Below are 459,371 nucleotides of genomic sequence, written 5' to 3' on the forward strand. Positions count from 1 at the left end.
CGCTGTCCGGTGGGGCGGGGGGCGGTGCGGGTACGGGGGGTCCGACGGCTTCGGTGACGAGTGGGGGTGTGCCGTTCTCCGGGGGTGGGGCGTCGGTTTCTGCTGATACGGGTGCGGCGCCTTCGGGTTCTGCCAAGCCGTCCGCTTCTGGTTCTGCCTCGCGTTCGGCTTCGCCCTCTGCGACGAGTGCGTCGCCCTCCTCGCGTCCCAGTGCCTCGGTCTCGCACAAGTCGTCGCCGTCCGCACGGCCGCCCACGCACACGTCCAGTCCTTCGCCGACCCGCACGGCGAGTGCGCATCCGAGTCCCAGTCAGACGACCTGTACTCCCGTGCTCTGGTGGTGCGGGTAGGTCGGTGCCGCCGGGTCGGGGGTGCGAAATCGTATATTTACGGGCCTGGCGGCCCACAAATACACGTAAGCATTTCGCACCCCCAACCCACCGCCCCCTCCGCAGGGTTCCCCCAGGGCCACCACCAGCCCGAGTACGTCACCCGCGCCTGAGCCAGCGGGCGACCGCCGCCTACCGCGTCGTCGGTTCCCGTGCGTGAGTGGGTCTGAACGTGTTCCGGCCGGTGTTGGGTGCCGGTGGGTGGGGTCGGTGAGTTGTACAACCCAGGGGCGCTGGGGGTACCTCCCAGGGGAAGCTCTGGGGGAGGAACTGCGCGACCGGCCACGGCGGTGGTGCGGGTCGTCGCCGGCCGGTGGGGGCAGGCGGGAGCGGGGCGCGGTCTACGTCGGGGACGTGGCTACTGTTGCGAGGAGGCTCGCCAGAGCGGTTTGGCCCCTTTGGTTGGGGTGGAACCAGTCCCACTCGCTGAGGTCGGCCGTGGTGAAGCGGTAGGCGAAGACGGCGCCGCCGTCGTACCGGCAGCGGGCGTACGTCGCGCAGACCTGGCCCAGCACCGTGTTGTACGCCTGCACGCGGGTGCGGACGGTGGCGCGGCGGGCGGTCGCGGCGGCGTCCGTGGAGGTGGGGGCGTCGAGCATCGTGGGGCAGAGGCCGAGTTTCCAGACCTCGCGGCCGAGGGGGTTGGTGCGGCCCACGGACCAGAGGCGGCGCAGGTCGGGGATGCTCGCGACCAGGACCTCGGTGGTGGGCAGGGCGCGGTGGAGGGCGGCAAGCGCGGCCGTGAAGGAGGCCCGGAAGTCCGCCACGGGCGTCATCGCGGCCGTGGAGGCCGCGCACGCGTCGTTCGCCCCGATGAGGACCGTGACCAGCGCCGGGTGGTGGGCCGCGGCCCGCCGTACCTGCGCGGGCAGGTCCGCGACGCGGGCACCGGACTGCGCGAGGTTCCAGCTGCCCGCGGCGCCCAGGCGGCTGCTGAGGCTGTCCACCGTGGCGCGGGAACCCGTGGCCCAGGAGACGTCCGGGCAGTCCTGGAGGGGATGGCAGGCATCGAAGCCGCGGGTGATCGAATCGCCCAGGGCGGCGACGCTGCCGGGGTGAACGTTCCACGGCCGGGCAGGAGCCTCTTCGTGCCGCGGGGTGCCGCCGGGGCGGGAGGGGGAAGCGGAATGCGAACTGTGTGCGGGGGCCGTCCGGGCGCCGCCGTCCGGGTCGGTGCCGCCCGCTCCGCATCCGCCCAGCAGAACGGCGGTCACCGCAAGTGCCAGCGCGCGGCCGGAAAGTGTCCGCATGCGCCGCCTCCCTCCGACGAGTGGGTGACATCCCTTACGAGCCCGACGGTACGTCACTCCCTCGAAGACGCCGCACGGTAGCGTCTTCCCTGACAGCAGGTCGCAGATCTGCGGAACGACGAGTGGAGGCCGTTGCCTGGCGAGTGTCGCAGACGGGTTTTCCCCGTCGGTGGTGAATAGTGCAGTATGTCTGATGTTGCCCCGGGTTCAACCGGTTCGTGGGTGAGGCCGCTGGGGAAGGCGAACCTCGTCCCACACTGGAGGTACCGGTGACGACACGTGGAGTTCTGTACGTGCACGCCGCACCGCGCGCGCTGTGCCCGCATGTGGAGTGGGCGGTGGCGGGTGTCCTCGGCGTGCGCGTGAACCTGGACTGGGTCCGCCAGCCGGCCGCCCCGGGCACCTGGCGCGCCGAGTTCTCCTGGCAGGGCGAACCCGGCACCGCCTCGAAGCTCGCCTCCGCGCTGCGCGGCTGGCAGTTGCTGCGCTTCGAGGTGACCGCCGAGCCGTGCGCCACCGCCGAGGGCGAGCGCTACAGCGCCACCCCCGAACTCGGCATCTTCCACGCCGTGATCGGCATGCACGGCGACATCCTCATCCCCGAGGACCGATTGCGCGCCGCCATGGCCCGCGCCCGCGTCGGCGAGGCCGACCTCGAGCAGGAGCTCTCCCGCCTCCTCGGCAAGCCCTGGGACGACGAACTCGAGCCCTTCCGCTACGCCGGCGAGGGCGCCCCCGTCCGCTGGCTCCACCAGGTCGTCTGACGGCCCCACCGCACCCTCCGAGGGCCTGGGTTCCCGTCCCACCGGCCGGTTCACGGGTCACATGACGGATGCCTGCACAACGCTGATGTCGGCCGGGTGGGTGGGGGTGTCGAGGGCGGTTCACGAGTGTCACGGTTGAGGGCGGTTGGGGTTGAGGGGCGGGTGGCCGAGGGCCGTTCACGAGTGACACGGTTGAGGGCGGTTGGGGGAGGGTGGCTGAGGGCCGTTCACGGGTGCCACGGCTGATGTCGGTTGAGGTCGGCTGACGTCGGTTGGGGGCCCGAGTGCCAAGGGCCGTTCACGGGCGGCACCGCTGACGCCGGCTGAGGGCGATTCAGGGGCCCGGTGGCCGGACGCCGGGGGCGGGCGGGGCGAGGGCGGTCGATGGGCCGTCAGGGCGGGTGAGGGCGCGTTCGGTACGGGGTCCGCGGCGAGTCGCTGTCCGGCGCCGCTTGTGGCCGTGGTGTTGCCGGTCGGCGGGGCGGGCGCAATAGCCTGGGCGTATGTCGAATCAGCCAACGAAGAGCCTCACCGTCGCCGTCCTCGGGACCGGGATCATGGGTGCCGGGATGGCCCGCAACCTCGCCGCCGCCGGACACGAGGTGCGGGCCTGGAACCGTACGATCGCCCGGGCGCAGCCCCTCGCCGAGGCCGGGATCCGGGTGGAGGAGGACCCCGCGCAGGCCGTACGGGGCGCGGACGTGGTGATCACCATGCTGCTGGACGGGGATGCCGTCAGGGACGTGATGCGTACCGCCGGGCCCGCCGCTCAGGACGGCGCCCTGTGGGTGCAGAGCAGCACCGTGGGCCCCGACGCCCAGCGCGAGCTGGCCGGGCTCGCCGCCGGGTACGGCACCGTTTTCCTCGACGCTCCCGTCCTCGGGACGCGGCAGCCCGCCGAGAAGGGGCAGTTGACCGTTCTCGCGGCCGGGCCCGACTCCGCGCGGACGCTCGCGCAGCCCGTCTTCGACGCGATCGGGCAGAAGGTCGTGTGGGTGGGCGAGGACGCGGGAGAGGCGCCCGCGAGCGCGCTCAAGCTCGTCGTCAACAGCTGGGTGCTCGCGCTCACCGGCGCCACGGGCGAGGTCATGGCGCTGTCCAAGGCACTCGGGGTGGACCCCGAGAGGTTCTTCGAGGCGGTCGAGGGCGGCGCGATGGACGTGCCGTACATGCGGATGAAGGCCGCGGCCATCCGGGACGAGGACTACTCGCCCAACTTCACAGTGGAGGGCGCGCTCAAGGACCTGCGGCTCATCGTCGCCGCCGGCCGCAGCGGCGGTGTGCGGCTCGACCTCGCCGCCGCGGGCGCCGAACGGTTCCGCCGCGCGGTCGAACTCGGGCACGGGGACGAGGACATGGCGGCGACCTATTTCGCGAGTTTCGGCTAGCCGACGGGGCTTCGTCTCGCTGCCGGGTGCCACCCGGCGGGGGCTGAGCGCGCAGTGCCCCGCGCCCCTCGGTAGGGCACCCTTCGCACGAAGGGCGTCCCGTCAGGGCGCTGGGGGTACCTCCCAGGCGAAGCTCTGGGGGAGGAACTGCGCGACAAGCCACGGCCGTGTGGCAGCCGGCAACGGCGGCGAACTGCTACGGCGGGTTTCCGCCCTCAGTGCTGCACTGAGCGCAGGGCCAGGACGACGTTGTGGCCGCCGAAGCCGAAGGAGTCGTTGAGGGCCACGATGGTGCCCGCGGGCAGCGGGCGCGGCTCGGCCGCCACGATGTCCGCGTCGAGGTCGGGGTCGGGGTTCTCGAGGTTGATGGTGGGCGGGGCCAGGCGGTTGTGGAGGGCGAGGACGGTCGCCACCGTCTCGATGCCGCCCGCGCCGCCGAGCAGGTGCCCGGTCATCGACTTCGTCGCCGAGATCGCCATGTGGTCGACGTCGTCGCCGAACACCTTGCGCAGCGCCTTGAGTTCGGCCATGTCGCCCTGCGGCGTCGAGGTCGCGTGCGCGTTGACGTGCGCGATCTCGGCCGGCTTCAGGTCGCTGTTGTCCATCAGGTGCTGCAGCGCGGCGGCGATGCCGCGGCCGGACGGCTCCGGCTGGGTGATGTGGTGCGCGTCGGAGGAGATGCCCTGGCCGACCACCTCGCAGTAGACGCGGGCGCCGCGGGCGGCCGCGTGCTCCGCGGACTCCAGGACCACGATGCCCGCGCCCTCGCCGAGCACGAAGCCGTCGCGGGCCGCGTCGTAGGGCCGGGAGGCGCCCTGCGGGTCGTCGTTGTTCTTCGACATCGCCATCATGTTGGCGAAGGCGACGATCGGCAGCGGGTGCATCGCGGCCTCGGTGCCGCCGGCGACCACCACGTCGGCGCGGCCGGTGCGGATCATCTCCGTGGCGTAGCCGATCGCCTCGGCACCCGAGGCGCAGGCGCTGACCGGGGTGTGGACGCCCGCCCGGGCGCCCAGGTCGATGCCGACGTTCGCCGCCGGGCTGTTCGGCATGAGCATGGGGACGGTGTGCGGGGAGACCTTGCGCACACCCTGGTTCTTCAGCACGTCGTACTGATTGAGCAGGGTGGTCACGCCGCCGATACCGGAGGCGACCACGGCGCCGGTCCGGTCCGGGTCGGCCGCCGGGTCCTCGCCCGCCTTGGCGGTGTAGCCGGCGTCGGCCCACGCCTCGCGGGCGGCGATGAGCGCGAACTGCGCGCTGCGGTCCAGCTTGCGGGCCAGCGGGCGCGGCAGCACCTCGCCCGGCTCGACCGCCACCGGCGCGCCGATCCGCACCGGCAGCTCGGCCGCCCACTCGTACGGGAGCACCTGCACGCCGGACCGGCCGGCCAGCAGGGCTTCCCAGGTCGACGCGCTGTCGCCACCCAGCGGTGTGGTTGCTCCGATACCGGTGACGACCACGGTGCGATTGGTCGGGCTCACAGGAATGTCTCTCCACGTCTAGAAGGGCGGGCGACAGGCGTCGTCCGGTGAACGCGGCCCCCGGGGGCCGCTGGTGGGGCCGGTGAGGTCACCGGCCGCCGCAGGACCAGGTCAGCTCTGGGCCTTGAGGATGTAGTCGACGGCGTCGCCCACGGTCTTGAGGTTCTTCACGTCGTCGTCCGGGATCTTCACGCTGAACTGCTCCTCGGCCGCCACGACGACCTCGACCATGGACAGCGAGTCGACGTCCAGGTCGTCGGTGAAGGACTTGTCCAGCTCGACGTCCTCGGTGGGGATACCGGCGATCTCGTTCACGATGTCGGCGAGACCGGAGAGGATCTCTTCCTTGGTGGCTGCCATGTCTACGGCGCTCCTTGATGTGTCGCTGTTCGGTGCGGCGGGCGGAACTGCGGCGCCGCGGTGTCGAGGTGTGACTAGGGGAGGGTAACGACCGTGGCGGCGTAGACCAGACCCGCCCCGAACCCGATGACCAGGGCCGTGTCGCCGCTCTTGGCCGCGCCCGTGGCCAGCAGCCGCTCCATCGCCAGCGGGATGGAGGCCGCCGAGGTGTTGCCGGTGGTCTCGATGTCGCGGGCGACGGCCACGTGCTCGGGCAGCTTGAGCGCCTTGATCATCGAGTCGATGATCCGCATGTTCGCCTGGTGCGGGATGAACGCGTCCAGGTCGGCGGCGCTGACCCCGGCGGCGTCCAGCGCCTCCTGGGCGACCCGCGCCATCTCGTACACCGCCCAGCGGAAGACCGCCTGGCCCTCCTGCGTGAGCGCCGGGAAGACCACCGCGCCGTTCTCGTCCACCGGCAGCTTCGCGACGTCGTCCACGCGGAAGGCGTCCCACGGCACGGTCTGCGTGATCGTGCCGGACTTGTCGCCCTCCGAACCCCAGACCGTGGGGCCTATCGCGGGCACGTCGGACGGGCCGAGGACGACCGCGCCGGCGCCGTCGCCGAACAGGAACGCGGTGGCGCGGTCCTTCTTGTCGGTGAGGTCGCTCAGCCGCTCCACGCCGATCACCAGCACGTACTTGGCGGTGCCGTCGGTGATCATGCCCTTGCCGAGGGTCAGGCCGTAGGTGAAACCGGCGCAGCCCGCGGAGATGTCGAACGCGGCCGGCCGGCCGGTGCCCAGCCGGTGCGCGATCTCGGTCGCGACAGCCGGGGTCTGCTTGAAGTGCGAGACGGTCGCCACCACCACCGCGTCGATCTCGTCGGCGGAGATCCCGGCGTCGGCGATGGCCTTGCCGCCGGCCTCGATCGACATCTCGGCCACGGTCTCCTCGGGACCGGCCCAGTGCCGCGAGGCGATCCCGGACCGGGACCGGATCCACTCGTCGCTGGAGTCGATGTTCTCGAGGATGACCTCGTTGGGTACCACGCGGACCGGGCGGTAGCCGCCCACTCCGATGATCCGCGCGTACGTCGCGCCCTTGCTGGGGGTGATCTTCGCTGTCATCGCTGCGGTGGCTCCTCTTCGGCTTCCTGCACTCGGACGTGCGCCGGACCCGCGGCCTCGGCGGCGAGCGCGCGGGCCGCGTCGAGGTCGTCGGGCGTCTTCAGCGCGAGGGTGCGGACCCCGGACAGTGCCCGCTTGGCCAGTCCGACCAGAGTGCCGCCCGGCGCCACCTCGATGACCGCGGTGACCCCGCGCTGTTCGAAGGTCTGCATGCACAGGTCCCAGCGAACCGGGTTGGACACCTGGACGACGAGCCTGCGGACGACCTCCGTGCCCGTGTCCACCGTCTGCCCGTCGGCGTTGGAGACATACGGCAGGACCGGGTCGCTCGCGCCGAGGGTGGGCGCCAGCGCCTCCAGTGTGGCCACCGCGGGCGCCATGTGCGAGGTGTGGAACGCACCCGCGACCTTCAACGGCATCACGCGGGTCTTCTCGGGCTTGTCGGCGCTGAGCGCGGCCAGCTGCTCCACCGTGCCGGCGGCCACGATCTGGCCGGCGCCGTTGATGTTCGCCGGGGTCAGGCCGAGCCCGGCGAGGTGGGCGAGCACCGCGTCGGGGTCGCCGCCGAGGACCGCGGACATGCCGGTCTGCGTGACGGCGGCGGCCTCGGCCATCGCCCGCCCTCGGGCGGCCACGAAGGTCAGTGCGTCCTGCTCGGAGAGGACCCCGGCCAGCACGGCCGCGGTGATCTCGCCGACGCTGTGGCCGGCCACCGCGCCGGGGGCGTGGGCGCTGCCCGCACCGGTGATGCCGAGCGCGTCGGCCGACAGCAGGCCGGCGGCCACCAGCAGGGGCTGGGCGACCTTGGTGTCGCGGATCTCCTCCGCGTCCGCCTTGGTGCCGTAGTGGACGAGGTCGAGTCCGACCGTGTCGGACCACGCCGCGACGCGGTCGGCCACGCCGGGCAGTTCGAGCCAGGGGTTCAGGAAGCCGGGGGTCTGGGCACCTTGGCCAGGAGCGACGAGTACGAGCACAATCACACTCTCTCTCGCTTGGGGGCGTCACCGCCCGTGGGGACAGGGACCAAGAACTGTCAGGTGATTTGTGGGTGTCCAACAAAGGTGTCAGCGGGCGCGTTCGGACTCCGAGAGCCGGCCCAGGATGAGCGCGATGCGCAGGGTGAACGCCGAACGGACATCGGAGGGTGACCACCCGGTGACATCGGTCACACGTCGCAGCCGGTAGCGAACGGTATTGGGGTGGACGAAGAGCATCCTGGCCGCGCCTTCCAGCGAGGAGGCCTGTTCCAGGTAGACACTCAGCGTCTCCAGCAGGGCGGAGCCTGCCTCTTCCAACGGCCTGTAGATCTCCTCCACCAACTGGTCGCGGGCATAACGGTCCCCGGCCATCGCGCGCTCCGGCAGGAGATCGTCGGAGAGTACCGGGCGCGGCGCGTCCGGCCACGCGCGGCACGCCCGCAGGCCCGCCGCTGCCGCCTGGGCGGACCTGGTGGCCGACAGCAGGTCGCCGACGACCGGGCCCGCCACCACGGGTCCCGGCGCGAACGGGCCGATCAGCGCCTTGGCGACGCGGATCGGGTCGTCGTCCCCGCCCGCCACCACCACCAGCCGTTCGCCGAGCACCCCGGTGAGCACCTGGAGCTTGGCGTGCCGGGAGGCGCGGCGGATCGCCTCCACGGTCAGCTCGCTGTCGCCGTTGGGCGCGGTGCCGAGCACCACCACGATCTTGTCCGGGGAGTTCCAGCCGAGCGCGGCCGCCCGGGAGAGCACGCCCTCGTCGGCCTCGCCGGAGAGCACCGCGTTGACCACCAGCGACTCCAGGCGTGCGTCCCAGGCGCCGCGGGCCTCGGCGGCCTGGGCGTAGACCTGGGCGGTGGCGAAGGCGATCTCGCGGGCGTAGACCAGCAGGGCCTCGCGCAGCACGCTCTCGTCGCCGGGGGCGGCCACGTCGTCGATGGCCGCCTCCATCACCTCGATCGTGGTGCGCACCATCTCCACGGTCTGGCGCAGCGAGATCGCCCGGGTCAGCTCGCGCGGGGCGGTGCCGAAGACGTCGGTGCTGATCGCCTGCGGGGCCTCCGGGCGGCGGAACCACTCGGTGAAGGCGGCGATACCGGCCTGTGCGACCAGGCCGATCCAACTGCGGTTCTCCGGGGGCATCGCCCGGTACCACGGCAGCGTCTCGTCCATCCGCGCGATGGCGTGCGCGGCCAGCCGCCCCGCGGACTTCTCCAGGCGGCGCAGCGTCGCCGTACGGTCACCGCGCTCCGGCACGGCGGGATGGGGCTTCTGCGAGGGTTCGGGCACGCCCTCCACCCTAGGGCCTGCCCGGCAAACATCGTCTGGGCGGTGGGGCCTGGCACGCACTCTCGCTGCGTTGTCGGTCGTCGGCGCAGCCCGCTGCGCTCTCCTCCCTCCGCCTTGCGACAGCACGCCCCAGACCCCACCGCCCCCCGCCCTCACGGGCGGACGACGCTGTTTGCCGGGCAGGCCCCGGGGTCCCTTTTCGTGACGGGGCGCCCCCGGTGAACACGGCTTCCGGGGTCAGCCGTACGACGGTTCGGCGTGCATCTCCCAGACCGCGTACTCGGCGTCCTGGGTGGCGGGTTGGGCGTGCAGGGCGGGGGCGTGGCCGGCGCGCAGGGCGTCGCCCGGGGCGAGGGTGTCGGGGCCGACCCGGAGGGTGCCGCGGATCACGTGCAGGTAGAGGAAGGGCGCCTCGGGCAGGGCGGCGGCGCCGCGGCCGACGTGGAGGGTGGCCGCGGCCTGGCGCAGCCGCAGCGGCGCGGGGCTGTCCGGGTCGCCGGAGACGAGCGGGTGCAGGCCCGGCCCCGGCGGCAGGGCTGCGGGCGCGGCCGCGTACCGGGGCGGGCCGCCGAAGGCGTCGGGGTGCAGCCACATCTGCAGGAACCGCAAAGGCTCTCCGCCCGGGTTGCGCTCCACGTGCCGCACCCCGCCGCCCGCGCCGAGCAGTTGGGCGCCGCCCGCCCGCAGCCGCGTGGCGCGGCCGTCCTCGCCGCGGTGCTCCAACTCGCCCTCGAGCACGAGCGAGACGATCTCGGTGTCCCGGTGCGGATGCTCGGCGAAGCCCGCGCCGGGGGCCAACTGCTCCTCGTTGCAGGCCAGCAGCAGCCCGAAGCGGGTGTTGTCCGGGTCGTAGAAACCCGCGAACGAGAAGGCGTGCAGCGTCCGGACGCCGGCCGCCGGGTCGCCGCCGCGGTAGCGCTCGCCGGCCCGCCGCACCGACACGCTCATCCGGCCGCGCGCAACTCGGTGAGCACGGCGTCGGTGAGCTGTGGCCAGCGCGGCAGCGCCCACTCGCCGAAGTCCCGGTCGGTGAGGGCCACACAGGCCGCGCCCGCGGCCGGGTCCACCCACAGGAACGTGCCGGACTGGCCGAAGTGCCCGAACGTGGCGGGGGAGGACAGGGCGCCGGTCCAGTGCGGGGACTTGTGATCGCGGATCTCGTAGCCCAGGCCCCAGTCGTTCGGGTTCTGGTGGCCGTAGCCGGGCAGCACGCCCTTCAGGCCGGGGAAGGCGACGGTGGTCGCGGCCGCGAGGGTCGAGGGGTGCAGCAGCCGCGGGGCCTGCAGTTCGGCGGCGAAGCTCAGCAGGTCCTCGACGGTGGAGGTGGCGCCGGCGGCCGGCGAGCCGCCCAGCGTGGTGGCGGCCATGCCGAGCGGCTCGAACACGGCCTGCCGCAGATACTCGGCGAAGGGGATGCCGGCGGCCTTGGCCAGGGTGTCGGCCAGCACCTCGAACCCGGCGTTGGAGTACAGCCGCCGGTTGCCGGGCGCGGCCATGGGCGTGGGTGCGTCGAAGGCGAGCCCCGAGGCATGCGCGAGCAGGTGCCGTACGGTGGCCCCTTCCGGCCCCGCCGGATCGTCCAGCTCGAACACGCCCTCCTCGCAGGCGAGCAGAGCCGCGTACGCGGTGAGCGGCTTGGTCACCGAAGCGAGCGCGAACCGCCCCTTCGTATCCCCGTACGCCCCCACCACGGCCCCGTCCCGCCGCACCACCCCCACCCCGACCCGCCCCACAGGCCACTCTTCGACCAACCTCAAGCTCTCCATACGCCAAAGCGTACGGGGGCACGGGTTCCCCTCCGCCCCACGAGGCCGCCGCCCCGACGCCGGGAACGGCGGAGTGGGCGCAGGCGAGTTGCCGTCTTTTGGGGGCGCTGGGGGTCCCTCCCAGGCGAAGCTCTGGGGGAGGAACCGCGCGACAAGCCACAACGAGGCGGAAGGTCCCGCGACAAGCACAAGGCACCCCGTCCGGGGGCCCGTAAGGGCAAGCTGTTTGCCTAGAGCGCACTCCAAGGTCCTAGCGTGGAACCCATGACGATCGTGGAGGAGAAGACCGCGGCGGACCCGTGCGCCGAAGCGCAGCGCTACCTCCGCCCGGACGGACAGGACCAGTACACGATCAGCGAGGTCGCCGAGTTCACCGGCATGAGCGCGCACACGCTGCGCTGGTACGAGCGGATCGGGCTGATGCCCCACGTGGACCGCTCGCACACCGGCCAGCGCCGGTTCAGCAACAAGGACCTGGACTGGCTCGCCTTCGTGGGCAAGCTGCGGCTGACCGGGATGCCGGTGGCGGACATGGTGGCCTACGCCGAGATGCTGCGGGCCGGTGATCACACCTCGCGGCAGCGCCAGGCGCTGCTGGAGGCGACCCGGGTGGACGTGGTGCGGCGGATCGCCGAACTGCAGGACACCCTCTCGGTGCTGGACTCGAAGATCAGTGCGTACGCGGGCGCCGGACAGGCGCCGGAGAGGACGGCGTGATGGGCGACGGCGGAAAGCTCCCCACGGAGCGGCTGGGCACGGACGGGCCGCTGGTGGGCGTCCAGGGCCTGGGCTGCATGGGCATGAGCGAGTTCTACGGCGAGACCGACGAGGCCGCGGCCCGCGAGACCCTGGAGGCGGCCTTCGACTTGGGCGTCACCCTCTACGACACGTCCAACGCCTACGGCAACGGCGCCAACGAGGAGTTCCTCGCCCCCTTCGTGGCCGCGCACCGCGACGGCATCACCCTGGCCACCAAGTTCGGCATCGTCCGCAAGGTCGAGGACCCGGCCTTCCGCGGGGTGGACAACAGCCCGGAGTACATCCGGCGCTCGGCCGAGGAGAGCCTGAAGCGGCTGGGCACCGACGTGATCGACCTGTACTACATGCACCGCCGTGACCCGCGCGTGCCGCTTGCCGAGTCGGTGGGCGCGATGGCCGAGCTGGTGCAGGCCGGCAAGGTGCGCCACCTCGGTCTTTCCGAGGTCACCGGGGCCGAGTTGCGTGAGGCGCACGCCGTGCACCCGATCGCGGCCGTGCAGTCCGAATGGTCGCTCTTCAGCCGGGACGTGGAGGTCTCGCTGGTGGGCGCGGCGGCCGAACTCGGCGTCGCGGTGGTGCCGTACTCCCCGCTGGGCCGCGGCTTCCTCACCGGCTCCTTCCAGGACGCGGGCACCGACCTGCCGGCGACCGACTTCCGCCGCCGTCAGCCGCGCTTCAGCGGCGACAACGCCCGGCACAACGCGGGTCTGCTGGCGCCCGTGCGCGAGGTCGCCGCCGCGCACGGCGCCACCCTGGGGCAGATCGCGCTCGCCTGGGTGCACCAGCGGGCCGACGTCCACCGCCTGCCCGTCGTGCCGATCCCCGGCACCCGCAAGGCCGCCCGGGTCCGCGAGAACGCCGCGGCCGCCGCGATCGTGCTCACCGCCGAGGAACTGGCCGCGCTGGAGCCGATCGGCGCCCAGGTCGCCGGCGACCGCTACCCGGACATGAGCAGCACCGCGAACGCCCGCGAGCAGTGATCACGGGCGGGTCCCGGCCGCCTGGATCGCGGCCAGGACCGCCGCCGCGAACGGCAGCGACTCGTGCACGGAGCCGTAGCCGAGGCCGAAGACGACCGCGGCCGGGTCCTGGTCGGGCGGGCAGGGGCCCTCGTCGTCCGGCGCCACACCCGGCACCGGCGGCAGCCGCAGGGCGCCGGGCTGCTCGCGCGGCAGCAGCCGCAGGTGGCCGTGGACCTGGTCCGGCGAGCGCCAGCGCACCCCGGCCAGCTCATCCACCGGGAACTGCTGGTCGCCCGCCTTCCACTTGGCCGTGGAGGCCCCGGTGCGGAACCAGTGGAAGCCGACCGTGCGGCCGTCGAAGCTCGCCTTGGCGTCGTACGCCTTGAAGGAGCGGGGCACCTCGGGCGCGGCCACCAGGAAGCGGGTCGGCGGCTCGGGCGTGGCCGCCGCCTCGATCGCGGCCAGCAGCGCCGCCCGGAACTCCTCCGCGGGCTCGCGGTTCTGCTCGGGCAGCACCAAGTGGTACGGGTCGGCGCTGGCCCGCAGCTGCCCGTCGGCGACCTCGATCAGCGGGTCGGCGCCGGGCCTGGGCAGCGCCCGCAGCACCACGGTGCCGCGCCGGCCCTCGACGAACTCCGCACCCCCCAGCGCCTCGTACGGCACACGCCGCTCACCGAGCGCCTGGAGCAGTCGTGAGCCCCTTACGCCCCTGCTGTACCGGATGACCACGGCCTCGGGTTCGATGTCCCACACGGCGTTGCTTCCGGCCAGCACCTCACCCATGAGGCTCAGCTTAGGACGGGCTGTGCGCCGCGCACCCCCCTTCGCTACGCGCGTCACCGAAACCGGCGACGTCCCCGTGCGGACACGCGCGGGGACATCTGCCGGATTCCGCTGGTCCCGGGGGTGGCGGGGCGGGAAAGCCGCCACCGAGGCCCCGGCAGCGGACCGGGAGCCGGTACGAGCGCCGGGTGAGCCGGGTGGGCTAGGGGAGGCCGGCGGTGCAGGCGAGGCCGTTGCGGCAGGCCACCGCCGTGTAGGAGCCCAGGGCGATCTCGGCGAAGTTGGCGAGGCTGGTGGTGTCGGGGGCGAAGTAGTTGGGATGGCCGCTGGCGCCCGTCGAGCTGATCACCCGGGCGCCGAAGGAGCGCGAGACGGGGTCGGGGCCGTGGCCGAGGCCGGCGAACTCCAGGTGCGGCACATCGCCGATCCAGTCGCCGGAGTCCCGGACGGCCCACACGTGGGCCCTGGTGTGCAGGTCGGCGACGTTGTTCGCGCGCATGCCGGGGCTGCCCAGGACGGTGAGGTCGCTCACCCGCCCCGGCAGGCCGGGCGCGGCCACCCCGCAGAGCACCGAGCCGTAGGAGTGGCAGAAGAGCGCCACCTGGGCCCGCTGCGGGAGCGCCGAGAGCAGGCCGTTCAGCCGGACGGCGCCGCGCTGGGCGAGGGTGCCGGTGGAGGCGTCCAGGCCGAGGCCGGCGGGGGCGGTGTAGTCGGCCCACGCGATCACCGCGGTGTGCGCCCCGGGGTCGTCGTGCCGCTCGGCGGCGTACAGCTCGCGGGCCATGCCGGCGGGCGCCTGGTAGGTCTTGGTGTCCCGCTCGAAGGTCAGCAGGTCGGTGTCCACGCCCGGCACGACCACCGCGACCCGCCGGGCCGTCGACAGGTCGCCCAGCACCTCGGCGACGCGGCCGGAGCCCGTGGGGTCGAAGGCGAGGATCTGCCGGTGGCCGCTGAGCAGCGAGGTGTAGCGCTGGGCGAGGTCGGCGGCGTCCTGCTGCCCCTCGTAGCTGAGGTCGCTGCTGTGCGAGCGGCGCAGGGCGACCGTGCGCTGGTGGATCAGGGCGAACCGGTTGGCGGTGTAGCGCAGCGCGGGGGCGACGCCGTTGAGGTTGCCGACGACCAGCGGGTAGCGCTTGGCCAGGCCGAGCCGCTGGGAGGCGGTGAGGGAGGCGAAGAACCGGGCGATGGCCCCGGGGGCCGCGTTGGGGCTCGGCAGGTGCCGCACGCCCACCGTGCCGGTCATCCAGGCGGCCACCGCCGCGGCTCTGGCGTCGTCGGCGGCGTGGGGCCGCAGCCCCGTCCACCCCGTGGTCGCCAGCATCACGAACGCGACGGCCAGGGCCAGCAGCGTACGGACGGAAATGCGGCTCAGTTGCCTGCGTGCCGGAATCACTCGCTCATGCCTCGTGCTCTTCGTGCCGGGAGAGGGACCGGACTGTCCTTCCAGGGTAGAAGACACCCCGCGGGACCCGTCGGATGCGTGACCGCGGTCACGTTTGGCGCGTCGCACAGCGGATCGGAAAGGGCTGCGGGCGCCTGTGGGAGGCCGCCGGACGGCCCCCGCGCGGCCTCGGAAAGGCCGCGGCCCCGCCCGTCCCGGCTGGTGCACCGGGTGCGGGCGGGGCCGCGGTGAAGCCGCTTGCGGGGACCGGTCAGGCGTCGCCGCCGGCCGCGCCCGGGTCGGCCGCGGAGGCGTCGAGCAGCTGGTAGCGGTCGATCGCCTGCTTCAGCGCGCCGCGGTCCACCTTGCCGTCGCGGGCCAGCTCGGTGAGCACCGCGAGGACGATCGACTGGGCGTCGATGTGGAAGAACCGGCGGGCCGCCCCGCGGGTGTCGGCGAAGCCGAAGCCGTCGGCGCCGAGCGAGGTGTAGCGGCCCGGCACCCAGCGGGCGATCTGGTCCGGCACCGAGCGCATCCAGTCCGAGACGGCCACGAACGGGCCCTCGTGCCCGGAGAGCTTGCGGGTCACCCACGGCACCCGCTCCTCCTCCTCGGGGTGCAGCAGGTTGTGCTCCTCGGTGGCCACGGCCTCGCGCCGCAGCTCGTTCCAGGACGTCGCGGACCACACGTCGGCCCGTACGTTCCACTCCTCGGCGAGGATCCGCTGGGCCTCGATCGCCCACGGCACGGCCACGCCCGAGGCGAGGATCTGCGCCGGGATCTCGCCATCGGTGCCCGGCTGCAGCCGGTGCACGCCCTTGAGGATGCCCTCGACGTCCACGTCGGCCGGCTCGGCGGGGTGCCGGATCGGCTCGTTGTAGACGGTCAGGTAGTAGAAGACGTCCTCGCCCGGTTTGCCGTCGGCGGTCTCGCCGTACATCCGGCGCAGGCCGTCCTGCACGATGTAGGAGATCTCGAAGGCGTACGCCGGGTCGTAGGCGACGCAGGCGGGGTTGGTGGACGCCAGCAGCTGGGAGTGGCCGTCGGCGTGCTGCAGGCCTTCGCCGGTGAGCGTGGTGCGCCCCGCGGTGGCGCCGAGCACGAAGCCGCGGGCGAGCTGGTCGGCCATCTGCCAGAACTGGTCGCCGGTGCGCTGGAAGCCGAACATCGAGTAGAAGACGTAGACCGGGATCAGCGGCTCGCCGTGGGTGGCGTAGGCGGAGCCCGCGGCGATCAGCGAGGCGGTGCAGCCGGCCTCGGAGATGCCGTCGTGCAGCATCTGGCCGGTCGGCGACTCCTTGTACGCCAGCAGCAGCTCGCGGTCGACCGACTCGTACTGCTGGCCGAGCGGGTTGTAGATCTTCGCGCTCGGGAAGAAGGCGTCCATGCCGAAGGTGCGGTACTCGTCGGGCGCGATCAGCACGAACCGCTTGCCGATCTCCTTGTCCCGCATCAGGTCCTTCAGCACCCGCACGAAGGCCATGGTGGTGGCGATCGGCTGGGCGCCGGAGCCCTTCCGGGCGGCCGCGTAGGTCTTGTCCGGCGGCTGCGGCAGCGGCTTGGCGCGGACCACGCGGGTGGGCACGTAACCGCCGCAGGCCTTGCGGTGGTCGTGCATGTACTGGATCTCCTCGGAGTCCCGGCCCGGGTGGTAGTAGGGCGGGTAGCCCTCCTCCAGCCGCCGGTCGGTGATCGGCAGGTGCAGCCGGTCCCGGAACCGCTTGAGGTCGTCGACGGTGAGCTTCTTCATCTGGTGGGTCGCGTTGCGGCCCTCGAAGTTCGGGCCCAGCGTCCAGCCCTTGATGGTCTGGGCGAGGATCACCGTCGGCTGGCCCTTGTGCTCCAGGGCGGCGGTGTAGGCGGCGAAGATCTTGCGGTGGTCGTGGCCGCCGCGGCCCAGGTGCAGGATCTGCTCGTCGGTGAGGTTCTCCACCATCGAGCGCAGCCGCTGGTCGTCGCCGAAGAAGTGCTCGCGGATGTACGCGCCCGTCTCGGTGGCGTACGTCTGGAACTGGCCGTCCGGCGTGGTGTTCATCTTGTTCACCAGCAGGCCGTCGCGGTCCTGGGCGAGCAGCGGGTCCCAGGAGCGGTCCCAGATGAGCTTGATGACGTTCCAGCCGGCGCCGCGGAACTGCGACTCCAGCTCCTGGATGATCTTGCCGTTGCCGCGCACCGGGCCGTCGAGCCGCTGCAGGTTGCAGTTGACGACGAAAGTCAGGTTGTCCAGGCCCTCGCGGGCGGCGATGGACAGCTGGCCGAGCGACTCCGGCTCGTCCATCTCGCCGTCGCCGAGGAAGGCCCACACGTGCGAGCCGGAGGTGTCGGCGATGCCGCGGGCCTGCATGTAGCGGTTCATCCGGGCCTGGTAGATCGCGCCGAGCGGGCCCAGGCCCATCGACACGGTCGGGAACTCCCAGAAGTCCGGCATGAGCCGCGGGTGCGGGTAGCTGGACAGGCCGTCGGGCGCCTTGGACTTCTCCTGGCGGAACGCGTCCAGCTGCGCCTCGGTGAGCCGGTCCAGCAGGAAGGCGCGGGCGTAGATGCCGGGCGAGGCGTGGCCCTGGAAGAAGATCTGGTCGCCGCCCTTCCCGTCGTCCTTGCCGCGGAAGAAGTGGTTGAAGCCCACGTCGTAGAGCGAGGCGGAGGAGGCGAAGGTGGCGATGTGGCCGCCGACCCCGATGCCGGGGCGCTGCGCCCGGGAGACCATCACGGCCGCGTTCCAGCGGGTCGCGTTGAGGATCTTGCGCTCGATCTCCTCGTTGCCGGGGAAGAACGGCTCGTCCTTGGTCGCGATGGTGTTCACGTAGTCGGTGCTGCGCATCTCGGGCACGGCGACGCGCTTCTCGCGGGCCCGCTCGATGAGCCGGAGCATCAGGTAGCGGGCCCGCTCGCGGCCGCGCTCGTCGATGGCCGCGTCGAGCGAGTCGAGCCATTCCGCCGTTTCCTCGGGATCGAAGTCCGGGACCTGGCTGGGAAGGCCGCCAATGATGATCGGGTTGCGATCGGTGGAAGCCACGCTGTTCCTTCGTCTACTGGGGGCTGGCGGGTCTGGCCGGGGCCCGGCCCTGGCGCGTGGGGGGCGCCGGGTCCGTCGCGGTCGGTGCCGGGGCGTTCCGGTCCGGTGTGAGGGGCGCATCCATCGTCCACCGCGGGCGTTCGATACGTCATCTCTACGGGTCGGTAACCCCTGGCGTGCGGCCAAACCCGAACTCTACGCCCACGCGGACGTGACCCCGACGCGCGCCGCCAATCGCCCACAACACCGGCAAACCGTCGTGATCTGCATCACCATGGGAAGAGACCTCGGGCGGCGGAGCGCGGGGAACTTGCGGCGAAGACGGTCGAATCATCACCGTTTCGGCGGTCTCGTACGCCGGGTACTTGCGCGATCCGCCGCGCCCGTGTGGACTACCGCCAATAAACCCGCACCGCAGCGGGCACAGAGCCAGTCCGAGGCCGGTCACAGCAAGCCAGGGCCGGCCGCAGCACCGACGCACGAACAGTGCCCATGACAGGAGGCAAAGCGTGAGCGCGACCGCGGACCACGCGGAGGAGCGGACCAACCCGGCGAGCCGGCTTGGTTTCGAGCCCGGACAGGTGGTCCAGGAGCTCGGGTACGACGAGGATTGCGACCAGGAGCTCCGCGAGGGGATCGAGGAGCTGACCGGCGAGGAGCTCGCGGACGAGGAGTACGACGACGTGCCCGACGCCGTCCTGCTGTGGTTCCGCGAGGACGACGGCGACCTCACCGACGCGCTCGTGGACGCCACGTCGACGGTCGATCCCGGCGCCCCGATCTGGCTCATGACGCCGAAGACCGGGCGTGACGGCCATGTCGAGCCGAGCGAGATCGGCGAGGCGGCCCAGACCGCCGGGCTGGCCCAGACGAGCAGCGTGAACGCTGCGAAGGACTGGACCGGGAGCCGGCTGGTCACGCCCAAGACAGCGAAGGCCGGCAAGCGGTAGCGGGGCGGCATCCCGCCGCCGGGGTTCCCGTCTCGTCGCCGACAGCCGCCCGGCGGCCGGTTGCGCGCGCAGTTCCCCGCGCCCCTGAAAACGTTGCCCTTGGCGCGCAGGGCGAGGCCGTACAACCCAAGGGGCGCTGGGGGCACCCCCAGGCGAAGCCCTGGGGGAGGAACTGCGCGACAAGCCACCCTCGGTCTGCGGCCGGGAACGCGGAGAAGCCCCCACGGCGGGGAGCCGTGAAACCCCCTGCGGCGGGGAGCCGTGATTCGTACAACGTAAGGGGACCGTTCGGATGAGCCTCGCCGCAGGCGACACCGCCCCGGACTTCGGGCTGAAGGACCAGCACGGGCGGACGGTGGGCCTGGAGCAGTTCCGGGGCGCCAAGAACGTCGTGCTGCTGTTCTTCCCGTTCGCGTTCACGAGCGTGTGCTCGGGCGAGTTGCAGGCCGTGCAGAGCGAGCTGGCCGCGTTCCAGAACGACAGCACACAGGTGCTCGCCGTCTCGTGCGACTCCATGCACGCCCTGCGCGGCTTCGCCGAGCAGGAGAAGCTCGACTTCCCGCTGCTGAGCGATTTCTGGCCGCATGGAACGGCTGCCCGGGCCTACGGCGTCTTCGCGGAGGACAAGGGCTGCGCCCTGCGCGGCACCTTCGTCATCGACAAGCAGGGCACCGTGCGGTGGACCGTGGTCAACGGCCTTCCCGACGCCCGGGACCTCCGCGCCTACGCCGAGGCGCTCCAGGCGCTGTAGCGCGGGGGAACCGGTCACTAGGCTCTGCTCGTTGACAGCAGCACCGCCGCTTTCGGCGGTGCTGTACCAGGACGCGACGGCACACCCCGCGGCAACGAGCGGGATAGGACGGGAGGACTCGTGGGAGTCAGCCTCAGCAAGGGTGGCAACGTCTCGCTGACCAAGGAGGCGCCGAACCTCACGGCGGTCGTGGTCGGTCTGGGCTGGGACGCCCGTACCACGACGGGCGCCGACTTCGACCTCGACGCGAGCGCTCTGCTCACCGACGAACAGGGCAAGGTCCTGTCCGACCAGCACTTCGTCTTCTTCAACAACCTGCGCAGCCCCGACGGCTCGGTGGAGCACACCGGCGACAACCTCACCGGTGAGGGCGAGGGCGACGACGAGGTGATCAACGTCAACCTGGCCGGCGTCCCGGCCGACGTCGCCAAGATCGTCTTCCCGGTCTCCATCTACGACGCCGAGCCGCGCCAGCAGAGCTTCGGCCAGGTGCGCAACGCCTACATCCGCGTGGTCAACGCCGCCGACAACCGCGAGCTGGCCCGCTACGACCTCACCGAGGACGCCTCCACCGAGACCGCCATGGTCTTCGGCGAGCTCTACCGGCACGGCGGCGAGTGGAAGTTCCGGGCCATCGGCCAGGGCTACGCCTCGGGCCTGCGCGGCATCGCCCAGGACTTCGGCGTGAACGTCTGACATCGGGCACGTCCGGGCCCACCCAGCGGCCACAGGGCCGCCGCGTGGCCGCCATCCAGCCGCTGCCGAGCCGCCGCAGGGCTGCCGCAGGGCCACGGTGAGCCACCGGGCCGTGCGGCCGGCGGCACACCACCACACCGAGCGAGGGGGAAGAACCACGATGGGCGTCACGCTCGCCAAGGGAGGCAACGTCTCCCTGTCCAAGGCCGCGCCGAACCTCACCCAGGTCCAGATCGGACTGGGCTGGAGGGCCCGGTCGACCACGGGAGCCGACTTCGACCTGGACGCCAGCGCGCTGCTGTGCGCGAACGGCCGGGTCAAGGGGGACGAGTACTTCGTCTTCTACAACAACCTCAAGAGCCCCGAGGGCTCCGTCGAGCACACCGGCGACGAGCTGGTCGGCGGCAGCGGGGGTGACGACGAGACGATCCTGGTCGACCTCTCCAAGGTGCCGGCCGACGTCGACAAGATCGTCTTCCCGGTCTCCATCTACGACGCGGACGCCCGGGTGCAGACCTTCGGGCAGGTCAGCGACGCCTACATCCGGGTGATCAACCAGAGCGACGGCAGCGAGCTGGCCCGTTACGACCTGACCGAGGACGCGTCCACCGAGACGGCGATGATCTTCGGCGAGCTCTACCGGTACGGAGGCGAGTGGAAGTTCCGTGCGGTGGGTCAGGGGTACGCGTCCGGACTGCGGGGCATCGCCCTAGACTTCGGGGTCAACGTTTCGTAAAGCCGCGTCCTGCGCGGGGGCCCCGACCGTAGGGGAATCCAAGAGATTGGGTGGGTAGCACGTGCTCCTCAGAACATTCGGCTGGTCGTTCGGCATCACCGCCGCCGGCCTTGCCCTGGCCGGCGTCCTCTGGGGGGGCAAGGGCCTCGCGATCGTCGCGATCCTGTCCATCCTCGAGATCTCCCTCTCGTTCGACAACGCGGTGATCAACGCGGGGATCCTCCGCAAGCTCAACGCGTTCTGGCAGAAGATCTTCCTGACCGTCGGTGTGCTGATCGCCGTCTTCGGCATGCGGCTGGTCTTCCCGATCATCATCGTGGCGGTCACCGCCAAGCTCAGCCCGTGGGAGGCCGTGCGCATCGCGGTCGACGACCACGACCGCTACGAGAACCTGGTCACCAACGCGCATCCGGCGATCGCGGCGTTCGGCGGCATGTTCCTGCTGATGATCTTCCTCGACTTCATCTTCGAGGAGCGGGAGATCACCTGGCTCTCCTGGCTGGAGAAGCCGCTCGCCAAGCTCGGCAAGCTGGACATGCTCTCGGTGGTCGTGGCGATGGTCGCCCTGGTGATCGCCGGCACCACGGTGGCCACCGCGGTCCCGCTGCACGGCGGCCACGGCACCATCGACAAGGCCGAGACGGTGCTGCTGGCCGGCGTCGGCGGCCTGATCACGTACCTGGTGGTCGGCGGCATCTCCAGCTTCTTCGAGGAGCGGCTGGAGGACGACGAGGACGAGGACGGGGACGACGCCGAGGACGGGGCCGCCGAGGAGAAGGCGCCCGCGCCTGCCGCCAAGGGCAGCGGCAGCACCGCGCAGGTGGTCGGGCTGGCCGGCAAGGCCGCGTTCTTCATGTTCCTCTACCTGGAGGTCATCGACGCGTCCTTCTCCTTCGACGGTGTCATCGGCGCCTTCGCCATCAGCAACGACATCTTCGAGATCGCGCTCGGCCTCGGCATCGGCGCGATGTACATCAGGTCGCTGACCGTCTTCCTGGTCCGCAAGGGCACGCTGGACGACTACGTGTACCTGGAGCACGGCGCCCACTACGCCATCGGCGCCCTGGCGGTGATCCTGCTGGTCACCATCAAGTACGACGTCAGCGAGGTGATCACCGGCCTGGTCGGCGTGGTGCTGATCGCCGCGTCGTACTGGTCCTCGGTCGTGCGCAACCGGCGCCTGGCGGAGAGCGCCGAGGAGTCGGACGACGACAAGACCGAAGTGCCCTCGGGGGTCTGACCGCTCCCGTCCCCGGCTGCCCCCGCCCCCTGTCCCACCGGCGGGGGCAGTCGCATGCCCGGGGACGCGGCAGGGAAGACTGTCGGCACAGCGTGCGAACACAGGAGGACGGACAGCGATGGCCTGGTGGCGGTTCCTGCGGCCGGACGGCGCCGAGCAGTTCGACGTCACGAATGTCCACACCGTCGAACTCACCAAGCGGCATCCGGAGATCAACCTGAGCCGGCAGGGTGCCGCCGTGGGCAACATGCGGGTCAACCTGTCCTGGCAGATGCGCCCTTCGGACAGCGGCGACTGGGTCACCGACCGGGGCGGCTTCCTGCGGCGGCAGGTGGACGTCTTCAAGCCGCGGATCGTGCAGGCGGCCGGCCCGGCGATGGTCAACGTCGACCTGGACCTCGCCTGCCTGTACGAACTCGCCGACGGCACCAAGGGGGTGGTGCAGCCACTCGGCAACTTCCTCGGCGATCTGGACGCGGCCCCGTACATCCAGATGAGCGGCGACGACCGGTTCGGTGGCTCCTCCGGCGAGACGCTCTACATCAACTTCGACAAGCGCGAGGAGTTCAAGCGGCTGCTGGTGTTCGTCTACATCTACGACGGCACGCCGGCGTTCGACCGCACCCACGCGAAGGTGGAGATCTTCCCCGGCTCGGGCCCGCGGATCGAGATCCCCCTCACCGAGCGCGAGCCGCAGGCCCGCTCCTGCGCGGTGGTCCTGATCGAGAACCGCAAGGGCGAGATGTACGTCCGCCGCGAGGTCCGCTACGTCTACGGCTTCCAGGCCGAGATCGACCGCCTCTACGGCTGGGGGTTGCAGTGGGGGCGGGGCTACAAGACGAAGGTCTGATCTTCTCCGCCGTCCACCGATCTCCGACGCCGCCCCCGCACCGCTTGCGCGGCCTTCGGACGGCCCCACCGGACTCCGTCCGGTGGGGCCGCTTCGTGCCGACGTGGCGGGAACAGGTCCGGGCCCCCAGTGGCCCCGGGGGGGTCAGCGGGGGTTCTGGAACTGGGGGCCCTGGAGGGGGAGGGTGAAGGTGCCGTCCGGGGCCGGCGGGGCGCCGTTGGCCGGGGCGGCGACCGGCTGGGGGTAGCCGTAGGCGGGGTAGCCCTCCTGGGGCTGCTGGAGGACCGGGGGAGCGGTCGGCGGCGGGGGCGGCACGGGTGCCGTGGGTGCCGCGGCTCCGGCTCCGGCTCCCGCCACGGGCTGCGGGTAGCCGTAGGCGGGCTGGGCGGGGACGTGCGCGGGGTAGGGGGCCTGGAGCGGGTAGCCGTAGGCGCTGGTGGGCTGGGCCTCGGGGGAGGCCGCGGTGGCCGCGGTGGCCGGGGCGCTCGCGGCGTGCGCGGGCGCGCTCGGGGCGGACGTCGGGGCCGGGGCGGGGTCGGAGTCGGGCTCGCCGTCGTCCACCGCGATCCCGAACTCCGTCGCCAGGCCGACGAGTCCGGACACGTACCCCTGGCCGAGGGCGCGGAACTTCCAGTCGGCGCCCCTGCGGTAGAGCTCGCCGCAGATCAGCGCGGTCTCCCGGCCGGTGTCGGGCACGACGTCGAAGGTGGCCATGGGGGCGGCGTGCTGCGGCCCGGCCGTGTCGTACAGGGCCAGCACGAGGTCCTGGACGAGGTGGAAGGCCCCGCCGTCGCAGGAGGCGGCCAGCACCACCCGGTCCACGCCCGCGTCCAGCGCGGCCAGGTCCACCTCGACGGTGTCCGTCAGGCCCTCGGGCACGCGCTTCTTCGGCAGGTGGCGGGCGAGCCCGGAGGGGTGCCGGGGCGCGTTGTAGAAGACGAAGTCGGCGTCGGAGCGCACCCGCCCGTCGGCCCCGAGCAGCAGGGCGGAGGCGTCCACGTCGGGCGCGGTGGGTCCGGGGCTCCAGCGCAGCACCGCGCGGACCCCGACGGCGTCCAGCGTGATGTTCGAGCCCTTCACCATCCGTTGCGTCATGCCCGCCATCCTGCCTGCTGCGCGGGCCGCGCGACAACGCCGCCCGCCGCATCCCGCAGGCGCCGCGATGGTCATACCTCGGTCGTGCTCCGGTTACCTGTTTGTCACGCGCTGGGGGAACCTTTACGCCACCCGCACACGTACGATTATCGGCCATGCCTCGGCCGTGCATGGTTGACCGCCATTTGACGCACGTCTGCCCGGCGCGCAATCTGTAAGGGGGCTTATGCGACACTTCGGACATCTCGCCGCGGATCTCAGAGGTGAACTCTTCCACCGGGAACCTCAGGAGTTCACTGCCGACTCGCCCGCCCAGACCCTCGCCACGGCGCTGGGTGCGACGCTGTACAGCCCTGCCACCCGTACCCACCTCGCCGACGACGTCCTGAAGCAGGCGGGCCGCGGAGTGGTCTCCATGGTGCTCTGCCTGGAGGACTCCATCGACGACCGCGACGTGCCCGCCGGCGAGGCCAACCTCGTCCGGCAGTTCGCCGACCTGGCAGCCCGGCCCGGCGTGGAGCACGCCCTGCCGCTGCTCTTCATCCGTGTGCGCACCCCCGGCCAGATCACGGACCTCGTCGGGCGGCTGGGGAGCGCCGCACGGCTGCTGTCCGGATTCGTGCTGCCGAAGTTCACCGAGGAGTCGGGCGTCCCCTTCCTCGAAGCCCTCACCCGCGCCGAAGCCGCCTGCGGGCGGCGGCTGTTCGCCATGCCCGTGCTGGAGTCCCCCGAACTGCTGCACCTGGAGAGCCGGGTCGAGACGCTGTACGGGATCTCCCGCACCGTCGACAAGTACCGGGACCGGGTGCTCGCGCTGCGGCTCGGTGTCACCGACTTCTGCTCTTCCTACGCCCTGCGCCGGGCGCCCGCGATGACCGCCTACGACGTCCAGATCGTCGCCTCCGTCATCGCCGACGTCGTCAACGTGCTCGGCCGCGCCGACGGCAGCGGCTTCACCGTCACCGGCCCGGTCTGGGAGTACTTCCGGCACAGCGAGCGGATGTTCAAGCCGCAACTGCGGCAGAGCCCCTTCACCCCCGAGGCCGAGGACCTGCGCGAGTCCCTGATCGAGCACGACATGGACGGCCTGCTGCGCGAGGTCGAACTCGACCGCGCCAACGGCCTGCAGGGCAAGACCTGCATCCACCCCAGCCACGTGCCGGTCGTCAACGCGCTCAACGTCGTCACGCACGAGGAGTACAGCGACGCGGCCGACATCCTGCACGTGGACCGCAGCGGCGGCGGCGTGCTGCGCTCGGCGTACACGAACAAGATGAACGAGGTGAAGCCGCACCGCGCCTGGGCCGAGCGGACCGTCCGCCGGGCCGAGGTCTTCGGCGTGGCCCGCGCCGACATCGGCTTCGTGGACCTGCTCGCGGCGGGCCTGCCGGCGTCGTGACGGCCGCCGTGCTCCGCCCCGCAGGTGCCCCGCCCGTGCCGGGCGCTCCGGGTGCTCCGGGTACTCGCCGTGCCGTGGGCGCCCTGCGTGCTTCCGGTGCTCCGGGTACCGCGGCTGCTTCGCGCGCCCTGCCGGCCGTCCCTGTCCCGCCCTTTCCCCGTGTCCTGCGTGCCCAGCGTGTCCCGAGTGTGAGGAACCCCTCCTGATGCCCCCCACCCCGCCCTGGACCGGCCAGTGGGTCGCCGACCGGCTCGGTGTCGCCCTGCACGGGGACGGCCTGGCCGACCTGCTCGGCCTCGCCCTGCGGCGCAACCCCAAGCGCGCCCACTTGCTCGTCTCCCACGTGCTGGGCAAGCACGTGCCCGCCGACCCGCGCACCGTCCACGGCCACGCGGTCGGCCTGGGCCGCCGGGTCCGCGCACTGCTCGGCGAGCAGGAGGCCGCGCGGGCCGTCGTCCTCGGCTACGCCGAGACCGCCACCGGGCTCGGCCACGGCGTCGCCGACGGCCTCGGCCCCGTGCCCTACCTGCACTCCACCCGGCGCGCGGTCCCCGGTGTCGCCCCCCAGGGCGGCTTCGAGGAGGAGCACAGCCACGCCACCTCCCACCTGCTGCTCCCCGAGGAGCCGGACCTGCTCGCCCGGCCGGGACCGCTGGTGCTGGTCGACGACGAGTTCTCCACCGGCCGCACCATCCGCAACACCATCGCCGCCCTGCACGGCCTGCACCCGCGCGAGCGCTACGTCGTCGTCGCCCTCACCGACCTGCGCTCGGCCGCCGACCGCGCCGCCCTGGCCGCCTTCGCGGTGGGCCTGGGCACCCGCATCGACGTCCTCGCGCTGGCCACCGGCTCGGTGACGCTCCCCGACGATGTCCTCACCCGCGGCCAGGCACTGGTCGCCGCGCACGAGGAGGCACCGCCGGTCGCCGGGCCCGGCACCGGCGCCGTCCGGCGGGTCGATCTCGGGTGGCCCGCCGGGCTGCCCGACGGCGGCCGGCACGGCTTCACGCCCAAGCACGCCGCACGGCTGGCGGCCGCCCTGCCCGCCATGGGCGCCCGCCTGGCCGCCGCCCTGCCCGAGGACGCCCGCAGCGTGCTCGTCCTCGGCACCGAGGAGCTGATGTACGCGCCGCTGCGGCTCGCCGGCGCGCTCCAGGACGCCCTGGCGGCCCCGGCGCGGGACGGGCGCCCCGGCGCGGCCGCGCCCGAGGTCCGCTACTCCACCACCACCCGCTCCCCGGTGCTTGCCGTGGACGACCCGGGGTACGCCATCCGCACCAGGATCGCCTTCCCCGCCCACGACGACCCCGGCGACGGCGGCAGCCCCGAGCGGTACGCGTACAACGTGCGCGGCTTCGACGCGGTGGTCTGCGTGGCCGACTCCGCCGGCGACACCCCCGCCCTGCACGCCCCCGGCGGCCTGCTCGACCGGCTCGCCGCCGTCACCGGCACGGTGCTGCTCGCCGTGGTGCCCTCCTACCGACCGAACGGAAGCCCCTTGACCTCAGCGCCCGACCTGGCCGAGCCGCTGCGCGGACCGCACTTCTCCTCGTACCCGCCCGAGGAGGTGGGCTGGCTGCTCAAGGACCTCTCCGGCGCCGAACTCGAAGCGCCCACCGAGGAGCGCGAGGAGGCGATCCAGAGCGGCGGCGCCCACTACGCCGAGTCGCTGCCGGTGGAGTACCAGCCGAGCGCGGAGTACCAGGAGCTGTTCCGCGCCGCCCTCGACGCCTCGGCGGCGCGGATCGCGCGGGCGGTCGGCGCCGTCACCGAACTCGTCCTCGCCGAGCGCGGTCCCGACGCCGTGCTCGTCTCGCTGGCCCGCGCCGGCACCCCCGTCGGTGTGCTGATGCGCCGCTGGGCCCGGCACGCGCACGGGCTGAAGCTGCCGCACTACGCGGTCTCGATCGTGCGCGGCCGCGGCATCGACGCCAACGCGCTGCGCTGGATCGCCGCCCACCACGACCCCGCGTCCGCGGTGTTCGTGGACGGCTGGACCGGCAAGGGCGCCATCACCCGCGAGCTGGCCGACGCGGTCGCCGGCCTCGCGGCCGCCACCGGTATCGGCGGCTTCGACCCCTCCATCGCGGTGCTCGCCGACCCCGGCGGCTGCGTGTCCACCTACGGCACCCGCGAGGACTTCCTCATCCCCTCGGCCTGCCTGAACTCCACCGTCTCCGGGCTCGTCTCGCGCACCGTGCTGCGGGAGGGACTGATCGGCCCGCACGACTTCCACGGCGCCAAGTTCTACCGGGAGCTGGCCGGCGCGGACGTCTCCGGGCTCTTCCTGGACACCGTCACCGGCGCCTTCGACGCGGTGGGCGAGGGCGTGACCGAGGACGTCAAGGCGCTGCGGGCGCAGGACCGCACCCCGACCTGGGCGGGCTGGGCCGCCGTCGAGCGGATCAGCGAGGAGTACGGCATCGGCGACGTCAACCTCGTCAAGCCCGGCGTCGGCGAGACCACCCGGGTGCTGCTGCGCCGGGTGCCCTGGCGCATCCTCGCCAAGCGGGGCGCGGGCGCGGACCTGGACCACGTACGGCTGCTCGCCGGGCAGCGGGGGGTGCCGGTCGAGGAGACCGACGACCTGCCGTACTCCTGCGTCGGCCTGATCCACCCGCGCTTCACCCGGGGCGCGACCGGCACCGACGGCAAGGCGGTGGCCGCGAAGTGAGCCGCCCGCTCTCCCCCCGCCGCGCCGACGTCCTGGTCGCCAGCGACCTGGACCGCACCCTCATCTACTCCGCCGCGGCCCTGGCGCTGCCCATGCCGGACGAGCACGCGCCCCGGCTGCTGTGCGTCGAGGTGCACGAGGGCCGGCCGCTGTCCTTCATGACCGAGACCGCGGGCGCGCTGCTGGCCGGACTCGCCGACGCCGTACGGTTCGTGCCCACCACCACCCGCACCCGCAAGCAGTACCGGCGGGTCGGCCTGCCCGGCCGCACCCCGCGCTACGCGATCTGCGCCAACGGCGGTCACCTGCTGGTGGACGGCCGCACCGACCACGACTGGAACGCCGAGATGCGGCGGCGGCTGGCCGACGGCAGCGCGCCGCTCGCCGAGGTGCGCGCGCACCTGGCCGCCACGGCCGACCCGGAGTGGCTGCGCAAGGAGCGGATCGCCGAGGACCTCTTCGCGTACCTGGTGGTCGACCGGGAGCGGCTGCCGCTGGGCTGGGTCAAGGAGCTGGCGGTGTGGGCCGAGGAGCGCGGCTGGACGGTCTCCCTGCAGGGCCGCAAGATCTACGCGGTGCCGCGGCCGCTGACCAAGAGCGCGGCGCTGGCGGAGGTGGTCCGCCGCTCCGGGGTCACCCGGGTGCTGGCGGCGGGCGACTCCCTCCTCGACGCGGACCTGCTGCTGGCCGCGCACACCGGCTGGACCCCGGGCCATGGCGAACTCGCCGACACGGGCTGGACGGCCCCCCACGTCACCGCGCTGCCCGCGGTGGGCGTGGCGGCGGGGGAGGAGATCCTCCGCGAGATGCTCCGCGAGGCGGCGGGGGAGTAGGGGGCCGGGCGCCGCTCGGGGTGGCGCCGGGGTTCGGTTCGTCCGGGTTCGCCCGTGGTGGTTCCGCGAGGTGGGCGGGCCTGGGCGCGGGGTGCCCGTGACAGGTGGGGAAGAGGGAGTGTTCCGGGGGAAGCGGGGCAGACGGCCGGTGTGATCCGCGGGCGCGGTGGACCGGCCCCGCGGTGGGCGCGGCTGCAAGGGGGCTCGCGATGGGACTGTCACCGAAAGGACGACTGACCGTGCGGGCCCTGCTGGAACGCGAGTTGCGCAGCCCCCGGGTGCCCTCGCTGGAAACGGCGTGCGCCCGGCTGGCCGACCGTCCGCTCGACGACACCCTGGCCGACCTGGACGACGTCCTGTCGGGCCCGGTCACCGTCGAGGCCGGCTGGCGGCTGCAGGTCCTGGTCTCCGCCCTGTACCACCACGCCGGTGCCTCCCTCCCGCTGACGGAGGAGCTCCGGGCCCGCATCCACACCGCTCAGGCCACCACCGCCAAGGAGTAGACCCGCGATGTCCTGCTCGAACCTCGACTGCCGCAAGATGGGCTGCACCACCACTCCCCGGCCCACCCCGCCCGCGGGGCCCAGGTAGGACGCCGGGCCCGGGCAGGGCCCGGCCGTCCTCCTCGTCGGTCCAGCCGGCTCAGTCGGTCTTTCCGGTCCAGCCGGCCCGGTCAGCCCTCGCGGCTCAGCGTCGCGCTGAGCCGCCGGGCCTGCTTGATCAGCTGCGACGATCCCTTGCGCGCCGCCACCGCGTCGATCTCCGGGAGCGCGCCGCGGGCCCCGGACTGCTCCGCGCAGTCGGCCGCGAGGGCGAGCAGGGTGCCGTCGGCCGATGCCGGCCCGCTGGCCAGGAGCCCGGGAAGGGCGCCCAGGAGCACCGCCCACACCGTGCCGTACGCGCCGGTCTGCGCCGCTTCCCGCAGCGCGGCCACGACCCGTTTCGGCTTGAGCCGCCCCAGGCCGCACAGTTCGGCGATGTCCCGGCCGAGCCCTTGCGTGTCGAGCTGTCCGCGCGCGGCCAGCACGAGCATCGCGTCCACCGCGAACAGTTGCTCCTCGAAGCGCCGCGCCCCCAGGCCGTAAGCCACCAGCAGATGGGTCGCGGGCCCGGCGGGACCGCCGGACTCGGCCAGCGCGGGCAGCACGGCTGTCTCCTGGCCCACGTGGTCGCCCTCGGCCAGGTCCGCGAAGGTCGACAGCATGCGCGCCGCGACGATCTCCCGGTGCTGGGGCAGGACGGCCAGGGTCTGCGGGGAGCACTGCCCGCCGCCCCCGCACCTGCACGGCTGCTCGATCGGGTCGTGCGCGCCGAGCAGGGAGCGGAACGGCTCGGGATGGTCCTCGCGCCCGGGCAGGGCCTCGGTGCGCACGAGCACACCGGGGCGGGGGGTCCTCAGCCTCAGCCGCTCGGTCTCCCGGGACAGGACGGGGTCGGGCAGTCCGCCCGAGGCGAGCCACGCGGCCAGCCGCCGCCCCGCCGGGGACGTGAGCCGATCCGCCGCGGCCCGCACCTCGGGCGGCACCTCCCGCTCCAGCCGCAGCAGGGCCTGGAGCAGGTCGGCCGGACCGGGCTCGGTGCCCGACTCCTCGTACGCGGCCAGCCGCGCCACCAGCTCCGACGCCTCGATGGTCCCGGTCGCCCAGGTGGGCGTGGCCAGCAGGAAGGGCAGCGGGTCGCCGAGCTCCAGCCGCGCCCCGATCTCGGCCGCGCGGCTGAGGAAGACGGACCACATCGCCGTGTGCGGGCACTGGTGCTCCTGGAACCGGAACCGCAGGGCGCCCAGGCCGGACTGGACGCGCAGGGTGCGCGTCTGCTCCTGCGTGACCTCCCCCATGACGAACATGACGACGGCTTCGAGGGCCTGCGCGAAGACGTTCTGGCTCAGCCACGCGGCGGGCTGCCGGTGTGCCGCGACGACCGGTTCCAGGGCCGTGCGGAGCCCCGCCGGGTCGGCGTGGGCGTGGACCACGAGGCTGTTCAGCGCCCGCTCCTCCTGGGCCGGGGTGCCCTTGCCGCGCAGCAGCACGGCGATCTCCTCGGCGAGTTCGACCGGGGCGAGCGGTGCGGGGTCCAGGCGCTCGGGTTCCGGCACGGGCGGCAGGACGTCGCCCTCCGCGGCGGACGGGCCGGGCTCCTCGTCGGCCACGGCGCCGCCGAACGCCTCGGCCGCGCGTGCGCGCAGGTCGGTGGGGAGCAGCTCGGCGCTCTCCGCCAGCTCGGCGAGGACGGTCTCGCCCGCGTGCCTGCGGTGGCGCAGGACCAGGGCGAGGGCCCGGTCCTGGAGGCTGTGCTCGCCGCTGCCGAAGACCTCGGCGGCCAGCGGCAGCAGCTCGTCCGCCAGGCGGTGGTCGCGCTTGACCGCCTTGTCGAGCATGGCCAGTTGGGCGCGCACGATCTTCTTCTCGGGCCGGAACAGGGCGCCCCTGGACGCCTCGACCAGGTGCTCGGTCTCCAGCCCGCCCGCCGCGTCGAGCGCGGCCAGTTCCTCCTGGGCGCGGGCGGCGGCGAGCGCGTGCCCGTCACAGAGCATCCGCACCCAGGTGGGGATGTGCGCCGCCCGCTCGTCCGCGGTCAGCTCCAGGGCGGTCAGCAGGACGAGGTAGCCCTTCACGATGCCCTGCCGGCCCCCGCGCAGCAGCCGGGACAGGCAGCCGGCGACCAGCATGTCGCGGCTGAGCCGCCCTTCCCGCGCGAGGGCGGCCAGCGCGGCGGGCCATCCCGGGTCGCTGTCCCAGGCGTACTGGAAGGTCGAGCCGGCCTCGTCCACCTCGAAGAGCCGGGGGACGGCCGCCTGCAGGAACGGGTTCTCGCGCAGCTGCTCCAGGGTCGTCCGGCCCCGCCCCGGGACGTCCCGCTCCCAGGCGAGGACGAGGCCGTCCGTCATCGGCGGTTCGGCGTCGGCGATCCGCGACAGCTGCTTGACCAGGGCGTACTCCCACCAGCCGAGGGCGCGGCGCTCCGCCAGCCGGCGGACCACCTCGGCCAGCCAGGCCGGGTCGCGGTCGCCGAGCACGCCGGCGACAGCCTGGGGGTCCTCCTGATTGGCCCACCACAGGGTGCGGCTCGTGAGGAGCCACTGGGCCGCGGCCGCCGCTCCGGTGCAGCACCCCGCCCCCGCGAGCAGCAGGCTCCGGCTCACCCCCAGGTCGCCCTCGCTGCGCCAGATGTCCGGGGTGTCCTTGCGCCACTGCTTGAGGACGGGCAGGGCCTTGCGCCGCTCGGCGTCGGTGAGGGCGCCGAGCAGCTTGGGGACATCGGCGACGCGGCCCTCGCGCACCGCGTCCAGCAGGGCGCGAGGGCCTTCGGCGATCCCGTCGGGTATGCGGTGGACGTCGGTGGTGTCGGTGGTGTCGCTCATCGGGTGGCTCCGGTGCGGATGGTGTCCTGGGCGGCGGTGGTCGTGCGGGACTCGCCCGCGCGGCGGGCGATGCGGACGGCGAGGGCGTGCTTGCACGGGCCGCGGCCGCCGCGGTACTCGGCCCACCAGCGGCAGGTGCAGGTCAGCCGCCCGTCGGCGGACCTCACCCGGTGGCTGTGGTCGTCGACGGTGACGGTGGCCGTCTCGCCGTCGAGGCGCACCGCGCCCGCGTCCACCAGGGCGCGGGCGGCGCGCAGCCGGGGGTTGTCCCGCTCGGCCCGGCCGGTGTCGTACGGCAGCTCCCGGTGGAAGTAGGCGGCCTCCGCGGCGTCGTAGCCGATGCGGCCGGAGGTGGCGAGGCGGGTGAGCGCGGCCCGTACCCGCTGCGGGTCCAGACCGGACTGCGCGGCGAGGTCGGCGACGTCGACGGCGGGGTCCCAGGCGAGCAGCACGGAGACGAGGTCGGCGTCCTCGGCCGACTCGTCCGCCGCGAGGGCGTCCAGGACGCCGCCCTCGCCGGAGAAGCCGCGTGCGGTGTCCGGGGACAGGGTGAGGGTCATCCGCATCCCGGGCAGTGCGATCTCCCACGCGCTCGCCACCGGGGAGCTGCCCGCGGTGACGGCCGGGCCGTGGACGCGCAGCCCCGTCGCGTGGCGCAGCACCCGCGTCAGCGCGGACAGCCGCTCGGGCCCGGGCAGGCAGACCGCGCCGGGGACCGGCCGGGTGGTGGCGCGCAGCGAGCGGCCCGCGGGGACGATCCAGCGCGCTCCCGTGGAGGCGCCGCGGGCCGAGCTGGGGCGGGGCAGCGAGCGCAGGAAGCGGACGGCCTCGACCGCGGGGAGTTCGGCCCGCACGTCGAAGGCGGCGGCGGTCACCTGGGTCTCGGCGAAGCCGCGCAGCCAGCGCTCGGGCAGCGGCACCTTCTTCTCCACCACCGGCCCGTCGAAGGTGGTGACGACCATCTCGTCGGGCCCGACGTCCAGACGCAGCGGATCGCCCGCGCCCACCCGGCTCAGGGCGTCCCGCAGCGGGACGTTCACGTCGACGTTGGTCGTGCCGTAGCCGATGTCGCCGCCGTCGAGGGCGTCGCCCAGCACGTCGAGCCGCGCGTACACCCCGCAGCAGGCGGAGAACGACTCGAACCTCAGCCGGTCCCCGTTCCCGGTGACGACGGGGTCGCGCCACCGGTCGGGCCGCGGCTGGTAGTAGCGGGCGGCGGCCACGTCGGCCACGCACAGGAGTCCGGCGGCGGTCGCCTCAGGGTGGGTCAGGAAGCCGCTGAAGAAGCGGGGATGGGCTTCCCACCCGGCGGGGGTGGCGCCGCCGGAGGTCTCCAGCCCGATGCTCTGCCCCTCGGCGGTGCCCCGCACGGCGGAGGGGCGGAGGTAGGCGTACGTCTGTGCCGTTCGCGTCATGGCCGAGATGCTAGGGCCAGGGGCTGACAGGCCGTCCGGTCGATGTTCCCGCGGTCGCTCGACCATGCCTGTATGGGCAAGTGATCGAGCCGTGCCTGCGGACCGGACGCCCGCGGGGTGCCGCCCACCGGGGCTCGGGCCGGGCGACGGCGGGAAGCCCTTCCCGGAGAGTGGCGGGAAGGGCTTCGGGGTGCGGTGGGGGCCCGGGGGTTGTGAGGGTGGGCGTGGACGGGTTCGAACCGCCGACATCCGCCTTGTAAGGGCGGCGCTCTACCGCTGAGCTACACGCCCGGGAGGTTGCGACGACACAGGTTACCTTGCGGTGGTACCTGGTCAGCAACCACCGCGGCGCCCGGAGGGGGCCGTGTGTTCGGGGCGGACGGGTGGGAGGATGGACCGGACGGCGGCAGGCGGCGAGCACGGGGAGAGAGTGTCACTGTGACGACGGCACGTTCGTGGTGGCGGCGCGGCGACAACGGGCGTGCGGAGGCGCAGGCCGCGAAGGACGCGGCCGCCCAGGCGTTCTACGAGCTGGACACCGCCCAGCGCGAGCTGGAGATCGCCATCGAGACGATCTCCGCCGTCGACAGCACCCCCGAGGCCCGCCGCGCCCTGGAGGGCTTCCGCGCCCTCGGCGAGAAGATCGACCGGGTCAGCGCCGCCTACATCACCACCGTGGACGCCCACGACCTGGACCGCGACGGCCTGGAGCACGGCGAGGCGTCCCGCGCCCGCGGCGAGCTGACCCGCGCCAAGGACGAGCTGGTCAACACCCGTACCGAGCTGGAGCGCTTCCAGGCGGGCCTGGCCCCGCTGCTGGGCAAGGCCGAGACGCAGCTGGCCCGGCTCGCCCCGGCCCGCGAGCGCGCCAAGCAGTCGCTGCTCGCGGCGAGCCAGGCGCTGGACACCGTGCGCGCCGCCGGGCTCAAGGCCGACGACCTCGCGGCCCGTCTGGCCGCCCTCGGCCCCGAGCTCACCAAGCTCAATGAGGGCGCGAGCAAGCACGGCGTCCAGGACACCGTCCGCCGCGCCGACGAGATGCGGCGCACCGCCGACGCGGTGCGGGCCGAGGCCGAGCGGCTGCCGCACCAGGCCGAGGAGATCGACAAGCGCCTGGTGTCGCTGCGCACCCGAGTCCAAGCGCTCGGCACCCGGGCCGAGGGCGTCGCGCCCGTGCTCAGCGAGCTGCGCCGCCGCTTCTCCGCGGCCTGCTGGCAGGACCTCCAGGCCGTGCCCGACCAGGCCGCGCAGGCCGTGCGGCAGGCCGAGGACGCGCTCGCCGAGGCCCGCAAGGCCCGCGCCGAGCAGCGCTGGGCCGACGCCACCGCGCGCCTGGCGACCGTACGCGCCCTGATGGACGACGTGGACGGCGCCGTGGCCGCCGCGGGCGACCGGCTGCGGCGGCTCAACGAGGTCAGCAAGGACCCCAAGGGCGAGGTCGAGCGGACCCGGTTCGCCATCCGTGACGCCCAGCGGCTGGCCATGCAGGGCCGCAGCACGCCCGAGCCGCGCCACGCCCGCCCGCTGGACGACGCCGTGGCCCGCCTCGACCGCGCCCTGGCCGGCCTCCAGGGCCGCCACCCGGACTACTGGGCCTTCCTCACCGAGACCGCTGCGGTCCGCGAGACCGCCAACCGCGTCGTCGCCAACATCCGCGAGGACCGGGCAGCCGGCCGCTGACTACGGCTCCGGCCGGGGCCCGCACCACGAGCCGCCTGCCGGCAAGCCGTCAGCCGCAGCAGCCCCCGCCGCAGCAGCCGCCACCGCCGCCCGCGGACTCGGCGGCGCCGCTGCCGGACGCGCCGGCACCGACCGAGACCGTGGAGAGCAGCTTCACCGTGTCCGCGTGGCCGCGCGGGCAGGGGGCGGGAGCGTCGGACTGGGACATGGGGCGGCGCAGCTCGAAGGTGTAGCCGCACGCCTTGCAGCGGTATTCGTAACGAGGCATGCGCTCACTTTAGCCCGCCGCATCGCCCCTTCCGCGGTTGTCCACAGGCCACTCGGGTGGAGCGGTACGGAACCGCCCGCGGCGGCTGCGGATCGGGCCGGACCGGGGGCTGGCCAGGGGCTGGCCAGGGGCTGAACCGGGGCGGGAACAGGGCTGTGCCCGGGCTGGACCAGGGTCGGGTCCGGGCAGTTCCGGGGCCGGAACAGAGCTGTCTCCCGGCCGGGCCAGGGCCGTTCCAGGGGACGGTACCGGCCTGCGACGAGCGCTGGCGCGGAGTTGTCCACAGCCTTGGCAGGCGTCCCGGCGGACGTGCTACCGCCGGGGCTGACCTGCTGTGCAGCGCTACCTCCGCCGGGCCAGCGTCGTCCCGTCCGCCACCGTCAGCAGCACGTCGTCCACGCGGTCGTCCGCCCGCACGTGATCGTTGAACGCACGGATCGCCGCCGCGCCCCCGCCCGCGGCAGGGTCCGTGACCTCACCGTGGAAGAGCGTGTTGTCCACGACGAGGAGCCCGCCGGGGTTCATCCGCGGCACCAGCTCCTCCCAGTAGTCGATGTAGGAGCCCTTGTCGGCGTCGAGGAAGGCCAGGTCGATCCACGGCCCCTCGGGAAGGGCGCGGAGCGTCTCCAGCGCGGGGGCGATCCGCAGGTCGATCCGGTCGGCCACGCCCGCGTCCGCCCACGCGGCGCGGCCGACCGCGGTCCATTCCTCGGAGACGTCGCAGGCGATGACCCGCCCGCCCTCGGGCAGCGCCTGTGCCATCGAGAGGGTGGAGAAGCCGGTGAAGGTGCCGATCTCCACGATCTGCCGGGCGCCGGTGAGCCTGACCAGGAAGGAGAGCAGCGGTCCCTGTTCCTCGGCGGTCTGCAGGCCGGCCACGTCGGCGAGTTCACGGTGGGTGGTGTCCACCAGGGCCCGCTGGGTGGGCGTCAGCGGCGGGTTGTGCGCCAGGACGTAGGCGTAGAGCTCGGGCGTGAGCTGCGGGTTCTTCGTCTCGTACACGGTCTTCTCCCGGTGCGGTGATCCGGACCGGCGGGGCCGTACCGCATTTGGCCCTAGGCTGACCGGATGCTCGTGGATGACGTGGTCGCTCTGGTGCCCAGCATTCCAGGCCGCCGGGTGCTGCTCGGCCTGGCAGGCGCCCCGGCGGCGGGAAAGTCGACGCTCGCCCGGCACCTGGTGACGGAGGTGGACGCCCGGCTCGGCCCCGGCACGGCGGCCTGTGTGCCGATGGACGGGTTCCACCTGTCCAACGCGCAGCTGGACCGGTTGGGGCTGCGCGACCGCAAGGGCGCGCCCGAGACGTTCGACGTCGACGGGTACGTCCATCTGCTGCGCCGGCTGCGGGCGGCGCGCGAACGGCCCGTCTACGCACCGGACTTCGACCGAAGCCTGGACGAGCCCGTGGCCGCGGGCCTCGTCGTGCCGCCCGAGGCGCGGCTGGTGGTCACCGAGGGCAACTACCTCGCCGACGACGGCGAGGACTGGGCGGAGGTCCGCGACCTGCTCGACGAACTCTGGTACGTCGAGGCCCCGCGGCACCTGCGCGAGCAGCGCCTGCTGCACCGCCACGTCATCGGCGGCCGCAGCCAGGAGGAGGCGATGGCCTTCATCGCGGCGAGCGAGCGCCCCAACGCCCTGCGCGCCGAGTCCGGCCGTGCCCACTGCAGCCGCGTGGTGACCCTGGGCTGAGGCCCGCCCGGGGCCCAACCGGGGCGGGGCGGGGGTTCAGTCCCGGGGAGCCGTCTCCGTGTCGAGCCAGGCGAGGTATTCGGTGCTGGCATGGGTGATGGGCGCGGCGATGATCTCCGGGGTGTCGTAGGTGTGGGCGGCCTTGATCGCCGCCTCAAGGGCGGGGTAGCGGTCGGCGGGCGCCTTGAACAGCACGCGCCACTCCTCTTCCTCCTGCAGTTCGCCCTGCCACCAGTAGACCGAGCGGATCGGGCCGTCGATCTGCGCGCAGGCGGCGGCGCGCTGCCGTACGACCGCGCGGGCCAGGTCGGCCGCGCGGTCGGGGCTGTCGGTCGTGGTCAGGACGGTGATGTGGCCGGGCACGGGTACCTCCGCGAGGACGATGGCCGTCCGAGCGTATCCGCGACGGCACCCCCGGGCTTGGCTTCGCGCCACGGCCGGACCGCCCCGGCGGGACCGCTGCGGGAGGACAGCTGTGACAGGACAGCTGCGACAGGGCGGTGAAAGCAGGACGGCTACGGCAGGACCTGGACCGTGTTGCCGACCGGGCGCTCGCCCCTGGCGTCGGAGATGTGGTTGACCAGGTCGCCGTCCACGGCCATCGCCGTGGAGCCGCCGCCGTCGAAGTTGAGCGCCTGGGTGGCAGCCGCCGCGGGCCACGCCCGGACCCTGTGGCCATGAACGGGCTCTGAACGTCGGGCGCGGAGCGGGAGTTGCCCCCGGGGTGCCCGAGGCGCGCGGCCCGGTCGGGGTCGTGTGCGGCAGAGCGCGGCTCAACCGGGCGGAGGGGCGCACGGATTGGCGCCGGGGTGCGCTGGTGCGCCTGGCCTCTGCGGGTTTGGGCCGATCATTACCCGAATGGGTGAACGGAGGGTGTAGGCGGCGGTTCGCGGGGAAACGGTGCGAACCATGGAGGCGTGACCACAGCAAGGGGGAGGCTCGCCCGCATGGGCGCGGCGCTCGTCGTGGTGATGGCAGCGGCGTCCTGGGGGCTGGGCGGCGGGTACGCCGCTGCCGCCGCCCGGCACCACTGCCACGACGCCATACGCGTGCCACGCGCCTGCACGAGCTCCGATCCACCGTTGGGGCCCGGCAGTTCGCCTGCCGCGCGCCCCCCGCAACCCGTCCTGTCCCCGCCACCATTCGCCCGTACGCCGTCGCGCGCGCCGAACAAGCCGTCTGTGCGCGGGAGTTCGGCACCGGAGACGAGTTCGCCGCCGATGCGGCATCCGACGCCGGTTACGCAGACGGATCGGGAGCCGCGTGCGCACCCGAGCAGCGAGCCGAAGCCGCTTCCGAAGCCGCACGCGAGCAGCCGTCCCGAGGGGGACTCGTCCCGGACTCTGCCGGAAGGCGCGCGTTCCGAGCGGCACCCGGAACCGAAGCCGCACGCGAGCAGCCCGCAAAAGGCGGACCCGGCGTGGACTGCGCCGGAAGGTGCGCAATCCGAGCCGAAACCGAAGCCGCCGGCGCACGTTCATCCGAAGCCGCGCGCCACGCCGCGCCCGCACCCGCACCGGCACCCGTGGCCGCCGCTGTGCGGCTGGTGGTGGCCCTGGGCATCCGACCCGCACTGGCCGTTCGGCGGCAGCGGCGGGCACGGCCACGCTCAACCCCCGGACAAGCAGCTGCCGTTCTGGGCCCGGCCGTGCCACCCGCACAGGAAGCCGCCCCCACCGCCACCTCCGCCCCCACCTCCACCGCCCCCGCCCAGCACCCCGACACCCGAGCCGACCCACAGCCACCTGCCGCCGACCAAGCCCCCGACCACCCCGAAACCCAAGCCCGTTCGCACCCCCGCACCCCGACTCGCCCCCGTCCAGGCACCACCACCCATCGCACCGCCCACCACGCCGCCGCCCACCCGGCCGCCGCGGGCCGAGCCGGCGCCCAAGCCCCGCTCCACACCCGCGCCTTCGCCGACGGCGACCGTGTGGAAGGCCGCGGCGCCGCAACCCGTGGACAGGCCCGCGCAGCACCGGCGCAGCCCCGTCACCACGATGCTGCTCACCGCCGTGCCCGCACTGCTCGCCGTGGCGGTGCTGCGGCCCGGCTCGTCCACCTATCGCAGGAACCGCTGACATCCGAGGGGGAGTTGACGTTATGTCGCAGTGGCTGGTGCTGATCATCGCCATGGTGGCGGTGTGCGCGGTGGTGATCAGCGTGGTGGTGCTCAGGCAGCGCCGGATCGCCGCCGATGACGATCCGACCGAGACGCCCGACGTCATCGAGTACATGGTGATGATGATCGGGGTGGTGTACGCGATCGTGCTGGGTCTGGCGATCGCCGGCGTCTGGGAGGGCAGGGGCGGCGCGCAGGCCGATGTCCTCGCCGAGGCGCAGGCGCTGCACGAGGTGAAGGCCCGCGTGCAGGTCTACCCGGCGCCGGTGCGCGACCGGGTGCGGGCGGACGTGGACGCGTACGCGCGCTACGTCACCGACCGCGAGTGGCCGTACATGCGTGACCACGGCGAACTCTCGCCGCAGGGAACGAAGTTGCTCGCCCAGGTGCGCACCGACATCGAGAGCTACGACCCGAAGGACGACCTCGGCCAGCAGGCGTACCAGCCGCTGGTGGACGAGGTCGCCGCCGCCGACCAGGCCCGGGCCTCGCGCGGGCAGAGCGCCGGCGCCACGATGCCGGGCGTGGTGTGGTTCGGCCTGATCGTGGGCGCGCTGGTGACCGTCGGGCTCATCTTCACCCTGCAGATCCGGCGCTCCGCACGGGAGTTGCTGCTCGCCGGGCTCTTCAGCGCGCTGATCGCCTTCCTGCTCTTCCTGATCTGGGACCTCGACGCGCCCTTCGGGACCGGTCTGGCGGTGGGCGCGGGCGCGCTGAAGGACATCGTCCTGCGCCAGTGAGGAGAAGCGCGCACGCACAAGGGCGGCTCCCCCACCCCGGCCCGGGTGGGGGAGCCGCCCTTGGTGAGAACCCCGCGCGGCCCCGGTCAGGGGCGCGCGCGAGCGGTCAGCGCCAGTTGGCCACGTTCACGTTCTCCAGCACGCCCAGCGCGTCCGGCACCAGCACGGCCGCCGAGAAGTACGTGCTCACCAGGTAGCTGATGACGGCCTTCTCGTCGATGCCCATGAAGCGGACGTTGAGCCCGGGCTCGTACTCGTCCGGAAGGCCGGTCTGGTTGAGGCCGATCACGCCCTGGTTGTCCTCGCCGGTGCGGATGGCGATGATCGAGCTGGTGCGGGCCGGCGAGATCGGGATCTTGTTGCAGCTGAGGATCGGCACCCCGCGCCAGGCCGGCACGGTGGAGCCGAGTACCTCGACCGGGTCGGGGTAGACGCCCGCGCGCGTCCACTCGCGGCCGATCGCCGCGATCGTCTTCGGGTGGGCGAGCAGGTAGCGGGTGCCGCGGCGGCGGCTGATCAGCTCGTCCAGGTCGTCCGGCAGCGGCGGCCCCGCGTGCGGCTGGAGCCGCTGCTCGTACTCCGCGTTGTGCAGCAGCCCGAACTCCCGGTTGTTGATCAGCTCGTGCTCCTGGCGTTCGCGCAACGCCTCGACGGTGAGCTTGAGTTGCTGCTCGGTCTGGTTCATCGGCTCGTTGTAGAGGTCGGCCACCCGGCTGTGCACCCGCAGTACCGTCTGGGCGACGCTCAGTTCGTACTCGCGGGGGTTGGCGTCGTAGTCGGCGAAGGTGGCCGGCAGGGCGGGCTCGCCGCTGTGGCCCGAGGCCAGCTCGATGTCCGCCTCACCGCGCCGGTTCGCCCGCTGCCTGGGCAGGGAGCGCACCGCCTCCAGGTGCCCGCGCAGCGCGTCGGAGACACCGAGCAGGGACGACAGGGCGGTACGCGGCAGGGCGAGCACCGTGGTGGGGGTGGCCGCCTTCGCGGTGTACTCCCAGGTGCCGTCCCCGTCGAGCAGCGCCTGCTCGCCGAAGTGGTCGCCGTCGGCCAGGACGCCGAGCCGGGTCGCCTCCCCGTACGGACCCTCGCCGAGCTTTTCGACCTTGCCGTGCGCCACCAGGTAGACGGTGTCGGCGCTCTCGCCGGCGTGTGCGATGACCTCGCCCGTGTCGAACTCGCGCTGCACGAACCGGTCGGCGAGCGCGGTGAGCGCCTCGACGTTGCCGAACGAGCGCAGCGCCGCCAGCTCGCCCAGTTCCTGCGGGATGACCCGGACCTCGGAGCCGGTCTTGACGAACGTCACCCGCCCGTCGCCCACCGCGTAGCTGAGCCGCCGGTTCACCCGGTAGGTGCCCGAGTTCACCTGCACCCAGGGCAGCACCTTCAGCAGCCACCGCGAGGAGATGCCCTGCATCTGCGGGGCCGACTTGGTGGTGGTGGCCAAGGTGCGCGCGGCGGCCGTGTCCAGGCTCGTACGCGCGTCCTGCGGATCGATGTGTGCGGCTTCCTGCCCCGCATCAACCGACATGTGCCGTCCTTCCCGTCATGGGTGATACGGCCGTCATTCTTTCCGCGGCCCGCGGGGCTGGCTATTGCCGAATCGAGTGAGATTACTTTCCGAAATACGGGCAAGCAGCCGGCCCCCGCTCGGGCGCAAGACGGGCCGACGGCTCGCTGACCAGCGGGTACGCGAAAACGGCCCGGCGTGAGGGCCGGACCGCCGTGCGGAGGAGAAACGATTCGCGAGGGAGGAACCGGGGAGGAAGCAGCGCGTCGTCAGAGCGCTTCGACCACGGCGCCGCGCTCCGGCGGCGGGCCCTGCGGCGGGATCGTCAGCGGCACCGCCGCGTAGGCGGCCCCGGAGGCCAGCACCATGCGGCGCTCGCGGCGGAAGACGTACGCGGCGAACGCGCCGGCCGCCAGCAGCGCCAGGAAGGACATCAGGGTGCCGAACCAGCTCGCGCCCAGCCAGTGCCCGCCGACCCAGCCGAGGCCCACGCTGTAGGTGGCCCAGCAGACCCCGGCCAGCGCCGACCAGGGCAGGAACTCGCGCGGCTTGCGGCGGGCGGCGCCCGCGCCCAGGCTCACCACGCTGCGCCCGGCGGGCGCGAAGCGGGCGAGCACCACCAGGGCGCCGCCGCCGCGGGCGAGCACCTGGCCGAGCCGTTCGTGAGCGGCGGCCAGCTTCCGGGACCGGGACACCCGGCGGTGGTACCACGCCCCGCCGCGCCAGGCCAGCCGGTACGCCAGCAGGTCGCCGACGCAGGAGGCCGCGGCCGCACAGAGCAGCAGCACGAGGATGTCGAGCAGGCCGTCGCGGGTGCCGCGGGAGCCGGTGGTGGCCGCGCTGATCACCAGGACGCCGCTGGGCAGGATCGGCAGGAAGACGTCGAGCAGCACCGACAGGCCCACCAGGATGTAGATCCACGGCCATTCGAACAGGACGTCCAGCGTGTGCAGCAACGCCGCCTCCTGCCCTTCGCCGAGTCCTGCCCGAGTGGTGCTTTCGTGGTCCTGCAAGCCCGTGAGCGAAGGGTCCCGAGCGGATGCAGCGGTGCCTCTTCACGAGCGGCGGATCTTCATCCGCCGTCAGCCGTACAGCGTACGCCAGTACGGGCCCGCGGTTCCGCCGGGGGCACGTGACGTAAAAGACAATCACGTGCTGGTCACGGCGGGAATACCGGCCGGGAAACAGTTCGGCACAGATGTGGCGGATCATGTGTGCGCAAGGCCGCCGCGGCGCGGGTGAGCCGGGCCGTCGTGGCGGGCGCGGGATGACGTAGGGTGGTGATCAGCAGAAGGGGAGTAGCTCTTCGCCGGACCGTCGACATACTGCCCGCCCGCCCGTACCCCGCGTACGGCGCCATGGCGGGCCGGCGCCCGGGGGCGGTGCGGATGCCCGCCAGCGAGACCTTCGGCCGCAGTGTCCTGGACGCTGCCGTGCCGAAGCGACCCCTCGGAAGTCCGTGGTCGGATCGGCGCGGCCGCCCGACCGATCAAGGAACCGACTTCCGTGCTCAGCCTCAGCGTCATCGCCGTCGTCTTCGGCGTGATCTTCGTCGCCGAGCTGCCCGACAAGACCGCGCTCGCGAGCCTCATGCTCGGCACCCGCTACCGCGCGTCCTACGTCTTCGCCGGGGTGGCCGCCGCCTTCGTCGTCCACGTCGCGCTCGCCATCGCCGCGGGCAGCCTGCTCACGCTGCTCCCGCACCGCTGGGTGCAGGGGGTGGTGGGGGTGCTCTTCCTCGGCGGGGCGGCGGTGCTGCTGTTCTCCAAGGCCGACGACGAGGAGGAGATCAAGCCGCCCGCCGACCAGAGCTTCGTGAAGGTGGCGGGAGCCGGGTTCATGCTCATCCTGGTCGCCGAGTTCGGCGACCTCACGCAGATCATGACGGCGAACCTCGCCGCCCGGTACAGCGACCCCGTCTCCGTCGCGCTGGGGGCCGTGCTCGGCCTGTGGGCGGTCGCCGCGCTCGGCATCTTCGGCGGGCGGCTGCTGATGAAGCGGGTGCCGCTCTCCCTGATCACGAAGGTGGCCGCGGGCGTGATGGTGGCGCTGGCGGGCTTCAGTCTCTACGAGGCCGCCGCCGGCTGATGTGCGCGGGCGGCCGGTCCCGCCTGCCGGTCAGGGCCAGCCGCCCGCGAGCGCGACGGCACGCGCCTCGGGGACGCCCAGCATCAGCAGGCTCGTGATCGCCGCCGCCCGGGCTCCTTCGGCCCCGTTCGACAGGTCGCTGTCCGCGATGGCGAACACGGCGCCGTAGGCGACCTGGCTCAGGACGCTTGCCGGAAGGTGCCCGGCGAACACCTCGCCGTCCTGGCCGCGCGCCACGAGGCCGGCGAGGAGGGCGTCGAGCGGTCCGAGCAGGCCGTGGATCGTCTCGCCGTACTCGCCGCGGCGCAGCGCGAGCAGCACCCGGTACCGGTGCGCGACCGGCCAGAGGCGGGCGACGAACCCGGCCCACGCCGCGTCCGCCTCCGTGCCGGCGGTGTCGGCCTGGGTGAGCACGGCGGTCATCTCGCTGACGGCCCGCTGCGTGAGTGTCCGGACCAGGTCCAGGCGCGAGGGGAAGTGGCCGTAGACGGTGCGGCGGACGACACCGGCGGCCGAGGCGATGTCGCCCATGCCGGCGTCGGGGTCCTCGCCCAGCACATCGAGGGCGACGTCGAGGATGCGGTCGCGCGTCTCGTTCATGGAGCGCGCACGGGAGGACTCGGCAGGCACAGCAGCATTGTTGCACACCAGTGTGCAATGACGTAGGTTGCACACCAGTGTGCAACGAAGCGTTGTGCCGTACTCCGAAACGCAGGAGGACAAGGCAATGACCGCACCGACGAAGCAGGAGCCGGCCCTCGTCCGCCCGTTCACCGTCTCGATCCCGGACGCGCAGATCGACGACCTGAAGCGGCGCCTGGCCGGGACCCGGTGGCCGGACCCGGAAACGGTGGACGACTGGTCCCAAGGGGTCCGCCTGGAGAACGCCAGGTCCCTGGTCGACTACTGGGAGCACGGCTACGACTGGCGGCGCCTGGAGACCGAACTCAACCGCTTCCCCCAGTTCCTGACCGAAATCGACGGGCTGGACATCCACTTCATCCACGTCAGGTCCCGGAATCCCGACGCGATGCCGCTGCTGCTCACGCACGGCTGGCCGGGCTCGATCCTGGAGTTCCTGAAGCTGATCGGCCCGCTGACCGATCCGGTCGCGTTCGGAGGGGACGCCGCCGACTCCTTCGACGTGGTCATCCCGTCGCTCCCCGGGTTCGGGTTCTCCCAGAAGCCCGCGGAGACCGGATGGACGGTCGCACGCATCGCCCGCGCGTGGGTGGAGCTGATGGAGCGGCTGGGCTGCACGAGGTGGGCCGCGCAGGGCGGCGACTGGGGAGCCGTCGTCACCACCGCCCTGGGGGCGATGCGACCCGAGGGGCTGCTCGGAATCCACCTGAACACCCAGTACGCCTTTCCCGCGCAGATCCCCGACACCCTGACGTCCGGGCAGCGCCACGCCGTGGACACCCTCGCCCGCTACACCGGCGAACTCGGCGGCTCCAACCACCTCCAGGGCACGAAGCCGCAGACCGTCGGATTCGCCCTGGCGGACTCACCCGCCGGCCAGGCGGCCTGGATCTACGAGAAGTTCCAGTCCAAGACCGACAACCACGGGCTGGCCGAGGACGCCCTCAGCCAGGACGACATGCTCGACGCGATATCCCTCTACTGGTTCACCAACAGCGCGGCGTCGTCCGCCCGCATCTACTGGGAGAACCGGTCGGCGAGCATGGCCGGCCCGCAACTGACGCTCCCGGTCGCGGTGACCGTCTTCCCGAAGGACATCCCCCTCCTGCCGCGCAGCTGGATCGAGGACACCTACACCCACCTGATCCACTACGCCGAAGCACCCAACGGCGGCCACTTCGCGGCCATGGAACAGCCCGAGACCCTCGTCGGCGAAATCCGCAACGGTCTGCGCACCCTCCGCCCCTGACCCCGAAACCTCGCCGTCGGCGCAAAGGGCGGGGCTGCAAAGGGCGCTGGGGGTGTCTCCCGGGCGAGGCTCTGGGCGAGGAACCGCGCGACGAGCCCACGGCCGGGCAGCACCCGGCAGCGGTGGGAAGCCCCTACGGCGGGAAGCCGTTCAGGACCGAACCGTGAGGACGAAGCCGCCGTCCTCGGTGAAAGCCACCTCCACGTGGTCCAAAGAGGGCACGTGCACCGTCGCGGGCTGCGCCACCGCACGAGCCCCGACCCCGACCACCCGCATCCCGGCGGAGCGCGCGGCTGCGATCCCCACCTCCGCGTCCTCGAAGACGACGCACTCCTGCGGCGTGAGTCCGAGCGCGGCGGCGCCCTTGAGGAACCCCTCGGGGTCCGGCTTGCTCGCGCTCACCGACTCCGCGGTGACGCGGTGCGGCGGGAGGGGGAGCCCGGCGGCACCCATGCGGGCCGCGACGAGGTCGGTGCTCGCGGAGGTGACGAGCGCGTGCGGGCGGCCCTGGAGGGCGGCGAGGAAGGCCGGCGCGCCGTCGATCGGCACGACACCCTCGGTGTCGGCGGTCTCCTCGGCGAGCAGCAGCGCGTTCTCCGCGTAGTTCTCGGCCATCGGCCGGTGGGGGAGGAGCGCGGCCATCGTGGTGTGGCCCTGGCGCCCGTGGACGACGCTCAGCACGTGCTCCTGGTCGAGGTTGTGCTTGTCGGCCCAGCGGCGCCAGCAGCGCTCGACCACCGCGTCGGAGTTGACCAGGGTGCCGTCCATGTCCAGCAGCAGCCCTCGGGCGCGGAGCTCGGTGGACTGCTGCGGCTGCCTCGGCATGTACGGGCTCCTTCGACGGCCAAGCGGCGTACTCAGTGGCCCCGCCCGCCGGTCAGGGGAAGCGGGCGGAACCACTTTGTTCCTCCACGATACAAAAGATGTGCCGCCGGCGCCACCCCCGGTTCCGTCCCCCCTCTAGACTCGCCGGCATGCCCACCGAACGCTTCGGGCCCGACCACTTCCAACTCGTCCTGCTGCGGCGGATGGCCGACCACAACCCCGGTCTCGTCGAGGACGCGCTGCGCGAGCTGGGGGCCACCCGGACCGAGCTGCGCGAGGCGCACAAGCGGTGGCAGGCGCGGTTGCACGCCCGCACCTACCCCGGCGGCGAGGCACGCTACCGGGCCGCGCTCGGGCCGCCCGAGGCGGTGCGGGAGCGGCGGGTGGGCGACATGGCCTTGCGGGCCGCGCTCTGGCCGCTGCCGCTGTGGCCGCGGTTGCGCTTCGAGGTCGTCACCACCCCGCGCGGGTCCACCGGCGTGATCCTCAACGAGTGGCTGGTGCGCGCGCCCGGCGCCGAGCCGCCGCGGCTCGCCTCGATCGACGACCTCACGGCGTGGTCCTGCACGGTGGACGACGCCGCCCGCGCCTTCCCGCCGGCCACCCCGCTGCCGCCCGACGCCCCCAGTCGCGCCCGCCTCTCGCTCACCGACCCCGGGACGGGGCACCGCGTGCTCGCCCACTTCACCTGGGGCCTGCTGCAGTACGTCGAGCGGCTGCCGCACTGAGCGACGGCGGGCCCGCCGCCGGGTCCGTCGAAACCGGAGCCGCTAGTTCGTCGCCTTCTCCAGGGCCGCGCGCGTCTTGGGGCCGTAGACGCCGTCGTAGCTGCCGTCCGGGGCGTCGCTGACGTGGTTCTCCATCTGGAAGAAGGCGAGCGACTTCTGCACCCGGTGGCTGAACTGGCCGTCCTGCGGGCCGTAGTAGAGACCGAGCTGCTGGAGCCGGCGCTGGAGGTCGGCCACGGCCGGGCCGCTGTCGCCCTCCCGCAGGACCGGGGGCGCCGTCGGGGAGGCGGGGGCCGAGCCGGACGCGGTGCCGGTCGGGGTCGCCGTCGCGGTGGGGGAGGCGCCGTGCGTGGTGCCGGCGCTGCCGTGGGCGGTCGCGGTGGCCGAGGGCGGCGGGCCCGAGGGCGAGGTGCTGGGCGAGGCCGCGGTGGTGGGGGCCGCGCTGCGGGTGAGCGCGGGGGCGGCGCTCGCCGACGCCTTGGCCGCACTGCTCGGCAGGGTGACGTCCGGCATGGAACTGTTCTGGTCCGGCAGGGCGCGGTCGGGGGTGCTCTGCTCGTCCCCCATCACCTGGCCGGTGACCGCGACCGCGCCCGCGGCCAGCGCGGAGGCGGCTATCGCGGAGGCGGCGACCACGAGTCTGCGTCTGCGCCTGCGGTGCCGCCCGCGCGCGGCCGCCGCCGCCTCGGCCCGCCGCGCCTCGGCCCCGTCGTGGTCGGCGCCGTACTCCACGCCCGCGAAGGCGGTGGGGAACAGGCCGAGGTCCTCCTCGGCGGGCCCGTCGCCGCCCTCCGTGTCGTCGGTGACCACCGGCCGTACGGTGCTCTCGGCCGGCTCCTGCCCGGGCTCGCCCACGTACGGCCGCAGCCGCAGCGGATGGAAGCCCTCCGTGGCGGCGAGCGCGGCCGCCCGCTCCGCCGACCGCTCGGCGTCCCGCAGCGCCATGTCCGGGTCGTCGGGATCGGCGGGCCCCGGGTACGGCTCGGCCGCGGGGCCGGTCACCCGGGGCAGGGCGGCGGTGTCGCCGGCCGCCGTATGCGGTTCCGGCCGCGCGTACGGGCTCGGTGCCTGGGGCCGGTGCGGGACGGCGGCGTCCCCGTACCGGCCGGACGGCGGGTACGGGCCCGTGACCGCCGGGAGGACCGCCGTGTCGGGCTCGGCGGGGGGCGCGGGACGTGCGTAGCCGGCGGCCGCCGGGCGGAGGCGGGACGCGCTCGTCGGCTCGGCGGCCGGGCCGGGACGCTCCTGCGGGCGCTGCTGGGGGATCGCCGCGGTGGCGTCCAGGTCGCCCCGGCCGTAGGAGGTCGGGTCCGCGGGCGCGGGCTCGCCGTACCCGGGCGGTTGCGACGGTTGCGCGGGGCCGCCCCGATCGGTCCGCCGCGGCTGCTTCGGCGCCACTGTGTCCCCTCCCGCCGGCGCATGCGTGCGCCCCCGGCGGCGCCGGGCGCGATGTCAGGGCCGATTATGCCGATCGTGTGGGCCCTCGGCACAAGTCCCGCACAACCGCGGACGACTCCGGCAGGTCATACCGGGGCAAAGGGTGGGAACATGAAGTACCGATGCCGGGGGGACGAGGCGAGGACCGTGAGGAGCTGTCCATGGCCCAGTCCACGAGCACCGCCGCGGGGGCCGCGCCACCGGGCCAGGAGCTGGACCGGCGGTCGGTGCGGATCGCGATCGGCGCGCTGGCGCTCGGCCTGCTGCTGGCCGCGCTCGACCAGACGATCGTCTCCACCGCGCTGCCCACCATCGTCAGCGAGCTCGGCGGCATCGACCACCTGTCCTGGGTGGTGACCGCCTACCTGCTGGCGTCCACCGCGGCCACCCCGCTGTGGGGCAAGCTCGGCGACATGTACGGCCGCAAGCGGCTGTTCCAGACCGTCATCGTGGTCTTCCTGGTGGGCTCGGCGCTGTGCGGAGTGGCCCAGAGCATGGGCGAGTTGATCGCCTTCAGGGCCCTGCAGGGGCTGGGCGGCGGCGGGTTGATCGCGCTGTCCATGGCGATCGTCGGCGACATCGTGCCGCCCCGCGAACGCGGCCGCTACCAGGGCGTGTTCGGCGGGGTCTTCGGCGCGGCCAGCGTGCTCGGGCCGCTGCTGGGCGGGGTCTTCACCGAACAGCTCTCCTGGCGCTGGGTGTTCTACATCAACCTGCCGATCGGCATCGTCGCGCTCGCCGTCATCGCCGCGGTGCTGCACATCCCGGCCCGCCGCACCGAGCACCGGATCGACTACCCGGGCATGGCGGTGGTGGCCGCGGCCGCGACCTGCCTGGTGCTGGTCACCTCGCTCGGCGGCAGCACCTGGGCCTGGGACTCGGCCGGCATCATCGGCCTCGGGGTCGCCGGCGTCCTGCTGATCGCGCTGTTCATGGTCATCGAGCGGCGGGCGCAGGAGCCGGTGCTGCCGCCGAAGCTGTTCCGGGTGCGCACCTTCCTGATCTGCTCGGCGATCTCCTTCATCATCGGCTTCGCGATGTTCGGCGCGATGACCTACCTGCCGACCTTCCTGCAGGTCGTGCACGGCTACTCGCCCACGCTCTCGGGCGTGCACATGATCCCGATGGTGGTCGGCCTGCTGCTGTCGTCCACCGTCTCCGGGCAGATCGTCAGCCGCACCGGCCGCTACAAGGTCTTCCCGATCCTGGGCACCGCGGTCACCACCGGCGGCCTCGCGCTGCTGCACACCCTCGGCGTCGGCACCGCGACCTGGGTGATGAGCCTGTACTTCTTCGTCTTCGGCCTCGGTCTCGGCCTGGTGATGCAGGTGCTGGTGCTGGCCGTGCAGAACGCGGTGGACTACCAGGACCTGGGTTCGGCGACCTCCGGGGCCACCTTCTTCCGCTCCATCGGGGCCTCCTTCGGCGTCTCGGTCTTCGGCACCGTCTTCACCCACCAGCTCTCGGAGAAGCTGGCGGGCGCGCTGCGCGGGGTGCCGGCCGCGGGGAGCGTGGACCCGGCGCGGCTGCAGGCCGACCCCAAGGCCATCGCGGGGCTGCCCCCCGCTGTCAGGACACCTGTGCTGCACGCCTTCTCCGACTCGATCACCACCGTGTTCCTGTGGGCGGTGCCGGTGGCGGGCTTCGCGTTCCTGCTGTCCTGGCTGCTGCGCGAGCAGCCGCTGCGCGGCAGCGTCACGGCGCCGGACGCGGGCGAGACGGTGGCCACCAACCCGGTGGACCGCAGCTCGCTGGACGAGATCGCCCGAGGCCTCTCGGTGCTGGGCAGCCGCGAGGCCAAGCGCGACCTGTACGTGCGGATCGTGCGGAGATCCGGGGCCGACATCCACCCGGCCACCGGCTGGCTGCTGCTGCGCCTGGCGCACAAGGGCGGGGTGGACCCGGTGGAGCTCGCCCTGCACTCCTCGGTGCCGCGCGAGGTGATCGAGCACGCGGCGGTGGAGGCCGAGGCGCGAGGCCTCGCGGTGCGCTCGGGCAACCCGCTGGTGCTCACCGACGACGGCCGGGCGATGGCCGGGCGGCTGGAGGAGACCCGCCGTTCGGTGCTCGCCGACCTGCTCGGCGACTGGGACCCCGACCGGCACGCCGAACTCGCCGCCCTGCTGACGAAGCTGAGCGGCGAGCTGTGCGGCGGCGACCACGACCGCCCCGAGGGCGCGCTGCGGGACACCCGCCCCGCCGACCGCCCGGCCCGGCACGTGTGAGGGGCGGCGGCGCCGCCGGACACTCCCCGTCGTCCGGTGCGCCGCTCGCTCCCCGTTTGCGTGGCCGGCCCGCTGCCTACGGCCTGGCGCCGCGGGCGCGGGAGGGCGGCAGATGGGCGGGCAGGGGCGCGGACTTCAGGAAGCGCAGGAAGCGCGCCAGGTCCTTGCGGGTGGTGGTGAGGATGACGGTGGGGTCGTCGCTCTCCCGGAGCAGCACCGCTCCTCCGTGGGCCCTCAGCTCCACGCAGTCCCCGGCGTCCTGCGAGTACGACGACTTCTGCCAAGACTGGCGCACGGTCATGGGATCGGTTGCCCTTTCAGAGGTCTCGGGACATGGCGAGGACGAAGTCGCGGGACTGCTGGCGGTCCAGGGCCACCTTGGAAAGGCTCTCGAAGCGGGCGTGATAGTTGGCCAGGTGCGTTGCCGAGTGCAGCAGCAGCACCCCGTGGGCGTTGTCGATCTGCACCGTGTCCAGTTGGGGCACGGTCCCGCTCGCGTAGAGCATCGCGTAGTTCGACCCGACGTAGGCGCCGGAGGCGAAGGGGACCACCCGGACGCTTATGTGCGGCAGGTGGCTCAGCTCGACGATGTGCTCCAACTGCGCCTTGGTCACGCGGGTGCCGCCGAAGCGCATCCGCAGCGCGGTCTCGTGGAGCAGCACCTCGTAGGGTGGGGCGCCCTCGCGGTGCAGGATGCCGGCGCGCTGGCGGCGGTAGGCCGCGCGGGCCTCCAGTTCGTTGTCCGGCAGGGGCGGGATGGCGTGGCCGAAGACGGCGCGGATGTACGCCTCGGTCTGCAGCAGGCCGGGGACGTGGGTGATCTGGATGGAGCGCAGCCGGGTGGAGTGGTGCTCGAGCTCGGCGATGTCGAGCTCGCCCGCGGGCACCACCCCGCGGTACGCCTCCCACCAGCCCTTGCGGCCGTTGCCGTTCGCCATGGCGACCAGCGCGGCGACGAGGTCCTGGTCGCCGCACTCGTAGAACGTGGCCAGACGCCGTAAACGCTCCTCGCTGACGCCGAGCCGGCCCGCCTCGATGTGGCTCACCTTGGCCGGGTCGGTTCCGAGCAGCCGCGCGGTGTCGCGGGCGGTGATCCCCGCCGCCTCCCGCATCTTGCGCAGCTCCGCACCGAGGCGCTCCTGGCGCGCGGTCGCGGTGCTTCTCAGCGGCATGGTGTCCCTTCTTGATGCTCGTTCAGAGTGTGCCGTTCCGCTCTCGCGCGGTCCAGATCGTTTCCGGAGAAAACGGCGACAATGTTGCAGAGGTGCAGTATTGCCCCATAACCCCCGTCGGGTTATGTCAGGGGATAGTCAACTCCCTTGTGACCATGCCTTGTTGCGCGGGGCCGTCGGTCCCGGGCGGCGCCGCGGGGGTGGTGTGACGTATCTGCGCCAGTGCGGCGGGAGGGTCGCCGGATGCCGGGCGTTCACGCTGGGCGAACAAATCTGCCCCGGATGGAGGAACGCAAAGTGGCTTCCGTGTGTCATGGCAGAGAGCCCACGCCGCCGAAGCGGCACGGCGGTCCCGCCCTGCGGTGCCGGGCGGGGGAGGGTTCCCTGCTCAGCGCCCCGCGGGGTCCAGCAGGGTGCAGGCCGTACGGATGTCGGCGGTCACCTGCTCGACGTCGGCCCGCTGCGCGAGCCAGGCGACGAGCCCCGCGTGCCAGGTGTGCTCGATCACCCGGATGGCGCACACCTGCTCCGGTGTCGGCTCGCCGTCCGCCCGCAGCGCCCGCGCGCCCATCGCCTCCAGGACGATCGCCCTGGTCAGCCGGGACACCGCGGTCACCTCGTCCCGTACCGAGCGGTCGCCGAAGATCACCGCGCGCACCATCGCGTCGGCCAGCAGCGGTTCGCGCTGCAGCGCGCGGAACGCCCGCAGCAGGGTCTCGGCGACCCGGGCGCCGGGCGCCTCGGCGGCCGGCGGGCGGGTCCGCAGCGTGGTCTGCAACTGCACGAGCTGGTCCTCCATCACCGCGACCAGCAGGTGGATCTTGGAGGGGAAATAGCGGTAGAGGGTGCCCAGCGCGACCTGCGAGTGCTCGGCGACCTCCCGCATCTGCACCGCGTCGAAGCCGCCGCCGCAGGCCAGCCGAGTGCTCGCGGCCAGGATGCGCCGCCGCCGGGCCTCCTGCCGCGCGCTCAGCGGCGCCACCCGCGCCGCCGGCGCCGCCTGATCCGTGCTCATCGCCCGCTCACCTGTCCGACCCCGCGTTGCGCATACAGCGTGGATACACGCTTCCGGCCCTCGCGCGCGCCCCCCGCGCACCCTCTGTACCATCAAGTCTGAAACTTGTTCTAGATTAGCGCGACCGGTTACGCTCCGGCTCAATCGCAGCGAGAAGGGGGCCGGAGTGACCTCACAGGCCAGGCCGCTACGGATCGCGCTGCTCACCTACAAGGGCAATCCCTTCTGCGGTGGCCAGGGCGTCTACGTACGGCACCTGTCCCGCGAACTGGCCGTCCTCGGGCACAGCGTCGAGGTGATCGGCGCCCAGCCCTACCCCGTGCTCGACTCCCTCGGCGCCGGCGTCACCCTCACCGAACTGCCCAGCCTCGACCTCTACCGGCAGCCCGACCCCTTCCGCACCCCGCACCGCTCGGAGTACCGGGACTGGATCGACGCCCTGGAGGTCGCCACCATGTGGACCGGCGGCTTCCCCGAGCCGCTCACCTTCAGCCTGCGCGCCCGCCGCCATCTGGCCGCCCGCCGCGGCGACTTCGACGTCGTGCACGACAACCAGACGCTCGGCTACGGCCTGCTCGGCCTGCCGCTGCCGCTGGTCACCACGATCCACCACCCCATCACCGTGGACCGCCGGCTGGAGCTGGCGGCGGCCGCCACCCGCGGCCGCCGCGCCTCCATCCGCCGCTGGTACGCCTTCACCCGCATGCAGAAGCGGGTGGCCCGGCGGCTGCCGTCGGTCCTCACCGTCTCCGGCTCCTCGCGCGACGAGATCGTCGCCGACCTCGGGGTGCGCCCCGAGCGCATCCACACCGTGCCGATCGGCGCCGACGCCCGGCTGTTCGCCCCCGACCCCGCCGTCCCGGAGGTGCCCGGCCGCATCGTCACCACCTCCAGCGCCGACGTGCCGCTCAAGGGCCTGGTCTTCCTCGTCGAGGCGCTGGCGAAGGTCCGTGTCCAGCGGCCCGAGGCGCACCTGGTGGTCGTCGGCAAGCGGCCCGAGGAGGGCCCGGTCGCCCGCGCGCTCGCCGACTTCGGCCTGGCCGGCGCCGTCGACTTCGTCAAGGGCATCAGCGACCAGGAGCTGGTCGACCTGATCCGCAGCGCCCAGGTCGCCTGCGTGCCCTCGCTCTACGAGGGCTTCTCGCTGCCCGCCGCCGAGGCCATGGCCACCGGCACCCCGCTGCTGGCCACGACCGGCGGCGCCATACCCGAGGTGGCCGGGCCCGACGGCCGCACCTGCCTCGCGGTGCCGCCCGGCGACGCCGGCGCCCTGGCCGCGGGGCTCGAACGCCTGCTGGACGACGCGGAGTTGCGCGCCCGCCTGGGCGCCGCCGGACGCGAGCGGGTGCTCGCCCGCTTCACCTGGGCGCGGGCCGCCGAGGCCACCGCCGAGCAGTACCGGGCGGCGATCGCCGAGCAGGCCCGCCCCGGGCGCCTGCCCGCCGCCGGGCCGGCGCCGGCCGCGCCCGTACGCACCGCCGCCCCGGCCGTGCCGCCCGCCGCAGAACCCGGACGTCCCGTGGGGAGCAACCGCTGATGCTGACCGTCGACTTCACCCGCTTCCCGCTCGCCGCCGGCGACCGCGTGCTCGACCTCGGGTGCGGCGGCGGCCGGCACGCCTTCGAGTGCTACCGGCGCGGCGCCGACGTGGTGGCGCTGGACCGCAACGGCGAGGAGATCCGCGAGGTCGCCAAGTGGTTCGCCGCGATGCGCGAGGCGGGCGAGGCCCCGGCCGGCGCCAGCGCCGTCGCCATGGAGGGCGACGCACTCCAACTGCCCTTCCCCGACGCCAGCTTCGACGTCGTCATCATCTCCGAGGTGATGGAGCACATCCCCGACGACAAGGGCGTGCTTGCCGAGATGGTCCGGGTGCTGCGCCCCGGCGGCCGGATCGCCGTCACCGTCCCGCGCTACGGCCCGGAGAAGGTCTGCTGGGCGCTCTCCGACGCCTACCACGAGGTCGAGGGCGGCCACATCCGCATCTACAAGGGCGACGAGCTGCTGGAGCGGATGCGCGAGGCGGGCCTGAAGCCCTACGGCACCCACCACGCCCACGGCCTGCACGCCCCCTACTGGTGGATCAAGTGCGCGGTCGGCGTCGACAACGACCGGGCGCTGCCGGTGAAGCTGTACCACAAGCTGCTGGTCTGGGACATCATGAAGAAGCCGCGCGCCACCCGGCTCGCCGAGCAGGCGCTCAACCCGCTGATCGGCAAGAGCTTCGTCGCCTACGCCACCAAGCCGCACCTGCCGCGCGGGGCCGCCGTGGCGGAGCCGCAGTGACGGCACCCAGTCCGGGCCAGGGCCGCCGCACCGGACGGCTGGCGCTGCCCGGGGTGCTCACCGCCGCGCAGGCCGCGCACACCGTCGCCGCACTGGCCGCGCTCCAGCGCACCGACGGCGCCATCCCCTGGTTCCGCGGCCACCACCTCGACCCCTGGGACCACACCGAGGCCGCCATGGCGCTGGACGCGGCCGGCGAGCACGAGCGGGCCGCCGCCGCGTACGAGTGGCTGGCCCGGCACCAGAACCCGGACGGCTCCTGGTACGCCGCCTACCAGGACGGCGACGCCGCCGACCCCACCGACCTCGGCCGCGAGACCAACTTCTGCGCCTACGTGGCCGTGGGCACCTGGCACCACTTCCTCGCCACCGGCGACAGCGCGTTCCTGGACCGGATGTGGCCGATCGTGTACGCGGCCGTCGAGTTCGTCCTCGCCCTCCAGCAGCCCGGCGGGCAGATCGGCTGGAAGCGCGAGGCCGACGGCACCCCGGTCGCCGACGCCCTGCTCACCGGCAGCTCCTCCGTCCACCAGGCGCTGCGCTGCGCGCTGGCCGTCGCCGAGCATCGCGGGGAGCCGCAGCCCGACTGGGAGCTGGCCGCGGGCGCCCTCGGGCACGCGGTCCGCCGCCACCCCGAGCGGTTCCTCGACAAGTCCCGCTACTCCATGGACTGGTACTACCCCGTCCTGTCCGGCACCCTGCGCGGGCCGCGCGCGGTCGCCCGGATCGAGGGCGGCTGGAGCCGCTTCGTCGTCCCCGGCCGCGGGGTGCGCTGCGTCGTCCCCAACCCGTGGGTCACCGGCGGCGAGTCCGCCGAACTCGCCCTCGCCCTCTGGACGATCGGCCAGTCCGAACGCGCGGTGCGCATCCTTGCCGACATCCAGCACCTGCGCGCGGAGGACGGCCTGTACTGGACCGGCCACGTCTACGCCGACGACGCCTTCTGGCCGGCGGAGCGCACCAGCTGGACCGCGGCGGCGCTCCTTCTCGCCGTCGCCGCGCTGTGCGGCGACGAGCCCACGCGGGCGGTCTTCCGCGCCGACGCCCTCCCCGAGGGCCTGGACGACGGCGACTGCTGTTGACGGCTGTTGACGGTCGCTGATCGTCGCCGGCGGTCCCGCCCCGGTCCGCCCCGGTCCGCCGCGGGGCCGGCCTGGGCGCCGGTGTCGGACCCCGCGGATATGTTTCCTCCGAGACGACGCCCCCGCGGCCCGCGGGAAGCGCCGAACGCACGTATCGAGAGGGCCACTTCGTTGACCAGCCTCCCCCAGACGAGCAGCACCCTGCTGATCCGCACCGACTTCTCCGACCAGGCCGCCTGGCAGGCCCTGCGGACGGCGGTCACCGCGCCGAACGAGGACGAATTCCTCGCGGACCTCCACTTCGTGGACGACCCCGCCTACGGCGACCTGACGCCCGAGCAGATCGTCGCCCTGGCCCCCGAGCATGACCGCCTGCTGATCCTCGCCGACAAGACCGCCCTCACCGCCCCCGACATGCCGCTGCTGGCCGTCCTGCGCCACAGGGAGTACGACGACGGGGGAGAGGGCGAGGAGGAGGGCGCCGACCGTCCGGCGCACGAGGAACTGCGGGTCATAGCCGAGGAGTTGTGGTCGATCGAGAACAACATCTCGCTGGCCAACATGGACTGGGAGGAGTTCGTCGACGCCGCGGACGAGGACGGCGTCTTCCGCGGCTTCTGACCCGGGACCCGAGGAGCGCGGGGCCGCGGCGCCCGCACAGCCCGGGCTGGCCCGCCCCCTACGCTGGAGGGATGGATGGTGGGAAGGGCGTGCGGGTGCTGCTGGCCGAGGACCAGGGGATGATGCGGGGGGCGCTCGCGCTGCTGCTGGACCTGGAGGACGACATCGAGGTCGTCGCCCAAGTGGGGGCCGGGGACAGGATCGTCGCCGAGGCGCTGGCCGCGCGGCCGGACGTGGCGCTGCTGGACATCGAACTGCCCGGCCGCAGCGGGCTGGACGCAGCCGCCGAACTGTACGAGAAGCTGCCCGAGTGCCGGGTGCTGATCCTGACGACCTTCGGCCGGCCGGGATACCTGCGGCGGGCGATGGAGGCCGGGGCCGCCGGGTTCCTCGTGAAGGACGGCTCCGTGGAGGAGCTGGCGGGGGCGATCCGGCGGGTGCTGCGAGGGGAGCGGGTGATCGACCCGGCCCTGGCGGCGGCCGCCTTGAGCGCGGGGCCCAACCCGCTGACCCCGCGCGAGCAGGACGTCCTCAACGCCGCCGCGGACGGCGCCACGGTCGCCGACATCGCGGCCCGCGTCTTCCTCTCGGAGTCCACCGTCCGCAACTACCTGTCCGCGGCGATCGGCAAGACCTCCACCCGCAACCGCATGGAGGCCGTCCGCGCCGCCCGCCGCAACGGCTGGCTGTAGGGCCGGCCGCAGGTGCGGAACGGCCCCCGTAGGAACGCTTCGTTTTCGTCAGCGGGTGCGGGCGTCCGTGGCCTGCGGGGCGGCGGCGCTGTCGGCGTTCCCCGCCGTCCCCGTCGTCCCGGCCTTCGCCGCCTTGTCGGCGGGTGCCGCGTCCCGGACCGGCGGGCCCGCCGGGGCCACCGGCTTGGGCAGCAGCGAGATCAGGCAGGTGCCCACGCCGATGAAGGCGGCGCCGATGAGGAACGCCAGGCCGTAGCCCGAGGTCAGCGCGTGCGCCTGGTCCGCGCCGGCGGCCGCGCGGGAGGAGATGCGGTCGGCCGCGGCCGTCGCCAGGATCGTCAGGCCGAGCGCGCCGCCGAGCTGGCGCGAGGTGTTGAGCAGGCCGGAGACCACGCCCTGCTGGCCCATCGGCACGCCGGAGGTCGCCGCCGCCGCGATCGGCGTCATCAGCAGGCCCGCGCCGAACATCATCACCATGCCGGGCCCGAGGATGTTGCCCGCGAAGGAGCCGCCCGCGCTCAGGGTGCTCTGCCAGGCCATGCCCGCCGTCGTCAGCAGGCCGCCCGCCGCGCTCACCAGCCGCGGGTCGTAGCGGGCCATCAGCCGCGGCGCCAGCTTGGAGCCGATGACGATCATCACGGTGTGCGGCAGGAAGGACACGCCCGCCCGCACCGGGCTGTAGCCGAGCACGCCCTGCATGTAGAGCGACAGGAAGTACCAGGCGGAGAACGTGGCGGCGCCGCAGGCGAGCAGCACCGTGTTCGCCGCGGAGACCGAGCGGATGCGGAACAGCCGCAGGGAGATGAGCGGTTCGGCGATACGCGACTCCACCAGCGTGAACAGCGCGAGCAGCAGCACCCCGCCGGCCAGCGGCAGCGCGGTGTCCGCCGACGACCAGCCGTGCGTCTCGCTCTGCGCGATGCCGTACGACAGCGCGGCCACGCCGGAGGTGACGAGCACCGCCCCGGCTATGTCCAGCCGGCGGGCGTGGTCCGCGCGGCTCTCGGACAGGAACAGCGCGGAGGCGACCAGCACCAGGGCGCCGATCGGCACGTTCACCAGCAGCACCCAGCGCCAGGAGAGGTAGTCGGTGAGCAGGCCGCCGACCAGGCCGCCGGCGGCGCCGCCGCCCGCGCCGACCGCAGTCCACGTGCTGATCGCGCGGGTACGCTCGTGGCCCTCGGGGAAGGACGTGGTGAGGATCGACAAGGTGGTCGGGGCGAGCACCGCCGAGCCCAGGCCCTGCACCGCGCGGGCGGTGATCAGCATCCACCCGTCCTGCGCGAGGCCGCCGGCCAGGCTCGCCGCGGTGAACAGCGCCAGGCCCACCATGAAGGTGCGCTTGCGGCCGAACAGGTCGGCGACGCGGCCGCCCAGCAGCAGGAAGCCGGCGAAGGTGATCGCGTACGCGTTGACCACCCACTGCTGCCCGGTCTCGCCGAGGTCCAGCGCCGTGCGCACCGACGGCAGCGCCACATTGACGACGGAGACGTCGAGCACGACGAGGAACTGGCCCGCGCACACCGCGGCCAGCACGACCCATGCGGGCGGGGCGGAGAGGAGGCCGCCGCGCGGCTTCCGGGTCTGGAGGTCGGTCATGCCGACCATCCTCGTACGGACCACTGACATCGGTCATCGGGAATTCGGCGGAGCCGGGTCCTACGACCGCCGTCCCGTCCGCGCGGGAGCCACCCGTAGCCTTGGGCCCGTGACCAGGGACGTGATCGCGGCGTTCGAAGCCGCCAAGGGCTTCATGCCCACCGACGAGGGCCTCGCGCTGTACGCCGCCGCCAAGGAGGCCGCGGCGGAGACGGGGCTGCCGCTGCTGGAGGTCGGCACCTACTGCGGCCGCTCCACGATCCTGCTCGCCGACGCCGCCGCGTCGGCCGGCACCGTGGCCGTCACGGTGGACCACCACCGCGGCAGCGAGGAGCAGCAGCCCGGCTGGGAGTACCACGATCCGGACCTGGTGGACCCGGTGACCGGCCGCATGGACACCCTGCCCACCTTCCGCCGCACCCTGTTCGCGGCCGGTCTCGAAGAGCACGTGGTCGCGATCGTGGGGCGGTCCCCGCAGATCGCCCGGCTGTGGCGGCAGCCGCTCGGCCTGGTCTTCGTCGACGGCGGGCACACCGACGAGCACGCGGGCGCCGACTACACCGGATGGGCGCCGCTGGTCGCCGAGGGCGGGCTGCTCGTCATCCACGACGTCTTCCCCGACCCGGCCGACGGCGGGCAGGCCCCGTACCGCATCCACCGGCGCGCGCTGGCCTCGGGCGCGTTCACCGAGGTGTCGGCCACCGGCTCGCTGCGGGTGCTGCGCCGCGGCCCGGGCCCGTTCGCCCCCTGATCGCCTGATCGCCTGATCGCCTGATCGCCTGATCGCCTGATCGCCGTCAGCGTCGGAACCGGACCGCGGCCGTAGCAGTCCGGTGGCCTTCCCGGCACCCCGGCACGACGGCGCTCGGTGGTGATCCTGTTGCGGACCCGTAGCACGTACGCCGGGTGCGCGGCGGCAGCCGCGGCCGATAGAGTCGCGGCGTGTTCAGCAACGAGTCACACGGGGGCGGTCGTGGCGGCGGGCTCGCCGCAGCGGCCGTGGTGGCGACGGCGGTACTCCTGGGCGGCTGCGGGACAGCGGGCTCGGACTCCGGCGGAGCGGCCAGGGACGGCGGGAGCGCCGGGGGCACCAGCAGTGCGCCGGCGACCCGTACCCCGGGGGCGACATCGAGTCCCCCGGGCGGCACTCCCTCGGCGACCGCGTCCGCTGAAACGCTTCCCCTGGCCGGGAGGACGGTCGTGCTCGACCCCGGGCACAACCCGACGAACTACTTGCACACCAAGGAGATCAACCGCCTGGTCGGCATCGGCACGAACCGCAAGGCGTGCGACACCACGGGCACGGAGACCGACAGCGGCTACGCCGAGGCCTCCTACACCCTGGACGTCTCACGCCGGGTGCGGGCCCTGCTGACCGCCCGCGGCGCGAAGGTCGTGCTCACCCAGGACGGCGACCGCCCGTACGGCCCCTGTGTCGACGAGCGGGCCCGGATCGGCAACCAGGCGCACGCGGACGCGGCGCTGTCCATCCACGCCGACGGGGCGCCCGCGGCCGACCGTGGCTTCCACGTGATCGCGCCGAAGTCGCTGCACGCGGGAGCAGCCGACACCCGGGCGATCGCCGCGCCCTCGCTGCGCCTGGCAACCACCTTGCGTGCGCACTTCAAGGACGCGACCGGTGAGCCGTTCGCCGACTACCTCGGCGGCGGGAAGGGGTTGATGGTCCGGGGCGACCTGGGCGGCCTCAACCTGTCGATCGTGCCGAAGGCGTTCATCGAGTGCGGCAACATGCGCAACAGCCAGGACGCCGCGGAGTTGACGGATCCGAAGTGGCGGCAGCGCGCCGCCCTGGGGATCGCCGACGGACTCACCGCTTTTCTCGAGGGTTCCTCCCAGGGCTCTGCCGGCGGGAAGAGGTGACAGGGCTGTAGCAGTCAGGTATGGATCGTGCAGCAATGCGCATACCCGGCACCCGGCCGAAGATCACACCCGTACGATGGGGCACCGCTTTCCGCCCCACCGCACGACGGCAAACGAACCGCAAGCGAACTGCAAAGGACAGGACCCGACGTGAACATCCGCTCCCTGACCCGAGGAGACGGCGCGGTGATCGGAGCAGCGGTGCTGCTGCTGATCGCCTCGTTCCTGCCGTTCTTCAGCGTCGACATCCCGAACTTCGGCGGTGGCAGCTCGTCGCACTCCGAGAACCTCTGGCACTCCGAGCTGTTCCCGACGCTGCCCTCGGTGACGCTGGCCGCGATCGTCGCGGCCGTCGCGGTGGTCCTGGCCCGTGCCCCGCAGTTCGCCGGCAAGCACGTGATCGGCCTGACGCTGGAGCAGTGGACGGTCGCGCTGTCCGTCTTCGTCGGCTGGACCGCCCTGTGGGCGACGCTCTTCAACAACCAGGACGGCGTGTCCAAGGGTGCGGGTGCCTGGCTGACGCTGATCTTCGGCCTCGCGCTGGCCGTCGTCGCCGTGCTGTCCAACCGGCTGCCGGCGCTGAAGGCCCCGCTGCTCGGCGCCCCCGCGCAGCCGCAGCCCTACGGCATGGGCGCCCCCCAGCCCTACGGTGTGACCCCGCCGCAGGCCGGCTACGGCTACCCGGGCGGCGCGCAGTCCGTGGACCCGGCGTACGGCGGCGCCCCGGCGCCCCAGCCCCCGTACGGCGGTGCGCAGGTGGCCGCGACGCCGACACAGGCCGCGACGCCGTCGGCCGACTTCAGCGCGTTCTGGTTCGCGGTGCCGGTGCCGCGCCCGCTGTTCGCCGAGGACGGCAGCGGCGCGCAGATCGCCGAACTCACCCCTGGTACGTGGTACTTGGCGGTCGACCAGCGCGGGCAGGCGCTGGTCGCGCAGACGCAGGACGGTCGGCGCGGCGTGCTGCAGGACAGTAGCGGGATCCAGCGCGGCTGATTTTTTACGGGGTTGGTGGCGGTCGGTTGCCCTTCGGCTTGGGCAGCCGGCCGTTTGCCTTGTGCGGGCGGGGTACTTGGGCTTCGCCACCGGTCCGGAGGGGTGGTTGCCGCCCGCTCGGGACCGTCCAACGGCCTTGGCCGGTCGCGCAGTTCCTCCCCCAGAGCTTCGCCTGCATGGCGAGGTTTTGAGTTCGTAAAGGGGGCAAGGCGGTTGGCATGTCCAGACGTTACGGCGGCAACCCCGCCGCGGTGATCATCCTGGTCGCCGCAGACATCGCCTCGTTGATCCTGATTCTGTGGATCCTCTTCTTCCTGCTCGACGCGAACCGGGCGAACGACCTGGTCAACGCCGTTCATCATGCGGCGAACTGGCTGTCCGGCTGGTCGCGCGACCTGTTCACACCCGACAACGCCGACTGGCGCACCGTGCTCAACTACGGCCTGCCCGCGGCGGTGTACCTCGTGGTCGCCCACGCGGTCGCCGGCCGGGTCAACCGGGCCTGAACCAGGGGCCGTTCACGCGGCCGCCGGTCAACTCCCGTCACACGGACGCGTCCTCCTGGACGGGCAGCACCGCGGTCACCCGGAAGCCGCCGCCCTGGGCCGGACCCGACACCAGCGAGCCGCCCGCCGCGGCCAGCCGCTCGGTCAGCCCGCGCAGGCCCGTACCCGTGCGGTGCGGGCCTGCCGGCCGCTCCCGCGCCGGGGCGCCCGTGCCGTTGTCGGTGATCGTCAGGTGCGCCCGGCCGCCGTCGGTGCGCAGCTCGATCGTCGTCCGCGTGGCACCGCTGTGCCGTACGACGTTGGTGACGCCCTCGCGCACCACCCAGCCGAGCAGCGCCTCGGTCTGCGGCGGCAGCGGTGGCCCGGTCTCCTGCACCACGACCTCGATGTCGGAGGCGGCCAGCGCCGAGCGGGCCCGGTCCAGCTCCGTGGACAGGCTGCCCTCGCGGTAGCCGGTGACGGCCTCGCGGATCTCGGTGAGCGCCTGGCGGCCCACGGACTCGATGTCGCCGATCTGGGTCAGGGCCGCGTCCAGGTCCCGCGGGGCCAGCCGCCGGGCCGCCTCGGACTTCACCACGACCACCGACAGGGTGTGCCCGAGCAGGTCGTGGAGGTCGCGGGAAAAGCGCAGCCGCTCCTGCGCGACCGCCGAGCGGGCCAGCTCCTGGCGGGTCGCCCGCAGTTGGGCCACGGCCTGGAAGAGGGTGATGATCACCGAGACGACCAGGCCGGACAGGAAGGAGCCGTACGCCAGGCTCGCGGTGGACCAGAAGCCCCGGTGCTGCGCCCCCGAGACGGTGCCGGCGGCCGCGCTCACCGGGATCAGCATGAAGCCGAGCCGCCGCCGGCTGCGCGCCACGCTGCCGACGCCGAGCGAGACCAGCACGAAGAGCAGCAGGAAATTCCCGCCGTAGCCGATGGCGAGCACCAGCGCGAGGGCGCCCAGCGCGCACAGCAGCCGGAAGGGCAACGCCTCCTCGGCCCACCGCTCGCTGAAGGCCGTACGGATCGTGGTCACGTAGAGGGCGCAGAAGGCGGCGAGGGCGACCCCGGCGAGCCACGGGTCGGCCGTCTTCCCCTGCGCCACATCGGTGGCGGGTCCGGCGGCGAGCAGCACCCAGGGGACCAGCGCCTTGCCGTCCGGCATGCGCAGCTGGTCGATCTCCTCCTCGAAGCTGTTCGTCCGCCGCCACCAGGCCCTGCGGCGGCACTTCTCCCCGTCCGCGGCGTCCCTCGTCATGTCATGTCCCCGTCTCGCTGTGCTGCGTGCGGCACCGCCCGCCACGGTACCGCCGCTCCCGGCGTACGCCCCGGTCACGGAGCCGGCGATGAGTTTCGGGCCGGGCCGGAGTCCGACCTGGGTGAGCGCCCGTGCCGGCTGCGTACGGCCGCCTACGGGCGCCGCGAAAAGGGCACCGGACGCACCGGACCGCACCAGAGACCCACGGAGGACGGCGATGACCGCACCGCACGACAACACCGGGCGGCCGCCCGTTGTGGACCAGGACACCTGGCAGAAGGCCCGCGACGAGCTGCTGGTCCGCGAGAAGGCGCACACGCGGGAGGGCGACGCCATCGCCGCGGCCCGGCGCCGGCTGCCGATGGTGGAGTTCGACGGCACCGTGCGGGTGGTCGGGCCCGACGGCCCGGTCCCGTTCCTGGACCTCTTCCAGGGCCGCGACGAACTGCTGGTCTACAAGCACATGTGGCACGACGGCGCTCCCCACCAGGGCCAGTGCGAGGGCTGCACCACCGCTGCCTGGGCCCTGAAGGACGCGGCCTACCTCAACGCGCGCGGTGTCTCGTTCGCCGTCGTGACCACCGGCCGCTGGGAGGAGGTGGCGCCCTATGTGGAGTTCATGGGCTATACCCAGCCCTGGTACTCGGTGCGCGACATGCCCGAGCCGGTCGGCGGCGCGATGGGGCACCTCACCTCGTACCTGCGCGAGGGCGACCGCGCCTTCCGCACCTACAGCACGACCGGCCGAGGCATCGAGGCGGCCAACGGCATGTTCGCGCTGCTCGACATGACGCCCTACGGCCGGGGCGAGGCGTGGCAGGACACCCCCGAGGGCTGGCCCGAGGGGGACAACGCCTGCTGGTACTGGCGCTCGGACGCCGACGGGAACGCCACCTGGGGCCCCACCAGCCGTCCCGTACCGCAGTGGACCCGGCCCGGCGCGACCCCGGTGACGACCCTCGGCCGCCAGGGGCACCACCACTGAGGTGACCCGGCCCAGGAGCGCAACGCGCCCCTGGGCCGGGTCACTTGAGGGTTGCTCGGAGCGCTTCGCGGCGCTCCGGCTTCAGTCCGTCTCCTCGCGGCGGTGGCGGCCGTGCGGCGCCGGTGCTTCCTGCGTCTCCTCCGCGGATGCCTCCCCGCGGTGGCGGCCCGCGGCCTGGTCGTCCATGTGCTCGGCCGTGCGTGCGTCCGACATCTTCCGTGCTCCCCGTACCCGAAAATTCCGTGCGTTCCGGTGCTGCACCGCCGGACCCACCCGCGCCTGCCCATGGCACGCTCACGCAGGGTGGTCACCCCTGACGGCGCGGGTGAGTCTACCGAGCCGCGCCGACACCGTGATCACGGGGTCCTGCGGCCCGGACGCCCTTCACGCGACCGGACTCAACGGGGCCTGCTGCAACGGCAGGACGGACAGTGTGCGGCGGGCCGGCCGCGTCGCCGGGGCGGCCGCGGCGGCGGGCAGCGCCGGGCGTGGGGCCGCCGCCGGCAGGACCGGACGGGTGCGCCGGGCCCGGCCGCGCGGCGGGACCGGCGGAGGCGGCGGGTCGTACGGGTGCAGCGCCGGGGGCGCGGCCGGCAGCCGCAGCGGGGCCGAGGGCAGCCACACCGCGGTGGGCCCCAGCCAGCCGGGCGGCGTGGCCCGCCAGTGCAGCTCGCGGTCGCCCGGCCGCCACAGCGCGAGCCAGCGGGCGCCGCCGGGCACCTCGCAGTGCAGGGCGAGCACGGCCGACTCGGGGCTGAGGAAGTTGCCCGGCTGCACGGCCAGCGGCGTCAGCCGCGCCCCCGGCATCCGCAGCGCCTCGGGGAACCGGACGGGGTGCCGGCTGCCGAGGACGCCCCAGCCGAGCCGCGCCTCCCCGGCGGCGTCACTGCGTACGATCATCAGCCCGCTGTCCGGGTCGGCGAGCAGCAGCCGGTCCTCGCTCTCCTCGGTGAGCTGGAGCAGCGGGCTGACCGTGCCGGTGTGCAGGTCGACGGCGACCGCCTTCGTCCGCCCGCCCAGCTCCCGGTCGAGCGCCAGCAGCCGCCCGGCCCGGTCCAGCCACACCCCGCCGCCGCACCGCCCGGCCACCCGCGCGACCTGCACCGGCACGCCCGCCGGGGTACCGCACACCATCCACACGGTGGTCTCCTCGCCGTCCCAGCAGGTGGCGTACGCGCCGGCGGCCGGGGGCGGCAGCAGCCGGACCTCGCGCCCGGCGAGCGAGCCGAGGGGCTGCTGCCCGGTGCCGGCGCCGGAGGGGTAGAGCAGGGCGAGGTCGGTCCGCTTCTCGGGGCGGGCGGCCCGCGCGGCGGCGGGGCCCTCGGGTGTCTCGGCTGCTCCGGGTTCCTCCGGCTCCCGGGCGACCAGGACGCGGCCGTCGGGCAGCGGCAGCACCTGCGTGCCGGGCCGCTCGGGCTGCGGGCCGGGCAGGGCGACGGTGTACGGCTCGGGCCCGTCGAGCGACCAGCGCTCCACGAACCAGCCGCCCCCGCCCTCGCCCTCGTCGTCCCCCGCCGCCTCCGCGAGGCAGGCCGCGTACGACCCGTCCCCGGCCACACCGAAACCGACCCGGCGCCGGACGGCGACCCCGCCGCCGAGAGCCGCCGGGGGAGTGGCGAACCGTTCCTCCACAGCCTCGGTGACGAGGTCGATGCTCACGGCAACGGGCGCTATGTCGGTGGGGTGTGCGGCGGTGGAGGGTGCTGCGGTGGGTTGGGCGCCGATGGCCGGGAGGGCAGTGGGGTGTGCGGCGGCTTTCGGCTGCGGGGTCACCGCGTCTTCCACGCGGGGTGCGCTCGACGGCGGCCCGGCCACGCCCGTCTGCAGGGGTGTGCCCGCCTGCTCGGCCGCCTCCGTGGGACGTGCCTGCTCCCCCTGCCCGGGCGGGTCCGCTCGCCGGTGACCGCGTGTCCGTGCGGCTCCATCTGGCGGCTGCGGCTCGCTCGTCCGGCCACCCGTGTCCGCACGGCGTTTTCCGCTCGCCTGCCCGGGGTCGCTCACGGGCTCCGCCGGGGCATTCGGTGACGTCGTCGCGTTCATCGTCGCCGAGTTCTCGGGGGCGGGCTGCTCCTGCGGTGCCGACAGCGGACGCCGCCGGCGGCCGGGGCCGCGCTTGGGGTCCTGCTTGGGCGCGGCGGACGCGTGCCTGCCCCCGTGGCCGCTCGCGTTTCCGCCGGCGCGGTCGGAGCCGTGGTCGGTCCCGGGGCCGGTCCCGCGCGCGGCGGCGTGGCCGTTGCCCTGCCCGGTCCCGTGCTCGGCGGGCCGCCCGGTCGTCTGCTTGCTCGTGTCGACAGTCATGTCCGTCCGTCACCTCCAGTCACTGGACCGTAGTTTTCCTATGTGCGGATGATCGCCGTGAGTGAGGACACTTCACCCGTAAGGGTGTCCGTGGGCCGGAAGGGACGGCACTGCCACGGGCGTTGTGGTTCGCTCCGCGCACGCTTCCCGGTGGCGCGGCCGGGGCGGGTAACCTTCGTGTCGTGCCCGTCCCCACCGTCTCCGATGTGATCGCCGAGCTCGACGCCCTCTGGCCGCCGGAGCTGGCCGAGTCATGGGACGCGGTCGGCCTGGTGTGCGGGGACCCGGCTGCCGAGGTCCGGCGCGTGCTCTTCGCCGTCGACCCGGTGCCGGAGGTCGCCGCCGAGGCGGTGCGCCTGGGCGCGGACCTGCTTGTCACCCACCACCCGCTCTACCTGCGGGGCACCACCAGCGTCGCCCCCGTCGGCCCGGCCGGGTTCAAGGGCCGGGTGGTGCACGAGCTGATCCAGGCCGGTGCCGCCCTGCTCGTCGCGCACACCAACGCCGACCGTGCCGACCCCGGCGTGTCCGACGCGCTCGCAGCCGCCGTCGACCTGCGGGTCACCGGCCCGCTGGTGCCCGACACCACCGACCCGGCCGGCCGCCGCGGCCTGGGCCGGGTGTGCGAGCTCGACGCCCCGCTGACCCTCGCCGAGTTCGCCGCCCGCGCCGCCCACGGCCTGCCCCGTACCGCCGGCGGCCTGCGGATCGCCGGCGACCCCGAGGCGCCCGTCCGGACCGTCGCGGTGTGCGGGGGCTCCGGCGACAGCCTGTTCGCCGAGGTCCGCGCCGCCGGGGTGGACGTCTTCCTCACCGCCGACCTGCGCCACCACCCGGCCGCCGAGGCCCGTGAGGCCGGCCCGCCCTTCCTGGTCGACGCCGCGCACTGGGCCACCGAGTGGCCGTGGTGCGAGCAGGCCGCCGCCCAGCTGGACGAGATCTCCGACCGGCACGGCTGGGCGCTGCGCACCCATGTCTCGCACGCCGTCACCGACCCGTGGACGGCGCACGCGCCCTCGACCTCGCCGGCCCCCGCCGGCAGCTCTTCCCCCGGCGCCATCGGCGCCCCGCCATCTAGCAGCCCAGGAGCCCCCCGCTGAACGCCGCGCCCGCCGATCAGATCCGCCTCCTCGAAGTCCAGGCCCTCGACTCGCGCATCGCGCAGCTGGAGCACCGGCGCAGGAACCTGCCCGAGCACGCCGAGCTGGAGCAGCTGGGCGCCGACCTCGCGCAGCTGCGCGACCTGCTGGTCGCCGCCCGCACCGAGGACAGCGACACCGCCCGCGAGCAGACCAAGGCCGAGCAGGACGTCGACCAGGTCCGCCAGCGGGCCGTCCGCGACCAGCAGCGCCTGGACTCCGGGATGGTCACCTCCCCGAAGGACCTGGAGAACCTGCAGCGCGAACTCGCCTCGCTCGCCAAGCGCCAGTCCGACCTGGAGGACGTCGTCCTGGAGGTCATGGAGCGCCGGGAGGCCGCCCAGGAGCGCGCCGCCGAGCTGGCCGGGCGGGTGGAGTCGCTGGAGGCCAAGGTCGTGGAGGCCGAGCAGCGCAAGACGGCCGCACTGGAGGCGATCGACGCGGAGGGCTTCTCCGTGGCCAAGGACCGCGAGGTGCTGGCCGCCGAGGTTCCCGCCGACCTGATCAAGCTGTACGACAAGCTGCGCGCCCAGCAGGGCGGGGTCGGCGCCGCCCGGCTCTACCAGAAGCGCTGCGAGGGCTGCCGGCTGGAGCTGAACATCACCGAGCTCAACGAGCTGCGCGCGGCTCCCGCGGACGAGGTCGTGCGGTGCGAGAACTGCCGCCGCATCCTGGTGCGCACGGCGGAGTCGGGGCTGTAGGGCGGTGGCGGAGGGTTCCGCGGGCGCTGCCACAGAGGGGGATGCCAGCTCGGGTGGCGTTGCCTCGGCCGGAGGCGCGGCTGCCGGCGGGGGCGCTCCCGATCCGGCGGCGCCGACCCGGTTCGTGCTGCTGCGTCACGGTGAGACGGCGCTGACGGGGGAGAAACGCTTCTCCGGCAGCGGCGGCAGCGACCCCGACCTCTCCGCGCTCGGCCGTGAGCAGGCCGAGCGGGCCGCGCGCGAACTGGCCGGGTACGGCGGCGGCATCGACGCGGTGGTCAGCTCGCCGCTGGCCCGCTGCCGGCAGACCGCCGCCGTGGCCGCCGCCCGGCTCGGGCTGGACGTCACGGTCGAACCCGGCTTGCGCGAGACGGACTTCGGCGTCTGGGACGGGCTGACCTTCGCCGAGGTACAGGCGCAGCACGGTGAGTCGATGGCCGCCTGGCTCGGTTCCGCCACGGCGCCGCCGCCCGGCGGGGAGAGCTTCGCGGCCGTCGGCGAGCGGGTGGCCCGTACCCGGGACGCCCTGCTGGACGCCCACCGCGGCCGCACCCTGCTGCTGGTCAGCCACGTCACGCCGATCAAGTGCCTGGTCCAACTCGCCCTGGGCGCCCCCTTCGAGGCGCTCTTCCGGATGTACCTGGCGCCGGCGGCGCTGTGCGAGGTGGCCTACTACCCGGACGGCAACGCGTCCGTCCGCTACGTCAACGCGACCGCGCACCTGCGGTAGTCGCCGGGCGTGCGCGCCAACGGCCCGGCCGCTTGGGTGCTTTGCGGCTACGCGGTGAAGTACACCCGCACCCGGCCCGCGTTGCCCGGATCGGACTCGCGGCGGACATAGAGCTTCTTGATGTGCTTCTGGTCCAGGAAGCTCAGCACCCGAGCCTTGAGCCGGCCGGTCCCCTTGCCGGGGATGATCTCCGCCACCGGGACACCGGCGTTGGCGGCCCGCAGGAGGAACTGGCGCATCGCCAGGTCGATGTCGCGGTTGCTGCGGAAGATCGGGTGCAGATCGAGCGTCATGGTCGCCATCGGCTTCCTCCTGCTGCGGTCGATACCCGTACCCTACGGCGGCTGTCCTCTCAGGCGCCCAACCCTGCGGCCTTGCGGGCCAGTTCCTCGACCGTGTCCCACGCCTTCGCGCGCAGCGCGTCCTTGGGGAGCATCCAGGTGCCGCCCACGCAGGCGACGTTGGGCAGGTCGAGGTAGCGGGGCGCGCACGCGGCGTCGATCCCGCCGGTCGGGCAGAAGCGGGCCTCGGGGAGCGGGGAGGTGAGCGCCTTCAGGTAGGGAGCGCCGCCGGCGGCCTCCGCGGGAAAGAACTTCATGTCGTGGACGCCGCGTTCGAGCAGGGCGACGACCTCCGAGGCGGTGGACACACCGGGCAGGAACGGCAGCCCCGAGTCCTGCATCGCGTCCACCAGCCGCCCGGTCCACCCCGGGCTCACCAGGAACCGCGCGCCCGCCGTCTTCGCCGCCGCCACCTGCTGCGGCCCCAGGACGGTCCCGGCCCCGACGACCGCCTCCGGCACGGCCTCCGCGATCGCCTCGATCACCCCGAGCGCGGCCGGCGTCCGCAACGTCACCTCGACCACCGGCAGCCCCCCGCGCACCAGCGCCCGGGCCAACGGCACCGCGTCCGCGGCGTCCTCCAGCACGACGACGGGCACGACGGGAGGAAGGGCCTCAACCCCGAGAAACGCGTCCACGGCGCTCATCTTCCCGGCGAGGCTCGTATCGTGCAACGACCGTTGCGCATGCTGCAACGGAATGGCTCGGTCGGACCGCCCCTCGTCCCGTCCTAGTCCTTCTGGTCTTCGTCCCCGTCCTCGTCCTCGTCCTCGTCCTCGTCGGAAAGGGTCACGAAGTCGGTGACGAAGCAGGCCACCTCACCGGCGGCGGTCCGGCCGACCCACGTGGCGTAGGCGCCGTCGCCGAAACCGGTGGTGAAGAAGACGACCGCGGTGGGGTCCTCGCCCACGGCCAGCGTGATCGGGCTCGGCACCGTCACGCTGTCGCCGGGGTACATGGCGTCGAAGACGCGGTCGCCGAAGTCCTCCTCCGCCTCCAGCGCGCGGTAGGTCTCCGCGTCGAGGAAGCAGCCGGTGCCGCCGTCGACGGGGTAGCCGAAGTACTCGTCGTCGCCGAGCCGGGCCGGGTCCTGGCCCGCCGTGACGGCCAACTCCCAGCGGGCCACGGGCTCGTCGCGGACGACCAGGCGGGCGGCGGCCACTCGCCGGTCCTTGACCCGCCCGCCGGCGTCGAGGAGCACGATCTCCGACAGCACCACCTGGTACGTGCCGGGCGCCACCCGCGCGGTGAAGGCCATCGCGTCGGCGTCGTCGCCCCCGGCCATGAACGGCTCGATCGCGACGACCCGCCCGCTCGGCAGCGACAACGGCACCCCGGGCAGCACCCGTATCCGCGCCTCGAGCCCCTCGACGGGAAACGGATAAGGACCGCCTGCCGTCAGCAATCGCGCGAAGTCGGGCGGGGAAACAGCCATGTCAGCCTCCATCACCTGCGCACGACCCAACCCGGCCGCACGCCCGCAGAACCTACGCCCGAGGTCCGACAAAGGGCCGCCCCCGAGCGGCGCCCCTCGGGGGCGCGGGGAACTGCTCCCCCAGAGGGGGCACCCCCACCAGCCACCGACCGGCCTACGGCCGGGGACGGCGGGGCGGGGGGCAGATGCGTAGCCGAGGGGCGCGGGGAACTGCGCGAGCAACCAGCGACCGGCCTGCGGCCGGAGACGGTGGAGCTTCCTACGGCGAGTTGCCGTTCTCGGGGGCGCGGGGACCCCCACACAAGCCCAGAACCGGGCGGACGGTCCCGGAACCGTCGAGCGGGGGCTGCTCGGAGGGGAACCCCGTCACCAGCGGAGCTCAAAGCTCTGATACGAGCACATCCAGCTTCGGCCCCTCGCCCTCCACCGTGAACCCCAGGTCCCGCAAGGCGTCGGCAAGAGCCGCAGGCGTACGGGGCACCGCCCCCGCCGTGAAGAGCGCCCGCAGCAACCGCCCCTTCGTCGCCTTGTTGAAGTGGCTCACCACGGACCGCTTCTCGACCCCGTCCACGTGGGACACCTGCAGCACCCGCACCGTCGCCGTCCGCGCCGCGAGGCCCCCGGGCTTCCAGGCCGCCGCGTAGGCGGAGGACCGCAGGTCGAGGACGAGCCCGGAGCCCGCCACCTCCGGCAGCACCGCCTCCAGGTGCGGCCGCCAGTACGCCGCGAGCCCGCCTGCACCCGGCAGTCGCACCCCCATCGAGCAGCGGTAGGACGGCACCTTGTCGGTGAGCCGCAGCGCGCCCCACAGCCCGGAGAAGACCAGGACGGAGCGGCGGGCCCGGCGCAGCGCTGCGGGGTCGAGAGTGTCGAGGCCCAGCGCGTCGTAGAGGACCCCGGTGTACAACTCGGCGGCGGGGAGGGCGGGCGCGGTCCGCAGCGCCGCGTTCTTGGCGATCTCGCCGCGCAGCCCGGGGGTGAGCCCCAGCACCTGCGCGGCCTTGTCGGGGTCGCCCTCGCAGAGCGCCACCAGTTCGTCGAGCACCGCCGCCCGGGCCCCGGCGAGCGCCGGCAGCGACAGCCCGTCGAGTGCGAGCGGCCGGCCGCGGGTGGCGGTGGCCTTCCCCTCGGAGGGCGGCAGCAGTACGAGCACGGTCGTGGTCCTCTCGGGCGGGCGGCGTTCCGCAGCAGCGTAACCGGCCGGTGGTGGTGCGCAGGGCCGCCGGGGAGCCGATACGATGGCAGGACGGCAGACGAGCCGGGCGGACGGCCGCGTGGAGCCCCCAGGGGTTCCCCGAGGAACGTCCGGACTCCACAGGGCAGGGTGGTGGCTAACGGCCACCCGGGGCGACCCGCGGGACAGTGCCACAGAAAACAGACCGCCGGGGGCCTCGCGTCCCCGGTAAGGGTGAAACGGTGGTGTAAGAGACCACCAGTGCCCAGGGTGACCTGGGCAGCTAGGTAAACCCCACCCGGAGCAAGGTCAAGAGGGACCGTAGGGATACGGTCCCGCGCGGACGTTCGAGGGCTGCCCGCCCGAGTCCGCGGGTGGACCGCACGAGGCCGGCGGCAACGCCGGTCCTAGATGGATGGCCGTCTCCCCGGCCGCCGCGAGGCGACCGGGCGACAAAATCCGGCGTACAGCCCGACTCGTCTGCCGTACCTTTCCTTCTCCGCTCGGACCCGCGCCCCTGCCGCGGCACCCGCGGGCAGCAGTACGGACCGGGGCCGCCTGGGCCCCTCATCCGCGGTCCGGCCCGGCGGTGTGCCGCAGCGCGTCGAGCACGGCCCGCACCGCGGCGCGCGGCGGCGAGGCGCGGCGGACCACCGCGGTGATCGTGCGCGTGACCGGGGTCGCGAGGTCCTTGACGCGCACGCGGTAGCGGCGGTCCACCGCCAGTTCGGGCAGCAGCGCGATCGACAGCCCGGCCTCCACGTGCCGGAGCGTCATCGGGTAGCTGCTGAAGCGGCACACCACCCGCGGCTCGAAGCCCGACCGGCGGCACAGCCGCAGCGCCAGGTTCGCCATGTAGGAGTGCGGAGCGTCGAACGCCCACGCCTCCTCGGCCAGGCCAGCGATGTCGGCCGCGCCCCGCCGTGCCGCGGGGTGCCCGGGCGGCACCACCAGGACGATCGGGTCGGTGGCCAGCGGCACGAGGTCGAGGTCGGGGCCGAGGGGGAGTTCGTCGATGTCGGTGGTCGTGATGATGAGGTCCGCGTCGCCGGCCCGCAGTGCCGGCAGGCTCATGTGCGGTTCCAGCTCCAGCAGTTGGACCTCCAGGTGCGGGTGAGCGGCGGCCAGCCGGGTCACCGCCGGCACCGCCAAGCTGTGGATCGCGCTCTGGAACGCGCCCAGCCGCACCAGCCCGGCCGGCTCGTCGCCGAAGCCACGCAACTCCGCCTCGACGTCCGCCATCCGGTCCAGGATCTCCCGCGCCCGCCGCGCCAGGATCAGCCCGGCGGGCGTCAGCCGCACCCGCCGCCCGGTGCGCTCCAGCAGCTGGGTGCGGGCCTCGGCCTCCAGCAAGGCGAGCTGCTGGGACACGTTCGACGGACTCAGGTGGGCGGCCTGCGCCACCGCGCGCACCGTGCCCAGCGCCTCCAACTGGCTCAGCAGCCGCAGCCGCAAGGGGTTCAGCACGCGCCCATTGTTGTGCGGTTCCGCCGAACAGGACAGCCGGAATCGTGTGATGGACGTGCCGCTCCGGCCGCACCTACCGTCGCAGGCATGACCACTTCCCGCACCGGACCGGCGGCCGAAACCGCCGCGGCCGAGACCTTCTGGGCCGACGCCGAGCGTCATCTCGTGCGCTACGGCGTCGAGTTCGTCCCCGAGATCATCGAACGCGCCGCAGGCAGCTTCCTGTTCACCGCGGACGGCCGGAAGATCCTGGACTTCACCTCCGGCCAGATGAGCGCCATCCTCGGCCACGCGCACCCCGAGATCGTCGCGACCGTGCGCCGCCGGATCGCGGCGCTCGACCACCTCTACAGCGGCATGCTCAGCCGCCCCGTGGTCGACCTCGCCCGGCGGCTCGCCGGGACACTGCCCGCGCCGCTGACGAAGACGCTGCTGCTGACGACGGGCGCAGAGTCCAACGAGGCCGCGCTGCGGATGGCCAAGCTCGTCACCGGCCGGCACGAGGTCGTCTCCTTCGCCCAGTCCTGGCACGGCATGACCCAGGCCGCCGCGGCCGCCACCTACAGCGCGGGCCGCAAGGGCTACGGCCCCACCGCGCCCGGCAACTTCGCCATCCCCGCGCCCAACGCCTACCGGCCCGACTTCACCACGCCGGGCGGCGGCCACGACTGGCAGCGCCAGCTCGACTTCTCCTTCGACCTGATCGATGCCCAGTCCACCGGCAGCCTGGCCGCCTGCCTGGTCGAGCCGATCCTCAGCTCCGGCGGCATCATCGAGCCGCCGCCCGGCTACTTCGCGGCCCTGCAGCGCAAGTGCCGCGAGCGCGGCATGCTGCTGGTCCTGGACGAGGCGCAGACCGGCCTGTGCCGCACCGGCACCTGGTACGCCTTCGAGCGCGACGGGATCGTCCCCGACATCCTCACACTGTCCAAGACGCTCGGCGCCGGGCTGCCGCTGGCCGCGGTGGTCACCAGCCCCGAGATCGAGCAGGAGGCGCACGACCGCGGCTTCCTGTTCTTCACCACCCACGTCTCCGACCCGCTGGTCGCCGCGGTCGGCGGCACCGTGCTGGACGTGCTGGCCGCGCAGCGGCTGGACGAGCGGGCCCGCGTGCTGGGCGGCTTCCTCCGCGACGGGCTGACGGCGCTCGCCGAGCGTCATGAGGTCATCGGCGACATCCGCGGCCGCGGGCTGCTCGTCGGGGTCGAACTCGTCGTGGATCGCGAGACCAGGCGCAGCTCCGGCGACCTGGGCCGCCGGGTCACCCGGCGCTGCCTCGACCTCGGCCTGCACATGAACATCGTCCAGCTCCCCGGCATGGGCGGGGTGCTGCGGATCGCCCCGCCCCTGACCGCCACCGAGAGCGAGCTGTCGCTGGGCCTGTCGATCCTGGACCAGGCCCTCACCGACGCGGCAAGGACGCTCTGAGCCGCACGTCGGCCCGCCCCCGGTGCCAGGGGCACGGCTCCTACGTCCGTACCGGATTTGCCTAAATGGATTAGGCAAATGCAGAATCGTCTTCGGAAGAACCCGGAAGCGATACGGAGGACGGTCATGGTGCGGGCAGGACTGTCCACGGAGGGCCTGGTCCGGGCGGGGGCGGAGCTGGCCGACGAGATCGGCTTCGAGCAGACGACCCCCGCGGAGCTCGCCCGGCGGCTGGGCGTGCGGACCGCGAGCCTCTACTCGCACCTGAGGAACGCCCACGATCTGAAGACCCGCATCGCGCTGACGGCCCTGGAGGAACTCGCCGACCGGGTGTCCGCCGCGGTGGCCGGACGGGCCGGCAAGGACGCCCTGATCGCCTTCGCGAACGCCTACCGCGACTACGCCCTCGAGCACCCCGGCCGCTTCGCCGCCGCCCGGTTCCCGCTCGACCCCGAGACGGCGGCCGCGAGCGCGGGCGTGCGGCACGCCCGGATGACACGGGCGGTCCTGCGCGGATACGACCTGGCGGAACCGCAGCAGACCCACGCCGTGCGGCTGCTGGGCAGCGTCTTCAGCGGCTTCGTCGTCCTGGAGACGGCCGGCGGGTTCAGCCACAGCGCCCCCGACGCACAGGAGAGCTGGACCGAGATCCTCAACGGGCTCGACACCCTGCTGCGCACCTGGCCCACCACCTCCTGACCGGCCCCGGTGGCTCCGCCGCCCGCCCCCGGCCCACCGCCCCCTCCCACCGAAGAGACCACGACCATGCGCACCGAGCACGAGTGGACCACCACCCCCGTCACCGCCGGCCTCCTGCGTGGCGCCCTCGACGTGGAGCACACCGAACGCGGCCTGCTGCCGCACCGGCTGCCCGCGTCGGCCCGCCGGCAGATCCCCGACGGCCAGCTGGCGATGGCGGAGTCGCAGCCCTCCGGTGTGCGGCTGGCCTTCCGCAGCGGGGCCACCGCGATCGAGCTGGATGTCGTGGCCACCAAGCGGGTCTACGCCGGAGCGCCGACGCGCCCCGACGGGCTGTACGAACTCGTCGTGGACGGGCGGCCCGCGGGCCGGGCGAGCGTTCCGGACGGCGATGTGCTCAGCATCGACATGGCCGCGGGAACGATGGAGACGCGTCCCGGGCCGGTGCGGACCGTGCGGTTCACCGAACTGGCCGGCGAGGAGAAGGACATCGAGATCTGGCTGCCGCACGACGAGACCACCCGGCTGGTCGCCCTGCGCACCGACGCCCCCGTCCTCCCTGCGCCCACCGGCGGCCGCAGGGTCTGGCTGCACCACGGCAGCTCGATCAGCCACGGCTCCAACGCCACCGCCCCGACCGGGACCTGGCCCGCCGTGGCCGCGGCCCTGGGCGCGGTGGAAATGGTGAACCTCGGATTCGGCGGCGGCGCCCTGCTCGACCCCTTCACCGCGCGGGCGATCCGCGACACCCCCGCCGACCTGATCAGCGTCAAGATCGGCATCAACATCGTCAACGCCGACCTGATGCGGCTGCGTGCTTTCGGCCCGGCTGTCCACGGCTTCCTCGACACCATCCGCGAAGGCCACCCGACCACGCCCCTGCTGGTGGTCTCCCCTCTCTACTGCCCCATCCACGAGAACACCCCGGGGCCCTGCGCCCCGGACATCAGCGCGATGCGGGAGGGGCGGCTGCAATTCATCAGCACCGGCGACCCCGCGGAGACCGCCGCCGGGAAGCTGACCCTCACCGTGATCCGGGACGAACTCGCCCGCATCGTCCGGCAGCGCGCCGCCACCGACCCGCACCTGCACCATCTCGACGGCCTCGACCTCTACGGAGCGGCCGACCACGCGGAGCGGCCGCTGCCCGACGGACTCCACCCGGACCCCGCCACCCACCGGCACATCGGCGAGCGCTTCGCCCGGCTCGCCTTCGGCGACGGCGGCCCCTTCGCCCCGGAGCACCGCTGACCGGCCCACGGCACGGCCTGCCGTACGGCCGCGTCGCAACCGCCACCGGCAACGAGGGCACGCCCCCGCACCGCGGCGGTCCCACCCGCGGCTTCGCGCTGCGGCTACCAGCACTCGCGCAGGCCGGGCGTTCTTGTCTCCAGGACAGTTACGCGGCTTGCTCCCCGTGCGGCCGAGAGGTCCGCTCGCAGAGTCACCGGGTGGAGGCTCGCCACCCTTGTCGACGGAGGCGTATCGATGGGGTGGCGCGCCGCCGTGTCCAGGGTGAGCGTGACGGAGGTGGCCGTCTGGGAGGGGTCGGCGACGGCGATCGTGAGGCGGTGGGGCGTCGCGGAGACCACGACCGAGCAGGGGGTGTCCACCGTGAGGGGGCCGAGGCGGCCCGCGGAATGGAAATTGGCGGCCAGGACGCGGCCGGGCGCGTCCAGGACGGCCTGCACGGCGGGGGTGTTGGCGAGGACGCGGGCAGGGCGGTGGCGGGCCGCGGCTGCGGGGCCCGCGCCGGGCAGCAGCACGTAGGCGTAGGAGGCGTCCGTGGGGTCGGTGCCGTGGTCAAACCACAAAGTGAGGTAGGTGCGGGTCAACGGGGCAGTGCTGGAACCGGTGTTGATGTCGTGCCAGCTGCCCGTACGGTCCTCGCGCAGCACGTTGACCGTGCCGCCCTCGGGGAACAGGTAGGCGCCCGAGCCCTCGATCGCCAGGGAGCGCGGATTGCGGAAGCGGCGGGCCGTACCGGTGCCGGCGGGCTGCCGGTGGCCGTCCGCGTAGAGGGCGTTGCGGCCGTCTGCGCCCAGGTTGCGGTTGTCGACGACCGTCTCGACGGGCACGCCGTCGGCCGCGCTGATCCCGGCACCGAGGCAGACCACCGAATCGCCCAGGCAGAACCAGGACTTCATGCCCTGCAGTGTGCTGGACAGGCCCCGCACGTGCTGGCCGAGAGCGGCGTGGGTGCCGTCGGTGGCTCCGCCGGCCCAGGGCGCGTCGGGGCGCGGCGCGCCCCACGCGCCGCCCTCCCCGTCCGCCAGGCGCTTGGTGGACACGGTCGTGCCGGGCAGCCGGTAGGGGTCCACGGTGGGCCAGAAGGCGTCGGAATACTGGTCGTTGCCGTAAGTGCCGCCCCACCAGTACGTCATGCCGTTGCTGGTGTGCCAGCCCCGCAGGTTCTCCCCGTTGCCGTTTTCGTAGAAGGTGGTCCGGGTCGAGGACATGCTCACCGAGGCGGCCCAGCCCGGATGCCGGTGCACGGCCCGGTCCATGGCGAACACCCGGTGCCCGTCGGGCTCTTGGGCCGCAGGGACGGAGTCGTCGGCCAGCAGTGCCTGGGCGCGGGCGAGTTCGGGGACGCCGACGCCGGGGTCGGACAGGTAGGGGAGCGAACGCTCCCGCTGGATCCATCCCTTGACCAGGGACTTCCAGTGCGCGGACTGCTCGGCGGACGCCATGCCGGAGTCGGCCAGCCGCAGGATGTCGGAGATGAGGGCGTGGCCGCGTGTGTGGTCGCTCTGCGCGAGCGCGCTGGAGCCCTGCAGGCCGCGGCTGATGGCGCGGCCCGAAACGCCGTCCATCACCAGGCCGTTGAAGACGAAGGGGGCGTACGCGGCGGTGACGGAGTCCAGCACGTTGGCGGTCTGCGGGTCGGTGACGGCCCAGGGTGAGCCGGCAAGCAGCGAGAACAGCCAGCTGAGGTCGCCGAGCATCACCTCGCCGTAGGTGCCGGTGTAGGGGATGTCGGAGTGCTGGACGAACGAGCCGTCCGCGTACAGGCCGTCCCCGGTGGTGACGTAGGGGAAGACGGGCGACAGGGCGGCCGAGGCAGTGGCGATCTTGGCGGCGTCCTTGCCGATAACCCCGCGCAGTGCGATCACCTTGCACAGGTCCGCCCGGTTGGCCCCGGTGCTGTTGCCGGAATACGTGCCGACCGCCGAGTCCGGCACGAAGTGGTCGACGGCCGCGCAGTAGGCGGCGATCTGCGCCGCGTCGAGTTGCGGGTGGAGCAGCACGCAGGCGTCCAGCAGGGACTTGGGGGCGCCGATCTGCCAGTCCCACCAGTTGTCGTACGTGGCCGTGGTCGCGGTGTACACCTGCGCGCACAGCCGGTCCAGGCCGCCGGCGACGGCGGCGGCCAGGGCGGCGTCGCCGGTGACGCCCGTGCCGGGCTGGACGTACGCCAGCGCCATGGTGCGCAGCCGCACGCAACTCTGGGTGATGTTGTTGGAGACCTTGCCGAGTGGCAGGTCCGCCCACAGCGAGGCACCGGTGGTGAGGCTGTCGCGGAACTGCGCGGCCTGGCTGCCGAGCGCGGCCAGGGCGGCGGCGTACGGGGCCACGGTCGCGTCGAAGCCGGCGCCGGTGATGAGGAGTTGCCAGCGCGAGCGCAAGGTCTCGAAGTCGTCGTCCGTAGCGGCCGGGACCGCCGCGGGCGTACCGGCCGGCGGCGCGTCGGCGGCGGCCGGACCGGTGGAAAGGGCCCAACTCCCGGCGCTGCCCGCGGTGACGGCCGCCGCGGCGAGCAGCAGCCCGCGCCGTGGGACACCCGGCGCCGATCGCACGGCCCCCGCCACGCCGGCAGCCGCGGCGGCGCCTGTGCCTGCCGCGTCATCGGCGGCCGTAACCGCCGCCGTACGCGCCGTGCCTCTTCCGCCCGTGCCCGATCCCGTCGTCCTGCCCATGGAAACGCCTCCCTGGTGCGACTGCCGGCCGACGGCGGGACGTCGAGCAGAGCCGTCGGTGCCCGGGCGGGAGTGGCCCCGGCCGGGTCGGGGAGAATGTAAGCGGTTTCCATGAACAGCGTCAACGGAGGGGACGCATCGACGTGTTACGGCGCGCGTGCTGTCATTGCCCTGTGCGAACACCGGATTTCACACACGTGCGGGGCGACTCTCCGGCCGCGGCGATCCGGTAAGCGGTTCCAGGCGCTGCGGGGCCACCACTCGGGGAGGGGTCAGCCGCGCCCGCGCGGGGCCACCGACTGCCGCACCACCACGTGCGTGCCCAGCACCACGTGCTGCGCGGGTCGTTCGGGGTCGTCGCGGTGCAGGGCGAGCCGGACCGCGGTGCGGCCCAGCTCCTCGTGCGGGATGTGCACGGTGGTCAGCGCCGGGTGGACGTCCTCGGCCGGGCTCAGGTCGTCGTACCCGACCACGGAGACCTCGTCGGGCACGCCGCGCCCCGCCTCGCGCAGGGCGGCGACCGCGCCCGCGGCCACCGGGTCGTCGCAGGCCATGATCGCGGTGAACGGCAGCCCCTCGGCGAGCAACCGCCGGGTCCCCTCGTAGCCGAAGGAGCGGTTCAGCCGGCCGGGCCTGATCAGCCGCGGGTCGAGGGTGAGCCCGTAGGCGGCCATGGCCCGGCGCAGCCCGGCCGTGCGCGCGTCGGTCGCGGTGTTGCCCTCGTGGCCGCCGAGGAAGACGATCCGCTCGTGCCCGGCCGACAGCAGGTGGCTGGCCACGGCGTAGGCGCCGCCCTCGTTGTCGTACTCCACCACCGTGACCGGCAGGTCGTCGCCGGGGGAGGGGCGGCCGCACAGCACCAGGCGGGAACCGGCGCCGTCGAGCGCGTACGCCAGGCGGGCCATCCGCTCCCGGTACTCGGGGGTGTCGGCGATGCCGCCGATCAGGAACACCGCGTCGGTGCGCTGCTCACGCAGCATCGAGACGATGGCCAGCTCCCGCTCCGGGTCGCCGTCGCTGGCGCAGATCAGGCAGAGCCGGCCCTCCAGGGCGGCCTGGCGCTGCACGCCGCCGGCGATGGTGTTGAAGAAGGGCGCGGTCACATCGCTGAGGATGATCGCCACCGTCTTGGTGTGGCTGCCGGCCAGCGCGCGGGCGTGCGCGTTGACCACATAGTCCAGGTCGCGGATCGCGCGCATCACCTTCGCCCGGGTGGCGGGGGCGACCGGGTGGCTGGAGTTCAGCACCCGCGAGACGGTGGCGGCCGAGACCCCGGCGCGCCGGGCGACGTCGCTGACCGTCGCCTTGGGCGCCGTGCCGGCCGCGTTCCCGCCCTGGGACCCGTCGGCCCCGTCGCCCCCGCTGCCTGCGCCACCGCGTCTCGCCCCGCTGCGGGCCATGTGCCGTCCCATCGTGCTGGAGAAGTCGATGGGGGGACGCTAGCCGGTCCGTGCCGCCCGCGCCGAGGTGCCGGGCAGGAAGTGTGCCAGCGCGGTACGGATCTCCGGCCGCCGCTGCCCCGCGGCGAACTCCGCGAGCGCGGCCTCCACGACCAGACCGAGCCACAGGGCGGCCCCGGCCACCGGATGCGGCCAGCCGAGGACCGCGAAGTCGTCGCCGAGGACCTGCGCGGCCTGCGCGTTGCGCTCGGCGATGGCCTGGGAGATCGCGGGCTCGGCGCGGGCCTCCAGCAGCAGGGCGCGCACCCCGCGGTGGCGCAGGCAGCCGTCGAGGTAGGCGTCCGCGGCGGCGATCAGCCGGGCGCGGCCCGGGGCGAGATGGGCGACGGCCGCGGTGATCTCGGCGAACAGCCGGTCGTGGAACTCCTGGTGCAGGGCGCGCAGGAAGCCGGAGCGGTCGCCGAAGTGGTGGAAGAAGGTGCCCTTGGCGAGGCCCGCCTCCTGCACCACCAGGTTCACGCTCATCCCGGACAGGCCCACCCGCTCGCACAACCGCAGGCCGGCGTCGAGGAGTTCGCCGCGGGTGCCGGCGGCGCGTTCGGCGCGCGTGGTCACGATGTCCTGCCTCGCTCCCGTGCCGTCGGTGCCGTGCGGCCGCTGAAGTCGGCGGCGCCGGAGCCCCGCTCAGGCCGCCGCGCCGCGGGCCGCCCGGTGCGCGGCCTCAGCGAAGGGTAGTACCTCGGCGAGGAAGCCCGCCGGGTCGGAGGCGAACACGACGTGGCCGGTGTCGAAGGTGCGCAGCCGGGCGCCGGGGATCGCGGCCCGCGTCTGCCGGCCCGCCCCGCGGGTGAAGACGATGTCCCGCCGGCCGAACGCGACCAGCGTGGGCGCGGTGATGCGGGCGGCCAGCGGGCGCAGGTCGAAGGATGTGTGCCCGAAGCTGCGCCACAGCCCGGCGGCGGTCCTGGCGCCGGTACCGCTCGATCCCCGGGCCACCGTCTCGGCGGTGATCCTGCGGTCCTCCTCGGTGCGCGGGGCCATGTAGCGCGGGACGAGGAAGGGGGACACGCGGCGGTAGATCCCCGGCCGGCCCAGCAGGCGGGTGCCGAGGGCGACATGGGGGCCGCGCCGGGTGAAGCCGCCGGAGTTCACCAGTACGAGCCCGGCCACCCGCTCGGGGTGGGTGATCGCGAGCCGGGCGGCGGCGAAGCCGCCCACCGAGTTGCCGACGAGAACGGCCGGGCCGGGATCCAGCCGGTCGGTGAAGTCCACCAGCACGTCGGCCAGTTCGCCGGCGCCCACGGTCCGCCCCGGCGGGATCGGGCCGGAGGCGCCGTGCCCCGGCCAGTCCGGCGCGAGCACCCGGAAGTGCTCGGCCAGACCGTCCAGCACGCCGCCGTAGTCGCGGTGGTCGTGCAGGTTGGCGTGCAGCAGGACCACGGGCAGGCCCTGTCCCCGCTCCACGAAATGGACAGGGCCCAGACCCGTGCGCACGCTCGCCATGCCCGGCACATTACCCATTGACCGACCGGTCGGTCAATGAAATAGGGACCGAACTGCAGCCGCCCACAAGGAAGTCGGCACATCCCTGGCGACTCGTGGGGCGGTGTGTGGCGCAGGCCACGCCGGGCGGCGTCAACACCGCCTCCCGGGCCCGCGTATCCCCTCCCGTCACAGCGCGCGGGCGGAAGCGAGGGAGGATGGCCGGTGAGGAAGGCGGGCGATGGGGACGGCGGGCGGCGGTGACGGGGGCCAGGGTGTGGCGGGCGCGCCGGAAGGACACCGTCGAGGCGGCCCCGGCCATGCGCAGCGAGAAGGACGTGCGCGCCGCCTACCGCGAGTACGGCGGCGAACTCCTCGGATTCGCCCGCAACGCCCTGGGCGACGAGCAGTTGGCCGAGGAGGTCGTGCAGGAGGTGTTCCTGCGCGCCTGGCGGGCGGCCGACGGCTACGACGCGCGCCGGGCGAGCCTGCGCACCTGGCTCTACGCCATCGCGCGCAACGCGGTGGTGGACGCCCGCAGGCGCGCCGCGGCCCGGCCCGCGCCGCCCGAGCGGCACGTCGGGGAGCAGCACGACGGCCCCGCGGTCCCCGACCCCTACGACCGGCTGCTGCAGCGCATCGAACTCGACGAGGCGCTGGGCCGGTTGAGCCCCGACCAACGGCAGGTGATCGTCCAGGTGCACGTCCTGGGCCGCTCGTGCGCGGACGTCGCCGCCGAGTTGGGCATCCCGGCCTCGACTGCGCGCAGCCGCCTCCACCACGGCGTCCGCGCCCTGCGCGGCATCCTCCAGGAGAACGGATGGCTGGCCCCGTGAATCCAGTGGATCCCATGAACCCCATGAGCGCCGGGTGCGCGCGGACCGCCGAGGAACTGACCGAACTCCTCATGCTGGGCGAGGAGTTGCCCTCCGGTCTGGCCGACCACGTGGCGGCCTGTCCGCGCTGCGCGGCCGAGGCGCAGGAGGTGCGCCAGGTGCTGCGCACCTTCGAACGGGCCGGGTTCCGCGCCTCGTTGCTCCCCGAACCGGCCGCAGGCGGGGAGCCGGCGCACGCAGCCGTACCCCGGCTGCGCCGTCAGGACGGCCCCGAGCCCGCCGGGAACACCGGCACGGCACCCGCGCGGCGGCGTCCGCGCCGCCGCGCCGCCCTGGCCGCAGGCGCCCTCCTGCTCGCGGCCTGCGCCGCCGCGCTCGGCCTCGTGGCCACCGCGGGCCGGCGGGCCGCACCGGACGCCGCCGATGTCAGCGTCGCTCAGGAGGGGCGGATGGTCCCGCACTCCTGGGGAACGGAGGTGCCCGTGCTGCTGTCCGGGCTCGCCCCGGGCCGCACCTACCGGCTGGAGACCGGCGACGCCCACGGGCACCGCCAGACCGCGGGCAGTGTCCACGCAGGCGGCAGCGGCCGCCCCATGCATGTCCGGATGGTGACCGCGATGCCGAGGAGCGCCATCACCACGCTCTACGTCCAGGACACCCGCGGCCGCATGGTCGCCGAGATCCGCGTCACCCCGCGACCGGCGCCGGGCGCGACCGGAGTCTGACCCGCGGGCCGCGCACGCGGGTCCCGCTCCACCCCCCCGTACTTCCCGGGGCACGGCCCCTACCGGGCCGCGCCCGGGTCCCGCCTGCCCATCGGGCATCCCATATATGGAGGTTCATCCCGTGTTCTCCCTCAAGGGCGTCGCCGCCGCCACCGCGGTCCTCGCCGGGGTCGGCGCCACCGCCCTGTCCACGACCGGCGGCCACCACGCCGCCGCGGCGGCCGCACAAGCGGCTCCGTCCGCCTCCTCCGCACAGCCCCTCCAGGCCGCCGCCCGGTCGGCCGCCACCACCGCCGGCGACGGCACCTCCGCCCCGGTACGGATCTCCGGCCGCGACCGCGTCTACACCGCGGACCAGACGTCGAACACCGTCACCGTCATCGACCCCTCCACGGACCGGACCCTGGGCACCATCGCGCTGGGCGCCCAGCGCCTGGGCGCCACGCTCAGCCCGCAGTACACCGCCGACGTGGGCGTGCACGGCCTGGCGTTCTCCCGCGACGACACCCGCCTCGGGGTGGTGAGCGTCACCAGCGACACCGTCGACATCATCGACATCGCCACCAACAAGGTGCTCAACTCCACCGATGTCGGCCGCGCCTCGCACGAGGGCACCTTCACCGCCGACGGCAAGGAGTTCTGGGTCGCCGACCGCGGCCGCGACACCGTCACGATCGTGGACGCCGTCCACGGCGGGGTGATCGGAAACGTGCACGTGGGCCCCGGGCCGTCCAAGGTCGTCCTCAGCCCGGACGGGAACACCGCGTACATCAACCACATCAGCGCCGCCGAGATCACCGCGGTCGACGTGCACACTCGCAAGGTCCTGTACACCATCACCGGACTCGGCGACAGCTTCTCCTCCGACGAGGCCATCTCGCCCGACGGCACCGAGCTGTGGGCCGCGCACAAGCGGGTCGGCCTGACCAGCGTCGTGGACCTCGTGCACCGCAAGGTCGCCGCCGTCCTCACCACCGGCCCGGACACCAACCACCCCAACTTCGCCCGGACGGCGGCGGGTTCGCTGGCCTACCTCACCGTCGGCGGGCTGGACGAGACGCTCGTCTACCGGCGGGTGCCCGGCGGCACCCCCCAGCTCCTCACCCGCATCCACGACCACGGCCACGCCCCGCACGGCATCTGGCCGAGCGGCGACGGCAGCCGCATGTACGTCGACATGGAGAAGTCCGACGCGGTGGACGTCATCGACACCGCCACCGACCGGGTGCTCGACACGCTGCGCACCGGCCAGGAGCCGCAGGCCCTCGTCTACGTGCCGAACGCCGCGCCCGCCGGTTCGGCCGCGAACCTCGGCACGCAGGGCCTGGGCGCCGGACCCCGCAACGTGCCCACCACGCTGCCGGACGGGACCGCGGGGGAGACCATGCGCCCGGGCGGCAAGGGGCGGCAGCTGGAGGCGACCGTCCGCCCGGTCAGCGGGCTGGACATGATCCAGCTCCAGGCGCGCGACCTGAGGCCGACCACCACCTACCAGGCGTACTCCGTGCTCGCGGGCGGGCAGCGCATCCCCCTGCTGTCCTTCACCACCGACGCGAACGGCAACGCTCCCCAGGTGCTGGCCTTCGCCGACTTCACCGGACGGAGCATCGCCCTGGCCGACAAGGGCGCCGCGACCGCCCAGACGCTGGAGCAGATGAAGACCACCGCCGCGGCCATGCACCCCGGCTCCGACGACGCGGTCGAGGCGGCCGCGCTCGACGAGTGCTGCTGCTGACGGGCCGGCCGCCGATGTCCTCCCCGAAGTCCCCGCGGGCAAAGTCCGCTTCAGCCCTGCGCCGCCGCGTGCTGCGCGCCGCGCCGGTCTGCGCCGGGCTGTGCGCGACGGCCCTGCTGGCCCTGGCCGGGCCCGCCTCGGCCCACGTCAAGGTGTTCTCCGACGACGCCCGGCAGGGCCGCCCGGCCACCCTGCGGTTCCGCGTCCCCTCCGAGCGGACCGCCGCCGTCACCGTCCGGGTGGACGTCTCCTTCCCCGAGGACGTCGCCCCCGCCTCGGTCCCCCCGGTCGGCGGCTGGACCGACCAGGTCGAGCGGCCCGGCCCGGACGGGCGCACCCACGTGGTGTGGACCGCCCGGGCGGGCCACGAGATCGCCTCGGACGACGTGCGGTCCTTCACGGTCGAGGTCGCGCCGCTGCCCAAGGACGCGAGCGTCAGCTTCGACGCGGCCCAGACCTACTCCGACGGCTACGTCGTCGACTGGGACGAGGCGCAGCACGGGGCCGCGCCGCCGGCCTTCCCGGCCCCCGTCCTGGTCCTGGACGCCGCCGCGTACAACGCCGAACAGGCCCGGGCGCAGGCGACCACGGCGGCTCCCCACCCCTCGGTCTCCGCGGCTGCCGCGCAGACGGCGTCCGCCTCCGGCAGCGGCTCCGGTACGGGCTCCTGGCTGCCGTGGACGGTCGCCGGCGTCGCCCTGGCGGCGGCCGCGGGCACCGCTCTCGTACGGCGCGGAAAGCCTCCCACGGCGAGCGGTCACTGAAACTGAGCGCAGGGCGCCCGCCTGACAGCCGGCCGGGCGCCCGGCCGCCCCGGCACCCCCACAGCGCGGGGGCGGCGGCGGAGGCAACCCCTCCGCCGCCGCCCCCCGGTCACGGACGGCCCCCGGCCGGGCTTCCGGTCTCCCTCCCCGACCCGTTTGCCTCCCCGTCCGGTTGCCGCTCCCGTCCTGTCCCGGCCCGGCCCCGCAGCGGCCCCGCACCGGCCTCGGGCCCGCCTCGTGTCTTCGTCCGGGCCGCGGCCCGGCTCCCCGGCCGCGGCACCGGTTCGCATCCGCGTTCCCGTGTGGCGAAGGCAACCTTCCGCCGTGCTCGGCGCGTTGACCTCTGCGGGAGGAGTCCGGTGCGGAGTCGGGACCGTCGGGGAAGACTTCCGGCACAGGACACCATGGGACACTGGTCCGGGTGGCGGTCGCGGGTGGCGGAGAGAAACACAGGCGGCGGCCGCAACCGAACGGGCGGGGTACTGCCTCCTACAGGTAGTGCGACCTGCGAGATGGGGAGACTCGATTGATCACGTCACCGGCGGCTGACACCGCCGCTCACGACACGGCCCGGCCGGGGGGCCGCTCGGCCCGCGGCAGCCGGACGGCCAAGGGGCTGCTCGCGCTGGCGCTCGGCGCCGTCCTGCTGGGTGCTGCCGCCTGCGGCGGGAACAGCGGGTCGTCCGCCGGCAAGGACGGCCAGGACGGCAAGGGCCAGGGCAGCACGGCCACCACGCCCGCCCCGCAGGCGGCGGTGAGCATCCAGCCCGCCAACGGCGCCACCGGCGTGGACACCACCGGTGCCCTGAAGGTCGCCGCGGCCAAGGGCAAGCTGACCAAGGTCACCGTGACCGACCCGGCCGGCGACCCCGTGGACGGCGCGATATCCGCGGACGGCGCCAGTTGGACGCCGGCGGCCACGCTGCACACCGGCACCAAGTACACGGTCAACGCCACGGCGACCGACGCGTCCGGCCTGACCACCCAGCGCCAGTCGTCGTTCACCACGCTGAAGCCGAAGTCGGTGAACTACGGCAACTTCAACATCGAGCCCGGGGCGACCTACGGCGTCGGCATGGAGGTGTCGATCCGGTTCAACAAGCCGGTGGCCGACCAGGCGCTGACCCACAAGAACATCACCGTGACCGCCAGCCCCGCGGTGGACGTCCAGGGCCACTGGTTCGGCAACCAGCGGATCGACTTCCGGCCCGAGCACTACTGGGCCCCGGGCACCAAGATCACCCTCCACCTGCGGCTCAACGGCGTGCAGATGTCGCCCGGCGTGTACGGGCAGCAGTCCAAGGACGTGTCCTTCACCGTCGGCCGCTCGCAGACCTCGGTGGCCGACAACACCTCCAAGACGCTGAAGATCTACCGCAACGGCGCCCTCTACAAGACCTTCCCCGCGAGCCTGGGCGACGCCCAGCACACCACCTACAACGGCAAGATGGTGATCGAGGAGAAGGACCCGGTGGTGGACATGGACTCCCGCACCGTGGGCCTGGGCAACGCGTACCACATCAAGGACGTCCCGCACGCGATGCGGCTGTCGGACTCCGGCACCTTCGCGCACGGCAACTACTGGCGCCCGGTGTCGACGTTCGGCCACGAGAACACCAGCCACGGCTGCGTCGGCCTGCACGACGTCAAGGGCGGTGGCGACCCCAGCACCCCGGCCGCCTGGTTCTACAGCCACTCGCTGATCGGCGACGTCGTCGAGGTCGTCCACTCGCCCGACAAGGTCATCGACCCCGGCAACGGCATCAACGGCTGGAACATGTCCTGGGCCGCTTGGACCGCCTGACCGAATCGCCGGAGCGAACCGCCTGAGCACCACACCCCGTAGCACCGATCGAAGCCGGACCCGAGCCGGCCCGAAGCCCGGTCGCGGCACCCGCCCGCGCCTCCCGGAACCACCGCGCCCACCCGCGCGGCCCGGGAGGCGCGGGCGTTTTCGCGCGCCCATCTCATGAAGCCGATCCTCCGACGTATCGTGCCATGTGCAGCCGCCCAACCCGCTGCAAAACGCCGTAAAACGAGCGATCAAGGGTGCACCTCCCCATCCCTCTCACGGCACTTGACGGGATGTTTGGTTCAGCAGTTGAATCCCCTGCGTAACAGGAACCGCTTTTGCCAGAAGTGCTCAGCGGGGCGTGTGCGACAGCTGTGCACGCCTCCCCCCACCGCAAGCAGGCGCAAATGGAGCGGTACACACCGGCGAGCCGTGACGTGCACGGATGCCCTGCCGCGGGGCCTGCGTTCAACCACTGAACATCGGAGCGTCACATGGGTGTGTCACGTCGTACGTTCATCAGCACGCTTGCCGGCGGGACCGCCGCCGCGGGACTGACCGCGGCCGGCCTCGGCGCGGGGACCGCCCGCGCCGCCGGACCCGCCACCGCGGCGGCACCCGCCGCCAGCGGCGCTGGTGACGTCGTCGGGAAGATCACCGTCGGCTACCAGGGCTGGTTCGCCTGCGCGGGCGACGGCGCACCCATTGGGGGCACCTCCCCGGGCGGAGCCTCGGGGGGAGGGTGGTGGCACTGGAGCCAGGACTGGGGCCAGGCGCCCTCGCCGTCGAACAACGCGATCAAGGCATGGCCGGACATGCGGGAGTACGCCAGGACGTACCCGACCGCGTACCAGAACCTGAACGGCGGTGGCGCGGCCACCCTGTTCTCCTCCTACGACCAGCAGACGGTCGACACCCACTTCGCGTGGATGAAGACCTACGGCTGCGACACCGCGGCCCTGCAGCGCTTCAACCCCAACAGCTCCGAGGGCCCCACCCGCGACGCCATGGCGCAGAAGGTCCGGCAGTCCGCCGAGGCCAAGGGCGTGAAGTTCTACATCATGTACGACATCTCCGGATGGACGAACATGCAGTCGGAGATCAAGACCGACTGGACGAACAAGATGAAGGCGCACACCGACAGTTCGGCCTACGCCACGCAGAACGGCAAGCCGGTGGTGTGCATATGGGGCTTCGGCTTCAACGACAGCAACCACCCCTTCAGCGCCGACGCCTGTCTGGACGTCATCAACTGGTTCAAGGGCCAGGGCTGTTACGTGATCGGCGGGGTGCCGCGCGAGTGGCGCACCGGCACCGGCGGTTCGCGGGCCGGCTACGGCGACGTGTACCACGCGCTGAACATGATCTCGCCCTGGATGGTCGGCGCGATCGGCAACGCCGGCGACTCCGACAACGCGTACACCACCTACACCGTGCCCGACCAGGCCGACTGCAACGCCCACGGCATCGACTACCAGCCCTGCGTGCTGCCCGGCGACGTCTCGGCCCGCCAGCGCGCCCACGGCGACTTCATGTGGCGGCAGTTCTACAACATGTGCCGGGCCGGGGTGCAGGGCATCTACATCTCGATGTTCGACGAGTACGGCGAGGGCAACCAGATCGCCAAGACCGCCGAGAACGCCTCGATGGTGCCGGCCGGATCGGGCCTGTGGGCGCTGGACGAGGACGGCACGGCCTGCTCCAGCGACTACTACCTGCGGCTGACCGGCGACGGCGGCCGCATGCTCAAGGGCCAGATCGCCCTGACCGCCACCCGCCCCACCCAGCCGCAGGGCGGGTCCACCTCGGGCAGTGGCGGCTCGGCGGTCACCTTCAAGGCCCGGGCCAACGGCCTCTACGTCACCGCGGACGACGCCGGTGCCTCCCCGCTGATCGCCAACCGCACGGCGGCCGGCCCCTGGGAGACCTTCGACCTGGTGGACGCCGGCAACGGCAACGTGGCCCTGAAGGCCCACGCCAACGGCCTGTACGTCACGGCCGACAACGCCGGCGCCGACCCGCTCATCGCCAACCGCACCGCGGTCGGCGGCTGGGAAAGCTTCCAGCTCGTCCACAACTCCAACGGCACCGTCAGCCTGAAGGCCCAGGCCAACGGGCTCTACGTCACCGCGGAGAACGGCGGCGCGGCCGCCCTGATCGCCAACCGGACGACGATCGGCACCTGGGAGCAGTTCGACCTCACCACCGGCTGAGGCCGCCGCAAGCGTCGGGCCGGGCGGTCCCCCCACCGCCCTGACAGTGGCCGTCCGGCCCGGCTCCCCACCCCGTACCCGCACCGCCCCCCCCCGTGACCGCCCGGCCGGGCCGGCGGGTGCCCGGTGGCTTCTCGGGGGCCCGTCGGCGCGGCGTCAGTCCACGCCCGGGTAGCGCACCCCGATCCGCTCGCGCACCCGGTCCAGGGTCCGCATGACCGCCAGCGACCCCTCCAGCGGCACCAGCGGCGACTCGGTCTCCCCGGCCCGCAGCGCCCGCATCACCTCGCGCGCCTCGTGCCGCATCGTGGTGTGGTCGGGGTCGGCCGGGTGGATGTCGGCGAAGGCGACCAGTTCGGGCTCCCGGTCGCGCCGGTGCACCACCATCTCGCCGGCGTGGAAGAAGCCGTCGCGGATCTCGATCCGCCCCGCGGTGCCGGTCACCACCGCGGGCGAGCCGATGTCGGAGGTGAAGCCGCAGCTGAGCGTCGCCACGGCGCCGTTGTCCCAGCCGAGCACGATGCCGGTGGCCGCGTCGGTGCCCTCCGGCAGCAGGTGCCCCCACGCCTGCACCGCGTCCGGCTCACCCAGCAGCAGCTGCGCGAAGGACACCGGGTAGACGCCCAGGTCGAGCACCGCGCCGCCGCCCAGGGCGGGATTGCGCATGCGGTGCTCGGGCGGGAAGTCCTGGAAGAACCCGAAGTGCGCCGACACCCCGCGCACCTCGCCGATCGCGCCCTCGCCGACCAGCCGCACCAGCTCCCGTATCAGGGGGTTGCAGTACGTCCACATGGCCTCCATGAGGAACAGCCCCCGGTCGCGGGCGAGCGCCACCAGCTCGCGCGCCTCACGGCTGTTGATCGTGAGCGCCTTCTCGCACAGCACCGCCTTGCCCGCCTCCAGGCACAGCCCGGCGGCCTCGCGGTGGTGGGAGTGCGGCGTGGCCACGTACACCACGTCCACGTCCTCGTCGGCCGCCAGCTCGGCCCAACTGCCGTACGCCCGCGCGATGCCGTACCGCTCGGCGAACGCCTTGGCGCTCTGCGCGGTGCGCGAGCCGACCGCCACGACCTCCGCGTCCTCCCGAAGCGACAGCAGCGCCTCGGTGAAGGTCGCGGCGATGCCGCCGGTCGCCAGGATGCCCCAGCGGATCTTCCGTGTGCCCTCGCTCATCGCGTTGCCCGTCCTCGCTCCTCGTACCTGCGCCCTCACGCGTCCGGAACCCACCGTCTCGGTCACCGGATATCCGCTTCTGGCGGCCCGCGCCGACTGAAAGAATAGGCAACGCTTCAACTACATCGATGGAGAGTGCCCCCGTGCAGGACGCCGGGCCAGACGCCCCCGCCCAGTTCACCGCCGACCCCGCCGCACCGCCCGCCCCCACCGCGGCCGGCTCCCGCCACCCCCGTCACCCCCTATCGCGGCAGCAAGCAGGCCGCGAGCACCGCGACACCGGCCTCGTCGTCACCCTCGTCCTGGGCGGACTGACCGCGCTCCCCCCGCTGTCCATGGACATGTACCTGCCCGCACTGCCGCGGGTCTCCGACGCCCTGCACGCCTCCGCGGCCACCGTGCAGCTCACCTTGACCGCGTGCCTGGCCGGCATGGCGCTCGGCCAGCTCGTCGTCGGGCCGCTCAGCGACCGCTGGGGCCGCCGCCGTCCGCTGCTGGCCGGCATGGTGATCTACGTCCTGGCCACCGCCGTGTGCGCCTTCGCCGCCTCCGCGCCCCTGCTCATCGGCTTCCGCCTGGTCCAGGGCCTGGCCGGCGCAGCCGGCATCGTGATCTCCCGGGCCGTGGTCCGCGACCTCTACGACGGCCTGGCGATGGCCCGCTTCTTCTCCACCCTGCTGCTGATCTCCGGCGTCGCCCCCATCGTCGCGCCCGTCATCGGCGGCCAGATCCTGCGGCTGACCAGCTGGCGCGGGGTCTTCGTGGTCTGCACGGTGATCGGCACCCTGCTCACCGCCGTCGTCTGGCGCCGCCTGCACGAGACACTGCCGCCCGAGCGGCGCCACAAGGGAGAGCTGAAGTCCACCTTCGGCGCCATGAAGGTGCTGCTCGCCGACCGCGTCTTCACCGGCTACGTGCTCGCCGGCAGCTTCGCCTTCGCCGCGCTGTTCACCTATGTCTCCGCCTCCTCCTTCGTCGTCCAGGACATCTACGGCGCCTCCCCGCAGACCTTCAGCCTGCTCTTCGGCCTGAACTCCGTCGGCATCGTCGGCGTCGGCCAGCTCAACGGCAAGGTGCTCGTCGGCCGCGTCGACATGGACCGGGTGCTGGCCGTCGGGCTGGTGCTGATCGGCCTGTCCACCGCCGCCCTGGTGGTGCTCACCACCGGCGTCCTCGGCAAGGCGACGCTCCCCGAGATCGCGGCCTCGCTCTTCGTGATGATGGCCTCCATGGGCCTGGTGCTGCCCACCACCAACACCCAGGCGCTGCTGCGCACCAAGAACAACGCCGGCTCGGCCTCCGCGCTGCTGGGCACGTCCTCCTTCCTGATCGGAGCGGTGCTCTCGCCGCTGGCGGGCGTGGCCGGCGACGGCACCGCGGTGCCCATGGCGATCACCCAGCTGACCTGCGTCGTGGTCGCCGTGGCGAGTTTCGTCGGGCTCTGCCTGCGCGGTCGGCGTACGGTGGAAGCACCCTAGACCCTCGGGAGGAAGCGATGTCCGACGATCCGGACGAGCGCACCTGGGCGTTCAAGACCGCAGACAGCACACTGCACACGGGCGGCGAGCACACCGTGGACCCGGAGGACCTGGTGATGGCCTCCGGCCGGGACTGCACCCCGGAGCTGATCGAGAAGGCCCGCAAGGCACTGGAGGAACATGGCCCCGCCGCTGTCGAGAGGTACCTGCCCTGAGGCGGGTCTCGACACCGACGAGATCGCCCGGATCGTCCCCGAGCTGACCTCGTACCTCGCGCCGGACCCCGCCGCCGGCCGGCCCCGCCCCTGGTGCGCGGGCGCGGTCGTGCTGGCCGGCCGGGGCCGCGACGTGGTCCTGCACGAGGGCGTCGGATGGGCGGTCCGCTACGGCGGCTACGACGAGGCGGCCGACACCGGCATCGAACTGCCCCGCGAGCAGTGGGTGCCGGCCGCCCCGGACACCGTCTTCGACCTGGCCTCGGTCACCAAGCTCTTCACCGCCGTCGCCGCCGTACGGCAGATCGAGGCCGGCACGCTCGCCCTGGACGCCCCGGTTGCCGCCTACGAGCCGGCGCTGAAAGCCGCCGCCGCGCACGGCATCACCCTGCGCCACCTGCTCACCCACACCTCCGGGCTGCGCCCCGAACTGCCGCTCCACGACGAGCCGGACGCCGCCGCGCGCGCCGCCCGCCTCGCCGCCGAGGAGCCGCTGACCCCGCCCGGCACCGCCCGCTGCTACTCCGACCTCAACCTGCTGCTGCTCCAGACCGTGCTGGAGTCCGTCACCGGCAGCGGCGTCGACCGGCTCATCGCCGACGGCATCACCACCCCGCTCGGCATGACCGCCACTCGCTTCCGCCCGCCCGCCTCCTGGCGCCCCCGCATCGCCGCCACCGAGGACCAGCGCAGGCCCTGGGGCAAGCTCGACCGCGGCATGGTGCACGGCATCGTCCACGACGAGAACGCGTACGCGATGGGCGGTGTCGCGGGCCACGCCGGGCTGTTCTCCACTGCCTGGGACCTCGCCCTGTTCTGCCGCGCCCTGCTCGACGGCCGGCACGAGGGCATCGACGGTGTGCTCGGCCGCGACGCGGTGCGGCTGCTGCTCGGCGGGGTGCCCGGGCCCGACGGGGAGCGCCGCCCGCTGGGCTTCGAGGCCGACCAGCCCTGGTTCATGGGCGAGTTGGCCGGGCGCGGGGCGCTCGGGCACACCGGGTTCACCGGCACCGGGCTGGTGCTGGACCCGGCCACCGACACCTTCCTGGTGCTGCTCGCCAACTCCGTGCACCCCTCCCGTACCTGGCGCGAGGGCAGCGCACCCCGGGCCGCGGCCGCCACCCGGCTCGCCCGCGCCGTCCGTTCGCCCCGAGCCGCTTCCTGAGCCCGTTCCCGCCCCCGGGCCGGGCGGGAGCTGCCATCATGGGGCGATCCGGGCGGCGGCAGGGCGCGGCCCGACCGAGGGGCCGGGGGGCCGCGTGGCGCAGAGCGTGACACCGACGAGAGCGCCGGCACGGCGGCGGCCCCTGGGCTACGGGGAGGCGCTCGGCCGGCTGCGTGACGCCCAGAAGAGCGCCAAGGGCGTCTCGCTGTACTCCCGTTACGTCAACCGCCCGGTCGGCCGGCTGTTCGCCGCCACGGCCTACCGGCTCGGACTGACGCCCAATCAGGTCACGCTGCTCAGTGCCGCCTTCAGTGGCGCAGGTATCGCCGCCCTCGCGCTGGCCGCCCCGTCCTGGCCGCTGGCCGTCGCCGTCTACGCGGCCCTGGCTCTCGGTTTCGCCCTCGACTCCGCCGACGGCCAGCTCGCCCGGCTGCTCGGAGCCGGCGGCCCGGCCGGCGAGTGGCTGGACCACGTGGTCGACTGCGCCAAGATCACCGCCCTGCACGCGGCCGTGCTCATCACCTTCCACCAGCACTTCGACCTGCCCGGCGACGGCTGGCTGCTGCTGCCGCTCGGCTTCCAGCTCACCGCCGTGCTGGTCTTCTTCGGCGGGCTGCTCACCGACAAGCTCACCCCGAAGCCGCCGCCGGGGCAGCCCGCCCCCACCCCGTCACGGCTGCGCGCCGTCGCCCTGCTGCCCGCCGACTACGGCGTCCTGTGCGCGGTGTTCCTGCTGCTCGGCAGCCAAAGCGCCTTCCGCTGGGCCTACGCGGCCTTCTTCGCAGTGCACGCGCTCTTCCTGCTGGCCTTCCTCACCAAGTGGTTCCGGCAGCTCAGAGCGCTTCCGGCGAGCCGACCGCCTGCGCCGGCCGCCCCGGCGCCGGTGCGCTGAGCGCGTCGAGCGCCTTGCGCAGCAAGGTACTCGAGGTGTGCACGGTGTAGGGGAAGTAGACGACCTCCACACCGACGGCCGCGAAGTCCCGCTCCAGCTTCAGCCCCTTGTCGGTGCCGCGCCAGTCGTCGCCCTTGAAGATCACGTCGAAGCGGACCTGCCGCCACGTCTCCAGCTTCTCCGGCACCGTCTCCACGAAGGCCGCGTCCACCCAGCGCACGCTGCGCACGATCTCCAGCCGCTCCACCAGCGGCACCACCGGCCGCCGCCCCTTGGCGAGTTCGGCCATCTCGTCGGAGACCACGCCCGCCACCAGGTAGTCGCACTGGCTGCGGGCATGCCGCAGGATGTTCAAGTGCCCGACGTGGAAAAGGTCGTAGACCCCTGGCGCGTACCCCACCCGATGCTGCACGATGCGACCCCCCAGCCGTACGTCTGCGCCGGGAGCACGCTCCCCGGCACTGTCGAGTCTTTGACGATAGCCGGGTGTATGGCGGTCAACGGGGGATTTGCCGAAAGCCAACGCTCGGCAAGCGCCGGTGTGATGGACTGGTGAATGGTTAAGGTGGGCACTTGTCCGAGTCTGGGGGGAAGGAACACTCCGTGTCATCGTCGGGTGCCCGCCGTCTGCTGCTGGTCTCCACCAACTACGCGCCGGAACACGCCGGAATAGCGCCCTACGCCACGCAGATCGCCGAACACTGGGCGGCGGGCGGTGCGGAGGTGCACGTGCTCACCGGGATGCCGCACTACCCCGCCTGGCGGCTCGACCCCGCCTACGCGGGTGTGGAGCGGGTCGTCGAGGAGCGCGCGGGGGTGCGGGTGCACCGCCGCGGCCACGTGGTGCCCGCGCGTCAAACCGCCCTGAACCGCGCCCGGTTCGAGGCGTCCGTGCTGCGCGGCGGCCGCGACGAGCCGGAGGGCATGGGCCGCCCGGACGCGGTGTTCGCCCAGATGCCGAGCCTGGCCGGCGGCCTGCTCGCCGCCCGGGCCGCACAGCGGCACGGCGTCCCCTTCATCCCCGTCGTGCAGGACCTGATGGGCGCGGCCGCGGCCCAGAGCGGCATCCGCGGCGGCGGCCCAGCGGCGCTCGTCGCCGGCCGCGTCGAGCGGCACGTGCTGCGGCAGGCCGCGCTGGTCGGGGTGATCCACGAGTCCTTCACGCCGAAGGTCGAGGCGATGGGCGTGCCGGGCGAGCGGGTCCGGGTGGTGCCCAACTGGTCCCACATCAGGCGCCCTTCACGCTCCCGCGAGGAGATGCGGGCCCGGCTCGGCTGGCGCCCCGGCCAGGTGGTGCTGCTGCACTCGGGCAACATGGGCCTCAAGCAGGGGCTGGAGGTGCTGGTCGAAACGGCCCGCTCCGCACCGGAGTTGCGGGTGGTGCTCATGGGCGACGGCAACCAGCGCGAGCACTTGAGGGCACTGGCCGGCGGCCTGCCCAACCTGGACTTCATGCCGCCCGCGGCGGACGAGGAGTTCGCCGACGTGCTCGCCGCCGCCGACGTCCTCGCGGTCACCCAGCGCGCCTCCGTCCGCGACATGAGCCTGCCGTCCAAGCTCACCTCGTACTTCGCGGCGGGCCGCCCCGTCCTCGGCTCCGTCGCCCCGGACAGCGGCACCGCCCTGGAGATCACCCGCTCCGGCGCGGGCGTCAACGTGCCCCCGGAGTCCGCCCCCGCGATCCTCACCGCGCTGGCCTCCCTGACCGCGGACCCCGACCGCATGGCCGCCCTGGCCGCGGCCGGCCCCGCCTACGCGGAGGCTCACCTGACCCCGGCGGCGGGCCTCGCCCGCATCGACGCCCTCCTGACCGAAGCGCTCTCCCTGGCCCCGCCGCCCCCGCCGAGGCCCTCGGCCGCGCCGGCTGTGGGTGCCGGGAGCCCCGAAGCGGCCGCGGAACGGACGGGTGCGGAGCCGAGCGCGAGCCGCGAGCAAACAGCCGCCCCCGCGCGGACGTTGCCGCCCCCGCCGACCGCGCCTGCCGTTCCACCGAAGCCCTCCGCGGCTCCGGACATCGGGACGGCGGCGGGCCCGGACGGCGAGCAGCCGCGGGACGAGGACACGGGCGACGGAACGGACGATCCGGCCGCGGCGCCGCACACCGCGGCCGACGACGAGAAGGACACCCCGGCGGGCAGCGGCGCGGCCGTGCCGGCGGGGAGCGGGAGCCAGGGGGGCACCGGGGCGGCGGAGGCCGCCGCGGGGGAGAAGGAGGGGCTCGGTGGCTGACGGGAACACGGACGGGGAGGACGTCGACCTCGTACGGGACCAGGTCCGGCAGATCCTGCGCTACCGCGGGCTGATCGCGGCCGGGATCGCCGTCGGCCTGGCCGGGGGCGCGTACCTCGCGGTCGGCGGCGCCGACACGTACACGGCGACCAGCGAGGTGATGGTCAGGGCCGCCACCGCGGACCCCTTCGCCACGGGCGCCACCGCCGACAAGAACATCGACATCGGCACCGAGCGCCAGACGGCGATGAGCACGAAGATCACCGACGCCGCCGCCAAGGCGGTCCGGGCGCCCGCCAGGAAGCTGGCGCACTGCCTCCAGGTCACCAACCCGCCCAACACCCTGGTGCTGCGCTTCTCGTGCAGCGCGAGCACCGGCCGCGACGCCGCCGACTGGGTGAACGCCGTCACCACCGCCTACCTCGCCGACCGCCGGGCGCAGACGAACTCCACCATCGACAAGATGGTGGCCGGCTACAAGAGCCAGCTCGACCCGCTGACCAAGCAGCGCAACGACCTGCTCGACCAGATCAGGAACACCAGCAACTCCCAGAGCGTCGGCAGCCTCGTCTCGCTGCAGACCAACCTGCTGAGCAAGATCACCGAACTCCAGGGCGACATCGCCGACTTGAAGGCCCTGGACACCACTCCCGGCACCGTCATCAAGCCCGGCACCGTGCCCCGCTCGCCCTCCGGCCCCGGCCTGCCGCTCATGCTGGGCCTGGGCCTCGGTGTCGGAGTGGCGCTCGGCCTGCTGGCCGCCTGGGTACGGCTGATCTTCGACCCGCGGCCCCGCTCGGTGGGCGAGGTCACCCGGGTGATGGACGCGCCCGTGCTCGGCACCCTGCCCCGCCACCGGGCCCGCGAGCAGCGGCAGTTGCTCGCCGGCGGCCATTCCGGCGGCCGCCTCGCCGAGGAGTACCGCGCCATCGCCTTCCGGCTCGGCCACGACAAGCGGTTCGCCGAGCGCCGCCGGCTGCTCGTCGTCGCCCCGCGCGGCACCGGCGACACTCCGGCCGCCGTCGCGGTCAACCTGGCCGCGTCCTTCGCCGAGATGGGCCGCGAGGTGCTGCTCGTCGAGGCCGACCTGCGCACCCCCTCCCTCTCCGGGCGCCTGCCCTCCGCCGACCCGGCCCGCCCCGGCTGGGCCCGTGCACCCGGCGTCGGCGAAGGCGGCTGGCCCGCCGGACTCCAACTGCCCGTGGACGCAGGCGAGTCGGGCTCCTTCGACCTGGTGCCCGGCCGCCGCGTGCGCAACGTCGCCCGCGCGCTGACCTCCGCCCCGGCCAGCCGGCTGTTCGCCGAGGCCGACGAGCCCGGCACGGTGGTGGTCGTCCTCGCCCCCGCGCTGCTCGCCTACGCCGACGCGCTCGCCGTGGCCGACCGGGTGGACGGCGTGGTCGTCGTGTGCGACCCGCGCGAGGTGCACCGCGAGGACCTGGCCCGGGTGCGGGAGCTGATCGAGGGCGCCGGGGGAGCGGTCCTCGGCACGGTGCTGCACCGCTCCGACCCGCCGCCCGGATCGCGCCTGCGGCTGCCCGGCCGCAGGCGCCGCGCCACCCCGGGTGCCCGCACCGAACCGCCCACCGAACCGGCCCCTGCCTCCCCGGAACGCCACCCGGTCCCTTGACGGGCCCCGCCCCGCGGCGGCACCCCACCTCCGCGGCCCCCGGGGCCGTCCCCGCACCTTTCCCGCCGACTCCCTCGGTGCTTCCCCCGGTGTCTCCCTCGGGCCCGACGCCGGACGCGACGGCAGGGCCGGCGCACGAGCCGATGGGCGAGCCCGCCCACGAAGCGATCCACGAAGCGATCCAGGAACCGGCGCACGAGCCGACCCACGCAGCCGCGCCCGCCGGCCTGCCGGCCTGGCTCGACGCCGACCCGGCGGAAGAGCCGGAGCCCGCACAGGCCACCGAGGAGTGGCCGCGGCACGCGCTGCTCGCCGAGCCGGGCACGGGTGCCGACGCCCGCACCGGCACAGGTGTCGGCGCCGACACGGTCCTCGGCAACGGCACTGCCGCGGTCCACGCGTGGGCCGACGACGCCGACTCCCACGCCGATCCGTTCGCGAACCCGGCCGGCGAGGCACGGCACCGTCCCCACCCGCAGGACGTGGACCACTGGGCGGGCCCGGCCGTCTTCGCCGAACCCCTCACCGACGGGCTGCCCCGCGCCCGGGCGGACGCCGGCCTGTGGGCGGACCCGATCCCGGACCGGGAATCCCACGCCGGCGGGAGCACGGCGGCCGACCCCTGGGCCGGACCCGCGGTCCATCCGGAGGGCACGCAACTCCGCGGGCACAGCGTCCCGTTCGAGCAGAGCGTCCCCTTCGACGAGGCCGAGCCCTTCGACCGGGCGGACCCCTACGAGTGGAGCGCGTCCTTCGAAGGGCGCGGGCCCTCGGAGCGGCGCAAAGCCGCTGGACACGCGGAAACCGCCCCCACCGCGGACCCCGCCGGGCCCGGCGGGAAGGGCAGCGCCGCCGCCATCGCCAGCTCCGTCGCCGACCAGGGCGTCGCCGCCTTCACCAACATCATCGTGCTGGTGGTTGCCGCCCGGCTCTCCTCCGCGGCCGCCTTCTCGGTGTTCTCCATGGTGTACATGGTCTTCACCGTGCTGCTCGGCGTGAACGTCTCCTACGTCGGCCAGGCGCTCGTCCTGGAGCGCGGCTCGGAGCGGGTACGGGCCGCGTGCCGCTCGGCCGTGGCCTTCACCGCGACCGCCTCCGCCCTGCTCGGCTGGTCCATGGCCGCGGTGCTGGCCTTCACCGGCGGGACGACCGCCCACGGCCTGGCCGTCCTCGGCGCCGTCCTGCCGATCGTCCTCACCCAGGACGGCATGCGCTACTGCTTCTCCGCGCTGCGCCTGCCGCACCTCGCCCTTGTGGCCGACACCGTACGGCTGCTGGTGGCCGTCCCCGCGCTCGCCGTGCAGCCGCAGGGCACCGGCGCGGTGCGGCTGGTGGGGGTGTGGGGGCTGTCGGGCCTGCCCGCGCTGCTGGTGGCCGCGTTGCTGCTGCGGCCGCGGCTGAAGGGGGCGCCGGTCGACATCCTGCCGTACGTACGGCGCGGCCACCTCGGTCAGCGGTTCGTCGTGGAGTTCGGCGTCGGCAACGCCACGAGCCAGCTGGCGGTGGTCGGCCTCGGCCTGTTCGCCGCGCCGCTCGCCGTGGGCGCGCTCCGCGGCGCGACCACCCTCTTCGGCCCGATGAACGTCCTGTTCAACTCGGCCACCGCCTTCGGCCCGCCGCTCCTCAACCGCGTCCGCGGCACCACGGCCAAGGTGCGCGCCACGGTCGTCCTCGCCGCCGCCCTCGCGGGCACGGCGGTCGCGTGGACCGCCGTGCTGATGCTGCTCCCGGCCCACGCGGGCCGCCAGCTCCTCGGCGCCACCTGGTCCGCGTCCTCCGCCCTGCTCCCCGCCTCGGGCAGCCAGTACGCCTGCATCGCTCTGGGCACCAGCGCCCTGCTCACCCTCCGCGTCCTCCAGCCTCGCGCCACCCTCCCCATCCAGGTCGCCTTCTCCCTCACCTCGGTGGTCCTGATGCTGCTGGGCTACCACCTCGACGGCGTCCTGGGCGCGGCCTGGGGCCTGGCCCTGGGCTCCCTGCTGAAGGCGGCCGCCCTGTGGCTCCGCATCAGCAGGGAACAGAGCCGGAGCCAATAGGGTGCGCGCACGGAGGGGGGCAGAACGGCTCCCCGCCTCCTTTTTTTGGGACGCCCCTCCGCCTCCGGGCGCTGGAGTCACTGTCGACAGTCGACCGTGCTCGATCTCCTCGTTCCTCGGAGACCTCCGCGCGCTCTCCTTTTCGACAGCGACGCGCCCTTCGGCTCCAGGGCTTTTCACCTCCCGCTGGTTCCTGCTTACGGGCACCCCCGCCGGGAGCCCTTTGTGATTACTGGCGCCCCGCTCGGAGTGCGGTGACGCTCAGGGCGAAGTCGAGGGTGCCGACGCCGTTGTTGGCGAGGCCGACGGTGAGGACGCCCGCTCCTTCCAGCCAGTGGGCCATCTTCAGGCCGCCGACGTCCCAGGGGCGCAGGCCGAGGCTTTCGACGAACGTCTCCACCCGGGCTTTGGCGCGGGCGTCGTCGCCGGCGAGGAAGACGTCGGGGCGTCCCTTCTCCAGGACGTGGCGGAAGACGGTGTTGAACGCCTTCACCACGGTGGCGCTCGCCGGGGCCGCCTTGGCGGCTTCCTGGGCGATCGAGGTCTCCTCGCGGTGGGCGAGGCCGTCGAAGGTGGCGTTGAAGGGGTTGCTGATGTCGACGATCACCTTGCCGGCGAGCGCGTCCCCGTAGTGGGTGACGGCCGGCACGACACCGTCGTACAGCAGGGCCACGATGACGATGTCCCCGGCCGGGGCGGTGCCCCATGCGCCGGTCGTGGTGCCGCGGCCGAGGGCCTCGGCGAGGTCCGCGGCCTTGGCCTGGTCGCGGCCCATGATCTCGACGGTGTTGCCGCCCGCCAGGGCCCGCGCGCCGATGGTGCGGGCCATGTTGCCGGTGCCGATGATGCTGATGCTGCTCATGAGAGATGTCCCCTGGGTGCGCGGGTGCCGGGTTCAGAGTGCGGTGGTGCCGCCGTCGGCGACGAGTTCCATGCCGTTGACGTAGCTGGAGTCGTCGGAGGCGAGGAAGAGGGCCGCGGTGGCGATCTCGTCGGGGCTGCCCATCTGCCCGCGGGGGATCAGGGACTCGAACTGGCGCTTGGTGGCCTCGTCGAAGAGTTCTTCCTGCTTGGCGGTGGCGACCTGGCCGGGGGTCAGGACGTTGACGCGGATGCGGCGGTCCTTGAGTTCGTTGAGCCAGACCCGGGCCCATGCCTGCTGGACGGCCTTGCTGCCGGCGTAGACGCTCCAGCCGGGGAAGGCGCCCAGGGAGGCGTTGGAGCCGGTCATGAGGATGGATCCGCCGTCGTTGAAGAGCGGCAGGGCCTTCTGGACCGTGAACAGGGTGCCGCGGGCGTTGAGCCCGAACCAGGTGTCGAACTGGGCCTCGGTGATCTCACCGAGCGGGGCGGGCTCGCCGCCGCCGGCACTGGCCCACAGCACGTCGATGCTGCCCTTCTCGCGCTTGACGGTGTCGTACAGGCGGTCCAGGTCGTCCAGGTTCGCGGCGTCGCCCTGCACGCCGGTGACGTTGCGGCCGATCTGCCGCACGGCCTCGTCCAGGGCGTCCTGGCGGCGGCCGGTGATGAAGACGTGGGCTCCCTCCGCCACGAACAGCTTGGCGCCGGCCAGCGCCATGCCGGTGGACCCTCCGGTGATGACCGCTACCTTGCCGTCCAGCTTCCCCATGATCGCTCCCTCGGTCGGTGGTGCCATGCGCACCTGCGGGAACGGTGTTATGTACACCGCCCTGTGTGGTTACCGTACGGGGTGAGGACGCCGCGCGCAAACTAAGTACACCGACCATTACCCAATCGAGGTAGACTGACCCCATGACGGAACTGGAGAAGGGACCCACCGGCCGCCGCCGCGGCCGCGGCGCCCGCGAACGCATCCTCGGGGCATCCCAGCGCCTCTTCCGCGAACAGGGCATCAACCGCACCGGCATGGACCAGCTCTGCGCCGCCGCCGAAGTCTCCAAGCGCACCGCCTACCAGCACTTCGCCGGCAAGGACGAACTCGTCACCGAATACCTGCGCCGCTTCGACCCCGCCGTTCTGTCCGACATCTTCGACCGCACCGACCTCACACCCCGCCAGCGCCTCCTGGCCGTCTTCGACGTCCCCCCCACCACGCCGCTGTGCCCCTACATCGCCACCGCCGTCGAACTCCACGACCCCCAGCACCCCGCGTCCCAATACGCACGCGACTACAAGAAGGCCGTCGCCGCCCGCCTCACCGACGCCGCCCGCGAAGCCGGCGCCACCGACCCCGAACAACTCGGCGAACAACTCGCCCTGCTCATCGACGGCGCCGCCGCCCGCACCCGCGTCCTGAACGCCGACGCCTTCCCCACCGCCGCCGCCATCGCCACCGCCCTCATCGACAACGCCCTCCCCGCCACGGCAGACCACGACCGGCAAGCGGAGGAAGTGCCCAGCTGACGGGGGCACTTCGCGCCGGCGGCTTCCTCAGCGCAGCGCCTTGCGGCCGTCCTCGAAGGTCGTCACCAGGGCCAGGCACACCAGGCCGATGCCGATCCGCCCCGCCGCCTGCAGCAGCGGGCCCCGCAGCAGGATGAACGAGTAGCCCGCGATCAGCGGGACCACCACCGCCGCCAGGGACCCCGATCGGGCGGTCGAGGACGTACGGCGGGCGTAGCGGGTGTCCGTGCGGGCGGCGGCGTGCCCGATCAGCAGGAAGGCCGCCGTCATGCCCAAGGGGCCGAAGTCCAGCCAGAGTTCGGCCCACAGCGGGGAGGAGAGGTTCGTGTTGGTCATGCCCATCCAGCGGCCGACCACGACGCCGGAGTCCTCGGGCTTGCCGTGCCAGACCGAGCGGGGGACGAAGAAGAAGACGTCGGCGGCCAGTTGGCGGCCGTCGGAGTGGCCGGCGCCGGACTCCACATAGGTCAGGGTGTTGGCGAACATCCCGATCTGGTCGTAGTCCTTGAGCGTCAGCGGCTCCAGGACGGAGGTGGACTGCACCGGGTGGTAGCCGCCGGAGTCGTAGCGGAAGCGGTCCAGGAACGGGAAGAGCAGCAGCGCGGCCACCACGCCGGTGACCAGGGCCGTGCGGTACACCACGGGGCTGCGTGGGAAAGCGGTGAAGAGGATCGCGAAGACGACCGTCAGGAACCAGTAACGCGGGTTGGACACCGGGTTGTTGACGATCACGTTGAGGACGGCCAGGCCCGCGAGCGCGACGATCGCCGGGAGGTTGCGGCGGGCCGCGCGCGAGAGCGTCATCCAGCGGATGAGCACCAGCAGCGCGAGCAGCGCCGGCACCGTGCCGAAACCGCGGATGAAGGCGGAGCCGACATGGCTGTCGCCCCCGCTGCCCGTGAGGCCGCTGGCCTGCACGGACTCGCTGATGCCCTGCCGGCTGGAGAAGAACACCCCGACACCGCCGAGCTTGACGATGCACAGCGCGCTGCCGACGTACGCCACCGCGATCAGCAGCCACAACCGGCGGCGGGAGACCAGGGCCTGGCGGCGCGGGCGGCGCGGTTCGGCCGGCCGGTAACGGGCCACCAGCGCGCCCACATCGAAGGCGACGCAGCCGATCAGCGTCAGCGACACCGCGAGCGCGGTGTCCGAGCGCGGCCCGACCACCGGGGTCGGCACCTGCCCGATCACGTCCTGCGCGAGCGGGGCGATGCCGAGCGCCACGTAGCAGAACAGCCAGAACGCGCCCTGCACCAGCCGCCGTCTGCGGGTGAGAACCATCGCGCACAACCGCACGCCCGCGTACACCGTCAGCGCCAACTGCAGCCAGAACGCGGTGTCGTGGACCCCCGTGCCCGGCTGCGCCAGCACATAACCGGGCAGCAGGCCCACCACGCCGATCACCAGCGGCACCGCCAGCGCCCGCGACAGCGCGGCCCTGGGCACGCGCGGCACGGCGACCCGCTGCCGCAGCCCGCCGCCGGTCTCCTCCTGCACCGCCCCCAGCGCCATACGCCCCTCGCCCCCTGCCCGTTCGGCCCAGCCTAGCGATCCCGCCCCGGCCGGCAGCGGCCTTTCGCCCGGTTCGGCCCGCGGCGGCAGCCATGGCCGGGATCGGGCCGGGGGCCGGGGCGGTACGTTCCTGCGGTGGCGGGCCGTCCGGAGCGGCCGCCGGAAGGAGTGCGCATGGCCGGGTCCGTGCCGAACGAGGGTCCCGCGCAGCCGCCCGCCGGGGGCGGCAGCTCGTGGGCGCCCCTGCGGCTGCCCATCTTCCGGTCGCTGTGGATCGCGCAGCTCGGCTCCAACGTCGGCACCTGGATGCAGACCGTGGGTGCCCAGTGGATGCTCGTCCACCAGCCCAACGCCCCCACCCTGACCTCCCTGGTGCAGGCCGCCTCGCTGCTGCCCGTGCTCTTCCTGTCGCTGCCGGCCGGTGTCCTCGCCGACGTGCTCGACCGCCGCCGCCTCCTGATCGTCCTGTCGGTGGCGATGACCGCGGTCAGCACCGCGCTCGCGATCCTCACCGCGGCGGGTCTGACCACCCCCTCGGTGCTCATCGCCCTGGTCTTCCTCATGGGCTGCGGCAGCGCCCTGACCGGCCCCGGCTGGCAGGCGATCCAGCCCGAACTCGTGCCGCGCGAGCAGATCCCCGCCGCCGCCTCGCTCGGCAGCCTCAACGTCAACCTCGCCCGCGCGGTCGGCCCGGCCCTGGCCGGTGTGCTGGTCGCCGCCACCGGCCCCGAGGTCGTCTTCGGCATCAACGCCGCCTCGTTCCTCGGCGTCGCCGCCGCCCTGGTCGCCTGGCACCGCGGCTCGCCCCAGGCGCAGGGCGTGCCCGAACGGATGCGCTCGGCCCTGTCGGCCGGTACCCGCTACGTGCGCAACGCGCCCGGCGTACGGCGGGTGCTGCTGCGCGCGGCGCTGTTCGTCGTCCCCGCCTCCGCGCTGTGGGGCCTGCTGCCGGTGGTCTCCTCGCAGCGGCTCGGCCTGGGCGCGGGCGGCTACGGCCTGCTGCTCGGCGCGCTGGGCGTGGGCGCCATCATCGGCGCCGTCACGATCAAGCGGGTGCGCACCAAGGTCGGGCGCAGCCCGCTGCTCGCGCTCAGCAGCCTCGCCTTCGCCGCGGGTACCGCGGTCGCCGCCACCGTCACCCAGACCGCGGTGGTCGCCGTCCTCATGGTCGTCACCGGGACGGGCTGGCTCTACGCCCTGTCCACCCTCAACACCACCCTCCAACTCGCCCTGCCCGGCTGGGTGCGGGCCCGCGGGCTCGCCGTCTACCTGATGGTGTTCATGGGCGGCCAGGGCGTCGGGACCCTGGTGTGGGGCCTGCTCGCCGACGCCACCGGCACCCGCGGCACCCTGCTCGCCGCCGCCGCACTGCTGCTGCTCACCGCCGCCTCGCTGGCCCGCTGGCCGCTGCACGAGCGCACCGGCACCTTCGACCGGGAGATCGTCGCGCCCTGGCCCGAGCCGATGATCGGCGCCTCGGCCGAACCGGGGGACGGCCCCGTGCTGGTGGAGGTGACCTACGAGGTCGCCGACGGCCAACTGGCCGCGTTCCGGGCGGCGATGGCCGCGCTCGCCGTCTCCCGGCGCCGTACGGGGGCCGTGCACTGGTCGCTCTACGAGGACGCCGAGCAGCCCGGCAGCTGGGTCGAGGTCTTCGAGGTCCCCTCCTGGGAGGAGCACCTGCGCCAGCACGGCGGCCGGTTGACGGCGTACGACGCCGAACTCGCCGAGCGTGCCGCCGCCTTGGCGACGGGGGAACCGCGGGTACGGCACTTGGTGACGCCGCGGGGGTGAGGCGTTCGGACCGCTCGACGGGCCGGAACAGTGCGCGGTGGCTCGGCGGGCGTGCCCGCCGTTCGGCGGCGCCGAACAGCGGGCGGTGACCCCGCGGGCGTGAGGAGCGGTACGCAGTGCGGGTGGGCAATCGCCCGCGGGGGCCGCTTCGTTGCCGGTGTGCGGCTCGCCTTCGCGCGTACGCGGCCGGCAACCGCGGGCGGGGGCCCGGGACTTGTGGCGTGCGAGCCTCAAGGCGTACGGGCGCCCCGCCCTTCTGCTTCCGCTCAGCCGCCCTCGTACGCCCGGCGCAGCTCCGCGATGTCGAGCTTGTGCATCGTGAGCATCTTGGCCATCGCGCGGGCCGCCTTCTCCTGGTCCTCGCCGGCCGCCATCTCGATCAGCGCGTCCGGTACCACCTGCCAGGACACCCCGAAGCGGTCCTTCAGCCAGCCGCAGGGGCCCTCCTCGCCGCCGCCTTCGGTCAGCCGGCTCCAGTAGTAGTCGACCTCCTCCTGGTCGGCGCAGGGGATCTGGAAGGAGATCGCCTCGTCGAAGTGGAACTGCGGGCCGCCGTTGAGGCCCACGAAGCGCTGGCCGTTGAGGGTGAACTCCACGGTCAGCACCGAGCCGGGCTCACCCGGGCCGGCCTCGGTGTAGTGGCCCACCCGGCCGCGCGAGGAGTCCTTGAAGACCGACAGGTAGAAGTCGGCCGCCTCCTCCGCCTGGCCGTCGAACCACAGGCAGGTCGTCAGCTGCTTGTCCGATGCGGTCATCGGGTCCTCCGTGCTGTTGTCGGCCCTGGGGCCTTTTCCTGGCAGTTCCCGGTCGGTGCTCGGCCGGGGCCTTTTCGCTGCTTGGCCGGTGCTCGGCCGGTGCTTGGCCGGCGGGTCCGCGCGGGCCCTTTCCGGCGCCGTTTCCGTCCCTGTCGGGCCGTGTCGCGCGGTCGGGCTGTGCTCGGCTCCATCCGTCCTCGCCCGTCGGCTGCACCCGTCCTTGCTCGGCACCGTCCGGCACCGTCCGGTTCTTTCGCCGTACCCGCCGTGCCGGGCTCGTCGCCCCGGCAGGCCGGTCCGTCCCCCTTGAGACTGCCGCGGGCGGCGCGACTCATCGGTGCCGGCGGCGCCGATGTCCCGCCGATCCCCTGAATGCCCGGATGAATCCCCGGTTGCCCCACCTGGAAGGCCCGGCGCCGATAGGCTGGACGGGCGGTGCCAGGGGGGTGCCGCTGCTGCTTGCCCGTACGGCGGGCGGGCCGGCGCGCACCAGGGGGAGGCTTCGAGTGAGGGTCCTGCATGTCGTCACCCTGCACACGCCCACCAACGACTTCGGCGGCCCGACGCGGGTCGCGCTGAACCTCGCGCGGGGGCTGCGCGGCAAGGGCGTGGACGCGCGGATCGCGACCCTCGGCGACGGCTTCACCGGCCCGCTGCCCACCGAGCTGGAGGGCGTGCCGTCCTTCGTCCACCAGGCCCGGCACGTGCTGCCCGCCTTCGAGGTCAGCGGCATCACCTCGCCGGGACTGCTGGCGCGGGCGCGGCGGATGGTCAAGGGCGCCGACGTGGTCCACGTCCACCTCATGCGGGACCTGATCACGCTGCCGTTCGCGCTCATCGCCCTGGAGGCGGGGGTGCCGCTGGTGGTCCAGACGCACGGCATGATCGACCCGACGGAGAAGGTGTTCGCCAAGGCAGTGGACCTGCTCGGTATGAAGCGGGTGCTGCGCCGGGCCGACGCGATCCTGCACCTGACCGCCATGGAGCGCGACGGCGTGCAGGCCGTCGTCCCCGGCACCCCGCTGCGGACCTTCCACCGGCTGGTCAACGGCGTGGAACTGCAGGACCGCCGCCCGCCGTACACAGGGGAGCGCCCGCCGACGATCCTCTACCTGGCGCGCGTGCAGAAGCGCAAGCGGCCCGAGGACTTCGTGGCCGCGATGCCGGCGGTGCTGGCGGTCCACCCCGAGGCGCGCTTCGTCCTCGCCGGGCCCGACACGGGCGCGCTGACCGGGCCGATGCGGCAGATGGCGGCCGAACTCGGCGTGGCGCACGCGCTGGAGACGCCGGGGCCGCTCGGCCACGAGGACGTCCTGCGGCGGCTGCGCGAGGCCGATGTCTATGTGCTGCCGTCGGTGGTCGAGCCCTTCGCGGTCTCGCTGCTGGAGGCGATGTCCGTCGGCGTCCCCGTCGTGGCGGCCGCGACGGGCGGCCTGTCCCCGGACATCGAGGCCGCGGGAGCGGGCGTGATCACCGCGAGCCGCCCGGACGCCGACAACGGCCCCCTGGTCGCCTCGGCCGTCCTCGAACTCCTCGACCCCGCGACCCACGCGGCAGCCTCGACGGCGGCGTGGTCCCTCATCAGGGACCGCTTCTCGATCGACGCGGTGGTCTCCGACCTCCTCTCCCTCTACGAATCCGTCCGCACCCACCACTGAGCCGTTCCGCACCCCTCCCGGCACGGTCCGTGTGCCGGTGGCATCGGGTTGGATGAGCCCATGACCGTCCACGACGTGGCCCGGCGGCTGCCCGCCATCGCCGACCTGCGGAACCTGTGCCGTTCGCTGGCAATGCTCGAGGCGATCCTGAGCCCGGACTGGGAAGCCCGGTACCACTCCTTCGACGCCCGTCGGGCCGACGACGAGGAGATGGCCTCGATGCGCAACGGGTCGGGAGACGAGTACGCGATCGTGTTCTCCGCGGCCGGGGCCTATGTGCGCGGCTTCGACCACGAATCACCGATGAGCCCTTTCGTCAACGATGGCGAGCCCTGGCCGGGCGTGGTGGACGAAGTCCCCGAGCGCTTCAGGCCCTTCGTGGAAGAGCCGGCGTTCACCGACCACGAGGGCGTGCCGGTGGTGACGGCCTGCCTGTGGCGGGGACCGACGGATGAGCGCTGGCACCACGGGGCGATCGACTTCCCCGAGGGCAGCGCCGATCCCGATGGGGCGACGGGGCTCTTCGGCCTCCTGACCGACGGTTCCGCGGAAGCCATCCAGCGATTCGCCGAGAACTACTACGAGGTCCCCGTCGCTCTGGAAGGCGTGCGCCATGTCCGGGCATTGCGGCCGCTCCACCAGCACGTCGTATCGCTGCTGAACCCCGCGGCCGACCTGGCGGCCCTGTCCCGGGACATCGCCGAGATCGGCTATCCCCACCTGGCCGCACCCCACGACAGCACAAACCGAGGCCGTTGAGCTGCGGGTTCCGCCTCGGTCCTCGTCCAACGTCTTCCGCTCCGACCTGAACGGTGGCAGCTCCCCGGTGGACGTGGCCTCGACCTGACGGGGTACTACTACTCCTACACGTGAGCCGGTCCTCGGTCGAAGCCGTTCCCGGCAGCACCGGCTGCTGGGAACGGCCTCGGCGGGGCCCGCACACAGAAGCACGCCGCTGTGGCCCGGCCGGGCGCGCGCCCGGCCGGGGCCGCGGGCGCAACCGGCCCCAGCCGTACGGGGTGAGGCGCAACCGGCCCCAGCCGTACGGGAGTTGAGAAACACCCTCGGGCGGGTACGAAACAACAGGGCTACCCCCGCGCCCCACACGCCACCCCCGTGCGCCGGGAGTACGCGGCTCTATACACCCTCGGGCTGACGGAGTTCGACACGCAGGTTAACTCTGTCATGACATCGACTCGAATATGCGCAATCGGCAGCGAAGTGGGGCCCGGGTGCCCTAGCGTTCGCTCGTAGTCACGGTGCGCCAGCACTTGGGGAAGTGCTGGGGCACCGCCCGTTGCGAGTAGGTCGCTATGTGCCAGGGGGGTCCATGCGGCGTATCGAAGCAAATCCAGCACCGAGCGCAGCGTCCGGCATACCCGTCGAGAGCGAGGCGAGACCCGGGCGGAGCATGGCTCCGCACACGGCAGGCACAAGGGCATCGGGAACCACCGATGCCCTTGGCGTGCCCGGGGGTTACGGCGTCCGCGCGCTGACCGGACGCGGCCGCGCCCACCCGAGGCGCGAGGCCCGGCCCGGCGAGAAGCCCGACTGGTACCTGCCGCTCGCCCTGTGTGCCGACGCGCTGGCCGGTGTGCCCGTCACCGCCCTGCTCGCCGGGCACGTCCCGCACGCCGCGGCTGCCGGTCTCCTCACCGCCGCCGCCTGGATCGCCGTACGGGCCGCCCGCCGCCGCTACACCCCCGCCGTCCTCGGCGAGGCGCGGGCGGCGGGACTGCTGGCGGTCGCGGGCGACTGGATGGTGCTGCTCGGGGTCCTGGCCGTGCTGCGGACCGCCTTCGGCGACACCGTGAGCCCCGGCCGGGCGCTGGCCGGGCTGACCGCGGCGCCCGTACTGGCGCTGACCGCCGGCACCGTCACCCGCCGCCACCTGCTGGCCGTCCGGCGCACCCCGCACGCCGTACGCCGGGTGCTCGTGGTCGGCGAGCCCGCCACCGCCGATCTCGTGGTGGACCACCTCGCCCAGCGGGCCGAACACCCCTACGTGGTCGCGGCCGTGGTGCCGGTGGGCGCCGCCCGGCTGGAGTGCGGGGCGGCGGTGACCGCCCGGCTCGGGCCGGTGCCGCCGACCGGGCCCGCCGAGGACGCCGGCATCGTGCTGGGCGCCGTCCGCGAGCACAAGGCCGACCTGGTGCTGGTCGCGCCCGGGCCGCGGCTGGCCGCCGAGCGGCTGCGCCGGCTGTCGTGGGCGCTGCACGACGCGGACGTCCCGCTCGCGGTGCTGCCGGGCCTGATCGACGTCGGTGTGCGCAGGGTCCAACTGGACGCGCCCGCCGGGCTCGCCATGCTGCACATAGCCCCGCCGGTGCGTGCCGGAGCGCAGGTGGCGCTGAAGACGGCCGTGGACCGTACCGGTGCCGCGCTCGGACTCCTGCTGCTCGTCCCGCTGTTCGCGGTGCTGGCCGCCGCCGTGCGCTGCACCTCGCGCGGCCCCGTCTTCCACCGGCAGACCCGGCACGGCCGGGCCGGCGCGCCCTTCACCATGTGGAAGTTCCGCACGATGGTGGCCGACGCGGAGGCCCGCAAGGCCGAGTTGGAGCGCGCGGGCGGCAACGAGAACGACGGCCTGATGTTCAAGATGCGGCACGACCCGCGGATCACCCGGGTCGGCCGGTTGCTGCGCCGCTGGTCGCTGGACGAACTGCCGCAGCTGGTCAATGTGTTGCGCGGCGAGATGTCCCTGGTGGGCCCGCGCCCGCCGCTGCCGGAGGAGGTCGCCCGCTACGACGAGCTGGCGCTGCGCCGGCTCGCGGTCAAGCCGGGCATCACCGGGCTGTGGCAGGTCAGCGGCCGCAGCGAGCTGTCCTGGGACGAGACGCTGGCGATCGACCTGCGCTACGTGGACAACTGGTCGCTGGCGAGCGACGTGGACGTGATGGCGCGCACTCTGCGGGCCGTGGTCGACGGACGCGGGGCCTTCTAGTGGACCTGCTGCCCACCCCGCCGCACCGCGGCCCCATCCGCCCGGCCTGTGACCGCGCTCCGGCCGAAGCGGGCTGCGCGGCAGCCGCGTCGGCCGGCGCGCCCGCCGAACGGTGCCGCGCCGCAGGCGCGTTCGCCGCCGACGGACCGGGCGCCCCCGCGCTACGCCACCGGCGCGGCCTCCTGCTGGGACCGCCACTCCTCGTACACCGCGGCGATGCCCTCGCGCAGCGCGATGCGCGGACGCCAGCCCAGCGACTGCAGGCGCGAGACGTCGAGCAGCTTGCGCGGGGTGCCGTCCGGCTTGGTCGTGTCCCAGCCGATGGCGCCGCGGTAGCCGACCACCTCCCGTACGGTCTCGGCGAGTTCGCGGATCGTCAGGTCCTCGCCGCAGCCGACGTTGACCGGTTCGTCGCCGTCGTAGCGCCGCAGCAGCAGCGCGCACGCGTCGGCGAGGTCGTCCACGTGCAGGAACTCCCGGCGTGGGGTGCCGCTGCCCCACAGCACGAGTTCGGGCAGCCCGTCGCGCGCGGCCTCGTGGAAGCGGCGGATCAGCGCGGGCAGCACGTGCGAGGTGGCGAGGTCGAAGTTGTCGCCGGGTCCGTAGAGGTTGGTGGGCATCGCCGAGATGTAGCCGGCGCCGTACTGCCGCCGGTAGGACTGCACCTGGACGATGCCGGCGATCTTGGCGAGCGCGTACGCCTCGTTGGTCGGCTCCAATGGGCCGGTGAGCAGGGCGTCCTCACGGATGGGCTGCGGGGCGAGCCGCGGGTAGATGCAGCTGGAGCCCAGGAACAGCAGCCGGGGGACGCCCGCTTCGTGGGCGCCGGCCACCACGCTGAGCTGGATGCGGAGGTTGTCCTCCAGGAACTGCACGGGGTAGGTGGCGTTGGCCATGATCCCCCCGACCCGGGCCGCGGCGAGCACCACGGCGTCCGGACGGGTCTGCCGCAGGTAGCCGGCGGTGGCCGCCGCGTCCCGCAGGTCGAGTTCGGTGCGGGGCCGGGTCAGCACGGTGTGGCCGTCGGCGGTGAGCCTGCGGGCCACCGCCGAGCCGACGAGCCCGCGGTGGCCGGCGACGAATATCCGGGCCCTGGACGGCAGCAGTTCGGTCATGGGCGCGATTGTGCCATTCCGGGCCGCACCTTAGTGCGTATTCCCGCCATTTCCTGACGAACCGGGATCCGGGCTGATCGACTGCCGCCCGGAACCGGAACCGTTCCCTCCGGCGGCACTTCAGGCGTGCCGCATCCCGATTCCACGCACCACTCGACCACTTGGGGGATCCACCGTGGGCAAGACCGCCCTCATCACCGGCGTGACCGGGCAGGACGGCTCGTATCTGGCCGAGCTGCTGCTGTCCAAGGGCTACACCGTGCACGGCATCGTGCGCCGGTCCTCGTCGTTCAACACCGAGCGGATCGACCACATCTACCAGGGCCCGCAGGAGGCGTACCGCTCGCTGCTGCTGCACCACGCCGACCTGTCCGACGGCGTCGCCCTGGTGAACCTGCTGCGCGAGGTGCGCCCCGACGAGGTCTACAACCTGGGCGCCCAGTCGCATGTGCGGGTCTCCTTCGACGCGCCCCTCTACACCGGTGACGTCACGGGCCTGTCCGCGCTGCGGCTGCTGGAGGCGGTACGGGCCAGCGGCATCGGCGCGCGCGTCTACCAGGCGTCCTCCTCGGAGATGTTCGGCGCCACCCCGCCCCCGCAGTCCGAGCGCACCCCGTTCCACCCGCGCAGCCCGTACGCCTGCGCGAAGGTCTTCGGCTACTGGGCGACGGTCAACTACCGGGAGGCGTACGGGATGTACGCCGTCAACGGCATCCTCTTCAACCACGAGTCGCCGCGCCGCGGGGAGACCTTCGTCACCCGCAAGATCACCCGCGCGGTGGCCCGCATCAAGGCGGGCCTGCAGGACCGGCTCTACCTCGGCAACCTCGACGCCGTACGCGACTGGGGCTACGCCCCGGAGTACGTCGAGGCGATGTGGCGGATGCTGCAGCGCGAGGAGCCGGAGGACTACGTGGTGGCCACCGGACAGGCCGCCACCGTACGGCAGTTCCTGGAGACCGCGTTCACGCACGCCGACCTGGACTGGTCGCAGTACGTCCGGTACGACCCCAAGTACGAGCGCCCCAGCGAGGTGGACGCGCTCATCGGCGACCCGGCCAAGGCCCGCGACCTGCTCGGCTGGGAGCCGCAGGTGAAGGTGGCCGAGCTCGCCCGGATCATGGTGGACGCCGACATCCGGCAGCTCGCCGACCAACTCGCGGGCGCGGGCGTCCGCATCGACCGGTGACCCTCGACAGCCGGTGACCCTCCCTCCCGTCCACGACCGAGCCCACGGCCCCTCGTACGGCCGGAGCTGAGACCGACCGTACGACGAGCCGAACCGCCCCACCCGCAGGCCGAGCCCCGCCCGGACCTCGACGGCCCCGCACCGACTCCGCGGCGCACGCGCCCCGGAGACCGTTCCACCCAGCAGGGGGTACACAGCACATGCACAGATGGCCGGTGTTCACCGCCGCCCTGGCCCTGGCGGCCGCGGCGCTCGGAGCAGTGGGGTCGCCGCAGGCGACCGCGTTGCAGGCACCCGTCGGCATCACCGCCGACAACCTCCCCACCTACCAGACCAACGGTGTGGTCTGGGCGATGGCCCAGGCCGGCGGCAAGGTCTTCGCCGGCGGCACCTTCTCCACGATCCGCCCGCCGGGCGCCGCGGCCGGCACCAGCGAGACCCCGGCGGCGAACTTCGCCTCCTTCGACGCGGCCACCGGTGCCCCCAGCGGCTGCCAACTCAGCTTCACCGTGGGCTCGAACAACGCCACCGTGCGGGCGCTCGCCGTCTCGCCGGACGGCAAAACCCTGTACGCGGGCGGCTTCTTCGGCTCCGTCAGCGGCACCGGCGTCAGCAGCCTGGCCGCGATCGACCTGGCCACCTGCACGGTCAGCACCACCTTCCGGCCCGCGGTCAGCGGCACCGTGCGCACCATCGTCGCCACCGACGACGCGGTGTACTTCGGCGGCGACGTCACCTCCGTCGGCGGCACCACCCGGCACCGCTACGCCGCCGTCAGCGCCACCGACGGCTCCCTGCTGCCCTGGGCACCCGACGTCGACCTGCCCGGCCGCGCCCTCGCACTCACCCCGAACGGCCAGGACGCCATCCTCGGCGGGGACTTCAACACCGTGGACGGCACCGACTCGCACTCCCTCGCGGTGGTCGACACCAGCACGGGCGCGCTGGTGAAGGCGTACCCGAACGGCTTCATCGACCCGAACTCCGTCACCAAGGACATCGTCGTCGACCCGGCGAGCAACAGCTTCTACACCGCCAACGAGGGCACCGGCGGCGGGGTGTTCGACGGCCGCATCCGCTTCAGCCTCACCGACTTCAACCAGGTCTGGCGGGACAACTGCCTCGGCGCCACACAGGCGCTGGAGGTCTACAACACCGTGCTCTACAGCGGCTCGCACGCCCACGACTGCTCCAGCATGGGCGAGTTCCCCAACGGCGTGCGCAAGCACCTGCTCGCCGAGGGCGTGGACGACGCCAAGCTGCTGCCCTGGTTCCCCGACACCAACGACGGCATCGGCGAGCAGATCGGCCCGCGGGTGATGGCGCTGAGCAACACCGGCGGCACCGAATACCTGTGGACCGGCGGCGAGTTCACCACCGTCAACGGCGCCGCGCAGCAGGGCCTGACCCGCTTCGCCAGCGCCCCCGACACCGGGGCACCGAGCCTGCCGCAGACCTCGGTGACGAGCATCGCGCCCGGCGCCGTGCAGGTCCGCTGGCAGTCCAGCCTCGACCTGGACGACTCGCTGCTGACCTACCGGGTCTACCGCAATGGCTCCACCACCCCGATCTACACCACCACCGGCACCTCGCTGCCCTGGATCCGGCCGCAGATCACCTTCACCGACACCGACGTCACCCCCGGCGTGAAGTACACCTACCGGGTCTCGGCGAGCGACGGCACCAACACCAGCGCCCTGTCGCCCAACGCGTCGGCGACCGTGCCGGCATCGGCCGAGGCGTACCCCGCCCAGGTGCTCGCCGACGGCGCCACCCTGTACTGGCGCTACGACGCGGCCTCCGGCTCCTACAACGCCGACACCTCGCCCTCGGACGACAGCGGGGTCAGCGTCGGCGGCCCCACGCACGGCGTGACGGGCGTGCTCCCGGGCAGCTCCAAGGCGTACACGTACAACGGCACGTCGCAGTTCACCTACAGCGACCGCCAGCACCCGCAGCCGACCTCGTACAGCATCGAGACCTGGTTCCGGACGACGACCACCAGCGGCGGCATGATCATGGGCTTCGGCAACCTTCCGGCCCAGACCAGCACCCTCTACGACAAGCACGTCTACATGACCGACAGCGGCCAGCTGATCTTCGGCGTGTACACCGGCTCCACGCAGACCGTCACCTACCCGACCCCGCTCAACGACGGCCAGTGGCACCAGGTCGTGGCGACCCAGGGCGCCGGCGGCATCAAGCTCTACGTGGACGGCGTCCTCCGGGCGTCCAAGCCGTTCGTCACCCAGAACGAGGCCTATCCCGGCTACTGGAAGGTCGGCGGCGACAACCTCAACGGCTGGCCGTCCGTCCCCTCCAGCATGTACTTCGCCGGCACCATCGACGAGTCGGCCGTCTACCCGAGCGTGCTGACGGCCGCGCAGATCGCGAACCACTACGCCCTCGGGACCGCCGGGTGATCCGTACCCGCCGCTCCGGCACCGCCGCCGCCGTCCTCGTGACGGCGGCGGCCGTGCTGCTCGGCGGCTGCTCCAGCGGCTCGCACGGCGGCGACCCGCACAACGCCGCTGCCACCACGGCCACTCGGCCCGGCGCGGCGACCCGGGGCGGCACATCCGCGGACGCCGGCGCCGGCCCCACGCAGGGCGAGGCGCCCGGCTCGGCCGCCGACGCGCCCAAGGTGCCCGACGCCCAGCTCACCCCGCCCGGCGGCGGCAGCTTCACCAAGCCGCAGAAGAAGTACCTGTCCGGCCGCGTGCCCAAGGGCACCGACCCGGTCGCCGTCCTGGAGGGCGGCCAGGAGATCTGCGAGCGGCTGACCCGCACCTCCGCGATCGACCCCGACGACTCCGCGAGCGCCATCGTCACCGGCGACATCAGCGCCTCCGGGGCCGCAGCGGCCGTCACCGCCCTGTGCCCGGACCAGCAGCCGGTGCTGGCCGCCGCCGCCCGCGGTTTCGCCGACGGCTCCTTCACGGTGGCCGCGCACCCGGTGGCGGGCAAGTCCGTGGCCCCCGGCACCTATCACGCGCCGAACCCCTCGCCGTCGTGCACCTGGCGGGTGTCCGGCGCCAAGGGCGCGGTGCTCGCCTCCGGGAAGTCGGGCAGCGCGGCCAAGGCGCGGCTCACCGTGCCGGCCGGTGCCGTCTCGGTGACCTCCAGCGGCTGCTACGCCTGGCTGCCCCCCTCGCCCGCCGTGATCCCCTCACCCACCGACGCCCCTTCCGGAGGGACCTCGTGACCAAGCTGCCGCTCGTCGTGGCCATACCGACCAAGAACGAGGCGGAGAACATCGCCAGGACGGTGGCCTCCGTCATCGACCACGTGCAGGCCGTCGTCGTGGTCGACTCCCACAGCACCGACGACACGTGCAAGATCGCCGCCTCGCGCGGCGCCGAGGTCGTGGAGTACACCTGGGACGGGAAGTACCCGAAGAAGAAGCAGTGGTGCCTGGACCATGTGCGGCCCGAGATCCCGTGGGTGCTGTTCCTCGACGGCGACGAGACGCCCAGCGCCGAACTCCTCGGCGAGCTGCACACCGTCTTCGCCGCCGGGCCGCCCTCGGTCGCGGCGTTCGACATCCCGCTCGGCTACTGGTTCGCCGGGCGGCGGTTGCGGCACGGGCACACCATCGTCAAGCGGGCGCTGATGGACCGCACCCGGTGCCGCTTTCCCGAGGTGGGCGACCTCGACGCGCCCGGCATGGGCGAACAGGAGGGCCACTACCAGCCGTTGGCGCCCTCGGCCGCGCGGCTGCGCGCGCCCATCGAGCACGAGGACCTGGACCCGGTCCGCACCTGGTTCGAGCGGCACAACCGCTACTCGGACTGGGAGGCGTGGCTGGAGCTGAACCCGGCGGTGAAGGAGGAGATCCGGCAGGCCAAGACGCGGCAGGGGCGGATCTTCCACAAGGCGCCGTTCAAGCCGGCGCTGTCCTTCGCCTACGCCTACGTGTACCGGCGCGGCTTCCTCGACGGCCGCGCCGGGCTGGACTACGCGCTGGCGATGAGCTTCTACCGGTGGCAGATCGCCCTGAAGGCACGGGAGTTGAGGCGGGGGAGGGGGTGAGGGGCCTTGCCGAGGGCGGGGCCCTTCGGGTTTCGGGGCGGGGCCCCGCGTCGGTCCGGACCCGTCCTGGGCCGAGCGGGCCCCGCCGCCGATCCGGGGTGAACTGCGTTCAGGGGCGGGCGTGGTGGATGTCGATGTTGCCCCAGCGGGTGCGGGCACGGACCTCGACGGTGTCCTCGCTCTCCTGCGGGGGCGCCGACTCGGCGAGGGTGTTGCGCACCTGCCCGTGCTCGGCGCCGACCTCCAGCCAGGCGGCGGTGCCCTCGCGGACACCGACCTCGATGGCGCCGTAGGAGGTCTCCAACTCGACGGTGCCGCGGGCGACTTCGCCGACGCGCAGGGCGCCGTGTGCGGTGGTCGCGGTGACCGAGCGCTCGGCGCGGGCGATGCTGATGTTGCCGTGGGCGCCGCTGACCCGCAGATCGCCGAGGACGGCGTCGACGGTGGTGTTGCCGTGCGAGTTCTTCAGTACGGCCCGGCCGTCCACGGTGCCGACCTCCAGGCTGCCGAAGCTGGTGGAGATCTCGGCCGGGCCCTCGACCCGGCCGACTGTCACCGAGCCGTGCGCGGCGGTGAGGTGGAGCGGGCCGGTGGTGTCGAGACGGATGTCGTTGGACGAGGTCTTCACCTTGACCTCGCCGAGTCGCCCTTCGCCGCGCACGCGGGTCCAGGAGCCGGTCATGTCCACGCGCGAGCCCTCGGGCAGGTCCACGGTCACGTCGACGGAACCGGTGGGGCCGATGAGGAGGCGCTCCTTGGTCCGTACGGTCAGGACGCCGCCGGTGCAGGCGACCTCGGTCTGCTGCGCGGCCCGGACGTCCTTGTCCCGCTTGGGGTTGCTGGGCCGGACCTCGACGACGGTGTCGGCGCGGTCGCTCGCGGTGAAGGTGATGGAGCCGGCGCCGATGTGGGCGAGGGCGGAGATGGGGGCGTGGGTCTTGAAAGAAGGCATGGCTGTGGCGTCCTCTTGGGTCGGTGGGGTGTTACTGCAGGTGGGAGGGGTGTGGCCGGGTGTCGGCTGGCTAGCGGACCCAGCCGGTGAAGCTCTGTCCGACGGTGCGGGTCTTCTCGGAGGTACGGGGCCGGGCCTGGCCCTCGAGGGCGGCGGCGACGGCCCGTACGAGCCAGGCGTTGACCGACAGCCCTTCGCGGCCGGCGGCTTCCTCGGCGCGGGCCTTGAGGTGGGCGGGCAGCCGCAGGTTGACGCGAGCGGTACCGCCTTCTTCTTCGACGGGTGCGTACGGGGCCGGCGCCTCGGCGGGCTCGCCCTGCACGGGAGGCGGCAGGGCCACCACGAACTCGGGGTCGAGCCCGCGCAGCCGTACGTCGACCGAGCCGGGAGCGAGGTCGCGGGTGATCTCGTCCATCGCGGCGGACAGCACATTGAGCATGCTCAGCCGGGTCGCCGACTCCAGGGGCGCGGTGAGCCGCTCCGCCAGCTCCCGGGCGTCGTCGCCACCGGCTTCTGCCGCGACGGCCAGCTCGCGCCGGAGCGCATCAACATAGGGCGTGAGGTCCATGACGCCATCATGGCACCGCCATGGCGCCATCGGCAACCCTTTATGGCGCCGCGAGGGTGCCAATCGGCTTCACGGGTGCGCTGAACTGCGCAGATCCGCGGGGATCGTCCCGAGTCGGGGGCGCCGTCTCTGCTGGTGGCGGCCTGGGTGAGCCAGCGTTTGACGCCACGTGGCACCACTAGGCGCCACTGATGGCATCAAGGGTGCTGGTGGAGGGGAAGAACCATGGCCTGGTAGTGGGGGGCGTCGGGGGCGGGGTGGAGGCGGCCGACTGTGCGGTAGCCCCAGCGTTCGTAGGTGGCGCGGACTTTGGGGTGGGACTCCTCGACCAGGCGAGGCGCGCTGTTCGGGGCGGTCATGCATGAGTTCGCTGTGGAGGGTGCGGGCGATGCCCGTGCCGCGCCAGGGGGTGCGGACCATGATCTCGCAGAGCCCGAAGGTGCCGTGGGCGTACGGGCGTACGTCCTCGGTGGTGTCGGTGAGCCCCGTCCAGTCGTCAGCGCTGTCCGGCCGCCCGTACGCGTACCCGACCGTCTCACCCCCCACGGTGCCGAGCACGCAGGCCCACCCCGGGTGCCCGGAGTGCCGATCGAGCCGCTGCGCGAACCGCTCGACAGCGAAGAACGGATCGCCGGCGGCCTCGCGCGCGTACTCCTCGGCGTACACGGCCAGCAGCTCGGAGCGGATGTGGTTCGCGTGTGCCTGCGTGTACCGGCTGATGGCCAGCACATTCCCGGAGGTCATCAGGTGCCCCTCGTACCTCGCGGCTCACGCCGGCCGCTGCGGTGGTGCTTCCCAGTAGTCGGCCAGCATTTCCGTGGTCCAGGGAGCGACGTGGACAGGGCCCTGCGGACCCATCGTGGGGAAGTACGGGGCGAGGTCGAGGACGGGGGTGCCGTCGATCGCGTCGAGGTCCGTGACGTGCAGGTCGAGGCCGTCGATGCGGAGCAACCGGGGGTGCGAGACGGCGATCTGGGCGGGGCGGCGGTGGTTGCGGTGGGCGAAGGTGCCGCTCGGGGGCCACTTCGGGTCGTTGCGCGGGCTGCGCGCGTGCAGGGCCACGTCCTCCGGGCTCGCCTTGTGGAAGTGCCAGACGACCTGCAGGTGCGAGAAGGCGTCCAGGCCGAGCACGGTCTCCTCGGGGAAGTCCGACCGGAGCCGGATGATCGCCTCGACTCCGCCCTGGTAGTCGTCCCGGACGACAGCGTGCCCACCCACGACCTTGCCGATCGGCTCGATCAGTACCGGCTCAAGGCCCTCGGCCACGGGCCCTCCTCGATTCTCGAGACCTGCCATTGCTGGGCGATCATCATCCTACGTGGCCCAGCATGGCGCGGGCCCTGTCGTCCAGCCGTGCGGCAGCTGCTCCACCACGCGCGCGGAACGGACTGAGCGTGCGCCGCATCCGGACGACGGCTTCGCGGGTACGGCCGGACTGCACGCCGCCCATCGCGTCAAGTGCGCCGTTCCACGTGGCGAGCGCTGTGTCCAGGTGCCCGCGGGCGATCTGCACCGTGCCCAGGTAGCCCAGCGTGACGGCGTGTGTCCGGGCGAACGACTGGGCGGGACGGGTGCGAACGCTGCGATGGAACTCCCCTTCGGCCCCTTCGAGATCGCCGAGATCAGACAGCGTGCGTGCCGTCTCGTGGGCGAGGGACGCCCGGGAGAAGAAGAACACCCGGTCCGGTTCCGGGCGGCCGGCATCGATGGCTCGTAGGTCGTCCTCCGCCCGGATCAGAGCCGCGGCAGCCTCCCTGCGTCGTCCGGCCGCCGCCAGGGTGCGGGCATGAACCACGCCGAGCAGCGACTTCTCCCGGGCTGCGGCCTGGGTGTAGCGGCTGCCTTCGACGGAAGCCGTCGCCAGGGCCAGTGCCTGCGCCCGGTGCCCGAGATCGAGGGCCTGGTGGGCCATGGCCCGCATGATGTGCCCGGCCAGCGGGGCGTCGTCCGCCTCGGCGGCCAAATCCAGCGCGTGCGAGAAGTACCGCTGGGCGAGAGGGTGTTCCCCGGCGTCGAACGCGGTCCAGCCGGCCAGATAGGTCAACTCGCCCACCACGCTCGTCATCTGGGCCCGCAATGCGTCGGACGGGTAGGTGCCGCGCAGGTAGCCCATGACTTCGTAGCGCAGGTAGGCCACCAGAGCGGTACGGCCGGAGCGGCCGCCGCGCTGCTGGTCGCGCCTGGAGAAGAATCCCGTCATTTCCCGGACCGCGCTCACATCCGCCGGGGTCACCGAGAGGAGGCGGCCGGAGGAGCGGGCGCGGGCCCGTTCACGCTGCTCCTGCCACCAACTGCCCGACGGTACGGCCAGACCCGCCACGGAGTAGGCACCGTCCACCAGGATGTGCCGTCGGGTGATGTCCAAGTCGATACCCCCAAGGTCGGCGAGCGCATTGAGCGTATCGCCGTCAGACGGACGCACACCGAGGCCGACTGCTGCCTCCAGACCGAGCTCGGCCGGAGTGACAACGCGTCCGAGCCCTCGCGTCAGGGCCTCGCACAGGGCCTGGGACGCACGGCCGCGTGGCTGCACGCCGCGCAGCCACTGTGCCACGTGCGATCGACTCACCCGCAGCAGGTCGTCGCTTCCGCCCTCGGCCGCCACCCGGCGGATTCGGACGGCGAGTTGGTCCTGCGTCCACCCCAACTCGGCGATCACCGCTTCCAGACGGCGATTTCGCCGCGTGCTCGGCGACGGGGCCATGCTCCCCTCCTCCTGCGTGGACCTTTAACGGGGTTAACGGGACCTGCGCCGCAACCGACTATGCACGGACCGTGGCGAACGGTTTGCTGTACGTCAACGATAGAGCCTGAGGGAATCCGAAGGCGACGCAATCTCGCGAGAAGGGATCACCGGACGTGGCGGCCTTTGCGAAGGCACGGAGGGTAGGAGCCATCGGCATGATGGACAGCGGGCTGCCCGACTGTTCCTGGTTGCGGTTCTTCGGGGAGGAGTTGCGCACCGTGCGGGAGGAACGGGGGCTGACCTTGCGCGAGTTGGCCGCCGGGACGACATACAGCTTTCAGCAGTTGTCGAATGTGGAAGCCGCTCGCAGGACGCCTTCCGAAGCCCTCGCACGCGAATTGGACCGTACGTTGGGGACCGGGGACCGTTTTCAGCGGATTCTGAAACGGGTGCTGGCCGACACCTTTCCCACCTGGTTCAAGGGCGTCGCCCATGAAGAGGGCCGGGCCTGCGAGATCCGGATCTACGAACCCCGCGTCGTACCGGGGCTGCTGCAGATCGAGGAGTACACCCGAGCCCGCCTGCGCTGGGCCCACCCGCACATCTCAGCAAGGGAGTTGGACAAAGCCGTCGCCGACCGCGCCGCACGGCAGGAGGTGTTCGCCCGCGACACCCCTCCCTGCGTATGGGTGATCCTCGACGAATCCGTGCTCCATCGCCCCATCGGCGGTCCCGCCGTCATGGCCCGCCAACTCCACCACCTCGCCGAAGCGGCCGAGAGGCCGAACCTGACCCTCCAGGTCGTGCCGCTCGCCACCCCGGACCACGCCGGCCTCGCCGGCCCGCTCACCCTCTGGACCTACCCCGACCGCGCCGACGCGGCCTACACCGACCACCCCCGCCACGTGACCGACGCCCGCCCCGCCCTCGCCCAGGCCGCTCACACCTTCGCCCTCCTCACCGCCACCGCCCAGGCCCCCCACACCTCCCTGAACCTGATCCGCACCCTTGCGAAGGAGACACATGCCCAGCACGCGCATTGACCGGCGCCGCCCTCTCGGACTGGCGCTCGACGTACCGGAGCTGCGGTTACCGCTGAGCGCCGAGGGCGCCGCGGCACTTCCCGAACTGTCCGCGGGCGACGGCCCCTCGCCGTTCGCATTCCGCTTCCTCGTACCCGTCCCGGCGACCGGCGGCGTTCTGCCCGCGGATGTCGGCTACGACGAGGACACGCAGACGGGCACCTACGAGGGTCTGCCACCCGGCGTCTACATGACCAAGAACCCGCCGAAGACCTACGGCCCCACCGAGCCCACCGGCCAGATGGACGCGCCGGACGATCCCGGGCCGAGCGACGACTGATGGCCGACGCCGGACACGTCCTCGTGCTCGCCGGTCGCTTCGACCCCACCTGCGACCTAGTGGTCGAGGAGCTGAACCGGCGTGCCGTCCCCGTCTTCCGGGCGGACATGGCCGAGTTCCCGCTGACGCTCAGGCTGGCCGCGAGCCTCGGCGGGGACCGGTGGAACGGCACGCTGGCCAACGGGCGCCGCTCCCTCGACCTCGCCGCGGTCCGCTCCGTCTACTACCGCCGTCCCACCCGCCCGAGGTTTCCCGAGGGCATGTCCCCCGAGGCACGCAAGGTCGCCGAAACCGAAGCCCGTTGGGGGTTCGGCGGCCTACTGTCAGCCCTGCCGTGCCGATGGCTTCCCCCGCCGGGGAAGGCAGCCGACGCCGAGTACAAGCCGCTGCAACTGCGCGTCGCCGCCGAGGCGGGCTTGAGCGTTCCCCGGACGCTCATCACCAACGACCCCGCAGCCGCAGGTGACTTCGCCGACATGATCGGCGGTCCCGTCGTCTACAAGCCGTTCTTCCACGTGCGCGGCACGATGCGCGGGCGGACGGCCGCCGTGTACGCGAACATCGTCCGCCGCGACGACCTTGCCGCAGCGGACATCGCGACGACGGCTCACCTCTTCCAGGAGTGGGTCCCCAAGGCGTACGAGGTCCGGTTGACTGCCGTGGGCGGCAGGATGTTCGCGGCCGAGATCCACGCCGACTCCGAGGCGGGCCGCATCGACTGGCGCAGCGATTACGAGAGCCACACCTACCAGGTGTGCAGCCCGCCGTCCGACGTGGCCTGCGGGGTCCTGAAGGTGCTCGACCGTCTTGGGCTGCCTTACGGCGCTTTTGATTTTGTGGTCACCCCGGACGGGGAATGGCGGTTCCTGGAAGTGAACCCGAGCGGACAGTACGGGTTCATCGAGCAAGCGACGAGGCTGCCCATCACCGCCGCGATCTGCGACTACCTGGAAGGAGTCGGACTGTGACCGGGATCGTCGAGGACGAGCAGCGTGCGCTCGCGGCGCGGGTGGCGCTCACCCGGCGGATCGATCGGGGGAGCGTCGTGCTTTCCTCCCGTCTGGCCGGGGCCTTCCTCAACGTGCCCCGGCACCCCTTCGTGCCGGTCTTCTACCGCCGGGAAGAGGGCCGCTTCGTCCCGTGGCGTGCCACCGCCCAGGACGCGGAAGCATGGCTCGACGCCGTGTACGCGGACGACTCGCTCATCACCGAAGTGGACGGGGTCCACGCCGAGGACGCGGCCCCCGGCGGGCTCATCGGCGCGCCCACCTCGTCCTCGACCGCGCCGAGCCTCATGGCGGACATGCTCGACGCCCTCGACGTGGCGGAGGGACAGGAGGTCTGCGAGGTGGGCACCGGCACCGGTTACAACGCCGGTGCGCTGTGCTTCCTCGCCGGGGACCGGCATGTCACCACCGTCGAGCGGACCGCCTCCCTCGCGGACAGGGCCCGCCGCAGACTGGCCGCTGTGGGATTCCATCCCCTCGTCCTCCGAGGTGACGGCGCCAGGGACCTCCCGGCGGGCGCAACGTACGACCGGATCGTCGCCACGGCCTCCGTACGCCGCGTCCCGCCCGCATGGCGGGCGCGGTTGCGCCCCGGCGGCATCATGGTCGTCCCGCTCAAGGGCGAACTCGCCGGCGGGATGGTCGCCCGGCTCACGAAGCTCCCGGACGGCGCGGCCGCAGGTCACATCCTGCACACACCCGCAGCGTTCATGCCGCTCAGAAGCGGCGCGGAGCCCTCCGTACACGTACCAGACGTCCCGGACGGTCCCCGGCGGGAGTCCGGCCTGTCGGGCCGTGTCCTCGACGACTGGACGTTCTCGTTCTTCGCCCAATTGCACATGCCCGCAGGTCTTGTCCGCAGCTGTGGTACGAACGACCGAGGGCTGCACGTCACCACCCTGTACGACCCGGGCGACGGCTCGCTGACCCGCGTCGGCGATCAGACGGACGGGTCCGCGAGCGTCATCCGCCAGGGGCCGCGCGACCTGTGGGCGCCCCTTGAGGCCGCCCACCGGCAGTGGCAGGAGCTCAACCGGCCCCGCCGCGAGTGGTTCGGCATCGAGGTCACGGCACGCGAGCAGACCGTGCACTACACCGCCCCGGGCGGGGAGCCGCACCGCTGGGTCCTGTAGGACGCCGGCGGGCAGCCGGCGGGCAAAGGGCACCCCGGTGGGGACGTAGAGTAGGGGACCGTGTCGCTTGTGCCTGCTGTTCACCTGCCCGATGACCTCGTCGGCGCCCTTGGGGCGCAGCTGCGGGGGGTCGCGGCGCAGCAGACCGCGGCTCAGGTGGAGCGGCTGATCGGGCAGTACCGCGGGGGGACCTCGACGCAGGGGCCCATCGTGCGGGACGAGGCCGACGCCGCCGCCTACGCTGCGTACCGGATGCCCGCCACCTACGCGGCGGTGCGGACGGCGCTCGGGGAACTGGAGGAGCGGGCGGGGGAGTGGGCGCCCGGCTCGCAGCTGGACCTCGGGGGCGGGACGGGGGCCGCCGTGTGGGCCGCCGCCGACACCTGGCCCGACGCGAAGCACGAGGCCACCGTGCTCGACTGGTCGCAGCCCGCCCTCGCGCTCGGCCGCGCCCTGGCCGCCCGCGCGGCCTCCGACGCCGTACAGGCCGCCGCCTGGACCCGCGCGCCCCTGGGGGCGGACAGCGCCCCCGACCTGCCCGCCGCCGACCTGGTCACCGTCTCCTACGTGCTCGGCGAACTCGCCGCCGCCGACCGCGACCGGCTGGTCGAAGCCGCCGCGGGAGCCGCCCGCGCCGCCGTGGTCGTCGTGGAGCCCGGCACGCCCGAGGGGTACGCCCGCGTACTCGCCGCCCGCGAGCGGCTGATCGCACAGGGCCTGACCGTGCTCGCCCCCTGTCCCCACGACGGCGCCTGTCCGGTGACCGGCACCGACTGGTGCCACTTCGCCGCCCGCGTCACCCGCAGCACCCTGCACCGCCAGGTCAAGGGCGGCACCCTCCCCTACGAGGACGAGAAGTTCAGCTACGTGGCCGCCGCCCGCCCCGCCGCACTGCCCGGCGCCACCCCCGCGCAGCACCGCATCGTGCGCCACCCCCGCATCCGCAAGGGCCAGGTCCTGCTCGACCTGTGCGCCCCGGGCTCCGCACTCACCCACCCGACGGTCACCAAACGCACGGCCGCCCTCTACCGCGCCGCCCGCGACGCCGACTGGGGCGACGCCTGGCCCCCGAAGGACCAGGAACCCTCGTAGAGGCAGGAGCGTGAGCCGGAGCCCCGCGAGACCAGAAACTGCCGCGGGGGCTTCGTACAAACCGGAACCGCCGCGTACGGGGCTCCGTCCCCGCCCACGGATCGCCGTACGCGCGGGAGCCCCCGCGGGGCCACCATCCGCCGCGCGAGCCGGAACCCCCCCGAGCCCCGGAACCCGGTACGCCCGCGAACCGCCCGGTCAGGAGGGGAACCCGCGCAGGGGCGGAACCCCCGCACGAGCGAGCCCGCTCAGAGCCACCCGACCTTCCTGAAACCCCGGTAGCACAGACCCGACAGCACCGCCGTCACCCCCAGCATCAGCGGATAGCCGAAGGTCCACCCCAGCTCCGGCATGTGGCGGAAGTTCATCCCGTAGAACCCGGCGATCATCGTCGGCACCGCCAGGATCGCCGCGCCCGCGCTGATCCGCCGCATGTCGACGTTCTGCTGCACGGCCAGCCGGCTGAGGTTCGCCGACAGCAGCCCGTCGACCAACTCCCCGTACGCCACCAGCCGTTCGCGGACGTGCGAGAGGTGGTCGGCGACATCCCGGAAGTAGCGGCCCATCTCCGCGGTCACCAGGCCCTCGGCGCCGTCGGTCAACCGCTCCAGCGGGCGCGCCATCGGGAAGACGGCGTGCTTGAACTCGATAAGCTCGCGCTTGAGTTGGTAGATCCGCTCGGCGTCGTCCGCGTGCGCCTCGGAGAAGACGTCCGACTCCAGGGTGTCCACATCGAGTTCGACCGCGTCGGCCACGTCCAGGTAGTCGTCCACGACCCGGTCGGCTATGGCGTGCAGCACCGCCGCCGGCCCGTGCGCCAGCATCTGCGGGCGCGCCTCCAGCGCCTTGCGCACCCCGGTCAGGCCCGGCGCGCTGCCGTGCCGCACCACGACCACGAAGTCCGGGCCGAGGAAGATCATCACCTCGCCGGTGTCCACCACCTCGCTGGTCGCCGTCAGCTTCTCGTGCTCCACGAAGACGATCGTCTTCAGCACCAGGAACAGCGTGTCGCCGTAGCGCTCCAGCTTCGGCCGCTGGTGGGCCTGGACGGCGTCCTCGACGGCCAGCGGGTGCAGGCCGAAGACCTCGGCGATCTCCGCCAGGTGCTCGGCCTCCGGCTCGTGCAGGCCGATCCACGCGAAGCCGCCGCGCCGCCGGGCCTCCTCCAGCGCGGCCTGCGGCGGCAGCGAGGCCGCCCGCGAACCGTCCTCGTACACCGCGCAGTCCACCACCACGTCCGCAGTGCAGCGTCGCGGCCCGGGCAGGCCGTCCGCGCCGGACTCCAGCGTGTGCCAGTGCTCGCGCCGCCGCCACTGCCGGCCGGTGCGGCCGGGTGCCCGCTCCGGGGAGCGCACCACCGTGGGCCGGAACGACCTCTTCGACCGGGATGCCGTCATCGCGTCTTCTCCAGTACCGCCATCGCCGCGTTGTGCCCGGGGACACCGCTGACCCCGCCGCCGCGGACCGCGCCCGCGCCGCAGAGGAAGACGTTCGCATGCCCGGTGCCGACACCCCAACGGCCCGTGGCGCGCGTCACGTCACCACCGGGAGCCGAGTCCCCTTCAGCGCCCCCGCCGGAGGCGCCCTCGGGCGCGTACGGCCACGCCAGGTCCCGGTGGAAGATGTGCCCGCCGGGCAGCCCCACCTCGCGCTCCAGGTCCAGCGGCGACTTCGCCTCCAGGCACGGCCGCCCCTGCGCGTCCACCGCGAGGCAGTCAGCGATCGGCTCGGCCAGCACCGCGTCCAGCTGCGCCAGTGTCGCCGCCAGCAGCCGCTCCTTGACGCCCGTGGGGTCGGCCGCGAACAGCCGCGCGGGCGCGTGCAGGCCGAACAGCGTCAGGGTGTGCACGCCCTGCGCGGCCAGCTCCGGCGACAGGATCGAGGGGTCGGTCAGCGAGTGGCAGTAGATCTCCGAGGGCGGCGCGTCCGGCACCGCCCCCGCGGCGGCCTGCTCGTACGCGCGCTGCAACTGCCCGTACCCCTCGGCGATGTGGAAGGTGCCCGCGAACGCCTCGCGCGGGTCCACCGCGGCGTCGCGCAGCCGCGGCAGCCGGCGCAGCAGCATGTTCACCTTGAGCTGGGCGCCCTCCGGCTTCGGTCCCGACGGCTCGCCCAGCAGCGCGGCCAGCGCGTGCGGCGAGGCGTTGACCAGCACATCGCGCGCGCCGACGGTATGGCCATCGCCGTACGCCACCTCGGCGACGGCGCCGTCCGTGGCGATCCCGGTCACCTCGGCGCCCGTGACGATCTCGGCACCCGCGGCGCGGGCGGCGTCCGCAAGCGCGTCGGTGAAGGCGCCCATCCCGCCGATCGGCACGTCCCAGTCACCGGTCCCGCCGCCGATCACGTGGTAGAGGAAGCAGCGGTTCTGCCGCAGCGAGGGGTCGTGGGCGTGGGTGAAGGTGCCGATCAGGGCGTCGGTGAGGACCACCCCGCGCACGGTGTCGTCGGCGAACACCTCCTCCACCGTCTCGCCCAGCGGCCGCTCGAACAGCGCCTCCCAGGCCGCCCGGTCGTCCACCCGGCGCTCCAACTCGGCCCGCGTCGGCAGCGGTTCGGTGAGCGTCGGGAAAACCCGGCGGGCCACCTGTCCGGTCATCGCGTAGAACCGCCGCCACGCCTCGAACTCACGTTCCGAACCGGTGAGCCGGACGAACTGCTCGCGAGTGCGCGCCTCGTCGCCGGCATCGACCAGCAGCCCGCGGTCCCCTTGCGGGGTGTACGAGGAGATGCGCCGCCGCCGCACCGCGAACCGCAGCCCCAGCTCGTCCACGATCTTCCGCGGCAGCAGGCTCACCAGGTACGAGTACCGCGAGAGGCGGGCGTCCACCCCGGTGAACGCCCGCTTCGAGACGGCGGCACCGCCGGTCGCCTCCAGCCGCTCCAGCACGAGCACCCGCTTGCCGGCCCCCGCCAGGTAGGCGGCGGCCACCAGCCCGTTGTGCCCGCCGCCGACGATCACGACGTCGTATTCCTTCATACGGGGCAGCGTACGGGCCTTCCGGACGCCGCGACCGGGCACCGCGCGGCCCGCCGGCGAAGACGCCGGCCCAGGTGCTGTGTCCGCAACCTCCCCGGACAGAACAGCTAGTCCCGCAGCTCCAGCGAGCAGCACTTCACGCTGCCGCCCGCCTTGTGGAGTTCGGACATGTCGAGCGGGACGGGGGTGAAGCCGCGGGCCCGCAGGGGCGCGAGCAGGCCGGTGGCGGCCCGGGGGAGCAGGACGTTGGCGCCGTCGCTGACCGCGTTGAGGCCGAAGGCCACCGCGTCCTCCTCGGTGGCCAGCAGCGCCTGCGGGAAGAGCCGTTCCAGCACCGCGCGGCTGCCGGGCGAGAAGGCGCCGGGGTAGTACATGACCTCGTCGGCGGTGTCGTCCAGGACGGCCAGCGCGGTGTCCAGGTGGTAGAAGCGCGGGTCGGTCAGCTCCAGGCTGATCACCGGCCGGCGGAAGAACTCCTGCGCCTCGTCGTGGCCCAGCGGGCTGCTGCGGAAGCCCTGCCCGGCGAGTATCCAGGACGAGGTGACCACGAAGTCCCCCTCGCCCTCGTTCACGTGCTCCGGCTCGCGTATCTCGGCGTACCCCCGCGCGCGGAACCACGCCAGGTGCGCCGGGGCCTCCGCGGCCCGCTCGGGGTTGGCGAACCGGGCGCCCAGCACTCGGCCGTCGATGACGGTGGCTCCGTTCGCCGCGAACACCATGTCGGGCAGCCCCGGCAGCGCGTCGAGCACCTCGACGGTGTGGCCGAGGCCGCGGTAGCGCTCGCGCAGGTCCTCCCACTGGAACAGGGCCAGCGCGGGGTCCACGGGCTTGCTGGGGTCCATCCAGGGGTTGATGGAGTACGTGATCCGGTAGTGCGCCGGTGGGCACATCAGGAACCGGCGGGTTCTGGCAGTGCGCAATGAGGGCTCCTCGGGGGTGTGAGCAAGCCGTGCGGGCCCCCGGGGTGCGGGGGTGGACTCATTGTGGCGGCACCTTCCGCCCGGCGGGCCGGTTGTGCCGCAGTCGGTGGCGGCGCAGCCCCCCGGGGGCGGAAAGGCCCGGCACGCGCGTACCGTGTAGGGCGACGGGCCCGGGGCGAGGGAAGGAGCTCGATGGCAGGCATGAACAAGGTGTCCGGCTGGCTGCGACGCCGTACGGACAGCGCATCAGGTCCTGCCCGCCCCACCCGAGCCGCCCGCGGCCGCCGCGACGCCCTGCCCGACCCGCGCCGCGACGAGCTGACCCGCGCCGCCGCCAAGGCCGGCTTCCCGGTGGCGCCCGCCGCGCACCCCGACGGCTTCGGCTGTTCCTGCGAGCGGATCGGCTGTCCCATCCCGGGCCTGCACCCGATCTCGCTCGCCTGGCAGACCCAGGCCACCACCGACCCGCAGCAGGTGGACCACTGGCTGCGCACCCACCCGCTGGCCAACTTCGTCACCGCCACCGGCCGCGACCACGACGTGCTCGACGTGCCCGCCGAGGCCGGCCACGTCGCGCTCGAACGGCTCGGCGCCGACTCGGCCACCCTCGGCCCGGTCGCCGCCTCCGGCGAGGAGCGGCTGCTGTTCTTCACCGCCACCCGCGGCACCCCCGCCGACGAGGACGAGTGGTGGCCCTGCGAACTCGACTGCCACCCCGAGACGGCCGACGAGCACCCCGGCATCCGCTGGCACTGCCGCGGCAGTTACGTGCTGCTGCCCCCCGCCCGGCTGCCCTCGGGCCACGTCGTGCGGTGGCTGCCCGGACTCGGCCCCGACCTGCCGCTGCCCGACCCGCTGCCGGTGCTGGACATCCTCACCGACGCCTGCGCCCAGTTCGGCTACGAGCCGGAGGCCGAGCCGGTCGCCTGGGGCCGCTGAGCCCCGTACCGCCCGGGCCGCGCGCCCACGGCCCCAAGAACGGCCGCCGGTTCAGGCGCCCGTGGCCGAGACCAGCCCGACCAGCCGGCTGAGGAACTCCACCTGCCCGCCCGCGGACTTCGCCGGCACCCGCACCATGCTCTGCGCCACGTGCGACAGCGTGATCGACGTCTTCGGGGTGCCCGAGGTCAGCGCCTGCGTGTCCTTGTCGAGGTTGAGCCGGTAGCCCGCCCGGAAGGTGGAGCGGGACTGGTGCCGTGAGGCGAAGAAGACCATCGCGCCGCCGTCCTTGGTGCGCAGCGCCACCGGCGCGAAGTCGCCCGCCGTGTCGGCCTGGTCGGCGTACTGCGTCACCGTGTTGGCGCTCTTGGCGTTCTGCTGGTGGTCCGCCCGCACCCCGGTGGTGGCAGGGCCCGGGGCGAACGGTGTGCCGGAGGTGTCGCCGGCGTCCAGGTACCGGGCGTACTGGCTGCTCAACTGCCCCGGCTGCACAAGGAGGTCGGTGCCCGCGAGCGGCACCGCCCGGGCGTAGCCGTCCTTGTCCACCAGGAAGTCCGGCAGCGCGCCGGGCGCGGCGGTGGCGAGGAAGTCCGCCTTCCACGGGTCGGTCGGCGAACTGCGGCGGAAGGCCAGCAGCCAGCGGGCGTCGCCGTTGCGGTTGGTCTTCGTCTCGGCGAGGAAGAACTTCGGCCAGCCGCGCTGCTTCGGTATCACATACGTGGTGTCGGAGAAGACCAGCGGGGTGAAGTCCGGGTTCCCCTGGGGGCTGTTGACGTGCCGCGCGCGCACCCCGGCCTGGTCGATCGCGCCCAGCGGGCCGGCCTCGATGGAGGCGACGGCCTGCTCGTCGTACGCCTTGGTGGCCTTGTTGTTCTGCGCGGCGAAGTGCGCGAGTACTTGGGCGGCCTGGGCGCGCGTCGCGGACGGGATCAGCGCGCGCTCGCCGTGCACGGTCATGCAGCCGGCGAGCGGCACGGTCAGCGCGAGGGCGGCGGCCGCGAGGCCCAACCTGCGGCGGGACATGGCGCGTCGGCTCTCCTTGCCTACCGGCAATCCGATGGGGTCGCGGCAACCCTACCGGGCCCGCGTCAGGGGAGCGTGAGGACCTCGGCACCGTCCGCGGTGACCACCAGGGTGTGCTCGAACTGGGCGGTGCGCCTGCGGTCCTTGGTGACGACCGTCCAGCCGTCGTCCCAGATGTCGTACTCGTAGGTGCCCAGCGTCAGCATCGGCTCGATGGTGAACGTCATCCCCGGCCGCATCACGGTCGTCGCACGCGGGTCGTCGTAGTGCGGGATCACCAGGCCCGAGTGGAAGGAGGTGTTGATGCCGTGGCCGGTGAAATCCCGCACCACGCCGTAGCCGAAGCGCTTGGCGTACGACTCGATGACCCGGCCGATGACGTTGATCTGCCGCCCCGGGCGGACCGCCTTGATGGCGCGGTCCAGCGACTCGCGGGTGCGCTCCACCAGCAGCCGCGACTCCTCGGCGACGTCACCGACGAGGTAGGTGGCGTTGCAGTCGCCGTGCACGCCGTGGATGAAGGCGGTCACGTCGAGGTTCACGATGTCGCCGTCGCGCAGCACCGTGGAGTCCGGGATGCCGTGGCAGATCACCTCGTTGACCGAGGTGCAGATCGACTTGGGGAAGCCGCGGTAGCCGAGGTCGGACGGGTAGGCGCCCTGCTCGACCATGAAGTCGTGGGCGATGCGGTCGAGTTCGTCTGTGGTGACGCCCGGCGCCACGGCCGCGGCCGCGGCCTCCATCGCCTGCGCGGCGATCCGCGAGGCCACCCGCATCCGGTCGATGGTGTCCGCGTCCTGCACCTCGGGCCCGGTGTACTTCGCGGGACCCGGTTTCCCGACGTACTCCGGCCGCGGGATCGAGGCGGGGACGTGCCGGGCAGGAGAGAGGGTGCCGGGGACGAGCAGCGACTGACCAGACATGCCGACGAGTGTATCGGCGCGGCATCGGGCACGATGGAAGTGCGCCTCCGGGCGGACGACGAGGGAGGACGTCATGGGGTTCCATATGGCGAGGCGGCCGGCCGGGAAGCCGGGGGAGTGGTTCTACTGCCTCAAGCACCAGCGGGTCGAGGAAGGCCCCGACTGCCCCGCGAAGGACCGCTTCGGCCCCTACCCGACCAAGGCGGAGGCGGAGCACGCGATGGAGCGGGTGGCCGAGCGCAATGACGAGTGGGACTCGCGCGAGTGACGGCTGCCGCCGTCGGCGTTCCCGTCCCGTCGCCGGACCCAGGCCGGGAAACTGCGCGACAAGTCACCCACCGGCCGGTGCCGCGGGACGAGACGCGGACCCCCGCGGCGGGGAGCCGTACGGCAGGATGGCGGCATGAACGCTGAGGATGGGAAGAAGCCCGCCCGGAAGGACCCCTGGGACCTGCCGGACATCGGTGAGCTGGTGGTCGGGGTGCTCGGGGGGACCGGGGACCAGGGGCGCGGACTGGCGTACCGGCTGGCGCGGGCCGGGCAGAAGGTGGTCATCGGCTCCCGCAGCGCGGAGCGCGCGCAGGCCGCGGCCCAGGAGCTGGGCGCCGGCGTGGAAGGCGCGGAGAACGAGGAGTGCGCCCGCCGCAGCGACGTGGTGATCGTGGCCGTCCCGTGGGAGGGCCACGGCAAGACGCTGGAGGGCCTGCGCGAGGCGCTCGCCGGCAAGCTCGTCGTCGACTGCGTCAACCCGCTCGGTTTCGACAAGCAGGGCGCCTACGCGCTGACCCCCGAGGAGGGCAGCGCCGCCCAGCAGGCCGCCGCGCTGCTCCCCGAGTCCCGGGTCACCGCCGCCTTCCACCACCTGTCGGCCGTGCTGTTGCAGGACCCGGCTGTCGAGGAGATCGACACGGACGTGATGGTGCTCGGCGACTCCCGCGCGGACACCGACGTGGTCCAGGCGCTGGCCGCCCGTATCCCCGGCATGCGCGGGGTCTACGCGGGCCGGCTGCGCAACGCCCACCAGGTGGAGTCGCTGGTGGCGAACCTGATCTCGGTGAACCGCCGCTACAAGGCCCACGCGGGCCTGCGCGTCACCGACGTGTGACCCTGCGTGACGGGCCGCTCCGCCGTGCGCCCGGGCCGCGGGGACGGCGGGCGGCCCATGGGGGAGAATGAGCGGGCCCGCGCGTATCACCGACAGGAAGCCGCCGCCGATGTCCCGCCTGCCCGCCTACTGCCTCGTCCTGTTCGTGCTGGCCGTGGCCGCCGCCGCGGTCTCCTTCGCGAAGGGCAGCCTGCTGGGCATCGTCTGGCTGCTGCTGGCCGGCGTCACGAGCAACATGTGGTGGTACTACCGGCGCAAGGCCAAGGCGGTCAGTTCTTCCAGAACCTGAACAGCTGGTAGCCGAAGTACGCGGCGTTGTCCGGCACGTGGAACCAGCCCATGATCGTGTACATCATCCGGAAGAAGCGGTCGTTGACCGACTGGATGTAGAGGATGCCGAAGACGGCCAGCAGGCCGAAGGGCGCGAAGGGCTCCACCTGCCGCCGGAGGCCGTACGACAGCCAGGGCTCCACCACGCCGTAGCCGTCCAGGCCCGGCACCGGCAGGAAGTTCACGATCGCCGCGGTGACCTGGAGCAGCGCGAGGAACGCGAAGGCGTCGGAGAACTCCACCGGCCAGCTGTCGGCCGCGCCGAGGGTGAAGGGCAGCATCAGCGCGAGGGCGAAGACGACGTTGGTCAGCGGGCCCGCCGCCGAGATCAGGCTGTGCCGGATCCGGCCCCGGATCCGGCCGCGCTCGACGTAGACGGCGCCGCCGGGCAGGCCGATGCCGCCCATGATCACGAAGAGCACGGGGAGCAGGACCGAGAGCACCGCGTTGGTGTACTTCAGCGGGTTGAGCGTGAGGTAGCCCTTGTCCTCGATGCTCAGGTCGCCGCTGTGCAGGGCGGTGCGGGCGTGCGCGTACTCGTGCAGGCAGAGCGAGAACAGCCAGCCGGAGACGACGAACAGGAAGATCGCGAAACCGCTGTCGGAGGCGTACCGGGTCCAGACGGCCCAGCCCGAGACCAGCATCACGGCGACGATGCCGAGGAAGACGGGGCTGATCCGGCGGTTGTGGCTGCGCCGGCTCGCACGCAGCTGGGTCACGCTCATCTACGGGGCTCCTCGCGGTGCGGGGGTCGGGCAACAGCACCCGCCTGAACAGTAACGGGTGCGGTGGCTTTCTCACGGGTGCGGCGGCTTTCTCACGGCTGCAGCCGCGGACCGCGCGGCCCACTGGTGCGGTGCCGGGCTTCGCCAGCGGCCCGGAGGGGGCGCCCGGTCCGCGCCGGACCAGCCGCCGGTCCTGGGCTGCTCGTGCAGTTCCTCCCCCAGAGCTTCGCCTGGAGGTACCCCCAGCGCCCCTTCGAGTCGCCCTTCGCACTCACGGCGGGCGACTCCGACACAATGGGCCCGTGCGGTACGTGATCCTCGGTCCTACGCAGGCGGTACGCGACGACGGTGCGGTCGTCGCGCCCGCCGGCGGGCGGCTGCGCGCGCTGCTGACCGCGCTCGCGCTGCGGCCCGGCCGGGTGGTCGGCTCGGACGCGCTCATCGACGAGGTGTGGGACGGCGACCCGCCGGCCGACGCGAGCGGCGCGCTGCAGGCGCTCGTCGGGCGGCTGCGGCGCACCCTGGGGCACGCGGCCGTCGGCTCGGTGGAGGGCGGCTACCGGCTGGAGGCCGCCCGCGAGGACGTGGACCTCTTCCGGTTCGAGCGGCTCGCCGAGGAGGGCAGCCGGGCGCTGGCCGACGGCGACCCCGTCAAGGCCGCCGGGCTGCTCGGCGACGCCCTCGCGCTGTGGCGCGGCCCCGCCCTGGCCGACCTGCCCGACCGCGACACCGCGGCCGTCCGCGCCGAGGCGCTGCGGCTGGCCGCCCAGCGGCAGTGGCTCACCGCCGAACTGGAACTGGGCCGGGCCGACCGCGTCCTGCCCGAGCTGGCCGCCCTCGCCGCCGCCCACCCACTGGACGAGCCGCTGCGCGCCCTGCACATCCGCGCCCTGCGGGCCGTCGGCCGCACCGCCGACGCGCTGACGGCGTACGAGGCCGTCCGCCGGGTGCTGGCCGAGGAGCTGGGCGCCGACCCGAGCCCCGAACTGCGCGCCCTGCACGCCGAACTGCTCGGCGCCGGCCCGGTGGGCGGCGACCCGGTCCCCGCCCCGGCCGCCGCGGCGGCGCCCGGGCCGGCCCCGTCCCGCCCGCAGCGCCGCGCGCCCGGCAACGCCCGCGCCCGGCTGACCAGCTTCGTCGGCCGCGAGGCGGACCTCGCCGCCGTACGCGCCGACCTGGAGCGGGCCCGGCTGGTGACGATCACCGGCCCCGGCGGCACCGGCAAGACCCGGCTGTCGCAGGAGGCCGGCGACCTGGCCGCGGCCAAGTGGGCGGACGGCGTCTGGTACGTCGAACTCGCCCCCGTCAGCGACCCGGCGACCGTCCCCGAGGCGGTGATCAGCTCGCTCGGCCTGCGCGAGACCCTGCTCCACTCCGGCAGCGCCGCCGAAGCCGCGCTCGCCGCCGAGACCAAGCCGAAGGACGCCACCCGGCAGCTGGCCGCCTACTGCGCGAGCCGCAGCCTGCTGCTCGTCCTGGACAACTGCGAGCACGTCATCGACGCCGCCGCGGACCTGGCCGGCGAACTGCTCGCCGAGTGCCCGGACCTGGCCGTGCTCGCCACCAGCCGCGAACCGCTCGGCGTACCGGGGGAGTTGGTGCGGCCGCTGGACCCGCTGCCGCAGTCGCCCGCGCTGCGGCTGCTCGCCGACCGCGGGGCCGCCGCCCGCCCGGACTTCTCGGTCGAGGAGGACCCGGCGGCCTGCGCCGAGCTGTGCCGGCGGCTGGACGGCCTGCCGCTGGCGATCGAACTGGCCGCGGCCCGGCTGCGCAGCCTGTCCCCGCGCCAGCTCGCCGACCGGCTGGACGACCGGTTCCGGCTGCTCACCGGCGGCAGCCGCACCCTGCTGCCGCGCCAGCAGACGCTGCGCGCGGTCGTCGACTGGTCCTGGGACCTGCTCGAACCCGCCGAGCGGGTGCTGCTGCGCCGGCTCGCCGTCTTCCGCGGCGGCTGGACCCTCGAAGCGGTCGAGGCTGTCTGCGCCGACCCCGACCCGGCGGCCGGCGGCGAGGACCTGATAGACGCCCCCGACGCGGCCGCGCTGCTCGCCTCCCTCGTCGACAAGTCGCTCGTCCTGGCCGACGTCGGCCCCGACGGCGTGCGGCACCGCATGCTGGAGACGATCGCCGAGTACGCCGGCGAGCGGCTGTCGCAGTCCGGGGAGCGTGCGGCGGTCGAGGCGCGGCACATGGACTACTTCCGGGAGTTCGCCCGCACCACCGACCCGAAGCTGCGCGGCTCCGGCCAACTCCACTGGTTCGAGCGGCTGGAGCGCGAGCACGAGAACCTGCGGGCGGCGCTGCGCCGGGCGGTGGCCGCGGGCGACGAGCAGCAGGCGCTCCAACTGGTGCTGGGCTGCGCCTGGTTCTGGGAGGTGCGCAACTACGTCTCGGAGCGCCGCAACTGGCCGGCCGCCGTGGCGGCGATGGGCCCGGACCCCTTCGCGGACACCGAGGACGCACTGGAGCCCCTGGAGCGCGGCCCGTTGGAGGACCCGCCGCCGCTGACGCCCCTCCAACTGCGCGAGGCCCGCCGCTGGGTGCGGATGATCGAGGTCACCGCCCGGGAGGGCGAGGAGCAGTGGTTCGGCGACCCGTCGCTGCGCCGGCTGGGCGCGGCCGTCATCGACGCCTACCCGCCCCATCTCCCGCAGTCCGCCCGCCCGCCGGGCATCCTGCGCCCCTACGGGGCCTTCTTCACCGGCGACTTCGAGCAGCTGCGCCGCCTGGTGAACGAGACCGTGGAGGCGTGCCGCATCCACAACCGCCCCTGGGAGCTGGCCTTCTCGCTCCAGCTGCGGGCCAAGGTGAACAACGACCTGACCGAGTTCATCGGCGACTCGCTGCGCGACATCGGCGAGAGCCGCCGCCTGTTCCAGCAACTCGGCGACGAGTGGGGCACGGCCGAGACGCTCTCCGCCGAGGCCGAGGCGTCGATCAACAGCGGCCAGTGGGAGCACGCGGTGGACTGCTGCCGCCAGGGCATCGCCATGGCCCGCAAGATCGGCTCCCACCAGTACGTGCCCGTCCTCACCGTCCGGATGGGCGACGCGATGATAAACTCCGGCCGTGTCGAGGAGGGCGAGCGGCTGCTGCGCGAGGGGATCGAGGCGGCCGCCGGGATCGGCGCGGCCGCCGACGGGGCCGCGTTCTTCGGCCGGGTACTCCTCGCGGTGAACCTCGGCCGGCGCGACCGGCTGCCGGAGGCGCTCGCCCTGGTCGAGAAGGCGATGGCGGACGCCGCGTCGGTGGCGGGTGCCGCGGAGGGCGTGCCCGGCTTCGTCACCGGCATACTCAAGGGGCTCAAGGGCCACCTGGTCGGCAAGGCCGGCGAGCCCGAGCGCGGCCTGGCGATGCTCAGCGAGGGCGTGGACGAGCTGCTGTCCCACCCGCTGGCCCATGTCATCACCCCGCGGCTGCCGATCGTGATCTCGCCGGGCGCGGTGGAGCTGCTGACGCTGCTCGCCGAGACCGGGCTGAAGGAGGCGCCGGACGCGGGCGCCGTCGCGGAGGGCCCGGGCACCCTGCCCCCGGGCGACGGCATCGCCCGCCGGCGGGCCCGCCGGGCGGCCGCGCTGGCCGGGGCGCACGACCGGCTGCGCCCCGTGGCGGTGCCGCCCGCCGAGGCCGCGCAGATGGCCGACTACGCCCTGCGTCTGAAGGCGATGCTGGGCGAGGCGCAGTACGCGGCCGCGCGCGCCGAGGGCGACGGCCTCTCCGTGGAGGAGACCGTCGCCCTGATGCGCGACGTGGCCTGACCCGCTCGCCGTCAGGTCTTCTTGCGGAACCGCGCCACCGCCAGCGGCGCCGTCACCACGGTGATGCCGACCGCCCAGGCCAGCGTCATCCACACCGAGTGCGCCACCGGGCCGCCGTTGATCAGCGCGCGGGAGGCGTCGGCGAGGTTGGAGAGCGGGTTGACCTTGGTGAAGCCCTCCAGCCAGCCCGGCATCGTGGTCGGCTTGGCGAAGATCGAGCTGCCGAACTGCAGCGGCATCAGCACGAGCATGGCCACTCCCTGCACCGCCTGGGCCGTCTTCATCGTCAGGCCCAGCAGAATGAAGATCCACATCAGTGAGGCACCGAAGACGGAGGAGAGCGCGATCGCGGCGAGCAGGTGCAACGCGTCCGTCTCGATGGTCAGGCCGAGCGCGAAGCCCATGCCCAGCAGGATCGCCGTGGCGATCAGCATCCGGCCGACCTCGACCACGATCTTCGCGATGAGGACCGAGGACCGGGCGATCGGCATCGTGCGGAACCGGTCCATGACCCCCTTCTGGAAGTCGTCGTTGATGCCGGTCCCCACGGCCATGGCGATGTTCATGCCCATCATCGCCATCAGGCCGGGGATCACGTAGTTCACGTACTCGTGCTGGTGCCCCTTGCCGGAGACCGCCCCGCCGAAGACGTAGACGAAGAGCAGGGTGAAGATCACCGGCATCAGCAGGGCGTCGAACATCGACTCCGGGTCCTGCTTGATCTGCAGCACGTTGCGCCGGGCGAGGGCGCCGATGTGCCGCAGGTTGGCCCGCAGGCCGATCCGGCCCTCGCCCGCCGCGGCCGCGCCGGCCGGCAGGGCGGTGGTCGCCGTGGCCGCGCTCATACCGCCACCTCCACGTTCTTCTCGTTGTTCGGCTCGGCCCGGTCGGGTCCGGCGGGCTGCCCGCCCCGCGACGGCCGGGCCGCTTCGTCGGTGGGCTCCTCCGGCGCCGGCTGGCGGCCGGTGAGCGCCAGGAACACCTCGTCCAGGCTGGGCAGATGGGTGTCGATGTGGGCGATGCCGAAGCCGCGGCCGCCGAGCAGGCCGACCACCGCGGTCAGCTGCTCGTCGCTGAGGATCGGCACGCTGACCAGGCCCTCGGCGCTGTCCACGTGCGCACCGGCCACCCCGTCGAGCCCGGCCTGCCCGATCGCCTCGGCCATCGCGGCCGCCTCGCCGGGGTCGGCCGGCCTGATCCGCAGGGTGCGGCCGCCGACCTTCGCCTTCAGCTCGGCCACCTTGCCCTCGGCGATCACCCGGCCGCGGTCCACCACCGTCAGCTCGTGGGCGAGCTGCTCGGCCTCCTCCATGTACTGGGTGGTGAGCAGCACCGTGGCGCCCTCGGCGACCATCCGCTGGACCTCCTCCCACACCTCGTTGCGGGTGCGCGGGTCCAGGCCGGTGGTCGGCTCGTCCAGGTAGAGCACCGCCGGCCGGCCGATCATGCTCGCGGCCAGGTCGAGCCGCCGCCGCATGCCGCCGGAATACTGCATCGCGGGCCGCCGGGCGGCCTCGGTGAGCGAGAACCGCTCCAGCAGCTCGTCGGCCCGGGCGCGGGCGTCCTTGCGGGGCAGGTCGAGCAGCCGCCCGATCATGTAGAGGTTCTCCCGGCCGGAGAGCTTCTCGTCCACCGAGGCGTACTGGCCGGTCAGGCCGATCACCCGGCGCAGCTGCCGGGGTTGCTGGAGTACGTCGTAGCCGGCCACCCGGGCGGTGCCCGCGTCGGGCCGGATCAGGGTGGAGAGCACCCGCACCAGCGTGGTCTTGCCGGCGCCGTTGGGCCCCAGCACGCCGAGCACCGTGCCCTGGCGCACCTCCAGATCCACCCCGTCGAGCGCCTTGGTCGAGCCGTAGTGCTTCACCAGCCCGCGCACCTCGACGGCGGCGGTCCCACCGTTGTCTGTCAGTCGCGTCGTCATGCCCACCACGATGCACGGGCCTTCCGACACGGCGCCGACATCGCACCGACATGTGCGTACGGCGGCCAGGACGCCGGTGTCGGCGGCCCGTCGGCGCGCTCTCGCTTCCGGCCGGCGGCCGGCGGGCCCTGGTCGGGGGCCCGCGGCTTCTCATGCGGCGCGAACCGCCTCCGACCGGGGGCGCCGCGGGGCCTGCGCGGGCTCTAGCCGGGAGTGGACGTGCGCGGCCGGTCAGAGGGCACCGTGGTCGGGGAGGGCACGCTCACCAGCAGCGTGCCGTCCTGCGCGCGCACCTCGAAGCGCTTGATCGCGTCGTCGTGCATCCCCGTGCCCCCCGTCACCGTCAGCGGCCTGCTGCCCGGCACCAGCCCGTAGCCGGCCGCCGGGACCGACCAGCTGGCCACCGTCTGCCGGCGGCCATCGTTCCCCACCGCGTCCAGGTGGCAGTCGAGCGGGCCCCGCACCCCCGAGAGCCGCAGCTGGACCTCGCTGCCCCAGCCCTTGTCGGCGACCCCCACGACCGCCGACACGCCTGTTGCGGTGTTCGTCGCCGAGGCGCGCGCGTCGAACTGCGCGGCCGTCGTCCGGCCCGAGCTCCCGCCGCCGTCGGAGGCCACCACCGCGATCGCCGGACCGCCGATCACCAGCACCGCCGCTGCCGCCACCGCCACCAGCCGCCTGCGCCGCCGCGCGCGCCGCTCGGCGGCCACCCGCGCCAGCAGCCGGGCCAGCAGGGCGTCGCCCGGCGGCTCGACGTAGCCGACACCGTCGTCGCGCAGCTCGGCGAGCACCGGCACCACGCCGCTCAGCTCGTCCAGCTGCTGCCCGCACTCGTCGCAGTCGGCGAGGTGCTCCTCGAAGCGGGACATCTCCTCGTCGTCCAGCGCGCCGAGCAGATAGGCGCCCACGTCCACATGGGGTGTCATGAAGTGGTCACCCCCCTCTCCTCCAGTGCGTTCCGCAGGGCGCGCAGCGCGTAGAAAACCCGGGACCGGACGGTGCCGGGCGGCAGCCCCAGCTCCTCGGCGGCCTCGCTGACCGTCCGGCCGCGGAAGTAGGTCTCCACCAGCGCCTCGCGGTGCGCCGCCGAGAGGTCCTGCAGGGCGTCGGAGATGGTCATCAGCCGCAGCGAGCGCTCCAGCTCGTCGCCCGCGGGTAGCTGCTCCAGACCGGCCGGCGACGTCTCGGGCGGGCGGGCCTGGCGGCTGCGGTGGCCGTCGATCACGATCCGGCGCGCGACCGTGACCAGCCAGGGCCGCAGCGATCTGGCCTGCGGGTCCAGCTTGGCCGCGCTCTTCCAGGCCCGCAGCAGCGTCTCCTGGACGATGTCCTCGGCGAGGAAGCGGTCCCCGGCCACGAGCCGCAGCACGTAGGCGAACAGGGCACTCGCGTGCTCGCGGTACAGCGCCCGCATGAGCTCTTCCTCCGGCACCGGCTCGGCCGGCTCCGGGGGTTCCAGTGGTGGTCCGTCCACGGCGGCATACTGCCGTACCCGCCGCTCCCGGTCGAGTTCGCGGGTCGCAGACCGGGACATCAGCGGCCGTACCCCACGCCGGCGGGCGGCGTCTGCCGCGTGGGGCGGGAGGTGCGGGTGGTGACCATGGTGGGCTCCCCTGGGTACGGCGGGTCGCGCCGCTGGGGGCGCTCACCGCTGTATACGGACGGCGGGCCCGGTCGTCTCAGCCGTGTGGCGACCATCTCAGACGTCCGGCGGGAAAGGGAGCGTTCCGTGCCAAAAGGTGCCGGCGGGGGCAAGCGGCGGGACCCGGTGCGAACCGGGCCCCGCCGCGGGGCACTTCTCAGCGGGGCCCGCGGCGGGGGGCACGGGCCTCGCCCTCGGCGGACCTTCGGCAGCCGTCGCCCGCTGACCTCCGGGCAGACCTTCGGCGGGCCCCCGCCTGCCGGGCCCTCCGCGGCACCCTCAGTGGAAGGTGTGCTCCTCGGCCGGGAAGGCGCCGCCCACCACGTCCTCGGCGTACGCCTTCGCCGCGTCGCCCAGGGTGCGGCGCAGGTCCGCGTACTGCTTGGTGAAGCGCGGCACCTTGCCCTGCGTCATGCCGGCCATGTCGGTCCACACCAGCACCTGGGCGTCGCAGTCGGGTCCCGCGCCGATGCCGATGGTGGGGATGTGGAGCGAGCGGGTGATCTCGGCGGCCACCTCGGCCGGCACCAGCTCCAGTACCAGCGCGAAGGCGCCCGCGTCCTGGGCCGCCTTGGCGTCCCGGATCAGCCGGGCGGCCGCCTCCTCGCCGCGGCCCTGCACCCGGTAGCCCAGGGTGTGCACCGACTGCGGGGTCAGCCCCATGTGCGCCATCACCGGAATGCCGGCCTCGACCAGCGTCTCGGTCTGGGCCAGCGAGCGTTCCCCGCCCTCCAGCTTCACCGCGCCGACCCCGGCCTCCTTCACCAGCCGCGTCGCGTTGCGCAGGGCCTGGGCGGGCCCCTCCTGGTAGGAGCCGAAGACCAGGTCGGCCACGACCAGCGCCCGGCTGGTGCCGCGCACCACGGCCGCCGACAGCATGGCCATGTGGTCCATGGTGACCGGCACGGTGGAGTCGTACCCCAGGTGACAGTTGCCCATCGAGTCGCCGACCAGTAGCACGGGGATGCCGGCCTCGTCGAAGACCGAGGCGGTCATCGCGTCGTAGGCGGTGAGCATGGGCCACTTCTCGCCGCGCTCCTTGGCGGCGGCGATGTCCCGGACGGTGACCCGGCGCGTGCCGGTCCCGCCGTAGAGCGCCTTCGGGTTGTCCGCCCCCTTGGGGGCAGCCGGAAGCTGCGTCATGACGACGCCTCCTTCATGTCATCTCGAGGCGCCCTCACGGCGTCCCCGGACCACTTCCATGCTGGCACGCCGGCCCGGGACCGGAAACCCCGGCGACCGCGGTGGCCACGTGACACGGGCGACAGCCGCCGGCACGCGACATCGCGTCGAATTGACGATTATGATGGCCGCGTGGCCCAACTACGCATCGCTCTGAATCAGATCGACTCCTGTGTCGGCGACATCGAGGGGAACCGCGCCGCCGTGCTGCGGCAGGTGCGGCACGCCGCGGCGGCCGGGGCGCACCTGGTGGCCTTCCCCGAGATGATGCTCACCGGCTACCCGGTGGAGGACCTGGCGCTGCGGGCCTCCTTCGTGGCCGCGAGCCGCACCGCGCTGGCGGAGCTGGCCCGCGAGCTGGCCGACGAGGGCTTCGGCGAGCTGCCCGTCGTCGTCGGCTATCTGGGCCGCAGCGAGGACGCCCAGCCGAAGTACGGCCAGCCGGCAGGCGCCCCGCAGAACTGCGCGGCCGTGCTGTACGGCGGCAAGGTCGCGCTGCGCTTCGCCAAGCACCACCTGCCGAACTACGGCGTCTTCGACGAGTTCCGCTACTTCGTGCCCGGCGACACCATGCCGGTGGTCCGGGTGCGCGGGGTGGATGTCGCGCTGGCCATCTGCGAGGACCTCTGGCAGGACGGCGGCCGGGTGCCCGGCGCCCGCGAGGCCGGCGCCGGGCTGCTGCTGGCGATCAACGCCTCGCCGTACGAGCGGGACAAGGACGACACCCGCCTGGAGCTGGTCCGCAAGCGCGCCCAGGAGGCCGGCTGCGCGCTCGCCTACGTCGCCATGGTCGGCGGGCAGGACGAGCTGGTCTTCGACGGCGACACCATCGTCGTCGACGCGAGCGGCGAGGTGCTCTCCCGCGCCGGGCAGTTCACCGAGGAGTGCGTGCTGCTCGACCTGGAGCTGCCCGCCGCCACCGGGGTGCCCGCGGCCGGGCTCGTCGCCGACGGACTGGAAATGCGGCACGTGATCCTCTCCGAGACGCCCGTCGAGCCGTACGAGCCGGTGCACACCGGCGGGCAGGGCGAACCGCTGGGCTCCGAGGCCGAGATCTACGGCGCCCTGGTCACGGGCCTGCGCGCCTACGTGCGCAAGAACGGCTTCCGCTCGGTGCTCATCGGCCTGTCCGGCGGCATCGACTCCGCGCTGGTGGCCGCCATCGCCTGCGACGCGATCGGCGCCGAGCACGTCCACGGCGTCTCGATGCCCTCGGCGTACTCCTCGGACCACTCCAAGGACGACGCCGCCGAACTCGCCCGCCGCACCGGCCTGCACTTCCGCACCGTCCCCATCGCGCCGATGTTCGACGCGTACATGTCCTCGCTGGAGCTCACCGGCCTCGCCGAGGAGAACCTGCAGTCGCGCCTTCGCGGGGTGACCCTGATGGGCATCTCCAACCAGGAGGGCCACATCGTCCTCGCCCCCGGCAACAAGAGCGAGCTGGCAGTGGGCTACTCCACCCTCTACGGCGACTCCGTCGGCGCCTACGGGCCGATCAAGGACGTCTACAAGACGACCGTCTTCCGCCTCGCCCGCTGGCGCAACGCCGAGGCCGCGGCCCGCGGCGAGGTCCCGCCCATCCCGGAGAACTCCATCGCCAAGCCGCCCAGCGCCGAGCTGCGCCCCGGCCAGGTCGACACCGACTCGCTGCCCGACTACGACGTGCTCGATCGGGTGCTGGAGCTGTACGTCGACCAGGACCGCGGCTTCCAGGAGATCGTCGCGGCGGGCTTCGACCCGGAGCTGGTCACGCGAGTGCTCAAGCTGACCGACACCGCGGAGTACAAGCGGCGGCAGTACCCGCCGGGCACGAAGATCTCGCCGAAGGGCTTCGGCAAGGACCGGCGGCTGCCGATCACCGACCGGTGGCGCGAAGGGGCGTAAGGGCGTCGAGGAGGCGTACGGGGGCCACCGGGTGCGGCCGGGTGGCCGGTTGCCGGGTAGCCGGGTGGCCGGTTGCTGGGTGGCCGGGTGGGAGAGACGGCCGGGCCGGGCTGCCGGGTGGTGGGCGGTCGGTCGGTGAACGGGTGCCGGGTGGCCGGGGTAATGGGCGATCCGTCGGTGAACGGGTGCCGGGTGGCCGGTCGGTGGGCGGTCGGTCGGTGAACGGGTGCCGCGCGGCCGGGCCTTGGGCAGTCCTCCGGCCGACGGACCCCGTCGTTACGGCACTTGGAGGCGGGCGGCCACCGGCAGGTGGTCGCTGCCGGTGCGCGGCAGCGTCCATGACGACTTCGGCTCGATGCCCTTGACCATGATCTGGTCGATCCGGGCCATCGGGAAGCTCGCCGGCCAGCTGAAGCCCATGCCGTTGCCGGCCGCGCCCTGCGTGGAGCGCATCTGCGAGGTCACCGAGGCCAACGCCCGGTCGTTCATGGTGCCGTTGAGGTCGCCGAGCAGCACCACGTCGTGCAGCGGCTCGGCGGCGATCGCCTCGCCGAGCGCGTCGGCGGCGCTGTCGCGCTGCCCGGCGGTGAAGCCGGCGTCGAACTTCACCCGTACCGAGGGCAGATGGGCCACGTACACGGCGACCTCGCCGTGCGGGGTGCGCACCGAGGCGCGCATCGCCCGGGTCCAGCCCATCTTGATGTCCACCGGCCGCACGTCCGTCATCGGGTAGCGGCTCCACAGCCCGACCGTGCCCTGCACCGAGTGGTAGGGGTAGGCGGCCGCCAGGTCGCCGGAGTAGCGGGACACCTCGCCGGCGGCCAGCTCCTCCAGGGCGACGATGTCGGCGCCGGCCTTCACCACGTCGCGGGCGGTGCCGTCGGGGTCGGGGTTCTCGGCGTTGACGTTGTGGGTGAGGACCGTCAGGTCGCCGCCCGGCGAGGACTTCTCGGTGACCAGGCCACCGAAGAGGTTGAGCCAGACCGTGGCGGGGAGCACGAGGGCGATCAGCGCGGTGACCGAGCGCCGCAGCAGCGCGACGGCGAGCAGCACGGGGATCGCGAGGCCCAGCCAGGGCAGGAAGGTCTCCAGCAGGCTGCCGAGGTTGCCGACCCGGTTGGGCAGGTCGGCGTGGAAGACGAACAGGCCGGTGAGCACCAGGGCGGCCACCGCGGTGACGATGCCGCGCCGCCACATCCCCCGCGGGCGCCACCAGCGCAGGAACCGCGCGGTCAGGCGGGCGCGGGTGCCGCCTGCCTGCCGCGGCCCCCCGCCGTCCGTGCTCGCGTCGGTGCCGCTGTGCGCCTGCGTCATGGAAGAACCTCGCCTGCCGCTTTCGCCGCCGCCCGCCGGTGCGGCGGGGGCCTGCCGGTGCTCCGACCATAGGGGATCGTCATGTGAACCGACGGCCGACGACCCGCCCCGGGTTCCGTCCGCAGCCCTGCGACAACCCCCTTGTGACGAAACCATCACATTCCGCCCGCCCGTGCGGGACGACGTCAGGCGCGCCCGGGTAGCCTCAAGGGCGCCCCTCTTGCGCAAGAAGGGCGCCCTTGTCGCATTCGCGGACGTGCGCACTCGACTCGGCCTCGCCGCCTGCTCAAGGGAGCCGTTGTTCCGGGCAGTTGGCTCGGCTATTCGCGGGGGCGGAGGCCGTTGAGGAGGATGTCGACCATGCGGGGGGCCAGGTCCTCGGGGAGGGGGGCGTCCGGCCGCATCGTGGCGCGGGACAGGACCGGGCCCGCCACCATGTCCGCCAGCAGATCGAGATCCGTGCCGAGTTCGGGCCGGATGTCGCCCGCCGCGATGGCCTTCTCGAGCAGGTCCGTGAGCATCCGGCGGCGGGTCGCCACCACCGTGTCGTGGTAGCGCTTCCACAGCTCGGGGTTGCTCTGCACCTCCAGCAGCACCCCCCGCATCATGGCCGACTCGCGCTTGGCGAGGCTGCGCCGCCGGATGTACTCCACCGCCGTGATCAGGTCCGTCCGCAGGTCCCCGGTGTGCTCCGGCGTCGGCGGGGGCTCGATCGCGGCCAGGACGTCGAGCATCAGGGCGTCCTTGCCGGGCCAGCGGCGGTAGACCGTGGCCTTGCCGACACCCGCCTCCCGCGCGATGCCCTCCATCGTCAACTCGCCGATCGAGGCGCCGTCGCCGAGCAGCCGCAGCACCGCGTCGACCACCGCGCTGTCGACGGCCGCGTTGCGCGGCCGCCCGCGCCGCGCGGCCGCTGCCGGAACCGGGGTACCGGTCACTTTTGCGCACCCACCATCTCCCGCTCCTCGCTGCCGCCGGGGGCGGCCTCGGGGCGGGGCTTCGCCGGCAGGAAGACCAGGGCGATCACGGCGCCGATCAGTGCCACGGCGGCCGAGGCGGCGGCGGTGACGTGCATGGCGTGGATGAACGCGTTGTTGGCCGGGTCGACCAGCGCCTGGCCGCGCGGGCCGAGTCGGCTCGCGACGCCGAGCGTGGCCTCGATGGACTCGGCCGCCGAGTGCCGCGCGGGCGCGGGCAGCACCGTGAGGTGGCTCTGGACGTTGTCGCGGTAGACGGTGGACATCAGCGAGCCGAGCACGGCGACCCCGAGCGCACCGCCGACCTGCCGGAAGGTGTTGTTGACCGCCGAGCCCGAGCCGGCCTTCTCCCGCGGCAGCGAGGACATGATCATCACGGTGGCCGGCGGCATCACGTGTGCCATCGCCGTGCCCATGAGGAAGAACAGCACCTCCAGGACCCAGATCGGGGTGGTGCGGCCGAGCAGCAGGAAGCCGAGGAAGGCGATACCGGTCAGCGCCATGCCGCCGGTGCACACCGCCCGCGCGCCGAACCGGTCGACCAGCAGCCGCGCCCGCGGGGCGAAGACCATCTGGGCGGCGGCCAGCGGCAGCAGCAGCAGGCCGGACTGCAGGGCGCTGTAGCCGCGCACGGACTGGGTGTAGAAGACGACGAAGAAGGTCACGCCCATCAGCGCGAAGAAGACCAGGCCGATCGCGGTGACCGAGGCGGAGAACTGCCGCTTCTTGAAGTAGGAGACGTCGAGCGCCGGGTGGTCGCTGCGCGCCTCGAACCACACGAAGCCGATCAGGATGACGAGGCCGCCCAGCGCGGTGGCCCACACCTCGGGGCGGGTGAAGTCGCCGTACTGGCCGCCCTTGATGATGCCGTAGATCAGCAGCACCAGGCCGGCGATGGACAGCAGCACGCCGATCGGGTCGAGCCGGCCGGGCCTGGGGTCCTTGGAGTCGGGGACGATGACGAACATCGCGATCAGGCCGAGCACCACGATCGGCACGTTGACCAGGAAGACCGAGCCCCACCAGAAGTGCTGGAGCAGCAGGCCGCCGGTGATCGGGCCGATCGCGATGGCCAGGCCGACCACGCCGGCCCAGATGCCGATCGCGCGCGGCTGCTCCTCGCGTTCGAAGACGTTCATGATGATGGCGAGGGTGGCGGGCATGATCAGCGCGCCGCCCAGGCCCATCACCCCGCGCCAGGCGATGAGTTCGCCCGCCGAGCCGGCGAACGCCGACAGTGCCGAGCCGCCGCCGAAGATGAACATGCCCAGCAGCAGCACCTTCTTGCGGCCGAGCCGGTCGCCGAGCAGGCCCGCGGTGAAGAGCAGGCCGGCGAAGACGAGGGTGTAGGAGTTGATCGCCCACTCCAACTGGCTCTGGCTGGCGCCGAGTCCGGTGGGGGACGGCTGGGCGATGGTCTTCATCGCCACGTTGAGGATGGAGTTGTCCAGCACCACCACCAGCAAGCTGAACAGCAGCACGGTGAGGATCGCCCAGCGCCGGCGGTGGATCGCCTCGGGCACCTTGTGGGTCGGCAGGGCGGTCGACGCCTGCCCGCTTATCGCATCTTCGGCCATACCGCCAAGCGTACCTGATTTACGATACGGCCCTGTCTCGTATCGCAAAGGGCGGGTAAAGCCTTTCGGAACGGCAGGGACCGGAACGACAGCGACCGCCGGAGAGTGCTCTCCGGCGGTCGCCGTGTGCGGGTCGTACGTGGGGTGCCGTACGGTCAGACGTGCAGCCAGACCGCCGTGTCCTGCGGCAGCCGGCCGTCCTCGGCGAGCGGGCCCGAGGTCAGCAGGATCTCGGTGTGCGGCGGCAGTTCGGCCGGCTCGGCGCCGAGGTTCACCACGCAGGCGAAGTGCCCGCCGCGGCGGAAGGCCAGCACCTCGGGGGCGCTGCCCAGCCACTCCAGCCGCCCGTCGGAAAGCGCGCCGTGCAAGCCGTCGGCCGGTTCGCCGTCGAGCCCGCCGCCTGCCCCGTCGGAGGGCCCGCCGCCGAGTTCCGCCCCGCCGGCCGGGCTCCGCTGCAACTCCCTGCGCAGCCGCACCGCCGCCCGGTACAGCGACAGCATCGACGCCGGGTCCGCCGCCTGGAGTTCGGCGGTGCGGGCGGCCCAGTCCGCGGGCTGCGGCAGCCAGGGCTCGGCGGCGCCCGCCGGGCTGAAGCCGAAGGGCGGCACGTCGCCGGACCACGGCAGCGGCACCCGGCAGCCGTCGCGGCCGGGGTTGGTGCCGAGCGAGCGCAGGTACATCGGGTCCTGCAGCTTGTCCGTGGGGATGTCCTCCACCTCGGGCAGCCCCAGCTCCTCGCCCTGGTAGAGGTAGACCGTGCCGGGCAGCGCCAGCGTGAGCAGCGCGGCCGCCCGCGCCCTGCGGGTGCCCAGCTCCAGGTCGGTGGGCACCCCGAACGCCTTGGTGGCGAAGTCGAAGCCGGTGTCGGCGCGCCCGTATCGGGTCACCGTCCGCGTCACGTCGTGGTTGCACAGCACCCAGGTGGCCGGCGCGCTCACCGGCGCGTGCGCGGCCAGCGTGGTGTCGATCGAGGTGCGCAGCCGGGCCGGCTCCCACGGGCAGGCCAGGAAGTCGAAGTTGAAGGCGGTGTGCATCTCGTCGGGCCGCAGGTAGCGGGCGAACCGCTCGGCGTCGGGCAGCCACACCTCGCCGACGAGGATGCGCGCGCCCGGGTAGGAGTCGGCGATCCGCCGCCAGCCGCGGTAGATGTCGTGCAGCTCGTCCCGGTCGATGTACGGGTGGGGCGCGGCCGGGTCGTCGGTGAGGTCGGGCAGCAGCGGGTCCTTCCAGACCATCGCCGCCGAGTCGATCCGCACCCCGCCGGCGCCGCGGTCGAACCAGAACCGCAGGATGTCCTCGTGCTCGGCGCGGACCTCCGGGTGGTTCCAGTTCAGGTCCGGCTGCTCGGAGTCGAAGAGGTTGAGGAACCAGTCGCCGGGCGTGCCGTCCGGGTCGGTGGTGCGGGTCCAGGCCGGGCCGCCGAACTGCGAGGGCCAGTTGTTCGGCGGCAGTTCGCCGTGCTCGCCGCGGCCGGGCCGGAACCAGAACCGCTCGCGGGCCGGCGAGCCGGGGCCGGCCGCCAGCGCCTCGCGGAACCACGGGTGGGCGGCCGAGATGTGGTTCGGCACGATGTCGATGATCGTCCTGATGCCGAGCGCCAGGGCCTCGGAGATCAACTTCTCGGCCTCGGCGAGGGTGCCGAAGACCGGCTCCACGTCGCGGTAGTCGGCCACGTCGTAGCCGCCGTCGGCCATCGGCGAGGGGTACCAGGGGTTGAACCACAGGGCGTTGACGCCGAGTTCGGCGAGGTACGGCAGGCGGGCCCGCACTCCGGCGAGATCACCGGTGCCGTCGCCGTTGCTGTCGGCGAAGCTACGCGGATAGACCTGGTAGATGACCGCGCCGCGCCACCAGTTCTCGTCGGCCTCGGGCTGAGGGGTGTCTGCCACGTCAACGTCCTTTCGGGCAGGTGGGACCCCGCCGCCGGCCCCGCGTGCGGGGATGTCGGGTGTGCGGGGGCCGGCGGCGGAGTGCTGATGGGTGGTGCGTTTCGGGTCGTGCGGCTTTTTGGGGGGCTGTGCCGGGGGGCGCGGCAGGCGTCAGCCCTTGAGGCTGCCCGCGGTCAGACCGGACATGATGTTGCGCTGGAAGAGCAGGAAGATCAGCAGGGTGGGTACCGCCGAGATCGCCAGCGCGGCGATCAGCACGTTCTCCGGCACGCCCTGCGAGAGCGACTGGATGCCGATGTTGATCGGCTGCTTCTTCGGGTCGGGCTCCACCAGCATCGGCCAGAGGAAGTCCTTCCAGACGTTCACCACGGCGAAGATCGACACCACGCCGAGGATCGGCCGCGACATCGGCAGCACGACGGAGACCAGGGTGCGGATCGGCCCGGCGCCGTCGATGGCGGCGGCCGCCATCAGGTCCTGCGGGATGGAGTCGAAGAACCGCTTGAGCAGGAAGATGTTGAAGCCGTTGGCCACCGTCGGCAGCCAGATCGCCCACGGATGGTTGATCAGGTTCAGGTGCAGGATCGGCAGGTCGAGCACGGTCATGTACTGCGGGACGACCAGCACGGTGGCCGGGATCATCAGCGTGGCCAGCATCGCGCCGAGCACCACGTTGCCCAGCACCGGGCGCAGCTTGGACAGCGCGTAGGCGGCGGCCACGTCGAGGACCAGCTGGAAGAACAGCGCGCCGAAGGCGTAGTAGACGGTGTTCCACAGCAGCCGGGCCAGCTGCAACTGGGTCCAGGCCGTCTTGTAGTTGGACGCCTGCGGATGGTGCGGGTAGAGCGTGGGCGGGTTGTGCAGCACCTCGTGGACGTTCTTGAAGCCGCTGGTCGCCATCCAGTACAGCGGGCCGATGAAGACCAGCGTGAAGACCACCAGCACCACCGACAGGACCGTCCAGTAGACGACCTTGCCGCGGGGGCGGGAGAGGGCCGCGGACGAGATCAGCGTCCGGGTCTGGGGGGTGAACTCTGCCATGGTGGGGTCCCGTCCCTAGTCGCTGTTCCGGCTCAGCCGGGTGTAGAGGCCGGAGAAGCAGATCAGCACCAGCATCAGGAAGAGGCCGAGGACTGCGGCGCCGTTGAAGTTGTCGTAGTGGTAGCCGTACTGGTAGATCATGTAGACCACGGTCATGGTGGAGTTCTCCGGGCCGTTGCCGCCGGCCATCAGGAACACGTTGGTGAACTCCTGCATGGTGGCCACGATCTGCAGCAGCAGCATCAGCGAGAGCACCAGCCGGGTCTGCGGGATGGTGACGTGCCAGATCTTGCTCAGCAGGCCCGCCCCGTCCAGGTCGGCCGCCTCGTACAACTCGCCGGGGATGTTCTGCAGGGCCGCCAGGTAGATCAGGGTGGCGCTGCCCATGCTCATCCAGGTGGCCGCGATCACCACCGAGATCAGCGCGGTGTGCGAGGAGTCCAGCCACTGCGAGGTCGGCAGGTGCAGCTTTCTGAGCACCGTGTTGAACAGCCCGTACTCGGGGTTGTAGAAGTACTTGAAGAGCAGCGCCCCGGCCACCGGCGGCAGCATCACCGGCAGGTAGACCAGGATGCGCAGGTAGGCGCGCGCGTGCCGCAGCTCGTTGAGCAGGATCGCCACCAGGAAGGGCACCGCGAAGCCGATCACCAGCGCATAGAGGGTGAACAGCGCGGTGTTGCGCCAGGCGGTCCAGAAGTACGGGTCGTGGTAGACGACCTTGATGTTGTGGAAGCCGACCCAGCGGGTCACCCCGCGCCGGGTCGACTGGAAGCTCATGATGAACTCGCGCACCATCGGGTACCAGGAGAAGAACCCGAAGCACAGGAGCGCGCCGACCAGGAAGCCGTACGCCTGGACGTTCTCCCTTGCCTTGCGGCGCAGGCCCGGCCCGCCGCTCCTGGTCCGCACGCCGGACGGCGGGTCCGCGCGCTTGGTGGTGTTCTCGGGGACGGTCGTGGCCGCCATGGGTGCTCCTCGACTGGAAAGGTGCGAAGGTCCGTGCCGCGGAGCGGGGCCGGCCGAGGACCGGGCCCCGCTCCGCCGGGCGGCTACTGGCCGGCGGCCAGCAGCTGGTTGGCCTGGCCCTCGGCGGTCGAGAGCAGCTTGCCGATGTTGGCGTTCTTGTTCGACAGGACGCCGGACATCACCGTGTCGAGCACCGTGTAGAGCTTCTGCGCGTTCGGCGGCTCGGCCTTCACCGGCACCTGGGCGTCGACGTAGGACTTGAAGTTCGCCACCGGCATGGTCGCGTTCGCGGTCTTGTCCGCGGTGTCGGTGGCCTTGGCCTGGCCGGTGAAGAAGAACGGCTCGGGCAGGCCGACCGGCAGGCCGTCCGCCTTCTTGCGGGCGTAGTCGAACTGGCCCTTGCCGTTGGTGAGGAACTCGAAGTTGATCCAGGCGATGCCGGCCTTGATCTGGTCCGGGCTGTCGGAGGACTTGAAGAAGTAGTCGTTGCCGCCCATCAGCGAGGTCTTGCCGCCGGGGATCGGGGCCATGCCGAGGTCGGCGTACTTCGCGCCGTACTGCTGCACCATCAGCGTGATGTCGTCCGGGGCGGCCAGGTACATGCCGATCTGCCCGGCGCCCATGGCCTTCTGGCTCTCGCCCCACGCCTTGCCGGCGCTCTCCGGCATGCTGTGGTCCACCCAGCGCATGTCGTGGATGGTCTGCAGGATCTGCTTGGCCTCGGGGCCGTTGAAGGTGGCCTTGGTGCCGCCGGCGTCCACCACGTCGTTGCCCGCGCCGTACAGCGCCGAGGTCAGGTGCCAGCCGCCCTGGTTGCCGGCGCCGTACTCGAAGAAGCCGTGCACGCCCTTGCTGCCGAGCTTGTCCTGGATGGTCTTGGCGTCCTGGCGGATCTCGTCCCAGGTGGTCGGCGGCTGGTCGGGGTCGAGGCCCGCCTCCTGGAAGATCTTGCGGTTGTAGATCAGGCCCATCGAGTAGTTCGTGGTGGGCAGGCCGTAGAGCTTCCCGCCGTCCTTGAGGATGGCCAGGACGTTGGGGTCGATGTCCTTGAGGTTCGGCACCGACTTGTCGTTGACGTAGTCGGTGATGTCGGCGGCCTGGCCCGCGTCGAGGACCTGGTTGAGGTCGGTGACGTAGCTGTAGAAGACGTTCGCCTCGGTCTTGCCCTGCAGTTGCGCGGTGAACTTGTCGGTGTCCTCGCAGGGGAAGGTGTCGATGCTCTTGATCGTCACGTTGGGGTAGATCTTGTTGAAGGCCGCGACGTCCTTCAGCCACTCGGAGCGCTCGGCCTTCTTGGTGGTCGGCGGCTCGCAGTCGACGCTGATGGTGACCTTGGTCTTGGGGTCCAAGGGGGTGGCGGCACTCGCTTTGTCGGCCTTGCTGCTCGAGCTGTCGTTCTTGTCGTTGGAGCACGCGGCACCGGTCAACCCGATGCCTGCGACCAGCGCGACCGCAACCAGTCTGCGGTAGCCGATTCTGCTCATTGTCAACCCTTCCCCTGAACCACTGCGCGTCGTCGGACTGCGATCTGGGACCCCGCGGCACGTGGACGCAACTGCCGTCCAGCGCAGGTGCGCGCCGCCTTCCGGGTTGGCTCAACGTACTGAACGTGATAGATGTCCGCAAGATGTCGCGCGAATTTCGCAAAGACACGACTTGGTCACGACGCGAAGAAGCACCCCGCTGGTGCGAGGTGCTTCACCGGTGGCCGGACGGCGTGCCGGACCGGCTGCCGAATCGGGCGCCGGCCCGGGGTCTCTGTCCAAGTGTCGGCCCGGGGTCTCTGCCCGAGTGCCGGCCCGGGCGGCGGCCCGGGTGTCCGCTCAGGCGGTGGCTCAGGCGCCGGCTCAGGCGTTGGCGCGGGCGTCCGGGTGGGGGACGCGGGCGGCGTCACGCACCGGCCCGGTGGAGCCGCGCACCACCAACTCCGGCTCGAAGAACAGCTCGTCGTGGTCGACGGAGGCGCCGCTGATCTCGCCGGCGAGCAGGTCCACCGCGGCCCGCCCCATCGCCTCGATCGGCTGCCGCACGGTGGTCAGCGGCGGCTCGGTGCAGTTCATCAGCGAGGAGTCGTCGTAGCCGATCACCGAGACGTCCTCGGGCACCGACATCCGGCGGCGCCGGGCGGCCCGGATGGTGCCGAGCGCCAGCAGGTCCGAGGCGCAGATGAAAGCGGTGATGCCGCGGGCCAGCAAGCGGCTTGCGGCGGCCTGCCCGCCCTCCAGCGTGAACAGGGCGTGCTCGACGGTGACCGAGGGGTCCACCCGGCGCGCGGCCGACAGCTTGCGCCGGGAGGGCACGTGGTCCGGCGGGCCGAGCACCATCGCGATGCGCTGGTGGCCGAGCGAGATCAAGTGGTTCATCGCCTGTTCCACGGCCACCCCGTCGTCGCAGGAGACCCGCGGGAAGTCCAGGTGGTCGATGGCGGCGTTCATCAGCACGGTGGGCAGGTTGCGCTCGGCCAGCCGCGCGTAGTGGTCGTGCGGGGACTCGGCCTGGGCGTAGAGGCCGCCGAAGAAGACCACCCCGGAGACGTGCTGCTGCAGCAGCAACTCCACGTAGTCCGCCTCCGATACGCCGCCGGCGGTCTGTGTGCACAGCACGGGGGTGAATCCCTGCTGGGCCAGCGCGCCGCCGACCACCTCGGCGAAAGCGGGGAAGATCGGGTTCTGCAGCTCGGGCATGACCATGCCGACCAGCCGGGCGCGTTCGCCGCGCAGCTGGGTGGGCCGTTCGTATCCGAGCACGTCAAGGGCGGTGAGGACCGCGGCCCGGGTCGCATCGGAGACGCCCGGCTTCCCGTTCAGCACCCGGCTGACGGTGGCCTCGCTCACCCCGACCTTCTTTGCCACCTCGGCAAGTCGTCGTGTCATGGCGTCGATTCTAGTACAGGTATCGCAAGTTTCTTGCGGCCTATTTGCGAGATCTCTGCAAGCAATCCAAATTTTGCGAAATGCGATCGACATCTTGCTGTCCCCTGTGGGACATCCGTAGGGTGACTGGCCACAGCAAGCGACTCCCGTCAGAAGGGACACCCCCCACCCCATGGACATCAGACGTCGCTCCGCAGTGTGGCTGGCCTGCGCCACCGCCTCGGCGGTCGCCGCCGGCGGTCTGGCCGCCCTCGCCCTGACCGCCCCCACCGCCCAGGCCGCCGCCAAGGTCTCCACCGTCTCGCCCTTCGACGTCAGCGGCGGCGCGTCGGTGCCGTTCACCGAGTACGAGGCCGAGCAGGCCGCCACCAACGGCACCGTCATCGGCCCCGACTACACCCAGGGCACCGTCGCCTCCGAGGCGTCCGGCCGCCGCGCGGTCACCATCAACCAGGGCCAGTACGTCGAGTTCACCCTCACCAAGGCGGCCAACGCCGTCGATGTCGCCTACAACCTGCCGCGGGGCGCCTCAGGCACGGTCTCGGTCTACGTCAACGGCACCAAGATCGCCACCAAGCTGGCCGTCACCTCGCAGTACTCCTATGTCGACACCAGCTGGATCGCGGGCGCCAAGACGCACCACTTCTTCGACGACTCCCGTATACGACTGGGCCAGAACCTGGCCGCCGGCGCCAAGGTGAAGTTCCAGCTCGACTCCGGCGACACCGGCTCGGCCACCCTCGACGTCGCCGACTTCGAACAGGTCGCGGCGCCCGGCACGCAGCCCGCCAACTCCGTGTCGGTGGTCGCCGACGGCGCCGACGCGAGCGGCAGCGGCGACAGCACACAGGCCTTCCGACAGGCGATCAGCGACGCAAAGGCGCAGGGCAAGGAAGTGTGGATCCCACAGGGCGACTTCAAGGTCACCTCGCAGATCCCCGCCGACGGCGTCACCCTGCGCGGCGCCGGCAACTGGTACTCGGTGGTGCACAGTTCGCACTTCATCGACCAGACCTCGGCCGGCGGCAACACCAAGCTCTACGACTTCGCCGTCATCGGCGACGTCAGCGTCCGCAACGACAACTCGCCCGACAACTTCATCACCGGCAGCCTCGGCCCCAACTCCGTGGTGCAGGGCATGTGGATCCAGCGCGAGAAGTGCGGGTTGTGGCTCACCGGCAACAACACCAACCTGCTGGTGCAGAACAACCGCATCATCGGCACCACCGCCGACGGGCTCAACCTGGACGGCAGCGCCCAGGGCGTGCAGGTGAAGAACAACTTCCTGCGCAACCAGGGCGACGACTCGCTGGCCATGTGGTCGCTCGGCTCGCCCGACACCGGCAACACCTTCTCCAACAACACCATCGTGCAGCCCAACCTCGCCAACGGCATCGCGATCTACGGCGGTTCGAACAACACCGCGAGCAACAACGTGATCGCCGACACCAACGCCCTCGGCAGCGGCCTGGCCATCTCCAACCAGGCCTTCCTGCAGCCCTTCAACCCGCTGTCCGGCTCGGTGACCGCCTCGGGCAACACCCTGATCCGCACCGGGGCGCTCAACCCCAACTGGGGCCACCCGATGGGCGCGCTGCGGGTCGACTCCTACGACTACGCGATCACGAACGTCAACGTGCAGATCTCCAGCACGTCGTTCATCGACAGCCCCTACAGCGACTTCGAGTTCGTCTCCGGCGGCGGCCACGGCTACACCGTCAGCGGCGTGACGGTCAGCGGGGCCACGGCCACCGGCACCGGGACCGTCGTCGTCCAGGCGGAGACCCCCGGCTCGGCGACCTTCAGCAACGTCACCGCCACCGGCACCGGCGACACGGGCGTCTACAACTGCTCCTACCCGGCGAGCCTGCCCGCCTTCACCATCAACCGCGGCTCGGGCAACAGCGGTTGGGACGGCACCTGGGGCGACTGCAGCAGCTGGCCGCAGCCCGGCTCGGGCAGCACCACCGGCGGCGGCACCACCACGGGCGGCGGCAGCGGCGGCACCACACCGCCGGCCGGCGGCAACCTCGCGGCCGGGCGCCCCGTCTCCGACACCGGGCACACCGACGTCTACGTGGCCTCCAACGCGGTGGACGGCAACGCCAACTCCTACTGGGAGAGCACCGACAACGCCTTCCCGCAGTCGATCACCGTGGACCTCGGCGCCACCAAGGCGGTCGGGCGGCTGGTGCTCAAGCTCCCGCCGGCCACGGCATGGGCGACCCGCACCGAGACCCTGTCCGTGCTCGGCTCCACCGACAACTCCACGTGGACCACGCTGAAGGCGTCGGCCGGCTACACGTTCAACCCGTCCTCGGGCAACATCGCGACCGTCTCCCTGGGCTCGGCGAGCACCCGCTACCTGCGGCTGACCTTCACCGGGAACACCGGCTGGCCCGCGGGCCAGCTCTCGGAGCTGGAGGCGTACGCCTCGTAAGGAGCGCGACCGGCAAGGGGCGCTGACGCGTCCCGCGGGGGGCGTCCACGGCCACGGCCGGGGGCGCCCCCTCGGCCGTAGGTGAGATATGCCCCTCGCGCAGGCACTATGGGGAGAGAGCGATGCGCAACCCGGGGGAAACGGTGTGGTGCAATGCTCCTGGTCCCCCGGTCCTCCCACGGCGGGGGAAGCGGTGGCCGACCGGCGAGGATGGATGGTTATGGACAAGCAGCAGGAGTTCGTTCTGCGCACCCTGGAGGAGCGCGACATCCGCTTCGTGCGGTTGTGGTTCACCGACGTGCTGGGCTACCTGAAGTCCGTCGCCGTCGCCCCCGCCGAGCTGGAGCAGGCGTTCGACGAGGGCATGGGCTTCGACGGCTCCGCGATCGAGGGCTTCGCCCGCGTCTACGAGTCGGACATGATCGCCAAGCCCGACCCCGGCACCTTCCAGGTGCTGCCCTGGCGGGCCGAGGCCCCCGGCACCGCCCGGATGTTCTGCGACATCCTGATGCCCGACGGCTCGCCCTCCTACGCCGACCCGCGGTTCGTCCTCAAGCGCGCCCTGGCCAAGACCTCCGACCTCGGCTTCACCTTCTACACCCACCCCGAGATCGAGTTCTTCCTGCTCAAGGAACGCCCGGTGGACGGCACCCCGCCCACCCCCGCGGACAGCTCCGGCTACTTCGACCACACCCCGCAGAACGTCGGCATGGACTTCCGCCGCACAGCCATCACGATGCTGGAGTCCATGGGCATCTCGGTGGAGTTCTCGCACCACGAGGGCGCGCCCGGCCAGCAGGAGATCGACCTGCGCTACGCCGACGCGCTGTCCACCGCCGACAACATCATGACGTTCCGGCTGGTGATGAAGCAGGTCGCCCTGGAGCAGGGCGTGCACGCGACCTTCATGCCCAAGCCGTTCTCCGAGCACCCCGGCTCCGGCATGCACTCGCACCTCTCGCTCTTCGAGGGCGACCGCAACGCCTTCTACGAGTCGGGGGCGGAGTTCCAGCTCTCCAAGGTGGGCCGGTCCTTCATCGCGGGGCTGCTGCGGCACGCGGGCGAGATCTCCGCGGTCACCAACCAGTGGGTCAACTCCTACAAGCGGATCTGGGGCGGCTCGCAGCGCACCGCGGGCGCCGGCGGCGAGGCCCCCTCGTACATCTGCTGGGGCCACAACAACCGCTCGGCGCTCATCCGGGTGCCGATGTACAAGCCCGGCAAGACCGGCTCCACCCGGGTCGAGGTCCGCTCGCTGGACTCCGGCGCCAACCCCTACCTCGCCTACGCGGTCCTGCTCGCCGCGGGCATGAAGGGCATCCAGGAGGGCTACGAGCTGCCCGCGGGCGCCGACGACGACGTGTGGGCCCTCACCGACGCGGAGCGCCGCGCCCTGGGCATCGAGCCGCTCCCGCAGAACCTCGGCGAGGCGATCACGCTGATGGAGCGCTCGGAGCTGGTCGCCGAGACCCTGGGCGAGCACGTCTTCGACTTCTTCCTGCGCAACAAGAAGCAGGAGTGGGAGGAGTACCGCTCCGAGGTCACCGCCTTCGAGCTGCGCAAGAACCTGCCGAACCTGTAGGGGACCCGGCGCCGCCGCTGGCGCGGACGTGCCGGGGCGCCCTCCTCGGTGGAGGGGCGCCCCGGTCGGTCGGAGGGGTCGGTCGTGGGGGTCAGCGGACCCGGACGTTCTCGTCCTCGTCCTCGTCCGGCTCCTCACCCGGTACGTGGACGTCGCGGACGTTGATGTTGATCTCCACCACGTCCAGGCCCGTCATGCGCTCGACGGCATTGGTGACCGAGGAGCGGATGTCGTCGGCCGCGTCGGCGATCTCCGTGCCGTAGAGGACGACGATGTCGAGGTCGACGGCGGCCTCCTTCTCGCCGACCTCGACCTTCACGCCGCGGGTGTGGTCGGCGCCGCGGGCGACCCGGTCGCGGACGGCGCCCACCGCGCGGGAGGGCCCGCCGCCCATGGCGTAGACCCCCTCCACCTCGCGCGTGGCGATCCCGGCGATGGTGGCCACCACCGAGTCCGCGATCGTGGTCTTTCCCGAGGGGCGTCCGTTGCGGCCGGAGGCGGACGTCGTGGTCTTCTCCGCGGTGGCGGTGGTCATAAGGCAAGCCCCTTCCTCGCAGGATGACCTCGCAGCTGAAAATGCGGGCTCCTTCTCACCATGACCCCGTCGGACCGCACCTGCCACTCCAACGGCCCAGCACCGCCGCCCCCCGGCGGGGACAATGGGAAGCCGTGAGCAGCCCGATCTGGTACGTGGCCTACGGGTCGAACATGCACGCCGAGCGGCTGGCCCGCTACCTCGAAGGCGGCCACCCGGCCGGTGCCGCGCGGGCCTACCCCGGCTGCCGCGACCCCCGCCCGCCGGCCCGGTCCGAGCCGCTGGAGGCACCCGGCGCCGTCTACTTCGCCACCCACTCCCCGGTCTGGGGCGGCGGCCGCGCCTTTTACGACCCGGAGGCGGGCGGGCGGACCCTCGCCCGCGCGCACCTGCTCACCGCCGAGCAGTTCGCCGACATCGCCGCCCAGGAGATGTACGCGGCGCCCGGCGCGGACCTGGACCTCACCGAGGTGCTGGCCACCGGCCGCAGCACCCTGGGCCCCGGCCGCTACGAGACCCTGGTGCGGCTCGGCACCCGCGACGGCCTGCCGATGCTCACCTTCACAGCGCCCTGGGCGATGACGGACGTGCCCTGGACGGTCCCCTCGGCCGCCTACCTGGACCACCTGGCCGCAGGCCTGCGCGAGGCCGGCGCCTGGGGCGGCGCCGAGATCGCCCGCTACCTTGCCGGGCGGCCCGGCGCCGCGGGCCACTGGCGGGCGAGCGGCACCGCGCTGCTGCCGGCGCGCGCCCCCCGGAAGCGCCCGGCCCCACAAGGGGATTAGGCTCGAAGAGGGGCGCCAGGGGCCGGCCCCGCGAAGGTGTGCCAACCCCCGGGAGGGCCGGATGCAGGGCCGACGCAGCAGTACGTTCACCCGTCTGCTGCGCCACGGCTTCACCGACCCCGCGGCCGCCGAGCGGCTGCTGGACGCCGACGTGCTCACCGCCGTCCGCGCCGACCCCGTGCTGCTGGAGGCGCTGGGCGCCACCGCCGACCCCGATCTGGCGCTGCTCGGCCTGGTCCGGCTCGCCGAGGCCCTGGAGCCGGCCGAGCGCCGCACCCTGCTGGACACCGTGACCACCGCCAAGCCGCTGCGCGACCGGCTGCTCGGCGTGCTCGGCGCCTCCGAGGCGCTGGGGGACCACCTGGTGCGGCACCCCGCCGACTGGCACGCCCTGGTCACCTACGAGGCCGCCGACCTGCACCCGGGCGTCGCCGAGTTCGAGGCGGGGCTGTCCACCGCGCGCGACCCGGACGCGCTGCGGGTGGCGTACCGCAGGTGCCTGCTCGGGATAGCCGCCCGCGACGTGTGCGGCACCAGCGACCTGGTCCGTACCGCCGCCGAACTCGCCGACCTGGCCACGGCCACGCTGCGTGCTGCTCTGGCCATCGCCACGGCGGAGGCGCCCGCGGACGCCGCCGCCTGCCGGCTGTCGGTCATCGGGATGGGCAAGTGCGGCGGCCACGAGCTGAACTACGTCTCCGACGTGGACGTCGTCTTCGTCGCCGAGCCCCCGATCCAGCCGGAGCAGCCGGCCGAGGCCCCGGCGGACCCTGCCCGGCAGCAGGCCGAGACGGCCGCCGTCCAGGCCGCCACCCGCCTCGCCGCGCGCATGATGCGCATCTGCTCCGACACCACCGCCGAGGGCACCATCTGGCCGGTGGACGCCAACCTGCGGCCCGAGGGCAAGAACGGGCCCCTGGTGCGCACCCTGGCCAGCCACCTCGCCTACTACCGGCGGTGGGCCAAGACCTGGGAGTTCCAGGCACTGCTCAAGGCCCGCCCGGTCGCCGGCGACGCCGCCCTGGGCGCGGAGTACACCGCGGCGATCCAGCCCATGGTCTGGCAGGCCGCCGAGCGCGAGCACTTCGTCACCGACGTGCAGGAGATGCGCCGCCGGGTCGTGGACAACATCCCCGCCGCCCACGTCGACCGCGAACTCAAGCTCGGCCCCGGCGGCCTGCGGGACGTGGAGTTCGCCGTCCAGCTGCTGCAGCTCGTGCACGGCCGCAGCGACGCCGAGCTGCGCAGCGGCACCACGCTGACCGCGCTGGCCGAACTGGCCGCGGGCGGCTACGTGGGCCGCGCCGACGCCGCCGCCCTGGACGCCGCCTACCGCTTCCTGCGGCTGATGGAGCACCGCATCCAGCTCCACAAGCTGCGCCGCACCCACCTCGTGCCCGACGACGAGGCCGGGCTGCGCCGCCTCGGCCGCGGCCTCGGCTTCCGGTCGGAGCCGGTGGAGCGGCTGGACCGCGAGTGGCGCCGGCACGCCCGCGAGGTGCGCCGGCTGCACGAGAAGCTCTTCTACCGGCCGCTGCTGGACGCCGTCGCCCAGCTCGGCACCGAGGAGAGCCGGCTGAGCACCGCCGCCGCCCGCGAGCGCCTGCAGGCCCTCGGCTACGCCGACCCCGCCGCCGCGATGCGCCACCTGGAGGCCCTGGCCAGCGGGGTGAGCCGCAAGGCGGCGATCCAGCGCACCCTGCTGCCGGTCCTGCTCGCCTGGTTCGCCGACTCCGCCGACCCCGACGCCGGCCTGCTCGGCTTCCGCAAGGTCTCCGACGCCCTCGGCCGGACCCCCTGGTATCTGCGGCTGCTGCGCGACGAGGGCGCCGCCGCCCAGCGGCTGGCCCGCGTCCTGTCCTCGGGGCGGCTCGCCCCCGACCTGCTGATGCGCGCCCCCGAGGCCGTGGCCATGCTCGGCTCCCCGGACGGCCTCGCCCCGCGCGGGCACGCCGCCCTGGAGCAGGAGGTGCTGGCCGCCGTCGGCCGCGCGGAGACCCCCGAGCAGGCCATCGCCGCAGTCCGCGGGGTGCGCCGCCGCGAGCTGTTCCGCACCGCGGCCGGCGACCTGATCGACACCTACGGCGACGACGAGGAGTCCGGCGGCCCCGCCGACCCCTCCGTGCTGGTCGACCGGGTCGGCACCGCCGTCTTCGGCCTCACCTCGGCGACGATCGCCGGGGCGCTGCGGGCGGCCGTCCGCGCGGTCACCGACCGCGACGCCCGGCCGCTGCCGACCCGTCTCGCAGTCATCGCCATGGGCCGCTTCGGCGGCCGCGAGCTCGCCTACGGCTCGGACGCCGACGTGCTCTTCGTCCACGAGCCCGTGCCGGGCGCCGACCCCGACCGGGCCGCCCGCGCCGCGACCGCCGTCGCCGACGAGCTGCGCCGGCTGCTGCAGGTCCCCACCGCCGACCCGCCGCTGCTGGTGGACGCCGACCTGCGCCCCGAGGGCAAGAGCGGCCCCCTGGTCCGCAGTCTCGCCTCCTACGAGGCGTACTACCGGCGCTGGTCGCAGGTGTGGGAGAGCCAGGCGCTGCTGCGGGCCGCACCGGTGGCCGGGGACGCCGATCTCGGCGAGCGGTTCACCGCGCTGATCGACCCGGTGCGCTACCCGGCCGCCGGCCTGGACGAGGACGGCGTGCGCGAGATCCGCCGGCTCAAGGCCCGGATGGAGTCCGAGCGGATGCCGCGCGGCGCCGACCCCACCACCCACGCCAAGCTGGGCCGCGGCGGCCTGTCCGACGTCGAGTGGACGGTCCAGCTGATCCAGCTGCGGCACGCCGCCCGCGTGCCCGCGCTGCGCACCACCGGGACCCGGCGGGCACTGGCGGCGGCGCAGGCCGAGGGGCTGATCGAGGCGGCCGACGCGGCGGTGCTGGACGAGGCGTGGGTGCTGGCCACGCGGGTGCGCAACGCGGTGATGCTGGTCCGCGGCCGCCCCGGCGACACCTTCCCCGGCGACAGCCGCGAACTGGCCGCCGTGGCGCGCTACCTCGGCCACCCGGCCGGGCACGCGGGCGACATGCTGGACGACTACCGCCGGCGCACCCGCAGGGCCCGCGCGGTCGTGGAGCGGCTGTTCTACGAGGGGTGAGGCCCGCCAGGAGGGTTGATCACTCTCGCGACCGGGTGCACGACGGTGGGCACCCCCGCCCGTTCGGGACGTCCCGCGTGCCTCAAGCGGCGGCCTTGGCCGCGGCCTGCTCGGCGACGGCGAGCTGCGGCAGCCGGTACACCCACCGTCCGTACACGAGCGACACCACCGCGTACCCGACCGCCAGGCACACCACGCCGCCGACCGCGTCCATCCAGAAGTGGTTGCCGGTGGCGATGATCACCGTGAGGGTGAACAGCGGGTAGAGCCCGCCGAGGACGCGCACCCACAGCGGCTTGGCGAGCGAGATGACGGTGATCCCGCACCACAGCGACCAGCCGATGTGCATCGACGGCATGGCGGCGTACTGGTTCGACACCTGGGCGAGGCTGCCCTGCGAGAGCGAGCCCCAGGTGTGGTGGACGGCGACGGTGTCGATGAAGTGGCCGCCGGTCATCAGCCGCGGGGGCGCCAGCGGGTAGGCCCAGAAACCGATCAGCGCCAGCCAGGTCGTCACGAAGAGCACCAGCCGCGGCGCGGCGTAGCGGTCCGGATGCGCCACGTACAGCCACACCAGCACGCCGATGGTGATGATGAAGTGCAAGGTGGCGTAGTAGTAGTTCATCCCCACGATCAGCCAGGTCACCGAGTTCAGTGCGTGGTTGACGCTGTGCTCGACGTCCAGGCCCAGGGCGCCCTCGAAGGACCAGATGTCGTGGGCGTGCCGCAGCGCGGTGCCGCGCTCCTCCGGAACGGCGTTCCTGATCAGCGAGTACAGCCAGTAGCTGAAGCCGATGAGGATGATCTCGAACCAGAGCCGGGGCCGGTGCGGGCCGCGCAGCCGGGCCAGTTGGGCCCTCGGGCGCAGGGCGGCGGCCCAACCGGTGTCCGGGCCGGCCGTGCCGCCGGCCAGGGTCGCGCCGCCGGTGTCCGCGGGCGCGGCCTGGCGGCCCTGCATCGTTTTCGAGGTCGGTTCCCCCATAGGACACCAGTCTGCCAGAGTCCTTCGATCACACCGCCCGGATTCGGCGGGAACCGGACAGCCCGCGTGTCGCCGCCGACCCCGCGAGGGAGCCGCTACAGGAAGGTGTGCTGAGCCGGTACCCGGGCCGGGGCCGCGGCGGTGGAGCCGCGGACGACCAGTTCGGGCAGGAAGACGAACTCGCTGTGCGGCGCGGGGGTGCCGCCGATCTCCTCCAGCAGCGCGTTCACCGCGGCCTGGCTCATCGCGGCCACCGGCTGCCGGATCGTGGTCAGCGGCGGGTCGGTGAACGCGATCAGCGGCGAGTCGTCGTAGCCGACCACCGAGACGTCGTCCGGCACCGCCAGGCCCTGCTGCCGGGCCGCCCGTATCGCGCCCAGCGCCATCATGTCCGAGGCGCACACGATCGCCGTGCAGCCCGAGGCGATCAGCGCCGCCGCCGCTGCCTGCCCGCCCTCCAGCGTGTACAGCGAGTGCTGCACCAGCGTCTTCGCGTCCTTCTCCGGCATGCCCACCACCTCGCCCATCGAGGCCAGGAACCCCTCGATCTTGCGCTGCACCGGCACATAGCGCTGCTGGCCCACCGCGAGGCCGATCCTGCGGTGGCCCAGCGCCGCGAGGTGGGTGACGGCCAGGCGCACCGCGGCCCGGTCGTCAGGGGAGACGAAGGGCGCGTCGATCCGCTCCGAGAAGCCGTTGATCAGCACGAAGGGCACGCCCTGGCCGTGCAGCCGGGCGTAGCGCTCCATGTCGGCGGTGGAGTCGGCGTGCAGCCCGGAGGCGAAGATGATGCCGGCCACACCGCGCTCGACCAGCATCTCCACCAGCTCGTCCTCGGTGGAGCCGCCCGGCGTCTGGGTGGCCAGCACCGGGGTGTAGCCCTGCCGGGTCAGCGCCTGCCCGATGATCTGCGCGAACGCGGGGAAGATCGGGTTGAGCAGCTCCGGAGTGATCAGCCCGACCAGCCCGGCGCTGCGCTGCCGCAGCCGTACCGGCCGCTCGTACCCCAGCAGGTCGAGGGCGGCGAGGACGGATTCGCGGGTGCCGGCCGAGACTCCGGGCTTGCCGTTGAGCACCCGGCTGACCGTCGCCTCGCTGACCCCCGCCTGGGCTGCGATGTCAGCGAGCCGTGCGGTCACACCACCGGATGCTAGGGGACGCGGCGCCACCACGTCAGATCGCCCACCAGATTGCGGTGTCCGCGGCGATCGCGGCACGCGGGGTCCGCTCGGCCCCCGGCTCGGCCGCCGGGTCCACCGGCACCGGGGCCGCGCCGCTCGACAGCAGCGGACGGCCGGGCGCGGCCACGACGACCGGGTCGCCGGTGAGGTTCACCGTGCAGGCGAAGTCCCGCCCGCCCTCCCCCCGCCGGCGGAACGCGAGCACGCCCTCGGGCGCCCCCAGCCATTCCACCTCCGTGCCCGCGCCCAGCGCCGGGTGCTCCCGGCGCAGCCGCAGCGCGCTGCGGTACATCTCCAGCGTGGAGTCCGGGTCGCCGGTCTGCGCGGCCACGCTCAGCCCCGCCCAGCTGTCGGGCTGCGGCAGCCAGCTCGGCCCGCCCGGCACCGGCCCGAAGCCGTACGGCGCGGTGCTGCCCGACCACGGGATCGGCACCCGGCAGCCGTCGCGGAAGCCGTCCTGGCCGGCGGCGCGGAAGAAGGAGGGGTCCTGGCGCACCTCGTCGGGCAGGTCGGTGACGTCGGGCAGTCCCAGCTCCTCGCCCTGGTAGAGGTAGGCCGAGCCGGGCAGCGCGAGCATCAGCAAGGTGGCCGCCCGGGCCCGGCGCAGGCCCAGCGCCCGATCGCCCGCTTCCCGCACCTGCGTGCCGGCGCCCCGTGGGTTGCCGAACCGGGTCGCGTGCCGGGTCACGTCGTGGTTGGACAGCACCCAGGTGGCCGGGGCGCCCACCGCGCCCATGGCGTGCAGTGAGCGGTCGATGACCGTCCGCAGCTCGACGGCGTCCCACCACGTGGTCAGGTACGCGAAGTTGAACGCCTGGTGCAGCTCGTCGGGGCGCAGGTAGAGGGCCGCGCGCTCGATCGTCGGCGTCCACGCCTCGGCGACCGCGATCCGCTCCCCGTCGTACTCGTCGAGGATGCGACGCCAGCCGCGGTAGATCTCGTGCACACCGTCCTGGTCGAAGTACGGCATCGGGGACGTGCCCAGCAGCGCCAGCTGCTCGGAGTGGCCGATGTCGGGCAGCCCCTCGGCCTTGACCAGGCCGTGGGCGACGTCGATCCGGAAGCCGTCGATACCGAGGTCCAGCCAGAACCGCAGCACCGAGCGGAACTCCTCGTGCACGTCCGGGTGGTCCCAGTCGAAGTCCGGCTGCTCGGGGGCGAACAGGTGCAGATACCACTCGCCGGGGGTGCCGTCCGGCTCGGTGGTGCGGGTCCAGGCGGGGCCGCCGAAGATGGACTCCCAGTCGTTGGGCGGCAGTTCGCCGTGGGCCCCCTTGCCCGGGCGGAAGTGGAAGCGGGCGCGGGCGGGCGAGCCGGCGCCCTCGCGCAGCGCCTGCTTGAACCACTCGTGCTGGTCCGAGCAGTGGTTGGGCACGATGTCCACGATCACCCGCAGGCCGAGCGCGTGCGCGGCCCGCACCAGGTCGTCGGCGTCGGTGAGGGTCCCGAACATCGGGTCCACCGCCCGGTAGTCGGCGACGTCGTAGCCGGCGTCGGCCTGCGGGGAGGCGTAGAAGGGCGAGAGCCACACCGCGTCCACGCCCAGGTCGCGCAGGTAGGGCAGCCGGGAGGTGATGCCGGGCAGGTCGCCCATGCCGTCCCCGTTGCCGTCGGCGAAACTGCGCGGGTAGACCTGGTAGATCACCGCCTCGCGCCACCAGTCTCTGCGCCCCGCGGCGGCGTCGGTCGCGGCGGCGGTGCTGGGCGCGTCGGTGAGGTGCTGGCTCATTGATTCCCTCTTTGGTTCGCGGGGGATCGACGGATGGCATACGGGGAGCGTGCGGGCGTCAGGCGGGTCCAGGACTGTCGCGGTGCTCAGCCCTTGGTGCCGCCGGCGGTCAGGCCGGTGACCAGGTGGCGCTGGACGAGCAGGAAGACCAGCGCGGCCGGGACCGCGATGACCACCGAACCGGCCGTCATGGCGCCCCAGTTGGCCCGCTCGCTGCCGGCGAAGGTGGGCAGGCCCGCGGCGAGCGTGTAGTGCGCGCCGCTCATGAACTGGCTGGAGTAGGCGACTTCGCCCCAGGCGGTCAGGAAGGTGTAGAACGCGGTGACGGCCAGGCCCGGGCGGGCCAGCGGCAGGATCAGCCACCAGAAGGTGCCGAACGGGGTGAGGCCGTCGACCCGGCCGGCCTCGTCGATCTCCCGGGGGATCGTGTCGAAGTAGCCCTTGAGCATCCAGGCGCAGAAGGGCACGGCGATGGTGCAGTACACCAGGACCAGGCCGAGGTAGGTGTCGAGCAGGTCGAGCCGGCCCATCAGGTTGTAGAGCGGCACGATCAGCACGGCGACCGGGAACATCTGGGTGACCAGGAAGGTCCACATCAGCGGGCGGTGGCCGGGGAAGCGCATCCGGGAGATCGCGTACCCGGCGCTGGCGGCGATCAGGACGCCGATCACCATCGTGGCGCCCGCGACGATCACCGAGTTGAGCATCCAGCGCGGGAAGCTGCTGTGCAGCAGCACGAAGCGGTAGTTGGCCAGGCCCAGGTGGTGCAGCACCTGGCCCGGCTGCTGCCAGGCGTTGTCCGGCCCGAAGGAGATGAAGACGATCCACAGGACCGGGAAGACGGCAACGGCACTGGCGGCCAGCAGGGTCGCGTGCAGCGCGAGCGAGGCGGCGGGGCCGCGCTCGCCGCGGCCGCGGCTTCGCGCGCCGGCGGGGGTGGTGGCGCTCATGGGGTCGGCTCCTAGGGCGTGTCTGGGAAATAGCGGCGTCCGCCCGTGAGGGCGGGGGCGGCGGGGTCTGGTGCGTGCTGTCGCAAGGCGGAGGGAGGAGAGCGCAGCGGGCTGCGCCGACGACCGACAACGCGGCGAGCGTGCGTGCCAGGGCCCGGCGACCAGGCGGGATTTGTCAGACACGCCCTAGCTCTGCTCGGCCGCGGCGCGGCGGCGGTAGAAGGTGGAGAAGGCCACCAGGATCAGCAGGATGACGATTCCGTAGGCCGCGGCGCCGGAGTAGTCCGAGACGCCGCTGAACGCCTTCTGGTAGGCGAAGGTGACGAGGATGTCGGTGTCGCCGGTGGTGTTGTTGCCCAGCAGGAGGAAGATGATCGGGAACATGTTGAACGTCCACACGGTGCTGAGCAGGACCACCGTGGTGGTCACCGGGCGCAGGCCGGGGACGGTGACGTTGGTGAACCGCTGCAGCGGCGAGGCGCCGTCCATCTCCGCGGCCTCGTAGAGCTCGGTGGGTATCGCCTGCAGGCCGCCGAGGGTGGCCACCATCATGAACGGCACACCGCACCAGACGTTGACGATGATGACGGCGACCTTCTGGGCGAAGGGCGTGCCGAGCCAGTCCTGGGCGGGCAGGCCGACCGCGGTGACGAGGTCGTTGAAGACGCCGTACTGCGAGTTGAACATCAGCCGCCACGCGAAGACGCCGACGAACGCCGGCACCGCCCACGGCAGGATGAGCGCGAGCCGGTAGAAGAGGCGGAAGCGCATCGGGCGGTTGAGCAGCATCGCCATGCCGAGCCCGAGGGAGTAGGTGACGGCCACGCAGCACACCGTCCACACCACCGTCCACTCCAGCCGCGGGTAGAAGTCGCCGTCCCGGCCGGAGATGATCTGCCAGTAGTTGTGCAGCCCGACGAAGTGGTAGGTGGCCGGGATGTGCACCGGGCCGATGTTCTTCGCCGAGTTGAGCTCGGTGGCGTTGGTGAGCGACAGGTAGGCCCCGTAGCCCAGCGGGTAGAGCACCAGGACGCCGATGACGATCACCACCGGGGCGACCATCGCCCAGGCGTACCAGTGCTTGTTCCAGGCCCGTCGGATCGAGGGCAGCAGGCCGGAGGCGCGGCCCGGGGTACGGGCCGGGCGCGGGGCCCGCTCGGCGGTGGCGGTGGTCATCTCTCCTCGGCTCTTTCGGTTCGCTCGGGGCTGCGGCTGTGACTTCGGCTGCGGCTTCGTGGGGGCCGGACCGGCCGGCCGGGCGCGTGGGCCCTCTGGCACGCGGGGTGCCGCGGGGCCCCGGCCGGCCGGTCCGGGGCCGGGGGCGGCCGCAGGCGCGGAAGGCCCTGCGGGCCGGCGGTCTGCGGCCGGTGCGATGCTGTGCCGGCCGGCGCGGGCGGTGCGGGCTACTGCACGGTGAAGTCCGGCAGCAGCTTGCCGAAGTCCTTGGCGGCGGCGTCCAGGCCGTCCTGCACCGAGGTCTTGCCCTGGAGGATCTTGATGTACTGCTGCTGCAGCGGGGTGAAGAGGCTGCCGACCTGCGGGAGGGCGACCCGCGGCCGGGCGGTGTCCAGGATCGGCTTGAAGCCGGCGATCTGCGGGCTCTTGAGCACGGCGGCGGTGTAGGCCGAGGTGCGGGTGGGCAGCGTGCCGTTCTTCAGGGCGATCTGCTCCTGGCTCGCGGTGGAGGTCATGAACTGCGTGAACAGGTAGGCCGCGTCGAGGTTGCGCGAGCCCTGGTAGACCGCCAGATCCTGGCCGCCGGTGGGGGCGAGCGCCTTGCCGGTGGAGCCGGCCGGCACGGGCGCGTACCCGAGGTTGTCCTTGCCCTTGAACGCCGGGCCGGTCAGGTCGTCGCCGACCGACCAGGGGCCCTGGATCAGCATGGCGACCTTGCCGGTCTTGAAGGAGGTCTGCATGTTGTCGTACGCGTTGGCGAAGTCGATCTTCAGCGAGGAGGTGTCGTAGATCTTCTTCGCCTCGGTGACGGCCTTGACCGCCGCGGGGGAGTTGACGGTGACCTTCTTGGCGGCCGGGTCGGCGAGGTCGGCGCCCTCGCCGAAGAGGAAGGGCAGCAGGAAGTAGGCGTCGGGGTTCATGTAGGTGCCGGCGACGCCGGGGACCTTCGCCTTCACCTTCGCGGCGTCGGCGACCATCTCGTCCCAGGTGGTGGGGGGCGCGGTGATGCCGGCCTTCGCGAAGAGGTCCTTGTTGTAGAGCAGGCCGAGGGTGTCGGTGACCGAGGGGACGGCGTAGGACTTGCCGTCGTACTTCGTGGTGTTGAGCGGGCCGGCCACGAAGTCGCTCGTGTCCGTGAGTGCGGGGGTGCCGTCCAGCGGCGCGATGTAGTGCAGCGAGGCGTACTCCGGGATCAGGCCGACGTCGGTCCTGATCACGTCGGGCGCGCCCTTGCCGCTCTGGGCGGCCGTCTTGAACTTCTGCTCCACGGTGGTGAAGTCCACGTTCTGGTAGTTCACCTTGATCTTGGGGTACTTCGCCTCGAAGGCGGCGATCAGCGCCTTGTACGCCGGGGCCTCGACCTTGGCGTCGGAGGTGTCCCAGTAGGTCACCGTGCCGGAGACCTGGGCGGGGTCCTTCGCCTTGCCGCTGTCCTGCGTGCCACCACTGCCGCTGCCACTGCCGCCGCCACAGGCGGTGGCGCCGAGAACGATGGCCGCGGCCATCGCCACGGCGGATATGCCGCGTCGCATACCTGACTCCTTGATGAGGGAAGTGCCCTGTCGCCCCGCGCCGGACGGCGGCGCCCCGACCCGGTCAGGGACGCCGGCCCGCCGCCGTCCGCCCCGGGCTGGGAGGGACCGTAACAGCGCCGCAACCTCTTGCGAAAGAGTCTGCAAGAAACTTCCGCCGACCCCCGTCATCCGCGACCCTTCCGTCGCCCGTGTCCACGAACGTCCACCTGGTCACGGGGCGTCAACTTTGGTCCCGCTATTCACTCGTTCGGGTGCCGGTCGGATGATCTTGGGCGTGTCGCCGAAGTGATCCCATACGGTCCGATCATGGTCACATCGAGCCATGAAGCAGCACACCGGATCTTTCAGGACCGGCCAGAACTGCTCAATCCCGTCTTCCGGATCCTGGGCCTGCGGGCCCCCGACAAAGCACTCTTCGAAGTCCTCACCCCGGACGTCACCGAGATACGCCCCATGGAGCGGCGCGTCGACACCGTGATGCGGGTCGAGCCCGCCGACGGCACGGGCCCGTTCCTGCTGGCCATCGAGGCCCAGGGGCGGCGTGACGAGAACAAACCGGCCAGTTGGGGGTACTACCTCTCCTACCTGAGCTCCAAGTACCGCTGCCCGACGCTCCTCCTGGTGATCTGCCAGGACAGGGGCACTGCGGAGTGGGCGGCCGGCCCCTTCCGCAACGGCTGGGGCGGCTGGACCGCCTCCAGCGTCCACCCGCTGGCGCTCGGCCCGGACAACGTCCCGCTCATCACCGACGCCCAAGAGGCCGCGCGCGACCTGGCACTGGCGGCGTTCGCGGCAATCGTCCATGGCCCCAACCGCGAGGCCCCGGCCATACTGGAAGCACTCGCTCGCGCCATCGGGAGCACCGACCACCTGGCGCTCGCGTACTACTCGGAAATGCTGGATATCGGCCTGGGAAACACCCCGGCACGGGACATCTGGAGGAAGCTGATGAAGAACGGGAGCTTTTTCCCCGGCCGCGGCACGCTCGTCGAGGAGACGTTCCTGGAGGGCAAGGCGGAGGGCGTGGCAGAAGGCAAGGCAGAAGGCAAGGCCGAGGCCGTGCTGCGGGTGCTGGCGCACCGCGGTATTGCCGTCTCCGACGAGGCGCGGGAGCGCATTGCCGCGTGCCGCGACATGGAGACGCTGGAGTGCTGGTTCGACAAGGCGTTCAGTGTCGAGGCGGCTGAGGAGTTGCTCGCTTTCAAGTGAGTCGGGACGCCGGTCGTAGGCCGGAGGCGGGGTGATGGCGCGTCGGAGGACGCGTCATCACCCCGGCTTTGTTGCTGCCTCCGGGCCGGCTGGTGGCGGTTCGGCGGTAGGTGTGGAAAAACTTGCAGGTGGTTGCTGCAAAGCCGTCGCGGAAAGCTACCGCGGGTAAGGCGTGAGACGCGTCACCGGTGGGGGGTTCGGGGGAACTCCAGGGGTGGGGGTGTGCGTCCATGTACCCATGACCAAGCCGCACGTCACGATCCGCACGGCGACGATCGAGGACCTGGACGCGATCTGCGGAGTCCACGCCCGGGCCCGCGCCACGTACTACGCCGGGCACATCCCGGACGAGGAGTACAGCGGGCCGCAGGAGCTGGAGCGGCAGCGTACGGGGACCGCCGAGGCCATCGTCTCGGGCGAGCGGACCGTGCTGTGCGCCACCCGCCAGGACCACGTCGTCGGCTTCGCGGTGCTCGGCGCCCGCTTCGACGGCGACAAGCTCTTCCAGTTCCACATCGACCCCGAGGTGTGGCGCACCGGCACCGGCACCGCCTTGCACGAGGCGTGCGTACGCACCTGGCAGTCGGCCGAGCTCGCCACGGTGCTGCTCGACGTCTACGCCCCCAACGCCCGCGCCCGCGCCTTCTACGCCAGCCGCGGCTGGCTGGAGGAGGGCCGCGAGGAGGACCACGTCACGATGCGGCTGGCCGTACCGCCGGTGTGACGCCGCGGCGACTCCCGGGCCGGCAGCGGCTGTACGGCCGGGGCTTCCGGCGGGCGCGGGCCCGTACGGTTCCCGGCTGGGGCCGTCGGACCCACTGCTGCCGGGGTCGTGCTCGTTCAGTCCCCGTTCAGCGGTGCCATCGCCGTGCCGTCCGCCAGCCGTCCCGACAGCTTCGCCCGGGTGCCGCGGGGGGCCTGCACGGCCAGGAACCGGCCCTGCACGGTGGTGTCCACGCCGTTGGTGGCCGAGAGGGAGGCCGTGTTGCTGCTGCCGGCCGCCAGCAGGTACCAGTTCGTGGCGGGCGACTTCCACATCACCCCGGCCATCACGTGCGGCGAGAAGCGGCTGCACGCGTTGCCGTTGGCCTGCTGCCCGGCCAGCGCGCCGAGCTCGTTCGGCTTCGCGGCCGGCGGCACGAACTGCACGAAGGCCACGCCCGGTCCGCGCCAGGTGTCCGCGCGGTCGCAGGTCCACGTCGCGTCCCCGGCGCCTTCCGGCAGCGGAGTCCTGGCGAACTGCCAGGAGTTGACCGATCGGACGCCCTGACCGCGCAGTTGGCCGAGCCGGCAGGCGCTGTGCGCCCAACTCGCCAGCGCCTGCTGCCCGGTGGCCTCCAGCGGGGCGGCCGCGGGGCCCTTGCCCTTCGCCGGCGTCCAGGTCAGGTGCACCGGCGCGAGGTCGCCGAGGTCGCTGAGCAGGAAGGACTGGCCGGCGCCGATCGCGGGCGAGGAGTGCAGCTCCAGCACCGGCCAGGTCGAGCCGCACGCGGCGCTGCCGACCGCGGCCGCCTTCGCGTCGGGCATCGGCACCGGGTCGGTCACGCCGTCGGCCGCGCGGTGCAGCGCGGTGGCTGCCCGGTCCGGGGCGAGCAGGTCGCGGGTCTGCGCGGCGGTGATCCACGGGGCGGTCAGGAAGCGGGCGTTGCCGTCCACCCGGTCCACCAGGAGCGCCGCGGAAGTGGCGAGGTCGGTGTTCTGCACCTGGGCGAAGTCGAGCGCGGAGCCGCCCGAGCCGTGCCGCGGCTGGGCGTAGCGGACGATGCGCACTCCGTCGTAGAAGATCACCACGGTGGCCTCGTCCTCGTCCCCGGCGAAGAGCAACTGCGGGGGAGCGGTGGGGCCGGTGCGGGGGGTGCCGGGGGTGGCGCTGACCGTCACCGAGGAGCCGGGCGCGGCCCAGACCTCCAGGGCCCGGCGCAGCAGCGCGGTGTCCTTGACGCGGTTGCCGCGGGCGGGCCAGGCGGAGAAGTCCATCCGGGCGGTGGCCTTCCACTGCCCGGCCGGCACCCGCACCAGCGCGGCCGGGTCGAGGGTGTGCGGGTCGGCGCCGGGCGCGCCGGCGGCGGTGTACGCGTGCGACGAGCCGCCGCCCGTGGTGAGCGCGGCGATCACCGCGCCCGCGGCCACCACCGCGGTGGCGACGGCGCCGATCCTCGCCCGCTTGCGCCGCCGCAGCAGGTCGGTGGGGCGCAGGTGCACGGTGCACGGGTCGAGGTCGCCCACGGCGGGCGGGACCGCGGGCCCGGTGCCGCCCTGCGCCGGGACCCGTACGGCCGCGGCCGCCCGTACGGCCTCACGCGGGTCGGGGGCGCCGGCCGCGTCCAGCAGGGCGCGGGTCTCGGGCTCGGGGAGCTGCTCGACGGTGAGCAGCACGTAGGCCGCGCGGGCCGCGGTCGGCAGCGAACCGAGGGCCCGCAGCAGCGCGGCCTCGGCCTCGCCGCCGGCGCGCGGGTTCAGCCGCAGGCCCAGTACGCGGGGCAGCCGCAGCTCCTCCAGCGCCTCGTGGATCCGGCCGCGCCCGCCGAATGCCATGGCGGCCTTGAGGACTTCGAGCCGCAGCACCCCGTAGGGGCCGTCCTGGCGGCCGTCGAGCGGGGAGGAGGGCAGGGCGCGCTGCACCAGGCGGTGGGCGGCGATGGCCCGGTGGTGCCGGCCGAGCCCGGCGGGCAGCGTCACGTAGGCGAGCCGCACCAGCCGCGGGTAGTGCTCGACGAGTGCCGCCTCGGCCTGCTCGACCGGGACGGGGCCGGCCGGGGACGTCGGGGCTGGGGTCGCGGCGCGTGCGGCTTGCGTGTTCACGCCCTGTCGAACGAGCCGCCCGGGCGATGGTCACCGGGCCGCACGCGCGGGGGATCACCCGAAGGCGTGAACGAAGGGGTGCATGCGAAAGGGGCGCTCCCGCCACGATCGGCGGAAACGCCCCTTCGTACGCGGGGGGGGTCAGACCAGGCCGGCCTTCTCCAGCGCGGAGCCGCAGGTGTCCACGATCAGCCGGGTGACGACGTACGGGTCGACGTTGGCGTTCGGGCGGCGGTCCTCGATGTAGCCCTTCTGGTCCACCTCGACCTGCCACGGGATGCGCACGGAGGCACCGCGGTTGGAGACGCCGTAGCTGTACTCGTTCCACGGGGCGGTCTCGTGGGCGCCGGTGAGGCGGGCCTCGACGCCGACGCCGTAGTTCTTGATGTGCTCCAGCGGCTTGTCGTCGCGGCCGAGCGCCTCGGCGGCCTCGATGATCGCGTCGTAGCTCTCGCGCATCTTCTTGGTGGAGAAGTTGGTGTGCGCGCCCGCGCCGTTCCAGTCGCCCTTGGCCGGCTTGGGGTCCAGGGTGGCGGAGATCCCGAAGTCCTCGGCGGTGCGGTAGAGCAGCCAGCGCGCGACCCACAGGTGGTCGGCGACCTCCAGCGGGCTGAGCGGGCCGACCTGGAACTCCCACTGGCCGGGCATGACCTCGGCGTTGATGCCGGAGATGCCCAGGCCCGCGGCCAGGCAGTTGTCCAGGTGCTTCTCCACCACGGGGCGGCCGAAGATCTCGTCGGCGCCGACGCCGCAGTAGTAGCCGCCCTGCGGGGCCGGGAAGCCGTTCTCCGGGAAGCCGAGCGGGCGCGAGCCCTCGAAGAAGGTGTACTCCTGCTCGATGCCGAACAGCGCTTCCTGCGCGGCGTACCGCTCGGCCGTCTCGCGCAGCGCGGCGCGGGTGTTGGACTCGTGCGGGGTGCCGTCGATGTTGAAGACCTCGCACAGCACCAGGCGGTTGGCGCCCCCGCGGATCGGGTCGGCGAAGTCGGCCACCGGCTTGAGGACCCGGTCCGACGCGTGCCCCTCGGCCTGGTTGGTGCTGGAGCCGTCGAAGCCCCAGATCGGCAGTTCGGCCCCGTCCGCCAGGATCTTCGTCTTCGAGCGCAGCTTGGCGGTGGGCTCGGTGCCGTCTATCCAGATGTACTCGGCCTTGTAGGTCACGGTGACGCCATCCTTATACGTACGTGAACGCGGGTGCGGGGCCCCGAGCCGCGCTGATCGGGCCGGACGGCAGCGTCCCAAGGACCTTTTTCCCATCCGTTGCCCACGTGTTAACCCTGTGTGAATCAACCCGTCTGACGTGCGGTTTCGTCGATTCGGCGGATCGGCCCGCACCGCCCGCCCCACCCTGCCCAGGAGCCACGTCTGCCGGCACCGGCGGGCCCGGCCCGCGGCCCCGGTGGGTAGGGTCGGGGGCATGCCGCACACCAGGGTCGAGTACGACGAGGGCGTTGCCGCCGCCTTCGACCGCCGCGCGTTCGCCAAGGATCTGCACGAGACGCTCGTGGCGGTGGTCGGCGGCCGGGCCGAGGGCTGCAAGACGCGCTTCCTGCCGCTCGCCGACACCTACATCGCCGACGGCTCCGACGGGTACGCGATGGTGCACGTCGAGATCGGCATCCTCGGCGGCCGCACCCCCGAGCGCAAGCGCGAGCTGTCCGAGGCGGTGATCGCCCTGCTGCGCAAGCACATCGCGCCCGTGCCGGAGGTCGAGCTGCAGACCTCCGTGGACGTGCGCGACCTGGACCGCGAGGCGTACGTGCGCGAGGACCGCCCGCGGGGTGCGCGATGACGCTGCGGGTCGGGCTGCTCGGCACCGGGCCGTGGGCGTGGAAGGCGCACGCCCCCGCGCTCGCCGCGCACCCCGGTGCGGAGTTCGCCGGCGTGTGGGGGCGCAGGCCCGAGGCCGCGACGGCGATCGCCGAGCAGTTCGGCGCCCGCGCCTACGGCGACCAGGACGCCCTGATCGCCGACGTGGACGCGATCGCCATCGCCCTGCCGCCGCACCTCCAGGCGCAGGCCGCCGTGGCGGCCGCCCGCGCCGGCCGCCACCTGCTGCTCGACAAGCCCCTGGCCGCGACCGTGGACGACGCGCGGGCCGTCGTGGAGGCCGTCGACGCCGCGGGGGTGCGCTCGGTGGTCTTCTTCACCCTGCGCTTCGACGAGGGCGCGAGCGGGTGGATCGACACCCAGGCCGCCGCCGGCGGCTGGTTCACCGGCCGCGCCGACTGGTACGGCGCCGTCTTCAGCGGCGACGCCAGCCCGTACGCCGACTCGCCCTGGCGGCGCGAGAAGGGCGGCCTGTGGGACGTCGGCCCGCACGCGCTGTCCGTCCTGCTGCCGGTGCTCGGCGACGTCACCGAGGTGCACGCCGCCCGCGGCCGCGGCGACACCGTCCACCTGGTGCTGCGTCACGAGGGCGGCGCGTCCAGCACGGCGGTGCTCACCCTGACGGCGCCGCCCGCGGGCGCGGGGGTCGCGGTGGAGTTCCGCGGCGAGCACGGGGTCGCGACGTACCCCGAGGGCATCAACGGCCCTGCCGTGGACGCGATGGCGCGGGCGATCGACGCGCTGGCCGGGCCCGAACCGCATCCCTGCGACGTGCACTTCGGGCTGCGGGTGACCGAGATCCTGGCGGCAGCGGAGGAGTTGCTGGGCTGACGCCCCGGCGGCGGGTCGGCAGGCCCTCGGGCGTTCCCCGGCGGCGCCGGGCGCACAACGGGGCGCACCTGGGCGAAAAGGATCACGCCGGATGCGGGTGCGGCCCCTTCCGGCCGCCCAAATCGGTGTCTATCGTCGAAGGATGGACGCTGCGGACTGGTGGTCGATCGAGGTCATGGACGCCGAACACGCGGGGATCTCGGCCGCGTCGTGGCGTGCCGCGTACGAGCAGGCGCTCTCCGAGTCGTTGGTGACCAACGGCGCCGTGGGCTGGCAGTGGTTCGAGCACAGCTGGGGCGTCGTGCTCGAAGTCTCCTTCACCCGCGAGGAATCGTGGCGGCAGTGGCGCGCGCTGCCCGGCACCGGCGCCGCCCTCGACGCGGTGCCCGACCCGGTCGCCGGGCTGCTGGTGCACCGCGGCCACGGCGGCGCCTCCGGGGCGTACGTACCGCGCACCCCCCGGGTGCCTCCGGCAGCGGACCAGGTGCTGCTGCCCGAACCGACCTGAGGCGTCGCGGCGGGTGGCATCGGTCCCGTGCGTGTCTTCCGTGCGTGCCTTCCTGCCGCCGCCTGCGCGCCGTCACGGGGAAGATTCCGCGGCCGCAGTAGCTTGTACGGACCATGAAGGCGATCGTTTACACCACCAACGGCGGCCCCGACGTGCTCTCCCTCACCGAGCGGGAGGTGCCCGAGCCCGGTCCCGGCGAGGTGCGGGTCAAGGTCGAGGTCTCGGCCGTCAACCCCACGGACTGGAAGTCCCGGCAGAACACCGCGCCGCCCCGGCCCCAGGTACCCAACCAGGACGGCGCCGGTGTCATCGACGCGGTCGGCGCGGGTGTGCCCGCCGAGCGGGTCGGCGAGCGCGTGTGGCTCCTGCTGTCCGCGTACCAGCGGCCCGACGGCACCGCCCAGCAGTACACGACCGTGCCCGCCGACCGGGCCGTCCCGCTGCCCGACGGCGCCTCCTTCGACCTCGGCGCGAGCCTCGGCGTGCCCGCGCTCACCGCCCACCGCGCCCTGACCGTCGCAGACGGCGGCCCCGACCGGCTCGCCCCCGGCGCACTGGATGGCGTCACCGTGCTGGTCGCCGGCGGCGCGGGCGCGGTGGGCAACGCGGCGATCCAGCTGGCCCGTTGGGCCGGCGCCACCGTCATCACCACGGTCAGCAGTGCCGAGAAGGGCGCGCTCGCCACCGCGGCCGGTGCCCACCACGTCGTCAACTACCGCGAGCAGGACGCCGCTTCGGAGATCCGGCGGATCGCCCCCGACGGGGTGCACATCGTGGTCGAGGTCGCGCCCGGCGCCAACGCCGAACTCAACACGGCCGTTGCCGCCAACGGCGCGGTGATCGCCTTCTACGCCGACGACCTGGGCACGTTCGGCGTGCCGATCCGCCCCTCGATGACGGCGAACCTGCGCTGGCAGGGCCTGCTGCTCTACACCGTGCCGCCTGCGGCCCTGGCCGCGGGCGTGGCGGCGGTGTCGGCCGCCGTCGCCGAGGGCGCGCTGCGCGGCGGCCCGGAGGCAGGGCTGCCCTACCACCGCTACCCGCTGGAGCGCACCGGGGAGGCGCACGAGGCGGTGCGCAACGGGGTGATCGGGAAGGTGCTCATCGACATCCCGTCCTGACCCCTTGCCGCGGCCCCGTCCTGGCCCGGTCCTGGTCTCGTCCTGAGCCCGTTCCGGCCGCGTCCTCGCGCTGCCCTCGGCCCGCTTCCTGTCCTCGCCCCGTGTTCTGTCCTCGCCCCGCGTCCTGGCCGCGGACGGCTACTGTGCGACCAGCCGTTCGCGTACGGCCGGGGCCTGCAGGCCGAGGGCGGCCAGCAGGTCCGCGGCCGGGTCCGGGTGGCGGGCCGTGAGCAGGGAGAGCAGGAGGTGGCGGGGTGCCACCCGCCGCCCCTTGCGCTCGCTGTCCGCGTGGCGCTTGGCACCCGCGACGGCCGCGCGGGCCGAGGAGTTGAGCGGCAGCCGCCGGTGGCCGCGGGTCAGGGGCGATTCGAGCGGGGCGTCCAGCCGGACGCCGATCGAGGCGAGCGCTTCGCGGTCCAGCGAGTCCAGCGCGGCCCTGCCTTGGGCGAGGCTCACCCCGAGCGCGCGGGCCGGGTCGTCCGTCGGGTCGACGAGCAGCGCGAGCAGCAGGTGGTCGGTGCCGATCCTGCGGTCGCCGCGCCGCTCGGCCTCGGTGCGGGCGAACTCGATGACGGGTTTGAGCCGCAAGCTGGCGGTCTCGGGCATGACGGCCCCCTCACTTTCCGTACTTGGCGTGCACCGACTGGCGGGACACCCCGAGCGCGTCCCCGATCTGCTCCCACGACCACCCCTGCCGCCGGGCCAGCGCCACATGCGCCGCCTCGACCTGCTCGGCCAGCCGGTGCAGCGCGCCCACGGCCCGCAGGCCGACGGCGGGGTCCTCCGCGTTCATGACGGCGGTAATGTCCATGGGTGTCAGTTTGGACTGACGGGCGGGATGTGTCAACCCAGACTGACGGGTGGGTGTGCGAGTGTGGGTGCGGGCGGTGTGGTCGGGGGTGGCCCGTGCGGGCCGCTGGTCCAGGGCGGGTCCGGGCGGGCGGCCCGGAGCGGCGGAGGCCGGTGGGGTGGGTGCCGGTGTGGGCGGGAATGGCCGAGGTGGCCCGGTGCCAGGTTCAGGGCGAGGGTCCAGGCGGGCGGGCTGGTGCGGGCTGGTGCCGGTGGGGTGCTCAGCCGGTGCGGCTCCGTGCGGCTTGGTGCGGCGGCTGCCACCGCTCAGGGTGCGGCGGTCGCTTCCGTGTACGCCTTCGCTGCCGCGCGGGCGACGCCTTCGACCTGGTCGATGCCCGAATCCTCGGACTGCTGGTTCGAGGAGAGCACGGCCACCAGCAGCCGGCGCCCCTTGTAGGTGACCTCACCGATGCTGTTGATGTCCCACAGGCCGGTGGCGCTGCGCTCCAACCAGCCGTTCTTCAGGGCGGGATGACCCGATCCGCTGCCGGTGTCGGCGGCCGGGACGCCCCAGCGCTGGCCGTCGGTGACCGAGCGCATCAGCCCCGACAGGTAGGTGCGGGCGGATGTCGAGAGCGGTGAGTCGCTGCCGAACACCGATTTCAGCAGGGCGATCTGGTCGCCCGCGGTGGTTTGCGTGAGGCCCCACAGGTCGCCGTCGCCGCCGATCGTATGGTGCAGCCCCAGCGCCTTGTTCGCCGTCGCGAGCCCGGCGGCGCGGCCGATCGTCTGCCACAGCGCGAGCGCCGCGTCGTTGTCGCTGCGCTCTATCATCTCCTCGGCCAACTTCCGCTGGTAGGCGGTCATATGGGTGCCCGCCTTCTGGTCGCGCAGCAGCAGCGAGGCGAGGATGTCCACCTTGACGATGCTGGCGGTGTCGTACGCCGTGTCGTCGCTGCTGTCGTACACCGCCTTCCCGCTGCCGTCCTCCTCGGCCACGGCGACCGACAGGTGTCCATGAACGCCGAGGTTGCGTACGGCCTCGGCGACGGCGGACGTGGGGTCGACCGCGGGCGTCGTCATCGTCGGCAGGGCCGTGGTCGGCATCGCCTGCACCGTGGTGGGCGGCAGCGTCGTGGGCGTCGGGTGCGCGACCGTGGAGCCGCTGCCGGTGGCACCCTGGCCCGAACCCGCCTTCGCCGCGGGCGAATGCGCGACCGCCACCAGCGTCAGCACGGCGACAGCGGCGATCGCGGTCACCGACATGACCACGGACCGCCGCACCCACCACCGCCCGTCCGGCTCCTGCCCGTCCTTCTCCCCGAACTCCCCGAGCGCCGGCACGCGCCCGGCGAACACGCCGCTGCCGAGGGTCCGCCGCGCCTCCCGTGCGGAGGCGGTAAAAGCGGCGAGAGCCGAGGAGGTCGAACGCCCGCTGCCTTCTGGGGAGTCGGGGGTGTCCGGCGCCTTGGGCTCGCCCTGGGCGGCCGTATCGGCCGGTGGTGCGGCCGTGTCGCCCTCGTCGGCCGCGTCGGCGGGGGAGTGGATCTGTTCGGTGCGGGGCCCGACTTCTTCGGTGGGCGGCTCGCTCGGGTCGGCGGGGGAGTGGTCCCGTTCGGCGGAGGGCTCGACTTCTTCTGTGGGCGGCTCGCTCGCGTCGGCGGAGGACTCGTCCTGTTCGGTGGAGGGTCCGACCTCTTCGGCTGGTGGCTCGCCAACGTCGGCGGTGCAGTGGTCCCGTTCGGCGGAGGACTCGTCCCGTTCGGCGGTCGACTCGTCCCGTGTGGCGGAGAGCTGGGCCGCTCCGGTGGGCGGCGCGTCCGGTTCGGTGCTGGACTCGCCCTCCTCGGTGGAGGATTCGGCCCCTTCAACCGGTGGCTCGCCCTCGTCTGCCCGGCCGGGCCCGGCAGTTGGCTCCCGCGGGGCCGCGGGCTGCGGCTCGGCGGCGCCTTCCGCCCCTGGTTCGGGGGCCGTTGCAGTCGGGGCCGCGGAGGGCGTACCCGAATCGGGGGCGTCCGTGCCGCGGGGGCGCGGGAGTTCGAGCGCGCCAGTGGCGGCCGGAGCGGCGGCCGCAGCCGTCGTCGGCGCCGGGGGCGCGGGGGGTTCGCCCGCTGTGCCGCCGGAGTCCCGCATCGCCCACCCCCCGCCGTCGCCGCCGGCGGACGGCGGCCTGTGGTGTGTCATGCCGCCGACCGTAGGAACGAATTCTGGGGTTCCTCTGAGAGCCGGGTGGCAATCCGCTGAGAGCACCCCCGGTATCCGCCGCGTTGCCGCAGGTCAGGAGCTTGCGACAGGGTCCGGAGAAGGCTCGTCGGAAAATCACCTCATGTTATGGAGGCGATGTTGTGCCGACGTAACCCCGCGGTTGCGACCGTCGCACGCACGGCACTCGCGGACACCTACCCCCGGTCGCACAGCGCGTGGTCGGTGAGCGCCTCGACCGCCTCGTTCACCCTCGTCTGGTCCACGAGCGCCGTGGTCGTCGTGATCGCCACGGTCACCGCCCGCCGCCCGTCCGCGCGCACCGCGGGACGCCCGTACACGCCGATCCCGTCGCCCTCGTGCATGTCGTACGTGCCGCCGCAGGTGAGGGGGAGCACCCGCAACCCGAGCCCGTAGCCGCCCTGTCGGCCGGCGGGCGGCACCGGCAGGTCGTCGTAGGGGACCGTCTGCCGCATCTCGGCCCACTGCGCGGCGGGCAGCAGCCGGCCGCCGGCCAGGGCGCGGAAGAAGGTGTCGAGGTCGGCCGGGGTGCTCACCACCCCGGAATCGGCAGTGTGTTGGAAGCTCTGCTCGGTGAGATCGACGGGTGTGCCGTCGGGCCCGTCGACCGTCACGCGCTCGTGCGGCCCGATCAGGAAGGGGTCGGCGCCGGGGATGTACGTGTGGCGCAGGCCGAGCGGTGCGATGATCCGGTGCTCGACCAGTTGCGCCCAGTCCTGGCCGCTCGCCTTCTGCGCGATCATCGCCGCCAGCAGGTAGTTGGTGTTGGAGTAGGCCCAACGGCCCTGGCCGGGACGGAAAAGCGGCGGGTGCGTCATGGCGATGGCGACCAACTGCTCGGGGGGCGTGTCGTCGTAGCGGTTCTCCGCGAAGTGGCCGGACATCCGCTCCTGGACGGCCGGGTCGGTGACGTAGTCGAAGAGCCCACTGGTCTGCTGCAACAGGTTCCGTACGGTGATCAGGGAGCCGTCGTTGCCGTTGCCCGCCACCACGCCGGGCAGCCAGTGGTCGACCGTGTCGTCCAGCGACAGCCGCCCCTCGGCGACGAGTTGGAGCACCACCACGGCCGTGAACGTCTTCGTGGAGCTTGCCGTGCGGAACTCCGGCGCCCAGGGCACCGGTTGGCGTGAGCCGAGCCCGGCGGTGCCGAACCGGGCCCGCAGCGGCGCCTGACCGGCGCGGTCCACCCGGGCCACCACATTGACGTCGCCGCCGCCCGCGGCACGGACCGCCGCGAGGTCGCGCTGCAGATCGGCGGCCGTGTAGCCCCGCGGCCCCGCCTTGCCGTCGTGTCCCGCGTGCGCCACCGCAGGCACCGCGCCCAGGGCGGTGGCGGCGAGCGCCACCGCCCATGCCACCGTGACCGCCCGCCGTCCCGTTCCCGCCACCCGCATCGCCGTTCCCCCTGCTCGTCCCGACGGCCGTGTCCCTCACGGCCGGAGACCAGCCAACCGCGCGGAACGGCCGCGCACGATCCGGGTGCCGCCCGCCCCGGGGGTGGGGCTGTCCCCCCGTGCCCAGGTGCGGGTGGCGCCACCGCGCCCCGACTCGGCGGACGGGGGGACGGTAGATGAGGGAGCGTCACTTCCCGGGATCAGGGCCGCGCGTCAACGCGCTTTCTGCAGCCCCTCGTTCACGTACGTCACCGGGAGGAGCGCGGTGATCGCCGTGCTGCTCGTCGGGTTCGGCACGAAACCGACCTCGCCGGTGCCGCCGCAAGGGAGGTTGAGACTCGTGGGGATCGGCTCGGCGACGCCGTAGGCGGTGATCACCACGGCCTGGTTGCTGGAGGAGGCCGTGCCGAAGGAGGCCACCACGCGGCTCGCCGAGGCGCCGGTGTAGCCGACGCCGGTCTTCGAGGTGGGGTCGACGACGGGGGACACGGAGACGGTCTGCCCGGCGATCGGGTGGCCCGTGGACGAGGGCGAGACGGGGCCGGCGCAGAGGACCTTGATGGCGGCGCCGTCGGTGACGCCGTTCACCTGGGCGGTGAAGAACTGGTCCGGGCCGATCAGCGTCACCGCGGGGCTCGCCGCGGCGGCGTCCCCGGCTCCGAGAACCCCCGCGGTTCCCAGGCCCAGCGCGAGCGCGCCGAACGTCCCGAACACGCGTAACCGCCTGCTGTTGCTGCGCATGGCTACCTCCGGAAGCGGAATCCGGGACCGCCCGCGGCCCCGGGAAGCGAAGTGCGGACCGTGCAGGAGCCAGACCATGCTAGGGCGTGTCTGACAAATCCCGCCTGGTCGGCGGGGTCTGGCACGCGCCCCCTGCCTTCGGCGGGGGGACCCCCAGCTGCGTTGTCGGTCGTCGGCGCAGCCCTCCCCCTGAGCCTGCGGCCAGGGAGGTACCCCCAGCGCTCTCTCCCCCTGGGCCTTGCGGCCCGGGAGGTACCCCCACCCTCCGCCTTGCGATCTGGGGGCACCCCCACCGAAGGCAAGGGGGAGCACCAGACCCCGCAGCCCCCGCCCTGCCGGGCGGACGCCGCTATTTGTCAGACACGCCCTCGCCACGCCGTCCTCCCAACGGCCCCGGCCAGAACGGGAGTTCACCCCCGCCGCGACCGGGGCCGGGTGCTTCTCGGGCGGTCGGGTGTCTGCTGCGCGACGGTATGATCCGGGCAGATCGGCGGCGCGGCCCAGGCGACGGCGGGCGGGGCAATTGCCGGGGGGACAGGACCGGGGCGTGTTCGGGGGCAACCGGTGATCCTCGCGCACGGGACGGGGCCAGCGGGCTGAAATTCGGATTTCCGGTGCCGCCTGTGGATAACTTTGCGCGCGGGATCGGCGGAACCCCTAGCGTGGTGGACGTCGGGGCCCAAGGTGGCGTCCCGCGGAGTGCCGTAGGGGTATTACGGAGCCTGTGGATTGGGGGTTCGGCAATGGACCGGGTGGTGTTCGGGGATTTCCGCGCGGTGTTCTCGCGGGGGCGCGGTCTGCTGCTGGAGCGGTCGGCGCCCGCGGCCGTCGAAGGCGCGCCCACGGGTGGCGCGGGTGTGGCCGCGTCGGTCGGGAGAGGGGCGTGGGGCGGCAGGGGCGAGGTACCGCTGCGCCGTCCGCCGAGCCGGTCGCACGCACGCGCGGTCGGCACCCTCGTCGGGCGCGAGTCCCAATTGCAGGCGGTGCGCGGTGCGGTGCGCACCCGCGCGATGATCGAATTCACCGGGGAAAGCGGTTCCGGAAAGACCGCGCTGCTGCACGCGATCGGCCCGGATGCATATATCCGCGTCGGTGCACTCGGTGTTGTCGATTTCCTGCACGAACTCGTCGGCGAATTCCATGTCCCACCGCTCGACGGCCGGCGGCTGACGGCCGAGGAGTGCGTGGACGCCCTGCGGCGGGTCGAAGCCGTCGTCGCGCTGGACGACGTGTCGTTCGACCGCGAGGCCATCGCCCTGGTCCGCAGGGCGCTGTCCGGCTGCGCCGTTCTGGTCGCCGCCGCCCGTCCGGTGATCGGCCTGCTCGGCGCCTCCCACCCGCTGCCCGGCCTCGCCGACGCCGACGCCCTGGCCCTGCTCGCCCGCGACACCGGCCGCATGATCTCGCCGGGCGAACTGCCCGCGGTCCACCGCCTGGTGGCCGCCGTCTCCGGCAACCCGCTGGCCCTGTGCCAGGCCGCCGCCCTGGTCCGCCACCGGGGCTACGACCTGGCCACGGTCGCCGAGATCGCCGAGACGGGAACGTGGCCCGCGCCCGCGGCCGCGACCACCGGCCGCCACTCCAGGCCGGCTCCGGCCGACCGACGAAGGACCACCCCCGCCACCCGCCCCGGCGGCACCGCCGCCGGCCCCCGCCACGCCGACCGGGGCGCCCGTTCTCCCGACCACCCGCCGCATCCTCCTGAAGCTGCCGCCGAGGCATCTCCGCCGCGGGGGAGGGGCCGAGCAGTACCCGGCTACGAGACGAACAGAGCCGAGCCCACGCGCGGGCCGAAGGACGACTTCCTGTACGGGCCGAACGGGAGGGAGCCGGGGTACGGATCGCGTACGGCGGACGGCGGGTACGGGCCGGGCGGGGCCGAGACGCCGTACGGACGTGGTGCGGCCGCCGGGTACGGTCCGGGCGGGGATGTGCCTGCGTACGGGCAGACGGCCGGCCCCACGTACGGGCAGGCCGCGGCCGACGCTCCGTACGGTCCGGGCGGGGCCGACGCCTCACCACCGTTCGGCTCCTCGGCGGCCGGGCAGCCGTCACGGCTCTGGCGCGGTGCCGTCGGCGGGCCCGGGGTGCGGACAGGGCCTGCCGCTCTGGCCGACGCCGTGCTCGGGGTGCTCGCGGAGGAGGAGCTGCAGGCGCTGGCCGTGCTCGCGCTGACCGACGGGGCGGCACTGCCGCTGCGGTTGGCCAGGACGATGGCGCGGGTGCGGGGCGCGGCGCCGTTCGAGGAGCTGGTCGTCCTCGGCCTGGCCGTGCGGCACGAGGACCGGGTGGCGTTGCGCTCGGGTGCGCCGCGGCAGTACGAGGGGGTCGCCACCGAGCACATGGACACGGCCGGGGCCCTGGACGCCATGGCCGAGTGGATCAGCGCCCGCGATCCCGGCGGCCTGGACGTCCCCGGCAAGCTGCGGGCCGCGCTCGCCCTGCTCGCCCACGCGGCCAGGAAGGAGGAGTGGGCAGCGGCGCAACGGCTGGCGGCGTGCGTGGAGAAGCTGCCGTTCCTGCGCGGCCAGTGGCAGGCGTGGCAGGCGGTCCTGGACAGCGGCCGGGCCGCGGCCGAGCGCACGGCAAGCACGGCGGCGGCCGCGTACTTCACCCATCAACTCGGCACCCTGCACGCCTTGGAGGGCCGCACCGACGAGGCACGGACCTTCCTGGCCCACGCGTTCGACCTGCGCATACGCGTGGCCGACACGGCCGGCGCCGAGATCTCCCGCGCCAACCTCCGCCTGCTGGGCCCCGATCCGTCGGACACCGCCCCCGCCCGCCCCGCCCCGCCTGCCGAGCGCCCGCGCAGGCGAAGGACGGCACGGGTGATGGCGACCGCCGCGGTGCTCGCCCTCGGGGTGGGCACGGGCGCGGTCCTCAGCGCCCTGAGTGAGAGCACCGGTTCGGACACCGGCGGCGGCAACCCGCCCGCCACATCGGCCGACGACCAGCCCGACGCGCTGGACGCCCCGCCCGCCGACCCGGCCACCACTCCTTACACCCACCCGTGGCAGAGCATGGGCGGCCAGGGCATGCCGTAGGCGGAAGGCGAAGCGGCCACCGGCTGCGGGGACCCGCACCTTGAGCCCGGCTTGAGTCCGGTGTCCGTGCGAACCTGGGCACGGGCTTCGGGGTGGGTGCTCCGGCCTGTGCTCGGACGCGTAGGAGGGCCTGCGGGCTTGGACGCGGAGGAGGGCCCGCGTGCTCGGGTGTGTGTCCAAGGGCCGCCAGCGGCCCTTTTGAAAGGCGGGAGGGCCCCCGTGCGCTCGCGCGCGGACGAGGGCCCCTGTGCGCTGGGGCGCGGGTTCGAGCGCCGAGGAGGGCCACCCCGCGGCGAGCCGTGGGCGGCAGGCGATGCGAGAGCCTCTGTCGGCGAGCCATGGGTGGGGCGGTGGTCGGTGCCGGAGCCGGCGGGGGAGGATGGGAGGTGGAAGAGATCCAGCGGCTCAGGTCGTGGTGTGGGAGGCGGTGGCCCGGGCACGGGCTCGGGTGGAGGGTGCCGCCGGGTCGGTGCGGGGGGCGGGGCTTTGCGGCCGCGGCTCCCGGCAGGGGACCGTGCACCGCGGGCGGCGGGCCGTACCGCGCGTATGTCGGGAGCAAGCATGAGCACAGTCGTCGTCACCGGGGCCACCGGGATGACCGGCCGCGTCGTCGTGGCGGACCTGGTCGAGCACGGGTACACCGTGCGGGCGGTGGACCTCGCGGTCACGGCCGCGGACCGTGCGTGGGCGGAGGGGCTGGGCGCGGAGTTGCTGCGCACCGACCTCACCGACTACGGCCAGGCCGCGGACGTCCTGCACGGCGCCGACAGCGTCGTCCACCTCGCCAACATCCCCGCGCCCGGCCTCTTCCCGCCCGCGCAGACCCTGGCGGTGAACACCGCGATGAACAACAGCGTGTTCCTCGCCGCGGCGCAGGCAGGGCTCGGCCGCGTCGTGTGGGCGTCCAGCGAGACGACGTTGGGCCTGCCCTTCGACGTCCCGCCGGCGTACGCGCCCGTGGACGAGGACCACTACCCGTACCCCACCAGCACGTACGCCCTGTCGAAGGTGCTCGGCGAGACCGCGGCCGAGCAGATCTCCGCGTGGTCGGGCATCCCGTTCGTCGCGCTGCGGATGTCGAACGTGCACCTGCCCGGCGGTTACGGCAAGGTCCCCGGGTACTGGGACGACGCCGCGAAGCGCAAGTGGAACCTGTGGGGTTACGTCGACGCCCGCGATGTCGCCCAGGCCGCCCGCCTCGGCCTGACCGCCGACGTCACCGGCGCGAGCAGCTATGTCATCGCCGCCGCCGACACGATCATGAACCGCCCGTCGGCCGAACTGCTCGCCGAGGTCTTCCCCGGCGTCGAACTCCGCGGCGAACGCGGCACGTACGAGACGCTGCTCAGCATCGACAAGGCCCGCCGGGTCCTCGGCTACGACCCGCAGCACTCCTGGCGGGACGAGGTCGAGCACTGAGCGGGCCGTGGCTCAGGGCGCGGCCCACTCCTCCGCGGTGACGGTGACGGCCGCGCCCGTGCGGGCGGACTCCTCGACGGCCAGGGCGAGCAGGTGGTCCTGGCAGCCCTCGGCGAGCGGGTAGGGCTCCGGGCCCTCGTCCCGGGTCCACGCCTGCGTGCGGCACAGGAGGTCGACCACGGCGAGGTCGTCCTCGGAGAAGCCGGCGCCGACATACGAGTTGCGCCACACCACGCGCCCGTCGAACGAGATGTGGTGCACCTCGGCGCCCTCCAGGTTGAGGTCCGTGCCCGTGCGGCGCCGGGTGAGGCGGGACTCCACCGGGGTGCGCGGGTCCAGCATGCGCACGACGGTCTCGTCGGCGATCTCGCCGAGCGAGCCGCGCACCAGCGCGCGGCGGGTGCGCAGCGGGTTCCACCACTGGTTGTCGGTGAAGTCGTAGAGGGCGGAGCGGCCCCCGCCGAAGTCGAGCAGGGCCAGGGTGGTGACGGCGTCCTTGGGCGTGAGGTCGCCGGACCAGCCGCGGGGCGAGAGCGGGTCGGCCAGCGGGGCGGTGAAGGCGCGGGCGGTGACCGTGGCGGGCGCGAACCCGACACCGAGGGTGTGCCGGATCAGGGACATCGCGTGGTACATGTGCGTGGACGACAGCTGGACCGATGTCACCTCGCCGATCACGCCCTCCCGGGCCAGCGCGATCCGGGCGGCGTGGCCGGGCATCAGCGGGTACTGCTCGGCGACCTGGACGAGCGCGCCGCCGCCCGGACGCCGGGCCCCGCCGACCGCCCGCCACAACTCGCGCAGCCCGGCGGCGTCCGGCGCGGGCGGTGTCTCGGCGAGCACGGGCACGCCGTGCGCCACCAACTCCCGCACGACCTGCGGGCTGACCTCCCACGGCACCGAGGCGATCACGAACTCCGGTTCGGCGGCGAGGAGTTCGTCCACCGTCCGGTACGCAGGCACGCCCCACCCGCGTACGGCCTCGGCCCGCTCCGCCGACCGGGTCACCACACCGGCGACCTCCAGCCGGTCCGGCAGGGCGCGCGCCAGCCGCACGAAGAACTCCGCCCGCCAGCCGCTCCCGATGATCCCGAATGCCATGCCCGGCACTCTACGGTTCCCACGTCACCCTCAGCGCCGCCGCCCCGTCCCCGGGGCGGTCCGGGACGCCCTGCGCGGAGAGGCCGAGGTTTTTCGTGAGCGCGGGGGAGGTGCGGCCAGTTGGATCCGTGTCGGGCTTCGCCACCGACCCGGAGGGATTGTTGCTGTCGTCTCCGGACCACCCCCCGGTGGGTGGTTGCTCGCGCAGTTCCCGGCGCCCCTGAAAACCGTGCCCTTCGCGCGTGGGGGAAACCCGTACGACCCGAGGGCGCGGGGAACCGCGCGGCCGGCCACGTGCTTCGGGGTGCTTCACCACCGGCCCGAGGGGGCAGACGCGGTCGCTCCGTAGCCCCCGGCAGGGACCCTCACCACGTGGGAGAGGAGACGCGGTCGTGGAAGGTGCGGGCGGCGGCTGTGTCACGGAAGGGGTCGAGGCGGGTGCGGAAGTCCCGGACGTATTCGGCGGCGCGCAGGGACCGCATCTCGGAGGCCGCGCGCCACGCTTCGAGGCCCTGGGCACAGGCCGCGTCCACCTCGCCGAGGCCCAGCCGGGAGACCGCGAGGACCGTGCGGCAGAAGAGCCTGCTGCGCACGTAGCCAGGGGCTCGCAGCTGGAGCGAGCGCTCGGCGTGCTGCGCGGCGACCCGGTACTGCTGCAGGTCACGGTGGCAGTGCGCGAACTCGTCGGCGAGCTGGGCCTCGTCGAAGAAGCGCGCCCAGGGCGGTACGTCCTCGCCGCCCCGGGCGCCCGACAGGGCCCGCTCGGCCCGCGCCAAGGCGCCCGCGCAGGCCCGCGGTTCGCCGAGCAGCCCGTGCCCGCGCGCCTCGGCCGCGTGCAGCAGCGCCTGCACCACGGGCGGCGCGCTGGTCCCGACGCCCTGCTGGGCGACCCGCGCGAGCTGGACGGCCTCGCGGCCGTGCCCGAGGTACACCGCCTGGCGGCTCATCGTCACCAGCACATAGCCCCCGTAGACCCGGTCGCCCGCGGCCTGCGCGAGCCGCAGCGCCTGCACGAAGTACCGCTGCGCGAGCCCGTGCGCGCCGATGTCGTACGACGTCCAGCCGGCGAGCCGGGTGAGGTCCGCGACGGCCGCGAACAGACGGCGGCCCAGCGCCTCCCCGTACGAGCCGCGCAGCATCGGCTCGGCCTCGTGCTCCAGGTACCGGACCAGGGCCAGCCGCGCGTGGCCGCCCCCGTAGGCGTGGTCGAGCGAACGGAACAGGTCCCCGACGGCCCGTACGGCGGCCACGTCCCCTGCCCCGACCCGCCCCCCGCCGGCCGCGGAGTTCGCCCGCCCACCGCTCTGCCCCGCCGCCGCGAGGACGCCGGCACCCCCGGCGCCCCCGGCGCCCCCCTCGTACCCCCCGGGCCCGCCGCCGGGCCGCGCCGGCCGCTCGTGAGCCCCCGGCACCCCGTAGACCCCGCCCCCCGCGGCCCCGCTGCCGCTCCGCGGCACCCCGACCGTCCCCGCGGACCCCGCGGAAGCACCACCCGGCGCCGCGCCCGGCCGCGCGGGCCCCCCATATCCGCCCGCGCCCGCCGTCCCCTCGTACGCCCCCGGTGCCCCGCCCGGCCGCGCAGGGCCCGCGTACCCGTGCGGCACCGTCGGCCCCGCCGCCCCCGTGCCCGGTACGAGCCCCCCGTCGGCGCCCGCGGTGCCCCTGCGGCCCTGCACCGGCACCCGTGCCGTCCGGTCGGCCGCCGGGGTAGTGGGCTCGGGAGGTGCGGGCGGCACCCCGCGGGCCACGCGGTCGTCGGGGCGGCCGATCAGCCAGTCGCGGCTGGGGACGACCAGGCCCGCCGGGGTGAAGGCGATCTTCCGCAGCTCGGCCTGGTTGCCCGTGTCCTTGCGCCACAGGCCGCTGGCGATGTCGATCGCCTCGGCGGGCGTCGCCGCGTACTCCAGCCCGGCGTAGACGGGCGCGCACGCGTCCAGGCCGAGGTCCTGCGTGGCCAGGCGGCGGCCGAGCCGCTGGGTGAACACCTCGGCGATGAGCGCGGGGGTGGTGCCGCGCGGCTGCTGGCCGCGCAGCCAGCGGGTCACGGAGGTCTTGTCGTAGCGCAGATCCAGGCCGTGCTCGGCGCCCAGCTGGTTGACCCGGCGGGCCAGCCCCGCGTGCGAGAAGCCGGCCTCGGCGATGACCGCGGCGAGCTTGGCGTTCGGCCGGCCCGGCCGGTCGGCCCGCGCCGGAGCGGCCGCGGCCGCGGCCTCGGACACGGGCGCGGGGGCGGGCGCGGGCACGGCCCCGGGGTCCGGAGCAGCCGCGGCACCGAATGCGGCACCGGTACGGGCAGCAGCGCCGGAACCGGCACTGGTTCCCGTACCGGAACCGGCACCGGAAACCTCGGCGGGAGCGGCCGCGGGGGTCGGGGGGCGCTGCGTGGGGCGGTCCGTCATCGGCGTACGGTCCACTTCCTCTGGGCGGTTCGGAATCACGTCGGGTGATCCGGCGTGAATGTAACGGCCGGTGGGCGGACGCTCACCGAAAGGGGCGCATCTTCGCCCGAATGAACGACAACTGCCCGTATTCCGGACACCGCCGCCCCCCGGTCGGGAATCGCCCGTACCGCCGTACAGTGAGTGAGGCGGGTACGGCCGTCCCACCCCCGACGACCGCGCGCCCGCCCGTCGCGTACACGCAAGGGAGTTGACGTGAACGAGCTGCACTTCGTCCACCTGGGGTTCGGCGCCGACGCCGTCGACTACGAGGAGGCGTGGCAGGAGCAGCGCCGCGTGCACGCCGCCCGTTTCGCCGACGAGATCCCCGACACCTGCCTGCTGCTGGAGCACCCCCCGGTCTACACGGCCGGCCGCCGCACCGCCGACAACGAGCGGCCGCTGGACGGCACCCCGGTGGTGGACGTCGACCGCGGCGGGAAGATCACCTGGCACGGCCCGGGCCAGCTGGTCGGCTACCCGATCCAGAAGCTGCCCCGCCCGGTCGACGTGGTCGCCCACGTCCGCCGGCTGGAGGAGGCGCTGATCGGCGTCGCCGCCGACTTCGGCCTGGAGACCACCCGGGTGGAGGGCCGCAGCGGCGTGTGGGTGCTGGGCGACCCGGTCACCGAGCGGGCCAGCGGCGGCCTGACCCTGGACTTCGACCCGCGGCTGGCCGACGAGGAGTTCGACCCGCGGCTGAGCGGCCCGCAGTACGCGCCCTCCAACGCCGGCCAGCGCCGCGAGGACCGCAAGCTCGCCGCCATCGGCATCCGCGTGGCCAAGGGCGTGACGATGCACGGCTTCTCGCTCAACTGCAACCCCGACACCACCTGGTTCGACCGGATCGTGCCGTGCGGCATCCGCGACGCCGGCGTCACCTCGCTGTCGGAGGAGCTGGGCCGCGAGGTCACCGTCGCCGAGGTGCTGCCGGTCGTCGAGAAGCACCTGGCCGCGGTGATGACGGCCGCCGTGCCGCTGCCCCGCGCGGTCTGACGGCCCTGCCCGGACGGGGCCGCGGCGCGGCCGGACGCGGGAATGCGCGGCCGAGGCCACAGGTTGGCACGGAGCGAGGACGTGGGAATCACGGGCGTACGCTGGTGTTCGCCGAAGAATCGAAGCTGAACCATAGCTGTAGGGAGCCGGTCGTGTCCGCAGTCGCACCCGACGGACGGAAGCTGCTGCGCCTGGAGGTCCGGAACAGCCAGACCCCCATCGAGCGCAAGCCCGAGTGGATCAAGACCCGGGCGAAGATGGGCCCCGAGTACACGCAGATGCAGAAACTCGTCAAGAGCGAGGGCCTGCACACGGTGTGCCAGGAGGCCGGCTGCCCCAACATCTACGAATGCTGGGAGGACCGCGAGGCGACCTTCCTCATCGGCGGCGACCAGTGCACCCGGCGGTGCGACTTCTGCCAGATCGACACCGGCCGCCCGCAGGCCCTGGACCGCGACGAGCCGCGCCGGGTCGGCGAGTCCGTCCTCACCATGGACCTCAACTACGCCACCATCACCGGTGTCGCCCGCGACGACCTGCCCGACGGCGGCGCCTGGCTGTACGCCGAGACGGTCCGGCAGATCCACGCGATGACCGCCGACCGCGCGGCCGGCCGTACCAAGGTCGAGCTGCTCATCCCCGACTTCAACGCCGAGCCCGCGCAGCTCGCCGAGGTCTTCGGCGCCCGCCCCGAGGTGCTCGCGCACAACGTGGAGACGGTGCCGCGGATCTTCAAGCGCATCCGCCCCGCCTTCCGCTACGAGCGCTCGCTGGAGGTGATCACCCGCGCCCGCGAGGCCGGCCTGGTCACCAAGTCCAACCTGATCCTGGGCATGGGCGAGGAGCGCGAGGAGATCAGCCAGGCGCTGCACGACCTGTACGACGCCGGGTGCGAGCTGATCACCATCACCCAGTACCTGCGCCCCTCCGTGCGGCACCACCCGGTGGAGCGGTGGGTCAAGCCGCAGGAGTTCGTGGAGCTGCGCGAGGAGGCCGAGGAGATCGGCTATGCGGGTGTGATGTCCGGGCCGCTGGTCCGCTCCTCCTACCGCGCCGGGCGCCTCTTCCAGCAGGCGGTGGACCGCCGCGGACAGGCCGCGGAGCTGGGCGGAAGCCCCGTCACGCCGGTCGCGGCGATCGGCTGAACCACCGTACGGGAGGTCCGCGCGGCGGCGGCGCGGCTTTCATGCGAGATTGACCCGTTGGTCACCGCCTGGTAACACGGTGTGGCGACCCTTGTCCCAGGCCGGTCCGCGGCGGCTCCGCCCCGTGGGACCTGCCGCGGGGCCTGCCCGGGTCTCGAACCGGGCCCTGGACCGGGCTCCGCGTGGGCCCTGACCGGGCCCTGCTCCGGGTCCCGCGCCCGTCCAGCACATGATCCGCCCGTCCGAGCCCCTACGAGGGCCCTCATGAGGGGGACGCCATGTCGTCCGAGCAGGTGCGTGCTCCGTTCCGCCGTCCCGGCCGCACGCCTGTGGCCGGCGCGCTGCGGGCTGTGGAAACCTTTCTGCTGAGCGGTGGCCAGCAGACGGCCCGCAGGAACGCCTGGGCCGCCGTCGTCGCGGACCGCCAGCGCGCCCGGGACCGGCGGGAGGCCGAGTACGAGATGGCCGCCCTGACGGCCGGCGTGCCCGGGGGTGCCGCCCGGCCGCGGTGACGGCGTACCGACACGCCACGTATCCTTTGCCGCATGGCGAGGAAGGAAACATCCGAGAGCAGTTCTGGACGGCTGGCACAGATCGTCCAGACATACAAGATGACCAGGCGAGTCGATACGAAGGTCGGACTCGTCCTTGCGGCAGTGGGAATCGTCACCTTCGGTGTTTTCCTCGCCCTCGGCTTCTTGATCGGCCACCCCATCTGGGCGGGCATCCTGGGTCTGCTGCTGGCGCTGCTGGCCACGGCCGTGGTCTTCGGCCGCCGGGCCGAGCGGGCCGCCTTCGGGCAGCTGGAGGGCCAGCCGGGCGCGGCGGCCGCGGTGCTGCAGAACGTGGGGCGCGGCTGGACCGTCACCCAGGCGGTGGCGGTCAACAAGAACCAGGACATGGTGCACCGGGCGGTCGGCCGGGCCGGCGTCGTCCTGATCGGCGAGGGCAACCCCAACCGGGTGAAGTCCCTGCTGGCCGCCGAGAAGAAGAAGGTCGCCCGGGTGGTCTACGACGTGCCGGTGCGCGACTACATCGTCGGTGACGACGAGGGCCAGCTGCCGCTGAAGAAGATCCGCACCACCCTGATGCGCCTGCCGCGCGCCCTGAGCGGCCCGAAGACCACCGAGGTCAACGACCGGCTGCGTGCACTGGGCGACCTGCTGAGCAACATGCCGATCCCGAAGGGCCCGATGCCCAGGGGACTGCGGATGCCGCGCGGGCGCTGAGCCCCGTCACGCTCCGCGGTGGCCCTGCCCGGCCCCGCCCCTCTGCGGGGCCACTCGGCCCGCGGCGCCCGCCGCTCCGTACCCGGCGAAGGCGGTCCAGGTCAGATCCTGACCTGAACCGCCTTCGCCGCTTTGTCGTGCAGCCCGCGGGTGTCGCGGTCCCACACCACCGCCGGCACCACCAGGAGCAGCAGCACAGTGCGGACCAGCACCGCCAGGAGGCCGAGCCGGCGGCCGTCCACGCCGACCACCCGCAGCCGCAGGATCATCTTGCCCGGGGTGCTGCCGACCAGGCCCAGGCCGATCAGGCTGACCACGCCGAACACCAGCAGCGCCCAGTTCTGCGCGCTGTGCACGCTACGGTGAGCGATCAGGCCGTATGCGATCACCACGCAGAGGATCCAGTCCACGAAGATCGCCGCGATCCGGCGCCCGACGGGCGCGATCGAGCCGGGGCCGGACTCGGGCAGGCCCAGCCGCTCGCCGCGGTAGCCGAAGTCGACGCCCATCTGCTCGGCCGCCGCGCGCGGCCCGGAGAGCCACGAACCGACCACTTCTCTCTTGTCCACGCCACAACGGTAACCCTGGGCCCGCGGGCGGCTGCCGGGCGGGCACCGCGGCGGCCGGAAAGCGTTCCCTGCGAGCCCTGCGGGGTACGCGCAGCGGTGCGACGCGTGGGACTCGCGCGACGTGGTGGTTAACCTCTGCGAAACAAATGGGTCATGCTGGAGAAATCCCTGATCCCTAAGGTCTGGCAGTGTGTGCCACCGCACCGGCCGCACCTCGATCGCCAACCCGGCCACCGGCCGGGCCTAGGAGGAGTTGGATGTTCCAGAACGCCGACGACGTCAACAAGTTCATCAAGGACGAGGGCGTCAAGTTCGTCGACGTCCGCTTCTGCGACCTGCCCGGCGTGATGCAGCACTTCACGGTGCCGGTCTCGACGTTCGACCCGACGGAGCAGCTGGCCTTCGACGGCTCCTCCATCCGCGGCTTCCAGGCCATCCACGAGTCGGACATGGCGCTGCGCGCGGACCTGGCGACCGCCCGCCTCGACCCGTTCCGCAAGGACAAGACGCTCAACATCAACTTCTTCATCCACGACCCGATCACCGGCGAGCAGTACAGCCGCGACCCGCGGAACGTGGCGAAGAAGGCCGAGGCGTACCTCGCGTCCACCGGCATCGCCGACACCGCGTACTTCGGCCCCGAGGCGGAGTTCTACGTCTTCGACAGCGTGCGCTTCGCCACCGCGTCGAACGAGTCCTTCTACCACATCGACTCCGAGGCCGGCGCCTGGAACACCGGCGCCCTGGAGGACAACCGCGGCTACAAGGTCCGCTACAAGGGCGGCTACTTCCCGACCCCGCCGGTGGACCACTTCGCCGACCTGCGCGCGGAGATCACCCTGGAGCTGGAGAGCTCCGGCCTGCAGGTCGAGCGCCAGCACCACGAGGTGGGCACCGCCGGCCAGGCCGAGATCAACTACAAGTTCAACACGCTGCTGCACGCCGCCGACGACCTGATGCTCTTCAAGTACATCGTGAAGAACGTCGCCTGGCGCAACGGCAAGACCGCCACCTTCATGCCCAAGCCGATCTTCGGCGACAACGGCTCCGGCATGCACGTCCACCAGTCGCTGTGGCTGGGCGGCTCCCCGCTGTTCTACGACGAGGCGGGCTACGCGGGCCTGTCCGACACCGCCCGCTACTACATCGGCGGCATCCTCAAGCACGCCCCCTCGCTGCTGGCCTTCACCAACCCGACGGTGAACTCCTACCACCGCCTGGTGCCCGGCTTCGAGGCCCCGGTGAACCTCGTGTACTCCCAGCGCAACCGCTCGGCGGCCATGCGCATCCCGATCACCGGCTCCAACCCGAAGGCCAAGCGGGTCGAGTTCCGCGCCCCCGACTCCTCCGGCAACCCCTACCTCGCCTTCTCCGCCCTGCTCCTCGCGGGCCTGGACGGCATCAAGAACAAGGTCGAGCCGCCGGAGCCGATCGACAAGGACCTCTACGAGCTGGCCCCCGAGGAGCACGCGGGCGTCCCGCAGGTCCCCACCTCCCTGCCCGCGGTCCTCGACTCGCTCGAGTCCGACCACGAGTTCCTCCTCCAGGGCGGCGTCTTCACCTCCGACCTGATCGAGACGTGGATCGACTTCAAGCGCACCAACGAGATCGCCCCCCTCCAGCTCCGCCCCCACCCCCACGAGTTCGAGCTCTACTTCGACGTGTGAGCCAGCCGCGTTCCCCGCGAGGGGCGGCGGATCGTAACGAGCGTCGGCTTTTCCCGCTGAGGGAGGAGCCGACGCTCGTTTTGGTGCCCTTGCGTCAGGTGGCCGGGGGCTCGGGAATGCGCCAGGTGATCTGGAACCGCTGCTCCGGTGGGAGGCCGACCCTGCCCGCCGGACTGATCGACTTGATGAGGTAACCGAAGATCTGGTGGTGAGCCTCCTCCGAGAGATCGTCCCAGGACTGCGGCGCTGCGATCATGATCTCCCGCATCAAGGACGGGTCGGATTCGGCCTGCAGCATGCTGATGCGGTCCTCGCGGTCCATGGTCTCGTCGGCGTGCATCGCGCTGATCGACCTCTGGAGGAGGTTCGGCTCGGTGGCGAGTCGCTGCAGAATGCGGTCACAGCCGTAGCGGAAGGCCATGTACGCGTCGACTACTTCCTGATCTGGATTCTGGTAGCCGAAGGGACTGCCCTCGACGGCGCCGACGTAGTCGCCTTTCAGCGTCCGCAGGAGTGCACGCAGGGCCAGTTCGGCGCCATGCTCCTTGATGAGTTGAACACCCAATTGCACCCACTCATCCTCCGAGACCAACGGCTCGTGGGGAACCGCGAGCGACGGATCGATCTCGATGGCGTTGAAGGGATTGATCATCATGCCGAGGAGAGCCTCGGGCGTCCAGTGCCCGTCGTCCGTACCCCACCCCACCGAGAGCGCCAGTTCCCGGGCCGACTTCATGCCCCCCGGCTCCCCCTCCCGTGCTGCGTGCCAGAGGGGAAGGAACCGCGCCACTTCGTCGGCAGGATTCCGTGGCGGGTTCACGCAGGCAGTAGCCAGCGCAGCCACGATCGATTGGACGGTCTCCCAGCGTGGCAGGGTCAGTCCCTTGATGGCACTACGGACTCCTTCATGGCTGACGACTGCGGGGTGGTCGCCTTGGGCGATCATCGTGCTCACTTTGCGCATGCCGGGGCTGCCCGCAGCACGGTGCAGTTCTTCGAAGGCACGCACCAGATCCTGACGTGCTTGATCCAGTGGTGACGTGGCGTCGGCAGCCATGTGTGCGGCGGTTCCCTTCACATCGAAAGGCGGCCTTGACGGCCGTCAGATATCGCCAAGAGTGTAGAAGCCGCAGGCAGGAAGGCTTGATGCCAGATTTCGCCAACTTGGGCCGCCCTCTTGCCAGACGGCGACAACCGGGTTTGAAGGGACCGCAACATGGAATCAGGGCCGCCTGAAATGTGTGTCGTCTCCCGAGGAGTCGTTCTCCGTGCACATACCTGCATACGCTTACGCAACGATCCGCTCGGCGCTGCCGCAGTTGCCTACGTCGCGGCAGGTGGCGGCGCTGGACTGCTGCATCTGCGACAGCCCCTTTGACGATCGGTTGCCTGTGCCGCTCGGTCCAACGCCTGAGTCAGGACTGTTCGGCTGCCATCCGTGCCTGGGACGATTGGTTGCTCGAGCACGGCGGAATCGTTATGCCGCACGCACCCAGGACGCAGAGAAGGCTCGAGACGAAGCCGCGGCCTGGTTGCCGGTGCGTGAGCGGCACCTTGCCCGGCTCGGGCGGGTGACGGAGGCCGCGGAGGCCGTCACCACGCTTGTCCGGGAAGAGTCGGTCGAGCCGCTGCGCATGGCGTGGTTGCTGGTTTCCCTAGAGTCGGCGAATAGTTGGATTCCTGACGCACCGGAGCCGCCGTCGTCTGTGGAGAGCGAGGACCGCGACCTCAAGGACGCGGCGTTCCGGCTCCAGTTGGCCATGATCGGCGCTCGGGAGGTGGTTGCGGAGCGGCTGGCCTACCACGTGATCAACCAAGCGCAGCCCCCCGAGATGTGCGAGGAATTCGAGTGCCCGGATGGCTGTACGGGCAGGCACGACGTGACGGACATCGACTGCGGCCCCGACTGCATCTTCGACGACTTGGCCGAGCACGGGGTCATGGTGGAGCCGCCGGAACCGGAGACCCCGTTCTTCGTGGAGGCCGGGGCGCGACGACCCTCCGGGACCGCGGACGTGAGGGAGGGCGATTCGATCCCGGACATGGAGGCTACCGCCCCGCAGGTTCTGACACGTCTCGGGGTCGATCCGGACGATTTGGACGTCCTGCTGAATGCGGCAGCTGTCGGTCTGGTCGTTGATGCCTGGCGGGAGGGACCGCTGGAAGCAATCCACGGAACAGTGGACGGGCCGAGCGACGCGGAGGTGTTTGCTCAAGGCGTCGATCTGTACCGCAGGGCGAGGGCGGCTTTGGTGGCAGCACGGGACGATGGCCCCGAGGGACTGCTCGGGTTCGTAGCCGTCGCGTCCGATGTGGAGCTGCGGTGGGCCGGCGGCTCGCGCTTCGCGCTGCGCACCGTGCCGGAGGCCGGACCGGTGGCCGAGTTCGTTCGCCACGTCGACGACCGGGTGTGGTTCACCCGTGAAGTGATGCGTGAGCAGGGTTGGCGCGCCGCGCTCCTCCATCGCGCAGTTTCCGCCGCCACCAAAGCTCGCGGTCACTTCGGCATGCCGGGTTGGCCCGGTGCGGTGGTTTCGGCGATGGACCGACTGACAGCGCTGGACAGGTCGGGTGCCCCGGACGTGCTCACCGATCTTGAGGCGGTGAGGGCCACTTTGCTCGAAGCGCCGGACCGGCTCGGGGTCGGTGCCCTGGACTGGATGCTCAATCAACGTGTATTCGGCTAGCGCGCTGTCCGGGGCTGTGAGCCGTCCGCAATCTGCGTTCGCACATCAGGAGATCAGAGGGAGAAGGTTCGGGGGCGGGAAATGAAGTGGGACGAAGTGACGCTCGTCATCCTCGCTGTGTTCGGCTGCTTCACGTTGTTGTTGACACAGGTCAGCGAGGTGCTGTCCAAATTGCCGGAGGTCATCCGGGCATGGCGGCGGGTACGGCGCGAGCTGAGTGGGGGGATGGACGGTCCTGTCGGTCCGGAGCGTTCGACGGACATGGGCGCTCCAGGCACCCCTGCCGTCGGCCCCGTCGCCGGGTTCCGAGAAGTCGACGGGGCCGATGCCGAGGACGGACGGAGCGCGTCAGGAGTCTGACGCAGTGGCCGGAGCGTTCGGGGCCTCGGCCAACGGCAGGACGTATTCGGCGGCCAGACGTGCCAGATGCAGTGGGAGGGGACGGGCCAGCGGTGGATAGTCGTTGTGGTAGCGGAGTTGGTGGGTGAGGGTGGCCCACTCCACGGGGCGGTCAGGTGTCACACCGGCGCGATCGGACTGGGCCAGGACCTCCTCGGTGAGGCAGCCGAGGACGGTCACCTCCAGCTGCGCGGGATTCCACGCGGTTTTGCCCGGAGCGGTACGGGATTCGGCCGTCGGAACCAGCTTCCGCAAACCCTTCGGGAGCGTCGCCGTGTGGGGTGTACGGGCAGTGCTGGCGAAGACCCGGTTCGCCGGCTCTGCCGGACCCCAGACTCCCTCGGCGAAACCGATCCGGCCGTTGTCGTCATGCGCGTACCACTCGGGGACCTCTTCACGGCTGTTCGCATCGCGTACCAGGACGACGCGGAGGTCGTTTCCGTAGACAGTGAGGCGCTGGGCCGGTTCGGTCCCGAAGCCAAGCATGTCCCGCACCAAGGAGCCGTTGCTCAGCCGCGGCCAGCACTGGCGCAGGTTCGCCGAGTTCGCCAGCAACAACGTCGGCCGCTCCCTCAGCTGGAACAGCAGGGCCCTGATCTGCCGCTGTGCTTCCCTTTGCCACTGCTCTTCGACGCCCTCCCCGCCGGAGCCGTGTCGCCGCCACTGATCGCGGACGTTTCCGTCGGCCAGCGAGAGGAGAAGTTCGCGATACGGCACCCAGGCGGACCGCTCGGCGTCCCAGCCCTCGATGGCTCCCAGCTCCTCGTCGGGACGTACTCGTACTGCAACGAGTCGGCGGATGGGGCAGCGGGTCGGCCCCTGAGCGGTGTACCGCACCAGCCACAGCGCCGCGTACTGCAGGTTGGCCGGGATGCCGGTGCCGACGCGGTGGGCCGGCGGGCTGATCGCGCCGAGCTGCCGGAAGGCGTCGAGCCAGGTCCAGCGGGCGCGGTGCTCCAGGGAAGTTGTTGCAGTGGGCAGGTTCACGAACTGGCTGATCCGTCCCTGCCTCGCCCATGCCAGACGCAGCGCGTGCTTGGGGTCGGAATCGGGGTGCGCGGCGAACTGGTCCTTGTCTGCGATCTCGGCCACCACGAGGGCGGCGCTGCTTCGCGGCGGCTCGGTGTTCCGGGCCACCAGGGCGCAGCGGTCGTTGATCGCGTCGGCAAGGCGGACGGCACGTCGGCGGGCACGGTTACCGGACACCTGCAGTGGACTGAGAAGCGCTCCCGCAGGGCGCGCCCTGACGTTGATCTCGATATCGTTCACCCGCCATTGCCAGGTGTCGTCGGCGATCTCCTGCCCGCTGCCCGGGGGCAGTCCGATGAGTTTCGGAAGTTCCGCGAGCAGCGCCGTGCGGGTCTCCGCGGACTGCCAGAGAACCTCCACTTCCAGGGGGCGGCCGCTCAGTACGCGGCCCAGTGCGGCCTGGCGTCGCAGGGCCAACTGAGCTTCGCGGGCCAGGGGCTCGTCCCTCTTGACGGTGCGAGGCAACAGCGAAGGGGTGTTACTGCGGGTGACGCGGCCCAGGTCGGGGACGCGGCGCAGGACGGGCCGAAGCCCCTCCTCGATCCAGGCGTCGATCTCGGCCCGCTCGCGCGGCATCAGGCCCGGTCCGACCTCGTGGGGGCCGAGCCTCGGGTGATAGACAATGCCGGCGGCGACCTCTCCACGCCCGGTGATCCACTTGTCCGGGGAAGCGAACAACTCCGCGGGGTCCGGGTAGCGGCGCACGATGTCCAACTCCGGGACCAGCGGGGCGGGGCTGTGGCGGCGCCAGGCGACCTCCTTGCGCCGGCGATCGTAGCCGAGGGTGTTCACCACGAGCCGGGGGTGGCGCTCGGGGCCTGCGGGCCAGGGCAGCGGGGCGTCCAACAGAACGGTCGCACCGCTCATCTGGTGCGGACGCAGCGCCAGGCGGGTGGCCCAGCGGCGCACTCCGGTCGAGACGTGCAGACGGATGCGGGGGGCGAAGGGCACCGTGTGGAGGGCGATCTTCACCTGCGCCGAGTAGTACCAGGTCTCCTTGCGCCGTTCGTACCGCTGCGGTGGCCAGGAGACCAGCTCCGCTCCGCTGTCCGTGCTCACTACCCGGAAGTGCAAAGTGGTGCCGCCGGTCCGGAAGGGCCGGGCCGCCAGACGCAGCGCGACCTGCTCGGGCAGTAGTCCGTAGAGACGGCGCAGGGGTTCCGCGGTGCCGCCGGCGGACATGGCGGTCTCCGTGAGGTCGACGGGCTCCGTTTCCCACGCCGGCAGACCGAGCGAGGTGTCCGGCCCCGGAGCGAGCAGCTCGTCCTCCAGCTCCCAGTCCGCCTCGGTGTCCTCTTCGTCGTTTCGTCGGAAGACTCCTGCCGCCCAGGTGGCCACCACCGGCGCCAGCACCTCGTGCGGCACGGGCTCGTGCGCGTACAACCAGGGAAGCAGCCCATCGGTGCCGGCGTTGCGGCCGGTGGCGAGAACGCCGGGCGCCATGCCGAGCAGCAGGGAGTTGAGACGCTTCACCGGCAGCCTGAGCGGGTGGTCGGCCCCGGAGTGGGTCTGCTCCCAACGACGGGTGAGTTCGGCGTGCAACTGCTCACCGAGCCGCATCACCTGGAGCTCCTCCTGCCAGGGACCGTGCGCCGGATCTGGCTCGTAGGCCGTGACACGGATGGTCTGGTACATGCGATACCTCCATGAACGATGTGGACGTCGGCGACGGGCTACGGCTGGCGGCCGGAAGCGGGCTCGGCGAGGCAGCGGCTGAGCATGCGCCACAAGGGCTCGTAGAGAGCCCGAACGATGAACCGCTCGTCGGCGGGCATGCCGTCGTCGGAGAAGAACGGGTCGAGCACAGCGAGGACGCTGTGCAGCAGGCTCGACCTCTCGGTGTCGGGTCGCGGCGGGCTCGCGGCCCGGTTGGGGGCGAAGGCGGCGTCCACGAAGACCACCCTGGCGGGCACTCCGCCGCGTACCAGGCGGCCGATCACCTGCCACATCAGGACGAGCATGTCCCAGGTGACCTGCTCCCGGTCATCGCCCAGACTGCTCCAGGCCAGGGGGCGTCGCAGCAGTTGGTACCACCGTGAGCGGGCTTGACGGCGGAATTCCTCCGCGCCCGCCTCGATGGTGCTTCCGCTGCGGACCCAGGCGGAGAAACCGCCATCGTCGGTCTGCATGCGGACGACCCACTCGTTGATGGCATTGACTGCCAGAGAAAGGTCGTCCGGGTGCGGATTCGGGCGGGCGAGGAAGTAGACGGTCCCGATGGCCGCTTCCGCGTCGTCGTTGAGGATGTTGTGGCCGCGCTCGACGGCGAGCAGGGGCGCCACGAGGATGTCCGCTTCGAGTTCCTTCAGGTGCTCGACGTCTCCGCGCCGCAAGGTTCGTGCTCGGCCGGCCGACGGCGCATGGTCCTCCTCGTCGATCTCCTCGTCGTCCGAGACCAGGCACAGCACTTTGTCCCGCCACCGGTCGTTGAGGCCGTGCAAGGTGTCGGCCACCAGCCGGGCCTCCTGGTAACTGCCGACCAGCAGGAGGATCTGGTCGCGGCCTGCGGGCAGCGACAGCAGTTCCCGTTCCAGGGGCCCGCCGTTTTCGGCCTCGTCCACGCCGGCGCCGAGCCAGGTCGCGATTCGGCGCAGTTTCTCCGGCCGCTCGTCGATGGCGGACCCGGAGATCCGCATCATCTCGTCCCCGTCCTCGAGGAAATCGAAGCGCATACTGCTCCCGCCCGCGATGTGCTCGGTCACCTCGCGAGGCGGTTCGATGATCACGCCGACCGGTACGGCGACGTGGTAGCGGCTTGACCTGGCCGCCCAACTGCTGCCGGACATCAGCAGGACGTGGGCACCTGGCCGACCGTCGACCGATGCCAGAAGCGGTGCCTGCCTGAGCAGTTCGCGGCCGACGCCGCTGCAGCGGAAGAAGGTGAGTTCGCCGCTGCGGACGCCGCCCTGGTCCTCGCCATCCACCCGGAACTGGAAGCCGATCACATTGCCCATGGGGGCTTCGGGCACCATCGGACCGTAGTCGCGTGGCCTGCGGTACATCTCGTTGAAGCGGAGGCTGAGCGATGCCTCGACCCTTGACCACATGGCGTTGATCATCGCCAGCCGTGGCTCCAGCGCGCTGAGCAGGAGAGTGAACTCGAAACGCCTGGCGAGTTCGTCGCGCCACTCCTTCGGCGTCTGCGGTGGCCGAGGCGCCTTGCCTGTCCGGCCGCCCCTCGTCCCCTTGCGGTGGAGTTCCTCCTGTTTCTTCTCCCACGCGGCCAGTTCGTCGTCGTACTCCTTCTGCCGTCCGACCATGTACGTCTCGTCGAGATGGAAGACCTCATCCATCACGGTCATCAGGCTGCGCCGGGTGCTCTCCGGATTTCCTGTGTGCAGGAGTTCGTTGAGCAGGGCGGTGAGTTGGGTGAAATCCCTCTCCGGTCGGCGTGGGCGGTCACCGAAGGGGTTGTCGCGGAAGGCGTCGAAGAGTTTCCCCAGCGCGTCTCGGGGGATCCGGTTCGGATGCTCGGCGTCGCCGTCGTCCGGGAGCGGGTAGCGCTCGTCGAGCAGCCCGAGCTGCAGAGTCCAGGCGCTGAAATAGCCGACGCGGACCCAAGTGCGCAGCGACGGCTGCGACACGAGCATCGCGTACAGTCGGTCCGTGGCCGTGCCTGCTGTGTTGAGGGCGGCCGAGAAGTTCTCCACGTCGCGATCCGAGAGTTGTGTCCGTCCGCTGGCGGCCAGCTCCCGGATCTTGTGCCGGGTGAGTACGTCGATGAAACCTCTTTCCTCGTCACAGGCGAGCAGGACCGCGGGTGCGAAGGCCCGGTCGAGATTCATTTGCACCCGGTCCGCCTCGTCAACGATCACCAGGTCACTACGACGGCAGGCGAGTTCGAAGTAGCGCACACGCTCACCGTTCTGCGGGCGCGGCGGCGCGGAGTCGATGAGACCGGGCGCCGTGGCGACCCAGATGGACGCACCCACCAGTTCTCGCGAGCCCTGATGCCGGGGGCAGACGGTCCACAGTGGGCAGCTGACGAGCTGCTTCTGCCACTCCGGCGTATGACCTCCGCCCGTACGCCGGGTGGTCACGGACGGCGGTCGCAGACGGGTGCAGGGCGCTTCGCCGAACGTGAGCGGGCCGGAGACCGGGGCATGCAACGTTGCGTTGAGCACGCACGACGTTCCGAGATACGTGAACGCCGGGTCGTTGTGCGCGAGCAGGCGGTGCTCTCCTCGGCCCGCGAGGCGCCGGTGCAGTCGCTGCGCGTGCCGCTCCCGGCCATGCAGTCCGAGCACGGGGGCCGCGGCGCCGCCGGTGTAGAGGTTGTACTGCTCGACGAGCTTCAGCACCTCGGCCACGTCGGAGACGACGACGGTGGTCCGTTTCCCCAGGCTCGCGAGGTGGACGGCGATGATGTCGCGCAGTGTGCTCTTGCCCGCACCTACGATGCCCAGCAGGTGCTGGATGCCGTCCACGGAGAATTCGTCCGTCTCCTGGAAGGTTCCGTCCTTCCTGCCGGTCATGCGGAATGCCCGGAGCCGCTCCAGCCAGCGTGGCGGGTGGCCTGTACCCAGGCGTTCGTGGATGGCGTCCATCTCCGCGGCCGTGCGTTCCAGGTCCGCCATTCGAAACGTCAGCGGCGCACCGCCGCCGGCCGGTCCGAGATCCATGTCATGGGCCACCAGGGGCTCCAGGGGCAATGGCGGGATATCGGCCACCGCGGTGGAGCGACTGAGGGAGAAGGCGTGCGGGCCTTGTCCGGCCACTGGCAGCCGCTGTCCGGCGATCGGAGGCGCGGCGCGCAGCAGCCGGTCGTAGATCTGCCAGCGGTCGCACCCGAGGGAGACCTCCCGCCGACTGGCAGGCCTTTCCACATCCGGGACATCGAAGCCGCGCGCTCGTGTCACATAGCGTTGGTAGTTCTCAAGTGCCTCCCGCCACGCGCGGGGCCGGCCCAGCGTCCAAAGGGAGTGCCGGGCCACACGCAGGGTGCGGTCGGCGTCGGGGGGCAGCGGGACACCATATGCCTGGGCGAATCCGTAGCCGCTGAAGAGCACCCAGGCGTGTCCGGCGGGACTGCTCGGCATGAGCCTTTGCTGAAGGTGGAGCCCCAGCTCGATCTGGCAGAAGAGTTCCAGCGCCGATGAGCGCACGTCCGGCCCCAGAGCCGGCCTCAGTTCGGTGAACACCGGGGCCAGGGGCGGCAGCAGACTACGCATCGGGTTCTCCGTTCGTCTCGTGGATGGCCGGAGTGTCTTTCCGGCCGGATATGCCGGTGGTTGCTGCGGCCCGGCGCGGCGCGGCAGCGAGGTCCCGCACGAGTTCCTCCGGCGTGGTCAGCAGCACGTACGGTCTCAGGGCCTCGGGCAGGGCCGCGGTGAACGCGGCCCGGTATCCGGCGCGATCGGCGAGCCGGCGCGGTACGACGACTGCCATCCCATCGGCGAGCTCAGCCGCGCGGGTGGCGAGCCGTGCTGCCAACAGGACGGGCTGCACGCGGTCGTAGGCATGCAGGTTCCGCGCCCGCCATCCGGCGCCGGACAGGTGGTAGGCGTTGAGTTCGCCAGGCAGGGCCTGGTATCCGACGCCGACGCGGTCGAGTTCGTCCAGCGCGGCTTCCTCGACGCGAAGCGGCAGCGCGACGAATGCTCGTAGCGGCCTGCACAACATGCGGACCCGGTCCGGATCGCGGATCAGCTCCAGGCGTACGCCGTGTGTACAGTCCTCCGCCTCGCACCAGGTGTCCGTGCCGGAGACGAGAGCACCGTGCGCGGGCACCTTGCTGCCGCGGAGACGGCCGGGCAGGCGGCATTCGGCGCAGCGCAGAAGTGTGTCCTTGGCCAGCAGGGCTTCGGGCACAGGGTGGTAGAAATCGCGTACCTTGCTCCAGACCGCGTTGTTCCAGCCGCGTTTGAAGCGGTCGTCCTGGTGAACCATGACGTTGTGCGCGAGGAACTGGCGGCAACGGCGGTACCGTTCAGTCGAGCCGCACCGGGATTCCAGTTCTGTGAGGAGTTGCAGGGCCGTGGCCTCGGCTCCGCCTCCAGGGCCGTCCGAATCCAGCTCCAGGCAGGTCCGGGTGGGTGCCAGGCCGACCGGATGAACAAGCGTGGCGTCGGGACTCACCAAGGCCGGGGAAACCGAGAAGGGCCGGTCGGCAGCGGATCGCTCCCGACACCATTCGAGCAGTTCGGGCAGGCTCATCGGCGGCACCTCTCCGGTCCGCAGGCAGTGGAGCACGACCCTTTCGAGCACGGTTTGCGCCGCCGGCGGATACGGGAGGGTGAACGATCGCAGGCCGCCCAGGTCCGCCAGGGCCACGACGATGCGGGAAAGCTCGCGATAGAGCCGGGTACCGACCTCGTCCTGCTCCGCCGTTCCGCGGCTCGTGGTCTCGGCCGGACCGGTCCGGGGTCCTGTGGCCGCCGTCATCGTTCCGCCTCCCCCGCCGGAAGAGCAGAGGAGCACCAGCGGGCCACTTCGCACCGGGCGCAGGCCGCGCCGGGGGTCGCCACGAAATGGTCGTCGCGGTGCCAGTCGCCGACGAGGCCGCGCAGTATCTCCTCCGCGGCCGTGCGTGCCGCGGGTGCGAACGGATCGATGATCTCCAGGTCGGCGCCGCCGGGACGGAGTACCTCCAGTTCCACGCGGCTGCGGCCGGGCTTCCCGCCCAGGTCCCCGCGTGCGAGAAGCATTACCCCCAGGGCCAGTTGCGGATACCGTTCGAGAAGCGATCCGCTCCCGGAGCGGGCGCCCGCCGATGTCTTCGTCTCCCGCCAGACCCACGAGTCCGCGTCCCGGTAGAGCATGTCCGGGGCCGCGATCACGATGATGTCGGCTGCCGTGTCATGCCGTACGACCCGCGGCTCGTTGCGTACGTCCGTACCGTCGTGGACGCAGCGCAGCGGGCACACGGCGGCATGCCTGCGCAACAGTCGTGCGCCGAGGGCCCGTTCTCCGGAATCCAGGTCGAAGCCGTCGGGAACCCACTCGTCGGGCACGTCCGCTGTACAGGGCCGCAGCACACTGCTGCCGTGGCGTGCTGCGAGGTAGGCGTGGACGGCGCGGCCGCGCTCGGCGGACGGGGCGCGCTCGATGGTGTCCGCGGTGGGAAGGTGCAGCCGCCGAAGGTGGTCCCGTGCGGGGCAGATCCGGTAATTCCGGCCGTTGGTGACGGACCAGGTCCGCCGCGGCCGCCCCTGAGCCTCGAAGCCGAGCAGGCCAGGTGCCCGACGCAGGGCAGGGCAGACCGCTGTGTAGGGGCATTCCGCGCAGGTGGAACCCGGCCGGAACTCCTGGCTGTCCAGCAGAGCGTGCAACGCCGCGGGGCCGTGTGCACGGTAGCGGCTCACCGCCTCGGCCCGGGTGCCGTCGAAGAGCGTACGCACCTTGCCGTCGAGCAGAGCCACCTCAACGATCCGCACGTGTTCGGGCGGCGGACCCGGGACTCCTTCGGAGAGGACGAGGGCGGCCGCGGCGACAAAGCCCTCGGGCGGGGGGTCGCGGTGCAACCGGTTGACCGGCAGTCGGAGTTCACGCACCGTCCCGTCCGCCGACCGCAGGCACCGTCCCCATACGGTGAACCGGTACTCGCGGGCTCCTCGCGTATCGGTGTCGGCGAGGCGGTGCCGGTAGGTCCAGGGCTCGGGGACCTCCGTCAAAGGGTTGTCCGGGTCGGTCGGGAACGCGCGCTCGTAAGTCGTCGACGCGTGCTCCGTCCATCGCCGGAGCCCGTCGTGTACTTCCTTCCGGGGTCGTACCCAGCCGTCGCCCGGCTCCGCGGCCGGCGGCCGCGGTGCCCGCGCATCCAGGGCGGCCATGAAGGGCCCGAAGGTGAAGTGCTCCAGCGCTTCGTCGTGGCGCACGGGCCGCCGGTCCGGGCGGTAGCCACGTGCCTTGAGCGCGTCCGCGGCAGGGCAGCGGAATTCGATTCCCTTGAACATCCCAACGGACACCTTGATGACGTCGGACGTTCGCCAGACCCCGTCCGGGGGCAACCACGAATCGGTCATCCTCACTCCTTTTCCGGTGGCGGGAAGTAATTTCTGACAGGCTGAGACCGATGGCCGAACGAGAGTCGGCCACAGCGGAACGGAGAAGTGTGCATGGGTCAGGTATTGGACCTCCCCGACATCGAAGAGGTCTACGAGGTCATGGAGCAGGTGGGTGATGGCGGACAGGCAGACCTCTATGCCGGATGCGAACGGAGCAGCGGACGCAAGGTGGCCCTCAAGATCCAGAAAGAGCGAGGATTCGAACCGAGTCAGTATTTCAAGGAGGTGGCTAAAGGGTTTGAAAAGGAGGGCGGTCGCACTCAGACCCTTGCCGGGGTTCGCGGCATCCCGGAGGTCTTCGCAATCGGGTACTACCGCGAGCGGCGTTGCATCGCCCTTGAATTCATCGAAGGGAAGCTTCTCTTCGACTCCACCGCGTCAGCCAGGCCCGTGAAAGATCTGGGCACCATCGCGTCCGTGGCCGGGCAACTCTGTGAGATCCTCGACGGCGTCCATCGCCTCAACATCGTTCACCGCGACCTGAAGCCGGAGAACGTCATGGTGGAGCCGGACGGACGTATCCGGCTGCTCGACCTCGGCATGGCCATCTCGGCGAACGAAGACACCGAGGAAGGCTGCGGCACCATCGGCTACGTGCCGCCCGAGCAACTCGACAGGAACACTGCCGGAGTCACCGGAAGAGCGGACATTTTTGCCCTCGGCTGCATCCTCCTGGAAATGACCGCCATGCAACAGCCCTACGGCGGGACGAGGACGGGTCTCCTTCAAGAGGGTTTCCCGGTGCTGCCTCCGGACCGACTCGCAGATCTGCCCCCTGCGCTCGGCCCGCTCATGCTCCGCATGGTGGAGCGCTTGCCGGAGCGCCGTCCGGCCGACGTGCGAGAAGTGTTCGCCGCGCTGCGGCCGCACTTGCCGGTTCCCGGCTCCGCGCGACCGCGCAAACCGCTGCGACCCGACCCGACCGAGTACTACCGCACGAACCCGCCGCGGCTGTGACGCGGTGCGGACCGATTCGCTCACCGCAGCGCCTCCAGCCGCTCGCGCACCTCTTGGACGCCCAACCCGCCCATGCGCTCGCGCAGGAGCAGGACCCGTTCGAGGATTTCCACAGCGTCAGACGTGCGGCCGACGGCCACCAGGAGTTCGGCGTGGAACGACAACACCTTGGCCTCGTAGGCCCAGTGGTCCAGCCTGCGGTAGATACCGGCGGCCTGCCGGTAGAGCGAGTCGGCCTCGTCCCGCTCGTCACGAGCCTGGTGGATCTTGGCGAGGGTGTACAGGATGTCCGCCCGACCGTCGAGGACATCCGGCCGCTCCCTCAGGTGCACCGCCTCGGTGACAGCGAGCGCCTCGCCGCAGACACGGAGGCCCTCCTCGTACTCGGCACGGTCGAAGCGGAGCGTGCCGAGGCCGTTCAGTGCCGCTGCCTCGCCGACCGGGTCCCGCAACTCGCGGTAGAGGTCCAGAGCGAGGCCGTGGTAATGCTCGGCCTCCAGGCCCTCGCCCTGCTTGCGGAGGGTGCTGGCCAGAGCCTGGTAGGAACGGGCCAGGCTCTCCCTGCCGGCCACCGTGACGTCCTCTTCGCTCAGCCGTACTGCTCGCCGTAGGCACGCGGCCCCGGCATCGAACTTCTCGAGCCGCCAGTAGGTCCCGGACAGCATTCGGTGGAAGAGCGCGCAGTCCAGCGGGCGGGCATGCTCCTCCGCCGACGATCGGGCGCGCTGGAGATAGCGCAAGGCGTCGTCGACATACCCGCGACGCCATTGATATGTGATCAAGGTGGTCGGCAGCAGCCAGATGTATTCGTGGAGTTGGAGCTTGTCCGCCAGATCGATACAGCTCAGGACGGTGCGATACTCCTCGTCCAGCAGAGCCATGGCGCGTTCCGGCGATTCCGGGGATATGACTTCGAGATCGTCCCGGTCATCGATGGGCAGCCGGCGTTCCGCATCGAGCAGCCGATCGCAGGCACGGACCTGGTGCAGCTGGTGGTCGAGCACCCGCTGGACGGTCGCGGCCTTGAAGTCGGTCGGCGCACCGCTTGCGTCGGGTTCAAGTTCGTGGCGCGCGTAGGCCCGTACCAGGTCGTGAAGGCGGTAGCGCTCCATCTGGAGCTCCACCAGGTTCGCTGCGCACAGCTCTTCGATGGCATGGTCGGTGCCCGCGCCGCCGATCGTGCCGAGATCCATCGTGGCCTCCCAGCTGATGGTCGGCCCCGGATGCACCGCCAGCTGCCACAGCAGCCGGCGTGCCTCCTCGCTGAGCGCACGGGCCGAGTAGCTCAAAGCGGTCAGCACGGACAGCTCACCGTCCGGAAGGTGGAGTGCACGCAGCTTCTTCCGCTCCTCCTCGAGGTCCCTGACAAGGCCGCGAAGAGCGTGCACGGGGCGGTGGTCCAATCGCCGTTCGATCACGGTCAGAGCCAGCGGGAGATTGCCGCACAATCGCGCCAGCGTGGCGAAGTCAGCGGCGTACTTGTTCCGCTCGTCGACGGAGTACCGGTTCTGGAGGAGTTCCAGGGCGGCTGCATCGCTCAGGGGGCCCACGGTGTGCAGGTGGACGTCCTGGCGGGAGCGCAGATCGTCAAGAGTCTTCCGGCTGGTGACGATCACGGCACTGGTGCCGGTGCCGGGCAGCAGCGGCAATACCTGCTCGGCGCTCGCCGCGTCGTCGAGCACGATGAGCACGGACCGATGCGTGAGCGCCGAGCGCAGCGCTGCGCTCTGAGCCGCAAGTCCGGTAGCAGGCGCTTGCGGGGCGAGTTCCCGCAGGAAGCGGGTCAGCACCTGCTCGGGCTCGACAGGTCGTACATCGTCTCCCGCGAATCCCTTCAGGTTCTCGTACAGGACGCCGTCGGGGAACCGGTCGCGGAGTTGGTGTGCCAAGTGGGAGGCCAACAGGCTCTTTCCCACACCAGGCAGTCCGCTCAGCAGGACTACGGACGCAACCCCCGTTTCCTGCCGCCGCCGTACGTGCTCGGCCAGGGCACGGACCGCCTCCTCCCGGCCCAGCGGCTGCCGCGGAGGCGCGAGCAACTCGTTCGGGACTTGGAAGAGCACGCCGGGCCGCGGGCGCGGTGATGTTCCGCGAATCTCGGCCAGGACAGAGCGAATTTCGGTCCCAATATCTCCGTACCTCCTGGTCCATCTCCTGACTACCGAATTGAGTTTCGAGTCCGGCATTTCCAGGCCATGGGTGCGCAGGTAGGACGCAAAAAATTTCTCGTCCCGCGGCCAACGCCGATGCAGCTTTTCAGATTCCTCACGCAGCCACTTCTCTTCCCCTGCGTACCATGCGGCGGCAAGTCGACAGTAGACCGCCTCTCGCCACTCCTTCTGCAACTGTGCTTTGCGTTGCTCGAACACCTGCCCATCAAGCCCCAACAGGGGTACGTCGCCCTGCCACTCCTCCAGAGCGGCGGACAGCTTCTCGAACTGCTCCCGGCCGCGCAGGCGCCGCGCCTTGTCGACCCTGTCGCGGAAGCGAACGAGGTCGAGACTTCCCTCCGGCGGGCGGAGCAGGAACGCCCTGCCGGTTCTGCGCGGAAGAACGCCATCGCCCAGGACGCGGCGCAGATCGCTCACGACCCGCTCGACGGTGTTGTCGGTCGGTGGCTCATCGGGCGGCCACAGCGCTGCGACGACCTCTTCCTTGCCACAGAGATACCCAGGCGACGTTGCCAGCAAGGCGAACAGGCCTGCGGGTTTCGAACGCCCCACAATCCGTCCATGGCCCGCGACTTCAATGCTGACCGTCCCCAGTACGCGCCCGTCCACGGTCGACCCCTCCCAACTCCGCGCAATCGGACTGCCCCCGCAGCGATGCCTCAGGATCTGTGCGCACGGCAAACCCGTCTCACACGTCTTTCACTCCTTCGCGCCCCCGGCGGGGGCTTCGCGTGGTCTGAGGCGGCCTCAGGTTCTCCTCAGGTTCGGCCCGGCGCGCTGTCGCACCCTCGGAGCACGATGACATCAGTCCTCGAACGCAGAGGGCGACACCACTGTCACCGAGAGAGAGGAATCACCATGGCCAACCGCCGGCGCGGCCGCAGCGGGACCCGTAGCAAGCGAATCTCCGACCACGGCCCCCGCCCCAAGGTGATGGACGTCAAGGAGCAGCCGGCGACGACCGCGACCGAAGCGGTCGCGGCGCCGGAGGACTCGCCGACCACGGCGGGCTGAACGACCGCTCCAGTCCAGGGTGCCCGCCTTCGGGTGGGCACCCCACGGGGCGGTGACCACGCTTCTCCGGAGGGTGTTCCGCCCTTCCAGGCTCCCGAGGAAGCCGTTCGCCTCATGGCGCCCCGCTCGTCGCGCTCGGCGACGGGCGGTGGGAGCCGTCTTCATGTGTACAAATTCGTGACGCGTGGGACCGGTTCCCTTTTTGTCGCATTTGCGAATCGCTCTCACGTTCCCTGATTTCCATCTGCACCTTCGGCGCCCGGCGCGCGCCAAGAGAGGACCCACATGACGTCTTCGTTTCCCTGCGGCGTGCTTGCCGCGATTGCCCGGCACTTCGATGATCCCCGGGTTCGGGAGGCGACGCAGTTGACCGTCCTGCCCCGCGGGGATGACGCGCGGCCTGTACGGCTCTCCCCGATGGAGGCCCGTCGGGCGGTCGACGAGCCGGCGGCCGACCCGGAGTTGGCTGCCGCCGTCTGGCAGAGTGCATTGGCCGGGGCCCGTGCCGAGACGACACCCCGCGGCCCCGCTCAGTTGCTGCTGATCTGGCTGCTGTTGCCACGGCTGTCCGGGACTGCCCGTAAGATCTGCAACCGGTTGCGCGCCGACCGGGCGGATGTGGAGTCGGAGATGATGCTTGCCCTCCTCGAAGAGGTGCCGTGCATGGATCTCCCCGGAGAACTCGCAGCACAGGCACTGGTCAGGGCGGCTCGCAGCGCCGGGTGGCGTTACGCGCGGGCCGTACGGCGAGAGATGCCGGCCGACTGGCTGGACAGGGAGGCCGACAGCGCCGGGAACGTCTTCGAGGACGCCACGGCCGAAGAAGCGGAGCGGCAAGCGGAGTTCGACGTGGCCATTCCTCGTCCTGCCGGGCCGTACGGTCTGCGAGCCCAGCTACGGGTGTCCGGCCCAGTCGGGAAAGTGGAGGCGGCGGTGCTCACCGGGCTGGCCGATGACTACGGTGTGCGCGAAGTGGTGCGGCGCGCCGGGCGGAGCAAGCGGCGCCGCCGTGTCGGGACCCTGAAGTTGCGACTCGGGGGGAGGCGTCGCTGATGCAGGGTGCCGCGCACACACCGCTGGGGTTCGGTGAAGTGTTCGACCTGCCTGTCAGTGTGGACCTGCGGACCGCTGCCCGTGCGTTCGGCATCCACCCTGGGACTGCCTACCGGCTGATCCGACGGGGAACCTTCCCGTGCCCCGTGCTGCGAGTCGGCGGTCTGTACCGGATTCCGACGGCACACCTCATGCGGATACTCGGCATCCAGGAGCGCCCGGTGTACGCCGTGGATCTCGAAGACGACGATCTGAACGCGCCGCTGGACGCCGCCAGCAGGTGACGCGGGACCGGCTACGTGTCGGGTTGGCGGTCCGGGCGGACACCCGGGCCGCCAACCGGGCCTGCCGTCGCCCTGTGAAGTGGTGGTCCTGATGCCGGGGCCCGCGCCGCGTTGTTTGAGCGGGCCCCTGTCTCGCGGCCCGGCCGTGGGGCTGACCTGCGAAGAAAGGGGCCCAGGGCACCGCAGGACGGTCCGGGGCATCATGGGGGTATGCCTGAATTGCCGGAGGTTGAAGCGCTGCGGGGGTTTTTGGGGGAGCGGGTGGTGGGGCGCGAGGTGGAGCGGGTGTATCCCGTTGCCGTGAGCGCGCTCAAGACGTACGACCCTGGGGTCGCGGACCTGGAGGGGCGCACGTTCGAGGGGGTGGAGCGGTACGGGAAGTTCCTGGGGCTGCGGGCCGGGGAGCTGTACCTCGTGATGCACCTCGCGCGGGCCGGCTGGGTGCGCTGGAGCGAGAAGCTGCCGGACGGCCCGCCGCGGCCGGGCAAGGGGCCGCTCGCCCTGCGGGTGCGGTTGGCCGGGCCCGAGGGCGCCGGCTTCGACGTCACCGAGGCCGGTACGCAGAAGCGGCTCGCCGTCCACGTCGTACGCGACCCCGCCGACGTACCCGGCATCGCCCGGCTCGGGCCCGACCCCCTCGCCCCGGAGTTCACCCGCGAGGTCTTCGCCGCGCTGCTGGCCGGCGAGCGTCGCCAGATCAAGGGTGTCCTGCGCGACCAGAGCGTCATCGCCGGGATCGGCAACGCGTACTCCGACGAGATCCTGCACGCCGCCCGCATGTCCCCCTTCAAGCTCGCCGCGCGCCTGTCCGAGGAGGAAGTCGGGCTCCTCCACGATGTGCTCGGCAGCACCCTGCGCGAAGCCGTCGAGCGCTCGCGCGGGCTGCCGCTGCGCGACCTGAAGGCCGAGAAGAAGAGCGGGCTGCGCGTGCACGGGCGCAAGGGCGAGCCCTGCCCGGTGTGCGGTGACACCATCCGCGAGGTGTCCTTCAGCGACTCCTTCCTGAACTACTGCCCCACCTGCCAGACCGGCGGCAAGCCGCTCGCCGACCGCCGCTTGTCGCGCCTGCTGAAGTAGCCCGCAGGCAGGGCTCCTCGCCGTCGGGCCCTGACCACCGCCCGGTCGGGGCCTTGCCGCGCAGCGCCCCGCACCCCGGGACACCTCGCCCTTCGTGCGAAGGGCACCCGGGCGGCAAACGGCCTGGCTAAGAGGCGAGGTCGCGGAGTGCCGCTGCCGCCGCTCGGCGCGCCGAGCGGAGGGCGCCCTGGAGGGTGGACGTGTCGCGGTGGTCGCCGCAGACGTAGAGGCCCGACAGGAGGCGGACCGGGCGGCGCAGGTCGTGGGGCGCCGGCATCGCCGGGATCGCGTCGGCGGAGGTGTGCAGGGCGAGCAGGTCCCAGGCGTCGGTGGCGGCGTCGTAGAGCTCGGCCAGGTGCGCCCGTATCGCCTTGTCCCGCGTCTCGGCGGTGCCGTCCGGCAGCGCGCCCAGGATCACGGAGGTGATGAGCGTACGGCCCGCGGGCCCACGCGTGGGGTCCACCGAGGACGCGGCGTACGTGTACGCCACCGGCCCCGTACGGTCCGCGTCCAGGACCAGGACCGGCTCCCGCACGGGCGGCACCGGAGCCGCGTGGTGGACCACCGTGACCTGATGACAGTCCGGCACCCGCAGCCCCGGCAGCAGCACCCCCGCCGTACGTGCGTCGGTGGCCACCACGACCGCCCGGCACGGGAGTTGGGCCCCGTCCGCGGTGTGCACACCGTTCGCGGCCACCCGGTCTGCCCGCACCCCGAGCCGTACCGTCCCGGCCGGCAGCGCCGCGGCCAGCCGCTCCGGCACCGCGGCGGCGCCGCCTGCCGGCAGGCAGGTGCGGCCGCGGGCGTATCCGCGCAGCACCACCTCGGCCACCCGGCTGGACGTGCCGAGCCCGGGGTCGCCGAGCAGCGCGGACAGCAGCGGCCGCAGGAACACCTCGACGGTACGCGGCGCGAAGCCCCGCCCGGTCAGCGCCAGTGCCGTCGCGGTCTCCGGGCGGGCGGCCAGCCGGTCGGCGCAGGCGGCCGCGAGCCGGTCCGGGGCGGTGCCGAAGCGGGCCCGGTCGAACGGCGAACCCAGCGGCGCCCGCGCGGAGTTGAACGCCGCCCTGGCGGTCCGCGGATCGCCGACGCGGTGCCCGCGGCCCGCCGTACGCAGCAGCAGCCCTGGGGCGAGCGGGGCCAGCGGCAGGTCCCGCAGGCCCGGCAGCCGCCGCAGTTCGGGCACCGCGCTGTTGACCAGTTGCGGGCCGCGGTCGAGCCGGAAGCCGTCCACGGTGTCGGTGGCCATCCGCCCGCCGACCCGGTCCGCCGCCTCCAGCACGGTGACCCGCAGGCCCCCGTCGAGCAGATGGTGCGCGGCGGCCAGCCCGGCGAGGCCGGCGCCGACGACGATCACATCCGTGGCCGTCGCCACGCCCTTCGCGCGTGCAGGTGAGAGCACAGTGCCCCTCCCCGAAGTCGGGTTCCGTTCCCCGCTCGCGTCATGGCGCAGGACCTGGCACGGCGCTCCCGTGCGGCGGTCGCGTCCACGACGTGCCGCCCGGCAGACCCCGACGTGCGCGCCCCACCACACGCTGGTAGAGGTCATGCCCTCATCAAAGCCAAACGATGCGGGTCGCACCGTCCCCTTTCGGCCCTTTACGGCCCTGCCTCCGCCGGCTCCCCGCCAGACGGCTGCCGCCGGGGTACGGAGGTGGTCGCTGGGGCGAGTGCGGGGAGTTGGGGGTGCGGGTACGCGCTGTACGGGTGCCGCCGGGGGTACGGGGAGCGGGGCTGGAGCAAGGGGAGAGAGCCGAGCGGGTACGGGGAGCGGTGGGTACGGCCCGTACGGTTATCGCCGGGGGTACGGGGGTGGGTGCTCGGGCGAGTGGGGGAGTCGGGCGGTTACGGGGGACGGGTGCTACGGGCTGTACGGGTGCCGCCGGGCGCACAGGGAGCGGTGGGCACGGCCGATACGGTTGCCGCAGGGATGTACGGGGAGTGGGCGCTGGGGCGAGTCGAGCGGGTACGGGGAGCGGCTAATACGACCCGTACCGTTGTCGCCGGTTCGCCGGTTCGCCGGATCGCCCGGCTGCGGCGGCAGGTCGTGCGGCGGGTGTGCCGCCTTCGCCGCTTCGGCGCTCCGCGAGCCGCGCTCCCGGCCGCCCCCCACCGGCCACCGGCCCTCGTTCAGACCCTGTTGCGCGGGGGCAGGGCCGCCCGGATCGCGTCGTCGATGCCCGGGTGGGTGAACGTGAAGCCCGACTCCAGCAGGCGCTTCGGACGCACCCGCTGGCTGGCCAGCACGTCGCCCGCGAACTCGCCGAGCACGGCCCGCAGGGCGAAGCCCGGTACCGGGAACACCGCGGGACGCTTCAGCACGCGGCCCATCGCCGCCGTGATCTCGCGGTTCGTCAGCGGCTCGGGTGCGGTGATGTTCACCGGTCCGGAGAGCGCGGGGGTGTCGATGGCGTGCCGCAGCGCCGCCACTTCGTCGGCCAGCGAGACGTAGCTCCAGAACTGGCGGCCGTCGCCGATCCGCCCGCCGAGCCCGGCCCGGAAGATCGGGAAGAGGGCCCCCCAGGCGCCGCCGCCCGCGGCCACCACCAGGCCGGTACGGGCGTGGACGGTGCGGATGCCGGCCGCGCGCGCCGGGTCGGCCGCGGCCTCCCACGCCTGGACCAGCTCGGCGATGAAGCCGCGGCCGGCCGGGCTGTCCTCGTCCACCGCGTCCTCGCCGGTCTCGCCGTAGAAGCCGATGGCGCTGCCGGCGACGAAGACGCGCGGCTTTTCGTCGAGGCCGGCGATGGCGCGGGCGAGCGTCGCCGTGCCCTCCACGCGGCTGTCCCACAGCACCTTCTTGCGCGCGGCATTCCACCGCCGCGCCGCTATCGGGGCGCCCGCCAGGTTGACGACGGCCTCGCAGCCCTCCAGCGCGCCCGGCGCCACGGTGCCCTCGGCGGGGTCCCAGCGGGCCTCTCCCGGGCCGCGCGGCTCCCTGCGCACAAGGGCCACGACCTCATGCCCGTCGGCGGTGAGCGAGGCGGTGAGCGCGGAACCGATCAGCCCGGAGGCGCCGCTGACTGCGATACGCATGGCCGCCATTATCTACGGCCGGGCCCGCACCGGCGCACTGACGCGCCTTCCCCTGGGCGCGGCTGCAGGGACCGCGCCGGCGTCGGTTCGGCCGGCGGCCCCTTTTCTCCTCGCGCGCGGTGGCGGGGTCCGGGTCGGCGTCGGCCGCCGTTCCCCGCCCGCGCGGCCGCGGGCCCGGACCGGCCACCGGAAGCGCCACCCAGAGCTGCGGGCCCGGACAGACGCCGGTGCCGACCGGTAGCCGCCGGAGGTGCGGGCCGGGGCTGCCGCCCGAGCTGACCCAAAACCCCACCCGGACCCGCCGCGGACGGGTCACCGGGAGTGCCACCCGGACCCGCCACCCGAAACCCCACCCGGACCCGCCGTCGGGAAACCGCCGCCCCGGACGGACCCGCCGCCCCGGGCCGAGCGGCTAGCCGAACCGCTCCCACAGTTGCGGGAACCGTTCCGCCATCGCCTGCTCGTCGTCCAGGTCCAGCCGCTCGCCCGCCGGGGTGTCCTGCGGGTCGAGGTCGAGGTCGGGCAGCCGCAGGCCGGTGAGCTGCTCGTGGGCCTCGTCGGCGGCGTACCCGAGGTCCTCGGCGTCGCCGTCGGCCTCGGGGTCGAAGTCGGGGAGGAGGGTGGCGAGGTCGTCGGGGGAGTGCAGGGCGCCCTCGAAGACGTGCCGGCCCTGGCCGATCAGCCAGCAGCGGAAGTAGTCGAAGGCTTCCTCGTCGGCGCCGCCGAGCAGGATGTCGGCCGCGCCCCACAGGTCCCAGCGGAAGGCACGGTGGAACCGCGTCTCGAAGTGGCGGGCGAAGTCCACGACGGCCTCGGGGTCGTCGAGCTCGACCAGCCGCTCCACGACCGCGTCGGCCTGCTCCTCGGGGTCGCCGTCGGCCGCCTCGCGGGCGCTGTCGACGATCTCCCAGAACTCCGTCTCGTCCATCACCCGTACAGCTTCCCGCCCCGCCCCGCCGATCGCACCCCCCAACCCCCCGGGGGAGGTACGGCATCGGGCGCCAGGTTGCCGAAACCCGACAAACAGAAAAAAAGGGAGGCCGCCGTCCCGTCGTGGAACGGCGGCCCCTTTTTCGGCGTCACAAAGCAGCCGCGCCACCGCCCGGCAGGACCGCGGCGCCCGTACGTGCGGCGGGGAGCGCGTGCTCCCCGCCGGCCGCAGGGGCCGCCGCGGACCTCACAGGCCGTAGCGCGTGGCGGCTTCCTTGACCGTCTGCGGCTTGACCTCGCCGCGGCGGGCGAGCGCCGCCAGCGCGTGCACGACCACCGACTGCGGGTCCACGCCGAAGTGCCGGCGGGCCGCGTCACGGGTGTCGGACAGGCCGAAGCCGTCGGTGCCCAGGGAGGTCCAGTCCTGCTCCACCCAGGGCGCGATCTGGTCCGGCACGGCCCGCATCCAGTCGCTGACCGCGAGCACCGGGCCAGGCGCCCCGGCCAGCGCGCGGGTCACGTACGGGGTGCGGTCCTCGCCGTGCAGCCGGGCCGCGTCGCACTCCATGGCCTCGCGCCGCAGCTCGGTCCAGGAAGGGGCCGACCACACGTCGGCGGCCACCCCCCACTCCTCGGCCAGGATCCGCTGCGCGTCCAGCACCCAGTGGATCGCGGTGCCCGAGGCGAGCAGCTGGATCCGCGGGGCGTCGGGCGCGGCCGCCTGCGCCGCCTGGTAGCGGTACAGGCCCTTGAGGATGCCCTCCTCCACGCCCGCGGGCATGGCCGGCTGCACCTTCGGCTCGTTGTAGACCGTCAGGTAGTAGAAGACGTCCTCGGCGTCGGGACCGTACATCCGCCGCAGGCCCTCGCGGACGATCACCGCGACCTCGTAGGCGAACGCCGGGTCGTAGGAGATCGCCGCCGGGTTGGTGGAGGCGAGCAGGTGCGAGTGGCCGTCGGCGTGCTGCAGGCCCTCGCCGGTCATCGTGGTGCGGCCCGCGGTGGCGCCGATGACGAAGCCGCGGCCCAACTGGTCGGCGAGCGCCCAGAACTGGTCGGCGGTGCGCTGGAACCCGAACATCGAGTAGAAGATGTAGAACGGGATCATCGGCTCGCCGTGGGTGGCGTACGAGGTGGCGGCCGCGGTGAAGTCGGCGAGCGAACCGGCCTCGGTGATCCCCTCGTTGAGGATCTGGCCGTCCTTCGCCTCCTTGTAGTACAGCAGTTGGTCGCGGTCGACCGGGTCGTAGGTCTGGCCCTTGGGCGAGTACAGGCCCGCGGACGGGAACAGCGACTCCATGCCGAAGGTGCGGGCCTCGTCGGGCACGACCGGCACCCAGCGGCGCCCGGTCTCCTTCTCCCGCATCAGGTCCTTCACCAGGCGGACGAACGCCATGGTGGTGGCGATCTCCTGGCCGCCCGAGCCCTTCTGCAGCGCCTGGAACGGCTTGTCGCCCGGCTGCGGCAGCGGTTTGGGGACGACCGTGCGGGCCGGGGCCGGGCCGCCGAGGGCCGCGCGGCGCTCGCGCAGGTAGCGCACCTCGGGGGAGTCCGGGCCCGGGTGCCAGTACGGCACGGTGTCGCCGGCGAGCGCGCTGTCCGGGATGGGCAGCTCCAGCAGGTCGCGCATGGCGCGGAACTGCTCGCCGGTGAGCTTCTTCATCTGGTGGTTGGCGTTGCGCGACTCGAAGTGCGAGCCGAGCGTCCAGCCCTTGACGGTCTGGGCGAGGATCACCGTGGGCGCGCCCTTGTGCGCCATGGCGGCGGCGTAGGCCGCGTACACCTTGCGCGGCTCGTGCCCGGCGCGGGAGGACTGGAAGAGCTCCAGCAGCTTGGCGTCGGTCAGCCCGGTCGCCAGGGTGCGCAAGGAGGCGTCGGCGCCGAAGAAGTGGTCGCGGATGTAGGCCGCGTCGCGGGTGGCGTAGGTCTGGAACTGCGCGTCGGGGGTGAGCCGCAGCCGGCGCAGCAGCGCCCCGTCGGTGTCCTTGGCGATCACCTCGTCCCAGGCCTGTCCCCACAACGCCTTGACGACGTTCCAGCCGGCCGCGCGGAACTGGGCCTCCAGCTCCTGCACGATCTTGAAGTTGGGGCGGACCGGGCCGTCCAGGCGCTGCAGGTTGCAGTTGATGACGAAGGTGAGGTTGTCCAGCTCCTCGCGGGCGGCCAGCGCCAGGGCGGCCGTCGACTCCGGCTCGTCCATCTCGCCGTCGCCGAGGAAGGCCCACACGTGCGAGCCGGAGGTGTCCTTGATGCCGCGGTGCTCCAGGTAGCGGTTGAAGCGCGCCTGGTAGATCGCCGACAGCGGGCCGAGGCCCATGGAGACGGTGGGGAACTCCCACAGCCAGGGCAGCCGGCGCGGGTGCGGGTAGGACGGCAGGCCCTGGCCGCCGGCCTCCTGGCGGAAGTGGTCCAGGTGGGCCTCGGTGAGCCGGCCCTCCAGGAAGGCGCGGGCGTAGATGCCCGGCGACGCGTGGCCCTGCAGGTAGAGCTGGTCGCCGCTCCCGTCACCCTCCTTGCCGCGGAAGAAGTGCTGGAAGCCGGTCTCGTAGAGCCAGGCCGCCGAGGCGAAGGTGGCGATGTGGCCGCCCAGGCCGAGTTTGCTGCCGCGCGTCACCATGGCGGCCGCGTTCCAGCGGTTCCAGGCGGTGATGCGGGCCTCCATCGCCTCGTCGCCCGGGTAGGCGGGCTCGGCGGCGGTGGGGATGGTGTTGATGTAGTCGGTCTCCAGGGGAGACGGCATCGACGCCTGGCCCTCAGCGCTCTCCAGGGTGCGGCGCATCAGGTACGCGGCGCGGTGCGGTCCCGCCGCCTTGGTGACCGCGGCGAGCGATTCGCGCCACTCCGCGGTCTCCTCGGGGTCGAGGTCGGGGATCTGGTCGAGCTGGCCCGGCCGGGTCTGGCCTACGGCGTCAGGCATGGGTGTGCCGCCTTCCGGACGAAGGGAGGGGTGGGAACTTACGAGTCGGGCACGACAGGGTGAGCTCCCCACCGGTCGACGGTACGCCCCGATCGATGATCGATCAATGGTCGTCCGGACGCTTTTCCGAAGTCGGCACACCGTGCCAGCCTTCAGGGCACGCGGTGTCAGTAGGGGTGGGCCTTCGAATCAGCGGGCGCGGTCCCCTCCGCGGCTGCCGATCCCGGTCACACTTGGGGGGCGCAGCTCAGCACGTGGGCCTTGATCAGGTCGGTGATCGCCGGATCGGCCCGCACGAAGGCGTCCACGATCTCCTGGTGCTCCTCGGCGTACGCCCGCGGCGCCGGGCTCAGCCAGCGGATCGACAGCGTCGTCCACACCTCGATGCCGAGCGACTCCCAGCTGTGCAGCAGCACCGCGTTCCCGGCCGCCCGCACCAGCTCGTGGTGGAAGGCGACGGTGTGCCGGACCTGCGCCTCGCCGTCCAGCTCGGCGTCGGCCGCCCGCAGCGCGGCCACCTCGCGCTCCAGCGCCGAGGGGTCGGCGGCCAGGCGGACCGCGGCCAGCTCGGCCGCGACCTGTTCCAGGCCGGCCCGCACCGGATAGCTCTCCTTGAGGTCGGCCGGGGTCAGGCTGCGCACCCGCACGCCCTTGTTGGGCGCGGAGTCGATCAGCCGCAGCGCCTCCAGCTCCCGCAGCGCCTCGCGGACCGGGGTCTGGCTGACCTCCAGCTCCACCGCGATCCGCCGCTCCACGATCCGCTCGCCCGGCTTCCACCGTCCGCTGACGATGCCTTCGAGAATGTGCTCGCGGATCTGCTCGCGCAGGCTGTGCACGACCAGATGAGGGGCGGCGGCAGAGGCCATGGGGCGCGCTCCTTCACTGTTGCGTGCCATAGACGATACGACGCGGAGGCAACGCTGCCTCCCCCGCGGCGGCCGCGGCCCTCGAACGGGGCGGCCTGTGCGAACAACGGCGGCGCCCCCGCACCCGGCGGGCGGGGCGGGGGCGCTGCCTTGTCTCCGTGCGGCCGGGCAGCCTCGCGGCCGCCGGCCGGGTCACAGCCCGAGCTCGACCTCGAACTCGCCGGTCTCCAGGATCTCCTTGACCGCGGCCAGGTAGCGGGCGGCGTCGGCGCCGTCCACCAGCCGGTGGTCGTAGGACAGCGACAGGTACGTCATGTCCCGCACGCCGATGACCGTGCCCTCGGCGGTCTCCACGACCACCGGGCGCTTGACGGTCGCGCCGATGCCGAGGATCGCCGCCTGGTTCGGCGGCACGATGACCGTGTCGAACAGGGCGCCGCGCGAACCGGTGTTGCTGATGGTGAAGGTCGCGCCGGCCAGGTCGTCCGGGGTGATCCTGCTGGCCCGGACGTTCGCCGCCAGCTCCGCCGTCTTCTTGGCGATGCCGGCGATGTTCAGGTCGCCCGCGCCCTTGATGACCGGGGTCATCAGGCCACGCTCGGAGTCCACCGCGATACCGATGTTCTCGGTGTCGAAGTAGGTGATCGTGCCCTCGTCCTCGTTGATGCGGGCGTTGATCACCGGGTGCGCCTTGAGCGCCTGCGCCGCGGCCTTGACGAAGAACGGCATCGGCGAGAGCTTGACGCCCTCGCGGGCCGCGAAGGACTCCTTGGCCAGCCCGCGCAGCCGCATCAGCCGGGTGACGTCCACCTCGACCACGGTGGTCAGCTGCGCCTGCGAGTGCAGGGCCTTCATCATGTTCTCGCCGATGACCTTGCGCATCCGGGTCATCTTGACGGTCTGGCCGCGCAGCGGGGACACCTCGGGCGCCTTCGCCGGGGCCTTGGCCGGGGCAGCGGCCGCGGGGGCAGCTGCGGCGGCCTTGGCGGCCTCGGCGGCGGCGAGCACGTCCTGCTTGCGGATGCGGCCGCCGACGCCGGTGCCCTGCACCGAGCCGAGGTCCACACCGCTCTCGGCGGCCAGCTTGCGCACCAGCGGGGTCACGTAGGCGGCCTCGCCACCGGAGCCGTTGACCGCCGAGACGGCCGGGGCTGCCGGGGCGGCGGCCTGCGGAGCCGGAGCGGCGGGGGCCGGGGCGGCAGGTGCCGGAGCCGGAGGCGCCGGGGCCGCGGCAGGAGCCGGCGGGGCCGCGGGAGCCCCGGCCTGGGGGGCGGGCGCAGCAGGCGCGGGAGCGGCGGCGGGCGCGGCACCGGCCGCACCGACCACGGCGAGCTTCGCGCCGACCTCGGCCGTCTCGTCCTCCTGGACCAGGATCTCCAGCACCGTGCCGGAGACCGGCGACGGGATCTCGGTGTCGACCTTGTCGGTCGAGACCTCCAGCAGCGGCTCGTCGGCCTCGACGGTCTCGCCGACCGCCTTCAGCCAGCGGGTCACGGTGCCCTCGGTGACGGACTCGCCGAGCGCGGGCAGCACCACGTCGGTGCCGGCCGCGCCGGAGCTGCCCGCGGCCGCCTCGGCGGTCGGGGCCGGCGCCGGGGCGGGGGCCTCGGTGGACGGAACGGCGGCGGGCGCCTCGGGCGCGGCCGGAGCCGCGGGGGCCGGGGCGGCGGGCGCGGGAGCCGCCGGGGCGGCCTGCGCGGCCGGAGCGGCCGGGGCCGCGGGAGCGCCGGAGCCGTCGTCGATGACGGCCAGCTCGGCGCCGACCTCCACCGTCTCGTCCTCGGCGACCTTGATGGACGACAGGGTGCCGGAGGCGGGGGAGGGGATCTCGGTGTCGACCTTGTCCGTCGAGACCTCGAGCAGCGGCTCGTCGGCCTCGACGTGCTCACCCTCGGCCTTCAGCCAGCGGGTGACGGTGCCCTCGGTCACGCTCTCGCCGAGCGCCGGCAGGGTTACGGAAACCGCCATGGTTGCGGTTACTCCTCACGATCTGTGCGGATGGGTGGCGTGTTCGAGGGTCAGTCGTGCGAGTGGAGCGGCTTGCCGGCCAGGGCCAGGTGGGCCTCGCCGAGCGCTTCGCTCTGCGTCGGGTGCGCGTGGATCAGCTGGGCGACCTCGGCGGGCAGCGCCTCCCAGTTGTAGATCAGCTGGGCCTCCCCGACCTGCTCGCCCATCCGGTCGCCGACCATGTGGACGCCCACCACCGCGCCGTCGCGGACCTGGACCAGCTTGACCTCGCCGGAGGTCTTGAGGATCTTGCTCTTGCCGTTGCCCGCCAGGTTGTACTTCAGCGTGACGACCTTGTCCGCGCCGTAGATCTCCTTGGCCTTGGCCTCGGAGATGCCCACGGAGGCGACCTCGGGGTGGCAGTACGTGACCCGCGGCACCCCGTCGTAGTCGATCGGCACGGTCTTCAGGCCGGCCAGCCGCTCGGCCACCAGGATGCCCTCGGCGAAGCCGACGTGCGCCAGCTGCAGGGTCGGCACCAGGTCGCCGACGGCGGAGATGGTCGGCACGTTGGTGCGCATGAACTCGTCCACCAGGACGTAGCCGCGGTCCATCGCGACGCCCTGCTCCTCGTAGCCGAGGCCCGCCGAGACCGGGCCGCGGCCGATGGCCACCAGCAGCACCTCGGCCTCGAAGGTCTTGCCGTCCGCCAGGGTGACCCGCACCCCGTTGTCGGTGTACTCGGCGGCCTGGAAGAAGGTGCCGAGGTTGAACTTGATGCCGCGCTTGCGGAAGGCCCGCTCCAGCAGCTTGGAGCTGTTCTCGTCCTCGACCGGGACCAGGTGCGGCAGGCCCTCGACGATGGTCACGTCGGTGCCGAAGGACTTCCACACCGAGGCGAACTCCACGCCGATCACGCCGCCGCCCAGGATGATCGCGGACTGCGGGACGCGGTCCAGGACCAGGGCGTGGTCGGAGGAGATGATCCGGTTGCCGTCGATGGTCAGCCCGGGCAGCGAGCGCGGCACCGAGCCGGTGGCCAGCAGCACGTGCCGGCCGTTGACCCGCTGGCCGTTGACGTCGACGGAGGTGGGGGAGGACAGTCGGCCCTCACCCTCGATGTAGGTCACCTTGCGCGAGGCGACCAGGCCCTGCAGGCCCTTGTAGAGGCCCGAGATCACGTCGTCCTTGTACTTGTGGACGGCGGCGATGTCGATGCCCTCGAAGGTGGCCCGCACGCCGAACTGCTCGCTCTCGCGGGCCTGGTCGGCGATCTCGCCCGCGTGGAGCAGGGCCTTGGTGGGAATGCATCCCTGGTGCAGACAGGTGCCCCCGAGCTTGTTCTTCTCGATCAGGGCGACGTCCAGGCCCAGCTGCGCGGCACGCAGGGCAGCCGCGTAGCCGCCACTGCCACCGCCGAGGATCACTAGGTCGTAAACAGTGCTGGCGTCGTTCGCCACGTCACGTCCTCCATGCATGTTCGCCGGACCGGTGCGCCTTGACCGGGCGGCGGGTGTTGGTTCGGCCGCTTTGTCTCAAAGGGGGCCCTGTCGTGCCGAGACAACATCTTCGCACTTGTTCCGGCCCGGCGAGGCATCGGGCCGGGCGGTGTGACGTAACCGGCGCGCCGTGGGGCCCGCCGGTCACGTCACACCGCCCGGGAGGACATGCCCGATCTCGCTCGCTTGCTGTGCCGGGGGTCAGAACAGGGTGCCCTCGGCGGCCCGCCGGGCCAGGCCGACCAGGGTGCGCACAGCGCTGCCGGTGCCGCCCTTGGGGGTGTAGCCGTAGGGGGTGCCCTCGTAGAAGGCGGGGCCGGCGATGTCGAGGTGGGCCCAGGTGATGCCCTCGCCGACGAACTCGCGCAGGAACAGGCCGGCGATCAGGCCACCGCCCTGGCGGACCCCCATGTTCGCGATGTCCGCGACTGAGGAGTCGAAGGTCTTGCGCAGCTGCTGCGGCAGCGGCAGCGGCCAGGAGTCCTCGCCCTCGGCGAGCGCGGTCTGGTGCACCGCCGTGCGGAAGTCGTCGTCGTTGGCCATGATGCCGAACCGGCCGTCGCCGAGCGCCAGCACCATCGCACCGGTCAGTGTCGCCACGTCGACGATCGCGTCCGGGGCCTCCTCCGAGGCGCGGGCGATCGCGTCGGCGAGCACCAGGCGGCCCTCGGCGTCGGTGTTCAGCACCTCGACGGTCTTGCCGCTGTACATGCGCAGCACGTCGCCGGGACGGGTGGCGTTGCCGCCGGGCATGTTCTCGGCGAGCGCGAGCCAGCCGGTGACGTTGACCTCCAGGCCCAGCTTGGCGGCCGCGACGACGGCGGCGAACACGGCGGCGGCGCCGCTCATGTCGCACTTCATCGTCTCGTTGTGCCCCGGGGGCTTCAGGGAGATGCCGCCGGAGTCGTAGGTGATGCCCTTGCCGACGAAGGCCAGGGTGCGGGTCGCCTTGGCGTGCTTGTACGCCACCCGGACCAGCCGGGGCGGGGTCGCCGAGCCGCGGCCGACGCCGATCAGGCCGCCGTAGCCGCCCTTGGCGAGCGCCTTCTCGTCGAGCACCTCGACCTTCAGGCCGTGCTCCTTGGCCGCGTCCTGGACGGCGGCGGCGAAGGTGGTCGGGTTCAGGTCGTTGGAGGGGGTGTTGATCAGGTCGCGGGCCCGGTTGACCTCGGCGGCCACGGCGATCGCGCGCTCGGCGGCGGCCTTGTGCTGCTTGTCGCGCGGCTTGGCGCCGACGACGGCGATCTCCGCCAGCGGCCTGCGCGACTGCGTCTTCTCCTCCGCCTGGTAGGCGGTGAAGGCGTAGGCGCCCAGCAGCGCGCCGGTGGCGACGGCCTCCAGGTCCGCGGGGGTGGCCGCGGGCAGCGCGAGGGCGGCCTTCTTCGAACCGGCCAGCGTGCGGGCGGCGACGCCGGCCGCCTTGCGCAGGGCCTCCGCGTCGTACGCGGCGCCGTCGGCCGGGGCCTCGCCGAGGCCGACCGCGAGGACCACGGCGGCCTTCACGCCCTCAGGGGCGGGCAGCTTCGTGGCCTCGCCCTCGGCGCCGGTGGCGCCCAGGGTGCCGAGGACTGCGATGAGCTTGCCGCCGAAAGCGTCGTCCACGGTCTCCGCGCCCGGGGCCAGGCGCGGGCCCTTCGGACCCTTGGCCACACCGACGACGACGGCGTCCGCGCGCAGCGCTGCGGCGGATGAGGGGCTGAGTGTCAGAGCAGTCACAATCGGTGGGGTCCTATCGGTCGAGGGGTGGTGCGGGCCGCCACATCCGCGGGGCGCCTCGCACGAGAGTACGCTGCCGCCCCCGGCCGAACCCCACCTACCGGTCACCGGTGTCCGCTCAGCGCCGAGTCCACCGCGGATCAGCGGGTGGAGAGGACGAGGAGGGCGGCTGTGGCGGCGGTCTCGCACAGGGCGCCGAAGACGTCGCCGGTGACGCCGGACAGCCGCCGGCGGCAGCGCCTGAGCAGGGCTTCGGCGCAGGTCAGGGCGGTGAGGGCGGCGAGGGTGCAGCGCAGCCAGGTGAGGCCGCCGAAGCAGGTGCCCGCGGCAGCGGCCGCGGCGGTGCAGGCGGCGGCGACGGTCCAGGCCGTGGCCGGGGGGAGCACCTCGGCGACCATGGCGCCCAGGCCGCCGGGCCGCGCGGCCGGCACCCCGCGGCGGCAGGCGGCGGTGATGGCGGCGCGGCCCATCAGGCCGGCGAGGGCGGCGGCAGTCAGGCCGTAGGTCCAGCCGTGGGCGTAGCAGGCGGCGAGCGAGGCGGTCTGGGCGAGCAGGACGAGGACGAGGGTGACGACTCCGAAGGGGCCGATGTCGGACCGCTTCATCACGTCGAGGGCCTGCTCGGGGGGCTTGCCGCTGCCCAGCGCGTCGGCGGTGTCGGCGAGACCGTCCAGGTGCAGGCCGCGGGTGAGCAGGGCGCCGACGCCGACAGCGGCGATCCCGGCGAGGAGTCCGCTTCCTCCGGCTTGCTGTATCCCGGCTCCGACGGCGCCGCCGAACCCGCCCACCCCAGCCCCGACGAGTGGCGCGGCCGCCATCCCGCCCCTGGCCGCCTCGCGATCCCACCGCCCCGCCCGGACGGGCACCACACTGAGCACCCCGACCGCGAACCGCACCCCACCCCTCACTCGAGCACCCTATCGACCCCTCCGACCAACCCGGCGGCCCGGCGCCTCCGGTCCCCGAAGGGGTCGTTCCGCCGCTACCTCACCTCTGTACGTCGCCCTCCCCGAAGACCTCGTCGACGCTCTTCGCGGTGACGGTGAGTTCGAGCCAGCGGCCGAGGGTGTCGAGGTCCTGGCATTCCCGGATGCGTGCGAGGAGTTCGTCGCTGACGTCGAAGTGCCGTGCGTGCAGGACCCGCAGGAGGCTCGCGACCGCGTTCCTCACCTGGCCCTCCTTGCGGCCCTTTTCGCGGCCTTCGTCGCGGAGCTTCTCGGCGGTTTCGGAACGGAAGAAAGCCGCGGGGATGGCCATGGGTCTTCTCTAGGACGGCGCTTGCCTCGCGCCACGCCTTTCGCGACGCGAGGCAACCGGTATGGCGATCGGGAGTCAGCTCTGGGGTTCCGCTGCGGCGAAGACCTCGTCGACGCTCTTCGCGGTGACGGTGAGTTCGAGCCAGCGGCCGAGGGTGTCGAGGTCCTGGCATTCCCGGATGCGTGCGAGGAGTTCGTCGCTGACCTCGAAGCCCCGTGCGTGCAGGACCCGCAAGAGGCTCGCGACCGCGTTCCTGACCTGCCCCTCCTCACGGCCCTCCTCACGGCCCTGCTGGCGGCCCTCTTCGCGGCCCTTTTCGCGGCCTTCGTCGCGGAGCTTCTCGGCGGTTTCGGAACGGAAGAAAGCTGTGGGGATGGCCATCAGGTCCCTCCAGATGGTGGCTGCTGGGGTGTTGCCGAGTCCGAGTTCGGTGATCTCGGTGAAGATCGCGGAAGTCTCGTCATCGGTCTTCTTGAGTGCTTCGGCCAGCGCTGTGAGCATGGTACCGGCCTGCGGGTGGTGACTGTGGGTGATTGCCGAGAAGGCGGCGAGCGGGATGTCCTCCGCGGCGGTCGCGGTGGTGGTGACGGCCGGGACGTTGTCGGGGCCGAGGACGAAGGGGCGGACGGTCAGGCAGTGCCACTCGGGGATGCCGATGTGGATCGGGCCCTGGGCCCAGCGGGAGGTGGCCGCGTCCTGGCAGACCACCAACAGCACGGGCGGCAGGCGGTACTTGGCGTACAGGTAGCTCGCGTAGTAGGCCCAACTCCCGTGCTTGTCAGGGTCCTTGCGGCCCTGCGCCTCGACGGCCAGCAGGTAGCTGCCGCCCGAGGCCGTGTCTATCCGGAGCAGGGTGTCCAGTCGGCGCTCCAGCGGGCGGATCTCGGTGACGTCGGTCGTCAGCAGGGAGACGGTGGCCGGTTCGGCCAGCGGGAACCCCAACTTGGTGAAGGTGCGAGCGAAAATGCCGGGGTCTTGCTGGAAGATCCGGTGCATCGCTTCATGTGACGAAGTGACCATATCCGGAGCCTAAATTCACTCACCTATGCAGAAACGATACTCCGTTCGGGTGGTCACCCAATTGACCGTATTCAAAGGCCGCGTGAATAGCGGAATAGGCGGCCATCGGGGCGGGTCAGGGGTGGTGGGGGCGGACGAGGCCGGATTCGTAGGCGGCTACGACGAGTTGGGCGCGGTCGTGGGCGGCGAGTTTGGACATCGTGTGGTTGATGTGCGTTTTGACGGTGAGCGGGCTGACGCCGAGCCGGGCGGCGATCGCGTCGTTGGAATGGCCGCAGGCGACCTCGACCAGGACCTCGCGTTCGCGGGCCGTGAGGGTGTCGAGGCCGGGGACCGTACGCGCGGCATCGTTGTCGGCGAGCCGTTGCTGGGCCACGAAGTTGGCGATCAGCGACTTGGTCGCCGAAGGCGAGAGCAGGGCCTCGCCCCGGGCCACCGTCCGTATGGCGTCCAGGAGTTCGTCCGGCTCGGCGCCCTTGCCGAGGAACCCGGACGCCCCGGCGAGGATCGCCCGCACCACGTACTCGTCCGCCTCGAAGGTGGTCAGTACGAGGACGCCGGTGCCGGCCAGCTCCGGGTCCCCGGTGATCGCGCGGGTCGCCTCGATGCCGTCGGTGCCGGGCATGCGGATGTCCATGAGCACCACGTCCGGGTGCTCGGCCCGGGCCAGCCGTACCGCCTCGGCACCGTCCGCCGCCTCGCCGACCACCGCCATGTCCGGCTCGGACTCCACCAGCATCCGGAACGCGCCGCGCAGCAGCGCCTGGTCGTCGGCGAGCAGCACCCGTACGGTCACGAGGCCGCTCCGTCTGCCGGGCCCGGCGCGGGCTCCGTACGCGGGGGAGCCGACAGCGGCAGCCGTACCGACACGCGGAACCCGCCGCCGGGCCGCGCCCCGGTACGGCACACCCCGCCGAGCGCGGAGGCCCGCTCGTGCATCCCCAGCAGCCCGTGGCCGCCGAAGGGGTTGCGGAAGGCGCCCTCCCCGGGCGCGGGGCCGGGCCCGAAGTCCTGGTGCGCGGGCCCGAGCGGCTCGCGCGAGCCGAAGGGAAAACCCGAGTCCGAAGCACCCGAGGAGTCCGGAGCCCCCGACGTACTCGCGGCGACCGCGCCGCCAGCCGCCGAGGGACGCGGCACCCTGCCCGCACGGGACCCGGAACCGCCGGTACGGGAACCGGAACCGCCCGCGCGGGAGCCGGCACCGCCCGTACGAGAGCCCGGGCCGCCCTCCGCGGAAGCCGTTGGCCTCCCACCGGACCTCGCTCCGGACCCGGCTTCCGACCCCGACTCCGCCGATCCCGACCCCGTTCCGGACTCCGCCCCCGAGGCCCCGCCCGGCGGCGCCTCCCTGCCGCCCGCCCCGTCGTCGTCCACGACCACCCGCAGCTCCGCCGCTTCCCTGATGATCCGCACCACCGCCCCCGCCCGCGGTCCCGCGTGCTTCTGCACGTTCGTCAGCGACTCCTGGATCACCCGGTACGCCGTGAGGTCCACGCTCGCCGGCAGCGGCGCCGGCCGACCGGACTCCTCGCCGCACCCCCGGCACTCCACGGTGACGTGCAGACCCGCGCGGCGGAACCCGTCGAGCAGCTGGTCCAGCACACCGAGGCCGGGCGCGGGCTCCATCGGCGCCTCGGGCTCCCCTGACTGCCGCAGCAGGCCCACCGTCGCCCGCAACTCGTCCAGCGCGGACCGGCTCGCCTCGCGGACGTGGGCGAGCGCCTGCTTCGCCTGGTCGGGGCGGCTGTCCATCACGTGGGCTGCCACCCCTGCCTGCACGTTCACCAGCGCGATGTGGTGGGCGACCACGTCGTGCAGCTCGCGCGCGATCCGCATCCGCTCCTCGGCCACCCGCCGCCGCGCCTCCTCCTCGCGGCTGCGCTCGGCGCGCTCGGCCCGCTCCTCGACCGCGGCGATGTACGCGCGCCTGCTGCGGACGGCGTCGCCGGCGGCCGCGGCCATGCCGGTCCAGGCGAACACCGCCAGGTTCTCCTGCCGGTACCAGGGGTCGGGGCCGAAGAGCATCGCCAGCGTGGTCAGGCCGACGCACACGGCGAGGCCGGTGGTCCAGGTGGTGGAGCGGTCGGTGCGGGCGGCGACGGTGTAGAGCGCGACGGCCGCGGCCAGGACCACCGGGTTCCGCCCGTCGGCCTGGTGCAGCCCGATGTGGACGGCGGTCAGGGTGCAGGCGAAGGCGAGCACGGCCCAGGGGAAGCGACGCCGCAGGGCGAGCGAGCCGCACGCGAGGGCGGCCAGGAGAATGTCGAGGGAGCCCAGCTCGTAGGTGTCCGCGCCGAGCACGGTGCCGAGCAGGATCAGTGCGAACACCGCGCACGCCAGAGCGGCGTCCGCGGTGCCCTGGTGCGCCCGCAGCCACTGCCACGGAGCGAGGAGCCCGGAGGGATACCGCACAGTAGGCAACGGTAAGGGACGCCGCTGCCCGCTCGGCCGGGAGGGCGCCCGAGTGATGAGGGGGCGAGGGGTCAGCCCGGGATCAGACCGTCCTCGTCGAGCATCGCCCGCACCTCCTCCAGCGTCGCCTCCGCGGCCGGGAGGATCAGCTGGGACGGCTCCAGGGCGTCGTCCGGCAGCGGCGAGCCGGCCGCGCGCACCCCGTCGAGCAGCGCCCCCAGGGTGCGGTGGAAGGCCGCCTCGTCGCCGGACCGGACGGCCGCGAGCAGCTCGTCGTCCAGCGTGTTGAGCTCGGCCAGGCGCGCGTCGTCCACCGCGACCTGGCCCTCACCCATGATCCGTACGATCACGACGGCCTCCTGCTCCGTCTCGAAGCGGCTCGAAGTGTGCGGCTCACTGCTTGTCGAAGCGGGGGGTGTCCTGCGGCTGCGCCTGCTGCTGGGACTGGCCGCCCTGGCCCCCCTCGATCGCCTGCGGGGCGCTGCCGCCGGCCAGCTCGGCCTTCATCCGCTGCAGCTCCAGCTCCACGTCGCTGCCGCCGGAGAGCCGGTCCAGCTCGGCCTGGATGTCGTCCTTGGCCATACCGGTCGGGTCGTCCAGGGCGCCGGAGGCGATCAGCTCGTCCAGGGCGCCGGCCCGGGCCCGCAGCTGCTCGGTCTTGTCCTCGGCCCGCTGGATCGCCATGCCGACGTCGCCCATCTCCTCGGAGATGCCGGAGAACGCCTCGCCGATCTGGGTCTGCGCCTGGGCGGCGGTGTAGGTGGCCTTGATGGTCTCCTTCTTCGTACGGAAGGCGTCCACCTTGGCCTGCAGGCGCTGGGAGGCGAGCGTCAGCTTCTCCTCCTCGCCCTGCAGCTGGGTGTGCTGCGTCTCCAGGTCGGTGACCTGCTGCTGCAGCGCGGCCCGGCGGGACAGCGCCTCGCGGGCGAGGTCCTCGCGGCCGAGGGCGAGCGCCTTGCGGCCCTGGTCCTCGTAGGTCGCCGACTTCTTCTGCAGTTCGGTGAGCTGGAGCTCCAGGCGCTTGCGGGAGGTGGCGACGTCCGCCACGCCCCGGCGGACCTTCTGGAGCAGCTCCAGCTGCTTCTGGTACGAGTAGTCGAGGGTCTCGCGCGGGTCCTCGGCCCGGTCCAGGGCCTTGTTGGCCTTCGCGCGGAAGATCATCCCCATCCGCTTCATGACACCGCTCATGGGCCTCGCGCGCCCCCTTCTCGGCAACTGCTCCGGCACTGCTACAGACTCCAGCCTACGGGCCTTGGTTCCATTACCGCACTGTCCTGCGGCGGATGCGCTCATCCCTGGGGACGATCACGGTTCGGTGACCTCAAGCCCAGGGAGGAGGCGGGGGCTGGGGCCGGCGGCCCGGAGCACGTAACCTTGGAGGCGTGTTCCGACGTCGTTCCCCAGAAGATGAGCAGGCCCCGCGCGCGAGTACGGCACTGCTCGACGAGCAGCAGCGCGACCCGCAGGCGCCCAAGGGCCGCCCCACGCCCAAGCGCAGCGAGGCGCAGAGCGCCCGCCGCAAGTCGGCGACCACGCCGACCGACCGCAAGTCGGCCGCCAAGCAGGCCCGCGAGGCCCGCCGGGTGGACCTCGCCAAGCAGCGCGAGGCGCTGGCCGGCGGTGACGAGCGGTACCTGCCGGCCCGCGACAAGGGACCGGTGCGCCGCTTCGTCCGGGACTACGTCGACTCCCGCTACCGGGTGGCCGAGTTCTTCCTGCCGCTGGCCGTGGTGATCCTCATCCTGAGCATCGTCGGCTCGCTGCAGAACCTGTCGCTGCTGCTGTGGCTGGTCGTGATCGTCGGCATCGTGGTCGACTCGATCGTCACCGTGGTGCTGCTGCGCCGGCAGCTGCGCACCCGCTTCCCCGACAAGAACACCAAGGGCACCACGGCGTACGCGCTGATGCGGTCCCTCCAGATGCGCCGGTTGCGCCTGCCCAAGCCGCAGGTGGGCCGGGGCAGCAACCGCTGACCACCGGGTACGGGGGCCCGGGGGCCGGCGGGTTCGCCGGTGGCGCGGACACCTGGCTCGCCGGCCTCGGCGGGCTGCGGAACACGGTCCGCCAGGAGCTCGTGGCGCGCCAGCTCGACGAGCAGCTCGCGGAGTGCTTCGCGCGGCCTGCGGGCGGCCACGCCCACGGCCGGCTGCGCGTGCTCGACATCGGCCCCGGCCAGGGCACCCAGGCGCTGCGGCTGGCCCGGCTCGGCCATGTGGTGACGGGGCTGGAGTCCGATCCGGCGATGCTGAACGCGCTGCGGCAGGCGGTGGCGGCCGAGCCGGCCGACGTGCGCCAGCGCTTCGTCGTGCTGCGCGGCGACGGCCGCGAGACCGGCCGGCACTTCGGGCCGGCCTGCTTCGACGTCGTGCTCTGCCACGGCGTGCTCATGTACGTGGCCGATCCCGAGCCGCTGCTCGCCGCGCTCGCCCGGGTGCTCGCGCCTGGCGGCATGCTGTCGCTGCTGGTGCGCAACGGGGACGCGCTCGCGATGCGCCCCGGGCTCCAGGGGGACTGGACCGCGGCGCTGGGCGCCTTCGGCTCCGACGCCTACACCAACCGGCTCGGCCTGGCCACGCGCGCCGACCGGCTCGAACCGCTGACGGCCACCTTGCGCGGCATCGGCGTGCCGCTGCGGGCCTGGTACGGGGTGCGGGTCTTCACCGACGCGGCGCCCGACCACGCGGTGGCCCCGCACGACCCGCACGAGCTGGAGCTGCTGCTGGCCGCCGAGGAGCGGGCCGGGCGGACGGACCCGTACCGGGCGGTGGCGGCGCTGCTGCACCTGTGCGGGGTGCGGGGCTGAGCCTGCACCTGCGCGGGGGACGGGGCTGACGGTTCCGCCGGCCGGGCGGGACCCGCCGGACCTTGCCGGACCGCGCCGGACCGCGCCGGACGTCGGGGGACACCGCCCGAGGGCCTGCCTCCGTACCGGCCCAGTCGGAAGAGCCGCCGGGGACGGCGTAGCGCCCGGTGAGCGGGACCCGATTGGCGGTGCGGGCCGGGCCACGGGGTGCCGCGAAAGGGACAATTCAGACATGAGTCGATCGCGCGCCCCTCGTTCCCGCCCGCTGCTGTCCGGCGCCGCCGCCCTGGTGTGCGTCACCGCCGTGCTCGCCTCCGGGTGCAGTTCCTCCTCCGGCGCCAAGAGCCACGCCCAGTCCACCCCGTCCGGCGGTGTGCAGCCCGCCGCCGACACGCAGGGCGGCTCCGCCGCGGGCCTGCAGGAGGCCTACCAGAGCGCGGTCCGGGCCGTCCTGCCGTCGGTGGTCCAGATCACCACCACCGAGGACCTCGGCTCGGGCGTCGTCTACGACACCAAGGGCGACATCGTCACCAACGCGCACGTGGTCGGCAACGCGAAGACCTTCCAGGTCCAACTCGCCACTGGCGGGCGGCCGTTGGCCGCGCGGCTGGTGTCGTCCTTCGCGGCGAACGACCTGGCGGTCGTCCGGCTGGACTCGCCGCCCAGCGGCCTGAGGCCGGCCACCTTCGCCGACTCGGGGAAGGTCGAGGTCGGGCAGCTGGTGCTCGCGATGGGCAACCCGCTGGGGCTGTCCAGCAGCGTGACGCAGGGCATCGTCTCGGCGACGGACCGCACGGTCAGCGAGGGGGAGTCCGGCGGCGGCACCGGGGCCACCATCCCCGACATGGTGCAGACGTCCGCGGCGATCAACCCGGGCAACAGCGGCGGCGCGCTGGTGAACCTGGACAACCAGGTCATCGGCATCCCCACGCTCGCCGCCACCGACCCCCAGCTCGGCAGCGGCGCCGCGCCCGGCATCGGCTTCGCGATCCCGTCCTCGGCGGTCAAGCGGATCGCCGGCCAGATCATCGAGAACGGGCACGTCACCGACTCCGGGCGGGCGGCACTCGACGTCACGGTGCGCGGGGTCCTCGGCCCGAACGACCAGCCGGCCGGCGCGGCGATCGTCAGCGCACCGCAGAACGGCGCGGCGGCCAAGGCGGGGCTGCGGGCCGGGGACGTGATCACCAAGCTGGGCGGGACCACGATCACGACCGTGCAGTCGCTGACCGAGTCGCTGGCGAACCGCAAGCCGGGGGACAAGGTGCAGGTGACGTACGTGCGCGGCAATGACACGCGGACCGCGCAGGTGACGTTGGGGTCGCTCGGGTAGCGGCCGGCCCTACGACTCCTCGGGGGCCGGGTCCGCGGCGGGTTCCCCGACGGGGTCCGCGGCAGGGTCCGTGGCGGGTTCGGCCGTGGACTCCTCGTGGAGGCTCATCGGGCCGTACACCTTGGCGTCGCCGTCGAAGAGGGTCACCTGGTCGGCGCCGCCGGCGGCGAGCTCCTTCCAGAACTCGCCGACCCAGGACTCGGCGTCGCCCTGCGTCGGGAACTCCTCGGGCAGCACCGCGGGCTGCACTTCGGTGCCGTCGGCCTTCTCGAACCGCCACGTCCACGCCATGTTCTCTCCTCACTCGGGGTACCAGGGGTACGGTATCGCTGCGCTGGCTTGCGGGGGGCTACTCGCCGTCCGGGTTCCCCTACGGTGCCGGGTGCGGCCTCGCCGTGGCCGGTCGCGCAGTTCCTCGCGCCCCTTTCGGGGTCTCGTGTGCCCCACGGGGTGTGATGCCGTCGCGGGGCGGGTGGCCTCTTCTCGCGCAGTTCCTCGCGCCCCTGCGGCTCTGCGTCTGCCTTGCGTGGTTCGTCTCCGGCCGCCGGGCCGGTGGGTGGTTGCTCGCGCAGTTCCTCGCGCCCCCAAGAAGCGGCAGCCCGTCTGCCCTGCTCGCGTCGTTTCCGGCTGCAGGCCGGTCGGTGGCCGGTCGCGCAGTTCCTCGCGCCCCTGCCGTTTCGCGTCTGCCGCGTGCGGTTCGTCTCCGGCCGCTGGGCCGGTTGTGGGCTGGTCGCGCAGTTCCTCGCGCACCTTTCGGGGCCCGTGTGCCCCACGGGGTGTGATGCCGTCGCGGGGCCGGTGGCCTCTTCTCGCGCAGTTCCTCGCGCCCCTGCGGCTTTGCGTCTGCCGCGTGCGGTTCGTCTCCGGCCGCCGGGCCGGTTGTGGGCTGGTCGCGCAGTTCCTCGCGCCCCCAAGAAGCGGCAGCCCGTCTGCCCTGCTCGCGCCGGTTCCGGCCGCAGGCCGGTCGGTGGCTGGTCGCGCCGTTCCTCGTGCCCCTGCGGCTTTGCGTCTGCCCCATGGGGTTCGTCTCCGGCCGGCAGGTCGGTCGTGGGCTGGTCGCGCCGTTCCCTGCGCCCCCGAGCAGTGGCAACGCGTCTGTCCCGCTCGCGTCGGTTCCGGCTGCGGGCCGGTGGGCGGGGGGATGGGGGGCGGGGGAAGATCGGGGGGTGGAGATCACTGTGCTGGGGGGTGGGGCGGTCGAGGGGCTGCCTGTCGGGGGGTGCCCCTGTGCGGGGTGCGCCGCTGCGGTGGGCGCGGGTGCGCGGGGGGCCACCGCGGTGCTCGTGGACGGGGTGGTGCTGCTGGACCTGACGCCGGGCGCCGCGCTGGCGGCCGCGCGGGCCGGACGGAGCCTCGCCGGCCTGCGCCTCGTCCTGCTCTCGCACCCGCACGACGGTCCCCCCGTGGAGATCCCCCCCGGCCTGCCCGCGCCCGCGCGGGTGCCCGACGGGCAGCGGCTGCCGCTCACCACCGGCCACCGCGTCCGCGCGGTCGCCGTGGACGGGCCCGGCACGGGGTACGCCGTCGACTCCCCCGACGGCCTGCGCATGCTGTACTTGCCGCCCGGTTGCGCCCCCGCGGGCCTTTCCGCGGGGGGCGACGGCGAGCCCGCGCCGTACGACCTTGTGCTGCTCGACGTCGTCGGGCGCCCCGACGCCCTGGCCCGGCTGCGCGCGGCCGGCGCGGTCACCGGCACCACGGACGTCGTCGCCGTCCACATCGGCCACGACGCCCCGCCCGAGCCCGAACTGTCGCGGCGGCTGGCCGCGTTGGGCGCCCGCGCCGTGCCGGACGGCACCACGCTGGTGGCCGGCGACTACCAGGACGTGCCCGACGTTCCGCGCCGCACCCTCGTCCTCGGCGGCGCCCGCTCCGGCAAGTCCGCCGAGGCCGAGCGGCGGCTGGCCGCCTTCCCCGACGTCCTCTACGTCGCCACCGGCGGCACCCGCGAGGGGGACGGCGAGTGGGCCGCCCGGGTGGCCGCGCACCGCGAGCGGCGCCCCGCGTCCTGGCGCACCGCCGAGACATGCGACCTGCTGCCGCTGCTCGCTGACCCCGACGGCCCGCCGCTGCTCGTGGACTGCCTCTCTCTGTGGCTCACCCACACCATGGACGCGGCCGGCGCCTGGGACGACGCCGCATGGAAGGACGGCGCCGCCACTGCCGTCCGCGCCCAGGTGGACGCGCTGTGCAAGGCGTGGCGGGCCACCCGCCGTACCGCCGTCGTGGTCTCCAACGAGGTGGGCTCCGGCGTCGTCCCCGCCACCGCCTCCGGCCGCCGTTTCCGCGACGAGCTGGGCCGCCTCAACGCGGCCGTCGCCGAACGCTCCGACCACGTCCTGCTGATGGTCGCGGGGCTCCCGGTGACGCTGCGGTAGCCCTCACCCGCAGGCCCGGCGGCGTACGGTCCCGGCGGCCACGGCCCTTTGGGCCGGGGTGGCCCTTCCGGCCGGGGCGCAGGTGGCGGGCGCGTCCAACGGGCGGGCGACCGGCATCGGTGCGGTGGCGGTCCGGCGGAAGGGGACGGTGAGGCGCGTCCAACGGGCGGGCGACCGGTATCGGAACGGTGGCGGTCCGGCGGAACGGGACGGTGGGGACCATCCCCCGCACGGGCCGCCCGAGTCGCCCGAGCCGGTCGCGCCCGGCGTCGCCCTGCCGGTCTTCGGGGCGATCCGCCCCTGTGGCTCCCGGAGCAGGTGCCTGCGGGCTTCGCCGCGCGAGCGCACGCGTGAGCGTGCGGCCCCGGCCCCGGCGAGCGGCGGCTGACCGGTTCGGCGGGTCGGCCCGCCCCGTCGGCGCGTCTTTGCGGCGCCTGCACTGCGAGTGCACGCGTCGCCGTACGGCCGCGGCCCCAGCGAGTGGCGGCGGATCGGCTCGCCCGGGCGGGGTGTTGGCGTGTTCTCCGGAGCATGCACCGCGAGTGCACGCGTCGCCGCATGGACCCGGTCCCGGCGAGTGGCGGCGGACTCGGCTCGGCCCGGCGGCCCGCCCTGTCGGGGTGTCGGCGCGTCTGTCCAGGGCCCGCGGCTCGGTGGTGGCCCGCTTGCTTTGTTTCGCGGGCCCGCGCGGTCGGGTTCGGGGTGAGGCCGGGCGGGCGGGGGAGCGGGGGCGGGCGGTAACGTTCGGCGGGTGAGTGGGATCGAGATGGATGAGTTCGCGGCACTGGTGGAGCGGCCGGACGCAGGGGTGCGGCGGGACTCGCAGGAGCGCTGGGCCGGGCTGGTGCGGCCGGCCGGCGGCCTCGGCAAGGTGGCCGAACTGGCGGACTGGCTCGCCGCCGTGCAGGGCCAGGCCGTGGCCCGGCCGATCACCCGGCCCCGGCTGCTGGTCTTCGCCGGCGACCACGGCGTGGCCGCGCTGGACGTGTCGGCGAACCCCGCGGGCGGTACGGCCGCGCTGGTGCGGGCGGCGCTGGAGGGCGGCACGCCCGCGGCCGTTCTCGCCCGGGAGTACGGTGCCCAGTTGCGCGTGGTGGACATGGGCGTGGACTGCGATCCCGGGGAGCTGCCCGCCGACGTCACCGCGCACCGGGTCCGCCGCGGCTCCGGCCGGCTCGACGTCGAGGACGCGCTGACGCCCGAGGAGGCGGAGAAGGCGTTCCGTACGGGGATGGCGCTCGCCGACGAGGAGGCCGACTCGGGGACGGACCTGGTCCTGCTCGGTGACCTCAGCGTGGGCGGCACCACCGTGGCCGGTGTGCTGATCGCCGCGCTGTGCGGCACGGACGCCTCCGTCGTGACCGGCCGGGGCTCGGGGATCGACGACCTCGCCTGGATGCGGAAGTGCGCGGCGATCCGGGACGGGTTGCGGCGGGCGCGGCCCGTGCTCGGGGACCAGCTGGCGCTGCTCGCGGCGGTCGGCGGGGCGGACTTCGCGGCCACGACGGGGTTCCTGCTGCAGGCGGCGGTGCGCAAGCTGCCGGTCGTGCTCGACGGGGTGGTCAGCGCGGCCTGCGCGCTGGTGGCGCAGCGGGTGGCCTTCCGGGCGCCCGACTGGTGGGCGGCCGGCTCCGCCGGCGGTGAGCCCGGCCAGGCGAAGGCGCTGGACCGTATCTCCCTCGAGCCGCTGGTCGACCGCGGGGTCCGCGTCGGCGGTGGAACGGGGGCGCTTCTCGCGCTGCCGCTCCTGCAAGGAGCCGCGCGGCTTTCCGCCGAGCTCGCGCTCTGAACGTACGGAGGGTTCCACCGCCTCCACGCGCGTGGGGTGCCGCTCCCGCGCGGGGCACTGCGTGCGGCTCGAAGGGGCGCGGCCGGCAGTTGCTGTGTCGGGCTTCGCCGCCGGGGCGAAGGGGCGGCCCGTCCCGGCCCACCGGCCGGTTCTGGGTTGGTGGGGGTGCCCCCTCCGGAGGAGCCGTTCCCGCGTCCCTGAAAGCCTTGCCCTGCTTGCTCGATGGGCTCCCGGCTAGGGCAATGTGCGGGGGGTCAGGGCCAGTTCCGGGGGGTGGAGGAGGCGGAGGGCCAGGAAGCCCGAGGGGGTGATGGCCAGGCCCGCTGTGACGGCCACGTCGAGGGCCCATTGGGCTTCGGCGGGGACGTGGGTGATGCGGATCGTGTCGCCGGGGGGCGTGGCGAGGAGGGCCGCGGTCAGCAGGCGGGTGGCCAGGCGGCGGGAGGTGGCGGCCAGGGCCTCGACGCGGCCGGGGCGGGCGTAGCAGTAACCCGTGCCCGCGAGGTCGTCGACGACGAGCAGCGTGTGGTGCCGGAGCAGTTCCTCGTGGTCGGGCCCGTGCGCCCCGCCGCGGGTGCGGCGGTCCACGGAGTCCATCAACTCCCGGTGCCGCTCGGTCCCTTCGTGCACCGGCCCGTCCAGCGGCCCGAGCCGGCCCGCGTCCACGACGCCGGACAGCCGCATGGTCGGGTGCAGGGTGAGTCCCGCGCGCCGCAGGGTCCGCGCGGCCACCGGGTCGTCCGGCAGGCAGGCGATGCCGCGCAGGCAGGCCCGCCCGTAGTCCAGCGCCCGGGCGAGCAGCGCCTTGCCGACCTCCTTGCCCTGCGCGCCCGGTACGACGGCGAGCAGCGAAAGCGCCCAGGTGCCCTCGCGTTTGGACGAGAGCACCGCGCCCACGGGCCCGGCGCCCTCGTCCTCCATCACCCAGCAGCCGCCCGGGTCGGTGCGGGCCAGGTGCCGGATCCGGCTGTGCTGCCGGGCCACGCGGGCGGCCGCGGGACCGCCCGGACCGTACAGGGAGTGCGGCTCGCCGAACGCGGCGGCCGCGATCTCCCGTACCAGCTCGGCGTCCTGTTCGTCGTCGCGCACCGGCCGCAGAAGCACCGTTCCATCATGCCTCGCGCGAACTGCCGTGTGCCCGCAACCCGTTGAGGACACCTTGAGGACCCGGTGAGTACCCCGTGAGACCTGGGGGTGCTCGGTTACGGCAGCGCCAGCATCTGCTCCAGGGCGAGCTTGGCGTAGTGCTCGGTCTCGGCGTCGACCTGGATGCGGTTGACCGGCTTGCCGTCGGCGAGCGATTCCAGCGCCCACACCAGGTGCGGCAGGTCGATGCGGTTCATGGTGGAGCAGAAGCACACCGTGCGGTCGAGGAAGACGATCTCCTTGTCGGGGTGCGCCTTCGCCAGCCGCCGCACCAGGTTGAGTTCGGTGCCCACCGCCCACTTGGAGCCGGCCGGCGCCTCGGCCAGCCGCTTGATGATGTGCTCGGTGGAGCCGACGAAGTCCGCCGCCTCGACGACCTCGTGCCGGCACTCGGGGTGCACCAGCACGTTGACGCCGGGCACGCGCTCGCGCACCTCGTTCACCGAGTCCAGGGTGAAGCGGCCGTGCACCGAGCAGTGGCCGCGCCACAGGATCATCTTGGCCGCCCGCAGCTGCTCGGGCGTCAGGCCGCCGCCGGGCTTGTGCGGGTTGTAGACGACGCAGTCCTCCAGCGACAGCCCCATCTCCAGCACCGCGGTGTTGCGGCCGAGGTGCTGGTCGGGCAGGAAGAGCACCTTCTCGCCCTGGGCGAAGGCCCACTCCAGGGCGCGCCGGGCGTTCGAGGAGGTGCAGATGGTGCCGCCGTGCCGGCCGGTGAACGCCTTGATGTCGGCGGAGGAGTTCATGTACGACACCGGCACCGTGGTGCCTGCGACACCGGCGTCGGTGAGCACGTCCCAGCACTCGGCGACCTGCTCGGCGGTGGCCATGTCGGCCATCGAGCAGCCGGCGGCGAGGTCGGGCAGGATCACCTGCTGGCGCTCGGAGGTGAGGATGTCGGCGGACTCCGCCATGAAGTGGACGCCGCAGAAGACGATGTACTCCGCCTCGGGGCGGGCGGCCGCGTCCCGGGCGAGCTTGAAGGAGTCGCCGGTGACGTCGGCGAACTCGATGACCTCGTCGCGCTGGTAGTGGTGGCCGAGGATGAAGACCTTCTCGCCGAGCCGGGCCTTGGCGGCGCGGGCGCGCTCGACCAGGCCGGGGTCGGACGGGGCGGGCAGGTCGCCGGGGCAGTCCACGCCGCGCTCGCTGCGCGGGTCGGACTCACGGCCGAGCAGGAGCAGCGCGAGCGGGGTGGGCCGGACGTCCAGCGGGTCGGCCGGTTCGTTCAGCGTTGGTGTGGTGGTCACGGGCCCGTAGCCCTTTCTTTGCAGCGCGCAGACCTTTTCGTCTACTTGACGTTATCTATGATAGCCCGTTCGTGTCAGATTGACGATGCTGGACTCGTCACTGTGACGCATACCGCTGCGCCCCGCGGGGCACGGTCTCCGGTGGAGGTCCGTGCCGCGGGGCGTGTGCAAATATGGAGGGAGCAAATGTCGCCGCGGACCCGGAATGAATCCGAGGGGGCACCGGTTAGTCATCGGTAGCCAGCAGTCCGTACAACCCGGGAGTGAAGCACATGACGGTTCAGGACGAGACCACCACGACGGACGGCATCCTCCTGTCCGACGCTGCCGCCGGCAAGGTGAAGAGCCTGCTCGAGCAGGAAGGCCGCGAGGACCTGGCCCTGCGCGTCGCCGTCCAGCCCGGCGGTTGCTCGGGCCTGCGCTACCAGCTGTTCTTCGACGAGCGGTCCCTGGACGGCGACATCGTCAAGGAGTTCGGCGGCGTCAAGGTCGTCACCGACCGGATGAGCGCCCCGTACCTGGGCGGTGCCTCCATCGACTTCGTGGACACCATCGAGAAGCAGGGCTTCACGATCGACAACCCGAACGCCACGGGTTCCTGCGCCTGCGGTGACTCCTTCCACTGAGTTCCCGCCGGGCCCTACCGGCACCCGCTGCTGATCGACGAGGCGGCGGCACCCCTTCCGGGTGCCGCCGCCTCGTGCCGTCCCGCGCCGCTCACCGCGTGAGCGTGTGCCCGTTCGAGGTGTCCACCACCGTGCGGTCGCCCACCGGCGCGGCCAGGCGCACCGTGTCGGTCTGGGAGAGCAGCACCATCGAGCACACCGTGCCCTTGGGCTTGGGCGTGTCCACCACCGACACCCGCACCTGCCCCGCGGTCTCCACCGCCGACGTCTTGTACGTCCCGCATGTCCCGCGCATGTAGCTCACCTTCAGCGTGGTGCCCGACGCCTGGTAGCCGGAGACGGCCACCTTGTGCGGGGCGTACGGGTCCGCCGGCTGGGCCGGCACCGGCACACGCATCGGGCCGCCGGGGTTCACCGAGGACGGGGGAGGCGCCGTCGTCGTGCCGCCGGGCGGCTGGACGTAGGACGGGTCCACCGCGGTCTGGGCCAGCACCGAGGTGCGCGACGTGCCGGCCGGCGCGGTGTCGAACAGCCAGGCGGGCACCAGCGTCTGGGCGCCCGACACGTACTCCAGCGACAGGCCGAAGACCGCGCCCCGCACATCCACCGGGTGCGGTGCGCCCTGGTGGTCGCAGCCGGAGGCGCCGCCGGGCTCGACCCGGCACAGGTCGGGGTGCATCACCGGGGTGGCCTTGAGCTCCCCGAACGCGGCCGCCGCGCTCACCACCGGGTACTGCGCCCCCTTCACCAGGGGCGACAGCCGCCCGTAGCCGAGCGAGATCCTGCCGTCGGAACCCACCTCGAACGAGGTGGACCAGCCGTGCGTGGGCAGCCCGCCCACCACCGGGTCCGCACTGACCGTCCGCATCCCGCCCGAGGTCTGGGAGGCGTCCACCGCCGCGCCCGACAGGCCCAGCCCCTTGAGCACCGGGGCGGCCGCGGCCTTGGCGGCGGCCTGCGAGACCGGCGGGGCGCCGGAGGAGCCCGGCGACGACGAGGTGCCCGGGTCGCCGGGGGCGACCGGCACCGAGGAGGGCGAGGAGGAGGTCGAGGTGTCGGGCCGCGCACCCGACAGCGAGGCACCGTAGCGGGTGAACGTCCAGGTGCCGGGGGCGCTCTTGCTCACCAGCAGCGTCGGTCCGCCGCCGGGACCGCCCACCTTCCAGGAGCCCTGCTCGGACTGCACCTGACCCCGTACCCCCAGCAGCCCGGCAAGGTGCGCCACCTGCGACTGCGGCACCCCGCCGGGCGCCCGGTAGACCGCCGCGCGGTCCGGGTGATCGGTGGGCAGCTTGCCGGTCAGCCGGTACTGGCCGCCGCCGGACGGGCCGGGCCCGCCGCCGGTCACCGGCACGCCGGGCAGGGGGCCGTCGAGCCGCAGCGGGGGCGCGGCCGCCGCCGTGTCCCCTGTGTGGCCACCGCCCGAGGCGGCCGCCCACCAGGCGCCACCACCACCTGCCACCAGGACCGCCGCCACGACCGCCGCGACCGCCAGCCGCGGCCTGCGCCCGCGCCGCACCTGCGCTCCGGACTCCTGCGCTTCGGACTCCTCGCGGACCTGCTGCTCGCCGTCCTCGTGCTCCGTACCCACCGCGTGCTCCTTCGGCTCCGGTTCCGACCGTCAGGTGCCGATGTGACGCGGCGGGACGCGGGGCGGTTCCACCGGACGGGCGAACCGGCGGTCAGTGGTTCGCGCGGGGGTACCGGGGGGCGGGTGCGCGCGGATGCCGGGGCGGTCAGGTGCCCACTCGGCTCAGGCGCCGTACTCCGCCATCCCGCGCACCGCCCGTACGGAGTCCGGGGACACCGTGATGCGGTGCGGGCCGGTGCCGGCGGGGCCGCCGGTGGCCGCGGGGGAGTCACGGTGCTGCGCCGCGGGTGCGTCCCAGTGCCCTGCCATCGAGCGGCAGTCGCGCAGGACTTGATCCAGGCTCTCGGGTACCACGCTGTACGGAGTGCTCATACTTCGAGGCTAGGCGCCGGGTGAGCGGGCAGAAAGCGTTACCAACCGGTAGTTTCCGGCGGCCCGCGAGGTTCGCCCGCCGGTGCGGGACAGGCTGCGCGGCAGCCCGGCTCGGGTAGCGTGGAGTCGCCCACCTGTTCCGCCCAGCCGTGCCCCCAGGAGACAACGTCGTGCGCATCGCCGTCACCGGGTCCATCGCCACCGACCATCTGATGACCTTCCCCGGCCGGTTCGCCGACCAGCTCGTCGCGGACCAGCTGCACACGGTCTCCCTGTCGTTCCTGGTGGACGGCCTGGAGGTGCGCCGCGGCGGGGTGGCCGCCAACATCGCCTTCGGCATGGGCCAGCTCGGCACCCGCCCGATCCTGGTCGGCGCGGCCGGCACCGACTTCGGCGAGTACCGCAACTGGCTGGACCGGCACGGCGTGGACACCGCCTCCGTCCGCATCTCCGAGGTGCTGCACACCGCCCGCTTCATCTGCACCACCGACGCCGACCACAACCAGATCGGCTCCTTCTACACCGGCGCCATGAGCGAGGCCCGGCTGATCGAGCTGCAGCACGTCGCCGAGCGCGTCGGCGGCCTCGACCTGGTCTCCATCGGCGCCGACGACCCCGAGGCGATGATCCGCCACACCGAGGAGTGCCGGGCCCGCGGCATCCCCTTCGCCGCGGACTTCTCCCAGCAGATCGCCCGGATGAGCGGCGAGGACATCGTCACCCTGCTCGACGGCGCCGCGTACCTGTTCAACAACGAGTACGAGAAGGGCCTCATCGAGACCAAGACCGCCCTGACCGCGGCGGAGATCCTGGACCGGGTCGGCACCCGCGTCACCACGCTGGGCGCCAAGGGCGTGCGCATCGAGCGCAAGGGCGAGCCGGACATCGTGGTCGGTTGCGCGGAGGAGGAGGCCAAGGCCGACCCCACCGGCGTCGGCGACGCCTTCCGGGCCGGCTTCCTGTCCGGCCTCGCCTGGGGCGTCGGCCTCGAACGCGCCGCCCAGGTCGGCAACATGCTCGCCACCCTCGTCATCGAGACCGTGGGCACCCAGGAGTACGAGCTGCGCCGCGGCCGCTTCATGGAGCGCTTCGCCAAGGCATACGGCGACGACGCGGCCGCCGAGGTCCGCGAGCACCTCAAGGGCTGAACGGCGCAAGGACGCGGCAACGCGTCACGCGCACAAGGCAACGCAAGGAAGCGGCCCGCTCGGCTCAGGTGACGAGGCGGGCCCCTTCACCCGTGCGGGGGCACGTACCCCCGCAACGGCACCCGGGCCGACGGCGTTTGCTTCCGCGCCCTAGTACCTGCGGCCTTTGGCTCCGCGGCCCTTGTGCCTGCGGCAGTCGGCCTTACGGCACCTACGCCTGCCGCCGCACCACGTATGCCCGGCCCACCGGGGCCGCGCGCTCGCCGACGTACTCCTGGCCGCGCATGCCGCACCACGCCGGGATGTCCAGGCGCGCGGCCTCGTCGTCGGAGAGCACCGTGACCAGGCCGCCCACCGGCACCTCGCCGATCACCTTGGCGAGTTCGATCACCGGGATCGGGCAGCGCTTGCCGAGCGAGTCCACCACCAGGCCCTCGAGCCCCTCGTCCGGGGCACCCGCCCCGCCGCCCGCCGCGACCGCCGTCCCGCCCGCAGGCGCCCCCAACTGCGCCCGCACCTCGGCCACCACCGGCGGCAGCACCTGAAGGAACCGCTCCACCTCGGCCTCCTGGGTGCCGCGCGGCAGCGACACCCGCACGTTCCCCTCGGACAGCACGCCCATCGCCTTGAGCACATGGCTCGGCGTGAGCGTGCTGGAGGTGCACGAGGAACCCGAGGAGACCGCGAAGCCCACCCGGTCCAGGCCGGTCAGCAGCGCCTCGCCGTCCACGTACAGGCAGGAGAAGGTGACCAGGTGCGGCAGCCGCAGCCGCTCGTGCCCGACCACCTCCACGTCCGGCACCACCTCCGGCACCCGGGCCCTGATCCGGTCCACCAGCGCGGACAGCCGCGCGGCCTCGGCCGCCGCCTCGGCGTGCACCGCCCGCAGCGAGGCGGCCGCCGCCACCACCGCCGGCAGGTTCGGGAAGCCCGGGGCGCGGCCCGACTCCCGCTCGTCCTCCGGCTCCTGGGCCGCGTACCGGGTGCCCTTGCGCACCACCAGCAGGCCCACCCCGGGCGGCCCGCCCCACTTGTGCGCGCTCGCCGCCAGCAGCGACCACGCGCCCTCCACCGGGCCCCAGGCCAGCGACTGCGCCGCGTCCACCAGCAGCGGCACCCCCGCCGCCCGGCACGCCTCGGCCACCTCGGCGACCGGCTGGAGCGTGCCCACCTCGTGGTTGGCCGACTGCAGCGCGGCCAGCGCGGTGTCCGCGGTCAGCGCCGAGGCGAAGTCCGCGGCATCCACCCGGCCGGTGCGGTCCACGCCCACCGTCGCCACCTCGCCGCCCAGCGCCTCGGCCGCGTGCAAGACCGCCGAGTGCTCCACCGCCGAGACCACCACGCGGCGGCCCGCCCGGCGCCGGCCCGCGGCCGCGCCGGCGACGCCCGCGTGCAGCGCGCGTGTCCCCGAAGGAGTGAAGACGAGTTCGTCGGGGCGGCAGCCGACCGCCTCGGCGGCGGTCTCGCGGGCCGCGTCCAGCAGCAGCCGGGCCTGCCGCCCCTCGCGGTACAGGCGGCCCGGGTCGGCCCACCCCTCGTCCAGCGCGGCGAGCAGCGCCTGCCGGGCCACCGGGTGCAGCGGAGCGGCCGAAGCCGTATCGAAATAGGACACCTCAGCACGCTACAACCCGGGCCGGGAAAGGCGTCAGCACGGCGTCAGATCAGCCCCGGAGCGCGGTATTCCACCCCTTCGGAGTGCGGCCCGGCGCGTTGGCACCCCTCCCCGCGAGACGCCGAAGGGCGTCCAGTAGGGTTTGTGCCGCATAAACATCCACACCTACCTGCACGCGCCACGGGCCGACCGACCAGCCAGATTGGCCGAGACACTCGACGCGCGGGCGAGACTCTCGGGAAGGCGCTACGTGAGTCCCAACGGCTCCGACCTCCCCCACGGCCAGAACGGCGTGGGAGGCAACCCCATGTCGCGGCGCCCGGTGCGGCGATGGCTGCCACGGGCGCTGGCCGCGGGCCTGGTCCTGGCAACCGCCACCGGTTGCTCGTACAAGGACTATCCCCGTCTCGGCATGCCCTCTCCGGCGACGGAGCAGGCACCCCGCATCCTCTCCCTCTGGCAGGGCTCGTGGGCCGCCGCGCTCGTGACCGGCTGCCTCGTGTGGGGCCTGATCCTGTGGAGCGTGATCTTCCACCGGCGCAGCCGGACCAAGGTCGAGGTCCCCCCGCAGACCCGGTACAACATGCCGATCGAGGCCCTGTACACCATCGTCCCGATCGTCATCGTCGCGGTGCTCTTCTACTTCACCGCCCGGGACGAGAACAAGCTGACGAGCCTGTCGGCCAAGCCGCAGCACGTGGTCAACGTGGTCGGCTTCCAGTGGAGTTGGGGCTTCAACTACCTGGAGAACGTCGACGGGAACCCGGCCACCGGCGCGAAGGTCCCCTCCGAGCTCGCCAACATCCCGCAGAACAAGCTGGACTTCCAGCCCGGCGAAGAGGGTGTCTACGACGTCGGCACCGCCGCGAGCAGGGACCCCGAGACGGGCCTGCCCGGGCCGACGCTGTGGCTGCCCGAGGGCCAGACCGTCCGCTTCGTGCTGACCTCCAGGGACGTCATCCACTCCTTCTGGGTGGTGCCCTTCCTGATGAAGATGGACGTCATCCCGGGCCACACCAACGCCTTCCAGGTCACCCCGAACAAGATCGGTGACTTCAAGGGCAAGTGCGCCGAGCTGTGCGGCGTGGACCACTCCCGGATGCTCTTCAACGTCAAGGTGGTCACGCCGGCGCAGTACGAGCAGCACCTCAAGGACCTGGCGGCAAAGGGTCAGACCGGTTATCTGCCGTCGGGCATTGCCACCACGGGCAACGCGAAGAACTCGGAGCCCAAGACCACATGAGCATTCTCAACGAACCCCAGGGGACGGCCGCGGCCGACGACTCCTACGAGGACGAGATCCCGGCGCGCACCAAGAAGCCGGGCTCGATCGTGGTGTCGTGGCTGAGCACCACGGACCACAAGACCATCGGCACGCTGTACCTGGTGACGTCGTTCGCCTTCTTCCTCATCGGCGGCGTGATGGCGCTGATGATGCGCGCCGAGCTCGCCCGGCCGGGCAACCAGTTCCTGTCCAACGAGCAGTTCAACCAGGCGTTCACGATGCACGGCACCGTGATGCTGCTGATGTTCGCGACACCGCTGTTCGCCGGCTTCACCAACTGGATCATGCCGCTGCAGATCGGCGCGCCCGACGTGGCGTTCCCGCGGCTGAACATGTTCGCCTACTGGCTCTACCTGTTCGGCTCGCTGATCGCGGTGGGCGGCTTCCTCACCCCGCAGGGCGCGGCCGACTTCGGCTGGTTCGCGTACTCGCCGCTGTCCAGCGCGGTCAACTCGCCGAGCGTCGGCGCGGACATGTGGATCATGGGTCTGGCGCTGTCCGGCTTCGGCACCATCCTCGGCGCCGTCAACTTCATCACCACGATCATCTGCATGCGCGCCCCCGGCATGACGATGTTCCGGATGCCGATCTTCTGCTGGAACGTGCTGCTGACCGCGGTGCTGGTGCTCCTCGCCTTCCCGGTGCTCGCCGCCGCGCTGCTCTGCCTGGAGGCCGACCGGAAATTCGGGGCCCATGTCTTCGACGCCGCCAACGGCGGCGCCTTGTTGTGGCAGCACCTCTTCTGGTTCTTCGGCCACCCGGAGGTGTACATCATCGCGCTGCCGTTCTTCGGCATCATCTCCGAGGTCATCCCGGTCTTCTCGCGCAAGCCGATGTTCGGCTACATCGGCCTGGTGGCCGCGACCATCTCCATCGCCGGCCTGTCGGTGACGGTGTGGGCGCACCACATGTACGTCACCGGCGGTGTGCTGCTGCCGTTCTTCTCCTTCATGACCTTCCTGATCGCGGTACCGACCGGTGTGAAGTTCTTCAACTGGATCGGCACCATGTGGAAGGGCTCACTGAGTTTCGAGACACCGATGCTGTGGGCGATCGGCTTCCTGATCACCTTCACCTTCGGCGGTCTGACCGGTGTCATCCTGGCCGCGCCGCCGCTGGACTTCCACGTCTCCGACTCGTACTTCGTGGTGGCGCACTTCCACTACGTGGTCTTCGGCACCGTGGTGTTCGCGATGTTCGCCGGCTTCCACTTCTGGTGGCCGAAGATGACCGGCAAGATGCTCGACGAGCGGCTGGGCAAGATCACCTTCTGGACGCTCTTCTTCGGCTTCCACGGCACCTTCCTGGTCCAGCACTGGCTGGGTGTGGAGGGCATGCCCCGCCGGTACGCCGACTACCTGGCCGCCGACGGCTTCACCACGCTGAACACGGTCTCCACCATCAGCTCCTTCCTGCTCGGCCTGTCGATCCTGCCGTTCCTCTACAACGTCTGGAAGACCGCCAAGTACGGCAAGAAGGTCGAGGTGGACGACCCGTGGGGCTACGGCCGCTCGCTGGAGTGGGCGACCTCCTGCCCGCCGCCGCGGCACAACTTCCTCACGCTGCCGCGCATCCGCTCCGAATCCCCGGCGTTCGACCTGCACCACCCGGAGATCGCCGCCCTTGACGCCATCGCCGCCGGCGGCGCCACCACGGCCCCGCTCACCGGCGCCGACGACAAGGAGGGCCGGGCGTGAAGCTCCAAGGCAAGATGTTCGTCGGCCTGGCCGTCTTCATGCTGGCCGCCGCCATCGTCTACGGCTTCTGGTCCAAGGAAGCGGCCGGCACCACCGCCCTGTTCATGGGGTTCGCGCTGTGCACCATGATCGGCTTCTACCTGGCGTTCACCGCCCGGCGGGCCGACACCGGCGCCCAGGACCGCGAGGACGCGGACATCGCGGACGACGCCGGCGAGCTGGGCTTCTTCAGCCCGCACAGCTGGCAGCCGCTCGCGCTGGCGGTCGGCGGCAGCCTCGCCTTCCTCGGGATCATCTTCGGCTGGTGGCTGATGTTCTTCGCCGCCCCCGTGATCCTGATCGGCATCTACGGCTGGGTCTTCGAGTACTACCGCGGCGAGAACCGCACGCAGTGACGGCATGACGCCGTGCGGGACGGGCGCGGGCCCGGCACCTTCCCGGTGCCGGGCCCGCGCCCGTCCGCCGTTCGTTCCCGACGCCGTGTCACCGGATTGCAGGCGCCCACCGCGCGGAAGCCGGCCCCCGTTCCTAGCGTGAACGGCATGAACCACCTTCCCTCGCGCCCCCGCCCCGGCCGCCGCATACCCCTGCGCCGCGCTCTGCTCGCCGCGCCCCTCGCGGTCGGCCTCGCCGCCTGCTCAGGCGGCGGGAACCCGCTCGCCTCCTCGCCCCACGACGCCGCGGCCAAGGTCACCTACACCGCCGCGAAGGGCGGCAAGGCGGACCCCGCCAAGCCGCTCGAGGTGTCCGTCAAGGGCGGCACCCAGATAACCGACGTCACCGCCACCGACTCCACCGGCCGGTACGTCAGCGGGCAGTTGAGCGCCGACAGCAAGCACTGGCACTCCACCACCCCGCTCGCCGCCGGCTCGCACTACACCGTCCGGGTGAGCACCGAGGACTCCGGCGGCCGTCCCGGCCGCAAGACGCTCACCTTCGACACCACCGCGGCCACCTCCGGCTTCCACGTCACCTTCGGCCCCGACGCGGGCACCTACGGCGTGGGCGAGCCGATCACCGCCACGCTCAGCGCGCCGGTGAAGGACCGGGCGTCCCGCGCGATCGTCGAGTCCCACCTGCAGGTGTCGGCGAACCCCAGCGCGGCCGCCGGCTCCTGGTACTGGGTGGACGACAAGACGCTGCACTACCGGCCCAGCACCTACTGGCCGGCGCACGCCACGATCACCGCGCGCAGCACGCTCAGCGGCGTCCAGATCACCAAGGGGCTCTACGGAGCGGCGGACAAGCCGCTGACGATCCACACCGGCGACCGCATCGAGGCGCTCACCGACGCCTCCACCGACCAGATGACCTTCAAGGACGACGGCAAGGTGGTGCGGACCTTCCCGGTCACCACCGGCAAGCCGGGCTTCGACACCCGCAACGGCATCAAGGTGGTGCTGGACAAGGAGTCGTTCGTCCAGATGCGCAGCGAGACGGTCGGCATCGCGGCCGGCAGCTCCGACTCCTACGACCTGCCGGTCTACTGGGCCACCCGGGTGACCTGGAGCGGTGAGTACGTGCACGCCGCGCCCTGGTCGGTCGGCTCCCAGGGGTACGCGAACGTCAGCCACGGCTGCACCGGGATGAGCACCGACGACGCGCACTGGTTCTTCGACCACGTGCGGGTCGGCGACATCGTCCGGGTCGTCAACAGCCATGGCCCGACGATGACGCCGTTCGACAACGGCTTCGGCGACTGGAACCTCACCTGGGCCCAGTGGCAGAAGGGCAGCGCGCTGACCGGTGACGGCGGCGCCTCCGGCGGTGCCGGCAGCACCGGCGGCGGCACGAGCGGCACCGGCGGCAACTCCGACCAGGACCAGACCACTCCGGTCGACGTCCCGGCCGGCGACCCCGCCCGCCTGTCCCCCCAGACGGCTTAGCCTTCCGTTCGCTCCCTTGGCGGGCTACCGGTGGGCCACCGTCTTCGCCGGGGGCGCGATGCGGCGGCGCAGCAGGATGGCGAGCGTGTCGGTCAGGGCCACCGGGTCCACGGGGTGGGTGACCGCCGCGTCCGCCCGGCTCCAGGTGGCCAGCCAGGCGTCCTGGGGGCGGCCGATGAGCACCAGCACCGGCGGGCAGTTGTAGATCTCGTCCTTCACCTGGCGGCACACGCCCAGCCCGCCGGCCGGGTTCGCCTCACCGTCCAGCACCAGGGCGTCGATGCCGCCCTTCTCCAGCTCGGTGATGACCGCGGGCAGCGTCGCGCACTCCAGGTACTGCACCGGCGGCAGGTCGGCGGCGGGCCGACGGCCGACGGCGAGGCGCACCTGCTCGCGGGTGTTGGCGTCGTCGCTGTAGACCAGCACCGTGGCGGTCGGCTGCATCGTCGTCCTCCTCGTGAAGGATTTCCCAAGTGGCTCGGAGCCTACTCCCGGCAGGCCCTCCACGAGGAGGGGGCCGCTCGATCGAGGGACCGCGAAACGGCCCCCGAGCGGGCCGTTCGGGTCGCCGGGCGGGCTTGACACACCGAAGGGGGACCCCGGGAGTGAGCGCCGGATAAGCGCCCGACATAATGTCGGACGTGGCGACAGCAACAGCAGTAGAAACCGGGCACGCGCACCCGTCGGTCAACCGGCCGAACCTCACCAGCGTCGGGACCATCATCTGGTTGAGCTCCGAGCTGATGTTCTTCGCGGCCCTCTTCGCGATGTACTTCACCCTCCGGTCGGTCACGGGTGCCGACTTCTGGAAGGCACACGCCGACGCGCTGAACGTCCCGTTCTCCGCGACGAACACGACGATCCTGGTGCTCTCCTCGTTCACGTGCCAGATGGGCGTGTTCGCCGCCGAGCGCGGTGACGTCAAGAAGCTGCGGTCGTGGTTCATCGTCACCTTCGTGATGGGTGCGATCTTCATCGGCGGGCAGATCTTCGAGTACACCAACCTGGTCAAGAAGGACGGGATCTCGCTCAGCTCCGACCCCTACGGTTCGGTGTTCTACCTGACGACCGGGTTCCACGGCCTGCACGTGACGGGTGGTCTGATCGCCTTCCTGCTGGTGCTGGGGCGCACCTACGCGGCCAAGAGGTTCACCCACCAGCAGGCCACCGCCGCCATCGTCGTGTCCTACTACTGGCACTTCGTCGACGTGGTCTGGATCGGCCTCTTCGCCACGATCTACCTGATCAAGTAAGCGGTACCCAGCCGTCGGTACCGCGTTGCGTTCCCGACGGGCGACCCAGCCAGAAGCATCGACACAAGAGATCCTGACATCGGGGTAATCCGTGAAAAAGCTTTCGGCACGACGGCGCCACCCGATGGCGGCGCTCGTCGTCCTACTCTTCGCGCTCGCGGCCACGGGGGGGCTGTACGCCGCGCTCGCGCCCGCGCCCAAGGCGCAGGCCCAGGACTCGGGCCAGCAGTCGCTCGCCATCGAGCAGGGCAAGAAGCTCTACGACGTCGGCTGTGCCAGCTGCCACAACAGCAACGGGCAGGGCAGTGACGACGGCCCGAGTCTGGTCGGCGTCGGCTCGGCCGCGGTCGACTTCCAGGTCGGCACCGGTCGCATGCCGGCCCAGCAGCCCGGCCCGCAGGTGGAGAAGAAGAAGGTCATCTACACCCAGGCGCAGATCGACCAGCTCGCCGCGTACATCGCCTCGCTCGGCCCCGGCCCCGCCGCTCCGACCAAGGACCAGTACAGCCCGGCCGACGCGGATGTCGCCAAGGGCGGTGAGCTCTTCCGCACCAACTGCTCGCAGTGCCACAACTTCGTCGGCAAGGGCGGTGCGCTGACGCACGGCAAGTTCGCGCCGAGCCTGAAGGGCTCCTCGTCGAAGCACATCTACGAGGCCATGCAGACCGGCCCGCAGAACATGCCGTCCTTCCCCGACAGCACGATGCCGTCGAAGGACAAGGCCGACATCATCGCGTACCTGCACGCCGTCGACACCGCGCAGAGCCCGAACCCCGGCGGGTTCACGCTCGGTTCGCTGGGTCCGGTGTCCGAGGGCCTGTTCGCCTGGGTCTTCGGCCTCGGCACGCTCCTCGGTCTCGCCGTCTGGCTCGCGGCGCGCAACACGAAGGCCAAGAAGTCATGACCGAAATCGGATCACACAACGACGTGCCAGAGAACCTGCCGGAGCACGGCTCCGACCACGGCCACGAGGCGGCCAGGAAGGACCCGTTCGCCAACCCGGGTCTGCCGCCCCACGAGTTCAGGCGCCAGGACATCGACCCGAAGGCCGCTCGGCACTCCGAGCGCGTGGTCACCGGCCTGTTCGTCCTGTCGATGCTCGCCACCATCGGCTTCATCGCCTGCTTCGTGATCTTCCCGGTCGACAAGATCGTCTACATCTTCCCGTTCGGCCACGTCAGCGCGCTGAACTTCTCGCTCGGCCTGACGCTGGGGGTCGCGCTGTTCGCCATCGGCGCCGGCGCCGTCCACTGGGCGCGCACGCTGATGTCGGACGAGGAGATCACCGACGAGCGGCACCGCGCCGACGCCGACGACCAGCTGCGCGAGAACGTCCGCCAGCAGTGGATCACCGGCGCCAAGGAGAGCGGCTTCGGCCGCCGCAAGATGATCCGCAACTCCATGCTGGGCGCGCTCACCCTGGTGCCGCTCGCCGGCGTGGTGCTGCTGCGCGACCTCGGCCCGCTGCCGGAGAAGAAGCTCGACCACACCGCCTGGGCCAAGGGCAAGAAGCTCATCAACTCCAACACCAGCCAGCCGCTCCGGCCGGAGGACGTGCAGGTCGGTTCGCTGACCTTCGCGCAGCCGCAGGGGCTGGAGGAGACGCAGGACGACTTCCAGGAGCAGATCGCCAAGGCGGCCCTGATGATCGTGCGGCTCAAGCCGGGCGACATCAAGGACAAGCGCGAGCGTGACTGGGGCCACGAGGGCATCGTCGCCTTCTCCAAGATCTGCACCCACGTCGGCTGCCCGATCAGCCTGTACGAGCAGCAGACGCACCACGTCCTGTGCCCCTGCCACCAGTCGACCTTCGACCTCTCCGACGGAGCCCGGGTACTGTTCGGTCCCGCGGGCCACCCCCTGCCTCAGCTTCGGATCAGCGTTGACGGTGACGGTGACCTCGTCGCCCTCGGCGACTTCGAGGAGCCTGTCGGCCCCGCATTCTGGGAGCGCTCATGAGCACCACGACCGAAGAAGCACCGGCGCAGCGCGGCCGCCCGAGCAACCCGGGTGAGCGCGTCGCGGAGTGGGCCGACGGCCGGCTCGGCCTCTACAAGTTCGCCAAGTCGAACCTGCGGAAGGTCTTCCCGGACCACTGGTCCTTCATGCTCGGCGAGATCTGCCTCTACAGCTTCACGATCCTCATCCTCACGGGTGTGTACCTGACGCTGTTCTTCCACCCGAGCATGAACGAGGTCGTCTACCACGGCTCGTACACCCCGCTGCAGGGCGTGCGGATGTCGGAGGCGTACTCCTCGACGCTGCACATCAGCTTCGACGTGCGCGGCGGCCTGCTGGTCCGCCAGATCCACCACTGGTCCGCGCTGATCTTCATCGCGGCCATGATCGTGCACATGATGCGCGTCTTCTTCACCGGCTCGTTCCGCAAGCCGCGCGAGATCAACTGGCTGTTCGGCTGGACGCTGCTGTTCCTCGGCATGTTCACCGGCTTCACCGGCTACTCGCTCCCGGACGACCTGCTCTCCGGCACCGGTGTGCGGTTCATGGAAGGCGCCATCCTGTCGGTGCCGATCGTGGGCACCTACCTGTCGATGTTCCTGTTCGGCGGGGAGTTCCCCGGCCACGACTTCGTCGGCCGGTTCTACTCGATCCACATCCTGCTGCTGCCGGGCATGATGGCCGGCCTGCTGGTGCTCCACCTGATCCTGGTCTTCTTCCACAAGCACACCCAGTTCCCGGGTGCGGGCAAGACCGAGAAGAACGTCGTCGGTGCGCCGTTCTTCCCGATCTACACCGCGAAGGCGGGCGGCTTCTTCTTCATCGTCTTTGGTGTCATCGCGGCGATCGCCGCCGTCGCCACCGTCAACCCGATCTGGGAGATGGGCCCGTACCGGCCGGACCAGGTGTCCACCGGCGCCCAGCCCGACTGGTACATGGGCTTCTCCGAGGGCCTGATCCGGGTGATGCCCGGCTGGGAGATCAGAGCGTGGGGTCACACGCTGGTGCTCGGCGTGTTCATCCCGCTGATGATCTTCCCGCTGGTGATGATGTCGATCGCCGCGTACCCGTTCATCGAGGCCTGGGTCACCGGTGACAAGAGCGAGCACCACCTGGCGGACCGCCCGCGCAACCGGCCGGTGCGCACCGGTATCGGCGTGGCGTGGCTGACCGTCTACTTCATCCTGCTCATCGGCGGTGGCAACGACATCTTCGCCACCCACTTCCACTTGTCGATCAACGCGATCACCTGGTTCGTCCGGGTCAGCTTCTTCGTGGCCCCGGTGATCACGTACTGGATCACCAAGCGGATCTGCCTGGGGCTGCAGCGGCGCGACCGCGACAAGGTCCTGCACGGGCGGGAGACCGGCATCATCAAGCGCCTCCCGCACGGCGAGTTCATCGAGGTCCACGAGCCGCTGTCGCAGCAGCAGCTGCACGTGCTCACCGCGCACGCCCAGCCGAAGCCGCTCACGCTCGCCCCGGAGGTGGACGAGAACGGCGTGGCCCGCAAGGCCGGCCCGATCGCCAAGGTCCAGGCCCGGCTGTCGCAGAACTGGTACGGCGAGCACAGCCAGATCCCGAAGCCGACGGCCGAGGAGTACGAGGAGATCACCTCGGGCCACGGCCACCACTGATCACGCATCGCGCATCGCCACACGGGACGGCCCGGCACCCCTCGCACGAGGGGCGCCGGGCCGTCCTGCGGTACCGCCGCGTCCCGATAGGGTGAGGGTCCACTCGGGTGCCGTTGCAGGAGCGTGAGCCATGAGCGTTGTGAACCCCGCCGGAGGCGACCCCGCGGCCACGCGTACCTGGCCGGACGTGCTGAGCGCGCTGCTGGCCGGGCGGGACCTGTCGGTGGACGACACGGCCTGGGCGATGGACTCCATCATGCGCGGCGAGGCCACCGACGTGCAGATCGCCGGCTTCGCGGTGGCGCTGCGGGCCAAGGGCGAGACGGTGGACGAGATCTCCGGCCTGGTCCGGGCGATGTACGCGCACGCCCGCACCATCGAGGTGCCCGGCCGCACCGTGGACATCGTCGGCACCGGCGGCGACCGCTCGCACAGCGTCAACATCTCCACGATGTCGGCGATCGTGGTCGCCGGCACCGGTGCGAAGGTCGTCAAGCACGGCAACCGGGCCGCCTCCTCGGCCAGCGGCGCCTCCGACGTGCTGGGCGCCCTCGGGGTCAACCTCGACCTGAGCCCCGAGCGGGTGGTGGAGGTCGCGGAGGAGGCCGGCATCACCTTCTGCTTCGCCATAAGGTTCCACCCCTCGCTGCGCCATGTGGCCACCGCCCGCAGCGAGTTGGGGGTGGCCACCCCGTTCAACTTCCTGGGTCCGCTGACCAACCCGGCCCGGGTGATGGCCCAGGCCACCGGCGTCGCCGACCTGCGGATGGCCCCGATCGTGGCCGGTGTGCTCGCCGAGCGCGGCTCCTCCGCCCTGGTCTTCCGCGGCGACGACGGCCTGGACGAGCTGACCACCACCGGCACCTCGCAGGTGTGGGCGGTCCGGGACGGCAAGGTCGAGCACAGCGCCTTCGACCCTCGCGACGTCGGCCTCGACCTGGTGCCGCTGTCGGCCCTGCGCGGCGCCGACGCGGCCCACAACGCCGGGGTGGCCCGGCGGCTGCTGGCCGGCGAGACCGGCCCGGTGCGCGACGCGGTGCTGCTCAACTCCGCGGCGGCCCTCACCGCGCTGGAGCCCGGGGCCCAGGGCACGCTGGAGGAGCGGATCGCCGCCGGTCTGGTGCGGGCAGCGCAGTCCATCGACTCCGGCGCCGCGGCGGCCGTCCTGGACCGCTGGGTGGCCGCCAGCAACGCCTGAACCGGCGCCCCTTCGCCCGGAAGTCCCCCGTGCCCGCCTCATGCCGCGGGCACCGTCCGGGCGCACGGTCCCGTCCATTGGGCGGACGGCACCTTGCGCCCGGGCCGCTGTATGGCACAATTTCTGTTCAGGTCACGAGTGACAGCGTCAAGGCCCCGGCTCGCTGTCCGGCAACCCTCCGTCCGAGGCGGGGTGCCCCGGGTGATGACCAGGCTGTGAAGCAGCAAGGCTCACAGCAAGCCGGACTTGGGGAGTTCTCCATGAGCAAGCGAATGCTTTAGGGCCTGTCGGCCCCGGTCTCTGCCACCCGCAATTCCGCACCGATCACCATCTTCCGCGCCACCCGGGCAGCGCCACCGCGCTGCCGGTGAGTGGTGCTTTCGCCTGCCTGCCACCGGAGTTCGTCATGACTGTGACCACGCCTGCCACCGACCGTGTGATCCGCACTCCCCGCGTCCCCGTCGTCTCGTCCCTCGCCACAGCCACCACCGCGGCCGCTGCCCCTGCCAGTGCCCCCGCCGCTGTTCCCGCCGCCGTCGCGCCCTCCGAGCCGGACCCCTCCTGTGCTTCGGCCCCGGCGCCGCTGGCCGTGCTCGGCCGGGACGTGCGGGTGCCGCTGGCCACCGGCGGTGAGGCCGGCTACGTCCCGCTGGACTACGCCGCCAGCGCCCCCGCCCTGCAGCGCGTCTGGGACGACGTCGCCGCGTACGCGCCCTACTACGGCAGTGTCCACCGCGGCGCCGGCTATCTCTCGCAGCTGTCCACCGACCTGTTCGAGCAGAGCCGCGAGACCGTCGCCCGCTTCCTCGGCTGCCGCCCCGGTGACGAGGTGCTCTTCACCCGCTCCACCACCGACTCGCTCAACCTGCTGGCCGCCGCCCTGCCCGCCGGCACCCGCGTCTTCGTCTTCGAGACCGAGCACCACGCGGCCCTGCTGCCCTGGGAGCGGGCCGAGGACGGCGAGGTCGTCTACCTCCCCGCCCCGCACACCCCCGAGCAGGCCGTCGCCCTCCTCGACACCGCGCTGCACGGCGCTCCCAAGGGTCCCAAGCTGGTCTGCGTGACCGGCGCGTCGAACGTCACCGGGGAGATCTGGCCGGTGCGGCAGCTGGCCGCCGCCGCGCACCGGCACGGCGCCCGCATCGTGCTGGACGCCGCCCAACTCGCCCCCCACCGCCCGGTGGACATCACCGCCCTGGACGTGGACTGGGTCGCCTTCTCCGGCCACAAGCTCTACGCGCCCTTCGGTGCCGGAGTGCTGGCCGGCCGCGCCGACTGGCTGGACGAGGCCCGGCCCTACCTCGCGGGCGGCGGCGCCACCCGGACGGTCGCCCGCGCGGGCGAGCAGGTCGAGGTGGAGTGGCACCGCGGCACCGCCCGCCACGAAGCCGGCTCGCCGAACGTCGTGGGCGCCTACGCCATCGCCTCGGCGTGCAAGGCGCTCACCGAGGCGGGCTTCGCTTCCCTTGTCACCCGGGAGCGTGAACTTCTCGCCCGGCTGCGGGACGGGCTCGCGGCGATCCCCGGGGTGCGGGTGCTCTCGCTCTTCGGCGAGGCGTCCGAGCGGGTCGGGGTGCTCTCCTTCGTGGTCGCCGGCCACGACTCCTCGCAGCTGGCCACCGACCTGTCGGCCCTGCATGGGATCGGCGTGCGCTCCGGGCTCTTCTGCGCCCATCCGCTGGTGCGCACCCTGCTCGGCAGCGAGCCGGACGCCTTCGGCGAGTGCGGGGCGCCGGACGCGGTCCCCGGCGAGCGCTCGCTCGACGCGATCCGGGTGAGCTTCGGCGCGGGCACTCCCGGCGAGCACGTGGAGCGGTTCCTCGCCGCCCTGGCGTCCCTGGTGACGGCGGGGTCCTGACGGCGTCCTGACCGCATCGGGACGGCCGAGGGCGCCCGTTCCTAGGAGTCGAGGCCGATGGCGAAGGCGGCTTCCAGGTCGTGCTGGGAGTAGGTGCGGAAGGCCACGTGGGTGTCGGTGGCGGCCACGCCGGGGATCTTGGAGATCCGGCCCGGGATGATGTCCGCGAGGTCGTCGTGCCGGGCCACCCGCACCAGCGCCACCAGGTCGTATCCGCCGGTCACCGAGTAGACCTCGCTCACGTGGTCGAGCGCTGCGATGGCCTCCGCGATCTCGGGGATCTGGTCCACAGACGTCTTGATGAGCACGATCGCGGTGATCACGGCTGCATGTCTCCTTGGGTGGTCCCGATGACGACGCTCACCTTACGCCGTGGCCGGTAGCAGACCCACGCGCACAGGAAGCCGAAGGCGAAACCGACCACGTGGGCGAGGTAGGCCACCCCGGGCCCGCCGTGCGCGGTCTGCGCGGCCAGCCACTGCAGCACGAACCAGAAGCCGAGCACCACCCAGGCGGGAAAGCGCAGCGGCACGAAGAACAGGAACGGGAAGACGCTGGTCACCCGGGCCTTCGGATAGAGGTAGAGGTAGGCACCGAGCGCGCCGGAGATCGCGCCCGAGGCGCCGACGAGGCTCTGGGTGTCGTCGCTGTGGGCGAGCGCGAAGCCGTAGGTCGCCAGGTAGCCGGCGACCAGGTAGAAGAGGGCGAAGCGCACCCGGCCCATGCGGTTCTCCACGTTGTCGCCGAAGACGTAGAGGAAGAGCATGTTGCCGGTCAGGTGCAGCCAGCCGCCGTGCAGGAACATCGAGGTGAGCACGGACAGGAAGGGCACCTTGGCGAACGGCCGCGGCGGCGGGCAGCCCGGCGGCAGAGCGAGCGCGGAGACCGGCAGCCGGCCGTGGAACAGCTCGGTGGGGATCACGCCCCAGCGGTCGAAGTACACCGCCTGGGTGCACTGCAGGTGGTGGCCGCCGCCGTAAGAGGTGGTGAAGCCGGACAGCGGGCCCAGCAGGAACACCACGGTGCACACGGCGATCAGCGTGTACGTCACGACGGGCCGGCGGCGGACGGGGTTCTTGTCGTACACCGGGATGACCATGGACCGATCATGACGGAACGGGTGCAATGCGCACGGATCGCCTCGCCGCGGCACGCAGCGTGTCCGAGGCCGTAGGGTGACCGGAGCGCAAAAGGCCCCCGGAGTGGGTAGGGGGGCGGCAGGACGCACCGGGACGGCCGGACCGGCTCGAACTGGTGGACCGCGTCCGCGCGGACGTGGCGGCGGTTCCGCACCGGCTCGCGCCCGGGGCGGGGACAATGGAAGAAGAGCGAAGAAGACCGAAGCAGAGCACGGAAGCAGTACGGACGAAGCAGCGAAGCAGTACCGAAGAAGCACGGCGGCGGCCGGAGGGATCGTAAGGGGGCCGGGAGGGCGCCGAGAAACCCGACAGGGAGTGACTGGTGGACGGTAACGGCGGCCGACCGAGCCCCGAGGAGAGCGGGCCTGGCACCGCCATGCCGGAACACACGCCCCCCGCGCCCGAGAGCGAGGAGACCGGGCGCTCGGCCGTCACCCCCGAAGGGGCCCGCCCGTCCGGGGGTGAGGAGCCGGCGCTGGACCGTCCGCTGCCCGAAGGGGTGCGGCACCGGGTGGTCGCCGTCGCCGCCGACGCCTTCGGCGGGTTCACCTTCGCCGAACTGCCCGTCTCGCTGCGCCCCTATGCCCGTTTCACGCCCACCCGGCGGGTGAAGTACGCCGCGACCGCGCTCGCCGCCGCCCTGGAGTCCGACACCGCGTTCCGGCAGAAGGTGGCCGGGCGGCTGCGCGAGGCGCAGCCGGAGCTCACCGAGGCCCTGGACGCGGGCAGTCCGCCGCCGGCCGCCGACCCGCTGGACGTCGCCGCGGCCGCGTACCTGCTGCGCCCGCCGGGCTGGGCCAAGCTCGTGGCCACCGCCGGCGAGGAGGCGCAGCGGGCCGACGCCGAGCGGGCCGACGAGGAGGCCGCGCGCGAACTGGCCCGGCTCCGCGAGGAAGTGGCCGCCCTGCACGCGCAGTCCCGGACCGAAGCCGCCCGCGCCCGCGCCGAGTTGGAGTCCGTGCGCAAGGAGGGCGACGCGCTGCACCGCAAGCTGCGGGCGGCGCACAGCGACATCAAGCGCGCGGAGGCTGCCCGCCGCAAACTCCAGGTGGAACTGGAGGAGTTCCGGGCGGCCGCCGCGCACGACCGGGCCGCGATCGAGAGCGAGATGCGCCGGCTGCGCACCCGCCTCGCCGAGGCCGAGGGCGCGGTGGAGGCGAACCGCAAGGCCGCCCGCGAGGGCCGCAGCGTGGAGGACGTACGGCTGCGGCTGCTGCTGGACACCGTACTGGACGCCGCCTCGGGCCTGCGCCGGGAGTTGGCGCTGCCGCCGCGCGACACCATGCCGGTGCGCCCGGCCGACACCGTGGACGCGGTGGCGCCCGGCCAGATGAGCGCCCGCGACATCGCGGCCCGCGCGCTGTCGGCCACCGACCCCGCGCTGCTCGACCAGTTGCTCGCGCTGCCCCAGGCCCACCTGGTCGTCGACGGCTACAACGTGACCAAGACCGGTTATCCCGCGATGCCGCTGGACAAGCAGCGGCTGCGGCTGCTGGGCGGCCTGGCCGCGCTGGCCGCGCAGAGCGGCGCGGAGGTGACGTGCGTCTTCGACGGGGCCGACCTGGACATGCCGGTGCTGCTCGCGCCGCCGCGCGGGGTGCGGGTGCTGTTTTCCAAGTCGGGTGAAACCGCGGACGAGTTGATCCGCCGGCTGGTGCGGGCCGAGCCGCCGGGCCGCCCGGTGGTGGTGGTCTCCGCCGACCGCGAGGTTGCCGACGGCGTGGCGAAGGCCGGCGCCCGCCCGGTGGCCTCCACCCTGCTGCTCAACCGACTGGCAAGGGTGTGACGGGAGTTGGATCGGTCACACCGCGGTGCCGCCGCCCCGGCGGCCGTTCACGAGCGCACCAGCGCGGACACACGGTCGTAGCGCCCTCACCGCGCGTACGGGGCTCGTAAAGAATGTGCGAAGCGGTCGAGATTTTGCCTACAAGGATTTGAACCGATCACAGTCCGGTCACTAGGGTCTGGCTTCGTACCTCCGCGCAGTCGATCATCCAACCCGGATGGCGCTCGGAGGCCGCCCGCCAGCTGAACCGGTAGGCGGCTGAGGAAGAAGGAGACCGCCTTCGTGGCGTCCCACCGTCGTCCCAAGCCGGCAAGCCGCACGCGCGTGACCGTGCTCACCGCGACCGCCGCAGCAGCGGTCGCCCTGTCCGCCCAGGCGGCCAACGCCGCCCCCGCCAAGGAGTCCGTCAAGGACGCCAAGGCGAAGGTGGACGCCCTGTACGAGCAGGCGGAGCAGGCCACCCAGAAGTACGACGCGGCCAACGAGAAGCTGTCCTCGCTCCAGAAGGACGCCTCCAGCCTCCAGGACCAGGTGGCGCGGCAGCAGGAGCACCTGAACAAGCTGCGGGACGGCATCGGCGCGATCGCGGCCTCCCAGTACCGCGACGGTGGCATCGACCCCTCGCTCCAGCTGTTCCTGTCCTCCAACCCGGACAGCTACCTCGACCAGGCCACGTCCCTGGACCAGTTGAGCTCCCTGCAGGCAGGCTCGCTCACCCAGCTCGAGGACGCCAAGCGCACCCTCGACCAGGAGCGGGCCGAGGCCGCCAGCAAGCTCGCCGAGGTGCAGAGCACCCGCACCGAGCTGGCCAAGCGCAAGGCGGAGACGAAGAAGAAGCTCGCCGACGCGCAGACGATCCTCAACGGCCTGACCGCCGCCCAGCGCCAGCAGATGCAGGAGCAGGAGCAGCAGGCCGCGAACCGGGCCAGCTCCCGGGTGGACCTCGGCAACGCGAAGGCGGCGAGCGCCCGCGCCCAGGCCGCCTTCGACGCCGCCAAGACCAGGATCGGCGACCCGTACGTCTACGGCGCCACCGGCCCCAGCTCCTTCGACTGCTCGGGCCTGACCTCCTGGGCCTACAGCCAGGCCGGCGTCTCCATACCCCGGACCTCCGAGGAGCAGGCCAACGCCGGCACCCGCATCTACAGCGCCTCGCAGCTGGAGGTGGGCGACCTGGTGATCTTCTACAGCGACGCCCACCACGTCGGCCTCTACGCCGGCAACGGCATGGTGCTGCACGCCCCCAAGCCCGGCGCGTACGTGCGCTACGAGTCGATGAGCGACATGCCCTTCGAGTTCGGCGTGCGCATCTGACGCGAATTCCTTCCGGCGGGGCGCACGTCCGTGACCCGCGCGAGGGATCTACCACGGCCCGCGAGGTACGGCGTACGGGTGATGAACACCCTGCCGAGCCCGCGGGCCGAGGCGTGTGACCTGGGCCGGAGCCGCCCGCCCGCGGTGTGTTGACCGCCCGGTCTTTGAACTCTGCGCCACCGCATGGCTACTGTCTGCTGCCGTGGCTTCCCATCGACGTACTCCGCAGCCGGGCCTGGCCGCCCGCACCACCCGGGTCACCGTCCTGTCCGCGGCGGCCGCCGCGACGGCCGCGCTCTCCGGTGGCGCCGCGCAGTTCGCCGCCGCCGCCCCGGCCGCGGGCGGCGACCCCGCGACCCGGCTGGACCAGCTGTACCAGCAGGCGGAGCAGGCCACCCAGGCGTACGACGCGGCCCAGGAGGAGGCGGGGCGGCTGCGCGCGGAGGTGGCCGACCTCCAGGACCGGGCGGCGGTGGGCCAGCAGCAGGTCAACTCGCTGCGCACGCAGGTCGGCAGGCTCGCCGCGGCCCAGTACCGCGACGGCGCCGTGGACCCCACGCTCGCGCTGCTGCTCTCCGGGCACCCCGACCGGTACCTGGCCGACGCGGGCCAGTGGGACCGCCTCGACGCCCGGCAGGACGCGCGGCTGGGCCAACTCCGCGAAGCCGAGCGGACCCTGGAGCAGCAGCGCACCCAGGCCGCGACCCAACTGGCCGCCCTGCGGCGGACCACCACGCTGCTCGGCCAGCGCAAGCGCGCGGTGCGGCGGGCGCTGGCGGCCGCGCAGAACCTGCTGCTCGCCCTGCCGCCCGGCCAGCGGGCGGCCCTGCGCCCCGACGACTACCTGCGGGCCTCCCGGGACGGCTCCCTGCCGCCCATCGCCGACCTGCCCGCCCCCTCCGAGCGCGCCGCCCTGGCCATCGCCGCCGCCCGCCGCGTCCTGGGCGCCCCCTACGTGTGGGGCGCCGCCGGGCCGTCCTCCTTCGACTGCTCGGGCCTGATGCAGTACGCCTACGGCCGGGCGGGGGTGTCCCTGCCGCGCACCTCGCAGGAGCAGATGAACGCCGGCCGGCGGGTCCCGCTGTCCGAGATCCGCCCGGGCGACCTGGTCATCTACCGCTCGGACGCCAGCCACGTCGCGATGTACGTCGGCGGCGGCCAGGTCATCCACGCCCCCTACCCGGGCGCCCGCGTCCGCTACGACCCGGTGGGCATGATGCCGATCACCGCCGTGACGAGACCCTGAACGCCGCTGCAAGCCTTGTGGCGGCGAGGGGGTGCCCTGAGCCGCCGGCCCTTGTGGTGAGTTCGGCCGGGGCGGCTGCCGCACGCGGCCGTGAGTCGCCTGCGCGGGGAGAGCGTCCCCTGGGGTACCCCGGCAGTCGTCTGCGCGGGTGGAGCGCGTCCCCGGGGCGCCCGCCGGGACGCGCGTGCGCCTCGTCACCCGGCGCGCGGGTTCGCGGCGGCGGGACCGTACGATCGGGCGCATGGCCACGGCGAGAAGACGGGCGGGACGGCGGCGCTGGGCGGTCACGGCGGCGGCCCTGCTCGCTTTCGCGCTGGCCGCCCCCGGTCTCGCCGGCTGCTCCACCAGCACGCGGGAGGGCGCGAGCGCCGCCCTCGACACCGCCGTACGGCAGGTGCTCGACCGGCACGCCGCCGCCGTGCTGCACCGCGACCGCATGGCCTTCCTCGCGGGCATCGACCCCGCCGCCACCCGCTACCGCAGCCGCCAGACGCAGGTGTTCGCCAACCTCGCGCAGGTCCCGCTCGCCTCGTGGTCCTACACGCTGGTGCGGACCGGGGCGTTCGCCCTGCCGCCCACCGCCGACGGCACCCGCCGCACCGCCGCCGAGGTCCGCCTCGACTACCGCCTGGCCGGTTACGACGACCGGCCCGTGGTCTCCACCGCCTACCTCACGCTCAGCCGGCACGGCGGCCGCTGGCTGCTGTCCGGGGACGACGACGGGGCGGAGGGCGGCCACCGCACCGACGTCCAGCTGTGGGACCAGGGCCGGGTGGGGGCCGTACGCGGCGCGCACAGCCTCGTCCTCGGGCTCGGCCCGCTCGCCACGCTGCGCGGGTACGCCCGCGACGCCGATCTCGCCGTGCCCGAGGTGCGGCACGCCTGGGGCTCGGGGTGGCCGGGCAAGGTCGTGGTCGAGGCGCCCGCCTCCCTGGACCAGATGGCCGCGCTGCTCGGCGCCGCGCCCTCGCTGTACCGGGGCATCGCCGCCGTCACCACCGGCGAGGGCGGCGGGAACGCGGCCGCGCCCGCGGACCGGGTGATCCTCAACCCGGCGGCCTTCGGCGAGCTGTCGGCCTTCGGGCGGCAGGTCGTGCTCACCCACGAGACCACGCACGTGGCCACGCGGCTGTCGACCACCGCGCACACCCCGCTGTGGCTCTCCGAGGGCATCGCGGACTGGGTGGCCTACCGCGACGCCGGCCGCACCCCGCCGGAGATCGCCCCCGAACTGGCCGCCGACGTCCGCGCCGGCCGCGTGCCGGCCGCGCTCCCCACCCGGGCGGACTTCGCCCCCACCGCGGGCGGTCTGGCCCAGGCGTACGAGGGCGGCTGGCTCGCCTGCCGCATGATCGCCGACGAGTGGTCGCCCGGCACGCTCACCGCGTTCTACCGGGCGGTGGCCGGGGGCGGCACCCTGGACTCCCACCTGCGCGCCTCGGTGGGCCTGTCCCTGCCCGCCTTCACCGCCCGCTGGCGCGCCTACGTGAAGCAGGAGCTGCGATGACGAACGGCCCCGAGAACGGTGCGGACCGCTCCGCCGGGGAGGGCGGCGGCGAGAGCACGGGTCCGTCCGCGGAGCCGCCGCGGGAACGGGCGCCGGGCGGCGCCCGCGAGGTGCCGGACGGCCCTGCTCCGGCCAAGAAGGGCACGGGGGACGGGAGTTCGGCGGGGGAGCCGCCGCGCGAGAAGGCCCAGGAAGCGCCTGAGGGTGCCCAGGACGGCCCGGAGGGCGGTGCCGGTGGTCCCGGCGGTGAGGGGGCTCCGGGCGGCGGTGCGGCGGCCAATGAGGGCGCGGGGAAGGGAAGTTGGGCGGGGGAGCAGCCGGAGGCGGGCGCCGGGACTTCCGGCGGGGGTGCGCCGGGCGAGGCCGCGGCGGGCAACGGGCGTGCCGGGAAGGGCGGTTCGGTGGGGGAGTCGCCGTACGGAGACGCGGGCGGTGGTCATTCGGGCGGGGGCGAGGGTGAACTGCGTGGCGACGGCGGGGACTTCACCGACGCGGAGGTGGCGCGGGGGCGGGCGTTGCGGCGGCTCACCGTTCCGGTCGCGCTGGGCGGCGCCGCCGTCTCGCTCGCGCTGAACCTCGCGCTCGGACTGACGCACGGCGGGGCCGCGCTCGTGGGCGGCTTCGGGTCGGCGTGGGCGCTGCGGGTGCTGGGGGCCGCGGTGACGCTGGTGGGGATCGGCGAGGTCGCCGGGCTGCCGGCAGCCGCGCGCGGCCGGGTGGTGCGGGCCAGGTTCGGGCTCGTGACGCAGGGCTGGGGCGGCTGGGCGGTGGACCGGCTGCGCGGGCTGCTGATCTCGCTGCCGCTGGCCGTGGGCGTCCTGTACGCGCTCTACGCCCTGGCCGGCGTGACCCGTTGGTGGTGGGCGTGGGCCGCGGCGGGCGCCGCCGTGCTCGCCGTCCTGCTCTCCTTCCTCGCCCCGCTGCTGCTCGAACCGCTCTTCAACCGCTTCACGCCGATGGCGCCGGGGCCGTTGCGCGAGGCGCTGCTCGCCTTGGCGGCACGGGACGGCGTCGCGGTCCGCGAGGTCCTGGTCGCCGACGCCTCGCGCCGCACCACCGCGCTGAACGCGTACGTCTCCGGTATCGGCCGCACCCGCCGGATCGTCGTCTACGACACGCTGCTCACCACCGCCGAGCCGCGCGAGGTCGAGCTGGTGGTGGCCCACGAACTCGGCCACGTGGTGCACCGCGACGTGGCCCGTGGCACTGCGCTGGGCGCTGTCGGCGCGGCCGCCGGCGTGTGCGTGCTGGCAGCGGTCGTCACCTGGCAGCCGCTGCTCGACGCCGCCGGGGTCGCGCACTTCGCGGACCCGCGCTCCGCCTGGCTGCTGGCCGCGGCTGCGAGCCTCGGCGGCACCCTGGCCGGCCCGCTGAGCGCCGCCCTCAGCCGTCGCATCGAGCGCCGCGCCGACCGGCACGCCCTCGACCTGACGGCGGCGCCGTCCGCGTTCGCAGCGATGCAGCGCCGCCTCACGGCGGCCAACGTCGGCGACCCCGCGCCTCCTCGCCCGGTCCACCTCCTCCTGGGCACCCACCCGACCCCGGCCGAACGCATCGCAGCCGCCCGCGCCTGGCACCCCGCCGACACGTAGGCCGAGGGCGCCGTGCGTGAGGCCCGTGGGGGAAGCGGGCCCGGCCTCGGCGCGGTTCGGGCCTTGCCGGGTACCGGACGGCGCCCACTGGACGCAGCCGCCCGAGGTGGCCTCCGGCGGTCGGCGGAGCCGTGGGGCTCTCGGGGCCTGCCCGGACGCCCGAGGGCCAGCTCCTGCCGGGTTCCCGCGCGCCCGGCGGGAGCGCGTCGCGGCTGCCCGGCAGGCATCCACCCCCTCGGCCCGCGCGGGGCGGGCGGGGCGCTCTTCGGGCAGGGCGGGCCCCGGTGGGAGCCTGCGCGGTGGGGTGGATGGGGGCGGGTACTGTCGGGGGCGATGGAGAAGACGCTGATCGTCACCAATGACTTTCCGCCGCGGCCCGGCGGCATCCAGTCGTTCGTGCACAACATGGCGCTGCGGATGGACCCCGGGAAGGTCGTCGTCTACGCCTCCACGTGGCGGGACGGCTCGGAGGTCGCCCGGTTCGACGCCGAGCAGCCGTTCGAGGTGGTCAGGGACCGCACGACGATGATGGTGCCCACGCCGCGGGTGCGGCGGCGGGCCGCCGAGTTGCTGCGGGCGCACGGGTGCACATCGGTGTGGTTCGGGGCCGCCGCGCCGCTCGGGCTCATGGGGCCCGACCTGCGCAGGGCGGGCGCCCTGCGGCTGGTGGGGACCACCCACGGGCACGAGGCGGCCTGGGCCCAACTGCCGGGCAGCCGCATCCTGTTGCGCCGGATCGGCGAGGGCACCGACACGCTCACCTACCTCGGCGAGTACACCAGGTCCCGGATCGCGGCCGCGCTCACCCCGCAGGCGGCCGGCCGGATGGTGCACCTGCCGCCCGGGGTCGACGAGAAGAGCTTCCACCCCGGCTCGGGCGGCGCGGTGGTGCGGGCCCGGCTGGGGTTCACCGACCGGCCGGTGGTGGTGTGCGTGTCGCGGCTGGTCAAGCGCAAGGGGCAGGACACGCTGATCCTCGCGCTGCCGCGGGTGCTGCGGGAGTTCCCCGACGCGGTGCTGCTGATCGTGGGCGGTGGGCCCTACCGGCAGGAGCTGCAGAACCTCGCGGAGCGCACCGGGGTCTCGCAGGCCGTGCACTTCACCGGCCCCGTGCCGTGGAGCGAACTGCCGGCGCACTACGGGGCGGGCGACGTCTTCGCGATGCCGTGCCGCACCCGGCGCGGCGGGCTCGACGTCGAAGGGCTCGGCATCGTCTACCTGGAGGCGTCGGCGACCGGCCTGCCCGTCGTCGCCGGCGACTCCGGCGGCGCGCCCGACGCGGTGCTGGACGGCGAGACGGGCTGGGTCGTCCCCGGCGGGGACCCGGCCGCGGCCGCCGACCGCATCCTGGGCCTGCTGCGCGACCCCGGTCTGCGCACGGCGATGGGGGAGCGCGGCCGCCGCTGGGTGGAGGAGTCCTGGCGCTGGGACCACCTGGCCGGGCGGCTGAAGTCCCTGCTGTAACGGGGCGGTTGGCGGACCGCACGAGAGCGCCGGCACGCGGAGGAGCCACCGGGCACGGCCGTTGCGCGGCTGAGGTGCCGGCCGGCGTGCGACGACGCGGTCGGGGCAGCACGCCAGGACCCGGCGAACGGGCGGGAGTTGCCGGACACGCCCTACCGGGCGTAGAGCGACTCGATCTGCGCCGCGAAGTCCTTGGCCACCACACCCCGCCGCAGCTTCATCGACGGCGTCATGTGCCCGGACTCCTCGGTGAACTGCCCGGGCAGCACAAGGAATTTGCGTACCGACTCCGCCTGCGAGACCGCCGCGTTGCCCTGGTCCACCGCGTGCTGCACCTCGGCCAGCAGCTCCGGGTCGGCCGCCAACTCCGCCGTGCTGTGCCCGGACTTGCCGTGCTGCTCGGCCCACCGCGGCAGGAACTCCTCGTCCAGCGTGATCAGCGCGGCCACGAACGGGCGGCCCTCGCCGACCACCATGCACTCCGCGACCAGCGCGTCCGCCCGGATGCGGTCCTCGATCACGGCCGGCGCCACGTTCTTGCCGCCCGCGGTGACGATGATCTCCTTCTTGCGGCCGGTGATCGTCAGATAGCCGTCGTTGTCCAGCGTGCCCAGGTCCCCGGTGTGGAACCAGCCGTCGGAGACGGCCTCCGCGGTGGCCGGCTCGTTGTTCCAGTAGCCGGTGAACAGGTGCTCGCCGTGGAGCAGCACCTCGCCGTCGTCGTCGATCCGGACCGTGGAGCCGGGCAGCGGCTGGCCCACGGTGCCGATCTTCGTCCGGTCCCAGGGGTTGAACGCGGTGGCCGCGCAGGACTCGGTGAGGCCGTAGCCCTCCAGGACGGTGAAGCCGATGCCCCGGTAGAAGTGGCCCAGCCGCTCGCCGAGCGGGGCGCCGCCGGAGATCGCGTGGGTGGCCCGGCCGCCCAGCACCGCGCGCAGCTTGGAGTAGACCAGCCGGTCGAAGACCCGGTGGGCCAGCCGCAGCCGCAGCGGCGGGCCGCCCGGGGCGTCCAGCGCCTTGCTGTAGGCGATGGCGGTGGCCGCCGCCCGGTCGAAGATCCGGCCCTTGCCGCCCGCCTCGGCGGTGGCCCGCGCGGAGTTGTAGACCTTCTCGAAGACCCGCGGCACTCCCAGGATCAGGGTGGGGCGGAAGCCCTGCAGGTCGTCGGTGAGGTGCTTGATGTCGGGCACGTGGCCCAGCCGGATCGGCGCCATCACGCTCGCCACCTCCACCAGCCGCCCGAAGACGTGGGCGAGCGGCAGGAAGAGCAGCACCGAGGAGTCCCCGGTGCGGAACAGCGGGCCGAGCCGCTCCACCACGTTGCCGCACTCGGCGAAGAAGCTGCGGTGGCTGAGCACGCAGCCCTTGGGGCGGCCGGTGGTGCCCGAGGTGTAGACGATCGTGGCCGGGGCGTCGGCGCGGGCCGCGGTGGCCCGCTCGTCCAGCACCGCGTCGGAGATGTCGGTGCCGGCCGGGCCGAGCGCGTCCACCGCGCCGGTGTCGATCCGCCACACGTGCTTCAGTTGCGGCAGCCGCTCGCGCACCGACTCCACCGCGGCCTCGTGCGCGGCCGACTCCACGACCACCACGACCGCGCCGGAGTCGCCGAGGATCCACTCCACCTGCTCGGCCGAGGACGTCTCGTAGACGGGCACGGTCACCGCGCCCGCGTACCAGACGGCGAAGTCCAGCAGCGTCCACTCGTAGCGGGTCCTGGACATCAGCGCGACCCGGTCGCCGGGCTGCACGCCCGAGGCGATCAGGCCCTTGCCCGCGGCCCGCACCTCCAGCAGGAACTGCGCGGCGGTGACGTCCACCCACTGCCCTGCCGGGTCCTTGCGGCCGATGACCGCCGTGTCCGGGTGCTGTGCGGCGTTGCGGCGGACCAGGTCCGTCAGATTGCCGTCCGCGGGAACCTCGTACAGGGCCGGAAGGCTGAACTCACGCAAGGCTGCTGCTCCTCATCGGTGCCACGCCGCACCCGGAGGGTTGTGATGGACGGCCTGGACGTTACCCATCGGTAAAGCTCCGGCGATAGGGGGGCACTACAGATGTTTTCAGCATCACACACCGAGCATAGGGTGCAGGTATGCGGGTCCACGTGGTGAGCGACGTACACGGCGCGGCCGACGCGCTGGCCCGGGCCGGCGACGGGGCGGACGCCCTGGTCTGCCTCGGCGACCTGATCCTCTTCCTCGACTACGCCGACCACTCCCGCGGCATCTTCCCCGACCTGTTCGGCGTGGCCAACGCCGACCGCATGGTCGAGCTGCGCACCGCCCGCCGCTTCGCCGAGGCCCGCGCCCTGGACCGCGAGCTGTGGGCGGGCCTGGACCGCCGCGACGCCATCGAACGCGCGGTCCGCAAGCAGTACGCCGAACTGTTCGCCGCCTTCCCCACCCCGACGTACGCCACTTACGGCAATGTGGACATCCCCGGCCTGTGGCCGCAGTACGCGCGGCCGGGCACCACCGTGCTCGACGGCACCACCGCCGAGATCGGCGGCCGGGTCTTCGGCTTCGTCGGCGGCGGCCTGCCCACTCCCATGCACACCCCCTACGAGGTGGACGAGGAGGAGTACGCCGCCAAGGTCGCCGCCCTCGGCCCGGTCGACGTGCTCTGCTCGCACATCCCGCCCGCCCTGCCCGAGCTGTGCTACGACACCGTGGCCCGGCGCTTCGAGCGCGGCAGCACCGCCCTGCTGGCGGCGATCCGCAGCGTGCAGCCGAAGTACGCGCTCTTCGGCCACGTCCACCAGCCGCTGGTGGCCCGCACCCGGATCGGCCGGACCGAGTGCGTGAACGTCGGCCACTTCAACCACACCCGCACCCCGTGGGCGCTGCAGTGGTGACGGCGCTTCCGCCCCGGTGCCCTCCGGCGCGATAGCCTGCACCAGGGGCAGGCGTACCACCCGGCACCACATCCCAGCGACACCAGTCAGTCCGGAGGCCACGGCGATGGCGGAACACACGAGGTCGAGCATCACGATCGAGGCGGCCCCGGCCGACGTCATGGACGTCATCGCCGACTTCGGCCGCTACCCGGAGTGGACCGGTGAGGTCAAGGAGGCCGAGGTGCTGGCCACCGACGGCGACGGGCGGGCCGAGCAGGTGCGGCTGCTGCTGGACGCCGGCGCGATCAAGGACGACCACACGCTGGCGTACCGCTGGGTCGGTGCCCACGAGGTGCACTGGTCGCTGGTGAAGTCGCAGATGCTGCGCACGCTCGACGGCTCCTACGCGCTCGCCCCGCTGGACGGCGGCACCCGCACGGAGGTCACCTACCAGCTGACCGTCGACGTGAAGATCCCCATGCTCGGGATGATCAAGCGCAAGGCGGAGAAGGTGATCATCGACCGGGCGCTCGCGGGCCTGAAGAAGCGGGTGGAGTCCGGTGCCGGGGCGGCGGCCGGGGCCGCCGAGTCCGGCAAGTCGGTCTGAGGTGGCACCGGTCAGCACCCTGCTCGTCACCGGCGCCCCGGGCGCCGGCCGCACCACCGTCGCCGCGTCCTTCGCCGCCGCGGCGGCCGGCTACGGCGACCGCACACTGCTGCTCACCGCCGACCGTACGGGCGTGGACGCCCTCCTGCCGCCTTCCGGCTCGGGCGGGGTCACGGGCCTGCCGGGCCTGTCGGTCGCGGTCATCGACCCGGTCGCGGCCTTCCGCGAGGCCCTGCTGTCCGCGCAGGAACGGTCCACCACGCTGCTCACCCTCCTGGGCGCGGCCCCCCTCGACCCGGAAGAGGTCACCGAACTCCCGGGCGCCGAGGCCCTGGCCCTGCTGCGCTCCCTGCGCAGCACGCAGGTGCTGACGGGGACCGATGACGCGGGCCGGGACGGCGCCGCCGGTCCGGGCACGGGTGCGGACGGGCAGCGGGGCCGGCGCGGTGGCGTGGGTCGCGGCGCGTACGGCGACGCCGGTGCGTACGGTTCGGGACAGGGCCGCGGTGCGAGCGGCGGCCACGGGGCCGACGGCTGGGACCTCGTCGTGGTGGACCTGCCGCCCGTGCGGGAGGCGCTGCGACTGCTCGCGCTGCCCGAGCAACTGCGGCGCTACCTCGCGCGGTTGCTGCCCGCCGACCGGCAGGCCGCGCGGGCGCTGCGCCCGGTGCTCGCCCAACTCGCGGGTGTGCCGATGCCCGCGGAGTGGGCGTACGACGCCGCCGAGCGAGCCGACCGCGAACTGGCCGCCGTCCAGGCGGTGGTGGAGGACCCGGGTACGGCGGTCGCCGTCGTGGTCGAGCCCGGCGCACGGGCCGAGGAGGCGCTGCGCACCGCCCGTACGGGGCTCGCCCTGCACGGCCACCGGCTCGCCGCGGTCGTCGCGAACCGCCTGCTGCCGACCGGCTCGGCGGACCCCTTCCTCGCGGGGCTGTCCGGCAGCCAGCAGCAGCACCTCAAGGCGCTGGCCGCGGACTGCGCGGAGGACGGCGTCCCGCTCCTCGAACTGCCGCACCTGGGCCGCCCGCCGCAGACCCCGGCCGAACTCCCGCTGCCCGCACCGGAAGCGGCGCCCCGCACCGCCGAACCCTGGACGGTCACCGACCACTTGGCCGACGAGGGCCACTACCTCTGGACGCTCCCCCTCCCGGGCGCCGACCGCGAGGGCCTGGACCTGGTCCGCCGGGGCGACGAACTCGTCGTGGACGCCAACGGCTTCCGCCGCATCCTCCCCCTCCCCTCCGCCCTCCGCCGCTGCACCGTAGCCGGCGCGGCCCTCCGCAACGCCACCCTCCACGTCCGCTTCACCCCGGACCCCGCAGTGTGGCCCCAATAGCCCGGAGCCGGCCGGAACCGTTGCGGCGGGCTGCCGTGGAGCCGACCGGCCTGCGGCCGGGGACGGCGGGTCGTTTCCCAGGGGCGCGGGGAACTGCGCGAGCAACCCTCGACCGGCTTGCGGCCGGAGACGAGCCGGAACCGTAGCGGCGAGGAGGCGTAGGGGGCTGGCCTGACGGCCGGGGACGGGGAGGGCCACGGAGGGTGGGAACCCCTCAAGCCGGCGCAGCGTCGGGTACCGTCGAAGGGGACCCCTTCCCCTGCCATGGGAGCCGAGCATGAGCGAACCCAACCGGCCCGACGCCGACGCGTGGGCGACCGCGAGCGCGGAGGACATCGCCGCCGAGCGCGCCCGGCGCAAGGCGGAGTCGGGCCAGACCCAGGGCTCCCCGGCAGAAGAGCTGCGCCGCCTCGCGGAGGCGGTGGGCGACGTCGTGAACGAGCGGCTCGCCGCCCTGCGCAGCCCCGCCGTCCAGCTCGCCGCCCAAGGCGTCTTCTCCCAGGTGCGTTCCGTTGTCGAACCCATCAAGGAACGCAACCCCGACCTCTTCGACCACCTGACCGCCGCGGGGGCCGAACTCCTGGCGGCCTACCGCTCCGCCGTGGCCGGCGCCGAGGCCCGCTGGACCTCCGGCGGCAGCTCCTCGCGTTCAACCGCTGAACACATCGACCTCGACTGACCTCCCCTCGGGTACGGTTCTCTTAGCGGGGATCGACGAAAACTGAGGGACACATGGGACTCACCATCGGCGTCGACATCGGCGGCACCAAGATCGCAGCCGGAGTGGTCGACGAGGAAGGCGCGATCCTCGAAACCGTCAAGGTGCCGACACCGTCGACTCCCGAAGGCGTCGTGGACGCGATCGTGGAAGCAGTTCGCCAGGTCAGCACCGGTCACTCCATCGAAGCCGTCGGCATCGGCGCCGCCGGCTACGTCGACGACAAGCGCGCCACCGTGCTCTTCGCCCCCAACATCAACTGGCGGCACGAAGCGCTCAAGGACAAGGTCGAGCAGCGCGTCGGCCTCCCCGTCGTGGTGGAGAACGACGCCAACGCGGCTGCCTGGGGCGAGTACCGCTTCGGCGCCGGACAGGGCCACTCCGATGTGATCTGCATCACACTCGGCACCGGCCTGGGCGGCGGCATCATCATCGGCAACAAGCTCCGCCGCGGCCGGTTCGGCGTCGCCGCCGAGTTCGGCCACATCCGCGTCGTGCCCGACGGACTGCTCTGCGGCTGCGGCAGCCAGGGCTGCTGGGAGCAGTACGCCTCCGGCCGCGCCCTCGTCCGCTACGCCCGCCAGCGCGCCGCCGCCACCCCGGAGAACGCCGAGGTGCTGCTCGCCCTCGGCGACGGCACCCCGGACGGCATCGAGGGCCGGCACGTCAGCGCGGCCGCCCGGCAGGGCGACCCGGTGGCCGTCGACTCCTTCCGCGAGCTGGCCCGCTGGGCCGGCGCCGGCCTCGCGGACCTCGCCTCGCTCTTCGACCCCTCCGCCTTCATCGTCGGCGGCGGCGTCTCGGACGAGGGCGAGCTGGTGCTCGACCCGATCCGCAAGTCCTTCCGCCGATGGCTGATCGGCGGCGAATGGCGGCCGCACGCCCAGGTGCTCGCCGCCCAACTCGGCGGCAAGGCCGGGCTCGTGGGCGCGGCCGACCTGGCCCGGCAGGGCTGAGGCGGCACACAGCCGTGGCGGATCTGCCGAGTTCCACCGCACCGGGGGACTCGGCGGTCGTCCGCGTACTGAGCTACAACGTCCGCTCGCTGCGGGACGACGAGGCGGCGCTGGCCCGGGTGATCCGTGCCTGCGCCCCCGACCTCGTCCTCGTCCAGGAGGCCCCGCGGTTCTTCCGCTGGCGCAAGGCCGCGGCGCGCCTCGCCCACGCGAGCGGGCTCTTCTACGTCACCGGCGGCGCGCCCGCCACCGGCCCGATGGTCCTCGCGTCACTGCGGGTCGAGGTCGAGCGCGCCGAGGACGTGCTGCTGCCGCACACCCCGGGGCTCCACCGGCGCGGCTTCGCCACCGCCGTGGTCCGGGTCGGCGGCGCCCGCTTCTCGGTCCTGTCCGCGCACCTGTCCCTCCAGGCGCGCGAGCGCCGCGCCCAGGCGGAGCTGCTGCTCGACCGGGTGGCGGCGATGGGGGCCGAGCACGCGGTGGTCGGCGGGGACATCAACGAACGGCCGGACGGGCCCGCTTTCCGCCGCCTCGCGGGCACCCTCACCGACGCCTTCGCCGTGGCGCCGTGGGGGGAGGAGTGCACGTCTCCGGCGGGCGCGCCGCGGCAACGCATCGACGCGATCTTCTGCTCCCATGGGGTCCGCCCCCTCGCGTGCGGGGTGCCGACCCCGCTCCCGGGTGTCCACGCGGCCGACCTCCGCGCGGCGACGGACCATCTCCCCGTACTGGCGACCCTGCAGGTGCCGGCCTAGCCCGACCCGGCCGGGGTGGTTCCGGCGCCCCGAAGGCCGTACGCCACACCCCTATACGACGGCTCCGCCGCCGGGAAGGTCGTCGTCGTCCTCCCCCGTGCGCATCCGCGCGACAAGAGTGGCGAAGCCGCCCAGGAACCCCCCGACGCCGACGAGGATCACCCACCAGGCGAGGTCCAACTGCAGGAGGACGAAGGCGAAGAGCAGGAGGGGCCCGCCGAGGACCGCGATCCAGGCGAACTTCGTCGTCAGGTCCGCGTCGGGCAGCGGCGGCGGCTCGGGCGGCACGAAGTGCGCGTCCTCCTCGTCGTCCTCCAGCTCGTAGTTGCGCGGCCCGGCGATCACCGGGTGGATGACGATGCTGCGGGTGGGCGGCGGGGCCACGGCCGCGGGGTTCTTCGCGCTCGGCGGCTCCTTGACCTCGGCGTCGCCCTCCGGCACGTTCTCCGCCTCGGGCCAGGACGCCGCCGCCCCGGGGTCGGGCTCCGCGTCGAAGCCGGCCACCAGGGCGGCCCATGCGGCGTCTTCGTCGAGGGGCGCCGCGCCCTCGTCCTCGCGGTCGGCGTCAGCCACCGGCGCTACCTTCCTCGGCTGCCGCGGGCACGGACAGCCGCTGCACGAAGTCGTAGGACTCGGCGAAGATCAGCTCGGCGTCGTTGTCGAGCGTGGCCACGTGGTAACTGCGTTCCAGGACCCGCTCGGTGACGTCCACCGAGGAGATCCGGCCCAGCAGCACCGCGGAGTTGGAGGGGTGGACGACGTGGTCCTCCCGGCTGTGCAGGAGCAGCACCGGCTGGGTGACCTGGGGCAGGCCGGCGCGGACCGTGCGCCACAGGGCGGTCAGCGAGTGCACGGCGTGCAGCGGGGTGCGGTCGTAGCCCAGCTCGCCCGCGCCCTTCCGGGCGATGTCGCTGGCGATGCCGGCCACCGAGGGGACGACGTGCCGGATCACGGGCACGGCCTTGAGCTGCCAGCTGTCGGCCTTCACCGACGGGTTCACCAGCACCAGGCCGGCCACCGCCGTGCCGTGCTTCTGGGCGAGCCGCAGCGACAGGGTGGCGCCCATGGACAGCCCGCACACGAACACCCGCGAACAGGTGGCGGAGAGTCTGCGGAACTCCCGGTCGACCTCGGCGTACCAGTCCGGCCAGCCGGTGGCCTGCATGTCCTGCCAGCGGGTGCCGTGCCCGGGCAGGAGCGGCAGCGACACCGTCAGGCCCCGCCCGGCCAGGTACTCGGCCCAGGGCCGAAGCGACTGCGGCGTTCCGGTGAAGCCGTGGCAGAGCAGGACACCGGTCTCACCGCCCTCGTGGCGGTACGGTTCGGCTCCGGGCATGAGCGGCACCGTGGATCTCCTGTTCAACGAGGCGTACGCGGGTACACGAACGTCGGATGTTCAGCGTACGCGGACCCGATCCTCACGGGTAAGCCCTCCCGGACCTCCGGGGGGTTAAGGTCATCGCGACGGCAACAGGAGGCAGGGTTGTTCTACGGCGCGATGAAGATCGTTCTCGGCAAGCCGATCAAGGCCGCCTTCCGCCCGTGGGTGGAGGGCATCGAGAACATCCCGGCGGAGGGTCCGGCGATCCTCGCCAGCAACCACCTGTCCTTCTCCGACTCCTTCTTCCTGCCCGCCGTGCTCGACCGCAAGGTCACCTTCATCGCCAAGGCGGAGTACTTCACGACGCCGGGGGTCAAGGGCAAGCTCACCGCCGCGTTCTTCAAGGGCGTCGGCCAGCTGCCGGTGGACCGCTCGGGGGCGCGCGGCGCCGGCGAGGCGGCGGTGCGCAGCGGCATCGCGGTGCTGGAGCGCGGCGAGCTGTTCGGGATCTACCCCGAGGGCACCCGCTCGCCCGACGGGCGGCTCTACCGCGGCAAGCCCGGCGGCCTGGCCCGGGTGGCGCTGGCCACCGGCGCCCCGGTGATCCCGGTGGCGATGATCGACACCGAGAAGGTGCAGCCGGTCGGCCAGGTGATGCCGAAGCTGTCGATCCGCCCCGGCATCCGCATCGGCCGCCCGCTGGACTTCAGCCGCTACCGCGGCATGGAGTCCGACCGCTTCATCCTGCGCTCGGTCACCGACGAGGTGATGTACGAGATCATGAAGCTGTCCGGGCAGGAATACGTGGACATCTACGCGACGGCCGCGAAGCGGCAGATCGCGGAGGCCGCGAAGGCGGCGGCAGCGGAGGCGAGCGCGGGGGGCGGCACGGGGGGCAAGGGCGCGGCGCCGGGCCCGGGGCCGGGTTCGGCGGGTGCGGGGGAAGCCGGGGGTTCGACGGGTACGGCGGGTCCCGCGGGTGCGGGGGATGGCGGGGGCGCCGGAGGCACGGCGGGTTCGACGGGTTCGACGGGTACGGCAGGCTCGACGGGTACGGGCGGCGGGGCCGCGACGAAGTAGGGCTGCCGCTCGGCCTTTGACGGCGCAGCCACGGGGCTCTTGCCCGCCGAGCGTTCGGCACTCACGCCGGGCGTGGGCGACGGGCGGTCCTGGACGCTGGGCGTCGGTCACAGCGTCGGCTTCGGTCGGCGCGTGGCGCGTGGGGCGTCGGTCGCTGGCGTTGGCGTCGGCCCTGGACGTCGGCCGCGGGCGTTGGCGTCGGGCCCTGAGCGTCGGCCATCGGCGCCAGGCGTAGGCGCCCGGCCTGGAGGTCGGCGTCAGGCGTTTGCGCAGGGCCACCGCTTTGGCGTTGGCTGGTGCTTCGGCAGCAACGGGGGAGGGGTGGGGCAGCGATGTCCGTGGAGCGGCCGCTGTGGCGTGCCCTGCTCGCGTACCGCATCCTGACCTGCGGGTATGCGGTCGCGATCTACGTCCACTCGTACGGCGACCTGCGCCACCCGCTGCCCGCCGGCGTCTACATGGCCGTCCTCGCGGTGTGGACGCTCGCCACCGCGGGCAAGCTGCGGGACGCCGCGCACTGCACCCGGACCTTCCTGGTGGCCGACCTCGCTCTCGCCGTCGCGGGCATCCTGATGACGCTGTGGGTCTACGACCGCGCGCACATCGAATCCGGCGCCTTCACGCTGCCGTCGATCTGGACCGCGGGCTCGGTGCTGGCCTTCGCGATCAAGGGCGGCTGGCGGTGGGCTGCCTCGGCTGCCTCCGTGGTGGCCGCGGCGGACATCGCCGAGCGCGGCACGCCCAGCCGGGACACCCTGCACAACCTGGTCCTGGTGTGGATCGCGGCCATCGCGATCGGCTACGTGGTGGAGGTCGCCCGGGCCAGCGAGCGGACGCTGGCCCGGGCGCTGCAGATCGAGGCCGCCACCCGTGAGCGCGAGCGGCTGGCCCGCGACATCCACGACGGGGTGCTCCAGGTGCTGGCGATGGTGCAGCGGCGCGGTGACCGGGCCGGCGGGGAGGCGGCCGAGCTGGGCCGGCTCGCGGGGGAGCAGGAGGCGGCGCTGCGCTCGCTGATCACGGGCGACCCGCTGGTGCCCGCGCCCACCCCGGACGGTGCCGCGGAGCCGGCCGGCCCCCGGGACCTGCGCGCCCTGCTCGCCCCGCACGCCTCCGCCCGGGTCACCCTGTCCGCGCCGGGCACGCCGGTCCTGCTGGACCCGGTGGCGGCGGGCGAGCTGACGGCGGCGGTGGCGGCGGCGCTGGACAACGTCCGCACCCACGCGGGCGAGGAGGCGCACGCCTGGATACTCGTCGAGGACGAGCCGGACGCGGTCCTGGTCACGGTCCGGGACGACGGCCCGGGCATCCCCGAGGGCCGCCTGGCCGCGGCAGCCGACGAGGGCCGCTTGGGCGTGGCCCAATCCATCCGCGGCCGCCTCCGCGACCTGGGCGGCACCGCCGAAGTCCTCTCCCTCCCCGGCCAAGGCACCGAAGTGGAACTCCGCCTCCCCCGCCACTAGGTGGCGCCCGCTCGGTGTCTCGGTGATCGGGGCGGCCCGTCCGGTTCCGGCTCTACAGCACAGGAACCCTGTCCCGGGCGGCCGCGGGCGTTCGGGGCGTCGGTGGGGCATTAGTGTGGCGGGGCTTGGGCGCCGGCTCGGGTCGGGGAGCCGGGGGTCGGGTGGGGCGCCGACGCGTGGGGTCGGTGTCCGTGGTCGCGGCGGGCCCGGTTGGGCGGGAGAAGGGGACGTAAGGGCGGGCGGGGTGATGGGGGACCGCGGAGTTGGAGGGGCCCGGGGCAGGGGGAAGGGTTCCGCGGGGCGGCTGGGGGCAGGGGGTAGGCACGACGACATGGGAGGTCGAGGATGACCCTGGGCACCGCCGGAGGCGACGGCGCCGAGAAGCCGGTGACCGTGATGGTCGTGGACGACCATCCAATGTGGCGGGACGCGGTCGCGCGCGACCTGACCGAGGCCGGGTTCGAAGTGGTGGCCACCGCGGGGGACGGACCCGAGGCGGTCCGGCGGGCCCGCGCCGCCCGGCCGCAGGTGCTCGTGCTCGACCTCAACCTGCCCGGTGCCTCGGGGGTGCAGGTGTGCAAGGAGGCCGTCGCCCACGACGCCGCGCTCCGGGTGCTCGTGCTCTCCGCGAGCGGCGAGCACACCGACGTCCTGGAGGCCGTGAAATCCGGCGCCACCGGATACCTGCTCAAGTCCGCCGGCCGCGACGAACTCGTGGACGCCGTGCGCAGGACCGCCGCCGGCGACCCCGTCTTCACCCCGGGCCTGGCCGGCCTCGTGCTCGGCGAGTACCGCCGGCTCGCCACCGAGCCCGCCTCCGCCGCCCCCGACGAGCCCGCCGCGCCCCGGCTGACCGAGCGCGAGACCGAGGTGCTGCGGCTGGTCGCCAAGGGCCTGAGCTACAAGCAGATCGCCGCCCGCCTGGTCATCTCCCACCGCACCGTGCAGAACCACGTCCAGAACACCCTCGGCAAGCTCCAGTTGCACAACCGCGTGGAGCTGGTCCGCTACGCCATCGAGCGCGGCCTGGACGGTGACGACCAGGACACCGCCGACGCATGACGTACGGCGCTTGCCGTAGCCGATCCACCCGCCCTACCATCCCTGCACCCGGCTCGTCCGGCCGCTTCGTTCGTCCTTGAGCACTTTGAAGGAGCGCCCGCATGACGGGTGTGGCAGCAGGGCAGCACGTGCCCGTACTGGCGGTCGCAGGCGGCACCGCGTCCGGCAAGTCCACGCTTGCCGACGCGCTGGCGCGGCACCACCCGGAGGCCGTCGGCCTCCTGCACCTCGACGACTTCTACGTCCCCGCGCACGATCCCCGGCGCGGGGTGCGCACCTTGAGCGCCACCGGCGCCGAGACGCTCGACTGGAACCACCCCGGCTCCATCGACGCGGCCGCGGTCGCCGACGCGCTGGACGCGATGACCGGCGCCGGGCAGTACCGGCTGGTCGTCGTGGAGGGCCTGTTCGCCCTGACGCTGGAGGCGGTGAGGCTGCGGGCCGACTGGCGGGTCTACGTCGACACGCCCGATGACATCCGGCTGGCCCGCAAGATCCTGCGCAAGATCGAGATCCTGGACCAGGACCCGCGGATCTCCCTGCTCAACTACCTCGCCAGCGGGCGGGAGCGGCACGCCGCGCACGTGGCCCCCGCCCGCCGCCTCGCCGACCTCGTGGTGGACGGCACGGCGGACGAGTACACGATGATCGCCGAGGTGCTCACCCTGATCGGCCCGGTCCTCGCCGCCCCCGTGACGACCGAACTGCCCCTGCACGCGGGGCAGTTCGGCGAGACGGCCTAGCGGGAGGCAAGACGGCTCGGCAGGAGGGACGAGCGGCCCCGGAACCGGCCGTGCGACGCGAGCCCTCCGCGCTGCCGAACTCCCCGTGCCGCACGGAACCGCGGGGGCCGGGGCGGGGCCGCACCGGCCGCCGGGTCCCTCCGGCCCCGGACCCGCGCTGGCCCCGGACCCGCGCTGGCCCCGGACCGGGACGGCCCGGCTGCGCGTCGTCCGTCCCCGGTCCGGCCCCGGCCGCTCCGGGCCCACCCCCGTCCCGCCCGCCAGCGGAGCCCTACCGCCGCTCCGCCGCGCCGCTCGGCGCCGTCACCCCCGACAGCAGCTCCGCCACCAGCGCCGCCCCGTTCAGCGTCAGCACCGACTCCGGGTGGAACTGGACGCCCGCGAAGTGGCCGCCCCGCAGCGCGTGGATGTCGCCTGACGCCGGGTCGCGGCTCAGTGCGATGCCGTGCATGGCCAGCTCTTCGGCGGCCGCGTCGTCGCACCGGGCGGTGAAGGAGCTGTAGAAGCCGACCGTCTCCCGGCGCCCGAAGAAGTCGATCGCCAGCTGGGCGCCCTGGAAGGGCCGCTCCTTGCGGACCAGGTCCAGGCCGAACTCCGCGGCCAGCAGCTCGTGGCCCAGGCACACCCCGAGCAGCCCCTGCCGGTGGTGGCGCACCAGGTCCGCGGTGAGGTCCCGCAGGAACCGCATCTTGGGGTCGGCCGCGTCGCCCGGGTCACCGGGGCCCGGGCCCAGCACGACCGGACCGTCGTGGCCGAGCGCGGCGGCGCGCAGCCCCGGCTCGTCGTAGCGGCGCACCGTCACCGCGAGCCCCGAGGAGCGCAGCACGTGCGCGAGCATCGCGGTGAAGGTGTCCTCGCCGTCCACCACCAGCGCGTGCCCGGACAGCGGGCCGTCGCCGCCGCGGTCGCGCATCCGCAGCCAGAAGGGCGCCAGGTGCGCCCGCCGGGCGTCCAGCGCTGCCCGCACCCGGATGTCGTCGGCGAGCTTCGGCCGGGGCCCCGCGGCGGGGCCGGGCGCGGCCTGCCGCACGCCGAGCGCGGTGAGCACGCCGGCCGCCTTGGCCCGCGTCTCGGCCGCCTCCGCCGCGGGGTCGGAGCCGCGGACGAGAGTGGCGCCCACCGGCAGCTTCAGCCCGCCGTCCGGGGCGATGTCGGCGGTACGGATCAGGATCGGCGCGTCCAGGGTCTGCCCGCCGCCCGCGTCGCGGCCGATCAGGGCCAGCGCCCCGCCGTAGTAGCCGCGCCCGGCGCCGTCCGGGTCGCGCGGCTCGTGCCGCTCGATCACCCGGCAGGCGTTCTGCACGGGCGAGCCGGTGACGGTGGCGGCGAACAGCGTCTCGCGCAGCACCTCGCGCACGTCCAGGGTGGAGCGGCCGCGCAGTTCGTACTCGGTGTGCGCCAGGTGCGCCATCTCCTTCAGCCGCGGGCCCACCACCACGCCGCCCAGGTCGCCGATGGTGCACATCATCTTCAGCTCCTCGTCCACCACCATCGTCAGCTCCTCCACCTCCTTCGGGTCACGCAGGAAGGCGAGCAGGCCCTCGGCCGAGGGGCCGCCCTCGGGATAGCGGTAGGTGCCGCTGATCGGGTTCATGACGACCGTCCCGCCGGCCATCCGCACGTGGGCCTCCGGGCTGGCGCCGACCAGGGTCCGCTCGGGGGTGTGCACCACGTACGTCCAGTAGGCGCCGCGCTCGCCGCGCAGCAGCCGGGCGAAGAGGGCGAGCGCGGCGGCCGGGCCCCACTGCGGCACCCGGCCGCGGAAGGTGCGGCGGATCACGAAGTCGGCGCCCTCGCCGCGGCCGATCTCCTCGGCCACCACCCGCCGTACGACCTCCTCGTACGCCTCGTCATCGAGGTCGAAGCCGCCGTCCTCGACGGTCACGCCGGCCGGGACGCGGGCCGCCAGCGCGTCGAGCAGGCCGGGCAGCGGCAGCTCCTCGTACTCCCGCGGGCGCAGGACGGCGAGCGGGGTGCCGTCGTCGTGGACGTCGAAGCCGCGCTCGCGGATCTGCCGGAAGGGGACGAGGACCAGGGCGTCGGGCCCGGCGGCGCCGGAGGGGCCGTGCGGCAGCGCGATGTCGGCGAGCCGCTCGGCGTGCTCGACCGGGCCGAGCAGCACCTCGACCACGTCGTGCGGGCGGCCGGGGGATCGGCGGCGCAGCAGGGCGAAGGGCGGGCAGGCGGGGTCGAGCAGCCGGGCGACGAGCCGATCGGCCGCGCTCAGGGGCGATGGGGCCGACGGGGCCGACGGGGCCGACGGGGTCGAATGGGCCGACGGGGGCGACTGGGGCGGCTCGGGTGCCTGGGGCGCGGTGCCGGCGGGGATGCGGGACACGGCGGGCTTCCTTCCTCACGTGCCCGGGCGCTCACCCGGGCGGGAACGGGAAGGGGCGGCCGTCCGCAGACGCCGAAGGCCGCCCCTGGGGGCGGCCTTCGCGAAGTGCTGGAACGCGCGATTCAGCGGGCCGCCGGAGGAGCGGTCCGCCAGCAGGTGCCGGTGATCGACGCGAACATGCCGCCGACCATACCGCACCCGCGGACCGTATACCGCCCCGCTCCCGGCCCCGCGGCGCCGAGCACCGTGCGCCACCGCACCTCCACATCTGCGATGACTGCATGCCGCCGCGCTCCCGTCCGCGCCGTCGCCCCGTGCACTTGCGGCCGTCACGCGAGGGTCTGCCACCGGGCGGGTACGCACCCTGTGTCCTGCGGCGGGCCCGCGCCGCCACCCGCGCCCGCGGTGGTCCGGTGCCGTGCGCACCGCCCGCACGCACCCCGTTCCCCTCGACCCCACCCCCGCCGGAGGGCATCTCATCTAATGGTCGGCGCCTGGGCAGCGGGAAACGACCCCGTAAAGTTGGAGCCGTGACCGTGACTGCAGACACCCTTGCCGGTGCCAACACCTGGAGCTCCCTTCCCGCGGCGCAGCAGCCCGAATGGCCGGACCCCGAGGCTCTGCGCGACGTGATCGCCGACCTCGCCTCGTATCCGCCGCTCGTGTTCGCGGGGGAGTGCGACCAGTTGCGCAGCCGGATGGCGGCTGTGGCCAGGGGCGAGGCGTTCCTGCTCCAGGGCGGCGACTGCGCGGAGGCGTTCGACGCCGTGGGCGCGGACCAGATCCGCAACAAGCTCAAGACGCTGCTCCAGATGGGAGCGGTGCTCACGTACGCGGCCTCGGTCCCGGTGGTCAAGGTCGGCCGGATCGCCGGCCAGTACAGCAAGCCGCGCTCCAAGCCCACCGAGACCCGCGACGGGGTGACCCTGCCCACCTACCGCGGCGACTCCGTCAACGGCTTCGAGTTCACCGCCGAGGCCCGCGTGCCGGACCCGCAGCGGCTCAAGCGGATGTACCACGCGTCCTCGGCCACGCTGAACCTGGTGCGCGCCTTCGCCACCGGCGGGTACGCCGACCTGCGCCAGGTGCACGCCTGGAACCAGGACTTCGTGAAGTCCTCGCCCTCCGGCCAGCGGTACGAGGCGCTGGCCCGCGAGATCGACAGCGCGCTGAACTTCATGGCCGCCTGCGGCATCGACCCGGCCGAGTTCCGCACGGTGGAGTTCTACTCCTCGCACGAGGCACTGCTGCTGGACTACGAGACGGCGCTGACCCGCACCGACTCGCGCACCGGCCGGCTGTACGACGTGTCCGCGCACATGGTGTGGATCGGCGAGCGCACCCGGCAGATGGACGGCGCGCACATCGAGTTCGCCTCCCGGATCAGCAACCCGATCGGCATCAAGCTCGGCCCGACCACCACCCCGGAGGAGGCGCTCGGCTACATCGACCGCCTCGACCCGGACCGCGAGCCCGGCCGGCTCACCTTCGTGGTGCGCATGGGCGCGGACAAGGTGCGCGACAAGCTGCCCACGCTGGTGGAGAAAGTCACCGCCTCCGGCGCCCAGGTGGCCTGGGTCAGCGACCCGATGCACGGCAACACCTTCGAGGCGGCCTCCGGCCACAAGACCCGCCGGTTCGACGACGTGCTGGACGAGGTCAAGGGCTTCTTCGAGGTGCACCACGCGCTGGGCACCCACCCCGGCGGCATCCACGTCGAGTTGACCGGCGACGACGTCACCGAGTGCGTCGGCGGCGGCGACGAGATCTTCGTCGACGACCTCCACCAGCGCTACGAGACGGCGTGCGACCCGCGGCTCAACCGCAGCCAGTCGCTGGACCTGGCGTTCCTGGTCGCGGAGATGTACCGGGGGCAGTGACCCCGGCCGCCCGGCTCCGGGGGTCGGCTGCGGCAGGCCCGGCTGCGGCAAAGAGGGGCGCGGATCACACCGATCCGTGCCCCTCGCGGCTTTTCCTCCCCGCCGGCCTCCGGCTAAGGTAAGGGTTACCTCAGTACCTCGTGGTGTCCCGTCGGCGCAGGTCAGCGCCCGCCGGTACCCCTGTGCCCCGGATCGGCGGTGACCGCGTGTTCGTCTGCTCCTGCTTCGGCATCACCGAAGAGCAGGTCAAGCAGCACGCCGACGCCGGGCGCTGCACCCCGCGGCAGATCGCCTCCGCCTGCAAGGCCGGCACGGACTGCGGTTCGTGCGTGCGCCGCATCCAGGCCCTGCTGGGCCGGGGCGACGCGTGCGTGACGTGGGCCCGCCTGGAGCCGGGGCCGCAACTGCGGCCGCAGGCAGGGCCGGAGCTGCCGCCGGTGCCGCAGCCGGAGCCGCTGGGCACGCCGCGGCCCGGGCCGGCCGCCCCGCCCGCTGTCCTGCCGGCAGCAGCCCATCGGCCGGCTAGCTCTCGGGCTGCTTGATCACCTGCGCGAGGTAGAGCGGCTCGCCCAGCTTCTCCACCAGCGCGAGCTGGGTGTCGAGATAGTCGATGTGGTGCTCCTCGTCCTTCAGGATCGACTCGAAGATCTTTGCCGAGGTGATGTCACTCCTGGCCCGCATCACCTCGACCCCGCGGCGCAGCCGGTCGATCGCCTCGACCTCGATCATCCGGTCCGCCTGGAACATCTCGGTGACGCTCTGCCCGACCCGTACGTGGAAGAGCCGCTGGTAGTTCGGCAGGCCGTCCAGCAGCAGGATGCGGTCGGTGAGCAGTTCGGCGTGCCGCATCTCGTCGAAGGACTCCGCACGCGTGTACGTCGCGAGCTTCAGCCAGCCGAAGTTCTCCTGCATCTTGGCGTGCAGGAAGTACTGGTTGATGGCGGTCAGCTCGGCGGTCAGCTGTTCGTTGAGGAACTCGATGACCTCGGGGTCGCCCTGCATGGCGGTCCTTCCCGTTCGCACAGCGGATGGTGGGCGGCATCCTCGCACTACGGGCCGGTTCGATCCAGTAAGTGCACGCTTAGGTGATGTAGGGGTTTTCGACAGTTATCCACAGGTATGGGCAGTCCGGGTCGGGAGCATGGCGCCCGGTCTGTCACCATGGAGGCATGGGTCGGGACGAGCACCGGGAGGAGGGGCTTCCGCCGGGGCAGCGGCCCCAGCGGGGCTGGCCGGTCACGCACTACGGGCCGGTGCCGCGCTTCCGCCCCGACCGCTGGGACTTCCGGGTCTTCGGCGCCACCGCCGACGGCGGCCGCACCGCGTGGAACCACGAGGAGTTCTCGGCGCTGCCCTACGCCACGGTGATCGCCGACTTCCACTGCGTCACCCGCTTCTCGATGCGCGGCATGGAGTGGGGCGGGATCGCCGCGGCCACCGTCGCGAAGCTCGCGCCGCCCGCGGACGACGTCACGCATGTCATGGTCTGGGCCGAGTACGGCTTCTCGGCGAACCTGCGGCTGAGCGACTTCCTCGACCCGCAGACCGTCTTCGCCACCCACGAGAGCGGCCAGCCCCTGACCGCGGAGCACGGCTTCCCCGCCCGCCTGGTCGTCCCCCACCTCTACGCCTGGAAGGGCCCCAAGTGGGTCCGCGGCATCGAGTACATGACGACCGACCGCCGCGGCTTCTGGGAGGAGCGCGGCTACCACAACCTCGCCGACCCCTGGCAGGAGCAGCGCTTCACCTACCAGGAATCCCCCGGCGACGGTCCGGAGCTGTAGCGCCCCTCGCGGCCCGGCCGGCGGCAGCCGGCTCCGCGCCCGCTACGGCCGCAGCGACCGGAGCAGCTCCACATCGGCCGCGTGGCCGTCGGGGCCGCCCGGCGTCTCGATGACGAAGGGCACCCCCGCGAGCGACGGGTGGGCAAGAAGCTCGGCGAACGCGGGCGAGCCGATCCGCCCGCGGCCGATGTTCTCGTGCCGGTCCAGGTGCGACCCGCACCCCGCCTTCGAGTCGTTCGCGTGCACCAGCCGCACCCGCCCGGGCCCGGCCGCCGCTTCGATACGGGCCAGGGTGTCGGCCACACCGGAGGGCGCCGCGAGGTCGTGTCCGGCCGCGAAGACGTGGCAGGTGTCCAGGCACACCCCGAGCTTCGGGTGCCGCTCCAGCGCGTCCATGTAGGGGCCGAGGTCCTCGGCGAGCGAGCACAGCGAGAAGCCCTGGCCCGCTGTGGGCTCCAGAAGCAGCCAGGGGTCGTCCTCGTGCGTCAGCTCCGCCAGCAGCGGCCGCACCCGCTCGCGGATCTGGAGGAGCGCGGCCTCGCGGGTGCGCCCGCCGGTGGCCGAACCGGTGTGCACGACGACCCCGCGGGCCCCTATCTCGCGGCCCCGGCGCAGCGAGTGCCGCAGTGAGGCGACCGACAGGTCCACCGTGGCGGCCGTGTGCGAGCCGAAGTTGATCAGGTAGGGCGCGTGGACGTACACCGGCAGGCCGCGCTCGGCGCACCGGTCGCGGAACTCGGCGTCCTGCGCGGGGCTGCCGGGGCCGGTCGCCCAGGCCCGCGGGTTGGCGACGAAGACCTGGAGGGCCTGCGCGCCGATCCGCGTCGCGTACGCCAGGCCCTTGGCGGCCAGGCCCCCGGCGACGGGGACGTGGGCACCGACCGGGGAGAGCGGCGGGGACGACGGGAACGACGGGGACACGGGTGCCATGGGTGCCATGGGTGACGACGGGGAGGAGACGGCGGCCAAGGGATCAGCGGACCCAGAGCGTCACGGTCGCACCCTTGGGCGCCTGCCCGCCGCCGTCCGGCGACTGGCTGAAGACGGTGCTGCCGAAGAAGATGGTGATCACCTGGACCTTGAACCCGGCGGCCTGCAGGGTCTGCTTGGCGTCGCCGACGTCCTGGCCGGTGACGTCCGGCACGTCGAACATTTGCTGGCCCTTGGAGACCGTGATCGTCACCGAGTCGCCGGTGCCCGCCCGGGTGCCCGCGTCCGGCGTCTCCAACGCGACCTTGTCCTTGTCGGCGCGGTCGGAGAAGACCTTGCCCGGGGCGAGCACGACCTTGAGCCCGGCCGACTCCAGGTCCTGCTGGGCGTCGGTCACCGACTCGCCGATCACGTCCGGCACGTCCACCGGGGCGCCGCGCGAGACGGTGAGGGCGATCGGCGTGCCGGGGGAGCGCTCGGTGGCGCCGGCCGGATCGGTGGCGATCACCTGCCCGCGCGGCACGTCCGCGCTGAACGCCTGCGCGACCGTGCCCGGCACCAGGCCCGCGGCCTTGATCTCCTTGCGCGCGGTCGCCAGGTCCCGGCCCCGTACGTCGGGCACCTGCACGTGCTGGGGGCCCTTGGAGACCGTCACCGTCACGGTGCCGTTGCCGCGGATGCGGCGGCCCGGCGCCGGGTCGGTCGAGATCACGCTGCCGCGCGGCACGGTGAGCGAGAAGCCCTGCTCCACCTTCGTGTCCAGCCCGGCCTTGGAGAGCTTCTTCTGCGCCTCGGCCTGCGGCAGCGACAGCACGCCGGGGACGGTGGTGAACTGCCCGTCGTTGATGTACCAGACGGCCGCGCCGACACCGAGCAGCACCAGCAGCGCCGCCAGCACGGCGAGCGGGCCGCGCCGCCCGCGTGGCGACCGGCCGCCGCCGGGGACGGGGTCCGCAGCCGGCGGCTCCGGCGGCAGCACCAGCCGGGCCGTCCGGTCGGTGACCGCGCCCTGCGGCAGCGGCACCACGCTGGTCGGCTCCTCGGAGCCGGGCGGCAGCGCGTCGGCGGGCCCGGGCTCGGCGACGGGCACCGGCGGCAGCACATCGGTGGGCCGCTCGTCCAGCTCGTCCGGGCTGAGCACCGCGCGCACGGCCCGCACCTCGGCGAGCAGTTCGACGGCGTCGGCCGGGCGCGCCTGCGGGTGCCGGGCGGCCGCGCGGCAGACCAGCGCGTCGAGTTCGGGCGCGATGGCGGGCACGGTCGCCGAGGGGGCCGGCACGTCCTCGTTGACGTGGCCGAACATCACCTTCGTCGGGGTGTCGCCCTGGTAGGGCTTGCGGCCGGTCAGCATCTCGTAGAGCACGATGCCGCACGCGTACACGTCCGTGCGCTGGTCGACGGTGCCGCGGCCGATCTGCTCCGGGGCGAGGTAGTGCACGGTGCCGAGCACCTTGTCGGTGCTGATGCTGGTGTGGGTGTCGACCGCGCGGACCAGGCCGAAGTCGGCGACCTTCACCCGGCCGTCGTCGCCGATCAGCACGTTCTCCGGCTTCATGTCGCGGTGCACCAGGCCGGCGCGGTGGGCGGCGCCCAGCGCGGCGAGCACCGGCTCCAGGATGTCCAGGGCCGCGCGCGGCTGCAGGGCGCCGCGCTCGCGCAGCACGTCCCGCAGGGTGCAGCCGGCGATGTACTCCATCGCCAGGTATGTGTACGTGCCGTCGGTGCCCTGGTCGAAGACGCCGACCACGTTCGGGTGGGCCAGCTTCGCGACCGCCTTCGCCTCGCGGATGAAGCGCTCCACGAACGCGGTGTCGGTGGCGAGGGCGGGGTGCATCACCTTCAGCGCGAGCAGCCGGTCCAGGCGGGTGTCCACGGCACGGTAGACCGTCGCCATCCCCCCGACGGCGATGCGCCCCTCGACCCGGTAGCGCCCGTCGAGCACCTGCCCGACAAGCGGGTCCTGCACGCTGGTGTCCACGGCGATCGATTCTACGAGCCACTTTGCGCCATTCGGGCGGAGCGCCACGTACTGTGTCCTGGGTGTGACACGGTAACGCTGCGCCGGCTTACGGGGGCTCGTCGCCGCTGGGGTGCGCCGCTTCTTCTAGGAGGTACCCCCAGCGCCCCTGAAAACGTTGCCCTTCGTGCGGGGCGCCCCCACAGCCCCTCACCGGGCGGCAGTCGGCACCGTACGGGAGCCCTACGGCGGGGAGCCGTTCCGTTCGAGGGTGCCTGTGGTGGGGGTGGAGGCCAGGGCGAAATGGCGGCGGGGGATGCGGCCGGCGCGGTGGGCGAGGCGGCCGGCGGCGACGGCGTGGCGCATGGCCGCGGCCATGAGGGCGGGGTGCTGGGCGCGGGTGACGGCGGAAGCGAGCATCACCGCCGAGCACCCGAGCTCCATGGCGAGCGCGGCGTCCGACGCCGTACCGGCCCCCGCGTCGAGGATCACCGGCACCCCCGCGCGCTCCACGATGAGCTCGAAGTTGTGCGGGTTGCGGATGCCGAGCCCGGACCCGATCGGCGAGCCGAGCGGCATGACCGCCGCGCACCCCACATCCTCCAGCTTGCGCGCCAGCACCGGATCGTCACTGGTGTACGGCAGCACCGTGAACCCGTCGTCGACCAACGTCTCGGCCGCGTCGAGGAGTTCGACCGGATCGGGCAGCAGCGTGTGCTCGTCCGCGATGACCTCCAGCTTCACCCAGTCGGTGCCGAGCGCCTCGCGGGCCAGCCGCGCGGTGAGGACGGCCTCGCCCGCGGTGTAGCAGCCCGCCGTGTTGGGCAGCGCCCGGATCCCGTTGCGCTCCAGGACCGAGAGCACCGAGCCCTTCACCGCCGGGTCGAGCCGCCGCATCGCCACGGTGGTCAGCTCCGTACCGGAGGCGACCAGCGCCTGCTCCAGCACCTCCATGCTGGGTGCCCCGCCGGTCCCCATGATCAGCCGGGAGCCGAAGACGGCGTCGCCGATCCGCAAGGGGTCGGCGGTGGCCGTACTTCCGGTGACGCCTGTGGTGTCCGTGATGGTGGTCATGCTCAGCCTCCCTGCACGGCGGTGAGGATCTCCACCCGGTCGCCGTCGCCGACGGGCGTGGCCGCCCAACGCGAGCGCGGCACCACGGAGTCGTTGAGTGCGGCCGCAACGCCTTTGGGGGCGCTGGTGAGTTCGGCGACGAGGGCGTCCAGGCCGAGCGGGGCGGCCAGCGAGCGCCGCTCGCCGTTCACGTGCACGGTGATGGTCATGCGGGCTGCTCCTCACGGACCTCGGGGGCCTGATGGGCCTGGTGGGCCTGGTGGGCCTGGTGGGTCCGGTCGAACCGGACGGGGGTGAACGGCCGTGCGTAGTCGGGCAGTTCGCCGTTGTCGAGCACGTCGGCGAGGACGTCGCCGGTGACCGGGGTGAGCAGCACCCCGTTGCGGTGGTGGCCGGTCGCCGCCACCAGACCGGGCAGCGCGGTGGGGCCGAGCAGGGGGGCGTTGTCGGGGGAGCCCGGGCGCAGGCCCGCCAGGGTCTCGGTGAGCGGGAGTTCGGTGATGCCCGGCACCAACTCGTGGGCGTCACGCAGCAGTTCGTAGACGCCGCCGGCGGTGACGGTGGTGTCCCAGCCGAACTCCTCGCTGGTGGCTCCGAGGACGAGTTCACCGTTCTCGCGCGGCACCAGGTAGACGTCGCTGCCGCGGACCACGGCGCGGACCGTACGGGACAGGAACGGCGCACGCGCGGCTGGCACCCGCAGCCGCAGCACCTGGCCCTTGACCGGGCGGACCGGCGGCAGCACGTCCGGCGGCAGCCCCTCGATCCGGCCGCTCTCGCTGCCCGCGGCGAGCACGGTGCGCTCTGCCGACACCTCGGTGCCGTCGGTGAGTCGCGCGCCGGTGACACGGTCGCCGCGGCAGACCATGCGGGCCACGGCGGCCCGCAGGAAGGTGACGCCCGCGAGTTGGGCCGCCCGCAGCAGGGCCGCGGCCAGCCGCCGCGGATCGACCTGGTGGTCGCCGTCCACCCGCAGGCCGCCGCGCACACCGGGGGCGAGCAGCGGTTCCAGGCGGCGGCACTCGCGGCCGCTGAGCCAGGTGGACTCCAGGCCCAACGAGGTCTGGAACGCATGCAGTTCGCGCAGCCGGGCGCGGTCGTCGGCGTCCAGAGCCACGGCGAGCGTGCCGCAGGTGCGGTAACCGGTGTCCAGGCCGGTGGCCTCGGTCAGCTCCGCCACGAAGTCCGGGTAGCGGGCGGCCGAGGCGAGGTTGAGGTCGAGCAACGTCTGCTCGCCGTACTGCAGTTCGGTGACCGCGGCGAGCATGCCCGCCGCGACGTGGGCGGCGCCGCCGCCCGGGGAGGGGTCCGCCACCGCCGTGGCGAGGCCGCGTTGGGCCGCCCGCCAGGCCGTGACCAGGCCGATGATGCCGCCTCCGACCACCAGCACGTCGGGCGGGTCCTGCGCTTTTCGGGTACGCATGGGCTACGGCTGCTCCCTTCGCCGGCATGACCCGGATCAGGTGTTTACGGTCGGCGGCAAGCTCCGCCCTCTCAGCCCGGTCCGCCGGGCTCCCGCGTCTTCGCTGCGCTCAGCTTACGGGTGTCCACCGCGCCCTGTGCGCCGAGGGCACCGCCCTTTCCCCGCCAGGGGGTACCGCTCCCGCGAAGGGCACTTCCTGCGGCCTGCGGTGACGGCCATGCGTACGGTGTCGGGCTTCGCCACCGGCCGGGAGGGGCAGCCCGGTCCGCCCCGGACCACCGGCCGGTGGTGGGCCGGTCGCGGGCGGGAGCGGCACGCCTGGCCGGGGAGGACGACTCGGCGCCACGTGCGGCGGAACCCCACTCCCGAGGCTGCCCGCAGGGCTTCGCAGGGTAGCTTGGGGTGGTGGAGGCGCGGCGGGTTGTGATCGTGGGGGCCGGGATGGCCGGGGTGCAGACGGCTGTGGAGCTGCGCCGGCAAGGGTGGCGCGGGCCCATCACCCTGATGGGCGACGAGCCGCACGCCCCGTACGACCGGCCGCCCCTGTCGAAGGCGGTGCTGCTGGGCGGGGAGGGGGCCGCGGCCCCCGTCGACACCCGCTTCGACGTCGACTTCGCCCACCTCGGCGTGGAACTCCGCCTCGGCCTGCGCGCGCAAGCGCTCCGCACGGACCGCCGCGAGCTGATCACGGACGCCGGCCCGCTGCCGTACGACCTGCTCGTCCTGGCCACCGGCGCCTACGCCCTGTCGCTGCCCGGCACGACCGGCCTGGACCACGTCCACCCGCTGCGCACGCTGGACGACGCCGTCGCGCTCCGCCCGGTCCTGGACCGGAAGGAAAGCGTCGTCGTGGTCGGTGCCGGCTGGATCGGCGCGGAGTTCGCCACCGCGGCCCGCCAGTCCGGCTGCGAGGTCACCGTCGTGGAGGCCGCGGAGCGCCCGCTCGCCGACGTCCTGCCCGCCTCCGTGACCACCCATATGGCCCGCTGGTACGAGGAGGCCGGCGTCGAACTGCGCACCGGCACACGCGTGGCGGCCGTGGAGCCCGGCGGAGTCGTCCTCGCCGACGGCAGCCGCCTCGCCGCCGCCAGCGTCGTCGTCGGCATCGGCGCCCACCCGGCCACCGGCTGGCTCGCCGGCTCCGGTGTGGCGCTGGACCCGCAGGGCGCCGTCCGCGCGGACGACCGCCTGGCCACCACCGCCGAGGGCGTGTACGCGGTCGGCGACTGCGCCTCCTTCCCGTCCGCCCGCTACGGCCGCCGCCTGCTCGTCCACCATTGGGACAACGCCGTCCAAGGCCCCCGCACCGCCGCCGCGAACCTGCTCGGCGGCGACGAGCGGTACGACCCGGTGCCCTACTTCTGGTCCGAGCAGTTCGGCCGGTTCGTGCAGTACGCCGGATTCCACCGCGAGCAGGACACGCTGGTGGAGCGCGGCGACCTCGCGAGCGGGTCCTGGTCGGTGCTGTGGCTGCGCCGCGGGGTGCTGGTGGCGCTGCTCGCGGTGGAGCGGCCGCGCGACATGGCGCAGGCCCGCAAGCTGATCGCGGCCGGCGCGGAGCTGGACCCGGGGCCGGCCGCGGACCCGGCCGTCCCGCTGAAGGCGGCCGTGCGCGCGGGATGAGGACCGGACCCGTACGGCCCTGTGCCGCAGCGCTTGTCGGGCCCAGGTGGCAGGCTTGTCCCCGTGACTGTTTTCTCGTCGGTTGACGCAACTGTCGACGCCCTCGTCCCCTCCTGGCTCACCCTGCCCGAGGTGGCCGAGCGGCTCGGCCTCGAAGTGACCCGGATCCGGCCGCTGATCAAGGAAGGGCAGCTGCTCGCGGTGCGCCGCGGGGAGAACAAGGCCCTGATGGTGCCCAGCGACTTCATCGGGGACGGGAAGATCATCAAGGGCCTCCCGGGCACGCTGACCCTCCTGCGGGACGACGGGTTCACGGACGAGGAGGCCCTGGAGTGGCTCTTCACGCCGGACCCGACCCTGCCCGGCACCCCCGCGCAGGCGCTGCGCGAGAATCGCGGCACCGAGGTGAAGCGCCGCGCGCAGGCGCTCGCCGTGTAGCCGGCGCCCGGACCGGCTGCCGCCGCCCTCCCGCGGGCGGCGGCGCCCCGGGCGCTTCGACCTGGGGACCCGGATGACCACTGCTGCCGATGCTTCTGGAACCACCGACGCCCGCGCCCGGCTCGCCGACGCCCGGCTCTACTTGTGCACCGACGCCCGGGCCGGGCGCGGGGACCTCGCGGAGTTCGCCGACGCGGTGCTCGCCGGGGGAGTGGACATCATCCAGCTCCGCGACAAGGGCATCGAGGCGCGCGAGGAGCTGGCGGCGCTCGCGGTCCTCGCCGAGGCGTGCCGGCGGCACGGGAAACTCCTCGCGGTGAACGACCGCGCCGACATCGCCCATGCCGCGCGGCCCGACGTGCTCCACCTCGGCCAGGGCGACCTGCCCGTCGCCGACGCCCGGGCCATCCTCGGCGAGGGCATCCTGATCGGCCGCTCGTGCCACTCGGCGGCGGAAGTGGACGCGGCGGCGGTCGAGCCGGGCGTCGACTACTTCTGTACGGGCCCGGTCTGGCCCACCCCCACGAAGCCGGGCCGCCCGGCGCCCGGTCTCGCCCTGGTCCGGCATGCCGCTGCGCTGGCCACCCCCCGCCCTTGGTTCGCGATCGGCGGCATCGATCCGACGAACCTCCCCGAGGTCACGGCCGCGGGTGCCACCCGCATCGTCGTGGTCCGCGCCCTCACCGAGTCCGCGGACCCCTGTACGGCGGCCCAGTCCCTCCGTGCCGCCTTGGCGTGAAGCCCGCGGGCGCGGGGAACGGTGCGCTCAGCCGTCCACTGGCCGGTGGTCCGGGGCGGACGGGGGTGCCCCTCCCGGCCGGTGGCGAAGCGCGACGCCGTTCCCATCGGCTCAGGGGGACCCGGAAACCCGCTAGCCTGGCCGCATGGCCATGGGCACACCTTCCACGCGGACAGACCGCGCCCTCACGATCCGTGAGCTCCTCGCGGGCGGCGGCCGCTCGTACTCGTTCGAGTTCGCCGCGCCGCGGACGGAGAAGGGCGAGCGGACCCTGTGGCAGGCGATCCGCAGGATCGAGGCCGTGCAGCCCACCTTCGTCTCGGTGACGTACGGCGCCGGCGGCTCCTCCCGCGAGGGCACCGTCCGCGCCACCGACCGCATCGTCTCGGACACCACGCTCACCCCGTGCGCGCACCTGACCGCCGTGAACCACTCGGTCGCCGAACTGCGCAACATCATCGGCCAGTACGCCGACGCCGGCATCCGCAACATGCTCGCCGTGCGCGGCGACCCGCCCGGCGACCCGATGGGCGAGTGGGTGCCGCACCCCCAGGGCCTGACCTACGCGGCCGAACTGGTCCGCCTGATCAAGGAGTCCGGCGACTTCTGCGTCGGCGTCGCCGCCTTCACCGAGATGCACCCGCGCTCCACCGACCCCGCCGAGGACACCCGCCACTTCATCGACAAGTGCCGGGCCGGCGCGGATTTCGCGATCACCCAGATGTTCTTCGACGCCGACGCCTACCTGCGGCTGCGGGACCGGGTGGACGCGGCCGGCTGCCCGGTGCCGATCATCCCCGAGGTGATGCCGGTGACCAATGTGCGGCAGATCGAGCGGTTCTCCCAGCTGGGCAACGCGCCCTTCCCGCCGGCGCTGGCCGAGCGCATCCTCGCCGTGCAGGACGACCCCGCCGCCGTCCGCGCGATCGGCATCGAGTTCACCACCGAGATGTGCCGCCGGCTGATGGCGGAGGACATCCCCGGCCTGCACTTCATCACGCTCAACCACTCCACCGCGTCGCTGGAGATCTACGAGAACCTCGGGCTGCACCAGCGGGCGGCGTGACCCCGGCCGCCCGGTCGATATCCTGGGCGCCCTGGTGGGCGGGCGCCCGTCGTGGCGCGGGCCGCCCACCGTCCTGCCGCATCACGATCAGAACGCAGTTCCCCGGGGGAACGGGCCAGGTAGGCGGAACCCTCCGGCACTAGGTGAGGAAGTGGGCACATGGGCTACTCGGTGCTCTACGTCGCGTTCGTCGTCGTCGCGCTGTGGCTGCTGGGCGAGGTGCTGCTGCAGTACAAGGCGCGGCTGCGCTGGCGGGTGCTGGCCTTCGCGGGGTTCATGCTGGTGGTCGTCGGCGTCTACGAGCGGCAGATCGCCGTCATAGCCGCGGGTGCGGTGGCCTTCGGCGTCGGCCAGAGCTTCGTGACCCTGTCCTACAAGCGCGGGTTCGCCACGGGCTGGGCGATCGGCAACCGCGCGGAGTCCGACCGGGGCCGCCGCAAGGGCCCGGCGGGTGCCGACCCGGCGCTCGAAGTCGGCCCGGTGGAGCCGGAGTCGGCCGCTCCCGCGCCCCCGGTGGCCGCCCCGGCGGCAGCGCCCGCCGAGGCCGCGTACGAGGCCCCGGCGCAGCCGCCGGTGCCCGACGAACTCGCCCAGGGACCGGCGCCGGTCTACCAGCCGATGCCCATGCAGGACGACAGCGGCGAGTACCCGGTCTTCGACCACCAGACCGCCTACACCGCCGACCCGTACACCAGCGGCGGCTACGAGGGCTACGGCGCCCAGGGCTACGACGGCTGGACCGGCTACGACCAGCAGACCGGCCAGCAGCAGGGATACCAGCAAGGGTACGAGCAGGGCGGCTACCAGGAGCAGCCCGCCGCCTCGTACGACGCGAGCGGCTACGGCTACGGCCAGCAGCAGGGCGACTGGCAGCAGCAGGCCCAGCAGCCCTACCCGCAGCAGGACGGCGGCTACGGCTACGGGTACGACCAGTACGGCCAGCAGCAGCCGTACATCCCCCAGCAGCAGCACCAGTCCCCGTACGAGCAGCAGCAGGGGCCGTACCAGCCCGAGCAGACCGATCAGCCCGCCGACCCGTACGACCCCTACCGCTACTGAACCGGCGTGCCGCCCGAGGCTCTACCGTGCCCGCAGTGGCAGCCTCGCCGCGGCCGTGCCCAGCCCGGTCGGAGTGTGCCAGGGGCGGGCCGTGCCGGCGGTCGGCGAGAGCGCCGCGGGGACCCCGGCGGCCTCGGGGGCGTCCCGCTGGTCGGGGACGAGCGGGAAGTCCCGGCGCAGGGTCTCCTCGCGGTAGCGCCGGCAGCCCTCGTGCCAGGTGAGGATGCCCGCCATCCAGTCGCGCAGCTCCTGGACGTAGCCGAGCAGGGCGTCACGCGCCTCCTGTTCGAGCCCGAACTCCTCGAAGAGCGCCGGTAGCTGGAGTTCGCTGACCCGCTGGAACTCGGCCATCCGCGCGGCCATCAGGTCGCCCACGACGTCCATCGCCTGCTGCTGCCCGCAGTCCAGGAAGTTCTGCACCACCAGCACCGCGTTGTGGACCTCGCCCTCGAACTCGATCTCCTTGCGGTAGGAGAACACGTCGTTGAGCAGGCAGGCGAAGTCCTGCGCGGCCAGCTCCATGGCCCGTACCGGGCGGGACCGGTAGACCTCGGGGGCGAGCGCGTCACCGCGGCCGATCCGGGACAGCGCCATCGTCAGGTCGGAGCCGAAGGTGCTGCGGCGCATCTCGATGTAGTCCACCGGGTCCGGCACCCGGTTCTGCTTCTGATTGGCCACCTCCCACAGCCAGCTCTCGCACATGTCCTCGATCGCCTGGCGGAAGGTGCGGCGGGCCTCGGGCGCCATCGGGACGGCGCTGCGCTGCCACAGGTCGGCCAGTGACCGCTCCAGCGTGGTCAGTGGCGGCGGTACGGGCCCGGCGTCCAGCGGCATGAACAGCCGCAGCCGGTCGGTGGCGATGCGGGCCGCGGCCATGTCCGAGCCGCGGCCGAAGACGATCGGGTAGTAGTCGTCGCCGTAGGTGCCCCAGGTCAGCCAGTCGGTGGTGAGGTCCAGCTCCTCGGGGGCCGCGTCCGGGTGGATGCCGGCCGCGCACAGCGCGAAGTCGTAGTCGGTGAGTTTGACCGCGTTCCACAGCCCGCCCGGCACGGGGTAGCCCGGCTCGGGTTCGAGCATGCCGACCTCGCGCGCCCAGGCCAGGTTGTGGGCGCGGGCGGCGTCCAGGTGCGGGCTGAGCGTGGTGGGGAAGGGCATCGGGATCTGCGGCCGCCGCACGTCGGAGGTGTCGCGGTGGGGCGCGTGCGTGAAGGAGCGGGCCCGCTGCGGGAAGGTGGCCGCGAGCGAGCCGAGGATCGTCGCCGCGGAGGTGCCCAGGCCGGTGGGGCCGCCGAGGGCGCCGACCCGGCGGGCGGCGGCGTCCGCGCCGTTCATGTAGCGGCTGGAGCGCAGGTGCCACTCGTGGCCGCCGGACTGCCAGTCCTGCAGGCCCTTGACGTAGGCGAAGACGGCCATGCGCTCGGCGGGGTCCAGCCGGTGGCGGTCCAGCAGCGGCTCGACCTCGGTGAGAGCGGTGTGCTCGAACTGGTGCAGCCGGGAGGTGAGCAGGTCGTTGACCCGCTCGGCGGCCTCCTGCGGGGCGAGGTCGAGGAAGCGTTCCAGCACCAGGACGGCGTTGGACAGCTCGCCCTCCTCCTCGATCTCCCGCTGGTACGAGAAGAGGTCGTTGCGCAGGTGGACGCCGTCGGCGAAGCAGTCGCGCAGGACGCGCAGCGGGCGCTCGGCGGCGACGCCGGCGGGCAGTTCGGCGTTCGCCGCGTGCTCGATCAGGTTCGCCGACCAGGGGGCGCCGCCGACCTTGCGGCGCATCTCGATGTACTCGATCGGGTTCGCCACGCGCCCGGCGTTGATGTTCGACAGCTCCCACAGCGACTCCTCCAGCAGGTGCCGGGTGCTCTCGTGGAAGCGGCGGCGGAAGTCCTCCGACATGGTGGGCACGGTCCTGGCCCACAGGTCGGCGAGCCCGGCCTCCACCTGGTTGGTCGGCTCGGGCAGCTCGGATCCTTCGGCACCGAGGTCCACCGGCATGAAGGCGGGCAGCCGGTCCAGGTACGCCTTGGCGCCGGCCATGTCCTGGCTGCGCTTGAAGATGTCCAGGAAGTGGTCGTCGAAGAAGAACACCCACACGTACCAGTCGGTGACCAGGTCGAGTTCGGGGCCGCTCGCGTCGGGGTGGGTGTACGCGCACAGCAGCGCGTAGTCGTGGGCGTCGAGGTCGGCCTCGGTCCAGATCCCCGAGCCCTCCAGCATCTCCATCCCGCGCGCCCACTCCCGGGTGTGCGCGCGGGCCCGCTCCAGATGGGGGTTCAGCCGCGCCGGATACGGCACGTAGAAGGCGGGCAGTTCGAAGGGCTGCGGCATGGCGCGCGTCCTCCCGCTCGGATGTCGGTCGATCGGCGCTCACGCTAGGCGCGCGCCACCCCGTCCCGTGAGCCCGCACCCCGCTTTTCCCCTCGAAGGGTTGAATTGCCGCGACGCGGTGATTAAGGATCTTGGGTTCCCGGTGTCGTACCCCTCACCCTGCGCACGAAGGGTTTCTTGGGGGGCGCGGGGAGATACCCCCAGCGCCCCCTATGGGGCGAGCCCTTCCTGGGCAGGGTGCGGCCGTACTACCCAGGGGCGCGGGGAACTGCTCCCCCAGAGGGGGGACCCCCACCAGCCACGTACCGGCCGGTGCTCCGGGGCGGACCGGGCTGCCCCTTCGGGCCGGTGGCGAGGCGCGAGAGCGTTCCCATGGCGTGCGCCGCTGCTCCCCCAGGGCTCCGCCTGGGATGTACCCCAGCGCCCCTCAAGGGACTTGCCGTTCGCGCGCAGGGCGAGGTCGTACCCCCGTAAAAGAGGGCCGTTCGCGCGCAGGCCGAGGTGGTACCGGACCGTGAGCCGGCGGCAGCCTAGCGGCTGCCGCCGGGGCCGCCCGAGATCAGATCGGCTGTGATCGCCGCCGACATGCCCGCGTGGGGGAGGCCGCCGCCGGGGTGGGACCAGCCGCCGACGAGGTAGAGGCCGGGGATCGGCGAGCGGTTGGCGGGGCGGAAGAGGGCGCCCGAGAGGCCCGCAAGGGAGGGCGGCGGGACCGAGCCGCCCGGCACGGCGGTGTCGCGCTCGGTGTCGGCGGGGGTGCGCACCTCGTGCCACAACTCCCGTTCGCGCAGCCCCGGTACGGCCGCCTCCGCGACCGCCAGCATCCGCTCGGCGCACGACTCCGCGAGGTCGCCCGCCGTCCAGTCCAGGCCGGAGCCGCCACGGGCGGTGTCGTGCCGCGGCACCGTGGCGGTCACGGTCACCGCCTCGTGCCCGGCGTCGGGCCGCACCGCGGGGTCGTCGGGCCGCAGCACCGTGACCGTCAGCGCGCCCGGGACCGGCAGCGGGTCGCGGCTCTTCGCGGAGAACACCCAGTCCAGCGCCTTGGTGCGGTCGGCCGCGTGGACCACCGTACGGTGGGCGGCGCCCACCGGCCGCGAGCCGCGCAGCGCCACATGCACGGTGCAGCGGCCCGGCTCGTCGACCGGCCCCGCGGCGTCCTTCACCAGGCCGCCCCCGCCGTACAGCGACGGCAGCGGCGCCCCCACGACCACCGTGTCGGCGGCCTCGGTGCCGCCGCCCGCGAAGGCGATCCCGGCGACGCGGCCGTCCACCACGACCGGCCCCGCCACTTCGGACTCGAAGCGGAACTCCACCCGCCGCTCCAGGCAGCGCGCGTACAGCGCGTCGGCGAGGGCGCGCAGGCCGCCGCGGACGTACCAGACGCCGAAGGCCTCCTCCAGGTACGGCAGGACGGTCGCGGCGGCGGGCGCCCGGCGCGGGTCGAGGCCGTACGCGAGGGCGTGGCTCTCCAGCAGGGCGGCCGGCCGCGGGTCCCCGCCGAGTTCGCCCGCGGCGACATCGGCGAGCAGCGGGGCCCGGCGGAACAGGCCGCGCCTGCGCAGCGCCGGGTACGGGTCGCCGGCGAGCCGGTCCGGCCCGGTGAGCACGGCTTCCAGCAGCGGGCGGCGGGTGACCTCCCACACCTCGCGGGCCCTGACCAGCAGGTCGCTCCAGCGCTCGCCGCTGCCGAGGCCGAAGGCGGCGTCCAGGGCGGCGACCGCGCCGGCGCGCGAGGCGTTGGGCAGGGTGAGGACGGTGCCGTCGGCGAACAGGTGGCGGGCGGCGGGGTCGGTCTGGACGAGCTCGACGCGGCTCTCCAGCGGCTCGCGCCCGGTCTTCACGAACAGGTCGCGGTAGACGGCGGGCAGCACCAGCAGGCCGGGGCCGTTGTCGAACGCGAACCCGTCCCGCTCGAAGCGTCCCAGGGCGCCCCCGTACGTGCGTGCCCGCTCGTGCACGACCACGTCGTGCCCCCCGGTGGCAAGCCGCGCGGCCGCCGCCATCGCGGCCATCCCCGCGCCGATCACCGCAACCTTTCCCATCCTGCGAACCCTACCCACCCGCCCACCGGCACCGGCAGGGGGCGCCGCCGGGAACCGCCCGCCCCGCCGCGACAGCCCGCCCCTCGCCGGCGGGGCGAGCTGCCCGTGTGCCTACGTGGCCGCCGGGCGGAGCCTTCGGCGGTGGCGGAGGTAGCGGCGGATGCGGGACAGCAGCAGGGAGACGACCGTGAGGCCGATGACGAGGAGAGCGGCGGCCGAGCACGCCGCGGCCACCGGGTGGAAGAGGCCGAAGACCACGATCGCGGCCACCCCTGTGTCCTCGGCGAGGCTGAGCACGATGTTGCTGAACGGCTCCGGTGTCGCGTTCACCGCCATCCGTGTGCCCGCCTTCACCAGGTGGCTCGCCAGCGCCGTCGCCCCGCCGATCGCGCCCGCGGCAAGGTGCGGGAGCGAACCGTTGTGCCCGGCGAGCAGCGCGGCCACCACTGCGCCGGCCACTGGGCGGATCACCGTGTGCACGGCGTCCCAGGCCGTGTCCACGTAAGGGATCTTGTCGGCGACGGCCTCGCAGAGGAACAGCACGGCCGCCACCGCCAGCACATCGGTGCGCTGCAACGAGTCGGGCACCTGGTCGGTGGCACCGGTGGCGCCCATCAGGCCGAGCAGCAGCACCACCGCGTAGGCGTTGACGCCACTGGCCCAGCCACTGGTGAACACGAGCGGGAGTACGGACACCCGTGCGACGGTAGCCCCGTGCGGGCGACGGGAGGTGGGGGCGCGGCCACAGCCCCGCAACAGCCGCGTCACAGCCCCGGATCGACCGAGCGACGTGCCCTCCTCCCGCCGCTGCGCAGCCGCTCACGCCGCCGCGGTGAGACCGGGCCCCACCTCGCCCCTGCCTGCGGCGACCGCCTCCCACGGGCAGGCGAACCGGCGTTCACGATGCCGGGTCGAACCGCTTCCAGCGCCCCTCGGAGACGACCTCGACCCGGCCGTCGACCACCTTGATCGCGGTCTGGGCGTCGATGGCGTACGCCGGACCGTCGATCCCGGCGGCCCACCGCTCCGCCTCGGCCATGGTGTTCTCCGGGGAGTCCGGGCTGTCGAGGTGCGGGAAGACGCAGAAGTCGACGACGCCGAGCGCGCTGTCGCCACCCGTGGGCGGTTCCCAGTCGACGAACCTCTCCCCGACGCGGGGAGCCAGGACCATGCTCCCGGCACTGAGCCCGACATAGACCGTGTCGGTCAGGGACTGGAAGAGATCGGCCAGTCCGGACTCCCGCATCCAGTGGTACAGGTACAGCGCGTCGCCGCCGTTGACGAGGAGGACGTCCGCCTCCCGGACCCAGGAGACCCAGCGCTCCCTGTCGATGCCGGGCAGGGCGGTGAGTTCCAGCACGCCCACCGACTTCCATCCCAACCCGGTCATGGGACTGGGAGACCGTCCGCTGACGAAACGCCATGGCCCACCCGGCTCCCCGTACGGGCCCCCGTATCCGGCAGTGGGGATGCAGAGGGCATCGGCCTCGGCGATCGGCTTGCCCAGGAGATCGACCAGTGCCGTCCGGATGCTCGCGTTCCTGACCCCGGAGTCGGTGAGGAGAAGCTTCATCACGCCACCCTAGAAGGTCCGTTGCCCTCGAGTACCCGCCTCCGTCGCACACGGTCGACCGGCCCGGTAGGCGCCCGCCCCGGGGCAGGGCCCTCGCCGAGGACCGAGACGTCCCGACTGCGGCTCGGCCCAGGGGGAAGGCACCGTCTCCGGCCGCGAGCAACCCGGGAGCGGCCAGTATGTCCGCTCACAGCCGGCGGTGACCTGTCACGGGTCAGGGCGGCTGTTGGTGAGCAGCGCGGTGGCGTAGGTGGTGAGGGTGGTGAGGAGGAGGATCACTCGGTTGGTGCCCCCGGGGAAGAACGGCAGCAGGACGAAGGCGGGGATTGACGCCGCGGCGACAATGAGGGCAATCGGTGTCAGCAGGGTGACCAGGAGCACGCGCTGCAGCGCGCCGAGCGGGCGCATGGGCAGGGGCAGCATCACATCCTGCTCTCGGTACGTGCGGACATCGTGGGTGGGAGGGTCTTCTTACGGCGCGGGCGCATTGTTGCCACAAGGCGGTACTGGTAGACCATGGTGAACCCGCTGGGGGACAGTGGGGTCTTGCGGTATGTCGCGCGGCGTTCGACCAAGCCGAGGCCGAGCAGCTTGGTGAGGCCGCGCAGGTGGGTGTCCGGCGACCATCCGTACCACTCCGGGGCTTTCTCGGCGGGGAAGGGAGACCAGGGCTTTTCGCGGGCGACTGCGAGGAACAAAGCCAGGCCGGGAACGTCGAGTTGCTCGTCGTATCCCCTGAGCCAGAAGGCGATGGGGATATTGATGAACCGATCGGCCTCGGTGCTGCCATCAGGGCGGGTGTAGTCGTTGCCGGAACCGTCCTCGCGCAGCAGGGTGACGGAGATTCTGGTGCTGCCGCGCTTGCGACCACATCGGATCAGACCGCGGTCCTCAAGGCGCCGCAAGGTTCGCCAGGCGCCCGTGCGAGCAGCCTGGTCGGTGGCGGCCACGTCCGTGTCGAGCAGCCGGGCCCACACCGCGCTGTCGTGGGTGGTGGTCCAGCCGTCCTCATTTGACGCGCTGCAGCAGGCAACAACTATGAGGAAGGCCCGCAGGGCCCGCAGGTCACCGTTGGTGACGAACTCCTTGAGCGGGCCGTGGCGGCTCGCGCTACCCCGCGCGGTCTGGACGAACTCCTTGCGTACAGGGACCTCCTTGCGTATAGCGCGCTTGAGCATCGCCGCACGCGTATCCCGGCCGGTGATCTTGGGAGGCTGCACATCTGCCGCTGCTGTTGTTGCGCTCTTCATACCGGTGAACCTTGCCGTACGGGTGGGGTGGATCCAAACGGATCACCTCGCTCCCGTGTGAACGCACCAGCGGGTCCATGTGAGTTCCGTGAATGTGATGACTGGATGAGAGAACCATGTGCTGAGGACAAGATGAGAGGACAATATTGGCGTCTAGATTCGCCAGCTTTTCGATCTGTACGGCTCGACGGCATCGTCGATACGCCGGAGCGCCGGTTGCCGACCACTTTGCCATTCGGCTAACCGAGCGACGCCATTGGCAGGCGCAGAGTGGCGCGAGCCTGCGTCATTTTGTGGGCGTGGGGTGGCCGCTCGCGGCCTGGGCACGAGGGTGCTGGGTCCGGGGTGAGCACCCCTACCTAGGTGCGGTGTTGAGTAGCCGTACGGATGGCGCGGGGTGGCCCGGACGGAAGAGTGGAGGTCGCGGAGGGCGGGCGTCCGGAACCGCCGGCACGGGGCGGCGGACCCGGCGTGCGTCGTCCGCGCACACGGGGGCGGCACCGGGAGGCGCCGGCCCGCCACCACCCGCGCGGGGGATCGCGGGCGGCGGCGGACCGGCGCCTCCGCTCGGCGGCTGCTGCCCGTACGGCGCTCGGCCGGCTGCGAGGCCCGCGCGTCAAGTCCGGGCCGGGCGGCCCGTGTTCCGGCGATCCGGGCCCCCTCCTCGGCGCGCCGCCGGACGTGTTCAGCGGGCGGCCGCGGCGCCGCCCACCCGGCCCTGGAGGAGCCGGGACAGCGCCTCGTGGACCTCGGCCACGTCGCGCTCCGGCTGGAACGCCTGCCAGTCGAGGGCGGCCACCAGGACCATGCCGAACAGGGCGGACGCGGTGAGCGGGACGTCGATCTCGTCGCTGACCTCGCCCGCCGCCACGGCCTCGCCGAGCACCTTCTCGACCACGGCCACCGCCTCCTGACGGGCCGTCATCAGCGTGTCCTGCCAGGTGCGGTTGGTCCGCCACAGCTCGGCGACGTAGAGCTGGGTGAAGGACGGGTAGCGCTGGATGAAGCCCAGCCCCGCGCCGATCATCGCGTCCATCGCGTCGACCTGGGTGCCGCCGCGGGTCTGCGCGGCGGCCGCCGCCTCCTGCAGCGCCTCGGTCAGCAGCCCCACCCCGTGCCGCAGCAACTCCTCGAACAGGTCGTTCTTGCTGGCGAAGTTGTAGTAGACCGTCCCCTTCGCGACGCCGGCGCGCTCGGCGATCTCGTCGACCGTGGTGGCGGAGAAGCCCTGCTCGGCGATGAGGGAGACGGCGGAATCGAAGAGCCGGGCACGCGTGGCCTGGCGTCGGGCGCTGGTCATGGCCCCGATTCTGCCTGCCCTTCCTGGGTGCCGCTGCCGCCGGCAAGTGCGCGCAAAGGCCGGGATACGCGCGTAGCACTCCGTATCACCCCAGGTCAGGGCCGATTCGGCAGGCCGATGGCGGGAACCGGACAGATGTGCAAGATCGCGGAACGGCCGATTGTCAGTGGTGGGACCGAAGATGAGGGCAGGAGATACACCGGGAAACACGGAGAAAGGCAGGCACGTCATGACAGTCCCCGCCGGCGACATCCATCCCGTACTGCGCCGCGCCGCCGCCTCGCCCGCCGCCCTCGACCTGCTCACCCAGGCACACCTCGGCCTCCAGGAGGCCGCCGTCCTGGAGCCCGCGCACGAGCGCTACGCCACCGCCCACCTCGCCGCCCTGCGCGCCGCGGCCGCCGTCCTCGCCGTGCGCGGCCGGCCCGAGGAGACGGCCCGGCGCCGCCGCCGGATCCGCAGCGTCTGGTCCGTGCTGCCCGAGGTCGCTCCGGAACTCGCGGAATGGAGCGCCCTGTTCGCTGCCGGCGCGGAGCGCAGGGCCCGCGCCGAGGCCGGCATAGCCGGCGCCGCCACCGCCCGCGAGGCCGACGACCTGCTCCGCGACTCCGGCATGTTCCTGCGCCTGGTGGAACGCATGCTGCTGCTCAGGCCCGCCCCGGGCACCACCCTCTAGAGTGGGAGCCGCCACATCCATGGGCCCGAAGCCCAGCCCGTAGAGCAGACGCAGACCGACCCCCGGACCGAACCCGGACCGACCCCAGACCAGCCGCAGCCCCGTCGGCGGACCAGCCGCCAGACCAGCCCGACCCAGTCCGTGCCCAGTCCGTGCCCAGCCCGTCGCACGCCCCCGGCCGCAGCCGAGCCGCAGCGATCCGGCCGGCCGCGGCCGCCCCGAGGAGAGCCGCCCGCCATGTCCCCCGAAGGAGGGGCGGAGCCTATCCGCCCCCGCGCCAGCCTCCGTACCGCCGTGGTGTGGGAGGTCCTCAGGGACGCCCTCGACCGGCGGGCCAAGAGCACGGACCGCCCGGTCCTGGAGGTGCTCGACACCGGTGGCGGCACCGGCAACTTCGCGGTGCCCGTCGCCCGTCTCGGCCACCGGGTCACCGTGGTCGACCCCAGCCCGGACGCGCTGTTCGCCCTGGAGCGCCGGGCGGCCGAGGCCGGCGTCACCGACCGGGTCACGGGGGTCCAGGGCGACACCCAGGGCCTGCTCGGCGTGGTCGCGCCCGCCGGGTACGACATGGTGCTCTGCCACGGTGTCCTGGAGTACGTGGAGGACGCCGAGCAGGCCGTGCGCAACGTCGTGGCCGCCCTGCGCCCGGCCGGCGCCCTCAGTCTGCTCGCGGCGGGCCGCGGCGGTGCGGTGCTCGCCCGCGCGCTGGCCGGGCACTTCGCCGAGGCCCGGCACGCCTTGGCCGACCCGGACGGCCGATACGGCGAGGGCGACTCGCTGCCCCGCCGCTTCTCCTCCGAGGAGCTGACCCGGCTGGTGGCCGCGGCCGGGCTGCGTGCCGTCTCGGTGCACGGCGTGCGGGTCTTCGCCGACCTCGTGCCCGGGGTGCTGGTGGACACCGAGCCGGGTGCCGCGGAGGAGCTGCTGCGGCTGGAGCTGGCCGCGGCCGAGGACCCCGGATTCCATTCGGTCGCCACCCAGCTCCACGTCCTCGCCGAGCGCGGCTGAGCCCGGCCGGGCGGCGGCCGGCGGTGCGCTCGCGGATCGGCCCGCGGACGCGCCGCGGGGTCGGCTGAGGGAGCACGCGGGGGCCGCGGCCCGGCAGGCCGCGGAAGCCGCCGTGAGGCCACGTGCGAAGCCCCCTGTCGGACCCCTCGCGCGACCCTTCACCGGGCCCGTCACGGGGCCCGCCGACGGCGGTGCGCGGGGAGTGCGTCACACGCCGCCCGCGGCGGCCGTCCTGACCGTATGCTGGCATGACGTGACGGTTCGCGGGGAAGGACAGCCCCATCGGATTGGCGCAGTGGGGCGGGTTTCACGGAGGCGATTCCCGCCTATCCTGAAAGGGACGGACCGGTCGCGGCCCCGCGCGACCGACGAGTAGGAGGTCTCCGTGCCGCTCTCGGAGCATGAGCAGCGCATGCTCGAGCAGATGGAGCGAGCGCTGTACGCCGAAGATCCCAAGTTCGCGTCTGCGCTTGAGGGAAACGGGCTGCGCACGTTCACTCGGCGGCGGGTCTACCTCGCCGTGCTCGGCTTCCTGTGCGGTATCGGGCTGCTCATGGGCGGGATCGTCGCCAAGCAGACCTGGGTCGGGGTGGCCGGCTTCCTGGTGATGCTCATCTGCGCGGTCCTCGCGGTCTCCGGTTGGCGGCGCGCCAGCAGGCCGCTCGAGCAGCAGCAGCGGCAGCCGGTGGTTCCCGGGCATGTCGGGCGGCGCTTCGGTGCGCGGCGGCACCAGCCGCGGCGGGGCAAGGTGATGGACCGCATCGAGGAGCGCTGGCAGCGCCGAAGGGACCAGCAGCAGGGGCAGTAGCCCCGCCAAAGCATGCAGTAGCCCGCAGCTCCACCCTCACGTACGACGAGGCGCACTCTCCACTGCGGAGGGTGCGCCTTTTGTCGTGCTGTGCGGTGCTGTGTCCTGCCCGGCGGGGCAACTCCAGCCATGCACCCGTGCATGTTTAGTTTATGTTTCACACAATTTCGCGGTGTCCACGAAGCGGAATGGCCACCTCCTGTGACCGCCGGATTGCCCGAGTGTGAACCGATTGTCGGCGACCGGCTTGTTACGGTCGCGGAATCCTGGCGAAACAAAGGTATGAGTGGGCCTCTGGCCGTCCAATCCAAGGTGATCACGGTCTTCCGTGGTGCAATCAATGGACTTATGGTCTGTTCGCGTGCACGTCGACGACGGCGCACCACCATCCCCCCGCGTTCGGCTCTTATCCGGTTCCCGCACAGGACAGGACACCTGCGCATGCCAGCAGAACGTGATGCCGCTGCCACCCGCGGCCCCAGCCGCCGCGCCGTTCTCGGCGGTGCCGCCGCGGTCGGCGGCGCGGCCGCCGTCTCGGTCGCCGTGGCCGCCCCCGCCTCCGCCACCCCCGCCCCTGCCCCTTCCACCCCGGAGCAGAGCGCAACCGCCCGCCTGCTCGCCGCGCTGCCCAAGGCGAGCGGGATCAAGAAGCGCGCCCGGCTCGTGGACTACGAGGTCGTCGAACTGGCCGCCCTGCTGCGGGCCGGCACGGTCACCTCCGTCCAGATCACCAAGGCGTACCTGGACCGCATCGACCGCTTCAACGGCCCCTTCGAGACCTACGGCGACAACGGGCTCTACAACGCCTTCGTCCGCCTGGACCGCGACGGTGCGCTCGCCGCCGCGGCCGCCGCCGACGCCCGCTTCGCCCGCGCCCGGCACACCCACGAGGAGCTGCCGCCGCTGCTCGGCATCCCGTTCGGCATCAAGGACTCGGTCGCCGTCAAGGGCCTGGAGGCCAAGGACGGCAGCCACGCCTTCGACGGCAACGCGGCCCTGCGCGACGCCACCGTCGTGCACCGGCTGCGCGAGGCCGGCGCGGTCATCCTCGGCCACACCATCGCCTCCGCCTTCTCCGGCTCGATCACCGGCACCTTCGCCGGCAACGCGTGGAACAAGGCGTACGTCCCCGGCGGCTCCAGCCAGGGCTCCGGCGTCGCTCCCATCGCCCGCCTCGCCGCCGCCTGCATCGGCGAGGAGACCGGCGGCTCGATCATGATGCCCTCGGCGGCCAACGGCGCCAGCGGCATCAAGCCGTCGCTCGGCACCACCCCCGTGGCCGGGCTGATGCCCCTGTCGCCCGGCTACGACGTTCTCGGCCCGATCGCCCGCTCGGTCCGCGACGCCTCGCTGATCCTGTCGGTGATCCTCGGCCCCGACCCGGCCAACGACCCGCTCAGCCTCTCCGCCCCCGACCCCTTCCCGGCGATGCCGCTGACCGCCCGCTCCGGCCGCAGGCCGCTGGCCGGCACCGTCATCGGCATCCCGCAGACCGACTGGATGCGCACCAGCCGCGGCATCCAGACCGGCACCTCCCCGCAGGACACCTACGACGCCGACCACGCGGCCGCCTTCACCCGGCTCAAGCAGCAACTGGAGTCGCTGGGCGCGACCGTCAAGGAGTTCCCAGGCCTGGACGTCACCGTCGCGGCCAACGACCCCTACTTCTCCAGCACCGACGTGCTCGCCACGATCGACGGCTCCCCGGTCTCGCCGTCCTCCGCGGTGCTCAGCCCCAACCGGTACGAGATCCGCTACTGGGACGCCGTCAAGGACTTCGCAGCCACCCGCCCCGCCGACCAGGCCGCCGCCCTGCTCGCCCAGTACGGCCGCAAGGGCCCCAACGACGCGACCGCCTCCTTCGACTCCGCGACGAACTTCGCCGGGCAGGTGCCCGCCGCCGTCCGCGCCGAGGGCGAGCACCGGCGCCGCACCCTGCAGGCCAACTACCAGGCGGCGCTGGACGCGGCCGGCGTGGACTTCATGCTGGTCTTCTCGCTCGGCGCCCAGATCGGCCTGCGCACCGGCAACGGCTTCCCCGTCTACCGCGCCTACTACCAGCTGCCCAACGCGCTGACCTGGCCGATGGTCTCCTTCCCGGTCGGCTACGACAGCACCGTCGGGCTGCCGATCTCCGCCCAGTTCTGGGGCCCCCGGTTCAGCGAGCCGCAGATCGTGCAGGCCGCGCTGGACTACCAGGCGAACTTCCCGCAGTACCACAACGCCGCCCCGGCGGACCCGGTCGCGAGCAGCCCCGCCGTCGCGCCGCGGGTGCTGCGGGCCGAGCCCGCCACCCCGCCCGAGCTCTCCAACGACCCGCTGGTCGCCGAGGAGGCCCTGCGATGAGCTTCCTGACCGTCGCGTGGCAGCCGGTGGTCAACGCCGGCCTGCCGCCGCAGCACCCGACGGACGGCACCCAGCCGATCGCCACGGTCGGCTGGCTGCCCAAGCTCGGCACCGCCTTCTACCCCTATCCCGACGACGACCCCGACAGCACCGAGCCGAGCGAGGCGAAGTCGCAGTGAACCGCACCACCTTCCGTATCCGGACCTCCAGACGCACGGCCACCGCGGTGGCCGCAGGCGTCCTGGCCCTGGCCGGCACCTCCGCCGCCACCGCCCTGCCGGCTGCGGCCGCGACGCCGGGCGCCGGCTCGGCCGTCGTCGCCTCGGGCCACGACTGGACCGTCAGCCGCGCCGCCGGCGGCTACCTGGTCTCCCTCACCCTGGCCCAGGCCCTGCCGGTCCGCGACGACGTGCCCGAACTCGTCGCCGGCGGAACGGACCTGGGCCCGGCGGCCGAGTCCGCCGACGGCCGCACCCTGACCGCCGCCACCACCGACCCGGCCGTCGCCCACGCCGGCTCCGTCAGCTGGCAGTGGTCCAGCGGCGGCTCCAGCACCGCGACCGGCCCGACCTCGCTGCCCTCCGTGCAGGACCAGCTCAAGGCCCAGCAGAAGACGCTGCACAACGGCGGCACCAAGCCCGGCGGCACCGGCACCACCGCCGCCGACCCCACCACGGTCGGGCACGGCAAGTACACCGTCGCCGACTACGACTTCGGCGACCAGGCGATACCGCTGGCCGACATCGGCGGTATCCGCGGCGAGCTGGAAGGCCGCATCTACCTGCCCGAGAGCCACGGCCCGCACCCGCTCGTGGTCTTCCTGCACGGCCGGCACAGCTCCTGCTACAACACCACCACCCTCAAGGGCGCCAGCGGCTGGCCCTGCCCGGCCGGCACCGCGCCCATCCTCAGCTACGCCGGCTACGACGGGGCCGGCGACGCGCTGGCCGCCGACGGCTACACCGTGGTGTCGATCTCGGCCAACGCCATCAACGCCAACGACAACCAGCTCTCGCCCGACGACGGCGCCGTCTCCCGCGGCCAGCTGGTCCTCGACACCCTCACCATGCTGAAGGCCGCCGACGCCGGCCGCCCGGTCTCCTACCACGACGCCGCCACCGGCCAGGACCGCGACCTGCAGCAGGCCCTTGACGCCGGCCACGCCACCCTGCCCACCGGCACCGTGACCGCCCGTCAGCTCGTCGGCAGCATGGACTTCTCCGACATCGGCCTGATGGGCCACTCCCGCGGCGGCGAGGGCGTCGTCACCGCCGGCACCCTCAACGAGGGCCTGGCGCACCCGTGGGACATCAAGTCCGTCTTCGCGCTGGCCCCCATCGACTTCACCCGGGCCACCCTGCCCGACGTGATCACCACCACCCTGCTGCCCTACTGCGACGGCGACGTCTCCGACCAGCAGGGCCAGCACTTCTACGCCGACTCCCGCGACGGCACCTTCGACGACCAGGTGGCGCGCTCGGACATCTGGGTCATGGGCACCGACCACGACTTCTACAACAGCTCGTGGACCCCGCCCTACCCCGGCGCCTCCGACGACTGGTCCCGCGCCGACGACCCGGTCTGCGGCACCAGCCCCACCGCGCTCGCCTCCGGCCAGAACATCCGGCTCACCGCCGCCCAGGAGTACCAGGTCGGCTCCGCCTACATCGCCGGCTTCTTCGAGACCACGCTCGGCCACCAGGACCAGTTCCAGGGTATGTTCGACGGCTCCGGCCAGGAGCCGCCGTCGGTCTCCTCCTACGCCGACGTGCGCACCGTCGCCCAGCAGCCGGCCGCCGACCGGGAGGACGTCGCCACCTTCCAGGCGGCCTCCCACCAGGTGACCGCGAGCGGCGACGTCACCGCCGAGCCGTGCGCGAGCATGGGTGGCCGCACCACCGTGCAGGCCCTGCCCTCCTGCACCGTCCCCGGCAGCACCCTGGCCAAGCAGCAGGTGCCCTACTGGACGCCCGCCAACTACGCGCCCAACGTGCCGCTCAACCCGATGACGCACATGACCTGGACCGGCACCTCCGGCGGCGTCTCCGTCGCCGTCCCGGCAGCCCAACGCAACGTGTCGCGGTACGACGAGATGACCGTCGACATGTCGCCCGACGAGACGGTCACCACCGGCACCGACGTGCGGATCACCGTCACCGACACCTCCGGCCGGCACTGGAGCGCGCCGGTCTCCTCGCTCAACCCGTGGGGGGTGAGCCGGATGCCCGGCGGGGCCGGCACCACGCTGCTGAGCAAGATCGTGCTGCAGCAGGTGCACGTCCCCGTCAGCACCCTGCGCAAGGCAGGAGTGAACACCGCCAAGATCGCCACGGTGTCCTTCACCCCGGCCGTGGGCGCCGACGGCACCGCCACCGGCGGGGTGTACCTGTCCGACCTCTCCTTCGACAGCACCGGGCTCGGCACACCGGACGCGCACCCCAGGACCACCGTCGACGTGGCCTCCACCGAGGTCGAGGAGGGCGACGGCGCTGCCACCGACCATGTCGCGGTCTACCTGACCCGGCGCAGCGCCACCCCGGTCACCGCCTACCTGACGGTGCTCGGCACGGCGGGCACGCCGGTCGCGCCGGCCGCCCAGCAGGTCGTCTTCCGGCCCGGTGCGACCTGTGTGGCCGTGCCCGTCCCGGTGGTCGGCGACACGGCGCCCGGCGCCGCGCCCACCACCGCGTACAAGGTGGCGGTCTCCGACACCACCGGCGCCGTCCTGGGCAGCCAGGACTTCGGCACCCTCACCGTCCGCGAGGACGACGGGGTGACCGGAACGACGCCGCCGGCCCCGCCGGTCGGCCCGCAGCACGACGTGTGCGCCGGGCACTGACCGCCTGAACCGGCCGGGGGTGACCCCGGCCGGACCGGCCGCAACCGGCGGCCCGCACGACCCCGGAGGACCCGCTCGGCCCGCCCGCCGAACGGGTCCTCCGGCCTGTCCGCCGGCCGCCTGCCGGCGGCCGGGCCCGCTCAGGCGCGGGTGCCGCCCGCGTAGTCGGACGCGAAGGTGGTCTCCACCGTGGTGGCCACCGACTGGGCGACGCCGGTGCCGGTCAGGATCAGGCCCAACTCGCGGTTCTTCGTCAGGGAGTTGCTGCTGAGGTTCATCGAGCCCGCCTCGACCTGCTGGGTGGACAGGCCGTAGTCGGCGACCATCGCCTTGGCGTGGATGTAGAAGCCGTTGGGGTCGGAGTAGCCGACGACCGTGCCGCCGGCGGCCTTGACCGCCGAGACCTCGCTCGCGTAGTCCGAGGGCGTCTCCAGCACCACCCGGACGGCCACGCCCGCCTTCGCGCGGGCCACGATCGCGTTCACCACGGTGCTGTCGCTGAACTCCAGCTCCTCGACGTCGAGGGTCTTGGTGGCGCCGTTGATCACGGTGAGCAGGCGGTTGCGGGAGTCGGTGGGGGACCACAGCAGGTGGTCGCCGTCGGTGGGGGTGATCGAGGCGCCGGTGTAGTCGGCGTTGAAGACCTTCTCGATCGAGGCGACATCGCGGGTGTCGTCGTCGAACACCCCGTAGTCGCGGCTGGTGGTGTAGTACTGCGAGGTCAGGTTGCCGGTGAGGATCAGCGACCGGGTGCCGTCCACCGTGATGGTCTTCTGGTGGGTGTAGACGAAGGCGGCCGGCGACCAGGCCACCCCGACGCCGGCGGCGGTCAGCGCGGTGTAGGCGGAGTTGTTGGCGGACTTGTGCGCCTGGTCGAGGATGACCCGCACGGTGACGCCCTTCTTCTTCAGGGCTATCAGGTCGTTGACGGCCGTGGTGTCCTCCAGCTCGTACATCGTCATGTCGAGCGAGCTGGTGGCCGAGTCGATGAAGTCGTCGATGGTCGGCTGGCTGCCGCTCTGCGAGAAGGCGAAGGCGGTGTAGCTGGCGGCGTTCGCGGGGACGGCGGTGGCGAGGATGGCGGCACCGGCCGTGAGGGCGACACCGGTACGGGCGAGGGCCTTCCACAACATGCGTGACTCCTGGTCATGTCGACGCCTACAGGGAGTGGGCGTGTGCATGACACCACGCGCGTAGAACGCGGGGGAAGGCCGATTCGGTGAACAAGTCGCCACGGGCCCGCCGGGAAACCCGGCAAAGCGGACGGAGGGCAGGTCAGGGGTGCTTCAGCAGATCACCGCGGCATCGCAAAGTCTTCGTAATCGCCGGTGGGGGCGGGCCGTCGGGCCCGCCCCCACCGGGTGCGGCAGTGCTGCCCCCGCTCCAGGGGCGCCGGGTCAGGCCGAGCCCGCGGAGCCCGCCGGGCGGCGGCGCAGGGGCGGCGGCACCAGGCGGCTCGCTCCCGCGGAGAGCCGGGCGGTCACGGCCCGGCGGCGGGCGGACAGGGCCCACAGCAGGCGGGCCGAGGAGCGCGGCAGCAGCGCGGCCCGCAGCCGGGTGCGGCGGCCGGCCGAGGCCCGCAGCCCCGCCCGGACCTTCTCCACGTCGGCCGAAAGGCCCTGCGGCGGCGCCGGGTCGGGCGCGTACAGGGTCTGCTCCACCGCGGTGGCCACGCGGGCCGCCGCCTCGGCCGCGGGACCGTCGAGACCGCCCTCGCGCACCAGCCGAGCCGTTGCCCGCCGGGGTGTCTCGGACTCCTCCGGCAGTACCCCGAAGTCCCAGCCGGTGTCCAGGAGTTCACGCCATGCCGCAAGCGTCGGCCCCTCCGGCAGCCGCCGGCCGCCGCCGAGCCGCCGGTGCCGCCGGCGCCTGCGCCACAGCGCCGGGGTGGCCGGGACCAGCAGCACCAGCAGGGCGAGCAGCACGATCAGACCGGCCTGCGCGGCCCCGCCGAGGCCGCTGCCACCAGAGCCGCCGCCCGCGGTGACCGCGGCCTGCCCGCAGTCGCCCTGGGCCGGCGCCCGGTTCTCCGGGGCGCAGGTCGGGGCGGTGGTGGGGGAGGCGGTCGGGTTCGGGGCCGCGGTGTGCGGGGTGAGGTCCTGCTGGTTGTCCCCGCTGCCGGTGCTGGGCGTCTGCGTGTAGTCGGGGGCGGTGCCGCGGTACGGGGTCGGCTCGAAGCGGGTCCAGCCGATGCCCGGGAAGTACAGCTCGGGCCAGGCGTGGGCGTCCTTGAGGCCCACCGTCATCGAGCCGTCCGGGTTGAGCGAGCCGGGGGTGAAGCCGATCGCGACCCGGGCCGGGATGTCCAGGGTGCGGGCCATGGCCGCCATGGTGAAGGCGAAGTGGACGCAGAAGCCCTCCTTCGTCTGCAGGAAGCGCGCGATGGCGTCCACCCCGGTGCCGGCCTTGGCCTGCGTGTTGTACACGAACTGCCCGGAGGTGAAGTACCGCTGCAGGTCCACCGCCCGCTGGTAGTCGCTGGTGGCGCCCCGGGTGACCTGCAGGGCGGTCTGCTTGACCACCGGCGGCAGCGAGTCGGGGACTTGTGTGTACTGCTTGGCGATCCGGCCGGTGGCCTTGCCCGCGTCCGCCAACTGGGCAGCGGTGGGCTGCACTTCCATGCTGGTCACGGTGTAGCGCACACCGGAGGCGGTCTGCCCGTGCTCGCCGACGATCATCCGGCCCTCGGGCTGGAACTTCCAGTCGCCCGGCGCGGAGACCGACAGCGCGGGGAAGGGCACCGGCAGCAGGCCCTGCACATAGCTGTCGTCCACCTGCACCTGCGTGGTGGCCGCCTTGTAGCGGACATCGGCGGCCATGCCCTGCGGCTGCGGCAGCACCTGGGGGATCGTCTCGGTCGGCAGGTTCGACGGCGACCACTCCTTGCCGTCGAACTTGTCCAGCGCCGCGATCCGCAGGTACATCCCCGAGGTGTCGGCGGCGTTGGTGCGGTAGGTGAGCACCGCGTGGTTGTCCGGCTGGTTGAGGTTGTCCTGGAGAGCCGCCACCAGGTTGACCGCGCCGCCACCGCCGCGGCCGCCGATCCCGTTGCCGCCGCCGTGGCCGCTGGTGTCGAGCAGGCCGCTGCCGAGCGAGGGCAGCGCGAGCGGGGCCACCAGCGCGATGCCCAGCGCCAGCACGCCGATGCTGCGGGCCCCGCGGATCGGCGCGGGCCTGGACCCCTGCCCGCCGGGACCGGCCCAACCGGTGCTCGGCGGGCCGCTGCTGAACACCCGGCCCCAGCGCGAGAGCCGGTCGCGGCCCTCGGCGAGCAGCAGCACCAGGTAGCCGAGCCCGGCCACCAGGAAGTACAGCCAGCTGGCGCCGCCGCCGTCGGCCAGACCGGCCGCGATCGAGTACAGCGCGAGCAGCGGCAGCCCGGCCGGAGCCGCGCTGTTGTACGTCACGGCGATCGCGTCCACCGCGAGGCCGACCAGCACCACGCCCCCGACGAGCAGGATCTTGATGCCCGGGGTGACGGGCGCGGGGATCGCGAAGTTGGAGACGTCGGTCAGGCCGTCCTGGACCACCTGGTTCATGTGCTCCACGGCCTGCGGGCCCGGCAGTATCCCGCCCAGCGCCTGGTGCGAGGCGAAGATCATCGTCACCACGACGAGCGAGACCACCGCCTGCACCAGCACCGTCAGCGGCCGCGCCAGCGGCACCCGCCGGGCGCCGGCGCCCACCGCGGACTGCACGCACACCAGCAGCACCGCCTGGAAGAACCAGCCGCTGTCGCTGGTCAGCGGCAGCAGCGAGAACGCGGCCAGCACCGAGGCCAGCGCCGCACACACCGTCAACCGCGCCCGACCGCTCATTCCGCCGCCCCCGCTCCGTGCCCCGACCGCTGCGGTTCCTCGCCGACCCGGTAACGGTCGGCCTGCTGCCACAGTTCCGTCAGCCGGTCGCCCGGCCGTACTTCCGCCACGGTCCACCCCGCCTCGCGCAGCATCCGGATCGCCGCGTCGGTGGTGTCGGCGCTCTCGCCCGCCGGCTCGGCGCCGGCCGGCTCGACGGGCGTGCCCGTCTCCCGGGCCAGCCAGTAGTCGCTGTCCAGGACGAACGCGACCGCGCCGCCCGCCCGTTGCCGCATCCGGGCGATCTCGGCGGCCTGCTCCCGGTAGAGGTCGCCGAAGAAGCCCACCAGCATGCCCTCGCTGCCCGAGCGCAGCACGTCGTACGCCGCCGACAGCGACTCGCCGTCGGAGTGGTCCACCACCGCGAGGGTGTCCAGCAGCACCCCGGCCATGTCGCCGGAGTCGCCGGAGAAGCCCGCGGCGCCGTCCGGGCCCGGCACGCTGCTGCCGGTGTCGGTGAGCAGCCGCACCGCGTAGCCGCGCTCCAGCATGTGCGCGGCCACCGAGGCCGCGCCCGAGACCGCCCACTCGAAGGCCGAGTCGGGACCGGCCCCGAAGTAGGCGTCCCTACGGGTGTCCAGCAGCACCGTGCAGCGCGCCCGGTTGGGCTGCTCCTCGCGGCGCACCATCAGCTCGCCGTACTTGGCGGTGGAGCGCCAGTGCACCCGGCGCAGGTCGTCGCCGTGCCGGTAGCCGCGCGGGATCACGTCGTCGTCGCCGGCCAGGGCGAGCGCGCGGGTGCGGCTCTCGCCGTAGCCGGACGCCTCGCCGGCCAGCCGCACCGGCGGCAGCGGCTCCACCCGCGGCACCACGGTGAGGGTGTCGAACGCGCTGAAGGAGCGGGTGAGTTCGACCATCCCGAAGGGGTCGGTCAGCCGCAGTTGCAACGGGCCCAGCGGGTAGCGGCCGCGCAGGTCGGAGCGGACCCGGTAGGAGACCTCGCGGTGGCCACCCGGCTCCACCCGATCCAGCACGAACCGCGGCCGGGGGCCCAGCACGTAGGGCACCCGGTCCTGGAGCATCAGCAGGCCGGTGGGCAGCCGCGAGACGTTGTCCACCCGCAGGTGCACCCGCGCCTCGGACATCGCCGGCACCCGCGAGGGGGCCAGCCGGCGCGAGCCGGCCACCCGGTAGCGGGTCCGGTAGAGCACGGCCACGCACACCAGCGGCAGCGCGGCCAGCAGCAGGCCCACCCGCAGCAGGTCGGGCTGGCCGAGCATGTAGGAGCACGCGGCGGCGGCCACGCCCGCGGCCACGAAGGAGCGGCCGCGGGTGGTCAGGCCGCCCATCGCCCGGCGGAAGCCGCCGGCGGCCCGCTCGCCGCCCGGCGATCCCGGCGGCCGGTCGCCGGCGGGCGGCGCCTGCGCGGGCCGGTCCGCGGGGGGCCGCGCCGGCCCCGGGGAGACCGTGGACACCTACAGCCCCCGCGAGTCCGGCATGCCCTGCGGCTGGCCGGCCGGCCCCGCGGGGCGCTGCGGCCAGCCCGGCGCGGCCGGTCCGGAGCCGTTGGAGGAGGCGTGCGGGGCGCCGTTGGAGGCGGAGTTCGCGGCCGAGTTCGGGGCCGAGGGGTCCGGCAGCGGGACCCGCTGCACGATCTCGGCCACCACCTGCTCGGGGGTGCGCCGGTTCAGCTGGGCCTGCGCTGTCGGCAGCAACCGGTGGGCGAGCACCGCGGAGGCCAGCGACTGCACGTCGTCGGGGAGCACGTAGTCCCGGCCGTCCAGCGCGGCCGAGGCGCGCGCGGCCCGCACCAGGTGCAAGGTGGCCCGCGGGGAGGCGCCCAGCCGCAGGTCCGGGTGGGTGCGGGTGGCGCCCACCAGCGCGACCGCGTACCGCCGCACGGGCTCGGCGACGTACACCTGCCGCACCGCCTCGATCAGCTTGACGATGTCGTGGGCGTGCGCCACCGGCTGCAGGTCGTCCAGCGGGGAGACCCCGCCGTGAACGTCGAGCATCTTCAACTCGGCCTCGGGGCTGGGGTAGCCGACCGAGACGCGGGCGGTGAAGCGGTCCCGCTGCGCCTCGGGCAGCGGGTAGGTGCCCTCCATCTCCACCGGGTTCTGGGTGGCGATCACCATGAAGGGGCTGGGCAGTTCGTACGTGGTGCCGTCCACGGTGACCTGCCGCTCCTCCATCGACTCCAGCAGCGCCGACTGGGTCTTGGGCGAGGCGCGGTTGATCTCGTCGCCGACGACGATCTGGGCGAAGATCGCGCCCGGCTTGAACTCGAAGTCCCGCTGCTGCTGGTCGAAGACGCTCACCCCGGTGATGTCCGAGGGCAGCAGGTCGGGGGTGAACTGGATGCGCCGCACCGAGCAGTCGATGGACCGCGCCAGTGCCTTGGAGAGCATCGTCTTGCCCACCCCCGGCACGTCCTCGATCAGCAGGTGGCCCTCGGCCAGCAGTACGGTCAGCGCGATGCGAACGACCTCGGGCTTGCCCTCGATCACGTTCTCCACGCTGCGGCGCACGCGGCCCGCGGTCGCGGTGAGATCGCTGAGGCTCGGTCGTGCGTCAAAGGTCGTCACCAAGTGCTCCTCGGCCTGTTCCCAGGAATTGCAGGGTTCCGTCGCAGGGTGCCGGCAAGGAGCGCGGCCCCCGGACCGGCCCTCCCCGGTTGCCAAGCGACCCGCGGTCGGCGGGACGTGGCCCCCACGGTGCATTCTCTCCTCACGGGTGGGGCCACGTCACTCGCCTGCCGTTACTTGCTCGTGATTTCCCGGAGCAGGCCGGTGTGCACGTCGAAGACGAAGCCGCGCACGTCGTCGGTGTGGGCCAGGAACGGCGAGGTCCGCACCCGGGCCATGGACTGCCGCACGTCCTGGTCGATGTCGGTGAACGCCTCCACCGCCCAGGTCGGGCGCTGGCCCACCTCCCGCTCCAGTTCGGTGCGGAAGTCCTCGGTGATGGTCTGCATGCCGCAATTGGTGTGGTGGATCAGCACGACCGAACGGGTGCCCAGGGCGCGCTGGCTGATGGCCAGGGAGCGGATGGTGTCGTCGGTGACCACCCCGCCCGCGTTGCGGATGGTGTGGCAGTCACCCAACTGGAGGCCGAGCGCCTTGTGCAGGTCGAGCCGGGCGTCCATGCAGGCGACCACGGCCACCCGCAGTACCGGCGCGGCGCCCATGCCCGGGTCGGTGAATTCGGCGGCGTAGCTCGCGTTGGCGGCGACCAGGCGGTCGGTGACGGATGCGGTGGCGGTGCCGGTCGAGGCGCCCTCCACGGCGGGGGACTCCTCGGAGCCGCTGGCAGGTATCGACATGTCTACGACGGTATCGGAGGCGGCGCGGGAAAGGGGGGCGCGCCGGGCCGGAGCGCCGTTGACCGTGGGGCAACGTGGAGTAAAGTGGCGCGAAGTGGTGCCGGCGGCGGGAGGTGTGCGGTGGACCTGGGCTTCCTGGGCACGTACACGCCGCGGCTGGACGACAAGAACCGGCTGGTGCTGCCGGCCCGGTTCCGCGAGCCGCTGGCCGGCGGGCTGGTCATCACCCGCGGGCACGAGCGGTGCCTGTGCGTGTGGCCGGTGGAGGGCTTCCGGGCCGCCACCGAGCAGCTGGCCGCCGCCCCGCTGACCTCCAAGGCCGCGCGTGACTACTCCCGGGTGCTCTTCGCCGGCGCCCACGACGAGGTGCCCGACAAGCAGGGCCGGATCACCGTCCCGCAGCCCCTGCGGGAGTACGCGGGCCTGGTCCGCGACTGCGCGGTCATCGGCGCCAACACCCGGGTGGAGATCTGGGCGGCGGACGCCTGGGAGGCGTATCTGGCCGCCCAGGAAGACACCTTTTCGGCCCTGTCCCAGGAGGTTCCGACCGGATTACTGTGAGCGCGGCCGACGGGCCCGCCCACCGCGCGCCACCTCGCCCCACCGCGGACGTACGACCCGGCCTCCTCCCGCTCCCCGGCCCAGCTGGCACCACTTCCCCGGTGCCAGAAGGGCCTCTGCCGAGCGGGCGGGGACCCGGTCCTGCGTCCCGGCCGCCCCCTGACATCGTGGAACCGTGAAACCAGGCCCCATGACCGACCCGTCCCCGACCCCGCAGCACGTCCCGGTGATGCTGCGCCGCTGCCTCGACCTCCTCGGGCCGGCGCTCGCCCTTCCGGGTGCCGTGGTGGTCGACGCCACCCTGGGCCTCGGCGGGCACAGCGAGGCGCTGCTCGCCACCTTCCCGTCCTGCCGGCTGATCGCCCTCGACCGCGACCCGGCCGCCCTGGACCTGGCCGGCAAGCGCCTGGCCCCCTTCGGCGACCGGGTCACCGCCGTCCACGCGGTCTACGACGAGCTGCCGCAGGTGCTCGCCCGGCTCGGGGTGCCCCGGGTGCAGGGCGTCCTGTTCGACCTCGGCGTGTCCTCCATGCAGCTGGACGAGGCCGACCGCGGCTTCGCCTACGCCCAGGACGCGCCGCTGGACATGCGGATGGACCAGTCGGTGGGCATCAGCGCCGCCGAGGTGCTCAACACGTACCCGCCCGGCGAACTGGTGCGCATCCTGCGCTCGTACGGCGAGGAGAAGTTCGCCCGCAAAATCGTGGAGGCGGTGGTCCGCGAGCGGGCCCGCGAGCCCTTCACCACCAGCGCCCGGCTGGTCGAGCTGATCCGCGAGGCCCTGCCGCAGGCCGCCAAGCGCACCGGCGGCAACCCGGCCAAGCGCACCTTCCAGGCGCTGCGCATCGAGGTCAACGGCGAACTGCCGGTGCTGGAGCGGGCCGTACCCGCGGCCGTGGGCGCCCTCGCGGTCGGCGGCCGGATCGCCGTGCTGTCGTACCACTCGCTGGAGGACCGGCTGGTCAAGCAGGTGCTCGCGGCCGGCGCCGCGCACAGCGCCCCGCCGGGGCTGCCCGTGGTGCCCGAGCAGTACCAGCCGCGGCTGAAGCTGCTCACCCGCGGCGCCGAACTGCCGGGCGAGGACGAGATCGCCGAGAACCGCAGGGCGGCGCCGGCCCGGCTGCGGGCGGCGGAACGGATCAGGGAGGACGTGCGGTGAGCGGGGGCAGCGGCGGGACCGGCGGGGGAGCGGGGCGTACGGGCGGGAGCGGCGGCGGCCCGGGCGGCCGCGGCGCCGGTGGTCCCGGCGGGCGGAGCCGGACGGCCGGCCTGGCCGCCCTGGGCGGGCGGTTGACCGCCGGGCGGTCCGCAACCGCCGCCCGTACCCCTTTCGTCGTCCTTGTCGTGACACTGCTCGCCGGGGGCCTGATCGCGCTGCTGCTGCTCAACTCCGCGGTGAACTCCGACTCCTTCAAGCTCGACAAGCTCCAGAACGACACCACGAGCTACACCGACGAGCAGCAGAAGCTCCAGCAGGAGGTCGACGGCTACTCCGCGCCCGGCTCCCTGGAGGAGCGGGCCCGCAAGCTCGGCATGGTGCCCGGCGGCGACCCGGCCTTCCTCGGCCCCGACGGCAAGGTGCGCGGCAGCGCCTCCCCGGCCACCGCCCCGCCGGCCCCGCCCCCCACCACACCGCCCACCACACCGCCCGCGAGCCCGCCCGTCCCGACGGCGACCCCGCCCGGCGCGGTGACCGGCACGACCGGGGGTACGAGCACGGTGAGCGGCACGACCGGCACCGCGAACGGCACCACCACCGGCACCGCGACCAGTACGACGACCGGTACGACGACCGGCGCCCCGACCGGCACCGGCACCACGACTCCCCCCGCGGCCCCGCCGGCCGCGACCACCACGACCTCCGGCAGGTGAACGTGTGACCCCTCGTGACGAGTCCGGCGCCCCGGACGGCGCCGACCGCCGGCGGCCGGCGCGGCCGCGTACGACCGCGGGGGGAGCGGCAGGGGGCGCGGGCAGAGCAGGAGGCGCCCGCGGCCCGGTACCGGGCCGGCAGCGCGGTCCCGCCCGCGGCCCGGCCCGCCCGGTGCGCCCCGCCGCCCGGGGCCGGGTGCCGCGCGCGGCCGGGCGCGTGATGCGCCTCGGCGCCGCCCGCCCCCGGCTGCGGCTGGTCGGCGCGGTGCTCACCGTGGTGATGGCCGTCTTCGTCGTACGGCTGCTGCAGGTGCAGGCGGTGGACGCCTCCGCCTACGCCGCCAAGGCCGAGGTGAACCGCTGGGTCACCCACGAGGTCACCGCCGACCGCGGCACCATCACCGACCGCGACGGGGTGGACCTCGCCACCACCGTGGACGCCTTCGACATCACGGCGGACCCGCTGATGTTCACCCCCGCCCAGGCCAAGGTGAACGACGCCCCGCAGCAGGCCGCCCAGTTGCTCGCGCCCATCGTCGGCGGCGACCCCACGGCCATCGCCAAGCAGCTGGCCACCCCGCACTCGCGGTACCAGATCATCGCCCACCAGCAGAGCCCGCAGGCGTGGAACCAGATCCAGGACCTGAAGTCCGCGCTGGCCGCCAAGGCCGCCGCGGGTGAGGGCGCCGACGTGCTCGCCGGGATCTTCAGCGTCCCGCACTCCAAGCGGGTCTACCCCGCGGGCGACCTCGCGGCCGGCGTCATCGGCTTCGTCAACAGCGACGGGCGCGGCGCCGGCGGCCTGGAGTCGATGCTGGACAAGGAACTCGCGGGCAGGAACGGCAAAATCCGCTACGCCCAGTCCGACGGCCGCCAGGTGCCCACCGCGGGCAGCCAGGAGCAGCCCGCCGTGCCCGGCACCGACATCCAGCTCACCCTGGACCGCGACATCCAGTGGGCCGCCCAGAACGCCATCACCCAGCAGGTGCAGAAGTCCAGGGCCGACCGCGGCTACGTCATCGTCCAGGACCCGCGCACCGGCCAGGTGCTCGCCATGGCCGACGCCCCCGGCTACGACCCCAACGACCTCGCCCACGCCGACCCGCAGGCCCTCGGCAACGCGGCCATGCAGGACGCCTACGAGCCCGGCAGCGTCAGCAAGCTGATGTCGATGGCCGCCATCATCGACACCGGCACCGCCACCCCCACCACCCGCGTCACTGTGCCCGGCACCCTGCCGCGCGCGGACCGGCTCTTCCACGACGACGTCGACCACGGCACCTGGTACCTCACGCTCAACGGCGTGCTCGCCAAGTCCAGCAACATCGGCACCATCGAGGCCACCGGCCAGCTCGGCAGGACACAGGCCCAGGCGAACCAGGTGCTCTACTCCTACCTGCGCAAGTTCGGCATCGGGCAGCCCACCGGCATCGGCTTCCCCGGCGAGACCCCCGGCATCCTCGCCGAGCCGCAGGACTGGAACGCCTCCCAGCAGTACACGATCCCCTTCGGCCAGGGCCTGTCGGTCAACGCCCTACAGGCCACCTCGGTCTACTCCACGATCGCCAACGGCGGGGTCCGGGTGGAGCCCAGCCTCATCCGCGGCACCACCGGGCCCGACGGGCGGTTCGTGCCCGCCGACCCGCCGAAGAAGACCCGGGTGGTGAGCGCCAGGACGGCCAAGACCCTCTCGGAGATGCTGGAGTCGGTGGTCGGCAGCGAGCAGGGCACCGGCATCAACGCCCGGATCGCCGGATACCGCGTCGCCGGCAAGACCGGTACGGCCAACCGGGTGGACCCGAAGACCGGCCGCTACAAGGGCTACACCTCCTCCTTCCTCGGCTTCGCCCCCGCCGACGACCCGCGGGTGACGGTCTCCTGCGTCATCCAGAACCCCACCAGGGGCAGCTACTTCGGCGGCGACATCTGCGGCCCGGTCTTCAAGCAGGTCATGCAGTTCGCCCTGAAGTCCCTGGGCGTGCCGCCCACCGGCAAGCCCGCGCCCAACCTGCCGGTCACCTTCGACCCCGGGCAGCCCGCCACCACCCCCGGCAAGCAGGTCGGATGAGCGCGCCGCACCGCGGCACCGGGCAGGCCGCGCCGACCCCCGCCGCCGACCGCCGCGCCCGGGAGCGGCGGCGCGACCCGCAGCGGGCGGGCCGGCGCCGTTTTGGCCCGGAGCCCGGCCCTCCGGGTAACCTCACCGCCGTGCCCAACGCTGATCAATCCACCCTCAGACAGCCGGGCGCGCCGCGCCCGGCGCACGTGCGCCCCAAACCGCTGGCGGAACTCGCCGAGCGCCTCGGCGCCCCCGTGCCGGCCGCCGCGGGGACCACCGCGTCGCCCACGGTCACCGGCATCACCCATGACTCGCGTGCGGTGCGTCCCGGCGACCTGTACGCGGCCCTGCCCGGCGCCCGCGCCCACGGCGCGGACTTCGCCGCCCAGGCCGCCGAGGCGGGCGCGGTCGCGGTGCTCACCGACCCGGCGGGCGCCGAGCGCGCCGCCGCCACCGGCCTGCCGGTGCTGGCCGTGGCCGACCCGCGGGCGCGGATGGGCGAACTCGCCGCCGCCGTCTACGACGAGCCGGGCCGCGGCATGCTGCGCATCGGCGTCACCGGTACCTCCGGCAAGACCACCACCTCCTACCTGGTGGAGGGCGGCCTGCGGGCCGCCCACGGCTCCGGGCTGACCGGCCTGATCGGCACCGTGGAGACCCGCATCGGCGACGAGCGGACCAAGAGCGAGCGCACCACCCCCGAGGCCACCGACCTGCAGGCGCTCTTCGCGGTGATGCGCGAACGCGGCGTGGACGCCGTCGTGATGGAGGTCTCCAGCCACGCCCTGGTGCTCGGCCGGGTGGACGGCGCCGTCTACGACGTGGCCGTCTTCACCAACCTCAGCCCGGAGCACATGGAGTTCCACTCCGGCATGGAGGACTACTTCCAGGCCAAGGCCCAGCTGTTCACCCCCCGCCGCAGCAGGCTGGGCGTGGTCAACCTCGACGACGCCTACGGCCGCCGGCTGGTCGCCGAGGCGGGCGTGCCGCTGGTGACCTACTCCGCCGCCGGCCGGCTGGACGCCGACTGGCGGGCCGAGGACATCGCCGCCGGGCTGATGGAGAGCCGCTTCACCGCGGTCGGCCCCAAGGGCGAGCGGGTGCAGGCGGTCTCGCCGCTGCCCGGGCCCTTCAACGTCGCCAACACCCTGGCCGCGCTCGCCGCCCTGGCCGCCGCCGGTCTCGACCCGCAGACCGCCGCCGACGGCATCGCGGCCGTGCCGGGCGTCCCCGGCCGCCTGGAGCGGGTGGACGCCGGCCAGCCGTACCTGGCCGTGGTGGACTACGCCCACAAGACCGACGCCGTGGAGTCGGTGCTCCGCGCCCTGCGCACCACCACCGCCGGCCGCATCCACGCGGTGCTGGGCTGCGGCGGCGACCGCGACGCCACCAAGCGCGGCCCGATGGGCGCCGCGGTGGCCCGGCTCGCCGACACCGCCGTGCTCACCTCCGACAACCCGCGCTCGGAGGACCCGCTGGCGATCCTGGCCGCGATGCTCCAGGGCGCCGTGGAGGTGCCCGCGGACCAGCGCGGCCACGTCGTCGTCGAACCCGACCGGGCCGCAGCGGTGGCCACGGCCGTCGCCCTCGCGCAGCCCGGGGACATCGTGCTGGTGGCCGGCAAGGGCCACGAGCAGGGCCAGGACATCGCCGGAGAGGTGCGCCCCTTCGACGACCGAGAGGTGCTGCGCGCCGCTATCGAGAAGGACCAGAAGCAACTGTGATCCCCCTCACCCTCGCCGAGGTCGCAACAGCGGTCGGCGGGAGCACGCACGACATACCGGACAGCGCGGTACGGGTCACCGGCCCTGTGGTCAGGGACTCCCGCGAGGTGGTGCCCGGCGCCCTGTTCGTCGCCTTCGCCGGCGCCCGCGCCGACGGCCACGACTTCGCCGCGGGGGCCGTCGCCGACGGCGCCGTGGCGGTCCTGGCGACCCGGCCGGTCGGCGTGCCCGCGATCGTCGTGGACGACGTCCAGGAGGCCCTGGGCCGCCTCGCCCGGCACGTCATCGAGCAACTGGGCGCCACCGTGATCGGGCTGACCGGCTCGGCGGGCAAGACCAGCACCAAGGACCTGCTCGCGCAGCTGCTCCAGCGCCTGGCGCCCACCGTGTGGACGCCCGGCTCGCTCAACAACGAGATCGGGCTGCCGCTGACCGCGCTCAGCGCCGACCGCGAGACCCGCCACCTGGTGCTGGAGATGGGCGCCCGGGGCATCGGCCACATCCGCTACCTCACCGGCCTCACCCCGCCGCGGATCGGCCTGGTGCTCAACGTCGGCTCCGCGCACATCGGCGAGTTCGGCGGCCGCGAGCAGATCGCCCAGGCCAAGGGCGAACTCGTGGAGGCGCTGCCGGCCGAGGCCGAGGGCGGCATCGCCGTGCTCAACGCGGACGACCCGCTGGTAAGTGCCATGCGCACCCGAACCAAGGCGAAGGTGGTGACCTTCGGAGAGGCCCCGGAAGCGGACGTACGGGCGGAGAACGTGACGCTCAACGACCGCGGCCAAGCCGTCTTCACCCTGCAAACACCCTCCGGGTGCGCTGATGTGACCTTGCGCCTGTACGGTGAGCATCACGTGTCGAACGCGCTCGCCGCGGCCGCCGTCGCCAGTGAACTCGGCATGCCTGCCGGGGAGATCGCCACCGCGCTCTGCGCGGCGGACTCGCTCTCGCACTGGCGCATGGAGGTCACCGAGCTGCCCGACGGCGTGACGGTCGTCAATGACGCCTACAACGCGAACCCCGAATCGATGAAGGCAGCCCTGCGCACGCTCGCGGCGATGGGCGGCCCGGCACAGGCTCGGGGGGGCCGTACGTGGGCTGTGCTGGGGGCGATGGCCGAGCTCGGCGAGCGGTCGCTCGCGGAGCACGACGCCGTGGGCCGGCTGGCCGTCCGGCTCAACGTCAGCAAGCTCGTGGCCGTCGGCGGCACCGAAGCCGCCTGGCTGCAAATGGGCGCCTATAACGAGGGTTCGTGGGGTGAGGAGTCGGTGCACGTGTCCGACGCGGAGGCGGCGATCGACCTGCTGCGCACACAAGTGCGGCCGGGAGACATCGTGCTGGTGAAGGCATCGAGGTCGGTCGGACTGGAGTCCGTCGCCCTGGCGCTGATCGAGGGTGCCGCTCGATGAAGCAGATCCTCGTCTCCGGCGTCCTCGGACTCTTCCTGTCGCTGATCGGCACCCCGCTGCTGATCCGCCTGCTCGCCTCGCGCGGCTACGGGCAGATGATCCGGGACGACGGCCCGAAGGCCCACCACAGCAAGCGCGGCACCCCCACGATGGGCGGCATCGCCTTCATCCTGGCCACGCTGATCGCCTACGCGGTGACCAAGCTGATCACGGGCGACAAGCCCACGATGTCCGGCGTGCTGGTGCTCTTCCTGACCACCGGCCTCGGTCTGGTGGGCTTCCTGGACGACTACATCAAGATCGTCAAGCAGCGCAGCCTGGGCCTGCGGGCGAAGGCGAAGATGGCCGGGCAGCTCATCGTCGGCATCACCTTCGCGGTGCTGGCGCTGAACTTCCACGACTCGCGCGGCCAGACGCCGGCCTCCACCAAGCTCTCCTTCACCACGGACTTCGGCTGGTCCATCGGCCCGGTGATCTTCGTCATCTGGGCGCTGTTCATGATCCTGGCGATGTCCAACGGCGTGAACCTCACCGACGGCCTGGACGGCCTGGCCACCGGCGCCTCCACCATGGTCTTCGCCGCCTACACCGTCATCGGCGTGTGGCAGTACGGCCAGTGGTGCGGCGCCCCGGTCAGCGCCAACGGCGCCTGCTACGAGGTACGCGACCCGCTCGACCTCGCGGTGGTCGCCGCCGCCCTCATGGGCGCGTGCTTCGGCTTCCTGTGGTGGAACACCTCGCCCGCCAAGATCTTCATGGGCGACACCGGCTCCCTCGCGCTCGGCGGCGCCCTGGCGGGCCTGGCGATCTGCTCGCGCACCGAGATGCTGCTCGCCATCCTGGGCGGCCTGTTCGTCCTCATCACCCTGTCGGTGATCATCCAGGTCGGCTCCTTCCGGCTCACCGGCAAGCGCGTCTTCCGGATGGCGCCGCTGCAGCACCACTTCGAACTCAAGGGCTGGAGCGAGGTCCTGGTGGTGGTCCGGTTCTGGATCATCCAGGGCATGTGCATGGCCGTCGGGCTCGGCATCTTCTACGCCGCCTGGGTGGCCGCCTCATGACCGCCTCCCCTTCCGCTTCCGGCGCGCCGCTCTCCCCCCACGAACTCAAGGGCGTCCCGGTCACCGTCGCGGGGCTCGGCGTCTCCGGGGTGCCGGCCGCCAAGGCGCTGCACACCCTGGGCGCCCAGGTCACCGTCGTCAACTCCACCGCGGACGAGCGGCGGCAGGCCGAGGCGGCCGAACTGGAGGCGCTCGGCATCGCCGTCCGCCTCGGCGAGGACGCCGTCACGCGGCTTCCCGAGCAGACCCGGCTGGTCGTCACCGCGCCCGGCTGGCGGCCGGACAGCCCGCTGTTCGCGGCCGCCGCCGAGGCCGGCGCCCCGGTCTGGGGCGACGTCGAACTCGCCTGGCGGCTGCGCGGCCCCAACGCCGCGCCCTGGCTCGCCGTCACCGGCACCAACGGCAAGACCACCGCGACCCGGATGCTCGCCGAGATCCTCACCGCGGCGGGGCTGAGCACCGCGGCCGTCGGCAACATCGGCGTCTCGCTGCTGGACGTCGTCCTCGGCCAGGAGCACCACGACGTGCTCGCCGTGGAGCTGTCCAGCTACCAGCTGCACTGGGCGCCCAGCATCCGCCCGCACTCCGCGGCCGTGCTCAACCTCGCCCCCGATCACCTCGACTGGCACGGCTCCATGGCCGCCTACGCCGCCGACAAGGGCCGCGTCTACCACGGCAACCAGGTCGCCTGCGTCTACAACGCGGCCGACCCGGAGACCGAGCGGCTGGTGCGCGAGGCCGACGTCGAGGAGGGCTGCCGGGCGATCGGCTTCACCCTGGGCGCCCCGGCGCCGTCGCAGTTCGGCGTCGTGGACGGCATCCTCGTGGACCGCGCCTTCGTCGCCGACCGGCAGCGCGAGGCCCAGGAGCTGGCCGAGACCGGCGACGTGCGCCCCGGCGCCCCGCACAACATCGCCAACGCGCTCGCCGCCGCCGCCCTCGCCCGCGCCTACGGCGTGGCGCCGGCGGCGGTCCGCGCGGGCCTGCGCGCCTTCCGGCCCGACGCCCACCGCATCGCGGAGGTCGCCGTGGTGGACGGCGTCACCTGGGTCGACGACTCCAAGGCGACCAACACCCATGCCGCCGAGGCGTCGCTGGCCGCCTACGAGCCGATCGTCTGGCTCGCCGGGGGCCTGGCGAAGGGCGCCACCTTCGATGAACTCGCCGCCAAGGCCGCGCCACGGCTGCGGGCCGCGGTGCTCTTCGGCGCCGACCGCGCCCTGATCGCCGAAGCACTCGCGCGACACGCCCCGCAGGTCCCGGTGGTGGAGCTCGAACGGACCGACACTGGGGCGATGTCCGCCGCCGTCGCCACGGCCCGCGACCTCGCCCGCGAGGGCGACACGGTCCTGCTCGCCCCGGCCTGCGCGTCGATGGACATGTTCGCCAACTACAACCAGCGCGGCGACCTGTTCGCCGAGGCGGTGCGCGCGCTTGCGGCCGCCGCCGGCCAGGGGCAGCAGCCGGACGACCCGCACGACCACTAGGCCGCCGGCGGGCGGCGGCGCCGCGCACCGAGGAGGGGACGCATGCCGCGAGACCGCTTCACCGCTCCCGGCGGCGAGGACCGCGCCCCGAACGAGCCGCAGCCTCCGGCGGCGCGCGGGGGTCGCGGCGCGAACCCCAGCGGCCTGGGCCGCCCCCCTGCCCCGGGCGGGCGCCCTTCGCCTCCGGCGGAGCGCGGAGCCCGCGGCACGGACCCGGCCGGCTCCGGCGGGGCCCGGGGCAGCTGGGGCGTTGGCCCCGAGCGGGGTGGGCGGGGCCGTGTTCCGGGCGAGGACCCGGGGCGGGCGGCAGGTCGTTCGGCTCCGGGTGGTCGGCCGGCGGCTTCGGCGGGCCGGGGTGGGCGCGGTTCCGGGACCGGCGAGCCCTCGCCTGCGGCGGAGCGCGGCGTTCGTGGCGGGGACCGGACCGGTTCCGGGGCGGTTCCCGGTGAGCGCGCGGCGAGGGCGGCGGAGCGGGGCGGGCGTCCTGCCCCTGCACAGCGGTCGGGGGCGGCGGCCGGGCGGGGCGGGAGGGCGGCGGAGCGCGACGCTGCCCGCGCGGCGGCCGGTGCGCGGCGGCGGGCGGCTGCCGCCGGGGTGGCCCCGGGCGGTTCGGGACCCGAGCGTCCTGGCGAGCGCGTACCGGGCGGGGGGCGGCGGGGACCCGTTGCCGCGGTCGCCGTGGCCGGGGCGGGGGGCGAGCGGCCCGCTGCCCGGCTGCCGCGCGGGTTCCTCGTACCGCCGGCCCGGTCCGTACGCACCGGCAGCGCCCGGCGCGGGGCCGCACTGCTGCCGCGGCGGCTGCGCGAGGCCTGGGACCGGCCGCTGACCGCGTACTACGTGATCCTCGGCGGCGGCCTGCTGATCACCGTGCTCGGCCTCGTCATGGTGTACTCCGCCTCGATGATCCAGGCGCTGCGCTACGGGCTGCCCTCCACCTACTACTTCCGCAAGCAGCTGCTCGCGGTCGCGATCGGCTCGGTGCTGCTCTACGGCGCCGCCCGGATGCCGGTGCGGCTGCACCGCGCGCTCGCCTACCCGCTGCTGCTCGGCGCGGTGTTCCTGATGTGCCTGGTGCAGGTGCCGGGGATAGGGCAGACGGTCAACGGCAACACCAACTGGATCTCCATCGGCGGCCCCTTCCAGCTCCAGCCCAGCGAGTTCGGCAAGCTCGCCCTGGTGATGTGGGGCGCCGACCTGCTGGCCCGCAAGAACGACAAGAAGCTGCTCACCCAGTGGAAGCACCTGCTGGTGCCCCTGGTCCCGGTCGCGGTGCTGCTGCTCGGCCTGATCATGCTCGGCGGCGACATGGGCACCAGCATGGTGCTCACCGCCATACTGTTCGGGATGCTCTGGCTGGCCGGCGCACCGACCAGGCTCTTCACCGGCGTCCTGGGCGCGGCCGGCGTGCTCGCCGCGCTCTTCGTGGCCACCAGCCCCAACCGGATGGGCCGCCTGCACTGCATCGCCGCCACCTCGCCCGGCAGCAACGACCAGTGCTGGCAGGCCGTGCACGGCATCTACGCCCTGGCCTCCGGCGGCTGGTTCGGCACCGGTCTCGGGGCGAGTGTGGAGAAATGGGGAGAACTCCCCGAGCCGCACACCGACTTCATCTTCGCCGTGACCGGGGAGGAACTGGGCCTGGCGGGCACACTGTCGGTACTGGCCCTCTTCGCGGCACTAGGCTACGCGGGTATCCGCGTGGCCGGTCGCACGGAGGACCCCTTCGTCAGGTTCGCAGCGGGTGGCGTGACCACCTGGATCACGGTGCAGGCCGTGATCAACATCGGTGCGGTGCTCGGCTTGCTGCCGATCGCCGGTGTCCCGCTCCCGCTGTTCTCCTACGGGGGTTCGGCCCTCCTGCCGACCATGTACGCCCTCGGGCTGCTGATCTCCTTCGCCAGAAGCGAGCCGGCCGCCCGGGCGGCGCTGGCCACGCGGGGGCGCAACTCCCTTACCGGGGCCATCAGAAGGACGATGCGACGGCCCGCCGCCCGGCGGCGGCCGTCCGGAGAGCGGTGAATTTCGGTGCATGTCGTACTCGCCGGTGGGGGGACCGCCGGCCACATCGAGCCGGCCCTCGCGCTCGCCGATGCCCTGCGCAGGCAGGACCCGACCGTGGGGATCACCGCACTCGGCACCGAGCGCGGCCTGGAGACCCGGCTCGTGCCCGAACGGGGCTACGAACTCGCCCTCATCCCCGCGGTCCCGCTGCCCCGGCGCCCCACCCCCGAGCTGATCACCGTCCCCGGACGGCTGCGCGGCACCATCAAGGCGGCCGAGCAGGTGCTGGAGCGCACCAAGGCGGACTGCCTGATCGGCTTCGGCGGCTACGTCGCCCTGCCCGGCTACCTGGCCGCCAAGCGGCTCGGCGTGCCGATCGTCGTCCACGAGGCCAACGCGCGGCCCGGGCTGGCGAACAAGATCGGCTCCCGGTACGCGCACACCGTCGCCGTCTCCACCCCCGACAGCAAGCTGCGCGACGCGCACTACATCGGCATCCCGCTGCGCCGCTCCATCGCCACCCTCGACCGGGCCGCCGCCCGCCCCGAGGCCCGGCACATGTTCGGGCTGGACCAGAACCTGCCCACGCTCCTGGTCTCCGGCGGCTCGCAGGGCGCCCGGCGGCTCAACGAGGTCGTCGCCACCGTGGCACCGCGGCTGCAGCAGTCCGGGGTGCAGATCCTGCACGCGGTGGGCCCCAAGAACGAGTTGCCGCGCTCGGACAACATGCCCGGCATGCCGCCCTACCGCCCGGTGCCCTACCTGGACCGGATGGACCTCGCCTACGCCGCGGCCGACATGATGCTGTGCCGGGCCGGCGCGATGACGGTCGCCGAACTGTCCGCGGTGGGGCTGCCCGCGGCCTACGTACCGCTGCCGATCGGCAACGGTGAGCAGCGGCTCAACGCGCAGCCGGTGGTCAAGGCGGGCGGCGGGCTCCTCGTCGACGACGCGGACCTTACGCCGGACTGGGTCCTCGGCAACGTCCTCCCCGTCCTCACCGACCCGCACCGCCTCTACGACATGTCCCGCTCCGCCGCGGAGTTCGGCCGCCGCGACGCCGACGAGCTGCTGCTCCGCATGGTGTACGAGGCCGTAGCCGCGCGGCGCTGAGGGGGCCACTGCCCCAGGCCCCTTCCGGCCGGTCCGGCCCACCGGCCGGCGGGCGGCTTGTCGCGGCCCCCAGGAACGGCAACCCGTCTGCCCGACGGGGGTGATCTTCCGTCCCAAGGACGGTGACCTCTGCTGGGAGAGCAGTTCCCCGCGCCGCCGTACGGCTCGCTTTGCGCGCGAACGGCGAGGCCGTACCACCCAGGGGCGCTGGGGGTACCTCCCAGGCGAAGCTCTGGGGGTGGGGGTACCTCCCAGGCGAAGCACTGGGGGAGAACTGCGCGAGCAACCGGCCACCGGCCCGCGGCCGGGGACGGCGGGGTGGGGGCAGACGCGTAGCCGTTCTTGGCGGCGTGAGAGCGGCGCAGCCTTACGGCGGGGTGCCGCGGCGTAGGGGCAAAGCCGGGGGAGGATGGGGGGATTCGCGGGGCGAGCCCGCGTCGGACGCCGGGAGGGCGAGGTGTCGCCGATGGGTGGGAACTCCACGCGCGAGGGTCGCGTACAGCGCCCGGCGCAGCCGGACTCGGTTCGGCGGGCGCCGAGTTCGCCGCCGCGGGGCCCGCGCACCCGGGACACCGTGGTCCGCCGGAGGCGGGCCGTGCTCGGGGGCCTCGCGGCCGCCTCCGTGCTGATCGGCGGCGGCACGTGGCTCGTCTACGGCTCACCCTTGCTGCGGGCGGAGCACGTGACCGTGCGCGGGAACCACAATCTGTCCGATGATCAGATCATCCGCAGCGCTCATGTCCCCCTCGGCGGAGCCCTCTTGTCGGTGGACACCGGCAAGGTCCGCTCCCGCCTGCTCAAAGCGCTGCCGCGGCTGTCCGCCGTGACGGTCGAACGCTCCTGGCCGCACACCGTGCGGCTGGAGGTGACCGAGCGGACCCCCTCCGCCGTGCTGCGCAGCGGCTCGCACTACACCGAAGTCGACCGCGACGGCGTGCGGTTCGCCACCGTCGACCGCGCGCCCGCCGGTGTCCCCCTCGTGCAATTGACCGACCCCCGTGCGGACAGTATTCGGCAGTTCGGTACGAAAAGGCTGCTGCGCGCGGCGATTGCGGTCTCCGCCGACCTCCCGGAAAGCCTGCGCGGCCACGCGACCGCGATCCAGGTCGTCTCCTATGACGGCATCACCGTCGAACTCACCGGCGGCCGCGATGTGATGTGGGGCAGTTCCGAGCAGGGCGCCCGCAAGGCCGCGGTGCTCACCGCGCTGATGAAGGCGCAGCCCGACGCGACCCACTACGACGTCAGCGCTCCCAGCGCCCCTGCCGCGTCCGGGAGTTGACGCCGCGGCCGGGCCGGGTGCGGCCGGGCGCGCGGGTGTTCGGACCCGCTGCAGCGGCGCATGACGTGATCACATAGGGTGAAAAGAAATACGGGAGGTTCGGCGTGTTCGTTGAACCGCCACCGCTTGTCGACTTAGTGTCTCGTCCCAAGGGAACACAAGGGACAGGGCATACTGGTAACCCTAAACCTCAGGGTTAGGGTTCGGAACGGCACCGGCGAGCCACCGACCGTCCCACACGATTCGTAATCGAGGCGAGAGGGCTTCGACGTGGCAGCACCCCAGAACTACCTCGCGGTCATCAAGGTCGTCGGCATCGGCGGCGGTGGTGTCAACGCCATCAACCGGATGATCGAGGTCGGTCTCAAGGGCGTCGAGTTCATCGCGATCAACACCGATGCACAGGCCCTCCTGATGAGCGACGCCGACGTCAAGCTCGACGTCGGCCGTGAACTGACCCGCGGCCTCGGCGCGGGCGCCAACCCCGACGTCGGCCGCAAGGCCGCCGAGGACCACCGCGAGGAGATCGAAGAGGTGCTCAAGGGCGCCGACATGGTCTTCGTCACCGCGGGCGAGGGCGGCGGCACCGGCACCGGCGGCGCCCCCGTCGTGGCCAACATCGCCCGCTCGCTGGGCGCGCTGACCATCGGTGTGGTCACCCGGCCCTTCACCTTCGAGGGCCGCCGCCGGGCCAACCAGGCCGAGGACGGCATCGCCGGCCTGCGGGAGAACGTCGACACCCTGATCGTGATCCCCAACGACCGGCTGCTGTCGATCTCCGACCGCCAGGTCAGCGTGCTCGACGCCTTCCGCTCCGCGGACCAGGTGCTGCTCTCCGGTGTCCAGGGCATCACCGACCTGATCACCACCCCGGGCCTGATCAACCTCGACTTCGCCGACGTCAAGTCCGTGATGTCCGAGGCCGGTTCGGCCCTGATGGGCATCGGCTCCGCCCGCGGCGACGACCGCGCGGTGGCCGCCGCCGAGATGGCCATCTCCTCCCCGCTGCTGGAAGCCTCCATCGACGGCGCCCGCGGTGTGCTGCTCTCCATCTCCGGCGGCTCCGACCTCGGCCTGTTCGAGATCAACGAGGCGGCCCAGCTGGTCAGCGAGGCCGCGCACCCCGAGGCGAACATCATCTTCGGCGCGGTCATCGACGACGCGCTCGGCGACGAGGTCCGGGTCACCGTGATCGCGGCCGGCTTCGACGGCGGCCAGCCGCCGACCAAGGGCAGCCGGGACAAGGTGATCAGCTCCTACACCTCCCGTGACGAGCCTGTCCCGCCGGCCGCCCCGGCCCCCCGGATCGGCACCGAACCCGGCCGCCCCACGCCGTCGTTCAACGGCATCGGCAGCGTCCCGCCGGCGGCCGGCGAGCCGGAGCCGGTCGCCGAGACGCCCGGCACCCCGGTGCCGCCGCCGGTCGTGCCGCCGGCCCGCCCGTACCCGGACTCGGTCGAAGAGCTCGACGTCCCCGACTTCCTGAAGTGACCGCCCGGCAGTGATAGCGCACAACACGGCAGTGGACGGCGCGCACTTCGCCTTCACCGACAGGTGGGGCGGGGTGAGCGCCGTTCCGTATGACAGCCTCAACCTCGGCGGGGCGGTCGGCGACGAGCCGACCGCCGTGCTCGCCAACCGGGACCGGGCCGCCGCCGCACTCGGCCGCGACCCCGCCCGGGTGGTGTGGATGCACCAGGTGCACGGCCGCGAGGTCGCCGTCGTCACCGAACCCTGGGGCGAGCGGCCCGTTCCCGAGGTGGACGCGCTCGTCACCACCCGCCCGGACCTCACCCTCGCGGTGCTCACCGCCGACTGCGTGCCGGTGCTGCTGGCCGACCCCGTCGCCGGGGTCGCCGGGGCCGCGCACGCCGGGCGGTCGGGGATGGCCGTCGGCGTCGTACCGGCCGCGGTGGAGGCGATGACCGCCCTGGGCGCCGACCCCGCCCGGATCGCCGTCCGGATCGGCCCCTCGATCTGCGGCAAGTGCTATGAAGTGCCCGACACGCTCCGGCGCGAGGTGGCTGCCTCGGTTCCCGAGTCGTACGCCGGGACGAGCTGGGGCACACCCTCGATCGACGTGGCCGCCGGCGTACGCGCCCAACTCGCGCGCTGCGGCGTCCGGGAGATCGACGGCCCGCACGTGTGCACGCTGGAGTCCGCCGACCACTTCTCCTACCGCCGCGACGGGCGCACCGGCCGGCTGGCGAGCTACGTCTGGCTGGACGGCGACCGGTGACCGGCTCCGCGCTGCCCACCGGGCAGCGGACCGCCGAACTCGCCGCCAACCTGGCCCGGGTGCAGGAGCGGATCGCCGCCGCGTCCGCCGCGGCCGGCCGCCGCCGCGAGGACGTCACCCTCATCGTGGTCACCAAGACCTACCCCGCGCAGGACGTGCGCGCGCTCGCCGGGCTCGGGGTGCGGCAGGTCGCGGAGAACCGCGACCAGGAGGCCGGGCCGAAGGCCGCCGCGCTCGCCGACCTGCCGCTGCGGTGGCACTTCGTGGGCCAGTTGCAGACCAACAAGGCGCGCTCCGTGGTCCGTTACGCCGACCACGTGCACTCGGTCGACCGGCTGCGGCTGGTCGGCGCGCTGTCCGCGGCGGCCTCCGCCGCCAGCCGGCAGATCGGCTGCCTGGTGCAGGTCGCGCTGGACGCGGAGTCCGGCGACCGCGGGGAGCGCGGCGGGGTGGCCCCCGACGCCGTGGCCCCGCTCGCCGACGCGATCGCGGCCGCCGAGGGGCTGCGGCTGGACGGGGTGATGACCGTAGCACCGCTGGCCGGACCGTACGCGGGCCAACCCCGTGCTGCCTTCGATCGGTTGATGGAAATCTCATCCCGCCTGCGCGAGACGCATCCGGCTGCGAACATGGTCTCGGCAGGGATGAGCCAGGACCTCGACGAAGCGGTGGCGGCCGGAGCGACACATCTACGCGTCGGAACGGCGGTACTCGGAGTCCGTCCTGGGCTCCGGTAACGTCACCAAACAAGTCGGACCACAGCATAAATATGGTGTGGCGGCCGCCCGGACGGCGGCTCAGGACCGCAACCCCGCTGAGAGGACGCAGAGCATGGCCGGCGCGATGCGCAAGATGGCGGTCTACCTCGGCCTCGTGGAGGACGACGGATACGACGGACCGGGGTTCGACCCGGACGACGAGTTCGAGCCCGAGATGGCCGCGCCGCCCAGCGGCAGGGCCGCGCCGGAGCCCGAACTCGCCGAGCCCCGTCGGCCGCACAACCAGCACGTGCCGGCAGGTCGGCTGCAGCCGCCCCAGGACGAGCCGCCGCGGCTCGTGCACGCCCCGGCACCGCGCGAACCGCGGATCGCCCCAGTGGCATCCATCACACCTGAACGCCAGAACCTGGAGAAGAACGCACCGGTGATCATGCCCAAGGTCGTGTCAGAGCGGGAGCCGTACCGGATCACCACGCTGCACCCCAGGACCTACAACGAAGCCCGTACCATCGGGGAACACTTCCGTGAGGGTACGCCGGTGATCATGAACTTGACGGAGATGGACGACACGGATGCGAAGCGACTTGTCGACTTTGCGGCCGGTCTGGTCTTCGGTCTCCACGGCAGCATCGAGCGGGTGACGCAGAAGGTCTTTCTGCTCTCGCCTGCTAACGTCGATGTCACGGCGGAGGACAAGGCCCGGATCGCCGAGGGTGGGTTCTTCAACCAGAGCTAGGCGAACCGGGACACAACCGCACAGGACAACTGCACACCGTCACAACCAGCATCACCAAGAGCAACAGACAGCAACACGAGCAACAGGCACAGGGCAACCGCACGACAGTTGGACCCGGCCGGCAGGCCGAAGACGAGCAGGGGAGAGGGAAGGGCGATGAACATCGCACTCCAAGTGCTGTACATCGCGCTGTACGTCTTCCTGTTCGTGCTGATCTTCCGTTTGGTGATGGATTACGTCTTCCAGTTCGCTCGTTCGTGGCACCCTGGGAAGGCCATGGTGGTCGTCCTGGAAGGCACCTACACTGTCACCGATCCGCCACTTAAGCTTCTGCGGCGTTTCATCCCGCCGCTACGTCTCGGGGGCGTGGCGCTCGACCTGTCCTTCTTCGTATTGATGATCATCGTTTACATCCTGATCTCCATCGTCGGGGGTTTGATGTGACCGGTGCGGGCTCCCGATATGTCGACGATCACGTTGAGGTGAAGAGATGCCGCTGACCCCCGAGGACGTTCGGAACAAGCAGTTCACGACCGTCCGCCTTCGAGAGGGCTATGACGAGGACGAGGTCGACGCCTTCCTCGACGAGGTGGAGGCGGAGCTGACCCGACTGCTCCGCGAGAACGAGGACCTGCGGGCCAAGCTGGCCGCGGCCACTCGTGCCGCCGCGCAGAACCAGCAGCCGGGCATGCGCAAGGACCAGCAGGACCGTCCTGTGCCGCCGGCCATATCCGGACCGCAGCCGGTGCAGCAGCAGATGCCGCCGCAGCAGCAGCACATGGGCGGACCGCCCCAGCTGCCCGGCGGTGCCCCGCAGCTGCCGGCTGGTCCGAGCGCCCAGCAGCACGGCCCCGGCCCGGGTGGACCCGGTGGACCGATGGGCCAGCACCCCATGCAGGGCCCCGGTGGACCGGGCGGCCCGATGGGTCAGATGCAGCACCCGATGCAGGGCCCCGGCGGTATGCAGGGTCCCGGTGGGATGCAGGGCGGCCCGGGGGGTCCCGGTGGCCCGATGGGTCAGATGCAGCACCCCATGCAGCAGCACCACCCGATGCAGCAGCAGGGCCCCGGTGGCGACAGCGCCGCCCGCGTCCTGTCGCTCGCGCAGCAGACCGCCGACCAGGCCATCGCCGAGGCGCGGTCCGAGGCCAACAAGATCGTCGGTGAGGCCCGCAGCCGTGCCGAGGGCCTGGAGCGCGACGCCCGCGCCAAGGCGGACGCACTCGAGCGGGACGCGCAGGAGAAGCACCGCGTGGCGATGGGCTCCCTGGAGTCCGCGCGCGCCACGCTGGAGCGCAAGGTCGAGGACCTGCGCGGCTTCGAGCGCGAGTACCGCACCCGGCTGAAGTCCTACCTGGAGTCCCAGCTGCGCCAGTTGGAGAATCAGGCGGACGACTCGCTCGCCCCGCCGCGGACGGCCCCGCCGTCCGCCCCGTCCCTGCCGTCCGCGCCCTCGATGGGCGGCACCATGGGTGGCGGTGGTATCGCCAGCATGGCTCCCGCCGGTGCGGGCGCCATGGGCCACGGCTCTTCCGGCCCGTCCTACGGCGGCGGTGCCAACGGCAGCCAGAACGGTGGCCCGATGGGCGGTCACGGCCCCGGCCCGACGTACGGCGGCCAGCAGCAGATGTCGCCGGCGATGACCCAGCCGATGGCCCCGGTCCGCCCCCAGGGCGGCCCGTCCCCGCTCCAGCAGGCGCCCACGCCGATGCGCGGCTTCCTGATCGACGAGGACGACAACTAAGCCAGACCGAGTCACACGCACCACGCGAAAGGCCGGCCCCCGGAGACGGGGTGCCGGCCTTCGCGTTGTCCGCCTCTTACGACCGCCGGAGGTGGAACGTCAGGGAGAGACCCTCGTCGGTGAAGGCGGCCCCGAAGGTGTCGTCGGGAGCGCCCTCGGCGATCTCGGTGGCCAGCACCTCCTCCGCGATGAGGTCCGCGTGCGCGGTGAGCGCGGCGGCGACCTCGGGGTCCTCGGTGGTGTGCCGCAGCGCGATGCGGTCGGTGACCTCGAAGCCCGAGGACTTACGGGCCTCCTGGACGAGACGGATCACGTCCCGGGCGAGGCCGGCAAGGCGCAGGTCCGGGGTGATCTCCAGGTCGAGGGCGACCGTGGCGCCCGCGTCGGAGGCGACGGACCAGCCCTCGCGCGGGGTTTCGGTGATGATCACTTCCTCGGGCGCGAGCGCGATCTCCTCACCGTCCACGAGGACACTCGCCGTGCCCTTCTCGCGCAGGGCCGCCGACAGCGCAGCCGCGTCCGCCGCGGCGACGGCCGCCGCGACCGCCTGCACGCCCTTGCCGAACCGTTTTCCCAGCGCCCGGAAGTTGGCCTTCGCGCTGGTGTCCACCAGCGATCCGCCGACCTCGGAGAGCGAGGCGAGCGTGGCGACATTGAGCTCCTCGGCGATCTGCGCCCGCAGTTCGGCGGAGAGCTCGCCGAAGCCGGCCGCGGCGACGAGCGCGCGCGAGAGCGGCTGGCGGGTCTTGACGCCGGACTCCGCCCGCGTGGCGCGGCCGAGTTCGACCAGCCGCCGTACCAGCCGCATCTGCTCCGACAGCGCCGGGTCGAGCGCCGCCTCGTCCGCCACCGGCCAGCTCGCCAGGTGCACGGAGTCGGGCAGGTCGGGGGAGACGGGCACCACCAGGTCCTGCCAGACCCGCTCGGTGATGAAGGGCACCAGCGGCGCCATCAGCCGGGTGAAGGTCTCCAGCACATCGTGCAGGGTGCGCAGCGCCGCCGCGTCGCCCTGCCAGAACCGCCGGCGGGAGCGCCGCACGTACCAGTTGGACAGGTCGTCGACGAAGGCCGAGAGCAGCTTGCCGGCCCGCTGGGTGTCGAAGGACTCCAGCGCGTCGGTCACGTCCCGTACCAGCGCGTTGAGTTCGCCGACCAGCCAGCGGTCCAGCAGCGGGCGGTCGGCGACCGCCGGGTCGGCCGCCGAGGGCGCCCAGCCGGAGGTGCGGGCGTACAGGGCCTGGAAGGCGACGGTGTTCCAGTAGGTGAGCAGCGTCTTGCGCACCACCTCCTGGATCGTGCCGTGGCCGACCCGGCGGGCCGCCCACGGCGAGCCGCCGGCCGCCATGAACCAGCGCACGGCGTCGGCGCCGTGCTGGTCCATGAGCGGGATGGGCTGCAGGATGTTGCCCAGGTGCTTGGACATCTTGCGGCCGTCCTCGGCGAGGATGTGGCCGAGGCAGACCACGTTCTCGTAGGCGGAGCGGTCGAAGACCAGGGTGCCGACGGCCATCAGCGTGTAGAACCAGCCGCGGGTCTGGTCGATCGCCTCGGAGATGAACTGCGCCGGGTAGGTGCGCTCGAACAGCTCCTTGTTGCGGTACGGGTAGCCCCACTGCGCGAACGGCATCGAGCCCGAGTCGTACCAGGCGTCGATCACCTCGGGCACCCGGGTCGCGGTGCCGCCGCAGGTCGGGCAGTCGAAGACGACCTCGTCGATGTACGGGCGGTGCGGGTCCAGGCCCGACTGGTCGGTGCCGGTCAGGCCGGTCAGCTCGGCCAGCGAGCCGACGCAGGTGAGGTGGCCGTCCGGGCAGCGCCAGATGGGCAGCGGCGTGCCCCAGTAGCGGTTGCGGGACAGCGCCCAGTCCACGTTGTTGTCGAGCCAGTCGCCGTAGCGGCCGTGCTTGACGCTCTCCGGGTGCCAGGTGGTCCGCTCGTTCTCCCGCAGCAGGGCGTCCTTGACGGCGGTGGTGCGGATGTACCAGGAGGGCTGGGCGTAGTAGAGCAGCGCGGTGTGGCAGCGCCAGCAGTGCGGGTAGCTGTGCTCGTAGGGCACGTGCCGGAACAGCCGCCCGCGCGCCTGGAGTTCGGCGACCAGCGCCTCGTCGGCCTTCTTGAAGAAGACGCCGCCGACCAGCGGCACACTCTCCTCGAACGTGCCGTCCGGGCGCACCGGGTTGACCACCGGCAGGCCGTAGCCGCGGCAGGTGCGCAGGTCGTCCTCGCCGAAGGCGGGGGACTGGTGCACCAGGCCGGTGCCGTCCTCGGTCGTCACGTACTCGGCGTTGACGACGTAGTGCGCGTCGGGGATCTCGATGAAGTCGAAGGGCCGCTGGTACGTCCAGCGCTCCATCTCGCGGCCGGTGAAGCGCTCGCCGGTGGGCTCCCAGCCTTCGCCGAGCGCCTTGCCGAGCAGCGGCTCGGCGACGACCAGCTGCTCGTCGCCGTCGGTGGCCACCACGTAGGTGACGTCGGGGTGGGCGGCGACCGCGGTGTTGGAGACCAGCGTCCAGGGCGTGGTCGTCCACACCAGGAGCGCGGCCCGGCCGGCGAGCGGCCCCGAGGTCAGCGGCAGCCGCACGTAGACGGACGGGTCGACGATCGTCTCGTAGCCCTGGGCCAGCTCGTGGTCGGACAGGCCGGTCTGGTCGCGCGGGCACCAGGGCGCCACCCGGTAGTCCTGGACGAGCAGGCCCTTGTCGAAGATCTGCCGCAGCGACCACCACACGGACTCCACGTACTGCGGGTCCATGGTGCGGTAGGCCTCGTCGAGGTCCACCCAGTACCCCATGCGCGTGGTCAGCTCGGCGAACGCGTCGGTGTGGCGGGTGACCGACTCGCGGCACTTGGCGTTGAACTCGGCGATGCCGTACGCCTCGATGTCCTTCTTGCCGGTGAAGCCCAGCTCTTTCTCGACCGCCAGCTCCACCGGCAGGCCGTGGCAGTCCCAGCCGGCCTTGCGGGTCACATGGTGGCCCTGCATCGTCTTGAACCGGGGGAAGACGTCCTTGAAGACGCGGGCCTCGATGTGGTGGGCCCCGGGCATGCCGTTGGCGGTGGGCGGGCCCTCGTAGAACACCCACTCCGGGCGGCCCTCGGTCTGCTGGAGGGAGCGGGCGAAGGTCTTGCGCTCGCTCCACAGGTCCAGCACCTCCCGTTCGAGGGCGGGCAGGTCGACCTGGGCGGGCACCTGGCGGTACTGCGGCTGGCGCAACTCACTCATCAGGGGTTACTTCCTCCGGCGGGACGCTTGTCGCTGGTCGCGTGCTTCCGTCGGAGGGACGAGAGCGAGCGCTCCCGCGGTACCACCCTCCTTGGCGGCGTGGACGGCTCGCGGCCGCGCCCACCGCCCCCTCATTGGGGTCAGCGATGCCGGGTCTACTGGCCGGACGGGCACGACGGCCCGCGGTGTTCTTCCGGCGGCTCCGGGGTGATCTTCACACCGCGCACGCCCCCGGGCTTCCACCGTCCCCGGGTCGCTCATGGCTGCGTGCGGCGCTACTCGTCCCTTCCACGCCTCTCGCTGCGCCCAGTGTACGGGGCCGCGGCCGCTGGGTCGCCGCGGTTTTCCCCCGCCTCGGCCGAGCGGTGGCCGACTGATGGCCGACTGATGGGTTACTGGCGGCCGACCGGCGGTTCCAGTGCCGGCCGCCCACGGCCGCCCGTGGAAGCGCGGCATCACCCGTAGTGTGGTGGTATTGGCCCGAATGGCGGCTCTTGCCCTGCCTTGCGGCATGGTCCGGGGGCCTCACCGGAATACCTGGCGGTGAGCTGGGCACAACCGATGCAGACCTGTCTCCCGTCCCGGGGGTGCGGGTCGGCCCGGCAGCGCGCCCCGTTGCCGCGGGTCGATGCCCGATTTACCGTTTCCGGCACGATTCGCGCACAAGATCACTGAGGTGAAGGGGTCGCGGCCATGGTCGTGAAGAAGAAGTCGGCTGCCGCCGAGCCCTCCGGGGCCAAGGCGGCGGGCAAGGCGGCGACGAAGGCGGGCGCGACGAAGAAAGCGGCGAAGGCGGCGAAGAAGCCGGCCGGGAAGTCGGCGAAGGCCGCGGCCAGGACCGCCGCCCGCCCGGCGGCCAAGGGCGCGCAGGCCACGACGACGGGGAAGTCCGCGGGCAAAGCCGCGGGGACGGGGAAGGCGGCCGGAGCGGCCGCGAAGAAGGCGCCGGCCGGCAAGCGCGCGGCAGCGAGAAAGAAGACAGGAGCCCGCAAAGTGGCAGCTAAGAAGACCGTGGTCGGGACGGCAGCCTCGGCAGGCGGGGGATCGGCAGTGCCCGCGGCGCGGAACACGGCCGCGCCGGGGGACCTCGCGGTCCTGCCGGGCGAGGAGCCGTGGACCGAGGAGGACGTCGAGGAGGCCAGGTCCGAGCTGCTCGGCGAGGTCGAGCGGCTCAAGGCGGAGATCGCCTCCTCCGAGGCCGCCGTGCAGGGTCTGCTGCGCGACTCCGGGGACGGCGCGGGGGACGAGGCGGACACCGGGGCGAAGAACATCACCCGCGAGTCGGAGCTGGCGCTGGCCGCGAACACCCGGGAGATGCTCACGCAGGCCGATCGGGCGCTGCGGCGGCTGGAGGAGGGTACCTACGGGCTCTGCGAGGTGTGCGGCAAACCGATCGGCAAGGCGCGGATGCAGGCGTTTCCCCGCGCGACGCTGTGCCTGGACGACAAGCAGCGCCAAGAACGGCGTTGAGCCGCGCGGGGTTCCCCCGCGCCCCCGTACCCAGGGTGGCCCCTGTCCGGGGTTCCCCCGAGCCCCCGTGCTCAGGGCGCCCCTGCGCGGGGCGGCGCCGCGCCCTCCCGGGCAAGGGTGCCGCTCCGCGCCAGGGTGATGTGTGACACCTGCTGCGCGCGCAATTTGGGCGGTCTTGGGCTTCGCCACCGGCCGGAAGGGGCAGCTCGGTCCGTCCCGGACCACCGGCCGGCAGATGGCTTGTCGCGCAGTTCCTCCCCCAGAGCTTCGCCTGGGAGGTACCCCCAGCGCCCTGGGTGGTACGGCGCTCGCTTTGCGCGCAAAGGGCAAGCTCAATAGGGGCGCGGGGAACTGCGCGCGCAATTGGAGCGGTCCTGCGCTTCGCCACCGGCCGGGAGGGGCAGCCCGGTCCGTCCCGGATCACCGGCTTCGGGACAGCATTGGACCCCGTGGGGCAGACGGGTTGCCGTTCTTGGGGGCGCGGGGAACTGCGCGCGCAATTGGGATGGTCTTGCGCGTTGCCGCCGGGCGGGAGGGGCGGCCCGGGGCGCTCCGGGCCGCCGGGCGGGGGTTGGGGACCCGCTGGGGGGAGCGGGATCGCGTACCCTCTGGAGGGGGCCGGGGCAGCCCCCGGAGAGAGGGAAGAGCACGTGACGGAAGCGGAGCGCATCATCGGTACGTCCGAGCCGCCGGAGGCACCCCGTACGTCCGAGCCGCCGGAGGCCGGGGCCCGGGACGCCGAGGGGCAGCCGGCGACCCCCGAAGCCCCGCGCAGCGGCTCGCGGCGGATCCCCGTACTCATCGGCGTCGCCGTCTTCGCGTACGTGCTGGACCTCCTGTCGAAGCTCTGGGTCGTGCACAGCCTGGAGCACCACGACCCGGTCGACATCTTCGGGCACTACCTGCGGCTGGACGCCATCCGGAACGCCGGCGCCGCCTTCGGCATGGGCCAGGGGATGACCATCGTGTTCACGGTGATCGCCGTCGGCGTGATCGTCGTGATCGCCCGGCTCGCCCGCCGCCTGTACAGCGTGCCGTGGGCCATCGCGCTGGGACTGCTGCTCGGCGGCGCCCTCGGCAACCTCACCGACCGGGTCTTCCGCGCCCCCGGCGACTTCCAGGGCCGCGTCGTGGACTTCATCGCCCCCGTCCACTTCGCCGTCTTCAACCTCGCCGACTCCGCCATCACCTGCGGCGGCGTCCTGGTCGTGCTGCTCTCCTTCCGCGGCATCGACCCGGACGGCACCCGGCACCAGTCGGACTGACGGCGGACCCGGCGCCCCCGCGGCGGCCGTAAAATCGATCGGGTGACTACCCCCCAAGCCGAAATCCGCTCCCTGCCCGTGCCCGAAGGGCTCGAGGGCGAGCGTGTCGATGCCGCCATCGCCCGCATGTTCGGGTTCTCCCGGACCAAGGCCGCCGAGCTGGCGGCGGGCGGGAAGGTGACCATCGACGGCGCGGCCGCCGGCAAGTCGGAGCGGGTGCACGGCGGGGCCTGGCTGGAGGTCGAGATGCCCGCCCCGCCGGCCCCGGTGCGGGTGGTCGCCGAGCCGGTGGCCGGCATGGAGATCGTGCACGACGACGAGGACGTGGTGGTCGTCGTCAAGCCGGTCGGCGTGGCCGCGCACCCGAGCCCGGGGTGGAGCGGGCCCACCGTGATCGGCGGGCTGGCCGCGGCCGGCTACCGGATCTCGACCTCGGGTGCCGCCGAGCGCCAGGGCATCGTGCACCGGCTGGACGTCGGCACCTCCGGGCTGATGGTGGTGGCGAAGTCCGAGCGGGCGTACACCCTGCTCAAGCAGCAGTTCCGGGACCGCACGGTGGACAAGCGGTACCACGCCCTCGTCCAGGGCCACCCGGACCCGCTCAGCGGCACCATCGACGCCCCGATCGGCCGCCACCCCACCCACGACTACAAGTGGGCGATCGTCGCCGACGGCAAGCCCTCGGTGACGCACTACGACCTGGTGGAAGCGTTCCGCGCCGCGAGCCTGCTCGACATCAAGCTGGAGACCGGCCGCACCCACCAGATCCGCGTCCACATGTCGGCCCACCGGCATCCGTGCGCAGGCGACCTCACCTACGGCGCCGACCCCGTGCTCGCCAAGCGGCTGGGCCTGACCCGGCAGTGGCTGCACGCCGTCCGGCTCGGCTTCGAGCACCCCGGCGACGGGCAGTGGGTGGAGTTCGCCAGCGACTACCCCGAGGATCTGCAGCACGCCCTTGACGTGGTGAGGGCCGACAGCCAGTAGCCGCATGGCAGTCTGACGGCGTGGATCAGCTCGCGTTGTTCTTCGCCCTCATGCTCGCCGCGATCGTCATGGTGCCGCTGGCGGACCGGGTCGCGCTGCCGGCGCCGGTGCTGATGACCCTCTTCGGCGTCGCGCTCGCGCTGATCCCGCAGGTGCCCAACGTCCGCATCGACCCGGACCTGATCCTGCCGCTGGTGCTGCCGCCGCTGCTGTACGCGGCGGTGCAGCGCACCTCCTGGCGGCAGTTCGCGGCCAACCGGCGGCCGATCTTCCTGCTGGCGGTGGCGCTGGTCTTCATCACCACCGCGGCGGTCGCCTTCGTCGCCGACGCGATCGTGCCCGGCATCACCCTGGCTGCGGCCTTCACCCTGGGCGCGCTGGTCGCCCCGCCGGACCCGGTGGCGGCCACCGCGGTCGCCGGCAGCCTCGGCCTGCCCCGCCGGATGATCTCCATCCTGGAGGGCGAGGGGCTGTTCAACGACGTGACGGCGATCGTGCTCTACCACGTCGCCGTCGCCGCCGCGGTCTCCGGCCACTTCTCGGCCGCGCACGCCACCCTCGAACTGGTGCTGTCCGCGGTCGTCGCCGTCGTCGTCGGCCTGGTGCTCGGCTGGGGCGCCAACAAGCTGATGAGCGTGGTCGGCGACGCCACCTTGCAGACCGGCCTGTCCCTGCTGGTGCCCTTCGCCTCCTACGCCATCGCCGAGGAGCTGCACGGCTCCGGGGTGCTCGCGGTGCTCACCTCGGGCCTGTTCCTGGCCGAGTACGCCTTCGAGGCCGACGACGTGACCGCCCGCCTGGCCGGCAACACCTTCTGGGACATCGTGGACACCATGGTCACCGGCATCGCCTTCGGCCTGATCGGGCTGGAGATCCACACCGTCTTCGGGGTGGGCCACTGGGGGCCGATGCTGCGGCACGCCGGGGTGGTGGTCGCCGTGGTCGTCGGGGTGCGGCTGCTCTACCTGCTGCCGGCCGCCTGGGCCGCCCGGCGGCTCCACCGGCTGCGGGACATGGACGAGGACATCCCCATGACCTGGCGCGAGACGGTCACCATGTGGTGGGCCGGGATGCGCGGGGTGGCCTCGGTGGCGCTGGCGCTCGCCATCCCGCTCACCACGGACGACGGCCGCCCCTTCCCCGGCCGCCAGGAACTGCTCTTCATCGCCTTCGCGGTGGTGCTGGTCACCCTGGTGCTCCAGGGCCTCACCCTGCCCATGCTGATCCGCCGGCTCGGGGTGAGCAAGGACGTCGGCGCGGAGCACGACCAGGAACGGGAGTTGGCGCTGCGGGCGATGAAGGCCGCCCGCCGGCGGCTGCGGGAGATCGAGACGGCCGAGTCGCTGGACGAGGAGCTGGCCGAGATGCTCTACCACCGGGCGATCGACCTCGGCGCCCGCATCTCGCCGGACGTGCTGGACGACGAGCGACGCGAGAGCCACGCCCGCCGCGCCTCGCGGCTCAAGGCGCTGCGCCGCATCCAGGACGAACTGCTCTCGGCCGCCCGGCACGAGGTCGTCGCCGCCCGCAGCGAGCCCGGCTCCGACCCGGAGATCGTCGACCGGGTGCTGCGCCACCTGGACGTCCGCTCCCTGCGCGGCATCTGACGATGCGTCAGTAAAGTTCCGTGCGGTCCCGTCCCCGCCCGCACCGACCTCTGCTAGTCCGTCGCCTCGCGCGGGGACGGCGGCGGGGTGCCCACCTCGCGGCCCGGGCCCGGGCCCAGGTCCTCGGCGTCCGGCGGCTGCGCGGCCTCGCGGGGGCGCTGCTCGGCGATCCCGGGCGCGGGCGCGGTGCTGATCCGCGGCAGCGCGTAGGGGTGCTCGCAGCGCAGCCAGTCGATCAGCTGCTCGCGGATGATGCACCGCAGGTTGAAGATGTCGCTGGCGTCCTTCGCGGTGGCCAGCGCCCGCACCTGGATCGTCGTCGGCGTGGAGTCCACGACCACCAGGCCCCAGGCCCTGCGGTCCCACTCGGCGGCCTGCTCCAGGATCTCCAGCAGCCGCTTGCGCATCAGGTCCACCGGCGCCGCGTGGTCCAGGTGCAGCAGCACCGTGCCGGTCATCCGCGGGTCGCCGCGCGACCAGTTCTCGAACGGCTTGCTGGTGAAGTACGACACCGGCATCGTGATCCGCCGCTCGTCCCAGGTGCGCACGCTCAGGAAGGTGAGGGTGATCTCCTCGACCACGCCCCACTCCCCGTCCACCACCACCGTGTCGCCCAGGCGCACCATGTCGCCGAAGGCGATCTGCAGCCCGGCGAAGAGGTTGCCCAGCGTGGACTGGGCGGCGACACCCGCGACGATGCCGATGATGCCGGCCGAGGCCAGCATCGAGGCGCCCACCGTGCGCATCTCCGGGAAGGTGAACAGCATCGACGCGGCCACGATCACGCCCACGATCGCGGTGAACACCCGCTGGATCAGCGTCAACTGGGTGCGCAGCCGGCGGATCTTCGGCACGCTGTGGGAGGTCGCGGCGTAGCGGGCGTAGGAGGAGTCGATGACCGCGGCCGCCACCCGCACCACCAGCCAGCCCGAGGCGGCGATCAGCACCAGCGTCAGGCCGCGGCTGATCGCGGCCCCATGGCCGTACGAGGCGTGCGCGGCGTGGTAGGCGCCGCGCAGCAGCGCCGAGCAGAGCACCACCTGCGAGGGGAGCCGGCAGCGTCGCAGGTGGTCCCACAGCGGGGTCTCGGGGTGGCGGGCGTCCACCGAGCGCAGCGCCCGGTCGCCCACCCAGCCGACCGCGACGGTGAGCACCACTGTGGCGCCGATCACGATGGCAGGCCGCAGTACGTCCTGCATGGCCAGGAGGCTCCCTTCACCGGTTCGCGGCGGCATGCCGCCCGCCGCCGCGGGCGGCCCTATCCGCCATGTGTACGGCGTGGCCGCCGTCCGTGGCAACCGCCGCTCGGACGCCGGACGCGGGCCCGGCGGAATGGCACCATGGACGCGTACCCGGCCCACGGCGAACGAAGGCACCTCTGTGACCGCTGCGACAATCCTCCTGCTGCACTCCACCTACGGGCTGCGTCCCGCGGTGCACACCGCCGCCGACCGGCTGCGCGCGGCCGGCCACGAGGTGCACGTCCCCGACCTGTTCGACGGGCGGACCGCGGAGACGATGGAGGAGGGACTGCGGCTGCGCGAGGAGATCGGCCGCGACGAGCTGCTGCGGCGGGCCGTGACCGCGGCCGCCCCGTACTCCGAGGCGGGTCTGGTGTACGCCGGTTTCTCGCTGGGCGGCGCCATCGCGCAGAACCTGGCGCTGGGCGACGAGCGGGCCCGCGGCCTGCTGCTCCTGCACGGCACCTCGGACGTCGCCGACGACGCGGCCACCCACATCCCGGTGCAGCTGCACGTCGCCGACCCCGACCCCTTCGAGCCGGACGACTGGCTGAACGCCTGGTACCTGCGGATGCGCAAGGCCGGCGCCGATGTCGAGGTGCACCGCTACCGGGGGGCCGGCCACCTCTACACCGACCCCGAGCTGCCCGACTACGACGCCGAGGCCGACAAGCGCACCTGGGCGATCGCGCTGGACTTCCTCCAGGACGTGTAGCCGCCGTGGTCCGGGCCCGGACCGGCGGCCGGCCGCCCGGGAGGAAGTCCCGCGCGGCCGCTACTTCTTCAGGCCGGCCTCGATCGAGGACATCACCTGGTCCGAGGGGACGCCGGCGACCTGGATGTTGTTGCCGTTGAGCTTGACGGTCGGGGTCTGGTTGACGCCGGAGTCGTCGAAGGACTTGCTCATCGTCAGCGCCCACTTGTCGAAGGTGCCGTTGCGCACCGCGTCGGAGAACTTGGTGTTGTTCTTCAGCGCGGGCACCTGCTGGGCGAGCTTGATCAGGTGGTCGGCGTTGTTGAACTCGTCCTTGGTCTCGTCCGGGTGGACGGCCTTGGAGTAGAGCAGGGTGTGGTACTGCTCGAAGGCGTCCACCGACACGTTGAGCGCGGCGCCGACGGCGCTGAGCGCCTTCTTCGAGCCCGAGCCGCCCTCGCCGGCGTCCAGGAAGGTGCCGAAGGTGTACTGGATCTTGTACTTGCCGTCCTTGGCGCCCTGAAGCACGGCGGCGCCGGCCGTCTGCTCGTAGGCCGCGCAGATCGGGCAGCGCATGTCCTCGTACTCGTGCAGGGTGTTCTTGTTGGACGGGTTGCCGATCGTGATCGTCGTGCCGTTGGTGCCCGAGGTGTTGGCCGGCTTGACGAGCGGCTTCTTGGCGGCCGCGGACCAGTAGCCCGGCTTGTTGGCGTTGTTGACGGCCACCGCGATACCGCCGGCCGCGCCCAGGACGACGACGATGCCGACCGCCACCGCGATCTGGCGGCGGACCTTGGCGCGCTTGGCTTCCTTCTCGCGCTGGACGCGCAGCCGCTCGCGGGCGGCGGCCTTGGCGGCCTTGCTGTTCCGGGTGCTCATGACAGACATCTCCGTTGGGGGTACGCGTGGGTGTGGGGGTGAGGACCGGTGTTCGGCGCGGGCGCTGCGGTGCCGTGGCCGCGAGGGCGTCAGGCGGCAGCGAGGGCGACGGGCGGTCCCCGGCGTACGAGGGAGTGCAGCAGGGGCCCGGCGGCAGGCGCGGCCGCGGGGCCGGCGGCGGCCGGGCGTAGCCGCGGCCGGGCGGGCCCGGCGGCGGTGCGGGCGAGGGCCGCGGCGAAGAACAGCGGGCGGAACGCGGCGGCGGCCACCGCGCGCAGCACCTGGTGCAGCGCGGCCTCGCCGCGGCGCAGCCACCACGAGGCGAGCAGGCCCACCGCGATGTGCAGGGCGAGCAGCAGCCAGGGCAGCACCGAGACGCCGGCGTGCCCGGTCACCTGGCCCGTGACCTGGCGGGTCATCTGGGACCCGGCCTGCGTCACGGTCACCCCGGGCAGCCGGCCGCCGACCTGCCCGTGGCAGACCACCGCCTCGTGCAGGGAGTGCCACGAGCCGGTCACCGGGCCGCCGCCGGGCCCGTAGCAGGACTGCTGGCCGTAGGTGAAGAGGGTGTCGATGGTCAGCTCCAGCGGCACCATCATCCCGGCGATCGCCCAGAAGCCGCGCTCACGGCGGCCGGCGAGCACGTAGGCCAGGGCGAAGACGGCGGCGAAGGCGCACGCGACCGCGGCGAGCGGCAGCGGGCGGTGGGCCATCAGCACGTGCGAGGTGGAGGAGAGCGTGACGCAGACCGCGGCGAACAGGGCGGCGCGCGCCGCCCTGAGCCGCGGGCGTATCGCGCCCGTCGTCTCCATGGGCACAGAGTGTGCCACGTGCGGCTGTGTGTGCGGCCCAAAGGGCGGACAAGGACCTGCGCGGGACCGGCGAAGAAGGGGCCGCGACCGGAAACCGTACCGCTTCGGGGCACGCGCGCCGGGTACGCCCGCGGTGTCGGACCCTGGTCGTAGACTTCCAGGCGCCGCAGATCCACCGCTCCTGCCGGAGGTGTCGCCACCCGTGACCGATCAGCCCTTCACGCATCTGCACGTCCACACCCAGTACTCGCTTCTGGACGGAGCGGCGAGACTGAAGGACATGTTCAAGGCGTGCAACGAGATGGGCATGTCGCACGTCGCCATCACCGACCACGGCAACCTGCACGGCGCCTACGACTTCTTCCACCAGGCGAAGGCGGCCGGGGTGACCCCGGTGATGGGCATCGAGGCGTACCTGGCGCCGGAGTCGCGGCGGTACAACAAGCCGGTCAAGTGGGGCGCCCCCCACCAGAAGAACGACGACGTGTCCGGCGCCGGCGCCTACACCCACATGACGATCTGGGCACGCAACGCCACCGGCCTGCACAACCTGTTCCGGGCCCAGTCCCGGGCCTCCTTCGAGGGTTACTTCCGCAAGCCCCGGATGGACCGCGAGCTGCTGAGCGAGTACGCCGAGGGCCTGATGGGCACCACCGGCTGCCCCTCCGGCGAGATCTCCACCCGCATCCGCCTCGGGCAGATGGACGAGGCGCTCAAGGCCGCCTCGGAGTACCAGGACATCTTCGGCAAGAACAACTTCTTCGTCGAGATCATGGACCACGGCATCGACATCGACCGCCGCGCCCGCGACGGCCTGATGGAGATCGCCAGGAAGCTCAAGGCGCCCTTCGTCGTCACCAACGACTCGCACTACACCTACGCCGAGGAGGCCTCGGCGCACGACACCCTGCTGTGCATCCAGACCGGCTCCAACATGTCGGACCCGGACCGCTTCAAGTTCGACGGCTCGGGCTACTACCTGAAGTCCGCCGCCGAGATGTACGCGATCGACTCCTCCGACGCCTGGCAGGAGGGCTGCCGCAACAGCCAGCTGCTGATCGCCGACCGGGTCGACATCGCGGGGATGTTCGAGCCGAAGAACCTGATGCCGCGGTTCGACGTGCCCGAGGGCTACACCGAGGTCACCTGGTTCCGCGAGGAGGTCGCCCGCGGCATGAAGCGCCGCTTCCCCGGCGGCATCCCCGAGGACCGGCAGAAGCTCGCCGAGTACGAGATGGACACCATCATCCAGATGGGGTTCCCGGGCTACTTCCTCGTCGTCGCCGACTTCATCATGTGGGCGAAGAACAACGGCATCGCGGTCGGCCCCGGCCGCGGCTCGGCGGCCGGCTCGATCGTCGCCTACGCCATGGGCATCACCGACCTCGACCCGGTCCCGCACGGCCTGATCTTCGAGCGGTTCCTCAACCCCGAGCGCATCTCGATGCCCGACGTCGACATCGACTTCGACGAGCGCAGGCGCGGCGAGGTCATCCGCTACGTGACCGAGAAGTACGGCTCCGACAAGGTCGCCCAGATCGCCACCTACGGCACCATCAAGGCCAAGGCCGCGATCAAGGACTCCGCCCGCGTGCTCGGCTACCCCTTCTCCATGGGCGACCGGATCACCAAGGCGATGCCCGCCGACGTCCTCGGCAAGGGCATCCCGCTGTCCGGCATCACCGACAAGGACCACCCGCGCTACAGCGAGGCCGCCGAGGTCCGCGCGATGTACGAGAACGAGCCGGACGTCACCAAGGTGATCGACTCCGCGCGCGGCATCGAGGGCCTGGTGCGGCAGATGGGCGTGCACGCGGCCGGCGTGATCATGTCCGCCGAGCCGCTCATCGACCACGTGCCGATCTTCTCGCCGAAGAACGACGGCGCCGTGGTCACCCAGTGGGACTACCCGAGCTGCGAGTCGCTCGGCCTGCTGAAGATGGACTTCCTCGGCCTGCGCAACCTGACGATCATGGACGACGCGGTCAAGTCCATCAAGGCCAACAAGGGCATCGACATCGACCTGCTGGCCCTGCCGCTGGACGACCCGGCCACCTACGCGCTGCTCAGCCGCGGCGACACCCTGGGCGTCTTCCAGTTCGACGGCGGCCCCATGCGCTCCCTGCTGCGCATGATGAAGCCCGACAACTTCGAGGACATCTCCGCCGTCTCGGCCCTGTACCGGCCGGGCCCGATGGGCATGAACTCGCACATCAACTACGCGCTGCGGAAGAACAAGCAGCAGGAGATCACCCCGATCCACCCGGAGCTGGAGGAGCCCCTCAAGGAGGTCCTCGACATCACCTACGGCCTCATCGTGTACCAGGAGCAGGTGCAGAAGGCCGCCCAGGTGCTCGCCGGGTACTCCCTCGGCCAGGCCGACCTGCTGCGCCGCGCGATGGGCAAGAAGAAGAAGGAGGTCCTGGACAAGGAGTTCATCCCCTTCCAGGCCGGCATGCGCGAGCGCGGCTACAGCGACCAGGCGATCCAGGCCGTGTGGGACGTGCTGGTGCCCTTCGCCGGCTACGCCTTCAACAAGGCGCACTCCGCCGCCTACGGCCTGGTCTCCTACTGGACCGCCTACCTCAAGGCCAACTACCCGGCCGAGTACATGGCGGGCCTGCTCACCTCGGTGAAGGACGACAAGGACAAGATGGCGCTCTATCTCAACGAGTGCCGCCGGATGGGCATCAAGGTGCTCCCCCCGGATGTCAACGAGTCGAACGCCAACTTCACCCCGCGCGGCGACGACACGATCGTCTTCGGCCTGACCGCCGTGCGCAACGTGGGCACCAACGTGGTGGAGTCCATCGTCAAGTGCCGCCGCTCCAAGGGCCGCTACGCCTCCTTCCCGGACTTCCTGGACAAGGTCGAGGTCGTGGTCTGCAACAAGCGGACCGTCGAGTCGCTGATCAAGGCCGGCGCGTTCGACGAGATGGGCCACACCCGGCGCGGCCTGACCGAGCACTTCGAGTCGATGATCGACAACGTGGTGCAGGTCAAACGCAAGGAGGCCGAGGGCCAGTTCGACCTCTTCGGCGGCATGGGCGGCGACGACGGCGAGGAGACCCCCGCCTTCGGCATGGACGTGGTCTTCTCCGACATCGAGTGGGACAAGTCCTACCTGCTGGCGCAGGAGCGCGAGATGCTCGGCCTCTACGTCTCCGACCACCCGCTCTTCGGCATCGAGCACATCCTCAACGACAAGACCGACGCCTCCATCGCGGCCCTGGCCGGCGACTACGCGGACGGCGCGATCGTCACCATCGGCGGCATCATCTCCGGCCTGCAGCGCAAGATGACCAAGCAGGGCAACGCGTGGGCCATCGCCACCGTGGAGGACCTGGCCGGCTCGGTGGACTGCATGTTCTTCCCCGCCACCTACCAGCTGGTCTCGACCCAACTGGTCGAGGACGCCGTCGTGTTCGTCAAGGGGCGGCTGGACAAGCGGGAGGACGTGCCGCGGCTGGTCGCCATGGAGCTGCAGGTGCCCGACCTGACGGACGTGGGGGCCAACGCGCCGGTGATGATCTCCATCCCGACGGTGAAGGTCACCCCGCCGCTGGTGGCCCGGCTCGGCGAGGTGCTGGAGAGCCACAAGGGCAACACCGAGGTGCGGGTGCGGCTGCAGGGCGCCCGCAGCACCACCGTGCTGCGGCTCGACCGGCACCGGGTGACGGCCGACCCCTCGCTCTTCGGCGACCTCAAGGCGCTGCTCGGCCCGGCCTGCCTGGCCGCGGCGGCGAGCTGACCGGACACGCGACGCGGGGGCGTCCCCGAAGGGACACCCCCGCGCGGTGGAAGTGCGCGACAGGCGCGATCAGTTGTGGCCGAAGCGCTTCTGCTGCTTGCGGGTGACCTCGGTGGCGGAGGGCATCACGCGCTCCTCGGTCATGGTGCCCGCGGCGCGCTCCTGCGGCTCGCCGGCCCGCTCGGAGCGGCGCTCGCGCTGGTCGTGCTGCTGGTCGTGCTGCTGGCGGTTCTGGTTCCGGTTCTTAGCCACGATCGTGCCTTCCTAGTGTGGGGATTTGCCGGCCGATGGGGGCCGTCATCAGATTTGCACGCGAGTACGAAGCGCGCATTTCGGGCACGTTGACGGGGAAGACGCTCGGTAACCGGCCGCGACCGCCACGCCGAAGATCGCGTTCGGGGTCTCAACCCCCGAGCATTCGGGCACACTCGGGGGAAACTCGGGAGCATCCGTGCCGGGGGCCGACCGGAAGAGGTGCGAAATGGACCGCTGCGTCGTCCTGGTGGACGCCGGCTATCTGCTGGGCGCAGCGGCGAGCTTGCTGGCGGGCGAACCATCCCGCTCGCGGATCGTCGTCGATCATGCCGCCGTGGTCGCCGGCCTGCGCGAACGCGCGGAACGCGAGACCGGGCAGCCGCTGCTGCGGATCTACTGGTTCGACGGAGCGCCCGACCGGGTTCCGCAACCCGAACACCGGCGACTGCGCGTGATGCCCAGGGTCACGGTCCGCCTCGGCGCACTCACCCGAACGGACGGCAGGTGGGCGCAGAAGGGCGTCGACGCCGCCATGCACGCCGAGCTCTCCGAACTCGCCCGCAACCGGGCCTGCTCCGACGTGGTGCTCGTCACCGGGGACGGCGACCTGCTGCCCGGGATGATGTCCGCCAAGGAGCACGGGGTGGCCGTCCACCTGTGGGCCGTCCAGGCCGCCGACGGCGACTACAACCAGTCCGAGGACCTCGTCGCCGAGGCCGACGAGCGGCGGGTGCTGGACCGGGCGTGGATCACCGCGGCGATCCACGCCCGGGAGAGCGCCGCGGCCTGCCAGCCGGCCGGGCAGCGGCCCGGGGTCGGGCCCGAGATCGCGGCGATCCTGGCCGCGCCGCTGCCGGAGTCGCCCGAGGCGCCGCCCGAGGGCCCGGCGAAGAACGGGGTGGCACCGGCCGAGCCCACCGCGCCGGCGGCGCCGCACGGAAAGGGCGTGCCCACACCGAAGGACCTCGCCGACCTCGGCCGGCACCAGGCGCCACCACCGCCGGTGCACGCGCCCAGCACGCTGCGCTGGTCCTCCGACAAGGGCTGGACCGACCGGCCCGACCCCGCCGACGCCGGCCTGCCGACGCTCGCCCAGCTCACCACGGCCGAGCAGCGCTGGGCCGACCGCGAGGCCGACATCACCGCGGTGAGCGGCGATCCCTACGAGGTCGGGCAGGTCTTCGCCCGCCGGTGGATCGCCCGCGTCTCCGACCAGTCCCTGCTCCAGCAGCTCTCCGCCCACTACCCGCGCGTCCCCCACCGCATCGACGGCGAGCTCCTCCGCTACGCGGCACGCTTCGGCCTCCTGGCCCACAAGGACGATCAGATCGACGAGAACGATCGCTACGCGATCCGCGCGGGCTTCTGGCGCGAGTTCTCCACCGATAGCTAGCCGGCAGCTGGCCGCTGGGCTGCGAGGGTACGGCGTGCCCCCCGAGCCCAGGGTGCCCCTGCGCGGGGCAGCGGCACGCCCTCCCGGGCGAAGGGTGCCGCTCCCACGCGGGGCACTGTGTGCGATCCAGGGGGTACCTCCCGGGATCGGTGTCGGGCTTTGCCACCGGCCCGAGGGGGCGGTCCGGTCCGTCCCGGACCACCGGCCGGTGGTGGGCTGGTGGGGGTCCCCCCTCTGGGGGAGCAGTTCCCCGCGCCCCTGTTCGGTCAGCCCTTCGCGCGTAGGGCGAGGCGTATCACCCAGGGGCGCTGGGGGTACCCCAGCGCCCCTGAGAAACCTTGCCCTTCGCGCGAACGGCGAGGCCGTACAACCTGAGGGGCGCGGGGGACTGCTCCCCCCAGAGGGGGCACCCCCACAGCCGACGACGAGGTGCAGGCGGCAGCAGCGGCTAACCCCTACGGCGAGAAGCCGCCCCGTCACGGGGGCGGGGCCGTTTGCCTTTGTGCGGCGATGACCGCGTACGCTCGGGGACCGTGGAGAGCACGCAGAAGCAGGGGGGCGCCGGTGACGGCCTCGCGTGCTCGGTGCGCGGCCTGGTACGGACGTACCCGGGCAGCCGTGGCAGACCGGGTCGGCGCAGCCGGCCCACCCCGCCCGTACGCGCCAACGACGGCATCGACCTCGACATCCGCCGCGGCGAACTCTTCGGCATCCTCGGCCCCAACGGCGCCGGCAAGTCCACCCTCGTCCGCCAGCTCACCGGCCTGCTCCGCCCGGACGCCGGCAGTATCGACCTGCTCGGCCACGACCTCGTCCGCCACCCCGAGCGCGCCGCCCGCCTCGTCGGTTACCTCGGCCAGGAGTCCAGCGCCCTGGACGAGTTGACCGTCGCGCTCGCCGCCGAGACCACCGGCCGGCTGCGCGGCCTGGACGCGGCAGCCGCCCGCACGGCCCGCGACGCCGTCCTCGACGAACTCGGCCTCGGCCCGATCGCCGCCCGCCCCCTCAAACGCCTCTCCGGCGGCCAGCGCCGCCTCGCCTGCTTCGCCGCCGCCCTGGTCGGCCCCCGCCCCGTCCTCGTCCTGGACGAGCCCACCACCGGCATGGACCCCGTCGCCCGCCGCGCGGTGTGGGCCGCGGTCGACCGCCGCCGCACCGAGTACGGCGCCACCGTGCTGCTCGTCACCCACAACGTCATCGAGGCCGAGACGGTCCTGGACCGCGTCGCCGTCCTCGACCGCGGCCGGGTGATCGCGTGCGACACGCCCGTCGGGCTGCGCTCCCTGGTCGAGGGCGAGGTTCGACTCGACCTGGTGTGGCGGCTCGAACCGCCGGGCGAGCTGGCCTGCGTCGCCGCGCTGCGGCCGCTCGCCGAGGTGGCCGGCCGCCGCTGGACGCTGCGGCTGCCGCAGGACCGGGCGCGCGCGGTCGTCGCCGAGATCACCGGCGGGCCCGCGTTCGAGGCGCTGGACGACTTCACCCTGGCGATGCCGAGCCTGGAGGACGTCTACCTGGCCCTGGGCGGCAGCGGCGAAGGGCTGGTGAAGCTGTGACCGTCGCCACGCAGGACGGCGCGCTGTCCGGGGAGCGCGCCGCGCCCGGACCCGCGCCGCTCGCCCCGCGCGCCCGGCTGTGGCCCTCGCTCGGCGCCGTCTACCGGGCCCAGCTCTCCCGCGCCCGGGTGGCGCGGATCCCGCTGCTGTTCGTCGCCACCTTCCAGTCCATCGGGATCATGGTGATGCTGCGGGGCGTGGTCCACGCCGGGGACGGGGAGGCGGCCCGCGCGGTCGTCGCCGGCTCCAGCGTGCTGGTGGTCGCCTTCGTCGCGCTCAACCTGCTCGCGCAGTACTTCGGGCAGCTACGGGCCTCGGGCGGGCTCGACCACTACGCGACGCTGCCGGTGCCGCCGGCGGCGGTCGTGCTCGGCGCGGCGGGGGCGTACGCCTCCTTCACGGTGCCGGGCACGCTGGTCACGGCGGTCACCGGGTGCCTGCTCTTCCATCTCACCCTGACGAACCTGTGGGTGCTGGTGCTGGTCGTGCCCCTGTCGGGGGCCGCGCTGTCCGGGCTCGGGGCGGCGCTGGGGCTGCTCGCGCCGCGGCAGGAGATCGCGACGCTGCTCGGTCAGCTCGGGATGTCCGCGGCACTGCTGCTCGGGGTGCTGCCCGCCTCGCACATGCCCGCGCCTGTCTCCTGGGCCCGCGACGCCCTTCCCTCCACCTACGGGGTGGAGGCCTTCGCCCGCACTTTCGCGGGCCGCTCCGCCACGGACTGGCCCGCCGTCTTCGCCGACCTCTCCGTCTGCGCGGCGGTCGGCATCGCCTCCCTGGCCCTCGCCACCTGGTCCTACCGCCGCGCCGCCTGCCGTTAGCCGCAAGCTCCGCAGGCAGACGGGGTACCTCCCGCCGTAGGGGTTCCCCGCCACCCCCGCCCGCAGCCCGCCTTGGGCTGCGGGGGTGCCCCCTCCGGCGGAGCAGTCCTCCGCGCCCCCAAGAACGGCAACCCGTCGTAGGGGCTTCTCCCGACTCCCGGCCACAGGCCGCCCTGGGTTGCTCGCGCAGTTCCCCGCGCCCCTGGGTGGTACGGCCTCGCCCTGCGCGCAAAGGGCAAGCACCTCAGGGGCGCTGGGGGCACCTCCCAGGCGAAGCTCTGGGGGAGGAACTGCGCGCTCAGCCAAGAGCCGGCCTGCCGCCGGGCACGGCGGGAACCCCCGCGGCGGGGAGCCGCCCTCGCACCGTGCGGGCAGCACTCGGCACCGGTGGGAGAACCCCCGCGGCGGGTAGCCGCAGCCCCGTACAGAAAGACCTGGCACGATGGGCGAGTGACCGCACCGCTGACTCCGCCGGAGCCCCCACCCCACTCGCAGCCCGCGCAGCAACAAGCGCCGTATCCGGGCGGCGCCACCGTTTTTCCGCCCGTGGCGGCGCGGGAGCCGGTCTCCGTGACCCGTGAGGCGGGGCGCGGAGCCCTCGTCGCGGTGGCGGTCGCGGTGAGCGGGCTGCTGCTCGGCCTGCTGTGGCTGTGGCTGTCGCCGCGGGTACCGATGATCTCCGACGGCCAGGCCGTGTACCTGAAGGACACCGAGGGCGAGGAGGCGATCGGCGGCGACGGGACGTTCGTCCTGATCGCCCTCGTCCTGGGCGCGCTGAGCGCCGCCATCGTGTTCTGGCGGATGCGCCGCGGCGGGCTCGCGGTGGTGCTGGGGCTGGCCGCGGGCGGCGCGGCGGCCTCGGTGATCGGCTGGAAGTTCGGCGCCGCGCTCGGCCCCACCTCGGACATCGTCGCCCACGCCAAGGCGGTCGGCCCGAAGGTGGTCTTCGACGGGCCGCTCCAGCTGCGGGCCAAGAGCGCGATCGTGGTGTGGCCCGCGGCGGCGATGCTCGTGCACATGGTGCTGACGTACGCGTTCGGGGAGCGGGAGGAGAGCGGCGAGGGCGCCGTGGTCCCGGCCTTCCCGCCGCCGTACGCGCAGGGCGGCCCGGTGCCAGGTCCCGTTCCCGGTCCTGTTCCGGGCCCGGTGCCGCCGCACCACCCGGATACGGGCCCGCAGGGCGCCACGCAGGCCCCGGACCCGAACGGCTCCGCCGGCATGAACGGTTCCTCAGCCGCGACCGGCCCGAACGCCCAGGGCTCCGCCAACGGCGCCCGGCCGCCGCGGGACGCCCCCGAGCCGGACGACGGCGCGGTCCCCCACCACGGCGGCCGCCCGGGCGGCGAGACCACGGACGACTGACGGGGCCGGGGGACGCGCGGGGCCCTTCCGGGGGCCACCGCGCCAACCGGGGACCGGCCCCCCGGAAGCCGCCCTGAAAACGTCCCTAGCCCGCCCTGCCCACCGGTGCCGTGACCGCCGAGGTCAGGGCGACCAGGGTCTGCGGGGACAGCTCCAGTTCCAGGCCGCGCTTGCCCGCCGAGACGAAGACCGTGGGGTGGGACAGGGCCGTCTCGTCCACCACCGTGGGGAGCGGGCGGCGCTGGCCGAGCGGGGAGATGCCGCCGCGGACGTAGCCGGTGGTGCGCTCGGCCGCCGCCGGGTCCGCCATCGCCGCACGCTTGCCGCCGGCCGCCGCGGCCAGGGCCTTCAGGTCGAGGGAGCCCGACACGGGGACCACAGCCACGGTCAGGGCGCCGTCCACCTCGGCGACCAGCGTCTTGAACACGCGGCCCTCGACCTCCTCCGGGGCGATGCCGAGGGCGGCGCCGAGCGCCGCTGCCGCCTCACGGCCGTAGGACAGCTCGGAGGACGCGTCGTGCGCGTACGCGTGCAGCGTGTAGGGCGCCCCCGCGCGGTCCAGCGCCACCGTCGCCGGGGTGCCGCCCCCGCCGCGGGCCTTCTTCGCCATCTCCCGTGGACCCCCAGCTCAATTCGCGCAGATCGCCTGCTGCACCAGGTCCACCGCGGGCAGCGACGGCAGCTTGTCGATCACCGCGGTCTCCCGCCGCAGCAGCCGCAGCTCCTCGGTGAGCCGGGCCGCGGAGTCCGTGGCCTCCAGCAGCTGCTGCTTGGCCGGCGTCTCGACGATCATCGCGGCCGCGACCAGGTACGACAGCACGGTGGCGTCGTCGGGCAGCTCCTGCGCGGAAAGGGTGCGCTCCCGCGAGCCCGCCAGCTTCTTCTGGTACGCCCGGAAGGCCCGCGTCACCTCGGGCACCAGCGCGCCCGCGCCCGTCCCCGTCTCCTCGGGCAGCTCCTCGATCTCGGCCGTCAGGTAGGGGCCCGAGGCGTCCACCGACAGCAGCCGGAAACGGGTGACGCCCGTGGCCACCAGCTCGAAGCCCTCCTCGCCGCGGTGGGAGATGCCGGCCGCGTCGGCGACGCAGCCGAAGGCATACAGGGCCGCGAGCGGGTCGTCGCCCAGGCCGGCCGCGGCGCCGCTGTCCCGGCCGTCCTGCCCGGTGGGGGCGACCTCCTGGCCGTTCTTGATGGCGACCACAGCGAACCGCCGGGGCCCGCTGTCCGGCAGTTCCAGGAGGTCGTGGACGAGGGCGCGGTACCGCTCCTCGAAGACGTTCAGCGGCAGCACCAGACCGGGGAACAGCGCCGAGCTGAGCGGGAAGAGCGGAAGGCGTTCGGTCACAGTGAGCCAGGGTACGGGCAGGGCGGCCCCGTCCGTCACCCGCTGTGCGCACTCCGCGGGAGACGGCACCCGTGCGGAGGCCGGGACGGGACCCCGGCGCAAGCCCCGCGCGGCCGCGCACAGCCCCTGTACAGGCCCAGCACAGGCCCCGTGCAGCCCCCGTGCGGCCCAGGAACAGATCCCGCGCGAGACCCCTGCTCAGGCGCCCGTGCAGCCCCCTGCCCAGCCCCCCGCTCAGGCCCCCCGCCGCAGCAGCCGGGACGCGCCCGCGGCAGCGGTCGTCGCCAGCATCCACCCCAGCAGGATCAGGCCCGTGGCCACCCACTGCCCGACGCCCGTCTCCCGCCAGGCGTTGTCCTGGCCGAGGTCGATCACCGGCAGCAGCAGGTCCAGCGCGTACAGGGCCGGGTTCCAGTGCGGCACGTAGCCGCTGTCGGCCGGGTGCGGCGCGGGCTCCACTGCGAAATACACCGCGCCCAGCGCCCACAGCACCGCCATCCACACCGCGGCCCGGCCCGGCCGGAAGCCGTATCCCACCGTGACGTCCTGCAGCCAGCCCCACGTGCGGCCCACCACGGTCAGCGACTCGCGGCGCCGCCGCTGCCGGGCCAGCAGCACCTCGCGGGCCTCGACGTCCTCCCCGCTCGCCCGCAGCGCCGCGGCCAGCCGCTCGTACGGCTCCGGCCGGAACTCCGGGGTCGCCGCGCGCAGCCAGGCGATCCGGGAGCGCAGCGGGAAGTCGGCGGGCGGGGTGAGGCTGTCGTAGGTGAAGTCACGCAGCGACAGCCGGCCCGGGGCCGGCCAGCTCTCGGGCGCGTCCACCAGCTTGCCGACCCGGGCGCCGGACAGCGAGACCATGCCGTCCGGCGGGGTGCCCGGGGTGAAGCGCAGCTCGGGGGTCTGGATGCGCCGCAGCGAGAGCTGCTGCTCGTCGGCGAGCCGGAAGTCGGCGCGGGTGATGATCACCGCGTTGCCGAACCGGCCGTCGTCCAGCCGCAGCCCGCCCTCGCAGACGAAGTCCCGGGTGGGCATCCCGGGCGGCGGCGGGGTGTCGCCGCCGACGGAGTCCGCCGCGCTCCAGCCCGCCGTCAGGTAGAGGGTGTGCTCGACCTGGACCCTGGCCGCGTTGAGCGCGTAGCGGCCCGACGGGTTGCGCAGGGTGGAGCCGCGCAGGCTCAGCCGGCCGCCGATGCGAGCGCTGCGCAGGCTGAACTCTCCGGTGACGTCGAGCAGTTCGGCGTCCACGTCCTGCCCGACGTGCAGCCCGTCGGCGGCCACCGCGCGGCCGACCCGGTCGCGGCGCACGGTCGCCTGGTTGAGCATCAGATCGGTGCCGATCTGGGCGTCGGTCATGCGTATGCCGCCGGGGACGACGCACTGCGGCAGGTGCAGGTCGCCGGTGATCTGCAGCCGGGCCGCCTCCACCCGCGGGATCAGGCAGTGCACCAGGCGGATGCTGCCGGCCCGGCACTCCTGGAGCATCAGCTGCTCGTCGAAGCGGCAGTCGTCCATCTGGACGTAAGGGGTGATGACACCGCCGGAGAGCATCAGCCGGCCGCTGATCCGCACCCCGGCGAGCTTGAGCGCGGCCACCCGGCCCGGCTGGGAGGGCGGCGGGTTCAGTAACAGCTCGGCGACCGCCTGCGCCCGCACGGTGCGCTCCTCGGGCCACGGCGGGCCGTCGATCGGGTCGGCCGCCGGCGCGCCGCCCTGCGCGGAAGGGTGCAGGTCGCAGGTGCGGCCGGCCCGGAACAGCCACCACATGCGCTGCTCCGGCGCCGTCCAGTCGTCCGGTGGCGCCGTCCTGTCCCGTTCGGCCATCCCCGCCCCTCCCCGTGCCCGCCGGTCCCCGCTGGTACCCGACCGGCCCTGCTCGTCCCTGCTGGCCACTGCTCGTCCCTGCCCGGCCCCCGTCCCGGCGGGGCGCGGCCGCCACGCTAGCGGCACCGCCGGTCCCCGCGGCAAACAGGCCCTTACCCCGCGGCCGCCCCCGTGTCACGGCGCCGCCACGAAAGCCGCGCCCGGCCGCGACCCGCCCCCGTATCACGGAATGGAACCGTGAAACGGCCGCGGCGGGCGGGTCTCTACACTTGGCAGGGTGATCTCCCGAATCGACCTGCGCGGTGCCGCCTTCCCCGAGGGCGGTATCGACCGCGACCTGCTGCCCCGTGCCGAGTTCGACGTGGAGGCCGCGCTGGAGGCAGTGCGGCCGATCTGCGAGGACGTGCGCCATCGCGGCACCGCGGCGGTGCTGGAGTACGGCGAGCGGTTCGACGGGGTCCGCCTGGAGCGGCTGCGGGTGCCCGCCGAGGCGCTGGCCGGCGCGCTGGCCGCGCTCGACCCGGAGGTCCGCGCCGCCCTGGAGGAGTCGGTCCGCCGGGCCCGCGCCGTCCACCGCGACCAGCGCCGCACCGACACCACCACCCAGGTCGTGCCCGGCGGCAGCGTCACCGAGCGCTGGGTGCCCGTCCAGCGGGTCGGGCTGTACGTGCCGGGCGGCCTGGCCGCCTACGCGTCCTCCGTCGTGATGAACGTGGTGCCCGCCCAGGAGGCCGGCGTCGAGGGCATCGCGGTGGCCTCCCCGCCGCAGAAGGAGACCGGCGGGCTGCCCGCCCCGGCGATCCTGGCCGCCTGCGCCCTGCTGGGTGTCGAGGAGGTCTACGCGGCCGGTGGCGCCCAGGCGATCGCCATGTTCGCCTACGGCACCGACGAGTGCCGCCCGGTGAACCTGGTCACCGGCCCCGGCAACATCTACGTGGCCGCCGCCAAGCGCCTGCTCAAGGGCCGCATCGGGATCGACGCCGAGGCCGGGCCCACCGAGATCGCCATCCTCGCCGACGCCTCCGCCGACCCCGCCTTCGTCGCCGCCGACCTGATCAGCCAGGCCGAGCACGACACGCTGGCGGCGGCGGTGCTGGTCACCACCTCCGCCGAACTCGCCGACGCCGTCGACAAGGAACTCGACACCCAGGTCGCCGCCACCAAGCACCGCGAGCGGATCACCGCCGCCCTGGGCGGCCGGCAGTCGGCGACGGTCCTTGTCGACACCCTGGAGCAGGGCCTGGAGATTGTGGACGCCTACGCGGCCGAGCACCTGGAGATCCACACCCAGGACGCCGCCGAGGTCGCCGCCCGGGTGCGCAACGCCGGCGCCGTCTTCGTCGGCCCGCACGCCCCCGTCTCGCTCGGCGACTACTGCGCGGGCTCCAACCACGTGCTGCCCACCGGCGGCTGCGCCTGCCACTCCTCGGGCCTGTCCGTGCAGTCCTTCCTGCGCGGCATCCACGTCGTGGACTACTCCCGCGAGGCGCTCGCCGAGGTCGCCCACCACGTGGTGGCGCTGGCGAACGCCGAGGACCTGCCCGCGCACGGCGCCGCCGTGACCGCGCGGTTCGGAGGCGGCGCGTGACCTCCCCCGCGAAGCCGACGGGCCCGGCCGCCGCCCCTGTCGCCCCCGAGGCCCCCGGCGCCCGCGTCCTGACCCTGGACGACCTGCCCATCCGCGACGAGCTGCGCGGCCAGTCGCCCTACGGCGCGCCGCAGCTCGACGTGCCCGTGCTGCTCAACACCAACGAGAACCCCTACCCGCTGCCCGAGGCGCTGGTCGCCCGCATCGCCGAGCGGGTCGCCGAGGCCGCGCGCGACCTCAACCGCTACCCGGACCGCGACGCCGTCGAGTTGCGCACCGCGCTGGCCGGCTACCTCACCCGGACCGCGGGCCACGCCGTGGGCGTCTCGCAGGTGTGGGCCGCCAACGGGTCCAACGAGATCATCCAGCAGCTGCTGCAGACCTTCGGCGGCCCCGGCCGGCGCGCCATCGGCTTCGAGCCGTCGTACTCCATGCACGCGCTGATCTCCCGCGGCACCGGCACCGGCTGGATCTCCGGGCCGCGCAACGAGGACTTCACCATCGACGTCGAGGCCGCCGTCCGCGCCATCGGCGAGCTGCGGCCCGAGGTCGTCTTCGTCTGCTCGCCGAACAACCCCACCGCCACCGCGGTCGCCCCCGAGACGGTCCTCGCGCTCTACGAGGCCGCGCAGGCGGCCGGCCCCTCGATGGTCGTGGTCGACGAGGCGTACGCGGAGTTCTCCCACCGCCCCTCGCTGCTGCCGCTGATCGAGGGCCGCCCGCACCTGGTGCTCACCCGCACCATGTCCAAGGCGTTCGGCGCCGCGGGCCTGCGGCTGGGCTATCTGGCGGCCGATCCCGCGGTGGTGGACGCCGTGCAGCTGGTCCGGCTGCCCTACCATCTGTCCTCCGTCACCCAGGCCACCGCGCTCGCGGCGCTGGAGTACACCGACACCCTGCTCGGCTACGTCGAGCAGCTGAAGGCCGAGCGCGACCGGCTGGTCGCCGAACTGCGCGCCGCCGGCTACGAGGTGACCGAGTCCGACGCCAACTTCGTGCAGTTCGGCCGGTTCGCCGACAGCCACGCCGCCTGGCAGGCGATCCTCGACCGCGGCGTCCTGGTCCGCGACAACGGGGTGCCCGGCTGGCTGCGGGTCAGCGCCGGCACCCCGGCCGAGAACACCGCGTTCCTGGCGGCGGCCCGCGCCGTCGCCGGCGAGCACCGCACCACTGAGGAGTCCGCATGAGCCGCGTGGGACGCGTCGAGCGCACCACCAAGGAGACGTCCACCGTCGTGGAGATCGACCTCGACGGCACCGGGCAGGTCTCCGTGTCCACCGGTGTGGGCTTCTACGACCACATGCTCGACCAGCTCGGCCGGCACGGCCTGTTCGATCTCACCGTGAAGACCGACGGTGACCTGCACATCGACACCCACCACACCATCGAGGACACCGCGCTCGCCCTGGGCGCGGCCTTCAAGCAGGCCCTCGGCGACAAGGTGGGCATCTACCGGTTCGGCAACTGCACGGTGCCGCTGGACGAGGCGCTCGCCCAGGTCACCGTGGACCTGTCGGGGCGGCCGTACCTGGTGCACACCGAGCCTGAGACCATGGCCCCGATGATCGGCACGTACGACACCACGATGACCCGGCACATCCTGGAGTCCTTCGTGGCGCAGGCGCAGATCGCCCTGCACGTCCACGTGCCCTACGGGCGCAACGCGCACCACATCGTGGAGTGCCAGTTCAAGGCGCTGGCCCGGGCGCTGCGCTACGCCAGCGAGCGCGACCCGCGCGCCGCGGGAATCCTGCCCTCCACCAAGGGCGCGCTGTGAACACGAAGGAAGCGCTGTGAACAAGGGGTCCTCTCTCTTCATCCTGCTCGGCCTGTTCCTCGCCGGCGGGGTCTACTCCTTCTGGAAGCAGAAGCAGTCCCGCAGCCTGATCACGCTGCTCGCGGTGGGCTCGGTGATGGCGCTGGCCGCCGGGTTCATGCAGCTGTGAGGGGGCGGGCATGAGCAAGAGCGTGGTCGTCCTCGACTACGGCTTCGGCAACATCCGCTCCGCCGAGCGGGCGCTGGCCCGGGCCGGCGCCGAGGTGGAGATCAGCGCCGACTACGACCGGGCGATGGCCGCCGACGGCCTGCTCGTCCCCGGCGTGGGCGCCTTCGCCGCCTGCATGGCCGGGCTGCGTGCCGTCCGCGGCGACTGGATCGTCGGACGCCGGCTGGCCGGCGGCCGCCCGGTGCTGGGCATCTGCGTCGGCATGCAGGTGCTCTTCGCCGAGGGCATCGAGCACGGGGTACGCACCGACGGGCTCGACGAGTGGCCTGGCACCGTGGAGCCGCTGCGCGCCCCGGTCGTCCCGCACATGGGCTGGAACACCGTCAAGGCCCCCGAGGACTCACGGCAGTTCGCGGGCCTGGACGAGGACGCCCGGTTCTACTTCGTGCACTCCTACGGCGTGCGGGAGTGGACCATGGAGGCGCACAACGGGTCCATCCGCGCGCCCAAGGTCGCCTGGACCACCCACGGCGAGCCCTTCGTCGCCGCCGTGGAGAACGGCCCGCTGTGGGCCACCCAGTTCCATCCGGAGAAGTCCGGGGACGCCGGCGCGGTCCTGCTGCGCAACTGGCTGGACACCCTCTGACACCTTCTGACACGGACCCCGAACCGCCCTTCCGCTCCGCTTCGCCGCCCACGATCGCCCACGATCCCTTGAGGACCGCATCCCGATGAGCACGCTCGAACTCCTCCCCGCCGTCGACGTCCGCGACGGCCAGGCCGTCCGCCTGGTGCACGGCGAGTCCGGCTCGGAGACCTCCTACGGCGACCCGCTGGCCGCCGCGCTGGCCTGGCAGGAGGCGGGCGCCGAGTGGCTGCACCTGGTGGACCTGGACGCGGCCTTCGGCACCGGCGACAACCGCGCGCTGATCGCGGAGGTGGCGGGCCGGATGGACCTGAAGGTCGAGCTGTCCGGCGGCATCCGCGACGACGACACGCTGGCCGCGGCCCTGGCCACCGGCTGCACCCGGGTCAACCTCGGCACCGCCGCCCTGGAGAGCCCCGCCTGGGTGGCCAAGGTCATCGCCGAGCACGGCGACCGGATCGCGGTCGGCCTCGACGTGCGCGGCACCACCCTGCGCGGCCGCGGCTGGACCCGCGACGGCGGCGACCTCTACGAGACGCTGGCCCGCCTGGACAGCGAGGGCTGCGCCCGCTACGTCGTCACCGACATCGCCAAGGACGGCACCCTGCAGGGCCCCAACCTGGAGCTGCTGTCCGGGGTGTGCGCGGCCACCGACCGGCCCGTGGTCGCCTCCGGCGGCGTCTCCAGCCTGGACGACCTGCGCGCCATCGCCGCCCTGGTGCCGCAGGGTGTGGAAGGCGCCATCGTCGGAAAGGCGCTCTATGCGAAGGCGTTCACGCTTCAAGAGGCCCTGGAGGCAGTGTCGCGATGACCCGTAGCCGTGGTGTGCGCCGCGAGCAGTCCGGCAGCTCGTGGGAGGAGTCGACCGGCGCGGCCAGCGCCGTGCAGGCCGGCGACCTGGTGCTCGTCTCCGGGCGGATGCCGCCCCAGCAGGGCGGCGCCGTGCCCGGCGACGACGAGCCCTACCAGCAGACCCTCGCGGCCTTCGGCGCCGCCATCGAGGCGCTGGAGCCCTTCGGGCTGGGCGCCGCCGACGTGGTGCGCACCCGCACCTACCTCAGCCACGCCCGCGACGCCGAGGAGGCCCGCCGCGCCCACCGCGAGCTGTTCGGCGAGGTCCGCCCGGCCGCGACGATGGTGGTCGTGGCCGGCTTCTCGGACTCGCGGGTGCTGGTCGAGGTCGAGATCGAGGCTTACCACGGCACCACCGGAGGCACCGCATGACCCTGGCCGTCCGCGTCATCCCCTGCCTGGACGTCGACGCCGGGCGGGTGGTCAAGGGCGTCAACTTCCAGAACCTGCGGGACGCCGGCGACCCCGTCGAGATGGCCAAGCTGTACGACGCCGAGGGCGCCGACGAGCTGACCTTCCTCGACATCACCGCCTCCTCCGGCGACCGCGAGACCACCTACGACGTGGTGCGGCGCACCGCCGAGCAGGTCTTCATCCCGCTCACCGTGGGCGGCGGGGTGCGCAGCGCCGAGGACGTGGACCGGCTGCTGCGGGCCGGCGCCGACAAGGTCGGGGTGAACACCGCGGCCATCGCCAGGCCCGAGCTGATCCGGGAGATCGCCGAGCGGTTCGGCCGCCAGGTGCTGGTCCTCTCGGTGGACGCCCGCCGGACCCCCACCGGCTCCTTCGAGGTCACCACCCACGGCGGCCGCCGGGGCACGGGGATCGACGCCGTCGAATGGGCCCACCAGGCGGCCGAGTTGGGCGCGGGGGAGATCCTGCTCAACTCGATGGACGCCGACGGCACCAAGGACGGCTACGACACCGAGATGATCGCCGCGGTCCGCGAGCACGTCACCGTGCCCGTCATCGCCTCCGGCGGCGCGGGCCGGCTCGCCGACTTCGCCCCCGCGGTGGCCGCGGGCGCCGACGCGGTGCTCGCCGCCTCCGTCTTCCACTTCGGCGACCTGCGCATCGGCGAGGTCAAGTCCGCCCTGCGCGAGGCCGGCAACCCGGTGCGCTGAGCCCGGTCAGTTCTGGACGGTGGGGCGGATGGTGAGGTCGCCGATCTCGACGTTGTCGGGCTGCTCGATGGCGAAGGCGATCGCGCGGGCCACGGCCTCGGGGGCGATGCCGATCGTGGCCATCCGCTGCTCGGCCTCGGCGCGGACCGCCGGGTCCTCGATGGAGCCGACCAGTTCGGTGCGCACGAAGCCGGGGGAGATCGAGGTGGTGCGCAGCACCCCGTCGGTGGACTCCTGCCGCAGCCCCTCCAGCAGGGTGCGCACCGCGTTCTTCGTCCCGGCGTAGACGGCCTGCGTCGGGACGATCTTCAGCCCCGAGGTGGAGACGGTGGTCACCAGGTGGCCGCGGCCCTGGCGGCGGAAGACGGGCAGCGCGGCGGCGATGCCGTGCAGCACCCCGCGCACGTTGACGTCGATCATCGCCGACCAGCCGGCCAGGTCGCCGTCCGCGACCGGGCCGATCCGGCTGATCCCCGCGTTGCCGACCAGCACGTCGAGCCGGCCGAACTCCTCGACGGCCAGGGCGACCAGGGCCTCCAGATCGGCGGCCCGTGTGACGTCGGTGGCGCGGACGGCGGACCGGCCGCCGGCGTCGCGGATCTCGCGGGCCAGGGCGTCGAGCCGCTCGGTGCGTCGGGCGCCGAGGACGACGGCGGCGCCGCGCTCGGCGAGCAGGCGGGCGGTGGCCTCACCGATGCCGCTGCTCGCGCCGGTGATGGCGACGACCTTGCCCTTGATGCCGTCGACGGCGCTGCCCGTGGTGCTGCTGGGTGACACGGGGGTCCCCTTTCCGAGTAATGTGGACACGTGTCCGCTTCTGCTTCCCGACTGTAGCGGACACGTGTCCACTTATCCACTCCGTGCCGCCGAGGACCCATGACCGCACCCCGTCGCCGCGCCGACGCCACCGAGAACCGGGCCCGGATCATCGAGGCCGCCCGCGCCGCCCTCGCCGCGGGCCCGCAGGAGCTCAAGCTCAACGCGGTCGCCCGGCAGGCAGGCGTCGGCCAGGGCACCCTCTACCGCCACTTCCCCACCCGCGAGGACCTGCTGGCCGAGGTCTACCGCCAGGACGTCGACGAACTCGTGGCTGCGGCACCGCAGTTGCTGGAGCGGCACCCGCCGGTCGAGGCGCTCGCCCGCTGGTTCGACCGGCTGGTCGGCTACGCCCGCGTCAAACGCGGGGTGCTCACCGCCGTGACCGCGGGCGCCGCGCAGGACCTGGCCGCGGGCAGCCACGGCCCGATCGGCGACGCCGTGACCGCCCTGCTCGCCGCCGGCCAGGCCGAGGGCACCATCCGCCCCGACGTCGACGCGCGCGACGTCATCGTTCTGATCGGCTACCTCTCCCACCTGTCCGAGCAGGAGTGGGAACCCCGAGCCCGCCACCTGCTCACCGTCGTCCTCGACGGCCTGCGCACCCGCCCCTGAGCCCGCCCCGGCCTTTGGACGCGGTGAAGTGGCAGCCTTTCAGGGGCCGTTCAGGGCCCGTTCAAGGGCAGCTCAGGCGCGGCGGGTGCACAGGAGGGTGGCGAGGTCGGGGGCCAGGGGGACCTCGATGGTGCGCAGGGCGGGGTGGTCCAGCCAGTGGAGGCGGGCGGTGTCCGGGGCGCCCTCGTGGACGGGCGGGGCGCCCGCGGACGGCGTGAAGTCGTCCACCACCAGCACACCGCCGGGCCGCAGCAGGGCGACCGGGTCCGCGGGCGGGTCCGCCGGGCTCTTGCCCTGGCCGCCGCCGTCCAGCACCAGCAAATCGAAGGGGCCGTGGGCGGCGATGGCCGGCCACTCGCCGCACTCCACCGCAACCTCGGGCGCGAGGCCGGAGAAGAGCGCGGCGGCCGCGTCCGCGCGCACCGGGTCGCGCTCGATACTCACCGCCGTGGCGCCGGGCCGCATCCCCGACACCATCCAGGCCAGGCCCACCCCGCACCCGGTGCCGGTCTCGCCGATCCGCTCCGCCCCTGCGGCCAGCGCCTGCAGCAGCCGCCCCTGCTCGGGCCGGCAGGAGTGGGGGAAGCCGAGGTGGCGGGCGGTCCTGGCGGCACGCTCCACGAGGGGCGGCAGGTCGCCGGGGCCGCTGAGATGGGCACGGGTGCCGTCGAGGGACATGGCGGCCATCCTGCCCGCAGGAGGGGCGCCCCTGCGGGCGTTCGGGCGGAATTACGCCACGAATACCGCGCCCGGGCCGCCGGGTCCCGCGAGACCGCTGTCCGCCGGGTATCGCGGGATGCCCAGTCCCCGCTGGGCCCCCGTCTCCCGGGGCCGCGTCCCGCCGGTGCCGCGGTGGGACGGTCAGATGCCGAGCTTCGCGCCGTACGCCTTGGCGACCGCGTCGTCGTCGCCCTCGGCCTCGACCTTCGCCGCCGCCTGCCGGCCGAAGGCGAACATCACCAGCTCGGCGGGCTCGCCGGTGACCGTGACCACGGGGGTGCCGCGGTGGGCCACGGTGGTGCGGCCGTCCGGGCAGCGCAGCACCAGGCCGACGGGGGAGCGGCGGCCCAGCACCCGGGCGCCCTGCTCCAAGCGGCGCCACAGGGCGTCGGCGAAGACGGGGTCGATGGTGCGCGGGGTCCAGTCCGGGGCGGCCCGCCGCACGTCCTCGGAGTGGACGAAGAACTCCACGGTGTTCGCCGCCTCGTCGAACTGCTTGAGCGCGAAGGGCGACAGACGCGGCGGACCGGTGCGGATCAGGTGGATCAGCTCGTCGTACGGCTTGGCCGCGTACTCGGTGCGGACCCGCACCAGGCGGTCGGCGAGCCGGGGGACCAAGGTCCCGGCGGCCGCGTCGCCGCGGCGCTCGCGCACCACCAGATGGGCCGCCATCTCGCGGGTGGTCCAGCCTTCGCAGAGCGTCGGGGCATCAGGACCCGAGCGCTCCAGCAGGTCGGCGAGGAGCAGACGTTCACGCTGCGCATGGCTCGTCATACCGCCAGGCTAGACCCTGTCCGGCAAATCCCGCCTGGCCGCCGCGCCCTGGCACGCACTCTCGCTGCGTTGTCGGTCGTCGGCGCAGCCCGCTGCGCTCTCCTCCCTCCGCCTTCCGAGAGCACGCCCCAGACCCCGCCGCCCCCGCCCTCACGGGCGGACGCCGCTATTTGCCGGACAGGGTCTCCCCCCTGGCCCGATTCGTCCGGCCCCTCGCCGCCGGGGGTTACAGCTTGCTGTAGAGCTTCGTGCCCGAAGTGCCGTTGTTGCGGGTCAGCGAGCAGGTGACGGTCTTCTTGCCCTGCAGCTCGAAGGTGACGAGCTTGGGGAAGAGCGCGTACGGGTAGTACGTCCTGCCGTCGCTCGGCAGGTGCTTCTCGGCGTCCTTCGTGCACAGCTGCAGTGCCTTGCTCTGGATCTCGGAGTCCGAGGAGAAGGTGCCGGTCAGCGTCTCGTTCGCCACCACCTGGGCGTCGTGCGCCGAGCTGCAGGAGCGCTTGGTGACCTCCGAGACCGAGGGGGTCAGCGTGGGCGCGTCGAAGCAGGTGCCCGGCGAGAGCACCACGTAGGGGACCAGCTTCTGGTCGCCGTCCGTGGAGTCGTCGCTCGGCAGGTCGGTCGGCAGGTCCAGGGACGGGTCGATCGAGGGGATCGTGAAACTCGGCGTCGGCAGGCCGGTGTCCGTCGGCAGGCCGGAGGGCAGCCCGCTGAAGGAGTGCGTCGGCTTGTCGTCCGCGGTGTTCTTCTTCTTGTCGTCACCGCCGCTGGCCGCGATCACCCCGCCGATGATCGCCCCGACCACCACCACGGTGCCCACGGCTATCCACGCGTTGCGCTTCTTGTGGTTCGGCGGCGGGGGCGGCGGCGGATAGCCGAAGCCCTGCTGCGGGTCGCCGTAGCCGTAACCGCCGGGCGGGCCCGGCTGCCCGGGCGGGCCGTACCCCGGGGCCTGCTGGGGGTAGCCGTAGGGCTGCGTCGGCTGGCCGCCCTGCTGCGGGTAGCCGTAGGGCTGCGCCGGCTGGGCGGGCTGACCGTAGCCGCCGTCGCCCTGCGGCGGCGGGGGCGGGCCGAAGCCCTGCGGCGGGCCGAACCCGCCGCTCTGCTCGGGTGGCGGCGGGGGACCATCTGGCGGCGGCGGAGGAAAACCCATGGGGGAAGGATGCCCCAAACGGGTGACATCGGCGAGCGTCAACCGGATACCGGACAACAACGGTGACGTGCTTGGTACATGGCGCGGAAATACCGCTGTTTTCCGGTCCGCGCCGCGGCGGCGGCAGAATGGGTCCATGCCCGCGACCTCGCTCGACCCCGCCATCACCGCCCGCCTCAAGCGCAACGCCGACGGACTGGTTCCGGCCATCGCCCAGCAGTACGACACCGGTGAGGTGCTGATGCTCGGCTGGATGGACGCCGAGGCGCTGCACCGCACCCTGACCACCGGCCGCTGCACGTACTGGAGCCGCAGCAGGCAGGAGTACTGGGTCAAGGGCGACACCTCCGGGCACGTCCAGCTGGTGAAGTCCGTGGCCCTGGACTGCGACGGCGACACGGTGCTGGTCAAGGTGGACCAGACCGGCGCGGCCTGCCACACCGGCGAGCGCACCTGCTTCGACCGCGACGTCCTGCTGGGCTGACCCGGACCGCCGCAAGCCGCCCCACCCGCGGCCACCGCGAGGCTGCGGCCCGGTCCGGGAGCAGGGAAGTGGCGCACGCCGACCGCATCCCTGCGAGCGCCCACTAGGCTCTGGCCATGGACCTCGCAACCTTCCGGAAGCTGGCCGTGGACCGCCGGGTGATCCCGGTCAGCCGGCGGCTCCTCGCCGACGGCGACACCCCTGTCGGGCTCTACCGCAAGCTCGCCGGGGAGCGCGTCGGCACCTTCCTGCTGGAGTCGGCCGAGCACAACAGGACCTGGTCGCGATACTCCTTCGTCGGCGTCCGCTCCGCGGCCACCCTCACCGCCCGCGACGGCCGGGCGCACTGGCTCGGTACCCCGCCGGTCGGTGTGCCCACCGACGGCGACCCGCTGGCCGCGCTGCGCGCCACCGTGGAGGCCCTGCACACCCCGCGCGACCTCGGCGCCGGCATGCCGCCCTTCACCGGCGGCATGGTCGGCTACCTCGGCTACGACATCGTCCGCCGCCTGGAGCGCATCGGCGAGCACGGCACCGACGAGCTGCGCCTGCCCGAGCTGACCATGCTGCTCACCTCCGACCTCGCGGTGCTCGACCACTGGGACGGCAGCGTGCTGCTGATCGCGAACGCGATCAACCACAACGACCGCGACACCGGGGTGGACGAGGCGTACGCCGACGCCGTGGCCCGCCTGGACGCCATGGCGGCCGACCTCGCCAAGCCGGTGGAGCAGCCGCCCGTCGAGCTGCCCGCCTCCGAGCTGCCCGCGTACACCACCCGCTGGGGCGGCCAGGACTTCCGGGACGCGGTGGAGGACGTCAAGGAGCGGATCAGGGCCGGCGAGGCGTTCCAGGTCGTGCCCTCGCAGCGGTTCGAGACGCCCTGCACGGCGAGTGCGCTGGACGTCTACCGGGTGCTGCGGGCCACCAACCCCAGCCCGTACATGTACCTGCTGCGCTTCCCGGGCGAGGACGGCACCGCGGACGGCGGCTTCGACGTGGTGGGCTCCAGCCCCGAGGCGCTGGTCAAGGTCGAGGACGGGCGGGCGATGCTGCACCCGATCGCCGGGACCCGGCCGCGCGGCGCCACCCCGCAGGCCGACACCGCGCTCGCCGAGGAACTGCTCGCCGACCCCAAGGAGCGCGCCGAGCACCTGATGCTGGTCGACCTCGGGCGCAACGACCTCGGCCGGGTCTGCGAGCCCGGCAGCGTGGAGGTCGTCGACTTCATGTCGGTGGAGCGCTACTCGCACGTGATGCACATCGTCTCCACCGTCACCGGGCAGGTCGCCGAAGGCCGCACCGCCTTCGACGTGCTGACCGCCTGCTTCCCGGCCGGCACCCTGTCCGGGGCGCCCAAGCCGCGGGCGATGCAGATCATCGAGGAGCTGGAGCCGGCCCGGCGCGGCCTGTACGGCGGCTGCGTCGGCTACCTGGACTTCGCCGGCGACTCCGACACCGCCATCGCCATCCGTACCGCCCTGCTGCGCGACGGCACCGCCTATGTGCAGGCGGGCGCGGGCATCGTGGCCGACTCCGACCCCGTCTCGGAGGACATCGAGTGCCGCAACAAGGCGGCCGCGGTGCTGCGGGCGGTGGCCACCGCGAACCGGCTGGGCGGCTGAGCGGGTCGGGCACCCTCCGCGAGGGCCTGTGCCGCCTCACGTCGTCCCACAACGCCTCACGACGCCGAGGGGCGGAGCAGCCGAACGGCCGCTCCGCCCCTGCTGATTGACGCCTGGTCAGGCGCGCCCGGTGGTCAACCGGTGAACGCTCCCAGGCCGTTGGGTGTGCCGAGGCCGGTCGGGCCGTCGAAGCCGGCGAGGCCCGTGCACAGGTAGCCGCCGCCGCACTCGCCGTTGGAGCCGCCGACCACATCGTTGAGGTCGCCGGTGCGCGCGTACGGGAAGGAGGAGGGCGTCGAACCCTCTGCCGGGGTGCCGGCCAGGGCGTAGATCGAGGCGATGATCGGCGAGGAGACGCTGGTGCCGCCGAAGACCTCCCAGCCGCCGTCGCCGCCGTAGGTGTCGTGGACGGCTACGCCCGTGGCCGGGTCGGCCACCGCGGAGACGTCGGCGACCGCGCGGTTGGCGCAGCCGGAGTCGGTCTGCCAGGCGGGCTTGGTGTCGTAGGCCGAGCAGCCCGAGCCGGAGCCGGCCCACGCGCTCTCGCTCCAGCCGCGCGCCGAGGAGTCCTTCGTCAGCGAGGTGCCGCCGACCGCGGTGACGTAGGAGGAGCCCGCCGGGTACTCCACGCCGTAGCCCGCGTCGCCCGCGCTGACCGTGACGGCCACGCCCGGGTGGTCGAAGTACGAGGTGTCGTAGGAGCTGTCGGCGGGGGACTCACCGCCGCCGTAGCTGTTGGAGACGTACTTCGCGCCCAGCGACACCGCGGTGTTCACCGAGCTGCCGAGGTCGGTCATCATCGAGCTGTCGGCCTCGACCAGCAGGATGTGGCAGCTCGGGCAGACCGCGCTGACCATGTCGACGTCGAGCGATATCTCCTCGGCCCAGCCGTCGTTGGGCGCCGGCAGCGCGGAGGAGCTGCCGCTCTGGCCCACCTTCCGGAAGCAGCCGTTCGCGGTGGTGCACGCGGGCAGGCCGTACGTGGAGCGGTAAGTGGCCAGGTCCTGCTCGGCGTTGGGGTCGTCGTAGGCGTCGACGATTGCAACTGTGGCGCCGTCCCCGCCGGTGTCCGGCAGGGCGTACGCGCTGCGCAGGTCGGCCGGGCCGAAGCCGGAGGGGGCGTCGGCGGGGCGGACGGCGCCGGTCGAGCGGGCCAGTGACGACGCCCCGCCGGTGACCTTCACCGCCAGACAGGACATCTGGCCGGACTTCTTCGCCGCGGCGCAGGAGTGCGCCGTGGTCAGGCCGCCCGGGGCCGCGGTGGCCGCCGAGGCGACGACGAGCCCGGAAACGGTGAGGCCGGCCGCCGCCGCGAGGGCGAGGCCGGCCTTGACGGATGGGCGGGTGTGGTGGGCCCGCGGGGAGCCGGAGGGGTCCGGCGTACGAGAGGTGCCGAGGGTGAAGCGCAAAGCCACGCCTCCTGTGGTGGGGGGAACAGTGGTGGCGGGAGGAACTGTGTGATTCCTGTGGTTTCCGTTGCGTTGTGTGGGGAGTGGGACGCCGGAACCGTATGCGTGGCACGTGCACGCCAACAAGGAGCGGTTGGCGATCTCCGCTTTACCTTCACCTGGCGGATGCGGGGACTCCGTATGACCCGGAGGCGTCCGCAAGGCGCCGCGGCGGGCGCGCGGGGCCCGCGCGGGACGTTCGCGGGCGGCGGCCCCCGGCGCGGGACCCCGGTACGGGCAGGGGATAGTGGAGGGGTGAACAGCTCCCCGGGCACGCACACGCCGCACCAGCCGACCCCCGACCCCGAGGCACCCGCCGCCACGGCGGCAACGGCTCCGCGGACGGGCGAACGGGCCGGTGGCGGCCCCGCGGCCACCGGCTCGGCGACTGCGGCGCAGGCCGGCGCCCGGCTTGGTACGGAGGCCGCCTCGCCGGAGGGGGAGCGGGACGGTTCCGTGGTGGGCTCGCAGGGCGGCGCCGAAGCCGCGGACAGCGGCTCGGAGGCTGTCGTGCACGCCGGCGCCCGGGTCGGCGCGCAGGCCGCCCCGCCGGAGGGAGCGCGGGACGGTTCCGCGGCTGGTTCGCAGGGCGGCGCCGACGCATCGGCGCACGCCGGTGGCGAGCCCGGTGGCGAGGGCGCTGCGGGGGCCGGGCCGCACGGCCGCGCCCAGGGTGCCCCGGAAAGCGGTGAGGGGGCGCCCGCTGTCGTACGGCGGGCGGGAGACGCCGACAAGCGCCGTGCCTACCGCGTGCTCGCTGTCGCACTCGGCAGCGGGGCCGTCGGCGCCGGGCTCGTGCTGCTCGCCGCGGGCAAGACCTGGGCCAGGGGCGAGACGGCGGACGGCGTCAGCTCACTGCACGTCCACGCGACCGGCAGCCAGATGACCGCGCTGCCCGGCGCCCTCGCGCTGGTCGGGCTCGCCTCGCTCGTCGCCGTCTTCGCCGTACGCCGTGCCGGCCGCTACCTCGTCTCCGGCCTGCTCGCGCTCAGTGGCCTCGGGGTCGTCCTGGCCGCTCTCCTGCGCGGCAGCGACCACGGCCCGCTGGACTCCGCGGCCGCCGCGGCCACCGGCCTCACCCACGCCACCGCGCTGCACACCAGCACCACCGGCTGGCCGTACGTCTCGCTCGCCGGCGGCCTGCTGCTGCTGGCCGCCGGGCTCCTCGCCCTGCGCCACGGCTCGCGCTGGCCCGCGATGTCCGGCCGCTATGACCGTCCCGGCGCCAAGCCCGCCACCCGCCGCGCCCGTACCGCGGCCCCGGCCCCCGTCGACCCCGACCGCCCCGAGGACCTGTGGAAGGCCCTCGACCGCGGCGAGGACCCCACGGACTGAGCAGCCCGGCCGGGAAACGGCCGTGCGGGCCGGCGTTCCGGTGCGTCGCGCCGGTCCGTCGATCAGACCGGGGCCGTGCGGACGCGGCGGCGACTGCTTCCCGGCCCGCGAGTTGAGCCCCTGCTGAGCCCTGCCGCGGGCGGCCGGCCGGTCCGGCCGCTCAGCGTGCGGCTCAGTGTGCGGGCGATGCTCCCGCACGGCCGCCGGTCCGAGAATCGCCCCTCGCCGGCCGGGCGCCACGGCCAAGCGCCCGCAGCACCCGCAGCACCCGCAGTGCTCTCACCGCTCCCACCGCCCTCGCCGCTGGGCCGCGGCCATCGGGGCCGGGCCCGGGCCCGGGGCGGTTCCGGGCGGCGGCGGGCTTCCCGCGTCGCCCGGGTGGCCGCTCGGCGGCTTCCCGTCCGCTTCCGTCCGCCCGTCGCCGTGCCGGTCCCGGCGCGGGTCCCGGGACACGGGACCCCCGTGCGCGGGGCGGGGGCCACACGCGCAACAATGGGGGCGAAAGCGTGTGGCGAAGAACGCCCCGACGGAACTGCAGGGAGCACTCATGGCGGCATCGCACGGTCACGGACACACCCCCGCCGCGTGGACCGGCGTGATCATCGCCTTCGTCGGATTCCTCCTGGCCGGCGGCTTCACCGTCGCGGACAACGTGCCCGGATTCTGGATCGGCATCGGCCTGATCCTGCTCGGCGCGGTCGTCGGCGGAATCATGAAGATGATGGGCCTGGGCCAGCACTACGAGCCGATCGAGACCTCCCCGGTCCCCGCCGGCAAGGAAGCCAAGGAGTCGGAGACCCCGGCCCAGGTCTGAGGCCCTTCTTCCGGGGCCCGTCTTTCGTGGCCCTTCTTCGGACCGCCTCGCCGGCTGTTCGGCCCCCTTCGCCCGTACGGCGGACACCCATGCAAGGGCGCAGCAGCGGACCCCGCGTCCGCGCGCTGCGCCTTCGTGCGTCCGGCGGCAGAATCGGCCCCGTGACGCCCCCCGTCCGCGGCACGCTGCCGCCCTCGCAGACCCGGCCGCTCCCGGCAGCGCCCGCGGCTGCGCCCCGTCCGGGTGCCGTGCGCCGCGCCGCCGTCCCGCTGGGCGTCCTCGCCGCCGTCGCCGGCGGCTTCGCCTACGTCGGGGCCGTCGACCCCAACACCCCCGGCCACTACCCGGTCTGCCCGCTGCTGTACTACACCGGCGTCTACTGCCCCGGCTGCGGCGGCCTGCGCAGCGCCTACGCCGTCGCCCACGGCCGGTTCGGCACCGCGCTCGGCTGCAACGCGCTGGCCGTCGCCGGGTACGCCGTCTTCGCCGTCGTGTGGGCGGTGTGGCTGGTGCGGGCGGTGCGCGGCCGGCCGTTCGAGCCGGTGCTGCGGCCGTCCCACCGGTGGGCGCTGCTCGCCCTCGTGCTCGCCTTCACCGTTGTCCGGAACCTGCCCTTCGGCGCCGCGCTGGCGCCCTGATCCGCGCGGCCCCCCGCGCGGCGGCCGGAAAGACGTTTGTCCAGGCAGCGGGATCGCGACGGCTGCGATTCGGGCCCGGCGGCCCCCGCCGGATACCATCGGAGTGCCGGTGGACGACCCCCGCTGGCTTGATCATTTCGCTGCTCGTCCCGCCGGAAGGGGAAGCTCGCGTGAGTGTGCTCGACGAGATCATCGACGGAGTACGAGCCGACCTCGGCGAGCGCCAGGCCCGCGTGACACTGGACGAGCTGAAGGAGCGCGCCGCCCGCGCCCGCGACGCCCGCGACGGGGTGGCCGCGCTGCGCGGTGAGGGCGTCAAGGTCATCTGCGAGGTGAAGCGGGCCAGCCCGTCCAAGGGCGCGCTCGCCGCCATCGCGGACCCCGCGGGGCTCGCCGCCGACTACGAGGCGGGCGGCGCCGCCGCGATCAGCGTCCTCACCGAGCAGCGCCGGTTCGGCGGTTCGCTCGCCGACCTGGAGGCGGTGCGGGCGCGGGTGGACATCCCCGTGCTGCGCAAGGACTTCATCGTCACCGCGTACCAGCTGTGGGAGGCGCGGGCCTACGGGGCGGACCTCGCGCTGCTGATCGTCGCCGCGCTGGAGCAGCCCGCGCTGGTCTCGCTCATCGAGCGGGCCGGGTCCATCGGGCTCACCCCGATCGTCGAGGTGCACGACGAGGAGGAGGTGCGTCGGGCGGTGGACGCCGGGGCCCGCGTGATCGGGGTCAACGCGCGCAACCTCAAGACGCTCGAGGTCGACCGGGACACCTTCGCGCGGCTCGCGCCGGAGATTCCCGAGCACATCGTGAAGGTCGCTGAGTCCGGCGTGCGCGGTCCCCACGACCTGATCGCCTACGCCCACGACGGCGCCGACGCGGTTCTCGTCGGCGAGTCCCTGGTCACGGGGCGCGACCCCCGTACCGCCGTGGCCGACCTCGTCGCGGCAGGCGCCCACCCCGCCCTGCGCACCCGCGAGTAGCTCCGCAGGCCACGGGGGTTACGGCTCCCCGCCGCGGGGGTTCCTGTCCCGTCGCCGACAGCCGCGCCATTGTGGCGTGTCGCGCGGCTCCCCGCGCCCCTATGGGGTTCGCCCTTGGCGCGAAGGGCAAGGCGTGTCACCTCAGGGGCGCTGGGGGTACCCCCGGGCGAAGCTCTGGGGGAGGAACTGCGCGACCAGCCACATCCGGGCCGCGGCCGGGGACGCGCAGAACCTCCTACGGCGGGTTGCCGTTTCTTCGGGACGCTGGGGGACCCCCGGGCGAAGCTCTGGGGGAGGAACTGCGCGACCAGCCACGGCGAGGCTGCGCACGGCAACGGCGAGGAACCCCCGCGGCGGGGAGCCGTACCCCCGCCAGCCGGTAGGATACGACCGTGTCGATCGAGAGCCGCCTCGCCCGCGGGTGCAAGCCGCGCGGGTGCCGTGCGCCGGCGCGGCGCGTGCTGGGGCGGCGGGTGCGGTACGTGATCGGGTGCGAGCCCGGCCAGGTGAACGGCCGGCGATGGTGCCGCGGCTGAACCAGCCGCACCAGCCATCCACCCACCCACGTACCAGGGAACCCGTATGTCCGGATCACCGGAGAAACCTGTCTTCTTCCTGCCCGACACCGAAGGCCCCGTCCCCACCCCGGAGGGCTACTTCGGGGTCTTCGGCGGCAAGTTCATCCCCGAAGCCCTCGTCGCCGCCGTGGACGAGGTCGCCGCCGAGTACGAGAAGGCGAAGGCCGACCCCGCCTTCGCCGCCGAACTCGACGCGCTGATGGCCGACTACACCGGCCGTCCCAGCGCCCTGACCGAAGTGCCGCGGTTCGCCCGCGAGGCCGGCGGCGCCCGCGTCTTCCTCAAGCGCGAGGACCTCAACCACACCGGCTCCCACAAGATCAACAACGTCCTCGGCCAGGCCCTGCTCACCCGCCGGATGGGCAAGACCCGGGTGATCGCCGAGACCGGCGCCGGCCAGCACGGCGTCGCCACCGCCACCGCGTGCGCCCTGTTCGGCCTGGAGTGCACGATCTACATGGGCGAGGTCGACACCCGCCGCCAGGCGCTGAACGTGGCGCGGATGCGCATGCTCGGCGCCGAGGTGGTGGCCGTGAAGTCCGGCAGCCGCACCCTGAAGGACGCGATCAACGAGGCGTTCCGCGACTGGGTCGCCAACGTCGACCGCACCCACTACCTGTTCGGCACCGTCGCCGGGCCGCACCCCTTCCCCGCGCTGGTGCGCGACTTCCACCGGGTGATCGGTGTGGAGGCCAGGCGCCAGCTGCTGGAGCGAACCGGACGGCTGCCCGACGCGGCCGTGGCCTGCGTGGGCGGCGGCTCCAATGCGATGGGGCTCTTCCACGCGTTCCTGCCCGACGCGGGCGTCCGGCTGGTGGGCTGCGAGCCGGCCGGGCACGGCGTGGCGACCGGCGAGCACGCGGCCACGCTGACCGCGGGCGAGCCCGGCATCCTGCACGGCTCCCGCTCCTACGTGCTGCAGGACGACGAGGGCCAGATCACCGAGCCGTACTCCATCTCGGCCGGCCTGGACTACCCCGGCGTCGGTCCCGAGCACTCCTACCTCAAGGACACCGGCCGGGCCGAGTACCGCGCCGTCACCGACGACGCGGCCATGCAGGCGCTGCGGCTGCTGTCGCGCACCGAGGGCATCATCCCGGCGATCGAGAGCGCCCACGCGCTGGCCGGGGCGCTGGAGATCGGCCGCGAACTGGGCCCCGAGGGCCTGCTCGTGGTCAACCTGTCGGGGCGCGGCGACAAGGACATGGACACCGCGGCCCGCTACTTCGGGCTGTACGACCCCACGGACGACGTGGACGAGGAGCACGAGGGAGCGGTCCAGTGAGCGGCAACATCACCCTGCTCGAGCAGGCCATCGCCGGCGCGCGGGCCGAGGGCCGGGCCGCGCTCGTCGCGTACCTCCCGGCGGGCTTCCCGACCGTGGACGGCGGGATCGAGGCGGTCAAGGCGGCGTTCGAGGGCGGCGCGGACATCGTCGAGGTGGGGCTGCCGCACAGCGACCCCGTGCTCGACGGGCCGGTCATCCAGACCGCCGACGACATCGCGCTCAACCGCAACCACGTGCGGATCGCGGACGTGCTGCGGACCGTGCGGGAGGCGTTCGAGGCGACCGGGAAGCCGGTGCTCGTCATGACGTACTGGAACCCCGTCGACCGCTACGGCGTGGAGCGGTTCGCGGCCGAACTCGCCGCCGCGGGCGGGGCCGGGTGCATCCTGCCGGACCTGCCGGTGGAGGAGTCCGAGGGGTGGCGCAAGGCGGCGTTCGCGCACGGGCTCGCCACCGTGTTCGTCGTGGCGCCCTCCAGCCGCGACGAGCGGCTCGCCCGCATCACCGCGGCGGGTTCCGGCTTCGTCTACGCGGCCTCGCTCATGGGGGTGACGGGGACGCGGGACTCCGTCGGCGCGCAGGCGGCCGATCTCGTCCGCCGCACCCGGGCGGTGACGGATCTTCCGGTGTGCGTCGGGCTCGGCGTCTCCAACGCCGCGCAGGCGGCGGAGGTCGCCGCTTTCGCCGACGGGGTGATCGTGGGCTCCGCCTTCGTGAAGGCGATCCTCACGCACGGGGATGATCTGGCCTCCGGCGTGGCCGCGGTCCGCGAGCTGGCGGCGGCCCTGGCCCAGGGAGTGCGCCGGCCTTCCGCCTGAACGGCCCCGGCTCCCCCCTCGCGGGGTCCCCTACGGCACCGGGTTCCGCCCCCGCGCCCGAGTACGGCTCCCCGCCGTAGGGGTTCCCCGCAGTCGCCGCGTGCAGCCCGCCTTGGGCTTGTCGCGCAGTTCCCGCGCCCCTTCGGCTACGCGTCTGCCTCCACCTCGCCGTGCCCGGCCGCCAGGCCGGTTCTGGGCTGGTCACGCAGTTCCCCGCGCCCCTGGGTGGTACGGGGCTCGCTGTGCGCGCAAGGGCAAGCTCAATAGGGGCGCGGGGAACTGCGCGGGAAGAGGCCACCGTCCTTGGGACGGCATTGGGCCCCGTGGGGCAGATGGGTTGCCGTTCTTGGGGGCGCGGGGAACTGCGCGACAAGCTCACGGCGGGGTGCAGGCGGCAGCGGCGGCGAACCCCCGCGGCGGGGAGCCGTAACCCGTAGGCGCCGCAGGCAGTTGGCTGGGGCGTGAGCCAAAGGAACCGTGACGCGAAACGCAGCGCCCGCGAGGCGCTTCGGGCGCAGCGTGAGAGGGACAGGGCGCGGGCCAAGCGCAAGCGCACCCTGACGGTGGCGGCCGGCGTGGTCGTCGTACTGGGGGCCGCCGCCGGCATCGGCGTCGCCGTCGCCGACCACGGCAGCAGCGGCGGCAGCGACAGCGCGGGCCGCGTGATCGCCCCGAAGGGCGCCATCGGCAAGGACAGCCTCGTGATCCCGGTCGGCGCCGCGGACGCGCCCTCGACCCTGACCATCTACGAGGACTTCCGCTGCCCGGCCTGCGACGCCTTCGAGAAGACCTTCACGCCGACGATCCACAGCCTGGAGGACAGCGGCGCGATGCGCACCGAGTACCACCTGGTGACCCTCATCGACGGCAACCTCGGCGGCTCCGGCTCACTGAACGCGGCGAACGCGGCCGCCTGTGCCCAGGACCAGGACAAGTTCCGCCCGTACCACGACGTCCTCTACAGCAACCAGCCCGACGAGCAGGACGACAAGTTCGCCGACAGCACCACCCTGCTCACCCTCGCCGGGAAGGTGCCCGGCCTGAAGACCCCCGCCTTCACCGCCTGTGTGACCGGCGGCACCCACAAGCCCTGGGTGAAGAAGTCCAACGACGCCTTCAACGCGGCCGGCTTCAATTCCACCCCGACGGTGCTGCTCAACGGCAAGAACATCTACAGCAACGCCTCCCTCACCCCGGACTCGCTGCGGCAGATGGTCCAGGCGGCGAACAAGGGCAAGAAGCCCGGCACGGTCACCACGGCCCCCAGCCCGTCCTGACCCCCGTGCCGACCTCCGTCCTGACCGGGGCCCACGCGGCCGCGGACCGGCCCGGGATGCCCCGTACCGCCGGTACGTTATCCATACGTAGCCGGTCGGGTCGCCCTACGATCCGCCCGGCTGCGGTAGCGTCGGCAATGCCATGGACCTCGCATACATCCCCAGCCCCTCCCACGGTGTCGTCCACCTCGGACCGATTCCGCTGCGCGGCTACGCCTTCTGCATCATCATCGGTGTCTTCGTGGCCGTCTGGCTCGGCAACAAGCGCTGGATCGCCCGCGGCGGCAAGCCGAACACGGTGGCCGACATCGCGGTGTGGGCGGTGCCCTTCGGTCTGGTCGGCGGTCGCCTGTACCACGTGATCACCGACTACGAGCTGTACTTCACCAACGGCAAGGACTGGGTCAACGCCTTCAAGATCTGGGAGGGCGGCCTCGGCATCTGGGGCGCCATCGCGCTCGGCGCGCTCGGCGCCTGGATCGGCTGCCGCCGCCGGGGCATCGCGCTGCCGGCGTACGCGGACGCCATCGCGCCCGGCATCGCCTTCGCCCAGGCCATCGGCCGCTGGGGCAACTGGTTCAACCAGGAGCTCTACGGCAACCCCACCCACCTGCCCTGGGGCCTGAAGATCACCAGCACCGCGGGCGACCGGGTGCCGGGGATCTACCAGCCGACGTTCCTGTACGAGTGCCTGTGGTGCATCGGCGTCGCCCTGCTCGTGCTGTGGGCGGACCGCCGCTTCCGGCTCGGTCACGGCCGCGCCTTCGCGCTGTACGTGGCGGCCTACTGCGCCGGGCGGTTCTGGATCGAGCACATGCGGTCCGACTACGCCCACCACATCCTGGGCCTGCGGCTGAACGACTGGACGGCGATCATCGTCTTCACCGCCGCCGTGCTCTACATGGTCCTGTCCGCCCGCCTGCGGCCGGGCCGCGAGGAGGTCGTCGAGCCGGACGGCGAGCCGGTCCCGGCCGTCGCGGGCGAGGCAGGCGCGAAGGGCGCCGAGGACGGCGACCAGGAGTCCGCGCCGACCGCGGCCGAGGCCGCCGCCCCCGCTGCCGCCGACCCGGAGGCTTCCGGCCAGGACCCCGCGCCGACCGAGCCGACCAAGCCCGAATCGTCCGAGCAGCCCGCCGACGAGCCCGAAGGCGCCTCGAAGCCGGCCTGAGCCCGTTTCCGGGGCGGGACACCTTCAGCCCGTTCCATGGCGGAACCGGCCCGGCCCACGGCTGCGCCGCCGCGGTCCGAGGCCGCCGATCCGGCGCCGGTCCACGGCCGCGCCGCCACGGGCCGAGGCCGCCGTCCCGGGGCTGTTCCGGCGGTCCGCAGGCGGCCCGGAGCCGGGGCGGCAGCCCGTACCCGCTTGTCCGGCCCCACCTGAAGCGCGTTCCGCGGCCCTGGTGTGGCCGACGCGGGACTCGCCGGAAGCCGGGTTTGCGGGCCCGGTGCGAAATCGCAGGTGGGCTCGGCCGCAGGGCACCCCGGCACAGGTCCGGGGCGGGCCGCGGCGGGGCCCGGCAGGCTCTCCCGTAGCCGTCGGCGGACTGTTCTTGCAGGTCAGGGCAGCCTTTCCTTGCTGGCGGGGGAGGGGGGACTGCACGTACGGTCGGTGCATGACCACCGCAGCTGCCCACGACTTCGGCACCGTGTCCGCCCCGGGTGCCCGGGGACTGGACGGCGACGGCCCCGGTGACCTGCCCGGTCTGCCCGGCGGGATCGAGGCCGCACCCGAGCCGGTGACGCACTCCCACCGCGACGTCAGCGGCGGCTGGCTGCGGCCCGCGGTGTTCGGCGCCATGGACGGCCTGGTGTCGAACTTCGCGCTCATGACGGGCGTGGCCGGCGGCGACGTGAGCACCAGGACCGTGGTCGTCACCGGCCTGGCCGGGCTGGCCGCGGGCGCGTTCTCCATGGCGGCGGGCGAGTACACCTCGGTGGCCTCCCAGCGGGAGCTGGTCGAGGCGGAGCTGGCGGTGGAGCGCACCGAGCTGGACCGCAACCCCGAGGCGGAGCTGCGGGAGCTGGCCGACCTCTACATCGCCCGTGGCGTCGAGCCGGAACTGGCGCACGAGGTGGCGCGGCAGCTGTCGGCCGACCCGGAGCAGGCGCTGGAGATCCACGCCCGCGAGGAGCTGGGCGTCGACCCGGGCGACCTGCCCTCGCCGCTGGTGGCGGCGGCCTCCTCCTTCGTCTCCTTCGCGCTGGGCGCCCTGCTGCCGGTGCTGCCCTACCTGCTGGGCGCGCACAGCCTGTGGCCGGCCGTGGCCCTCGCGCTGGCCGGGCTGTTCTCCTGCGGCGCGGCCGTGGCCCGCGTCACCGCGCGGTCCTGGTGGTTCAGCGGACTGCGCCAGCTCGCCCTGGGCGGTGCCGCGAGCGCGCTGACCTTCGCGTTGGGCACCCTCATCGGCTCCGCTGTCGGCTGACGGCGGCCTGATCCCGCCGGGCGCGGGGCCTCCGCGCGGCCCGCCGGCCGGTTACGCTCGAAGGAGCGGGCGGTCGCCTGCAAACCCACGTTTCTGCTTCGTTTCAGGCGCCGTCGCACGGGGCATCACTCGGTAACGCACCGGGCAGAGCTTTCGGCGGCTTCCGGCGAGGTTCCGGCGACGCTCCGGGCACCCCTCCTCACACCGGGCGCGGGCACCCCCGCGTGCGGCAGCCGGAAACACCGCGGTACGACACTGGCCTGAACTGATCGTTCCATCCTCCGAAGAACCGCGAGTACGTCCACATGCTGGAATCGGGTATCCACTTCTCGAACATCCATCCATCATGTAACCTGCACGAAATCGCAGAGGGCCAACGTCGTCCCTGTTGCGCATGCCTATGACAGGCACTGCATACCAGCCAAAGACGACGACGGGAGAGCCATGCGTTCGCGTTCCGCGTTCATGGACGGGCGCCCCGCCCCGCAGGGGATGTACGACCCCCGCAACGAGCACGACGCCTGCGGCGTCGGCTTTGTCGCCACGCTCACCGGTGAGGCGAGCCATGGCCTCGTGGAGCAGGCGCTGACCGTCCTGCGCAACCTGGAACACCGCGGCGCGACCGGTGCCGAGCCGGACTCCGGCGACGGCGCGGGCATCCTGCTGCAGATCCCGGACGCCTTCCTGCGCTCCGCCGTGGACTTCGAGCTGCCCGACGCCGGGCAGTACGCGGCCGGCCTCGCCTTCCTGCCCGTCGAGCCGGACGACCGCGCCAAGGCCGTGGACGCCATCGAGCGCATCGCCGCCGAGGAGGGCCTGACCGTCCTCGGCTGGCGCGAGGTGCCCACCGCCCCCGACCTGCTCGGCGCCACCGCCCGCTCCACCATGCCGTACTTCGCCCAGCTCTTCGTCGCCGACGCAGGCCCGGCGCGCCGCTCCGGCATCGAGCTGGACCGGCCCGCCTTCGTGCTGCGCAAGCGCGCCGAGCGCGAGGCCGAGGTGTACTTCCCGTCGCTGTCCGCGCGGACCATCGTCTACAAGGGCATGCTGACCACCGGCCAGCTGGAGCCGTTCTTCCCCGACCTGTCCGACGAGCGGTTCGCCACCGCCATCGCGCTGGTCCACTCCCGCTTCTCCACCAACACCTTCCCGAGCTGGCCGCTCGCCCACCCGTACCGGTTCGTCGCGCACAACGGCGAGATCAACACCGTCAAGGGCAACCGCAACTGGATGCGGGCCCGCGAGTCCCAGCTGGCCAGCGACCTGTTCGGGCCGGCCGGAGCGGCCGGCGGCCTGGAGCGGGTCTTCCCGGTCTGCACCCCCGGCGCCTCCGACACCGCCTCCTTCGACGAGGTGCTGGAACTGCTCCACCTCGGCGGCCGCTCGCTGCCGCACAGCGTGCTGATGATGATCCCCGAGGCGTGGGAGAACCACACCTCGATGGACCCCGCCCGCCGCGCCTTCTACCAGTACCACTCCACGCTCATGGAGCCCTGGGACGGCCCGGCCTGCGTCACCTTCACCGACGGCTCGGTGGCCGGCGCCGTGCTGGACCGCAACGGGCTGCGCCCGGGCCGCTACTGGGTCACCGACGACGGCCTGGTCGTGCTCGCCTCGGAATCCGGCGTGCTCAACGAGATCGACCCCGCCAAGGTGGTCCGCAAGGGCCGGCTGCAGCCGGGCCGGATGTTCCTGGTCGACACCGTCTCCCACCGCATCGTGGAGGACGACGAGATCAAGGCCGGCATCGCCGCCGAGCACCCGTACGCGGACTGGCTGGACGCCGGCCTGATCCACCTGGCCGACCTGCCCGAGCGCGAGCACATCGTGCACACCCACGCCTCGGTCACCCGCCGCCAGCAGACCTTCGGCTACACCGAGGAGGAGCTGCGGGTGCTGCTGGCGCCCATGGCCCGCACCGGCGCCGAGCCGATCGGCTCGATGGGCACCGACTCGCCGATCGCCGCCCTCTCCGACCGGCCGCGGCTGCTCTTCGACTACTTCACCCAGCTCTTCGCCCAGGTCACCAACCCGCCGCTGGACGCCATCCGCGAGGAGCTGGTCACCTCCCTGACCTCGGTCATCGGCCCGTCGGGAAACCTGCTGGAGCCCAGCCCGGCGTCCTGTCGCAACATCACCCTGCCCTTCCCGGTGATCGACAACGACGACCTCGCCAAGCTGATCCACATCAACGCCGACGGCGACCTGCCCGGCCTGAAGGCCGCCACCCTGTCCGGCCTGTACCGGGTGGCCGGCGGCGGCGAGGCGCTGTCCGCGCGGCTCACCGAGATCTGCGCCGAGGCCGACGCCGCCATAGAGGACGGCGCCCGCCTGATCGTGCTGTCCGACCGGCACTCCGACGCCGAGCACGCCCCGATCCCCTCGCTGCTGCTCACCTCCGCGGTCCACCACCACCTGATCCGCACCAAGCAGCGCACCCAGGTCGGCCTGCTCGTCGAGGCCGGCGACGTCCGCGAGGTCCACCACGTCGCCCTGCTCATCGGCTACGGCGCCGCCGCCGTCAACCCCTACCTCGCCATGGAGTCGGTGGAAGACCTGGTCCGGGCCGGCACCTTCCTGCCCGGCATCGACGCCGACACCGCCCTGCGCAACCTGATCAAGGCGCTCGGCAAGGGCGTGCTGAAGGTCATGTCCAAGATGGGCATCTCCACCGTCGCCTCCTACCGCGGCGCGCAGGTCTTCGAAGCGGTCGGCCTGGACGCGGAGTTCGTCGACACCTACTTCCACCTCACCGACACCAAGATCGGCGGCGCCGGCATCGACGTCATCGCCCGCGAGGTCGCCGCCCGGCACGCCAAGGCGTACCCGGTCTCCGGCATCCCCGCGGCGCACCGCCGGCTGGACATCGGCGGCGAGTACCAGTGGCGCCGCGAGGGCGAGCCGCACCTGTTCGACCCCGAGACCGTCTTCCGGCTCCAGCACGCCACCCGCACCCGGCGCTACGACATCTTCAAGCAGTACACCTCACGGGTGAACGAGCAGTCCGAGCGGCTGATGACGCTGCGCGGCCTGTTCGCCCTGAAGTCCGACCGGCCGCCGGTGCCGATCGAGGAGGTCGAGCCGGTCGCCGAGATCGTCCGCCGGTTCTCCACCGGCGCCATGTCGTACGGCTCGATCTCCCGCGAGGCGCACGAGACGCTCGCCATCGCCATGAACCAGCTCGGCGGCAAGTCCAACACCGGCGAGGGCGGCGAGGACCCCGAGCGGCTGTACGACCCGGCCCGGCGCAGCGCCATCAAGCAGGTCGCCTCCGGCCGGTTCGGCGTCACCTCCGAGTACCTGGTCAACGCCGACGACATCCAGATCAAGATGGCCCAGGGCGCCAAGCCCGGCGAGGGCGGCCAGCTGCCCGGCCACAAGGTCTACCCGTGGATCGCCGGCACCCGGCACTCCACCGCGGGCGTCGGCCTGATCTCCCCGCCGCCGCACCACGACATCTACTCCATCGAGGACCTCGCCCAGCTCATCCACGACCTGAAGAACGCCAACCCCAGGGCGCGGGTGCACGTCAAGCTCGTCTCCGAGGTCGGCGTCGGCACCGTGGCCGCGGGCGTGTCCAAGGCGCACGCCGACGTCGTGCTGATCTCCGGCCACGACGGCGGCACCGGCGCCTCCCCGCTCACCTCGCTGAAGCACGCCGGCGGCCCCTGGGAACTCGGCCTCGCCGAGACCCAGCAGACCCTGCTGCTCAACGGGCTGCGGGACCGGATCGTGGTGCAGACCGACGGCCAGCTCAAGACTGGCCGGGACGTGGTGATCGCCGCGCTGCTCGGCGCCGAGGAGTTCGGCTTCGCCACCGCGCCGCTGGTCGTCTCCGGCTGCGTGATGATGCGGGTCTGCCACCTGGACACCTGCCCGGTGGGCGTGGCCACCCAGAACCCGGTGCTGCGCGAGCGGTTCAGCGGCAAGCCGGAGTTCGTGGTGAACTTCTTCGAGTTCATCGCCGAGGAGGTCCGCGAGCTGCTCGCCGAACTCGGCTTCCGCTCCATCGAGGAGGCCGTCGGCCACGCCGAACTCATCGACGCGGCCCGCGCGGTGGACCACTGGAAGGCGCAGGGCCTGGACCTGGCCCCGCTGCTCTACGTCCCCGACCTGCCCGAGGGCGCCGCCCGGCACCGCGTCACCAGCCAGGAGCACGGCCTGGAGAAGGCGCTGGACAACGAGCTGATCCGGCTCGCCGCCGACGCGCTGGCCACCGGCGCCCCGGTGCGTGCCCAGGTGCCGATCCGCAACGTCAACCGCACGGTCGGCACCATGCTCGGCCACGAGGTGACCAAGAAGTACGGCGGCGCGGGCCTGCCCGAGGACACCATCGACATCACCTTCACCGGCTCCGCCGGCCAGTCCTTCGGCGCCTTCCTGCCCAAGGGCATCACCCTGCGCCTGGAGGGCGACGCCAACGACTACGTGGGCAAGGGCCTGTCCGGCGGCCGGGTGATCGTCCGCCCCGACCGCGGCGCCGACCACCTCGCCGAGCAGTCCACCATCGCCGGCAACACCATCGCCTACGGCGCCACCGGCGGCGAGCTGTTCCTGCGCGGCCGTACCGGCGAGCGGTTCTGCGTGCGCAACTCCGGTGCCACCGTGGTCGCCGAGGGTGTCGGCGACCACGGCTGCGAGTACATGACCGGCGGCCGCGCGGTCGTCCTGGGCACCACCGGCCGCAACTTCGCGGCCGGCATGTCCGGCGGCATCGCCTACGTCCTCGACCTCGACCCGGGCAGCGTCAACCCCGGCATGGTCGAGGTCGAGCAGCTCACCGCCGACGACATCACGTGGCTGCACGACGTGGTGCGCCGCCACTTCGAGGAGACCGGCTCCACCGTCGCCGAGCGGCTGCTCGCCGACTGGGGCGCCGCCCTCACCCGCTTCGGCAAGGTCATGCCGAGGGACTACAAGGCAGTGCTCGCCGCCAAGAACGCCGCCGAGCAGGCCGGGCTCTCCGAGTCCGAGACCACCGCGAAGATGATGGAGGCGGCAAATGGCTGACCCCAAGGGCTTCCTCACCACCCCGCGTGAGAACAACCCGACCCGCCCGGTCGAGGAGCGCCGGCAGGACTGGCGCGAGGTGTACGTGCCCGGCGGCCTGCTGCCGATCATCACCCAGCAGGCCGGCCGCTGCATGGACTGCGGCATCCCGTTCTGCCACAACGGCTGCCCGCTGGGGAACCTGATCCCCGAGTGGAACGACTACGCCTACCGCGAGGACTGGCAGGCCGCCAGCGAGCGGCTGCACGCCACCAACAACTTCCCGGAGTTCACCGGGCGGCTGTGCCCGGCGCCCTGCGAGTCCGCCTGCGTGCTCGGCATCAACCAGCCGCCGGTGACCATCAAGAACGTCGAGGTCACCATCATCGACAAGGCGTGGGACAACGGCGGGGTCACCCCGCAGCCGCCGGACCGGCTGTCCGGCAAGACCGTCGCCGTCATCGGCTCGGGCCCGGCCGGGCTCGCCGCCGCCCAGCAGCTCACCCGGGCCGGCCACACCGTCGCCGTCTACGAGCGGGCCGACCGGATCGGCGGGCTGCTGCGGTACGGCATCCCCGAGTTCAAGATGGAGAAGCGGCACATCAACCGGCGCATCGAGCAGATGCGCGCGGAGGGCACCAAGTTCCGCACCGGCGTGCAGATCGGCACCGACCTCGATGCCGCCAAGCTCGCCGCGCGGTACGACGCGGTGGTCATCGCGGCCGGCGCCACCCAGTGGCGCGACCTGCCGGTCGAGGGCCGCGACCTCAAGGGCATCCACCAGGCGATGGAGTACCTGCCGCTGTCCAACAAGGTGCAGGAGGGCGACTACGTGACGCCCCCGATCACCGCCGAGGGCAAGCACGTCGTCGTCATCGGCGGCGGCGACACCGGCGCGGACTGCGTCGGCACCGCGCACCGCCAGGGCGCGCTGTCGGTCACCCAGCTGGAGATCATGCCGCGGCCCGCCGACGAGCGGCCCGCGCACCAGCCGTGGCCGACGATGCCGATGGTCTACAAGGTGACCTCCGCGCACGAGGAGGGCGGCGAGCGCGTCTACGCCGTCAACACCGTGCGCTTCACCGGCGATGAGGACGGCAACGTCAAGGAACTCCACCTGGTCGAGGTCGTCTTCGAGGACGGGCGGTTCGTGCCGCAGGAGGGCACCGAGCGGGTCATCCCCGCCGAATTGGTCACCCTCGCCATGGGCTTCACCGGCACCGACCGCAGCAACGGCATGATCGAGCAGCTGGGTCTCGAACTGGACGCCCGCGGCAACATCGCCCGCGACAAGGACTACGCCACCAACGTGGACGGCGTCTTCGTCGCCGGCGACGCCGGCCGCGGCCAGTCGCTGATCGTGTGGGCGATCGCCGAGGGGCGCTCGGCCGCGCGCGCGGTCGACGCCTACCTCACCGGGGTGCCCTCCGCCCTGCCCGCCCCGATCCGCCCGACGGACCGTCCCCTGGCGGTCTGACCCCCGAAACGTCCCGCACAACGGCGTGCGGAACGCCGCAACACAGCAGCGCTCGCCCCTCCCCGACCACTTGGGCGCGAGCGCTGCTTTTGCGTTTTTCACGGTGTCCGCGAACTCCTCTCGCTCAGGGTGCGCCTCTCGCCTCCCGGCGGGGGGGACCCCTCCACGGGGCGGTGACCTTCGCGCCAAGGGCGGGGCTTTCAGGGGCGCTGGGCTCCCCACGCCCCTATTGGGGTTGCCCTTGCCGCGAGGGGCGCGGCCGCTCGGGTGGGAAAACGGGGGGCACGGAGTGGCGGGGTGGACGTCGAGGGACGAATCGGTCCGTCCCCCAGCGAAACCCCGTAGAAGGAGTCCCCCGCGATGTCCCGTGTGAGATCAGTGCTGGTTGCCGCGGCGGTGGCCGCCCTGCCCGCCGCGTTCCTGCCGGCCGCGGCCGGCGTGGCCGCGACGCCGGACGGGCCGCGCCCCCGGCCGAACGTGGTGCGGGTGCTGCCCGGCGACCTCGGCCCGGACGGGCCCTGGCTGCGGCTGCAGGACGACCCCAGCAACGCCGGGCGCCCGTACGGCGTCCAGGAGGTCTCCCCGTTCCCCGACTCCGTCTTCCACGACGGGAGCCTCCACCTCGCCGTCGCCGGCCACGACCCTGCCCAGCAGGCGCAGGCCGCGCACTACTTCACCGCCGCCGTGCCGCTCACCGAGGTGGCCGCCCGTCCGCTGGCGTACGACCTGTACGTCAAGGGCGCGACGTCCACCCCGGACGCGATCCCCTTCGGCGCCAACCTCCAGCTGCCCGTAGTCTGCCAGGGCGCCTTCACCACACTGAGCTTCCAGCCGCAGCTGGCCACCGACTCCGAGGGCCGCACCGGCGCGGTCGCCGACGCCTGGCGGCACTTCGACGCGGGCGGCTCCACCCAGTGGCGCACCTCCCGCGCGGTCGCCGGCTTCGCCGCCCAGAGCGACCACCCGCTCACCGACTACGTCGGCGCGTGCGACGCGGCGGGCGACGGCGCCATCGGCGTGATCGCCAACGTCGGCCGGCTCGGCGACGCGACCGCGTCCCTGGACACCTACGTCGACAACATCGCCGTCGACGGCACCCTCTACGACTTCGCCGTCGAGGACTGCGCGCACGACGGCGGCCCGGGCCACAGCTCCGGCTACGGCTCGACCCCCGGCTGCGGTTCCGGCAACGGCAACGGTTACGGCTCCCGGGCGGACTCCGGCCGGGGCGGCGCCTGAGAACCGCCGGGCGGCCGCCCGGGTCCCGGCCGAACCCGGCTCGGCCGCCGCTTTCCCCTTGGGGCGCCCTCCCCACCCGCCCGAGGGCGGCTGGAGCCCGGGCGCCTCAGGTGTCGCAGTCGTGGACCGCGTGGCACAGCGCGCACCTTGCCCGCAACCGCCCTTTGCAGGGCACCCGGATGCGCTGGTAGCAGGCCGGGCAGGGGAAGGAGACGCGGCGGCCGCCGGCCGGGCCCTCGAAGGCGTAGTCCCCGCCCGGCGTGCCCGTACGGCGATTCTTCGCGTACAGCCGCCGGGCCGCCCACGAGGCGTCGGCCAGCGGCGGGCGGCGCAGGTCCTGCCGGGCGCGGGTGAGCCCCGCCCGGTAGGCGTCGCGGGCCTGCGGACTGCGCAGCCACGGCTCGATGTCGTCGCCGAACGCCAGCGCCCGCTTGGCCAGCACGTACCCGAACTCCTCCGGCGTGAGGTAGCCGAGCTTGTACGCCGCCATCAGCACCCGCTCGCCGCGCAGCGCGGGCTCCTCGCGGTAGGAGTCCAGCAGCAGCCAGCCCGCGCCCAGGTAGGCGGCGACGGTGTCGGTGAGGATCTCGTTGTCCCGGGTGCCGGGGAACTCCAGGCCGAGGCGGTGCAGGTAGACGTGCGTCACCTCGTGCGCGAGGGCGGCGCCGACATCACGGCGGTCGGTCTTGAAACGGTCGTGCAGCTCCACGAAGTACTCGGGGCCCGCGGCCAGTTCGACGTTCCCGGCGTGCACCATGTCGCGGAACCCGACGACCATCCGGGCGTCCGGCAGCCGCAGGTGCTGCACCATGACCCGGGCGATGCGCTGCGCCCCCAGGTAGGGGTCCTCGTCGTCGGGGAACTCCACGAGCTCGGGCCGCACACTGGCCGCGAACCGCGCCACGCCGTCCCCCGACAGCCGCCGGTGCAGCGCGGTCAGCGCCGCCCGCACGGTCTCCACATGCGGGAACCCGTGCTCGATCGGCTTCTGCCCGGCCCCCGCCTCACCCATAGGGCACCTCCCCCCAGCGAGCGTACCGGGGCACCGCGTGCGTCCCGAGGGGGCGCGGGCGCGTCACCCCTCAACGCCCCCTCGGCGGTACCTTTGATCGGGAAATGGCGTTCGCCCTTGGCCCGAGCTTGCGGCAGCATGACGGCATGCCTGCCCTCACCCGCACCGAAGCCGTGACCCGCGCCCGCGACCTGACCGTCGAGCACTATGCGATCGACCTCGACCTCACCAGGGGAGCGGACCTGTTCGGGTCGACCACAGTGATCAGGTTCACGGCACGCACCCCCTGCGACACCTTCGCCGAGCTGCGCCCCGCGACGCTTCACCGCGCCGTCCTGGACGGCCGCGAACTCGACCCCGCGCTGCTCGACGACAACCGGCTGCCGCTGACCGGCCTCGCCGAGGGCGCCCACGAGCTGCGGGTCGAGGCCGACATGCGCTACTCGCACACCGGCGAGGGCATGCACCGCTTCACCGACCCCGCCGACGGCGAGACCTACCTCTACACCCAGCTCTTCCTCGCCGACGTCCAGCGGGTGGCCGCCGCCTTCGACCAGCCCGACCTGAAGGCCGTCTTCGACGTGTCCGTCACCGCCCCCGAGGACTGGACCGTCCTGGGCAACGGCGTCGCGGCCCGTACCGCGCCCGGCCGCTGGCAGCTGGCCACCACCCCGCCGCTGGCCACGTACTTCCTCGCGGTCGCCGCCGGGCCCTTCCACTCGGTGCGCACCGAGCACGCCGGGCTGCCCTTCGGCCTGCACTGCCGCCGCTCGCTCGCCCCCTACCTCGACCGCGACGCCGACGCGCTGCTCGCCCTGACCCGCCGCTGCTTCGACCGCTACCACGAACTCTTCGACGAGCCCTACCCGTTCGACTCCTACGACCAGGCGTTCGTCCCCGAGTTCAACCCCGGCGCGATGGAGAACCCCGGCCTGGTCACCTTCCGTGACGAGTTCATCCACCGCTCGGCGGCCACCCCGACGGAGGTCCGGGGCCGCGCGGTGACGATCGCGCACGAGATGGCCCACATGTGGTTCGGCGACCTGGTCACCCTGCGCTGGTGGGACGACATCTGGCTGAACGAGTCGTTCGCCGAGTACATGGCCTACCAGGTCGTCTCCGAGGACCCCGCCTTCGGCGGCGCCTGGACCGACTTCGGGGTGCAGCGCAAGCCGTGGGGCTCCGACGCCGACCAGCGCCCCTCCACCCACCCGGTCGCCACCGGGCCCGAGGCCGTGCCCGACACCGCGAGCGCGCTCAACAACTTCGACGGCGTCGCCTACGCCAAGGGCGCCTCCGCACTGCGCCAGCTCGAATCGTGGCTCGGCAGCAAGGACTTCCTGGCCGGCATCAACCTCCACCTCGCCCGGCACCGCTTCGGCAACGCCACCCTCGCCGACTTCATCGACTCCCTCGCCTCGGCCACCGACCGGGACGTCCACGCCTGGGCCGACGCCTGGCTGCGCACCACCGGCATCGACGTCCTGACCCCCACCACCTCGCCCGCCCCGAGCGGCTGGCGCCTGGAAGTCGCCCACCAGGGCAGCCGCCCGCACCGCATCACCGCGGGCCTGTACGACCGCGCCCCCGCCGACCCCGTGCGGCTGGTGCTGCGCGAGCGCGTCCCGCTGGACATCACCGCCACCTCCGCGGTCGAGCGCCGCGAACTGCCCGGCCCGCGCCCGGACCTGGTGCTGCTCAACGACGGCGACCTCAGCTACGTCAAGGTCCGCTACGACCAGCACTCCTGGGAGTCCTTCACCGAGGCCGGCGGCGGCCTGCCCGACCCGCTCTCCCGCGCCGTGGCCTGGAACGCGGCCCGCGAACTCGTCCGCGACGGCCGCGTCACCCCCGGCGAGCACCTGGCCGCCGTCCGCCGGCACCTGCCCGCCGAGAGCGACCCGGCGATCGTGCAGGCCGTGCTCGGCTTCGCCCGCACCGTGCTCGCCGACAGCTACCTCACGCCCGCGCAGCGCCCCGCGGGCCTGGCGCAGCTCGCCGGGACCGCCCGCGCGCTGCTGGCCGAAGGCCGGGACGAGCACCGGCTCGCCGCCACCCGGATCCTGATCGGCGCCGCCCTGACCGAGGCCGACGCCGCCGAGCTGCGCGGCTGGTACGAGAGCGGCGAGATACCCGGCGTGGCCCCGCTCGACCCCGGGCTGCGCTGGCGGCTGCTGCTGCGGCTGTGCGTCCTGGGCGCGGCCGGCCCCGCGGACATCGACGCGGAACTCGACCGCGACCCGAGCGCCACCGGCCGCGAGGGTGCCGCGCGGTGCCGGGCCGCGCTGCCCGACAGCGCGGCCAAGGAGGCCGCGTGGCAGGCGATGTTCCACGACGACACCCGCTCCACCTACCTCTTCACCGCCACCGCGCAGGGCTTCTGGCAGCCCGAGCAGCGGGATCTGCTCGCCGGTTACGTGCCGCGCTACTTCACCGACGCGGTTTCGCTGGCCGCCCGCAGCGGCCCCGCCCTCGCCAAGGCGGCGGGCTCCCACGCCTTCCCGTCCTCCTTCGCGGACCCCACCACGGTCGCCGCGGCCCGCACCGCCCTGACCAACAGCACCCTCGCCCCGGCCCTCGCCCGAGCCCTCGCCGACAGCACCGACGACCTCGCCCGAGCCTCCCGCATCCGCACGGCCACCACCTCTTCTTGACCAAGCACGGCCCCCCGCCGCGGGGGTTCTCCACGGTGCCGACTGCCACCTGCGCGGTGAGGGCGGCTGCCCGCCGCGAGGGTTCCCCTACGGGGCCGGGTGCCGCGTGCGCGGTGCGAGTGCGGCTGCCCGCCGCGAGGGTTCCCCTACGGGGCCGGGTGCCGCGTGCGCGGTGCGAGTGCGGCTGCCCGCCGCTCGGGTTTGTCGCCGTCGCCGTCTGCCGCTCGATGGCGGGTTGCGCGCGCCGTTCCTCCCCCAGAGCTTCGCCTGGGAGGTACCCCCAGCGCCCCTGAGGTGCTCGCCCTGCGCGCGAAGGGCGAGGTTTTTTCAGGGGCGCGGGGAACTGCGCGCCCAGCCAGGCACCGGCATGCGGCCGGGAATCGGGAGAAGCCCCTACGGCGGGTTGCCGTTCTTGGGGGCGCGGGGAACTGCGCGCTCAGGTACCGACCGGCCTGCGGCCGGGAACGGCGGGGGTGGGGGCAGACGAGTACCCGTAAGGGGCGCGGGGAACTGCGCGACCAGCCACCGACCGGCCTGCGGCCGGGAATCGGGAGAAGCCCCTACGGCGGGTTGCCGTGTTCGGGGGCGCGGGGAACGGCGCGCCCAGCCATCCTGCGGGCGGTAGTCGGCACCGTAGGGGAACCCCCGCGGCGGGCAGCCGCCCCCGCACCGTGCGGGCGGTACTCGGCCCCGTAGAGGAACCCCCGTGGCGGGGAGCCGCAAGGGTGCCGGACCGCGAGGGGCAACCGTGGCGCGGGGAACCCCAGGGGGAGCCGCGCACGCGGAACTCCGTACCCCTTTGGCGCAAGCCTCGTTGTGCAGGGCGCCCTGTCGTCGGCGCTGGTCAGTGAGGAACACCCATGGCGATGCCCGGACTTGCCGGTGGACGTGGCGGCGGGCAGGTGCTGCGGCCGCTGCTGGACACCGTGTGCGCGGCCCTCGCGCACGGCGCGGGGGAGCGGGGCGGGCCGCTGCCGGGCGGCGGGCCGGACGCGGTGGCCGCGCAGGTCGCGCGGGCGCTCGGCGACGCCCTGCCGCGCACCGGCACCGGCGACCACGAGGCGCTGTCCACCCTCGTCCACGCCATGGCGCTGGGCGCGGCCGACCCCGGCGACCCGCTGTGCGCCGCACACCTGCACTGCCCGCCGCTGGCGGTGGCCGCCGCCGCGGACCTGGCCGCCAGCGCCCTCAACCCCTCGCTGGACTCCTGGGACCAGGCGCCGGCCGCAAGCGCCCTGGAGGCGCGGGTGACGGCCGCGCTGGCCGCCCTCGTCTACCCCGACCTGCCCGCCCCCGACGCGCTGGTGACCACCGGCGGCACCGAGTCCAACCAGGTCGCCCTGCTGCTGGCCCGCGAACGGGCCGCCGGCGGGCCCCGGGTGCAGGTGGTGTGCGGGGCCAACGCGCACCACAGCGTGCAGCGCGCGGCCTGGCTGCTCGGACTGCCGCGGCCCATCGTCCTGGACACCCCGGCCGGCGTCCTCGACCCGGCCGCGGTCGCCGCCGCCCTGGCCGACCTGCCGGGGCGGACCCTGGTGGTGGCAACGGCGGGCACCACCGACCGCGGCGCCGTCGACCCGCTGCCCGCCATCGCCGCCATCACCGCCGACCGCGGCGCCGAACTCCACGTGGACGCCGCCTACGGCGGTCCGCTGCTGTTCAGTCAGCGCGAGGCCGGCAAGCTCGACGGCCTGCAGTCCGCCGTGTCGGTCACCCTCGACCTCCACAAGCTCGGCTGGCAGCCGGTCGCCGCCGGCCTGCTCGCCGTCCCCGACGGCACCGCCCTGCGGCCGCTGGCCCACCAGGCCGACTACCTCAACGCCGACGACGACACCGAGGCCGGCCTGCCCGACCTCCTGGGCCGCTCGCTGCGCACCACCCGCCGGCCCGACGTGCTGAAGATCGCCGTCACGCTGCGGGCGCTGGGCCGCGAGGGCGTCGCGGCCCTGGTGGACCGGGTGTGCGACCTGGCCGCCGACCTCGCCGCCCGCATCGACCGCCACCCCGCGCTGACCCTGCACGGCCCGCCGGCCATCAGCACCGTCCTGTTCCGCCCGGCCGGCGCCACCGACGAGCAGACGGCCGCGCTGCGCCGCCGCCTGCTGCACGAAGGGCGCGCGGTCCTCGGCCGGGCGGCCGCCGACGGGCAGCTGTGGCTGAAGGCCACCGTGCTCAACCCGCACCTGCGCCCCGACGACCTCGACACGCTGCTGAAGCTCACCACGGAAGGCACCACGGCACGATGAACCAGCCGGACGTCCGCATCCCGCACCCCTCCCCGGAACCCGACCCCGCCGGCCGGCCCGCACCGCGGCAGGCGCCGGAGCCCGCACCGGAGGCGGCGGCAGGGACGGAGAACGCAGCAGCGGCCGCAGCGGCCCAGGACGCGGCGCCCCCGGGACCCGCCGGGACCGCGGACGCCGAGGCCGCGGCCGAGACCGAGACAGCGGACGCGCCCGCCGCCGACGAGCCGTTGGACCTGCTCGGCGTCGGCATCGGCCCCTTCAACCTCTCGCTGGCCGCGCTCGCCGACGGCATCCCCGGCCTGAGGTGCGCCTTCTTCGAGCAGCGCCCCGACTTCCACTGGCACCCCGGCCTGCTCGTCGAGGGCGCCACCCTCCAAGTGCCCTTCCTCGCCGACCTGGTGACGCTCGCGGACCCGTCGAGCAGGTGGAGCTTCCTCAACTGGCTCAAGGCCCGCGAGCGGCTCTTCCCGTTCTACTTCGCCGAGCGCTTCCACATCCACCGCGCCGAGTTCGACGCCTACTGCCGGTGGGTCGCCGAGGCGCTGCCGAGCACGCACTTCGGCCGGCAGGTGGACGCCGTGCGGTGGAATCCGGCCCGCGGCTGCTTCGAGGTCGACCACACCCACGTGGACGCCCACGGCCAGGCCGAGGCACTGGGCCGCACCTACGCCCGCAACGTCGTCCTCGGCGTCGGCACCGAGCCCTACGTGCCCGAGCCGCTGCGCCCGCTCGCCGAGACGCCCACCGTGCCGGTGGTGCACTCCTCGCGCTACCTCGACGCCCGCGAGCGGCTGCTGGCCGCCGAGCACATCACCGTCGTCGGCTCCGGGCAGTCCGGCGCCGAGGTCTTCCTCGACCTGCTGCGCAGCCGCCCGGCCGGCCGCGAGCGCATCACCTGGCTCGCCCGCACCCCGGCGTTCGCTCCCATGGAGTACAGCAAGCTGGGCCTGGAGCACTTCACGCCCGACTACACCCGCTACTTCCACGGCCTGCCCGAGCCGGTCCGCGACCGCCTGGTGCCCGAGCAGTGGCAGCTGCACAAGGGCATCGACGCGGCCACGATCGCCGCGATCCACGAGGAGCTCTACCGCCGCACCCTGGACGGCGGCTGGCCCGACGCGGTCCTCACCCCGGGCGTGACCGTGCGCACCGCGGGACGGCTCGGCACCCGCAGCGTCGAGCTCCACCTGGAACACGCCGACCAGGGCATCCGCACCCGGCTGATCACCGACGCGGTGGTGCTCGCCACCGGCTACCGCGAGCGCCCGCTGGACCGGCTGCTCGACCCGCTCGCCCCGCTGATCGCGCGGGACGAGGCGGGCCGGCCGCGGATCGACGCCCGGCACCGGATCGAGCTCGACCCCGCTGTCACGGGCCGGCTCTACGTGCAGAACGCCGAGCGGCACACCCACGGCGTCGGTGCCCCCGACCTGGGCCTGGCCGCCTGGCGCTCGGCGGTGGTGCTCAACGACCTGACCGCCCTGCTCACCGGCGAGGAGCACTACCCCCTGCCGGCCAGGACCGCCTTCACCACCTTCGGTCTGGCCCCGGCCGGGGCAGGGGAGCGGGCCACGGCGGGCCCTAGCCGAACAGCGGAACTCCGGCGCGGGTGAGGCGCCACTGGTCGCCGCCGAAGGACGACGGGTCGATCGTGCCGTGCGCCTGGACCCAGGCGATGATCGTGTTGCGGATCTCGTCGGAGGAGGACCACACCGACTGGGCCGCGGCCACGTGCGGATAGTTGCTGCCGCCGCTGGAGCGGTAGTTGTTCACCGCGAGCACGAACTGCGCGTCGGGGTCGACCGGGGCGCCGGCGTGCGTGAGGTTGGTGATGCGCGAACCGGCCGGCTGGGCGATGTCGATGTCGTAGGACACGCCGCTGAGCACGTCGTAGCTGTAGTCGGGGGTGTTGTTCGCGTTGGTGATCTTCGTGACGTCCACCGGCGCGTCGGGCGCGGTCTGCACGAAGTACGCCGCCGACCACTCCAGGTAGTCCTTGACCTGGGCGCCGGTCAGCAGCTTGGCGTCCAGGGTGTTCTCGTAGACGTAGAGGCCCGCCACGTCGCGCAGGCTGACCTGGCCGGCCGGGATGGCGGCGGTGCGGGAGAAGGGGGATGCCTCGGAGAGCACCGGCAGGTCCGCGTACTGCGTGCCGGCCAGCGCGGCGGTGACCGTGTCGGACTGCACGAGGTTGATGAAGTCGATGATCGGGGTGTCCTTGTAGGTGGACTCCGCCGCGCTCATCGCCTCGGTGCAGGTGCCGATGACCTGGTTGACGTAGGCGACGACCTTGTTGTGCTCCTCGCGCACGAGCCGCGCCACCACCGGGTCCTCCTCGACGGTGTTGGCGTTGCGCACCCCGGCGGTGACCGAGGAGACCTGCCAGCGGCCGCGGTGCAGCTCCAGGTCGATGTCGAACACGCTCAGCCGCATGCCCCACATCAGCGGCTCGGAGAGCACCACCGTGCGGCCGGTCTCCTCATTGACCACCAGGGTCTGCGGGCGCTCGACGTGGGTGTGGCCGACCAGGATCGCGTCGATGCCGGGCACCTGGGCGGCCACCAGCGAGGAGGCGTTCTCCGGGTAGGGGACCGCGTCGCCGTAGGAGGTGGAGCCGTCCAGGCCGGAGTGGTCGGTGCAGAAGACCACGTCGCAACCCATCGCGCGCAGCCTGGGCACGTAGATCCTGGCCTGCTCCACCAGGCCGGGGAAGGCGAGCCTGCCCTGCACGTTGGCCTTGTCCCACACGGCGATGCCCGGGTTGGTCAGGCCCAGGATGCCGACCTTGATGTTCGGGCCGCCCTCGACGTGCAGCTCCTTGACCAGGTAGGGCGGGAAGGCGGGCTTCAGGGTGGTGGCGTCCACCGCGTTGGCGGCCAGCAGCGGGAAGTCGCACTGGTCCTGGAAGGCGCGCAGCAGCGGGATGCCGTAGTTGAACTCGTGGTTGCCGAGGGCGGCCGCGTCGTAGCGCATGTGGTTCATCGCCAGCGCCATCGGATGCCGCGGGCCCGTGCGGCGGCCGGTGATCGGCTCGACCCGGGCGTAGTAGTACGACAGCTGGGTGCCCTGGATGATGTCGCCGGCGTCCACCAGCAGGGTGCGGTCGTGGCCCTTCTCGGCCCGCGCGGCCTCGATGAGGGTGGCGAGCTTGGCCATGCCGACGTCGTTGTGGGTGGCGTCGTCGTACTCGGCGTTCGTGAAGTAGTCCCAGTTCAGGGCGTGCCCGTGGACGTCGGTGGTGCCGAGCACGCGCAGGCTGTAGGTGCGCGGGCCGTGCTCGCCGTGGCCGCCGTGGCCGGGCTCGGCAGCCTCGGCGGGGGCGGCGGCCACCGCCCCGGCGGTGCCGGCCAGCGCGACGCCCGCGCCGGTGGCGGCGGAGCGGTGGATGAAGTCCCTGCGGTTGAGGGGCATGTCGGTGTGGTCTCCTCGGGATGAAGGCGGCGCACGCGGCCGGCGCCGCTGGTGGCGACGCGCGTAGATTCTGGCGTACCGCACCCCCGCAGCAACACCCCCGGCCCAATCCCGGAATGCTCATCGGAGCGGAGTGCCGCACACTTCGACGCTTGTCAACAAGCGTTAATTGAGCTGTCGTTGGACTGTTGCCGTCACCCAGCTCCCTACCAACGAGTAAGTCATACGCTCGACACATGCGCCGAGCCAAGATTGTCTGCACCCTGGGGCCCGCCACCGACTCGTACGACCAGATCAAGGCACTGGTCGAGGCCGGTATGGACGTCGCGCGCCTCAACCTCAGCCACGGCAGCTACGCCGACCACGAGGACCGCTACCAGCGGGTTCGAAAGGCGTCCGACGAAACCGGGCGCAGCGTCGGCATCCTCGCCGACCTTCAGGGTCCGAAGATCCGGCTGGGCCGGTTCGCCGAGGGACCGGTACTCCTTGAACGCGGCGACGAGTTCACCATCACCGTGGACGACATCGAGGGCACCCAGTCCATCTGCGGCACCACCTACAAGGGCCTGGCGGCGGACGTGGCCCGCGGCGAGCGCATCCTGGTGGACGACGGCCGGGTGACCCTGGAGGTCACCGACGTCGAGGGCGGCCGGGTGCACACCATGGTCATCGAGGGCGGCTGGGTCTCCGACCACAAGGGCCTCAACCTGCCCGGCGTCGCCGTCTCCGTGCCGGCCCTGTCCGACAAGGACATCCGCGACCTGCGCTGGGCGCTGCGCACCGGCGCCGACGTCATCGCGCTCTCCTTCGTCCGCAGCGGCCGCGACATGGACGACGTGCTGCAGGTGATGGCCGAGGAGGGCCGCCGCGTCCCGGTCATCGCCAAGATCGAGAAGCCCCAGGCCGTGGACAACCTGGAGGAGATCGTCGACGCCTTCGACGGCATCATGGTCGCCCGCGGCGACCTCGGCGTGGAGATGCCGCTGGAGGCCGTGCCGATCGTCCAGAAGCGCGCGGTCAAGCTCGCCCGGCGCAACGCCAAGCCGGTCATCGTCGCCACCCAGATGCTCGACTCGATGATCGACAACTCCCGGCCCACCCGCGCCGAGGCGTCCGACGTCGCCAACGCCGTCATCGACGGCACCGACGCGGTGATGCTCTCCGGCGAGACCAGCGTCGGGAAGTACCCGATCCAGACCGTCAAGACCATGGCCCGCATCGTGGCCGCCGCCGAGGCCGACATCCTCGCCGCCGGCCTGCCGCCGCTGACGGAGTCCAACAAGCCGCGCACCCAGGGCGGCGCCGTCGCCCGGGCCGCCGCCGAGATGGGCGACTTCCTCGGCGCGAGCTACCTGGTGGCCTTCACCCAGTCCGGCGACACCGTGCGCCGCCTGTCCCGCTACCGCTCGCCGATCCCGGTGCTCGCCTTCACCCCCGAGCCGGCCACCCGCTCCCAGCTCAACCTCACCTGGGGCGTGGAGACCTTCCTCGGCCCCATGGTGCAGACCACCGACGAGATGGTCCAGCAGGTGGACGAGGAGCTGCTGCGGATCGGCCGCTGCAAGCGCGGCGACACCGTCGTCATCACCGCCGGCTCCCCGCCCGGAATGCCGGGCACCACCAACATGGTGCGGGTCCACCGCATCGGCGAGGACGACGCACCGAAACAGTAGATGATCGACGGGAATTAACGCTCCGTAACGCGGGTGCAATACAGAACCAAGAGGGGCGGGGCGGGGCACATCCCCGCCCCGCCCCTTCGTTCTCTTCCCCGACACGCACCGGGCATTTCCCTTGCGTACAGGCCGTGGCCCGGGCCGCTGCCCGAATTCCCGCCACCGCCCGCCGAACTCGGCGAAGTGCGCATTCTCCCGATGCCCCCGCGCCCAAAGCGCCCAAAGCGCGCGGTGAACCTCAGCAGAAGCTCAGAACTTTCCGAGTGGCATAACAAGACAGTCACACTCTTCCCCACCCCTCTGCCTGACACCCCGGCTCCCGCCTAGAGTCACGGCCAGTCACCGCGCCACCGAATGAGCGAATTCGGTTCGCCGCGCTGCGACGTCGGCCCCTCAGCAGAGAAGGCCGAGCCCGGGGAAAGGACTGATCGTGCGACACCGCTCCTTGCTGCTTGTGACCTCCGTACTGGCCACAGGAGCCCTCACCCTTACCGCTTGCGGCTCGCGTAGCGACGACAGCAAGAAGAGCGACGGCGGCGGCTCCAGTGCCAGCAACACCACCCTGACCATCGGCGTCGACGCGCCCCTGACCGGCCAGAACTCCGCCACCGGCCTCGGCCTGCAGTACGGCGTGCAGATCGCCGTCGACGACGCCAACGCCAAGAAGCTCGTCCCCGGCGTCACCTTCAAGGTCGAGGCCCTGGACGACAAGGCGCTGCCGGCCACCGGCCAGCAGAACGCCACCCAGCTGGTCCAGGACAACAACGTCATCGGCGCCGTCGGCCCGCTGAACTCCGGCGTGGCCACCTCGATGCAGCAGGTCTTCGCCACCGCCAACATGGTCGAGATCTCGCCGGCCAACACCAACCCGGCGCTCACCCAGGGCGAGAAGTGGGCCTCGGGCACCAAGACCCGCCCCTTCAAGACCTACTTCCGCACCGCCACCACCGACGCCAACCAGGGCGGCTTCGCGGCCGACTACGCCTACAACACCGCGAAGAAGAAGGACGCCTTCGTCGTCGACGACAAGCAGACCTACGGCGCGGGCCTGGCCGGCATCTTCAAGCAGAAGTTCGCCGCGCTCGGCGGCAAGATCGCCGGCACCGACCACGTCAACACCGGTGACACCGACTACTCCACCCTCGTCACCAAGATCAAGAACTCACACGCCGACCTGCTCTACTACGGCGGCCAGTACGACGAGGCCCAGCTGATCACCAAGCAGCTCAAGGCCGCCGGCGTCAACATCCCGCTCATGGGCGGCGACGGCATCTTCTCCGACACCTACATCAAGGTCGCCGGCAAGGCCTCCGAGGGCGACCTCGCCACCTCCGTCGGTGTCCCCGTCACCACCCTCCCCGCCGCCCAGAACTTCATCAAGACCTACAAGGCCAAGAAGTACCCCGGCGACTACGGCACCTACGGCGGCTACTCCTACGACGCCGCCACCGCCATCATCAACGCGGTCAAGACCGTCATGGACGCCAACGGCGGCAAGCTCCCCGCCATGAACGACGCCCGCGCCAAGGTCGTCGACGCCGTCCAGAAGGCCGACTTCGACGGCATCGCCGGCCACGTCTCCTTCGACCAGTACGGCGACACCACCAACAAGCAGCTCACGGTCTACCAGGTCAAGAACGGCAAGTGGGTCGCGGTGAAGAGCGGCACCTACAACGGCTGACCAACCCCCAGAACACCCCGGGCCGCGCGGCCGGTCACCCGGCCGCGCGGCCCGCAGTCTTATCCGGACCCCACCCACCTGCTCCCGAAGCGACATGGAGGCCATGCGGTGCACACCCTGCCGCAACAGCTGGCCAACGGGCTGTTCCTCGGCTCGATGTACGGGCTCATCGCCATCGGCTACACGATGGTGTACGGCATCGTCCAGCTCATCAACTTCGCCCACGGCGAGATCTTCATGACCGGCGCCTTCGGCGCCCTCACCGTATGGACCAACCTCCCCGACGGCACATCCATCTGGGTCGGACTGCCCCTGATGCTCATCGGCGGCGCCATCGTCTCGGTCCTCATCGCCATCGGCGCCGAACGCTTCGCCTACCGGCCGCTGCGCAACGCCCCCCGGCTGGCCCCTCTGATCACCGCGATCGGCCTCTCCCTCGCACTGCAGCAGGCGATCTTCGTCTGGTACCCCGGCGCCGACAACGCCAAGACGTTCCCGCAACTCGGCACGCACCCGTACCACATCGGCTCCGTCGACATCCAGCGCAACGACATCTTCCTCGTCGCCGCCGCCGTCGTCTGCATGATCGGCCTCGCCGCCTTCGTCCGCACCAGCCGCACCGGCCGCGCCATGCAGGCCACCGCCCAGGACCCCGACACCGCCCAGCTGATGGGCATCGACACCAACCGCATCATCGTCATCGCCTTCGCCATCGGCGGCCTGTTCGCCGCCGTCGCCGGTGTCGCCAGCGGCCTGAAGTACGGCCAGATCTCCTACAACATGGGCTTCCAGGCCGGCCTGAAAGCCTTCACCGCCGCCGTCCTCGGCGGCATCGGCAACATCTACGGCGCCATGCTCGGCGGCCTCGTCCTCGGCATCGCCGAAGCCTGCGCCTCCGCCTACATCGCCAACATCCCCGGCATGGAACAACTCGGCGGCCAGGGCTGGTCCAACGTGTGGGCCTTCGTCCTGCTCATCGTCGTCCTGCTGGTCCGGCCCCAGGGCCTGCTCGGCGAACGCGTCGCGGACAGGGCGTGATACCGATGACCGACATCCCCACCACCGCAGCCGCCGAAATCCTCGGCACCACCGACCCCTTCGCCCCGCGCAAGGACCCCTTCGTCACCCTGCCGCTGCCGGCCGCCCGCGCCCTCACCCTCCTCGGCGCCGTCGCGACCATCGCGTCCACCTTCATGTCGTGGACCTACACCACCGACTTCCCCGGCGACCTCACCGTCAACGGCTACCCCGGCGGCCTGCAGGTCATCACGCTCATCGGCGCCATCCTCACCGGCCTCATCGCGCTGGGCGCCTTCCGCGTCAAGGGCCTGGCCTGGCTCGTCCCCAGCCGCTCCAACAACGCCGTCCTGCTGCTGGCCGCCGGCACCTTCGCCACCACCTGGTACACCGTCATCGCCATCGCCCAGGAACTCGGCGGCCTGGCCAACCTCGACCCCGGCGGCTTCGTCGCCGCCGTCGCCAGCCTCGCCCTCCTCATCGGCGCCCTCGCCCTGCCGATCGACCGCCACCCCCTGGAACAACCCGACGCCGACTACTACGAACTCGGCCGGTTCTCCGAGAACGGCGCCTTCCGCGGCACCTGGGCCTGGCTGCGCGAAGCCCGGCTGCGCCACTCCGAACTGCCCGTCGCCGACCCGCGCAAACTCCCCACCTGGGTGCAGTACCTCGCCATCATCGTCGTCGCCGCCGCCGGCCTGAAGGTCCTCACCTACGGCCTGGCCACCGGCTACACCGAGGTCTTCGTCGGCTACCTCATCCTGGTCGCCTTCACCCTGTGGTCCTTCAGCGCCGCCGGCCTCACCCGGCAGTTCTCCCAGATCACCACCGACCACCGCCCGTTCGCCATGATCGTCGGCGTCCTGGCCGCCATCGCCTACCCCTTCGCCCAGAACAACGAGCACTGGGCGAACCTCGGCGTCAACATCCTGATCTTCGGCACCGTCGCCCTCGGCCTCAACATCGTCGTCGGCCTCACCGGCCTGCTCGACCTCGGCTACGTCGCCTTCCTCGGCGTCGGCGCCTACGCCGCCGCCCTGGTCTCCGGCTCCCCCTACTCCATCTGGTCCGGCACCCAGTTCCCCTTCTGGGCCGCCGCCCTCGTCGGCATGGCCGCCTCCCTCGTCTTCGGCGTCCTCATCGGCGCCCCCACCCTGCGGCTGCGCGGCGACTACCTCGCCATCGTCACCCTCGGCTTCGGAGAGATCTTCCGCATCGCCGTCAACAACCTCGACGGCGTCTCAGGCCCCAAGGTCACCAACGGCCCCAACGGCATCGCCCAGATCCCCGACCTGTCGATCTTCGGCTACAACCTCGGCGACTCCCACGACATCGGCTCCTTCACCCTCGGCAGGTTCGCCAACTACTACCTGCTGATGCTCGTCATCACCGTCATCGTCGTCCTCATCTTCACCCGCGCCGCCGACTCCCGCATCGGCCGCTCCTGGATCGCCATCCGCGAGGACGAGACCGCCGCCACCGCCATGGGCATCAACGGCTTCCGGGTCAAGCTCATCGCCTTCGCCCTCGGCGCCTCGCTCGCCGGCCTCGCCGGAACCGTCAGCGCCCACGTCACCTACAGCGTCGTACCCAACCCCTACCAGTTCTCCGGGTCCGCGCCGCCCAACTCCGCCTTCCTGCTCGCCGCCGTCGTCCTCGGCGGCATGGGCACCGTCAGCGGACCCGTCCTCGGCGCCGCCCTGCTCTACCTCGTCCCCGAAAAGCTCGGCTTCCTCCAGCGCTACGAACTGTTCGCCTTCGGCGTCACCCTCATCCTCATCATGCGGTTCCGGCCCGAGGGCATCATCCCCAACCGCCGCCGCCAACTGGAGTTCCACGAAGCCGAAACCGAGGTACCCGCCCCGCGCGCACCCGGCGACGGCGCCGTCACCGCAGGCCAGGCAGGGGCGTGAAGGACACCATGACCACCACCGAGACCACCGGCACCGCCCCCGCCGCCCAGCCCGACGGCACCCCGCTGCTCCACGCCAGCGGCGTCATCATGCGCTTCGGCGGCCTCACCGCCGTCCGCAACGTCGACCTCACCGTCAACAGCGGCGAGATCGTCGGACTCATCGGCCCCAACGGCGCCGGCAAGACCACCTTCTTCAACTGCCTCACCGGCCTGTACGTCCCCACCGAGGGCTCCGTCAGCTACCGCGGCACCGTCCTGCCCCCCAAACCCCACCTCGTCACCAAAGCCGGCATCGCCCGCACCTTCCAGAACATCCGGCTCTTCGCCAACATGACCGTCCTGGAGAACGTCCTCGTCGGCCGGCACACCCGCACCCGCGAAGGACTGCTCTCCGCACTCATCCGCGGCCCCCGCTACCACAAGGCAGAAGCCCGCTCCCGGGCCCGCGCCATGGAACTCCTGGAATTCACCGGCCTCGCCGGCAAAGCCGACCACCTCGCCCGCAACCTCCCCTACGGCGAGCAGCGCAAGCTGGAGATCGCCCGCGCCCTGGCCAGCGAACCCGGCCTGCTGCTCCTGGACGAGCCCACCGCCGGCATGAACCCCCAGGAGACCCGCGCCACCGAGGAACTCGTCTTCGCCATCCGCGACCAGGGCATCGCCGTCCTCGTCATCGAGCACGACATGCGGTTCATCTTCAACCTCTGCGACCGGGTCGCCGTCCTCGTCCAGGGCCAAAAACTCATCGAGGGCACCTCCGACGTCGTGCAGAGCGACGACCGCGTGATCGCCGCCTACCTCGGCGAGCCCATCGCCACCACCGAGGGCGACGCCGGGACGGACGCCGGGACGGACGGCGCAACGGACGCAGAAACGGACACCGACCCCGACGGCGGCAGCGCCGCCGGCGAGCAGGAGAACGACCGATGACCGCACTGCTCGAAGTCGAGGACCTGCGGGTCGCCTACGGCAAGATCGAGGCCGTCAAAGGCATCTCGTTCACCGTCGAAGAGGGCCAGATCGTCACCCTCATCGGCACCAACGGCGCCGGCAAGACCACCACCCTGCGCACCCTGAGCGGACTGCTCAAGCCCGTCGGCGGCCGGGTCACCTTCAACGGCAAGGTGCTCACCCGCGTCCCCGCACACAAGATCGTCTCCCTCGGCCTCGCCCACTCGCCCGAGGGACGGCACATCTTCCCCCGCCTCACCATCGAGCAGAACCTCCAACTCGGCGCGTACCTCCGCAAGGACCCCGCCGGGATCACCGCCGACATCCAGCGCGCCTACGACCTCTTCCCGATCCTCGGCGAACGCCGCAAGCAGGCCGCGGGCACGCTCTCCGGCGGCGAGCAGCAGATGCTCGCGATGGGGCGCGCGCTGATGTCCCAGCCCAAGCTGCTCATGCTCGACGAACCCTCCATGGGACTCTCGCCGATCATGATGCAGAAGATCATGTCCACCATCGTGGAACTCAAGTCCCAGGGCACCACGATCCTGCTGGTCGAGCAGAACGCGCAGGCCGCGCTCTCGCTCGCCGACCAGGCCCACGTCATGGAGATCGGCACGATCAAGCTCTCCGGCAGCGGGCAGGACCTGCTGCACGACGAGAGCGTCCGCAAGACGTACCTCGGCGAGGACTGAGCAGGGCCGCTCCGGCGGCAGCGGACGGGCCTGTGAGACGGCCACGGGAAGCCCACGTGTAAGGCCCGCGCTCCTGGGAGCGCGGGCCTTACGTTGTGCGTGGTGACGTTGCCGTGCGGGCCGAGCGGGCGCCGTGCAGGCCGTTTTCCTCGGCCGTAGGCGAGGGGTTGCCGGCCCGGGGCCGTCCTACTTCTCGGCGACCTCGTCGATCACGGCCTGGGCCACCGCCTGCATCGACATCCGCCGGTCCATGGACGTCTTCTGGATCCAGCGGAAAGCGGCCGGCTCGGTCAGCCCGTACTTCGTCTGCAGCACGCTCTTCGCGCGGTCCACCAGCTTGCGGGTCTCCAACCGCACCGACAGGTCGGCGACTTCCGCCTCCAGCGCGCGCAGCTCCTGGAAGCGGCTCACCGCCATCTCGATCGCCGGCACCAGGTCGCTCTTGGTGAACGGCTTGACCAGGTACGCCATCGCGCCCGCGTCCCTGGCCCGCTCCACCAGCTCGCGCTGCGAGAAGGCGGTCAGCATCAGCACGGGGGCCAGCTTCTCGCCGGCGATGCGCTCGGCCGCGCTGATGCCGTCCAGCACGGGCATCTTCACATCGAGGATCACCAGCTCGGGGCGGAGCTCGCCGGCGAGTTTCACGGCGGTCTCGCCGTCACCGGCTTCGCCGACGACGGAGTACCCCTCCTCCTCCAGCATCTCCTTCAGGTCGAGCCGGATCAGGGCCTCGTCCTCGGCGATGACGACACGCGTCGCCGCCGGCGACGCGACCGGCCCTTCCTCCTGTTGCGTCCGTGCGGACTCCTCGGGGACGCTCACGGTGCTCCTCGGCTTGTGACGGGTACTGCTCCCTGAGCCTACCCATCTCGGGTAGAGTTTGAGTACCGAGGGGATACGTTATCCTCTGTTTCGAAGGCCCCGGTAGCCCAATTGGCAGCAGGCAATGGATTCAAAACCCATACAGTGTCGGTTCGAGTCCGACCCGGGGCACTCAGCCTTCCATTCGAAGGTCAGCATTTCTTTCTGACGAACGCTGAACAGGGTGAATTCCCCCCTCTGCCGTTCCGCTGAGCCTCCGGGTCTCGCACGCTTGTCCCCATGTACGACCTCGCCACCCGCCGTCACGCCTTACGCCTGGTCGCCTCGGGCCGCAGCCTCAACAGCGTGAGCCAGGAGACCGGCATATCCCGCGCGGCCCTGCGGGCGTGGCGGGATCGCGGCGTCGAACCCGCCGGGGCACTCGCGGTCACCCCGCTGCGGACCGACGGCCCCGCCTACGCCTACCTGCTCGGTCTCTACCTCGGCGACGGCTGCCTCAGCGCCCACCGCCGTGGTGTTTACGCCCTGCGCATCGCCTGTGCCGACGACTGGCCGGGCCTCGCTGACGCCTGCGAGCAGGCCATCCGCGAGGTCCGCCCGGGCGGTTCGGTCTTCCGTGTCCGCAAGCAGGGCTGCGCCATGATCACCTCGATGAGCAAGCAGTGGCCCGCCGCCTTCCCGCAGCACGGGCCGGGCCGCAAACACGAGCGCCGGATCGTCCTCGCCTCCTGGCAGCAGCAGGTCGTCGCCGCGCATCCCTGGGAGTTCATCCGCGGGCTGTTCCACTCCGACGGGTGCCGGGTCACCAACTGGACCGAGCGCGTCGTCCGCGGGGTGCGCAAACGCTACGAGTACCCCCGGTACTTCTTCACCAACACCTCGGCCGACATCCGGCGGCTTTATACCGACGCGCTCGACGCTGTAGGTGTCGCGTGGACCGAGGTCCGCAAGCGCGGGGACGCGCGGAACATCTCCGTCGCCCGCCGGGAGTCCGTCGCTCTCATGGAGCGGCACATCGGGGCCAAGTACTGATCGCGGTCCGGGCGGGTCAGGGGGTCGTGGGGGAGGGCGGGGTGGCGGGGCGGAGGAGGCAGGTGAGGCGGGCGGTGCAGACGCGCTTGCCCGTGGCGTCGTCGGTGATCGCGATCTCGTAGGTCGCGGAGGAGCGCCCCCGGTGGACGGGGACCGCGGTACCGGTGACCGTGCCGGAGCGCAGGCTGCGGTGGTGGGTGGCGTTGAGGTCGACGCCGACGGCGATCTTGCTGGGGCCGCCGTGCAGCATCGCGCCCACCGAGCCCAGGGTCTCGGCGAGGACGGCGGAGGCGCCGCCGTGCAGCAGCCCGTACGGCTGGGTGTTGCCCTCGACCGGCATGGTGCCGACCACCTTCTCGGGCGCCGCTTCGAGGATCTGGATGCCCATGCGGTCGCCGAGGTGTCCCGCGGAGAACAGCGCGGTCAGATCGATGCCGAGCCCGGCGTACTGCGCCACGATCTCCGGGGGGAAGTGGGTGGTGGTCTGCTCGCCCATGCGGCTGGTGCTCCTATTCTCCGGCCGGGTGCCCGGCAGTCGAGGGGGTGTGCGCGCCGGTGCCCGTCGCGGGGTCGAGACGGATGACCACCGACTTGGACGCGGGGGTGTTGCTGGTGTCGGCGGTGTGGTCGAGCGGCACGAGGACGTTGGTCTCGGGGTAGTAGGCGGCGGCGCAGCCGCGCGGGGTGGGGTAGTGCACGACCCGGAAGCCTTCGGCGCGGCGCTCGGTGCCGTCGGTCCATTCGCTGACGAGGTCGGTGAGGTCGCCGTCGGACAGGCCGGCGGCGGCTGCGTCGTCGGGGTGGAGGAGGACGACGCGGCGGCCGCCCTTGATGCCGCGGTAGCGGTCGTCGAGGCCGTAGATGGTGGTGTTGTACTGGTCGTGTGAGCGCAGGGTCTGCAGCAGCAGCCGGCCGTCGGGGACGTGCGGGTACTCGACGGGGGCGGCGGTGAAGTTGGCCTTGCCGGTGGCGGTGGGGAAGGTGCGGCTGTCGCGGGGGGCGTGCGGGAGGGTGAAGCCGCCGGGGTGCCGGACGCGGGTGTTGAAGTCGTCGAAGCCGGGGACGACGGCGGCGATGCGGTCGCGGATGAGGTCGTAGTCCTGCTCGAAGTCGGCCCAGGGGACGGTGTGGTCGGGGCCGAGGACGGCGGTGGCGAGGCGGCAGACGATGGCGGGCTCGGAGAGCAGGTGCGGGGAGGCGGGGGTGAGGTTGCCGCGGGAGGCGTGCACCATGCCCATGGAGTCCTCGACGGTGACGAACTGGGGTCCGGCGGCCTGGCGGTCCTTGTCGGTGCGGCCGAGGGTGGGCAGGATCAGCGCGCGGGCGCCGGTGACGGTGTGCGAGCGGTTGAGTTTGGTGGAGACGTGGACGGTGAGCCGCGCCTTGCGCATGGCGGCTTCGGTGACGTCGGTGTCGGGGGAGGCGGCGACGAAGTTGCCGCCCATGGCGAAGAAGACTTTGGCGGTGCCGTCCCGCAGGGCGCGGATGGCGCGGACGACGTCGTACCCGTGGTGGCGCGGGGGTGCGAAGCCGAACTCCTTTTCCAGGGCGTCGAGGAAGGCGGGGGCGGGGCGTTCGAAGATGCCCATGGTGCGGTCGCCCTGGACGTTGGAGTGGCCGCGGACGGGGCAGACGCCGGCGCCGGGGCGGCCGATGTTGCCGCCGAGGAGGAGGACGTTGACGATCTCGCGGATGGTGGGCACGGAGTGCTTGTGCTGGGTGAGGCCCATGGCCCAGCAGACGACGATGCTGTCGGCGCCTTGCACGTAGCGGTGGAGTTCTTCGATCTGGGCGCGGGTGAGGCCGGTGGCGCGTTCGGTCTCGGCCCAGTCGGTGGCGCGTGCGGCGGCCTCGTAGGCGGCGAAGCCGTGGGTGTGGGTGTCGATGAACTCCTGGTCGACCGTGCCGTTTTCGAGCATGAGGCGGCCGAGGGCGCGGAAGAGTGCCTGGTCGCCGCCGAGCCGGATGGGCAGGTGGAGGTCGGACAGGGGGGTGCCGCCGCCGGCGAGGCCGGTTGCCGTCTGGGGGTTCTTGAAGCGCTCGGTGCCGGCTTCGGGCAGGGGGTTGACGGTGACGATCCGGGCGCCGCCGTGCTTGGCCTTCTCCAGGGCGGTGAGCATCCGCGGGTGGTTGGTGCCGGGGTTCTGGCCGGCGACGATGATCAGCTCGGCCTGGTGGAGGTCGTCGAGCAGGACGCTGCCCTTGCCGATGCCGATGGTCTCGGTGAGTGCGGAGCCGGAGGACTCGTGGCACATGTTGGAGCAGTCGGGCAGGTTGTTGGTGCCGAAGGCGCGGGCGAAGAGCTGGAGGAGGAAGGCGGCTTCGTTGCTGGTGCGGCCGGAAGTGTAGAAGACGGCTTCGTCGGGGCTGTCGAGGGCGGTGAGTTCCTCGGCGATGATGGCGAAGGCGCGCTCCCAGGGGATCGCCTCGTAGGTGTCGGAGCCTTCCGGCAGGTACACAGGCTGGGTGATGCGGCCTTGCTGGCCGAGCCAGTAGCCGCTGCGCCGCGCGAGGTCGGAGACGGGGTGGGCGGCGAAGAAGTCGGGGGTGACGCGGCGGAGGGTGGCTTCCTCGGCGACCGCCTTGGCGCCGTTCTCGCAGAATTCGAAGGTGTGGCGGTGGTCGCCTTCGGGCCAGGCGCAGCCGGGGCAGTCGAAGCCCTGCTTCTGGTTGACCTTGAGCAGGGTGCGGGCGCTCCTGGCGGCGCCCATCTGGGCTTCGGCGATCTTCATGCTCTGCACCACCGCGGGGATTCCGGCGGCGGCGTGCTTCGGCGCGCCGACGCGGGGTGCGTCCTGGACCGGGTCTGCCGCTGGGGCCTTCTTCGCCATACCCGCAGTTTATGGCGGCCGGGGCGTGCGGGGTGCGGTCGGGTGCGGGCCCTGTGGACAACCCGGACGGCAGCGTGGACGGCACGGCGGACGGGATCGCGGACATCCGCCGACACCCGCGGACCGCGCCGACGACGTGGCGGGACTCCCGGCGGCGGCCGGGTGTCGGCGGTGCGTGGGAGGATCGTGGGCGTGGCAGAGAAAGCATCCGCATCGAAGACGACGACCGACCGACCGCGGCTGATGCTGCTGGACGGGCACTCGCTGGCGTACCGCGCGTTCTACGCGCTGCCGGTGGAGAACTTCAACACGGTGACGGGTCAGCCCACCAATGCCGTGTACGGGTTCACGTCCATGCTGTCGAACACGCTGCGTGACGAGCAGCCGACGCATCTGGCGGTGGCGTTCGACGTCTCGCGCAAGACGTGGCGGCTGAACGAGTTCCCGGAGTACAAGGCGACGCGGTCCGCGACGCCGGACGAGTTCCGCTCCCAGGTGGCGCTGATCGGCGAGCTGCTGGACGCGATGGGGGTGCGCCGGTTCGCAGTGGAGGGCTTCGAGGCGGACGACGTGATCGCCACCTTGGCCACGCAGGCGGAGGCGCTGGGTTTCGAGGTGCTGATCGTCACCGGTGACCGTGACTCCTTCCAGCTGGTCTCGCCGAACGTCACGGTGCTGTATCCGACGAAGGGCGTCTCGGAGCTGACCCGCTACACCCCGGAGAAGGTGGTGGAGCGCTACGGCCTGACTCCGCAGCAGTACCCGGACTTCGCGGCGCTGCGCGGCGACCCGTCGGACAACCTGCCGGGTATCCCGGGGGTGGGGGAGAAGACGGCGGCGAAGTGGATCACGCAGTTCGGGTCGTTCGCGGAGCTGTGTGCGCGGGTGGACGAGGTCAAGGGCAAGGCGGGGGACAACCTGCGGGCGCACCTGGACGCGGTGAAGCTGAACCGGCGGCTGACGGAGATGGTCCGGGACGTCGAACTGCCCGCGACGGCCGAGCAGTTGGTGCGAGTGCCGTACGACCGCACGGCGCTGGGCGGGGTGCTCGACGCGCTGGAGTTCCGCAACCCGAACTTCCGGGAGCGGCTGTTCGCGGCCGACCCGGGGGCCGCGGAGCAGGCGGCGGCGGTCGCCGAGGGTGTGGCGGTGGAGGGTGCGGTGCTGGCGGCGGGTGAGCTGCCGGGCTGGCTGGAGGAGCGCGCGGGCGCGCGGGTGGGGCTGGCGAGTGTGGACACCTGGGCGCTGGGGTCGGGCGGGGTGACGCAGATCGCGCTGGCCGTGGGGGAGGAGGCGGCGTGGTTCGACCCGTCGCGGCTGGACGCGGCAGAGGAGAAGGCGTTCGCGGCGTGGCTGGCCGATCCGGCGCAGCCGAAGGTGCTGCACAACGCGAAGAACGTGGAGCGGGTGTTCGCCGAGCACTCCTGGCGGGTCGAGGGCATCGCGATGGACACCGCGCTGGCGGCGTACCTGATCAAGCCGGGCCGCCGCTCGTTCGCCCTGGACGTGCTGTCGGTGGAGTACCTGGGCCGGGAGCTGGCCCCGGCGGACTCCGGCAGCGGGCAGCTGGCCTTCGGTGAGGAGGACGACGGGGAGGCGGCCGCGGCGGGTGCGCTGATGGCGCAGGCGCGGGCGGTGCTGGACCTGGGCGAGGTCTTCGCGGAGCGGCTGCCGGAGGTGGGTGCGGCGGAGTTGCTGCACGACCTGGAGCTGCCCACGTCGGCGCTGCTGGCGAAGATGGAGCGGGCGGGCATCGCGGCGGACCGGGCCCATCTGGAGAACCTGGAGGAGCAGTTCGCGGCGGCGGTGCGGCACGCGGTGGACGAGGCGCACGCGTCGGTGGGCCACGAGTTCAACCTGGGCTCGCCCAAGCAGCTGCAGGAGGTGCTCTTCGGCGAGCTGGGCCTGCCGAAGACGAAGAAGACGAAGACGGGGTACACCACCGACGCCGACGCGCTGGCGTGGCTGGCCGCGCAGACCGATCACGAGCTGCCGGTGATCATGCTGCGCCACCGCGAGCAGGCCAAGTTGCGGGTCACGGTGGAGGGCCTGGTGAAGACGGTGGCGCCGGACGGGCGCATCCACACCACCTTCAGCCAGATCGTGGCGGCCACCGGCCGGCTGTCGTCCACGGATCCGAACCTGCAGAACGTGCCGGTGCGCACCGACGAGGGCCGGGCGATCCGCCGCGGCTTCGTCGTCGGCGAGGGGTACGAGACGCTGCTGACGGCCGACTACAGCCAGATCGAGCTGCGGGTGATGGCGCACCTGTCGCAGGACGAGGGTCTGATCGCGGCGTTCACCTCGGGGGAGGACCTGCACTCCACGGTGGGCGCCCAGGTGTTCTCGGTGGAGCGGGACCGGGTGGACCCGGAGATGCGCCGCAAGATCAAGGCGATGTCGTACGGGCTGGCGTACGGGCTGTCGGCGTTCGGCCTCTCGCAGCAACTGGGGATCGAGGCGGCCGAGGCGCGGGCGCTGATGGAGACGTACTTCGAGCGCTTCGGCGGGGTGCGGGACTACCTGCGCCGGGTGGTGGAGGAGGCGCGCAGCACCGGGTACACCGAGACGCTGCTCGGCCGCCGCCGCTACCTGCCGGATCTGACGAGCGACAACCGGCAGCGGCGGGAGATGGCCGAGCGGATGGCGCTCAACGCGCCGATCCAGGGTTCGGCGGCCGACATCGTCAAGCTCGCCATGCTGCGGGTGGACAAGGCGCTGACGGAGCGGCAGTTGGCGTCGCGGATGCTGCTGCAGGTGCACGACGAGATCGTGCTGGAGGTCGCGCCCGGGGAGCGGGAGCAGGTCGAGGAGCTGGTGCGGCGGGAGATGGCGGGGGCGTATCCGCTGCGGGCGCCGCTTGACGTGTCGGTGGGCGTGGGCACCGACTGGGAGTCGGCGGCGCACTGAGCGCGGTGCGCCGCAAGGCGTCCCGAGCGGCAGGGGTCCGCGGGTCCGCGGGGCCCGCGGACCTTTCGGGCTTTTCCGGGTGTCCGTGACGACCTTTCGGGCGTCCGAAGGGTTGTACGGGCAGGTGTGAATGTCCTGGGGCGGCTTGGCGACACAGGGGTAAAGGGTGCGAGCCCGGAGCGATTTGGCCCGGTTCGCACCCTGTGTATTGCCCGCGGGCTGTAGTCCGGGGACTGAAGTTGCCGTAGGGTCGGTCGAGTTGTCGCGCCCGCAGGGCGCACATCGTGTATGCGGGAGGGACGCCGGTATGGCAGCGCGGCGGTACGGCAGGCGGATTCGCAGGGGAGTGGCGGGGACGGCGGTGGCGGCCGCGGCGATGGCCGCGCTCGGTGCCTCGCAGGCGCCCGGCCTCATCCAGGTCGCGCACGCGGCCTCGCAGGACCACGGCGGGCAGGACCAGCAGGCGCAGGACCCCGCGTCCACCGGTCCCGCGATCGACGGCGACTCCCCCTACGTCACGCAGGTGCCGCCGCTGAACAGCCCGGCCGGCCCGCTCGCGCCCACCACCGGCGGGGGCGGCGCCACCGTCACCGTGCCCGGCAGCGGCGCGAGCCTGCCCACCACCGTGCTCGCCGCCTACCAGCGGGCGCAGGACACCATCGCGCAGAGCGACCCCGGCTGCCACCTGCCCTGGGAACTGCTCGCCGCCATCGGCCAGGTCGAGTCCGGCCAGGCGCGCGGCGGCGCGGTCGACGCCAACGGCACCACGTACCAGCCGATCCTCGGCCCCGTGCTCAACGGCAACGGCTTCGCGGACATCACCGACACCGACGGCGGCAAGTACGACGGGGACCCGGTCCACGACCGGGCGGTCGGGCCCATGCAGTTCATCCCCTCCACCTGGGCCACCTGGGGTGTGGACGGCAACGGGGACGGTGTCGCCGACCCCAACAACATCTACGACGCCGCACTCGCCGCCGGGCACTACCTGTGCGCCGACGGGCGGGACCTGGCGGTGCCGGCCGAGATGGACAAGGCGATCCTGGGCTACAACCACTCCCAGGCGTACCTGAACCTGGTGCGGGCCTGGTACGACCACTTCCGCAAGGGCGGCGCGGTCTCCGTGCCCGACAAGCCCGGTCACGGCGCGGGTGTCACCATCCCGCTGCCGCCCGCCGGCTCCACGCCGAGCAGTAGTCCGACCAAGGGCGGTACGCCCACGGGGACGCCCAAGCCGACCAAGACCTCCGGCGGTTCGATCACGACCCCGACGCCGACGACGAGCCCCACGGGCACGCCGACCACCAGCCCGACCGGTGGCGGCGGCACGACCACCCCGCCGCCCACCTCCGGCGACCCCACGACGACCCCGCCGACCTCCCCGACTTCGGGCGACCCGACCACGACGCCGCCCACCGGCGACCCCACGGACCCGGGCTGCCCCACCGCCACCCAGACCCCCACCGACGGCGGCACGGTCTCCCCGTCCCCGACCGACACGGCGACGGCGACGGGCGATCCCACGACGACGCCGGACCCGTGCGGCACGGACACGCCGACGCCGGATCCTTCGGACACGGCCGGAGCCGTCACCGGCGGTGCGCTGTAACTCTGTTACGGGGTTCCGACCCGTCTGCGGGGTTCCCCCGCGCCCCGGACCGTCCGCCGGTGGGTGGTTGCTCGCGCAGTTCCTCCCCCCAGAGCTTCGCCTGGGGGTACCCCCAGCGCCCCTGCGGCAACTGGGGTGCCCCGACCTCGCCGTTGCCGGTCGCAGCCTGTCGTGGGCTGGTCGCGCAGTTCCTCGCGCCCCTTCGGGGACGCGGCTGCCCCTGCTGCGCCGTTGCCGGGCGCGGGCCGGTGGTCTCTTCTCGCGCAGTTCCTCGCGCCCCTGCGGCAACTGGGGTGGTCCGGCCTCGCCGTTGCCGGTCGCAGCCTGTCGTGGGCTGGTCGCGCAGTTCCTCGCGCCCCTTCGGGGACGCGGCTGCCCCTGCTGCGCCGTTGCCGGGCGCGGGCCGGTGGTCTCTTCTCGCGCAGTTCCTCGCGCCCCTGCGGCAACTGGGGTGGCCCGACCTCGCCGTTGCCGGTCGCAGCAGGCCGTGGGCTGGTCGCGCAGTTCCCCGCGCCCCTTCGGGGACGCTCAGCCGTGGGTGGTCGGGCGCGCAGTTGCTTGCGGGCCTTTGGGGGCGGGCTAGGTGTTCTGTTCGGGGTGGTCGGGCCAGGGGTGTTTGGGGTAGCGGCCGCGGAGGTCGGCGCGGACGGCTCGGTAGCCGTGGTGCCAGAAGGAGGGGAGGTCGGAGGTGACGGCGGCGGGGCGGCCGGCGGGGGAGAGCAGGTGGAGGAGGACGGGCTCGCCGGCGATCCGCGGGGTCTCGTGGAGGCCGAAGAACTCCTGGAGCTTCGCGGCCAGTACGGGCCGCTCGCCGCTGTAGTCGACGCGGACCCGGGCCCCGCCCGGCAGGGCGATGCGCTCGGGAACGAGTTCGGCGAAACGGGCCGCGTCACCAGTCGCCCACGGCAGCAGCCGCTGCAAGGCGTTGGCCGCGTCGATCCGTTCGAGGTCGGATCGCCTTCTGGCGGCGGCGAGTTCGGGGCCCAGCCACTCGGGCGCGCGCTCCAGCAGCGCCTCCTCGGAGACGTCCGGCCACGCCCCGCCGAGCACGCGGTGGGCGAACGCCATCCGCATGCGCAGCTCCTGGGCGCCGCGGGACCACCGCAGCAGACCCGTTCCCTCGCCGCGCAGCCCGGTGAGGAGCGCTTCCCGCACGGCTTCGGGATTCGGTGAGCGCAACGGCACCGTGCTCAACTCGACCGCGCCGAGCCGCTGTACGGACCTCGCGACCACGTCGCCGTCCCGCCAGACCACTTCCTCGTACGCCTCCAGGAAGCTGCCCGCGGCCTCCCGGGCGGTCGCCTGGTCCACCACCGCGGCCACCCGTACCCGAGCGCTCACCCGGCCCGCCCCGCGGTCCGCCACCGCCACGGCGATCCACTCCGCGTCCCCCAGCCCGCCGCCCGCCACCTCCGCGGCCGTCCCGCCGACCATCACGTACGCGCCGGGCCCGCGCCGCCGCGCCACCCGCTCCGGAAACGCCAGCGCGGCCACGAGCCCGGCCGCGGCATCGTCCCCGAACCCCGTACGGGCACTGCCACTTCGACCGTCCCGTGAGTTCCCCGCGCGAACTTCCCCGCGTCCGGAGCCCGGGGCCCTGCCGTCCGCCGGTGCCTCGCCCTCCGTACCCCCCTCGGTGATCGCGTGCGCGTGCCCCGGTTGCCCGCCTTGCGCGCTCAACGCGGCCTGCAGGCGGCGGGATTCGGTGCGCCAGCGGGGTGCGTAGGAGTCGGTGGCGCGGCGGGCGGTGCGCCAGGCCGTGGCGAGGTCGGGGCCGTAGGAGGAGGGGAGCTCCTCGGAGAGGAGGGCGGTGACCTCGGCGGCTCGGGCGGGACCGACGTGGGGGGCCGCGTCCAGGAGGGCGCGGGCGAGGCGGGGATGGACGCCGAGGCCGGCAAGGCGGCGGCCTCGCGTGGTGACGCGGCCGGCCGCGTCGGTCGCGCCCAGCTGCCGCAGGGTCGCGCGGGCCGCGGCCAGGGCCCCGGGCGGCGGCGGGTCGAGGAGAGCGAGCCCTTCGGCGGCAGGGTCGCCCCAGATCGCGGCCTGCAGGGCGAAGGGCGTGAGGTCGGCGAGCGCGATCTCGGGGGAGGGGCGGCGGGCCAGCCGCGCGTGTTCGGCCTCGCTCCAGCAGCGCAGCACCGTACCCGGGCCCTCCCGCCCGGCCCGGCCCGCACGCTGCTCCGCGGCCGCCCGCGAGACCCGTACGGTGGCGAGCGCGCCGAGCCCGCGGGCGTGGTCCATCCGCGGTTCGCGGGCGAGCCCGGAGTCGACCACGACCCGTACGCCCGGCACGGTCAGGCTCGACTCGGCGACGGAAGTGGCCAGCAGCACCCGGCGGTCGGCGCCCGGGGCGAGCGCGGCGTCCTGGACGGCGGCGGGCGCGCGGCCGTGCACCTGCAGGACGTCGACGCCGAGCCCGCCCAGCGTGCCCGCCACGCGCGCGATCTCGCCCGCGCCGGGCAGGAAGCACAGCACGTCGCCCTCGTACGAGCGCAGCGCCTCGCGGACGGTGGCGGCCACGTGGTCCAGCAGCGCGGGGTCCACGCGCATGCCGTGCGGCGGCCGTACCGGGCGCGACGGCGGCGCCCACCGTACGGCCACCGGGTGCAGGGTGCCCTCGGCGGCCACCACCGGGCCCCCGACCAGCGCGGACCACGCGCCCGTGTCGGTGGTCGCGGAGGCGGCGACCAGCCGCAGGTCGGGGCGGAGCACGGACCGTACGTCCAGCAGGAAGGCCATCGCGGTGTCGGCGTCCAGGTGCCGCTCGTGGCACTCGTCGAGCAGCACCGCGGCGACCCCGGCCAACTCCTGGTCCCGCTGGAGCCGTTGGAGCAGCACGCCGGTGGTGACGACCTCGACGGCGGTACGGGCGGAGACCTTGCGCTCACCGCGTACGGTGAACCCGACCGTCTCGCCCACGGGTTCGCCCAGCAGCCAGGCCATTCGCCGTGCCGCCGCCCGCGCGGCCATCCGGCGCGGCTCGGCCACCAGCACCCGCCCGGCGAAGGCGTCGGCGAGCAGCAGCGGCACCAGCGTCGTCTTGCCGGTGCCCGGCGGCGCCGCCAGCACGGCCGCGCCCTGATCACCCAGCGCCCCCAGCAGCGCGGGCACCACCCCGGCCACGGGCAGCGCGTGCCCCTCGGCCCGGACGCGCCCACCGATCCCGCTCACCGCGCCCCTCCCGAACGCCGCCCCGCAAGCACCCGCCGCCGCGCGGCCCGCGTCCGCCCGACAGCCACACCGACCGGCCTCACCGCGCACCCGCCAAGTGCCGTTCCACGGATGTGCGGCCCCGCAGAAGCAGCGTGCGTGGCCGGAGCCCCGCGCGTCCGCCCGCGGTCACCGGGTACCGCACGGGTGCGGTGCCGCAAGCACCCCGCTGCGCACGGGCCGTCCGCGTGCGCGACGCCTCGCGCACACGTGGCATCCCCGGGCCGCGCCGCAGGCACCCGGCTCATTCCGACGTGCACACGAAGATCGCCGTGCCCGGGAGGAGGGCGCCGCGGAGGGGGGACCAGCCGCCCCAGTCCTGGGTGTTCCAGGACGGCCACTCGGGCTCCACGAGGTCCACCAGGCGCAGGCCCGCGGCCGTGATCTCGCGGACGCGGTCGCCCAGGGTGCGGTGGTGCTCGACGTAGACGGCGAGGCCGCGGTCGTCCTGCTCGACGTACGGGGTGCGGTCGAAGTAGGAGGAGACGGCCGTCAGGCCCTCGGGCCCCGGTTCGTCGGGGAAGGCCCAGCGCACGGGGTGGGTGACGGAGAAGACCCAGCGGCCGCCGGGCCGCAGCACCCGGGCCACCTCGCGGTGCACGCGCGCGGTGTCGGCGACGAAGGGCAGCGCGCCGTAGGCGGAGCAGACGACGTCGAAGGAGCCGTCGGCGAAGGGCAGCGTGCCGGCGTCGGCCTGCACCAGCGAAAGCCCCCGGGCACCGCCGGCCGCGTCGTCGGCCTTGGCGGCGTCATCGAGGCGCCGCGCATGCTGCAATTGCCGGTGCGAGAGGTCGAGTGCGACCGGCCGGGCGCCCTGGGCGGCAAGCCACCGCGAGCACTGGGCGGCGCCCGCGCCGATCTCCAGCACGTCGCGGCCCTTGAGGGAGTCCGCCGGGCCGAGCAGGCCGGCCTCGGCCTCGTCCAGCCCCTCCGGGCCCCACACGAAGCGGGCGTCGCCCAGGAAGTCGCCGTGCTCGCGCTGGTACTCGTCGGCGTTGCGGTCCCACCAGCGGCGGTTGGCCCGGCTGCTCTCGCGGGCGCCGGCGCTGCGCCGGGTGGCCTCGGGTTCGGGTCCTTGGATCATCGCGGCAGTCGTCGTACTCTCTGAAGAGACAAGCGATCGGGTGGCTTGCGCCGGTTCGGTCCGATATGCGCTTGGTATGCCTCTTCGTGCATTGACCGTGCCCGGCTGCCCCCGTATGCTACAAGTTGCGCTGCGAGCCTGCGCGCCTCGGACGGAGCAGGCCGCGCTCGAATCTGTTGGGACCCTCGGTCGCGCGACTTCCGGGTCGCGGCCTCCTCGGTCGGCAGGAACGAAACCGGCTCCCGGCGTAGCAGTACCTACGACTTACTGTCCGTACCGGAGTCCTTTCCCTAATGACGAGCAGCACCGAGGCCCCTCGTACCACCCCGCAGGTGGCGGTCAACGACATTGGCAACGAGGAAGCCTTCCTCGCCGCGATCGACGAGACGATCAAGTACTTCAACGACGGCGACATCGTCGACGGCGTCATCGTGAAGGTCGACCGGGACGAGGTCCTGCTCGACATCGGTTACAAGACCGAAGGCGTCATCCCCTCCCGCGAGCTGTCGATCAAGCACGACGTCGACCCCAATGAGGTCGTTGCCGTCGGCGACGAGATCGAGGCCCTGGTCCTCCAGAAGGAGGACAAGGAAGGCCGCCTGATCCTCTCGAAGAAGCGCGCGCAGTACGAGCGTGCCTGGGGCACCATCGAGAAGATCAAGGAAGAGGACGGCATCGTCACCGGTACCGTCATCGAGGTCGTCAAGGGCGGCCTCATCCTCGACATCGGCCTGCGCGGCTTCCTGCCCGCCTCGCTGGTCGAGATGCGCCGGGTCCGCGACCTGCAGCCGTACGTCGGCAAGGAGCTCGAGGCCAAGATCATCGAGCTGGACAAGAACCGCAACAACGTGGTCCTGTCCCGCCGTGCCTGGCTGGAGCAGACCCAGAGCGAGGTCCGCCAGACCTTCCTCACCACCCTGCAGAAGGGCCAGGTGCGCTCCGGCGTCGTCTCCTCCATCGTCAACTTCGGTGCCTTCGTGGACCTCGGCGGTGTCGACGGCCTGGTGCACGTCTCCGAGCTGTCCTGGAAGCACATCGACCACCCCTCCGAGGTCGTCGAGGTCGGCCAGGAGGTCACCGTCGAGGTGCTGGACGTCGACATGGACCGCGAGCGCGTCTCGCTGTCGCTGAAGGCGACCCAGGAAGACCCGTGGCAGCAGTTCGCCCGGACCCACCAGATCGGGCAGGTCGTGCCCGGCAAGGTCACCAAGCTCGTGCCGTTCGGCGCGTTCGTCCGGGTGGACGAGGGCATCGAGGGCTTGGTGCACATCTCCGAGCTGGCCGAGCGCCACGTGGAGATCCCCGAGCAGGTCGTCCAGGTCAACGACGAGATCTTCGTCAAGGTCATCGACATCGACCTGGAGCGCCGCCGCATCTCGCTGTCCCTGAAGCAGGCCAACGAGTCCTTCGGCGCCGACCCGGCCTCCGTCGAGTTCGACCCGACCCTGTACGGCATGGCCGCGTCCTACGACGACCAGGGCAACTACATCTACCCCGAGGGCTTCGACCCGGAGACCAACGACTGGCTGCCGGGCTACGAGAAGCAGCGCGAGGAGTGGGAGGGCCAGTACGCCACGGCCCAGGCCCGCTTCGAGCAGCACCAGGCGCAGGTCATCAAGTCCCGCGAGGCGGACGAGAAGGCGGCCGCCGAGGCCGGCGGCGCGTCCCCGGCCGCGGCCGCGGGCAGCGGTGGCGGCTCCTACTCCTCGGAGTCGGACGACAGCAGCGGCGCCCTCGCCTCCGACGAGGCGCTCGCCGCGCTCCGCGAGAAGCTCGCCGGCGGCCAGAGCTGACCGCTCCCCGCTGACGCTGCCGACTTTTCGCGAGTCACCCGCACCACCACGGCGGGCCCGCACCCCTCAGGGGGCTGCGGGCCCGCCGCTTTGTCATCCTCTACGCTGGCGTGAACGCTCGTGGCGCTCCGTGCGCGCGCGGCCGGTGCCCACGGGCCGGCGTGCCGCGCAGGACCGGCCGCCCGCCCGGGAATGGCGGGGGCGGTCCGTACGTTGTCGATGACGAAGAGCGAGGGAGGAACGATCGTGCTGGATCCGCAGGGACTGTACGCCTACGAGCCGGGCGGGGCCGAGGCCGTCGACGAGGCGGTCGGTGACGCCGGGCCGGTGATGATGTACTACCTCGAGGGGTTCATGGACGCCGGCGAGACCGGCGGCCAGATCGCGCAGCACCTGCTGGACCGCCTCGACAACCAGCTCATCGCCCGCTTCGACGCCGACCGGCTGGTCGACTACCGGGCCCGCCGCCCCCTGATGACCTTCGAGCGCGACCACTGGTCGTCCTACGAAGAGCCCGCCATCGACCTCTACCTGGTGCGCGACGCCATCGGCACCCCCTTCCTGCTGCTGACCGGCTTCGAACCTGACGTGGAATGGGAGCGCTTCAGCGCCGCGGTGCTCGAAGTGGTCGAGCGGCTCGGCGTGCGGCTGTCGATCAACTTCCACGGCATCCCGATGGGTGTCCCGCACACCCGCCCGGTCGGCCTGACCCCGCACGGGAACCGGGTGGACCTGGTGCCCGGCCACCGCGCCTGGTTCGAGGAGGCCCAAGTGCCCGGCAGCGCCGCCTCGCTGGTCGAGCTGCGGCTCGCCGAGGCCGGCCGGGACGTCCTGGGCGTGGCCGCCCACGTCCCGCACTACCTGGCCCGCTCCCCGTACCCGGACGCGGCCCTGGCCGTCCTGGAGGCCGTCACCGCCGCCACCGGCCTGGTGCTCCCCGAGATCGCCCACGCCCTGCGCCGCGAGGCCCACACCGTGCGGGTCGAGATCGACCGCCAGGTCGCCGAGGGCGACGGCGAACTGGTCTCCGTCGTCCGCGGGCTGGAGAGCCAGTACGACGCGGTGGCCGGCGCGCACAACCGCGAGAGCCTCATCGCCGAGCCGGTCGACCTGCCCACGGCCGACGACCTGGCGGCGGAGTTCGAGCGGTTCCTCGCCGACCGGGAGGACGACGGGCGCTGACCACCCCGGCACCGGACCGGGCCCGGCATCCAGGGGTGCCGCCCGGGCGCTGAGGGGTTGTGCGTCGGGCCGGGTGCGGCCCGGGGCGCCTCACAGGGCGCGCAGCCGCTCCCAAGCCGCGCGGACCTGCGGCTCCAGGGCCTCCAGCGGGCCGTCGTTGTCGATGACGATGTCGGCGACGGCCAGCCGCTGCTCGCGGGTGGCCTGCGCGGCCATCCGGGCGCGTGCGTCCTCCTCCGTCATCCCGCGCAGCCGCACCAGCCGCTCCAGTTGCGTCTGCGGGCTCGCGTCCACCACGATCACCAGGTCGTACAGCGGCGCGAGGCCGTTCTCGGTGAGCAGCGGCACATCGTGGACGACGATCGCGTCCGGGCCCGCAGCCTCTTGGAGTTCGGCCGAGCGGCGCCCCACCAGCGGGTGCACGATCGCCCCCAGCGTCTTGCGGCGCTCCTCGTCGGCGAAGACGATCGCCCCCAGGCGCGGCCGGTCCAACCGCCCGTCCTCGTCGAGGACCTGCTCGCCGAACTCAGCGACCACGGCGGCCAGTCCCTCGGTGCCGGGCTCGACCACCTCCCGGGCGATGCGGTCCGCGTCGACGAGCACGGCGCCGTAGGACTCCAGCAGCCGGGCGACTTCGCTCTTTCCGGCGCCGATTCCGCCGGTCAGCCCCACACTTGCCATGCGTCCACCTTACGGGTGACGCGTGCGCCGCGCCCCTCGTGGCGGCGGGGCCGGCGGGAATGCGGTTGCCCCAGGCCGCGTTGGGTATATCCGTCCAGACGATCCGTCGTCACCCGTGCCCCGACTCCAGGGAGGCGGTCTTGCAGGAGCGTACGCCGGAAACCCATGTCATCGACTTCCGCGCGGCCGAGCAGCTGCTCGCCGCCCGCGACCCGCGCGGCGCCGTCAAGCTCCTCGACTCCGTGATCGCGGCCCACCCGGAGAACACCGCGGCCCGCCTGCTGCGCGCCCGCGCCTTCTTCCTGGCCGCCCAACTGCGCCCGGCCGAGCTGGAGTTCCAGGTCGTCCTGGAACGCGAACCGGACAACGCCTTCGCTCACTTCGCGCTGGCCCGTACGCTGGAACGCGCCAACCGCTCCGCCGAGGCACAGCGCCACTTCCGGCTCGCCGCCGCGCTCGACCCGCGCCCCGACTACGTCGCCGCCGCGCGTTTCGACGCGAGCTGACCGCGGGCGCGCCGGCGCGTATCCGGGCAACGCTCCGAAGGGGGCCGGGAGATGGAAGCCGTCATCGTCCTGCTGGTCGTCGTCGCCGTGATCGTCGGCATCGTCGGCCTGCTGAACAGCGTGCGGGTGGTCAAGCAGTACGAGCGCGGGGTCATCTACCGCTTCGGGCGGGTCAACCCGCTGCCCAAGGAACCCGGCCTGCGGCTGCTGACCCCCTTCGTCGACCGCATGACCAAAGTGAACATGCAGGTCGTCACGCTGCCGGTGCCGGCGCAGGAGGGCATCACCCGCGACAACGTCTCGGTGCGGGTCGACGCCGTGCTGTACTTCCGGGTGGTCGACCCGATCCGGGCCACCGTGGACGTGCAGAACTACGAGTTCGCCATGCTGCAGGTGGCCCAGACCTCGCTGCGCTCCATCATCGGCAAGAGCGAGCTGGACGATCTGCTCTCCGGGCGCGAGCAGTTGCACGAGGGCCTGGAGCTGATGCTGTCCACCCCGGCCACCGGCTGGGGTGTCCACATCGACCGGGTGGAGATCAAGGACGTGGCGCTGCCGGAGTCGATGAAGCGCTCCATGGCCCGGCAGGCCGAGGCCGACCGCGAGCGGCGGGCCCGCATCATCACCGCGGACGGCGAACTCCAGGCGTCCCAGAAGCTCTCGCAGGCCGCGCGCACGATGGACGCCAACCCGTCGGCGCTGCAGCTGCGGCTGCTGCAGACCGTGGTCGAGGTCGCCGCCGAGAAGAACTCCACGCTGGTGATGCCCTTCCCGGTGGAGATGCTGCGGTTCTTCGAACGGGCGGCGGGCGGGGGCGCGACCTCCGGTACGGGGACGGCGGCGGATACGGGGGCGGCCGTGCCCGTGGCGGAGCAGGCCGCGGTCCCCGCGCCTGTCGAGGAGCCCGCGCCCGAGGTGGCGCCGTCCGCCGAGCGCGCGGAACTGCCCGCGCCCGGCCTGCAGATCCCGGACCCCAGGACGCCGGAGGAGTAGCCCGGCAAGCAGCCCGGGACGGCCTGGTCCCCCCGGCGAGTGAGGCGCGCCCGCGCGGCCGGGGGAGCACTTCCGTCCGCCTGACGGTACCGGCTGCCGCGGGATGCGTACCGCGCTCGGGACCCTTCCCGGAAGCCCTCTCGAAGCCTCGCTCAGAACAGGGGCGCGGGCAGGACGCCCTCCAGGGCCAGCAGGGCGCGCTTGATCTCCAGGCCGCCGCCGAAGCCGCCTATCCCGCCGTCGCTCTCGATCACCCGGTGGCAGGGGACGACCACGGGTATCGGGTTGGCGCCCATGGCGGTGCCCACCGCGCGCGCCGCGTCCGGCTCGCCGACCCTGCGGGCCAGGTCCTGATACCCCACGACGCTGCCGAAGGGCACCCCGGTGGCCAGCTCGCGCAGCACCCGGCGGTTGAACCCGGTGACCAGCGACCAGTCCAGTGGCAGCTCGAAGCGGGTGCGGCTCCCCGCGAAGTAGCCGTCCAGCTGCTCGGCGGCCGCCGCCAGCGCCCGCCCGTCCTCGACCGGCTCGGTGCCCAGCCGGCGCCCCACCGACGCCACCGAGCGCTGCGCCGCCGGCGGATCGGCCCGGAACCCGACGTGCACCAGCCCCTCGCCGGTGGCCATCACCAGCAGCGGCCCGATCGCCGTCTCCCGCACCGTCCACACGAGCTTCCCCATGCCGCCCACCCTAGAGGGACCCACCGACAACAGCGCCGGAAAGCGTGGCCCCGGCCGCCGACCCGCCGTGGCCGCGCGGTCACGCACGGCGGCCAGACGGGATTGTCGGAGGGGCGCCGTACCGTGGAGGGCATGCGGCCCGTATCAGACATCGAAAGAACCGTGGCGCCCATCGAGGTCGTCAGCCCCTACCAGCCCAGCGGTGACCAGCCCACGGCGATCAGCGACCTGGAGCGGCGCATCCGTGCCGGCGAGAAGGACGTGGTGCTGCTCGGCGCCACCGGCACGGGCAAGTCCGCCACGACCGCGTGGATGATCGAGAAGCTGCAGCGCCCCACCCTGGTGATGGCGCCGAACAAGACCCTCGCCGCCCAGCTCGCCAACGAGTTCCGCGAGCTGCTGCCCAACAACGCGGTCGAGTACTTCGTCTCGTACTACGACTACTACCAGCCGGAGGCGTACGTCCCGCAGACGGACACCTACATCGAGAAGGACTCCTCGATCAACGAGGAGGTGGAGCGGCTGCGCCACTCGGCGACCAACTCGCTGCTCACCCGGCGGGACGTCGTCGTGGTCGCCTCCGTCTCCTGCATCTACGGCCTGGGCACCCCGCAGGAGTACGTCGACCGGATGGTCCGCCTCAAGGTCGGCGAGGAGATCGACCGCGACGCGCTGCTGCGCCGCTTCGTCGACATCCAGTACACGCGCAACGACCTGGCGTTCACCCGCGGCACCTTCCGGGTCCGCGGCGACACCATCGAGATCTTCCCGGTCTACGAGCAGCTCGCCGTCCGCATCGAGATGTTCGGCGACGAGATCGAGGCGCTGTACACCCTGCACCCGCTCACCGGCGAGGTCGTCACCGAGGACGAGCAGGTCTATGTCTTCCCCGCCACCCACTACGTCGCCGGACCCGAGCGCATGGAGCGGGCCATCGCCGGCATCGAGTTGGAGCTGGCCGACCGGCTCGCCGAGCTGGAGAAGCAGGGCAAGCTGCTGGAGGCCCAGCGGCTGCGCATGCGCACCACGTACGACATCGAGATGATGCGGCAGATCGGCACCTGCTCGGGCATCGAGAACTACTCGCGGCACATCGACGGCCGCGCCCCCGGCTCGGCGCCCGACACCCTCATCGACTACTTCCCCGAGGACTTCCTGCTGGTCATCGACGAGTCGCACGTCACCGTGCCGCAGATCGGCGCGATGTACGAGGGGGACGCCTCCCGCAAGCGCACCCTGGTCGACCACGGCTTCCGGCTGCCCTCCGCGCTGGACAACCGGCCGCTGAAGTGGGAGGAGTTCCTGGGCCGGGTCGGCCAGACCGTCTACCTGTCGGCGACCCCCGGGCCGTACGAGCTGTCCCGCAGCGACGGGGTGGTCGAGCAGATCATCCGCCCGACCGGCCTGGTCGACCCCGAGGTCGTGGTCAAGCCCACCGAGGGCCAGATCGACGACCTGGTGCACGAGATCCGGCTGCGCTCCGAGCGGGACGAGCGTGTCCTGGTCACCACCCTGACCAAGAAGATGGCCGAGGACCTCACCGACTACCTGCTGGAGCTCGGCATCCAGGTGCGCTACCTGCACAGCGACATCGACACCCTGCGCCGGGTGGAGCTGCTGCAGGAGCTGCGGTCCGGCGAGTACGACGTGCTGGTCGGCATCAACCTGCTGCGTGAGGGCCTGGACCTGCCCGAGGTCTCGCTGGTGGCGATCCTCGACGCCGACAAGGAGGGCTTCCTGCGGTCGGGCACCTCGCTGATCCAGACCATCGGCCGTGCCGCGCGCAACGTCTCCGGCCAGGTGCACATGTACGCCGACCGGATCACCCCGGCGATGGAGCAGGCCATCGAGGAGACCAACCGCCGGCGCGAGAAGCAGGTCGCCTACAACACCGAGCGCGGCATCGACCCGCAGCCGCTGCGCAAGAAGATCGCCGGCATCCTGGACTCCTTCGCCCGCGAGGAGGCCGACACCGAGGAGCTGCTGGGCTCGGGCCGGCAGCGCTCGCGCGGCAAGGCGCCGGTGCCGGGGCTGTCGGCGAAGACCGGCTCCCGGCGCAAGGGCGAGCCGCTGGCCGCCGAGGAGATGGCCGACCTCGTCGCCCAGCTCACCGAGCAGATGCACACCGCGGCGGCCGAGCTGCAGTTCGAGGTGGCCGCGCGGATCAGGGACGAGCTGACCGACCTGAAGAAGGAGCTGCGGCAGCTGAAGGAGGCGGGCGTGGTCTGAGCCGGTGCCCGTCCGGGCGGGGTTGCGGTGCGGGCGTGGGCCTCGTCCGGGAGGGGTTCCGGTACGGGCCGGTGCCCGTCCGGAACGGTGTTCCGGTGTGACGGGGAGCCCGCCGGGGCGGGGCCGTGGTGCGCGGCGGCGCCCGTTCGGGCGGGAAAAGTCCGGCCGGACGAACCAGGAGCCGGGGCCCCTGCGTCTTGTTAGGGTGCGGGGCACAAGTCCGCGTGAGACGAGCCGCGCAGGCGGTGACGGGTGGAAGGGGACAGCGCGTGACGGTCAACATGACCAAGGGCCAGAAGATCAGCCTGAGCAAGTCGGACGGAGGTGCGCTCAGCGCCGTCCGGATGGGCCTCGGCTGGCAGGCCGCCCCGCGCCGGGGCCTCTTCGGCAGCCGCACCCGCGAGATCGACCTGGACGCCTCGGCGGTCCTCTTCGCCGACAAGCAGCCGGTCGACGTGGTCTTCTTCCGCCACCTCACCAGCGACGACGGCTCCGTCCGGCACACCGGCGACAACCTGGTCGGCGGCGCCGGCCAAGGCGGTGACGACGAGTCGATCCTGGTGGACCTGCAGCGGGTGCCGGTGCACGTGGACCAGATCGTCTTCACGGTGAACTCCTTCACCGGCCAGACCTTCGCCGAGGTGCAGAACGCGTTCTGCCGCCTGGTGGACGAGACCAACGGCCAGGAGCTGGCCCGCTACACGCTCACCGGCGGCGGCCCCTACACCGCGCAGATCATGGCGAAGGTGCAGCGCGGGGCGAGCGGCTGGTCGATGACCGCGATCGGCACCCCGGCCAACGGCCGCACCTTCCAGGACCTGATCCCCGCGATCCTCCCGGTCCTCTAGCCGGCACGGAGCCCGGGGCCTTTTCCGCGGTGGCACCGGGCCTTGCAGCGATGGCCTCGGGCCTGTCAGCGATGGCCCGGCCCGTGCGGTGGGGTCCGCGGGCGAGCACGAAGCGAGCACACGACGAGCAAGGGGCGGCTGCCATGACGGCCGAACTGGTACGAGGCCAGAACCACCCACTCCCCGGGACCCGACTGGAGATCCGCGTCAGCGCGGGTATCCCGGTGGTGGCCGCGGTCACCCTCGCCGATGAGCAGGGCCGCGCGGTGGCCGCGCCAGGTGAGGCACCCGAGGGCGCCTGGCTGGCGCATCCCGGCAGCCCGCAGCTGAGCGGGGTCGAGGTGCCGCGGCAGGCGGCCGCCGAGCACCGGGTCGCGGTGGATCTGGGCACCATGCCCCAGCCGGTGCACCGCGTGCACGTCCTGCTCGCCCTGCCGCCCGGCCGCGGCCCCGCCGACTTCGGCGCCGCGCCCGCCCCGCACCTGACGGTCACCCGGCCCGACGGCACGGGCATCGCCTCGTACACGATCACGGGCCTCACCTCCGAGACGGCCCTGATCGCCCTGGAGGTCTACCGCCGTCAGGGCGCCTGGAGGGTCCGCGCGGTGGGCCAGGGCTACGCGGGCGGCCTCGCCGCCCTGCTGCTCGACCAAGCGGTCCTCGAGGCCCCCGAGGTGGCCGCACGCATCCACGAAGCGGTGACCCGCGCACAACCCCGCTCGATCCCGGTGCCGCCCTCTGCGGGCCCCGCGGACAGCCGGGCGACCCAGGGCGAGGTTGCTACGGATGGCTCGGCCTCTGCTGCGCCTACGGACAGCCGCCCGCGTCGGGGCGCGTCCGGCGGCACCGTGCCCGCGGCCGCGGACGCGGAAGGTACGGTCCCGGGTGTCCCGGGTGCTTCGTCCGCGGCGGCCTCCACGTTCTCGGGCGGTCCGGGCGACGCTCCGCCCGGTGGATCGCCGGCCCAGTCCGGGAGTGCTTCGCCCGGGGCGAGCCGGGCCGCCTCCGGCGGCACCGTGCCCGGTACGGGCCCGTCCGGTGCGGCCGCCCCGGGTGCCACCCCCTCCGGCGGCATCGACTACCGGCATCCGCGGCGCCGTACCGTCCCCGCGCAGGGCGCCGCCGTACCCGCCGGGCCGGCGGACGGCGGGGCCGAGGCTCCCGCTGGCAGCTCGGGCGGGGCCCCTTCCGGCGGTGGGGACGCTGCTCCCGGCGGCGGACCCGTCGCCGGGGACGCGGCCGGCTGGACGATGGAGGAGCGGCTGCACAACCAGATCTGGGGGATGTTCGAGGACCTGGCCCGCAGCGTGGCCGCGTACCGCAGCGCCGAGGACTTCGCCCAGTCGCGCTACGAGCAGGAGCTGGACCGGTTGCTGGCCGACCCGCGCACCCGCGGCGGCCCCGCGGCGGAGGCGGCGCGCGAGCAGGCGATGGCCAAGCAGGTCGCGCTGGTCGACCAGGCCAGGGCCGTCCTCGACCGCGACCTGGCCCAACTGGTGGCCGAGGCCGAGGTGGTGGAGCCCGCGCTGCCGCCGGCGTTCGCCGGGTGGGAGAACCCGTCGTGGCACGCCTACCGGGTGCCGCAGGAACCGCCGCTCGCCGTGCGGCTGGGCTCGCTGAGCCTGCCGGAGGCGCCCGAGCTGCGGATACCGCTGCTGGTGCGGCTGCCGCTGGAGCGGGGGCTGTGGGTCGACGCGGGCGAGGACCGCAGGGGAGCGCTGGACACGGCCGTGGCGGTCGCCGCCCGGCTGCTCGCGTCGTACCCGGCCGGCGGCCTGACCGTGCACGTGCTGGACCCGGCGGGCACGGGTGCCACCGCCTTCGCGCCGCTGTACGCGGCCGGCGCACTCGTCCAGCCGCAGCCGACGCCGGGCCCGGCGGGCGTCGGCGAGGTGCTGCAGCGGCTGACCGAGCGGGTGGACCTGGTGCAGATGGCGCTGCGCGGGGGCGCCGCCGACGCGCTGCCGCCCGGGTTCGACGCCGCGGAGCAGCTGCTGGTCGTCCACGAGTTCCCGTTCGGCTTCGACGACCGCGCCGTCAACCAGCTGCGCTACCTCGCCGACGAGGGCCACACCGTGGGCGTCCACGTCCTGCTGGTCGCCGACCGCGAGGACGCCGCCGAGTACGGCCCGCTCCTGAGCCCCCTGTGGCGCGCGACCCTGCGCCTGACCCCGCTGCCCAGCGACCACCTCGCCGACCCCTGGGTCGGCCACGCCTGGACCTACGAACCGCCCCTGGTCCCCCCGGGCAGCACCATCCTCCCCCAGGTCCTCCGCCACCTCGCCGCCTCCCCACCAGCAACCCACGGCCAATAACCCCCATCGCCCCGCCCTCCACCCGTGGCACCGCCGTTACGGGGGCTGTCCGCCCGGCTCGCGACGACGCGTGCATGATGACTAATTAAAGTAGTCATCATGGCCTTAGAATGACTACATGAATGTGTCATCCTCCGCCCCGGAGCTGTATACCGTGCCTCGTCTGACCAGCGAGGACCAGTCGGTGCTCGGTGAGATCCACCAGATGCGCAAGGACATGCGCATGGTGCTCCGCACTCCTCGGCGCTGGGAGGGAGGACTGCGGCGCTCCGTTCTCGCCAAAGCCGTCCAGGGATCCAACAGCATCGAGGGCTACGAGGTCGCCGAGGACGACGCGCTCGCGGCTCTGGACGACGAGGAGCCGATGAGCGCGGACGAGAAGACCTTCGCGGAGATCAAGGGCTACCAGCAGACCATGGGCTACGTCCTGGCCATAGGCAGTGACTCCCTTGCCACCTACGACACCAGCGAGCTGCGCGCCATGCACTTCATGATGCTGCAGCACGAGCCGTCGAAGTCGCCCGGGCACTTCCGCAAGGGCCCGATCTACGTGCACAACCACGAGACCGAGCGGCAGGTCTACGAAGGACCCGACCACGAGGCCGTTCCGGAGCTGATGAACGCACTGGTCCGGAGCCTGCGCACCGGCCATGAACACGACCCGGTCGTACGGTCGGCGATGGCTCACCTGAACCTGGTCATGATCCACCCGTTCCGTGACGGCAACGGCCGGATGGCCCGGGCGCTCGCCACGCTGGTGCTGGCGCGCTCGGACATCGGCGAGCCCGTCTTCTCCTCGATCGAGGAGTGGCTGGGGGCGAAGTCCAACACGCTGGATTACTACGCCGCTCTCGGCCACACAGGCCGCGGCGTGTGGGCTCCGCGGGCCGATGCGCAGCTCTGGCTGTCGTTCTGCCTGCGCGCGCACCACATGCAGGCGCAGACGATGGCCCGTCGAGTAGAGGACGCCGACCGGTACTGGCTGCACCTCGACGGAATCGTGAGCAGCCACAAGCTGCCCGAACGGGTCCTGGATCCCCTCTTCGACGCGGTTCTCGGGTACCGCATCCGCCGCGGCGGATACATGAAGCGAGCCGGGATCGAGGGGCAGACGGCGACGAGGGATCTGGCGCACCTGGCGGGGCTCGGGCTGCTGGCGGCGCACGGCTCCGGCCGCGGGCGGCACTACACGGCGGCGGGGCCGCTGCTGGAGGTGCGGGCCGATGTCCGGTCGCGTCGAGGCGCTGTCACCGACCCCTACCCCGGGATGCGGTCGGAGCTGGCCAAGCCGATCGCCTGGGAGAAGTGAGGCGGCCGGCCCGAGGGACGCCTCAGGCGTGCTTCGTCCTTCGGGCACGTGGTTCCGCTCGTGCCGATGCACTCATTCGGGTGGTGGTGAGAGCCGAGGCGCAGCGTGATCTTTACTCTTTCATGGGGATTCGTTACTCTTTCTTGACCGACGAATTTGGGCGGAGGCCCCGTGGACGTGTCACTCGCCCTCTGGGCGCTGACCCTCGCCGGACTGTGCGCGCTCATCGGCGCCGACTTCCTCATCGGGCGCAACCCGCACGAAGTCTCCGTGCGCGAGGCCGGGATCTGGACCGCCGTGTGGGTCGCCCTCGCCGGGCTCTTCGGGCTCGGTCTGGCGCTCTTCGCGGGCGGCGGACCCGCCGGGGAGTTCTTCGCCGGGTACGTCACCGAGAAGTCCCTCAGCGTCGACAACCTCTTCGTCTTCGTGCTGATCATGGCGAAGTTCGCCGTCCCCGCCGCCTACCAGCAGCGGGTGCTGCTCATCGGGGTGCTCGTCGCGCTGGTGCTGCGCACGGTCTTCATCGCCGCCGGCGCCACCCTGATCGCCAGTTTCTCCTGGATCTTCTTCGTCTTCGGCGCCTTCCTCATCTGGACCGCCTGGAAGCTGATCAAGGAAGCACTCGCCGGGCACGACGCCGACACCGATTTCGAGGAGAACCGGCTGATGGCGGCCGTGCGGCGGCGCGTGCCCAGCACCGACCGCTACCACGGCACCAAGATGTTCGTCACCGAGAACGGCCGCCGCCTGATGACGCCGATGCTCGTGGTGATGCTCGCCATCGGCTCCACCGACGTGCTCTTCGCCCTCGACTCGATCCCGGCGATCTTCGGCCTCACCCAGGACCCGTACATCGTCTTCACCGCCAACGCCTTCGCGCTGATGGGCCTGCGCCAGCTGTACTTCCTCATCGGCGGCCTGCTCAAGCGGCTGGTCCACCTCTCCTACGGCCTGTCCGTCATCCTCGGCTTCATCGGCGTGAAACTGGTGCTGCACGCCCTGCACGAGGCCGGCGTGCACGTGCCCGAGATCTCCATCGCCGTCTCCCTGGGAGTGATCGTCGCCGTGCTCGCGGTGACGACCGCCACCAGCCTGATCGCCTCCCGCAAGGCCGCCAGGACCGAGGAGAACGACCGGGCGGCCGCCTCGCGGGAGGACCGCATCGACGTGTAGCCGCCGTGCGGCAGACGGGTGAGGGGGCGCCCCCTGCGTGCCGGACGGCCCGGCGCGGGGGCTAGCGTGGCTCCGGCAGCGGAACCCACGCGAAAGGCACGGATGTGGCGAGCACGGCGGGCACCTCGGCGCTGCCCGAGCTGACCGGCACCCGGTTCCTGTCCACCTGGCAGCTCGACGGCGTCGCCCTCGCGGCCGTCCTGCTGCTCGGCGCGGCCTACGGCTACGGCGTGTGGCGCCGGCAGCGCTCCGGCGGGCACTGGCCGCTGTGGCGCACCGCCGTCTTCTTCGTCTTCGGCCTGGGCACCCTGGTCTTCGCCACCATGTCGGGGCTGGCCGTCTACAACCGGGTGCTCTTCTGGCCCGCCGCCGTGCAGAACATCCTGCTCGACCTGTTCGCACCGCTCGGCCTCGCCCTCGGCGACCCGCTCGGCCTGGCGTCCCCCACCGGGCGGCTGCGCCGGGCCTTCGCCTCCGCACCCGTGCGGGCACTGACGTACCCGCTGGTCAGCTCCGTGCTCGTGCTCGTCTCCGAGCTGAGCATCTACTTCACGCCCTACTTCGCCACCTCGCTCGGCCACAACCCCGTACGGCAGCTGATGCATCTGCAACTGCTGCTCACCGGCTGTCTGTTCGTCCTGCCGATGCTCAGCCGGCAGGAGCTGCTGCCGCGCTGGTGCACCCACCCGGTGCGGGCCCTGCTGGTCTTCCTCGACGGGCTCTTCGACTCGGTGCCCGGCATCGTGGTGATGACCAGCAACACCCTCGTCGCCGGGCACTGGTACCGCACCCACACCCGCACCTGGGGCCCCTCCGTCCAGCGCGACCAGATGCTCGGCGGCGGCCTGATGCTCGTCCTCGCCGAACTCGTCGGGCTGCCCTTCCTGCTGCTGGTCTTCCTGGAGTGGTGGCGCGCCGAGCGGGCCCGCACCGCCGAACTGGACGCGGCCCTGGACCGCGAGGCGGCCGCCGCTGCCGTACGGCCAGTCGTGCGGGTCAGCCGCAGCGCGGCCGCGCCCGCCGCCCCCGCGGGGGAACCGGCTGCCAAGGCGGCGCCCCCCGAGATGATGCGGCCCTGGTGGGAGACGGACCAGGGCGAGGTCGGCATGCGGATGCGCGGGGAGCACTGAGCCCGCCCCCTACCTGCGGGGGAGCGCCGAACCGACCGTACGCACGGGGGAGCACTGATCCTGCCCGTACGCACGGGGAGTGCCGAACCGCCCTTACGTACGGGGAGAACCGAGCCCGCCCGTACTGTGCCCGCCGGACCCGCGGGGAGCACTGAGCCCGCCCGTACGCACGGGGGAGCGGCAGCCCCGGCCACGTCCGGCCCGGGCTCAGCGGCGGCGCTGGGAGAACCGCAGCAGGTTGCCCGCCGGGTCGCGGAAGGCGCAGTCGCGCACGCCGTACGGCTGGTCCACCGGCTCCTGCAGCACCTCGGCGCCCGACGCCTGGATGTGCGCGAACGTGGCGTCGCAGTCGTCGGTGGCGAAGATGACGCCGCGCAGCAGGCCCTTGGCCAGCAGCTCGGCCATCGCCTCACGGTCGGCCGGGGAGGCGTTCGGGTCGGCGGCCGGCGGCTCCAGCACGATCTCCACCCCGGGCTGGGCGGGCGAGCCGACCGTCACCCAGCGCATCCCCTCGAAACCGACGTCGTTGCGCACCTCCAGCCCCAGCACGTCCCGGTAGAAGGCGAGCGCCTTGTCGTGGTCGTCGACGGCGATGAAGCACTGCGAGAGCGTGATGTCCATGGCGCCCACGCTACGGGCGCGACGGGTCCTTCGCTCCTCCGCTGCGCACCGGCCGGGTGAAGATCTTGGCGACGCACGGCGGTATCGCCGCGCCCTCGGTGTGCGGGCGGGCCCGGTAGGCGCTCGGGCTCTCGCCCACCAGCTCGGTGAACCGTGAGCTGAACGAGCCGAGGGAGGTGCAGCCCACCGCCATGCACACCTCGGTGACCGGCAGGTCCCCGCGGCGCAGCAGCGCCTTGGCCCGCTCGATCCGGCGGGTCATCAGATAGCCGTAGGGGCTCTCGCCGAAGGCCGCGCGGAAGCTGCGCGAGAAGTGCCCGGCCGACATGTGGGCGTCGCTCGCCAGCGCCGGGACGTCCAGCGGCTCCGCGTAGTCGCGGTCCATGCGGTCACGTGCCCGGCGCAGCAGGACGAGGTCCGACAGCTCCATGCCGACAGCATCGCACGCCCCACCGACAGCCGGCCCCTCGCTGTGCGGCGGCGCAGGTCACGGCGGTGTCCGCACCTCGTGGCGGTACGGTCGCAGGTCGGTCCGAAGGGCCGCGGGGAGCGGCCGGGGCTGGCATGCTCAGGGCATTCGATCGGCGGGGACCCGCGACCGGGGGACGGCGCGGGCCCACGACCCAGGGGGACATGTGATGCGCGGTGCGCGGACGGCGGCGGTGGGGCTCGCGGTGGCCGGGGCTCTGGCAGCAGTGGCGGCCTGCGGCGGCGGCCCCGGCTACAAGAAGACGGGCACGACGGCCACGCTGCCGGGCATGACCGGCCGGACGCTGGCGGCGGCGCGGAGCGCGGCGAACTCGGCCGGTTTCCACAATGTCCAGGTCAGCGACGCGACCGGCGCCAAGCGCTCCACCGCGGACGCGACCGCGTGGCGGGTCTGCTTCCAGAAGCCGGGCAGCGGCACCTCCAGCGACACCGGCGTCCCGGTGCGCCTGTCCGTCGCCCGGAGCTACGAGCCCTGCCCCGCCGAGGACGCCTCCAACACGTCGTCCCCCCACCCGACCCGCACCCACCGCACCACGATCCACCACTACTACGGCGGCTCGGGCAGCGGCTCGTCCGACGACTCCACGACCACGCACCACACGACCACGCACCACTCCACGACCCACCACTCCACCTCGCACCACAGCTCGTCCCACCACCACTGAGCCGGGGAGTCGAGACAGGCCGGCGGGAGCTGCCGGGGGCTGTCAGGGGCCGTCCGGGCCGGCCCGGACGGCCATGGTCACCAGCCGCGTTCGCGCCATTCGGGCAGGTGGGGGCGCTCGGTGCCGAGGGTGGTGTCGTTGCCGTGGCCGGGGTAGACCCAGGTCTCGTCCGGCAGGGCGTCGAAGAGCTTGGTGGTGACGCCGGCGAAGAGGGTGGAGAAGGCGGCCGGGTCGCCGTGGGTGTTGCCGACCCCGCCCGGGAAGAGGCAGTCGCCGGTGAAGACGTGCGGGTGGCCGTGCGGGTCGTCGTAGACGAGGACGACGCTGCCGGGGGTGTGGCCGACCAGGTGCCGGGCGGTGAGGCGGACGCGGCCGAAGGCGAGCGTGTCGCCGTCGTCGAGCGGGACGTCGGTGGGGACGGGGATGCCCTCGGCGTCCTCGCGCCCCGCGTACGTGCGGGCCCCCGTGGCCGCCACGACCGCCTCCAGCGCCTGCCAGTGGTCGCCGTGGCGGTGAGTGGTCACCACGGAGGTGAGACCATCGGAACCGACCACTTCGAGCAGGGTCGCCGCGTCGTTCGCGGCGTCGATCAGCAGCTGTTCGTCGGTGGCCCGGCAGCGCAGCACGTACGCGTTGTTGTCCATGGGCCCGACCGCGACCTTCGTGATGATCAGGTCTTCCAGCTCGTGCACGTCGGGCGTTCCGCCGACCGTGACCTCTCCCGTGTACGCCATGCCGCCAGCCTAGGCCGTGGCCGCGGGCCGGGGCGTACGGGCCGCCCGGCACACGATCGGGTGAACCTGGCAGCAGGCGGCCGTGAATCGAATGCGCGTGCTATAAGGTCGTCAGTGGCGCCCGCGGAAGCCACCGGCCCGGGCATCGCAGGCAACAGGAAGAAAACCCGAGTCCACCCCGTTTAGGCTGAGCGGGGGGTTCCAGGGTTCCACGAACCACCATCCCCCCTACTTTCCGAAGGAAAGGCGCACTGGCGTGGCCGACCGACTCACCATCCGTGGCGCACGCGAGCACAATCTGCGGAATGTCTCGCTGGACCTGCCCCGGGACTCCCTCATCGTGTTCACGGGCCTGTCCGGCTCGGGCAAGTCCTCGCTCGCCTTCGACACGATCTTCGCCGAGGGCCAGCGCCGGTACGTCGAGTCCCTCTCGTCCTACGCCCGCCAGTTCCTCGGCCAGATGGACAAGCCGGACGTCGACTTCATCGAGGGCCTGTCCCCGGCCGTCTCGATCGACCAGAAGTCGACCTCGCGCAACCCGCGCTCGACCGTCGGCACCATCACCGAGGTCTACGACTACCTGCGGCTGCTCTTCGCCCGCATCGGCAAGCCGCACTGTCCCGAGTGCGGTCGTCCGATCAGCCGGCAGTCCCCGCAGGCCATCGTGGACAAGGTGCTGGAGCTGGAGGAGGGCAGCCGCTTCCAGGTGCTCTCGCCGCTGGTGCGCGAGCGCAAGGGCGAGTTCGTCGACCTCTTCTCGGACCTGCAGACCAAGGGCTACAGCCGGGCCCGGGTGGACGGCGACACCATCCAGCTGACCAGCCCGCCGAAGCTGAAGAAGCAGGAGAAGCACACCATCGAGGTGGTCGTGGACCGCCTCACCGTCAAGGACTCCGCCAAGCGCCGTCTCACCGACTCCGTGGAGACCGCGCTCGGCCTGTCCGGCGGCATGGTCATCCTCGACTTCGTGGACCTCCCCGAGGACGACCCGCAGCGCGAGCGGATGTTCTCCGAGCACCTCTACTGCCCGTACGACGACCTGTCCTTCGAGGAGCTGGAGCCCCGCTCCTTCTCCTTCAACTCGCCCTTCGGCGCCTGCCCCGACTGCACCGGCATCGGCACCCGCATGGAGGTCGACCCCGAGCTGGTCGTGCCCGACGAGAGCCGCAGCCTGGACGAAGGGGCACTGGCCCCCTTCCTCGGCGGCATGACGAAGAACTACTACGCCCGCGTCATCCAGACCGTCGCCGCCGACCTCGGCGTGCGCACCGACGTGCCGTTCTCCTCGCTGCCCGCCAAGGCCCGCAAGGCGCTGCTGTACGGGCACCGGGCCGAGGTCCGGGTCGAGCACGTCACCCGCGGCGGCACCCGGTACGCGCACCGCACCAGCTTCGAGGGCGCGATCCCGTTCGTGAAGCGCCGCCACCAGGACGCCGAGAGCGACTCCAGCCGCGAGCGCTTCGAGGGCTACATGCGCGAGGTGCCCTGCCCGACCTGCCACGGCAGCCGGCTGAAGCCGATCGTGCTCGCGGTCACCGTGCAGGACCGGTCGATCGCCGAGGTCTCGGCGATGTCGATCAGCGAGTGCGCGGAGTTCCTGGGCGGCATGAAGCTCAACGCCCGGGACCGCAAGATCGCCGAGCGCGTCCTGAAGGAGGTCAACGAGCGGCTGCGCTTCCTGGTCGACGTCGGCCTGGACTACCTCTCGCTGGACCGTGCGGCCGGCACCCTGTCCGGCGGCGAGGCCCAGCGCATCCGGCTGGCCACCCAGATCGGCTCCGGCCTGGTCGGCGTGCTCTACGTGCTGGACGAACCCTCCATCGGCCTGCACCAGCGCGACAACCACCGGCTGATCGAGACCCTGGTCCGGCTGCGCGACCTCGGCAATACCCTGATCGTCGTCGAGCACGACGAGGACACCATCAAGACCGCCGACTGGGTGGTCGACATCGGCCCCGGCGCCGGCGAGCACGGCGGCAAGGTCGTGCACTCCGGCTCCCTGAAGGAGCTGCTGGTCAACGAGGAATCGCTCACCGGCCAGTACCTCTCCGGCCGCCGGGCCATCCCGCTGCCCGAGGTCCGCCGCCCGGTGGACCGCAAGCGGCAGCTGACCGTGCACGGCGCCCGCGAGCACAACCTGAAGGACATCGACGTGTCCTTCCCGCTCGGCGTGCTCACCGCCGTCACCGGCGTCTCCGGCTCCGGCAAGTCCACCCTGGTCAACGACATCCTCTACACCCACCTCGCCCGCGAGCTGAACGGGGCACGCACCGTCCCCGGCCGCCACACCCGGGTGGACGGCGACGACCTGGTGGACAAGGTCGTCCACGTCGACCAGTCCCCGATCGGCCGCACCCCGCGGTCGAACCCGGCGACGTACACCGGCGTCTTCGACAACGTCCGCAAGCTCTTCGCCGAGACGATGGAGGCGAAGGTCCGCGGCTACCTGCCGGGCCGCTTCTCCTTCAACGTCAAGGGCGGCCGCTGCGAGAACTGCGCGGGCGACGGCACCATCAAGATCGAGATGAACTTCCTGCCCGACGTCTATGTGCCGTGCGAGGTCTGCCACGGCGCGCGGTACAACCGGGAGACGCTGGAGGTGCACTACAAGGGCAAGTCCATCGCCGAGGTGCTGGACATGCCGATCGAGGAGGCGCTGGACTTCTTCGAGGCGGTGCCCACCATCGCCCGCCACCTGCGCACCCTCAAGGACGTCGGCCTGGGCTACGTCCGGCTCGGCCAGTCCGCGCCCACCTTGTCCGGCGGCGAGGCCCAGCGGGTCAAGCTCGCCTCCGAGCTGCAGAAGCGCTCCACCGGCCGCACCGTCTACGTGCTGGACGAGCCGACCACCGGCCTGCACTTCGAGGACATCAGCAAGCTGATCACGGTGCTGTCGGGCCTGGTCGACAAGGGCAACACCGTGATCGTCATCGAGCACAACCTGGACGTGATCAAGACCGCGGACTGGGTGGTGGACATGGGTCCCGAGGGCGGCGGCGGGGGCGGCACCGTGGTGGCCGAGGGCACGCCCGAGCAGATCGCGGGCGTCCCGTCGAGCCACACCGGCAAGTTCCTGCGCGACATCCTCAACCCCGAGGCGGTCAGCGACGCGGCGGCGGTGCCCGCGCCCCGTAAGCGCGCCCCGGCGAAGAAGGCCGCACCGCGCAAGCGGACCGCCAAGGCGTAAAAGGCGCCGGACCCCGCCACGGCGCGAAGGACCGCGGTGCACATGGCTCGACGGCACGGCCCGCGCTCCTGGTCCTGGCCCCCGGTCGGCCCGAAAGCCCCGGCGGCACACCGCCGTCGGGGCGCCCAGGGACGGGACGTAAGGTACGGGACGGCACGATCACCCCGTCCTTCCCCCGTGTTTGGAGCGCCCCATGTCGAGCGAACTTCCCGCCTCCCGCCGTACGGTCCTGCGGGGCGCGGCCCTCGCCGGGGCGGTCGGGGCCGCCGGGCTCGGCCTGGCCGCCTGCGGCGGGAAGAACGGCTCGGCCGACGGCCCGACCAAGCCGGTCGACCTCGGCGCCGCCACGCAGGTGCCAGTCGGCGGCGCCCGGCTGTTCCGCAACGACAAGGTGCTGGTCTCGCAGCCGCAGCAGGGCGAATTCAAGGCGTTCAGCGCGGTCTGCACCCACCAGGGCTGCGTGCTGGACTCGGTGGACGGCACCACTGCCTCCTGCCCCTGCCACGGCAGCCAGTTCAACGCCGAGACCGGCGCCGTCGTGCAGGGGCCGGCGAGCAAGGCGCTGCCCGCCGTGGACATCAAGGCCGCCGGCGGCCGGCTGACGGCGGGCCCCGGCGCCTGAGCCGCCCCGAAGAGCGCCGCCACCGGGCGGGACTGCCGAATGGCGCGGCCCCGTCGTCGTACCGCGACAGTAGGGTGGAGGACATGGCAGACCCCAGCAGCTACCGACCGAAGCCGGGCGAGATCCCCGACTCCCCAGGGGTCTACAAGTTCCGCGACGAGCACCGCCGGGTCATATACGTGGGCAAGGCCAAGAGCCTGCGGCAGCGGCTGTCGTCGTACTTCCAGGACATCACCAACCTGCACCCGCGCACCGCCACCATGGTCACCACGGCCGCCTCCGTGGAGTGGACGGTGGTCGGCACCGAGGTCGAGGCGCTGCAGCTGGAGTACTCCTGGATCAAGGAGTTCGACCCGCGGTTCAACGTCAAGTACCGCGACGACAAGAGCTACCCCTCGCTCGCGGTCACCATGAACGAGGAGTTCCCCCGGGTCCAGGTCATGCGCGGCCCCAAGCGCCGCGGAGTGCGCTACTTCGGGCCGTACGCACACGCCTGGGCGATCCGCGAGACCGTGGACCTGCTGCTGCGGGTCTTCCCCGTGCGCACCTGCTCCGCGGGCGTCTTCAAGCGCTCCGCCCAGATCGGCCGGCCCTGCCTGCTCGGCTACATCGGCAAGTGCTCGGCGCCTTGCGTCGGCCGGATCAGCGCCGAGGACCACCGCGAACTCGCCGAGGAGTTCAGCGACTTCATGGCCGGCCACACCGGCACCTACCTGCGCCGCCTGGAGCAGCGGATGAAGGACGCCGCCGCCGCCATGGAGTACGAGCAGGCTGCCCGGCTGCGCGACGACATGGAGGCGCTGCGCCGCGCCATGGAGAAGAACGCGGTGGTGCTCGCCGACGCCACCGACGCCGACCTGATCGCCGTCGCCGAGGACGAACTCGAGGCGGCCGTGCAGATCTTCCACGTCCGCGGCGGCCGGGTGCGCGGCCAGCGCGGCTGGGTCACCGACAAGGTCGAGGCGGTCGACACCGCGGGCCTGGTCGAGCACGCCCTGCAGCAGCTCTACGGCGACGAGAGCGGGGACACCGAGCAGTCCGGCGGCAGCGGCGGCGTGCCGAAGGAGGTGCTGGTCCCGGCGCTGCCCGAGCCGCTGGAGCCGCTCGCCCAGTGGCTCGCCGACCGGCGCGGCTCGCACGTCAGCCTGCGGGTGCCGCAGCGCGGCGACAAGAAGGACCTGATGGCGACCGTGCAGCGCAACGCCCAGCAGGCGCTGGCGCTGCACAAGACCAAGCGCGCCTCGGACCTGACCACCCGCTCCCGCGCGCTGGAGGAGATCGCCGCCGCCCTCGACCTGGACACCGCGCCGCTGCGCATCGAGTGCTACGACATCAGCCACCTGCAGGGCGACGACGTGGTGGCCTCCATGGTCGTCTTCGAGGACGGCCTGGCCCGCAAGAAGGAGTACCGCCACTTCGCGATCAAGTCCTTCGCCGGGCAGGACGACGTACGGGCCATGCACGAGGTGATCTCCCGCCGCTTCCGCCGCTACCTCCAGGAGCGCCAGCGCACCGGCGAGTGGGAGCCGGCCGAGGAGAACGACGGGGCGACCGGCGGGGAGCCCGGCGCGGAGACCGGCCCCGTCGCCGGCGGGCCGGTCACGGGCGCCGCCCACGACAGCGCGACCGGATCCGGTGAACCCGCAGGACCCGGGGGCCCCGCCGCACCCGGCGCCGGTCCCGACGACGAGGAGGGCGAGGTCGCCGGCGGCCCGATCGACCCCGAGACCGGCCGGCCGCGCAAGTTCGCCTACCCGCCGCAGCTCGTGGTCGTGGACGGCGGGCAGCCGCAGGTCGCCGCCGCCCAGAAGGCCCTGGCCGAACTCGGCATCGACGACGTCGCCGTGTGCGGTCTGGCCAAGCGGCTGGAGGAGGTCTGGCTGCCCGGCGAGGACGACCCGGTGATCCTGCCGCGCACCAGCGAGGGCCTCTACCTGCTGCAGCGCGTCCGCGACGAGGCGCACCGCTTCGCCATCACCTACCAGCGCAGCAAGCGCTCCAAGTCGATGAAGGCCGGCGCGCTCGACGCCGTGCCCGGCCTGGGCGCCACCCGCAGGCAGGCCCTGCTCAAGCACTTCGGTTCGCTCAAGCGGCTGCGCGCGGCGACCGTGGAGGAGATCTGCCAGGTCCCGGGGATCGGCCGCCGTACGGCCGAGACCGTCGCCGCCGCCCTGGCGGCCGCGGCCCCGGCCGCGCCGGCCGTGAACACCGCGACCGGAGAGATCATCGACGACAGCGACGGGGCGTCCGCCGGCGCTACGGCGGCCCCGTCCGACCATCGGGGGCACAGCACATGACCGAGCCGGAGCAGCGGGCCGATCGCACCGCGGACGGTACCCAGGAACGGCAGGAACGCCAGGAACGCCAGGAACACGGGGAACGACAGGAACCCGGGGTGCCGCACGATCCCGGGCCGGCGCCGGACCTCCCCGGCCGGGAGGACGGCGGCACCTCACGGACGGCCGGCGG

At 73.1% G+C, this 459,371-nt stretch carries 380 protein-coding genes, 2 tRNA genes, 1 other RNA gene, 5 pseudogenes and 2 riboswitches (1 of these 390 running past the window's edge); of the genes and pseudogenes, 223 read left to right on the forward strand and 165 right to left on the reverse strand.

Annotation, left to right across the window (positions count from 1 at the left end; all coding sequences use genetic code 11):
- Window positions 1–730: 730 nt before the first annotated feature.
- Entirely contained in the window at window positions 731–1,639 is a 909-nt protein-coding gene (locus BLR33_RS11670) for an SGNH/GDSL hydrolase family protein (protein ID WP_093784323.1), read from the reverse strand.
- A 269-nt stretch (window positions 1,640–1,908) separates the two neighbouring features.
- On the opposite strand from BLR33_RS11670, the gene BLR33_RS11675 reads away from it, so the two are divergent.
- Both BLR33_RS11675 and BLR33_RS11680 read left to right on the forward strand, forming a co-directional pair.
- Window positions 1,909–2,403 carry a DUF3145 domain-containing protein gene (locus BLR33_RS11675; RefSeq protein ID WP_093784324.1) on the forward strand — a complete coding sequence of 165 codons (495 nt, stop codon included), beginning with the start codon at window positions 1,909–1,911 and terminating at the stop codon, window positions 2,401–2,403.
- A gap of 503 nt (window positions 2,404–2,906) precedes the next feature.
- On the forward strand, window positions 2,907–3,791 hold the full coding sequence (locus BLR33_RS11680) for an NAD(P)-dependent oxidoreductase (RefSeq protein WP_093784325.1): 885 nt from the start codon (window positions 2,907–2,909) through the stop codon (window positions 3,789–3,791).
- A gap of 215 nt (window positions 3,792–4,006) precedes the next feature.
- On the opposite strand, the gene fabF is transcribed toward BLR33_RS11680, so the two are convergent.
- From fabF to BLR33_RS11715, 7 genes are all read right to left on the reverse strand, one after another.
- Window positions 4,007–5,275: a beta-ketoacyl-ACP synthase II gene (gene fabF / locus BLR33_RS11685; RefSeq protein WP_093784326.1), complete on the reverse strand. Its 1,269-nt coding sequence runs from the start codon at window positions 5,273–5,275 to the stop codon at window positions 4,007–4,009.
- A gap of 111 nt (window positions 5,276–5,386) precedes the next feature.
- Entirely contained in the window at window positions 5,387–5,635 is a 249-nt protein-coding gene (locus BLR33_RS11690) for an acyl carrier protein (protein WP_093784327.1), read from the reverse strand.
- Between the two features lie 74 nt (window positions 5,636–5,709).
- Complete coding sequence (locus BLR33_RS11695) at window positions 5,710–6,744, reverse strand: ketoacyl-ACP synthase III (RefSeq protein ID WP_093784328.1); 1,035 nt, start codon at window positions 6,742–6,744, stop codon at window positions 5,710–5,712.
- Window positions 6,741–7,718 carry an ACP S-malonyltransferase gene (locus tag BLR33_RS11700; protein WP_093784757.1) on the reverse strand — a complete coding sequence of 326 codons (978 nt, stop codon included), beginning with the start codon at window positions 7,716–7,718 and terminating at the stop codon, window positions 6,741–6,743. The genes BLR33_RS11695 and BLR33_RS11700 overlap by 4 nt, the downstream gene beginning before the upstream one ends.
- Window positions 7,719–7,808: 90 nt before the next feature.
- Window positions 7,809–9,011: a PucR family transcriptional regulator gene (locus tag BLR33_RS11705; protein WP_093784329.1), complete on the reverse strand. Its 1,203-nt coding sequence runs from the start codon at window positions 9,009–9,011 to the stop codon at window positions 7,809–7,811.
- A gap of 237 nt (window positions 9,012–9,248) precedes the next feature.
- On the reverse strand, window positions 9,249–9,959 hold the full coding sequence (locus tag BLR33_RS11710; RefSeq protein WP_093784330.1) for a pirin family protein: 711 nt from the start codon (window positions 9,957–9,959) through the stop codon (window positions 9,249–9,251).
- The gene (locus BLR33_RS11715; RefSeq protein WP_093784331.1) at window positions 9,956–10,777 is read right to left on the reverse strand and encodes a serine hydrolase domain-containing protein; all 822 of its coding nucleotides are present in this window, start codon (window positions 10,775–10,777) and stop codon (window positions 9,956–9,958) included. Before BLR33_RS11715 ends, BLR33_RS11710 begins: the two co-directional genes overlap by 4 nt.
- Window positions 10,778–11,041: 264 nt before the next feature.
- Here BLR33_RS11715 and BLR33_RS11720 point away from each other — a divergent pair, with 264 nt between their 5' ends.
- Window positions 11,042–11,494, forward strand: coding sequence for a MerR family transcriptional regulator (locus tag BLR33_RS11720; protein ID WP_093784332.1), 453 nt, complete (start codon window positions 11,042–11,044; stop codon window positions 11,492–11,494).
- Complete coding sequence (locus BLR33_RS11725) at window positions 11,494–12,516, forward strand: aldo/keto reductase (protein ID WP_093784333.1); 1,023 nt, start codon at window positions 11,494–11,496, stop codon at window positions 12,514–12,516. The genes BLR33_RS11720 and BLR33_RS11725 overlap by 1 nt, the downstream gene beginning before the upstream one ends.
- Here the strand turns inward: BLR33_RS11725 and BLR33_RS11730 are convergent, their stop codons facing one another.
- From BLR33_RS11730 to aceE (BLR33_RS11740), 3 genes are all read right to left on the reverse strand, one after another.
- Window positions 12,517–13,281, reverse strand: coding sequence for a DUF4429 domain-containing protein (locus tag BLR33_RS11730; RefSeq protein WP_093784334.1), 765 nt, complete (start codon window positions 13,279–13,281; stop codon window positions 12,517–12,519).
- 202 nt (window positions 13,282–13,483) lie between these two features.
- Entirely contained in the window at window positions 13,484–14,674 is a 1,191-nt protein-coding gene (locus BLR33_RS11735) for an alpha/beta hydrolase (protein WP_245771353.1), read from the reverse strand.
- 259 nt (window positions 14,675–14,933) lie between these two features.
- Window positions 14,934–17,798 carry a pyruvate dehydrogenase (acetyl-transferring), homodimeric type gene (gene aceE / locus BLR33_RS11740; RefSeq protein WP_407639662.1) on the reverse strand — a complete coding sequence of 955 codons (2,865 nt, stop codon included), beginning with the start codon at window positions 17,796–17,798 and terminating at the stop codon, window positions 14,934–14,936.
- A gap of 389 nt (window positions 17,799–18,187) precedes the next feature.
- Between aceE (BLR33_RS11740) and BLR33_RS11745 the strand changes: the two genes are divergently transcribed.
- From BLR33_RS11745 to BLR33_RS11770, 6 genes are all read left to right on the forward strand, one after another.
- Window positions 18,188–18,628 carry a DUF3052 domain-containing protein gene (locus BLR33_RS11745; RefSeq protein WP_093784336.1) on the forward strand — a complete coding sequence of 147 codons (441 nt, stop codon included), beginning with the start codon at window positions 18,188–18,190 and terminating at the stop codon, window positions 18,626–18,628.
- Between the two features lie 292 nt (window positions 18,629–18,920).
- Window positions 18,921–19,379 carry a peroxiredoxin gene (locus BLR33_RS11750; RefSeq protein WP_093784337.1) on the forward strand — a complete coding sequence of 153 codons (459 nt, stop codon included), beginning with the start codon at window positions 18,921–18,923 and terminating at the stop codon, window positions 19,377–19,379.
- A 120-nt stretch (window positions 19,380–19,499) separates the two neighbouring features.
- Entirely contained in the window at window positions 19,500–20,075 is a 576-nt protein-coding gene (locus tag BLR33_RS11755) for a TerD family protein (protein ID WP_093784338.1), read from the forward strand.
- A 160-nt stretch (window positions 20,076–20,235) separates the two neighbouring features.
- Complete coding sequence (locus tag BLR33_RS11760) at window positions 20,236–20,811, forward strand: TerD family protein (protein WP_093784339.1); 576 nt, start codon at window positions 20,236–20,238, stop codon at window positions 20,809–20,811.
- 61 nt (window positions 20,812–20,872) lie between these two features.
- Window positions 20,873–22,051, forward strand: a complete 1,179-nt coding sequence (locus BLR33_RS11765) for a DUF475 domain-containing protein (protein WP_093784340.1) — start codon at window positions 20,873–20,875, stop codon at window positions 22,049–22,051.
- 118 nt (window positions 22,052–22,169) lie between these two features.
- Window positions 22,170–22,901 (forward strand): Tellurium resistance, encoded by a 732-nt coding sequence (locus BLR33_RS11770; protein WP_093784341.1) that lies wholly within the window; start codon window positions 22,170–22,172, stop codon window positions 22,899–22,901.
- A 144-nt stretch (window positions 22,902–23,045) separates the two neighbouring features.
- On the opposite strand, the gene BLR33_RS11775 is transcribed toward BLR33_RS11770, so the two are convergent.
- On the reverse strand, window positions 23,046–23,996 hold the full coding sequence (locus tag BLR33_RS11775; RefSeq protein ID WP_176930236.1) for a TerD family protein: 951 nt from the start codon (window positions 23,994–23,996) through the stop codon (window positions 23,046–23,048).
- Window positions 23,997–24,222: 226 nt separating this feature from the next.
- Between BLR33_RS11775 and BLR33_RS11780 the strand changes: the two genes are divergently transcribed.
- The 4 genes from BLR33_RS11780 (at window position 24,223) to BLR33_RS11795 (ending at window position 29,405) form a co-directional block, all read left to right on the forward strand.
- The gene (locus BLR33_RS11780) at window positions 24,223–25,395 is read left to right on the forward strand and encodes an HpcH/HpaI aldolase/citrate lyase family protein (RefSeq protein ID WP_093784343.1); all 1,173 of its coding nucleotides are present in this window, start codon (window positions 24,223–24,225) and stop codon (window positions 25,393–25,395) included.
- Window positions 25,396–25,600: 205 nt separating this feature from the next.
- Window positions 25,601–28,069 carry a phosphoribosyltransferase gene (locus tag BLR33_RS11785; protein ID WP_093784344.1) on the forward strand — a complete coding sequence of 823 codons (2,469 nt, stop codon included), beginning with the start codon at window positions 25,601–25,603 and terminating at the stop codon, window positions 28,067–28,069.
- Window positions 28,066–28,902: an HAD family hydrolase gene (locus BLR33_RS11790; protein WP_093784345.1), complete on the forward strand. Its 837-nt coding sequence runs from the start codon at window positions 28,066–28,068 to the stop codon at window positions 28,900–28,902. The genes BLR33_RS11785 and BLR33_RS11790 overlap by 4 nt, the downstream gene beginning before the upstream one ends.
- Before the next feature lie 209 nt (window positions 28,903–29,111).
- Window positions 29,112–29,405, forward strand: coding sequence for a hypothetical protein (locus tag BLR33_RS11795; protein WP_143031679.1), 294 nt, complete (start codon window positions 29,112–29,114; stop codon window positions 29,403–29,405).
- Between the two features lie 170 nt (window positions 29,406–29,575).
- On the opposite strand, the gene BLR33_RS11800 is transcribed toward BLR33_RS11795, so the two are convergent.
- The 3 genes from BLR33_RS11800 to BLR33_RS11810 all read right to left on the reverse strand — a co-directional run bounded on the left by BLR33_RS11800 (window position 29,576) and on the right by BLR33_RS11810 (window position 33,969).
- Window positions 29,576–32,263, reverse strand: coding sequence for a DUF6493 family protein (locus BLR33_RS11800; protein WP_093784347.1), 2,688 nt, complete (start codon window positions 32,261–32,263; stop codon window positions 29,576–29,578).
- On the reverse strand, window positions 32,260–33,678 hold the full coding sequence (locus tag BLR33_RS11805) for an SWIM zinc finger family protein (RefSeq protein ID WP_093784348.1): 1,419 nt from the start codon (window positions 33,676–33,678) through the stop codon (window positions 32,260–32,262). The genes BLR33_RS11800 and BLR33_RS11805 overlap by 4 nt, the downstream gene beginning before the upstream one ends.
- A 219-nt stretch (window positions 33,679–33,897) precedes the next feature.
- Window positions 33,898–33,969, reverse strand: a tRNA-Val gene (locus BLR33_RS11810).
- 147 nt (window positions 33,970–34,116) lie between these two features.
- Here BLR33_RS11810 and BLR33_RS11815 point away from each other — a divergent pair.
- Entirely contained in the window at window positions 34,117–35,358 is a 1,242-nt protein-coding gene (locus BLR33_RS11815; RefSeq protein ID WP_093784349.1) for a coiled-coil domain-containing protein, read from the forward strand.
- 49 nt (window positions 35,359–35,407) lie between these two features.
- Here BLR33_RS11815 and BLR33_RS11820 read toward each other — a convergent pair whose 3' ends face one another.
- Window positions 35,408–35,626, reverse strand: coding sequence for an FmdB family zinc ribbon protein (locus BLR33_RS11820; protein WP_093784350.1), 219 nt, complete (start codon window positions 35,624–35,626; stop codon window positions 35,408–35,410).
- Between the two features lie 342 nt (window positions 35,627–35,968).
- The gene (locus tag BLR33_RS11825; RefSeq protein WP_093784351.1) at window positions 35,969–36,628 is read right to left on the reverse strand and encodes an O-methyltransferase; all 660 of its coding nucleotides are present in this window, start codon (window positions 36,626–36,628) and stop codon (window positions 35,969–35,971) included.
- A 66-nt stretch (window positions 36,629–36,694) separates the two neighbouring features.
- Here BLR33_RS11825 and BLR33_RS11830 point away from each other — a divergent pair, with 66 nt between their 5' ends.
- Entirely contained in the window at window positions 36,695–37,318 is a 624-nt protein-coding gene (locus BLR33_RS11830) for a nucleoside/nucleotide kinase family protein (RefSeq protein WP_093784352.1), read from the forward strand.
- Between the two features lie 36 nt (window positions 37,319–37,354).
- On the opposite strand, the gene cutA is transcribed toward BLR33_RS11830, so the two are convergent.
- Both cutA and BLR33_RS11840 read right to left on the reverse strand, forming a co-directional pair.
- Window positions 37,355–37,681, reverse strand: coding sequence for a divalent-cation tolerance protein CutA (gene cutA / locus BLR33_RS11835; RefSeq protein ID WP_093784353.1), 327 nt, complete (start codon window positions 37,679–37,681; stop codon window positions 37,355–37,357).
- A gap of 152 nt (window positions 37,682–37,833) precedes the next feature.
- A pseudogene (locus tag BLR33_RS11840) lies at window positions 37,834–37,950 on the reverse strand (phosphodiester glycosidase family protein); the annotation flags it as partial.
- A gap of 1,326 nt (window positions 37,951–39,276) precedes the next feature.
- Between BLR33_RS11840 and BLR33_RS36725 the strand changes: the two are divergent.
- Window positions 39,277–39,399 carry a hypothetical protein gene (locus BLR33_RS36725; protein ID WP_265737030.1) on the forward strand — a complete coding sequence of 41 codons (123 nt, stop codon included), beginning with the start codon at window positions 39,277–39,279 and terminating at the stop codon, window positions 39,397–39,399.
- Between the two features lie 22 nt (window positions 39,400–39,421).
- Window positions 39,422–40,180: a bestrophin-like domain gene (locus tag BLR33_RS11845; protein WP_093784355.1), complete on the forward strand. Its 759-nt coding sequence runs from the start codon at window positions 39,422–39,424 to the stop codon at window positions 40,178–40,180.
- A gap of 106 nt (window positions 40,181–40,286) precedes the next feature.
- Here BLR33_RS11845 and BLR33_RS11850 read toward each other — a convergent pair whose 3' ends face one another.
- Both BLR33_RS11850 and BLR33_RS11855 read right to left on the reverse strand, forming a co-directional pair.
- Window positions 40,287–41,702 (reverse strand): family 2B encapsulin nanocompartment shell protein, encoded by a 1,416-nt coding sequence (locus tag BLR33_RS11850; protein WP_093784356.1) that lies wholly within the window; start codon window positions 41,700–41,702, stop codon window positions 40,287–40,289.
- A gap of 248 nt (window positions 41,703–41,950) precedes the next feature.
- On the reverse strand, window positions 41,951–42,637 hold the full coding sequence (locus BLR33_RS11855; RefSeq protein ID WP_245771393.1) for a DedA family protein: 687 nt from the start codon (window positions 42,635–42,637) through the stop codon (window positions 41,951–41,953).
- A gap of 550 nt (window positions 42,638–43,187) precedes the next feature.
- On the opposite strand from BLR33_RS11855, the gene BLR33_RS11860 reads away from it, so the two are divergent.
- Entirely contained in the window at window positions 43,188–43,769 is a 582-nt protein-coding gene (locus tag BLR33_RS11860) for a TMEM165/GDT1 family protein (protein ID WP_093784357.1), read from the forward strand.
- 30 nt (window positions 43,770–43,799) lie between these two features.
- On the opposite strand, the gene BLR33_RS11865 is transcribed toward BLR33_RS11860, so the two are convergent.
- On the reverse strand, window positions 43,800–44,399 hold the full coding sequence (locus BLR33_RS11865; protein WP_093784358.1) for a TetR/AcrR family transcriptional regulator: 600 nt from the start codon (window positions 44,397–44,399) through the stop codon (window positions 43,800–43,802).
- Window positions 44,400–44,496: 97 nt separating this feature from the next.
- Here BLR33_RS11865 and BLR33_RS11870 point away from each other — a divergent pair, with 97 nt between their 5' ends.
- Window positions 44,497–45,660: an epoxide hydrolase family protein gene (locus tag BLR33_RS11870; RefSeq protein WP_093784359.1), complete on the forward strand. Its 1,164-nt coding sequence runs from the start codon at window positions 44,497–44,499 to the stop codon at window positions 45,658–45,660.
- 150 nt (window positions 45,661–45,810) lie between these two features.
- Here the strand turns inward: BLR33_RS11870 and BLR33_RS11875 are convergent, their stop codons facing one another.
- Window positions 45,811–46,485, reverse strand: a complete 675-nt coding sequence (locus BLR33_RS11875) for an HAD-IA family hydrolase (RefSeq protein ID WP_093784360.1) — start codon at window positions 46,483–46,485, stop codon at window positions 45,811–45,813.
- Between the two features lie 149 nt (window positions 46,486–46,634).
- Between BLR33_RS11875 and BLR33_RS11880 the strand changes: the two genes are divergently transcribed.
- Window positions 46,635–47,213, forward strand: a complete 579-nt coding sequence (locus BLR33_RS11880) for a hypothetical protein (RefSeq protein WP_093784361.1) — start codon at window positions 46,635–46,637, stop codon at window positions 47,211–47,213.
- A gap of 42 nt (window positions 47,214–47,255) precedes the next feature.
- On the opposite strand, the gene BLR33_RS11885 is transcribed toward BLR33_RS11880, so the two are convergent.
- Window positions 47,256–48,611, reverse strand: a complete 1,356-nt coding sequence (locus BLR33_RS11885) for a peptidoglycan-binding domain-containing protein (protein WP_093784362.1) — start codon at window positions 48,609–48,611, stop codon at window positions 47,256–47,258.
- A 200-nt stretch (window positions 48,612–48,811) separates the two neighbouring features.
- Between BLR33_RS11885 and BLR33_RS11890 the strand changes: the two genes are divergently transcribed.
- Entirely contained in the window at window positions 48,812–50,875 is a 2,064-nt protein-coding gene (locus tag BLR33_RS11890; protein ID WP_093784363.1) for an MFS transporter, read from the forward strand.
- 76 nt (window positions 50,876–50,951) lie between these two features.
- Here the strand turns inward: BLR33_RS11890 and BLR33_RS11895 are convergent, their stop codons facing one another.
- From BLR33_RS11895 to BLR33_RS11905, 3 genes are all read right to left on the reverse strand, one after another.
- Window positions 50,952–51,176, reverse strand: coding sequence for a DUF397 domain-containing protein (locus BLR33_RS11895; RefSeq protein ID WP_093784364.1), 225 nt, complete (start codon window positions 51,174–51,176; stop codon window positions 50,952–50,954).
- 16 nt (window positions 51,177–51,192) lie between these two features.
- Window positions 51,193–52,047: a helix-turn-helix domain-containing protein gene (locus tag BLR33_RS11900; RefSeq protein WP_093784365.1), complete on the reverse strand. Its 855-nt coding sequence runs from the start codon at window positions 52,045–52,047 to the stop codon at window positions 51,193–51,195.
- A 388-nt stretch (window positions 52,048–52,435) separates the two neighbouring features.
- Window positions 52,436–53,062, reverse strand: coding sequence for a TetR family transcriptional regulator (locus tag BLR33_RS11905; protein ID WP_093784366.1), 627 nt, complete (start codon window positions 53,060–53,062; stop codon window positions 52,436–52,438).
- A 166-nt stretch (window positions 53,063–53,228) separates the two neighbouring features.
- Between BLR33_RS11905 and BLR33_RS11910 the strand changes: the two genes are divergently transcribed.
- The 5 genes from BLR33_RS11910 (at window position 53,229) to BLR33_RS11930 (ending at window position 57,740) form a co-directional block, all read left to right on the forward strand.
- On the forward strand, window positions 53,229–54,599 hold the full coding sequence (locus tag BLR33_RS11910; protein WP_093784367.1) for a glycosyltransferase family 4 protein: 1,371 nt from the start codon (window positions 53,229–53,231) through the stop codon (window positions 54,597–54,599).
- Window positions 54,599–55,345, forward strand: a complete 747-nt coding sequence (locus tag BLR33_RS11915) for a class I SAM-dependent methyltransferase (protein WP_093784368.1) — start codon at window positions 54,599–54,601, stop codon at window positions 55,343–55,345. Before BLR33_RS11910 ends, BLR33_RS11915 begins: the two co-directional genes overlap by 1 nt.
- A 53-nt stretch (window positions 55,346–55,398) precedes the next feature.
- Window positions 55,399–56,427, forward strand: a complete 1,029-nt coding sequence (locus BLR33_RS11920) for a prenyltransferase/squalene oxidase repeat-containing protein (protein ID WP_093784760.1) — start codon at window positions 55,399–55,401, stop codon at window positions 56,425–56,427.
- A gap of 171 nt (window positions 56,428–56,598) precedes the next feature.
- Window positions 56,599–57,048 (forward strand): DUF6924 domain-containing protein, encoded by a 450-nt coding sequence (locus tag BLR33_RS11925; RefSeq protein WP_093784369.1) that lies wholly within the window; start codon window positions 56,599–56,601, stop codon window positions 57,046–57,048.
- A 71-nt stretch (window positions 57,049–57,119) separates the two neighbouring features.
- Entirely contained in the window at window positions 57,120–57,740 is a 621-nt protein-coding gene (locus tag BLR33_RS11930; protein WP_093784370.1) for a response regulator transcription factor, read from the forward strand.
- Between the two features lie 48 nt (window positions 57,741–57,788).
- Here BLR33_RS11930 and BLR33_RS11935 read toward each other — a convergent pair whose 3' ends face one another.
- Window positions 57,789–59,348: an MFS transporter gene (locus tag BLR33_RS11935; RefSeq protein WP_093784371.1), complete on the reverse strand. Its 1,560-nt coding sequence runs from the start codon at window positions 59,346–59,348 to the stop codon at window positions 57,789–57,791.
- A 145-nt stretch (window positions 59,349–59,493) separates the two neighbouring features.
- On the opposite strand from BLR33_RS11935, the gene BLR33_RS11940 reads away from it, so the two are divergent.
- The 4 genes from BLR33_RS11940 (at window position 59,494) to BLR33_RS11955 (ending at window position 62,719) form a co-directional block, all read left to right on the forward strand.
- Window positions 59,494–60,090, forward strand: coding sequence for a class I SAM-dependent methyltransferase (locus BLR33_RS11940; protein ID WP_245771394.1), 597 nt, complete (start codon window positions 59,494–59,496; stop codon window positions 60,088–60,090).
- Window positions 60,091–60,539: 449 nt separating this feature from the next.
- Window positions 60,540–61,220 (forward strand): N-acetylmuramoyl-L-alanine amidase, encoded by a 681-nt coding sequence (locus BLR33_RS11945; protein ID WP_407639663.1) that lies wholly within the window; start codon window positions 60,540–60,542, stop codon window positions 61,218–61,220.
- Between the two features lie 150 nt (window positions 61,221–61,370).
- The gene (locus BLR33_RS11950; RefSeq protein ID WP_093784372.1) at window positions 61,371–62,213 is read left to right on the forward strand and encodes a DUF5336 domain-containing protein; all 843 of its coding nucleotides are present in this window, start codon (window positions 61,371–61,373) and stop codon (window positions 62,211–62,213) included.
- A gap of 218 nt (window positions 62,214–62,431) precedes the next feature.
- Entirely contained in the window at window positions 62,432–62,719 is a 288-nt protein-coding gene (locus tag BLR33_RS11955; RefSeq protein WP_093784373.1) for a hypothetical protein, read from the forward strand.
- A gap of 37 nt (window positions 62,720–62,756) precedes the next feature.
- On the opposite strand, the gene BLR33_RS11960 is transcribed toward BLR33_RS11955, so the two are convergent.
- Complete coding sequence (locus BLR33_RS11960) at window positions 62,757–63,959, reverse strand: sensor histidine kinase (RefSeq protein ID WP_176930238.1); 1,203 nt, start codon at window positions 63,957–63,959, stop codon at window positions 62,757–62,759.
- 217 nt (window positions 63,960–64,176) lie between these two features.
- Here BLR33_RS11960 and BLR33_RS11965 point away from each other — a divergent pair, with 217 nt between their 5' ends.
- Window positions 64,177–64,944 carry a DUF899 family protein gene (locus BLR33_RS11965; protein WP_093784374.1) on the forward strand — a complete coding sequence of 256 codons (768 nt, stop codon included), beginning with the start codon at window positions 64,177–64,179 and terminating at the stop codon, window positions 64,942–64,944.
- An 81-nt stretch (window positions 64,945–65,025) separates the two neighbouring features.
- Here the strand turns inward: BLR33_RS11965 and BLR33_RS36730 are convergent, their stop codons facing one another.
- Window positions 65,026–65,157, reverse strand: a complete 132-nt coding sequence (locus BLR33_RS36730; RefSeq protein WP_265737031.1) for a hypothetical protein — start codon at window positions 65,155–65,157, stop codon at window positions 65,026–65,028.
- Between the two features lie 171 nt (window positions 65,158–65,328).
- Window positions 65,329–66,603, reverse strand: a complete 1,275-nt coding sequence (locus BLR33_RS11970; RefSeq protein WP_245771354.1) for a hypothetical protein — start codon at window positions 66,601–66,603, stop codon at window positions 65,329–65,331.
- Between the two features lie 821 nt (window positions 66,604–67,424).
- Here BLR33_RS11970 and BLR33_RS11975 point away from each other — a divergent pair.
- From BLR33_RS11975 to BLR33_RS11985, 3 genes are all read left to right on the forward strand, one after another.
- Window positions 67,425–68,342 (forward strand): Nif3-like dinuclear metal center hexameric protein, encoded by a 918-nt coding sequence (locus tag BLR33_RS11975; RefSeq protein WP_093784375.1) that lies wholly within the window; start codon window positions 67,425–67,427, stop codon window positions 68,340–68,342.
- Window positions 68,339–69,082 (forward strand): zinc ribbon domain-containing protein, encoded by a 744-nt coding sequence (locus tag BLR33_RS11980; RefSeq protein ID WP_093784376.1) that lies wholly within the window; start codon window positions 68,339–68,341, stop codon window positions 69,080–69,082. The genes BLR33_RS11975 and BLR33_RS11980 overlap by 4 nt, the downstream gene beginning before the upstream one ends.
- 124 nt (window positions 69,083–69,206) lie before the next feature.
- On the forward strand, window positions 69,207–69,812 hold the full coding sequence (locus BLR33_RS11985) for a histidine phosphatase family protein (RefSeq protein WP_322987159.1): 606 nt from the start codon (window positions 69,207–69,209) through the stop codon (window positions 69,810–69,812).
- Between the two features lie 47 nt (window positions 69,813–69,859).
- Here BLR33_RS11985 and BLR33_RS11990 read toward each other — a convergent pair whose 3' ends face one another.
- The 4 genes from BLR33_RS11990 to yaaA form a co-directional block, all read right to left on the reverse strand.
- Window positions 69,860–70,114, reverse strand: coding sequence for a Smr/MutS family protein (locus tag BLR33_RS11990; RefSeq protein WP_093784378.1), 255 nt, complete (start codon window positions 70,112–70,114; stop codon window positions 69,860–69,862).
- A 50-nt stretch (window positions 70,115–70,164) separates the two neighbouring features.
- Window positions 70,165–70,800 carry a bifunctional 4-hydroxy-2-oxoglutarate aldolase/2-dehydro-3-deoxy-phosphogluconate aldolase gene (gene eda, locus BLR33_RS11995; RefSeq protein ID WP_093784379.1) on the reverse strand — a complete coding sequence of 212 codons (636 nt, stop codon included), beginning with the start codon at window positions 70,798–70,800 and terminating at the stop codon, window positions 70,165–70,167.
- 83 nt (window positions 70,801–70,883) lie between these two features.
- On the reverse strand, window positions 70,884–71,588 hold the full coding sequence (locus BLR33_RS12000) for a DUF4241 domain-containing protein (protein WP_093784380.1): 705 nt from the start codon (window positions 71,586–71,588) through the stop codon (window positions 70,884–70,886).
- A gap of 379 nt (window positions 71,589–71,967) precedes the next feature.
- Window positions 71,968–72,741 carry a peroxide stress protein YaaA gene (gene yaaA / locus BLR33_RS12005; RefSeq protein ID WP_176930239.1) on the reverse strand — a complete coding sequence of 258 codons (774 nt, stop codon included), beginning with the start codon at window positions 72,739–72,741 and terminating at the stop codon, window positions 71,968–71,970.
- 101 nt (window positions 72,742–72,842) lie between these two features.
- Between yaaA and rnpB the strand changes: the two genes are divergently transcribed.
- Window positions 72,843–73,245: RNase P RNA component class A (gene rnpB, locus BLR33_RS12010), an RNA gene on the forward strand.
- 84 nt (window positions 73,246–73,329) lie between these two features.
- On the opposite strand, the gene BLR33_RS12015 is transcribed toward rnpB, so the two are convergent.
- Complete coding sequence (locus BLR33_RS12015; RefSeq protein WP_093784381.1) at window positions 73,330–74,229, reverse strand: LysR family transcriptional regulator; 900 nt, start codon at window positions 74,227–74,229, stop codon at window positions 73,330–73,332.
- A gap of 87 nt (window positions 74,230–74,316) precedes the next feature.
- Between BLR33_RS12015 and BLR33_RS12020 the strand changes: the two genes are divergently transcribed.
- The 3 genes from BLR33_RS12020 to BLR33_RS12030 all read left to right on the forward strand — a co-directional run bounded on the left by BLR33_RS12020 (window position 74,317) and on the right by BLR33_RS12030 (window position 77,607).
- Window positions 74,317–75,657: an aspartate aminotransferase family protein gene (locus tag BLR33_RS12020; RefSeq protein ID WP_093784382.1), complete on the forward strand. Its 1,341-nt coding sequence runs from the start codon at window positions 74,317–74,319 to the stop codon at window positions 75,655–75,657.
- A 126-nt stretch (window positions 75,658–75,783) separates the two neighbouring features.
- Window positions 75,784–76,356, forward strand: a complete 573-nt coding sequence (locus tag BLR33_RS12025) for a TetR/AcrR family transcriptional regulator (protein WP_093784383.1) — start codon at window positions 75,784–75,786, stop codon at window positions 76,354–76,356.
- Window positions 76,357–76,422: 66 nt separating this feature from the next.
- Window positions 76,423–77,607, forward strand: coding sequence for a GDSL-type esterase/lipase family protein (locus BLR33_RS12030; RefSeq protein ID WP_093784384.1), 1,185 nt, complete (start codon window positions 76,423–76,425; stop codon window positions 77,605–77,607).
- Between the two features lie 104 nt (window positions 77,608–77,711).
- Here BLR33_RS12030 and BLR33_RS12035 read toward each other — a convergent pair whose 3' ends face one another.
- From BLR33_RS12035 to BLR33_RS12050, 4 genes are all read right to left on the reverse strand, one after another.
- Complete coding sequence (locus BLR33_RS12035; protein ID WP_176930240.1) at window positions 77,712–80,156, reverse strand: polysaccharide lyase 8 family protein; 2,445 nt, start codon at window positions 80,154–80,156, stop codon at window positions 77,712–77,714.
- 392 nt (window positions 80,157–80,548) lie between these two features.
- Window positions 80,549–81,676 carry a LacI family DNA-binding transcriptional regulator gene (locus BLR33_RS12040; protein WP_245771355.1) on the reverse strand — a complete coding sequence of 376 codons (1,128 nt, stop codon included), beginning with the start codon at window positions 81,674–81,676 and terminating at the stop codon, window positions 80,549–80,551.
- Window positions 81,677–81,715: 39 nt separating this feature from the next.
- Window positions 81,716–82,291, reverse strand: a complete 576-nt coding sequence (locus tag BLR33_RS12045) for a TetR/AcrR family transcriptional regulator (protein ID WP_093784387.1) — start codon at window positions 82,289–82,291, stop codon at window positions 81,716–81,718.
- 69 nt (window positions 82,292–82,360) lie between these two features.
- Window positions 82,361–83,179 carry an alpha/beta fold hydrolase gene (locus BLR33_RS12050; RefSeq protein WP_176930241.1) on the reverse strand — a complete coding sequence of 273 codons (819 nt, stop codon included), beginning with the start codon at window positions 83,177–83,179 and terminating at the stop codon, window positions 82,361–82,363.
- A 299-nt stretch (window positions 83,180–83,478) separates the two neighbouring features.
- Between BLR33_RS12050 and BLR33_RS12055 the strand changes: the two genes are divergently transcribed.
- From BLR33_RS12055 to BLR33_RS12080, 6 genes are all read left to right on the forward strand, one after another.
- Window positions 83,479–83,994 (forward strand): sigma-70 family RNA polymerase sigma factor, encoded by a 516-nt coding sequence (locus BLR33_RS12055; RefSeq protein WP_093784766.1) that lies wholly within the window; start codon window positions 83,479–83,481, stop codon window positions 83,992–83,994.
- Window positions 83,995–84,008: 14 nt separating this feature from the next.
- Window positions 84,009–84,719: a hypothetical protein gene (locus BLR33_RS12060; RefSeq protein ID WP_143031680.1), complete on the forward strand. Its 711-nt coding sequence runs from the start codon at window positions 84,009–84,011 to the stop codon at window positions 84,717–84,719.
- A 121-nt stretch (window positions 84,720–84,840) separates the two neighbouring features.
- Window positions 84,841–86,454: a beta-propeller fold lactonase family protein gene (locus BLR33_RS12065; protein ID WP_093784390.1), complete on the forward strand. Its 1,614-nt coding sequence runs from the start codon at window positions 84,841–84,843 to the stop codon at window positions 86,452–86,454.
- A complete protein-coding gene (locus tag BLR33_RS12070) occupies window positions 86,442–87,218 on the forward strand; it encodes a DUF1775 domain-containing protein (protein WP_093784391.1) in 777 nt (258 codons plus the stop codon). Before BLR33_RS12065 ends, BLR33_RS12070 begins: the two co-directional genes overlap by 13 nt.
- Window positions 87,219–87,744: 526 nt before the next feature.
- Window positions 87,745–89,022 carry a L,D-transpeptidase gene (locus tag BLR33_RS12075; protein WP_093784392.1) on the forward strand — a complete coding sequence of 426 codons (1,278 nt, stop codon included), beginning with the start codon at window positions 87,745–87,747 and terminating at the stop codon, window positions 89,020–89,022.
- Between the two features lie 482 nt (window positions 89,023–89,504).
- Window positions 89,505–91,223: a lectin gene (locus tag BLR33_RS12080; protein WP_093784393.1), complete on the forward strand. Its 1,719-nt coding sequence runs from the start codon at window positions 89,505–89,507 to the stop codon at window positions 91,221–91,223.
- Between the two features lie 156 nt (window positions 91,224–91,379).
- On the opposite strand, the gene BLR33_RS12085 is transcribed toward BLR33_RS12080, so the two are convergent.
- Window positions 91,380–92,396 (reverse strand): Gfo/Idh/MocA family protein, encoded by a 1,017-nt coding sequence (locus BLR33_RS12085; protein ID WP_093784394.1) that lies wholly within the window; start codon window positions 92,394–92,396, stop codon window positions 91,380–91,382.
- A 128-nt stretch (window positions 92,397–92,524) separates the two neighbouring features.
- Between BLR33_RS12085 and BLR33_RS12090 the strand changes: the two genes are divergently transcribed.
- The 4 genes from BLR33_RS12090 to BLR33_RS12105 all read left to right on the forward strand — a co-directional run bounded on the left by BLR33_RS12090 (window position 92,525) and on the right by BLR33_RS12105 (window position 96,146).
- A complete protein-coding gene (locus BLR33_RS12090) occupies window positions 92,525–93,874 on the forward strand; it encodes a multidrug effflux MFS transporter (protein WP_093784395.1) in 1,350 nt (449 codons plus the stop codon).
- A 17-nt stretch (window positions 93,875–93,891) separates the two neighbouring features.
- The gene (locus tag BLR33_RS12095) at window positions 93,892–94,089 is read left to right on the forward strand and encodes a hypothetical protein (protein ID WP_093784396.1); all 198 of its coding nucleotides are present in this window, start codon (window positions 93,892–93,894) and stop codon (window positions 94,087–94,089) included.
- Window positions 94,055–95,254 (forward strand): serine hydrolase domain-containing protein, encoded by a 1,200-nt coding sequence (locus BLR33_RS12100; RefSeq protein ID WP_093784397.1) that lies wholly within the window; start codon window positions 94,055–94,057, stop codon window positions 95,252–95,254. Before BLR33_RS12095 ends, BLR33_RS12100 begins: the two co-directional genes overlap by 35 nt.
- 169 nt (window positions 95,255–95,423) lie before the next feature.
- Window positions 95,424–96,146, forward strand: coding sequence for a CDP-alcohol phosphatidyltransferase family protein (locus tag BLR33_RS12105; protein WP_093784767.1), 723 nt, complete (start codon window positions 95,424–95,426; stop codon window positions 96,144–96,146).
- On the opposite strand, the gene BLR33_RS12110 is transcribed toward BLR33_RS12105, so the two are convergent.
- Window positions 96,088–96,561: an adenylyltransferase/cytidyltransferase family protein gene (locus tag BLR33_RS12110; RefSeq protein WP_176930263.1), complete on the reverse strand. Its 474-nt coding sequence runs from the start codon at window positions 96,559–96,561 to the stop codon at window positions 96,088–96,090. The two genes, BLR33_RS12105 and BLR33_RS12110, sit on opposite strands and share 59 nt — an antisense overlap.
- Window positions 96,562–96,779: 218 nt before the next feature.
- On the opposite strand from BLR33_RS12110, the pseudogene BLR33_RS12115 reads away from it, so the two are divergent.
- From BLR33_RS12115 to BLR33_RS12125, 3 genes and pseudogenes are all read left to right on the forward strand, one after another.
- Window positions 96,780–97,994: pseudogene (locus BLR33_RS12115) on the forward strand (glycosyltransferase); the annotation flags it as partial.
- A gap of 373 nt (window positions 97,995–98,367) precedes the next feature.
- Window positions 98,368–100,005 carry a tyrosine-protein kinase family protein gene (locus tag BLR33_RS12120; RefSeq protein WP_093784399.1) on the forward strand — a complete coding sequence of 546 codons (1,638 nt, stop codon included), beginning with the start codon at window positions 98,368–98,370 and terminating at the stop codon, window positions 100,003–100,005.
- 857 nt (window positions 100,006–100,862) lie between these two features.
- Window positions 100,863–102,041: an MATE family efflux transporter gene (locus BLR33_RS12125; RefSeq protein ID WP_093784769.1), complete on the forward strand. Its 1,179-nt coding sequence runs from the start codon at window positions 100,863–100,865 to the stop codon at window positions 102,039–102,041.
- Between the two features lie 229 nt (window positions 102,042–102,270).
- On the opposite strand, the gene BLR33_RS12130 is transcribed toward BLR33_RS12125, so the two are convergent.
- A complete protein-coding gene (locus BLR33_RS12130; RefSeq protein WP_093784400.1) occupies window positions 102,271–102,903 on the reverse strand; it encodes an NADPH-dependent F420 reductase in 633 nt (210 codons plus the stop codon).
- A gap of 33 nt (window positions 102,904–102,936) precedes the next feature.
- Window positions 102,937–103,671: an SDR family NAD(P)-dependent oxidoreductase gene (locus BLR33_RS12135; protein ID WP_093784401.1), complete on the reverse strand. Its 735-nt coding sequence runs from the start codon at window positions 103,669–103,671 to the stop codon at window positions 102,937–102,939.
- A 143-nt stretch (window positions 103,672–103,814) separates the two neighbouring features.
- Here BLR33_RS12135 and BLR33_RS12140 point away from each other — a divergent pair, with 143 nt between their 5' ends.
- Window positions 103,815–104,426 (forward strand): TetR/AcrR family transcriptional regulator, encoded by a 612-nt coding sequence (locus BLR33_RS12140; RefSeq protein WP_093784402.1) that lies wholly within the window; start codon window positions 103,815–103,817, stop codon window positions 104,424–104,426.
- Window positions 104,427–104,453: 27 nt separating this feature from the next.
- Here the strand turns inward: BLR33_RS12140 and BLR33_RS12145 are convergent, their stop codons facing one another.
- Window positions 104,454–105,941: a hypothetical protein gene (locus BLR33_RS12145; protein WP_245771356.1), complete on the reverse strand. Its 1,488-nt coding sequence runs from the start codon at window positions 105,939–105,941 to the stop codon at window positions 104,454–104,456.
- Between the two features lie 174 nt (window positions 105,942–106,115).
- Between BLR33_RS12145 and BLR33_RS12150 the strand changes: the two genes are divergently transcribed.
- A complete protein-coding gene (locus BLR33_RS12150) occupies window positions 106,116–107,735 on the forward strand; it encodes an MFS transporter (RefSeq protein WP_093784403.1) in 1,620 nt (539 codons plus the stop codon).
- Window positions 107,736–108,001: 266 nt separating this feature from the next.
- Here the strand turns inward: BLR33_RS12150 and BLR33_RS12155 are convergent, their stop codons facing one another.
- The gene (locus tag BLR33_RS12155; RefSeq protein ID WP_093784404.1) at window positions 108,002–108,490 is read right to left on the reverse strand and encodes a VOC family protein; all 489 of its coding nucleotides are present in this window, start codon (window positions 108,488–108,490) and stop codon (window positions 108,002–108,004) included.
- Window positions 108,491–108,996: 506 nt separating this feature from the next.
- Here BLR33_RS12155 and BLR33_RS12160 point away from each other — a divergent pair.
- From BLR33_RS12160 to BLR33_RS12170, 3 genes are all read left to right on the forward strand, one after another.
- Window positions 108,997–110,148, forward strand: coding sequence for a glycosyltransferase (locus BLR33_RS12160; RefSeq protein ID WP_093784405.1), 1,152 nt, complete (start codon window positions 108,997–108,999; stop codon window positions 110,146–110,148).
- 60 nt (window positions 110,149–110,208) lie between these two features.
- Window positions 110,209–110,907, forward strand: a complete 699-nt coding sequence (locus BLR33_RS12165; RefSeq protein ID WP_093784406.1) for a hypothetical protein — start codon at window positions 110,209–110,211, stop codon at window positions 110,905–110,907.
- A 706-nt stretch (window positions 110,908–111,613) separates the two neighbouring features.
- Window positions 111,614–113,092 (forward strand): sugar transferase, encoded by a 1,479-nt coding sequence (locus BLR33_RS12170; protein WP_245771357.1) that lies wholly within the window; start codon window positions 111,614–111,616, stop codon window positions 113,090–113,092.
- A 161-nt stretch (window positions 113,093–113,253) separates the two neighbouring features.
- Here BLR33_RS12170 and BLR33_RS12175 read toward each other — a convergent pair whose 3' ends face one another.
- The gene (locus BLR33_RS12175; protein WP_093784408.1) at window positions 113,254–114,207 is read right to left on the reverse strand and encodes a GDP-L-fucose synthase family protein; all 954 of its coding nucleotides are present in this window, start codon (window positions 114,205–114,207) and stop codon (window positions 113,254–113,256) included.
- 175 nt (window positions 114,208–114,382) lie between these two features.
- Between BLR33_RS12175 and gmd the strand changes: the two genes are divergently transcribed.
- The 4 genes from gmd to BLR33_RS12195 all read left to right on the forward strand — a co-directional run bounded on the left by gmd (window position 114,383) and on the right by BLR33_RS12195 (window position 119,428).
- Complete coding sequence (gmd, locus tag BLR33_RS12180; RefSeq protein ID WP_093784409.1) at window positions 114,383–115,396, forward strand: GDP-mannose 4,6-dehydratase; 1,014 nt, start codon at window positions 114,383–114,385, stop codon at window positions 115,394–115,396.
- Window positions 115,397–115,596: 200 nt separating this feature from the next.
- A complete protein-coding gene (locus tag BLR33_RS12185; RefSeq protein ID WP_093784410.1) occupies window positions 115,597–117,819 on the forward strand; it encodes a LamG-like jellyroll fold domain-containing protein in 2,223 nt (740 codons plus the stop codon).
- Window positions 117,816–118,601 carry a hypothetical protein gene (locus BLR33_RS12190; protein WP_245771358.1) on the forward strand — a complete coding sequence of 262 codons (786 nt, stop codon included), beginning with the start codon at window positions 117,816–117,818 and terminating at the stop codon, window positions 118,599–118,601. The genes BLR33_RS12185 and BLR33_RS12190 overlap by 4 nt, the downstream gene beginning before the upstream one ends.
- On the forward strand, window positions 118,598–119,428 hold the full coding sequence (locus tag BLR33_RS12195) for a glycosyltransferase family 2 protein (protein WP_093784411.1): 831 nt from the start codon (window positions 118,598–118,600) through the stop codon (window positions 119,426–119,428). Before BLR33_RS12190 ends, BLR33_RS12195 begins: the two co-directional genes overlap by 4 nt.
- Window positions 119,429–119,537: 109 nt before the next feature.
- Here the strand turns inward: BLR33_RS12195 and BLR33_RS12200 are convergent, their stop codons facing one another.
- From BLR33_RS12200 to BLR33_RS12220, 5 genes are all read right to left on the reverse strand, one after another.
- On the reverse strand, window positions 119,538–120,380 hold the full coding sequence (locus tag BLR33_RS12200) for a DUF4097 family beta strand repeat-containing protein (RefSeq protein WP_093784412.1): 843 nt from the start codon (window positions 120,378–120,380) through the stop codon (window positions 119,538–119,540).
- A 70-nt stretch (window positions 120,381–120,450) separates the two neighbouring features.
- Window positions 120,451–120,948 (reverse strand): toxin-antitoxin system HicB family antitoxin, encoded by a 498-nt coding sequence (locus BLR33_RS12205; RefSeq protein ID WP_093784413.1) that lies wholly within the window; start codon window positions 120,946–120,948, stop codon window positions 120,451–120,453.
- Window positions 120,949–121,145: 197 nt separating this feature from the next.
- Window positions 121,146–121,307, reverse strand: coding sequence for a hypothetical protein (locus BLR33_RS35170; protein WP_176930242.1), 162 nt, complete (start codon window positions 121,305–121,307; stop codon window positions 121,146–121,148).
- 409 nt (window positions 121,308–121,716) lie between these two features.
- Window positions 121,717–122,214: an SAM-dependent methyltransferase gene (locus tag BLR33_RS12215; protein ID WP_245771359.1), complete on the reverse strand. Its 498-nt coding sequence runs from the start codon at window positions 122,212–122,214 to the stop codon at window positions 121,717–121,719.
- A 43-nt stretch (window positions 122,215–122,257) separates the two neighbouring features.
- A complete protein-coding gene (locus tag BLR33_RS12220) occupies window positions 122,258–123,652 on the reverse strand; it encodes a Tat pathway signal protein (protein ID WP_093784416.1) in 1,395 nt (464 codons plus the stop codon).
- A gap of 200 nt (window positions 123,653–123,852) precedes the next feature.
- On the opposite strand from BLR33_RS12220, the pseudogene BLR33_RS37125 reads away from it, so the two are divergent.
- The 6 genes and pseudogenes from BLR33_RS37125 to BLR33_RS12245 form a co-directional block, all read left to right on the forward strand.
- Window positions 123,853–124,047, forward strand: a pseudogene (locus tag BLR33_RS37125) (helix-turn-helix domain-containing protein); the annotation flags it as partial.
- 36 nt (window positions 124,048–124,083) lie between these two features.
- Window positions 124,084–124,677 carry a DUF5753 domain-containing protein gene (locus tag BLR33_RS12225; protein WP_245771360.1) on the forward strand — a complete coding sequence of 198 codons (594 nt, stop codon included), beginning with the start codon at window positions 124,084–124,086 and terminating at the stop codon, window positions 124,675–124,677.
- Window positions 124,658–124,996 (forward strand): hypothetical protein, encoded by a 339-nt coding sequence (locus BLR33_RS12230; protein WP_093784418.1) that lies wholly within the window; start codon window positions 124,658–124,660, stop codon window positions 124,994–124,996. Before BLR33_RS12225 ends, BLR33_RS12230 begins: the two co-directional genes overlap by 20 nt.
- Window positions 124,996–125,964 (forward strand): ATP-grasp ribosomal peptide maturase, encoded by a 969-nt coding sequence (tgmB, locus tag BLR33_RS12235; RefSeq protein ID WP_093784419.1) that lies wholly within the window; start codon window positions 124,996–124,998, stop codon window positions 125,962–125,964. The genes BLR33_RS12230 and tgmB overlap by 1 nt, the downstream gene beginning before the upstream one ends.
- Complete coding sequence (locus BLR33_RS12240) at window positions 125,961–127,136, forward strand: methyltransferase domain-containing protein (protein ID WP_245771361.1); 1,176 nt, start codon at window positions 125,961–125,963, stop codon at window positions 127,134–127,136. The genes tgmB and BLR33_RS12240 overlap by 4 nt, the downstream gene beginning before the upstream one ends.
- A gap of 60 nt (window positions 127,137–127,196) precedes the next feature.
- Window positions 127,197–128,228, forward strand: coding sequence for a small ribosomal subunit Rsm22 family protein (locus BLR33_RS12245; RefSeq protein ID WP_407639664.1), 1,032 nt, complete (start codon window positions 127,197–127,199; stop codon window positions 128,226–128,228).
- Window positions 128,229–128,476: 248 nt separating this feature from the next.
- Here BLR33_RS12245 and BLR33_RS12250 read toward each other — a convergent pair whose 3' ends face one another.
- From BLR33_RS12250 to ddaH, 3 genes and pseudogenes are all read right to left on the reverse strand, one after another.
- The gene (locus BLR33_RS12250) at window positions 128,477–129,625 is read right to left on the reverse strand and encodes a magnesium and cobalt transport protein CorA (RefSeq protein WP_093784422.1); all 1,149 of its coding nucleotides are present in this window, start codon (window positions 129,623–129,625) and stop codon (window positions 128,477–128,479) included.
- Entirely contained in the window at window positions 129,622–131,208 is a 1,587-nt protein-coding gene (locus BLR33_RS12255) for a phytoene desaturase family protein (protein ID WP_093784423.1), read from the reverse strand. The genes BLR33_RS12250 and BLR33_RS12255 overlap by 4 nt, the downstream gene beginning before the upstream one ends.
- A 107-nt stretch (window positions 131,209–131,315) precedes the next feature.
- Window positions 131,316–132,152 (reverse strand): annotated as a pseudogene (ddaH, locus tag BLR33_RS12260) (dimethylargininase); the annotation flags it as partial.
- Between the two features lie 168 nt (window positions 132,153–132,320).
- On the opposite strand from ddaH, the gene BLR33_RS12265 reads away from it, so the two are divergent.
- Window positions 132,321–133,067 (forward strand): bifunctional DNA primase/polymerase, encoded by a 747-nt coding sequence (locus BLR33_RS12265; RefSeq protein ID WP_093784424.1) that lies wholly within the window; start codon window positions 132,321–132,323, stop codon window positions 133,065–133,067.
- Window positions 133,068–133,118: 51 nt separating this feature from the next.
- On the opposite strand, the gene BLR33_RS12270 is transcribed toward BLR33_RS12265, so the two are convergent.
- Window positions 133,119–134,090 carry a hypothetical protein gene (locus tag BLR33_RS12270; protein ID WP_093784425.1) on the reverse strand — a complete coding sequence of 324 codons (972 nt, stop codon included), beginning with the start codon at window positions 134,088–134,090 and terminating at the stop codon, window positions 133,119–133,121.
- A gap of 65 nt (window positions 134,091–134,155) precedes the next feature.
- Entirely contained in the window at window positions 134,156–135,013 is an 858-nt protein-coding gene (gene map, locus BLR33_RS12275) for a type I methionyl aminopeptidase (RefSeq protein WP_093784773.1), read from the reverse strand.
- 85 nt (window positions 135,014–135,098) lie between these two features.
- Here map and BLR33_RS12280 point away from each other — a divergent pair, with 85 nt between their 5' ends.
- From BLR33_RS12280 to BLR33_RS12290, 3 genes are all read left to right on the forward strand, one after another.
- Complete coding sequence (locus BLR33_RS12280) at window positions 135,099–135,281, forward strand: hypothetical protein (protein ID WP_093784774.1); 183 nt, start codon at window positions 135,099–135,101, stop codon at window positions 135,279–135,281.
- Window positions 135,282–135,416: 135 nt separating this feature from the next.
- Window positions 135,417–136,118 (forward strand): NADPH-dependent F420 reductase, encoded by a 702-nt coding sequence (gene npdG, locus BLR33_RS12285; protein ID WP_093784426.1) that lies wholly within the window; start codon window positions 135,417–135,419, stop codon window positions 136,116–136,118.
- A 109-nt stretch (window positions 136,119–136,227) separates the two neighbouring features.
- On the forward strand, window positions 136,228–136,407 hold the full coding sequence (locus BLR33_RS12290; protein ID WP_093784427.1) for a hypothetical protein: 180 nt from the start codon (window positions 136,228–136,230) through the stop codon (window positions 136,405–136,407).
- Here BLR33_RS12290 and BLR33_RS12295 read toward each other — a convergent pair.
- On the reverse strand, window positions 136,388–137,173 hold the full coding sequence (locus BLR33_RS12295; RefSeq protein ID WP_093784428.1) for a site-2 protease family protein: 786 nt from the start codon (window positions 137,171–137,173) through the stop codon (window positions 136,388–136,390). The genes BLR33_RS12290 and BLR33_RS12295 overlap by 20 nt on opposite strands.
- 302 nt (window positions 137,174–137,475) lie before the next feature.
- Here BLR33_RS12295 and BLR33_RS12300 point away from each other — a divergent pair, with 302 nt between their 5' ends.
- Window positions 137,476–140,931: an AfsR/SARP family transcriptional regulator gene (locus tag BLR33_RS12300; protein WP_093784429.1), complete on the forward strand. Its 3,456-nt coding sequence runs from the start codon at window positions 137,476–137,478 to the stop codon at window positions 140,929–140,931.
- Between the two features lie 11 nt (window positions 140,932–140,942).
- On the opposite strand, the gene BLR33_RS12305 is transcribed toward BLR33_RS12300, so the two are convergent.
- The 5 genes from BLR33_RS12305 to panB all read right to left on the reverse strand — a co-directional run bounded on the left by BLR33_RS12305 (window position 140,943) and on the right by panB (window position 145,637).
- Window positions 140,943–141,776 carry an ABC transporter permease gene (locus tag BLR33_RS12305; protein WP_093784430.1) on the reverse strand — a complete coding sequence of 278 codons (834 nt, stop codon included), beginning with the start codon at window positions 141,774–141,776 and terminating at the stop codon, window positions 140,943–140,945.
- Complete coding sequence (locus BLR33_RS12310; protein ID WP_093784775.1) at window positions 141,773–142,852, reverse strand: ATP-binding cassette domain-containing protein; 1,080 nt, start codon at window positions 142,850–142,852, stop codon at window positions 141,773–141,775. The genes BLR33_RS12305 and BLR33_RS12310 overlap by 4 nt, the downstream gene beginning before the upstream one ends.
- A gap of 203 nt (window positions 142,853–143,055) precedes the next feature.
- Complete coding sequence (locus tag BLR33_RS12315) at window positions 143,056–143,778, reverse strand: anti-sigma factor family protein (RefSeq protein WP_093784431.1); 723 nt, start codon at window positions 143,776–143,778, stop codon at window positions 143,056–143,058.
- The gene (locus BLR33_RS12320; RefSeq protein ID WP_245771395.1) at window positions 143,775–144,266 is read right to left on the reverse strand and encodes a sigma-70 family RNA polymerase sigma factor; all 492 of its coding nucleotides are present in this window, start codon (window positions 144,264–144,266) and stop codon (window positions 143,775–143,777) included. The genes BLR33_RS12315 and BLR33_RS12320 overlap by 4 nt, the downstream gene beginning before the upstream one ends.
- 507 nt (window positions 144,267–144,773) lie before the next feature.
- Window positions 144,774–145,637 carry a 3-methyl-2-oxobutanoate hydroxymethyltransferase gene (panB, locus tag BLR33_RS12325; RefSeq protein WP_093784433.1) on the reverse strand — a complete coding sequence of 288 codons (864 nt, stop codon included), beginning with the start codon at window positions 145,635–145,637 and terminating at the stop codon, window positions 144,774–144,776.
- Window positions 145,638–145,808: 171 nt separating this feature from the next.
- On the opposite strand from panB, the gene BLR33_RS12330 reads away from it, so the two are divergent.
- A complete protein-coding gene (locus BLR33_RS12330; RefSeq protein WP_176930243.1) occupies window positions 145,809–147,563 on the forward strand; it encodes an NAD+ synthase in 1,755 nt (584 codons plus the stop codon).
- Window positions 147,564–147,839: 276 nt separating this feature from the next.
- Here the strand turns inward: BLR33_RS12330 and BLR33_RS12335 are convergent, their stop codons facing one another.
- From BLR33_RS12335 to BLR33_RS12370, 8 genes are all read right to left on the reverse strand, one after another.
- Window positions 147,840–148,760 carry an endonuclease/exonuclease/phosphatase family protein gene (locus BLR33_RS12335; protein ID WP_407639673.1) on the reverse strand — a complete coding sequence of 307 codons (921 nt, stop codon included), beginning with the start codon at window positions 148,758–148,760 and terminating at the stop codon, window positions 147,840–147,842.
- Window positions 148,761–149,197: 437 nt separating this feature from the next.
- On the reverse strand, window positions 149,198–149,815 hold the full coding sequence (locus BLR33_RS12340) for a TetR/AcrR family transcriptional regulator (RefSeq protein ID WP_093784436.1): 618 nt from the start codon (window positions 149,813–149,815) through the stop codon (window positions 149,198–149,200).
- A complete protein-coding gene (locus BLR33_RS12345; protein ID WP_093784437.1) occupies window positions 149,812–151,431 on the reverse strand; it encodes an MFS transporter in 1,620 nt (539 codons plus the stop codon). The genes BLR33_RS12340 and BLR33_RS12345 overlap by 4 nt, the downstream gene beginning before the upstream one ends.
- A gap of 155 nt (window positions 151,432–151,586) precedes the next feature.
- Window positions 151,587–153,320, reverse strand: a complete 1,734-nt coding sequence (locus BLR33_RS12350) for a glycoside hydrolase family 13 protein (RefSeq protein ID WP_093784438.1) — start codon at window positions 153,318–153,320, stop codon at window positions 151,587–151,589.
- 150 nt (window positions 153,321–153,470) lie between these two features.
- Complete coding sequence (locus BLR33_RS12355) at window positions 153,471–154,361, reverse strand: carbohydrate ABC transporter permease (protein ID WP_093784439.1); 891 nt, start codon at window positions 154,359–154,361, stop codon at window positions 153,471–153,473.
- A 15-nt stretch (window positions 154,362–154,376) separates the two neighbouring features.
- Window positions 154,377–155,327 (reverse strand): carbohydrate ABC transporter permease, encoded by a 951-nt coding sequence (locus tag BLR33_RS12360; protein WP_093784440.1) that lies wholly within the window; start codon window positions 155,325–155,327, stop codon window positions 154,377–154,379.
- 83 nt (window positions 155,328–155,410) lie between these two features.
- Window positions 155,411–156,811: an ABC transporter substrate-binding protein gene (locus BLR33_RS12365; RefSeq protein ID WP_093784441.1), complete on the reverse strand. Its 1,401-nt coding sequence runs from the start codon at window positions 156,809–156,811 to the stop codon at window positions 155,411–155,413.
- A 363-nt stretch (window positions 156,812–157,174) separates the two neighbouring features.
- Window positions 157,175–158,200: a LacI family DNA-binding transcriptional regulator gene (locus tag BLR33_RS12370; protein WP_093784442.1), complete on the reverse strand. Its 1,026-nt coding sequence runs from the start codon at window positions 158,198–158,200 to the stop codon at window positions 157,175–157,177.
- A gap of 172 nt (window positions 158,201–158,372) precedes the next feature.
- On the opposite strand from BLR33_RS12370, the gene BLR33_RS12375 reads away from it, so the two are divergent.
- Together BLR33_RS12375 and BLR33_RS12380 are read left to right on the forward strand one after the other, a co-directional pair.
- Window positions 158,373–160,640, forward strand: coding sequence for a galactose-binding domain-containing protein (locus tag BLR33_RS12375; RefSeq protein ID WP_093784443.1), 2,268 nt, complete (start codon window positions 158,373–158,375; stop codon window positions 160,638–160,640).
- Window positions 160,641–160,860: 220 nt separating this feature from the next.
- Complete coding sequence (locus tag BLR33_RS12380; RefSeq protein WP_093784444.1) at window positions 160,861–162,222, forward strand: glutamine synthetase family protein; 1,362 nt, start codon at window positions 160,861–160,863, stop codon at window positions 162,220–162,222.
- A 91-nt stretch (window positions 162,223–162,313) separates the two neighbouring features.
- Here BLR33_RS12380 and BLR33_RS12385 read toward each other — a convergent pair whose 3' ends face one another.
- On the reverse strand, window positions 162,314–162,757 hold the full coding sequence (locus BLR33_RS12385; RefSeq protein WP_093784445.1) for an Asp23/Gls24 family envelope stress response protein: 444 nt from the start codon (window positions 162,755–162,757) through the stop codon (window positions 162,314–162,316).
- 134 nt (window positions 162,758–162,891) lie between these two features.
- Between BLR33_RS12385 and BLR33_RS12390 the strand changes: the two genes are divergently transcribed.
- Window positions 162,892–163,542 carry a histone deacetylase gene (locus BLR33_RS12390; protein WP_093784446.1) on the forward strand — a complete coding sequence of 217 codons (651 nt, stop codon included), beginning with the start codon at window positions 162,892–162,894 and terminating at the stop codon, window positions 163,540–163,542.
- Between the two features lie 61 nt (window positions 163,543–163,603).
- On the forward strand, window positions 163,604–166,639 hold the full coding sequence (locus BLR33_RS12395) for a bifunctional [glutamine synthetase] adenylyltransferase/[glutamine synthetase]-adenylyl-L-tyrosine phosphorylase (RefSeq protein ID WP_093784447.1): 3,036 nt from the start codon (window positions 163,604–163,606) through the stop codon (window positions 166,637–166,639).
- 82 nt (window positions 166,640–166,721) lie between these two features.
- On the opposite strand, the gene BLR33_RS12400 is transcribed toward BLR33_RS12395, so the two are convergent.
- The 6 genes from BLR33_RS12400 to BLR33_RS12425 all read right to left on the reverse strand — a co-directional run bounded on the left by BLR33_RS12400 (window position 166,722) and on the right by BLR33_RS12425 (window position 174,189).
- Window positions 166,722–167,621, reverse strand: coding sequence for a phosphatase PAP2 family protein (locus BLR33_RS12400; protein ID WP_093784448.1), 900 nt, complete (start codon window positions 167,619–167,621; stop codon window positions 166,722–166,724).
- A 95-nt stretch (window positions 167,622–167,716) separates the two neighbouring features.
- Window positions 167,717–168,760, reverse strand: coding sequence for a LacI family DNA-binding transcriptional regulator (locus BLR33_RS12405; protein ID WP_093784449.1), 1,044 nt, complete (start codon window positions 168,758–168,760; stop codon window positions 167,717–167,719).
- A 34-nt stretch (window positions 168,761–168,794) separates the two neighbouring features.
- Window positions 168,795–170,531, reverse strand: a complete 1,737-nt coding sequence (locus BLR33_RS12410) for a glycoside hydrolase family 13 protein (protein ID WP_093784450.1) — start codon at window positions 170,529–170,531, stop codon at window positions 168,795–168,797.
- Between the two features lie 86 nt (window positions 170,532–170,617).
- Window positions 170,618–171,481, reverse strand: coding sequence for a sugar ABC transporter permease (locus tag BLR33_RS12415; RefSeq protein ID WP_093784451.1), 864 nt, complete (start codon window positions 171,479–171,481; stop codon window positions 170,618–170,620).
- Between the two features lie 186 nt (window positions 171,482–171,667).
- On the reverse strand, window positions 171,668–172,657 hold the full coding sequence (locus BLR33_RS12420) for a carbohydrate ABC transporter permease (protein ID WP_093784452.1): 990 nt from the start codon (window positions 172,655–172,657) through the stop codon (window positions 171,668–171,670).
- A 227-nt stretch (window positions 172,658–172,884) separates the two neighbouring features.
- Window positions 172,885–174,189: an extracellular solute-binding protein gene (locus tag BLR33_RS12425; protein WP_093784453.1), complete on the reverse strand. Its 1,305-nt coding sequence runs from the start codon at window positions 174,187–174,189 to the stop codon at window positions 172,885–172,887.
- A gap of 309 nt (window positions 174,190–174,498) precedes the next feature.
- Between BLR33_RS12425 and BLR33_RS12430 the strand changes: the two genes are divergently transcribed.
- Together BLR33_RS12430 and BLR33_RS12435 are read left to right on the forward strand one after the other, a co-directional pair.
- Window positions 174,499–175,401 (forward strand): RpnC/YadD family protein, encoded by a 903-nt coding sequence (locus tag BLR33_RS12430; protein ID WP_093784776.1) that lies wholly within the window; start codon window positions 174,499–174,501, stop codon window positions 175,399–175,401.
- Window positions 175,402–175,639: 238 nt separating this feature from the next.
- Window positions 175,640–176,125 (forward strand): GNAT family N-acetyltransferase, encoded by a 486-nt coding sequence (locus tag BLR33_RS12435; RefSeq protein ID WP_093784454.1) that lies wholly within the window; start codon window positions 175,640–175,642, stop codon window positions 176,123–176,125.
- A 116-nt stretch (window positions 176,126–176,241) separates the two neighbouring features.
- Here BLR33_RS12435 and BLR33_RS12440 read toward each other — a convergent pair whose 3' ends face one another.
- Together BLR33_RS12440 and glnII are read right to left on the reverse strand one after the other, a co-directional pair.
- Window positions 176,242–178,203, reverse strand: coding sequence for a hypothetical protein (locus tag BLR33_RS12440; protein WP_093784455.1), 1,962 nt, complete (start codon window positions 178,201–178,203; stop codon window positions 176,242–176,244).
- Between the two features lie 141 nt (window positions 178,204–178,344).
- Complete coding sequence (gene glnII, locus BLR33_RS12445) at window positions 178,345–179,364, reverse strand: glutamine synthetase (RefSeq protein WP_093784456.1); 1,020 nt, start codon at window positions 179,362–179,364, stop codon at window positions 178,345–178,347.
- A gap of 256 nt (window positions 179,365–179,620) precedes the next feature.
- On the opposite strand from glnII, the gene BLR33_RS34730 reads away from it, so the two are divergent.
- The 4 genes from BLR33_RS34730 to BLR33_RS12465 all read left to right on the forward strand — a co-directional run bounded on the left by BLR33_RS34730 (window position 179,621) and on the right by BLR33_RS12465 (window position 182,493).
- Window positions 179,621–179,995: a 5-carboxymethyl-2-hydroxymuconate Delta-isomerase gene (locus BLR33_RS34730; RefSeq protein ID WP_093784457.1), complete on the forward strand. Its 375-nt coding sequence runs from the start codon at window positions 179,621–179,623 to the stop codon at window positions 179,993–179,995.
- 2 nt (window positions 179,996–179,997) lie between these two features.
- Window positions 179,998–180,864 (forward strand): Gfo/Idh/MocA family protein, encoded by an 867-nt coding sequence (locus BLR33_RS12455; RefSeq protein ID WP_093784777.1) that lies wholly within the window; start codon window positions 179,998–180,000, stop codon window positions 180,862–180,864.
- A 142-nt stretch (window positions 180,865–181,006) separates the two neighbouring features.
- Window positions 181,007–181,372: a hypothetical protein gene (locus BLR33_RS12460; RefSeq protein WP_093784458.1), complete on the forward strand. Its 366-nt coding sequence runs from the start codon at window positions 181,007–181,009 to the stop codon at window positions 181,370–181,372.
- 113 nt (window positions 181,373–181,485) lie between these two features.
- Window positions 181,486–182,493 (forward strand): NADPH:quinone reductase, encoded by a 1,008-nt coding sequence (locus BLR33_RS12465; RefSeq protein WP_093784459.1) that lies wholly within the window; start codon window positions 181,486–181,488, stop codon window positions 182,491–182,493.
- A 138-nt stretch (window positions 182,494–182,631) separates the two neighbouring features.
- Here the strand turns inward: BLR33_RS12465 and BLR33_RS12470 are convergent, their stop codons facing one another.
- The 5 genes from BLR33_RS12470 to BLR33_RS12490 all read right to left on the reverse strand — a co-directional run bounded on the left by BLR33_RS12470 (window position 182,632) and on the right by BLR33_RS12490 (window position 187,643).
- Window positions 182,632–183,099, reverse strand: a complete 468-nt coding sequence (locus tag BLR33_RS12470; protein ID WP_093784460.1) for a Clp protease N-terminal domain-containing protein — start codon at window positions 183,097–183,099, stop codon at window positions 182,632–182,634.
- 10 nt (window positions 183,100–183,109) lie between these two features.
- Window positions 183,110–183,304 (reverse strand): helix-turn-helix domain-containing protein, encoded by a 195-nt coding sequence (locus BLR33_RS12475; RefSeq protein ID WP_218136651.1) that lies wholly within the window; start codon window positions 183,302–183,304, stop codon window positions 183,110–183,112.
- Window positions 183,305–183,609: 305 nt separating this feature from the next.
- A complete protein-coding gene (locus tag BLR33_RS36100) occupies window positions 183,610–185,469 on the reverse strand; it encodes a serine hydrolase (protein ID WP_245771362.1) in 1,860 nt (619 codons plus the stop codon).
- Window positions 185,470–185,684: 215 nt separating this feature from the next.
- Window positions 185,685–186,902: a serine hydrolase domain-containing protein gene (locus BLR33_RS12485; RefSeq protein WP_093784461.1), complete on the reverse strand. Its 1,218-nt coding sequence runs from the start codon at window positions 186,900–186,902 to the stop codon at window positions 185,685–185,687.
- Window positions 186,903–187,115: 213 nt separating this feature from the next.
- Window positions 187,116–187,643 carry a hypothetical protein gene (locus BLR33_RS12490; RefSeq protein ID WP_143031682.1) on the reverse strand — a complete coding sequence of 176 codons (528 nt, stop codon included), beginning with the start codon at window positions 187,641–187,643 and terminating at the stop codon, window positions 187,116–187,118.
- A 743-nt stretch (window positions 187,644–188,386) separates the two neighbouring features.
- Between BLR33_RS12490 and BLR33_RS12495 the strand changes: the two genes are divergently transcribed.
- Both BLR33_RS12495 and BLR33_RS12500 read left to right on the forward strand, forming a co-directional pair.
- On the forward strand, window positions 188,387–190,690 hold the full coding sequence (locus tag BLR33_RS12495) for a hypothetical protein (RefSeq protein ID WP_093784463.1): 2,304 nt from the start codon (window positions 188,387–188,389) through the stop codon (window positions 190,688–190,690).
- Window positions 190,691–191,251: 561 nt separating this feature from the next.
- Window positions 191,252–192,109, forward strand: coding sequence for an NAD-dependent epimerase/dehydratase family protein (locus tag BLR33_RS12500; protein WP_093784464.1), 858 nt, complete (start codon window positions 191,252–191,254; stop codon window positions 192,107–192,109).
- Window positions 192,110–192,121: 12 nt separating this feature from the next.
- Here BLR33_RS12500 and BLR33_RS12505 read toward each other — a convergent pair whose 3' ends face one another.
- Both BLR33_RS12505 and BLR33_RS12510 read right to left on the reverse strand, forming a co-directional pair.
- Window positions 192,122–193,207, reverse strand: a complete 1,086-nt coding sequence (locus tag BLR33_RS12505; RefSeq protein ID WP_093784780.1) for a Gfo/Idh/MocA family protein — start codon at window positions 193,205–193,207, stop codon at window positions 192,122–192,124.
- A gap of 365 nt (window positions 193,208–193,572) precedes the next feature.
- Window positions 193,573–195,426, reverse strand: coding sequence for a regulator (locus BLR33_RS12510; protein ID WP_093784781.1), 1,854 nt, complete (start codon window positions 195,424–195,426; stop codon window positions 193,573–193,575).
- Between the two features lie 435 nt (window positions 195,427–195,861).
- On the opposite strand from BLR33_RS12510, the gene lipB reads away from it, so the two are divergent.
- From lipB to BLR33_RS12530, 4 genes are all read left to right on the forward strand, one after another.
- A complete protein-coding gene (gene lipB, locus BLR33_RS12515; RefSeq protein WP_093784465.1) occupies window positions 195,862–196,641 on the forward strand; it encodes a lipoyl(octanoyl) transferase LipB in 780 nt (259 codons plus the stop codon).
- A gap of 152 nt (window positions 196,642–196,793) precedes the next feature.
- Window positions 196,794–197,786 (forward strand): lipoyl synthase, encoded by a 993-nt coding sequence (gene lipA / locus BLR33_RS12520; RefSeq protein ID WP_093784466.1) that lies wholly within the window; start codon window positions 196,794–196,796, stop codon window positions 197,784–197,786.
- A 350-nt stretch (window positions 197,787–198,136) separates the two neighbouring features.
- On the forward strand, window positions 198,137–198,298 hold the full coding sequence (locus BLR33_RS12525) for a hypothetical protein (RefSeq protein WP_407639665.1): 162 nt from the start codon (window positions 198,137–198,139) through the stop codon (window positions 198,296–198,298).
- 33 nt (window positions 198,299–198,331) lie between these two features.
- A complete protein-coding gene (locus BLR33_RS12530; RefSeq protein ID WP_093784468.1) occupies window positions 198,332–199,015 on the forward strand; it encodes a DUF4191 domain-containing protein in 684 nt (227 codons plus the stop codon).
- Between the two features lie 101 nt (window positions 199,016–199,116).
- On the opposite strand, the gene BLR33_RS12535 is transcribed toward BLR33_RS12530, so the two are convergent.
- Window positions 199,117–199,584 carry an RDD family protein gene (locus BLR33_RS12535; RefSeq protein ID WP_093784469.1) on the reverse strand — a complete coding sequence of 156 codons (468 nt, stop codon included), beginning with the start codon at window positions 199,582–199,584 and terminating at the stop codon, window positions 199,117–199,119.
- 257 nt (window positions 199,585–199,841) lie between these two features.
- Here BLR33_RS12535 and glnA point away from each other — a divergent pair, with 257 nt between their 5' ends.
- The gene (gene glnA / locus BLR33_RS12540) at window positions 199,842–201,251 is read left to right on the forward strand and encodes a type I glutamate--ammonia ligase (protein WP_093784470.1); all 1,410 of its coding nucleotides are present in this window, start codon (window positions 199,842–199,844) and stop codon (window positions 201,249–201,251) included.
- Window positions 201,252–201,345: 94 nt separating this feature from the next.
- Here the strand turns inward: glnA and BLR33_RS12545 are convergent, their stop codons facing one another.
- On the reverse strand, window positions 201,346–202,308 hold the full coding sequence (locus BLR33_RS12545) for a hypothetical protein (RefSeq protein ID WP_093784471.1): 963 nt from the start codon (window positions 202,306–202,308) through the stop codon (window positions 201,346–201,348).
- Window positions 202,309–202,588: 280 nt separating this feature from the next.
- Between BLR33_RS12545 and BLR33_RS12550 the strand changes: the two genes are divergently transcribed.
- Together BLR33_RS12550 and BLR33_RS12555 are read left to right on the forward strand one after the other, a co-directional pair.
- Entirely contained in the window at window positions 202,589–203,938 is a 1,350-nt protein-coding gene (locus BLR33_RS12550) for a hypothetical protein (protein ID WP_245771364.1), read from the forward strand.
- An 81-nt stretch (window positions 203,939–204,019) separates the two neighbouring features.
- Entirely contained in the window at window positions 204,020–204,298 is a 279-nt protein-coding gene (locus tag BLR33_RS12555; RefSeq protein ID WP_093784472.1) for a hypothetical protein, read from the forward strand.
- On the opposite strand, the gene BLR33_RS12560 is transcribed toward BLR33_RS12555, so the two are convergent.
- The 4 genes from BLR33_RS12560 to BLR33_RS12575 are packed head-to-tail and all read right to left on the reverse strand — an operon-like array spanning window position 204,287 to window position 213,261.
- Window positions 204,287–207,001, reverse strand: a complete 2,715-nt coding sequence (locus tag BLR33_RS12560) for a pPIWI_RE module domain-containing protein (protein WP_093784473.1) — start codon at window positions 206,999–207,001, stop codon at window positions 204,287–204,289. The genes BLR33_RS12555 and BLR33_RS12560 overlap by 12 nt on opposite strands.
- A 38-nt stretch (window positions 207,002–207,039) precedes the next feature.
- Window positions 207,040–210,537, reverse strand: a complete 3,498-nt coding sequence (locus tag BLR33_RS12565; RefSeq protein WP_093784474.1) for a pPIWI_RE_Z domain-containing protein — start codon at window positions 210,535–210,537, stop codon at window positions 207,040–207,042.
- Window positions 210,530–211,750, reverse strand: a complete 1,221-nt coding sequence (locus BLR33_RS12570) for a pPIWI_RE_Y domain-containing protein (RefSeq protein WP_093784475.1) — start codon at window positions 211,748–211,750, stop codon at window positions 210,530–210,532. Before BLR33_RS12570 ends, BLR33_RS12565 begins: the two co-directional genes overlap by 8 nt.
- On the reverse strand, window positions 211,747–213,261 hold the full coding sequence (locus BLR33_RS12575; RefSeq protein WP_245771365.1) for a PD-(D/E)XK nuclease family protein: 1,515 nt from the start codon (window positions 213,259–213,261) through the stop codon (window positions 211,747–211,749). Before BLR33_RS12575 ends, BLR33_RS12570 begins: the two co-directional genes overlap by 4 nt.
- 162 nt (window positions 213,262–213,423) lie before the next feature.
- Here BLR33_RS12575 and BLR33_RS12580 point away from each other — a divergent pair, with 162 nt between their 5' ends.
- Window positions 213,424–214,329, forward strand: a complete 906-nt coding sequence (locus BLR33_RS12580; RefSeq protein ID WP_093784477.1) for a serine/threonine-protein kinase — start codon at window positions 213,424–213,426, stop codon at window positions 214,327–214,329.
- 20 nt (window positions 214,330–214,349) lie between these two features.
- Here the strand turns inward: BLR33_RS12580 and BLR33_RS12585 are convergent, their stop codons facing one another.
- The gene (locus tag BLR33_RS12585) at window positions 214,350–217,109 is read right to left on the reverse strand and encodes an AfsR/SARP family transcriptional regulator (protein WP_176930244.1); all 2,760 of its coding nucleotides are present in this window, start codon (window positions 217,107–217,109) and stop codon (window positions 214,350–214,352) included.
- Window positions 217,110–217,358: 249 nt separating this feature from the next.
- Between BLR33_RS12585 and BLR33_RS35175 the strand changes: the two genes are divergently transcribed.
- The 4 genes from BLR33_RS35175 (at window position 217,359) to BLR33_RS12600 (ending at window position 219,928) form a co-directional block, all read left to right on the forward strand.
- Window positions 217,359–217,514 carry a hypothetical protein gene (locus BLR33_RS35175; protein ID WP_176930245.1) on the forward strand — a complete coding sequence of 52 codons (156 nt, stop codon included), beginning with the start codon at window positions 217,359–217,361 and terminating at the stop codon, window positions 217,512–217,514.
- Between the two features lie 285 nt (window positions 217,515–217,799).
- The gene (locus BLR33_RS12590; RefSeq protein ID WP_093784479.1) at window positions 217,800–218,567 is read left to right on the forward strand and encodes a hypothetical protein; all 768 of its coding nucleotides are present in this window, start codon (window positions 217,800–217,802) and stop codon (window positions 218,565–218,567) included.
- Complete coding sequence (locus tag BLR33_RS12595) at window positions 218,567–218,851, forward strand: helix-turn-helix domain-containing protein (protein WP_093784480.1); 285 nt, start codon at window positions 218,567–218,569, stop codon at window positions 218,849–218,851. The genes BLR33_RS12590 and BLR33_RS12595 overlap by 1 nt, the downstream gene beginning before the upstream one ends.
- Before the next feature lie 210 nt (window positions 218,852–219,061).
- Window positions 219,062–219,928, forward strand: coding sequence for an Fpg/Nei family DNA glycosylase (locus BLR33_RS12600; RefSeq protein WP_093784481.1), 867 nt, complete (start codon window positions 219,062–219,064; stop codon window positions 219,926–219,928).
- 127 nt (window positions 219,929–220,055) lie between these two features.
- Here the strand turns inward: BLR33_RS12600 and BLR33_RS12605 are convergent, their stop codons facing one another.
- The 15 genes and pseudogenes from BLR33_RS12605 to BLR33_RS12675 form a co-directional block, all read right to left on the reverse strand.
- Window positions 220,056–221,330, reverse strand: a complete 1,275-nt coding sequence (locus tag BLR33_RS12605; RefSeq protein ID WP_245771366.1) for an NAD(P)/FAD-dependent oxidoreductase — start codon at window positions 221,328–221,330, stop codon at window positions 220,056–220,058.
- Between the two features lie 728 nt (window positions 221,331–222,058).
- Window positions 222,059–222,973, reverse strand: coding sequence for a TIGR01777 family oxidoreductase (locus tag BLR33_RS12610; protein ID WP_176930246.1), 915 nt, complete (start codon window positions 222,971–222,973; stop codon window positions 222,059–222,061).
- A gap of 403 nt (window positions 222,974–223,376) precedes the next feature.
- The gene (locus BLR33_RS12615) at window positions 223,377–223,892 is read right to left on the reverse strand and encodes a DUF4240 domain-containing protein (RefSeq protein ID WP_093784483.1); all 516 of its coding nucleotides are present in this window, start codon (window positions 223,890–223,892) and stop codon (window positions 223,377–223,379) included.
- Window positions 223,893–224,141: 249 nt separating this feature from the next.
- Window positions 224,142–226,811: a pyruvate dehydrogenase (acetyl-transferring), homodimeric type gene (aceE, locus tag BLR33_RS12620; protein ID WP_093784484.1), complete on the reverse strand. Its 2,670-nt coding sequence runs from the start codon at window positions 226,809–226,811 to the stop codon at window positions 224,142–224,144.
- Window positions 226,812–227,038: 227 nt separating this feature from the next.
- Complete coding sequence (locus BLR33_RS12625; protein WP_093784485.1) at window positions 227,039–227,677, reverse strand: GntR family transcriptional regulator; 639 nt, start codon at window positions 227,675–227,677, stop codon at window positions 227,039–227,041.
- 192 nt (window positions 227,678–227,869) lie between these two features.
- Window positions 227,870–229,645 (reverse strand): 2-oxoglutarate dehydrogenase, E2 component, dihydrolipoamide succinyltransferase, encoded by a 1,776-nt coding sequence (sucB, locus tag BLR33_RS12630; protein ID WP_093784486.1) that lies wholly within the window; start codon window positions 229,643–229,645, stop codon window positions 227,870–227,872.
- A 50-nt stretch (window positions 229,646–229,695) separates the two neighbouring features.
- Window positions 229,696–231,084 (reverse strand): dihydrolipoyl dehydrogenase, encoded by a 1,389-nt coding sequence (gene lpdA / locus BLR33_RS12635; RefSeq protein WP_093784487.1) that lies wholly within the window; start codon window positions 231,082–231,084, stop codon window positions 229,696–229,698.
- A gap of 240 nt (window positions 231,085–231,324) precedes the next feature.
- The gene (locus tag BLR33_RS12640; RefSeq protein ID WP_093784488.1) at window positions 231,325–232,839 is read right to left on the reverse strand and encodes a leucyl aminopeptidase; all 1,515 of its coding nucleotides are present in this window, start codon (window positions 232,837–232,839) and stop codon (window positions 231,325–231,327) included.
- Window positions 232,840–232,979: 140 nt separating this feature from the next.
- Window positions 232,980–233,747: an adenosylcobinamide-GDP ribazoletransferase gene (locus tag BLR33_RS12645; protein WP_093784489.1), complete on the reverse strand. Its 768-nt coding sequence runs from the start codon at window positions 233,745–233,747 to the stop codon at window positions 232,980–232,982.
- Between the two features lie 79 nt (window positions 233,748–233,826).
- On the reverse strand, window positions 233,827–234,096 hold the full coding sequence (locus BLR33_RS12650) for a hypothetical protein (protein WP_093784490.1): 270 nt from the start codon (window positions 234,094–234,096) through the stop codon (window positions 233,827–233,829).
- A 75-nt stretch (window positions 234,097–234,171) separates the two neighbouring features.
- The gene (locus tag BLR33_RS12655) at window positions 234,172–235,116 is read right to left on the reverse strand and encodes an RpnC/YadD family protein (protein WP_093784491.1); all 945 of its coding nucleotides are present in this window, start codon (window positions 235,114–235,116) and stop codon (window positions 234,172–234,174) included.
- A gap of 115 nt (window positions 235,117–235,231) precedes the next feature.
- Window positions 235,232–235,912, reverse strand: a complete 681-nt coding sequence (locus BLR33_RS12660; RefSeq protein WP_093784492.1) for a response regulator transcription factor — start codon at window positions 235,910–235,912, stop codon at window positions 235,232–235,234.
- 386 nt (window positions 235,913–236,298) lie between these two features.
- A pseudogene (locus tag BLR33_RS12665) lies at window positions 236,299–237,537 on the reverse strand (histidine kinase); the annotation flags it as partial.
- Window positions 237,538–237,599: 62 nt separating this feature from the next.
- The gene (gene pspAA, locus BLR33_RS12670) at window positions 237,600–237,878 is read right to left on the reverse strand and encodes a PspA-associated protein PspAA (RefSeq protein WP_093784493.1); all 279 of its coding nucleotides are present in this window, start codon (window positions 237,876–237,878) and stop codon (window positions 237,600–237,602) included.
- 43 nt (window positions 237,879–237,921) lie between these two features.
- Window positions 237,922–238,716, reverse strand: a complete 795-nt coding sequence (locus BLR33_RS12675) for a PspA/IM30 family protein (protein WP_093784494.1) — start codon at window positions 238,714–238,716, stop codon at window positions 237,922–237,924.
- Window positions 238,717–238,910: 194 nt separating this feature from the next.
- Between BLR33_RS12675 and BLR33_RS12680 the strand changes: the two genes are divergently transcribed.
- From BLR33_RS12680 to BLR33_RS12690, 3 genes are all read left to right on the forward strand, one after another.
- Window positions 238,911–239,501 carry a DUF3043 domain-containing protein gene (locus BLR33_RS12680; protein WP_093784495.1) on the forward strand — a complete coding sequence of 197 codons (591 nt, stop codon included), beginning with the start codon at window positions 238,911–238,913 and terminating at the stop codon, window positions 239,499–239,501.
- 101 nt (window positions 239,502–239,602) lie between these two features.
- Window positions 239,603–240,331 (forward strand): class I SAM-dependent methyltransferase, encoded by a 729-nt coding sequence (locus tag BLR33_RS12685; protein WP_245771368.1) that lies wholly within the window; start codon window positions 239,603–239,605, stop codon window positions 240,329–240,331.
- 232 nt (window positions 240,332–240,563) lie between these two features.
- Window positions 240,564–241,664 carry a S1C family serine protease gene (locus tag BLR33_RS12690; protein WP_093784496.1) on the forward strand — a complete coding sequence of 367 codons (1,101 nt, stop codon included), beginning with the start codon at window positions 240,564–240,566 and terminating at the stop codon, window positions 241,662–241,664.
- A gap of 9 nt (window positions 241,665–241,673) precedes the next feature.
- Here BLR33_RS12690 and BLR33_RS12695 read toward each other — a convergent pair whose 3' ends face one another.
- Window positions 241,674–241,955: a hypothetical protein gene (locus tag BLR33_RS12695; protein ID WP_093784497.1), complete on the reverse strand. Its 282-nt coding sequence runs from the start codon at window positions 241,953–241,955 to the stop codon at window positions 241,674–241,676.
- Between the two features lie 875 nt (window positions 241,956–242,830).
- Between BLR33_RS12695 and BLR33_RS12700 the strand changes: the two genes are divergently transcribed.
- Together BLR33_RS12700 and cobT are read left to right on the forward strand one after the other, a co-directional pair.
- A complete protein-coding gene (locus tag BLR33_RS12700; protein ID WP_093784498.1) occupies window positions 242,831–244,042 on the forward strand; it encodes a bifunctional adenosylcobinamide kinase/adenosylcobinamide-phosphate guanylyltransferase in 1,212 nt (403 codons plus the stop codon).
- Window positions 244,043–244,793: 751 nt separating this feature from the next.
- Window positions 244,794–245,831 carry a nicotinate-nucleotide--dimethylbenzimidazole phosphoribosyltransferase gene (gene cobT / locus BLR33_RS12705; protein WP_093784499.1) on the forward strand — a complete coding sequence of 346 codons (1,038 nt, stop codon included), beginning with the start codon at window positions 244,794–244,796 and terminating at the stop codon, window positions 245,829–245,831.
- A 234-nt stretch (window positions 245,832–246,065) separates the two neighbouring features.
- Here cobT and BLR33_RS12710 read toward each other — a convergent pair whose 3' ends face one another.
- Both BLR33_RS12710 and nadA read right to left on the reverse strand, forming a co-directional pair.
- The gene (locus BLR33_RS12710) at window positions 246,066–246,935 is read right to left on the reverse strand and encodes a GNAT family N-acetyltransferase (protein WP_093784500.1); all 870 of its coding nucleotides are present in this window, start codon (window positions 246,933–246,935) and stop codon (window positions 246,066–246,068) included.
- 98 nt (window positions 246,936–247,033) lie between these two features.
- Window positions 247,034–248,227, reverse strand: coding sequence for a quinolinate synthase NadA (nadA, locus tag BLR33_RS12715; protein ID WP_245771369.1), 1,194 nt, complete (start codon window positions 248,225–248,227; stop codon window positions 247,034–247,036).
- Between the two features lie 272 nt (window positions 248,228–248,499).
- On the opposite strand from nadA, the gene BLR33_RS12720 reads away from it, so the two are divergent.
- On the forward strand, window positions 248,500–248,853 hold the full coding sequence (locus tag BLR33_RS12720) for a HesB/IscA family protein (protein WP_093784501.1): 354 nt from the start codon (window positions 248,500–248,502) through the stop codon (window positions 248,851–248,853).
- Between the two features lie 91 nt (window positions 248,854–248,944).
- Here BLR33_RS12720 and BLR33_RS12725 read toward each other — a convergent pair whose 3' ends face one another.
- The gene (locus tag BLR33_RS12725) at window positions 248,945–250,444 is read right to left on the reverse strand and encodes a hypothetical protein (protein ID WP_245771370.1); all 1,500 of its coding nucleotides are present in this window, start codon (window positions 250,442–250,444) and stop codon (window positions 248,945–248,947) included.
- A 162-nt stretch (window positions 250,445–250,606) separates the two neighbouring features.
- Entirely contained in the window at window positions 250,607–250,816 is a 210-nt protein-coding gene (locus BLR33_RS34735) for a hypothetical protein (protein ID WP_143031683.1), read from the reverse strand.
- A 170-nt stretch (window positions 250,817–250,986) separates the two neighbouring features.
- Here BLR33_RS34735 and BLR33_RS12730 point away from each other — a divergent pair, with 170 nt between their 5' ends.
- The gene (locus tag BLR33_RS12730) at window positions 250,987–251,964 is read left to right on the forward strand and encodes a carbohydrate kinase family protein (RefSeq protein ID WP_093784502.1); all 978 of its coding nucleotides are present in this window, start codon (window positions 250,987–250,989) and stop codon (window positions 251,962–251,964) included.
- A 211-nt stretch (window positions 251,965–252,175) separates the two neighbouring features.
- Here BLR33_RS12730 and BLR33_RS12735 read toward each other — a convergent pair whose 3' ends face one another.
- A complete protein-coding gene (locus BLR33_RS12735) occupies window positions 252,176–253,576 on the reverse strand; it encodes a cysteine desulfurase/sulfurtransferase TusA family protein (RefSeq protein ID WP_093784503.1) in 1,401 nt (466 codons plus the stop codon).
- Between the two features lie 250 nt (window positions 253,577–253,826).
- Between BLR33_RS12735 and ctaC the strand changes: the two genes are divergently transcribed.
- The 4 genes from ctaC (at window position 253,827) to BLR33_RS12755 (ending at window position 258,444) form a co-directional block, all read left to right on the forward strand.
- The gene (gene ctaC, locus BLR33_RS12740; protein ID WP_407639666.1) at window positions 253,827–254,819 is read left to right on the forward strand and encodes an aa3-type cytochrome oxidase subunit II; all 993 of its coding nucleotides are present in this window, start codon (window positions 253,827–253,829) and stop codon (window positions 254,817–254,819) included.
- Entirely contained in the window at window positions 254,816–256,558 is a 1,743-nt protein-coding gene (gene ctaD, locus BLR33_RS12745; RefSeq protein WP_093784504.1) for an aa3-type cytochrome oxidase subunit I, read from the forward strand. Before ctaC ends, ctaD begins: the two co-directional genes overlap by 4 nt.
- The gene (locus BLR33_RS12750; protein ID WP_093784505.1) at window positions 256,555–256,953 is read left to right on the forward strand and encodes a cytochrome c oxidase subunit 4; all 399 of its coding nucleotides are present in this window, start codon (window positions 256,555–256,557) and stop codon (window positions 256,951–256,953) included. The genes ctaD and BLR33_RS12750 overlap by 4 nt, the downstream gene beginning before the upstream one ends.
- A gap of 147 nt (window positions 256,954–257,100) precedes the next feature.
- Window positions 257,101–258,444 carry a L,D-transpeptidase gene (locus BLR33_RS12755; protein ID WP_093784506.1) on the forward strand — a complete coding sequence of 448 codons (1,344 nt, stop codon included), beginning with the start codon at window positions 257,101–257,103 and terminating at the stop codon, window positions 258,442–258,444.
- Window positions 258,445–258,468: 24 nt separating this feature from the next.
- On the opposite strand, the gene BLR33_RS12760 is transcribed toward BLR33_RS12755, so the two are convergent.
- Window positions 258,469–258,888 carry a hypothetical protein gene (locus BLR33_RS12760; RefSeq protein WP_093784507.1) on the reverse strand — a complete coding sequence of 140 codons (420 nt, stop codon included), beginning with the start codon at window positions 258,886–258,888 and terminating at the stop codon, window positions 258,469–258,471.
- A 188-nt stretch (window positions 258,889–259,076) separates the two neighbouring features.
- Between BLR33_RS12760 and ctaE the strand changes: the two genes are divergently transcribed.
- From ctaE to BLR33_RS12790, 6 genes are all read left to right on the forward strand, one after another.
- Complete coding sequence (gene ctaE / locus BLR33_RS12765; RefSeq protein WP_093784508.1) at window positions 259,077–259,697, forward strand: aa3-type cytochrome oxidase subunit III; 621 nt, start codon at window positions 259,077–259,079, stop codon at window positions 259,695–259,697.
- A gap of 91 nt (window positions 259,698–259,788) precedes the next feature.
- Window positions 259,789–260,601 carry a cytochrome bc1 complex diheme cytochrome c subunit gene (gene qcrC, locus BLR33_RS12770; RefSeq protein ID WP_093784509.1) on the forward strand — a complete coding sequence of 271 codons (813 nt, stop codon included), beginning with the start codon at window positions 259,789–259,791 and terminating at the stop codon, window positions 260,599–260,601.
- Window positions 260,598–261,656, forward strand: coding sequence for a cytochrome bc1 complex Rieske iron-sulfur subunit (gene qcrA / locus BLR33_RS12775; RefSeq protein WP_093784510.1), 1,059 nt, complete (start codon window positions 260,598–260,600; stop codon window positions 261,654–261,656). Before qcrC ends, qcrA begins: the two co-directional genes overlap by 4 nt.
- Complete coding sequence (qcrB, locus tag BLR33_RS12780) at window positions 261,653–263,293, forward strand: cytochrome bc1 complex cytochrome b subunit (protein WP_093784511.1); 1,641 nt, start codon at window positions 261,653–261,655, stop codon at window positions 263,291–263,293. The genes qcrA and qcrB overlap by 4 nt, the downstream gene beginning before the upstream one ends.
- A 130-nt stretch (window positions 263,294–263,423) precedes the next feature.
- Window positions 263,424–264,491, forward strand: a complete 1,068-nt coding sequence (trpD, locus tag BLR33_RS12785) for an anthranilate phosphoribosyltransferase (RefSeq protein WP_093784512.1) — start codon at window positions 263,424–263,426, stop codon at window positions 264,489–264,491.
- A gap of 130 nt (window positions 264,492–264,621) precedes the next feature.
- A riboswitch (SAM riboswitch) is annotated at window positions 264,622–264,739 on the forward strand.
- 158 nt (window positions 264,740–264,897) lie between these two features.
- On the forward strand, window positions 264,898–266,349 hold the full coding sequence (locus BLR33_RS12790) for an aminotransferase class V-fold PLP-dependent enzyme (protein WP_093784513.1): 1,452 nt from the start codon (window positions 264,898–264,900) through the stop codon (window positions 266,347–266,349).
- A gap of 41 nt (window positions 266,350–266,390) precedes the next feature.
- Here BLR33_RS12790 and BLR33_RS12795 read toward each other — a convergent pair whose 3' ends face one another.
- Together BLR33_RS12795 and BLR33_RS12800 are read right to left on the reverse strand one after the other, a co-directional pair.
- Window positions 266,391–266,672 carry an Lrp/AsnC ligand binding domain-containing protein gene (locus tag BLR33_RS12795; protein ID WP_093784514.1) on the reverse strand — a complete coding sequence of 94 codons (282 nt, stop codon included), beginning with the start codon at window positions 266,670–266,672 and terminating at the stop codon, window positions 266,391–266,393.
- The gene (locus BLR33_RS12800) at window positions 266,669–267,448 is read right to left on the reverse strand and encodes a rhomboid family intramembrane serine protease (RefSeq protein WP_093784515.1); all 780 of its coding nucleotides are present in this window, start codon (window positions 267,446–267,448) and stop codon (window positions 266,669–266,671) included. Before BLR33_RS12800 ends, BLR33_RS12795 begins: the two co-directional genes overlap by 4 nt.
- Before the next feature lie 416 nt (window positions 267,449–267,864).
- On the opposite strand from BLR33_RS12800, the gene BLR33_RS12805 reads away from it, so the two are divergent.
- The 6 genes from BLR33_RS12805 to BLR33_RS12830 all read left to right on the forward strand — a co-directional run bounded on the left by BLR33_RS12805 (window position 267,865) and on the right by BLR33_RS12830 (window position 276,397).
- Window positions 267,865–269,274 carry an NYN domain-containing protein gene (locus BLR33_RS12805; RefSeq protein ID WP_093784516.1) on the forward strand — a complete coding sequence of 470 codons (1,410 nt, stop codon included), beginning with the start codon at window positions 267,865–267,867 and terminating at the stop codon, window positions 269,272–269,274.
- Window positions 269,275–269,556: 282 nt separating this feature from the next.
- On the forward strand, window positions 269,557–270,588 hold the full coding sequence (locus BLR33_RS12810) for a C40 family peptidase (protein ID WP_093784517.1): 1,032 nt from the start codon (window positions 269,557–269,559) through the stop codon (window positions 270,586–270,588).
- 202 nt (window positions 270,589–270,790) lie between these two features.
- Window positions 270,791–271,834, forward strand: a complete 1,044-nt coding sequence (locus tag BLR33_RS12815; RefSeq protein WP_093784518.1) for a C40 family peptidase — start codon at window positions 270,791–270,793, stop codon at window positions 271,832–271,834.
- Window positions 271,835–272,075: 241 nt separating this feature from the next.
- Window positions 272,076–273,341, forward strand: coding sequence for a hypothetical protein (locus tag BLR33_RS12820; RefSeq protein ID WP_093784788.1), 1,266 nt, complete (start codon window positions 272,076–272,078; stop codon window positions 273,339–273,341).
- Window positions 273,338–274,933 carry a M48 family metalloprotease gene (locus BLR33_RS12825; protein ID WP_176930247.1) on the forward strand — a complete coding sequence of 532 codons (1,596 nt, stop codon included), beginning with the start codon at window positions 273,338–273,340 and terminating at the stop codon, window positions 274,931–274,933. The genes BLR33_RS12820 and BLR33_RS12825 overlap by 4 nt, the downstream gene beginning before the upstream one ends.
- Window positions 274,934–275,266: 333 nt before the next feature.
- A complete protein-coding gene (locus BLR33_RS12830; protein WP_093784519.1) occupies window positions 275,267–276,397 on the forward strand; it encodes a glycosyltransferase family 4 protein in 1,131 nt (376 codons plus the stop codon).
- Window positions 276,398–276,549: 152 nt separating this feature from the next.
- On the opposite strand, the gene BLR33_RS12835 is transcribed toward BLR33_RS12830, so the two are convergent.
- Window positions 276,550–278,346, reverse strand: a complete 1,797-nt coding sequence (locus tag BLR33_RS12835; protein WP_093784520.1) for an AMP-dependent synthetase/ligase — start codon at window positions 278,344–278,346, stop codon at window positions 276,550–276,552.
- 140 nt (window positions 278,347–278,486) lie between these two features.
- Here BLR33_RS12835 and BLR33_RS12840 point away from each other — a divergent pair, with 140 nt between their 5' ends.
- From BLR33_RS12840 to BLR33_RS12865, 6 genes are all read left to right on the forward strand, one after another.
- Window positions 278,487–279,248, forward strand: a complete 762-nt coding sequence (locus tag BLR33_RS12840) for a metallophosphoesterase family protein (protein WP_093784521.1) — start codon at window positions 278,487–278,489, stop codon at window positions 279,246–279,248.
- Window positions 279,249–279,354: 106 nt separating this feature from the next.
- Entirely contained in the window at window positions 279,355–279,837 is a 483-nt protein-coding gene (locus tag BLR33_RS12845) for an SRPBCC family protein (protein WP_093784522.1), read from the forward strand.
- Window position 279,838: 1 nt separating this feature from the next.
- Entirely contained in the window at window positions 279,839–281,173 is a 1,335-nt protein-coding gene (locus tag BLR33_RS12850) for an ArsA family ATPase (RefSeq protein ID WP_245771372.1), read from the forward strand.
- A 277-nt stretch (window positions 281,174–281,450) separates the two neighbouring features.
- Window positions 281,451–281,852, forward strand: a complete 402-nt coding sequence (locus tag BLR33_RS12855) for a DUF5304 family protein (protein WP_093784523.1) — start codon at window positions 281,451–281,453, stop codon at window positions 281,850–281,852.
- 53 nt (window positions 281,853–281,905) lie between these two features.
- On the forward strand, window positions 281,906–282,847 hold the full coding sequence (locus BLR33_RS12860) for an ROK family glucokinase (protein ID WP_093784524.1): 942 nt from the start codon (window positions 281,906–281,908) through the stop codon (window positions 282,845–282,847).
- 14 nt (window positions 282,848–282,861) lie between these two features.
- The gene (locus tag BLR33_RS12865) at window positions 282,862–283,602 is read left to right on the forward strand and encodes an endonuclease/exonuclease/phosphatase family protein (RefSeq protein WP_093784525.1); all 741 of its coding nucleotides are present in this window, start codon (window positions 282,862–282,864) and stop codon (window positions 283,600–283,602) included.
- Between the two features lie 51 nt (window positions 283,603–283,653).
- On the opposite strand, the gene BLR33_RS12870 is transcribed toward BLR33_RS12865, so the two are convergent.
- Both BLR33_RS12870 and BLR33_RS12875 read right to left on the reverse strand, forming a co-directional pair.
- The gene (locus BLR33_RS12870; RefSeq protein WP_093784526.1) at window positions 283,654–284,175 is read right to left on the reverse strand and encodes a hypothetical protein; all 522 of its coding nucleotides are present in this window, start codon (window positions 284,173–284,175) and stop codon (window positions 283,654–283,656) included.
- Window positions 284,168–284,947 carry an alpha/beta hydrolase gene (locus tag BLR33_RS12875; protein WP_093784527.1) on the reverse strand — a complete coding sequence of 260 codons (780 nt, stop codon included), beginning with the start codon at window positions 284,945–284,947 and terminating at the stop codon, window positions 284,168–284,170. The genes BLR33_RS12870 and BLR33_RS12875 overlap by 8 nt, the downstream gene beginning before the upstream one ends.
- A 153-nt stretch (window positions 284,948–285,100) precedes the next feature.
- Between BLR33_RS12875 and BLR33_RS12880 the strand changes: the two genes are divergently transcribed.
- From BLR33_RS12880 to BLR33_RS12895, 4 genes are all read left to right on the forward strand, one after another.
- A complete protein-coding gene (locus BLR33_RS12880) occupies window positions 285,101–286,003 on the forward strand; it encodes a lysophospholipid acyltransferase family protein (protein WP_245771373.1) in 903 nt (300 codons plus the stop codon).
- A 332-nt stretch (window positions 286,004–286,335) separates the two neighbouring features.
- Entirely contained in the window at window positions 286,336–287,466 is a 1,131-nt protein-coding gene (gene macS / locus BLR33_RS12885; RefSeq protein WP_093784528.1) for a MacS family sensor histidine kinase, read from the forward strand.
- A 345-nt stretch (window positions 287,467–287,811) separates the two neighbouring features.
- Window positions 287,812–288,528 (forward strand): response regulator, encoded by a 717-nt coding sequence (locus tag BLR33_RS12890; RefSeq protein ID WP_093784529.1) that lies wholly within the window; start codon window positions 287,812–287,814, stop codon window positions 288,526–288,528.
- Between the two features lie 101 nt (window positions 288,529–288,629).
- A complete protein-coding gene (locus BLR33_RS12895) occupies window positions 288,630–289,271 on the forward strand; it encodes a uridine kinase family protein (protein WP_093784530.1) in 642 nt (213 codons plus the stop codon).
- Window positions 289,272–289,542: 271 nt separating this feature from the next.
- Here the strand turns inward: BLR33_RS12895 and BLR33_RS12900 are convergent, their stop codons facing one another.
- Window positions 289,543–291,498 carry an anthranilate synthase family protein gene (locus BLR33_RS12900; RefSeq protein ID WP_093784791.1) on the reverse strand — a complete coding sequence of 652 codons (1,956 nt, stop codon included), beginning with the start codon at window positions 291,496–291,498 and terminating at the stop codon, window positions 289,543–289,545.
- A gap of 641 nt (window positions 291,499–292,139) precedes the next feature.
- Between BLR33_RS12900 and BLR33_RS12905 the strand changes: the two genes are divergently transcribed.
- On the forward strand, window positions 292,140–293,489 hold the full coding sequence (locus BLR33_RS12905; protein WP_093784531.1) for a class II 3-deoxy-7-phosphoheptulonate synthase: 1,350 nt from the start codon (window positions 292,140–292,142) through the stop codon (window positions 293,487–293,489).
- A gap of 206 nt (window positions 293,490–293,695) precedes the next feature.
- Window positions 293,696–294,031 carry a (2Fe-2S)-binding protein gene (locus BLR33_RS12910; RefSeq protein WP_176930265.1) on the forward strand — a complete coding sequence of 112 codons (336 nt, stop codon included), beginning with the start codon at window positions 293,696–293,698 and terminating at the stop codon, window positions 294,029–294,031.
- Here BLR33_RS12910 and bfr read toward each other — a convergent pair.
- A complete protein-coding gene (gene bfr / locus BLR33_RS12915) occupies window positions 294,012–294,491 on the reverse strand; it encodes a bacterioferritin (protein WP_093784533.1) in 480 nt (159 codons plus the stop codon). The two genes, BLR33_RS12910 and bfr, sit on opposite strands and share 20 nt — an antisense overlap.
- A 167-nt stretch (window positions 294,492–294,658) precedes the next feature.
- On the opposite strand from bfr, the gene BLR33_RS12920 reads away from it, so the two are divergent.
- Window positions 294,659–295,273 carry a molybdopterin-dependent oxidoreductase gene (locus BLR33_RS12920; protein ID WP_093784534.1) on the forward strand — a complete coding sequence of 205 codons (615 nt, stop codon included), beginning with the start codon at window positions 294,659–294,661 and terminating at the stop codon, window positions 295,271–295,273.
- A 42-nt stretch (window positions 295,274–295,315) separates the two neighbouring features.
- On the opposite strand, the gene BLR33_RS12925 is transcribed toward BLR33_RS12920, so the two are convergent.
- The 5 genes from BLR33_RS12925 to thiO all read right to left on the reverse strand — a co-directional run bounded on the left by BLR33_RS12925 (window position 295,316) and on the right by thiO (window position 300,657).
- The gene (locus BLR33_RS12925) at window positions 295,316–296,203 is read right to left on the reverse strand and encodes a deoxyribonuclease IV (RefSeq protein WP_093784535.1); all 888 of its coding nucleotides are present in this window, start codon (window positions 296,201–296,203) and stop codon (window positions 295,316–295,318) included.
- Window positions 296,204–296,246: 43 nt separating this feature from the next.
- Window positions 296,247–298,181, reverse strand: coding sequence for a Stk1 family PASTA domain-containing Ser/Thr kinase (pknB, locus tag BLR33_RS12930; RefSeq protein WP_093784536.1), 1,935 nt, complete (start codon window positions 298,179–298,181; stop codon window positions 296,247–296,249).
- A 222-nt stretch (window positions 298,182–298,403) separates the two neighbouring features.
- A complete protein-coding gene (locus BLR33_RS12935) occupies window positions 298,404–299,234 on the reverse strand; it encodes a thiazole synthase (RefSeq protein WP_093784537.1) in 831 nt (276 codons plus the stop codon).
- Window positions 299,235–299,236: 2 nt separating this feature from the next.
- Window positions 299,237–299,443: a sulfur carrier protein ThiS gene (gene thiS, locus BLR33_RS12940; RefSeq protein WP_093784538.1), complete on the reverse strand. Its 207-nt coding sequence runs from the start codon at window positions 299,441–299,443 to the stop codon at window positions 299,237–299,239.
- On the reverse strand, window positions 299,440–300,657 hold the full coding sequence (thiO, locus tag BLR33_RS12945) for a glycine oxidase ThiO (protein WP_093784539.1): 1,218 nt from the start codon (window positions 300,655–300,657) through the stop codon (window positions 299,440–299,442). Before thiO ends, thiS begins: the two co-directional genes overlap by 4 nt.
- Window positions 300,658–300,669: 12 nt before the next feature.
- Window positions 300,670–300,754: riboswitch (TPP riboswitch) on the reverse strand.
- 308 nt (window positions 300,755–301,062) lie between these two features.
- Here thiO and BLR33_RS12950 point away from each other — a divergent pair.
- The 5 genes from BLR33_RS12950 (at window position 301,063) to BLR33_RS12970 (ending at window position 305,582) form a co-directional block, all read left to right on the forward strand.
- Window positions 301,063–302,280, forward strand: coding sequence for an NAD(P)/FAD-dependent oxidoreductase (locus BLR33_RS12950; RefSeq protein ID WP_265737032.1), 1,218 nt, complete (start codon window positions 301,063–301,065; stop codon window positions 302,278–302,280).
- A gap of 63 nt (window positions 302,281–302,343) precedes the next feature.
- Window positions 302,344–302,718 carry an Rv2175c family DNA-binding protein gene (locus BLR33_RS12955; protein WP_093784540.1) on the forward strand — a complete coding sequence of 125 codons (375 nt, stop codon included), beginning with the start codon at window positions 302,344–302,346 and terminating at the stop codon, window positions 302,716–302,718.
- Window positions 302,719–302,791: 73 nt separating this feature from the next.
- The gene (thiE, locus tag BLR33_RS12960) at window positions 302,792–303,457 is read left to right on the forward strand and encodes a thiamine phosphate synthase (protein WP_093784541.1); all 666 of its coding nucleotides are present in this window, start codon (window positions 302,792–302,794) and stop codon (window positions 303,455–303,457) included.
- A gap of 145 nt (window positions 303,458–303,602) precedes the next feature.
- Complete coding sequence (gene metF, locus BLR33_RS12965; protein ID WP_093784542.1) at window positions 303,603–304,523, forward strand: methylenetetrahydrofolate reductase [NAD(P)H]; 921 nt, start codon at window positions 303,603–303,605, stop codon at window positions 304,521–304,523.
- 159 nt (window positions 304,524–304,682) lie between these two features.
- On the forward strand, window positions 304,683–305,582 hold the full coding sequence (locus BLR33_RS12970; protein WP_093784543.1) for a hypothetical protein: 900 nt from the start codon (window positions 304,683–304,685) through the stop codon (window positions 305,580–305,582).
- Between the two features lie 21 nt (window positions 305,583–305,603).
- Here BLR33_RS12970 and BLR33_RS12975 read toward each other — a convergent pair whose 3' ends face one another.
- The 7 genes from BLR33_RS12975 to BLR33_RS13005 all read right to left on the reverse strand — a co-directional run bounded on the left by BLR33_RS12975 (window position 305,604) and on the right by BLR33_RS13005 (window position 314,069).
- Complete coding sequence (locus tag BLR33_RS12975; RefSeq protein WP_093784544.1) at window positions 305,604–307,901, reverse strand: terpene synthase family protein; 2,298 nt, start codon at window positions 307,899–307,901, stop codon at window positions 305,604–305,606.
- A gap of 530 nt (window positions 307,902–308,431) precedes the next feature.
- Entirely contained in the window at window positions 308,432–309,946 is a 1,515-nt protein-coding gene (locus BLR33_RS12980; protein WP_093784545.1) for a phytoene desaturase family protein, read from the reverse strand.
- Between the two features lie 111 nt (window positions 309,947–310,057).
- Window positions 310,058–310,642: a DUF4126 domain-containing protein gene (locus BLR33_RS12985; RefSeq protein WP_093784546.1), complete on the reverse strand. Its 585-nt coding sequence runs from the start codon at window positions 310,640–310,642 to the stop codon at window positions 310,058–310,060.
- Window positions 310,643–310,844: 202 nt separating this feature from the next.
- The gene (locus tag BLR33_RS12990; protein ID WP_093784547.1) at window positions 310,845–311,519 is read right to left on the reverse strand and encodes a Type 1 glutamine amidotransferase-like domain-containing protein; all 675 of its coding nucleotides are present in this window, start codon (window positions 311,517–311,519) and stop codon (window positions 310,845–310,847) included.
- Between the two features lie 207 nt (window positions 311,520–311,726).
- On the reverse strand, window positions 311,727–311,942 hold the full coding sequence (locus BLR33_RS12995) for a hypothetical protein (RefSeq protein ID WP_093784548.1): 216 nt from the start codon (window positions 311,940–311,942) through the stop codon (window positions 311,727–311,729).
- The gene (locus tag BLR33_RS13000) at window positions 311,942–312,769 is read right to left on the reverse strand and encodes a hypothetical protein (RefSeq protein ID WP_143031684.1); all 828 of its coding nucleotides are present in this window, start codon (window positions 312,767–312,769) and stop codon (window positions 311,942–311,944) included. The genes BLR33_RS12995 and BLR33_RS13000 overlap by 1 nt, the downstream gene beginning before the upstream one ends.
- A 685-nt stretch (window positions 312,770–313,454) precedes the next feature.
- Window positions 313,455–314,069, reverse strand: a complete 615-nt coding sequence (locus BLR33_RS13005; protein WP_093784550.1) for a TetR/AcrR family transcriptional regulator — start codon at window positions 314,067–314,069, stop codon at window positions 313,455–313,457.
- 229 nt (window positions 314,070–314,298) lie between these two features.
- On the opposite strand from BLR33_RS13005, the gene BLR33_RS13010 reads away from it, so the two are divergent.
- The 6 genes from BLR33_RS13010 (at window position 314,299) to BLR33_RS13035 (ending at window position 321,746) form a co-directional block, all read left to right on the forward strand.
- Window positions 314,299–314,745, forward strand: a complete 447-nt coding sequence (locus BLR33_RS13010; RefSeq protein ID WP_093784551.1) for an SAV_6107 family HEPN domain-containing protein — start codon at window positions 314,299–314,301, stop codon at window positions 314,743–314,745.
- A 237-nt stretch (window positions 314,746–314,982) separates the two neighbouring features.
- Complete coding sequence (locus BLR33_RS13015) at window positions 314,983–315,753, forward strand: methyltransferase (protein WP_093784552.1); 771 nt, start codon at window positions 314,983–314,985, stop codon at window positions 315,751–315,753.
- 385 nt (window positions 315,754–316,138) lie between these two features.
- Window positions 316,139–316,561 carry a DUF3040 domain-containing protein gene (locus BLR33_RS13020; protein ID WP_093784553.1) on the forward strand — a complete coding sequence of 141 codons (423 nt, stop codon included), beginning with the start codon at window positions 316,139–316,141 and terminating at the stop codon, window positions 316,559–316,561.
- A gap of 441 nt (window positions 316,562–317,002) precedes the next feature.
- Window positions 317,003–318,907, forward strand: coding sequence for an amidase (locus BLR33_RS13025; RefSeq protein ID WP_107408877.1), 1,905 nt, complete (start codon window positions 317,003–317,005; stop codon window positions 318,905–318,907).
- Window positions 318,904–319,086, forward strand: a complete 183-nt coding sequence (locus BLR33_RS13030) for a hypothetical protein (RefSeq protein WP_093784555.1) — start codon at window positions 318,904–318,906, stop codon at window positions 319,084–319,086. The genes BLR33_RS13025 and BLR33_RS13030 overlap by 4 nt, the downstream gene beginning before the upstream one ends.
- Window positions 319,083–321,746 carry an alpha/beta hydrolase gene (locus tag BLR33_RS13035; RefSeq protein ID WP_093784556.1) on the forward strand — a complete coding sequence of 888 codons (2,664 nt, stop codon included), beginning with the start codon at window positions 319,083–319,085 and terminating at the stop codon, window positions 321,744–321,746. The genes BLR33_RS13030 and BLR33_RS13035 overlap by 4 nt, the downstream gene beginning before the upstream one ends.
- Window positions 321,747–321,886: 140 nt before the next feature.
- On the opposite strand, the gene BLR33_RS13040 is transcribed toward BLR33_RS13035, so the two are convergent.
- From BLR33_RS13040 to BLR33_RS13060, 5 genes are all read right to left on the reverse strand, one after another.
- Window positions 321,887–322,879 carry a phospholipase D-like domain-containing protein gene (locus BLR33_RS13040; RefSeq protein WP_093784557.1) on the reverse strand — a complete coding sequence of 331 codons (993 nt, stop codon included), beginning with the start codon at window positions 322,877–322,879 and terminating at the stop codon, window positions 321,887–321,889.
- Window positions 322,880–323,143: 264 nt separating this feature from the next.
- Window positions 323,144–325,564 (reverse strand): transglutaminase family protein, encoded by a 2,421-nt coding sequence (locus tag BLR33_RS13045; RefSeq protein WP_093784558.1) that lies wholly within the window; start codon window positions 325,562–325,564, stop codon window positions 323,144–323,146.
- Window positions 325,561–326,892 (reverse strand): DUF58 domain-containing protein, encoded by a 1,332-nt coding sequence (locus BLR33_RS13050; protein ID WP_093784793.1) that lies wholly within the window; start codon window positions 326,890–326,892, stop codon window positions 325,561–325,563. Before BLR33_RS13050 ends, BLR33_RS13045 begins: the two co-directional genes overlap by 4 nt.
- A 126-nt stretch (window positions 326,893–327,018) precedes the next feature.
- Window positions 327,019–328,131 (reverse strand): AAA family ATPase, encoded by a 1,113-nt coding sequence (locus tag BLR33_RS13055; RefSeq protein WP_093784559.1) that lies wholly within the window; start codon window positions 328,129–328,131, stop codon window positions 327,019–327,021.
- A gap of 173 nt (window positions 328,132–328,304) precedes the next feature.
- Window positions 328,305–328,868, reverse strand: a complete 564-nt coding sequence (locus tag BLR33_RS13060; protein WP_093784560.1) for a beta-class carbonic anhydrase — start codon at window positions 328,866–328,868, stop codon at window positions 328,305–328,307.
- 120 nt (window positions 328,869–328,988) lie between these two features.
- Between BLR33_RS13060 and mraZ the strand changes: the two genes are divergently transcribed.
- The 17 genes from mraZ to BLR33_RS13150 all read left to right on the forward strand — a co-directional run bounded on the left by mraZ (window position 328,989) and on the right by BLR33_RS13150 (window position 348,875).
- Window positions 328,989–329,429 (forward strand): division/cell wall cluster transcriptional repressor MraZ, encoded by a 441-nt coding sequence (mraZ, locus tag BLR33_RS13065; RefSeq protein WP_322987160.1) that lies wholly within the window; start codon window positions 328,989–328,991, stop codon window positions 329,427–329,429.
- Window positions 329,430–329,619: 190 nt separating this feature from the next.
- A complete protein-coding gene (rsmH, locus tag BLR33_RS13070; protein ID WP_093784561.1) occupies window positions 329,620–330,588 on the forward strand; it encodes a 16S rRNA (cytosine(1402)-N(4))-methyltransferase RsmH in 969 nt (322 codons plus the stop codon).
- Window positions 330,585–331,301 (forward strand): hypothetical protein, encoded by a 717-nt coding sequence (locus tag BLR33_RS35180; protein WP_093784562.1) that lies wholly within the window; start codon window positions 330,585–330,587, stop codon window positions 331,299–331,301. Before rsmH ends, BLR33_RS35180 begins: the two co-directional genes overlap by 4 nt.
- 4 nt (window positions 331,302–331,305) lie before the next feature.
- On the forward strand, window positions 331,306–333,369 hold the full coding sequence (locus BLR33_RS13080) for a peptidoglycan D,D-transpeptidase FtsI family protein (RefSeq protein WP_407639667.1): 2,064 nt from the start codon (window positions 331,306–331,308) through the stop codon (window positions 333,367–333,369).
- Window positions 333,366–335,084, forward strand: coding sequence for a UDP-N-acetylmuramoyl-L-alanyl-D-glutamate--2,6-diaminopimelate ligase (locus BLR33_RS13085; protein WP_093784563.1), 1,719 nt, complete (start codon window positions 333,366–333,368; stop codon window positions 335,082–335,084). The genes BLR33_RS13080 and BLR33_RS13085 overlap by 4 nt, the downstream gene beginning before the upstream one ends.
- On the forward strand, window positions 335,081–336,493 hold the full coding sequence (locus BLR33_RS13090; protein WP_093784564.1) for a UDP-N-acetylmuramoyl-tripeptide--D-alanyl-D-alanine ligase: 1,413 nt from the start codon (window positions 335,081–335,083) through the stop codon (window positions 336,491–336,493). The genes BLR33_RS13085 and BLR33_RS13090 overlap by 4 nt, the downstream gene beginning before the upstream one ends.
- A complete protein-coding gene (gene mraY, locus BLR33_RS13095; protein ID WP_093784565.1) occupies window positions 336,490–337,554 on the forward strand; it encodes a phospho-N-acetylmuramoyl-pentapeptide-transferase in 1,065 nt (354 codons plus the stop codon). Before BLR33_RS13090 ends, mraY begins: the two co-directional genes overlap by 4 nt.
- Window positions 337,551–339,041, forward strand: a complete 1,491-nt coding sequence (gene murD, locus BLR33_RS13100) for a UDP-N-acetylmuramoyl-L-alanine--D-glutamate ligase (protein ID WP_093784566.1) — start codon at window positions 337,551–337,553, stop codon at window positions 339,039–339,041. The genes mraY and murD overlap by 4 nt, the downstream gene beginning before the upstream one ends.
- A gap of 594 nt (window positions 339,042–339,635) precedes the next feature.
- The gene (gene ftsW, locus BLR33_RS13105) at window positions 339,636–341,060 is read left to right on the forward strand and encodes a putative lipid II flippase FtsW (RefSeq protein WP_093784567.1); all 1,425 of its coding nucleotides are present in this window, start codon (window positions 339,636–339,638) and stop codon (window positions 341,058–341,060) included.
- A gap of 6 nt (window positions 341,061–341,066) precedes the next feature.
- On the forward strand, window positions 341,067–342,155 hold the full coding sequence (murG, locus tag BLR33_RS13110; RefSeq protein ID WP_093784568.1) for an undecaprenyldiphospho-muramoylpentapeptide beta-N-acetylglucosaminyltransferase: 1,089 nt from the start codon (window positions 341,067–341,069) through the stop codon (window positions 342,153–342,155).
- Window positions 342,156–342,750: 595 nt separating this feature from the next.
- A complete protein-coding gene (locus BLR33_RS13115; protein WP_245771375.1) occupies window positions 342,751–343,437 on the forward strand; it encodes a cell division protein FtsQ/DivIB in 687 nt (228 codons plus the stop codon).
- Between the two features lie 270 nt (window positions 343,438–343,707).
- Window positions 343,708–344,928 carry a cell division protein FtsZ gene (gene ftsZ / locus BLR33_RS13125; protein ID WP_093784571.1) on the forward strand — a complete coding sequence of 407 codons (1,221 nt, stop codon included), beginning with the start codon at window positions 343,708–343,710 and terminating at the stop codon, window positions 344,926–344,928.
- Window positions 344,929–344,959: 31 nt separating this feature from the next.
- A complete protein-coding gene (gene pgeF, locus BLR33_RS13130; protein ID WP_093784572.1) occupies window positions 344,960–345,676 on the forward strand; it encodes a peptidoglycan editing factor PgeF in 717 nt (238 codons plus the stop codon).
- On the forward strand, window positions 345,673–346,413 hold the full coding sequence (locus BLR33_RS13135) for a YggS family pyridoxal phosphate-dependent enzyme (RefSeq protein ID WP_245771376.1): 741 nt from the start codon (window positions 345,673–345,675) through the stop codon (window positions 346,411–346,413). The genes pgeF and BLR33_RS13135 overlap by 4 nt, the downstream gene beginning before the upstream one ends.
- Window positions 346,414–346,507: 94 nt before the next feature.
- Entirely contained in the window at window positions 346,508–347,131 is a 624-nt protein-coding gene (locus BLR33_RS13140) for a cell division protein SepF (RefSeq protein ID WP_093784573.1), read from the forward strand.
- Window positions 347,132–347,287: 156 nt separating this feature from the next.
- A complete protein-coding gene (locus BLR33_RS13145; RefSeq protein ID WP_093784574.1) occupies window positions 347,288–347,575 on the forward strand; it encodes a YggT family protein in 288 nt (95 codons plus the stop codon).
- A 46-nt stretch (window positions 347,576–347,621) separates the two neighbouring features.
- Window positions 347,622–348,875: a DivIVA domain-containing protein gene (locus BLR33_RS13150; RefSeq protein ID WP_093784575.1), complete on the forward strand. Its 1,254-nt coding sequence runs from the start codon at window positions 347,622–347,624 to the stop codon at window positions 348,873–348,875.
- Window positions 348,876–348,951: 76 nt separating this feature from the next.
- Here BLR33_RS13150 and ileS read toward each other — a convergent pair whose 3' ends face one another.
- Window positions 348,952–352,098 carry an isoleucine--tRNA ligase gene (gene ileS, locus BLR33_RS13155; protein WP_093784576.1) on the reverse strand — a complete coding sequence of 1,049 codons (3,147 nt, stop codon included), beginning with the start codon at window positions 352,096–352,098 and terminating at the stop codon, window positions 348,952–348,954.
- Window positions 352,099–352,791: 693 nt separating this feature from the next.
- Between ileS and BLR33_RS13160 the strand changes: the two genes are divergently transcribed.
- From BLR33_RS13160 to BLR33_RS13175, 4 genes are all read left to right on the forward strand, one after another.
- Complete coding sequence (locus BLR33_RS13160) at window positions 352,792–353,568, forward strand: TraR/DksA family transcriptional regulator (RefSeq protein WP_093784577.1); 777 nt, start codon at window positions 352,792–352,794, stop codon at window positions 353,566–353,568.
- Window positions 353,569–354,218: 650 nt separating this feature from the next.
- Complete coding sequence (gene lspA, locus BLR33_RS13165) at window positions 354,219–354,833, forward strand: signal peptidase II (RefSeq protein ID WP_093784578.1); 615 nt, start codon at window positions 354,219–354,221, stop codon at window positions 354,831–354,833.
- Between the two features lie 42 nt (window positions 354,834–354,875).
- Complete coding sequence (locus BLR33_RS13170) at window positions 354,876–355,820, forward strand: RluA family pseudouridine synthase (RefSeq protein ID WP_093784579.1); 945 nt, start codon at window positions 354,876–354,878, stop codon at window positions 355,818–355,820.
- Window positions 355,821–355,840: 20 nt separating this feature from the next.
- Window positions 355,841–357,427, forward strand: coding sequence for a Na+/H+ antiporter (locus BLR33_RS13175; protein ID WP_093784580.1), 1,587 nt, complete (start codon window positions 355,841–355,843; stop codon window positions 357,425–357,427).
- A 53-nt stretch (window positions 357,428–357,480) separates the two neighbouring features.
- Here BLR33_RS13175 and BLR33_RS13180 read toward each other — a convergent pair whose 3' ends face one another.
- Window positions 357,481–358,626, reverse strand: coding sequence for a mechanosensitive ion channel family protein (locus BLR33_RS13180; RefSeq protein WP_093784581.1), 1,146 nt, complete (start codon window positions 358,624–358,626; stop codon window positions 357,481–357,483).
- Between the two features lie 133 nt (window positions 358,627–358,759).
- On the opposite strand from BLR33_RS13180, the gene BLR33_RS13185 reads away from it, so the two are divergent.
- Complete coding sequence (locus BLR33_RS13185) at window positions 358,760–359,383, forward strand: dienelactone hydrolase family protein (protein ID WP_093784797.1); 624 nt, start codon at window positions 358,760–358,762, stop codon at window positions 359,381–359,383.
- Window positions 359,384–359,443: 60 nt separating this feature from the next.
- On the opposite strand, the gene BLR33_RS13190 is transcribed toward BLR33_RS13185, so the two are convergent.
- Together BLR33_RS13190 and BLR33_RS13195 are read right to left on the reverse strand one after the other, a co-directional pair.
- Window positions 359,444–360,241, reverse strand: coding sequence for a thioredoxin domain-containing protein (locus tag BLR33_RS13190; RefSeq protein WP_093784582.1), 798 nt, complete (start codon window positions 360,239–360,241; stop codon window positions 359,444–359,446).
- 89 nt (window positions 360,242–360,330) lie between these two features.
- Complete coding sequence (locus tag BLR33_RS13195) at window positions 360,331–361,053, reverse strand: hypothetical protein (RefSeq protein ID WP_093784583.1); 723 nt, start codon at window positions 361,051–361,053, stop codon at window positions 360,331–360,333.
- 202 nt (window positions 361,054–361,255) lie between these two features.
- Between BLR33_RS13195 and dnaE the strand changes: the two genes are divergently transcribed.
- Window positions 361,256–364,804, forward strand: coding sequence for a DNA polymerase III subunit alpha (gene dnaE / locus BLR33_RS13200; RefSeq protein WP_093784584.1), 3,549 nt, complete (start codon window positions 361,256–361,258; stop codon window positions 364,802–364,804).
- A 69-nt stretch (window positions 364,805–364,873) separates the two neighbouring features.
- Here the strand turns inward: dnaE and BLR33_RS13205 are convergent, their stop codons facing one another.
- A complete protein-coding gene (locus BLR33_RS13205) occupies window positions 364,874–365,056 on the reverse strand; it encodes a hypothetical protein (protein WP_093784585.1) in 183 nt (60 codons plus the stop codon).
- Between the two features lie 229 nt (window positions 365,057–365,285).
- On the opposite strand from BLR33_RS13205, the gene BLR33_RS13210 reads away from it, so the two are divergent.
- The 4 genes from BLR33_RS13210 to BLR33_RS13225 all read left to right on the forward strand — a co-directional run bounded on the left by BLR33_RS13210 (window position 365,286) and on the right by BLR33_RS13225 (window position 370,185).
- The gene (locus BLR33_RS13210; RefSeq protein WP_093784586.1) at window positions 365,286–366,452 is read left to right on the forward strand and encodes an NYN domain-containing protein; all 1,167 of its coding nucleotides are present in this window, start codon (window positions 365,286–365,288) and stop codon (window positions 366,450–366,452) included.
- A 533-nt stretch (window positions 366,453–366,985) separates the two neighbouring features.
- Window positions 366,986–368,005, forward strand: a complete 1,020-nt coding sequence (locus BLR33_RS13215; protein WP_093784587.1) for an ABC transporter ATP-binding protein — start codon at window positions 366,986–366,988, stop codon at window positions 368,003–368,005.
- Window positions 368,002–368,823, forward strand: a complete 822-nt coding sequence (locus BLR33_RS13220) for an ABC transporter permease (protein ID WP_093784588.1) — start codon at window positions 368,002–368,004, stop codon at window positions 368,821–368,823. The genes BLR33_RS13215 and BLR33_RS13220 overlap by 4 nt, the downstream gene beginning before the upstream one ends.
- A 570-nt stretch (window positions 368,824–369,393) precedes the next feature.
- Window positions 369,394–370,185: an ABC transporter permease gene (locus BLR33_RS13225; RefSeq protein ID WP_245771377.1), complete on the forward strand. Its 792-nt coding sequence runs from the start codon at window positions 369,394–369,396 to the stop codon at window positions 370,183–370,185.
- A gap of 85 nt (window positions 370,186–370,270) precedes the next feature.
- On the opposite strand, the gene ybaK is transcribed toward BLR33_RS13225, so the two are convergent.
- The 3 genes from ybaK to BLR33_RS13240 form a co-directional block, all read right to left on the reverse strand.
- Window positions 370,271–370,795: a Cys-tRNA(Pro) deacylase gene (gene ybaK, locus BLR33_RS13230; protein WP_093784589.1), complete on the reverse strand. Its 525-nt coding sequence runs from the start codon at window positions 370,793–370,795 to the stop codon at window positions 370,271–370,273.
- Window positions 370,796–370,813: 18 nt separating this feature from the next.
- Complete coding sequence (locus tag BLR33_RS13235) at window positions 370,814–371,530, reverse strand: LON peptidase substrate-binding domain-containing protein (RefSeq protein ID WP_093784798.1); 717 nt, start codon at window positions 371,528–371,530, stop codon at window positions 370,814–370,816.
- 234 nt (window positions 371,531–371,764) lie between these two features.
- Window positions 371,765–373,351, reverse strand: coding sequence for an oxidoreductase (locus BLR33_RS13240; RefSeq protein ID WP_093784590.1), 1,587 nt, complete (start codon window positions 373,349–373,351; stop codon window positions 371,765–371,767).
- 277 nt (window positions 373,352–373,628) lie between these two features.
- On the opposite strand from BLR33_RS13240, the gene hisD reads away from it, so the two are divergent.
- The 8 genes from hisD to hisF all read left to right on the forward strand — a co-directional run bounded on the left by hisD (window position 373,629) and on the right by hisF (window position 379,507).
- A complete protein-coding gene (gene hisD, locus BLR33_RS13245) occupies window positions 373,629–374,939 on the forward strand; it encodes a histidinol dehydrogenase (protein WP_093784591.1) in 1,311 nt (436 codons plus the stop codon).
- Between the two features lie 68 nt (window positions 374,940–375,007).
- Window positions 375,008–376,126 (forward strand): histidinol-phosphate transaminase, encoded by a 1,119-nt coding sequence (locus BLR33_RS13250; RefSeq protein ID WP_093784799.1) that lies wholly within the window; start codon window positions 375,008–375,010, stop codon window positions 376,124–376,126.
- Window positions 376,123–376,716: an imidazoleglycerol-phosphate dehydratase HisB gene (gene hisB / locus BLR33_RS13255; protein ID WP_093784592.1), complete on the forward strand. Its 594-nt coding sequence runs from the start codon at window positions 376,123–376,125 to the stop codon at window positions 376,714–376,716. The genes BLR33_RS13250 and hisB overlap by 4 nt, the downstream gene beginning before the upstream one ends.
- A 16-nt stretch (window positions 376,717–376,732) precedes the next feature.
- Window positions 376,733–376,885 carry a hypothetical protein gene (locus BLR33_RS35185; RefSeq protein WP_176930252.1) on the forward strand — a complete coding sequence of 51 codons (153 nt, stop codon included), beginning with the start codon at window positions 376,733–376,735 and terminating at the stop codon, window positions 376,883–376,885.
- Window positions 376,886–376,895: 10 nt separating this feature from the next.
- Window positions 376,896–377,531: an imidazole glycerol phosphate synthase subunit HisH gene (gene hisH / locus BLR33_RS13260; RefSeq protein WP_093784593.1), complete on the forward strand. Its 636-nt coding sequence runs from the start codon at window positions 376,896–376,898 to the stop codon at window positions 377,529–377,531.
- A gap of 85 nt (window positions 377,532–377,616) precedes the next feature.
- Window positions 377,617–378,342 carry a bifunctional 1-(5-phosphoribosyl)-5-((5-phosphoribosylamino)methylideneamino)imidazole-4-carboxamide isomerase/phosphoribosylanthranilate isomerase PriA gene (priA, locus tag BLR33_RS13265; protein ID WP_093784594.1) on the forward strand — a complete coding sequence of 242 codons (726 nt, stop codon included), beginning with the start codon at window positions 377,617–377,619 and terminating at the stop codon, window positions 378,340–378,342.
- Complete coding sequence (locus BLR33_RS13270; protein ID WP_093784595.1) at window positions 378,339–378,755, forward strand: Rid family hydrolase; 417 nt, start codon at window positions 378,339–378,341, stop codon at window positions 378,753–378,755. The genes priA and BLR33_RS13270 overlap by 4 nt, the downstream gene beginning before the upstream one ends.
- Entirely contained in the window at window positions 378,752–379,507 is a 756-nt protein-coding gene (hisF, locus tag BLR33_RS13275) for an imidazole glycerol phosphate synthase subunit HisF (RefSeq protein ID WP_093784596.1), read from the forward strand. Before BLR33_RS13270 ends, hisF begins: the two co-directional genes overlap by 4 nt.
- A 6-nt stretch (window positions 379,508–379,513) precedes the next feature.
- Here hisF and BLR33_RS13280 read toward each other — a convergent pair whose 3' ends face one another.
- Entirely contained in the window at window positions 379,514–380,284 is a 771-nt protein-coding gene (locus BLR33_RS13280) for an SDR family oxidoreductase (protein WP_093784597.1), read from the reverse strand.
- A 99-nt stretch (window positions 380,285–380,383) separates the two neighbouring features.
- On the opposite strand from BLR33_RS13280, the gene BLR33_RS13285 reads away from it, so the two are divergent.
- Window positions 380,384–380,938 carry a TetR/AcrR family transcriptional regulator gene (locus BLR33_RS13285; RefSeq protein WP_093784598.1) on the forward strand — a complete coding sequence of 185 codons (555 nt, stop codon included), beginning with the start codon at window positions 380,384–380,386 and terminating at the stop codon, window positions 380,936–380,938.
- Between the two features lie 72 nt (window positions 380,939–381,010).
- On the opposite strand, the gene BLR33_RS13290 is transcribed toward BLR33_RS13285, so the two are convergent.
- From BLR33_RS13290 to BLR33_RS13300, 3 genes are all read right to left on the reverse strand, one after another.
- The gene (locus BLR33_RS13290) at window positions 381,011–381,616 is read right to left on the reverse strand and encodes an O-methyltransferase (RefSeq protein ID WP_093784599.1); all 606 of its coding nucleotides are present in this window, start codon (window positions 381,614–381,616) and stop codon (window positions 381,011–381,013) included.
- Window positions 381,617–381,799: 183 nt separating this feature from the next.
- Window positions 381,800–382,432: a TIGR03085 family metal-binding protein gene (locus BLR33_RS13295; RefSeq protein ID WP_093784600.1), complete on the reverse strand. Its 633-nt coding sequence runs from the start codon at window positions 382,430–382,432 to the stop codon at window positions 381,800–381,802.
- Between the two features lie 226 nt (window positions 382,433–382,658).
- Complete coding sequence (locus BLR33_RS13300) at window positions 382,659–383,582, reverse strand: hypothetical protein (RefSeq protein ID WP_093784601.1); 924 nt, start codon at window positions 383,580–383,582, stop codon at window positions 382,659–382,661.
- Window positions 383,583–383,718: 136 nt separating this feature from the next.
- On the opposite strand from BLR33_RS13300, the gene hisI reads away from it, so the two are divergent.
- Window positions 383,719–384,066 carry a phosphoribosyl-AMP cyclohydrolase gene (hisI, locus tag BLR33_RS13305; RefSeq protein ID WP_093784602.1) on the forward strand — a complete coding sequence of 116 codons (348 nt, stop codon included), beginning with the start codon at window positions 383,719–383,721 and terminating at the stop codon, window positions 384,064–384,066.
- A gap of 116 nt (window positions 384,067–384,182) precedes the next feature.
- Window positions 384,183–385,691: an anthranilate synthase component I gene (locus tag BLR33_RS13310; RefSeq protein ID WP_093784603.1), complete on the forward strand. Its 1,509-nt coding sequence runs from the start codon at window positions 384,183–384,185 to the stop codon at window positions 385,689–385,691.
- Window positions 385,692–385,825: 134 nt separating this feature from the next.
- Here BLR33_RS13310 and BLR33_RS13315 read toward each other — a convergent pair whose 3' ends face one another.
- Window positions 385,826–387,100: a S53 family peptidase gene (locus BLR33_RS13315; RefSeq protein WP_407639674.1), complete on the reverse strand. Its 1,275-nt coding sequence runs from the start codon at window positions 387,098–387,100 to the stop codon at window positions 385,826–385,828.
- A 789-nt stretch (window positions 387,101–387,889) separates the two neighbouring features.
- On the opposite strand from BLR33_RS13315, the gene BLR33_RS36105 reads away from it, so the two are divergent.
- The 13 genes from BLR33_RS36105 (at window position 387,890) to BLR33_RS13375 (ending at window position 404,992) form a co-directional block, all read left to right on the forward strand.
- On the forward strand, window positions 387,890–388,474 hold the full coding sequence (locus BLR33_RS36105) for a TIGR02234 family membrane protein (protein ID WP_245771400.1): 585 nt from the start codon (window positions 387,890–387,892) through the stop codon (window positions 388,472–388,474).
- A gap of 547 nt (window positions 388,475–389,021) precedes the next feature.
- A complete protein-coding gene (locus BLR33_RS13325; protein ID WP_093784605.1) occupies window positions 389,022–389,288 on the forward strand; it encodes an HGxxPAAW family protein in 267 nt (88 codons plus the stop codon).
- A gap of 161 nt (window positions 389,289–389,449) precedes the next feature.
- Window positions 389,450–389,926, forward strand: a complete 477-nt coding sequence (locus tag BLR33_RS13330) for a DUF2752 domain-containing protein (protein WP_407639668.1) — start codon at window positions 389,450–389,452, stop codon at window positions 389,924–389,926.
- Window positions 389,927–390,096: 170 nt separating this feature from the next.
- The gene (gene trpC / locus BLR33_RS13335) at window positions 390,097–390,903 is read left to right on the forward strand and encodes an indole-3-glycerol phosphate synthase TrpC (protein WP_093784607.1); all 807 of its coding nucleotides are present in this window, start codon (window positions 390,097–390,099) and stop codon (window positions 390,901–390,903) included.
- Window positions 390,904–391,295: 392 nt separating this feature from the next.
- Window positions 391,296–391,439: a tryptophan biosynthesis modulator TrpM gene (trpM, locus tag BLR33_RS37130; protein ID WP_407639669.1), complete on the forward strand. Its 144-nt coding sequence runs from the start codon at window positions 391,296–391,298 to the stop codon at window positions 391,437–391,439.
- A 46-nt stretch (window positions 391,440–391,485) separates the two neighbouring features.
- Window positions 391,486–392,766: a tryptophan synthase subunit beta gene (gene trpB, locus BLR33_RS13340; protein WP_093784608.1), complete on the forward strand. Its 1,281-nt coding sequence runs from the start codon at window positions 391,486–391,488 to the stop codon at window positions 392,764–392,766.
- Window positions 392,763–393,587 carry a tryptophan synthase subunit alpha gene (gene trpA, locus BLR33_RS13345; RefSeq protein WP_093784609.1) on the forward strand — a complete coding sequence of 275 codons (825 nt, stop codon included), beginning with the start codon at window positions 392,763–392,765 and terminating at the stop codon, window positions 393,585–393,587. The genes trpB and trpA overlap by 4 nt, the downstream gene beginning before the upstream one ends.
- Window positions 393,588–394,048: 461 nt before the next feature.
- Window positions 394,049–394,864, forward strand: a complete 816-nt coding sequence (locus tag BLR33_RS13350; RefSeq protein WP_093784610.1) for a DsbA family protein — start codon at window positions 394,049–394,051, stop codon at window positions 394,862–394,864.
- A gap of 142 nt (window positions 394,865–395,006) precedes the next feature.
- Window positions 395,007–396,032: a prolipoprotein diacylglyceryl transferase gene (gene lgt, locus BLR33_RS13355; RefSeq protein WP_093784611.1), complete on the forward strand. Its 1,026-nt coding sequence runs from the start codon at window positions 395,007–395,009 to the stop codon at window positions 396,030–396,032.
- A gap of 445 nt (window positions 396,033–396,477) precedes the next feature.
- On the forward strand, window positions 396,478–397,287 hold the full coding sequence (locus BLR33_RS13360; protein ID WP_093784612.1) for a VIT1/CCC1 transporter family protein: 810 nt from the start codon (window positions 396,478–396,480) through the stop codon (window positions 397,285–397,287).
- 444 nt (window positions 397,288–397,731) lie between these two features.
- The gene (gene gltB / locus BLR33_RS13365) at window positions 397,732–402,297 is read left to right on the forward strand and encodes a glutamate synthase large subunit (protein ID WP_093784613.1); all 4,566 of its coding nucleotides are present in this window, start codon (window positions 397,732–397,734) and stop codon (window positions 402,295–402,297) included.
- Window positions 402,290–403,753, forward strand: a complete 1,464-nt coding sequence (locus BLR33_RS13370; RefSeq protein WP_093784614.1) for a glutamate synthase subunit beta — start codon at window positions 402,290–402,292, stop codon at window positions 403,751–403,753. The genes gltB and BLR33_RS13370 overlap by 8 nt, the downstream gene beginning before the upstream one ends.
- A gap of 360 nt (window positions 403,754–404,113) precedes the next feature.
- The gene (locus tag BLR33_RS13375) at window positions 404,114–404,992 is read left to right on the forward strand and encodes a hypothetical protein (protein ID WP_143031686.1); all 879 of its coding nucleotides are present in this window, start codon (window positions 404,114–404,116) and stop codon (window positions 404,990–404,992) included.
- Window positions 404,993–405,098: 106 nt separating this feature from the next.
- On the opposite strand, the gene BLR33_RS13380 is transcribed toward BLR33_RS13375, so the two are convergent.
- Window positions 405,099–406,004 carry a hypothetical protein gene (locus BLR33_RS13380; protein ID WP_093784616.1) on the reverse strand — a complete coding sequence of 302 codons (906 nt, stop codon included), beginning with the start codon at window positions 406,002–406,004 and terminating at the stop codon, window positions 405,099–405,101.
- 146 nt (window positions 406,005–406,150) lie between these two features.
- Between BLR33_RS13380 and pepN the strand changes: the two genes are divergently transcribed.
- The 3 genes from pepN to BLR33_RS13395 all read left to right on the forward strand — a co-directional run bounded on the left by pepN (window position 406,151) and on the right by BLR33_RS13395 (window position 412,517).
- Window positions 406,151–408,658: an aminopeptidase N gene (gene pepN, locus BLR33_RS13385; RefSeq protein WP_093784617.1), complete on the forward strand. Its 2,508-nt coding sequence runs from the start codon at window positions 406,151–406,153 to the stop codon at window positions 408,656–408,658.
- A gap of 860 nt (window positions 408,659–409,518) precedes the next feature.
- Complete coding sequence (locus BLR33_RS13390) at window positions 409,519–410,904, forward strand: pyridoxal phosphate-dependent decarboxylase family protein (RefSeq protein WP_093784618.1); 1,386 nt, start codon at window positions 409,519–409,521, stop codon at window positions 410,902–410,904.
- A complete protein-coding gene (locus BLR33_RS13395; RefSeq protein ID WP_093784619.1) occupies window positions 410,901–412,517 on the forward strand; it encodes a lysine N(6)-hydroxylase/L-ornithine N(5)-oxygenase family protein in 1,617 nt (538 codons plus the stop codon). Before BLR33_RS13390 ends, BLR33_RS13395 begins: the two co-directional genes overlap by 4 nt.
- Here the strand turns inward: BLR33_RS13395 and BLR33_RS13400 are convergent.
- Window positions 412,486–414,315: a bifunctional metallophosphatase/5'-nucleotidase gene (locus BLR33_RS13400; RefSeq protein ID WP_093784620.1), complete on the reverse strand. Its 1,830-nt coding sequence runs from the start codon at window positions 414,313–414,315 to the stop codon at window positions 412,486–412,488. The genes BLR33_RS13395 and BLR33_RS13400 overlap by 32 nt on opposite strands.
- Before the next feature lie 236 nt (window positions 414,316–414,551).
- On the opposite strand from BLR33_RS13400, the gene pyk reads away from it, so the two are divergent.
- The 6 genes from pyk to BLR33_RS13430 all read left to right on the forward strand — a co-directional run bounded on the left by pyk (window position 414,552) and on the right by BLR33_RS13430 (window position 422,247).
- Window positions 414,552–415,988 (forward strand): pyruvate kinase, encoded by a 1,437-nt coding sequence (gene pyk, locus BLR33_RS13405; protein WP_093784621.1) that lies wholly within the window; start codon window positions 414,552–414,554, stop codon window positions 415,986–415,988.
- A gap of 433 nt (window positions 415,989–416,421) precedes the next feature.
- The gene (locus BLR33_RS13410; RefSeq protein WP_245771379.1) at window positions 416,422–417,672 is read left to right on the forward strand and encodes a branched-chain amino acid ABC transporter substrate-binding protein; all 1,251 of its coding nucleotides are present in this window, start codon (window positions 416,422–416,424) and stop codon (window positions 417,670–417,672) included.
- Window positions 417,673–417,780: 108 nt separating this feature from the next.
- Complete coding sequence (locus BLR33_RS13415; RefSeq protein ID WP_093784623.1) at window positions 417,781–418,710, forward strand: branched-chain amino acid ABC transporter permease; 930 nt, start codon at window positions 417,781–417,783, stop codon at window positions 418,708–418,710.
- Between the two features lie 5 nt (window positions 418,711–418,715).
- Window positions 418,716–420,602: a branched-chain amino acid ABC transporter permease gene (locus tag BLR33_RS13420; RefSeq protein WP_093784624.1), complete on the forward strand. Its 1,887-nt coding sequence runs from the start codon at window positions 418,716–418,718 to the stop codon at window positions 420,600–420,602.
- An 8-nt stretch (window positions 420,603–420,610) separates the two neighbouring features.
- A complete protein-coding gene (locus tag BLR33_RS13425) occupies window positions 420,611–421,534 on the forward strand; it encodes an ABC transporter ATP-binding protein (protein WP_093784800.1) in 924 nt (307 codons plus the stop codon).
- Window positions 421,531–422,247, forward strand: coding sequence for an ABC transporter ATP-binding protein (locus tag BLR33_RS13430; RefSeq protein WP_093784625.1), 717 nt, complete (start codon window positions 421,531–421,533; stop codon window positions 422,245–422,247). The genes BLR33_RS13425 and BLR33_RS13430 overlap by 4 nt, the downstream gene beginning before the upstream one ends.
- A 186-nt stretch (window positions 422,248–422,433) precedes the next feature.
- Here BLR33_RS13430 and BLR33_RS13435 read toward each other — a convergent pair whose 3' ends face one another.
- Window positions 422,434–423,069: an ANTAR domain-containing response regulator gene (locus BLR33_RS13435; RefSeq protein ID WP_245771380.1), complete on the reverse strand. Its 636-nt coding sequence runs from the start codon at window positions 423,067–423,069 to the stop codon at window positions 422,434–422,436.
- 96 nt (window positions 423,070–423,165) lie between these two features.
- On the opposite strand from BLR33_RS13435, the gene BLR33_RS13440 reads away from it, so the two are divergent.
- Both BLR33_RS13440 and BLR33_RS13445 read left to right on the forward strand, forming a co-directional pair.
- Window positions 423,166–423,240, forward strand: a tRNA-Leu gene (locus BLR33_RS13440).
- 108 nt (window positions 423,241–423,348) lie between these two features.
- The gene (locus BLR33_RS13445) at window positions 423,349–424,101 is read left to right on the forward strand and encodes a helix-turn-helix domain containing protein (protein WP_093784626.1); all 753 of its coding nucleotides are present in this window, start codon (window positions 423,349–423,351) and stop codon (window positions 424,099–424,101) included.
- A 16-nt stretch (window positions 424,102–424,117) separates the two neighbouring features.
- Here BLR33_RS13445 and BLR33_RS13450 read toward each other — a convergent pair whose 3' ends face one another.
- Window positions 424,118–424,597: a PaaI family thioesterase gene (locus tag BLR33_RS13450; RefSeq protein WP_093784627.1), complete on the reverse strand. Its 480-nt coding sequence runs from the start codon at window positions 424,595–424,597 to the stop codon at window positions 424,118–424,120.
- Window positions 424,598–424,610: 13 nt separating this feature from the next.
- Window positions 424,611–426,932, reverse strand: a complete 2,322-nt coding sequence (locus BLR33_RS13455; protein ID WP_093784628.1) for an FdhF/YdeP family oxidoreductase — start codon at window positions 426,930–426,932, stop codon at window positions 424,611–424,613.
- A 192-nt stretch (window positions 426,933–427,124) separates the two neighbouring features.
- Here BLR33_RS13455 and polA point away from each other — a divergent pair, with 192 nt between their 5' ends.
- Window positions 427,125–429,842: a DNA polymerase I gene (gene polA, locus BLR33_RS13460; protein WP_093784629.1), complete on the forward strand. Its 2,718-nt coding sequence runs from the start codon at window positions 427,125–427,127 to the stop codon at window positions 429,840–429,842.
- Between the two features lie 307 nt (window positions 429,843–430,149).
- Window positions 430,150–431,451: a lytic transglycosylase domain-containing protein gene (locus BLR33_RS13465; RefSeq protein ID WP_093784630.1), complete on the forward strand. Its 1,302-nt coding sequence runs from the start codon at window positions 430,150–430,152 to the stop codon at window positions 431,449–431,451.
- A 579-nt stretch (window positions 431,452–432,030) separates the two neighbouring features.
- On the opposite strand, the gene BLR33_RS13470 is transcribed toward BLR33_RS13465, so the two are convergent.
- Window positions 432,031–434,622 (reverse strand): ATP-dependent RNA helicase, encoded by a 2,592-nt coding sequence (locus BLR33_RS13470; RefSeq protein ID WP_176930253.1) that lies wholly within the window; start codon window positions 434,620–434,622, stop codon window positions 432,031–432,033.
- Window positions 434,623–434,905: 283 nt separating this feature from the next.
- Window positions 434,906–435,745 (reverse strand): class I SAM-dependent methyltransferase, encoded by an 840-nt coding sequence (locus BLR33_RS13475; RefSeq protein WP_093784631.1) that lies wholly within the window; start codon window positions 435,743–435,745, stop codon window positions 434,906–434,908.
- A 293-nt stretch (window positions 435,746–436,038) separates the two neighbouring features.
- Between BLR33_RS13475 and rpsA the strand changes: the two genes are divergently transcribed.
- On the forward strand, window positions 436,039–437,538 hold the full coding sequence (gene rpsA / locus BLR33_RS13480; protein WP_093784632.1) for a 30S ribosomal protein S1: 1,500 nt from the start codon (window positions 436,039–436,041) through the stop codon (window positions 437,536–437,538).
- Between the two features lie 246 nt (window positions 437,539–437,784).
- Window positions 437,785–438,720 (forward strand): proteasome assembly chaperone family protein, encoded by a 936-nt coding sequence (locus tag BLR33_RS13485; protein ID WP_093784633.1) that lies wholly within the window; start codon window positions 437,785–437,787, stop codon window positions 438,718–438,720.
- Between the two features lie 90 nt (window positions 438,721–438,810).
- Here BLR33_RS13485 and coaE read toward each other — a convergent pair whose 3' ends face one another.
- Window positions 438,811–439,401, reverse strand: coding sequence for a dephospho-CoA kinase (gene coaE, locus BLR33_RS13490; protein ID WP_093784634.1), 591 nt, complete (start codon window positions 439,399–439,401; stop codon window positions 438,811–438,813).
- A 140-nt stretch (window positions 439,402–439,541) separates the two neighbouring features.
- Here coaE and BLR33_RS13495 point away from each other — a divergent pair, with 140 nt between their 5' ends.
- The gene (locus BLR33_RS13495; protein WP_093784635.1) at window positions 439,542–439,907 is read left to right on the forward strand and encodes a tetratricopeptide repeat protein; all 366 of its coding nucleotides are present in this window, start codon (window positions 439,542–439,544) and stop codon (window positions 439,905–439,907) included.
- A gap of 51 nt (window positions 439,908–439,958) precedes the next feature.
- Entirely contained in the window at window positions 439,959–440,900 is a 942-nt protein-coding gene (locus BLR33_RS13500) for a slipin family protein (RefSeq protein ID WP_093784636.1), read from the forward strand.
- A 152-nt stretch (window positions 440,901–441,052) separates the two neighbouring features.
- Here BLR33_RS13500 and BLR33_RS13505 read toward each other — a convergent pair whose 3' ends face one another.
- Window positions 441,053–441,580 carry a methylated-DNA--[protein]-cysteine S-methyltransferase gene (locus BLR33_RS13505; protein ID WP_093784637.1) on the reverse strand — a complete coding sequence of 176 codons (528 nt, stop codon included), beginning with the start codon at window positions 441,578–441,580 and terminating at the stop codon, window positions 441,053–441,055.
- 132 nt (window positions 441,581–441,712) lie between these two features.
- Here BLR33_RS13505 and uvrB point away from each other — a divergent pair, with 132 nt between their 5' ends.
- The 6 genes from uvrB (at window position 441,713) to BLR33_RS13535 (ending at window position 450,584) form a co-directional block, all read left to right on the forward strand.
- Window positions 441,713–443,809 (forward strand): excinuclease ABC subunit UvrB, encoded by a 2,097-nt coding sequence (gene uvrB, locus BLR33_RS13510; RefSeq protein ID WP_093784638.1) that lies wholly within the window; start codon window positions 441,713–441,715, stop codon window positions 443,807–443,809.
- Window positions 443,810–444,078: 269 nt separating this feature from the next.
- Entirely contained in the window at window positions 444,079–444,657 is a 579-nt protein-coding gene (locus BLR33_RS13515; RefSeq protein ID WP_093784639.1) for a TerD family protein, read from the forward strand.
- Window positions 444,658–444,800: 143 nt separating this feature from the next.
- Complete coding sequence (locus BLR33_RS13520) at window positions 444,801–446,972, forward strand: TerD family protein (RefSeq protein ID WP_093784640.1); 2,172 nt, start codon at window positions 444,801–444,803, stop codon at window positions 446,970–446,972.
- A 118-nt stretch (window positions 446,973–447,090) separates the two neighbouring features.
- Window positions 447,091–448,281, forward strand: coding sequence for a Fic family protein (locus BLR33_RS13525; protein ID WP_093784641.1), 1,191 nt, complete (start codon window positions 447,091–447,093; stop codon window positions 448,279–448,281).
- Window positions 448,282–448,452: 171 nt separating this feature from the next.
- On the forward strand, window positions 448,453–449,454 hold the full coding sequence (locus BLR33_RS13530) for a TerC family protein (protein ID WP_093784642.1): 1,002 nt from the start codon (window positions 448,453–448,455) through the stop codon (window positions 449,452–449,454).
- Window positions 449,455–449,558: 104 nt separating this feature from the next.
- Window positions 449,559–450,584 (forward strand): cytochrome c oxidase assembly protein, encoded by a 1,026-nt coding sequence (locus tag BLR33_RS13535; RefSeq protein WP_093784643.1) that lies wholly within the window; start codon window positions 449,559–449,561, stop codon window positions 450,582–450,584.
- 207 nt (window positions 450,585–450,791) lie between these two features.
- Here the strand turns inward: BLR33_RS13535 and BLR33_RS13540 are convergent, their stop codons facing one another.
- Window positions 450,792–451,205, reverse strand: a complete 414-nt coding sequence (locus BLR33_RS13540; RefSeq protein ID WP_093784802.1) for a VOC family protein — start codon at window positions 451,203–451,205, stop codon at window positions 450,792–450,794.
- A 10-nt stretch (window positions 451,206–451,215) separates the two neighbouring features.
- Window positions 451,216–451,635 (reverse strand): helix-turn-helix transcriptional regulator, encoded by a 420-nt coding sequence (locus BLR33_RS13545; protein WP_093784644.1) that lies wholly within the window; start codon window positions 451,633–451,635, stop codon window positions 451,216–451,218.
- Window positions 451,636–451,843: 208 nt separating this feature from the next.
- On the opposite strand from BLR33_RS13545, the gene BLR33_RS13550 reads away from it, so the two are divergent.
- Window positions 451,844–452,359 (forward strand): PASTA domain-containing protein, encoded by a 516-nt coding sequence (locus tag BLR33_RS13550; RefSeq protein WP_093784645.1) that lies wholly within the window; start codon window positions 451,844–451,846, stop codon window positions 452,357–452,359.
- A 77-nt stretch (window positions 452,360–452,436) separates the two neighbouring features.
- Here BLR33_RS13550 and BLR33_RS13555 read toward each other — a convergent pair whose 3' ends face one another.
- Entirely contained in the window at window positions 452,437–453,093 is a 657-nt protein-coding gene (locus tag BLR33_RS13555; protein WP_093784646.1) for an MBL fold metallo-hydrolase, read from the reverse strand.
- Window positions 453,094–453,349: 256 nt separating this feature from the next.
- Between BLR33_RS13555 and uvrA the strand changes: the two genes are divergently transcribed.
- The 4 genes from uvrA to rapZ all read left to right on the forward strand — a co-directional run.
- Entirely contained in the window at window positions 453,350–456,280 is a 2,931-nt protein-coding gene (gene uvrA, locus BLR33_RS13560) for an excinuclease ABC subunit UvrA (RefSeq protein ID WP_093784647.1), read from the forward strand.
- Window positions 456,281–456,473: 193 nt separating this feature from the next.
- Window positions 456,474–456,902: a Rieske (2Fe-2S) protein gene (locus tag BLR33_RS13565; protein ID WP_093784648.1), complete on the forward strand. Its 429-nt coding sequence runs from the start codon at window positions 456,474–456,476 to the stop codon at window positions 456,900–456,902.
- A gap of 83 nt (window positions 456,903–456,985) precedes the next feature.
- Entirely contained in the window at window positions 456,986–459,199 is a 2,214-nt protein-coding gene (uvrC, locus tag BLR33_RS13570) for an excinuclease ABC subunit UvrC (RefSeq protein ID WP_093784649.1), read from the forward strand.
- Window positions 459,196–459,371, forward strand: the 5' portion of a protein-coding gene (rapZ, locus tag BLR33_RS13575; protein WP_093784650.1) for an RNase adapter RapZ. It continues 883 nt past the right edge of the window; only the first 176 of its 1,059 coding nucleotides appear in the window; it begins with the start codon at window positions 459,196–459,198; its stop codon lies off the right edge, out of view. The genes uvrC and rapZ overlap by 4 nt, the downstream gene beginning before the upstream one ends.

Source organism: Actinacidiphila guanduensis (assembly GCF_900103985.1).
GTDB classification, from domain to species: domain Bacteria; phylum Actinomycetota; class Actinomycetes; order Streptomycetales; family Streptomycetaceae; genus Actinacidiphila; species Actinacidiphila guanduensis.

Excerpts from the sequence above, each read along its gene's own strand:
- BLR33_RS12375 (WP_093784443.1), top strand. The coding sequence starts at position 158,373 with ATGGACATCAGACGTCGCTCCGCAGTGTGGCTGGCCTGCGCCACCGCC.
- BLR33_RS11715 (WP_093784331.1), bottom strand. The coding sequence starts at position 10,777 with ATGGAGAGCTTGAGGTTGGTCGAAGAGTGGCCTGTGGGGCGGGTCGGG.
- BLR33_RS12060 (WP_143031680.1), top strand. The coding sequence starts at position 84,009 with ATGAACCCCATGAGCGCCGGGTGCGCGCGGACCGCCGAGGAACTGACC.
- BLR33_RS12100 (WP_093784397.1), top strand. The coding sequence starts at position 94,055 with ATGGCCCCGCCGCTGTCGAGAGGTACCTGCCCTGAGGCGGGTCTCGAC.
- BLR33_RS12095 (WP_093784396.1), top strand. The coding sequence starts at position 93,892 with ATGTCCGACGATCCGGACGAGCGCACCTGGGCGTTCAAGACCGCAGAC.
- BLR33_RS13290 (WP_093784599.1), bottom strand. The coding sequence starts at position 381,616 with ATGTCCCTCGACGGCACCCGTGCCCATCTCAGCGGCCCCGGCGACCTG.
- BLR33_RS11900 (WP_093784365.1), bottom strand. The coding sequence starts at position 52,047 with ATGCCGCTGAGAAGCACCGCGACCGCGCGCCAGGAGCGCCTCGGTGCG.
- uvrB (WP_093784638.1), top strand. The coding sequence starts at position 441,713 with ATGCGGCCCGTATCAGACATCGAAAGAACCGTGGCGCCCATCGAGGTC.
- BLR33_RS12220 (WP_093784416.1), bottom strand. The coding sequence starts at position 123,652 with ATGGCCCCGTCGCCGAGCACGCGGCGAAATCGCCGTCTGGAAGCGGTG.
- BLR33_RS11880 (WP_093784361.1), top strand. The coding sequence starts at position 46,635 with ATGCCCACCGAACGCTTCGGGCCCGACCACTTCCAACTCGTCCTGCTG.
- BLR33_RS12360 (WP_093784440.1), bottom strand. The coding sequence starts at position 155,327 with ATGGCGGCCACGACCGTCCCCGAGAACACCACCAAGCGCGCGGACCCG.
- BLR33_RS12305 (WP_093784430.1), bottom strand. The coding sequence starts at position 141,776 with ATGAGCGCGGCCACGGCGACCACCGCCCTGCCGGCCGGCGCGGCCGCG.
- BLR33_RS12980 (WP_093784545.1), bottom strand. The coding sequence starts at position 309,946 with ATGGGAAAGGTTGCGGTGATCGGCGCGGGGATGGCCGCGATGGCGGCG.
- BLR33_RS11820 (WP_093784350.1), bottom strand. The coding sequence starts at position 35,626 with ATGCCTCGTTACGAATACCGCTGCAAGGCGTGCGGCTACACCTTCGAG.
- BLR33_RS12690 (WP_093784496.1), top strand. The coding sequence starts at position 240,564 with ATGAGTCGATCGCGCGCCCCTCGTTCCCGCCCGCTGCTGTCCGGCGCC.
- BLR33_RS12270 (WP_093784425.1), bottom strand. The coding sequence starts at position 134,090 with ATGTCCCGCCGCAGGTTGGGCCTCGCGGCCGCCGCCCTCGCGCTGACC.
- BLR33_RS11875 (WP_093784360.1), bottom strand. The coding sequence starts at position 46,485 with ATGCCGAGGCAGCCGCAGCAGTCCACCGAGCTCCGCGCCCGAGGGCTG.
- BLR33_RS13060 (WP_093784560.1), bottom strand. The coding sequence starts at position 328,868 with ATGTCGATACCTGCCAGCGGCTCCGAGGAGTCCCCCGCCGTGGAGGGC.
- BLR33_RS11930 (WP_093784370.1), top strand. The coding sequence starts at position 57,120 with ATGGATGGTGGGAAGGGCGTGCGGGTGCTGCTGGCCGAGGACCAGGGG.
- qcrA (WP_093784510.1), top strand. The coding sequence starts at position 260,598 with ATGACCGAAATCGGATCACACAACGACGTGCCAGAGAACCTGCCGGAG.
- lgt (WP_093784611.1), top strand. The coding sequence starts at position 395,007 with ATGGACCTCGCATACATCCCCAGCCCCTCCCACGGTGTCGTCCACCTC.
- BLR33_RS12555 (WP_093784472.1), top strand. The coding sequence starts at position 204,020 with ATGAAGTGGGACGAAGTGACGCTCGTCATCCTCGCTGTGTTCGGCTGC.
- BLR33_RS12430 (WP_093784776.1), top strand. The coding sequence starts at position 174,499 with ATGGTCACATCGAGCCATGAAGCAGCACACCGGATCTTTCAGGACCGG.
- BLR33_RS13030 (WP_093784555.1), top strand. The coding sequence starts at position 318,904 with ATGAGCTTCCTGACCGTCGCGTGGCAGCCGGTGGTCAACGCCGGCCTG.
- BLR33_RS11965 (WP_093784374.1), top strand. The coding sequence starts at position 64,177 with ATGACCGCACCGCACGACAACACCGGGCGGCCGCCCGTTGTGGACCAG.
- BLR33_RS12650 (WP_093784490.1), bottom strand. The coding sequence starts at position 234,096 with ATGGCCATCCCCGCGGCTTTCTTCCGTTCCGAAACCGCCGAGAAGCTC.
- BLR33_RS11750 (WP_093784337.1), top strand. The coding sequence starts at position 18,921 with ATGAGCCTCGCCGCAGGCGACACCGCCCCGGACTTCGGGCTGAAGGAC.
- BLR33_RS11670 (WP_093784323.1), bottom strand. The coding sequence starts at position 1,639 with ATGCGGACACTTTCCGGCCGCGCGCTGGCACTTGCGGTGACCGCCGTT.
- hisH (WP_093784593.1), top strand. The coding sequence starts at position 376,896 with ATGAGCAAGAGCGTGGTCGTCCTCGACTACGGCTTCGGCAACATCCGC.
- BLR33_RS12265 (WP_093784424.1), top strand. The coding sequence starts at position 132,321 with ATGGCAGGCATGAACAAGGTGTCCGGCTGGCTGCGACGCCGTACGGAC.
- BLR33_RS12595 (WP_093784480.1), top strand. The coding sequence starts at position 218,567 with ATGCAGGGTGCCGCGCACACACCGCTGGGGTTCGGTGAAGTGTTCGAC.
- BLR33_RS12755 (WP_093784506.1), top strand. The coding sequence starts at position 257,101 with ATGAACCACCTTCCCTCGCGCCCCCGCCCCGGCCGCCGCATACCCCTG.
- BLR33_RS12860 (WP_093784524.1), top strand. The coding sequence starts at position 281,906 with ATGGGACTCACCATCGGCGTCGACATCGGCGGCACCAAGATCGCAGCC.
- BLR33_RS13040 (WP_093784557.1), bottom strand. The coding sequence starts at position 322,879 with ATGTTGTGGAAGGCCCTCGCCCGTACCGGTGTCGCCCTCACGGCCGGT.
- BLR33_RS12465 (WP_093784459.1), top strand. The coding sequence starts at position 181,486 with ATGAAGGCGATCGTTTACACCACCAACGGCGGCCCCGACGTGCTCTCC.
- BLR33_RS12200 (WP_093784412.1), bottom strand. The coding sequence starts at position 120,380 with ATGCCTTCTTTCAAGACCCACGCCCCCATCTCCGCCCTCGCCCACATC.
- BLR33_RS12485 (WP_093784461.1), bottom strand. The coding sequence starts at position 186,902 with ATGCGGGTGGCGGGAACGGGACGGCGGGCGGTCACGGTGGCATGGGCG.
- BLR33_RS12975 (WP_093784544.1), bottom strand. The coding sequence starts at position 307,901 with ATGCCGCAGCCCTTCGAACTGCCCGCCTTCTACGTGCCGTATCCGGCG.
- BLR33_RS12545 (WP_093784471.1), bottom strand. The coding sequence starts at position 202,308 with ATGGCTGCCGACGCCACGTCACCACTGGATCAAGCACGTCAGGATCTG.
- BLR33_RS12970 (WP_093784543.1), top strand. The coding sequence starts at position 304,683 with ATGGGCTACTCGGTGCTCTACGTCGCGTTCGTCGTCGTCGCGCTGTGG.
- BLR33_RS13015 (WP_093784552.1), top strand. The coding sequence starts at position 314,983 with ATGTCCCCCGAAGGAGGGGCGGAGCCTATCCGCCCCCGCGCCAGCCTC.
- BLR33_RS12615 (WP_093784483.1), bottom strand. The coding sequence starts at position 223,892 with ATGGACGAGACGGAGTTCTGGGAGATCGTCGACAGCGCCCGCGAGGCG.
- BLR33_RS11960 (WP_176930238.1), bottom strand. The coding sequence starts at position 63,959 with ATGACGAGGGACGCCGCGGACGGGGAGAAGTGCCGCCGCAGGGCCTGG.
- BLR33_RS11845 (WP_093784355.1), top strand. The coding sequence starts at position 39,422 with ATGTCGCAGTGGCTGGTGCTGATCATCGCCATGGTGGCGGTGTGCGCG.
- BLR33_RS12150 (WP_093784403.1), top strand. The coding sequence starts at position 106,116 with ATGGCCGGGTCCGTGCCGAACGAGGGTCCCGCGCAGCCGCCCGCCGGG.
- BLR33_RS12580 (WP_093784477.1), top strand. The coding sequence starts at position 213,424 with ATGGGTCAGGTATTGGACCTCCCCGACATCGAAGAGGTCTACGAGGTC.
- BLR33_RS12335 (WP_407639673.1), bottom strand. The coding sequence starts at position 148,760 with ATGTGGCGGCGCGGCATCGTCACCGCGGTGGCCGCCCTGGTGCTCACC.
- BLR33_RS34735 (WP_143031683.1), bottom strand. The coding sequence starts at position 250,816 with ATGAGCACTCCGTACAGCGTGGTACCCGAGAGCCTGGATCAAGTCCTG.
- BLR33_RS12395 (WP_093784447.1), top strand. The coding sequence starts at position 163,604 with ATGCAGGGCCGACGCAGCAGTACGTTCACCCGTCTGCTGCGCCACGGC.
- BLR33_RS12610 (WP_176930246.1), bottom strand. The coding sequence starts at position 222,973 with ATGGCGGCCATGCGTATCGCAGTCAGCGGCGCCTCCGGGCTGATCGGT.
- rpsA (WP_093784632.1), top strand. The coding sequence starts at position 436,039 with ATGACGAGCAGCACCGAGGCCCCTCGTACCACCCCGCAGGTGGCGGTC.
- BLR33_RS13455 (WP_093784628.1), bottom strand. The coding sequence starts at position 426,932 with ATGGCGAAGAAGGCCCCAGCGGCAGACCCGGTCCAGGACGCACCCCGC.
- BLR33_RS12415 (WP_093784451.1), bottom strand. The coding sequence starts at position 171,481 with ATGAGCGCCACCACCCCCGCCGGCGCGCGAAGCCGCGGCCGCGGCGAG.
- tgmB (WP_093784419.1), top strand. The coding sequence starts at position 124,996 with ATGGCCGACGCCGGACACGTCCTCGTGCTCGCCGGTCGCTTCGACCCC.
- BLR33_RS13465 (WP_093784630.1), top strand. The coding sequence starts at position 430,150 with ATGGCAGCGCGGCGGTACGGCAGGCGGATTCGCAGGGGAGTGGCGGGG.
- BLR33_RS13285 (WP_093784598.1), top strand. The coding sequence starts at position 380,384 with ATGACCGCACCCCGTCGCCGCGCCGACGCCACCGAGAACCGGGCCCGG.
- BLR33_RS11720 (WP_093784332.1), top strand. The coding sequence starts at position 11,042 with ATGACGATCGTGGAGGAGAAGACCGCGGCGGACCCGTGCGCCGAAGCG.
- BLR33_RS11895 (WP_093784364.1), bottom strand. The coding sequence starts at position 51,176 with ATGACCGTGCGCCAGTCTTGGCAGAAGTCGTCGTACTCGCAGGACGCC.
- thiO (WP_093784539.1), bottom strand. The coding sequence starts at position 300,657 with ATGCGTACCCGAAAAGCGCAGGACCCGCCCGACGTGCTGGTGGTCGGA.
- BLR33_RS13505 (WP_093784637.1), bottom strand. The coding sequence starts at position 441,580 with ATGGGGAAGCTCGTGTGGACGGTGCGGGAGACGGCGATCGGGCCGCTG.
- BLR33_RS12825 (WP_176930247.1), top strand. The coding sequence starts at position 273,338 with ATGACGAACGGCCCCGAGAACGGTGCGGACCGCTCCGCCGGGGAGGGC.
- BLR33_RS12310 (WP_093784775.1), bottom strand. The coding sequence starts at position 142,852 with ATGACGACGCGACTGACAGACAACGGTGGGACCGCCGCCGTCGAGGTG.
- BLR33_RS12600 (WP_093784481.1), top strand. The coding sequence starts at position 219,062 with ATGCCTGAATTGCCGGAGGTTGAAGCGCTGCGGGGGTTTTTGGGGGAG.
- uvrC (WP_093784649.1), top strand. The coding sequence starts at position 456,986 with ATGGCAGACCCCAGCAGCTACCGACCGAAGCCGGGCGAGATCCCCGAC.
- BLR33_RS13400 (WP_093784620.1), bottom strand. The coding sequence starts at position 414,315 with ATGCCCCTCAACCGCAGGGACTTCATCCACCGCTCCGCCGCCACCGGC.
- BLR33_RS11775 (WP_176930236.1), bottom strand. The coding sequence starts at position 23,996 with ATGACGCAACGGATGGTGAAGGGCTCGAACATCACGCTGGACGCCGTC.
- BLR33_RS11690 (WP_093784327.1), bottom strand. The coding sequence starts at position 5,635 with ATGGCAGCCACCAAGGAAGAGATCCTCTCCGGTCTCGCCGACATCGTG.
- BLR33_RS13310 (WP_093784603.1), top strand. The coding sequence starts at position 384,183 with ATGGACCTCGCAACCTTCCGGAAGCTGGCCGTGGACCGCCGGGTGATC.
- BLR33_RS11870 (WP_093784359.1), top strand. The coding sequence starts at position 44,497 with ATGACCGCACCGACGAAGCAGGAGCCGGCCCTCGTCCGCCCGTTCACC.
- BLR33_RS12890 (WP_093784529.1), top strand. The coding sequence starts at position 287,812 with ATGACCCTGGGCACCGCCGGAGGCGACGGCGCCGAGAAGCCGGTGACC.
- BLR33_RS12490 (WP_143031682.1), bottom strand. The coding sequence starts at position 187,643 with ATGCGCAGCAACAGCAGGCGGTTACGCGTGTTCGGGACGTTCGGCGCG.
- macS (WP_093784528.1), top strand. The coding sequence starts at position 286,336 with ATGTCCGTGGAGCGGCCGCTGTGGCGTGCCCTGCTCGCGTACCGCATC.
- BLR33_RS12290 (WP_093784427.1), top strand. The coding sequence starts at position 136,228 with ATGTCCCGCCTGCCCGCCTACTGCCTCGTCCTGTTCGTGCTGGCCGTG.
- BLR33_RS13555 (WP_093784646.1), bottom strand. The coding sequence starts at position 453,093 with ATGGCGTACACGGGAGAGGTCACGGTCGGCGGAACGCCCGACGTGCAC.
- BLR33_RS11780 (WP_093784343.1), top strand. The coding sequence starts at position 24,223 with ATGCGACACTTCGGACATCTCGCCGCGGATCTCAGAGGTGAACTCTTC.
- BLR33_RS12925 (WP_093784535.1), bottom strand. The coding sequence starts at position 296,203 with ATGGCACCCGTGTCCCCGTCGTTCCCGTCGTCCCCGCCGCTCTCCCCG.
- BLR33_RS13565 (WP_093784648.1), top strand. The coding sequence starts at position 456,474 with ATGTCGAGCGAACTTCCCGCCTCCCGCCGTACGGTCCTGCGGGGCGCG.
- BLR33_RS13375 (WP_143031686.1), top strand. The coding sequence starts at position 404,114 with ATGTCCCGTGTGAGATCAGTGCTGGTTGCCGCGGCGGTGGCCGCCCTG.
- BLR33_RS11830 (WP_093784352.1), top strand. The coding sequence starts at position 36,695 with ATGCTCGTGGATGACGTGGTCGCTCTGGTGCCCAGCATTCCAGGCCGC.
- BLR33_RS12385 (WP_093784445.1), bottom strand. The coding sequence starts at position 162,757 with ATGACCACCGCCACCGCGGAGAAGACCACGACGTCCGCCTCCGGCCGC.
- BLR33_RS12040 (WP_245771355.1), bottom strand. The coding sequence starts at position 81,676 with ATGGCCCGCAGCGGGGCGAGACGCGGTGGCGCAGGCAGCGGGGGCGAC.
- BLR33_RS13520 (WP_093784640.1), top strand. The coding sequence starts at position 444,801 with ATGACGGCCGAACTGGTACGAGGCCAGAACCACCCACTCCCCGGGACC.
- ileS (WP_093784576.1), bottom strand. The coding sequence starts at position 352,098 with ATGAGTGAGTTGCGCCAGCCGCAGTACCGCCAGGTGCCCGCCCAGGTC.
- BLR33_RS11695 (WP_093784328.1), bottom strand. The coding sequence starts at position 6,744 with ATGACAGCGAAGATCACCCCCAGCAAGGGCGCGACGTACGCGCGGATC.
- qcrB (WP_093784511.1), top strand. The coding sequence starts at position 261,653 with ATGAGCACCACGACCGAAGAAGCACCGGCGCAGCGCGGCCGCCCGAGC.
- BLR33_RS13545 (WP_093784644.1), bottom strand. The coding sequence starts at position 451,635 with ATGGAGCTGTCGGACCTCGTCCTGCTGCGCCGGGCACGTGACCGCATG.
- BLR33_RS12055 (WP_093784766.1), top strand. The coding sequence starts at position 83,479 with ATGCGCAGCGAGAAGGACGTGCGCGCCGCCTACCGCGAGTACGGCGGC.
- BLR33_RS12460 (WP_093784458.1), top strand. The coding sequence starts at position 181,007 with ATGGACGCTGCGGACTGGTGGTCGATCGAGGTCATGGACGCCGAACAC.
- BLR33_RS34730 (WP_093784457.1), top strand. The coding sequence starts at position 179,621 with ATGCCGCACACCAGGGTCGAGTACGACGAGGGCGTTGCCGCCGCCTTC.
- BLR33_RS13475 (WP_093784631.1), bottom strand. The coding sequence starts at position 435,745 with ATGATCCAAGGACCCGAACCCGAGGCCACCCGGCGCAGCGCCGGCGCC.
- pepN (WP_093784617.1), top strand. The coding sequence starts at position 406,151 with ATGCCTGCCCTCACCCGCACCGAAGCCGTGACCCGCGCCCGCGACCTG.
- BLR33_RS13295 (WP_093784600.1), bottom strand. The coding sequence starts at position 382,432 with ATGACGAGCCATGCGCAGCGTGAACGTCTGCTCCTCGCCGACCTGCTG.
- BLR33_RS12840 (WP_093784521.1), top strand. The coding sequence starts at position 278,487 with ATGCGGGTCCACGTGGTGAGCGACGTACACGGCGCGGCCGACGCGCTG.
- BLR33_RS12505 (WP_093784780.1), bottom strand. The coding sequence starts at position 193,207 with ATGGCATTCGGGATCATCGGGAGCGGCTGGCGGGCGGAGTTCTTCGTG.
- BLR33_RS12085 (WP_093784394.1), bottom strand. The coding sequence starts at position 92,396 with ATGAGCGAGGGCACACGGAAGATCCGCTGGGGCATCCTGGCGACCGGC.
- BLR33_RS12530 (WP_093784468.1), top strand. The coding sequence starts at position 198,332 with ATGGCGAGGAAGGAAACATCCGAGAGCAGTTCTGGACGGCTGGCACAG.
- BLR33_RS12675 (WP_093784494.1), bottom strand. The coding sequence starts at position 238,716 with ATGAGCGGTGTCATGAAGCGGATGGGGATGATCTTCCGCGCGAAGGCC.
- BLR33_RS13240 (WP_093784590.1), bottom strand. The coding sequence starts at position 373,351 with ATGGCCGAACGGGACAGGACGGCGCCACCGGACGACTGGACGGCGCCG.
- BLR33_RS12560 (WP_093784473.1), bottom strand. The coding sequence starts at position 207,001 with ATGTACCAGACCATCCGTGTCACGGCCTACGAGCCAGATCCGGCGCAC.
- BLR33_RS13450 (WP_093784627.1), bottom strand. The coding sequence starts at position 424,597 with ATGGGCGAGCAGACCACCACCCACTTCCCCCCGGAGATCGTGGCGCAG.
- BLR33_RS12025 (WP_093784383.1), top strand. The coding sequence starts at position 75,784 with ATGGTGCGGGCAGGACTGTCCACGGAGGGCCTGGTCCGGGCGGGGGCG.
- BLR33_RS12760 (WP_093784507.1), bottom strand. The coding sequence starts at position 258,888 with ATGCAGCCGACCGCCACGGTGCTGGTCTACAGCGACGACGCCAACACC.
- BLR33_RS12855 (WP_093784523.1), top strand. The coding sequence starts at position 281,451 with ATGAGCGAACCCAACCGGCCCGACGCCGACGCGTGGGCGACCGCGAGC.
- BLR33_RS12400 (WP_093784448.1), bottom strand. The coding sequence starts at position 167,621 with ATGGGGGAACCGACCTCGAAAACGATGCAGGGCCGCCAGGCCGCGCCC.
- glnA (WP_093784470.1), top strand. The coding sequence starts at position 199,842 with ATGTTCCAGAACGCCGACGACGTCAACAAGTTCATCAAGGACGAGGGC.
- BLR33_RS13145 (WP_093784574.1), top strand. The coding sequence starts at position 347,288 with ATGAACATCGCACTCCAAGTGCTGTACATCGCGCTGTACGTCTTCCTG.
- BLR33_RS13180 (WP_093784581.1), bottom strand. The coding sequence starts at position 358,626 with ATGCAGGACGTACTGCGGCCTGCCATCGTGATCGGCGCCACAGTGGTG.
- BLR33_RS12255 (WP_093784423.1), bottom strand. The coding sequence starts at position 131,208 with ATGAAGGAATACGACGTCGTGATCGTCGGCGGCGGGCACAACGGGCTG.
- BLR33_RS12575 (WP_245771365.1), bottom strand. The coding sequence starts at position 213,261 with ATGTTCAAGGGAATCGAATTCCGCTGCCCTGCCGCGGACGCGCTCAAG.
- BLR33_RS12410 (WP_093784450.1), bottom strand. The coding sequence starts at position 170,531 with ATGAGCCAGCACCTCACCGACGCGCCCAGCACCGCCGCCGCGACCGAC.
- ctaD (WP_093784504.1), top strand. The coding sequence starts at position 254,816 with ATGAGCATTCTCAACGAACCCCAGGGGACGGCCGCGGCCGACGACTCC.
- BLR33_RS12380 (WP_093784444.1), top strand. The coding sequence starts at position 160,861 with ATGGACAAGCAGCAGGAGTTCGTTCTGCGCACCCTGGAGGAGCGCGAC.
- priA (WP_093784594.1), top strand. The coding sequence starts at position 377,617 with ATGAGCACGCTCGAACTCCTCCCCGCCGTCGACGTCCGCGACGGCCAG.
- BLR33_RS12695 (WP_093784497.1), bottom strand. The coding sequence starts at position 241,955 with ATGGCGTGGACGTGGCGGTTCGAGAAGGCCGACGGCACCGAAGTGCAG.
- trpD (WP_093784512.1), top strand. The coding sequence starts at position 263,424 with ATGAGCGTTGTGAACCCCGCCGGAGGCGACCCCGCGGCCACGCGTACC.
- BLR33_RS12655 (WP_093784491.1), bottom strand. The coding sequence starts at position 235,116 with ATGGTCACTTCGTCACATGAAGCGATGCACCGGATCTTCCAGCAAGAC.
- BLR33_RS36100 (WP_245771362.1), bottom strand. The coding sequence starts at position 185,469 with ATGACACACCACAGGCCGCCGTCCGCCGGCGGCGACGGCGGGGGGTGG.
- BLR33_RS12135 (WP_093784401.1), bottom strand. The coding sequence starts at position 103,671 with ATGGGGAAGCTGGACGGCAAGGTAGCGGTCATCACCGGAGGGTCCACC.
- BLR33_RS12830 (WP_093784519.1), top strand. The coding sequence starts at position 275,267 with ATGGAGAAGACGCTGATCGTCACCAATGACTTTCCGCCGCGGCCCGGC.
- BLR33_RS13270 (WP_093784595.1), top strand. The coding sequence starts at position 378,339 with ATGACCCGTAGCCGTGGTGTGCGCCGCGAGCAGTCCGGCAGCTCGTGG.
- BLR33_RS12250 (WP_093784422.1), bottom strand. The coding sequence starts at position 129,625 with ATGACGGCATCCCGGTCGAAGAGGTCGTTCCGGCCCACGGTGGTGCGC.
- BLR33_RS13210 (WP_093784586.1), top strand. The coding sequence starts at position 365,286 with ATGGACCGCTGCGTCGTCCTGGTGGACGCCGGCTATCTGCTGGGCGCA.
- BLR33_RS12320 (WP_245771395.1), bottom strand. The coding sequence starts at position 144,266 with ATGCGGGCGCTGTACCGCGAGCACGCGAGTGCCCTGTTCGCCTACGTG.
- BLR33_RS13150 (WP_093784575.1), top strand. The coding sequence starts at position 347,622 with ATGCCGCTGACCCCCGAGGACGTTCGGAACAAGCAGTTCACGACCGTC.
- BLR33_RS13445 (WP_093784626.1), top strand. The coding sequence starts at position 423,349 with ATGTACGACCTCGCCACCCGCCGTCACGCCTTACGCCTGGTCGCCTCG.
- BLR33_RS12000 (WP_093784380.1), bottom strand. The coding sequence starts at position 71,588 with ATGGCTGTTTCCCCGCCCGACTTCGCGCGATTGCTGACGGCAGGCGGT.
- BLR33_RS12625 (WP_093784485.1), bottom strand. The coding sequence starts at position 227,677 with ATGGCCTCTGCCGCCGCCCCTCATCTGGTCGTGCACAGCCTGCGCGAG.
- BLR33_RS13380 (WP_093784616.1), bottom strand. The coding sequence starts at position 406,004 with ATGGGTGAGGCGGGGGCCGGGCAGAAGCCGATCGAGCACGGGTTCCCG.
- BLR33_RS11760 (WP_093784339.1), top strand. The coding sequence starts at position 20,236 with ATGGGCGTCACGCTCGCCAAGGGAGGCAACGTCTCCCTGTCCAAGGCC.
- BLR33_RS11850 (WP_093784356.1), bottom strand. The coding sequence starts at position 41,702 with ATGTCGGTTGATGCGGGGCAGGAAGCCGCACACATCGATCCGCAGGAC.
- BLR33_RS12800 (WP_093784515.1), bottom strand. The coding sequence starts at position 267,448 with ATGGTCATCCCGGTGTACGACAAGAACCCCGTCCGCCGCCGGCCCGTC.
- BLR33_RS12790 (WP_093784513.1), top strand. The coding sequence starts at position 264,898 with ATGACTGTGACCACGCCTGCCACCGACCGTGTGATCCGCACTCCCCGC.
- pyk (WP_093784621.1), top strand. The coding sequence starts at position 414,552 with ATGCGCCGAGCCAAGATTGTCTGCACCCTGGGGCCCGCCACCGACTCG.
- BLR33_RS12370 (WP_093784442.1), bottom strand. The coding sequence starts at position 158,200 with ATGACACGACGACTTGCCGAGGTGGCAAAGAAGGTCGGGGTGAGCGAG.
- hisB (WP_093784592.1), top strand. The coding sequence starts at position 376,123 with ATGAGCCGCGTGGGACGCGTCGAGCGCACCACCAAGGAGACGTCCACC.
- BLR33_RS12935 (WP_093784537.1), bottom strand. The coding sequence starts at position 299,234 with ATGACCACCATCACGGACACCACAGGCGTCACCGGAAGTACGGCCACC.
- BLR33_RS11730 (WP_093784334.1), bottom strand. The coding sequence starts at position 13,281 with ATGGGTGAGGTGCTGGCCGGAAGCAACGCCGTGTGGGACATCGAACCC.
- BLR33_RS13525 (WP_093784641.1), top strand. The coding sequence starts at position 447,091 with ATGAATGTGTCATCCTCCGCCCCGGAGCTGTATACCGTGCCTCGTCTG.
- BLR33_RS12030 (WP_093784384.1), top strand. The coding sequence starts at position 76,423 with ATGCGCACCGAGCACGAGTGGACCACCACCCCCGTCACCGCCGGCCTC.
- thiE (WP_093784541.1), top strand. The coding sequence starts at position 302,792 with ATGACCACTGCTGCCGATGCTTCTGGAACCACCGACGCCCGCGCCCGG.
- BLR33_RS13195 (WP_093784583.1), bottom strand. The coding sequence starts at position 361,053 with ATGGAGACGACGGGCGCGATACGCCCGCGGCTCAGGGCGGCGCGCGCC.
- BLR33_RS13140 (WP_093784573.1), top strand. The coding sequence starts at position 346,508 with ATGGCCGGCGCGATGCGCAAGATGGCGGTCTACCTCGGCCTCGTGGAG.
- BLR33_RS13395 (WP_093784619.1), top strand. The coding sequence starts at position 410,901 with ATGAACCAGCCGGACGTCCGCATCCCGCACCCCTCCCCGGAACCCGAC.
- BLR33_RS13360 (WP_093784612.1), top strand. The coding sequence starts at position 396,478 with ATGACCACCGCAGCTGCCCACGACTTCGGCACCGTGTCCGCCCCGGGT.
- BLR33_RS35175 (WP_176930245.1), top strand. The coding sequence starts at position 217,359 with ATGGCCAACCGCCGGCGCGGCCGCAGCGGGACCCGTAGCAAGCGAATC.
- BLR33_RS13085 (WP_093784563.1), top strand. The coding sequence starts at position 333,366 with ATGAGCGCGCCGCACCGCGGCACCGGGCAGGCCGCGCCGACCCCCGCC.
- BLR33_RS11805 (WP_093784348.1), bottom strand. The coding sequence starts at position 33,678 with ATGACGCGAACGGCACAGACGTACGCCTACCTCCGCCCCTCCGCCGTG.
- BLR33_RS36730 (WP_265737031.1), bottom strand. The coding sequence starts at position 65,157 with ATGTCGGACGCACGCACGGCCGAGCACATGGACGACCAGGCCGCGGGC.
- mraY (WP_093784565.1), top strand. The coding sequence starts at position 336,490 with ATGAAGCAGATCCTCGTCTCCGGCGTCCTCGGACTCTTCCTGTCGCTG.
- BLR33_RS13370 (WP_093784614.1), top strand. The coding sequence starts at position 402,290 with ATGGCTGACCCCAAGGGCTTCCTCACCACCCCGCGTGAGAACAACCCG.
- BLR33_RS12880 (WP_245771373.1), top strand. The coding sequence starts at position 285,101 with ATGAAGATCGTTCTCGGCAAGCCGATCAAGGCCGCCTTCCGCCCGTGG.
- BLR33_RS12590 (WP_093784479.1), top strand. The coding sequence starts at position 217,800 with ATGACGTCTTCGTTTCCCTGCGGCGTGCTTGCCGCGATTGCCCGGCAC.
- BLR33_RS11905 (WP_093784366.1), bottom strand. The coding sequence starts at position 53,062 with ATGAGCACGGATCAGGCGGCGCCGGCGGCGCGGGTGGCGCCGCTGAGC.
- BLR33_RS11725 (WP_093784333.1), top strand. The coding sequence starts at position 11,494 with ATGGGCGACGGCGGAAAGCTCCCCACGGAGCGGCTGGGCACGGACGGG.
- BLR33_RS11990 (WP_093784378.1), bottom strand. The coding sequence starts at position 70,114 with ATGGCGACCATGACGCTCGATCTGCACCCGATCTTCCGCAGCAACCGC.
- BLR33_RS12895 (WP_093784530.1), top strand. The coding sequence starts at position 288,630 with ATGACGGGTGTGGCAGCAGGGCAGCACGTGCCCGTACTGGCGGTCGCA.
- trpB (WP_093784608.1), top strand. The coding sequence starts at position 391,486 with ATGTCCGGATCACCGGAGAAACCTGTCTTCTTCCTGCCCGACACCGAA.
- BLR33_RS12990 (WP_093784547.1), bottom strand. The coding sequence starts at position 311,519 with ATGAAGCTTCTCCTCACCGACTCCGGGGTCAGGAACGCGAGCATCCGG.
- BLR33_RS12050 (WP_176930241.1), bottom strand. The coding sequence starts at position 83,179 with ATGGCGAGCGTGCGCACGGGTCTGGGCCCTGTCCATTTCGTGGAGCGG.
- BLR33_RS13390 (WP_093784618.1), top strand. The coding sequence starts at position 409,519 with ATGGCGATGCCCGGACTTGCCGGTGGACGTGGCGGCGGGCAGGTGCTG.
- BLR33_RS13025 (WP_107408877.1), top strand. The coding sequence starts at position 317,003 with ATGCCAGCAGAACGTGATGCCGCTGCCACCCGCGGCCCCAGCCGCCGC.
- gltB (WP_093784613.1), top strand. The coding sequence starts at position 397,732 with ATGCGTTCGCGTTCCGCGTTCATGGACGGGCGCCCCGCCCCGCAGGGG.
- ctaE (WP_093784508.1), top strand. The coding sequence starts at position 259,077 with ATGTCGGACGTGGCGACAGCAACAGCAGTAGAAACCGGGCACGCGCAC.
- BLR33_RS12140 (WP_093784402.1), top strand. The coding sequence starts at position 103,815 with ATGACGGAACTGGAGAAGGGACCCACCGGCCGCCGCCGCGGCCGCGGC.
- BLR33_RS11680 (WP_093784325.1), top strand. The coding sequence starts at position 2,907 with ATGTCGAATCAGCCAACGAAGAGCCTCACCGTCGCCGTCCTCGGGACC.
- BLR33_RS13190 (WP_093784582.1), bottom strand. The coding sequence starts at position 360,241 with ATGAGCACCCGGAACAGCAAGGCCGCCAAGGCCGCCGCCCGCGAGCGG.
- BLR33_RS12155 (WP_093784404.1), bottom strand. The coding sequence starts at position 108,490 with ATGACCGCATCGGACAAGCAGCTGACGACCTGCCTGTGGTTCGACGGC.
- panB (WP_093784433.1), bottom strand. The coding sequence starts at position 145,637 with ATGACGCAGCTTCCGGCTGCCCCCAAGGGGGCGGACAACCCGAAGGCG.
- BLR33_RS13005 (WP_093784550.1), bottom strand. The coding sequence starts at position 314,069 with ATGACCAGCGCCCGACGCCAGGCCACGCGTGCCCGGCTCTTCGATTCC.
- BLR33_RS13010 (WP_093784551.1), top strand. The coding sequence starts at position 314,299 with ATGACAGTCCCCGCCGGCGACATCCATCCCGTACTGCGCCGCGCCGCC.
- metF (WP_093784542.1), top strand. The coding sequence starts at position 303,603 with ATGGCCATGGGCACACCTTCCACGCGGACAGACCGCGCCCTCACGATC.
- BLR33_RS12805 (WP_093784516.1), top strand. The coding sequence starts at position 267,865 with ATGCCGGAACACACGCCCCCCGCGCCCGAGAGCGAGGAGACCGGGCGC.
- BLR33_RS13420 (WP_093784624.1), top strand. The coding sequence starts at position 418,716 with ATGACCGACATCCCCACCACCGCAGCCGCCGAAATCCTCGGCACCACC.
- BLR33_RS12165 (WP_093784406.1), top strand. The coding sequence starts at position 110,209 with ATGACCGTCCACGACGTGGCCCGGCGGCTGCCCGCCATCGCCGACCTG.
- aceE (WP_093784484.1), bottom strand. The coding sequence starts at position 226,811 with ATGCCTGACGCCGTAGGCCAGACCCGGCCGGGCCAGCTCGACCAGATC.
- BLR33_RS12175 (WP_093784408.1), bottom strand. The coding sequence starts at position 114,207 with ATGACCGAACTGCTGCCGTCCAGGGCCCGGATATTCGTCGCCGGCCAC.
- BLR33_RS12495 (WP_093784463.1), top strand. The coding sequence starts at position 188,387 with ATGGACCGGGTGGTGTTCGGGGATTTCCGCGCGGTGTTCTCGCGGGGG.
- BLR33_RS11915 (WP_093784368.1), top strand. The coding sequence starts at position 54,599 with ATGCTGACCGTCGACTTCACCCGCTTCCCGCTCGCCGCCGGCGACCGC.
- BLR33_RS13540 (WP_093784802.1), bottom strand. The coding sequence starts at position 451,205 with ATGGACATCACGCTCTCGCAGTGCTTCATCGCCGTCGACGACCACGAC.
- BLR33_RS12280 (WP_093784774.1), top strand. The coding sequence starts at position 135,099 with ATGGCGAGGCGGCCGGCCGGGAAGCCGGGGGAGTGGTTCTACTGCCTC.
- BLR33_RS12500 (WP_093784464.1), top strand. The coding sequence starts at position 191,252 with ATGAGCACAGTCGTCGTCACCGGGGCCACCGGGATGACCGGCCGCGTC.
- BLR33_RS11800 (WP_093784347.1), bottom strand. The coding sequence starts at position 32,263 with ATGAGCGACACCACCGACACCACCGACGTCCACCGCATACCCGACGGG.
- hisF (WP_093784596.1), top strand. The coding sequence starts at position 378,752 with ATGACCCTGGCCGTCCGCGTCATCCCCTGCCTGGACGTCGACGCCGGG.
- BLR33_RS13160 (WP_093784577.1), top strand. The coding sequence starts at position 352,792 with ATGGTCGTGAAGAAGAAGTCGGCTGCCGCCGAGCCCTCCGGGGCCAAG.
- BLR33_RS11770 (WP_093784341.1), top strand. The coding sequence starts at position 22,170 with ATGGCCTGGTGGCGGTTCCTGCGGCCGGACGGCGCCGAGCAGTTCGAC.
- BLR33_RS12205 (WP_093784413.1), bottom strand. The coding sequence starts at position 120,948 with ATGGACCTCACGCCCTATGTTGATGCGCTCCGGCGCGAGCTGGCCGTC.
- rsmH (WP_093784561.1), top strand. The coding sequence starts at position 329,620 with ATGACCGACCCGTCCCCGACCCCGCAGCACGTCCCGGTGATGCTGCGC.
- BLR33_RS12565 (WP_093784474.1), bottom strand. The coding sequence starts at position 210,537 with ATGCGTAGTCTGCTGCCGCCCCTGGCCCCGGTGTTCACCGAACTGAGG.
- BLR33_RS12080 (WP_093784393.1), top strand. The coding sequence starts at position 89,505 with ATGGGTGTGTCACGTCGTACGTTCATCAGCACGCTTGCCGGCGGGACC.
- BLR33_RS12435 (WP_093784454.1), top strand. The coding sequence starts at position 175,640 with ATGACCAAGCCGCACGTCACGATCCGCACGGCGACGATCGAGGACCTG.
- BLR33_RS12820 (WP_093784788.1), top strand. The coding sequence starts at position 272,076 with ATGGCCACGGCGAGAAGACGGGCGGGACGGCGGCGCTGGGCGGTCACG.
- thiS (WP_093784538.1), bottom strand. The coding sequence starts at position 299,443 with ATGACCATCACCGTGCACGTGAACGGCGAGCGGCGCTCGCTGGCCGCC.
- BLR33_RS12090 (WP_093784395.1), top strand. The coding sequence starts at position 92,525 with ATGGAGAGTGCCCCCGTGCAGGACGCCGGGCCAGACGCCCCCGCCCAG.
- BLR33_RS12420 (WP_093784452.1), bottom strand. The coding sequence starts at position 172,657 with ATGACCACCGCCACCGCCGAGCGGGCCCCGCGCCCGGCCCGTACCCCG.
- BLR33_RS12720 (WP_093784501.1), top strand. The coding sequence starts at position 248,500 with ATGACGGTTCAGGACGAGACCACCACGACGGACGGCATCCTCCTGTCC.
- BLR33_RS12145 (WP_245771356.1), bottom strand. The coding sequence starts at position 105,941 with ATGGCGCTGGGGGCGGTGCAGGAGGAGACCGGCGGCGGGCTGCGGCAG.
- BLR33_RS12570 (WP_093784475.1), bottom strand. The coding sequence starts at position 211,750 with ATGACGGCGGCCACAGGACCCCGGACCGGTCCGGCCGAGACCACGAGC.
- BLR33_RS13550 (WP_093784645.1), top strand. The coding sequence starts at position 451,844 with ATGCGCGGTGCGCGGACGGCGGCGGTGGGGCTCGCGGTGGCCGGGGCT.
- coaE (WP_093784634.1), bottom strand. The coding sequence starts at position 439,401 with ATGGCAAGTGTGGGGCTGACCGGCGGAATCGGCGCCGGAAAGAGCGAA.
- map (WP_093784773.1), bottom strand. The coding sequence starts at position 135,013 with ATGTCTGGTCAGTCGCTGCTCGTCCCCGGCACCCTCTCTCCTGCCCGG.
- BLR33_RS12185 (WP_093784410.1), top strand. The coding sequence starts at position 115,597 with ATGCACAGATGGCCGGTGTTCACCGCCGCCCTGGCCCTGGCGGCCGCG.
- BLR33_RS13500 (WP_093784636.1), top strand. The coding sequence starts at position 439,959 with ATGGAAGCCGTCATCGTCCTGCTGGTCGTCGTCGCCGTGATCGTCGGC.
- BLR33_RS12315 (WP_093784431.1), bottom strand. The coding sequence starts at position 143,778 with ATGACACCCCATGTGGACGTGGGCGCCTATCTGCTCGGCGCGCTGGAC.
- murD (WP_093784566.1), top strand. The coding sequence starts at position 337,551 with ATGACCGCCTCCCCTTCCGCTTCCGGCGCGCCGCTCTCCCCCCACGAA.
- BLR33_RS13000 (WP_143031684.1), bottom strand. The coding sequence starts at position 312,769 with ATGAAGAGCGCAACAACAGCAGCGGCAGATGTGCAGCCTCCCAAGATC.
- BLR33_RS13425 (WP_093784800.1), top strand. The coding sequence starts at position 420,611 with ATGACCACCACCGAGACCACCGGCACCGCCCCCGCCGCCCAGCCCGAC.
- BLR33_RS13050 (WP_093784793.1), bottom strand. The coding sequence starts at position 326,892 with ATGGGCGGCCTGACCACCCGCGGCCGCTCCTTCGTGGCCGCGGGCGTG.
- BLR33_RS12365 (WP_093784441.1), bottom strand. The coding sequence starts at position 156,811 with ATGAGCAGAATCGGCTACCGCAGACTGGTTGCGGTCGCGCTGGTCGCA.
- BLR33_RS11710 (WP_093784330.1), bottom strand. The coding sequence starts at position 9,959 with ATGAGCGTGTCGGTGCGGCGGGCCGGCGAGCGCTACCGCGGCGGCGAC.
- aceE (WP_407639662.1), bottom strand. The coding sequence starts at position 17,798 with ATGCGCCCCTCACACCGGACCGGAACGCCCCGGCACCGACCGCGACGG.
- BLR33_RS11890 (WP_093784363.1), top strand. The coding sequence starts at position 48,812 with ATGGCCCAGTCCACGAGCACCGCCGCGGGGGCCGCGCCACCGGGCCAG.
- BLR33_RS12230 (WP_093784418.1), top strand. The coding sequence starts at position 124,658 with ATGCCCAGCACGCGCATTGACCGGCGCCGCCCTCTCGGACTGGCGCTC.
- BLR33_RS13430 (WP_093784625.1), top strand. The coding sequence starts at position 421,531 with ATGACCGCACTGCTCGAAGTCGAGGACCTGCGGGTCGCCTACGGCAAG.
- BLR33_RS12355 (WP_093784439.1), bottom strand. The coding sequence starts at position 154,361 with ATGGCAGAGTTCACCCCCCAGACCCGGACGCTGATCTCGTCCGCGGCC.
- BLR33_RS11955 (WP_093784373.1), top strand. The coding sequence starts at position 62,432 with ATGTCCAGACGTTACGGCGGCAACCCCGCCGCGGTGATCATCCTGGTC.
- BLR33_RS13185 (WP_093784797.1), top strand. The coding sequence starts at position 358,760 with ATGGCACCATGGACGCGTACCCGGCCCACGGCGAACGAAGGCACCTCT.
- BLR33_RS13300 (WP_093784601.1), bottom strand. The coding sequence starts at position 383,582 with ATGGGTTTTCCTCCGCCGCCGCCAGATGGTCCCCCGCCGCCACCCGAG.
- BLR33_RS12475 (WP_218136651.1), bottom strand. The coding sequence starts at position 183,304 with ATGGACATTACCGCCGTCATGAACGCGGAGGACCCCGCCGTCGGCCTG.
- BLR33_RS12920 (WP_093784534.1), top strand. The coding sequence starts at position 294,659 with ATGGGTCGGGACGAGCACCGGGAGGAGGGGCTTCCGCCGGGGCAGCGG.
- BLR33_RS13045 (WP_093784558.1), bottom strand. The coding sequence starts at position 325,564 with ATGAGCGGTCGGGCGCGGTTGACGGTGTGTGCGGCGCTGGCCTCGGTG.
- BLR33_RS35170 (WP_176930242.1), bottom strand. The coding sequence starts at position 121,307 with ATGACCGCCCCGAACAGCGCGCCTCGCCTGGTCGAGGAGTCCCACCCC.
- hisI (WP_093784602.1), top strand. The coding sequence starts at position 383,719 with ATGCCCGCGACCTCGCTCGACCCCGCCATCACCGCCCGCCTCAAGCGC.
- npdG (WP_093784426.1), top strand. The coding sequence starts at position 135,417 with ATGAACGCTGAGGATGGGAAGAAGCCCGCCCGGAAGGACCCCTGGGAC.
- BLR33_RS12345 (WP_093784437.1), bottom strand. The coding sequence starts at position 151,431 with ATGGCCGAAGATGCGATAAGCGGGCAGGCGTCGACCGCCCTGCCGACC.
- ybaK (WP_093784589.1), bottom strand. The coding sequence starts at position 370,795 with ATGGCGAAGAAGGCCCGCGGCGGGGGCGGCACCCCGGCGACGGTGGCG.
- BLR33_RS11785 (WP_093784344.1), top strand. The coding sequence starts at position 25,601 with ATGCCCCCCACCCCGCCCTGGACCGGCCAGTGGGTCGCCGACCGGCTC.
- BLR33_RS12020 (WP_093784382.1), top strand. The coding sequence starts at position 74,317 with ATGACCACTTCCCGCACCGGACCGGCGGCCGAAACCGCCGCGGCCGAG.
- BLR33_RS12845 (WP_093784522.1), top strand. The coding sequence starts at position 279,355 with ATGGCGGAACACACGAGGTCGAGCATCACGATCGAGGCGGCCCCGGCC.
- BLR33_RS12425 (WP_093784453.1), bottom strand. The coding sequence starts at position 174,189 with ATGCGACGCGGCATATCCGCCGTGGCGATGGCCGCGGCCATCGTTCTC.
- BLR33_RS11795 (WP_143031679.1), top strand. The coding sequence starts at position 29,112 with ATGGGACTGTCACCGAAAGGACGACTGACCGTGCGGGCCCTGCTGGAA.
- BLR33_RS12470 (WP_093784460.1), bottom strand. The coding sequence starts at position 183,099 with ATGCCCGAGACCGCCAGCTTGCGGCTCAAACCCGTCATCGAGTTCGCC.
- eda (WP_093784379.1), bottom strand. The coding sequence starts at position 70,800 with ATGAGCGCCGTGGACGCGTTTCTCGGGGTTGAGGCCCTTCCTCCCGTC.
- BLR33_RS13325 (WP_093784605.1), top strand. The coding sequence starts at position 389,022 with ATGGCGGCATCGCACGGTCACGGACACACCCCCGCCGCGTGGACCGGC.
- sucB (WP_093784486.1), bottom strand. The coding sequence starts at position 229,645 with ATGGCGGTTTCCGTAACCCTGCCGGCGCTCGGCGAGAGCGTGACCGAG.
- bfr (WP_093784533.1), bottom strand. The coding sequence starts at position 294,491 with ATGCAGGGCGACCCCGAGGTCATCGAGTTCCTCAACGAACAGCTGACC.
- BLR33_RS12295 (WP_093784428.1), bottom strand. The coding sequence starts at position 137,173 with ATGAGCGTGACCCAGCTGCGTGCGAGCCGGCGCAGCCACAACCGCCGG.
- BLR33_RS11940 (WP_245771394.1), top strand. The coding sequence starts at position 59,494 with ATGCCCACCGACGAGGGCCTCGCGCTGTACGCCGCCGCCAAGGAGGCC.
- BLR33_RS11935 (WP_093784371.1), bottom strand. The coding sequence starts at position 59,348 with ATGGTCGGCATGACCGACCTCCAGACCCGGAAGCCGCGCGGCGGCCTC.
- BLR33_RS12995 (WP_093784548.1), bottom strand. The coding sequence starts at position 311,942 with ATGCTGCCCCTGCCCATGCGCCCGCTCGGCGCGCTGCAGCGCGTGCTC.
- BLR33_RS12130 (WP_093784400.1), bottom strand. The coding sequence starts at position 102,903 with ATGAGCAGCATCAGCATCATCGGCACCGGCAACATGGCCCGCACCATC.